This window comes from Sphingobium sp. B7D2B, from assembly GCF_025961895.1.
GTDB lineage: Bacteria > Pseudomonadota > Alphaproteobacteria > Sphingomonadales > Sphingomonadaceae > Sphingobium.
Window position 1 is genome coordinate 1,767,203 of record NZ_JAOQOM010000001.1, and the last position, 448,754, is coordinate 2,215,956.

The following is a 448,754-nucleotide window of genomic DNA, read 5'->3' on the forward strand; positions in this document are numbered from 1 at the left end:
TGGCGCGCTGCATGGCCTGCTAACCCAGCGCCTGGGATGGGATGCCACGCAGCGCATCGAGGCGCTGGTGCCGGCCGAGTTCCGTAGCCCGGCCGGCAGCACCCACGCCATCGACTATGAGGCGCCGGCCGGCCCGACCGTCGAATTGCGGGTGCAGGCGCTCTTTGGACTGTCGGAACATCCGGTCATCGGGCGCGAGCGCATCCCGCTCGTCTTGTCCCTGACATCGCCGGCGGGTCGCCCCATCCAGACGACGCAGGATCTGCCGGCCTTCTGGAAAGGCAGCTGGGCGGACGTCGCGAAGGAGATGCGCGGGCGCTACCCGCGGCATCCATGGCCGGATGATCCCGCCGCGGCCAGCGCTACGCTGCGGACCAAGAAGGCTGATGCCCGTCGGTGATCCTGTTCCGGATGACCTTCCGTTCGTGTCGAGCGAAGTCGAGACACCCGCGTACCGCTCTGCCGTGTCTCGACTTCGCTCGACACGAACGGGTCGCGTCATTCCCCCAATCATCTTGACAGGGCCCCCCGCTTTGCGCGACGGCAAAAGCGCTCGCATGTTGGGCATATGCACGATGGGGAAAGCACCGATGTCCGCCCGGATTTACCAGATACCCAAGAACGCCATGCAGTCCGGTCGGGCGCGCACCGGCACCTGGATGCTGGAGTTCGCCCCGGCAGAGGCAAAGAAGCCCGATCCGCTGATGGGCTGGGCCGGCTCTGGCGACACGCAGGAGCAGGTCAAGCTGAGCTTCCCCGACGAGGACGCCGCCCGTGCTTATGCCGAGCGCTATGGCATCGCCTATCACGTCGTGAGAACGCCACCCAAGACGTTGAAAATTCAGGCTTACGCCGACAATTTCCGCTAAGGTCTCGGGCCGTCCCGACCGAGGGGACGGCTACCGCACTTCGATCGTGAGATGCGCAAGCGTGCAGCATCCGGCCATGCGGGCGCGGATCGTGTCGCTGCTGACATCCGGTTGCGCGATGACGCTCACGATCGCAGCATGGGCCTGCGGACCCACGCGCCAGACGTGAAGATCGGCCACGCGCGCATCGCCTTGCTCCTCGACCACTGCCCGCACTTTGCCGGCCAGCGCCTCGTCGCTGCGGTCGAGCAGCATGGCCGAGGTGTCGCGCATCAGGCTCCAGGCCCAGCGGGCGATGACCAGCGCGCCGACGATGCCCATCAGCGGGTCCATCCATACCCAATCGAGATAGCGCCCGGCGAGGAGGGCGCCGATCGCGAGGACAGAGGTCAGCGCGTCCGCCAGCACGTGGAAATAGGCTGAGCGCAGATTATTGTCATGGCCGTGGCTATGCCCATGCTCATGGCCATCATGGTCATGCGCGCCACGGTCATGGGCGGCGTGATGATGATGCGCGTGACCGTGATCATGTCCAGGGCCATGATCATGCCCATGTGCACCGCCCATCAGCACCAGCGCGCTGGCGATGTTCACCAGCAGGCCGATCACCGCCACGAAGGTCGCCTCGCCGAAAGCGACCCTCGTCGGTTCGAACAGGCGCACCGCTGACTCGCTGGCAATCGCCAGCGCGACGAGGCCGAGCGCCATGGCGGAGGCAAAGCCTGCCAGATCGCCGACCTTGCCGGTCCCGAAGCTGTAGGCGGGGTTCTGCGCATGTTTGCGCGCATAGCCATAAGCGAATGCGGCGATGGACAGCGCGCCTGCGTGGGTCGCCATATGGAAGCCATCCGCCAGCAGCGCCATTGATCCGGTCCAATAGCCAGCGACGATCTCGCCCACCATCGTCACGACGGTTAGCAGGATGACCCAATAGGTCCGCCGGGCATTTTGGTCATGCGAGGCGCCGAGGAAGTCGTGGCTCGGCGTCAGGCCGTCAATATCGAGTGTCCGCATCACCGTTCCCTACTTCGCGTAGCGGCGGATGACCGCCAGCAGTTCGTCCGCCCCTATCTGGCGTTCGGCATCGCTCAGGCCAGGCCGCGCGACATGCGCCTCCAGATGCTCGGCAATGATTTCATCGAGCAGCCCGTTCACCGCGCCACGCACGGCTGCCACCAGATGCAAGATGTCCGTGCAGCTTTTGTCCGATTCGAGCGCGCGCTCGATGGCGGTGACCTGCCCCCCGATCCGCCGGACGCGGGCGAGCAGCTGCGGATTAATCTGCAGAAGGTGTGACATAGGGATACCCCCTATACCTATTTGAGGTTTCGATCAATTGGCGCGAGGATGTCTGGACTTCGGCTGCGGAGAGGAAACGTCGACGGTTATGCGAAGACCTCGATCCATCTTTCTCCGTCATTCCCGCGCACGCGGGAATCCAGACTACCCTTCGCGGTGACGCGAGGTTTAAGCTAGATTCCCGCGTGCGCGGGAATGACGGAAAGGAATGCTGGGACGTCGGGACCGCCAGCGCTCCCGCGCTAGAACTGGTCCGCAATCTCGAGCATTTTTGTCAGCCGCTTAGGCGCCACGGCGCGCCAGCTCTTTTCGAGCCAGCCGCGCACATGCTCCCAGTCCACGCCGGGCCGGTCGAGGCGGATCGCGATCCAGCCGCTCGCGCCATAATAAGCCGGGCGATAATAGATGTCGGGGTCGGCCTCGATCAGCGCGGCCATCTCGTCGGCGCCGGAGGTCTTGACCAGCAGCGCGACCGCGTCCTCGCCATGGTGGCGCACAGAAACATACGCGAAGAACTTGCCCAAGGCCTCGCTTCCCACACGCCAGCCCGCCGCGCCATGCGATTCGCGCGCGTGCGCCTCCGGCAAGGCGAGGGCCAGTTGGCCCACGCGGTCGATGAGCCAGTCCGGGTCCATCTCGCGCCCCACATAGCTGGCGAGCATTCGGGGATAGAGCTGATATTCGGCATAAAGCACGCGCTGGGCGAGCGTGTCGGCCGTATCTTCGGGCAGGATCGCGACCGGGATTTGCCCCAATACCGGGCCGTCATCCAGCGCCGGTGTGACGAGGTGGACGGTACAGCCGCCATGGCTGTCGCCCGCGTCGATGGCCCGCTGATGCGTGTCGAGCCCCTTGAACTTGGGCAGCAGGGAGGGATGGGTGTTGAGCATCCGCCCCGCCCATTGGCCCACGAAGTCGGCGGTGAGGATGCGCATATAGCCGCACAGCGCGACATAATCGGCGCCGGATGCCCGCAGCGCGTCGAGCATGATCGCCTCATGCGCCTCGCGGCCCATGCCCTTGTGGCTGTGGGCAAAGGTCGCCACGCCCTCGGCCGCCGCGACGGTCAGTCCGCGCGCCTCAGGCTTGTTTGAGGCGACGAGCACGATCTCATAGGGGCAGTCCGGCAGGCGCGAGGCATAGAGGAGCGACGTCATCGTCGTCCCCGTGCCGGAGAGCATCACCGCGACTTTGGCCTTGGACACGTCAGTTCCCCCAATCCGTTCGGGCTTATTACCCCAGATGGACCGCGTTCCAGTCTGCCATGGCGCACCACGTCTCTTGCGATCCGCGCACGGTGCAGCCCTTCTCGCCAGCGCGAATCTCGCCGATGCGGTGGACGGTCTCGCCCGCCTCACGCAACGCCGCACTCACCGCGTCCACATCGGCGGGCGCCACGACCACGGCCATGCCGATGCCGCAATTGAACGTGCGCGCCATTTCGCCCGGCTCGATATTGCCCTGCGCCTGAAGGAAAGCCATCAGCCGCGGCTGCGCCCAAAGATCCGCATCGATATGCGCGTGCAGGCCGGCGGGCAGAATCCGCGGGATGTTCTCCAGCAGGCCGCCGCCGGTGATGTGCGCCATCGCATGGACGAGGCCCTGGCGGACCAGCGGCAGCAGCGGCTTCACATAGATCCGGGTCGGCGCCATCAGCGCGTCGATGAGCAGCACTTCCTGATCGAACAGAGCAGGGCGGTCCAGCTTCCAGCCCTTGTCCGCCGCTAGGCGCCGCACCAGCGAATAGCCGTTGGAGTGGACGCCCGAGGAGGCGAGGCCCAGAATTACGTCGCCCTCGGCCACCTTGTCGGCGGTCAGCACTTCGTTGCGCTCGACCGCACCGACGCAGAAACCGGCGAGATCATAATCGCCATCTGCATACATGCCGGGCATTTCCGCCGTCTCGCCGCCGATCAGCGCGCAGCCGGCCTGCTTGCAGCCCTCGGCAATGCCCGCGATCACGCGTTCCGCCACGCCATTATCAAGGCGCCCGGTCGCAAAATAGTCGAGGAAGAAGAGCGGCTCGGCGCCTTGCACGATAAGGTCGTTGGCGCACATGGCCACCAGATCGATACCCACCGTATCGTGCTTGCCGCTGTCGATGGCGAGCTTCAGCTTCGTGCCGACGCCGTCATTCGCCGCGACGAGCAGCGGATCGGTGAAGCCGGCAGCCTTGAGGTCGAAGAAGCCGCCGAATCCGCCCAGATCGGCATTCGCCCCCGGTCGCCGGGTCGCACGGGCGAGCGGAGCAATGGCGCGAACGAGCGCATTTCCGGCGGCAATGTCCACGCCGGCCTGCGCATAGGTGTAGCCCTTGGGCTGGTTGTGCTTGGAGTCCATGCGTGGCCCTTACCAAATCGGGCTTGGTTTTCCAGAACAATGCCGCCAAAAGGGCGCCGTGACGCTCTCTCTGCCATCCTTGCGCCCCATTCACTTCGTGTTCGCGCTGGTTCTGGCGGCCTTTGCGGCTGTGCTGGTCGCGCAGATCGAGGGTGAGCGGGGCATTGCGCCGCTGGCCTCGCAGGGCGATTTCGAGGTGAAGGATATTCGCGTCGATGTCGCCGGGCCCAATGCCGATGCGGCGCGGGCGACCGGGTGGCGGTTGGCCCAGCGCCTCGCCTGGCAATCGCTGTGGAAGCGGACGCATGGCGGCAATGGCCCTGCGCTTGGGGACAGCGTGCTGGATGGGCTGGTGTCCGGCATTGAGGTGCAGCAGGAGCAGATCGGCCCCAATCGCTATATCGCCACGCTCTCGGTGATGTTCGATCGAGCTAGGGCCGGGCAGGCGCTTGGCGTTTCCGGGCAGATTCGCCGCTCGCCGCCCTTGCTGGTGATCCCGGTTCTCTGGGACTCGGGTACGCCGATGACCTTCGAGCGGGTGACGCCCTGGCAGAAGGCGTGGGCGGAATTCCGCATTTCCGACAGCCCGATCGATTATGTGCGCACCGCTGGCGACGGCCCGGATTCGCTGCTGCTCAATCCCGGTCAGACCGGCCGGCGCGGGCGGAACTGGTGGCGTATCCTCCTCGATCTCTATGGGGCGGCGGATGTGATCATGCCGATCGCGCGGATCGAGCGCAGCTTTCCCGGCGGGCCGATCACCGGCCATTTCAGCGCGCGCTATGGACCGGACAACAGTTTTATCGGGGATTTCACCCTGCGCGCTGCCACGCCCGCCGACCTGCCCAAGATGATGAGCGATGCCGTCGCCCGGATCGACCAGCTTTACGCCGGCGCGCTGGCGGACGGCACCTTGCGGCTCGACCCCTCGCTGGTGATCGAGGAGCCGGTCAACGCGGTCGAGATCGAGAATGCGGTTGGGCTGGAGGCGATCCTCGGTGTCCTGCCGGCCGATACGCCCGGTGCCGCCTCGTTCAGCGTTCAGATCGAGACGCCCACCACGGCCTCGGTCGGGGAAGCGCAGGCGATGCTGCGGGGTATTCCGGGGGTCAGCGCGGCCTCGACCTCAAGCCTGGCACTCGGCGGCACGTCTGTCATGCAGGTCGGCTTCAGCGGCACGATCGAGCAATTGCGCGCGCAGCTTGAAGGACGGGGATATTCGGTCGCCGTATCTGGCAACACGCTGCGGATCGCCCGTCGGAGCGCAAGTCCACCAGCCGGCGGAGGCGGGGGCGGGCAATGACCCAGTTGCCGCTGCCCATCGGCTGGTCGCGGCATGGCGGAGCGGAAAGTCTGCTGGTCCACGCTGCCAATGCCGACGCGCTCGCGCTGGTGCGCGACTGGCAGCGCTGGCCCTCGCCCTGCACATTGCTTGTCGGCCCATCCCGGTCCGGTCGTTCGCTCATCGCGGAGGTGTTTCTGCGCGAAAGCGGCGGCGTGCTGGTCGATGATGCCGACCGCGCCGATGAGACCCACCTGTTCCACCTCTGGAACGAGGCGCGCGATTCGGGCCGGCCGCTGCTGATGGTCGCCACCGAGGCGCCGCCGACATGGACGATTGCGCTGCCCGATCTGCGCACGCGCCTCGCCACCGCCGCCGTCGCGCGTATCCTCCCGCCGGACGAAGCCGTTACCGCAGCGCTGATCGCTCATGGGCTCGAGCAGGCAGGTTCGGCCTTCGCCCCGGACCTCCCGGATTTTCTCGCCCGCCGCACCGCGCGCTGTTATGCCGCGATCGATGGCGTGGTCGCGGAGCTGAACGCGCTGTCTCTGGCGCGTGGGCAGAAACTCTCGGTTGCGCTGGCGCGGCAAGCGCTCCGTAACAATGCGCTGCTAGACGGAGCGGATGAGACCGCACCGCATGAGGGAACCCATTGACCGTGTCTGAAGCCGATCCCACTTCTTCGATCACGGGCGCGGGCGCCGCAAACGGGGCGCGCTACTTCAACCGGGAGCTGTCCTGGCTCAATTTCAATCAGCGCGTGCTGGAGGAAGCCTGCAATCCGGCGCATCCGCTGCTGGAGCGGCTGCGCTTTCTCTCCATCTCCGGCAGCAACCTCGATGAGTTTTTCATGGTCCGGGTGGCCGGTCTCAAGGGCCAGCAGCTCCAGGGCGTCGAAATGCGCTCGGTCGATGGGCTGACCCCGGCCCAGCAGTTGGAGGCGATCGGCGACCGGGCCGAGGCGCTGATGTCCGCCCAGCAGGTCGTCTGGCATGATCTTCATGCCGCGTTGCGCAGCGCGCATATCAGCGTGATCGGCCCCGAACCGGTGGATGCCCGCGCGGACAGCTGGATGCGCCAGCATTTCCTCGAGCAGATCTTCCCGATCCTCACGCCCCAGGCGCTCGATCCCGCCCACCCGTTCCCGTTCATTCCCAATAAGGGCCTCAGCCTGTTCTTCGACCTGCTGCGCGAATCGGACAAGGAGGTGGTGCAGGAGCTGGTGATTCTGCCGGCCACGCTGCCGCGCTTCATCCGCGTACCGGGCAAGAACGCGCGCTACATCGCCATCGAGGCGCTGGTGCGGCGCTATTCGGCCTTGCTCTTCCCCGGCTTCATCGTGCGAGACAGCGGCCTGTTCCGCATCCTGCGCGATAGCGACATCGAGATCGAGGAAGAGGCCGAGGATCTCGTCCGTTATTATCGCAGCGCCATCAAGCAGCGCCGGCGCGGCCGGATCATCCGCGTGGAAATCGAGAGCGGGGTGGCCGAGCCGGTCGAAACCAAGCTGCAGACGATGATGCAGGGCCATGAGGCCATGGTCGTGGATATCGATGGCTTCATGGGTATCGCCGATCTGGCCGAGGTGGTCGAGGAAGACCGGCCGGACCTCAAATTCCCGGCTTATGCTCCCCGCTTCCCCGAGCGTATCCGCGAATATGGCGGCGATTGCTTCGCCGCGATTCGCGCCAAGGACATCGTCGTCCACCACCCCTATGAGAGCTTCGATGTCGTCATCGCCTTCCTCAAGCAGGCGGCGGACGATCCCGATGTGGTGGCGATCAAGCAGACCCTCTACCGCGCGGGCAAGCAGAGCGCGATCATCCGCGCGCTGATCGACGCGGCCGAGGCGGGCAAGTCCGTCACGGCGGTGGTCGAGCTGAAGGCGCGGTTCGACGAGGAACAGAACCTGCTCTGGGCCGCGCAACTGGAGCGCGCCGGTGTGCAGGTCGTCTACGGTTTCATCGACTGGAAGACCCACGCCAAGATTTCCATGGTCGTGCGGCGCGAGGGCAACGGCTTTCGCACCTACTGCCATTTCGGTACCGGCAATTACCACCCGATCACCGCGCGGATTTATACGGACCTATCCTTTTTCACCGCCGATCCCCGGGCCGGGCGCGATGCCGCCGCCGTGTTCAATTACATCACCGGCTATGTCGAGCCGCAGCATATGGAGATGATCACGCTCTCGCCGCTGCACATGCGCGACAAGCTCGCGGCGCTGATCGAAGCGGAAATTGAGCATGCCCGCGCTGGCCGCCCCGCGACCATCTGGGCGAAGATGAACAGCCTGGTGGACCCCGCGATCATCGAGCAGCTTTATGCCGCCAGCAATGCGGGCGTGAAGGTGGAACTGATCGTGCGCGGCATCTGCTGCCTGCGGCCCGGCGTACCGGGCATGTCAGAGAATATCTCGGTAAAGTCGGTGATCGGGCGGTTCCTGGAACACAGCCGCATTTGGGCCTTTGGCAATGGCAAGTCCCTGCCCAATAATAGCGCCAGGCTGTTCATCAGCTCGGCGGACTGGATGCCACGCAATTTCGACCGGCGGGTCGAGTATATGCTGCCGATCGAGAACCCGACCGTCCATGATCAGGTGCTCGATCAAGTGCTGGTGGCCAATCTGCTCGATGATGAGCAAAGCTGGGCGCTGGGCAGCGATGGCAGCTACACACGCCTCAAACCGGGGAAGAAGCCGTTCAACCTGCATCATTATTTCATGACCAATCCGTCCCTCTCCGGTCGCGGTGCCTCGCGGCGCTCCGCCCGCGCGGTGCCAAAGCTCTCGCTCTCCGAGCGTGGCTGAGGGGAGGGGTTCGGCCATGACCCTGCTGGATCGCACGACGCGCCGCTCGATGAAGGCGACGCTCAACGGCCCGCATTTCCGCCGCACCGCGATTATCGACATCGGCTCCAACAGCGTCCGCCTCGTCGTCTATGATGGGCCACGGCGCATTCCCTTCGTGCTGTTCAACGAGAAGGTGCTGGCGGGCCTGGGCGCGGAGATCGGCACATCCGGGCGGATCGGCGCGGCGGCGATGGAGCGCGGGCTGGTGGCGCTGGAGCGCTTCGCGCGGCTGTGCGTGGAGATGGAGGTGGACCAGATCACCTGCGTCGCCACCGCTGCCGTGCGCGATGCGTCCAACCGGGATACCTTCATCGAACGCGCGGCAGAGATCGGCCTGGAGGTCCGCGTGCTGAGCGGTCAGGAGGAAGGGCTGGCCTCTGCCCACGGGCTGCTCTCCGGCATGCCGCGTGCGGACGGGATCATGGGCGATCTGGGCGGCGGCAGTCTCGAACTGGTGCGCGTGCGGCCCGAGGGCGTGGAGATGCCCGTTTCCCTGCCGCTCGGCATTTTTCGAATCGGTGACGTCCGCGCGCGGGGACGCAAGGGGCTGGTCCAGCATCTCGATGGGCTGCTCGATGCGCAGGGTCTCGGCGACATCGAGCAGGGCCTGCCCTTCTATCTGATCGGCGGCAGCTGGCGCGCGCTGGCGCGGCTGGACATGCACCTCACCAATTATTCGCTGCCGATCCTGCATCATTACGAAATGACGCCGGATCGCCCGGCCGAACTGCTCAAATGGCTGGAAAGCGCGCAAAAGGCGGACCTCAAGGCGGTCGGCGTCTCCAGCGCGCGTTTTCCCACGCTGCCGGATGCCGCGCATCTGCTGTGCGCGGTGGTGGAACGGCTGCGCTCTGCCCATCTCACCGTCTCAGCCTTCGGGCTGCGGGAAGGGCTGCTCTACGAGAGCTTGCCGCGCGATATGGCGAATCAGGACCCGCTCCTCGTCGCCGCCCGCATCGAGGGTGAGGCGCAGGGGCGCTTTGTCGGCCATGGCGACACGATCAGTGGCTGGATCGCGCCGTTGTTCCACGACGATCCGCCGGAATGGGCGCGCATCCGCTTCGCGGCCTGTCTGCTGGCGGATGTCGGCTGGCGCGCCAATCCCGAGTTTCGCGCGGAGCGCGGCATGGAATTCGCCTTGCAGGGCAATTGGGTCGGCGTGAATGCCGCCGAGCGCGCGGCGCTGGGGCAGGCGCTGCACGCGAATTTCGGTGGCGGCACCAACATTCCCGCGCTGCTCGCAGGCCTTGCTCCCGAGCCGCTGCTGCGCCGCGCGATCCAGTGGGGCCTTGCCATCCGCCTGTGCCAGCGCCTCTCCGGCGGCGCGGAAGGGCCGCTGGTCGGCTCCTCGCTCGACGTGCGCGACGGCACGGTCATCCTGCGCCTCGACCCGGAACATGCGGCACTCGCCGGCGAATCCATCGACCGCCGCCTCCGCCAGCTCGGCCAGGCCATGGGCATGGGCTATCTGCTCGATGCCTGACGTGGGCGGTTTGGGGTGTCTTCCAAACCCTCTCCCCTTGAGGGAGAGGGATGCGCAGACTTGGCAGCTTGCTGCCTAGCCGAAGCTGGGAGAGGGGTGTCGATCCGGAGGATCGAGCGGATCTGAGATCCGCACCCCTCATCCAACTGCGCCTAGCCGCCTCACGGCGACAAGGCTCCGTATCCTTCTCCCTCAAGGGGAGAAGAAGGGCTCGCATGACGTCGCGTCCGGACAGTCCGCCATCAGCACGGCTCTACAATGTCGCGCCCGCGAATTTCCCACTCGGCCCAACCGCCCGTCACCCGCAGTTCACCCGCTCGATCATCATCGCGTCATCGTAACTGATGTTCAGCCGGTCCTCGCGATAGTCCATCGTCATGGCGGAGCGCGGCGGGCCCCAGCGTAGGGTGCGGGCGCCGGATTTGGCGAGGAGGTCGGCGCCCAGAGTCGCGGTTGCGCGCTGGCCGATGGCGCTTTGCAGCCCGTCCGCCGAACAGGCGCCATTGCCGGCAAGCGGCGGTTCGCCGATGCTGGTCGTGGCGGTGGCGCAGGCTGTCAGCGGGGCAAGAGCGAGAAGGGGAGCGATCATGCGCATGGGCCGGGCCTTTCCTCAAAAGGCCAAGCTAGCATGCGCGCTTGCGCCGGTCATCCGGCAGGCGATCAGTCGTTGGGCTCGGCCAGCTTTTCCGTGCGGGTCATCAGCAGCTTGCCGTCGCGCACCGCGAAGGCCATGCGGCCTTCCACCAGATCCAGCGCGTCGCGGCCGAATTGCTCGAACCGCCAGCCTTCCAGAATCGGCAGGTTGGTCCGCACGCCGGCTGCCAGCATCTCCAGATCGTCGGCGCGGGCGAGCAGGCGCGAGGCAACGTTGATCTCGCGCGAGCGGATCTTGAGCAGCAGCTTGAGCAGATCGGCGACCAGCGCGCCCTCCTTGCCAAGGCCAGGCCGACCCGGATCGCGCTCAGGCATTTCGTCGCGGGGCAGGGGGCCGGCATTCTCCACCGCCGCCATCAGCCGCGCGCCGATGTCATTGCCCTTCCAGCTTGCCGAAAGCCCACGCACCTTGCCCAGATCCTCCTGCTTGCGCGGCGGATGGGAGGCGATGTCGGCCAGCGTCTCGTCCTTGACGATGCGCCCGCGCGGCAGGTTCTTGTCCTTGGCCTCGGTCTCGCGCCATGCGGCGAGCGCCTTCAGGCGCCCGAGAACATCGGCCTTGCGGCTGGAAATGCGCACGCGCTTCCACGCCTCGGCCGGATTGACCTCATAATTGCCGGGATCGGCAAGACGCTCCATTTCCTGATTGAGCCACACGCCGCGCCCTGTCTTGCGCAGTTCCTCCAGCATCATCGGGAAGATCGCGGCGAGATGGGTAACGTCGCCGATCGCATAATCGATCTGCCGCTTGTCCAGCGGACGGCGCGCCCAGTCGGTGAACCGCGCGCCCTTGTCCAGATGGATGCCCAGCCAGCTGTCGACCAGATTGCTGTAGCCGATCTGTTCGCCCTGGCTTAGCGCCATGCTGGCGATCTGCGTGTCGAACAGCGGGTGCGGCGTCTTGCCGGTCAGGTTGAAGACGATCTCGATGTCCTGCCCGCCGGCGTGGAAGACCTTGAGCACATCCTCATTGTTCACCAGCAGGTCGAGCAGCGGGCTCATGTCCAGCCCGGGTGCCTTTGGGTCGATCGCCGCGGCTTCCTTCCCATCGGAGATCTGGAAGAGGCACAGCTCCGGCCAATAGGTGTTCTCGCGCATGAACTCGGTATCCACGGCGACAAAGTCGGCCTTGGACAACCGCTCGCACAGCGCGGCGAGGGAAGAGCTGTCAGTGATCAATGGATGGATTTGCATATGGCAGGTGATCTTATTATTGGCCGGTCCTCGGATTGGGGGCCGGCGGCACGCTTGAGCGTGTCACCATATCCCCCACAAGTCGTCTTTGTCATCCAATTGGCGCCCTCGCAATGAGGCGCGTGAAAATAAAAGGCCGTTAGACCATGCACGCCTATCGCACGCACACCTGCGGGGAGCTCCGCGCCGCCAATGCCGGCGAGACTGTTCGGCTGTCCGGCTGGGTCCACCGCAAGCGCGATCATGGCGATCTGGTGTTCATCGACCTGCGCGACCATTATGGCATGGTGCAGATCGTCACTGAGGTCAGCGGCCCGGTGTTCGATGTGATCGAGAGCCTGAAGGCCGAGAGCGTTGTCACCATCACCGGCACGGTCGTGGCGCGCGCCAAGGAAGCCGTGAACCCGAACTTGCCGACCGGCGAGGTCGAGGTGCGGGCGGCAGAGGCCGTCGTGCTCTCCGCCGCGCAGGAGCTGCCGCTCCCGGTGGCGGGTGAGCAGGAATATCCCGAGGATATCCGCCTGCGCTATCGCTTCCTCGATCTGCGCCGCGAGACGTTGCACGCCAACATCGTCAAGCGCACAAAGATCATCTCGGATATGCGCCGCCGCATGGAAGGCGCGGGCTTTACCGAATATTCGACCCCCATCCTCACGGCGTCCTCGCCGGAGGGCGCGCGCGACTTCCTCGTGCCCAGCCGCATTCATGCCGGCAAGTTCTACGCGCTGCCGCAGGCGCCGCAGCAGTATAAGCAGTTGCTGATGGTCGCGGGCTTCGATCGCTATTTCCAGATCGCGCCCTGCTTCCGCGATGAAGACCCGCGCGCCGACCGCCTGCCGGGCGAGTTCTACCAGCTCGATCTGGAGATGAGCTTCGTCACGCAGGAAGATGTGTGGAACACCATGGAGCCGGTGATCGCGCAGGTCTTCGAGACCTTTGCCGATGGCAAGCCGGTGACGCCGGCCGGCAGCTTCCCGCGCATCCCTTATGCCGAAGCCATGCTGAAATATGGCAGCGACAAGCCGGACCTGCGCAACCCGATCATCATCACCGATGTGACCGATCATTTCGTCGGCTCGGGCTTTGGCATCTTCGCGAGCATCGTCGAGAGCGGCGGCGTCATCCGCGCCATTCCGGCGCCCGGTGCCGGTGCTGGCAGCCGCAAGTTCTTCGATGAGATGAACAACTGGTCGCGCTCGGAAGGTTTCTCGGGCCTTGGCTATATCAACATCAAGGATGGCGAGCCGGGCGGCCCCATCGCCAAGAATCATGGCCCGGAGGCCACCGCCAAGCTGATCGAAGCGCTCGGCCTTGGTCCCAATGACGGCGTGTTCTTCGCTGCCGGCAAGGAGGCGCAAGCCGCCAAGCTCGCCGGTCTTGCCCGCATCCGCGTCGGCGAGCAGCTTGACCTGATCGACAAGGACCGCTTCGACCTGTGCTGGATCGTGGACTTTCCGTTCTACGAATATGACGAGGACTCCAAGAGCCTGGACTTCGCGCACAACCCCTTCTCCATGCCGCAGGGCGGGATGGAGGCGCTGGACGGGCCCGATCCGCTTTTGATCAAGGCCTTCCAGTACGACATGGTCTGCAACGGCTTCGAGATCGCGTCCGGCTCGATCCGCAACCAGTCGCCCGAGCTGATGGTCAAGGCCTTCGAGAAGGTTGGCCTGAGCAAGCAGGATGTGGAAGATCGCTTCGGCGGCCTCTACCGGGCTTTCCAATATGGCGCGCCGCCGCACGGTGGCATGGCCGCTGGCGTGGACCGCATCGTGATGCTGCTCTGTGGCGCTGTGAACCTGCGCGAGATCACGCTGTTCCCGATGAACCAGCGCGCCGAGGATCTGCTCATGGGCGCGCCCTCCAACGCGGAGCTCAAGCAGCTGCGCGAACTGCACATCCGCGTCGTCGAGCCGCAAAAGAGCTGAACTCTCGACAATGGCTGGCCGCACGATAGGGTGCGGCCATGACCATCAAGCTCTCCGATTATGAGAAGGGCGCCGATTTCGACGGCGACTTCGACAAGGCGCTGCTCAAGCTCCAGAAGCGGCTGGAGAAGATCCAGGTCGCCCACATCATCCACAAGCGCCGCAGCGTGGTGATGCTGGAAGGATGGGATGCCGCGGGCAAGGGCGGCATCATCAAGCGAATGACGTCGCTGCTCGATCCGCGCTATTTCCGGGTCTGGCCCATCGGCGCGCCGACCCCGGAGGAACTGGGGCGCCACTTCCTCTGGCGCTTCTGGACGAAACTGCCGGAAGACAGGCACATCGCGATCTTCGATCGAAGCTGGTACGGGCGCGTGCTGGTCGAGCGGGTGGAGGGCTTCTGCACAAAAGCCGAGTGGAAGCGCGGCTATGACGAGATCAATGCGTTCGAGGCGCAGCAGATCGATAGCGGCACCGCGATCGTGAAGCTGTTCGTCCACATCACGCAGAAGGAGCAGGACAAACAGCTTGCCCAGCGGCTGGACGATCCCTTCAAGCGCTGGAAGACGGGCACGGAGGATTATCGCAATCGCGACAAGCGGGCCGATTATCTCGATGCCATCAAGGACATGTTCGCCAAGACCGACACCAAGCAGGCGCCCTGGCAGGTGATCGATGGCAATGATCGCAAGGCTGCGCGGATCGCGGCGCTCACCTGCATCGCCGACCGGCTGGAAAAGCATGTCTCGATGGAGATGCCGGACGTCGATCCCGCCGTCGTGAAACTGGCGCATGAGGCATTCGGCTATCAGCCCGAGGACTGAGGCGGCTCAGTCCTGATCCATGAGGCTGCGATACATGACGAGCGCATCGACATAACCATGGACCGGGTGGTGAAACGCGCCGGGGAGCGCCCCAACCACGCTAAACCCCATATGCTGCCATAGGCGCACGGCGCGGATGTTCGTGGAAATCACCAGATTAAACTGCATCGCGCGGAAGCCCTGCGCGGCGGCCGTCTGCAGCGAGTGGCGGCACAGCGCCTGTGCAATGCCTTTCCCACGCTGGTCGGCCCGGACGATATAGCCGGCATTGGCGACATGGGCGGCCGGGCCGGTCGAATTTGCGCGCAAGGTGTAGCTGCCCACGATGCCGGCGTCGGATGTTGCGACGAACACCTGCTTGTCCGGCGCGGTCCAGTAGGCGTGGGCACCCGCCTCATCCAGATCGCGGGCGAGGGGAAAGGTCGCCCCCTCGCGGATGACCGGCTCGAAAACGGTCCAGATGCCCGGCCAGTCGGCGGCCGAGGCGGGGCGGATGTCCATCATGGCGGGGCGCTCAGTCCTGCGCGGCCGGGGCGTAGCGCATCGTGCCGTCGCGCCAGTGGAGAACCAGCTTGTCGTCCTCGCGAGTCACCAGCGTATCGTGGAAAGCGGCAACGCCCATGTCATTGGGGGTCAGAATGATGTGGACGCGAAGATGCTCCTGCGCGGGCAGAGGGATCACCTCGGATTTGGTGCCGAAAAACACTTCGGAGACTTGAATCGAGCGTGGACGGCGCTCGCCCAGATCGCGGGTCCAGCCGTCGCTTTGGGTGTAGTCGGCGATGGTGTTGCCATCGTCGAGGGTGAGCTCAAAATCGACGGCGGGTACGCTCGCTCCATTGGGCCAGGTGACCAGCAGGGTGAACGCCTCGTTTCCGTTGCTGGCTACATCGGCGAGCGCAAAGGCTGCCGGCTTGGGGGTCGGCTCGGTGGTGAGGCGCAGGGTGCCGTCATCCCCGCATTCCCAGCGCCCCGCTGCCGACTCATCGACCGCTCCGGCGGTGAACATGTAGCGAAAGCGGCCGTCCGGGCCGATTACCAGTGCCGATGCTGCATCCGGCCCGGCATCGGCCATGAACAGTCCCGTCGGGCAATCTGCAGCCCATGCCCCCGACGCCGAGCCGGCCAGCAGCGCAATCCCCAGCAAGGCCGTCCGCGCGATCATTGCGGATAGCTGATGGCGAGGATTTCCCATTCCTTGCTGCCGCCCGGCAGGTCGACGCGGCGCAGGTCGCCCACGGCGGCCCCTCGCAGGGCGCGCGCCAGCGGCGTATCCCAGCCGATCCGAGCCGCGCTTGCATCCGCCTCATCATTGCCGACGATGGTGACGCTGCGCTGATTGTCCTCCTCATCGGCGAGCGTGACGGTGGCGCCGAAGAAGATGCGGCTCTTGTCCGGCTGTTGCGCGGGTTCGACGATCTTGGCGAGCTTCATCCGCTGCGCCAGCCATTTCAGGCGGCGGTCGATTTCCCGCATCCGCTTGCGGCCATAGAGATAGTCGCCATTCTCGCTGCGGTCGCCATTGCCTGCGGCCCAGCTGACGATCTCCACGATCTTGGGCCGTTCTTCCCCGAGAAGCTGGTCATATTCGGCGCGCAGCGCGGCAAAACCGCCCGGCGTGATGTAGTTCGGCCGAGGAAGCGCGCTCATTTGCCCCGGCGTTTCGGCCGCTTGCTGGCATACATCAGGGCTGCGGCGAGCGCTGCCGATCCGATGCCGACGCCGGCCCAGAAGGCCTTGGTCCCGCGCCTTTCGTCGGTCTCGGCGGCGTCGGCAGGCCCGGAAATCGGCATCGATGCGGGCGCGGAACTCGTCTCTCTTTCAGTCATGATCTCTATTCTGTTCTGGGTCGAAAGGTCGGATTAGCTGGATGCGGGCGGGCCTCAGCCGGGCAAGGACTTGCCCAGGAACCGGCTGAGCGGCGCCAGGTCGGCGGTGCTCTGCACGGGGCTTAGCATGTCATAGATCACTGCATTCTCCAGCACGCGCTGCACATAGTTGCGCGTTTCGAAAATGGGAATGTCCTCGATCCACTGGACCATGTCCACGCCGGGCAGACGCGGGTCGCCATTGGATTGCAGCCAGCGGTTCACCCGGCCCATGCCGCCATTATAGGCTGCGATGGCGAGCGGGTAGCTGCCGTTGTAGTAGCGCAGCAGCTGCTGGAAATAGGCACTGCCAAGCTGCACGTTATAGTTGGGATCGTAGAGCGAGCTCTGGTTGAAGCTCATGCCGATCTTGCCGGCGACTTCGCGCGCGGTGGAGGGCAGCAGCTGCATCAGTCCATGCGCGTTGGCGTGGGACACGATGGCCCGGTCGAACTGGCTTTCCTGGCGGGTGATGGCGTGGATCATCGTCCAGTTCGATCGGTCGCTCAGCGGCACGTTCATGCGGGGGAAGCTGTAGTCGGGCGCGGCGCTCAGGCCGTTGCGGCCGGCGCTGCGTGCGGCCATGACGCCCAAATCCGGGCGGCCGAGGACTTGCGCCAGTTCGCCGGCAAGCGCCAGCTCCGTGTCCGTCTGCGCATTGTCGGCAATGGCGCGGATGAACAGCGATTGGTCGCGGGTCTGCCCGTTGCGCCCGAGCAGGCTGGCGGCGCGCACTACCGGCCGCGCCATGAAGGCGGCGCGCTCGCTGGCGCTGGGGCGCACGGCACTGGCGAGCGCATCGGGATTGACTCGGCGCTTGAGGCGCTCGAGCGCGAGCTGGCCATAATATTGATCGGGGTAGCTACTGGCCTTCTCGAAATGCGCGGTCGCCTGCGACTGGCGACCAGCAGCCAGTGCGGCGCGCCCTGCCCAATAATGGCCCTTGGAGCTGGTCTGGCCGGATTTGGCGCCATTGGCATAGCGGTCGAACATCGCCTCGGCATCGGCAGGGCGGTTCAGCTTGTTGAGCGCGATCATCCCCGCCAGCCATGTCAGACTGGTATAATCGTCGCGCACGCCGAGCGACTGCGCACTGATGTCCGTCCCGCGCGGGAAGGCATCGTCGACCTTGGAAGCGATAGCGAAGGCGGTGCTGAACTGATTGTCATTGTTCGCGGCGCGGGCCTGCGCCAGCAGCACCTCATACCATTTTTCCGGGTCGGTCGGGCGCTGCATCAGCGCCGTGCGGTTGCCGAGCAGGCTGCGCGCCGCAGCAAGGTCGCCATTGTCGGTCAGCCAGCGTGCCTTGTCGGCCAGATAGCCGGCGTCCAGCATCCCCACGGGATCGGCCGGACCCATGAGGGCCGCAGCATTGGGCGATTTGCGCTGGAAGGCGATCCGCGCGGCGACAACCGCCTGGCGGGTCACCGGCACGGAGGCGAGCAGGCGTTCGGCGATCTCCGGGCGGCGTTGCCACAAAGCTGAATCCGCGCGCCGCAAATGATCTTCCGGTGTGAGGGCGGATGCGAACTGCATCCGCAGCCGGTCCTCCCATTTGGCGTCCATGGCGCCAGACGCCCAAGCGTCCCGCGCCATTTTCTGCGCCTCGCTTTGCTTGCCCATCCGCGCCACTGTCAGTGCATGAATGGCCTTGGCCTGAGCGGAGCGTGCCGGATATTTCGCGAAGAAGGCGAGAATGACCGACGGCTCGTTGACGTCCGCATCCACCCGGCGCTCGGCATAGGAGCGCAGCTTGGATTCCTCGGGCCAGCCGGGATTGGCGAGCAGGAAGTTGGCGTAGACCGAGAAATCGTGGCTGTCGCTGGAGGCAATGCGGCGCCAGTTCTCAATCGCATCGCGGGTGCGCGCTTCGTCATTGGCGCCAGCGGCGAGGCGCTCCTGAACGGCCTGCCAAGTGACGGTCGGCGTGCTCTGCGAGGACGAAGCGGTCGTCGCTGCCGAGGCCATGGCCGCAACAAGAACGACAGCAGATAAGCGAAGGTCTTTTCCCATGGGAAGCATTATGGCAGAGCCTCGATGATCGAACGGTGAACGGGCGCGTGCATTTGCCCCACTATGCCTGTCCGAGCGCGCGCTTTGAAGGAGTTTTTTCATATGTTTTCCGGCTCGATTCCGGCACTGATCACCCCGTTTCGCAATGATCGGCTGGATGAGGACGCATTCCGCAGCTTCGTGGACTGGCAAATCGAGGAGGGATCGAGCGCCCTCGTGCCGTGCGGAACGACCGGTGAAAGCGCCACGATGACCATCGAGGAGCATAATCGCGTGGTGCGCATCTGCGTGGAGCAGGCGGCCGGGCGCGTGCCGGTGATTGCCGGCGCCGGCTCCAACGATACGCGGATCGCGCTGGAGCACATGTTCGCGGCACAGGCCGCCGGTGCCGATGCCGCGCTCGTGGTCGCGCCTTATTATAACAAGCCGAGCCAGGAGGGGCTGTACCAGCATTTCGCCTATCTGGCCTCGCGCTGCGATCTGCCCATCGTGCTCTACAATATTCCGGGCCGCTCCATCGTGGATATCGGCGTGCCGGTGCTGCACCGGCTGGTCGAGGAATTCCCGAGCATCGTGGGCCTTAAGGATGCGACCGGGAATATCGGCCGGGTGACCGCCCAGCGCCTCGCCTGCGGGGCGGACTGGTGCCAGCTTTCCGGCAATGACGAGACGGCGCTGGCGTTCAACGCCATGGGTGGCCGGGGCTGCATTTCGGTGACGGCCAATGTCGCGCCGCGCCTGTGCGCCGATTTCCAGAATGCCTGCCTTGAGGATCGCTGGAAGGATGCGCTGGCGTTGCAGGACCGGCTCTATCCGCTTCACGATGCGCTCTTCACCGATTCTTCACCGGGGCCCATCAAATATGCGCTCTCGCGGGTGCGACCGGAGATGCCGTGCGAGCTGCGGCTGCCGATAACATGGCCATCAGGTGCCTCGCGTGCGACGGTAGACCGCGCTCTTGAGATCGCGGGGCTGGTTTAGGCCGGTCACATCGCCTAAATCTGGCGCTCATTACAGAAAGATTCCGATGGCTCGCCCGCGCCCTGCGACATTCAACAAGGTCAAGACCGTGGCCGAGAACCGGCGCGCCCGTTTCGATTACGCGATTGAGGACGTTTACGAAGCGGGCATCATGCTGCGCGGGACCGAGGTGAAATCGCTGCGCTTTGGCGATGGCTCGATCACCGAGAGCTATGCCGAGGTGAAGGACGACGAGATCTGGCTGATCAACAGCAACATCCCCGAGTTCAGCCACGGCAACCGCTTCAATCATGAGCCCAAGCGCCCCCGCAAGCTGCTGCTGCGCGAGCGGGAGATCGCCAAGCTGCACGGCGCCGTCGCCCGGCAGGGCATGACGCTGGTGCCGTTGAGCGTCTATTTCAACGAGCGCGGCAAGGCCAAGGTCGAGCTGGCGCTGGCCAAGGGCAAGAACGTCCGCGACAAGCGCGAGACCGCCAAGGAGCGCGACTGGAAGCGCGAGCAGGGCCGCATCATGCGGGAGCGGGGCTGATGCCCAAGCGCCGGCTGATCAAGGCCTTCCGCGCGTCCATGCCCAGCCGGGAGAGCCTGGCGGAAAACCGGTTCGTCAAGCCGGTGGCGCATCGCGTGCTGGCCCCCGAGCTGTGGCGCTTCACCCGCAGGTCCGTGCCGCGCGGCGTGGCGTTGGGCTTGCTCGTCGGCATCTTCCTGCTGATCCCCGGGCTGCAGATTGCCGGCGCGGCGCTGCTGGCGCTGCCGTTCCGGGCGAATGTGCCGCTGGCCGCTGCGATGACCTTCCTGTCCAATCCCGCGACGACGCCCTTCATCCTCGCCGCATCCTATTATGTCGGCGCGACCATGTTGGGGCGGTCCGGCGATGTCAGCCAGGTGATGGCGCTCATTCATCACGAGGCGGGGCTGGCGGAATGGACGGCCTGGCTGCTGTCATCGACAGCACCGGTGCTGCTGTTCGGCCTGCTCGTCGTGTCGGTCGTCTCGGCCGCTATCGGCTATTTTGTTTCCTCCTGGCTGTGGAAGAGCCGCATCGGGCGGAAATGGCGCGGGCGTCAGGCGGGGCGCTCGGAAAGCGCTGAGACCGGAGGCGACGGAATTTTGCCGCTGGGAGGGCAGACTTCGTGAGCGATGGGGGAGCGAATGCGCGCAATGGCGATTTGCTCAATCTGACGGCAAATCAACCGCGCTTCCCCATGCTGCTGCTCGTCGCGCTGGTCGCGCTGCTGGCGGGCGCGCCGCTGTTATGGCTGTTCGCCGATCCTGCCGTGGGCGCCGTGTTCGGGGCGTCCGTGCTTGCGGTGTCCGCGCTGCTCTGGGTGACGCAGCGCAGCCTCGCGCCGGTCGTGCCGGCTACGCCTGCAGACCCGGACTGGACGCTGATCCGCGCGGCGGCAAATGCAGCCGGTTGCGCCATCGCCCTGACCGACCGGACGGGCCGCATGGTGTGCGCCAATGATCATTATGGCGACTGGTTCGGTGGCTATCCCGCGCCTGCCGAGATCGACATTTCCCCGAGCGATCTGAACCGCGTGGCACAGGCCGGGCAGGCAGCTTGGCGCGAGGGCGAAATCACCGTGCGCGGCGTATTGCGCGGCAGTCTCCATCTCGATCTGCAGGTGACGCGCACCGGACGGGCGGATGACTATCTGCTCTGGCGTTTCGAGAGCGTCCAGCAGGCCAGCATCGTCGATGATTTCGGTCGCATCATGGCCGGCGAGGCGGGCGAGCGCCTGTCCGATTCCGGCGTGATGTGCGTGATGATCGGTGGGGAGGGGCGCATCCGCGCTGCCAATCCCGCCTTCATCCTGCGCGCTACCGGCCGCGCGGACAGCATCATCCAGGGTCGCGACTTCGCCGGCTATATGCGCGTCGACGCCGAGGGCCGCATCTTCTTCGCGCAGGAAGAAAAGCAGGCGGTGCCCATTCGCATGATCCAGGTGCCGCTGCGCCCGGACGATCCCTCCGGCCAGATCGTGCTGATCATGGTGGATGAGAGCGTCTCGGCGGTGGAGGGCATTTCCAGCCTCGCTTATGTCGAAGCCCTGCTCTCGCTGTTGCCCTTCGGCCTTGGCATGGCCGACCGGGAAGGGCGGCTGCTGTTCTTCAACAAGGCCTTTGGTCGCGCTGCGGGCATCCCGCCGGGCGAGAAGCCGAGCTATCCGGGCGATATCGTGGTGGTGGAGGATCGCGCCGCCGTGGCCGACACTATCCGCCGCTTCGCCAATGGTCCGCAAATGTCAGGGGACATGCAGGTCGGCCTGCTCGGTGCGCCGGACGAGCCGGTGTCCCTGAGCCTTGCAGGGGTGAGGGGGCTGGGCGAGGCCGCGGTGCTGCTGAGCCTCAAGGACAATAGCGAGGAATCGCGCCTCAAGCGTCAGGTCGCCCAGCAGACGAAGATGCAAGCGGTCGGCCAGCTTGCCGGCGGCGTGGCGCACGACTTCAACAATATTCTGACCGCGATCATCGGCCATTGCGATCTGATGTTGATGCGCCACACGCCCGGCGATAGCGACTATGACGACATCCAGCAGGTCAAGGCCAACTCCAACCGCGCGGCCTCGCTGACGCGCCAGCTTCTCGCCTTCTCGCGCCAGCAGACCTTGCGTCCGCAGGTGCTGCAATTGCCCGATGTCGTGTCCGAGGTCTCCAGCCTGCTCAAGCGGCTGCTCGGCGAGAATATCCGGCTGGAGGTCTTCCACGGCCGCAATCTCGGCCATGTCCGCGCCGACCCCGGCCAGCTCGAGCAGGTCATCGTCAACCTGGTGGTGAACGCGCGCGATGCGATGCCGGAAGGCGGCACGGTGACCGTCCGCACCTTCCCGGTCTCCGCCGCCGATGTGCGCGAGATGAAGAACGAGATCATGCCCATCGGCGATTATACCGGCCTCAGCATCTCGGACACCGGCACCGGCATCCCGCCGGAGGTGCTGGGCAAGATTTTCGAGCCCTTCTTCACCACGAAGTCGGTCGGCAAGGGCACCGGGCTCGGGCTCTCGACCGTCTACGGCATCGTCAAGCAGTCCAACGGGTTCATCTTCTCCGATTCGACCGTGGGGCAGGGCACAACGTTCAACATCTATCTGCCGGTGCACGCGGTCGCTTCGGAAGGCATGTCTTCCCCCGTGGCCCCGCGCAAGGCGGCGGTCAGCGAGACATGGGGCACCGGCACCATCCTGCTGGTCGAGGATGAGGACATGGTGCGCAACGTCGCTGAGCGTGCGCTGGCCCGGCAGGGTTACACGGTCGTCACCGCGTCCGATGGCGAGCAGGGTCTGGCGCGGCTTGCCGAAGCCGAGCGGATCGATCTGCTGATTTCCGACGTGGTGATGCCGGGGATGGATGGCCCGACCATGGTCCGCCATGTCCGGGAGAGCCATCCCGCTATCCCGGTGCTGTTCATGTCCGGCTATGCCGAGGAGCAGCTTCGCAAGTCCATCGACATCGAGAATGTGGCTTTCCTGCCCAAGCCCTTCTCGGTCTCCCAACTCGCCGAGGCCGCGCGCGATGTGCTGGCGAGCGCCCGCCAGGGCGATCCGCAGGATGATGCGACCGCCCGCGCATAACACGGCCCAGCCGTGCTTCGGCTAACGATATCGTAACCACGCCACTGCTAGTCCCGCTCGGTGGGCGCCGGGCAGACGCCCGGTATCTTTCAGGGGTGGTGGTATTCATGAGTCGCGTTGAAACGATCCTGCGGGCGCGCAGCACGCGCATTGCGCTGGCGGTAGCCTTGCTGAGTACGGGCGCCATTGGCTTTGCGCCTTATGTGTTCAACGATGTGTCGACGCAGGCGGCGGTGAACGCGCCGATCATCCGCCTGACCGCGGCGGCTGACGGAACAGTGGCGGCGCTGCCCGCCGATGGCCAGTATTTCATGAAGCCGACGCCCGTGCATCTGCTCGATCTCTCGCAGGACACCGGCGAGGTCGCGGAACTCAAGGCCCGGGCCGAAATTGCCCTCGCGCAGATCGATCTCGCCAAGCGCCAGCTCGGGGAGCTGACCGCGCAGGAGGTCCGGCTGGGGCGCCGTGCCACGGTGTTCTCCAACGCCACGACGGCGCGCCTATCCGAGGATCAATCTGCCGCTGGCGCTGCTTTGTCCGGTTGCCAGGCCGAGCGGACGGAGCTTCGCGCGAGCTTGGCCCGCGCCCGCCAGCTCTCCGAGCAGGGCTTCATGTCTGCCTCTGGCGTGGAAAAGGCCAGCGCCTTGCTCGCCGCCAAGGACAGCGAGTGCAGCGGCCTTGGGGCCAAGATCCAGTCCATCGGCATTGCCCGCAACGCCGCGCGCGCCGGGGTGTTTCTGGGCGACAGCTATAATGATGCGCCCTATGCCGTGCAGCAGGCCGATCGCGTGGTGCTCCAGCGCCAGACCATCGAGAAGATGCTCACCGACGCCAATGCCGAATATACCCAAACTCAGCTCCGGTTGAAGGATGCGCAGGCCCGCGCCAATTATGTGGCCCCGGCTGGCACGCTGGTCTGGGCGACCACCGCCAGTTCCGGCACCTCCATTCGAGCCGGTGAGCCGGTTGTCGATCTGGTCGATTGCCGCCGACGCTTCGTGCAGGTGGCCTTGCCCGAGCGCAAGGCGGAGGTGATCCACGCCGGCTCGCCCGCGAACATCCGCATGATTGGCGCGAGCGAGTGGATGAAGGGCCGGGTCATCGCGATCACCGGCGCCGCCGGTCGCCGGCAGGAAGGCCTGCTCGCCGCATCGACCTATTCCCTGCCGGAAGCGCGCGAGATCATCGTCGATGTTGCGCTGCCCGAGCAGGTGCCGGCCAAGGCCGATGCCGCGCGCAAATGCGATGTGGGGCGTCTGGCCGAGGTGCGGTTCAGCCGCAGCCTCTAAGCCCTATGACCGACGTCGCTTTCACGGCGCCCTGGGCCTCGCTGGCGCTGGTGCTGGGCGCCTTCGTCATATTTGGCGGGCTATGGCCGTCGCGCGTTGGCATCGTGGCGACGATTGCCGCGGCTATCGTCAATTATCTGCACTGGCGGATTTTCTATACGATCCCCTGGGGCGGCAGCTTCAGCGAGCTTTGGTGGCCGGTCTCCTGCCTGATCGTGGAGGTGCTGGCGCTGTTCGACGCCGGCATTCTTCTGGCGATTCTCTCGCGCCCGACGGACCGCTCGGCTGAAGCCGATGCGGGGGAAGCCCGCCTGCGGGCTTTATGGGCGGAGAACGCCGATCTTCTGCCCCCCGTGGACGTGTTCATCGCGACCTATAATGAACCGCGCGAGGTGCTAGAGAAGACGATTCTCGGCTGCCTCGCGATGGATTGGCCGGAGGCGCGCGTCTGGGTGCTGGATGACGGGCGGCGTCCCTGGGTGCAGGATATGTGCCTCGCCAAGGGCGCCGGGTACATCACCCGGCCTGACAACAAGGGCGCCAAGGCTGGCAATATCAACCATGGCCTCACCCAGACGAATGCGCCGTTCGTCGCCGTGTTCGATGCCGACTTCGTGCCTCAGCGCGATTTCCTCATCCGTACCATGGGCTTTTTCGAGAATGAGAAGATCGGAATCGTCCAGATTCCGCACAGCTTCTACAATCACGATCCCATGCAGACCAATCTTGGCCTGCAGCAGGCTATGCCGGATGATCAACGCTTCTTCTTCGAGGCGATCATGCCGGGCCGCGATGGCTGGGATGCCTCCTTCTGCTGCGGCTCCAACTCGGTGACGCGCCGGGCGATCTTCGACGAGATCGGCGGCGGCCTGCCCGAGGGCTCGATCACCGAGGATATGCTGCTGACCCTCGCCAGCCTGCGCAAGGGGTACATCACGCGCTATCTCAACGAGCCGCTGGCTTATGGCCTCGCGCCGGAGAGCACCGCTGCCTTCTTCGTCCAGCGCCAGCGCTGGGCGCAGGGCGCGATCCAGATTCTCTATCTCAACCATGGCCCGCTGGGGGGCACGCTGAAGCTCCGCTATCGGCTGCTGTTCCTTCCCTCCGCGTGGGTGACGCAGGGCCTGCAATCGGTCTTCACAATCCTCGCGCCGATTCTGTTCGCGCTGTTCAATCTGGCGCCGATGGTCGGAGTCGATTTGCCGGGCATTATCTTCTTCCTTCTGCCGATGATCGTCGCGCTGCTCGGTGGCATCAGCATGCTGGCCCCGGGCCGCTATTATCCGCTCGCGGCGCAGATCCTGTCCGTTTTCCAGACCTTCCGCATCCTGCCTGCCGCGCTCAAGACGCTGATCGCGCCGAAGGGGCTGACCTTCAAGGTGACGCCCAAGGGCTCCGGCTCCAAGGGCGGCAAGCGCGGGCCGGGCGATTATGTGCTGTTCGCGTCGCTCACCCTCATGGCGGCGAGTCTGGCCAGCCTCGCCATCAACATGCTGCCCGATTATCGCATTGTCACGCAGGATGGCCTGCTGCCGGTCGTGGCCTTCTGGCTGGCGTTCAACATGGTGATGCTGCTGCTGGTGGCGATGATGTGCCTCGAAAAGCCGCGTGTGCGCGGCGAGGAGCGCTTCGACCTGCGCCAGACGGTGACGCTGATCGGCGACAACGGGCAGATGCTCAGCGCCTCAAGGGGGGATATCTCCATCTCGGGCATCGGCCTGCATCTCGATGCGCCGAGCGGCTTCGCGGTGGGTGAAAGGGTGCAGATCGTGCTGCCGGATGTCGGGATATTGCGCGGCGAGGTGCGCTATTCGGCGCGCCGGATCGGCATCCTGTTCGATTTTCATTCCGAGGAAATCCGCGACCGGCTGATCGTCTCGCTATTCACCAACGGTATGACCGTGAATGCGCAGCGTCCCTCAGCGCTGGCCGTGGCCGGCGCAATTGTCCGGCGGCTCTGGTCGGCGGACCTCAGCATCCGCGCACAGGCTGCATCCGCGCCGGAAGCCCCGGAGGCGCCGGTCGAGAAGCTCAGCGCCGCAACGCGCTGCATCGCGCCCGGCAAGCGGCCGGATTTGCGCGGTCCGGTGCCGCTGACGGCGGAGGAGGGGGCCTCGCTTGCCGCCGCCAAGGCTGCGGCCGTGCCGGTCCCGGCGGAAGGTCCGCGACGGGTCGCCTGACCTGCGATCCCTAAATATCGTTCCCCTCTTGTTCCATAAGAACAAATAGGATACATGGCTCTTGTGACTTTCGGTTCACGAGGATTTGACTTCCATGGGGAGCAGGCACATGACGGCGAGCTTGAAGCTTATCGACGGCGAGAAGAACGTGGGAACCATGGAACGGCAGAAAGCACTCGAAGCAGCACTGGCGCAGATCGATCGCGCCTTCGGCAAGGGCTCGGCGATGAAGCTGGGCTCCAAGGAGGCGATGCAGGTCGAGGCGATTTCCACCGGCAGCCTGGGCCTTGATATCGCGCTTGGCGTCGGCGGCCTGCCGCGCGGTCGCGTGATCGAGGTCTATGGTCCGGAAAGCTCGGGCAAGACCACGCTGGCGCTCCATGTGATCGCCGAGGCGCAGAAGACGGGCGGCACGGCGGCCTTTATCGACGCCGAACATGCGCTCGATCCGGTCTATGCCCGCAAGCTGGGCGTGAACATCGATGAATTGATCGTCTCGCAGCCGGATACCGGCGAGCAGGCCCTGGAGATCACCGATACGCTGGTGCGCTCCAACGCCATCGACGTGCTGGTCGTCGATTCGGTCGCGGCGCTGGTGCCCCGCGCCGAGATCGAGGGTGAGATGGGCGATAGCCATGTCGGCCTGCAGGCGCGCCTCATGTCGCAATCGCTGCGCAAGCTGACCGGCTCGATCAGCCGCTCGCGCTGCATGGTGATCTTCATCAACCAGCTGCGCATGAAGATCGGCGTGATGTACGGCAATCCGGAGACGACCACGGGCGGCAATGCCTTGAAGTTCTACGCCTCTGTTCGTCTCGACATTCGCCGGACCGGTCAGATCAAGGATCGTGACGATATCGTCGGCAACGCCACGCGCGTGAAGGTGGTCAAGAACAAGGTCGCGCCGCCGTTCAAGCAGGTCGAGTTCGACATCATGTACGGCGAAGGCATTTCCAAGGTCGGTGAGATTCTGGACCTGGGCGTCAAGGCCGGCGTGGTCGAGAAGTCGGGCGCGTGGTTCTCCTATGATTCCGTGCGGATCGGGCAGGGACGTGAGAACGCCAAGAACTTCCTGCGTGAAAATCCCGAGATGATGGACAAGCTGGAGCGCACCATCCGCGCGCGCACCGAGGCTGTGGCCGAGGGCATGATGACCGGGCCGGACAGTGACGAGGCAAGCGAGGATTGATCTTTTTGGGAACCTGATCGTGCACAAACGCGGTCAGGTCGTCGTCTGCGGTGGCGTCGCATGAGGGACGCGCTGTGCAGTTCGAGCGATCGTGAAGCTGCGCTTGCGACTGGCGATCGGATTTTGGTCGCGATTTTCCGTTCACTCACCGCTTGTCGGCGGCTGCGGCTTCCCCTAATCGCTCGTCCATGACGTCGACCAACGATATCCGCCGCGCGTTCCTCGATTATTTCGGGGCCAATGGTCATGAGATCGTGCCTTCCGCGCCGCTCGTGCCCAATAACGATCCCACGCTCATGTTCGTGAACGCCGGCATGGTGCCGTTCAAGAATGTGTTCACGGGACTTGAGAGCCGCCCCTACAAGACGGCGACCTCGTCTCAGAAATGCGTGCGGGCGGGCGGCAAGCACAACGATCTCGATAATGTCGGCTACACCGCGCGGCACCTCACCTTCTTCGAGATGCTCGGCAATTTCTCGTTCGGCGATTATTTCAAGGAACGCGCCATCGAGTTGGCGTGGACGTTCGTCACGCGCGAACTCGGCCTGCCCAAGGACCGGCTGCTGGTCACGGTCTATCACACCGATGACGAGGCTTTTGGTTACTGGAAGAAGATCGGCCTGCCGGACGAGCGCATCATCCGCATCGCGACCAAAGACAATTTCTGGTCGATGGGCGATGATGGCCCATGCGGCCCCTGTTCCGAGATCTTCTACGATCATGGTCCGGATGTGCCCGGTGGGCCTCCGGGTTCGCCCGATGAGGATGGCGATCGGTTCGTCGAGATCTGGAATCTCGTCTTCATGCAGTTCGAGCAGCTGGGCGGCGAAATCGTCGGCGATCTGCCGCGTCCCTCCATCGACACCGGCATGGGCCTCGAACGCGCGGCCACGGTTATCCAGGGCGTCCACAGCGTCTTCGATACCGACCAGTTCCGGGCGCTGATCGATCTGTCCGCCGCGCTGACCAAGACGTCGGCAAAAGGCGAGCAGGCCGCCAGCCACCGCGTCATCGCCGACCATCTGCGTTCAGCGGGCTTCCTGATTGCCGATGGCGTGCTGCCGGCCAATGAGGGGCGCGGCTATGTGCTGCGGCGGATCATGCGCCGCGCCATGCGTCATGCGCATCTGCTCGGTGCCGCCGAGCCGCTGATGCACCGCCTGGTTGGCGGCCTGAGCGCGGAAATGGGCGCGGCTTTCCCCGAATTGATCCGCGCGCAGCCGCTGATCGAGGAAACGCTGCTGCGCGAGGAAACCCGCTTCCGGCAGACGCTCGACAAGGGTCTCAAGCTGCTGGACGAAGCCGTGGCCGGTCTGCCGACGGGCGCGACGCTGCCCGGCGACACGGCGTTCAAGCTCTATGACACCTACGGCTTCCCTTACGATCTGACCGAAGACGCGCTGCGCGCCCAGGGCCTCACCGTCGACCGCTCCGGGTTCGATGCGGCCATGGCGGCTCAGAAGGCCGCCGCGCGCGCCGCTTGGAAAGGCTCTGGCCAGAAGGCATCGGAAGACGTCTGGTTCGATATTGCCGAGAGCGAGGGATCGACCGAGTTTACCGGTTATCTGAGCGAAGCGGGTGAGGGTCGCGTGGTCGCGCTGGTCAAGGATGGTGCTCGCGTCGAGCAGGCGCAGGCCGGCGAGAGCGTGACCATCGTCACCAATCAGACGCCCTTTTATGGGGAGAGCGGCGGCCAGGCAGGCGATACCGGTCGGATCAGCAAGTCAGATGGGCTGTCGGCAACCGTCTCGGACACCGCCAAGCCCCTGGGCCGTCTTCACGCCCATCAGGCGAGCATTGAGGCCGGGCGAATCGCGATTGGCGATATCGTCCATATGGAGGTCGATGCCGCCCGCCGCGCGCGCGTGCGCGCCAATCACAGCGCCACGCACCTGTTGCACGCCGCGCTCCGCAAGACGCTCGGCCCGCATGTGACCCAGAAGGGCAGCCTCGTCGCGGAAGACCGGCTGCGTTTCGACTTCTCGCATCCCGAGGCGCTCACCCCGGCGCAGATCGCGCGGGTCGAGGCCGATGTGAATGCGCAGATTCGCGGCAATGCCGAGGTCAGCACGCGCCTCATGTCGCCGGACGACGCGATTGCCGCTGGCGCCATGGCGCTGTTCGGCGAGAAATATGGCGACGAAGTGCGCGTGCTCTCCATGGGCACGGGCGACGAGGGCACCTATTCGGTCGAGCTGTGCGGCGGCACCCATGTGCGCGCGCTGGGCGACATCGCGCTGTTCAAGATCGTCGGCGAAAGCGCGGTTGCCAGTGGTGTCCGCCGGATCGAGGCGCTGACCGGGGAAGCCGCCCGCCTGTGGCTCACGCAGCGCGACGAGCAATTGCGCGCCATCGCCACGACCTTGCGGACGACGCCCGAGGACGCGACGACCCGCGTGGCCGCGCTGGCCGAACAGAGCCGCAAGCTGGAGCGCGAGTTGGCGGAGGCCAAGAAGGCGCTCGCGCTGGCTGGCGCATCGGGCGGCGGCGCTTCGGCTGAGGCTGCGCCCGAGATCGTCAATGGCTACAAGGTGCTCGCCCAGCAGTTCGATGGACTCGACCCCAAGGGACTGCGCGGTCTGGTGGATGACGCCAAGGGCCGGCTTGCCAGCGGCATCGCCGTTGTCATCGCAGTGAATGACGGGCGCGCGAGCATCGCGGCCGGCGTGACCGACGATCTGACCGGCACGTTCAGCGCTGTCGATCTGGTTCGTCTCGGCGTGGCTGCGCTGGGCGGGCAGGGTGGCGGCGGTCGCCCGGATATGGCGCAAGGTGGCGGTCCGGACGGTGCGGCTGCACCGGCGGCGATCGAGGCGATCAAGGCGCGCATCGCGCAGGGCTGAAACGGGGCGCTGAACGGGGGAGGGCAGACCTCTCGGTCCGGCCGGCTCCTGTGTGGGAGACGATCCATGACGCCGAAGTCGCTCAGTACCTATCCCATCCACCTCGCGCGGGGCGGTAAGGCCGTGACACAGCCGGCCATGACCTCCGATCCGGCCTCGTATGCCGCCTATGATGCCCGCCATGGCGGAGATGGCGCAGATGGCCGCTTGGTCAGCGCCTATCGTTTCAGCAGCAATTGATCGATGTGGGAGCGGCATCCGCTCGGCGACGAAATCGTCTATTGCATCGCCGGCGCCGTGACGCTGCGGCAGCGCGGCGAGGATGGGACGGAAACCCATGTTGCGCTCTCCGCCGGTGACTATGCGATCAACCCCGCCAATGTCTGGCACACGGCGGATGCGGCCGGAGAGGTGGAACTGCTGTTCATCACCCCGGGGAGCGGAACCGAGCACGAGCCGCGCTAGCGGCGACTTGCGCTCAGGCGAGGCCGTTCGCTTCCCCCAGCCGCCGACTCCGCAGCCGCGGCGCGACGTCGAGTTCCGCCGCCGCCTTGATCTCATTCTGCAAGTCTTCGCGCTTCTGGTGCACGGACGCGATCACGGGCCCCATGGGCAGGCCGAGGTCCACCAGCGCGGTCTCGGCGAGATGCAGTGAGCTTTCCAGCGTCTCCGGCACCGCGTCGCTTGCGCCGGCCCGATAGAGTTGCGCGGCGTGGGTGGTGTCCCGTGCTCGCACGATGATCGGCAGATCGTCCAGCCAGCCACGCACGCGATTGGTGACGCGCATCGCCAGCACCGGGTCGTCCATGGTGATAATGAGCGCCTGCGCGCGCCCGAGTCTCAGTCGATCGAGCGTGTCGGGGCGTGACACATCGCCGAATTGGACGGTGTAGCCCTCCGCCCGGGCCTGCGCGACGATATCGATGTCGTTCTCCACTGCCACATAGGGCACCTCATGCACGCGCAAGAGATCCGCGACAGTGCGGCCAACGCGGCCGAAGCCGAGGATGATGGCGGCGCGCGCATTGTCATCGGTCTCGTTGGTGTCCGGCTCCAGCGCATCCCGTTCGACCCGCCGGGCCATGCGATGCCCGAATTTGGCGAGGATGGGGGTGAGGGTGAGGCCGATGGCGGTGGCCATTTGCCAGAACGCCGCCGTCCCGGGGCTGATGAGATTGGCCGTCACGGCGCTCGCCAGCACGATGAGCGTCGTTTCCGAGGGGCTGCCCATCAGGATGCCGGTTTCCAGCGCCACCCCGCGCCGCGCGCCCGCAAGCCGCAGTAGCAGGCTGGTCACTGCCACCTTGGCGAGAACCACGCCGGTGATCGCGAGCAGCAACCCATCCCATTGCGCGACCAGGGCGACCGGATCGATCGCCATGCCCACGGTGATCAGGAAGACGCCCAGTGCCAGGCCCTTGAACGGCTCGGTCATGCCCTCGACCTGGCCGTGATAGTCGGTTTCGGCGATGAGAATGCCCGCGACCAGCGCGCCGACGATGGGCGAGAGGCCTGCCGCCGTGGTGAGCAGGCTGGAGACCATCACCACGAGCAGGCTTGCCGCCAGAAACACCTCGGGCCGCTTGGCGCGCGCCGCCTGTGCGAAGAGGCGGGGGAGCATGAAGCGCCCGCCGATCAGCAAGGCGAGGACGGCGAGACCGCCGGTCAGCAGGACGGTAGCAAGATTTTCCCAACCATCGTCCGCGACATTGGGGGCCATGGCACCAAGCGCGAAGACGATCGGTACGAGCGCCAGATCCTCGAAGAGCAACATGCCGAACGCGGATTTGCCAACCGCCGAGTGCGTGCCGGCGATCGGCATGACGAGCGCCGTTGACGAGAGGGAGAGGGCAAGACCCAGGCCGATGGCGGCATACAGGCTGCTGCCCAGCAGCAGCATCCCGCCGCCGATCAGCGTGGCGCTGCCGAGCAGTTCCGCCGCACCGATGCCGAAGACGAATTTGCGCATCGACCACAAGCGTTTGAACGACAGTTCCAGGCCGATAGAGAAAAGCAGCATGACGATGCCGAGCTCGGCAAAGGCAGTGATCGCCGATTCCCGCGAGATCGTCACATGGGCGAGCGCCGGATAGGCGCTGACGAACCGGCCGAGACCAAAGGGGCCGACCAGCAGGCCGACGAGGATGAAGCCGATGATCGGGCTGATGCGGAAGCGTGCGAAGGCGGGGATCACGAGGCCCGCCGCGCCGAGAATGACCAGCGCCTCGTTGAACGTCTGGCTGCCGAACGTGCCGTGGATCATCGGGTCAATCCGCTCGGGCGAGTGGGCGGGACGCCAGGGTGCGGGCGTACCGCAGGGAGGGAGGAGGGCGCTTCGAGCGTGGTTGACCCCATCGAAGCGCCCCCTTCAGGTCTTTAGGACCAGTTGCTCATTTCGGCTTCGAGGTTCCGGCGGATCGCTTCGAAGAACTGCTCGGTGGTCATCCAGGCCTGATTCGGGCCGATGAGGATCGCGAGGTCCTTGGTCATCTCGCCATTTTCCACCGTCTGCACGCACACGCGCTCCAGCGTCTCGGCAAAGCGTACGACGTCCGGCGTCTCGTCGAACTTGCCGCGGAACTTGAGGCCACCGGTCCACGCGAAGATCGACGCGATCGGGTTGGTGGAGGTCGCCTTGCCCTGCTGGTGCTGGCGATAGTGACGGGTCACCGTGCCATGCGCGGCTTCGGCCTCGACCGTCTTGCCGTCGGGCGACATCAGGACGGAGGTCATCAGGCCGAGCGAGCCGAAGCCCTGCGCCACGGTGTCCGACTGGACGTCGCCGTCATAATTCTTGCACGCCCACACGAACTTGCCGCTCCACTTGAGTGCGGCCGCGACCATGTCGTCGATCAGGCGGTGCTGATATTCGATGCCAGCAGCCGCGTACTTGTCCTTGAATTCACGGTCGAAAACGTCCTGGAACAGATCCTTGAAGCGACCGTCATAGGCCTTGATGATCGTGTTCTTGGTGGAGAGGTACAGCGGCCACTTGCGGTCGAGCGCATAGTTCATGGATGCGCGGGCGAAATCGATGATCGACTGGTCGAGATTGTACATCGACATGGCTACGCCCGAGCCGGGGAACTGGAAGACTTCGCGGTCAATCACCTTGCCATCGTCGCCTTCGAACACCAGACGCAGCTTGCCGGGGCCGGGCACGAGGAAGTCGGTGGCGCGATACTGATCGCCAAAGGCATGACGGCCGATCACGATCGGGTCGGTCCAGCCCGGCACCAGGCGGGGCACGTTCTTGATGACGATTGGCTCGCGGAACACGACGCCGCCCAGAATGTTGCGGATCGTGCCGTTCGGCGACTTCCACATCTGCTTGAGGTTGAACTCCTCGACGCGCGCCTCATCCGGCGTGATCGTGGCGCACTTCACGCCGACGCCGTACTTCTTGATTGCCTCGGCGGAATCGATGGTGATCTGGTCGTTGGTGCGGTCACGCTCTTCGACGCTCAGATCATAATAGTGAAGGTCGACGTCGACATAAGGCTTGATGAGCCGCTCGCGGATCCATTCCCAGATGATCCGGGTCATCTCATCGCCGTCGATCTCGACGATCGGATTTTTCACCTTGATCTTGCTCATGCGTGCCATGTTCCCTGTTCGATGTCGCTGGGGCCGCCGCGACCGCGCGCGGCAGGGCCTTTCAGCATGCCTCTAGGGAAGGTCGCGGCGATGATCAACTGCCCTGGCCATGCATGAGAGGCTGATGTCGGGCGATTTATGCCGCGTGGCAGGCCTGTTTGGGCCGGCGGGGATTGTGCCGGGCGGCGGCTCACCCTAAACAGAGCCCATGACAACAGAATTTTCGGGCACGCAGCCGGTCGCGCCTTCACGGACAAGCGTCAAGTGGAGTTTCCCATCGGTTCACCCGGAGGGGCGGCGCTTTGGGGCGATTGCCGCTGCGATTACCCTCATTTTTGCCTTGATGGGCTGGTCGATCCTGGCCTGGCTGATGGTCGGCGTGACGCTTTGGGTGTTCGCCTTCTTCCGCGATCCCATCCGCGCCGTGCCGCAGGACGAGCGCGCGATCATCGCGCCGGCGGATGGCCTGGTCACCCTGATCCAGGTCGTTCCGCCCCCGCCGGAGATGCTCGGACCAGACAAGCTTGGAACCGAACCCATGACACGGGTTTCTATCTTCATGAGCGTGTTCGACGTCCACATCAATCGCACCCCGATCAGCGGCACCATCAAGGATGTCGTCTATATCAGCGGCAAGTTCGTCAATGCGGACCTGGACAAGGCCAGCGAGGACAATGAGCGCCAGCACATTCTGGTCGAGCGCAGCGATGGCATGCGGGTGGGCTTCACGCAGATCGCTGGGCTGGTCGCGCGGCGGATCGTTCCTTTCGTCAAGCGCGGCGATATCGTCGCGGCAGGCCAGCGCGTCGGGTTGATCCGCTTCGGCAGCCGCGTGGACGTGTATCTCCCTGCCGGCACGGCGCCGCAGGTCGCGCTGGGCACGCATACGGTGGCCGGCGAAACGATCCTGGCGCATCTGGGCGAGAATCAGTCCGCTACGGCTGTGCTGCAATGAGGCCTCGCTCGCTTGGCGCGCCCATTGGCGGACCCGCGCCTGTTTCGGATTTTATATAATGGCGCGACCGCGTCCCATCGCCCGGATGAGCCGCGGCATCACGCTGCGTCAGGTCGCACCGAACGCCATTACGGCGATGGCGCTCTGCTTTGGTCTCACCGCCATTCGCTATGGCATTTCCGGTGAATGGCAGCTTGCCGTCGCGGCGATCATCTTTGCCGGCGTGCTCGATGGCGTGGACGGACGTGTCGCGCGCCTGCTGCGGGCGGACAGTCGCTTCGGCGCGGAACTCGATTCGCTCTCGGACGCGATTGCCTTTGGCGTCTCGCCGGCGCTCCTTGTCTATCTCTGGTCCTTGCAGTCCATGCCCCGCTTTGGCTGGATCGTCGCGCTGGTGCTGGCGCTCAGCTGCGCGCTGCGCCTCGCGCGCTTCAATGCCAGCCTCGATGTAATCGATCAGCCGCGCAAGGCTGCGGGCTTTCTCACCGGCGTGCCTGCCCCGGCCGGCGCCGGCATTGCTTTGCTGCCCCTCTATGCCTGGTTCATCACCGGACTGGACGTGTTCCGCGACTGGCGGCTTGTCGCCCCGTGGATCATCATTTCGGCGTTCCTGATGATCTCCAGCCTGCCGACGCTGGGCTGGAAGGGGCTCCGCGTGCCGCCGGCCTGGCGCCTGTTCGCCATTCTGCTGGCCGGCATCTTCGCCGCGAGCCTGATGGTTGCGCCGTGGCATGCCCTGCTTCTGCTGTCGCTGGCATACATCGCGCTGCTGCCGGTCGGGCTGGTCAGCTACGCTCGGGTCAAGCGGCGGCTCGTGGCGGCATCGCTATCGCAAGGCTGAGGCCCGTCGCGGCGACGGGCTGTGCCGTCTGCCGCTGCCCGGCCCGCTCGGGCGTCCAACCTTCCAGATCCAGCGTCCGCAGAGCGCGCATCATCGCGCCATGGCGCAGGCGCAGTTCATGGACCATGATCGTCGCTGCCAAAGTCGCCGCAACCGCAAACAGGGCACATCCCAGAATATAGAACATCGTCGTCCCTTTCCTGTGTCCACAGCATCGCCATGGCTTGATGTTCGCTATTTGTTCTTGTTCTCGCCGTCTGTCAAGCATGATGTGCAGGCTTGTGCTCCTGTCGGGCTTGGTCTAAGGGCGCGCGTCTAACCCACATGGGATTCGCCACATACCGGTGCCGCTTCGCGGTCACTGAATCCCAGAGGCTCAACCGGAAGGAGATATATTATGGCGGCACCCGTCGTCACCCTGCACCAATTGATCGAGGCCGGCGCGCACTTCGGCCACCAGACGCACCGCTGGAATCCCCGCATGAAGCCGTACATCTTCGGGGAGCGGAACGGCATCCACATTCTCGATCTCTCGCAGACCGTTCCCCTCTTCGCCCGCGCGCTGGACTTCGTGTCCGCGACGGTCGCCGCTGGCGGCAAGGTGCTGTTCGTCGGCACCAAGCGCCAGGCGCAGGAGCCGATTGCCGAGGCCGCCCGTCGTTCGGGTCAGCACTTCGTCAATCACCGCTGGCTGGGCGGCATGCTCACCAACTGGAAGACCATTTCCGGCTCGATCAAGCGTCTCAAGACGCTTGAGGAGAAGCTGTCGGGTGACACCCACGGCCTCACCAAGAAGGAAGTGCTCCAGATGACGCGCGAGCGCGACAAGCTCGAGCTGTCCCTCGGCGGCATCCGCGACATGGGCGGCATTCCGGACGTGATGTTCGTCATCGACGTCAACAAGGAAGAGCTGGCGATCAAGGAAGCCAACACGCTGGGTATCCCGGTGGTCGCGGTTCTCGACTCGAACGTCGATCCGTCCGGCATCGCCTTCCCGGTTCCGGCCAATGACGACGCCAGCCGCGCCATCCGCCTCTATTGCGAGGCTCTGGCCCAGGCTGCGACCCGCGGCAACCAGAACGCCGCAGCGGCATCCGGCATGGACCTTGGCGCCATGGACGAGCCGCCGGCTGAGGAAGCGCTCGCGCAGGCCTGATCGGCGCCGTCAAACGCACGCAACAATGTGCGGGCAGGGCGCCGGATCGGGAACGATCCTGGCGCCCGCCTGACATCTGGCAACATTGAATTCGAGATTTGAGGAACAAGAGACATGGCAGAGATTACCGCAGCCGCCGTCAAGGAACTGCGCGAGCGCTCGGGCGCTGGCATGATGGACTGCAAGAAGGCGCTTGCCGAAACCAATGGTGACGTGGAAGCCGCAGTCGACTGGCTGCGCGCCAAGGGCCTTGCCGCCGCGCAGAAGAAGTCGAGCCGCACCGCAGCCGAGGGCCTGGTGGTCGTGGCTGTCGATGGCACGCGCGGCGTTGCCGTCGAAGTGAACAGCGAGACGGACTTCGTCGCCAAGAACGATCAGTTCCAGGGCTTTGTCCGCACGGCCGGCGACGTGGCGCTCAAGAACGCCATCGGCGATGCCGAGGCCCTGCTGGCCGCGCCGCATCCGGCCGGCGGCACGATCAACGATGCGCTGGTGACCAATGTCGCCACCATCGGCGAAAACCAGCAGCTGCGTCGCGTGAAGGCTGTGTCGGTCGATCAGGGTCTGGTCATCGATTACATGCACAACGCCGTGGCGCCCTCGCTCGGCAAGATCGGCGTGCTCGTCGCGCTGGAGAGCCTGGCCGGTGCCGACGTGCTCGCCCCGCTCGGCAAGCAGATCGCCATGCACATCGCGGCGGCTTTCCCGGTCGCGCTCAAGGCTGAGGACATTCCGTCCGAAATCCTCGACCGCGAGCGCAAGATCGCGGCGGAGAAGGCTGCCGAGTCGGGCAAGCCGGCCGACATCGTCGCCAAGATGGTCGACGGCGCCGTGGCGAAGTTCGCCAAGGAGCAGGCGCTGCTCTCGCAGATCTTCGTGATGGACAACAAGACGCCGATCGCGGACGTCGTGGCCAAGGCCGCGAAGGATGCCGGCACGACCATCGTCCTCAAGGACTATGTGCGCTTCCAGCTCGGCGAAGGCATCGAGAAGGAAGAGAAGGATTTTGCGGCAGAGGTCGCAGCCGCCGTCGGCGCCTGATCCTTCCCTTCATTTATTACGCACCGGGCGCGCTCGGTGCTTGGCATGGCGGCGCGGGCTTACTAAGGTCCGCGCCGCTCCCGTCTCTGGAATTTGTTAGGCATTCATGACCACCACTGCCCCCAAGCGCATTCTCATCAAGCTCTCGGGCGAGGCCGCGATGGGGGCTCAGAGCTTCGGTATCGACCCGGGCACTGTCGCGCGCGTGGCCGGGGAAGTGAAGGAAGCCAAGGAGTTCGGCTTCGAGATCTGTCTGGTGATCGGCGGCGGCAACATCTTCCGCGGCATGGCCGGCGCAGCGCAGGGCATGGACCGCGCCAATGCCGATTATATGGGCATGCTGGCGACCGTCATGAATGCCCTCGCCATGCAGGATGCGCTGGAGCATCTGGGCGTCGCGACGCGGGTGCAGTCCGCCATTCCCATGGCCAGCGTTTGCGAACCCTATATCCGTCGTCGCGCCCAGCGGCATCTGGAGAAGGGCCGGGTGGTGATCTTCGCCGCCGGCACGGGCAATCCCTATTTCACGACGGACAGCGGCGCGGCGCTACGGGCGGCCGAAATGAGCTGCGACGCGCTCTACAAGGGTACGTCGGTGGATGGCGTCTATGATGCCGATCCTAAGCTCGTCGATTCTGCAAAGCGTTTCGATCGCGTGAGTTACGATCAGGTGCTCACACAAAATCTCAAGGTGATGGATGCCAGCGCCGTGGCGCTGTGCCGCGATAACGCCATTCCCATCATCGTGTTCAACATTCGCGAGCAGGGCAACCTTGCCCGCGTGCTGCGCGGCGAGGGCGTTTCGACCCTGGTCGACAGCGGTCGCTAGGTTCATCGGAGAGGCAAGATGGCAAAATATGACAAGGCTGATCTGGAGCGCCGCATGGCAGGCGCCGTCGACGCGCTCCAGCACGATCTGAACGGGCTGCGTACGGGCAGGGCCAATGTGGGCCTGCTCGATCCCATCACCGTAGAGGTGTACGGCGCCAAGATGCCGCTCAATCAGGTCGCGACCGTTTCCGCGCCGGAGCCGCGCCTGCTCTCCGTACAGGTGTGGGACAAGTCCAATGTCGGCCCGGTCGACAAGGCGATCCGCTCGGCGGGGCTTGGCCTTAATCCGATCGTCGACGGGCAGAACGTCCGCCTGCCGATTCCGGACCTGACCGAAGAGCGCCGCAAGGAACTGGCCAAGCTGGCCGGCCAATATGCCGAGAAGGCGCGCGTCGCCGCCCGCAACGTCCGCCGCGATGGCATGGACAATCTGAAGACCGACGAGAAGAAGGGCGAGATCAGCGAGGACGAGCGCAAGCGCGCTGAAGCCGACGTGCAGAAGCTCACCGATTCGACCATAGCGGATATCGATGCGGCAGCGCAGGCGAAGGAAAAGGAAATCCTTGGCAAATAATCCGTCCTTCGACTGCCGAGGGAGAGGCCAGGGCCATTTATGAGCCTTTTGAGGTCCAGGATGACGCGCAAGGCCGCGCCGACCCCCGTCCAGACCGGCGGGGAAGGGGCGGTGCCGCGCCATGTCGCGATCATCATGGATGGCAATGGCCGCTGGGCGAAGGCGCGTCGCTTGCCACGCGTCGCCGGTCATCGCGCCGGAGCCGAGGCCGTGCGCCGTACCCTGCGGGCTGCATCCAAGCTCGGCATTGAATGCGTGACGCTCTATGCCTTTTCGTCTGAGAACTGGAAGCGGCCTGAGGACGAGATTGCCGACCTGACCGGCCTGATGAAGCAGTTTCTCCGCTCGGAAGTAGACGATCTGCACGAGGCTGGCATCCGGCTGAAGATCATCGGCAATCACCATGCCTTCGAGCCGGAAGCGGCAGCGATGGTCGATGCCGCCGTGGCGCGCACCGCCGCCAACACCGCGTCCACGCTGGTGGTCGCGCTCAATTACGGGTCGCAGGACGAACTGGCCCGCGCCATGCGCACGCTTGCCCACCAGGTGCAGGCCGGCACGCTGACGCCAGAGGCGATCACGCCCGCTGTCATCGCGGCGCAGCTCGACACTGCCGACCTGCCGCCGCTCGATCTGCTGATCCGCACCTCGGGCGAAGTGCGCCTCTCCAACTTCCTGCTCTGGCAGGCGGCCTATGCCGAGCTGTATTTCACCGAGACGCTCTGGCCGGACTTCGATGAAGCCGCGCTGGCAGCCGCGGTGGAGAGCTATGCCTGCCGCGAGCGCCGGTATGGAGGCCGATGATGGCCGAACGCGCGCCTCGCTCCGATCTGGCGGTTCGCACCGGCTCGGCGATCGTGCTGCTGGTCGGCGCAGGGCTCGCGCTATGGGCCGATGGCGCGGTGCTGATCCTGCTAGTGGCGCTGGTGAGCGCGCTCGTTTTCTGGGAATGGCGCGGCCTCGTCCGGCGCTTTCCCGATGGCACGCTCGCCCGGATGCTCTGGCTGCTCTTCGGGCTGATCTATATCGGCGGCGCGGCGCTGGCGCTGCTGTCTTTGGGCGCTGCGACGCGCTGGCTGCTGATCGGCATCGTCATCGCGACGGATGTGGGCGCCTATTTCGCCGGGCGGACGATTGGCGGACCGAAGATCGCCCCGGCGATCAGCCCCTCCAAGACCTGGGCGGGGCTGGGCGGCGGCATGACCGCCTCGGCATTGCTGGTGGCGGTTGTCGCCAGCGTGAGCCTGCAGCCCGGCTTCGTGCTGGTCAGCGCCCTGCTCGGCGCAGCCATCGCTGTGGTGGCCCAGGTGGGCGACTTCTTCGAAAGCTGGATGAAACGGCGTGCGGGCGTGAAGGATAGCGGCAATCTCATTCCGGGCCATGGCGGCATGTTCGATCGGGTGGACGGCCTGCTGCTGGCCGCCATTCTGGCTGCTCTGGCCAGCGCAGGAGGAATGCTGGGATGATCGCGCCGCGCACAGTTTCCGTCTTCGGCGCGACCGGGTCGGTTGGCACCTCCACGCTCGATCTCATCGCGCGCGAGCCGGAGGCGTTCGAGGTTCTGGCCGTGACCGCCGGGGACGATGTCGACAAGCTCGCCGCGATCGCCGTCACGCACCGCGCCCGCCGCGCCGTCATCGCCAATGAGAGCCGTTATGGCGCGCTCAAGGCTGCGCTGGCCGGTAGCGGCATCGAGGCCGCCGCCGGCGGCGAGGCACTGATCGAGGCGGCCCAAATGGGCGCGGACTGGACCATGGCCGCCATTGTCGGCTGCGCGGGACTGGCTCCCACGCTTGCTGCGGTCGCCGGGGGCAAGACCGTGGCGCTGGCCAACAAGGAGGCCTTGGTTTCGGCCGGTGACGTCATGATGGCGGCGGTCGCCCGCAGTGGCGCCGCGCTGCTGCCGGTCGACAGTGAGCACAACGCAATCTTCCAGTGCCTCGCAAGCGGCGGCCTCGACGCCGTGCGCAAGATCACGCTCACCGCCAGCGGCGGCCCGTTCCGCACGCTCAGCCGCGAGGCAATGCGCGCGGTGACGCCGGCGCAGGCCGTCAAGCATCCCAACTGGTCGATGGGCCGCAAGATCAGCATCGACAGCGCGACGATGATGAACAAGGGACTGGAGCTGATCGAGGCCTACCACCTCTTCCCTATCGGCCTTGAGCGCTTCTCGATCCTCGTTCACCCGCAATCGGTCATTCACTCGATGGTCGAATATCGCGATCGGTCGACCATTGCGCAGCTGGGTTGCCCGGATATGCGCATCCCCATCGCCAGCGCTTTGGCCTGGCCGCAGCGCATGGAGACGCCCTGCGAACCGCTCGATCTGGCCACGCTTGGCCGGCTCGACTTCGAGGCGCCCGATGAGGAGCGCTTCCCCGCGCTGCGCCTTGCGCGCGAGGCGATCCAGGCCGGCGGCGGCGCACCGGCCATTCTCAATGCCGCCAACGAGATCGCCGTTGGCGCGTTCCTCGATGGGCGGATCGGCTTTCTTGATATTGGCCGGATCGTCGAAGACGTGCTAGCCCGCAGCGACGCCGGCCGCATCGCTACGCTCGAGGATGTTCAGGCCATCGACAGGTCGGCGCGTGCAATGGCCGAGCAGCTGACGGCGGAGCTCATCAATTGACCGATAACCCCGGTTTCTTCTTCACGATCCTCGCGTTCCTGCTGGTCATCGGCCCGCTCGTGTTCGTTCATGAGCTGGGACATTATCTCGTCGGCCGCTGGTTCGGCGTTCATGCCGAGACCTTTTCCATCGGCTTCGGCAAGGAGGTCTTCGCCTGGCATGACAAGCGCGGCACGCGCTGGCGCGTCGCGGCGCTGCCGCTCGGCGGCTACGTCAAGTTCGCCGGAGACATGAACGCGGCCAGCCAGTCCGACCCGAGCTGGCTGCAACTGCCGCCGGATGAGCGCAACCGCACCTTCCAGTCCAAGTCGGTCGGCAAGCGCGCGCTGATCGTGCTGGCCGGGCCGCTTATCAATCTGCTGTTCGCCGCGATCATTCTGGGCGGCTTTGCTTATGCCTATGGCGAGAATGTCACCCCGGCCGACGTGACGGCGGTGGAAGCCAATTCCGCGGCGGACCGCGCCGGCATCCTGTCCGGGGACAAGATTCGCGGCGTGGATGGCAAGCCGGTGGAGCTGTTTGGCGAGCTGCGCCAGATCATCGTGACCAAGCTGCCCGGCGAGGAGGTCACTCTCACCGTCGAGCGTGGCGGGGCAGCGCGCCAGATTCCGGTGAAGATCGGCGAGGTCGTTCAAGTCGATCGATTCGGCAACGAGTTCCGTTATGGCGCGCTCGGCGTGCGTAGCCTTGAATCGGTTTCGCGCCCTGTCGGGTTGCTCGAGGCGCCCTGGGTCGGCGTGCGCCGCACGGGCGAGCTGATCGGCATGATGGCGAGCGGCCTCGCCGACATCGTCACCGGGCGACGCTCAGTCGATGAACTGGGCGGGCCGCTTAAGATCGCGCAGATTTCCGGCGAGCAGGCGGCATTGGGGCCGGAGGCGCTGATTGCCTTCGTTGCGCTGGTCTCCATTAACTTGGGGTTCATCAATCTCTTGCCAATTCCCATGCTCGACGGGGGTCATTTGTTCTTCTACGGAATAGAAGCTATTCAGCGCAGGCCGGTCAGTCCACGCTTTCAGGAAATGGCGTTTCGGTCGGGCCTCGCGCTTTTGCTGGGACTGATGATCTTCGTGACTTTGAACGATCTGGCGTCGTTTGGCGTCTGGCGAGGGCTGAGCGGCTTGATTGGCTGATCGGGTTGGGGCAGGGGAGGCAGCGCGGATGCGGCTTCCCCGGATGAAGTGCATTCAGGACATGTCGAGGAATCTGAGTTTGAGCGAAGCAGCACGCATTTCATCGACACAGGGCCGCCTCGCGCCGTTGCTCCTGTGTGGCACCATCCTGGCGGGCTTCGGGTCCGTGCCGGCGACGGCACAGGCCACCGGAAGCGCCACAGCGCAGCCGGCCCCCGCGCTGCCCTCCGCGCCTGCGGTTCAGCCGGTGACCGCCGAAGAGCGCACCATCTCCGCCATCACGGTGGAAGGTGCCCAGCGCCTCGAGGGGGACACGGTCCTCTCCTATACCAAGCTGCGGATCGGCAACAAATACACCCGCGAGACGCTCGACGAGGCGCTGCGCGAGCTTTACGCCAGCGAACTGTTCTCGGATGTGCAGATCCGCGACAATCAGGGCGCGCTCACCATCCAGGTGACCGAGAACCCGGTCATCAATCGTATCGTGCTGGAGGGCAATAAGCGCCTCAAGGACGACAAGATCCTTCCCGAAATCCGCATGGCGCCCCGGCAGATCTACACGCGCTCCAAGGTGCGTGCGGACGTCGCCCGGATCATCGAGCTGTATCGTCGCCAGGGCCGGTTCGCGGCGGTCGTGGATCCCAAGCTGGTGCAGCTGGACCAGAACCGCGTCGACATCGTCTACGAGATCACGGAAGGGCCGAAATCCAAGGTCCGCCAGATCAACATCATCGGCAACGACAAATTCTCCGATGGGCAGCTGCGCAGCGAGATGGCGACCAAGCAGTCGCGCTGGTTCCGCGTCTTCTCGTCCGGCACTACCTACGATCCCGACCGTCTGGCCTATGACCAGCAGAAGGTCCGTCAGTTCTACCTGACGCAGGGCTATGCCGATTTTCGCGTCGTGTCGGCCGTTGCCGAGCTGACGTCGAACAAGCAGGACTTCATCATCACCTATGTGGTGGAGGAAGGCGACCGCTACAAGTTCGGCGACGTGACCGTGCAGAGCGATATTCGCGACCTCAGTTCCGAGGGCCTGTCCCGCTCGCTGCGGATGAAGAAGGGCGACTGGTACAACGCCAAGGCCGTGGAAGACACGGTCGAGCAGCTCAACCAGACCGCCGGTCTGTTCGGCTATGCTTTCGCCGACGTGCAGCCCGAGTTCAATCGCAGCCGCGAAGACCTCACCATGGGCATCACCTTCCGCATCGCCAACGCGCCGCGCGTCTATGTCGAGCGGATCGATATCAACGGCAACACGCTGACGCAGGACAAGGTGATCCGCCGGGAGTTCCGTCTGCACGAGGGCGACGCGTTCAACACCTTCCAGGTCCGCCGCTCGCAGGACCGGATCAACTCGCTGGGCTTCTTCCAGGAGCGTCTGGAGATCGACCAGAAGCCGGGTTCCGCGCCCGACCGCATCGTGCTGGAAACCAATGTCGAGGAAAAGGCGACCGGTGAGCTTCAGCTTTCCGCTGGTTTCTCGAGCCTTGAGCGCTTCATCCTCTCGGCATCGGTCACGCAGCGCAACTTCCGCGGCATGGGCCAGGAACTGCGCACTTCGGTCAATTATTCGAGCTACTCAAAGTCCGTGAACGTCGGCTTCACCGAGCCCTACTTCCTGGACAAGAACATCGCGCTGGGCGGCGATATCTTCCGGCAGGATACGAACTCGTTCAACTACCTGTCCGGTAATGACCGCAACACGCTGTACAGCCAGGTCCGCACCGGCTTCCAGCTGCGCGCCGGTCTGCCGATTACCGAATATCTCTCGCTGGCGCTGCGCTATGGCCTCTCGTTCGAGGACGTGACGCTGGACAAGGCCAACTATTACTCCGACCGTGAGCAGGCCGGCAACTTCCAGTGCGACCCTCTGCGCGCAAGCCAGTATCTGTGCGATGCCATCGGCAAGCGCACCACGTCGTCGATCGGCTATTCGCTAATTTATGACATGCGGGACAACCGCATCCGTCCCACGCGCGGGCACAGCATCACGTTCAGTCAGGACTTTGCCGGTCTGGGCGGTAACGTCCGTTACCTGCGCAACCGTCTCTCTGCCGATAAATACTGGCCGCTCGGCGGCGGCTTCATCTTCTCGGTGAAGGGCGAGGCTGGCTACATCCATTCGTTCGAAGATGGCGCGGGGCCGAATTCCGACCCCGTCCGCCTCGTCGATCGCTTCTTCCTGGGTGAGCCTCAGTTGCGCGGCTTCGATATTCGCGGCGTCGGACCGCGGATCGTGCGCAAGCCTTATCTGTACGACGAGAACAATAACGTCATCGGGCTCAGTGAAAACCGCGACCAGTGGTCCGACGACGCTCTGGGCGGCCGCGCTTACTATCTCACGCACTTTGAGATCGAGATTCCGCTTGGTGCCGGCGCGCGCGACATGGGCCTGCGTCCGTCAGTGTTCATCGATGCCGGTGCCGTCTTCGGCGTCCGTCGTCCTAACTTGATCGACCTACCCCAGAACATCGATTTCCCCATCCGGGATGCCAGCGGCTTGAGGCAGTGCATCACGCCTGCGACCGACACGACCGCCAGCTCGCTTTCGTCCATTCCCGATGGCGCTAGCTGTCCTTCCGGTACGACGCCTTACGTAACGTCGATTGGCGGCTTCAAGGAAGTCTTCCTCGGCGACAGCTCCAAACCGCGCGTTTCGGTCGGTTTCGGCGTGAACTGGAATTCGCCCTTCGGTCCGTTCCGGATCGATATCGCCAAGGCCCTGGTGAAGGTCGACGGCGATGATACCAAGCTTGTAACCTTCAACATAGGGACACAATTCTGATGCGTAACTCCATCTTTTCCGCTGTTGCGCTCGCAACGGCATCGGTCGCCGCCCTCAGCGTTTCAGCGCCGGTTTCCGCACAGGTCAAGCAGGCGATTGCCGTCGTCAACATCGACGAGGCGATCGGCCAGTCCAGCGCGGCCACCACGGCCAGCCAGCAGATGCAGGTGACCTACAAGTCGAATATCGATCAGATCAACACACGTCGCACCGCGCTGCAGACCGAGATCCAGCAGAAGCAGACGGCGCTGCAGACCGCGGCGCAGGCCGCTGGCCAGAACCCGCCCCCTGCCACGCAGACCACCCTGCAGAACCAGTATAACGAGTTGCAGCGTCGCGCGCAGGAAGCGCAGGCCGAACTGCAGCGTCTCGAGCAGCCGCTCCAGCTCGCCCGCGCCTATGTGCTCGAGCAGATCGGCGCCAAGCTGCCCGAGGCCATGCGCAACGTGATGACCAAGAACAAGATCGACCTGCTGGTGAAGGCGGAAGCTGCAGAAGCCTTCCAGCCCACGGCGGACGTCACCCGTCTGCTCGTGCAGGAGATCAACGCGCTGGTTCCGTCCGTCAGCATCACGCCGCCGCAGGGCTGGCAGCCCGGTGGTCAGCAGCAGCAGCAGCCTGCCGCTGCCGCGCCGGCTGCGCGCACGCCGACGGCTGGCGAAGGGCGCTAATCACCGATGAGCGAAACGGAAAGCGCAGAGGCTGAACAGAGCGGCGGACTCGATATCCGTGGCGTGCTGGCAGCCTTGCCGCATCGTTACCCGTTGCTGCTGGTCGACCGTGTGGTCTCGATGGTTCCCAAGGCCTCGATCCACGCGGTCAAGGCGGTGTCGATGAACGAGCAGTTCTTCCAGGGGCATTTCCCCGGCCGGCCGATCATGCCGGGCGTGCTCATCGTCGAGGCGATTGCCCAGGCTGCCGGCATCCTCGCCGTCGAGTCTCTCGGGCTCGCCGGCACGGGCAAGCTCGTTTATTTCATGACCATTGAGGGCGCGAAGTTCCGTGCGCCTGTCGAGCCGGGGCATCTGCTGGACCTCCATGTCGAGTTCACGCAGCTGCGCGGTTCGGTCTGCAAATTCTCCGGCAAGGCCAGCATCGACGGCAAATTGTGCGCAGAAACAAACTGCGTCGCGATGATCGCCGATCCGCCGAAGGACTGAGCGGGACACAAACCCCGGGGAGCCTTGCCAAGCCGGCCCTTTCCCGCTAAGGGCCGCGCTTCCCTAACGCCCCGGACCGGTCGGAAACCGGTCATTTCAGGAGCCGACACATGAAAAAAGACACGCATCCCGAATATCATCTCATCACCGTGCAGATGACGGACGGGACCAGCTTCCAGACCCGCTCGACCTGGGGCAAGGAAGGCGACACGATGACGCTGGAAATCGATCCGACGTCGCACCCGGCATGGACCGGCGGTCAGCGCCAGCTCGATCAGGGCGGCCGTGTTGCCCAGTTCAACAAGCGCTTCGGTGGCCTCACGCTCAAGAAGAGCTGAGCGGGCTCAACCCAAGGTTTCAGAGGAAGGCTCCGGTTTCCGGGGCCTTTTTCTTTATCGTCAGCGCCGATGAAGGCGTGACTACGCCCCATTCTGGCGACAGTCAGCGCGCTGTATCCGTCGGGATCGGCTCGGGCTGGAAAGCTTCCCTCGGCGTCCCATCGACAGCGTACAGGCGCTCGGTCGGCAATTTGATGATCACGCCGGATTTGGGCAGCGCATGATCGTAGATCGCGCCCAGGAGCCCCGCCATCCTGCTGCCTTGCACGCGCGCGCCTATGGCATGCAGGCCAATCGCCAGACCTTCGCCCATGCTCCCCGTCCAGCGTGACACGCGCACGAAGACCGGGCCGGCATGATGCTTCCCCGCCCGTGGCAGCACCTGCTCGATCCACTGCCGCGCAATGCCGGTCTCGCGCTGTTCGACGGGCAGGTTGTGAATTTGATAGGCGGTGGGCTGGGTGACGAACCAGCCCATGATCGCCCGAGCGACCGTCGTATTGCCGCCGCTGGCCGTGTCCGTCAGGTCGAGAATGATCGGCTTGCCCGGCGTCAGCGCTGCCATGGCCGTATCGAAGGCCGGGATCGTGTCATCGCGCCCGAGGGAATCGTGGAAACGGATGATCGCCGCGCCGCTGGCGTCCTCGGCAACCGAGAGCGGCGGCATATCCGGATGCTTGAGGGCGTACAGATTGGGCAGTTCGACCGTGCGCGCTGACCTGCCGCCGGCCTTCACGGTCAGCTGTCGCGGCCGGTCGCGACGGCCCGCCGCGAGCACGCGCGCGGCATAGCCGCCATCGCCTTCGCCCGGCGCGACGCCGAGGTCGGTCCAGAGCGCGTCGACCGCTGCCTGTACAGGCGTTCCGGCAATGGCGATCAGCTCGTCGCCGGCTTGCACACCGGCCTGTTCCGCCGGGCTGCCGGCCCGGACCTGCTCGATACGATAGCCAGCGCCGCGCCGCTCGATCCACAGGTCACCGAAGCTTGGGAAAACCGCCCAGCTGTTGGAGAAGGAGGCGCCCGTGATCGCATGATGATCGGCGAGAACCATGAGGGCGCGTTCTGCAAGGCGGATGAGGCCATCCTCATCGCGCACCGCCTCGGCTTCCGCCTGGAGCCGGGAGGGTAGGCGATATTCGCCGCCTGCAAGGCGCTCGGGATAGGCATAGGTTTCCGCGATGATGCCCGGAAGTGCACGGGCATCCTCCTGATAGGGATTGGTCTGGCCCAGCGCGCCACTGGCAGAGAGGGCGAGGGCGCCCAAAGTCAGGGCAAGGCGGCAGAACCTCAGTTTCAGCATCATATGTCCTGCGGCCAGGGGAGTCGATGCCACAGGATATCGCGCCTGACATCCAAGCAAAAGGCCCGCCGGATCGCTCCGGCGGGCCTCTCTATTTTCTTCCGAAAAGGACCTGATGCTTAGTTCATGTCCTCGGTGGTGAAGTCCTCACCCTGCACCTTGCCGAGCGGATCGTCGCCGATGGCAGCTTCCACGGGCTGGCGCAGCTCCGCCTCATGCTCTTCGGCGGCGGTCTGCGGCGCCACGAGGTGAACCTCGTTGGCGGCCCGCATGGCGGCGCGGAGCGCGGCATCGCGGCTGTTCGCGGCGATCCGCATCCGGTTCATCGAGGAGCCGGTGCCGGCCGGGATCAGACGCCCGACGATCACATTCTCCTTGAGGCCGATCAGCGTGTCCTTCTTGCCCTGAACGGCCGCCTCGGTGAGGACCCGGGTCGTTTCCTGGAAGGAGGCAGCCGAGATGAAGCTGCGGGTCTGCAGCGACGCCTTGGTGATGCCGAGGAGCACGGGCTTGCCGAAGGCCGGCTGCTGGCCGGGCGCCAGGCGGGCGTTCACTTCGTCCATTTCCTCGCGATCGACCTGCTCGCCTGCCAGCAGCGTGGTGTCGCCGCCGTCGGTGATCTCAACCTTCTGCAGCATCTGGCGAACGATCACCTCGATGTGCTTGTCGTTGATCTTCACGCCCTGCAGTCGATAGACCTCCTGGATCTCCGCGACCATATATTCCGAAAGCGGCTCGATGCCGAGCACTTCGAGAATGTCGTGGGGATCGGGCGAACCGCCGATCAGGTTGTCGCCACGCTTCACGTAGTCGCCTTCCTGAACGTCGATCACCTTGCTCTTGGGGATCAGATACTCGACCGGCTCGCCGCCATCCTCGGGGAGGATCGCGATCTTGCGCTTGGCCTTATAGTCCTTGAGGAACTGAACGCGGCCCGAGACCCGTGCGATGATCGCATTGTCCTTGGGCTTGCGCGCCTCGAACAGCTCCGCCACGCGCGGCAGACCGCCCGTGATGTCGCGGGTCTTGGCAGCCTCGCGGGAGACACGGGCCAGCACGTCACCGGCCTGCACCTGCGCACCATCCTCGACCGAGAGCGTCGCGCCCGGTGCCAGAAGGTAGCGCGCTGCCTCGCCGGAGGCATCGTCCAGCAGGGTCAGGCGCGGACGCAGATCGTCCTTGGAACGGGACGGGGCACGATATTCGGTCACCACGCGCTGCGTGATGCCGGTGGCCTCGTCCGCCTGTTCGGTCAGCGTCTTGCCGTCGATCAGGTCCTGATACTTCACGATACCCGGCTTCTCGGTGATCACCGGCTGCGTGAACGGATCCCACTCGGCGATGCGGTCGCCCTGCTTCACCTTGGCGCCATGCTTGAACAGGATGGCGGCACCATAAGGCAGGCGATGGACCGCACGCTCGCGGCCTTCATCGTCGATGATCGCCAGTTCGCCATTGCGGGCCAGCGACAGGTTACGGCCATGCTTGTCCGTGATGGTCGGCATGTCGCGCAGTTCGATCGAACCGTCGGAGACGGCCTCGAGGTTGGACTGCTCGTTGAGCTGGGCGGCACCGCCGATGTGGAAGGTCCGCATCGTCAGCTGCGTGCCCGGCTCACCGATCGACTGGGCGGCGATCACGCCGACAGCCTCACCGATGTTCACCGGCGTACCGCGGGCGAGATCACGCCCGTAGCACTTGGCGCACACGCCCATCTTGGATTCGCAGATCAGCGGCGAGCGGATCTTGACGGCCTGAACGCCGATGGCCTCGATCTTGGCGACCATCGCCTCGTCCAGCAGCTCGCCCTCGGGGACGATGACCGAGCCATCCTTGCTGTCCACAATGTCCTCGGCCGTGGTGCGACCGAGCACGCGCTCGCCGAGCGATGCGATCACGCTGCCGCCCTGGATGATGGCCTTCATCTCCAGCGCCTTCTGCGTGCCGCAATCCACCTCGACGATGGTGCAGTCCTGGCTCACGTCGACCAGACGGCGGGTCAGGTAACCCGAGTTCGCCGTCTTGAGCGCCGTGTCGGCCAGACCCTTACGGGCGCCGTGCGTCGAGTTGAAATACTCAAGAACGGTCAGGCCTTCCTTGAAGTTCGAGATGATCGGCGTTTCGATGATCTCGCCCGACGGCTTGGCCATCAGGCCGCGCATACCGGCCAGCTGCTTCATCTGCGCCGGGGAGCCACGGGCACCCGAGTGGCTCATCATGTAGATCGAGTTGATCGGCTTCAGGCGGCCCGTATCCGGGTCCTGCGGCATCGAGCGGATCTCGTCCATCATGGCGTTGGCCACGCGGTCACCGCAGCCCGACCAGGCGTCGATCACCTTGTTGTACTTTTCCTGCTGGGTGATCAGGCCGTCCTGATACTGCTGCTCATAGTCGGCAACCAGCGCCTTGGTCTCATCGACCAGAGCCACCTTGCTGTCCGGAATGATCATGTCGTCCTTGCCGAACGAGATGCCGGCCTGGAACGCGTGGCGGAAGCCCAGCGCCATGATGGCGTCGGCAAACAGCACCGTGTCCTTCTGGCCAGTGTGACGATAGACCTCGTCGATCACGTCGCCCACGTCCTTCTTGGTGAGCAGGCGGTTGACGGCGTCGAACGGCACCTTGTGGCTCTTGGGAAGGCACTCGCCGATCAACATACGGCCCGGCGTGGTTTCCACGCGGCGCATGTAGGTCTCGCCATTCTCATCCGTCTGCGGCACGCGGCTGATGATCTTGCTGTGCAGCGTCACCGCCTTGGCGAAGAGGGCCTGGTGGACCTCCTGCATGTCGGCGAGGATCATGCCTTCGCCCGGCTCGCCGGCCAGTTCCATCGACAGATAATAGATACCCAGCACCATGTCCTGCGAGGGCACGATGATCGGCTTGCCGTTGGCGGGCGAGAGGATGTTGTTGGTGGACATCATCAGCACGCGCGCTTCCAACTGGGCCTCAAGGCTCAGCGGAACGTGGACGGCCATCTGGTCACCGTCGAAGTCGGCGTTGAACGCGGCGCAGACCAGCGGGTGAAGCTGGATGGCCTTGCCCTCGATCAGCACGGGCTCGAACGCCTGAATGCCGAGGCGGTGGAGCGTCGGAGCGCGGTTCAGCAGCACAGGGTGCTCGCGGATCACCTCATCGAGGATGTCCCAGACTTCCTTGCGCTCCTTCTCGACCCACTTCTTCGCCTGCTTGAGGGTCATGGAGAGACCCTTGGCGTCGAGACGGGCGTAGATGAACGGCTTGAATAGCTCGAGCGCCATCTTCTTGGGCAGACCGCACTGGTGCAGCTTGAGCTCCGGACCGGTCACGATGACCGAACGGCCGGAATAGTCGACGCGCTTGCCGAGCAGGTTCTGGCGGAAGCGGCCCTGCTTGCCCTTGAGCATGTCGGAGAGCGACTTGAGCGGACGCTTGTTGGCGCCGGTGATGACGCGGCCGCGACGGCCGTTGTCGAACAGGGCGTCAACGGCTTCCTGCAGCATGCGCTTCTCGTTGCGGACGATGATGTCCGGCGCACGCAGCTCCATCAGGCGCTTCAAGCGATTGTTGCGGTTGATGACGCGACGATAGAGATCGTTGAGGTCCGAGGTCGCGAAGCGGCCGCCGTCCAGCGGCACCAGCGGGCGCAGTTCGGGCGGAATGACCGGCACCACGTCGAGGATCATCCATTCCGGGCGGTTGCCGGAATCGATGAAGCTTTCCACCACCTTGAGGCGCTTGATGATCTTCTTGGGCTTCAGCTCCGACTTAGTCGTCGCCAGCTCCTCCATCAGCGCCTTCTGCTCGCCCTCGAGATCGAGGTCCATGAGCATCTGCTTGACAGCCTCTGCGCCGATGCCGGCGGAGAAGGCGTCTTCGCCATACTCGTCCTGCGCCTCGACCAGCTCGTCCTCGTTGAGAAGCTGATACTTCTCCAGCGGGGTGAGGCCCGGCTCGATGACGATGTAGCTCTCGAAGTAGAGAACGCGCTCAAGCTGCTTGAGCTGCATGTCGAGCAGCAGGCCGATGCGCGAAGGCAGCGACTTGAGGAACCAGATGTGGGCAACCGGCGCGGCCAGCTCGATATGGCCCATGCGCTCGCGGCGGACCTTGGAAACGGTCACTTCCACGCCGCACTTTTCGCAGACGATACCCTTGTACTTCATGCGCTTGTACTTGCCGCACAGGCACTCATAATCCTTGATCGGGCCGAAGATGCGCGCGCAGAACAGGCCGTCACGCTCGGGCTTGAACGTGCGATAGTTGATCGTCTCCGGCTTCTTGATCTCGCCGAAGGACCAGCTGCGGATGCGCTCAGGCGACGCAATGCCGATCTGGATCTGGTCGAAGGTTTCCGGCTTGGCCATCGGATTGGCGAAGGTGGTCAGTTCGTTCATGTCTCAATTCCCTGCAGAGGGCTGAAGTTCGTAAAGGGGCGAAGGGGAGGGGCGCCGCGCGAGCAGCGCCCCTTGTCCCATTATTCCGCCGCCTCGGGCAGTTCGTCGTCGCCATCGCTGTCGGAGACGTCTTCCAGCGCCGCCAGCTCAACATTGAGGCCGAGCGAGCGCATTTCCTTCACGAGCACGTTGAAGCTTTCCGGAATGCCGGCCTCGAAGGTGTCGTCACCCTTGACGATCGCCTCATAGACCTTGGTACGACCGACCACGTCGTCGGACTTGACCGTGAGCATTTCCTGCAGCGTGTAGGCTGCACCATAAGCCTGCAGTGCCCAGACCTCCATCTCACCGAAGCGCTGACCACCGAACTGGGCCTTACCGCCCAGCGGCTGCTGGGTGACGAGGCTGTAGGGGCCGATGGAACGGGCGTGGATCTTGTCGTCCACAAGGTGGTGCAGCTTGAGCATGTAGATGATGCCCACCGTCACCTTGCGGTCGAACGCGTCACCGGTCCGGCCGTCATAGAGCGTGGACTGGCCCGACGTATCGAGCCCTGCCAGCTGCAGCATGGCCGAAACGTCGGCTTCACGCGCACCGTCGAACACCGGTGTCGCGATCGGAACGCCGGTCACGAGGTTGGAAGCAAGCTCGATGACCTGCTCAGCCGAGCGGGACTTGATCTCGTCCGCATAATCCTCGCCATAGACGGTCAGCAGGCGCTCCTTCACCGCTTCCGGCATTTCACCGCCGGTCGCGTTCGGGTTGGCCTCGCGCCAGTCGCGCAGGGCATGCTTGATCTGCTGGCCAAGCCCGCGGGCGGCCCAACCAAGGTGCGTCTCGAAGATCTGCCCGACATTCATGCGCGACGGCACGCCCAGCGGGTTGAGCACGATGTCGACCGGGGTGCCATCCTCCAGGAACGGCATGTCCTCGACCGGCAGGATGCGCGAGATGACGCCCTTGTTGCCGTGACGGCCGGCCATCTTATCGCCCGGTTGCAGCTTGCGCTTCACCGCGACGAAGACCTTGACCATCTTGAGCACGCCCGGGGGCAGCTCGTCGCCGCGCTGCAGCTTCTCGACACGGTCCTCGAACTTCTCGACGATGACCTTCACGGCCTCGTCATACTGCGTCTTGACCGCTTCGAGCTGCGACTGGCGGGCATCGTCCGCAACCGCGAACTTCCACCACTCGTGACGCTCGACCTCAGAGAGTAGCTCCTCGGTGATGTCGACGCCCTTCTTGACACCCTTGGGCGCTGCCGTGGCCGTCTGGCCGACCAGCATCTCGCGCAGGCGGTTGAAGGTGGCGCGATTGAGGATCGCGCGCTCGTCCTCGCGGTCCTTGGCGAGACGGTCGATTTCCTCGCGCTCGATGGCCATCGCGCGCTCGTCCTTGTCGATGCCGTGACGGTTGAACACGCGCACCTCGACGATCGTACCAGCCACGCCCGGCGGCAGGCGAAGCGAGGTGTCGCGCACATCGCTGGCCTTCTCACCGAAGATGGCGCGGAGAAGCTTCTCTTCCGGCGTCATCGGGCTTTCACCCTTGGGCGTGATCTTGCCGACGAGAATATCGCCAGGCTCCACCTCGGCGCCGATGTATACAATGCCCGCCTCGTCGAGGTTGCGCAGGGCTTCCTCGCCGACGTTGGGGATGTCGCGGGTGATGTCTTCCGGCCCGAGCTTGGTGTCGCGGGCCATCACTTCGAACTCCTCGATGTGGATCGAGGTGAAGACGTCGTCCTTCACGATCCGCTCGGAGATCAGGATGGAGTCCTCGTAGTTGTAGCCATTCCAGGGCATGAACGCGACGAGGCTGTTGCGGCCCAGGGCCAGTTCGCCCAGCTCGGTCGAGGGACCGTCGGCGATCACGTCGCCAGCCTTCACATGCTCGCCCACTTTCACCAGCGGACGCTGGTTGATGCAGGTATCCTGGTTGGAGCGCTGGAACTTCATCAGCGTGTAGATGTCGACGCCCGACTTGCCGGCCTCGATCTCTTCGGTGGCGCGGATCACGATGCGGGTGGCGTCCACCTGATCGACGATGCCCGAGCGCTTGGCCGCGATAGCGGCGCCGGAGTCGCGCGCAACCGTCTCTTCCATGCCGGTGCCGACGAACGGCGCCTCGGCCTGAACGAGCGGCACGGCCTGACGCTGCATGTTCGATCCCATGAGCGCGCGGTTGGCGTCATCGTTTTCCAGGAAGGGAATGAGCGATGCGGCAACCGAAACGAGCTGCTTGGGGCTGACGTCCATCAGCGTGATGTGGTCGCGCGGCGCCATCAGGAACTCGCCGGCCTCACGGGCGGAGATGAGATCCTCGGCGAAGGTGCCGTCCGGGTTCACTTCGGCGTTGGCCTGCGCGATCGTGTGCTTGGCCTCTTCCATGGCGGAGAGGTACACGACCTCGTCCGTCACCTTGTTGTCGATGACCTTGCGATAGGGCGTCTCGATGAAGCCGTACTTGTTGACGCGCGAGAAGCTCGCCAGCGAGTTGATCAGACCGATGTTCGGGCCTTCCGGCGTCTCAATCGGGCAGATGCGGCCATAATGGGTCGGGTGAACGTCGCGGACCTCGAAGCCGGCGCGCTCACGGGTGAGACCACCCGGGCCCAATGCCGAAACGCGACGCTTGTGCGTGATTTCGGAGAGCGGGTTGGTCTGGTCCATAAACTGCGAGAGCTGCGAGGAGCCGAAGAACTCGCGCACTGCGGCCACGGCGGGCTTGGCGTTGATGAGGTCGTTCGGCATCACCGTCGAGACATCGACGCTGGACATGCGCTCCTTCACGGCGCGCTCCATGCGGAGCAGGCCGACGCGATACTGGTTTTCGAGCAGCTCGCCGACCGAACGCACGCGGCGGTTGCCGAGATTGTCGATGTCGTCGATCTCGCCCTTGCCGTCCTTGAGGTTCACCAGCTCCTTGACCACCGCGAGGATGTCCTCGCGGCGCAGCGTCGTGATGGTGTCCTCGGCGTCGAGGCCAAGGCGCATGTTCAGCTTCACGCGGCCCACGGCCGAGAGGTCATAGCGCTCGCCGTCAAAGAACAGGCCTTCGAACAGGGCTTCGGCGGTCTCGCGCGTCGGCGGCTCGCCGGGGCGCATGACGCGGTAGATGTCCGAAAGCGCGTGGTCGCGGTCCTCGGCCTTGTCGACCTTGAGCGTGTTGCGGATCCAGGGACCCGTGTTCACATGGTCGATGTCGAGCAGTTCGAGGCGGTCGATACCGGCCGCATCCAGCTTGGCGAGGTTCTCGGGCGAGACCTCGTCGCCGGCTTCGATGTAGATCTCGCCGGTGCTCTCATTGATGAGGTCATAGGCGCTGTAGCGACCATAGACTTCCTCGGTCGGGATCACGAGCGCTTCCAGGCCGTCCTTGGCGGCCTTGAGCGCCGCACGCGGGCTGATCTTCTGCCCGGCCGCGAACACCACTTCGCCGGTCTTGGCGTCGATGATGTCGAAGGTGGGCTTGAGGCCGCGCCAGGCGTCCGCCGTATAGGGGATCTGCCAGCCATTCTCGCCGCGCACATAGGTGACCTTGTTGTAGAACTCGCCGAGGATTTCCTCGCTGTTCAGGCCAAGCGCGAAGAGCAGGGCAGTGACCGGCAGCTTGCGCTTGCGGTCGATACGCACGTTCACGATGTCCTTGGCGTCGAACTCGAAGTCCAGCCACGAGCCACGATACGGGATGACGCGGGCGGCAAAGAGATACTTGCCCGAAGAGTGCGTCTTGCCACGGTCATGGTCGAACAGGACGCCCGGCGAGCGGTGCATCTGGGACACGATGACGCGCTCTGTACCATTGACGATGAAGGTGCCATTGCCGGTCATGAGCGGCATGTCGCCCATGTAGACATCCTGCTCCTTGATATCGAGAACCGAACGGGTCTCGGTGTCCTGATCGACTTCGAAGACGATCAGGCGGAGCGTGACGCGCATCGGCGCGGCGTAGGTGATGCCGCGCTGACGGCATTCCTCGGTGTCGTACTTGGGATCTTCCAGCTCATAGTGGACGAAGTCCAGCTCGGCCGTGCCGGCAAAGTCGCGGATCGGGAAGACGCTGCGCAGCGTCTTCTCAAGGCCGGACACATAGCCGATTGCGGGATTGGACCGCAGGAACTGCTCATAGCTTTCGCGCTGAACCTCGATGAGGTTCGGCATTTCCACGACCTCGTGGATGTTGCCGAATACCTTGCGGATGCGCTTGGTGGCGCTTTCGCCGGGCTTGATGGGGAGAGCCTTGGTTGCCATGCCAGAGATACCTGACCTTCCTGCGTGTTGTGGTCCCGATAATATTTTTCGCATTGCAACGAAAATTCAGCCTTTTGCTGCGGCTGCGCACCTCGATTGGAGGGCTGCGAGCACGCAAAAAAGTGCGGGCCGGGGCTGTCCGATCCGCACTTGAGCGTCATATGAACCTCGCCGTCACCCCATATGTGATGCATGTCGTGCGCAACGCGTCATGCTTGCCCGGGTAGCGGAAGGCGACTGGCGGGCAGATGCCCGACCAATCCGAATGACCAGCGATATAAGGCCATCGCGCGGCATTGCAAGGGGCTTGCGGCCCGCTGCAATGCCTTTGCGGCGCTGATCGGAGACGGACCCAGATCTGCGATCAGGATTCCTTGCGGTAGAACACGCCGCACATCACCCGGCCGCCACTATTGCCCGTGGGGTCGGTGCGCATGTCGTCGGCGTCTGCGTGGATCACCAGCGCCGCGCCATCGTCGTCCAGCAGGGTTGCCATGTTGGTGTGCGCCATGAACGTCATCTTGGCCGCGCCGCGTGCGTCAGCCGTGATCATCGACAAGTCGCCGGCATGGGGGCCTTGCGGGTTCTCAGTGCCATGCTGCTTGCTCTCGGGGTTGAGGTGGCCGCCGGCCGATACGAAATCGGGCAGGGTGCATTTGCCGATGGCGTGAATGTGCATCCCGTGCGCACCCGGCGTCAGCCCGCGTGTCACCTCCACGCTGCCGCGCATATGACCGTCTTCCGGCACCAGCGTCGCGACACCGGTGCGGTTGCCCTGGCCATCATAGAGGATCGCCTCGGCGAAGGGCTCGGGCGTGGGCATCGGCCCCGCCGGGGCCTTGGCGCCGCAGCCCTGCAAGGCCAGACAGAAGCCGGTGGCGGCGAGGAGGAGGGGGGAAGCAGCAAAATGAGCCATCATGTCTCTCTGTGTTGGGGCGATGCAGTCGGTTCAATCTAGCGTGTTGTCCGGCGAGGTCAAAGCAGGTCGAGCACCCGTTCCATGGCAAGCGCGGCCCGGCGGGAGGCGGCGCGGAGGTTGGCGTGGAAATCCCCGGCACTGTCGGGATTGGCATCGTCCGTCACCGCCTTGATGCCGCCCCAGGGGAGACCGCACTGGGCGGCATATTGGGCGAGCGCGCCGGTTTCCATGTCGACGATGTCGGCCTCCAGCGCAGCCACGAGATGGGCGGCATAGGCGCCATCCTCGATGAATGCGTCACCGCTGGCGATGCAAGCATGGGGCAGGGCGCTGCCGGGATCGGGCATGGCCGCATAAGGCGTGACATTGGCCGGCCCCATTGGCCAGGCGCCAGCGGGGTAGTGCACGAAGGCATCCGGGCGACGCGCGCCATAATCATGCTGGACGGCGCGGGTGAGCCAGAAGCAATCACCGGCCAGAGCGCTCAGCTTGCCGGCTGTTCCGAGGATCATCAGCAGGTCTGCGTCATGGAGCGCGTGCAGCCGCGCGGCGGCGGCGGCGATGTTCACCTTGCCGATGCCCGTCGTCGCGATGTGGACCACATGGCGCCCGGTGTCGACGCAGCGCACCAGCGGCCAGTCGCCGTCCAGCCTGTCGCCCACGTCCGGCAGAAAGGCATCGGCCTCCTCGGGCAGGGCGGCGAGCATCAGGATGCGCATGCGGCTCAATGCCCTTCAAAGGTGATGAGGGAGAGGGGCGTGATGCCCACGTCCCTGAGGCGCGCCGCACCGCCCAGCTCGGGCAGGTCGATGACGAACGCCGCCTGATCGACAATGGCACCTTCGCCCCGCAGCAGGGCAGCGCCGGCTAGCGCGGTCCCGCCGGTCGCCAGCAGATCGTCCACCAGCAGCACCCGTTGCCCCGGTCGCACGGCGCCCTGATGCATCTCGATCCGGTCGGTGCCATATTCGAGCGCATAATCAATGCCGACCGTCGCGCCGGGCAGCTTGCCGGACTTGCGCAGCATCAGCTTGCCCTTGCCGAGCTTGTAGGAGAGCCCGGCTGCGACGATGAACCCGCGCGCCTCGATGCCGGCGATGAGGTCGACCTGGGCCGGATCGACCATTGCCGCGATCCGGTCAATCGTCGCCCGGAAGCCTTCGCCATCCAGCAACAGGGTCGAAACGTCGCGAAACTGGATGCCGGGAATCGGATAGTCCGGGACGGTCCGCACCAGCGCTTTGAGGTCGTCATTGTTCGTCGTGGTGAGAGAAGATGTCTCGGCCATGAGGATGGGTCCCTTCGATAATCGGCTGGCGCAGGCCGCACGTGTCGGCGCAAGGATCGGGCGGCACAGGGCGCCTTTTGTCCCTCACGCTTTACATTGGCGCGACGATATGCTGATCGCAGTCTGTCCCGAAATGGGTCGGTGGGGTCATAATGAGATTGCCTGTTGTCTTTCCAGGGATGGCGTCGATCGCCTGCCTTCTCGCCGTGAGTCCGGCGGCAGGGCAAGCGGAAACTGCGTTTGCCCGGGCCAGCTCCAGCCTTCTCGATCTCCAGAAGCTCACCAGCCTGCTGCTCCCGCCTGCCTTCGGGCAGGATAATCAGGTGCGGGCGCCGATGCTGATCGCCAATGAGGTGCGGCCCGAGAGCCGGGACCGACTGGCCCAGCCCTCCGCGCGGCCGGAGTCGCGCGACCGCCTCGCGCGGCCGGTGAGCGAATTGCCGGCCTATCGCCCGGAGAGCCGCGATCCCTTGGCGCGCTCCTATGAGGATGTGCGCAAGGCGCGGCCCGAGTTGCTGGACTCTGGTTCAAAGGCGGTGGCCCTGGCGCAGGATGTCGCGCCGACCAATGAGAGCGTGGCCACGGCGCCTTCCATGAATAGCGCAGATGGGCCACCCGTGCCGATCGCGCTGTCCGCAGTGCCGATGGGCGCAGGGTCCGCCGGGCCGACCTTGCAACGCACGCAGGGCAAGGCCGAGGGCCTCGGTCTAGCGCAATATCTTTCCGCGCCATGGCAGCAGATCGGCTTCATTGCCGGCTTGGTGCTGCTCGCCAGTCTGCTCTTCTGGCGGCTGGGCATGCGCGGGCGGCAGGGGCCGCTGGCCCTGACCGACTATGGACGGGCCGAGCGCTCCGCTGCCCGAGAGGAAGCTGACAGAGCACGCTACCCGACGCTGCGCGAAGCCATCGAGGCGATGAAGGCCGAGGCCGCCACACGCCGTTGATCGGCATCGGGGCGCCATCGATCACGCCTGATCCACGCGACGATCCCTGCTAAGCAAAAAAGAAGCGCGCCCGGATCGCTCCGGACGCGCTTCTTTTTGTCGGGCGGGAACGGCTGGGCCGCTCCCCTCCCATCAAGCTTACTTGATCTCGACGGTCGCGCCGGCTTCCTCGAGCTTCTTCTTCAGCTCTTCGGACTCCGCCTTGTTCACGCCCTCCTTCACAGCCTTCGGCGCGCCTTCGACGAGCGCCTTGGCTTCCGTCAGGCCGAGACCGGTGATGGCGCGGACTTCCTTGATGACGTTGATCTTCTTGCCACCATCGTTGACGAGGATCACGTCGAACTCGGTCTTCTCTTCAGCAGCGGGGGCATCGCCACCGGCGCCACCGGCGGGCGCAGCAACCGCGACTGCGGCAGCAGCGGAAACGCCCCACTTCTCTTCAAGAGCCTTCGACAGCTCAGCAGCTTCGAGAACGGTCAGCGCGGAGAGCTGGTCGACGAGCGAGTTGATATCAGCCATGTAATTCACTCCATTTTCTAGCGGGGCCGGGTCTGGCCCAAGTCAATTGATTGCAACTGTCTGCCGGGAAGGCGGCCTGAAGATCAGGCAGCGTCCTTGGTGGCATAAGCGTTGAAGACGCGCGCGAGCTGCGCGGCCGGTTCCTTGGTGACGACTGCGAGCTTGGTCGCCGGGGCCTGAATGAGGCCGATCAGCGTTGCGCGCATCTGGTCGAGCGACGGCATCGAAGCCAGCGCCTTGATGCCATTGGCGTCCAGGAGCGTAGTGCCCATGGCGCCGCCGACGATCTCCAGCTTGTCGTTCGTCTTGGCGAAATCGATCGCGACCTTTGCAGCCGCAACCGGATCGGAAGACGTCGCCAGGCCCACCGGTCCAACCAGCATCTCTTCGATGCTGGCATAATCGGTGTCCTTGATGGCGATCTTGGCAAGGCGGTTCTTCGTTACCTTGTAGGTCGCGCCCGCATCGCGCATCTTCTGACGGAGCTGGGTCGACTGGGCCACGCTAAGGCCCAGATTGCGGGTCACGACGACCACGCCCATTTCCTTCAGAGATTCGTGAAGCGCGGAAACGACCTCGGTCTTTTCATTGCGATCCATGCCATTCTCCTCTGCGGCAAGGCCCGGAAGGCCCGGCCGCGTTCACACATGTGCCGCGCACGACCCGAGAGGGGCCGCAAGCGGCGAAGCAGTCCGAGGGGAAGGGTTGACTGGTCCAGCACGAGAGTGCGGACAGACCCGGATTGAGCTGCGCATCGAAGCGGAGCGCCGTCCGGCAAGAACTTTTCCCCGTCTCGGCTGGGCATTAAGATGGGCAGATCCCATCACCAGCTGTCTCGGACGGTGCACCGGGACGGACCCGGTGAGCGAAGGCCCGATAGGCGGGGCAGCCGTGAAAAGCAAGTCGTTTCCAAATCCCGCCACGGCGAGGGAGCCGGGGAGGGCGGTAGACGCCTAATTTGTGACCCTTTGGCAACGTCCTTCGGCCATCTGCGCAAAGGTGGTTAAGGCGTGGGAAAAGAAGGTTAAAGCGCTTTAATTCTTTCCGCCGCAGGTTTAGCACGGGCTCATGGAAAGCTTATCGACAGACTCGCTCCGTTGGGCGCGCCGTGAAATTGAACGGCACCGGGCTTTGATCGGTCTGGCCGTGGTGGCCAGCGCCTTGATCGCAGCCGCGCCGCACAATGAGCGCCGGATGTTCACCATCCCCGAGTTCGCCTCGGCGTTCGTCGCCGTGCCCGCGCCGGAAGAGACGTCGCTGCGCTCCGCGATCATGGGCTATCTTCGCGATGGCTGCGCGCCTGAGTTCGTCAATTCCAAGGGTGACCTGACCCAGTTGGTCAATCGCGCCGATTGCGGTCCTGGCCGTTCGCGCAACCAAGGCAGCAGCCCATTCGCGCAGAAGCCGACCGCGACGCCGAACAAGTCGCCGGTTGCGCCGACCGCCTTCTTCGCCGAGCCGGAAGCTGCCGATTTCGTATCGAACCTCAACAGCCCGCTGATCGTGACGCAGCCGACGCTGGAGCCCTCCATGGCCTCCTTCACGCCGCCGACAGGTGGTACGGGCGGTGGCGGCGGGTTCATCCCTGGCATTCCCATTCCCTTGCCCGATTTTGTGCCGCCGGTGTTCGGTTCGGTTCCCGAGCCGTCGACCTGGGCGCTGATGATCGCGGGCTTCGGTCTGGCCGGCACGATGATGCGCCGCCGCAATCCGGTGAAGGTTACCTTCGCCGCCAGCTGATGGCCGGCTTCACACGCATTTCCCGCTGAAAAGGCCAGTCCGGGGGGACTGGCCTTTTCTTTGCCGATTACGCGGCGGGATCGGTCTGGCTGGGAAGCCCGGTTCAGTGGATCGTCAAGGTGTCGCCGTTCAGGGTGACGGTGCCGAGTTGCTGGAGCGCATTCTGGCCCATCAGCGAAACCGGCAGGGCGCCATCGACCACGGCGGCGCTGATCTGTTCGATGCGCTTGCCGGCCATTTCCATCCGCTCGATCTTCGCCCAGCGCATCGCGGACGATCCGTTGACGGTGCGCATCTGTGCGCGACCGGGCAGGCTCTCATAAGTCAGGCCGAGCTTGGCCGCGTCGGCGCGATTGAGCACGACGACCGTCGCGCCGGTATCCACCACGAAGCGGATCGAATGGCCATTGGCCTTCGCCTCGACATAGAAGAGGCCGTCGGCATGGCGCTGCACGGTGTTGGCAGGCAGTTGGATGGCCGAGGCATCCAGAACTGCGGCCTCCGGCACGGCGATGTTTGCGGCGGCTTCCTTCTGGATGTTCTGGTGATCCGTGAACGGGTTGCTCAGGGCGACGGCAATGGATGCCATTGCCGCCATGATGCTACCGAATTCGAGATGGATGCCGATCATGCCGCATCATCACCCCGACTCACCCAAGAAGCGGTTTCGAGATTGAGTTAGCGCGGCATTAAGAAAGGGCGGTCAGGCGGGCGCCTGCGTCGTGTGCGAGGCCTCGATTTCCTCGTCCATCCGCTGCTTCACCCGGCGGCGGCGGCGGCCGAAGATGAAGGCGGCAAGGCCGGAGATCAGGGCCGAAATCCCGAATTCGGCGGCAAGGACGTTGTAGCGCCACGTCAGCTTGTCGAGCCCGCTGAACAGTACGAAGTTATCATCCTCGACGTCATAGCCTGCATGGCGATACAGGTTGACGATCTCGCCCGGCAGGGCCTCGCGCCGCAGAACGCCGTCGAGATAGGGCGTGAAGACGAGGTGCGAGAGGCGGAACCGCCAGACGCGCACCAAATCCTCATCCTTGGGGAAGGTGATGGGATGATAGCCTTCCGGCACATCGTTGCGCCGCACCTCGACGAAGTAGCGCAGCGGCGAGTGGTCGTCCGGCCCGGAGCGAACCGGCGCGAAATAGAGCGAGCGCTTGACCAGCAGCAGATCCTCGTTGAACTGCGCCGTCTCGCGCAGATCGATGCTGCCGGTAATGACGGCGCGGCCTTCCACCGGCGCGATCGCATCGGGCGACCCAACGACGATGCTGCGCGGGGTTCCCTCATCGGATGGCAATTGCAGCCGCAGGATCAGCACAATGACCGCCGCAAGCAGACTGCCAACGCAAACGCCGGCAAAAAAGCCCTGGAGGCGGGCAAGGCGGCCCTTCACGATGCGCAGATCGTCCTGCCGGGCAGGGCCGAAGGATTCGGTGCGGCGCTGGCGGGTACGCAGCAGCCACACGGCAGCGATGAGCGGCGCAGAGAACAATGCGGTCACCGCGACGAAGGTGAGGGTGGGCCAGTAACGATCGAAATGAAGAAACTGCCATTCGGCCAGTCGCGCGATCAACCCGCGATAATCGAGCGCCTGAAAGAGGAAGAACAGGCTGACAAGAGCGATCCAGAAGCCGAGAAGGCGAACCGCCAGATTGAGCTGTTTCGACACCCGGTCATAGGCATCCTGTCCAGCAGTTGGATGTCGCTTCTTCACCCCAATTTCCCTGTTTTTCATCTGAGTTCTATCGTCGCGTGCCTCGCCAAGCAATGCCATCGCAGGGTTAACAGGCGCTTTACGAACAAACGCCTAATCAGACCGCCGACTCAGATCACAACATCGGGCAATAAAAAAGCCCCGCCGCGGTGGATACCGGGCGGGGCGTTTTTAGAATTGGGTGAGATCAGGCCGAGGCGACCTGAGCCACGTCCACCTTTACGCCCGGGCCCATCGAGGACGACAGGGCGATCTTGCGGACATACTTGCCCTTCGAGCCCGAGGGCTTGGCCTTCACAATGGCATCGACGAAGGCGTCGAAGTTCTTGCGCAGGTCGGTTTCGCTGAAGCTGGCCTTGCCGAGACCGGCGTGAATGATGCCGGCCTTCTCGACGCGGAACTCGATCTGGCCGCCCTTGGCAGCCTTCACGGCTTCGGCGACGTTCGGCGTGACGGTGCCGAGCTTCGGGTTCGGCATCAGGCCCTTGGGACCCAGCACCTTACCGAGGCGACCGACCAGGCCCATCATGTCGGGCGTCGCGATCACGCGGTCGAAGTCGAAATTGCCGTTCTGGATGTGCTCGAGCAGATCCTCGGCACCCACGATCTCGGCGCCGGCTGCCTTGGCGGCATCCGCCTTGTCGGCGCGGGCGAAGACGGCAACGCGCACGTCCTTGCCGGTGCCGGCGGGCAGGGTGACGACGCCACGGACCATCTGGTCGGCGTGACGCGGATCGACGCCCAGGTTCATCGCGACTTCGACGGTCTCGTCGAACTTGGCGGTGGCGTTCTTCTTGATGAGCGCGATGGCTTCATCGACGCCGTGCAGCTTGTTCGCATCGACTGCGGCGGCCATTGCCTTGGCCTTCTTGGTCAGCTTTGCCATGTTCTTAGCCCTCCACCACGGTCAGGCCCATCGCGCGGGCGCTGCCTTCGATGATCTTCGTCGCGGCCTCGATGTCGTTGGCATTGAGGTCGACCATCTTCGCTTCGGCGATCTCGGCGAGCTGGGCACGCGTGATCTTGCCGGCGGAGACCTTGCCGGGCTCCTTGGAGCCGGACTTGAGGTTCACGGCCTGCTTGATGAGATAGGTTGCCGGCGGCTTCTTGGTGACGAAGGAGAAGCTGCGGTCAGCGTAGACGGTGATGATCGTGGGCAGGGGCGTACCCTTCTGCTCCTTCTCGGTCGCCGCGTTGAACGCCTTGCAGAATTCCATGATGTTCACGCCGCGCTGACCCAGGGCAGGGCCGATCGGCGGCGAGGGGTTGGCGGCTCCAGCGGGCACCTGGAGCTTGATATAGCCCGTAATTTTCTTGGCCATTACACTCACTCTGTAGAAGGCGGGGCCAATGGCGCCGCCCGGTTCAAGCTTAGCGGTCAAACGGCTGACCCTAAGGGGTCGTCCTCCCGCAATGGGCTTCCATCGGGCCTGCAAGACCGTCCGGAAGCCGGCGCCTATAGCGGTGACTGGTGCAAAAGGAAAGAGCGGTCTTATCGATTCACTTCTGCCCGGCGGTGCGCCGCGCCAGCGCATGAAGCTCCGCCTGGGAGAGCAGCATGGCGAGATCGTCGCGGCTGATGTCGAAACTCTCGTCCATATCCTCCAGCGCCTTGTCGATATCCTCGCTGTGCAGCCCTGATGCCTCTCGCACCTGCGCGCTCTGGATTGCGGGTGCAGCCGGGTGATGCGGATAACTGTGACCGGTCATGCGATGGAAGAACATGGCGAGCGACACCAGCGCGATGGAATTGAGCCCAACGGGCGCGAAGGCGAAGGCATAGCCGGCATCGTGAATGCCCTGGCTGCCAAGCACGGCGGTCAGCGCCGCCGCCCCGCCGGGCGGGTGCAGGCAGCGACAGAGCGACATCACGAGGATCGCGCCGCCGACAGCCACGCCGGCGGCCAGCGCCATTGGAGGAATCCAGCGGGCCGCCGCCACGCCCACCAGTGCCGAGAGGATGTTACCGCCCACCACCGACCAGGGCTGGGCGAGCGGACTGGTCGGCACGGCAAAGACCAGCACTGCCGAAGCGCCAATGGGCGCGACGATGATCGGCAGATCGGCATAAGCGATCGGGAATTGCAGGCAGAGCACGATCGTCAGCCCGATCCCCGCCGTCGCACCGATCACCGCCAGAAGGCGCGGCATCAGCCGGGCGCCGGCGAGGATCGGTCTGAAGAGGCGCTCTGTGGTCATGGGTTTCGTCGCACCGGCTTGGAAGAGAGGCGCGCTATTGGCGCGGCTTCACCCAGATGACCAGCGAGCATTTCCCCTTGCCGATCAAGCCGGGCTTTCAGGTCGTCGCGCCGCCGCTCATTCCGCCGGCGCGGGCTGTGCCATGTTGAGCACGTCTGCTGGTGCTTTGCGGCGCTTCACGATCATGCCGATGCCGAGCGCGCACAGTGCCAGAACGGCAGGGCACAGCGCCAGAATGGCAAAGCTGCGCACGATCGGCAGGCCGCTCGCCAGCACGAACGCGCCGATGATCGGCCCTGCAATGCCGCCGATCTTGGCTACGGATGTTGCCCAGCCGGCGCCGTTCGCCCGGATTGCGGAGGGATAGAAGACGCCGGCAATCGAGAGAATGCCGAAATGCGCGCCGCCGACGAAGCTGGTCGCGGCGACCGAGACGATCAGGAAGAGCGTCGGCTCCATCGGCACCAGGCCGACAAGCAGCAGCAGCGGGAAGGCGACGGCCGGATAAACCGCGACCGCAAGCGGCCCCTTGCCATCGGTAAAGCGCATCAGCAGCAGGCCCAGCACCGCGCCGGCGATGCCGCCGATGGACGAGACATAGGCTGCCGTCTCGCGCGAGAATTTGAGATCCTCATAGACGATCGGGCCCCAATTGGCCTTGAAATAGACGGCCAGCGTGCTGGCGATATAGGCCAGCCAGAGCAGCGGCGTCAGCCATTTTAGGTCGCCCTTGAACAGCTTGGCGGCGGTGAAGTTGCTGGTGTCCTGCTTCTCGTCGCTGAGCACGAAACGGTCCTGCGCGGTCGCGCCGAGCGTGGGATCGACCTTGTTCAGCGTCTTGGCGATCAGGTCCGGCTTGAGGTTCTTGCTGGCGAGGAAGCGCACTGATTCCGGCAACCAGAACAGCAGGGCGAATGCGCAGACGATCGTGCCGAGGCCCCCGAAGACGAACACGCCCTCCCAGCCATAGGTCGGTGCGAGCCACACGGTCACCGGCCCGGCCAGCGAAGAGCCGAGGCTGTAGCCGACCATGATGACCGTCACCACGGTCGAGCGGTACTTGGTCGGCACATATTCGATGTTGAGCGCCCAGGCGAGCGGCAGCATGCCACCAATGGCAAAGCCATCGAGGAAGCGCAGGATGAGAAGGGCTTCATAGCTTTGCGCCAGCGCGGTGGCGGTGGTCAAAATGCCGAATGCGAAGGCGGCGCCGATGATCGTCTGTCGCCGCCCGATCCTGTCGCCAATATATGCGAAGGCAAAACCGCCGACCATCATGCCGAACAGGCCGGCGGAAAACACATTGCCCAGCTGGTGCGTGGAGAGGCTCAGCTCATCGCGCATCCAAGGCGCGGTGAAGCTGATCAGCATCATGTCGAACCCGTCGAACACCGTGATCAACCAGGAGAGAACGATCAGCCGGAAATTGAACGGGCCGAGCTTCCGCTCATTGATGAACGTGGCGATATCGATCGAGCGGGGCGCGCTGGCCATGCTGGCTGTCCTCTCCGGCTGTGCCTCGAATCGTTCGTAAGGCAACTATTCTTTTAATGGTTAGCAATCTATCGGGCGGCGGCAAGCGATACCTGCTGCGCCGCCCGGTTCAGATATCGGTCGAGAGCACGAAGCCCCGCAAGGCGCGGGCGTCGTGAAGGGCATTATGCGGCACCTGGCTGTTGCGCGCGCTGCTGAACCCGGCGGCATTGACCAGCTCGAAGCGGAGGCCGCGCACATCGATCATCTCGCCGGGGCCTGTCATCAGCAGCGTTGCGAAATGCGCGATGTCCTCGGGCCAGTCTGCGACGATCATGGGCTCATTGTCGCCGGCGAGATAGGTGGCGACCAGTTCGGACGCATTGGCCCGCTCCACGGCATAATCCAGCCCGGTCGGCACATGGCGCAGATAAGGGATCACATTATGCTCGACCCAGGGGTGGAGCGGCTCGGGAAGCGGCAGAAGCGAGAGATACAGCTCCTGATCGCCATATTCGGGCACCAGGGCCAGGCTGATCAGGGCGCCGCCAAAACCATTATATTCGGTATCGAGAAAGTAACGCATGAAGCTCCGGGGATTGGATTGGGGGGAGAGTCGCGCGGAGGCATACAGTGCCGGGACCGTTTGCGCGATGCCTCCGGGTCTGCCAGAGGGACGGCTCGGTTGAAAGGAACGATATGAAGCCCCGCGAACATCTCGGCACGGCAAAGGTGCCCGGCGGCGAGGATCTGCGCCTGTTCCGGCGCGGCGACGATTTCATGATCGTGCTGGACCGCAACGAACTGATGAACAGCCGGATGAGCGGATCGGAAAAGGCGCTGGCGCTGATGGCGCTGGAGCGGCTGCCTTCCCGCGCGGGGCGTCACCTGCTGATCGGCGGCTATGGCATGGGCTTCACGCTGCGCGCGGCGCTGGGCGCACTCGACGCCCAGGCGAAGGTCACGGTGGCCGAGCTGGTGCCGGAAATCATCGAATGGGCGCGGGGGCCGATGGCCGAATTGGCGGCCGGCTGCCTGGATGACCCCCGCGTCGATCTCGTCCACAGCGACGTCGCCGAGCTGATCGAGGACGGGCAGGGGCGCTACGATGCCATTTTGCTCGACGTCGATAACGGCCCCGACGGCCTCACCGTGCCGGCCAATGACCGGCTCTATTCCGCGCGCGGCCTCTCCCAGGCGATGCGGGCACTCAAGCCCGGCGGCATTCTCGCGGTCTGGTCCGCCGGATCGGACGAAACCTTCACCCGCCGGCTGAAAAGCGCCGGGTTCATCGTCGACGAGGTGGCGGTGAAGGCGCGGGAGAACGGCAAGGGGCCGCGCCACGTCATCTGGTTCGCCCAGCGGCGGGGTTGAGGCCGCATGAACTAGCCCCTCATTGCCGCACGGCATCGTCCTGCCAATCCTCATTGCCGCGCGCGATGAGGTAGGCGTGGATCGCCTCCGCCTGTGCCTTATCCAGCACGCCCTTGAAGCTGGCCATGCCCAGATCGGCTTTGGTACCCTCCAGCACGATATCGAGGAAGTGCGCGCGGGTATCGGGCGTCATGTAGCGCAGATCCTTGAGGCCCCCGCGCGCATTCTCGCCATGGCAGCGGGCGCAGGTCTCGCCATAAAGCTGGGCGCCCAGCCGCACCTGCGCTTCGGTGGCGCGGAGAAAGGGCGGGCGGGGCAGGGCCGTCGGCGGCGGCAGGGGTGGCAGCGTCACGCCTTTGGCATCCAGGCGGAACACCAGCAGTCGCGCCGGTGACACCCGGAAGCCGCCGGGTATCTTGCTCAGCCCCGCGACGATCGATCCGCCCCAGCCGACATTCACCGCCACATATTGCACGCCGTCGATGGCGTAAGTGACTGGACCGCCGATGGCGACATTGTCGACATTCATGGCCCAGAGCTTCTGCCCGGTGTCGGCGCGATACGCGGCGAAGGTCTTCTCGATGGTGCCCTGAAAGACGAGATTGCCCGCCGTCGCCAGCGTGCCACCCGAGCCGGGGAGCGAATAGGGCACGCGCCACGCTTCCTTCTGCGTCACCGGGTTCCAGGCGAGCAGATAGCCTTTCTCCATGGCATCCGCCTCTGCCTGCAAGGCCTTGCGCTGCGCGGCCCATTCCGGCGTCGCGCCGGCATAATCGAAGCCGGCATTGTTGCGGAACGGCACGAAGGCGAAATCTTCGTCCCGCTGCCGGGCATAGACGATGGATTGTTCCATGGCCGGGAAATAGACGAGCCCGGTCTTCGGGCTGAACGACATGGGATGCCAGCTGTGCGCGGCGAGCAGGCTCGGCGTGATCCGCTGGGGCGTCGTCGTCAGGTGCACGCCCGGATACAGCACCGGCCGCCCGGTCTTCATGTCGATATGGCTGGCCCAGTTGCTCGGCACGAATTTCTCGGCCGAGAGCAATTCCCCGGTCTTGCGGTCGAGCACGTAGAAAAAGCCGTTCTTGGGCGCCTGCATGATGACCGGGCGGGTCTTGCCTTTGATCTTGAGGTCCGCGAGCATCATCGGCTGGGTGCAGGTAAAGTCCCAGTCTTCTTCCGGCACCGCCTGATAATGCCAGCGATAGGCGCCGGTATCGGCATCCACCGCCACGATGGAGCACAGGAACAGATTGTCCCCCTTGCCCGCGCTGCGGAAATGCCAGCTGATCGGCGATCCGTTGCCGGTGCCGATATAGACGAGGTTGAGCGCCGGATCGTAGACGAAGCTGTCCCACGCCGTGCCGCCGCCGCCATATTGCCACCATTTTCCGTGCCAGGTCGGCAGGGCGATCTTCATCGCCGCGTCCGAGGCTTCGCCATCGGGGCCATCGGCGGGGTTGCCGGGTACGGTGTAGAACTTCCACAGCCGCTTACCCGTCTCCGCATCCCAGGCGCTGACGAAACCGCGCACGCCATAGTCCGCGCCGCCATGGCCGATCACCACCTTGCCGTCGAACACGCGCGGCGCGCCGGTGATGGAATAGGGATGCGCGCGGTCGAAGGTCTGCACCGTCCAGACCTCCTTGCCGGTCCGCGCATCCACGGCGATCAGCCGGCCGTCGAGCGCGGCGACGTAGATCTTGCCGTTCCACGCCGCAATGCCACGGGTCGAGGGGCCGCAACAGGCCAGCCGGGCCCACTGCCGCTCGACCTGCGGATCATAGGTCCACAGCTTGCGGCCGGTCCGTCCATCATAGGCGGTCACGATGTTGAAGGCGGAGGCGTTGTAGATCACGCCATCGACCACCAGCGGTGTCGCCTGCACGCCGCGATAGGTGTTCAAATCATCGTACCAGGCCAGTCCCAGCCGCTGGACGGTCTTGTCGTTGATCTGGGTGAGCGGCGAATAACGCTGCTCGTCATAGCTGCGCCCATAGGCCATCCAGCTGCCGGCGCTGGCGGGTGCGTCCGGCGCCCGCATCCGCTCGCTGGTGACATGGGCTGGCTGCATGCCGCCTGACCGGGCGTCCTGTCCCGCGAGGAGCAGCGGCGCCGTCATCAGCGCCATGCCTGCGATCCACGATCTCCTGCTCCCTGCCACGTCTAATCTCTCCTGGTGCGGCACCGTTGCGGTGCTTGCGCAATCAAGGGATTATTCGCCGCACCAACGCAATCGCCCTGCGCGATGGTCAGGTTGGATGAGGTGGAAGAACGGTTGAAGACCGGCGCGGCGCGTTTGTGCCTTTTCGGCGTTTCCTGCCCGTCATTCCCGCGTTCGCGGAAATGCCGGGCGAGTTGTCGCGGCCGACACAAGAAAAGAGCCGCCGATCAGGGACCGGCGGCTCGAAAAATTGGCTGTCGAAGGCCTTATTTGGAAAGCTCGACTTCCTCGAAGTCCAGTTCCACCGGCGTCGCGCGGCCGAAGATCGAAACCGAGACCTTCACGCGGCTCTTCTCGAAGTCCAGTTCCTCGACGGTGCCGATGAAGCTGGCGAACGGGCCGCTCATCACCTTCACGCTGTCGCCGATCTCGTAATCGACATTGACCTTGTGACGCGGCTGGGCGGCGGCTTCCTCGCGCGCGCCGAAGAAGCGGGCGGCTTCCGCCTCGCTGATCGGCTGCGGCTTGCCGGAATTGCCGAGGAAGCCGGTGACCTTGGGCGTGTTCTTGATGAGGTGGTAGATATCATCGTTCATGCTGAGCTTGGCGAGCACATAGCCCGGCATGTTCTTGCGCTCGACCTGAACCTTCTTGCCGCGCTTCACTTCGGTCACGGTCTCGGTCGGCACTTCGACCTGCTCGATGAGCTGGGCCAGACCCATGCGCTCGGCTTCGGACAGGATGGACTCGCGGACCTTGTTCTCGAAGCCCGAATAAGCGTGGATGATGTACCAGCGCGCCATAATTTTATCGTTTCCTCAATTCGTCTTGGTCGGGAGAGCGGCGATCAGCTCTGGCCCGCGGCCAAACCCAGCAGCGTGCGAACGATCCAGCCAAAGAACGTGTCGATGCCAAAGAAGAAAAGTCCGAGCACCGTGGTCAGGATCACCACCATGATCGTGGTCATCACCGTCTCGCGCGAGGTCGGCCAGGTGACCTTGTTCCACTCGGCCTTGACCTGGTTCACGAATTCGATGGGGGAGGTTTTCGCCACGCTCAGCCTGCTCTTTCAGATGAAACCAGAACTCTTTGAAACACAAGAAAGCGGACCGCACCCGGAGCTTTCTCCGGCCGGCCCGCCGCCTGCATTTCGCAACCGTCCTTGCCTCTACGCGCTCGGGCGCCTCGGGGCAAGTTTTGGCAGGGGCGATAGGATTCGAACCTACGACATTCGGTTTTGGAGACCGACGCTCTACCAGCTGAGCTACACCCCTGTGCCGGTGAAGGCGCTGCCCTTAACGCGACCCGAAGGCGGGCGCAAGCGGTCAACGGCGCTTTCCGCAACTTGTCGTCATTCGTCCTTCGCTGCGTCATCGAGGAGGATGCGGGTCACGCCGGGGAGATCGTCGTCCCACATCATGTGGCTGGTGGGGAGTTCGTGGACATCCCAGGCCGGGTCTGCGGTGCAGCGCGCGCGGAACGGCGCGAACGAGCCGAGCGGGCTGGCGGACGCAAAGACGTAGGTCCGCCGGGCGACCGCGTCCTCCTCGCCACCAAGCTTGACCGGTTCGAGCAGGGTGAGGAGCGGGTGGCCCGAGACGCGCCCGGCCCGCCCCGGCGGGATCGGGAAGATCGGCTGGACGAGGCCCGGCGACTGCCGCTGATTCTCGATGTACATCGCTCGTGTCGCGTCATCGACGATGTCCCAGAGCATTTCGCCATCCTTCGGCAGGAAGGCGTCGAGATAGATGAGGCTGCGGATGCGGGTGCCGCGCAGGGCCGAGACGCCGGTGATGACCATGCCGCCATAGCTATGGCCGACGAGGATGATGTCGCGCAGGCCCTCGCAATCGATGAGGCCGACCACATCGGCGATATGATCGCTGAGCATAATGCCGCCATGCGCCAGATGAGCACGCTCCCCAAGGCCGGTCAGCGAGGGGACATACACCTCATGGCCGGCGGACCGCAGTTCGCGGGCGAGGGGGCCATAACCCCAGCTGCCGCCCCAGGCGCCATGAACCAGCACGAAAATTGCCACAGGCTTGCTCCTCTCCAGACTGTGCCGGATCGCTATCGTCTCCCCGCAGGGCCCGCCAGCCCTTTTTGCCCCAAGGGACGGGCGCGACAAAGACCGGTGGAGATGCTAAAGGCCGGGAATGGCGATCGATTTACCGATCCTGTTGCGCGCTTATGCGGTCGGGCTGTTCCCCATGGCCGACGACCGTGCCGCCAATTCTGTCTTCTGGGTAGAGCCAGAGCGGCGGGCAACCCTGCCGCTCGATGGCTTTCACCTCTCCAAATCCCTGCGCAAGACCGTGCGCGCCGACCGGTTCGAGGTCACGGCGGACACCGCGTTTGAGCAGGTCATCGCCCTGTGCGCGCAGAGCGCCAGCGACCGCCCGACGACGTGGATCAATGGGGACATTGAGGAAGCCTTTGTGCGCCTGCACCACGGCAAGCTGGCGCACAGCGTGGAAGTGTGGAGCCACGAGGATGGCGAGCGCCATCTCGTCGGCGGGCTTTACGGTCTGGCGCTGGGGCGGGCCTTCTTTGGCGAGAGCATGTTCAGTCGCCGGCGCGATGCCTCAAAGGTGGCGATGGCCTGGCTGGTCGCCCGGCTGCGGGTCGGCGGGTTCACGCTGCTCGATTGCCAGTTCATGACCCCGCACCTTGCCTCTCTGGGCGCGGTGGAGATTGACGCGCAGGCCTATTCGGGATTGCTCGGCGATGCGCTGTCGGCAGGCGCGGACGGCGCTGCGGGGGCTTCTGCCGCGTTCGATGCACTCGATTCGTTGCCGGATGCCCCGGCCGAACGTGCGCTGCGATCCGCCACGCGCACCGTATCCGGCCCGGTCTCCGGCCAGCTCATCGCGCAGTTGATCACCCAGACGTCGTAGATCGGATGCAGCACCACATTACGGTCGGGCCGTTCCTTGAACAGCCAGCCGGAGAAGGTGCGGTGCCATTTATTGTCGCGGCTTTCCAGCACGTCGAGCTGCACGAATGCGCCGGTTTCCTTGTCCATTTCCCACGGCGCGGTGGTTTCGCAGGCGCGCAGGCGGATGATGGCATTGCCCGAGCGCAACGCCACGCCCGGCTTCATCGTGAATTTCTGGGTGATCCCGTTGCGCTTGTTGAGCAGGCCGATCTCCGCGACGCGCTCTGCCATCGGCGTTCCGGGCAAGCCGGTCTCGACCTTCACGGGGCGCTCGTCCTGCGTGCGTTCTTCCGGCACGACCGCGACATTGCGGGCTGCCTCGGGGTCTCCGCAGGCCGTCAGCGGTCCAATGATGCCGAGCGCGAGCAACCATCGGCCCGGCCGCGCGGACCGGAGAATCGTCACGTATTCGGAGTCCAGGCTTCGTAATCGCCCGTCGCCATCTGGCGGCGACCGCCGGCAGCGATGGCGCCGGAAGGCAGATGGGCCTGTGGCGTGCCGGTCTGGTTGGGCGTGAATTCGGTTTCCCAGATGCGGGGCGGCGGCAAATGGCTCTCAGGCGTACCGTCGATGCTGTGATGCAGCCAGCCATGCCATTCTGCAGGCACGCGGCTGGCATCATTGGCGCCCTTGTAGATCACCCAGCGGCGCGTGAGGCCATTGGGGTCCGTGCCGCCTTCATAATAGACATTGCCCTGATGGTCCTCGCCCACTTTCGTGCCTTTGCGCGAAGTGAACAGCGAGGTGCCGATGGTGGCGCCGTCCCACCAGGTGAAGATCTTGCCGAGCAGTCCCATGGCCAGAGCGCTTAGCCGCACTCACGGGGGATTGGCAACGTGGAATCGAATGAAGTGCGCTCAGTGCTGCGACGAGGGGCAGAAGCGATCCGCTCGCCACACGGGCGCGCGACCGGCACTGGCGCCTGCATCCGTGGCGCAATCGCCCCATTCGATCCGGTCACCCTTGGCGATGCCGAGCGCCTCTGCACGTCCTTGCCGGATTTCCAGCACCGCTGTCACCGGCTCATTGGCCGCGAGCGGGCGCAGGCTGTTCGGCTCACCCTGCAGGATGTCGGCAATCGTACCGTCGGTGCGGATGAACAACAGGTCCAGCGGAACGCGCGTGTCCTTCATCCAGAAGGACGCCATGTTTGGGTAGGCGAACGGAAAGATCATGCCGGCATCATCAGCCAGCGCCTCGCGGCCCATCAGGCCGTGCTGCTGCGCGTCCTTGTCCACCGCCAGTTCCGCGACGAAGCGATGGGTCTGGCCGCTGGACGTGCGAATGCGAACTTCGGTGCTGCCAGCCGGCAGGGCCGCGCTATTGGCAACCACTGAGGTGTTAGCGCTGTCCTCCGGCGCCCCATGGCAGGCGGACAGCACGAGCGCTGTCGCCAGTGCGCCGATGTGCAGACCATGCCCGATCCGCCGCCTCTTCGTCATTCCCAATCCTCTGTTGACAGGGTCTCTGGTCGCTCGGGCAACTCGCCCGGCGCGCTTTCGATCCAGTTGCGGGCGGTCTGCATGCTGTGGCCTGCTCGCAAAAAGGTCGCGATCTGCTTTTCCCGCAGCGGCCGGTCGGCCTGCTCGGCCGCGAACGGCCCGATTCGCTTGCGGCGGGCGAGGCGCTCGGCCGCATCCCATTGCGCGGCAGCGTCGGGGGCGGCCTGCTCGGATGTCGTCTCGTCGATCCCGTCCTGCCGCAGCGTCTGCGCGATGCGGCGTTGTCCGAGGCCCCGCCGCTGCATCGCCCCGGATTTCATCTCGGCATAGGCCCGGTCGTCCACATAGCCGAGATCGACCAGCTTTTGCGTGATCCGCTCGGTCGGGGGCGGGGTGTCACCGGCCCAGCCGCGCTCGCGCAGCTTGCGCGCAAGATAGGCAGCGAGTCGGCCCCGGCTGGTGGCAAAGCGCCCGACATAGTGGATGGCCAGCGCCTCAAGGCTCGCTTCGACAAGCGGTTTTGGCGGCGATTTTTGCGGGCGCGGCGTCATGCGCCATTTTTGTGCCACACTCCCTGTCTTAAAGTAAACGCGCCTAACTCGCGCAAGAACGGGGTAGGGCCAGGCATAGAATGCGGCTTTTCGGTTCAGACAAGCGCAAGCCAGCCAGGCGTAGACGCAAGAGAACAGCCGCCATGCCTTGACTTAAGGGGATGATATCTGGCGGAAAAAGAAGGGTCATTTAAGATGCAGCCAACACCGACGGAAGATCGGCTTGAGCGGCGCTTTGCCGATTTCGATACTTTGGGTGCCGCGCTTGATTATGCGGCGCAGGGTGTTCGTGGAGTTAACTTTCACGATGCCCGCGGCAATCTTGCGCGTCCTTATCCCTTTTCGGAAATGCGCGGCGATGCACTGGCCTGCGCCTATCGGTTGATTGCGCGGGGTGTTCAGCCCCAGCAGCGGATCGCCCTGATTGCCGAGACTGGCCCCGAGTTCGCCCAGTTGTTCTTCGGCATCGTCTATGCCGGTGCCTGGCCTGTGCCGCTGCCCTTGCCGACCAGCTTCGGCGGCAAGGAAAGCTATATCGACCAGCTTTGCGTCCAGCTTGATAGCTGCGACCCGATCATGCTGCTCTTTCCCGCCGAGCTGAGCGAGATGGCCGGCGAGGCCGCGCGCCGCAAGGGCGTGGAACCGCTCAGTTTCGATGACTTTCTCGCGGCACCCGTTGCAGCCTGTGCGCTGCCGCAGGCGGGTCCGGATGACATCTGCTATCTGCAATATTCCAGCGGATCGACGCGGTTTCCGCATGGCGTGGCGGTGACCCACAAGGCACTGCTCAGCAATCTCGCGGCCCATAGCCACGGCATGGAGCTGATCGCGAGTGACCGCTGCATCAGCTGGCTGCCCTGGTATCATGACATGGGCCTCGTCGGTTGCTTCCTGTCGGTCGTCGCCAATCAGGTCTCGACCGATTACCTCAAGACCGAGGATTTCGCGCGCCGTCCGCTGGCGTGGCTGGATATGATCTCGCGCCATCAGGGCACCGCAATCAGCTATTCGCCTACGTTCGGTTACGATATTTGCGCCCGCCGCATGTCGAGCCAGACGCGGGCATCCGAGCGCTTCGACCTGTCGCGCTGGCGCTTGGCCGGTAACGGCGCGGACATGATCCGCCCGGATGTGATGCAGCAGTTCGTGGATGCCTTTGCGGAAGCCGGATTCTCGCCCAAGGCCTTCCTGCCGAGCTATGGCCTTGCTGAAGCAACGCTGGCCGTAACCATCATGCCGCCGGGTGAAGGCATCATGGTGGAGCTGGTCGAGGAAACCGAGCTGTCCGGCGGCCATGCCGTGGAGGATCGCCCGCAGCGTTTCCGCGCGATCGTCAATTGCGGCAAGCCTGTGATGGGCATGACTGTCGAAATCCGCGACGAATTCGGCGGTCCGCTGCCCGAGCGGACCATCGGCAAGGTGTGGACGACCGGTCCCTCGCTCATGGTCGGTTATTTCCGCGATCAGGAATCGACCGATGCCTGCATGGCCGATGGTTGGCTGGACACCGGCGACATGGGCTATCTCTCTGATGGCTATCTGTACATTGTCGGCCGCGCCAAGGACATGATCATCATCAACGGCAAGAATCACTGGCCGCAGGATATCGAGTGGGCGGTGGAGCAGCTACCCGGCTTCAAGCAGGGGGACATTGCCGCCTTCGCCATCACCACCGCTGGGGGCGAGGAAGCACCCGCCGTCCTCGTGCATTGCCGCGTCTCCGACAATGTCGAGCGCGCACGGCTGCGGGAAGAGATTCGCGAGCGCGTCCGTTCGATCACCGGCATGAACTGCGTGGTTGAACTGGTACCGCCGCGCTCGCTGCCGCGCACCAGCTCGGGCAAACTCAGCCGCTCGAAGGCGCGGACCCTGTATCTGACCGGGGAAATCGTGCCCTATGACATCGCAGCCTGATCGGGGGCGGTTGATGCGGTAAAAGACTGCGAGCGCTTGCTTGCGGGTTGATAACCTGCGCGCGATATGACCGCGCCGTGACCAAGCGTTCAACCGTCCCAGACCAGCGCGCAGCGCCCGCCACGGAAGTCGTTTCGCTCGGCTTGTTGTGCGGATTCCGCCCGCTTCCCGGGGCGCAGGGGCGCCTTGTATGCGGGAGCCAGTTGCGCTCCGCAGACCGGATGCTGGGGCTCTTCACTACGATCACGGCCATTTCGGCCATGCTCGTGGGCGCGCGGTTTTACAACCATATCAATATCTGGATGTTCGTTGTCTGGATGTTGGTGCTCGGTATTTCACAAGCGCAGTTGCTGCGGTTGCGCCGGGTCAATGTGGCGTCGGATTATGCCGATGCGACGCGGGCCGCATTGTTGCGACATGGCGCGATCTGCTGGCTGCAGGGCGCCATATGGGTCGCCGCAATGGTGCTCTTCACCGGCGAAGCCAGGCCGGAAGAAGTGGTCACATTCTGGACCATCGCCTGCTGCCTGATGGCGTCGGTGGCCATTTCGTTCCAGTCCACCCCATTGTCCGCCAGTGGCTTCATCCTGTCGATCGGCGCGGGCACCGTCTGGATGATGCTGCGACATGCCGATCCCTTTCTGGCGGGTGTCGTGGCGATCTATGCTCTGCTCGCTTTGGCGACAAGCCTCTGGCAGGCGCACCAGTTCGGCGTGCAGGTCTCGACCAGCAAGGCGCTGGCCGAAAAGCGCGAGGTCGTCAGTCTCCTGCTGCGCGAGCATGATCGCGACGGGGCCGATGTGCTGTGGCAGACCGACACCGCCCGTCGCCTGACCGGGGTTTCCCCGGCCTTTGCGCGGATGCTCGGCAAGACGGTGGAAGAGGTGGACGGCCAGTCCATCCTTCAGGTGCTGGCGGGATCGACCTGGACGAACGGGGACTTCGACCCGGCCCTTCATGTGCTGGCCGAGAAGCTCAAGGACCGCGTCTCCTTTTCCGACCTGTGCCTGTCCGGCACGGTCGACGGTGCGCGGCGCTGGTGGTCATTGTCCGCATCTCCCCGGCTGGATGAGGCCGGCAATTTCCTGGGCTTTCGCGGCGTCGGCTCCGACATCACGGTACAGAAGGAGACGAACGAGCGCATTTCGCAGCTGGCCCGGCTGGATACGCTCACCAATCTTCCCAACCGCCTCAATCTGGGCGAGGAACTGGCTAAATCCGTCGAAGACACGCAGACGTGGCAGACGCGGTGCGCCTTCATGATGATCGATCTCGATCGGTTCAAATCAGTCAACGATACGCTGGGCCATCATGTCGGCGACCAGCTTCTGGCGCAGGTTGCCGAACGGTTGCGCGGCGTCTGCTCGCTCAACGAAGTCTGCGGGCGCCTTGGCGGCGATGAGTTCGCGGTGGTCGTGCGCGAGGTGGCCGATCCCATCTATGTCGACCGGCTGGCGAGCGCGATCATCGAGGTCTTGTCCAGACCCTATGTGCTCGATGGGCAGACGCTGTTCATCGGCGCCAGCATCGGCTCGGCCATGGCACCTCAGGACGGCACGGATGCGGACATGCTGATGCGCAGCGCGGATCTGGCCATGTATCGCGCCAAGGAGGCAGGGCGCGGCAAGCATCTGCGCTTTACGGCATCGATGCACGCCGACGCGGAGGAGCGCCGCAATCTCGAACTGGCTTTGCGCAACGCAATCGAGGCCGGCGAATTTCACTTGGTCTACCAGCCCATCGTCAACGCGCGGTCCCGCCATGTCATCGGCTTCGAGGCGCTCTGCCGGTGGACGCACCCCCAGCTTGGGCCGATTCCGCCCAGCCGCTTCATTCCTATCGCCGAGGATACAAGGCTGATCTCCCGCCTTGGCGCTTGGGTGCTGGAGACGGCGTGCAAGACAGCCTGTCACTGGCCCGACGCGGTGAGCCTCTCGGTCAATGTGTCGGCCCAGCAATTGTGCGATCCCGAGATCGTCCCGCAGATCAGCGCAGCTCTGGCGCAGTCCGGGCTTCCAGCCAGCCGGTTGGAGCTGGAGGTGACCGAGAGCGTGTTCATGCAGGAGGAGACGGGCGCGTCTCAGGCGCTCGATCGGTTGGCGAAAATGGGCATCCGGCTTTCGCTAGACGATTTCGGAACCGGCTACTCGTCGCTCGGCTACCTCTCCCGCGCAAGGTTTGACACCATCAAGGTCGATCAAAGCTTCATTCACGGGGCTGCTCGCGGCCAGCGTGAGAGCCTCGCCATCATCAACGCGGTGGTGGCGATGGCCACCAGCCTGGGTCTGGAGACCACCGCAGAGGGCGTGGAGACCGAGGGGGAATATGACATCATCCGGGCGCTGGGATGCTCGAAGATCCAGGGCTATTATTTCGGCCGGCCCATGTCGCGAGACGAGAGCATCGGCCTGTTTGGTCGCTCAGCGACGCAGGTCGCCTAATCCCTTCGGCTCATCCCTTGGCGAGACGCCGCTCGATGGCTTGCCAGATCATCGCGAACTGCTCGGCCGGCTGGCTCTGAGTTGCAAAGGTGGCTAATGGCGCGCGCCGGAAGCCCATCTGCTCGACAAGGCTGGAATAGCTGACAATCGGCCAGTCTGGATGGGCTTCGAGCGCCTCGGCATGGAGCTTGCGCCGCCGGTCCACCATCGAGAACACCGGCAGGATCGGGGGATGCCATCCGCCGCGCCGAATCAGGATGCTGGCCAGATCATCGAGCGATTTGCGCGCGAGCGGTGAGGGGATCACCGGGGCCACGACAAGATCAGCACCCCGCAGCACCTGCTCGGCCGTCTCGGTGAGGCCGGGCGGGCAATCCAGGATAACACGGTCATAACGCTGCGCGAGGCCCGAGAGGAGCTTCGCCAACCGGCGCTTTTTACCCAGATCGAAGAGCAGCCGCTCCAGACCGTGAAGGGACATGTCTGCGGCCAAGAGATCAAGGCCGGGGATGGCGGTGGGCTGGCAGATGTCTTCCGGTTCCAGCTGCCGCGCGAAGACAGCGCGGGCGGCGTCGCGCGTTTCCGTCTGCGCGGCCAGGAGCCAGGTCGCGGCGCCCTGCGGGTCGAGATCCCACAGCAATGTCCGCCGCGCCGAGAGGCTTGCCGAGGCCCATGCCAGATTGACGGCAAAGGTGGATTTGCCGACGCCTCCCTTGAGGCTGAACACCGCGATTGTCTTCATCTCGGGTTGCGCTGCCATGATCCTGTGATGGATCGATGACAGAAATGTTGCAAATTAAAGTCATGCGATGGGCCCGTCCGCGCCATGCGCCGAGCCCTCGCACGCGATCCCCGCTTGCAAGATCGCCCGCCGCTGCGCAAAGGTCACCGGCGAAACAGGAGCAGAATGTCCATGCAATGGCAGTTGCCGGCCCTTGTCGCGCTTGTCGGCTATCTTCTGGGGTCCATCCCCTTCGGCATCATTCTCACGCGGCTGGCCGGGGCGGGGGACCTGCGCGCGATCGGCTCCGGTAATATCGGCGCGACCAATGTGCTGCGCACCGGACGCAAGGGCCTCGCGGCTGCGACGCTCCTGCTGGATGGCGCGAAAGGTGCCGTTGCGGCGATGGTCGGCGCGTGGCTGATGCCGGTCGGGGATATGGCCCTAAGCGGCGCCACCATTGGCGGCGTCATGGCCTTTGTGGGGCATTGCTATCCGGTCTGGCTGCGGTTTCGCGGCGGCAAGGGCGTGGCGACGATGCTGGGCGTATGTCTTGCACTGTCCTGGATCGCCGGGCTGGTCTTTGCGGCGGTCTGGCTGGCCGCGCTGGCCCTGTTTCGGATCAGTTCGGTGGGCGGCATGAGTGCGGCCATCAGTGCGCCGGTGGGGGCGCTGCTGATCGGCCGGCCCGATCTGGCTGCGCCCATCGCCGGCATGGCGCTCGTGGTGCTGTGGCGGCATCGGCTGAACATCGCGCGCCTGCTGCGTGGGGAGGAACCGCGCGTGGGACGCTCCCGCGCCGCATGACGTCGCTCAACGCAGATCGGCACGATCGCCTGCGGCTCATCCGGACGCCGAATATCGGCCCGGTCGCGTATCGGCAGTTGCTGGCCCGCTTCGGCACGGCGGGGCGCGCCCTGGAGGCGCTGCCCGATCTCGCCGCGCGCGGCGGAAACCGCCGCTTCAAGCCCTGTGACCGCCACAGCGTCGATGCCGAAATCGCGCAGGTCGAGCGGCTATGCGCGCATTATCTGTTCCTGGGCGAGGCGGATTACCCGGCTCTGCTCGGCCAGGCCGAAGGTGCCCCGCCGGTGCTCATCGCCCGGGGCAACGCGGGGCTGGGCGTTGAGCGCTGTGTCGCCATCGTCGGTGCGCGCAATGCCTCCGCCGCAGCCTGCCGATTTGCGCGAGAACTGGCCCATGCCCTGCAAGAGGCCGGCATCGTCGTGGTCTCCGGTCTCGCGCGCGGCATCGACACCGCCGCGCATCAGGGGGCCGGGATCGCGCGGACCGTTGCGGTGATCGGGTCCGGCATCGACGTCAATTTCCCGCCGGAAAATGCCGATCTGCAGGAGCGGGTTGCGCGCGAGGGCTTGCTGCTCACCGAACTGCCGCCCGGCGCTGAGCCGCTTGCCCGCCACTTTCCCGCCCGCAACCGGATCATCGCCTGGATGAGCCTGGGGACGGTGGTGGTCGAGGCTGCGCCGCGCTCGGGCTCGCTGCTGACCGCGCGGCTGGCCGGCGAGGAGGGGCGGGAGGTGATGGCCGTGCCCGGCTTTCCGGCCGATCCGCGCGCCCATGGCTGCAATGCCCTCATTCGCGACGGCGCCACGCTGGTGCAAAGCGCGCAGGATGTCGTGGAGGCGATCGCGTCGCTCGATCCCCGCGCGCTGCGCTCGGGGCAGCGCGACTTCCTGTCGCAGCCGCCATCTGACGATCTGGGGGAGGCGGAACGCCAGCGCGTGACGGGCTTGCTCAGCCTCAGCCCGGTGGCGGTCGATGAACTGATTCGGCAGAGCGGCTTAGCACCGGCGAACGTGCAGACGGCGCTGCTGGAGCTGGAGATTGCCGGTCGTCTGCAGCGCCATGCCGGGGGACGGGTGAGCCTTGCCTGAGGTGGCATCGCCTGACACGCCGCCCGCCTGGCAGGGGCGAGGACTGCCCAGCGCGATGATGCGCCGGCTGCTATCCTTGTTGCTCCTTGCGCTCATCGCGGTGCAGGCATGGCCCGACGGTGCCGCGACATTCCAGCCGCGCAACGGCTCGGCTTTCAGCGCTTCGACCGTTGAAGTCGCGCTGGTCCCACCGGGGCGAAGCGAGTTTACCAAGGCGGAGCTGCATCAGGCGCTACCGCCTCTCCCCGATGCGCCCGACGTCGTGTCGGCAGGGCGCATAGAGGCTGTCCCCCAATTCTTCCCGCGCCTGGACCGCACTGACCCAGCCCCCGGTCAGGCGGCCCGCCGCAATCAAGGCCCACGCCCGCCTCCCTCTGTCTGAAGCTCGGTAATCGCGCCTTCTCGGCGCCCTATCTCACCCGAACTTCGGACAATTATCATGAAACAACTGACGACCCCCGACTCCGGGGCTGTCGCTGCGCAGACGCGCATCGAGGCCCTGATCGCCGCATATCCCGACCTGACCGAGGACGATTTGCGCCGCCTTCTCCACTGGTATCGCAAGGAGGCCTCCTCCTACGATGTCGCGATGCTGTCCGCTCGCGATGACCTGCGGCCGGGCTATGAGCGCTTCTACAAGGATCATATCGAGCGGATTTCGCCCTTCGGCTATACGGCGATATCGATAATTGTTCTGCTCTGCGCCATCGGCGTTTATGCGATCATCAACTATTTGCGCTGATGGGTGTTGAGGCAGGGCGGGTCTGCGTGTTGCAGATCCGCCCGTCTCCTAACGCTAACGCGCGCTGGACTGGAGTTTTCAATGCAGGATTGGGTGTTTGATATCGTGGAGAGCACCGGCCTGTTCGGCGTCTTCCTGCTCATGCTTCTGGAGACCGTGTTCCCCCCTATCCCATCGGAAGTGATCATGCCGGTCGCGGGCGTGCTCGCCGCGCGGGGTGGTATGGGGCTGGGCGGCGTGATCCTGGCCGGCACGGCGGGCGCGATGGCCGGCAATCTGTTCTGGTATGCGCTGGCGCGGATGATCGGCCTGCGTCGCTTCCGCCCCCTCATCGAGCGATATGGCCGCTGGCTGACGCTCGACTGGCCCGAAGTCGAGCGCGCGCAGGGCCTTTTTCACCGTTTCGGTGGGCCGATCGTGATGATCGGCCGGGTCCTCCCGACCATTCGCTCGGTCATTTCCATTCCCGCCGGCGTTCTGCGGATGCGGCTGGTCCGCTTTTTCGTTTGGTCGACGGTCGGCACCGCGGCATGGAGCTCCGGCCTGGCGATCGCCGGCTGGGTGCTCGGGCGGCGGTTCAGCAATATCGAACAGTTCCTCGGGCCGCTGTCGACGGGCATCATCCTGTTGATCGTGCTGATCTATATCTGGCGGCAGGCGACGTGGCACCGCCGGCATGTGGCAGCCGACAAGCCCGATGTCGACGCGTGAGCATTTCGCTTGACGTTGCGGCCGAGCCGTTTCCAGACTCGCGCGTACACGTAAGGATCGTTAGCGGAACTCTATGCAACTCGTCATCGTCGAATCACCGGCCAAGGCCAAGACCATCGAAAAATATCTGGGAGGCGACTTCCGGGTATTGGCCTCCTACGGCCATGTTCGAGATTTGCCGGCCAAGGACGGCTCGGTCGATCCCGACGATGGCTTCTCGATGGCCTGGGAGAATTATGGCGACAAGGCGCGCCAGCTCAAGGCGATCACCGACGAGGCCAAGAAGGCCGACCGTCTGATCCTCGCGACTGACCCTGATCGCGAGGGTGAGGCGATCAGCTGGCACGTGCAGGAAGTGCTGCGCAACAAGAAGGCGCTGCCCAAGCTGGTCGATCGCGTGACGTTCAACGCCATCACCAAGGCCGCGGTGACGGAGGCCATGAAGGCGCCACGCGCGCTCGATGAAGATCTGATCGATGCCTATCGCGCCCGTCGCGCGCTGGATTATCTGGTCGGCTTCACGCTCTCGCCGGTGCTGTGGCGCAAGCTGCCCGGCGCCAAGTCCGCCGGGCGCGTCCAGTCGGTCGCGCTGCGCATCATCGTCGAACGCGAGCGCGAGATCGAGGCGTTCACGCCGCAGGAATATTGGTCCGTCACGGCCGATCTGGAGCAGGCCGGGCAGAGCTTTGAGGCGCGGCTGGTCCGCTGGCGCGGCGAGAAAATCGACCGGCTGACCATCGGCAAGGAGGGCGACGCCAAGGCCGCCAAGGCTGATGTGGAGGCCGGGCGCTTCACGGTCGCCTCGGTCGAGACCAAGCCGGCCACCCGCAATCCGCCGCCGCCCTTCACCACCTCGACGCTGCAGCAGGAGGCCGCGCGCAAGCTCGGTCTTTCAGCCAACGAAACCATGCGCGTCGCTCAACAGCTCTACGAAGATGGCGCGATCACCTATATGCGGACCGACGGCGTGCAGATGGATGGCAGCGCCATTTCCGCCGCGCGCAAGGCCATCGCGGACCGCTATGACGGTGGCTATCTGCCGGACAAGCCGCGCATGTACCAGACCAAGGCCAAGAACGCGCAGGAAGCGCACGAGGCGATCCGCCCAACCGAGTTCACGCGCGAGAGCGTGGGTTCGGGCGTTCATGCCAAGCTCTATGATCTGATCTTCAAGCGCGCGCTGGCGAGCCAGATGGCCTCGGCACGGCTGGAGCGCACGGCGGTCGAGTTCACCGACGGCACCGGCCAGCACGCGCTGCGGGCGACAGGGCAGGTCGTGCTCTTCCCCGGCTTCCTGGCCCTGTATGAGGAAGGTCGCGACGATGTGGCGGATGAGGACAGCAAGCTGCTGCCCGCCATGTCCGCAGGCGACCAGCCGGCCAAGCGCGACGTGCGCGCCGAGCAGCACTTCACTCAGCCGCCGCCGCGCTACAGCGAGGCGAGCCTCGTCAAGCGGCTGGAGGAACTGGGCATCGGGCGCCCGTCCACCTACGCCTCGACGATCCAGACGCTCAAGGATCGCGATTATGTCCGTGTCGAGAAGAACCGGTTCTTCGCTGAAGAGAGCGGGCGGCTGCTGACGGCCTTCCTCGAGCGCTTCTTCGAGCGCTACGTGGCCTATGAGTTCACCGCCGGTCTTGAAGATGAGCTGGACGAGATTTCCGGCGGCCGTGCCCAGTGGCAGGCGGTGCTGGAAGCCTTCTGGCGCGACTTCAAGCCCAAGACGGTCGAGATCATGGATCGCAAGCCGTCCGAGATCACCGCGGAGCTGGACGAATTTCTCGCGCCGATGCTCTTCCCGGAGCGGGCTGACGGCAGCGATCCGCGCGCCTGTCCGCTGTGTGCGGACGGGCGCCTCTCGCTACGCGGTGGGCGCTTCGGCGCATTCATCGCCTGCTCTAACTATCCCGAGTGCAAGTTCACCCGCAAATTCGGCCAGCCCGGGGGCAGCGGCGAGGCAGACACCGGGCCCGAGGAGCTTGGCAAGCATCCCGAGACCGGTGAGCCTATCCTGCGCAAGTCGGGTCGCTTCGGGCCTTATGTCGAAATGGGCAATGGTAAGGAGGCCAAGCGCGCCTCGATCCCCAAGGATCTGCCGGATGGCGAACTGACGCTCGACTGGGCGGTCAAGCTGCTCTCGCTGCCGCGCACGATCGGCGACCATCCCGAGACCGGCAAGCCGATCGTGGCCAGCCTCGGGCGCTATGGCCCCTATCTGGCGCATGAGGGTAAATATGCGCGGCTCGGCTCTACCGTGGAGATTTTCGAGACGGGCATGAATGCCGCCGTCGCCAAGCTGGCGGATGCTGCCAATCGCGGCGGCGCCCGCAAGGCCGCCGAGCCGCTCAAGGTGCTGGGCGCACATCCCCGCACAGAGGCCGAGATCAAGCTGATGGAAGGCCGCTATGGCCCCTATGTCACTGATGGCACCACCAATGCGACCCTGCCCAAAAGCGTTGCGCCGGATGCGCTGACGCTGGAGGAAGCGGCTCAGCTTATCGATGCGCGCGCGGCCGCCGCGCCGGCCAAGAAGAAGGGCAAGAAGGCACCGACCAAGAAGAAGGCCGCGACCGCCAAGGCGCCAGCCAAAAAGGCCGCCGCCAAGAAGCCTGCCGCGAAGAAGGCACCGGCCAAGAAGAAGGCGGCAGAAGAGGCTTAAGGGCCCGCTCCTTGCGGGGCAGTCGCAGATTCAAGCGCGACTGCCCAAGCCAAACTGTGGCGGATCGTAGGAAAAGCTTGCTGCACCACCTCTGGTGCTGGGCTAGCAGCGTGGCCAGATTAATCGGCCAAGATTGATCGACAATGCCACCGGCCCATCCAGTCCAGGACTTTCCATGACCCGTACGCTCACGCATCTCGAACGCCTCGAAGCCGAGAGCATCCACATCATGCGTGAGGTGGCGGCCGAGGCGGAAAAGCCGGTGATGCTCTATTCGGTGGGCAAGGACAGCGCGGTGATGCTGCATCTGGCGCGCAAGGCCTTCTATCCCTCGCCGCCGCCCTTTCCGCTGCTCCATGTCGATACGACCTGGAAGTTCAAGGCGATGTACGAGCTGCGCAACCGCATGGCGGAAGAAAGCGGCATGGAACTGCTCGTCTACCAGAATCCCGAGGCCAAGGAGCGGGGCATCAACCCGTTCGATCATGGCCCGCTCCACACGGACATGTGGAAGACCGAGGGTCTCAAGCAGGCGCTCAATCTCTACGGCTTCGACGTCGCCTTCGGCGGCGCGCGCCGCGATGAGGAGAAGAGCCGCGCCAAGGAGCGCATCTTCTCCTTCCGCACCGCAAGCCATGGCTGGGACCCCAAGAACCAGCGGCCCGAGCTGTGGAACCTCTACAATGCGAAGAAGGCCAAGGGCGAGAGCATCCGTGTCTTCCCGATCAGCAACTGGACTGAGCTGGACATCTGGCAATATATCCAGCTCAATCGCATCCCCATCGTGCCGCTCTACTTCGCGCAGCCGCGCCCGACGGTGGAGCGCGACGGGATGCTGCTGATGGTCGATGACGAGCGCTTCCCGCTGCGCCCCGGCGAGGAGCCGGTGATGCGTTCGATCCGCTTTCGCACGCTGGGCTGCTATCCGCTCACCGGCGCGGTCGAAAGCGAGGCGAGCACGCTGTCGGAGGTCATTCAGGAAATGCTGCTCACCACCACCAGCGAGCGGCAGGGCCGCATCATCGACAAGGATGGCGGTGCCGCGAGCATGGAGAAGAAAAAGCAGGAGGGCTATTTCTGATGGCCGACGCCACCCTCGAGACGCCGGTCTACCAGACCGATGCCCTCATCGCGCAGGATATCGATGCTTATCTGGAGCAGCATCAGCACAAGTCGCTGCTGCGCTTCATCACCTGCGGCAGCGTGGATGACGGCAAGTCGACCCTGATCGGGCGCCTGCTGTATGACAGCAAGATGATCTTCGAGGATCAGCTTGCCGCGCTGGAGGCCGACAGCAAGCGCGTCGGCACGCAGGGGCAAGAGATCGACTTCGCGCTGCTGGTGGATGGTCTCGCCGCCGAGCGCGAGCAGGGCATCACCATCGATGTCGCCTATCGCTTCTTCACGACCGAAAAGCGCAAGTTCATCGTCGCCGACACGCCGGGTCACGAGCAATATACCCGCAACATGGTGACGGGCGCCTCAACGGCGGATCTTGCCGTGATCCTCATCGACGCGCGTAAGGGCGTGCTGACCCAGACGCGGCGGCACAGCTATCTCGCGCAGCTTGTCGGCATCCGCCACATCGTGCTGGCCGTGAACAAGATGGATCTGGTCGGCTACGACCGCGCCGTGTTCGACAAGATCGTCGCGGATTATGCCGCCTTCGCCAAGGAGATCGGCATCGAGCAGTTCGTGCCCATGCCGATCTCTGGCTTCAAGGGCGACAACATCACGACCCTTTCGACCAACACGCCCTGGTATCAGGGGCCGACGCTGGTCGATTATCTGGAGACGGTCGAGGTCGACAACAGCGCCGATCAGGCCCGCCCATTCCGCATGCCGGTGCAGTGGGTCAATCGGCCGAACCTCGATTTCCGCGGCTTCTCGGGGCTGATCGCCAGCGGCGCGATCAAGCCGGGCGACGCCGTTCGCGTGCTGCCCTCGGGCAAGACCAGCACGGTCACGCGCATCGTCACGCTGGATGGCGATCTGGACGAAGCCGTTGCCGGCCAGTCGGTGACGCTCTGCTTTGCCGATGAAGTCGACTGTTCGCGCGGCGACGTGATCGCGTCCGCCGACAATCCGCCGCAGGCTGCTGACCAGTTCGAATCCACCGTCGTGTGGATGTCCGACGACTCCCTGATACCGGGCCGGGCCTATTGGCTCAAAATCGGCACGCAGACTGTCTCCGCGACGGTGCAGCCGCCCAAATATGTCGTCAACGTCAACACCATGGAGCATCTGGCGGCCAAGACACTGGAGCTGAATGCCATCGGTGTCGCCGAGCTGACGACCGACAAGGCCATCGTGTTCGAGCCTTATGCCGAGAACCGCACGCTGGGCGGGTTCATCCTCATCGACAAGATCACCAATTCCACCGTTGCGGCGGGCATGCTGAACTTCTCGCTGCGGCGGGCGCAGAATGTCCACTGGCAGGCGATGGATGTCAGCCGCGAGGCCCATGCGGCGCAGAAGGGCCAGCAGCCTGCGGTGCTGTGGTTCACCGGCCTGTCCGGCTCGGGCAAGTCGACCATCGCCAACATCGTCGAGAAGAAGCTGTTCGCGCTGGGCCGCCACAGCTTCCTGCTCGATGGCGACAATGTCCGCCATGGCCTGAACAAGGATCTGGGCTTTACCGAAGCCGACCGGATCGAGAATATCCGGCGCGTCGGCGAGGTGACCAAGTTGATGGCCGATGCCGGGCTGATCGTGATCACCGCCTTCATCTCGCCCTTCCGTGCCGAGCGGGACATGGTCCGCGCGATGCTGCCGGCCGGCGAGTTCATCGAGGTGTTCGTGGATACCCCGCTGGCCGAGGCGGAGCGCCGGGACGTCAAGGGCCTCTACAAGAAAGCCCGCGCCGGGGAACTCAAGAACTTCACCGGGATCGACAGCCCCTATGAAGCACCCGAGAAGCCGGAAATCCGCATCGATACTCAGGCCCTCACGCCCGAGCAGGCGGCGGACCTCATCGTCGAGCGCATCGTGGGCGTGTGGAGCCCGGATCTGTGACGGACGCAGAGCTAGCCGCGCACTTCGCGGAGGAAGCGGGCCGGCGGCTGCTCGCCTTGCGGGATGAAGCGCGCTTCGAAGGAAAGGCGCTCGGCGATGAGGGCGATGCGCTCGCCAATGCCTATCTGTGCGAGGCCCTCGGACGCGAGAGACCCGACGACGGCCTGCTCTCCGAAGAGAGCCGCGACACAAAGGATCGGCTCGCCAAGTCCCGCGTCTGGATCGTCGATCCGGTCGATGGCACGCGCGAATATGGTGAGGCGCGGGCGGACTGGGCGGTCCATGTCGCGCTTGCCGTGGATGGCGTGGCCACCCTTGGCGCAGTCGCCCTGCCGGACATGGGGCTGGTGATGCGCTCGGACCGGCCCATCGCCGTGCCGCCGGCACCTGCGACGCCCCGCATGGTCGTCAGCCGCACTCGCCCGGCGCCCGAGGCGCTGTCGGTTGCGCAGGCGCTGGGTGCCGAACTGGTCCCGATGGGCTCGGCCGGCGCCAAGGCGATGGCGGTCGTGCGCGGCGCGGCGGATATCTACCTGCACAGCGGCGGCCAATATGAGTGGGACAGTTGCGCACCCGTCGCCGTCGCGCTGGCTCATGGCCTGCATTGCTCGCGCATCGACGGGACGCCGCTGCGCTACAATCAGGCCGATGTCTACATGCCCGATCTGCTGATCTGCCGCCCGGACTATGCCGACCGGGTGCTGGCCCTGGTCGGCGCGAAGGCGGGGTGACGGGCGGGCTTACCGCTTGATGACCAGCGAATCCGGGCGCTTGCGCGGCACCCATTCGCCCTTGCCGGGAAAATTCTTCAGCACTTCCCCATCCCACAGGCGCACCGTACGGCGATGGAACAGCCAGCGCCCATGCGCACCCTTTACGGCATGGTCGTCATACCAGCCGGCAAAGCGCAGCAGATAGGGCGGTTCGCCCTCGCACTCGGTCACGAAGGCGAAGGAGCGCATCTTCACCGATCCGTCCGGCTGTGGCATGAACTGCGTCTGGGTGACATGATGCTGTCGGCCCGGAAAGCCGGGCGCATTGCGATAATGCTCGGCAATGCCGCGAATGCCCTCATGGCCTTCCCATATGTCGGGATCTTCGAAGACTTCTTCCACCATGCGCGCATCGGGTGTGAAGCAGGCGACCAGCCCATCGACATCGCCGGTATCCAGCGCCCAGCTATAGTTGGCGATAAGATCCTGCAGGCCGAGCCTGTCTTCGATCGGCAAAGTCATTGCGCGCCTCTCCTCATATGCTGTGCCATCCCTGCAGCGGGGCAGGGTGACATTTTAGTACAAATTGGAGGATTGAAGGCGGCGGCGGCATTTTGCAATGCGGTCTTGGCAGACAGGCCAGAAATGAACCCGTTTCGCTGTTTGCCATCCTCATCCGGCCGAGCCTCGGCTCTCCCTCGTTCTGAAGGTTTCTATGCCCGCCAACCGACGCACTGCCGCCGCACTGTTCCTGGCGACCTCGTCCTTTGCCCTGATGCCCGCAGCGGGAGCGCAAGAAGCGGATACCCACCTCGATGAGGGCGTGGGGACGGATATCGAGGAGATCGTGGTGAGCGGTCAGCGCGAGCGGGGCGCGGTCATCGGCAATGCCACCCCTGAGTTGCAGCTGCGCCCTGCGGACATCCGGGCCCTGGGCGTCAGCACGATCAGCGACCTGCTGACCGAACTCGGTCCTGAGCTGCAGAGCGCGAGCGGGAAGCCGCCGGTGACGTTGCTCGAAGGGCACCGCATTTCCGGCTTCCGCGAGATCGCCCGCCTGCCGGCCGAAGCCATCGCGCGGATCGATATCCTGCCGGAAGAAGTTGGGCTTCGCTATGGTTACGGCGCCGACCAGAAGGTGATGAACATCGTCCTGCGCCAGCGCTTCCGCGCGGTCACGGCCGAGGTCGACGGCCGGGTGCCGACCGCTGGCAATGGCGCTTCGCTGGAGTTGGAGGGCGGGCTCTTCCTGATCCGCAACAGCCAGCGGGTGAACATCAGTGCCGAGCATGAGAGCATCGATCCGATTCTGGAGAGCGATCGCGGGCTGGACCGTGCAGAGAGCCCGGCGCGCAGTCTCCAGGCCGCGCAGGAGACGCTCACGCTCAATGCCAGCTATAGCCGTCCCCTGGGCGAACGCACCAAGGCGACACTGAGCGGCGAGCTGGTCACCAACCGGCGGGACAGTCTGGTTGGCCTCACTCTGCCGGGCGTGACGATTCCCGCCGGATCGCCTTATGTGCCGGGCACCGACGATCTGCTCTTCTACCCGCAACTGGCGGGCGCCGGCGCTCTGGAGCGCGCCTCCAAGAGCCAGACCGGCACGGTCGGCCTCACCGTCAATGCCGAGCGCAGCACGGGGCAGTGGACGCTGACCGCCAATTATGCGCGCGCCGAGAGCCGCGTCATCACGGGCCGCCCGTTCGATTTGTCAGATTATGCTGACGCGCTGGCGGCAGGCGATCCGGCGGCCGACCCTAGCCTGCCGATCGATGCCGCCTTTCTCAACGCGCCCGCTGCGGACCTCACACGCAGCACCTCGGACACGGCGGACATCACCTTCATCCATAACCGGCCGCTGTTCAGGCTGCCGGCCGGTGAGGTCATGGCCACGATGAAGCTGGGCGGCGCGCTCACGCGGATCGAGAATATGCGCGAGCGCGATCTGGTCCCTTCGGTTCGCGACCTTGGGCGGGACAGCGCGACCGGGTCGCTCACCGTGGATATTCCCCTCGTGCCCGCCTCCTCGGGCATCGGACGCATGTCCGCCAATGCCACGCTCGGGCTCGATCATTATTCGGATGCCGGCACGTTGCGGAACTTCGGGCTGGGTCTCAACTGGTCGCCGCTTGGCTTCCTCTCCCTCTCGGCCGGTTACAGCGATGAAGACTCCGCCGCGACGGTGGCTCAGATCGGCGACGCGCAGACCTTTACGCCCTTCGTACCGATCTTCGATTTCGCGCGCGGCGAATCCGTGCTGGTGACAACAATCACCGGCGGCAATCCCGATCTCGACAAGGCGCGGGTGAAGACGTTCCGGCTCGGGGCGGACATCTCGGTGCTACGCGAGCCGCGCCTGCGGTTCGACATATCCTACAATCACCGCGCGACCGAGGGTGGCGTGTCGGCCTTTCCGGGCGTGACGGCGGACACCATCGGCGCTTTCCCGGGACGTTTCCTGCGCGATGAAAGCGGCCGCCTCACGCAGGTGGACCTGCGCCCGATCAACATCGCCGAGCAGACGCGGGAAGTGCTCCGCTGGGGTTTCAGCTTCAGCAAGCGCCTTGCCACCCCGCAGAGCCAGATCGATGCCATGCGGGCTGCCTTCCAGCGGCGGCAGGCCGAGCGGGCAGCGCGCGGGGAGACGGGCGGTGCGGATCGGCCGGGCAGGGGCGGACAGGCCGGAGCCGAGACGCCACCCGGCGCGGATGGACCCCCTCCGGGCGATTCACCCGGTCCCCGGCCGGGCGGCTTTGGTCCCGGTGGTCCCGGTGGACGGGGCGGTGCAGGCGGTGGCGGACGTGTCGATTTCTCGATCCACCACGAGTGGGCGCTGACCAACACCACGCAGTTGGCGCCGAGCCTGCCCGTGCTCGACCTGCTGGATGGCGATACGCTGGGCGACACCAGCGGGCCGTCGCGGCATCTGATCGAGTTGCGCACCGGCGTTTCGCAGAGCGGCTATGGTCTGCGGCTGACCGGCAGCTGGCGCAGCCCCTCGCGCGTCAATGGCACCGCAGGGCTGCCGGCCAGCCAGCTTCGGTTCGGAGCGCTGGCCAAGGTGGACGTGCGGGCGTTCGTGAACTTCAATCAGATGCCCGGCCTGATCGAGAAAGCCTCGTTCCTGCGCGGCGCGCGGCTCCAGCTGGGGGTCGAGAATGTCTTCGATGCACGCCAGCGCGTCACGGATGGCAATGGCGCGGTGCCCTTCGCCTATCAGCCCGCCTTCATCGATCCGCTGGGCCGCACCGTCCGGCTGAGCTTCCGCAAGCTGTTCTAGGCGCTACAGGTTGCGGGACCAGAACTGCATCGGGTGGCTGGTCTCGTCCGTCTGGTCGATGTCTTTCCAGCGATATTCCGCTATCACGCCCTCCAGCGGCTGATAGCCCCGCTTGCGCCAAAATGGGCCAAGGTCGCGGGCCTCAGCGGGGCGGAGCGGATGATCGGCAGGGCGAATGACGCCGCAAAAGCAGGTCGCCATCGCGCCAGCCTCGCGTGCGGCCGCTTCGCGCGCATCGAAAAAGGCGTGGCCGAGCCCATGCCCACGATAGGCACCGAGCAGCACGGACTCGCCGAAGTAGAAGAGCCGATCCACCTCGATGCCCTGGGCGCGGAATGGCGCCTGCAGCGGTTCGTCCTGCCCGCTCAGGGGCGAGGCGGTGGCGGCGCCGATGATGGCGCTGCCATCCCGTGCGATGACCAACGCCGCATCGGCGCCGTCGAGAAACGCGCTCAGATAGCGCTGCTCGTAATCGACCGAGCCGTCATAGAGATAGGGCCATTCGCGAAAGACGGTGATGCGCAGGCGGGCGAGATCGTCGATGGCGGCATGGCGTGCCTCGCGGTCCCGTAGCGTCTCGACGGTCAGGTTGCTCACGCTGGCGCGTCTTCCCGGCTGACCTGCGCGATCCAGTCGGCAAGATTGTAGTACACCGTGACACGGCGGATCAGCTCGTCCCGCACCTCGAAGAAGGCCGCGGCCGGCAGCACATAGTTTTGGCCATGCGCGGGAGGCAGGCCGTCCTCGCCGACGAGATACTCACCATGGACGACGAACTCCGCCGCGGCGCGACTGCCATCCTCATTCACCATCAGCGCGATGTCGGCGAGGCGCTCGCGATAGGCGCGGTCCATCCGGCCCAGAAAGGCGCGGAAGGCGTCCTTACCGGATTCCCGTTCGCCCTGATTGATATCATGCACCACATCGTCGGCGAGGCAGGCCAGCATGGTCTCGGCATCGCCGGCATTGAAGGCGTCATAATAGCGCGCGAGGAGGGCGCGAGTCTGGCTTGCTGAGGTCATCGCAGGTCTTTCGTGATCCATGGGAGGCGGATCGCAAACCTATTCACGGTTCAACAATCGAGCGCAAGACATGGGCGAACTGGGTGCGCCTTGGCGTCAGTGGCAATAAGTCTGCTTGAGGGTCACGCCATCGATCATCAGGCCTCCCACGATCATCACCGCGCCGCAACAGCTGGCGTAGAGCAGATAGCCCGGAAAGCCGGGGTAAACCTCAAGATAATGGGCGCCGCGTGCGGTCGCGCCCATGGCGACGCCGAAGATCGCGAGATAGGCCTCGAACTTGGTGCGGATGGTGAAGAGGCGGGCGATCTTGCGCATCTCTGGTCCTGTGCATCGCGAGTCCGAAGGGCGAGATGCAAAGGTAAGGATTGCGTTAACCATGCGCAATCGCAGGCGGCGGGCGCGTGCTGCAGTTGTTTCAGGATGGGACGGTGCGGGCGTGCCTGCCGGTCCCGATTTTTAGAGCAGGTGCGCAAATTCCTGCACGACGGCGCGATAGACCGGGCGCTTGAACGGCACGATCAGATCCACCAGCCGGTCGGACGTGACCCACTGCCACGCCATGAACTCCTGATGCTCGGTGGCAATGTCGATATCGCTATCCTCGCCCTTGAAGCGCAGCAGGAACCAGCGTTGAGTCTGGCCGCGATATTTGCCGCCCCACAGCCGGCCCATCAGCTCTTCGGGCAGATCGTAAAGATGCTCTTCGGTCGAGCGGGCGATGATGTCGACGAGATCGGCCGCAATGCCGGTTTCCTCGCCCAGTTCGCGCAGCAGCGCCTGCTCGGCGGTCTCGCCCTTGTCGATGCCGCCCTGCGGCATCTGCCAGGCATCGCCCTCCTTGGAATCGAGTCGCTGGCCCACGAACACCTCGCCCTGACGGTTCGCCAGCATGATGCCGACGCAGGGGCGGTAGGGGAGAGAGGCGGGGTCGATCTTGGTCATGACGAGGTCGCGATTTCATCCGTTAAAAGAAGTTCACGGCCGCGATGGCAAGCCGGAGAGAAAAAGGCAATGCTCTGTCGCGCGCAGCTTTTCTACTTTGCTCGGCTGGGCTCGACGGACTAGGGGCGATGCAACCACTGCATTACTAGAGTCTGAGCATGGCATCTGCCGCACCCACATCGACCATAACTCACAGCAGCGAAGAGGCTGCGCCCGAAGCCGTTGTCGTCCGTTTTGCCGGAGACAGTGGCGATGGCATGCAGCTCACCGGCGGGCAGTTTACCCTGTCCACCGCGCTGGCAGGCAATGACCTTGCGACCTTCCCCGATTTTCCGGCGGAAATCCGGGCGCCGCAGGGCACGCTGTTCGGCGTGTCGGCGTTCCAGATCAACTTCGGCTCGTCCGAGATCACGACGGCCGGCGATGCGCCCGATATCTTGATCGCGATGAACCCGGCCGCGCTCAAGACCAATGTGGTGGATTTGAAGCCGGGCGGCCTCATCATCGCAGACACCGGCGAGTTCAACGAGCGCAATCTTGCCAAGGCGAAATATGAGAGCAATCCCCTGGAGGATGGCTCGCTGGCGCGCTGGCAGGTGCTGGCGTTCGATATCTCCGCGCTGACCCTGGAAAGCGTGAAGCCCTTCGGCCTTGGCAACAAGGAAGCGCTGCGCTCCAAGAACATGTGGACGCTCGGCTTGGCGCTGTGGATGTTCGATCGCAGCCGCCAGCCGATCATCGACTGGCTAAAGGCCAAGTTCGCAAAGGCGCCGGAGATCGCCGATGCCAACATCGCCGCGCTCAATGCCGGCCATGCCTATGGCGAGACCGCCGAGCTGGCCGCGCCGCTCAAGCAGCTCCATGTCGCCCCGGCGCCGGCCCCAGAGGGGCTGTATCGCACGGTGACGGGCGCCGAGGCGATCTCGCTCGGTCTCGTCGCGGGTGCGCAGCTGGCCAGCCTGCCGATGTTCTTCGGCGGTTACCCCATCACCCCGGCCAGCTCGATCCTGCATCATCTCTCGCGCCTCAAGGAATATGGCGTAACGACGTTCCAGGCCGAGGACGAGATCGCCGCCATCGCCAGCGCGATTGGCGCGAGCTATGCCGGGTCGCTGGGCGTCACCAGCTCGTCCGGCCCCGGCATTGCGCTCAAGGGCGAGGCGATGGGCCTTGCGATCATGACCGAGCTGCCGCTGGTGATCGTGAACTCGCAGCGCGGCGGTCCCTCGACCGGCCTGCCGACCAAGACCGAACAGTCCGACCTCTATCAGGCCGTCTATGGCCGCAACGGCGATGCGCCGATGCCGGTCATTGCCGCCCGCTCGCCCGCCGATGCGTTTGATTGCGCCATCGAGGCCTGCCGGATCGCCATCGAATATATGACGCCGGTGATGCTGCTGACCGATGGCTATATCGCCAACGCCGCCGAGCCTTGGAAAGTGCCGGATATGAGCGGCTACACGCCGTTTGCCGTCAAGTTCCTGGATGCCGTGCCGGAAGGCGGGCTCAAGCCTTATGCCCGCAATGAGAAGCTGGCGCGGCCGTGGATCAAGCCGGGCACGCCCGATCTCATGCACCGCATCGGCGGCATCGAGAAGGAAGTGAACACCGGCCACATCAATTATGCGCCGGCCAATCACCAGGCGATGACCGAACTGCGCCGCGACAAGGTGCTGGGCATCGCCAAGGACGTGCGGCAGGAGGTGTCGCTGGGCGAGGAGAGCGGCAAGCTCGTCGTCGTCGGCTGGGGCTCGACCTACGGCCCGATCCATCAGGCGGTCCGGCGCGCCCGGCGCAAGGGGCTGGATGTATCGCACATCCACATCCGCCATATCTGGCCGCTGCCGGAAAATCTGGGTGAGCTGCTCGCCGGCTACGAGAAGATTCTCGTGCCGGAGATGAACACCGGTCAGCTCAAGACCGTGCTGCGCGACCAGTATCTGCTGGATGCCCGCCCGCTCAACAAGATCTCGGGCCAGCCCTTCCGCATCGCGGAAATCGAGGCGGCCATCGAGGGGATGCTCGCATGAACGACATGACCACATTGACCAAGCCGCGCGTCGAGACCAGCCTCAAGGACTGGGAGACCGATCAGGAGGTGCGCTGGTGCCCGGGTTGCGGTGACTACGCCATCCTCAAGGCCGTGCAGCGCACATTGCCGCAGTTGGGCGCGGACCCCAAGAACACCGTGTTCGTTTCGGGCATCGGCTGCTCCTCACGCTTTCCTTATTATGTCGAGAGCTACGGCTTCCACACCATCCACGGCCGCGCGCCGGCGGTGGCGACGGGCGTGAAGCTGGCCAATCCGGAACTGGACGTGTGGATCGTCACCGGCGACGGCGACGGCCTTTCCATCGGCGGCAACCACACGATGCACATCCTGCGTCGCAACCTCGATTGCCAGATCCTGCTGTTCAACAACGAGATCTACGGCCTCACCAAGGGGCAATATTCGCCGACGAGCCGGGAGGGGACCAAGAGCCCGTCCACGCCGTTCGGTTCGGTCGACCATCCGGCCCGGCCCTGCGCCTTCGCGCTCGGCTCGGGCGCCCGCTTCATCGCGCGGGCCTATGACGTGTCCAAGCAGCTGCCGGACGTGCTCAAGGCCGCCTATGAGCACAAGGGCGCGGCGTTCGTGGAAATTTTCCAGAACTGCATCGTCTACAACAAGGATGTGTTCGCCGACTTCACCGAGAAGAAGAATGCCGATGTCGGCCAGCTCTGGGTGGAGCATGGCAAGCCGCTGCTCTTCGATAAGGGCGCTAAGGGCATCGCGCTCGACCGCGAGGCGCTGACGCTCAAGGTCGTGGACGTGGTCGATGGCGACTGGCAGGCAGCCGGCGTGATCGTCCATGACGTCACCAACCGCGCCGTTGCGCACATGCTGGTGGAAATGCCCTTCGGCCTGTTCCCGATGGCGCTGGGCGTGCTCTACGATGCCCCCAAGGCGAGCTTCGAGCAGGCCGTGGTGGAGCAAAATGCCCTGCTGGCCAAGGGCAAGACGCCAGACCTGCAGAAGCTGGTGAGCCAGGGCCAGACCTGGACGGTGACGAAGGACGGCCCGGCGCTCTGAGGGCGCCGGTTCCGTTTCTTATCCGGCCAACGCCAAAGAAGGCGCAAGCCGACCTTGTCTCAGGGTGGATTGGCCCGTAATCCACTCCCGTGATTGCCAATGTCCCGTTCTTTCCGCTGATCGTGGGTACCGTGCTGGCCGTGTGGCTGGTGCTGGCGGTTTGGGCGCTGTTCACCGGCCTCTCGATGCGGCGCAAGGCGGCGCTGGCGCGCACGCACGCCGCGCAACTGGTCGATCTGCTGAATTCCGCGCCCGCGGTACCCTTGCTCATCCGCCCCGATGGCAAGCTGGATGCGCCGGACAGGCTCGCCGCATGGCTCGGCCGTGAGGCCGCGCCCACCGATCTCGATGCGCTGCTGGATGCTGATGGCGGCCTGGAGCCGGATCATGCCCGCGCGCTCGCTGCGGAGATTTCAGCGGCGCAGCAGGGCGGCCGACCCTTCACGCTGCCGGTGCGGGTCAACGGGTCGGACCGGATGCTGCTGGTGCGCGGCGGCCCTGTCGGCACGCGGCTCGGCAAGGCCGGCACGGTCGTACTCTGGGTCTTCGACGCGACCGACAGTTTCGCGCAGATCCAGGAGCTGCGCGGGCAGGTCGGGCAGTATCGCCAGGCCCTCGATGCGCTCTCGGGTGTGATCGAGGCGGCGCCCATGCCGGTCTGGCATCGCGGCGCCGATCATCAGATCAGCCTGGTCAACAGCGCCTATGTGAAGGCGGTGGACGGAAAGTCCGCGCAGGATGTGATTGAGCAAGGCATTGAGCTTGTCGAAGCAGTCGATGGCATTTCTCCGCGCGCATCCGCCGCCAATGCCGCCGCGCGCAAGGCTCCGACCGCTCGGATGCTGCCGGTCACCATCGATGGCAAGCGCCGGTTGATGAAGGTCGTCGATGTCCCGCTCGGCCGCTCCGGCGTTGCAGGTTACGCCATCGACATGCAGGAGCTGGAGGAGGTGCGGGCAGAACTGCGCCACCTCTCGCAGGCGAACCGGGACATGCTGGACAGACTGTCGGCCGGCGTCGTCCAGTTCGGCGCCAATCAACTGCTGCAGTTCTGCAATCAGCCCTTCCTCAGCCTGTTCGGCCTCACCCCCGAGACAGCGGCGTTCGATACCCATTTCGACCGGGTGCTGGATGCCATGCGGGACAGCGGGCAGGTGCCCGACACGCCGGATTTCCGTGCATGGCGGCAGGAGCGCCGCAACTGGTTCCTCTCGCCCTCCGCGCATGAGGAGCAGTGGCGCCTGCGTGATGGCGTGCATCTGCGCGTCTACGCCCAGCCGCTGCCCGATGGCGGCCTGCTGGTCATCTTCGAGGACCGTACTGAGCATGTCCAGCTGGCCTCGGCGCGCGATACCCTGCTGCGGGTGCGCACGGCCACGCTCGACAATCTGTTCGAGGCGATTGCCGTGTTCGCCTCCGACGGTCGTCTGCATCTGTGGAACAGCCGCTTCACCAAGATCTGGTCGGTGCCCGATACGACCATGGCGGCGCATCCGCGCGTTGATGAACTCATGTCGGCGCTGGCGGATCGCCTCGCGCGCCCCGAACAGGCAGGCCTTGTCCACCAACTCATCCGCGCGGCGACGATGGAGCGCCGCCAGCGGGGCGGGCGCATCGCCTTTGCCGACGGGCGCTTCTTCGAGTTCGCGGCCATCCCGCTGCCGGACGGCAACGCGCTGTTCACCATGCTCGACACCACCGATAGCCGCCACATCGAACAGGCCCTGCGGGATCGTAACGAGGCGCTGGAGGATGCCGACCGGGTGAAGACCGCGTTCGTCTCCAACATGAGCTACGAGTTGCGCACGCCGCTCACCTCCATCGTTGGCTTCGCCGAGATGATGGAAGCCGGCTATGCGGGCGAATTGAGCGCCCAGTCGCGCGATTATGTGAATGCCATCATGACGGCGACGACGCGGCTGACGCGGCTGATCGATAATGTGCTGGACCTGACGCAGGGCGCAGCGGGCGGCCTGCCCATCGAGAGGCGCGACATCGATGTGGCCGCGATGGTGCGGCAGGTGGTCGAGGGCCTGAGCGACAAGGCAGACTCGCGCGATGTGACGGTGGACATGTCGTTCGAGGAGGAGCCGGGCACCGTGTCGGGCGACGAGCGCCGGTTGCGGCAGGCTCTCGCCCATGTGGTGGACAATGGCGTGAGTTTCGTGAGCCGGGGCGGGCGCGTGCTTGTGCATGTGCAGCCCGCGCCGGACGTGGTGCGCATCATCGTGTCCGATGACGGCCCGGGCATCGATGCCAAGACACAGGCGCATCTGTTCGATGTTTTCGTGCGGTTCGGGCGCCATGGCGATGGTGCCAATCAGGGGTTGGGATTGCCGTTGGTGCGCCAGTTCGTGGAAGCGCATGGCGGCAGTGTCGACCTCGTCTCCGAGCCGGGGCAGGGGACCAGCGTCACGCTCACTCTGCCGCGTGGAGAATGACGGCGTGTCCGATCAGGCCCTTGTCTTTTCCTCAGCAGACGCGCTTACCGATTTCGGTTCGGCCCTTGGTGCGAAGCTGCGGCCCGGCGATGTGATCACGCTCACCGGCGGGCTGGGCGCCGGCAAAACGACGCTCGCGCGCGGCCTGCTCAGGGGCCTTGGGCATGAAGGCGATGTGCCAAGCCCGACCTTCGCCATCCTGCAGGGCTATGAGCCGCCCGAGACCCGTCTGCCGGTCGGCCATGTCGATCTCTATCGTATCGAGGACACGGGCGATCTCGGCGAACTCGGGCTGGACGAATGGCTCGAAGATGGCGCGCTGGCGATCGAATGGCCCGACCGTCTGGCCGGGCGCTACGATGCCATTGCCCTTGCCCTGCAGATCGACATTTTGGCGGATGGCACGCGCCGCTTGACAGCGAGGGTGCCGCGCGTTTGGGAGAGCCGATGGCCAGTCATATGATCCCGCCGCCAAGCGCGCGCCCGTTTCTCGATCAAGCCGGATGGGCAGGGGCCGAGATCCTGCCGCTTGCCGGTGACGCCTCGTTCCGGCGCTATTTCCGCGTGGTCGAGGGTGACCGCCGCGCCATTTTGATGGATGCCCCGCCGCCGCACGAAGATCCGCGCCCGTTCATCAGCGTGGGCGAGTGGCTGTGCGAAAGCGGATTCGCGGCGCCCGCCATATTGGCGCGGGATCTGACGCAGGGCCTCGTTCTGCTCGAGGATTTCGGCGATGCGCGGGTGCGCGAGCATCTGGATGCCGCGCCGGCCGAGGAAATGGCGATCTACACCCGCGCCGTGGACCTTCTTGTCGATCTTCATGAGCAGCCGGCCCAGAGTGGCCTCGCGCCTTATGACCGCGCCGTCTACCAGCGCGAGGCAGCGCTGTTGACCGAATGGTTCGCTCCGGCGGCAGGGCTTGCGGTCGATGCGTCGGGATACACTACAGCGTGGGACAAGGTGCTCCCCATTGCCGAGCAGGATGTCGCGCCAGTGGTGACGGTGCTGCGCGATTATCATGCCGAGAACATCATGCTGCTGCCGGACCATGCTCGCTCGCACGGGCTCGGTCTGCTGGACTTTCAGGACGCGCTGGCCGGCCACCCGGCCTATGACCTCGTCTCGCTCCTGCAGGATGCACGGCGCGATGTGAGCCCCGCTGTGGAGCAGGCGATGCTGGCGCATTATCAGACGCGCGCGAAAGCTTCGCCGGATTTCGAGGCGGCTTATGCGGTGCTGGGTGCCCAGCGCAATGCCAAGATCATCGGCATTTTTACGCGGCTGTGGAAGCGCGACGGCAAGCCGCGCTATCTCGATTTCCTGCCGCGCATGTGGGGGCTGCTGGAGCGCGATCTTGCCCATCCTGCGCTCGCGCCGGTGGCCGACTGGTTCGCGGAGAATGTGCCCGCCTCGGCGCGGGGCCAGCTGGATGCGGGGCAATCGGCGCAATGAGCACCACGCTTGAGACGGCGATGCTGATGGCCGCCGGCCTCGGCAAGCGGATGCGTCCGCTCACGGCCACAAGGCCCAAGCCACTGATCCGCGTCGCCGGCCAGCCGCTCATGGATCATGCGCTGGACCGTATCGAGGATGCGGGCATTCGCCGCACGGTGGTGAACGTGCATTATCTCGCCGCGCCCATCGAAGCGCATCTGGAGTCGCGCGCCCGGCGGACAGGCGCCAGCTATCCTGTCTCGGACGAGCGCGCCCGGCTGCTGGAGACCGGCGGCGGTCTGGTTAAGGCGCTGCCGCTGCTTGGCGACAAGCCGTTTCTCTGCGCGAACAGCGACAATCTGTGGATCAACGGGCCGTTCGACTCCATCCGTGCGCTGGCGGACCGCTGGGACGATGACGCGATGGACGCGCTGCTGCTGCTCATCCCGCACGCCCGCGCCACCGGTCATCGTGGCCTTGGCGATTTCCACATGGAGGCCAATGGTCGCCTGAGCCGGCGCAAGCCCGGCCGCGTGGCGCCGTTCGTCTTCACCGGCGTGCAAATCCTCTCGCCGCGCCTGGTGCGCGATCCGCCGGGCGAGGTCTTCTCGACCAATATTTTCTGGGACCGTGCGATCGAACAGGGCCGCGCCTTTGGCCTCAGCCATGGCGGCCAATGGTTCGATGTCGGCACCCCGCAGGCGATTCCGCTGGTCGAGGCTGGATTGGCCGATGGCTGAGCGCCGCGCGCCGGCCCTCTTTACCATCCCCGCTCACCGGGCATTTTCGGATGCGCTCGCCGCCGGGTTGCTCGCCCAGCATGGCCGGCGCGATGGCGGGCTGGCGCTGGCACGCGGGATCATATTGCTGCCGAACAATCGCGCGGTGCGGGCGGTGCGCGATGCGTTCGTGCGCGCCTCCGGCAACGGGTTGCTGCTGCCGAGGCTCGTGCCCATCGGCGATATCGATCTCGATGAAGCGCTGGGCAGCGCGCTCAGCCCGATCGGGGCGGAAGCGGATATCCCGCAAGCCATCGCGCCGGCCGAGCGGCTGATGATCCTCACGCGGCTGGTGATCGACCAGCGCGCGCGGCGGGGCGAGCGGCTTGAGACGGGCGAGGGCTGGCGACTGGCGACGGCGCTGGCGGCCGCTTTCGATCAGCTCACCGTCGAGCGCAAGGCGCTGGCCGATCTCAAGGCGTTGCAGCCCGATGACCTCTCGCACCACTGGCAAGCCGCGTTCAGCGATTTCGATGCATTGGCGGCCCAGTGGCAGCAGGAACTGGCCGCGCGCGGGCTGATCGACATGGCCGAGCGGCGCAATCGCCTGCTCGATCATGTTGCGGCCCGCTGGCGCGAGATGCCGCCGGAGCGCTTCGTGGTTGCCGCGGGTATCGTCACCAATGCGCCAGCCGTGGCGGGACTGCTCAAGACGGTCGCCGGCCTGCCGCGTGGTGCGGTGGTGCTGCCCGATCTCGACCAGAATCTCTCGGATGAGCAATGGGATGCGATCGGCCCCGTCGCGCGCCCTGAGCCGGGGCGCGATCTGCCGCCGCCCGCCAATGAGTCGCACCCGCAATTTGCGCTCAAGCTGCTGCTGGAGCGGATGGATGCCCACCGCGCCGAGGTGGCGCTCTGGCGCTGGGGGAGCGAGCATGATGCCCGCGCCGCGCGCGGCAAGGCGATCAGCAACGCGCTGCTCCCGGCTTTGCTGACCGGCGGCTGGCCGGATGTGCCGACGGCGCAGCGCTCGCTCAAGGATGTCCGCGCCATCGAGGCGGCGAACCCGGCGGAGGAGGCGCAGGCCATCGCCATCGCCCTGCGCGAGGCGGTGGAGACGGAAGGGCGCACGGCCGCGCTCGTGACGCCGGATCGTGCGCTCGCGACGCGCGTGTCCGCGCATCTGCGCCGCTGGGGAATCGAGGCGGATGACAGCGCCGGCCGCCCTCTCTCCCAGCTTCCGCCCGGCACGCTGCTGCTGGCGCTCGTGCAGGCCGGGGCGGAACAGTTCGCGCCGGTGCCACTACTCGCCCTGCTCAAGCATCCGCTGGTGATGGCTGGTGACGAGCGGCTGGCATGGCTCGAATCCGTGCGCCGCCTCGATCTGGTGCTGCGCGGCCCCCGGCCCGCGGCTGGATTGGCCGGCGTCACCGCCTTGCTCTCGGAGAAGGGCAGCCGGCAGCAGGTGATGAGGGAATCGCTGCGTCCCTGGTGGGCGCAGGTTGTGGCACTGCTGACGCCTCTGGAGGCCGCCTTTTCTGGAGAGCAGAGCCTGCCCGCCTTGTTCGCCGCCGTCCGCGAGGCGGCCTCGGCCCTGACGGAGGAGCGCGTCTGGGCCGGTCATCAGGGCCATGCCGCCGCGCAATGCCTGGGCGATGCGGAAGCCGCAGCACCGCAAGGGCCGGCGCGCGCGGATGGCGCCGGCTTCGTGGGGATGCTCGCGCAGATCCTCGGCGGGCAGGCCGTGCGCCCCCCGCAGGGCGGTCACCCGCGCCTGCAGATCCTGGGCTTGCTGGAAGCGCGGCTGCAGCAGGCCGATCTGATGATCCTCGCCGGCCTCAATGAAGGCGTCTGGCCCGGCCTGCCATCGCCTGACCCATGGCTCGCCCCGCGCATCCGCCGCGCGCTTGGCCTGCCGGGGCTGGATTATCGCATCGGCCTCTCCGCCCATGATTTCGCCAATGGGCTAGGCGCGCCGCAGGTGATCCTCTCCCGTGCCCGGCGGGATGCCTCTGCGCCAACCGTCGCCTCGCGCTTCTGGCTGCGGCTCAAGGCCATGACCGGCGCGCGCTGGGTGGAGGATGACAGGCTGATCGCGCTGGCACGGGCCATCGACCGGCCCGATGCTCCTGCGCCGGCCTATCGCGCACCGGCGCCTCGCCCACGCGCCGACCTGCGCCCGCGCGAGATCGCCGTCACCGATGTTGATCGCTTGCGGGCCGATCCCTATGCCTTCTACGCCGCGCGCATTCTGCGTCTGGCGCCGCTGGACGTTGTGGATGCCGACCCCGGCCCGGCCTGGCGCGGCACCCGCGCGCATGATGTCCTCCAGCGCTGGATGGAAGAAGGCGGGCACGATCCCGCGCGGCTCTCCGCGCTGGCGCAAGAGATGATCGCGCAGGCGCAAGCCCATCCGCTGCTCAAGACGCTCTGGCAGCCGCGTTTACTGGCCGCGCTGGACTGGGTGGCGAGCGCGGTGCGCGATCAGGCCGGGCAGGGGCGCGAGGTGCTGTTCGGCGAGAAATGGGGCCGCATCGAGCGGGCAGGCGTGACCCTGCGCGGCAAGCCGGACCGGATCGACCGGTTTGCGGACGGCACGCTGGCCATTGTCGATTACAAGAGCGGCGCGACCGCCTCGGTCAAGCAGGTCAAGGCCGGCTTCTCGCTCCAGCTCGGTTTGCTCGGGCTGATCGCGCAAGCAGGCGGGTTTGCGAAGGAAGCGGGTCTTGCCGCCGGATCGGATGTGAGCGCCTTTGAATATTGGAAGCTCGGCAAGGGCACGGATGGCAATTTCGGCTTCAAGCGTCCGTTGACCGACCCCAAGGGCAGCTACAAGCGGATCGTGACGGCAGATTTCCTCGCAATGGTCGCCGGTTTCTTCGATGATGCCGCGACGCGCTGGCTGACCGGGGACGAGCCGTTCGCCGCACGCCCGCACAGCGATGCGCCGGTGTTCACCGACTTTGACCAGCTCATGCGGCTGGATGAGTGGTTCGCGCGGGATCGACGGGCCGAGGGGCTGCCGGAGGTGAACCATGGCTGAGGCGGGCGAACTCAACCGGCTGACGCACGAGCAGGCCAGCGCCTCGGACCCCGCTGCCCATCGCTGGGTGCGCGCCTCCGCCGGCACCGGCAAGACCGCCGTGCTGTCGGCCCGCGTGCTGCGGCTGCTGCTGAGCGGCGTCGCGCCCGAGCGCATCTTGTGCCTCACTTTCACCAAGGCGGGTGCGGCGGAAATGGCCGAGCGCGTCCACAGCCGGCTTGCCCGCTGGGTGCAGGGGCAGTCCGTGGACGTGGCGCGCGATCTGGTGGCGCTGGGCGAAGATCCGGGGCCGGAGGCAATTGCCCGCGCCCGCCTGCTGTTCGCGCGCGTGCTGGATGCGACCGGCGGCGGGCTGCGCATCCAGACCATCCACAGCTTCTGTCAGGCGCTGCTGGCTGCCTTCCCGCTGGAGGCCGGACTGGTCCCCGGGTTCCGCCCGCTCGACGAGCGCGGTCAGGGCGAGCTGGCCCGGCGGGCGTTGATCGCGATGATCGAGGAGGCGGGCCAAGCGCAGGACGATCCGGTGCTGGCGGCGCTGGAGATGCTGGCCCTGCGGCTGGGCGAGGAAGGCACGCAGGCCTATCTCGCGCGCTGCGTGCCCGCGGCGCAACTGCTGGGGATGTTGCCGGGAGATCTGGCGGGCTTCCTCCTTGCCTTCCTCGACCTGCCGGATGGCGATATCGATGCGCATCTGGCGGATCGCTGCGCCGAGGGCGTGTTTCCGGTGGCCGCGTTGCAGGCCGTCGCGCGGGCCAATGGTGCATGGGGTGCCAAATCCGGCCTCGCCTGCGCCGATATGATCGCCGCGTGGCTGAGCGGCTCCGAGGTCCAGCGCGCCGACGGACTGGCGGACCTGCTCGGCGTGTTGCTCACGAAGGAAGGCGAGGTCAAGAACCGCGCCAACAAGACCCTGCTGGAAGCCGAGCCGGATTATGTCGATCTCGCCAGCGCGTGCGGCGCGGCGATCAAGGCCTTGCTCGATCTGCGCAAGCAAGCCGCCTTCGCGCGCACGGCGGCGCAGGGACTGACGGCAGGCCGTGCTTATGCCCGCGCTTATGCCAAGGCCAAGCGGCAGGCCGGGGCGGTCGATTTCGATGATCTGATCGGCCGCGCAAGTGCGCTGCTCACCCAGCCCGGCATGGCGGACTGGATCCGCTACAAGCTCGATCAGCAGGTCGACCACATCCTCGTGGACGAGGCGCAGGACACCAACGACGCGCAGTGGGACATCGTCTGGTCCATCGTCGAAGAGTTCCTTGAGGTCGAGCCCGACGAGCTGGCGCGACTGCGCACCCTGTTCGTGGTGGGGGACACCAAGCAGGCGATCTTCGGCTTTCAGGGCACCAGTCCCGAGGCCTTTTCCAGCGCCCTGCAGCGTTTCCGCGAGGCAACCGAGCGCGTCGGCCACCCGTTCGCTGAATTGCCGCTGGCCCGCAGCTTCCGGTCCATGCCGGCGGTGCTCGATGTCGTCGATGCAGTGCTGGACGCGGTCGGGCATGACCGTCTCGGACTGGAAGCGCCCTCCGCGCCGCATCAGGCCGCCCGCCAGCACCCCGGCGAGGTGTTGCTGCTCCCGCCGACCTCATTGCTGCCAAGCGAGAGCGATGAGGACGGCGAGGCTGACGAGACTGCTGGCGACGGAGAGGAAGACTGGCTGGCCGACCATCAGCGCCGCCATGCCGAGAAGATCGCGCGGCTGGTCAAGGGCATGATCGGCACGCCGCTGGCCACGCAAGGTCGCCCGGCGCGCGCCGGCGATGTGCTGATCCTGCTCCGCAGCCGCAGCGCGCTCTCCCGCCTCATCGTCGCGCGGCTGTATGAGGCGGGGGTGCCGGTCGCTGGGGTGGATCGGTTGCGGCTCCAGGCCCCGCTCGCCGTGCGCGATCTGCTGGCGGCCCTGCGCTTTGCGGTGCAGCCCGAGGACGATCTCAACCTCGCCAATCTGCTGGTCTCGCCGCTCATCAGCTGGACGCAGGATGAATTGCTGGCGCGCGCGGTCCCGCGCGAGAGCTCGCTGTGGAGCCACCTGCGCGCGACGTTGGCGCCGGAGCTTCAGGCCCCGCTGCGCACACTGCTGGGGCAGGCCGATTTCACGACGCCCTATCGCTATCTCGAGGCCATTCTCTCCGGCGCCATGGACGGTCGGCGCAAGCTGATCGCCCGGCTCGGCGAGGAGGCGCGCGATGCCATTGACGAGCTGCTCAATGCCGCTCTGGGCTTCGAGGCCGACGATCATCCCTCGCTGCAGCGGTTCATCGACTGGTTCGACCGTGGCGATGCCGACATCAAGCGCGAACTGGGCGAGGGCGGAGACATGGTACGGGTGATGACCGTGCATGGCGCCAAGGGGCTGGAGGCGCCCATCGTCATTCTCGCCGATGCTGCCTTCGATCCCAGCCAGCGTCCGCGCGCCGATGCCGTGAGCTTGCCAGTCAACGCGACCGCGCGCTTGCCGCTCATCCGCCCCGCCAAGGGTGAGGCTGCGCCTGCGATCGAGCAAGCCATGCAATCCGCCGAGCGGCTCGACATGGAGGAGCATTGGCGCTTGCTTTATGTGGGCCTCACGCGCGTGGAAGAGCGGCTGATCGTGACCGGATCGCTCGGCAGCCGCGCCAGGGGCGAGCCGCCCAGGGAAAGCTGGTATCAGGCTGTCGATCTGGCGATGCGAACGCTCGGGGCTGTCGAGGCGGAGGTGTCCGACTGGGGCAAATCCCTGCGTTGGTCCGGCCCGGCGGGTCTCGCCCCGGCCAAGCCGAAGAAGGCGCGTGAGGCAGATGCCAGCACCGCAGAACCCGCGCTGCCCGCCTGGCTGCGCTCGCCGGCGCCGCAGGAAGCACGGCCGCCGCGTCCGCTGTCTCCCTCCGCGCTGGTCGAGGATGACGTGCCCAATCCGCCGCCGGATGCCGGCATGCGTGCCGCCGCAGAGCGGGGCCGGCTGCTCCACGCGCTGTTCGAGCGTCTGCCGGACCTGCCGGCCGCCGAGTGCTCTGCCGCCGCCATGCGCTGGCTGGAGCGGGCCGGCGTGGCCGATGCCGGGATGCGCACCGACCTGCTTGCGCATGTCCGCGCCGTACTCGACGACCCCGAGCATGCCGCGCTGTTCGGCCCGGATGCGCTGGCAGAAGCGCCCATCGCGGCCGTCGTAGCCGGGCAGGTGATCGCGGGAACGGTGGACCGGTTGCTGGTGACGGATGATCTCGTTCATATCGTTGATTTCAAGACCGGACGGCATGTCCCTGGCAATGCAGCGGATTTGCCCGCAACCCATGTCCGCCAGATGGCGGCCTATGCGGCTGCGCTGGCCGAGATTTTCCCGGGTCTTCCGCAACGGGTCAGCCTGCTCTACACGGCCGCGCCCCGGCTCATCGATCTGCCGCCAGCCCTGCTTGCCGTGCACAAGCCCGGCTTGCTGGCACAGGAGCACAAGTTGGGCAGCACCGACCTTGAGGCCGACGCTTCGGCAACCTAGATAGACGTTCGACAGAAGGAGTTTCGACGATGGCTACCAAGGCAATTTCCGACGCCAGCTTCCATGAGGACGTGATTGCGTCCGACAAGCCCGTTCTGGTCGATTTCTGGGCGGAATGGTGCGGCCCGTGCAAGATGATCGGACCCGCGCTGGAAGAAATCAGCGAGGAATTGGGTGAGAAGGTGACCATCGCCAAGCTCAATATCGACGATCATCCCGACGCGCCGACTCGCTATGGCGTGCGCGGTATCCCCACGATGATCCTGTTCAAGAATGGCGCGCCGGCCGCGACCAAGGTCGGTGCCGCCCCCAAGAGTGCGCTCAAGGGCTGGATCGAAGGCGAGCTTTAAGGCAATCGGCCACCACTGGCATTGAGCCGAAGAAAAGGGCGCCAAATGGCGCCCTTTTTGTTATTAGTTATCGTTACAAAACAGCCCGTTATGTCGGTTATTGATTAACCGTACAGAACCGCCACCGCACGATCCCACAGGGCAGGGGACGCCGCCGCGAGTAGGCCGCGCCCCGGATCTGCCGCCAGCCGATAGGGCGAGCCATCCGGGCGCGCGACACGACCGCCCGCCTCGTTGACGAAGAGCGCGCCGGGGGCATGATCCCATGGCAAGGTGCGCTCGAATGCCGCGAGATCATGCACGCCCAGCACGATGCGGGGATATTGCTCCCCGGCACAGCGCGGAATGTCGGCAATGGCGAACTGGCCTTCGACGCGGTCGATCATCGCCTGCCGGTCTGCGGGGTTCAGGAACAGCACGGACAGTCCGGCAACCGGGATATCCGCGCCGCTCGTCCGGGCCTCGACCCGTTCGCCATCGATCCACGCCCCCTGTCCGAGCGACGCCTCGCACAGCCGCCCGGTGAGCGGATCGAGGATCCAGCCCGCCTGGATCACGCCGGCATCGGCCAGCGCGACCATGATGGCAAAGGGCGGCTTTCCGGAAGCGAAATTCGCTGTGCCATCAATGGGATCGATCACCCAGTTGAGACCCGTTTCGAGCTTGCCAGTAAGGCCGGGGTCGGTCGCGCAGGCTTCCTCGCCGACAAGGCCCGCCTCTGGCAGGATGCGGCTCAGCCCTTCATTGAGGCGCAACTCGGCTTCGCGGTCGGCAATGGTCACCAGCTCGCCGACCGTCTTTTCCTCCACCTCATGATTGGCGAGGTTCTGGTAGCGCGGCAGGACGACATCGCGCGCGACATCACGCAGGAGCGCGCTCACGGCGCTGCTGAGGCTGTTCATGAGGCTTAGCTCCGGTAATCGGCGTTGATCGAGATGTAGCCATGGGTGAGATCGCAGGTCCACACGGTCGCGCGGCCTGTGCCCAGCCCCAGATCGACACCAATGCGGACATCCTGCCCCTTGAGATGCGCCGCCACCGGGGCTTCGTCATAACTGTCCACGGCAAGCCCATCCTGCGCCACCCATTTGTCGGCAAAGCGGATGGCCAGCTTGTCGCGATCCGCCGGCTCGCCGGCCTTGCCGACCGCCATGACTACGCGGCCCCAATTGGCGTCTTCTCCGGCGATTGCCGTCTTCACCAGCGGGGAATTGGCGATGGAGAGTCCGATGCGCCGGGCGCTCTCGTCGCTGACGGCGCCGGTCACCTCGACCTCGATGAACTTTTGCGCCCCTTCGCCATCACGCACCACGAGCTGGGCGAGCTGGGTGCAAATGTCGTTGAGCGCTGCCTGAAACGCGTCGGCGCCGGCATCGTCCATGCTCGTGAGGGGGGCGTTGCCGGCCTTGCCGGTCGCGAAGAGCAGCACGGTGTCGCTGGTGGAGGTGTCGCCATCCACGGTGATGCACGAGAAGCTGCGCCGGTTGGCGGCGCTCAGCATTTGCTGGAGCAAATCGGGCGCGATGGCAGCATCGGTGAAGATATAGCCCAGCATCGTCGCCATATCAGGCGCGATCATGCCCGAGCCCTTGATGATGCCGGAGAGGCGGACGGTCTTGTCGCCGATGACGGCGCTGGTTGTGGCGCCCTTAGCGAAGGTGTCCGTGGTGCCGATGGTCTCGGCGGCCTGCTCCCAAGTGCAGGGCGTAGCGGCCAATGCCGCCTCGACGCCGGCGCGGGCCTTGTCGCGGGGCAGCGGCACGCCGATCACCCCGGTCGAGCTCACAAACACGTCGCTGGCGGTGCAACCCAGATGCGCGGCCACCTGATCGCGAATTTGGTCCACGGCTTCGCGCCCCCGAAAGCCGGTGAAGGCATTGCTGTTCCCGGCATTGACGATCAATGCGCGCGCCTTGCCCTGCGCGGCGCTTTCGCGGCCAAGCTCGACCTCGGTCGAGCAGCAGACATTCCGGGTGAAGACGCCGGCCACAGCGGTGCCTTCCGCCAGTTCCACATAAGTGAGGTCGCAGCGATCCCACTGCTTGTACCGGGCACGGGCGACGCGCGGCGTCACACCGGCAATATCCGGGAGGGCGGGGAAGGGGCGAGCGAGAGGCGATCGATCAGTCATGCCGCGCGATTAGCGCAAGATGCGGCAGGGGCCAATGCTTCTGGTGCGGCGATCGATATGGCCAGGGTGACCGGTTGCGCCTTGGCGGGTTGCTCGGGCATGATGCGGGAACGGAGATGGGGGCATGAACCGCAAATCACAGGATTTTATATTGGCGCTCGTCGGTGTGGCTGGGCTCGGGACCTTGCTGCTATGGGCTGGGAAGGCCGTGCAGGCCGACGTTGATTATGCAGGGCATTTTGAGCGCGCGAGGGCGGCATTCGGTGCCGTTGTGGAAGCTGTGGTCCTCGGCGTACCCGAAACCATCGAGGACGACTATGCGCATGTCGAGGTTCCGCCGCCTTATGATCCGGCAAAAGATGCCCTGAAAGCGCCAGCAACGCGGGCCAGGCTGCAGGGAGCCGTGCCAGCCGTCGACTATCCTCGCCCGGCGTAACGGCTGGGAAGGCGCGACTATCATCCATTTCACCGTGGATGAGACCGGCCAGCCTTTCGATTGCAGACTGGTGGAAAGCAGCGGCCATGATGTGCTGGACAAGGCCTCATGCGTGATGATCACGACGCGTGCGCGGTACACGCCGGCGCGCGATGCGCTGGGTCAGCCAGTGATAAGCGGCTTTAACCAGCGTATTCGCTGGCAGCTCGAGGAATGATGCGGCGCGAAGGTCCGCCATAAAAAAAAGCGCCCGGGTTTCCCCGGGCGCTCATCTCTCCGACTGGTGAGAGAGGGTTGAAACGGATCAGGCGGCGTTCTTGTCGCTTGAGAGGTCGATGACCTCGCCCTTGCCGTTAATGGCGATCTTGCGCGGCTTCATCGCGTCCGGCACCTCGCGGACCAGCTCTACGATGAGCAGGCCGTCGGCGAGGTCGGCGCGCTCGACGCGCACGAAGTCGGCCAGCTCGAACCGGCGCTCGAAGCTGCGGTTCGCGATGCCGAGGTGAAGATAATTGGCGCGCTCGCTCTCCGCGACCTCAGCCTTGCGGCCAGTGATCTGGAGCAGGTTCTGCTGCGCCGTGATGTCGATTTCCTCCGCCTTGAAACCGGCGACGGCGACCGTCACGCGATAGCGATCCTCATCGAGGCGCTCGATGTTATAGGGCGGATAATTGTCCGTCTGCTGCAGGCGCGCGCTGTTCTCGATAAGGTCGAACAGGCGATCGAAGCCGACAGTGGAGCGGCGATAGGGAGTCAAATCAAAGCCACGCATAATCAAATCCTCCATTGGAGCGTGTTTGAACTGCGATGCCAGGCCCGAAGTCGGCGCCCGGTGCATCAGCCGATCCCCATCATGGGCGACCGGACAGGGCAGAGATATGCGCGCGCCATGCCCTTTCAAGAGGGGCAGGTGTGGCGAGTGATCATGATTTTTGCACAGCCAAGCGGTGCCGCGCGCGCTGACATCATCCGGCAACAATCGGGTGCTAGGCGTGCGGGGAAGATCGCCACAAAGACTAAGCGCCCAGATCGTTGCCGATCCGGGCGCCCGTGGACGATTAATCGTCTCCCCCTTTGGCGTCGCTTCCGCTCACCTGTCCGGCCCCCTCAAGCGAGTCAGGCGGGACGCGACATCCCTGAACCACGGCCTGCTATGATTGCCTGTGTTTCGCCGCTGACGCTAGGATGGCGCACGGCGGCTGTCATCAGGCAAGTTGCGACGCTACGAAATTGTTAAGCACCCTGTGCCATATCCGCAACAGGCGCGCCATGTCCCCGGTTGGGCCGCAGGGCCTTGCCACTCCCTCCCCCGCACCATAGAGGTGCGCAGACTGTCCCCCCGCGAGGCTTCTGCCCCTGCCATGATCCTCAATCGTTACGAACGCATGATCGCCCGGCGCTACCTGCTGCCTGGCAAGGGCGAGGGATTCATCTTCCTCGTCGCCTCCATCAGCCTCGTCGCGGTGATGCTGGGCGTGGGCGCGCTGATCGTGGTGATGAGCGTGATGAACGGCTTTCGTGCCGAACTGTTCGACAAGATCGTGGGTTTGAACGGCCATGCGGTGGTGCAGGGCTATGGCGGGCGGCTGGACAATTGGGAGGAGATCGCGCGGCAGTCGCGAGCCACCCCGGGCGTTACCAGTGCAACGCCGCTGATCGAGCAGCCGCTGCTGGCGACGTTTAACGGCCGGGTGGAAGCGGCCCTGATTCGCGGCATGACGGAAGCCGATATTCACGACAATGCGTCGCTCTCCGGCAAGGTGCTGGCAGGCTCGCTCAAGGATGTGCGGGCCGGCAGTGGCAAGGTCGCGATCGGCTCCCGCCTGGCTGAGGCGCTTGGCGTGGGCGTTGGCCAGTCGATCAGCGTCATCAATCCGGCCGGGCGCTCGACGCCCTTCGGCACGGTGCCGCGCCAGCTCCCCTATGAGATCGGCGCTGTCTTCGAGATCGGCATCTACGATTATGACAAGGCGTTCGTGATCATGCCGATGCAGGATGCCCAGACGCTGCTGCTGATGGGCGACAAAGTCGGCATGGTCGAGCTGCAGACGGAAGACCCCGACCGCGTCGGCGAGATCCTGGCGCCGCTGACCAAGCAGGTGGCGACGCAAGGCCAGGTGATCGACTGGCGACAGATGAATGCCAGCCTGTTCGAGGCACTGCAGGTGGACCGCGTGGTCTCCTTCGTCATCCTCTCGCTGATCATTCTGGTCGCGGTGTTCAACATTCTCTCCTCCCTGATCATGCTGGTCCGCGCCAAGACACGCGACATCGCGATCCTGCGCACAATGGGCGCCACGCGCGCCAGCCTGTTGCGGATTTTCGTGACGGTGGGCGTGACCATCGGCACGCTCGGCACCGGCGCAGGCCTTGTCCTCGGCTCGGTGATCCTGTTCTTCCGCCAGGGCATTGTCGATGGCGTGCAGATGCTCACCGGCCAGCAACTCTGGGATCCGTCGATCCGCTTCCTGACCTCGCTGCCGTCCAAGCCCGATCCAGTCGAGATTGGCGCGATCTGCATCATGGCGGTGGGCTTCAGCTTCCTCGCCACGCTTTATCCGGCCTTCAAGGCTGCCAATACCGACCCCGTACAGGTGCTGCGCTATGAGTGAGGTGCTCTCCGTTCACAGCCTGTCGCGCAGCTTCACGCAGGGCGGCGCCAAAATCGACGTGCTGCGCGGCGTGGACCTGAACGTGCAGGCCGGCGAGATCGTGGCGCTGCTCGGCCCGTCCGGCTCCGGCAAGTCGACCATGTTGCAGGCGATCGGCCTGCTGGAGGGCGGCTTTGGCGGCTCGATCCGCCTCTGCGGCGTCGAAGTTGCAAGCGAAGGTAATGATGGCCGCACGACGCTGCGGCGCGAGAAGCTCGGCTTCGTCTACCAGTTCCATCATCTGCTGCCCGATTTCAGCGCGGTCGAGAATGTCATCCTGCCGCAGCTGATCCTGGGGAAGAGCAAGGTTGAGGCGCTGGCGCGGGCGGAAAGCCTGCTCACCAGCCTCGGTCTCGGCCACCGGCTCGAGCACAAGCCGAGCCAGCTTTCCGGCGGCGAGCAGCAGCGCGTCGCGGTGGCGCGCGCGCTTGCCAATCGCCCGGCGCTGGTGCTGGCCGATGAGCCGACCGGCAATCTGGATGAGCGCACGGCCGATGTGGTGCTGGACGAATTCATCCGGCTCGTTCGCGAGCAGGGCTCAGCCGCGCTCATCGCAACGCATAATGAGCGGCTGGCGGCGCGGATGGACCGGATCGTTCGGCTGCATGACGGGTTTCTCGATTAGCGATTTGTGCCGGCGCGCCATGGTGGCCGGCGGCACGCGACAGGAGACGACTCATGGCAACCATCGTGATCGCCGGCGCCAATCGGGGCATCGGCCTGGAACTGGCGCGGCAATATGCGCAGGACGGGCATGATGTGATCCGCGCCATGCGCGGCGAAGACCGGGCCGATCCCATCTTCGGTACCACCATGGCGCTGGATGTGGCGGATGCGCAATCGGTCAGCAAGTTCGCGGCGGCGCTCGATGGCAGGCCGGTCGACCTGCTGCTTGCCAATGCCGGGGTAATCGGCCCCGAGCGTCAGAGCAGCACGGACATGGACTTTGATGGCTTCCTGCACACGCTCGATGTTAACGTGCTCGGCCCGTTGCGGGTGATCCAGGCACTGCTGCCCAATTTGCGCAAGGCGGCTCATCCGCGCGTGGCGGTGACCTCCAGCCGCATGGGGTCGATGGCCGCGCCGCAGTCGGGCCATCTCGCTTATCGCGCCTCCAAGGCGGCGGTGAACAAGGTCGTGCAGTGCCTCGCCGCCGATCTCGCGGGCGATGGGATTGCAGTGGCCTCTCTTCACCCCGGCTGGGTGCGCACTGACATGGGTGGTCCCGGCGCGGACATCGACGTGGAGACCAGCGCGGCGGGTCTGCGGCGGGTGCTCGATGGCCTGAGCATGGAGAATAGCGGCCGCTTCTGGGCCTATGATGGCGAAGTGCTGGACTGGTAAATCGCCGCCGCTTCCAGCCCCGCGCCTGATCCGCTCAGGCGCGGGCTATTTTTGAACGGATCGGCGCTCTATTAGCGCCCTAGGCCATTCAGCTTGGCCATGTCGATGGCGGCAACGGCCGCCTTCAGTTCGTCGATGCTGCCCGCGTCGCCCTCTGCCTCGACCATGAAGCGCTTGTCGACCGTGGTTGCGAACGATCCATTGCCGGCGCCACGGTCCCACCGCTCGATGACCATATTGTCGTCCACCGTCGTGGTGCGCTCGTAGCTGTCGCCATCCTCACGGTTGGATTCAACGCCCATGGCGCTCGCCATGCCGGCAATCGCGCCCATCGCCGCCATATCGGAGACCTTGAGGGTGAAGCGCTTGCCACCTGCCTCATAGCTTGCCTCGGCCTGGCTGGTGGGGCCGGCCTTGATGCTGCTGATCGCCGTGCGCTGATAGGCGCCGATGCTGGCGGGCAGGAGCGCCTGCAATTGCGCCGGAGCGACGGCTTCACGGGTCTGCGCGGCTTCCATGTCGCGCGCTGCCTGCTCGATCTTGCCGGTATCGATGTTGCCGACTCCGGGCAGGGTAATCGTATCGCCATCTTCGGTCGTCACCGTGCCGCCGCCCAGGCTTCCCGAGGGCGAGAAGCCGAAGGTGCGGCCGATAGTCGAAGTAATCGCGGCAATGCCGATATAAATGACCAGAATGCACAGCACCGAGACGATTGTGTAGGTGAGCGCCTTCTCGGGCGGCACCTTCATCAGCGGCGCGGCGCCGACATAGAAGAGATAGAAGGAATAGAGGCCGAGAATTCCAAGGAAGCCGAGCGACGGCACGATGCTGAAGATGCCGGCCAGCCAACTCGCTGTCATCGAATAGGCAACCAGCTTGAAGGCGTTTCGGGAACTGCCGACGCCGCCGAATTTGGGCGCGAGCTTGTTGGCGATGAAGCTGATGAGGAACAGGCTGACCAGCGCCAGAATGAAGCTCGTCACCGCCATGGAGAGGCCGCCCATCAGCGACGGGCGATAGCTGAAGCCGAACGCGCCGAAGCCGAAGAGCTGGCCGCCGACGAAGGCCGCGATCGGGCTGATCGCCGCCAGTGGCAGGGCGTAGTTGGTGAAGATGTCACCGCTCGGCGTCGTCTCCGCCGCAATCACCGGCCATTCCGCCTTGGGCTTGAGAATGATCGCCTTCGCGCGTTCCATGAGCGATGGCGCCGTGCCACCCGTCGGTTCGATGTCCATAATCCCGTCCCCTGTTTCTGCGACTCATTGAACCATCTTGGGTCCGGGGCGCAAGTCCTTGCAAGATCGGGCGTTCAGGGGGATTGCGGGGATGACCCAGTGCCGGCGGTCTCAGTGGTGCAAAGCCTGTGGGTAACTTGCGCGCGGCCCTTTCCAGATGGGCGCCAAGGCCCCATAACAGCGGTCATGCCGCACCAGCCCTATGTTCCGCTCCGTAACCTGTCGGCCTACACCCTGCTTGAGGGCGCGATTGCGCCCAAGCAGCTTGCCGCGCGGGCCAAGGAGCTGGGCTTCCCGGCCGCGGCGCTGACCGATCGGAACGGCCTTTATGCGGCCATGGCCTTCTCCGACGCGGCCGCCAAGGCCGGCGTGCAGCCGATCATCGGCACGACGCTCGCGGTGGCGCGCCCCGGCCGGCCGGACAATGCGCCGGTGCAGATCGATTGGCTGGTCCTGCTGGCGCAGGATGATGTCGGCTATGGCAATCTCTGCGCGCTGGCGAGCCGCGCCCATGTCGAGCGGCCGGAAATGGAAGAGGCGCATGTCTCCTTCGAGGCGCTGGAGCGCCATGCCGATGGGCTCATCTGCCTGACGGCGAGCGGCGAAGGCGCACTCGCCCGGTTGCTGGCGGAAGGCCTGCCGGAGGAAGCCGGTCGCTATTTGGGCCGGCTCTCCGCCCTCTTCGGCGATCGCCTCTATATCGAGCTGTCCCGCACCGACGATGCGATCATGGCGGCGGCGGAAGACGCGCTGATCGACCTCGCTTATGCGCGCAATCTGCCGCTCGTGGCCACCAATCCCGCCTGTTATGCCGATGCCGGCTTCCATCCGGCCCATGACGTGCTGCTCTGCATCGCCAACAGCAGCTATGTGGAGAGCGACGACCGCCCGAAAAGCTCGCCGCAAAGCTGGATGAAGCCGGCCGATGCGATGCAGCAATTGTTCGCTGATCTGCCGGAGGCCATCGCCAACACCCTCGTCGTGGCGCAGCGCTGTGCGGTGATGGCGCCCAAGCGCAAGCCGATCCTGCCCAGCCTCGCCGGCGACCGCGACGGTGAGGAGGCGCAACTGCGCGTCGATGCGACGGCGGGTTTGGTCGGGCGCCTGCGCAAGATCCATCAGCACACGCATGGCGAAGGCGCGGCCGAGCTTGATGAAGCCGCGCTGCGGGCGCGCTATCCGGATTACTTCACCCGGCTCGATTTCGAGCTGGATATCATCATCCAGATGGGCTTCCCCGGCTACTTCCTGATCGTGGCCGACTTTATCAAATGGGCAAAGGCGCAGGATATTCCGGTGGGCCCGGGCCGTGGATCGGGCGCTGGCTCGGTCGTCGCCTGGGCGCTGACGATCACCGATCTCGATCCGCTGGCGCTGGGCCTGCTGTTCGAGCGCTTCCTCAATCCCGAGCGCGTCTCGATGCCGGACTTCGACATCGATTTCTGCGAAACCCGGCGCGGCGAAGTCATCCGTTATGTGCAGGGCAAATATGGCCATGATCAGGTCGCGCAGATCATCACCTTCGGTACGTTGAAGGCGCGCGCGGCGCTCAAGGATACCGGCCGCGTGCTGCAGATGGGCTATAATCAGGTCGACCGGCTGGCCAAGCTGGTCCCCAATCACCCGACCGACCCGTGGACGCTGGAGCGGACGATGAATGGCTCCGCCGAGTTCGTGGCCGAATATAAGGCCGACGGGCAGATCAAGCGGCTGGTCGATCAGGCGATGATGCTGGAGGGCCTGCCGCGCAACAGCTCCACCCACGCCGCCGGCGTGGTGATCGGCGACCGTCCGTTGTCGGAGCTGATCCCGCTCTATCGCGATCCCAAATCCGACATGCCGGTGACCCAGTTCGACATGAAATATGTCGAGAGCGCCGGACTGGTGAAGTTCGACTTTCTGGGCCTCAAGACCCTCTCGGTGCTGCAACGCGCGGTCAAGCTGCTCGCCAAGCGCGGTGTCAGCGTCGATTTGGAAGGGCTGAGCTGGGACGACGCGAAGGTCTACGATCTGCTCAAGCGCGGCGACACGGTCGGCGTATTCCAGCTGGAATCCGAGGGCATGCGCAAGACGCTCGCCGCGGTGAAGCCGACCAATTTCGGCGACATCATCGCGCTGGTCTCGCTCTACCGGCCAGGCCCGATGGACAATATCCCGCTCTTCGGCCGCCGCAAGAATGGCGAGGAGGCGATTGAATATCCGCACGATCTGCTCGAGCCGATCCTGAACGAGACCTACGGCATCTTCGTCTATCAGGAACAGGTGATGCAAGCCGCGCAGATCCTCGCCGGCTACTCGCTCGGCGGCGCCGACCTGCTGCGCCGCGCCATGGGCAAGAAGGTGAAGGCGGAGATGGACGCCCAGCGCGCGACCTTCGTCGAAGGCTGCAAGGCGCATAACCAGATCGACAAGAAGAAGGCCAATGAGCTGTTCGACTTGATCGACAAGTTTGCCGGCTATGGCTTCAACAAGAGCCACGCGGCCGCTTACGCGCTGCTCGCCTATCAGACCGCGTGGCTCAAGGCGCATTATCCGGCCGAATTCTACGCCGCCTCCATGGCGTTCGATATCCACCAGACGGACAAGCTGACCGTCTTCGTGGATGATATGCGCCGCATGGGGCTGACCTGCCTGCCGCCCGACATCAACGTGAGCGAAGCCGATTTCTCGGTGGAGCCGGACCCGGAGGATGCCAGCCGCCATGCCGTCCGTTATGCGCTCGGTGGCCTCAAGGGTGTGGGCGAGAAGGCGATGGAAACGCTGGTCGAGGAGCGGGTCCGAGGCGGCGCGTTTCGCGATCTCGATGATCTGGCCGGGCGGATCGAACCGCGCCTGCTTAATCGCCGGCAGCTTGAGAGTCTGGCGGCGGCCGGCGCCTTCGACAGCCTGGGGCTGGACCGCGCGGTGGTCCATGCCGCTGCCGAGGCGTTCCTGGCGGTTGCCGCCAAAGCCGCCGAGCAGCGCGAGAGCGGGCAGGGCGGCTTGTTCGGTGGGGAGGACGTTTCCCATGCGGATGTGCCGCTGCCGGATGTGAAATGGGCCGCCGTCGAGCGCATGGCGCAGGAGAAGGAGGCGTTCGGCTTCTATTTCTCGGCGCACCCCGTGGACCGCTACCGCATCCTCGCGCGCGGCAAGGGCGTGCGCAGCTATGCGGAACTGTGCGGCCAGTCAGATGGCATTGGCGGGGGCGACCGCACGGGCGCGATGATGGCCGGGCTGATCGAGGATATACGCTGGCGCGAGACCAAGCGCGGCGCCCGCTATGCTTCGGCGACCTTCTCGGATTCGAGCGGGCAGTTCCAGGCCAGTTGCTTCGATGAGGAAAGCTGCAAGCTGCTCGCAACCCTGCACGAGAGCAACGAGTGCGCCCTGCTGACCGTGGAGCTGGATCGCCAGCCCGGTGAGGAGACCCCGCGCGTCACCGTGCGCAACGTCCAGTCCTTCGCGCGCCTCGTGGGCACGGCGCGAATGCGGATGGTCATTTCCGTCGAGGAGCCCGGCGCTATTCCTTCGCTCCGGCAGATGCTGGGCGAACGGCGCGGCGCGCGCTCGACGGTGGAGCTGGACGCGGCGCTGCCCGATGGCGGGCGGGCGCGGGTCATCCTCGGCGAGGATTTCCAGCTCGATGCCGAGCTTGGCGAGCGCGCCGAAACGGTGCGGGGCGTGACCAGGGTGGTGCTGGCCCAGCACGGGCCGCAGCTGGCGCTGGTCGCCTCCCGCTAAACCGTGCCTGACGCGCGATGTGCTGCACTGCACCGCGCCGGAGCCCGAGCCGAGGCGGCTTTCCTCGCCTCGTGAGCACAATTGAACGCAGCGCTATTGTGCGTTTGCGAAATGTTAACCATCGCAGCGGCGGGGGTGCCATCCCGTTCCATCGGGTGGCGCCGGGGGTGACTCTTAGGACTTGGGAGTTACCGATGAAAACTATGTACAAACTGCCGCTTGTCACAGCGGCGCTCATGGCCGGAGCCGCCTTGGCGGCACCATCACAGGCCGCAATCATCAGCTTCGATGGTCTCTCCGGATCTGGTGATCCGTTCACCAGCTACACGCAGGATGGGTTTACCTTCGCGAATGTACTGGGGTCTTCGGTCGTCGATACCGGCTCGGGCAATAGCGCGCCCAGCGTCGGTTTTGGCGGCGGGACGGCGCTCAGCCTGTTCGATCTGACAGCGGGCGGCGCAAGCTTCACGCTCGATAGCTTCGATCTGGCGACCGTGGACAGCAACCTGCTCTACAGCGTGACCGGCTTTGCGGGTCAGGTGCCAGTGTTCAGCCTGCTCTCGACCTTCTCCGGGGATTTCTCCACCATCGCCGGCGCCAGCAATCTGGTCGATCGGGTCGTCTTCGGCTTCGTCGTCGGTGGCGCCTCGGCGAACATCGACAATATTGCCGTGACCGGAAGCAACGCTCCGCCGGTGCCTGAGCCGGCTGTCTGGGCCATGCTGGTCATCGGCTTCGGCGCGGTTGGCTACACGTTGAGGGGTCGCAAGGCGACGATGCGCGTGTCCTTCAACTGATCTGACATAGCCGAAGGGCGGTCTGTTCATCGCAGCATGCTGAACAGATCGCCCTGATCGAACGGCGGCACGAACAGGTCATGCCCCAGCGCAAGGCGACCCTTGCCAAGGCCATGGCGTGCCTGAGCGACGCGGAAGCGGGTGGCGATCAGCTCCGCATAAGCCCCGGACCCGCGCATGCGCGTGCCGAAATTGGGATCATTGTCGCGCCCGCCCCGCATCGACTGAATGAGGCTCATCACCTTGGCGGCCCGGTCCGGATAATGCTCATCGAGCCACTCCCGGAACAGCGGCGCGACCTCGAAGGGCAGTCGCACCGGAATGAACGAGACCGATTGAGCGCCCGCCTCTGCGGCCGCCGCGACAAGTGCTTCGATCTCATGATCGTTGATCGCCGGGATCATCGGCGACAGGCTGGCATGGGCCGGCACCCCCGCTTGTGAGAGCCCGCGGATCGCCGCGAGCCGGCTGGCAGGCGAGGGCGCGCGCGGCTCCAGCTTGCGGTGCAGCCCGGCATCCAGCGTGGTGAGCGAAATCGCCACCGCGACCAGCCCCTGCGCTGCCATCGGCCCCAGCAGATCGAGATCCCGCAGCACCCGGTTGGATTTGGTGGTGATCATCAGCGGATGGCGGCAGTCGGCCAGCACCTCGATGCACGCCCGCGTGATGCGATACCGCCCCTCGATGGGCTGATAGGGGTCGGTGTTCGTCCCCATCGCGATGGTCTTCACCACATAAGCACGCTTGGCGAGTTCCCGCCGCAGCAGTTCGGCCGCATCCGGCTTGGCGAACAACCGGCTCTCAAAGTCCAGCCCCGGCGAGAGATCGAACCGGGCATGGCTCGGCCGCGCGAAGCAATAGATGCACCCATGTTCGCAGCCTCGATAGGCATTCACCGATTGCTCAAAGCCAATGTCGGGGGAATTGTTGCGGGTGATGATCGTGCGCGCCTGCTCCAGCGTCACGGTGGTGCGCAGGGGTGGCGGCTGGTCCTCACCGTCCGCCAGTCGCGCATCCAGCCAGTCGCCATCCACCTCGCGCGCGGGCAGGTGAAAACGCCTCGATACCTCATTAGCCGGGGCGCCGCGCCCCTTGATCGCACTCATGTGTCAATAGAACATATGAAGAACATAACCGCAATAGGCTTTGCGGTGTGGCGATGTCCGCTTCATCGCGATAAGGCCGTGGCGGCAACGAGCAAATGGGGAAAACGATGAAGACGACCGCTTGGATTTCGGCTGCAGCATGTGCGCTTGTGATGATGACAGCGCCCGCTCATGCGGCCGATGAGGAACCGTGCGGCAAGGGGCTCGTCTGCGCGAATGCGCCGGAGACGGTGGTGAAGGCGATTCAGGAGGCCGGCTACAAGGCCAGCCTGAGCAAGAGCGAGTCGAGCGGCAACCCGATGATCACCAGCGCGGCGAGCGGCTACAACTTCAACATCTATTTCTACGAATGCGAGGACGGAAAGAACTGCGCCTCGCTACATTTCTCGACCAGCTTCGTGGATGACGGCAAGAACACGCCAGAGCTCGCCAATTTGTGGAACCGCAAGAACCGGTTCAGCCAGATGGCGGTGGACGAGGATGGCTCGCTCGACCTGACCTATGACGTGACAACCTATGGCGGCCTGACCCAGCGCAATTTCGCCGATGTCGTCGATTGGTGGCAGACGATGCTCGGCGCCCTCAACAGCTTCTTCCGCGAGCAGGGCCATATCGAGTGACGGGCTTGCGCTTGTGGGGCAGGGGCGATAAGTTCTCATTTCGTTCCTGTTTTGCCGCGAGTTGCCGTGACCGTCGAAAGCCTCGTTCTTAGTCTGCTTCTTCTGCTGGTCGGGCTTGCCGCTGGCTGGCTGATGCGCGCCCGTATGGCTGCGCCGGTTGAGGCTGAGCGCAAGGCTCTCGCCGACCGACTCGCCACCCTTGAGGATATGCGCAACGCCGCGCTGCGCGACCTCGCGGTGGCGGCGAGCCAGGCGGAAGAAACGGACCTCTTGCGCGCGAAATTGGATGAGACCGATCGCGCGCGGGACGAGGCCGAACGGATGCTCGCGGCTGTGCAGGCCGATCAGAAGGCGCGGATGGAGGGCTTCGAGGCCCAGATTCGCGCGCTGGGTGAGGCGCGCGAGCAATTGTCTGCGCAGTTCAGTGAAACTGCCGGCAAGTTGCTGAACGAGGCGCAGCGCATGCTCATCGAGCGCGCCGACCAGCGCTTCCATCAGGCTCATGAGAAGAGCGAGGCGAGCCTCAAGGCGCTGCTGCAGCCGGTCGAGACGACGCTGAAGCGCTATGAGGAAGGCCTAGGCAAGGTCGAAAAGGAGCGGGTGGATAGCTACGCCGCGCTGCGCGAGGCCGTCGAGCAGGTGCGGTTGGGCAGTGCAGAGGCGCGGGTGGAGACGGCCCGGCTGGTGAACGCGCTGCGTTCTAGCCCCAAGGCGCGCGGGCGCTGGGGCGAGCAGCAATTGCGCAACGTGCTGGAAATGGCGGGGCTCAGCCAGTTCGCCGATTTCCGCTCGGAAGTTTCCGTGGATACTGCCGATGGCCGGCTGCGCCCGGACGTGATCGTGCGTCTGCCCGGGGGGCGGCAACTCATCATCGACGCCAAATGCTCGCTCAACGCCTATCTGGAAGCGGTCGACGCTGTGGACGAGGTGGTGCGGGCCGGGCATCTCAAGGCCCATGCCGGCGCGATCCGCAACCACGCGCAGCAGCTTGGCGCCAAGGATTACTGGACGCGCTTCGGTGATGCGGCGGACTATGTCGTGATGTTCATCCCCGGCGAGCATTTCCTCGCCGCGGCGCTGGAGCAGGATGACGGCCTGTGGGAATGGGCCTTCGAGAAGCGCGTGCTGCTGGCCACGCCGACCAATCTGGTCGCCATCGCCCGGACCGTTGCGAGTGTCTGGCGGCAGGAGAAAATGGCCGAACAGACCCAGCAGATCGCGGCGCTCGGCAAAGAAATGTACGAGCGGCTGGCGGTGGCCGCCGGACATCTTTCTTCGCTTGGCCGCAGCCTCAATGGCTCGGTCTCCAGCTACAACAAATTCGTCTCCAGCTTCGAGAACCGCGTGCTGGTCACCGGCCGTCGCTTCAAGGATCTGAGCGTCGAAACCGGATCGCGGGAGATCGACGCGATCGAACCGGTCGAGGCGCTTGGGCGGTTACCGGCACCGGGCGAGAGCGCCGCTCAAGAGGCCGATGCCATGGCCGACGAGCGAGTCACAGGGCGCGCGGACTAGCGTCGTTCGACCAGGTGGCCCTCCGAAAGCGACGCCAGCACGATGTCGCGCGCGGCATGCAGATCCTCGACGATGTGGGCGCATAGGCCCTGCATTTCTGATGTGGGCGCCATCAGATCCGGCACCATCACCGTCATCATGCCTGCCGCGGCTGCCGAGCGCACGCCATTGTGTGAATCCTCAAGGGCAAGGCAATCGGCCGGCGAGACGCGTAGCCGCTCTGCGGCGAGGAGATAGGGATCGGGCGCCGGTTTTCCCGCCTGATAATCGCCAAACGCCACGACATGCATGAACCGACCCGCCAATCCATGATGTGCCAGATGATGCCGGACCTGCTCATGGCCGGAGGATGTCGCGATCGCGCGGGGCAACCCCGCCGCATCGAGCACATCGAGCAGCGCTTCCACACCGGGCTTGAGCGGCAAATCCCGCGCCACGAACTGGTCGAAATGGGCTCGCACGCGATGCCGAAAATCATCGGCCGGAAAATCGCCGCCGAAATGGTCGAGCAAGTGCTGTCGCGCGGTCGGCCATGGGCACCCCAATGTGGCATTGAAGAGCGCCTCGGTGATCGCGTGACCGCCCTCATCGCCGGCGGCAAACATCGCCGCGCGATAGAGCGTCTCGGTGTCGAACAGCACGCCGTCCATATCGAACACCACAGCTTTTGGGGGGCGGTCCAGCTTCATGCCCGCCTCATAGGCAGAGAGCAGGCGGGTTGAAAGCGCTTCGGCTCACTGCCCTTCCAAGGCGCGCAAAAGCGCCTATGATCGCGGCCGTCACGGGGCAGAAGGAACAGACATGTCTTTCAACGAAGCGTCGAACGAAGCCACTGCTGCCTCCCACATAGATGCGACCATCGATGCGGCGCTTCCCGAACTGCTGGAGATCTATCGCGACCTGCACGCCAATCCGGAACTGAGCTTCCAAGAAGTGCGCACTGCGGCGACGCTGGCGGCGCGGATGCGAGCGCTTGGCTTTGCCGTTACCGAGCAGGTCGGGCAGACGGGCGTGGTAGCTGTGCTGGAGAACGGTCCCGGCCCGGTGGTGATGATCCGCGCCGACATGGATGCGCTTCCGCTCGAGGAAAAGACCGGTCTGCCCTACGCCTCAAGGGTCCGGGCGACGACGCGCGATGGCATCGAGAGCCCGGTGATGCATGCCTGCGGCCACGATACGCACATGACGGCCTGGACCGGCGCAGCGCAGGCGCTGATGGCGCTGCGGGCGCGATGGTCGGGCACGCTGGTGATGATCCTGCAGCCGGCCGAGGAGATCGGCCTGGGTGCCAAGGCCATGCTGGACGATGGGCTGTTCACGCGCTTCCCCAAGCCAAGCCACGTCCTTGCCTTCCACGACAGCGCCGAGCTTGCGGCCGGCATGATAGGCTACACGCCGGGCTGGATCCTGGCGAATGTGGACAGTGTGGACCTCACCGTGCGGGGCCGAGGCGGCCATGGCGCCTATCCGCACAAGACCATCGACCCGATTGTGATCGCGGCACGCATCGTCACCAGCCTGCAGACGCTGGTCAGCCGCGAGTGCGATCCGCAGGAGGCGGCCGCGGTGACGGTCGGCAGCTTCGTCGCCGGCGCCAAGCACAATGTCATTCCGGACGAGGCAAAGCTGCTGATCACCGTGCGCAGCTATTCCGATGAGACGCGCGCCCGCCTGCTGGGCGGCATCGAGCGGATCGCGCGGGGCGAGGCGATGGCGGCCGGTGTGCCGGAGGACCGGATGCCGATCATGACGGTGGAGCAGGATTATACGCCGGCCACCTACAACACGCCCCAGTTCAGCGATCATGTCGCGGGCGTGCTGCGCGCCCATTTCGGTGCCGATCGGGTGCGGCAGGTGCCCTCGGTGATGGGCGGCGAAGATTTCGGCCAATATCACCGCGCCGATGACAGCATCGAGAGCATGATCTTCTGGGTCGGCGGGGTGGACCCTGACAAGGTGGCCGCTGCGCAGCGCGGCGAGATCAGCCTGCCATCGCTCCACAGCCCGCTCTGGGCGCCTGATCCCCATGCGGTGATCGGGACGGCCGCAAAGGCGCTGATAGTGGCGGCGCTGGATATTTTTGGGAAATCGTAGGCTGACTTTGCGGGGGGGCATAGCTTATGTTTTTCGGTTCGAAATACGTTGGCCCGAAACAGCAAAATGCGGACCTTTAGGTCAGACTTCGAAATGCTGACCAAGAAGCTCATCCTCCCCCTGCTGATCATGTTCACCGCGGCTTGTTCTAACGCGCCGCCAGCCGACCAGTCCACGACCGATGCGCCGTCTCGCGCCGCTCAAACGCAGGTGGAAGTCGCACCTATTGGCCGCGTCAATGACTTCGCCAACATCATTCCGGACAAGCAAGAAGCGGCACTTTCAAAGCGTCTAGCGCGGTTTGAAGAGACCACCCGTCACCAAATGGTTGTGGTGACCGTCAAATCTCTAGGCGGGCGGGATGTTTCAGATTTCACCCGTGACCTTGCCAATGCCTGGGGGATCGGCCGCAAGGATTATAATGACGGCGTGGTTCTTCTTGTCGCGCCTCACGAGCGGCAGCTGCGGATCGAGGTTGGCTATGGGTTGGAACAAGAGTTGCCCAACTCACTTTGCAAAAAGATCATCGCCGAACGGATATTGCCGCGCTTCCGAGCGGGGCAGATGAGCATCGGGATTGACGCCGGTGTGAGCGCCCTGATTGACATTTTGACAACGCCGCGCTGAGCGGCCGGCCTCCCCCTTCGTCCGTCAAGATCACGCGCGCCTCAATAATGCGGTTTGCCGTCGTCGCCGCCAAAACCGGACTGCGGCGAGAAGTTTTCCGCGTGGGCCGGGGGCGGCGGTGCGGGGACATCCTCGGCGACCGGCTCGGGAAGCGAGACGCGGGCGGACTCCACATCAAGCGTCGGGTTGGCATCGAAGAGGGGATCGGTCGATCCGGGCGCCTGTTCTACCACCGGCGGGGGCGGCGCCTCCGCGTCCGGTTCGGATTGAGCCTGCTCCACGGACGGTTCTGGGGCCTGCCCGCCGTTCGCCGCCACCTCTGCCGCCGGGTCCGAAGGGAGGGCATTGCTGATGCCCATCACAAGCATCGGCCCACCGATGATGAAGGCGAGGGCGATCAGCAGATAGATGCGGTTGGGCATGAATGGCTCCGGCTCGTCCGGTCTTCGCGGACGCAGGCACGATAAGCAAACAGGCTTAGCATCCGGTAAAAATCGGCATCGCGCGCCGGCAGTCTGCGGCGTTCAGCATATTTTTGCTATTTCATCGTAAGTCGGCCGGGTGTCGGATCATCTTACACTGACCTGTAAAGCGGGATGGCGGGGCTGCGACGTGGGCGGCGTGATCTTCACGGCCGGGCGGTCGCTTAGCCGGGGGAGATGCGCATGACTGTCTGGCTGATTGCCGGCCATCTGGGTCACGCGCTCGCGGCGATCCTGTTCGCCACGCTCGCAATCTTGATTTCGCGACAACCCCACCGCATCGCCGCGCCGCAGTTCGTCATCGTGGCGCTGGCGCTGACGGCGCTATGGTCGCTGCGTCATGCCTTTGTTGGCTTCAGCCCACTCGGGCAATTGAGCGATGGCGTCACCGAGACCATGCGCAACGCGGCCTGGCTGGCAGCACTGGCCAGCCTCTCGCGGGTCTGGCGACCGGGCGGGCGGACTGGCCCCAAGGTTGTGGTGCTGGCTTTGGCGCTTGTGCTCGCGGTTCAGCTCATTTTCGATCTGCAAATGGGCGAGGGTATTCGGGTCGATCGCCGCATCCTCGTCTATTTCGAGATGACCTGGATGTTGCGCGCTGCCTTCGCTCTGGGCGCGCTGCTGCTGCTCTTCCGCTGGAACACGGGGCGCGGTGACCCGGAATCGGCCCGTCGTGAGGGCTGGCTGGCCGCCGCGCTGGCCTGCATGTGGGCCTATGATTTCAACCATTATCTGCTGGTCTGGTTCGCCGAAGGGAGCATGACCCCGCTCGCGCCGATGCGCGGGTTCGTGATGGCGGTGCTGGCGATCATGCTCGCATTGGGCCTGCGCAGCGACGGCACGCGCGCCTTCGCGCTCTCGCGCACACTGACGACCCGGCTCGTCTCGGCGGGTCTCGCGCTGTTCTATATTTGCGTCATCCTGCTGCTGGTCGGCTTGCTGAGCGGCATGAGCGCTCCCATGGCACGCATCGTCCAGTTCGCGTTGCTTTTCACCCTTGCCGTCGCGGTGCTGGCCTTTCTGCCGTCGGCCTCGATGCGGTCATGGTTGCGGGGCGAAATCTCCAAGCATGTGTTCGCGCATCGATATGACTATCGCAGCCTCTGGCTCCGCTTCTCCGCCACGATGGATGGCGGAAACACGGATGACACCAGCCTCGATTGCCGGATCGCGCGGGCGATTGCCCAGGCGGTCGATGCGCCGGCCGGTGCGCTGTATCTGAGGCAGGACGAGCGTCTGGTCCGCGTCTGTGCCTATGCGTGGCCAGAGGCTAGCCCGGCACCGCTGACCCTGCCCATTGCCGTCGCCGACCGGATGGTCCCGGCCGGAAAGATTCTCGACATCGCACGCGAGGGACATGATCTGGGCGCCCTTCTCCCGGCCTCGATGTTGGAGAGCCGTGTCGCTTGGGCCATCGCGCCGCTCATCTGCCGCGATGAGATCATCGGCGTGATGCTGCTCGCGGCACCGCCACGCTCTCGCGCGCTCGACTGGGAGGATTTCGACGTTCTGCGCGTCGTCTGCGGTGAAGCTGCCGCTCGTGTCGCGGAGGAGCGCCATCGCGAGGCTTTGGCCGAAGCGCAGCGGTTCGAGGAGTTCAACCGCCGCTTCGCCTTCATCCTGCACGATCTCAAGAATCTGGTCAGCCAGATGACGTTGCTGGCCGGCAACGCCCGCCGCCACGCGGACAATCCGGCGTTCCGGGAGGATATGATCCTGACGCTGGAAGAGACCTCGTCGCGGATGAACGACCTCATCCAGCGCCTCGGGCGCGGCGGGCAGGCGCGCCCGTCCGAGCGCGAGGAGCTGCTGCTGGGGCCATGGCTCGGCGATCTCGCCCGCGCCTGGGCCGGCGGCACGCGCAATGTCGTCGTGGAGGGTGCGCTCGACCAGCAGGTGATCGTCGACGCCGATAATCTGCAGCGCGCGCTGACTCATCTGGTGCGCAATGCCATCGAAGCCAGCCCGCACGGAGCCCTGGTGCGGATCGTCGTCGAGCAAGGCGATGCCGGGCTGGATCTTCACGTGATCGATCGGGGCAAGGGGATGAGCGCCGCCTTCATGCGCGACCGTCTGTTCCGCCCCTTCAGCTCCACCAAAGCCAATGGATTTGGCCTTGGCGCACATGAGACACGCGCGCTGGTCGAGGCAATGGGCGGCCGGCTTCTCGTCCAGAGTGTCGAGGGGGAAGGCAGCCAGTTCACGATCCGGCTGCCAGTCGCCAGCCCAAGTGAAAACGCAACAGACATGCCGATGCGGAGTGCGATGTGATGGGGGATAGTCGCCCGAAATTGCTGATCGTCGAAGATGATCCAGGTCTGCAGCGCCAGTTGCGCTGGTCCTATGACGGTTATCACATCCTGATCGCCGGCGATCGGGAGGAGGCGATGGACATCCTGCGCGCAGAAGCGCCGCCGGTGGTCACGCTCGACCTGGGGTTGCCGCCCGACCCGGATGGAATCACCGAGGGCATGGCCGCGCTGGCGCAGATCCTGGCCGAAGCCCCGGCGACCAAGGTGATTGTAGCATCCGGTCAGGGCGACCGCGCCAGTGCCCGGCGTGCAATTGCGCAGGGGGCGTGGGATTTCTACCAGAAGCCGCTCGACATCGACTCGCTAGGGCACATCGTCGCCCGCGCCTTCCACGTCCACACGCTGGAGCAGGAGAACCGGCGGCTTGCCGAGGCGGTCCCCGCCGATGCGCGGGTGCTCGGGCATATGATCACGGCATCGCCGGAAATGCTCAAGGTCGCGCGCATGATCGAACGGGTGGCGAGCGCCAGCGTGTCCGTGATGCTGCTTGGCGCAAGTGGCACTGGCAAGGAGTTGCTCGCGCGCGGCCTGCACGAAAAGAGCGACCGTGCCGCCGGGCCTTTCGTGGCGATCAACTGCGCGGCGATCCCCGAGACGCTGCTGGAGAGCGAGCTGTTCGGGCACGAGAAGGGCGCCTTTACAGGTGCGGTGAAGACCACGTCCGGCAAGATCGAACAGGCACAGGGCGGCACGCTGTTCCTCGATGAAGTGGGGGATATTCCGCTCGCCCTGCAGGTGAAGCTGCTGCGCTTCTTGCAGGAGCGGACCATCGAGCGGATCGGCGGGCGCCAGCAGATCGCCGTGGATTGCCGGATCGTCTGCGCGACCCACCAAAATCTGGAGGAGATGATCGCCCAAAGCCGCTTCCGCGAGGATCTCTATTACCGCCTGGCAGAGATCATCGTGCGCATCCCAGCTCTGGCGGAGCGAACCGGCGATGCCGTGCTGCTGGCGCGCCATTTCGTCGCCCGCTTCGCTCCGGAACTGAATGCACAGGTGCGCGGCTTGGCCAGCGATGCCATTGCCGCCATCGATGCCTGGCATTGGCCGGGCAATGTGCGGGAGCTGGAAAACCGCGTCAAACGCGCGGTCATCCTGGCCGAGGGCAAGATGGTGACCGCAGGCGATCTTGATCTGGATGGAGCAGCTGGCGAGGATGGGCCGGTGGTCAATCTTCGCGCGGTCCGCGAGGCGGCCGATCAGGCGGCGATCCGGCGGGCCATTGCCCGGTCCGAGGGCAATATCTCAGGCGCGGCACGCATGCTGGGGGTGAGCCGGCCGACGCTCTACGATCTCATGAAAAGCTATAATCTCCAGAGTTGAGCGGTCCGTGCCGGAGCGACCTTGTGGCCACTCCGGCACGTCCAAACTCAAGCGGCGATCAGCGGCAGCGCGCGCCGCTGCGCTCGATTTCCCGACCGAGCAAGGCGCCACCAGCCGCACCAAGAACGGTGCCGAGCGTGCGGTCGCCCCGCGTATCGATGGTCCGGCCCAGCAATGCGCCACCGGCTGCGCCGATGATCAGGCCCGTCGTACCGTTCGCGCGCTTGCAATAATAGCGGCCATCGTCGCCGCGCCATGTGCGCGTGTCGCGAGTGATCGGGCGGGGCTCGCGATAATAGCCGCGCTCATCATACATACGGCTAGCGCCATGCCCATGTCGATGCTTGCTCTTATGGGCTTCCGCAGGGGCTGCGCTCATCATCACGCCGACGGCGGCGAGGGTAGCAAGGGCGGTCTTGATCATGTCTTGTCTCCGTTCAACCTGATGCGACAAGTCTGGCGAGGCCAACCGCAACGGCAGATGAACGAGAGATCAGACGCGATAGATCGATGGGTTGGGGCGACGGGCCGTGATCAGCCGGTGGTCACGCGATCTCGTTCGGTCAGCTCTTCCAGCGTGATTCCAATGCGATGCATCTGCTCGGAGACACCTGGCCAGACCGCGCTGAAGAAGCGTTCGCGCTCCATCACCCGCAGGCGACGCGATGCGCCCGGCGCGACGAACATGCCAACACCACGGCGGACCTGCACCAGCCCTTCATCCTGAAAGCTCTGATAGGCTTTGGCGACGGTTAGCGGATTGGCGCCCTGCTGGGCCGCAAAGGCCCGCACGGATGGCAAGACATCGCCATCGGCAAAGCGTCCATCCAGAATGGCGGCGGCGATTTCGTCGCGCAGGCGCAGATAAACGGGCCGGCTCTCATCGATCATGCTGCATCACTGACATAATACAGTGGATCGGTCAAGGCGCCGGCCCGGAAGCGTGCGGTCAGCCGCCCGACCAGATCGACAACACGTCGTCCAGCTCCGGCCGGGGGCGCTCGTCCAGATCCCGCGAGGGCGTGCCGATGAACACGAAGCCGGCGATCCGCTCCTCGCTGGTGCCGAACGCATCGCGCACGGCCTCGTTATAGGACGGCCAGCCGGTCAGCCAACCTCCCGCAAAACCCATGGCATGGGCGGCATGCAGCAGATTCATTGTCGCCGCACCGACGGAGAGCTCCTGTTCCCAAACCGGAATCTTGGAAGGCTTGGGCGAGGACAGGACAACGATCAGCGCCGGCGCCTGATGCGCGAACTGATGCATCGCCTCGATCTCGAGCCGGCCGGCTTCGGGCTTCTCGGCGAGATAGGCACGCTCGAGCAGCGCGGCCAGCGCCGCGCGCTTGTCGTCGGGCACGATCACAAACCGCCAGGGAGCGAGCTTGCCGTGATCGGGGGTCCGCGTCGCGATCCGCACCATCTCGCGTTGCTCATCGAGCGAGGGGCCGGGCGCCGCGAGGTCGCGCGGTTTGCCGGATCGGCGGGATGCGAGATAGGCGGGGAGGGAAGAACGGTCGTTGAACATGCCGTATCGCTAGCCAAATCCGGTCGATCCGCCAAGCGCGTTTGCGAATTGATCGCAATGTTGCATCTACTGTGCCGGTTTCGCTACGGCAACGGCGCTCGGGTAGCCCTTATCACGGATCGGCGGGCTGGTTGGTCGAGGCCGGCGGAAAAAAGCGCTTTTCTCAAATGTCAGACTCTCTAAGTCTCATGGGCATATTGTCGCGGCCGGCGCCTCGCCGTTGCCCGGACCAGGAGACTTTATGGCGACCATTCCAGCCATCGCCCTCATCGCGCTCGTCGTGCTTCTTGCCGGCGGCGCGGTTGGGCTTGTGAGCAAGAAGCAGGAGTTTATCGGCCATCCCAAGGGCCTCTACATCCTGTTCTTTGCCGAGATGTGGGAGCGCTTTTCCTATTATGGCATGCGCGCCCTGCTGATTTTCTACCTCACCAAGCATTGGCTGTTCAGCGATGGACAGGCGAACCTCGTCTACGGGGCCTATACCAGCCTCGTCTACGTCACACCGGTGCTGGGCGGCTATCTCGCCGACCGCTATCTCGGCCAGCGCAAGGCCGTGCTGTTCGGCGCGCTGATCCTCACCGCCGGCCACTGCCTGATGGCATTCGAGGGATCGGGCGGACAGGATGATCCCACGATCAACATCTTCTGGCTGGCGCTGAGTTGCATCGTTGTCGGCTCCGGCTTCCTCAAGGCCAATATCTCCGTGATCGTCGGTCAGCTTTACGGTCTTACCGATCCCCGCCGCGACGGCGCCTACACGATCTTCTATGTCGGCGTGAATGTGGGCGCGGCCATCGGCACCATCATGGCCGGTTGGCTCGGCGAGACCTACGGCTGGAAATACGGCTTCGGCGCAGCGGGCGTTGGCATGTTGCTGGGCGCGGCGGTGTTCGTCATCGGCAAACCGTTCCTGATGGGCAAGGGGGAGCCGCCCAAGCCGCTCACCCTGCGCACGGAATGGTTGCTGTATGCCATCGGCGTCGCCTCCATCGGCGTGATCTGGTTCCTCGTCCAGTATCAGGACATCATCGAGACGCTGCTTATCGTCGCGGGCGTCGCCCTGCTCGGCTATGTGCTCTACGCCGCGATGAAGCTGCAACCCGATGCCCGCGATCGCATCTTCGCGATCGTTTTCCTCGTCGCGCTCAACCCGGTGTTCTGGGGTCTGTTCGAGCAGGCGGGCGGCAGCCTCAATCTGTACACGGATCGCTATGTCGACCGTGGCGGTTTCCAGACCACCTTCTTCCAGTCGCTCAACCCCATCTACATCGTGCTGCTCGGGCCGGTCTTCGCCTGGCTTTGGTTGTGGCTGGGCAAGCGCGGCTGGGAACCATCCGCACCGGCCAAATTCGGTCTGGCGCTGGCGCAGGTCGGCTTCTCCTTCCTCATCTTCGTATGGGGTGCCCAGTCCGCGGGCATGGCGGCGCTGACGCCGGTGCTGTTCGTGTTCCTGGTCTACCTGTTCCAGACCACCGGCGAACTGTGCCTCTCGCCTGTCGGGCTCTCCGCGATGAACCGGCTGGCGCCCAAGCATCTCGCCAGCCTCATCATGGGCGCCTGGTTCTACATGTCTGCGGTCGGCAATTTCGTCGCCGGCAAGATCGGCGAGGCGACCGGCGGTCATGATGGCGAGATGACCAAGGAGGCGACGCTTTCCGTCTACAACACCATCGGCTGGTGGACGATTGGCATTGCCGTCGCGGTGCTGGCGGTCTCCCCGCTGGTCAAGCGCCTGATGCATCTCGACACGCTGAAGGAAGAGGATGAACCGGTCGATGACCGCCCGGAGGAAGGCCTGCGGGACCAGACGGCGCCGGTGCGGTGAGCCTTCAAGGGGGCTGGCGTTGCTGGCCCCCGATCCGCTAAGCACCAGCGATGACCAGACGCTTCTTCGGCACGGATGGCATCCGGGGCCGCACCAACCAGTCCACGATGACGGCCGAAATGGCCATGCGAGTGGGCATGGCCGCCGGCCGTCACTTCATGCGCGGCAGCCATCGCCACCGCGTGGTGATTGGCAAGGATACGCGGCTTTCCGGCTATATGATCGAGAATGCGCTGGTCGCAGGCTTCACCAGCGTCGGCATGGACGTCGTGCAATTCGGCCCGATCCCGACGCCCGCCGTGGCGATGCTGGCGGCATCCATGCGCGCCGATCTCGGCGTGATGATCTCGGCCAGCCACAATCCTTATTATGACAATGGCATCAAGCTGTTCGGGCCGGACGGCTACAAGCTCTCCGACGCCGACGAGCTGAAGATCGAGGCGCTGATCGAGGGCGGCGAGATACCGCTGGCTCCATCCGAGGGCATCGGGCGCGCGCGGCGGGTCGAGGATGGGCGCGGGCGTTACATTCACTTCGTCAAATCGACCTTCCCGCAGCATCTGCGGCTCGATGGGCTCAAGGTCGCGCTCGATTGTGCCAATGGCGCCGCCTATAACACCGCGCCCTACACCTTCTGGGAGCTGGGCGCTGAGCTAGTCCAAATCGGCGTGACGCCCAACGGCACCAACATCAACGATGGCTGCGGCTCGACCGCGCCGCTGCTGCTGCAGGAGACGGTCGTGGCATCCGGCGCCGACATCGGCATTGCGCTCGATGGCGATGCTGACCGCCTGATCGTGGTGGATGAGACCGGCACCATCGTGGATGGCGACCAGATCATGGCGCTGATCGGCACGAGCTGGGCGCGGCAGGGCATGCTCAAGGGCGAGGGGGTCGTCGCCACGATCATGTCCAACCTGGGGCTGGAGCGAAAGCTCGCTAGCGAGGGCATTCCCCTCATCCGCACCAAGGTCGGTGACCGTTATGTGCTGGAGGAGATGAAGGCGCGTGGCTGCAATGTCGGCGGCGAGCAGTCCGGCCACATGATCCTCTCCGATTATGCGACGACGGGCGATGGCACCATTGCCGCGCTCCAGGTGCTCGCCGCGCTCGTGCAGAGCGGCAAGCCGGCGAGCGCGCTGCTGCGCCAGTTCGAGCCGGTCCCGCAATTGCTCAAGAATGTCCGTTTCGCCGGCGGCAAGCCGCTGGAGGCGCAGAGCGTCCAGGCCGTGATCGCGCAGGCCGAAGCGGAGCTGGAAGGGGTGGGGCGTCTCGTCATTCGGCCGTCCGGCACCGAACCGGTGATCCGCGTGATGGCCGAAGGGGACGATGGCGATCAGGTCGTCCGCGTGGTGGACCGCATCTGCGATGCCGTGGCAAGCGCGGCGGCCGCCCATGCTTGAGATGCGCCCGGATTGCGAGCGCTGCGGCACCGATCTTCCAGCCGATGCCGGCGGCGCCTTCATCTGCTCGTTCGAATGTACCTTCTGCGCCGAGTGCGCCGAGGACATGGATGATCGCTGCCCCAATTGCGGGGGCGAGTTGCTGGACCGGCCCAGCCGGACTGGCGACGCGCTCAAGCGAAACCCTGCTTCGACGGAGCGCCGCTTCAAGGGCTGAGCGCCCCCGCGACCCATTTGATCTGGCGCATGGATTGGCGCGCATCACTCCCTAGACTGGCATCGAGCAGTCGGACGGAGAGGTGTGACCATGGATATGATGGACGCAAAGGCACGGCTTCTGGCCATGCGCGATGATCTGAAAGCTCGGCAAAAGCGGCTTGCGGTCGATCTGGACGAACCACTGAATGCCGATTCAACCGAACAGGCAACCGAAGTGCAGGATGATCGCGCACTGGAGCAGCAGTTCGCGCTGGTGGCGCGCGAGATCGGTTCGGTCAATCGTGCGCTCGCGCGGATCGAGGCGGGCGTTTACGGTGCCTGCATGCTTTGCGGCGAGCCCATCGCGCCGGCGCGTCTGGCGGCCCGGCCCGAGGCATCGCTGTGCATCGCCTGCGTCCGCAAGGAACAGTGAGGCGCAGCGCCAGCGGCTCGACTTCCGCGCCGGTAAGGGGCAAAAGCGCCCCATGAGCTATCCTCGAATCCTGATCATCGCCGGCTCGGACTCCGGCGGCGGCGCCGGCATCCAGGCGGACATCAAGACCGTCACCATGCTGGGTGGCCACGCCATGACGGCGATCACCGCGATCACCGCGCAGAATACGCTGGGCGTGCAGGCCGTGCATCCCGTGCCGACGGAGATGGTGCTGGCGCAGATCGACAGCGTGGTCAGCGACATCGGCGTGGACGCCGTGAAGATCGGCATGATCGGCTCCGCGGAGACGGCGCTGGCGGTCGCCGACCGACTTGAGAGCATCGGCGCGCCGGTGGTGCTCGATCCGGTGATGGTCGCGACGAGCGGCGGCGTGCTGGCGGACGCCGCCACCATCGAGAGCTTGCACGAGCTGATGGGCTGGGCGTTCGTCACGACGCCGAATCTCCCCGAACTGGAGGCGCTTGGCGGCGAGGCGGACCTGACTGCGCGGGGCGAGATGCTGCTCATCAAGGGCGGCCACGCGCCCGGCGAGATCATCACCGACCGGCTTGTCGGTTCGGAAGGCGAAATCGCCCGTTGGGAAGGGGCACGCATCCATACCGAGGATACCCATGGCACCGGCTGCACCCTGGCCAGCGCCATCGCGACCGGGCTGGGGCAGGGGCTCGATCTGCCGGAAGCGATCGCTCGGGCGCGCCTGTTCGTGCGACTGGCGTTGCGCACTGCGCCGGGCCTCGGCCGCGGGCATGGGCCGATGGCGCATGGCGCGGTACGGCTCGACATGGGGCCGAGCGGCCGGCTCAACCAGATTTCCGTGCCGGTCAGTGATTATGCCGCCTCCCGCGATTTCTACGAGGATCTGGGCCTGACCCTGATCGTGGACAGCCCGGACCAGCCCTATGCCCGGTTCGAGGCGCCGGGCGGCGCGACGCTGTCTCTCCATGGCCAGCAGCATGGCGTCTATCTGGAATGCGACGATCTCGATGCCCGGGTGACCGCTTTGATCTCGGCCGGGCTCGTCTTCGATAATGAGCCGGTGGATCAGGCATGGGGCTGGCGCGAGGCCTGGCTGGTCGATCCCGCCGGTAACCGCGTCTGTCTCTATTCGGCGGGCGAGAACCGGCGCTTTCCGCCCTGGCGGGTCGAGGGATGATCGCGGGGGTCGACGAGGCCGGGCGCGGGCCGCTGGCCGGGCCGGTGGTCGCGGCAGCGGTCGTTCTCTGCAAGCCGCGCCCGTCCGGACTGGATGACAGCAAGAAGCTGAGCGCCGCCAAGCGCGCGGGTCTGGAAGCGACGATCAAGCGCCGCTGCCACTGGGCCGTCGGCGTGGTGGACGTCGCCGAGATTGATCGGCTCAACATCTTTGGCGCGACGATGCTGGCGATGACGCTCGCGGTCGAGGGACTGTGCGCCCGCCTGGGGTGCGATCCGCGCGAGGTGCTGGTCGACGGCAATCTCACGCCGCATGGCCGGCGCCCCGAGTGGCGCTGGTCGTCACGGGCAATCGTCGGAGGGGATGCACTGGAGCCCTGCATTTCCGCTGCGTCGATCATCGCCAAGGAACATCGCGATGCCTTGATGCGGGAAGCCGCGCGCGATCATCCGCATTATGGCTGGGAGCGGAACAAGGGGTACGGCACCGCCGATCATCTCGCCGCGCTGCGCCAGCATGGCCCAAGCCCGCTTCACCGCCGCAGCTTCGCGCCAGTCGCGCAGCTGGCCTTTCTGTAGGGCGCCCGTTGACGGGAGACGGCCGAAGGCCTAAGGCGCTGGGGTCATCTGGGGAGTAGCCAGCTGCCGGTTTCCGGCAGGCCTGCCCGTCAACATACTCGGTCGAGAGGCCGTGGCGGCAGGGAATCCAAGCATTCCGGCGAGACCAATGACATCGAGCTTCCGTCCAGGCCGGGCGGGAGGCGCGGTGTCATTGTTTGTCTTGTTGCCCGGCTGAGGATTTTTCATGGAAGCCCTGTTCACCTCCACCGCCGTCGTCGCGCTCGCCGAAATCGGCGACAAGACGCAGTTGCTGGCCATCCTGCTCGCCACCCGGTTCAAGAAGCCGGTGCCGATCATCCTCGGCATTCTCGCAGCGACGCTGGCCAACCACTTTCTGGCAGCCCTGCTTGGCGCGAGCGTGGCGTCCATCTTTCAGCAAAATTGGTTCCACTATCTGGTCGCCGCGGGCTTCCTTGCCATGGCGATCTGGACGCTGATCCCCGACAAGATCGATGATCTGGAGGACAAGCCGGCCCGCTTCGGCGCGTTCGTCACCACCACGATCGCCTTCTTCCTCGTGGAGATGGGAGACAAGACACAGATCGCGACGGTCGCGCTTGGCGCGCAGTTCCATCAGGTCGGTCTGGTGACGATGGGGACGACCCTGGGCATGCTGATCGCCAATGTCCCGGCAGTGTTCCTCGGGCACGAACTGCTCCGCCGCGTGCCGCTCAAGGTGGTGCGCATCGTGGCGGCCAGCCTGTTCGCGGTCATCGGCCTGTGGTTGCTGATCCAGGGACCGGGCAGCCTCTGAAAATCGATAGCGCCGGAGGCTCGGTTAAAATATTTTTCGGTCCATCGCGGCCCTGAGTCTTCGGCGCAACACCACAACATGTTGAGTCCTGCCTGAATCGCAGGACTCCATCCCTCGTGTGGGACTCGTTTCGTTCTCATTTCCGGCGCGGATTCTTCGCGTGACTCCAGTCCGTTACCGCTCTTGACGGTGGACTCGTCGTGACTCACACCGGGCGCACAAACGGGGGTGAGACGACATGAGCGTGATGGAAAAACTGACGAAGCGACCGGCGCGCGCAAAGGTCCTGCCGGCCAACACGCCGCCGGTCCTGCCACTCGACACGCTGCTGCAGGGCGACTGCATCGCCATCATGCGCACGCTGCCGACGGCGAGCGTCGATATGATCTTCGCCGATCCGCCGTACAATCTCCAGCTCGGCGGCGATCTGTTCCGGCCCGAGGGCGGGCGCGTTGATGCAGTGGATGACGCCTGGGACCAGTTCGACAGCTATGCCGCCTATGATGCCTTCTGCCGCGAGTGGCTGGCCGAAGCGCGCCGCATCCTCAAGCCCGATGGTACGATCTGGGTGATCGGCAGCTATCACAATATCTTCCGCGTCGGCGCGCTGATGCAGGATCACGGCTTCTGGATCCTCAACGATATCGTCTGGCGCAAGGCCAATCCCATGCCCAACTTCAAGGGCACGCGCTTTACCAATGCGCATGAGACGATGATCTGGGCCAGCCAGGGCGAGAAGGCGAAATACACCTTCAATTATCGCGCCATGAAGACCCTGAACGACGAGCTGCAGATGCGCTCGGACTGGGTGCTGCCGATCTGCGCCGGGCAGGAACGCCTCAAGCGCGGTGGCACCAAGGCCCATCCCACTCAGAAACCGGAGGCGCTGCTGTACCGCGTGCTGCTCTCCTGCACCAACAAGGGCGATGTCGTGCTCGATCCCTTCTTCGGCACCGGCACAACCGGCGCCGTGGCCCGCCGCCTCGGGCGCCGCTGGATCGGCATCGAGCGGGAAGACAGTTATTGCGAGGTCGCGCGGGAGCGTATTGCTGCAGCGCTCCCGCTCGATGAGAGCGCGCTGACCATCATGCAATCCCCCAAGAGCCAGCCGCGCGTGGCATTCGGCACCCTGGTCGAGACCGGCATGATCGCGCCCGGCACTGTGCTCACCGCCAGCAAGGGGCGCTTCAAGGCGCATGTCCGCGCCGATGGCTCGCTGGAGTGCAACGGCCAGACCGGCTCGATCCACAAGATGGGCGCCACGCTGCAGGGCGCGCCAAGCTGCAATGGCTGGACCTTCTGGCAGATCGAGCACGAAGGCGCCGTGAAGCCGCTCGATGCCATGCGCCAGCTTTACCTGCTCGCGACGGAGCCATAAGGCACCGTCGTTGGGGCCCGGACGGCGCGCTCCCACCGCGGGTCCGGGCTCCTGCTTCCGCTTTTGTGCCGGGCAAGCTAAGGCGCGCGGGATGCACAAGGATATCGCCCGATGATGATGGAAACCCCGCCGCCGGACGCCCGCCTCTATCTGCGCCCGATCTGGTTCATCGACACGCCTGTCGGGCTGGAGGCGCATGAATTCCGCAGGCTTGCCGGGGGACTGATCTGGTTTCAGGGCCTCGAGGTCCGTTGGGCGGGAGCGGAAGGCGCTGCCGGCAAGGCCATCGTCCCCGTCTCCGTCTTTGACGATTGGCAAAGCCGCCTGAGCGATGCGCAGGCTGAGCGGGTCGCAGCGCAAATGCAGGGGCTGACGGCGCCTCGCGCACCGTTGACGCTGGGCGAGCGCGTCATTCGCTTCGATACGCCGCAGGTCATGGGCATCCTCAACATGACGCCGGACAGCTTCTCGGATGGCGGCAAGCTCATCGGCGATGCCGAGCGCGCCGCCGATTCCGGCTTTGCCATGCAACTGGCCGGCGCTTCGATCATCGATGTCGGCGGCGAGTCCACCCGGCCCGGCGCCGCCACCGTGTGGGAGGGCGACGAGATCGCCCGGACCGTGCCGGTGATCGAGCGACTGGCCAGGAACGGCATCGCGGTCTCCATCGATACGCGCAAGGCGGCGGTGATGGAGGCCGCGCTCGCGGCCGGCGCCGGCATCGTCAATGATGTGACCGGTCTCACCCACGATCCGCGTGGGCTGGAGGTGGTGGCGAAGGCGGGGTGCCCCGTCATCCTGATGCATAGCCCGTCCGCTGGCGACGATCCGCATGGCGGGGCGGTCAAGTACAAGGCCGGCGCCGTGGCAGGGCCGACGGCGGACATGGCCGTGTTCGATTGGCTGGAGGCGCGGATCGCCGCCTGCCTCGATGCCGGCATGGCGCGGAGCAAGATCATCCTCGATCCCGGTGTCGGCTTCGGCAAGGCGTTGCAGGACGATACGCGCATCATCAACAATCTGGCCATTTATCAGGCGCTGGGCGTGCCGCTGCTGTTCGGGGCCAGCCGCAAGCGCATTGTCGGCGCGCTGACCGATGGTGCGCCGGTCGAGGAGCGGCTCGGCGGCTCGGTCGCCTTGGCGCAGGTCGCGATCGGGCAGGGCGCGCAGATCGTGCGGGTGCACGACGTGCAGGAAAGCGTGCAGGCCGCCCGGGTGTGGCGCGGCTTGCGCGACGCCGCCTTGGTCGCTGCCTGATCGCTGGGGAAGCGTCCCGATGCAGAAACGCCTGTCATGTTGAACATGGCCATGATCGGCGGAGGCGGGCTCCTGTCCATCGGCCAGACCCACCGCATCGCGGCGGAGGCAAGCGGGCAGATCAGGCTGGTTGCGGGCGTGTTTTCCTCCGACCCGGCGCGATCCCGGCAGGCCGGCCTGGCCTATGGCATCGATCCCGCCCTTGCCTATGCCGATGTCCCCGCCTTGCTGGCGGGCGAGCGCAGCCGGGTGGATGGCGCCGACTTCGTGACCATCGTCACGCCCAATCATCTCCATTATCCGGCGGCCGTCGCGGCCCTTAAGGCCGGGCTTGCCGTGATGAGCGACAAGCCCATGACCGCGCGGCTCGATGAAGCCCGCAGGCTCGCCGCGCTTGTGAAGGAGACAGGCCGCCCCTTTGCGGTCAGCTATCCTTATGGTGGCTTTGCCGCTGTGCGCGCCGCCCGCGCGATGATCGCCGCAGGCGAGCTGGGCGCGATCCGCAAGGTCAGCGCAACCTATGCGCAGGGCTGGCTGGCGAGGGCAGCCGACCATGCGCAGGCGGCCTGGCGGGTAGACCCCGTGCGCTCCGGAGCGGGCGGCTGCATTGCGGACATCGGCGTCCACGCCTTCCATCTCGCCGAGTTCGTCTCCGGCCTGCACGTAAGCCGGATCATGGCCGACCTTGGCAGCGTCGTGCCAGGGCGCACGCTGGACGACGACTGCGCCGTGCTCCTGCGGTTCGAGAACGACGCACGCGGGACAATTCTGGCCTCGCAGATCGAGGCGGGGGAGGGCAACCGGCTCCGCCTGCGCTGCGATGGGGAGGCCGCCAGTCTGGTCTGGACGCTCGATGATCCTCACGCCCTCGCGCTGCATCCGATCGACGGTGCCAGCCTTCGGCTCTCATTCGAAGAGGCCGCGCCGGCGATCGCCTGTCCGCCGGGCGTCCACCATGCCGAAGGTTATATGGAGGCCTTCGCCACCCTCTATCGCGATTTCGCGGCGGTTCTTGAGGGCAATGCGGCGCCTTTGCTGCCCGGCGTGCAGGAGGGGTTGCGCGGCATGGCCTTCATCGAGACGGCCGTTGCCGCCTCTCGGGCCCAAGACGGCTGGGTGGATCTGGCGCTCTAGGCCCGCGCTGTCACCTCAGCTGCTGCAGGTCGAGGCCGCAACATTCTCGTTATTGGCGACGCCCGTTCCGCCATTGCCGTCGTAGTCGCGGTCGTCGCGCACGGTCATGGCGGCGGTATCGACGATGACGGTCGTTGGCACGATGCTCGCCGAAATGAGCGGCGTATAGTCATAGGCTACTTCTACGAAGATGACCGCGCCGCCATCAGGCGCCGTCACCTGCTTGCCGGTTTCACCCATCGCCGGCAGATCGGTGTCGCCCTGCACGCCATGGGTCGAGGCCCAGTTCTTGGCGCCGAAGCAGCGCTGCCAGTGGATGCGGAATTTTTTTGGTTCGGGATTGGGATTGGCGACCGGTTCCAGGCTTGAAATGATGATCCGCCCATTGGTGGCGAGATCCAGCGAGCCGGACTGCATGTTGGCGCCGATCAGTAGATCGTTGATCTGCGATTCGCTGATTAGTGGTGGCGCGTTTAGCTGATTGGTGCCGATGCGCGAGGCATTGTCGGCGACATGCAGCGCGATTTGGCTCACCCGCATCCGCGTAATCGCAAAATTGGTAAGCTCGGCGCCGGCCAGGAATAAGCCGAGAATAAGCGGGGCCGTGAGCGCGAACTCGACGGCGGCGACTCCTCTGTGAGCGCGGATCAAACGCGCGAGGAAGCCATGGGGCGCTCCCTTGCGCCGGGGACGAAGGCGAGCCGTCGTACCGTTCATAAGCAATTCCGCACGGTGGGCTCGCCATCACTGCCCTGGTCGCCATAAGGCTGGTTGGAAAGCACAGTCCTGGCCACGACATGTGTGATCCCATGCCCGCCGATCAGTCTGTCGATCGGAAAAAGGCGCGGATAGGACACCGTTACGGTAAACACGACATTGTCACGCGCGCCCGCGGCGTTGATGGCATTGCCACCGTCGGCATCCCAAACGCCGTTGTTATTGTTATCCACAAACGGCTCGCCGCCGTCACAAACGCCATTCTTGTTGGGGCCGCTGGCACTGTCCGTAAAGGGCTCGGCCTGGGCAGCGGAGGCTTGCGAGAAGCTGCGATAAAAGCGCCGCTGGACCGAAACCTCCGCGTCATTGTGCAACTGCTTGATCTGGCTTTCCACGACGGCGTCGATCGCATCGCGCGAGGTCGCGTTGGTGCCCGCGGATGTCTCCAGCGTGCCGTCCCGCGCGGCCTTCTGCACGGCGCCCTGCACCACGCTCTGCATGTAGAGCGTGTGGCCAACATCCAGCGCGCCCAGCAGCATGATGAGGAAGCCCGGCAGAATGAGCGCGAACTCGATGATCGTCACGCCGTCCTGCGCCTGCGAGAACTGACGCAGGACAGGCAGGGCGTGTGCGCCGAAGATATGAGGCGCGCGCCTCATCTCAGTGGGTCAACCTTAAATCGGCGATTTCCGAGGCGATCTGCTTGAAATTGCTGATCAACGTGGGCGTATCGTCCGCCTTGAAGTATTTTTTAGGCGTGGCACAGCTTTCCAGCCGCGTTTCCGTGGTTTTATCGACACCGCCCCCGTAGGAGACGACCCACAGGGTGATATTGCGGTTACGGATGGCGGTGCACAGGGCGACGAGTCGGCTATTAACGATGTTATTGAGCTGCGTGCTGTTCGGAGAATAGGTAGTTTGGCGCCGTTCATACCAAGGAATCCCATAGGCCGTATAATTCGTGTTGTCGGTCATCGTGGCGCCGTCGGTCATGAAGATGATGTGCCGCTGGATGGCGCCGCCGGTGGGCGTCTCCTTGTTTTCGTCGGCGAAGATCCCAGTAGGGGAGATGAAGCGGGCGCCCCATATCAACCCAATGTCGTGATATGTGTTGCCGATCGCGGCCAGCGAGTTGACGTAGGTCTCGAATCCGGACGGCGTATACCAAGTCTGGAGTTTCTTGGCTTCGGTCGTGCAATAATAGCTGTTATTGCGATCGAGATTTTCGAACGTTGGCACGTCCGCCATCGTTCGCGTGGAGGTTCCGGTGTACCGCCCCCATACTGCGTCGCGCAGCATTGGGCCCCAGTGCGAACCCGTCGTTGCATCGGGCACGAGATCGATGTTCATGTCCAACGCATCACTGGGGATCGGGCTCCATTCGTCGGTTGGATTGCCGTCACTGTTCGGGACAGTCTTCCGCTCTTCGATGCACCCGTCCCACACCACATCCATGTCGACTCTCTTCGAGACGGTGATCGTCTCGTTCGAGCCGGAGAGCTTTGCCTGCACATCCGAGTTGCCAACAGGTAGCGACAAACTGTTATTCCACGTCCAGCCGCCAGCCTTCAGGGCCGCCGTGCTAAACTGGAGTTTTTTATAGGTCCAGCTGGCGCGGTCCCGCGCTGTCCATGTGATCGGACGAGTCGAGGTTTGATTGCGCGTTAATGTATAGGTGCGAGTGCTACTCTGCTGCAGGCGGCAACTATTGTTCGTCCACGTATATTTATATCCTCTGACCGTGTGGACGTCGTTCTCCGAGTAGGTGATTGTCTGTTGTGGGTCGGAGTAAACGGGGGGCGATTCGTTCGTTGCCGCCTGCACATTTCCACTGTCAGTGTAAGTCAGAACGCCACCATTATTGTTCAATTGAGGACACGTCGTATAGTTCTTGTTAGATACCGTCTTGTTGTAGCTAGTATTGTTTATTGTCACGGAGCCACTCCCGGAGATGTTTTGCCATCCCGTGTAGCTGCTTGAGTTGTTTAGACCGCTCGGTGGATTCGACCAAGCGCTCCAGTTCGAGAAAGTCTCAGAACCGGCCTCCCAGGTGTAGACTCTATTATTGACGCCAACGCGGGACTGGTAGTCCCACGTATCGGCAATCCAGTCGTTATGAAGCAACTTGCCTACGTTTACGTTTACCGAATAGGGCATAAATCCTATTCTGACTTGGGCAGTACCAGTATAACTAGTGGCGGTCGGGTCGTTTCCGCATACTTCCGCAGTATTCACCCGTAGCAACGCTTCATAGAAGCACTTGACCGCGCTTTTAAGACCGTAAAGCTTTGCGTTGCTCGCCGGAACGTTATTGTTATTACCGTTGGGGCAGGAGCCGGCGCCGGTAGCGCAATTCATCGATCCCGTCACGTCCAGCACGAACATCACGTCGGTATTCGGAATTTCCATCTTGGCGGTGCAGGTGACGTGCATGGTCCGCTCCGTGATTCCGAAGATGCGCATGATGGTCATGGGCACGGAGACGTCCGCGAAGCCGCTGACCTCGCCGTCATCCACCGAAAAATCATTGTTCAGCAGGGTCGCGCCATAAGCACCATCCGTGAAATTGGCGTTGAACAATTCGAGCGCGCGTCCTCGCGTGCTGGTGGGGCCTTCCGTTGTCCAACTTCCCCCGCCCATCGCGCGCCGGCCGGCCAGCACGCCGGCGTCACAAGCCTGTTGCAGTCGCGTCTTTGTGAGGTAGAGACGGCTCATGTCCACGCCGCCGCCAATCAGCCCCGCCAGCGGAATGAGCGCCGCTGCCGAGATCGCGATGACGTTGCCGCGCACGTCGCGGCCAAGCCTGGTCATGAAGCTTGCGCCTGCCCGGTTGCGCATTCCTGTCCTCACTGCCCTTGAAGCCACCCATCCGGCGAACGATTGCACCGCCACCGGCCCGATCCTCGCCTTATTCAGAAGTGGTGGACAAATGCCTAATTCGGTTGGTTGATCGTTGGTGAATGCGCCGCCTACCGCGCTCGATGCCGATCACGAGCCCGCCCCGTTGCAGCGCCTGTTGCTCGCGCACACGCTTGCTGGGGAGCGCTCATGGCATGCGTTGTGCTGGCAATTGGACGCCCGGTTAGCCGAGCTGATCCGTCGGCGGGCCGATCCGACCATCGCCGCCATTCGCCTTGCCTGGTGGGATGCCGTGTTGGTGGAACGGGATGATGCCAAGGGGCGCGGCGAGCCTCTGGTCGATGCCTGGCGCCAGCAAGCGGACGCTGGCGCCAGCGCGGCGGCAGAACGGCTGATCGACGGATGGCGCGTGCTTGCCTCGCCCGATCCGCTCAGCGACGAGGATTTGCGGGACTATGCGCTTGCTCGGGGCGGTGGGCTGTTTGCGCTGCTGGCTGGAGGAGAGAGCGAGGCGGCTAATCGGCTGGGCGCGCTCTGGGCTTCGTGGGATCTGGCCGGTCACGCCAGCGAGGAGGCTCTTGCGCGTCGGAGCCTCGCACTTGCCTCGGATTTTCTGCCTCGGGATGCACGATCAGCCCGCAGCCTGCCGCGCCCCCTGCGTTTGCTCGCCGCTGTCGCCATGCCGGATGTTCGCGCCGCACGGTTGCCATCGCGCGGCTTCACGCCCCGCCAGTACAGCCGCTTGCTGATCGCCGCCCTGCGCGGTTAATCTCCCTGCAGGGGGCCTGCGATGGGGCGATTCTTTGCCGGTGTACTTTCCGCGCTGCTGTTCGTCGCGGCGGGGCTGTTCTGGTGGCAGTCCGCCGTGGATGCGGACATGCAGCCGCGCGTCGCCAATGGCGGCCTGCGCGCCGAAGCGCCGCCTTTACCCGCGCCAGGCGATCCCAACGCACGCGGGGCGCCGCCGCCCGACGTCCCGGAAGCCACCGCGCGGACGCGCGAGCAAAAGCGCTTCGACCGCTATGATCGCAATCGCGACGGTGTGGTGACGCGCCTGGAGATGATGGCAAGCCGAACGAGCGCGTTCCGCAAGCTGGACAAGGACGGCAACAACCTCCTCTCGTTCGAGGAGTGGGCCGTGGCGACATCGACCCGGTTCGCGGGCGCCGATGCAAACCGCGATGGCCGTCTGGTCCCAGTCGAATTCGCGACGACCGCACCCCGGCCCAGCGCGACGCGCGCCGGGCCGGTCTGCAAGTGCGAAGAGGATTGAGCGAGCGGGAGCGGGAAGGGGGCCGTAGCCCCCTTGGCTTTACTTGGCGGCGTCAGTCTGCTCGACCAGATCGAGCAGGCCGTTGACGATGCCGCTTTCCGCGCAACCCGGCTTCAGGCGCGAGGACACCACCTCGAAGGTATATTGGCCAAAAGCCGCATCGTTCGGGATGTAGCCCGATGGGCCAAAGCCGTTGGTCAGTGTCGCCATCATCGTGCGGCGCGAGGGCGCCTGCGCCTTGAAGCTGGTCGCGATGGGGTTGAACACCTCGCCATTCACGCCGCCGATGAAGACATCGCCGATCTTCAGCATGCTGAGGTGAATGGGGATGTCGGCCGCATCGACATAGGTGCCGGCATAGCCTGCGCGGCCCTTGTCGGTGCGCTCGCGACCGGGGCACACCAAGGTCTTGCTGGCGCCGGCGATGCCGTTCACCTTCTCGGGCCGTTCGAGGCGCAGGCGGATGGTCTGCAGCACTTCCTCGCCCAGCATCTGGCCCATGGACTGGGCCATCTGCTTTTGCTGCTCCATGAGCTTGGCGACCTGCGGGTTCTTGCGGTCCATGCCGACACCGCCGGGCGGCATGGCATTGCTGATGTCTTCGCCGCGCTTGGCATAATCGGCGATGCGGATGGCGCGCAGATCGTAGGTCTGCTGGAAGAAGATGGGGTTCTGATCGCCCGCAGCACCCTCGGACCATACGGCCACCACATCATCGCCCATCGCATTTTCGATATAGCGGGAGGCGGCGCCGGGCAGATCGCCGCTCACCAGATCGAGATTGCCGGTCAGCACGGCATGGACGGCGTAGTTATAATATACGGCGACCGGCTTGCCGGCCGCATTCTCGAAGCGCAGCACGGCCACCGTCTTGTCGGACGGGCCATCGACATTGGGGCCTTCCCACCAACGGCGGTTGTCCGGGTCGATGATGTTGCGGTTCACGTTGATGTAGGACTTGCCTTCGCCGAAGGCGACCTTGCCCGGCTGCATCTTGCCGACCGCTTCGCGCACGGCCTGGACGATCTGGTCCTCCAGCTTGGGGTGCGGACCCCAGGGCACGCTGTGGGTGTGGGTCGCGGTGAGCATGACGCGCTCCGGCGCAATGCCGAGGTCGCTGCTCAGTCGAGCGGTGACGCCGCTCCACAGGTCCGTCGGGATCGCGCCCACATCCACCGTCACGAGCGCGGCGCGCTCGCCATTGCTCTCCAGCGCGATCGCGCGCACGTAAATGGGGTCGAGAACGCCGGTATAGGGTTCTTTCAGACTCTTGGCGGCCGGGGTCCAGTCGACCTTGGCGGCGCCGACTTTCAGTTCTGCCTGAGCGGGCGCAGCGAGCGCGGTCCCCATGGCCAGCATGGCGGCGCCGGCGATCAAAAATCTCTTCATTTCAAAGCCTCCTCATCCTCGTGCGGCTGCGGCGAGTCTCGCATCCAGCGGGTCGATGGGTGGGAGGGGTAGCGAAGCGAGGCGGGGAGGGCCAGTAAAAATGCAATCGATTGCCGTGGGAGTGTCGGCTCAACCGGATTGTGGCGGCGCGATGCCCAGGATCAGGTCGGCGGCCTTTTCCGCGATCATGATCACCGGCGCATTGGTATTGCCGCCGACGATGCGCGGCATGACAGAGGCGTCGGCCACGCGCAGGCCCTCAATGCCCCGGACCCGCAAGGCCGGGTCGACCACAGCCTGCTCATCGGCGCCCATGGCGCAGGTCGAGGAGGCATGATGGGCGAGCACGCTGCTGCGGCGATTATAGGCGTCGATCTCCGCATCGCTCTGCACGCGATCGCCGGGCATGATCTCGCCTCCGGCAAGATCGCGCAGCGGCGCGGTGGCAAAGAACTCCCGCAACATGCGCACCGCCCGGCGCATCGTCACCAGATCCCGTTCGTCCTCATACATGTTGATCCGGATCTCGGGCGCGTCCCCCGGGTTGCGCGAGCGCAGGCGCACGCTGCCCCGGCTTTCAGGCCTCAGCAACACGGCGAACGCGCTCATGGCATGGCCGGCGCCCTTGCGGATACCGGGAAACCAGACGCGGGCATCGAGCCGGGTGGGGTAGATATTGGCCTTGATATCCGGCCGCGCCAGGCCGGGCTTGGTCGGCATGAAGCCAAAGGCGGTGACCGGCAATTGCGTCGCCCGGTTCCCCAGGCCGAGGAAAAAGCGTCCCACGTTCAACAGCAGCCGGTCGAAGCGCAAATTGCTCTCGAAGCCGATGGGCTCGGTCAGCGTGTAGCCAATGCCGGTGAGGGGATGCTCCTGAAGATTGCGGCCAACGCCGGGCAAGTCGGCCACGACATCGATGCTGAGCGCGCGTAAGTCGTCCGCCGGGCCGATCCCCGAGAGCATCAGCAATTGCGGCGAGTTGTAGGTGCCCGCGCACAATATGACCTCGCGGCGCGCGCGCAGCAAAGTCGGCCGGCCTTTGTCGATGATCTCGACGCCCACCGCGCGCCCGGCCTGGATGACGATCCGGGTGACCGTGCAGCCGGTCCGAATGGCCAGATTGGGCCGGTGCGCGACGGGGTGCAGGAACTGCCGCGAACTGCTGGCGCGGCGGCCTTTGTCCACCGTTACCTCGGGCGGTGCAAAGCCGTGCCCGCTATTTGGCCCATGCTGATCGTCGAGAATTGGATGGCCAAGGGCGCGCGCGGTCTGCATCACCGCATCATGCAAAGGCCCAGTCGTCTCGACCGGGCTGACCGTCAGCGGCCCGTCGACGCCATGATCCGCGCTGTCGCCGCGCCAGCTCCGTTCGGAGCGGCGGAAATAGGGGAGCACCTCGTCCCAACTCCAGCCGGTGGCGCCGAGTGCCGACCATTCATCATAGTCTGCTGGATGGCCGCGCGCGTAGACCATGCCGTTGATCGAGGAGGTGCCGCCCAACACCTTGCCGCGCGGCAGCCACAGGCGCCGGCCATCCAGCCCCGGTTCCGGCTCGCTCCAATAGGGCCAGGTCAGGGACGGCATGAACTGCAGCTTCATGAAAGCGAAGGGCATGCGGATCAGCGGGTGGCGATCGTGCCCGCCCGCCTCCAGCAGAAGAACCCGGTTTTCCGGCGCGGCCGACAGGCGGTTGGCGAGGACGCATCCCGCCGACCCCGCGCCGATGATGATATAATCTGCGCTTTCCGATTGCGGCACCGGCGCCTCTCTGAAATAGTATATTCTCGTGCTATACAATCCTCACGCCAAGGTGTCACGACTTTGAATGCTCCGCTGTATCAGGATCGTCTCTTCATCGGCGGCGCATGGGTCGAACCGCACGGCCGGGACATCGTCGAGGTTCGGTCTCCGGCGGATGGAACGCTGCTCGGGCGCGCGGCGCTCGGCGATGCGGTCGACGCAGATCGAGCCGTCGCAGCAGCCCGGCAAGCGTTCGCCTCATGGTCGCAGAGCAGCATCGCGGAAAGGCTGGACGTGCTCGCCCGGATGCGCGGCGCCTTCGATGTGCTGGCACCCGCGTTTGAGGATCACCTCATGCGGGAGATCGGCCTGACGCGCATGGTCGCGCAGGGGCAGAGCATGATGTGCCGGGCGCATTTCGATAGCATGACCGAGATTCTCGCGCGCTATCCCTTCGCCCGGACGATGCCCGGCGGCTTCGAGATCGTGCGGGAACCGATTGGCGTGGTGGTGGCAATCACCAGCTGGAATGCGCCGGTCAACCAGATGCTGTGCAAGGCCGTGCCGGCGATCGCTGCGGGATGCACGGTGATTGTCAAGCCGAGCGAACATGCGCCATTGTGCGGCGGCCTGCTCGCGGAGGCGATGGCACAGGCGGACCTGCCGCCCGGCCTGTTCAATCTCGTCAACGGTCGCGGCGCGGATTGCGGGCAGCGCCTCGCCGCGCATCCCGATGTAGACATGATCTCGATCACCGGATCGGTGGCGGGCGGCGCGGCGGTCGCGGCGGCGGCCGCACCGACGATCAAGCGGGTGCATCAGGAATTGGGCGGGAAGGGCGCCAATATCCTGCTGCCGGAAGCTGATTTTGCGGCGGTCGTCCCGCGCAGCGTGGCGGCGTGCATGATGGTGGCAGGGCAAGTCTGCGCCGCGCCGACCCGGCTGATCGTCCCGGCCGACCGGTTCGAGGAGGTTGCCGCGCTTGCCGTGGCCGCCGCGCAGGGCCTTGTCGTGGGGCCGCCTGATGATCCCGCAACAAGCTTCGGCCCGCTGATGAACGCGGCGCAGTTCGATCGCGTTCAGGGCCTGATCCAGCAGGCGATCGATGAAGGCCAGTCCCTATTGACCGGGGGTCTCGGACGACCCGCCCATCTGCCGACCGGCTATTACGCCAGGCCAACCATCTTCGGTCCGGTCGCACCGGATGCCGCCATCGCCACGCAGGAGGTCTTCGGCCCGGTCCTGTGCATCCTCACCTATCGCAATGTTGACGAGGCCATCGAAATCGCCAATGCCACCGACTTCGGCCTCGCCGCCTATGTGCAGTCGGCCGATCCCGCGTCGGCGCGGGCCGTCGCAGCCCGTGTGCGGGCCGGTTATGTGTCGATCAACTTTCCGCCATGGACGGCGGCGGCGCCGTTCGGGGGATACAGAAGGTCCGGCAATGGCCGGCAATATGGTGTCTGGGGACTGGAAGAGTTTCTGGAGACCAAAACAATCATCGCAAGCTAAAAGGGGCAGGAGCAATCATGGGTGTGGTCGTACAGAATATCGAGCGTGCTGATCCTGAGGTGATTGACGGTCTGGCGGCATGCGGTGTTGCGACGGTTCATGAGGCGCAAGGGCGCACGGGCTTGCTGGCGAGCTACATGCGGCCGATCTACGCCGGCGCGCGGATCGCGGGCAGTGCGGTGACGATCAGCGCGCCCCCGGGCGATAATTGGATGGTGCATGTCGCCATCGAGCAGTTGAAGGCCGGCGATGTGCTGCTGCTGGCGCCGACCAGCCCCTGCGAGGATGGCTATTTCGGCGATCTGCTGGCGACCTCGGCGCAGGCGCGCGGCTGTCGCGGTCTTATCATCGATGCCGGCGTGCGTGACGTGCGCGACCTTACTGAGATGAACTTCCCGGTCTGGTCCAAGGCGGTCTACGCGCAGGGCACGGTCAAGAACACGCTGGGCAGCGTCAATATTCCGGTCGTCTGCGCCAATGCGCTGGTCAATCCGGGCGATGTCATCGTGGCTGATGATGATGGCGTGTGCGTCGTCCCCCGCGCCAATGCGGCTAAAGTGCTGGAAGCATCTCCGGCACGGGAGGCGAACGAGGCTGGCAAGCGCACGCGCCTTGCAGCCGGAGAGTTCAGCCTCGACGTGTTCGATCTGCGCCAGCGGATCATGGACGCCGGGTTGCGCTACGTCTGAGCCCAAGATTCGCTCGGATCGGACTGCATCCAATATTGGCCTTGCGCGTTAGGCTATCGGGTTCCCGATCAAGCGTGGAGGCAATTGTGGCCGATCTCAGCAACGTCAAAGAGCATATGTCCATCATCGGCGCGGATGGCGTGCATATCGGCACGGTCGACCATGTCGAGGGCGACCGGATCAAGATGACGCGCGCGGACAGCGGTTCGCATGGCAAGCACCACCATTATCTGTCGGGCGGGCTCGTCGCAGAGGTGGAGGGCGACAAGGTGCGCTTGTCCGCAACCGGAGCAGCGGCCCTGCTGTTCGAAGAGGAGCAGGACGGGAAGCCGATTGCGGACATGAATCCCTGAGATGGCGAGCCGCGCGCAGGTCGCCGAGGCATGTTCTGCAGACCTGGCTGACCGCTTCCAATCTGTCCGCTCGCTTTCTGTCGATCTGGCGGCGCCGCTGAGCGATGCCGACGCGACGGTGCAGTCGATGCCCGATGCGTCGCCCGCCAAGTGGCACCTCGCCCATACGACCTGGTTTTTCGAAACCTTCCTGCTGCGCGACCATGTGCCCGGCTATGTCGCGCATGACGATCGCTGGGCCTATCTCTTCAACAGCTATTATGAAGCGGAGGGGCCGCGACACCCGCGTCCGCACCGCGGCCTGCTCACTCGCCCGACGCTTGCGGAAATCCGCGATTATCGGGCGCGGGTCGACGAGGCGGTCCTGAACGCGATGCCTCGGCTCGCGGCGGTTTGCCCGGACTTGCTCACCCTCGGCCTCCATCATGAGCAGCAGCATCAGGAACTGATGCTGACCGATCTCAAGCATCTGTTTTCGTGCAACCCGCTCGATGTCGCCCTGTGGCCAGCACAACCGCGAGGACATAGCGAGGCGCCGGCCGTGCGTTGGATCGAGCGGCCGAGCGGCCTTGTCGAGATCGGTCATGCAGATGGCGCTGGCACCTTCGCCTTCGACAATGAGCAGCCGCGTCATCCCCATTATCTCGCGCCCCATGCGCTCGCCAATCGACCGGTCAGCAATGGCGAGTGGCGCGCGTTTATGGAGGATGGCGGTTATCGCACGGCATCCCTGTGGCTGTCCGACGGCTGGGACTGGCTCAATCGTGAGAGGATCGGCCATCCGCTGTACTGGCGGGAGTCGGATGGCGCCTGGGAGCAGTTCAGTCTTTCGGGCTGGCAGGCCGTGGATGATGCCGATCCCGTCACGCATATCAGCTTCTACGAGGCCGATGCCTTTGCGAGCTGGTCCGGCGCGCGCCTGCCCACCGAGCAGGAACTGGAAGCGGCGGCGCAGGGTGCCGATCCTCACGCTGGTATCCAGCTTGACCGGCCGGGACCGGTCGCGCCGCGATGCCCGGAAGACGGGCCAGGCCTTCTCTCGCTGTTCGGCAATGTCTGGGAATGGACCGGTTCGGCCTATCGACCCTATCCCGGCTTTCGCACCGCAGAGGGCGCGGTCGGCGAGTATAATGGCAAGTTCATGAGCAGCCAGTTCGTTCTGAAGGGCGGGAGTTGCGCCACGCCGCGCGGCCATATGCGCGCCTCGTACCGGAATTTCTTTCACCCCCATCAGCGCTGGCAGTTCACCGGACTGCGGCTCGCAAAGGACTGCTGACCATGGCGACGATGCCCAAACTCGATCTGCTGGACAGCTGCGCACCGGATGAAGGCACCAGTGCATTTTGCGAGGACGTCCTGTCGGGGCTTTCGCAACGGCAAAAGGCCATCCCGGCGCGCTGGTTTTACGATCTTGTCGGCTCGGAACTGTTCGAGGATATCACGCGGCTGCCCGAATATTACCCGACCCGCACGGAAGTCGGCTTGCTCAAGGCCCATTGCGGCGATGTCGCAGGCCTGATCGGGGAGGGGCGGGTCGTTGTGGAGTTCGGCTCCGGCAGTTCGCTCAAGACCCCGCATTTGTTGCGGCAGGTCAGCCCTACTGCTTATGTGCCCATCGATATTTCCGGGGAATTTCTCCTCCAGTCCAATGCCGATCTCGCGCAATTGCTGCCGGATCTACCAATCTATCCGGTCGAAGCCGACTTCACCAAGACCGTGGCGCTGCCCTCCGCGCTGCGGGGCAGTGCCATGCTCGGCTTCTTTCCGGGCTCCACCATCGGCAATCTCGCGCCCTTCGCCGCGACGGACCTCTTGCGCTCGATGCGCGACACACTCGGCCATGGCTCGTGGTTGCTCATCGGCATCGACCGGGTGAAGCCAATCGATCGCCTGATCGCGGCTTATGACGACGCGCAAGGCGTGACCGCGCGATTCAACCTCAATCTCCTGCACCGGATCAACCGCGAGCTGGGCGCCGACATTCCGGTGGACGATTTCCGCCATGTCGCCCGCTGGAATCCTGCGGCGAGCCGGATCGAAATGCATCTTGAGGCGCAGCGGGACGTCGCGTTTCAGGTCGAGGACCGCCTGTTCTTCATGCGCGATGGTGAAACCATCCATACAGAGAACAGCCACAAATATACTGAACAGTCCGCCCGCGCTCTGCTTTCAGCCGGTGGCTGGACCCCCCGCCAGGTTTGGACCGACACCAGGGAGGACTTCCTCCTGATCCTCGCCGAGGCGGAGACGATTCCCCTCGCTCCCTGACCTCGCTGGGGGGTCTGGTGCTCAGAAAACCCCATCCGAGTGGACTTTTTCAACGCAAAGCACCGGTTTTGTGACGGATATGTCACACCTCGCCAATGAGGCAGTTAACTCGCGCTAAAGGTGTTGAGGGATCAATTCTCCCTTGATAGTCCGTCATCGTTGTTTTTCCAGCATGTCGAACGGTGCGGGCATTGTCTTTGCGCGCGCGTCGTTCGGCAATGCTTGTGCCTAGTGCCTGATCAGGAGAGGAGATTGTCCATGTCCCCATTCATTACCCGTTCGCGCGTTTTGAGGGCCGGTGCCGGTGCCAGCCTGAGCGCTCTCGCGCTCGGCATGGCTTTTGTCGCCACGCCCGCTTTCGCCCAGGACGCCGCGCAGCCGCAGGATGATGAGGCTGGCGAGGCGATCATCGTCACCGGCTCGCGCATCGCCCGCACCGGCTTCGATCAGCCCACGCCCGTCTCCGTCGTCGGCGGTGAGCAGATCGCGCGCCAAGCCGCCGTTAACGTCGCGCAGGTGCTGAACGAGCTGCCGTCCTTCCGTCCGCAGGCGACGCCGAGCACCAACGCGATCTTCGCCAACAACATCGGCGCCTCCACCGCCGACTTGCGCGGCCTCGGCGCCAACCGCACGCTCGTGCTCATCAATGGCCGCCGCGTGGTGGCCTCGACCGTGCAGGGCAGCTCCTTCGCCAATGCCGGCGCGGTTGACCTCAACATCATCCCGACCTCGCTGGTCGAGCGCGTCGACGTGGTGACCGGGGGTGCCTCGGCCGCTTACGGCTCGGACGCCGTCGCGGGCGTCGTCAACGTCATTCTCGACACCAACCTGACCGGCCTCAAGGGCTCGGCGCAGTACGGCATCAACGATGCGGGTGACGGCAAGGAATATCAGTTCGCGCTGGCCGGCGGCATGGGCTTTGCCGGTGGTCGCGGCCACATCATCGCGGGCGTCGAGTATTCCGATAATAAGGGCACCGATGGCTGCTATTCGCGCGACTGGTGCTCGCTGGCTTACAACACAGTCGCCAATCCGCTCGTTAACCCCGCCAATCGGAGTCTGGGCCGCGTTGGCGCGGGGCTGCCCGCCACGCTGATCCTGCCGAATACGCGCACGGCGACGGCGTCCTATAATGGTCTCATCGTCTCTGGGCCGGCTGCGAACGCGGCAGCCTTCAATGCGTCGGGTCTGCGCGGCATGGAATTTCGCCCGGACGGCACGCTCGTGCCGCATGATTATGGCACCTATTACGGCGTGCCGATCTTCCAGAGCGGTGGTGGCGATGCGCGTCAGGCTTTCTACGAAAACTTCCCGATCGCCGCGCCCGTCGAGCGCCTCAATGGCTTCACCCATCTGAAGTTCGAAGTGGCTGACGGCGTCGAGTTGTTCGCCGAGGGCTCCTACAGCCGCGTCAATGGCTCCACCATCGGGGCGCAGCGTCGCGACCTGGGTTCGCTGGTGATCCGCGCCGACAACGCCTTCCTGCCGGATTCGGTCGCAGCCACCATGGCGAGCGTCGGCCTGCCGTCCTTCAACATGGGTCGCGTGTGGAACGACCTCGGGCCGCAGCGTTCGACCGTGAAGCGCGACACCTACCGCGCGGTCGTGGGTATCAATGCCGAAATGTGGGGCGACTGGAAATTCGATGCTTATTACCAGTTCGGCCGCACCGACTACTGGCAGCGCGGCTACAACACCTCGATCACGCCGCGCCTGCAGTTTGCCATCGACGCCGTCGATCAGGGCGAATTCAACGGCGGTCCTGCCAACGGCAACATCGTGTGCCGCGCAACCCTGCAGGGCAACCCGGCGGCTGCTGGCTGCGTTCCGCTGAACCCGTTCGGTGAGAACAACTTCTCGGCCGCCGCCAAGGCGTGGACGCATGGCACGGTGGAGCAGGACACGCGGATCACCCAGAACGTCGTTGCCGCATCGATGAACGGCACGCTGTTCCAGGGCTGGGCCGGTCCGATCAAGGCCGCAACGGGTGTCGAGCTGCGCCAGGATATCGCGCGCGGCAATGCCGATGCGATCTCGCGGGCGCTGCAGTTCTACACGGGCCCGGGCGCGCCGATCGACGGCAAGGTCGATGTCTTCGAGGCCTTCGGCGAACTCGACGTTCCCGTCGCGCCGGGCGTCTATCTGAACGGCGCGCTGCGTTACACGGACTACTCGACCAGCGGCGATGTCATGACCTGGAAGGTCGGTGTCGAGGCTTCGCCGCTTGACTGGCTGCGTGTGCGCGCGACGCGCTCGCGCGACATTCGTGCGCCCAACCTCTTCGAGCTGTTCGGGCCGCTGCAAACCAGCTTCCAGAACGTTCGCCCGAGCGAAGGCGGTCAGGTGCTCACCTCCGTGCTGCTCGGCGGCGATTCCACGCTGGTGCCGGAAGAAGCCGATACCTTCACGGTCGGCGTCGTCCTGCAGCCCGATCTGGGCAGTGCCGGTCGCCTGCGCTTCTCGATCGATTACTTCGACATCAAGCTTGATAAGGCTGTGTCGCAGCTAGGTGCGCAGGTCATCGTCGATGGTTGCGAGCGCGATGGCATCCAGGAATATTGCAGCCTCATTACCCGCGGTCCGGTCGCTCCGGGGCGTCGTTTCGGTGATATCCAGTCGATCGTGAACACGAACGTGAACCTGGGTAGCTTGATCACGCGCGGTTGGGACATCGAGGCCGCTTACACGCTGCCGGTCAACCTGTTCGGGGGCAGTATCTCGCTGCGCGGCATGGCGACGATCATCGACGATCTGATCACCAACTCGGCCAGCGGTACGGTCGATCGTGCCGGCATGAACGGCTCGCCGGTTTCGCAGCCGTCGGGCATGCCGCGCTACATCATCAACGGCTATGTGACGTTCAATGCGGAGCCTGCCACGCTGCAGGTGCAGGTCCGTCACATCTCCAGCGGCACCTACAACAACTCGCTGATCGGGCCTGGCCAATATGGCTATGACCCGAACCTCGATAACAGCGTCAACGACAACTACATCGCACCGTGGACCTATGTGAACCTGAACGGCAGCGTCGCGGTCTGGAACCGTGGCGACCAGAAGATGGAGATCTTCGGCGCGATCAACAATCTGTTCGACAAGGATCCGCCGGTGGACGCGCCGTCCAGCTTCGGTCCGACCAACAACGTGCTGTATGACGTGGTTGGCCGTTCCTACCGCATCGGTGCCCGGTTCAAGTTCTGATCCGTTAATGATGTGCCCGGCGGTCGAACCGATCGCCGGGCATTTTTAATTTCCAGACGAGAGGATAGTCGATGAGCGATACGGCCGGCTTCACGCTGATCATGCAGGATAGCATTGATCCCACGACAGCGCCGGGCAAGCCGCCGCTGCCGCCGATTGCCCATGAGCAGTGGGAAGAGGGCGGCCTCCTCATCGACCGCAATATCCAGGTGACGCTGCGCGACGGCGTTCACATCTATGTCGATCTCTATCGTCCCGCCGATGCCGCCGCTGGCCCGCTGCCTGTGTTGCTGGGCTGGAGCCCTTATGGCAAGCATGGCCTTTCGGATAAGCTTTTCCCGCCCCATTCAGGCGTGGAGGCCGGTTGGATGTCCCGCTTCACCGCCTTCGAGGCGCCCGATCCGGCCTTCTGGTGCGCCCATGGCTATGCCGTGTGCAATGCGGACTCGCGCGGCATGTGGCAGTCCGAGGGCGAGGTGCGTCACAACGGCCTTGGCGAGGGAGAAGATTGCTACGATCTCATCGAATGGCTCGGCGTGCAGGATTGGAGCAATGGCAAGGTCGGCATGACCGGCGTCTCCTATCTCGCGGCGATCCAGTATCTCGTCGGTCAGCTCAAGCCGCCGCATCTGGCCGCCATTAATCCGTGGGAAGGCTTCTCGGACTGGTATCGCGAATTCGCCTATCATGGCGGCATTCGCGAGACGGGCTTCCTGCCGCGCGGCAGCAGCAATCTGCGCTTTGGCCATCAGCGCTACGAGGATACCAACGCCAATGTGCAGGCGCATCCGTTGTACGATGCCTATTGGGCGAGCAAGGAAGTCGACCTGTCGGCCATCGACATTCCGGCGCTGGTCGTGGGCAGTTGGGCGGATCAGGCACTGCATACCCGTGGCACCTTCGAGGCCTTCCGCCAATTCTCCTCGCCGGACAAATGGCTGATTGGCCATGGCCGCAAGAAATGGGCGCATTATTATATGCCCGAGAGCAAAGAGCTGGCCCGCGTCTTCTTCGATCGCTATCTCAAGGGCGTCGAGAGCGGCCTTGCCGACTGGCCCAAGGTGCTGCTCGAAGTCCGCGAAAGCGCGCAGACATGGACCATGCGCGGCGAGCAGGAATGGCCGCTGGCACGCACGGTCTACACGCCGCTCTATCTCGATGCCGCGACCGGCACGATGCAGGGCGAGCCCGTGGGCAATGCAGCCAGCGCCTCCTATGAGCCGCTCGATGAAGCCGGCGAGGCCCGCTTCGATATCCGCTTCGACAAGGATACCGAACTGACCGGCTACATGAAGCTGCGCCTGTGGGTGGAAGCGCAGGGCGCGGACGACATGGACCTGTTCGTCGCGCTGCAGAAGCTCGATGCCGATGGCAATCCGGTCGGCATGACCTTCTACGCCTTCTTCGAAAATGGTCCGGTGGCACTGGGTTGGCTGCGGGCCAGCCATCGCGCCTTGGATGAGGCACGCTCGACGCCGTTCCAGCCGGTTCACAGCCATCTGGTCGAGGAGCCGCTGGAGCCGGGCGTTCCGGTGCCTGTCGATATCGAGATCTGGCCGTCCTCCACGCTGTTCCGGGCGGGCGAGCAATTGCGCGTCGTCGTGAAGGGCATGGATATCTATCGCGAGGGCCTGCCGATGCTGCCCTTCGCGCGCCACGAAGAACTGCGCAACGCCGGCACACATATCATCCACACCGGTGGTCAGTATGACAGCCATCTACTGGTGCCGGTGATCCCCAAGGCTTGAATGCGAACGCCCGCGACGTGGAGTTTTCCACGTTGCGGGCGCGCTGGCGCAGTCTCAATGCTGGTGGAACTGAGAGGGTAGGCGGCCGCGCGTTGTTCAGGCGTTCGCTCCCTGATTGACGGCGCGTAGCGTTTGAATAGCGGGCTGCTTCAGAGGTAGCGTTCCGACCAATTAAATGCCTCCATGCCTTGAAAGACATGATATACCATATCATAATAGTGGCATGGAATTGAATCACGCAGCCGCCGCATCTCCCCTCACGCAAACCCGGAGCAGAAACGACTGGCTGGATGGCTTTGCCGTCTGCGCCTCCGTCGCCTGCATGATCCACTGTCTGGGACTGCCGCTGCTGCTGGCAGCCCTCCCGGCCTTCGCCGATCAGATCGATCCGGGCGAGAGCTTCCACGCCGTCGTCCTCGCGCTCGCGGTACCAACCAGTGCCTTGGCGCTGGTGAGTGGTTGGCGCAGGCATCGCGCGCCCGTGCCCTTGGCGATCGGCGCGGTCGGCCTGGCGCTGATGGCGGTCGGCATCCTGTTCGCCAGCCGGGAAATTCTGGAAACGGCGATCACGGTCTCGGGCAGCCTGCTGCTCGCGGGGGCGCACATCGCCAACTGGAGGCTACGGCGTGCGCGGAACCGGTGATGTCCTTCACGACACCGGCAGTGGCTCCCGCCCGACATGCGCAAGGTCGAACGCGGTGGTTTGATAGGCCTCGTTGATCCAGTTGGCGAACAGCAGATGGGCGTGACTCCGCCAGCTGTTCAGCGGCGGACGCGTTGGGTCATTCTGCGGGAAATAGTCGACAGGCAAACAGGCCCCGCCATCGCGGGCATATTCGCGTGCGAGCGTCTCCGTATCATATTCGAGATGGTTGAACATGTGGAGCATGTGCCGGGCCTCGTCATAAACCAGACCCGCGCCTGTTCCGGCCGCATCGGCAAGGATCTGCAGATGCGGCGCTGTCTCCAGCTCCATCTGCGGCACCTCGGTCCAGCGCGACACCGGCACGTCGAACACGTCGGACATGCCCCGCAGATATGGCGAGGTCGGCAGGCGATTGCGATGCGGGAAGATCCCGAACGCCTTCTGCTCCAAGGTGCGCTTGCGCAGGCCATGGAAGTGATAAAGCGCCGCCTGCGCCGCCCAGCAGATCGTCAGGCTGCGGTGAACATGCGTCTGCGTCCAGTCGAATATGTCGGTCAGTTCCGGCCAGTAGCGTACATCCTCATAATCGAGCCGCTCCACCGGCGCCCCGGTGATGATGAAGCCATCGAACCGCTCATGGCGTACCGCGCTCCACGGTCGATAAAAGGCGGCCATATGATCGGCGGAGGTATTGCGGGTGGCGTGATCCGTAATCCGCACCAGCGTCAGCTCGATCTGGAGCGGCGTGGCGCCGAGCAGCCGGGCAATCTGCGTCTCGGTGCTGATCTTGTCCGGCATCAGGTTCAGCAGGCCGATCCGTAGTGGCCGGATGTCCTGCCGCGTGGCGGTGCCTTCGTCCATCACGAGGACGCCTTCCGCTTCCAGGGTACGGCGGGCGGGGAGGTGGTCTGGTATCTTGATCGGCACGGTGCGTCGGTCCTTGTCCGGGTCGACGCTGAGTGGCTTGATCCGCATAATTGCCGTTCGGCCACATCCTCCTTGCGGAGTGCCACCTTGCCCGGATTGGCAGGTTGGCGTTGGGCGTCGCCCGAACTCTTGATGTACGGATACTGCTAGACGCTCGCGCGGGCTTTGGCAACCGCGCCTGCTATCAGTCTGTGAGATCAATGCCGAAGAAGGCCTCGCCTTCCACCTGCTTGCCATCCACGAACCGCATCGTCTCCAGCGCGCGCCGGGATCGGCCGTTCCGCTGCGCGAGATAATGCACGTCCAGCACCTGTGCCTCGATGTCGCACACCGCCGCGATCAGGGTGAAGTGCATGTCCGTGGTGACCGCAAGCGCATCGGACCAATAAGCGCGCAACGCGGCCTTGCCCTCGATAATGCGCGAACCGGTAACCTCCCTGGCCAAGGGACTGATGAAGCGCGCGTCCTCGGCGAAGTGCGAAAGCACCGCCTCCAGATCGCGCGCGTTACAGTTGGCGATCCACCGGGCCGCAAAGCGCATCATCGCGTCGCGTGTCACGCGTCCAGCTCCCTAGATCAGAAACAGCAAAGCGGTGAGCGCCGTGATGATGGCCATGGTCCGCACGAACATGGTCATGGCCTTGCGACTCTCGAGCAATTCGCGCGCGCCGGCGCCCATGGCCGCCCAGCCCGCGATGGAGGGCAGGCCGACCAGCGAGAAAGCCGCGACGATCACCGCAAGCTGCAGACCCAGCGGACGGTCCGCCACGGTAAAGGTGGCGATGGCAGGCACGGTGATGGCCCATGCCTTGGGATTGATGAACTGGAAGGCCGCCGCCTGCCAGAAGGTCATCGGATGCGCCCCTTCACGCCGGGCCATGCCTTCGGACTGCCAGAGTTTCACCGCAAGCCAGGCCAGATAGGCTGCGCCCCCGATGCGCAGCACCCAGCGCAGGATCGGCCAGGCTTCGAAGATCGCGCCAAGGCCCAACCCGCTCAAGGCCAGCATCGCCGCACAACCGAAGTTGATGCCGAAAATATGGGGCAGCGTCCGCCGGAATCCGAACACCAGCCCGGATGAGGCGAGCATGATGTTATTGGGGCCAGGCGTGGCCGTGCAGACGAAACTGTAGAGCGCCAAAGGCGCGAGCAGGCTGGTATCCATGATGATCTCCCGCTTCCGGAAATGATCGCGATTGATCCATGTGTCAAATGTGATATTGCACCGGTTCAATCGAGCGAGGATGATGGATGAAGGACTGGCGGCCGCAGGTGTCGGGCGACGATGCGCCGATGTACGAGCGTCTTGTCGCCGCGCTGGAGCGCGACGTGCGCGAGGGGCGGCTCGTCCCCGGTGATCGCCTCCCGCCGCAGCGGGACCTTGCCCATCGTCTGGCGCTGAGTGTCGGGACGGTCAGCCGCGCTTATGTCGAGGCGGAACGGCGGGGCTTTATCTCCAGCCATGTCGGGCGCGGTTCCTTCGTCGCGGACCGAGCGCGGCCGCAATCGCCGGCCGAGGCGGGCGGGCCAGTGGACATGGCGCGCAACATTCCGCCGCTCGCGCCCGCCGAGCGCTGGATTGGTGAAGGGTTGAGCCGTGTGCGACAGCGCGCGGATCTGGCGACAGCTGTCAATTATGCGCCGCCCGAGGGGCTTGGATCCATCCGGGAGGCCGGCGCCTCCTGGCTCAGCCGTCGCCATGGCGTTCTGCGCGCCACGCGGGATCGCGTGATCCAGTGCAATGGCGGCCAACACGGCCTTGCGCTTGCCTTCTCGGCGCTGGCGCGGCCCGGCGATACGATCTTGTGCGAGGCGGCTACCTATCCCGGCATCCGGACGCTGGCCGATCATGCCCGTTATCGCCTGGGCGGTGTCGCCATGGATCAACGCGGGCTCGAGCCCGAAGCACTGGCCCGCGCCGCCCGCGAGACCGGTGCGCGCGTGGTGGTGTTGATCCCGACCCTGCAGAACCCTACCACCATCACGCTCGATGCCGCGCGACGCGCAGAGATCATCGAGGTGGCGCGCGCGCAGGATCTGATGATCGTCGAGGACGATGCCTATCGCGTGTTCGCGGATCGCGACGCCCCGGAGAGTTTCGCCGATCTGGCGCCCGAGCGCACGCTGATGGTGGCCGCCGTGTCCAAGGCCGTCGCGCCGGGGCTTCGCCTCGGCTTTCTGCTGCCGCCGGCGGATGGCGGGATTCGCGACCGACTGCTGCTCGGTGTCCGCGCCTTTGGTTATACGCCGCCGTCCTTGGGCGGTCTGGTGTTCAGCCAGTGGGAGCAGGATGGCACGGCCGATCGCATCGCCGACGAGCTGATCGCCGAGACGGAGGTGCGGACGCAGCTCGCCTGCGACATTCTCGGCAAGGCCATGGCCGTGCCCGGCGCGTCGCGCAGCCTGCATGTGTGGATGCCGATGCCGATGCTCGATGCCGAGCGCCTGAGCGCCCGCGCCCTTCGTGCCGGCATTGCGCTCACCCCGCCCGACGCGCCGGCCGTCGATCCCTGTGCGCCCTCGGGCGTGCGGCTGTGCCTCGGCGCGATCCCGTCACGGGATCGTCTCGAGCAGGCGCTTCATGAGGTGGTGGAAATGCTGACGCCCGCCGGCGACAGCGCCGCGCGGGGGCTTGTGTGAGGGGCGATCGTCGTCAGGCTGACGCGTTGGCGCTGATCCTGCGCAGCACGAAATCCGCGCGCTCGTCCGGAGTCGTAAACGGTAGCGGCACGAGATTATATCCAAGGTCGGAATAAACCCGGGCCATGACCTCATGGGTCGCCACGGCTTCTGACCAGTCCTGTTTGCGCTCGGCATCCTGCGCATAAATCTCCGCCCAGGGCGGGGCGATGAAGACGTCGTTATTGTAGCGGTGCGCGCTGGCGGTCCGCTCCAGATCGTGCGGAACCGAAAGGCCGCACAGGGCGCGATAGCCGATGACATCCGGGATGCCCCGGTCGAAGAGGATCGGGCCGGATCGTCCCTTTGCGGCCTCATAGGACGTCACGTCGAACGCCAGCATCTTCCCCGCGAACGCCTCGCGGTCGGCCCAGGGCAGGGCGCTGCCGCCTGCGGCCATCTGTTGCTGGATGATCGCGCGCCCGGCCTCGGCCATGGTCGCGATGCCGTGCCGGGCCAGCGCATCGAGCAGTGTGGTCTTGCCCGATCCGGGGCCGCCGGTGACGATGAAGAAGCGATCCACGCCGGCCGCTCAGCGCCCCGCGGCGTTCGCGAAGGTCAGGACCAGCGTATCCCGCCAGGCCGGCAGACCCCCGGCTTCCGACTGGATCGGTGTGGTTCCGTGGCGCACCTGTCCATCATCGAGGAGCAGCGCCTCGCCGGCGTGCGCGAGCCGGTGTTCGAGCAGGCATGCGCCCGAAACAGTTTCGACGCGGGTCTCTCCGCCGGAATAATTGCTACCGCCGACCAGCAGGATCAACACCCAATCGCGCCCATCCTGATGCATCCCCTCAGGGGTCGGTAGGCCGGGGAGGTCGGGCAGGGCCTCAATGCGAAACTGATGGGCCTCGACCATCCATGCGTGCTCTTCGCAACCGCTGGCCTGCGAAATGCGCGCCGCAGTATCCCGCATCAGATCTTGCAACAACGCGCTCTCGGCCTGTTCGTCCGCCATGGGCGCAAACCAGCGTTCGACGCCGCCATTCAAGGGATTGTGATCGCGATCCTGATAATGGGCGCGATGCGGCAGGCGCGCGCAGGCGTCGCCATCGATCTCAAAGGCAGCGTAGCGGCGGCGGCGATAGGTTCCGCCATCGGCCATCCACATGTCGCGGGGCAGGTCATCCCAACTCTGCGCGAACGAGCGCCATTCGGGCCGGGCAGGGAGCGCCAAGTCGCCGGGCTGCAGCAGCAGGGCTGTGGGACGAGTCACGGTCTCGATGCGTGGCCTCATAGTGTGAGGCCAGCTGTACGGTGAATGCGCATGATTGAACCAATACATTAGTTCGTTTGGTCGGCGGACCTGCTGATACAATGATGCCGGCCTGTGGGCAACCCTGCCGCGTTCGCTCAGCTGGAAAGATTGGCCGCGCGTTCAGTGGAGCCGGTCAGACGGCCTTGTCATCATCTTCCTGCTTGGCCGGCCCATCGTCCTTCTTTGCGATGAAGCTCATTTTGCCATTGGGTTCGAGGATGGCCCAGGCGACCTCGGATATGTTGGCGATACCCGCCAGCCGCATCTCGATTTCAACCTCGGCCCGGGTCACCCGATCACGGCGCATATTGGGGGTAATCAGTTCCCCATCCTTGATCAGCACGCGCGGCACGCCTTCCAGCAGCCGCTCGGCGCGAGGGGAAAGATAGGTGATCCAGCTCAGCGCCAGCGCCCAGAAGGCAATGGTGCCGATAGCGAGCGCGGCGCCGGTCATGCTGAGATCATTGTGGGTGATGCCCTGCTGGACGAGATCGCCCATCACCACCAGCAGCACCAGTTCGAACGGCGTGACCTGGCTGAGCTCGCGTTTGCCCAGCAGCCGGAGCAGCATGTACATGATGAAGAACATCACGCTGGCGCGCAGGATGATATCCATCAGGGCAAGACCTTGATGTGGACGGGGAGGGCAGCGAGTTCGCGCTCCCCGTCGAGGGCGGCGATCTTGCCGCGTGTACCGGCGAACAGCGGCGGGTTGATCTGCCCGTCGATCTTGAAGCGGAAGGTCTCGCCGGGCTTTGCTTCGCCGAACGAGAACTGACGAGAGCCGTCCTTATAACTTTCCTCGCTTGCGGCCGGGATCATCGTATTGATCGTCATCTCCCGCCAGAGGTCATCCGACACGGCAATCACCAGATCACCGATCGGTTTGCGCGGCGTCACCTCGACGATGGTCTCAAAAACCATGCCGTTGCGCAGCGTTTCCGGCGTTTGCACGAGGAGGGTGATGCGGTCGTTCGAGCTTTTGCGCACGACAGGAGCCTGCCCCGCAAACAGGCCGGTCAGACCGGCGCCCAAGAGCACCGTGAGCAGGACCAGCGGCCAGGGATTGGCCCGCCGGCTGTTGCTCTCATGCTCTTGCGTGATGCCATCGGGTGCCGGTGTCGCCATGGGCGGCCTCACGCGGTCCGCTGCGGATCGGCGGCCACCTCGGCGAGCATCTCGCTCAACATGGTGAGCGCAACGCGCAGGCATTCGATCCTGGTCGCGCCGCGCCCGATGTCGCCGAAGTGATGGACGCTGTGGCGCGTATCCGCCCCATGCGCGGCGCAGGCGAAATGGACCAGCCCCGGCTCATCGTCGGAGGCACCGGGGCCGGCAAAGCCGGTGATCGCAATCGCTAGTCGCGCTTTGGATCGGCGCAAGGCCCCTTCAGCCATCGCGCGTGCGACAGGTTCACTCACCGCGCCGCAATCCTCGACAAGCTCATGGCTGAGCCCGAGCAGATCGCATTTGGCATCCTCGCTGTAGACCACGAAGCCCCGGTCAAAGGCGTTGCTGGTGCCCTCGATATCGGTCAGCAGCGATGCGAGCAGGCCGCCGGTGCAACTTTCTGCGGTGGCGATCCCGATCTCCGCCTGACTGGCGGTTTCGAGCACAGCCATGGCCGCCGCAATGATGTCATCAGGCAACGCCGGTGCAAGGGTCTCAGCGTCGGCACCCTGCGAAGCTTTTTGCTGCGGAAACATCATCTTTCGACCTGTCGTCCTCATCGCTGGAGAGAAACTTCCATCCGGTCGACATCGTTCCCGGCGCCGGGGGCTCCGCGAAGAGTCGACAAGCGATCGACGCGTCCCGTGACCGTCCCAGTCCAAGCTTGCGTTGCATCTGAGATCACGCAGTTACTTCGTCTTCAGGTGCCTTTGCGCCTCCTCACCGGCTTCGATCAGACTCTCGCCCGTGGCAACGGCTGCGTCCGCCGTCATGGTGACAGCGATCCCGCCCGGACCCTCGAGGATGACATGATCCTCCTCGGCCGTGGCGACGCCCGGTTCGGCATGAGGCTCGATTGGGGAGTGGACAGTCATGCTGGTCCTCCTTGCTGGATATCTGCGCAGGGGGCGAGATACAGATAATCTGATGAAAAATTGCCCCGGCGGGCCAGACCGGCATAATCGTTGATCTGGACCAGTGAGGCGTGCCTCTCGCACAGTCCGGCTTCTCTTAATTGGCGGAGCACCCGATTGGTGTGAACGGTAGTCAAGCCGCAAATCTCGGCAATGTCGCCCTGCGTCAGGGTCAGCACGAAGCGATGTCCGTCCGATAATCCCACCGCATACAGGCGGGCATTCATCTCGCACAGGAAATGGGCGACTCTCCCCACCGCGTCGAGCCGGCCCACCCGGAACAACCAGGCACGATGAAGGGCAGCATCGATGAGCGTCGAGAACCACAGCTTGCGCGCCAGATCGGGCCGGGGGTCGAGCACTTCCCTCAAGGCTTTGTGCGGCACGATGGCGATGCTCGCGGTCGTGAGCGTGCCGATGGCATGGTCCAGCTCTCGCATGGGATAGGCATGGAGATCGACGAATTCGCCAGGCACATGGATGGCGACGAGTTGCCGCAAGCCTTTGCGATCATCGATATAGCGCGACATGATCCCTTCGACCAGGAAGCTGCTGACATCCACAATCTGACCCGCTTCGACAATCGTCGTGCGGGGCTCAAAGGTGCGAACCTCGAGAATCGTGTCTTCGAGCGCGGCTCGTTCTTCCGGCGTCAGGGCAACGCCGCGGCGGTTTGCAAGGAGGCGATCCATCAACATCGAGTGGCTAACGGATAAGCCGCGCTGGCGATCCAGCACCGATCGGCTTTCACTATGATCAATGTTAATTCCTAGCCTTAACAGGCAACTGTCATCCGGACGGCGTGTTGGTGAAGCACGAGACGAACTCGTTCACATCCCAGCAATGACAAGGAACCGCGATGGCGAAACAGGCAACGCGTGCGGCGAAAGGCCGTGCGCCGATGAAATCCGATCAGCAGCGGTCATCGGCAAACAGCCCTTCTGCAGATGCCGCCTTTGAGGACATGCCTGTTTTTGAAGGACCGATGGGCGAGGGTGGCGAGACGCGGCAGACCGCTGGCGGTGATGTCGCGACGCTGACGACCGCGCAGGGCGTTCCCGTTTCCGATGACCAGAACAGCCTCAAGCAGGGCGCGCGCGGCCCCGCGCTGCTGGAAGACTTCCATTTCCGCGAGAAGATGTTCCACTTCGATCATGAGCGTATCCCGGAGCGCGTGGTTCATGCGCGCGGTTATGGCGCCCATGGCTTTTTCGAGCTGACAGACAGCCTGTCTGACGTCACCCGTGCCGATCTCTTCCAGCGGGTAGGCGAGCGGACCGAGGCCTTCGTGCGCTTCTCGACCGTGGCCGGGTCCAAGGGCTCGTTCGATCTCGCGCGCGACGTGCGGGGCTTTGCGGTGAAGCTCTACACCAAGGAGGGCAATTGGGACCTCGTTGGCAACAATATCCCGGTCTTCTTCATCCAGGACGCGATGAAGTTTCCCGATTTGATCCATGCCGCCAAGCCCGAGCCGGATCGCGCCTTTCCGCAGGCCCAGACGGCGCATGACAATTTCTGGGACTTCATCAGCCTGACGCCGGAATCGATGCACATGGTCATGTGGATCATGTCTGACCGGACGATCCCGCGCTCCTTCCGCTTCATGGAAGGGTTTGGCGTCCATACCTTCCGGCTGGTCGATGCAGACGGAAAGTCGACGTTCGTCAAGTTCCACTGGAAGCCCAAGCTGGGCCTTCAGTCGGTGGCCTGGAACGAGGCGGTCAAGATCAACGGCGCCGACCCCGACTTCCACCGGCGGGACCTCTGGGCCGCCATTGAAGCCGGCGATTTTCCCGAATGGGAACTGGGCCTCCAGCTTTTCGATCAGGAATTCGCCGACAGCTTCGATTTCGATGTGCTCGATGCCACCAAGATCATTCCCGAGGAACTGGTGCCGATCCGCGTCGTGGGTCGTCTGGTGCTCGATCGTCTGGTCGATAACTTCTTCGCCGAGACCGAGCAGGTTGCTTTCTGCACGCAGAATGTCGTGCCGGGCATCGACTTCAGCAACGACCCGCTGTTGCAGGGGCGTAATTTCTCCTATCTGGATACGCAGCTCAAGCGCCTTGGCTCGCCCAATTTCACGCATTTGCCGATCAACGCTCCGCGCTGCCCGTTCGCGCATTTCCAGCAGGATGGGCATATGGCGATGCGCAATCCCGTTGGTCGCGCCAATTACGAGCCCAATAGCTGGGGCGCGGAAATCGGCGGTCCGCGCGAGGATCCGCAGCGCGGCTTCAAGAGCTATGCGGAGCCGGCCGATGGCGACAAGCTGCGCATTCGCCCGGAAAGCTTTGCCGATCATTATAGCCAGGCCACGCAGTTCTATGCGAGCCAGACGTTGATCGAGCAAAAGCATATCGGCGATGCGCTGGTGTTCGAGCTCTCCCGCGTTGAGCGGCCGGACATCCGCTCCCGCATGGTTTCGCATCTGCTGAACATCGATGCGGACCTCGCGGCGACCGTCGCAAACGGGCTGGGGCTGGCCATGCCGCAGGCGGCGACCGCGGCGGTACAGCCGCGGACCGATCTGGCGCCGTCCGATGCGCTGAGCATCATCAAGCGTGGGCCGCAGAGCTTTGCCGGCCGCAAGCTCGGCCTGTTGGTGACCGACGGCGCCGATGCGACGCTTGTCCAGGCGATCATCAATGCGGTCGATGAAGCCGGTGCGATGATCGAGTTCATTGCCCCCAAGATCGGCGGGGTCACATTGTCAGACGGTAAGATCCTTGGCGCCCACTACAAGGTGGATGGCGGGCCTTCGGTCCTGTTCGATGCCGTCGCGGTCGTCGCCTCGGCGGAGGGCGGGCAGTTGCTCGCGCTCGATGCCACGGCGAAGGACTTCGTGACGGACGCTTTTGCCCACTGCAAGTTCATGGGCCTGAGCAAGGAAGCAGAGCCGCTGCTGACCAAGGCCGGTCTGATGCCCGACCTCGATGAAGGCTGCTTCGCCCTCAAGAGCAAATCCGATGCGACGGCATTCGTCGCGGCGCTGGCGCCGCTGCGGTTCTGGGCACGCGAGCCGCTCGTCGATCTCGATGCCGTTGCCTGAGTTCCTTCGAACAGGAGATTAATCATGTCCATTATCGATAAGGTCATCGCCGCTGTCACCCCGCCCGAAAGCGAGGAGGCGCGGGCCGAGGCCCGGGCCAAGGCCGAGGAGCTTGCGACGCGCGGCAGCTGGCTTGCGCATATTCTCGATCATCATCGGCAGATCGAGGCTCTGTTCGCAGCCGTGAAGGCCGCCACCACGGCCGAGACGCGTCGCGATGCGCAGGAGCGGCTGGCGCTGCTCCTGACAGGCCATTCCATCGCGGAGGAAGCGGCGATCTATCCCGCGCTGGCCGCGGACAAGCAGGTCGGCCATGCCGAGCTTGCCTATCAGGAACAGTCCGCCGCCAAGATGGAGATGGGCTTGCTGGAACGGCTGGACCCGATGAGCCAGGATTATCTCGACAAGCTCGAGCATATCCGCGGCGCGGTCGCCCATCACATCTATTCCGAGGAGGGAACCTGGTTCCCCAAGCTGATGGAGGACGTCTCGTCCAGCGAGCAGGCGATGATCACCCGCCGCTATTCTGAGGAGTTCGTCCGATATGTGGGCAACGGTCCCAGCTGAGACGCGTTGACTGATCATACGCTCACTGAGCCAACCCGCGACAGGAGAAGTAGAATGCCCGATGCGCGCGACGACGCACCGCTGACGACCTCCAAAGATCGCCACGCGGTCGATGAGGCTGCGGCGACCCTGGTGGAACCCAAAGGCGACAGTCTGGTCGGCCGCTCCGTGACGATCAATCGCCCCCGTGCGGAGCTTTACGCCTATTGGCGCGACTTCACCCGGCTGCCGACCTTCATGGACAATGTCGTGCGGGTCGACATGATCGATGATGTGACCAGCCATTGGGTGGTGAAGGCGCCCGGCGGCCGGACCGTCGAGTGGGATGCAGTGATCACCGAGGAACAGCCGGACGCGTTCATCGCATGGGCCTCGACCGAGGGTGCCGACGTGCCGAACAGCGGTCGAATCGATTTTCGCGATGCAGGCGCGCGCGGCACCGTGGTTACGGCGACGATCCTCTACGATCCGCCCGCAGGATTCATCGGCAACGTCATCGCCAAGATGTTCCAGCGCGAGCCGGCCATTCAGGCCCGGCGCGACCTGCGGCGCTTCAAGCAACTCATGGAAACCGGCGAGATCGCCACGTCGGCGTGGACACATAAGCAACTGGAAGAGGAGACGGCCTGATGCGCGCGCTCACCTGGCACGGCAAGCATGATGTCCGCGTGGACACCGTGGACGATCCCGAAATCCTCAATCCGCGCGATGCGATCATCAAGGTTACATCCACCGCAATCTGCGGTTCGGACCTGCACCTTTATGATGGCTACATCCCCACGATGAAGTCCGGTGACATTCTCGGCCATGAGTTCATGGGTGAGGTGGTTGAGACCGGACCCGGCTCGACGCTCCAAAAAGGGCAGCGGGTGGTCGTGCCGTTTACCATTGCCTGCGGGAGCTGTTACCATTGCGGCAAGCACCAATATTCGGCCTGCGACAATTCCAACCCGGCCGATAATCAGGATATCGCCCAGACGCTCTACGGCCAGCCGATGAGCGCGCTGTTCGGCTATAGCCACATGACAGGCGGCTATGCCGGCGGGCAGGCGGAATATGTTCGCGTGCCGTTCAGCGACGTTGGCCCGATCGTCATTCCCGACGGGATCGACGACGACAAGGTGCTGTTCCTGTCCGACATTCTGCCGACAGGCTGGCAGGCCGCCGAGTTCGCGCAGATCGAGCCCGGCGATACGGTCGCTGTCTGGGGATGCGGGCCGGTCGGCCTGTTCTGCGTGCAGGCGGCCTTCCTGATGGGCGCCGAGCGGGTGATCGCAATCGATCATTTCCCCCGCCGCCTTGAGCTGGCGGCAAAGTTCGGCGCGGAAACCATCAACTTCGAAGAGAGCAAGACCTACGAGGCGCTGATGGAGATGACCGGCGGCATTGGCCCCGACGCCTGTATCGACGCGGTCGGCCTGGAGGCGCACGGTCTTTTCGCTGACAATGTCTGGGACCAGATCAAGGTCTCCACCTTTACAGGCACCGACCGCACCCATTCGATCCGCCAGGCGATCATTGCCTGCCGCAAGGGTGGCCGCGTGTCCATGCCGGCGGTCTATGGCGGCTTCGTCGACAAGTTTCCGCTCGGCGCCTTCATGGAGAAGGGTCTGACGCTCAAGACCGGCCAGACCCATGTGCAGCATTATCTGCCGGGCCTGCTCAATGCGATCATGGAGGGGAAGATCGATACCACCTTCCTTATCAGCCACCGCATGCCGCTGAGCGAAGCCCCGCAGGGCTACAAGATGTTCCACGATCACCAGAACGAAGTGACCAAGGTGGTGCTGAAACCGGGGCTCGACCGGGTCGCCGCATGACTCATGCAAGGAGACGGATGATGAAACTCTATTATGCGATACCGTTGGCGGCCTGTGTATTGGCTGGGTGCAGCCAGGGCGGCGCACCGGCGAATGATACAGCCATGACCAACAACGACATGGCCATGACGGGCAATGCCACGAACATGTCCGTGGGCGCGCCGCCACCGGGCGAGATGTCCGCCACGCCCACCGACGCGACGGGCTATCTGGCCAAGGCAGGCGCCGGCGACCTGTTCGAGATCGAATCGTCCCGCGCCATCCTCGCGAAAAATCCGGACAACGCGGTTGCCGATTTCGCAAACATGATGGTCGATGCGCATGGCCAATCCACCGCCAAGCTCAAGGCAGCGGCTGAGAAGGCTGGCCTGACCGTCACGCCGCCGGCGCTTGACGCCAACCAGCAAGCCAAGCTGGACGCCATCAAGGCTGCAGAGGGCACTGCCGCCACCACGGCTTATCTGACGGCCCAACGCGAAGCCCATGCAGCGGCGCTTGCGCTCCATCAGGGTTACGCCGCCAACGGCGACACGCCGGCGCTCAAGGCGGCTGCGGGCGAGATCGCTCCGGTCGTCCAGAAGCATATCGACATGCTGGCAAAGATGCCGGGCGCATAAGGAGGCATGGGATGGGCGAGAAATTCGCAATCGTCACGGGCGCGTCTACCGGCATCGGTTTCGAACTCGCCCATCTCATCGCGCAGGATGGCTATGACCTGCTCGTCGTCGCTGACGAGCCGCTGATCGATGCGGCCGCGCAGGACTTCAAGCGCCATGGCCGTGACGTGCGATCGCTGGAGGCCGATCTCTCCACGCTGGACGGCGTGGACCGGCTTCTGGCCGCAGCGGAAGGCCGGAGGATCGACGTGCTTTGCGCCAATGCCGGGGTCGGCACGGGCGGACCCTTTCTGGAGCAGGATGTCGCCATGTGGCGACGGTCTGTCGACACCAATGTCACGGGCTCCGTTTATCTTCTGCAGAAGGTGCTGGCCGACATGGTCGCGCGCAATGACGGCAAGATTCTCGTCACCGGCTCCATCGCGGGCTACATCCCGGGCACCTTCAATGCCGTGTACAACGCGACCAAGGCCTTCATCGACAATTTCACCGAAGCGCTGCGCAACGAGATCAAGGAGGCCGAGGGCGTTACCCTCACCACATTGATGCCCGGCCCCACGGACACCGAGTTCTTCGAGCGTGCCGGTCTGCTGGATACTCAGGTCGGCCAGCAGGACAAGGCCGATCCCGCCAAAGTCGCGCGCGATGGCTGGAAGGCGCTGCTGGATGGCAAGGGGCATATCGTCTCGGGCCTCTCTAACAAGCTGCAGGTCGCCGCCGCGGGCTTCGTCCCGCAGGCCATGCTCGCCGAGCAGCACCGCAAGCTGGCCGAGCCCGGCAGCGGGGAGGACTGAGCCATGGCCGACAAGAAATGGTCTCAGGATGTGACCGAACATTCAGACGCGCTCGATCTGGATGAGGGCGTCTTCAAGCAGGACGATCCGGCGAAGATCGCAGCCTCGCTCAAGCGCTCGGCGGAGCATAGCAAGCGGCGCAAGGGCACCGCGCTCCAGTCCGCGATGAGCATGCTCACCTTTTACATCAACCGCGCCGGCGACAATCTTGGCAAGGAGCAACGCCAGATCCTTGAGAAAGCCAAGGATGAGCTGCGCGAGGCTTTTGGCAAGGAGCCAAAGACTGCTGGAAAGGAGAAAGCCCATGGATAAGGATCGCGAGGCGAAGGCCAATCCTCCCAAGGACAAGGGCGAGAAGGGCAATCCAACCGAGATGCCCCGTGGTCCCATGGGCGATGCCCGGCCGGACGCTGCCGAGAATGACAATCGCACCGGCGGTGGTCAGTCTCAGGAGAAGGTGGAAGACCGCCCGATGGTCGGCTCGGTCAAGCCAGAGGATTATCCCGAGCAGCAATAGCCTGTTGCGGGAGGGCGAATACATCGCCTCACTTGGCATTCTGAAGCATTTGCGCCATCATCGCGGGATGAAGATAGCACCGTGTACCATCTGCATCGTGCTTCCGCGTCATTGACGTGAGAAGCTGAAGGCGGGCGATCCAGCGATCGCCCGAGCACGTTGTCTCGCGCCAGCGGCCCTCACGCCCTCAATGCTGGCGATCAAATCTTCAGGCCAGACCAATCATGCACAATGTTTTTGAAAGCCCCTTCAAGGGCATCACGCTCGATCGTCTTGTCACGCATCCCAACATCCGGGTCGGACGCTACAGCTATTATTCCGGCTATTATCATGGCCATGGTTTCGACGATTGCGCCCGCTACCTGCTGCCCGATGACGGCGCGGACAAGCTCATCATCGGCTCGTTCTGCTCCATCGGGTCGGGCGCTTCCTTCATCATGGCGGGCAATCAGGGCCATCGCAGTGACTGGATCAGCACCTTCCCCTTCTTCTGGATGCCGGACGTGCCGGCATTTGCCGGTGCGCACAATGGCTATCGGCCAGCTGGCGACACGGTCATCGGCCATGATGTGTGGATCGGGTCGGAAGCGGTGATCCTGCCCGGCATCACCATCGGGCATGGCGCGATCATCGGCACGCGCAGCGTCGTGACGAAGGACGTCGCCCCCTATGCCATCGTCGGCGGCAACCCCGCCAAGCTGATCCGGCAGCGCTTCGCAGAGGCGGACGTCGCCCGCCTGCTTGAGCTGTGCTGGTGGGATTGGAGCGATGACGACTTGCAACGCGCCATGCCCATCCTGACCAGCGGCGATATCCCGGCTCTCTACGAACATTGGCGCACCAACAGCGCTGCCGACAGATAAGGGAGAAGCCTCGAGCCGGCGCTGGCGTCAGGGACGGCGGCAGGCTAGATCACAGCTTGCCGGTGCCTTGGCGCCGCGCTGTCCGCTCGGATGATGGGGGAGGAACATGGCGGGGCTTTTTGCGGCATCCGATGGCGTGGCCCGTTGCGGCTGGTGCGCAGCGTCTGAGGATTACATCGCCTATCATGACGATGAATGGGGCTATCCCGTGTCCGACGATCGGCGGCTGTTCGAGAAGCTGAGCCTTGAAGGCTTCCAGTCGGGGCTGAGCTGGCGCACAATCCTGACCAAGCGCGAGAATTTTCGGGCCGCGTTTCACGGCTTCGATTTTCATCGCGTCGCGGCCTTTGATGAGACGGATGTCGAGCGCCTGCTGCAGGATGCCGGCATCGTCCGCCACCGCGGCAAGATCGAAGCGGTCATCAACAACGCGCAGCGCGTGCAGGATCTCGTGCGCGAAAGCGGCTCCTTCGCAGCCTATGTCTGGAGCTTCGAACCCCGAGACGAGGTTCCGCATCTCGCCTCGACGTCCCCCGCATCCATCGCCATGTCGAAGGATCTCAAGACGCGCGGCTGGAAGTTCGTTGGCCCGACCACGGTCCATGCCTTCATGCAGGCCATGGGGCTGTTCAACGACCATGCCGAAGGCTGCGCGATCCGGGAGCGGGTCGCCAAGGCTTACGCCGGGTTCCAACCCCCGCAGGGCTGAGCGGCCGTGCGGGGCCGGGGCAATCAGTCCGGCGCGCGCGTGTTGGCCTCGATCGCCGAGACCTCCGGGCCATATTCGTTGATCGTCGCGCGGCGCATGTCACGCTTGTAGCGATAGCGCTCGAAAGACGTCGCGCTGTGCATTGTGCAGCGATTGTCCCACACGACCATGTCGCCCGGCCGCCATTTATGCGCGTAGACATAGCGCTCCTGCGTGGCGAAGCGGTAGAGCTCGTCCAGGAAGGTGCGGGCCTCGTCTTCCGGCCACCCTTCGATGCCCACGCCGTGCCAGCCCATGTACAACGCCTTGCGGCCATTGGCCGAGGTGCGGACCAGTGGATGAGCCATGCGCGGATAATTTTTCCGCATCTCTTCGTCCTCGAACTTGACGCCGTTCAGCTGCAGCGCGCGGAAAAGGTCGTGGTCCACCTTGAGGTCGGCGATCTTTACCTTCATGTCTTCCGGCAGATCGTCATAAACGGCGCGGGTGTCGATGAACTCCGTATCGGCACCCTCCGGGGGCGTGACATAGGCCAGCAACATGGACCATTTCGTGGGCCAGGAATTGAACGGGCTGTCGGTATGGAACAGCTCAAAATCGGCCGGTTGGGCGCCATCCGGCTTGGGCTGGATGATCTCGCCCTCGGCGGTAAGATTGCTGATGTCGTAAAGCTCCGGCGCGATCCGCTTGCGCCCGGGCGGTGCCAGTTCCAGCGGTCCGAAGGACCGGGCGAAGGCGATATGATCCTCGTCCGACAGGCTGGCGTTGCGGATCACGCAGACAGCATATTGCGCCATCGCCGCCTCGAAGAATTCGACGGTCTCGGGCGAGAGGGGGCGGGAGGTATCCAGATCGGTGATCTCGCCCACGAACCGGGGGTGCAGTTGGTTGATCTTCATCGCTCCGCTCATTCCTCATCCCACTCTTTTCTCAGCCCGGCGCGTGCAGGTGCTGCCTGCGCGCCATGCCATTCTTCCTCGATCTGGCATGAGCGCCTGCCCTCAAAATAGTGTGTTCTTTTGCGGGGGCGGGTTCATGCCTTTCAGGAGGCTGCTTTCATGATGCTTTGGGACCGCAACCAATTCACAGCACTATTTTCGTCCCGCGTGCTTAGCCCAAAGGCAAGTGGACAAGAGAGGATGTCATCGACCGGACCTCGTCTGCGACACGCGAGCAATGCGGCGCAGTACCGGATCGTGCATCCCGAAACAGCCGCAAGGCCGGGAGGGTGAACATGACTGCAGGCCATCGTCTTTCATTCACGTCGCGCGCGCAATTCGCGCTTCTGCTGCTCAGCAGCGCCTCGATGCTGGGGCTGGCCCAGCCGGCCGGCGCGCAAGCCGGCTCGGCGAGTGCGGATGTCGGAGCGCAGGATAGCAATGGCGATAATGAGCGCGCGATCATCGTCACCGGCACCCGCATCGGCGGCGAAGCACCGGTCGGCACGGCGCTCGTTCAGCTGGGCAAGGAGGAGATCAGGGCCACAGGCCTCTCCAGCACCGCCGACATTCTGGGCACGGTGCCCTCCATCCTGCGGCTGGGCGGCGGCGACAATTATGCCGGTGGACAGGCGCAGCAGGCGAACACGATCAACTCCTTCAACTTCAACAAGTCGCCCAATGTCCGCGGCCTTGGCGTCGGCGCGACGCTCAGCCTCGTGAACGGCCACCGCGTGCCGTATGAAGGCGGCAACATGAACTCGTTCGACGGGGATAATTACCCCGCGCAGATGATCCAGCGGATCGACGTGGTGCAGGACGGCGGCTCGGCCCTGTACGGTGCGGACGCGATCGCTGGGACGGTCAACTATACCCTGCGGCGGCCGGAGGACACGCTCGAAATCCACGGCGGCTATCGCAAGAATGACGGTCAGGATGGCTGGTATGTAACCGGTATCGGTGGCGTGCGCTGGGGTGAGGGCAGTGTGGGAGAGGGCGGAATCATCCTCTCCTACCAGCATTCCTATCAGACGGCCTTCGCGGCGTCGGCACGCCCGGATCTCTATAATGACGATCTCTCGCCTTATGGCGGCGCGCCTTCATCGCTTTACGCGGCGCCGGGCAATGTCGTCATCAACGGCCTTTATTACGGCATCCCGGCGGGTCAGGACGGGTCGAAGCTGACTCTCGCAGATCTCAAATCCACGCCCAACTATTTCAATACCTGGAGCGGTATCGAGGTTATTCCGCAGGTTGAGGCAGACCGCTTTGCGATGAACTTCGAGCAGAATGTTGCCGATTGGCTCCGTGTGTTCGCGGACGCGCTGTATGTACGGCGCGACTTCACCATCAACGGTCCCAACTCCTCCACCAGCAACCGCGTCACCAATCTTGGCCAGTTGCCGCGCATTCCCAACAGCAATCCGTTCAGCCCGTGCAACCCCAGCCATTATGCGGGCGGCGTCGTCACCGGTCCCGCCAACCTTCTCGCCGCCTGCGCGACGGGCGCGCTCTCCGTGGCCTACAGCACCGTCTACGACATCGGGTCGCCACGCCGCTTCGGCAAAACCGAAACCTGGACCTATGGCGGCGGTGTCGACATCAAGCTGCCCTATGACTGGTCGGTAACCCTGTCGGCCTTCGCCGGCACGCATGATGCGCCGTCGACCACCACACAGACGGGCGGCGCACCGGCGCCGGTCTTCGCGACGTTCAACTTCTTCTGCGACCCCACCGCCTTCCAGTGCACCGATCAGGCGACGGCAGATTCCATCAATGCGCGCGGCACTTCGCTCATCAACCGCACCAAATATGACATGCAGGTCTATTCGGCGACTGCCGACGGCCCGCTCTTCTCCCTGCCGGCCGGGCAGGTGAAGCTAGCCGTGGGCGTCGAACGCTATGAAGGCTCGCTGCTCAACGAGAATAATTTCGGCGGCAACAACTTCAATCCCCGCAGCGTCTCTTCGGTGTTCGGCGAATTGTTCGTGCCGGTCGTGAGCCCGGATGCGGAAAGCGGCCTCATCTACAAGCTCGAGCTCAATGGCTCGATCCGCTACGATGATTATAGCGACGCCGGCACCACGACCAATCCGCGTCTGGGCTTCAACTTCTGGCCGACGCGCGGCCTCAAGATCTTCGGCAGCTGGGGCACGTCCTTCCGGGCGCCGGGCCTTGCCGATAATGATCCCTTCTCGCAGACAGGCGTCATCCCGCTGGTGACGGCGGGCAACCAGCTCTCGCCGGCGATCTGCGCGGCGTGTCAGGGCGTGCCGATGGGCGCGATCTATCAGTCGATCGGCGGCGCCAATCGCGATCTCGCACCCGAGACCTCCGAGACCTATGCCATCGGCGTCGACTGGACACCACCGTCGCTGCCGGGCCTCACCATGTCCGCCAAATATTGGTGGCTGAGCTATGAGGGCCAGATCACCACGCCGGCGTTTAACGTCGGCAGCGTGCCGGCGATCAACCAGCAGATCTACAACTCGCAGATCATCTACAACCCGGCCTATTTCCCGACACTGGCCGCGAACAACCCGACTGCCTTCTTTGGCGATTTCCCGACGATCAATCAGGCAAACCCGTCCTGCGCCGCAGCCTTCGGGAAGAATGTGACCACGCAGGCGCTCTACGATGCGATGATCAGCTGCTACAACACCGGCGGGGAGCGGGGCGGTCTGTTCGGTCCGCCGACGGCGCCGGGCAATGTGTTCGCGCTGGTGAGCGGTCGCCGGATCAACGCAGGCAAGACGGTCGGCCGGGGCATCGACTTCAACATCGATTATGCCTTCGATAGCGGCATCGGGCGGTTCAATCTCGGTGCGGTGGCCTCCTACACGATGAGCTGGAAGGTGTCCCCGCTGCCCGGCGCGGACCTTGTGCAGGAAGTGAACCAGCTCGGCTTCCCGCTCACCTTCCAGGCGCGCGGCCAGCTTGGTTGGCGGCGCGATATCGGCATGGGCGATCTGTTCGCCAGCACCTTCATCAACTTCCGCAATTCCTATGAGATCGATCAGGCACAACTGCCGGTCGGCGTCGATCCGTCCTATGCCAAGATCGGCTCCTACACGACCTTCGACCTGACCATCGGCTTCGACACCGGCGACCGGGGCGGCTCATGGCTGACGGACAATTTCAGCATCGTCCTCAGCATGCAGAACGTTTTCGACAAGGATCCGCCGCTGGTCGTCAATCAGGCGGGCCTCGCGGGCAGCGCGATCCGCTTCGACCCGACTTATGGCAGCGCGCTGGGCCGTGTGATGCAAATCCAGGTCGGCAAGCGCTTTTGAGGCGGGGCGCGCTAGGCTGGGTGATGACGTGCATGCTGCTCGCGGCATGCACGGCCTCCTCAGGCGACGGGTCACCATCGCTCGCACCGCCCGTGGCTGCCGCGAGGGAGGGAAGCGTCGTGCCGGTCATGGGGCACCCTGCGCCACTGTCTCTGCTGGAGGACAAGGACCCGCGCCTGGCTCGGAACAAGCGCCTCGCGTTCGACATGTGGCGCAGCATCGTCAATGCCGGCCATGTCGAGCGGGCTGACGATCTGCTGACGGAAGACTATATCCAGCACAGCCCGGTGCTGCCGAGCGGACGCGCGGCCTTCAAGCAGATTTTCTCGGCCGTCCCCCGCCGCGATATCCCGGCCTTGGTCTCCCCGCCGCTCGTTACCATGGTCGCAGAAGGCGATCTGGTGGTGATGGCGTTGCGGGAAGAGCTGCGCGAACCGGACGGCGCCGGGCGCTATACCAGCACGCACTTCAACCTGTTCCGAGTGGCAGGGGACCGTCTGGCCGAGCATTGGCACTCGGTCGAGGCTCCGCCCGGCCCAGATCTACCGTCTCCAGACAAGGGCGGGCCGCAACCGGTGACGGGGGCGACCGGGCCGGCCCAGCAAGCGCTGCTCCAATCGGACGATCCGGCGCTGGCAGCCAACAAGCGGCTCGTGTTCGACGCCTGGCGCCATCTGGTCGATGCGGGCGACGTGGCGACCGCCGCGCGCTATCTGGCCAAAGACTTCATCGAGCATGATCCACGCGCGACGGACGGCACACCGGCGATCCTCGCTGCAGCCAAGGGTCGCACTGCGGTACCGCTTGCTCAGGCTATGCAGGCTACACTCGTCGCCATGGTCGCGAAGGGCGATCTCGTGGTCGTGGTGTCCGGCCATGAGCATCCGCACCCAAGCCGGGCAGGGGCCAGTTACACGATAACCCGGTTCAACATGTTCCGGATCGAGATGGGGCGCCTCGCGGAGCATTGGACCGGCGCGATGAAGCCGGGGACCGTGCCCGGTCCCTATACCGATTGAGGACACGCTGCGTGGAGAGACGATTTGACTGACACCACCGCCGCGCAGCCCGATCCGGATCGCGCCGCCAGCCCCGTTTATCGCCCCCATTATTCGGACGAAGCCTGGCCCGCCGCGCGTCAGGCCTATCATGTCGCTTGGGTGCTGGCCGCCGTGCAGATGTGCGCCCAGCTCAATAACGGCGTCATGACGCTGCTGGTGGAGCCCATCAAGCGCGACCTGCAATTGACCGATATGGAGATGAGCTATCTGCTCGGCTTCTCGGTCAGTCTCTTCTACGTGCTGATCGGCATTCCCGCCGCTCGACTGGTGGACCGGCATAATCGCAAGCATCTGCTCGCGGTATCCGTTTTCCTGTGGAGCCTTGCCAGCGCGGCGTGCGGCCTTGCCCAGAATTTCTGGCAGTTCTTCGCGGCACGCTTTGGCATCGGCGCCGGTGAATCGATCAGCGGCCCGCTCTCCTATTCGCTGATGGCCGACTATTTTCCGCCGGAAAAGCTCCCCCGCGCCATCGCGATCTACAATGTCGGCTTTCAGGGTGGCACGGCGCTCTCGCTGCTGCTTGGCGCGGTGATGATCCACCTGCTCTCCGGGATGTCCGCCATTCACCTGCCCCTGCTCGGTGCCGTGCGCGAGTGGCAGGTCGTGTGGGTGGTGACCGGCCTCATGGGCATCCCGATCCTGCTGCTGGTCGCCACGATTGTGGAGCCCAAGCGCCGCGGGTTCAGCGCGGCCGCGGTCATGGGGATGCAACCGCGCAAGGTCGGTCTGCGCGAGACATTGCGCTATCTGCTCGCCCATTGGCGGCTCTACGGCCCGATGTTCCTGGGCCTGTGCTTCACCGCCATGCACATGTTCGGCACGGCGGCATGGAGCGCGGCCTTTTATGCACGGACCTATGGATGGGCGCCGGCCAGCACGGGGCTCTACACCGGGCTGCTCAGCCTCGTCCTCGCCATTCCGGCGCTGTTCGGCGCGGTCTGGCTCAACGATCATTTCCGCAACCGCGGCCATGCCGATGCGAACATGCGGGTGCTGGCCATCGGCTTTACCGCATCGGCCCCGTTCATGATTGCGGCGCCGCTCATGCCCGGTCCCTGGCTGGCGCTCGGCATGGGCGGTATCGGCACGGCCTTGATGCTGATGGCGGCGCCCTCGCTCAATTCGGCCTTGCAGGTGGTGACGCCCAACGAAATCCGCGGGCAGATCACCGCCCTCTATCTGTTCACCATGACGGCGGTCGGCGGCGGGCTCGGACCGACCTACTTCGCCTTCCTCACCCAATATGTGTGGGGGAACGAGGCGCTGTTGCGCTATGCCATCGCCACCTCTGCGGCGATTTCCTTCCCGCTGGCGGCGATCACCTATTGGGCAGGGGTGAAGCCCTATCGCCGGCGCATCCTGGAGATGCGGGCCGATGGCGCGCCGCTCTGAACCGCCCACCGCATCTGCCTATTGTCGCCACTATTTTCGCGCCCGGCGCAGCGGCACTCGCTGGGGAAATCAACGGCATGCCTCTTGCGTGAGGCGACGCCGGCAAGCTGACACATATCGAGGGAGAGAATGATGGCGAACAAGCGTGGAACGATCGTGATCGTGCATGGCGCATGGGTTGGCGGGTGGCGCTGGCGCAAGGTGGCAGATCTGTTGCGTGATCGCGGCCATTATGTGTTCACGCCCACGCTGACCGGGCTTGGTGAGCGCGCCCACCTCAGCAGCCGCGACGTCAATCTGGCGATGCACGCGCAGGATATCGCCAATGTCATCCGCTATGAGGAACTGGAGAATGTGCTGCTGGTCGGCCACTCCTATGGCGGCATGCCGATCTCGCAGGCGACCGAACTGATCCCCGAGGGGGTGATCCAGTCGATCCTCTATATGGACGCTTTCATGCCGGAGAACGGCCAGTCGCTGAACGATCTGGTGCCCGGCGAGCCGCACCTCCCGCCCGAGGAGGGGGATTATCTTGTGCCGCCGCCCCGGCTGCTGCTGCAGGGCTTCAATGCGCATATGGACCCTGCGTCCCGCGCCTCCTACGAGGATAGGCGCACGCCTCAGTCCGTCTACTGTTTCTCGCAAAAGGCGGAGCTGACCGGTGCCCGCGACCGCATCCCGCAAAAGACCTATGTGATCGCCACCGGCTACAAGAACGACACGTTCGCCCCCGTGGCCGAACGGTTGCGCACTCAGCCGGACTGGCGCGTGGAAGAAATGCCCTTCACGCATGATCTCCAGCATGTCGCCGTGACCGAATCCGCCGACATGATCGAATCCGCGCTGCCCTGAGGCCACTCGGCTCGGCTCAGCCTTGCAATGTAGGCACTATTTTCAAGCCGGCCGGTCCGCACACTGGCCCGAAATGAACGAAAGGCGGCCGCAGCGGCATTGCCAGACCGGACGGATAGCCCGCCGACTGCGATGCCCTGGCCGCCATGAGGAGAGAGAATCGTGAACAATCAGGCTGCCGCAGTCGCCTCGCGCCCGACCTCGGTCGAGAGCTTCATTCGCTATTCGGAGCGCGCGGCCGATGGGGGCTGGATCGAGAAGAACGGCTCCTATTCCTTCTCCATGGAAGACCATGACGTGACCGTGCACAACGCCCGGCTCGCGGACATCTCGTTCGATGCGCAGGGCTTCACCCTGGTGAAGCACGCCACAGATGTCGATTTCACCGACAAGGATGATTTCGAGCGCCGCTATTATCCCGAGGTGGCGCGTCTGGTGAAGGATCTGACCGGCGCCAGCGAAGTCTTCGCCTTCATGGGCATTTTGCGCGGTGGCGAGGATGCCAAGGGCGGCGGCCCGGCGCTGAGTGCCCATGTGGATTTCAACGGGCCCGCGCTGCAGCAGTGGATCGCGCGGCTCGTGCCCGATCGGGCTGAGGAGCTGGCGGCGAAGCGCCTCGTCAACATCAACGTCTGGCGTGGCACCAAGCCGGTCGAGAATTATCCGCTGGCGGTCTGCGACAGCCGCAGTGTCGAGAAGCGCGATTTCTTGAGCGTATCGCTGGGCAAGCCAGAAGGCGGCTTCCGCCAGGGCATGCCAGCCGGCCTCAACATGGCCTACAATCCCCGGCATCAATGGTATTATTATCCGGATATGCAGCCCGATGAGGCGCTGATCTTTCGCCTGTACGATACCGGTAATCCCGATTGGCAGATGACCGGCCATACCGCCTTCGAGGATCCGACCAGCCTGCCGGGTTCCCCGCGCCGGGAGAGCTTCGAGGTCAGGACCATCGCGGTGTTCAACGCATGATGGCGCAGCGCTCTCCTGTCCGCTCCGCCATCCTGCGCGTCGGATCAGCCCGAGGCTGCGCCGGCCGGCGCGCCGATGCGGAAATGGCCTTCCTCCAGCCGGGTCAGCTTCGCCTGTCCGCTCTGCTGCCAAGGGTCCTTCGCCAGTCGATCGAGCACTTCTTCGCGGCTGTCCGCCAGAAACACGAACAGCACATCCTCGGACTCGGCCAGCAGGCCCGCCATGGCGATGAAGCCCTCCTTTTCGAGCGCGCCCATATAGCCGGCGTGGTCCGCAAAGCCGGGCTGCTCATGCGCTTCCTTGCTGGGGTCCCAAAGGTCTGTTCGCTCGACCAGAGCAACGAAGGTCTTTTTCATAAGAACGCCTTTCAAGTTTTTCAGACTGAATCAGTATAAGTTCAGTCTAACAATATATTCAAGCGTTACGTTGGAGAATAAATCATGAAGGTCTTCGTATTCGACTGGACCGCTTATCAAGAGAATGTTGATAAGTATCGCGAGGATGGTGTTCTTCCGCGCTTGGGTGCAAGTCATTTTGATCCGCAGGCCGCTGCAAAGACTTACGAGAACCATCTTGAAGCATGGGCAGAGATGGACAAGCAGGGTTTTGATGGCATTGCGATCAATGAACATCATGGCACGCCCTTCGGTCTGGGCAATTCGCCCAATCTGATGGCGGCAGCGCTGTCGCAGGTGACCGAGCGCCTGAAGATCCTGGTCTACGCCAATCTGCTGCCCATCCACGAGCCGCTGCGTCTGGCTGAAGAGATTGCCATGCTCGATTGCATGAGCAACGGACGGCTGATCTGTGGCGTGGGTCGCGGCGCGCCCCGCGAATACAAGATCTTTAACGTGCCCATGGGTGAATCGCGCGGTCGCTTCAATGAGGGCTTCGAGGTGATGCGGCGCGCCTGGACGCAGGACAGCTTCTCCTTTGACGGGGAGTTCTACAAGTTCGAGGACGTCTCCCTGTGGCCGCGTACCTTCCAGCAACCCCACCCGCCGATCTGGGTGCCACTCACCGGGTCGAAGGAGTCCATCGAATGGGCGGCCGAGCATGATGCGACCATCACGCCGGGTATCTTCCGTGGGTCCATGCGCGAGGATACCATCCGCTATTTCGCCGAATGCCAGGCCCGCCATGGACGCGAGGTCCAGTCGGACAAGATCAGCATCATGGTCGACTGCTATGTGGCTGATTCCAAGGAGCAGGCCATCGAGGAATATGGCAGCCACCTGATGTATCTGTTCAACACGCTGCTGCGCTACGATCAGGTCTGGCAGTCGGATGTGCGCAAGACGAAATATTATAGCTCCACGGCGTTCGAACATCTGCGCGAAGGCGCGAAAGGCACGCTGGCCGAGGATGACACGGTGTTCAACGAGTGGACGATGGACACGGTCCGGGGCGCAGCCCAGCACATGCCGATCGGCACCGCCGACGAGATCGTCGCGCGCATCATCGATGAGTGCAACGATGCCGGCGCCAACAATGTGCTGCTGGTCTGCAACCGCGGCGACATGCCCCACCACATGTACATGAATCAGGTGCGCCGTATCGGCAAGGAGGTCTTGCCCCGCCTGCAGGCGCACAATGTCACCTTCGTTCCCCATGCCGAGCGGCAGCAGGCAGCGGAATAGCAGTCGGTCAAAAATACAGTAGAACCGATCGACGAAATGGGGGGTGACGATGGCGACGACGACACAGCATAATCCGGCAGAGCCGCTCGCAGACGAAACGCATCCGCTGCTGCGGCCCGGCTACAAGAAATGGGCCGTGTTCGTGCTGCTGCTCGTCAGCATTTTCAACTTCGCCGATCGCGCGATCCTCGCGGTGCTCGCCCAGCCGATCAAGGAAGACCTCGGGCTCACCGATACCGACCTTGGCATTTTGCAGGGACTGGGCTTTGCGATCATGTATTCCGTCCTGGGGGTACCGCTCGGTATGTTGGCCGAGCGCGTCAACCGGACGCGGCTGATCGCCATCTGCGTCGCCGCCTGGTCTGCGATGACCGCGGTCTGCGGCCTGGCGACGGGCTTTACGACCTTGCTTTTGGGGCGGATCGGCGTGGGCATCGGCGAGGCGGGGGTGCAGCCGCCGACATCATCGCTCCTGTCCGACCATTACCAGGCCAACCGGCGCGCCTCGGTGCTGGCCGTCATCTCGCTCGGTTCGCCGTTCGGCTTTCTGCTTGGCCAGTCGCTGGGCGGTTGGGTGGCAACGCAATGGGACTGGCGCACGGCCTTTTTCGTCATGGCCGCACCGGGAATCATGGTCTCCATGCTGGTCTGGTTCACCCTGCGAGAGCCGCCGCGTGGATTGGCGGATGGCCGCATCACCCGCGCACCCGTGCCCTCGCTGGGGACGGTGCTGCGCTTCCTCTTGGCCAAGAAGACCTACATCCACTTGCTGGCGGGGGTGACCATTGCCGGTTTCACCCTCAACGCCATCGCCAACTTCGTGCTGCCCTTCTATCTGCGCAGCTTCGAGATCAACCTGGCGACGCTCGGGGTGATCTTCGGCATCGTCACCTTCACCTCCAACGGCATTGGCATGCTGCTGGGCGGGTTCGGCTTCGACTGGCTGTCGCGTCGAGATATGCGCTGGGTGCTCTGGGGGCCGGCGCTGTGCATGGCGCTGTGCGTGCCCATCTATTTTGGCGCCTTCATGAGCCGCGAACTGTACGTCTCGCTCGCCTGCATCTTCTTCGGCAATATGGCGCTGATCACCTTCATGGCCCCCACAATGGGCACGATGCAGAACCTTGCCGGGCCGCAGATGCGCGCCATGACCGCCGCGATCACTGCATTGGTTGGCGGCCTGCTGGGTGCCGGCCTTGGACCGACTGTCACCGGCGTGCTCAGTGACTTCTACGCAAGGCGCGCTTATGGCGCGGCTGATTTCGCGACATCTTGTCCGGGGGGCAGGGGGCCAGATGGCATAGGAACGGCTCTCGATGCCGCCTGCCTCACGGCGTCATCGACCGGTTTGCGGTACGCGCTGGTCACTGTGCTGGTGCTGTTTTTCTGGGCCGCGCTGCACTATGTTCTCGCCGCGCGGGATCTGCGCAAGGATGTCTACCGGCCGGAAGACGAGGCAGGGGTGGCATAAGAGCTACCCCCTTACACTCGCTCAGATCGGGCGCGTCGAACTCATGGAGAGCATGACGCGCGAGGCCTCTGCCTTGGCCCAGCCCAATTGCGCATCGCCCCCCATCGGCAGCCGGTCGAGGAGCATGCGCAGCAGCGCGAAATACTCCGCCTGCTTGTGGGCTGGCAGGCGCTCCAGCAAGAAGGGATGGAACCGCGCTTCATAAGCCGCGAGGCAGCGCGAGAAGAGATCGATGATCGGGCTTCTCGCCAGCTTGGAGACATATTGGACCAGCGCCAGCAGATCATAGCGATCGATGGGGTCGCTGCTCTGTGCGCGGTCGAGGAGCTCCCGCAGTCTTGCTCGCTCCGTCGCACTGGCGCGGCTCACGGCCAGCGCGGGTACGAAGCGGTTCAACTGGAACAGGGTCGTGCCAGCGGTCTGGGGATCGACCTGCCGGCTGATGAGGAAGGCAAGGACAAGCCGGATGCTGCCGGTGCCGCGCAGATCCCGCACGATGAGGCCATTGCCCCGGCCCCGGCGGCACTCGACGAGCCCGCTATCCTGCAACTGGCGAATCGCCTGACGCAGCGTGACGCGGCTGACGCTGAAGCGCTCGCACAAGTCCCATTCGGAGCCCAGCCTCTGGCCGGCATTGCCGCTCGGCAGGATTTCGGCCGCCAGCCGGCGGGCGACGAGGAGAGCAAGAGTCCGGTCGGCATCCTGACGGGACGCCTCGATGGTCGGCGGCGAAAGCGGCGCATCGCGCGCGGCCAGCCAGTCGCCAAGGCGCCGGTGAAGCCTGTCGGCCTCTTGCTGTGCGGCCGCCACGTCACGGTTAGCGACGGCCTGGTTGATCGCTTCGGCTTGCTGCTTGGCCTGCCCAAGCCAATCGCGGTCATGCGATTCGACGCCGGCAAACAGCATCGTCAGTTCATTGAGGCATTGCACGAACAGCGGCAGCACGGGGTCTCCACTCATCGCCGCCAGATCGGACCGCACCCGCACATGCCAGGCAAGGCCGCCCTCGCGTTCGTCCGGCGCGTCCAGTCGCATCCCATGGTCTGACCGATCGGCTGTGGCCGCAACCGTCGCCAGCAACGGGTCGACAGCTTCGCGCGCATCCAGCACCTGCTCGCACGTCACGCCAGCCAGCTGGAAGTAATTAGCGAGCTCAAGCCCGATCCGGCCCACGTCGGGCTGCGCGACCATGAAGCCACCACTCGGTCCGGGGCGCAGCCGGCCCAGTCCGCGGCGCTCGAGCAGGGCAACCGCTTCGCGCATGGCTGCGCGCCCCACGGCATAATGCTCGCACAGACCCCGCAGTGACCCCATCACGCCACCGACGGGCAAGGGGCTGGAGGCGATATCGTCCTCGATCCTGCGGGCCAGCCGCTCGGCTAGGCGGGCGGTGCCGGCATCCTCGCTGGTGGATGCGCTATATATCTTTTCCGCTGTGTTCATGCGATCCTCTACGGACCGATTGAAACTGTCTGATCCTTGTTATGCAAGCGAAATTCAGCCAGCGACAACTATATTTTCGCTCGGAATTGTTGCCACTATTTTAGTCTGCCCAAGTCCGCCAAGCTCTGGCACACTCGTATCTGTCATACGCATGATGGAACTCAGGAAGATATCTTGAAAAGGCAGCTGCTCGGCGACCTAAGCGCCAAGGTCGTGATCTCTCCATTTCGTCGCAAGCTGCCCCCGCTGCCGGTGATGATGGTCCAAGGTCGCCTCGCGTGACCATTTCCATGCCTGCCCCGGACCCACACATTCTGGGTCGTCGCGCGGATATCGTGCGGGCGATGCAGGCGATCGTGCCGGGGGAGGGCGTCGTCTCCCATCCCGATGGCCTGCGCCCGTTCGAGACCGATGCGCTCACCGCTTATCGGCAGATGCCGCTGGCCGCGGTGCTGCCTGAGACGGTCGCGCAAGTCTCGCAGATACTGGCCTGGTGCCACGCCCATGATGTGAAAGTCGTCCCGCGTGGGGCAGGGACGTCGCTTTCGGGCGGCGCGCTGCCACTGGCCGATGGCATCCTGCTCGGCCTCTCCCGCATGAACCGCATCATCGAGATCGATTATGCCAACCGGGTCGCCGTCGTGCAGCCCGGCGTCACCAACCTAGCGATCACCAAGGCGGTAGAAGCGCAGGGCTTCTATTATGCGCCGGACCCCTCCAGCCAGATCGCCTGCTCCATCGGCGGCAATGTCGCCGAGAATAGCGGCGGCGTGCATTGCCTCAAATATGGGCTCACGACCAACAATGTGCTCGGCGTCGAGCTGGTGCTGATGACCGGCGAGATCATCCGCCTCGGCGGGCGCCATCTCGATGCGGCTGATCTGGATCTGCTGGGTGTGGTGACCGGATCGGAAGGGCTGCTAGGTGTCGTGACGGAAGTCACCGTGCGCATTCTCCCCAAGCCGCTGCAGGCACGAGCAATGCTGATCGGCTTCCCGAGCATCGAGACGGCGGGGCGCTGCGTGGCGGATGTGATCGGCGCCGGCATTATTCCGGCAGGCATGGAGATGATGGACCGCGCCGCCGTCGGCGCTGCCGAAGCCTTCGTGAAGGTCGGCTATCCGCTCGATGTCGAGGCCTTGCTGATCGTCGAGATCGATGGCGTCGATGCTGAATGCGATCATCTCGCGGCGGAGATCAGCGCCATTGCGACGGCGAATTGCGCCGTGAGCCTTCAGGTCTCGCAGGATGAGACGCAGCGCCTCGCCTTCTGGGCGGGGCGCAAGGCCGCTTTTCCCGCCGTGGGCCGCCTCGCGCCGGACTATTATTGCATGGACGGCACCATTCCCCGCCGCCACCTGCCGCATGTGCTGCGACGCATCTCCGAGCTGGCCGCAGCGCATGGCCTTGCCGTCGCCAATGTCTTTCACGCCGGCGATGGCAATCTCCATCCGTTGATCCTCTACGATGCCAACCAGCCCGGCGAGCTCGACCGCGCGGAAAAGCTCGGCAATGAGATCCTTCGCCTGTGCGTCGAGGTGGGCGGCGTGCTCACAGGCGAACATGGCGTCGGAATCGAGAAGCGTGATCTGATGCCGGAGATGTTCAGCGAGACCGATCTCGCGCATCAACAGCGGGTGAAATGCGCGTTCGATCCGGCCTTGCGCCTCAACCCCGGAAAGGTCTTCCCCACCTTGCATCGCTGCGCCGAGCTGGGCCGCATGCATGTGCACAAGGGGCAGGTGCCTTTCCCCGAGCTGCCGAGATTTTGATGACCACCAATATGGTCACGCCGACCGACATCGCTGAGCTCTGCGCGATCATTCGCGATGCGGGTCGCGACGGCATGCCTGCGGAACTGCGCGGCGGCGGGACAAAGGCGGATATCGGCCAGCCGGACCGGCAGGCGTTGATCGTGGATATGTCCGCTTTTGCAGGGATCATCGATTATGATCCCGCCGAACTTGTGCTCACGGTAGGGGCTGGCACCCGCTTGTCCGAGATCGAGCTACTTCTGACGGAGCAGGGCCAGATGCTGGCATTCGACCCGTTCGATTACGGCCCGGTCTTCGCGCGCTCATCCGGCGCCTCGACCATCGGGGGTATCATCGCGGCCGGCGTCTCAGGCTCGCGCCGCCTCTCGGCCGGGGCGGCGCGCGATCACATGCTGGGCTTCGAGGCCGTCTCGGGGCGGGGCGAGGCCTTTATCGGCGGCGGCAAGGTGATGAAGAACGTCACTGGCTACGACCTGCCCAAGCTGATGACTGGCAGCTGGGGCAGGCTGGCCGCGCTCACCAGCCTCACTGTGAAGGTCATGCCCCGCCCGCAGACATGCGCGACGCTGCTGTTGCGCGGACTGGACGACGAAGCGGCCATCGCCGCAATGGCCCGCGCCATGGGCTCCCCGGCCGAGGTGGCCTGCGCCGCGCATCTGCCCGAAGCGGGGATCACGCTGCTGCGCGTCGAAGGCTTTGCGCCATCGGTGGCAGCGCGCAGCGACATGTTGCGGGCGCTGCTCGGGCAGGCGGATCTGCTTACAGACGGCGCCGACGAGCCTTTGTGGGCGGCGGTGAGGGGCGGCGGCACCCTGCAGGGCGAGGCCATATTGTGGCGGATCAGCACCGCGCCGTCCCGTGGGCCGGAGGTCTTCCGGGCGCTCCAGCATCTGGGCGCGCGACGCTGCTATGACTGGGCCGGGGGCCTGATCTGGCTGAGCTTGCCGGAAGATGCCGATCAGCACTGCGTGCGCCAGGTCGTCGCGCAGACGTGGGGGCACGCGACGCTGATCCGCGCGCCAGCCGCGCTGCGCGCCAGCATGCCGGCCCTCCATGTCGAAGAGCCCGGCGTTGCCACACTCTCGGCGCGGGTGCGGGCGGCGTTTGATCCGCTGGGCATTCTCTCACCAGATCGCTTTGGAGCCGCCGATGCGCACTGATTTCACGGCCGAGCAATTGGCCGATCCTGCGATGGCGACCAGTGAGCGCGCGATCCGCAAATGCGTCCATTGCGGCTTTTGCACCGCGACATGCCCGACCTATGTGCTGCTCGGTGACGAGCGGGATTCGCCTCGCGGGCGCATCTACATGATGCAGGATATGCTCCAGAATGAGCGCGTGCCCTCCAGCGAGACCGTGCGCCATATCGATCGCTGCCTGTCCTGCCTCTCCTGCATGACGACCTGCCCGTCGGGGGTGAACTACATGCACCTCGTCGATCATGCACGCAGCTGGATCGCGACGCATTACAGGCGCCCCTGGCACGAGCGGCTGATGCGGCGGCTGCTGGGCGCGGTCTTGCCGCACCCGCGCCGCCTTGCCCTGGCCCTGCGCCTCGCACCGCTCGGTCGCCCCTTCGCACGGCTGCTGGCGCGCTGGTCAGCCACGCGCCCTCTGGCCGCGATGTTGCGACTGGCGCCGTCCGAACGCCCAACGGCTGCTGGGGTGCCGCCACCCGCCATCGGCAATCTGGGCCGGGTCATTCTTCTGCAAGGCTGTGCAGAGCCGGCCCTGAAGCCCAACATCCGCGCTGCCACGCACCGATTGCTTTCGCGCGCCGGCTATGAGGTCCTGTTCGCCAATGGCGAGGTCTGCTGCGGCGCACTGGTCCGGCACATGGGGCAGGACGCCGAGAGCCTGAACGCCGCGCGTCGGAATGTCGATGCCTGGACCCCGCATATGGACGCCGGCCTGAAAGCCATCATCATCACCGCCTCGGGCTGCGGCACGACGATCAAGGATTATGGCTTCATGCTGCGCGACGACCCGCTTTATGCGGAGAGGGCTGCCCGCCTATCGGCGCTGGCCTGCGATATCAGCGAGTTTCTCGCGAAAATTACGCTTCCGCGGGGACGTCCGCAGGGCATCCGCGTCGCCTATCAATCGGCCTGTTCGCTCCTGCACGGGCAATCGGTCGACCACGAGCCGCGCGCGCTTCTGGAGCGTGCTGGTTATGAGGTCGCGACCCCCGCCGAGCCCCATTTGTGCTGCGGCTCTGCCGGCACCTACAATATCCTGCAGCCGGAAATCTCTGCACAGCTGCGCGATCGCAAGGTCGCCAATCTGCAAGCCTTGCGGCCCGATGTCATCGCCACGGGCAATATCGGCTGCGCGATGCAGATCGGCAGCGCCACGGACATTCCCGTTCTGCACGTCGTTGAACTGCTGGACCGCGCGTTGGAACGGGAGGGCGCCCGCTAGTCCCGCAGGCCCACCCCTTCATTCGCCGGGGTATCTATCGGTGCGGCGCGAGCCCCATTTCTACGCCGGTTTTGTCGTGCAGCGCAAAGCGGTCGACAATGTCGGCGCTGGCGCGGTTGTAGCCCACGACCTCGACCTCGCGCCCATCGCGGCGGAGGCGCGCGACGATCTTGTCGAGCGCGCCGACGGCCGAGATGTCCCAGAAATGCGCGCCGGTCACGTCGATGACGACGCGGGTCGCCGTGCCTTCCGATTGGAACGCGCGGGTGAAGCGATCGACCGACGCGAAGAAAATCTCCCCAGTCACGCGGTAGATGGCCTGCGCGCCGTCCGCAGTTTCGTCACGCTCGACGGCGAACATGCGCTGGACCTTACCGGCGAAGAAGATGCCGGAGAGCAGCACCCCGGCCAGCACGCCAAGCGAGAGATCATGCGTGGCGACGACCACGATGACCGTGGTCAGCATCACCACTGACGAGGTTGCAGGATGGCGGCGCAGGTTGGGGATGGAGTTCCAACTGAACGTGCCGATCGAGACCATGATCATCACCGCGACCAGCGCCGGCATCGGCACCCGGCCTACGAACGGCCCGAGCACGGCCAGAAGGAAGAGGAGGAAGGCACCGGCGACGAAGGTCGAGAGGCGTCCACGGCCGCCCGACGTGACGTTGATCACCGACTGGCCGATCATCGCGCACCCGCCCATGCCGCCACACAGCGCGGCGACGATGTTGGAGCCGCCCTGGCCGGCGCATTCGACCCGTTTGTTGCTGTCCGTATCGGTCATGTCGTCGACAATCTGCGCGGTAAGCAGGGATTCCAGCAGGCCGACCGCCGCCATCGTCAGGGAATAAGGCAGGATGATCCGCAGGGTATCGAGGGTCAAGGGCACGTTGGGCAGCGCCAGGCTGGGCAGTCCCTCGGGCAGCTTGCCCATGTCGCCAACTGTGTTGACGGGCAGGCCCATGCTGATGCTGATTGCGCTGAGCACGAGGATGGCGACGAGCGGCGAGGGGATGGCCTTCGTGATCCGCGGAAAGCCATAGATGATGACCAGGCCGCCGGCGACCATGGCATATGTCTGCCACCCGACATTGGTCAGCTGGGGCAACTGAGCCATGAAGATGAGGATCGCCAGCGCGTTCACGAAGCCCGTGATGACTGAACGGGACACGAACTGCATCACCAGATCGAGGCGCAGCAGTCCGGCGATCATCTGGATAAGGCCCATCAGGATGGTGGCCGCAAAGAGATAGTCGACCCCATGCTCGCGGACGAGCGGCACGACGAGGACGGCGACAGCCGCCGTGGCCGCAGAGATCATGCCCGGGCGGCCGCCGATCAGGGCGATGGTCATGGCAATCGCGACGGACGCATAAAGGCCAACGCGCGGATCGACGCCGGCGATGATCGAGAAGCCGATCGCTTCCGGGATGAGGGCGAGAGCGACGACGACGCCCGCCAAGATGTCGCGACGGGCAGTCGGTCCGTCAGTAAACCACTGGCGGCGGTACGATGTCAGATGAGAGGTCATGCGGATTCCACAACAAGGCACATGGCGCACATTGGGCGCGGGGGAGGTTGCATGTGTGATGTTGTCCGGCGGATCGGCGGCCGGAATAGCCACCCGGGGTTTCACCGGGTCCTTGCGATTGCCCGGCTGCTACACGGCAGAACGCGGAGGGGCAAGGGACTGTTGGGTATCAGCAAAAACCACCGCCGGGCATCGCCTTGGGATCGGCCGCAAAGTCTTGACCGCCAAAATCGGCGCTCACCGCCCGTCGGTCAGCGCCGCCGCCGCGCGGTCCGCGGAAGGATCCACGCTGACACCCCGCGCTTTGCGTTCGGAATAGCGATCGACCAGTTGCGCCGCATGCGGTCGCATGAGCACGGTGATCCGCACCAGTTCCTCCATCACATCGACGATGCGGTCATAATAGCTGGAGGGCTTCATACGGCCGGCCTCATCGAACTCCTTATAGGCCATGGCCACCGACGACTGGTTGGGAATGGTGAACATCCGCATCCAGCGGCCCAGCAGGCGGAGCGTGTTGACCGCGTTGAAGGACTGCGATCCGCCCGACACCTGCATGACCGCGAGCGTCCGGCCCTGTGTCGGGCGCAGGCCTTTCATCTCCAGCGGCAGATGATCGATCTGCGCTTTCATGATGCCTGTGATCTGCCCGTGCCGCTCAGGGCTGCACCAGACCTGTGCTTCCGACCACAGCGACAGCGCGCGCAGCTCATGCACGGCCGGGTGATCGTCGCCGGGCACCTGATCGGGCAGCGGCAGGTCCGAGGGATCGAAGATGCGGGGCTCCGCGCCGAAGAACCGCAGGAGGCGCGCGGCTTCCTCGACCGCGAGGCGCGAGAAGGACCGCTCCCGGAGCGACCCATAAAGCAGCAGGATGCGCGGCGGCGGCTGATCCTCGCCAATCCCGAGGGCGGGCCTGGGTATCGCATAGGCCCGGTCGAGCGCCGGAAGATGATCAGGATCGGGCAGGATGCGCACACGGCTCACGAAACGAGGTTCCTTTCATACCAGGGCCGGCTGCGCTTCACGATGGCGACAACGGAGAGCATGACCGGCACTTGGACCAGCACGATCATCAGCCAGATCAGCGCGGCGACGATGAGGTTCACTTGTGCCACTTCGGCCGACGCGATCGCGGCGAAGACACCGGGCACGGCCCTGCCAAGCAGAATCCCGCTAACGATGGACAGGGCCACCCAGAGCGAGAGATAGCGCTCGAACGTGCCCATCAGCTCACCCGCTGCCCGGCGGCATCGACGACCGGCTCGCCATCCTCCTTGGTGAAGGCGCCGCGCTGCGCATCGGGCAGGATATCGAGGACAAGCTCGGACGGGCGACAAAGCCGCACGCCCAGCGGCGTCACCACCAGCGGGCGATTGATGAGGATCGGGTGCGCCATCATGGCATCGAGCAGCGCGTCATCGCTCAGGCGCTCATCGTCCAGCCCGAGTTCGGCAAACGGCGTGCCCTTTTCGCGCAGCAACGCGCGCGGCGTCAGCCCGGCCCGCGCGATCATCTCGGCAAGCAGCGCTCGCGTCGGCAGGCATTTCAGATATTCGACGACATGCGGCTCGACCCCGGAATTGCGGATGAGCGCCAGCGTGTTGCGCGAGGTTCCGCAACCGGGATTATGATAGATGACGATGGTGGTCATGGTCCCGTCCTTGAGCAGCCGGAGAGTTCGGCAAGCAGCGGCTCGCACAGGTCTGCGCGGCCCTGGCAGCAATCCTTGGCGAGGAAGAGCATCAGATCGCGTAAAGCCGCGACATTGGCGCGCTGGATCTGTTGGCGCCCCCGCTTTTCCGAGATCACCAGTCCGGCCTTCGCCATGACCGCCAGATGGGTCGAGAAGGTGCTCTGCGTCAGCCCGCTCGCCTCGACAAGTTGCCCCGTCGAAAGGCCCTCCGGCTCATGCCGCACGAGCAACTGGAAGGTCGCCAGCCGGGTCGGGTGGGAGAGGGCCGCTAGAATGCCGAGGGCGTTATTGGTGTTCATCTATCGGAAATATCCGATAGGATGGGCGCGCGTCAATATCGAACGGGAAAACCCGATGCTATTTTCGGACAACGAACGGCGGCCGCCGCCGAACGCCTGGAATCTAAAGCGGAAGCAACGTCCGGCTTCGCTCTAGAGATTGAAATTTAGGAGAAAAGTGGTGGACGCACTTGGGCTCGAACCAAGGACCCGCTGATTAAGAGTCAGCTGCTCTACCAACTGAGCTATGCGTCCACTTCGGCGGCTCGTTGATCGTTTGATCAACATCCCGTCGGGAGGTGGGCCGTTAACATGGTGTTTTGAGGATGCCAACAAAAAATCCGAGGTGTGGCGAAAAAAGATGCTGCTTTGCGAGAAAACCGCGTGCGGCTCAGTCGGTGTCGCGGGGGCCGGGGCCGACGGGGGCATCGATGTCGCCATCCTCGCTTGTATTGGCGCCGTCTTCGCTCGCGGTCTGCGCCGGGCTGGGGGGAGTCGGAGCGGCCGGGGAGGCCGCATTGCCGGGCTCCGGCATCAGGGGGGCAGACTCAAGGCCGCGCGCAATGCGGAAGGCGTTGAGCTGGCGCTCCATGCGGATCTGCGGCGTGCCGCCCCAGGTCGCTTCGAAGCGCTGCAGCTTCTCCATCGCCTTGGCGGGATCGTAGAGATAGGTGATGCAATCGCCCGAGATCATCGGCGCGTCCTGCACCCGGTCCATGTGGCCGCCATGTTCGATGATCGTGGCGATGGCGTAGCGCGGATTATCATGTGGCGCGAAGCCCTGGAACAGGGCGTGATCGCGCAGGCGGAAGGGCTGGCTTGCCGCGCGCTGGCCGCGGGTGCTGATCGCCCCGACCTGCGCCGTGCCGGTCTTGGCGGCGAGCATCACGCCGGGAACATCCAGCCGCGCTGCACGGCCGGTGCCGCCGCCGTTGACCACATCCTTCATGGCATTGCGGATGACCGTAAGATGCTCGAGCGACACGCCCAGCGGCTCGCCCTGATGGCGCTTGCCGTCGACGATGAAGTGCGGATCGAGATCGAGCCCGGTGGCGAGGCGCGCGGCCATCACGCACATCTGCGTCGGGTTCACCAGCATATAGCCCTGGCCGATGGTCGCGTTGACCGTGTCATAGGTCTGCCAGGGCTGGTTGTATTTCTTCATCTTCCAGGCCGGGTCCGGCACGGTACCATAGCTCTGGTTGGGGAAGGGCAGGTCGAAGCGCTGGCCGAGACCCAGGCGCCGCGCCATCATGGCGATGGCGTCCATGCCGATCTTCTGGGCGAAGTAATAGAAATAGATGTTGCAGCTCTGCTCGATGGCGCGGTGCATGTTCGTCGTGCCGTGGCCGCGGCGCGCATGGCAGTGGAACAGGCGATTGCCCACCCGCAGCGCCCCGGTGCAGTTCACCGTCGCCTCGGCCGGCAGTCCGGCTTCGAGGAAGGAGAGGGCTATCATCGGCTTGACGGTCGATCCGGGTGGGTACAGCCCGCCCAGTGTCTTGTTGCGCAGCGGCACATGGTCGTCTTGCGAGAGCATCTGCCATTCGTGATGCGAAATGCCCTCGGAGAAGCTGTTGGGGTCGAAGCTCGGCATCGAGGTCGAGCAGAGAATGTCCCCGGTTTGGCAATCCATGATCACTACGGCGCCGCTCTGCGTGCCCAACCGGCGGCCGGCGAATTCCTGCAGGCCGGCATCGATGGTCAGCTTGATCGAGCGGCCGGGCGTATCGGGCCGGGTTTCGAGGTCGCGCACCATCGCCCCGCGCGCCGTCACTTCCACGCGGCGGGCGCCGGGCTTGCCGGTAAGAACCGAATTGAGCGACTTCTCCAGCCCCTGCTTGCCGAGCTTGAAGCCCGGCGTGATCAGCAAGGGGTCGCGCGATGCATTATATTCCTCGGCTGACGGCGTGCCGACATAACCGAGCAAATGGCCGACTGGCGGGCCGGCGGGATAATAACGTGAAAAGCCTTGCGAGGGCACGACGCCGGGAAAATCGGGGAGCCGCACCGAGAGCGCCGCATATTGCTCGTAGCTCAGGTCGTCGGCCACCTGCACGGGCTGATAGCCCGCCGCGCGGTCGAGATGCTCGTTGATGCGGTCCACATCATTGGGCGTCAGGGCCAGCAGCGTGGCCAACTCGCGCACCACCCGCTCCCGGTCGCGCAGGCGATCGGGAATGATGTCGACGCGGAAATTGGTGCGGTTGGAGGCCAGCGCCTGTCCGCGCCGGTCCAAAATCCACCCCCGCCGGGGCGGGGTGATCGTCAGATTGATGCGATTGCTGTCGGAGAGGAGCTGGTACTTCTCATTTTCGGCAATCGCGATCCACCCCATGCGTCCCACCAGTAGGCCGCCCACGGCCAGTTGCGCCCCACCGAGCACGAAGGTGCGGCGGTTGAAGCTGTAGGCCTGGCTGGCGGGGGTGACGACTTTGTTGGGAAACAGGATCTTGCGGAAGGAAATCACGGAAGCCGCCATTTGTCCAACGCGGCACAGATGCGCACGATGAAGGGGAACAAGGCGACACTATAGAGGAACTGCGGGAGGATTTGAATGATTTCCCCGCCATGGCCGGAGAGATGCACGGCAAGCCAGCCACCGGCCAGCGCAAAGCCGATGGCCAGCGAGCCGAGCAGCCAGCCATGCCAGTAATCGCGCCACAGGTTCCGCTGCCCCTCAAAGTCGAAGGCGAGCAGCACGATCGTCCACAGAAATACGGCGCTGCCGACGGGTTGCCCGTTCATCAGATCATCGACCAGCCCCAGCGGCACGCCGATCCACAGCGGCCAGATGTCCGGACGCAGCACCCGCCAGGCGATCAGCATCATCAGGCCGAACGGCGGGAGCAGGGGGGTTTGCGCGATGACCGGCATGAGCGGCGCCAGCATCGAGCCGAGAATGACGGACGCAACCGGCACGCCGCGCAGGTGCAGCCAGGTCCGCTTGCGGCCGATCCGGTTGCTGTAGCGGCTGTTCATGGCGCGGCGGGCGGCTGCGCGGCATTGCCGGCCCGCTCGGCTTCTTCCGGGCGGAAGGGGGCCTGCACGACGACCAGCTCCACGCGCGAGGGGTTGGCGAGGGGAATGGCAATGGCCTTCTCGCCTTCGCGCCGCGCGACGATCGCCACGGGAATATTAGAGCGATACAGGCCGCCAATGCCGGACGTGACCAGCACATCACCGGGCTTGAAGGGATTGCGCTCGGCATTGAGCGCGCGGATCTCGACCGTGCCGTCACCCCGGCCGGAGCTGATGCCCGGAATATTGTCGCTCGTGCGCCGCACCGGCACGATATTGCCTTCATCGATGAGCAGCAGCACGTCGGCGGTGTTCGGCCCGGCACGCAACACGCGGCCAACCAGGCCCTCCGGCGCGCGCACGGGCATGCCCGCGCTCACGCCCTCGCTGCGGCCCATGTCGAGACGCGCCAGGCGGGCCGCGCTGGCCGGCGTCGAGGAAATCAGATGACCGGCAGCGACCACGCCCTGATCGGTTTCGGTCAGCTTGAGCAGATCGCGCAGGCGGATATTCTCCTGGCGGATCGCTTCGGCCTCGATGAGGCGGGTGCGGTTCGCTTCTACCTGCCGGCGCAGGGCGGCGTTCTGCGAGCCGGCATTGATATAGGCGGCAAACTCTTCCTCGATATTGCCGACGCCGACGACGACCGAGCGCAGATTGCTGGAGATGGGGCGCGTGACTTCCGCCGCCGCCGACCGCAGGCCAGCAAAGCCAGCGGGATCGGCAATGGAGACGATCAGCATCAGCAGGCCAGCGACCGCGCCGAGCAGCGCGATCACATAGCTGGCGAACAGTCCATATTGCGCTTTCCGGTTGAAGCCGGGGCGCCTGTTGCCGGGTGGCGCCATGCGAACAACCTCGGGCTTAGGCGGTCTGGAGCACGCCGCGGAAGACCGGGTCCTCCATCGCGCGCCCCGTGCCGATGGCGACGCAGGTCAGCGGGTCTTCCGCAACGGTGACGGGAAGCCCGGTCTCGTCGCGCAGTTCCTCGTCCAGCCCCTTGAGCAGGGCGCCGCCGCCGGTGAGGACGATGCCCTGATCGACGATGTCGGCGGCCAGCTCCGGCGCGGTGTTTTCGAGCGCGATGCGCACGCCTTCCACGATGGTGCCAATGGGCTCGGCCAGCGCATCGGCGATCTGGCCCTGATTGATCGCGATTTCCTTCGGCACGCCGTTCACGAGGTCGCGACCCTTGATGTGGATCGTCGCGCCCACGCCGTCGGCCGGCTTCTGGGCGATGCCATATTCCTTCTTGATCCGCTCGGCCGTTGCCTCGCCGATCAGCAGATTGTGGTGGCGACGGACATAGGAGACGATGGCTTCGTCCATTTTGTCGCCGCCCACGCGCACGCTGGTGGTATAGGCAAGGCCGCGCAGCGAGAGCACGGCGACCTCGGTCGTGCCGCCGCCAATGTCAACGACCATTGAGCCGATGGGCTCGGTGACCGGCATATCGGCGCCGATCGCAGCGGCCATTGGCTCCTCGATCAGGAAGACCTGGCTCGCGCCGGCGTTGCTCGCGGCGTCACGGATCGCGCGGCGCTCGACGCTGGTCGAGCCGGACGGCACGCAGATCACAATCTCGGGGAAGCGGGGGAAGCGGCGGTGGCCATGGACCTTGCTGATGAACCATTTGATCATCTGCTCGGCAATGTCGATGTCGGCGATCACGCCGTCGCGCAGCGGGCGGATGGCCTCGATGGATTCCGGCGTCTTGCCCATCATCAGCTTGGCGTCTTCGCCGACGGCCTTGACGCGCTTCACGCCGTTGATCGTCTCCACCGCAACCACGGATGGTTCATTGAGGACAATGCCGTGACCGCGCACATAGACCACCGTGTTGGCCGTGCCGAGGTCGATCGCCATGTCCCTGGAAGTGAACTTGAACCAATTGGAGAAGAACGCCATTGACTGTCCTGTTCATGCCGGTCGCGCCGGTGAGGACGCGGCTTTCAGATGCTCCGGGGAATGCCCGCCCTGCCGACTCCAGCCACCGGAAAAAGGGGTGGCTTTCGCTCGCGTAGGAGGCTCGCTTGGTCTAGTCGCAATCCAATGTCAATACGCCGCCTCCCCGAGTCCCTTGTTAATCGAATTGCCGCCGGAGAGGTGGTCGAGCGCCCTGCGAGCGCGCTCAAGGAGTTGCTGGAAAACGCGCTGGATGCGCAGGCCCGCTCCGTTGCGATCTCGCTGCAGCAGGGCGGCCTCGGTGGCCTGAGCGTCACCGATGATGGCCATGGCATGAGCCGCGACGATCTGCCCCTCGCGCTGGAGCGCCACGCTACATCCAAGCTGCCGGACGAGGCCATTGAGGCGGTCAGGACGCTCGGTTTTCGGGGTGAGGCGCTGCCCTCGATCGGCAGCGTCTCGCGCCTCAGCATCGCCAGCCGCCAGCGCGATGCGGATGGCTGGCGCCTGGTGTGCGACAATGGCGTGCTGGCCACCGCTGCCCCCTGCGCGATGGCGCCCGGCACGCGGGTGGAGATGGATGGGCTGTTCGAGCGCGTTCCGGCGCGCCGCAAGTTCCTGCGCTCGGCCCGGTCTGAATATGCCGCCTGCCTCGACATCGTTCGGCGCCTCGCCATGGCGCGCAACGATGTCGCCTTCGTGCTGGAGCATGACGGACGCCGGGTGTTCTCGCTGCCGGGCGGGCAGACCCGCGAGGATCGCGTCGCCCAGCTCATCGATCGCGAGCTGGCCGACAATCACGTCATTGTCTCGCTGGAACGGGAGGCGGTGACGATCAGCGGCGTCGCCTCGCTGCCCACCTATCATCGTGGCTCGGCCGATCATCAATATCTCTTCGTCAACGGCCGCCCGGTGCGCGACCGCCTGCTGGTGGGCGCTGTGCGTGGCGCCTATGCCGATTTCATTGCGCGGGACCGGCATCCGGTGCTGGCCTTGTTCCTCAATGTGCCGATGCCGGACGTCGACGTGAACGTACACCCCGCCAAGACCGAAGTGCGCTTCCGCGATCCCGCCTTCATGCGCGGGATGATCGTCAGCGGCCTGCGCCGCGCGCTCGATGATGCCGGCATGCGCGTCGCCAACCGGCCCGAGGCCAGCGCTGCCGATCTGTGGCAGCGCGAAGAAGCGCAGGCAGCCGAGGCTCCCACAACTTGGCGGGCGCCGTCATCCGGCGGTGCTTATGGCGCCGCGCCGCTGTTCGCGGACCGCCAAGCCCGTTTCACCGGTTTCACACCGTCTGGCCGGGCGGAAGCGCCGGTTGCGCAGCCACAGGCCGAGCATCGCGAGTTTCCGTTGGGTGTGGCGCGCGGGCAGGTGGCGCGGACTTACATCGTCGCAGAAGCCGAGGATGGGCTGGTGCTGGTCGATCAGCATGCCGCGCACGAACGCCTCGTGTTGGAGCGGATGCGGCGGGCTTTGGCCGACGGCGCGGTCGCGCGGCAGGCGCTGCTGTTGCCGGAAGTGGTCGAGCTGGATGAGCCGGCCTGCGACCGGATCGAGGCGCGCGCCGCCGAGTTGGCCGAACTCGGGCTGGAGGTCGAGCGCTTCGGCCCGGCGGCGATCCTCGTCCGCGCCGCACCGGCCCTGCTGGGCACCAGCGACGTGCCCGGCCTCGTTCGCGATCTCGCCGATGATCTGGCTGCGCTGGGCGATGCCGCCTCGCTCAAGGCCCGGCTCGATCTTGTTGCGGCGACCATGGCCTGCCACGGCTCGGTGCGGGCAGGGCGGGTGCTCTCCGTGGCGGAAATGAACGCGCTGCTTCGCGAGATGGAGGTCACGCCCCACAGCGGGCAATGCAACCATGGCCGGCCGACCTGGATCAAGCTGGCGCATGGCGACATCGAGAAGCTGTTCGGCCGGCATTAAGCCGGCGCGGCTTGTTCGCGCTGCTTATTCGCTCTTGCCGGCCGGGATGAACTCTCGCCGGAACACCGCCGAACGGATGTTGGTGAAGACGTCGCCCACATATTCATACAGCGCGAAACTGTTGATGTGGATGCGGTCGCCCTTCTTGAGCGGGCCGGAGGTGAAATCGGGTGCATCGACCGTGGCAAGAAACTCCGATTCCAGCTCGGCGACCAGCCGCTTGCCATCGGTGAAGACATTGCGAACCTGAATGATGCGCCGCGTCTGCTGGTTCACCTTCTTGTAGAAGGCGACGATGGCATCGTGCCCGATCAGCTCCGTGCCATTGCCGATGACCAGATGCACATCAGGCGCGTAATTCTTTACCAGTGCGGGCCAGTCCTGCGCGTTGAACGAGGCGATATAGGCCCGGAAGCGATCTTCCTGTGTCATGCGCTGCGCCCCTTCTGCGGACTGAACCGGGCCGAGCGGACCCGCGTGAACCGGCCATCCTTGATGTCGTACATGACGAAGTTGACGCTTGAGCGCGTGTCGCCCGCCTTGAGCGCGCCGGTCGGCATGTCCGGCCAGTCGGTGTGCGCGACCAGCGTCGTGCGGAGCACCGCGAGGATATGCGCGCCGGAGGGATCGCCCACATAGGTCAGCAGATCGACCTTCTCGTGCAGATGCTTGCGCACACCGCGATAGAAATCGATCACCGCCTGTCGGCCGGTTACCTGCGCGGCCTGGCCGAAGAACTGCACGTCATCGGCATAATAAGCGCTGAACACCGCTTCGTCGGCGCGGTTGAACGCGGCCAGATACGCCTCGAACCAGGGCTGCGACGGCACGGTGCCCTCCTGCGTTGCGGCCCTTGCAAGCGCGCTGGTGCTGCCAATGCCGAGCGCTGCTGCGCCGGCGATGAACGTGCGCCGCGATGGTGCGAGCGCTACCGGCACAGCCTTGTCATCCTTCATGATCCTCTCCTTGCCGCCCCCATGGCCGACGCGCACAGGGTGCAGCAAGGATGTTGAGAGATCAATACATCTTGTGCAGCATTTGTCGCATCAGGCCTGCGGGCGGCGACGATGGAGCACGACGGAGACGAGGCTGAGCACTTCCTGATCGTCCTGATTGAGCAGGCGGGTGCGCCATTTGAGGATGCCCGTCTCCGGCCGGCTGCGCGATTCCAGCTTCTCGACCAGTTCGCTCGATCCGCGCAGCACGTCTCCGGGGAAAACCGGCCGGCGCCAGCGCAGTTCGTCCAGACCCATCGCGCCCAGCGCATTGGCCTGCCACCCGCCGCTATTCTGTCGCGCCCGCACCATCGCGCCCATCATCATCGCGCAGGTCTGCCAGCCGCTCGCCGCGAGGCGACCGAAATGGGTCTTTGCGGCCGCTTCTTCATCGAGGTGGAAGGGCTGCGGATCATAGCGCTCGGCAAAGGCGATCACTTCATCGCGATCCACTTCGAACGGGCCGAAATGCTCGGTGAGGCCGAGCTCCAGGTCTTCCCAATAATAGTCCATGTCTGTGCCTTCGGTTCAAGGATCGGATGGCCGTTTGCCTAAGCGGCGAGGGCAAGAAGGGCAAGCTGCGCTCATACGGCTTGAATAGAGGGCGAATATGTAACATGATATGTTGCATGAGTCGCAACAGCAGCAAATTATCCGGCGTCCTCCACGTCCTCCTCCACATGGCGGAGCAGCAGCGCCCGGTTACATCAGAGATGCTGGCCAGGATCATGCAGACCAATCCGGTGGTGATCCGCCGGGTCATGGCTGGCTTGCGGGACGCCGGTTATGTGCGCTCGGAAAAGGGCCATGGCGGGGGCTGGTCCATCGCCTGCGATCCGGCGGTGGTCACACTGCTCGATATTTATCGGGCCATCGGGGCGCCGCCGCTCTTCGCCATCGGCAATCGCAGCGACAATCCCGGCTGCGCGGTCGAGCGGGCGGTCAACGCTGGGCTCGATGCACCGCTGCGGCAGGCCGAGACGCTGCTGCTCGACTCCTACGCCACCGTAACGCTCGCCAGTCTCAGCGCCGGCTTCCACCGTATCTTGCCGTCCGATTACGGCGCCCAACACAGGACCGAACATCCATGACCACGCACGACACCGCACCGGACGAGACAGTGGACCCGGACATGTTCATCAAGGCCTTCGACGATCCGGCGGCCACGGCGCGCTACTGGGACGGCCCGCGCCGCTTCGTGCCGGGGCTGGATGCGCTGCACCGGATGACCGGACTGCTGCTTGCCGAGCGCGCCCCATCGGAGGCTAGGGTGCTCGTGCTCGGCGCGGGCGGCGGCATGGAATTGAAGGCGCTCGCGGAGGCACAACCAAATTGGCGCTTCGTGGGCGTGGACCCGGCCGGCGAAATGCTGAAACTGGCTGAACGGCAGCTCGGTCCGCTGATGGAGCGCGTCGAACTTGTGAAGGGCCTGATCGATGACGCGCCGGACGGGCCATTCGATGCGGCAGTCTGCCTCCTGACCCTTCATTTTCTCGATCCCACCGAGCGGGCGCGCACCGTGCAGCAGATCCACCGCCGCCTGCGCGCAGGCGCGCCCTTCGTCGCGGCCCATAGCAGCTTCCCGCAGGATGCCGAGACCCGCAATGTCTGGCTGGACCGCTATGCCGCTTACCCCAAGGCGATGGGCGCGGAGCCGGCGGACACCGCCAAGGCCCGCGCCGCCGTCGCCGCCAGCCTCCACTGCCTCTCGCCTGACGAAGACGAAGCAATCTTGAGAGCCGGCGGCTTTGCGGACGTGGCGCTGTTCTACGCCGCCTTCACATGGCGGGGCTGGATCGGCCACGCGTGAAGGGCTACTTTTAGCCCCTCCTGTTGAGCTTCGCTCGCCTGCGGCTCAGAGAAGGGGTTGGGGTGGCGCAGCAACCTCGCGGCTCATCACTGACTGTGCGATGCTCGCTCATCGCGACCACCCCCGCCTCCTCCTAGCAGGAGGAGGAGGGGAGGCTGTCAGCGCCCCAAGGAAAGCCGCGCGAACAGCGTGTAGCCCCAGGGATTATCCCCATAGACCGCATCCAGCGCCGCCGGCTTGGCGTAGAGATTGACGCTACCGCCAAGCGCAAGGTGGACCGGGCCGTCACCGATCGGGGTGTTCCACGCATAGCCAGCCTGCATCTTGGTGATGCGGAACGGCACGTCGTGGAGCGGATCGTCATGATCGGGGATCAGCTCATCATTGGCGACATTCTCGACCCGGCCGAACAGGCTGTGTCGCGGCGTCAGATCGTAATTGATCTCGCCGAGCCAGGCGGTCAGCGTATCGCCGGGGTCGCGGTTCTTGGCGGAGAACGCCGCAGTGGCCGAGAGGGCGCCGTCTGCATAATGGACGCTCGCCGTGGTGCGATGCTCGTTCTGGTCGCCATGCAGCGTCTCGGGATTTTTGAGGAAGCCATGGCTGACCTGCGCGGCCCAGTTGGTCGTCGGCGTCCAGCTCAGCCGCACCGACCAGCTATCGAGCTTGGGCGTCTCGATCCCCCAGCGCTCCTCATCCGGCTCACGCCCCCGGAACGCCGAGCCTTCGAGCTGCCATTGCGGTGAGGAGACGCCCGCAGTCACCACGCCATAAGTGATATGGGTGGAATCGAACCAGTGGTGCGTGATCGGCGGCTCGGGATTATAGTGCGCGCTCGCCCGGTGCATGAAGGCCGATGGCCCCAGCGCCGGCTCGCCGACCGGTCCGCCATAGAGGAAGACGCTTGTGCCGGGCGCGATGTCCACGTCCACCCGCGCGGCCAGCTCCATGAACAGATCGTGCGGATGCTGGCGGTCGACCAGCGCCGCGCCGCCCGCCGTCTCGCCCGTGGCAAAGAGATTGGGGTAGCCCCGCGCTGACATGGTAGGCTCAAGGCTGAGCATCGAGCGGAGCGTAAGCCGCGCACCGCCCAGTTCCCGCTCCGCCGCCAGCATCAGAATCGAGGTGGCGTAGACCAGATCGTCGCCGCGCGGCCCCTTGTGATCGGTGTAGTTGAGCTGGATGTTGCCGTGCGCCATCAACATCCAGTCGCCGCTCATCGCATGAAGGCCGCGCATCGGGGCTTGTGCGGCCGGGAGCCGCGCCGTGCCGGAGCCATCGACATAAGGTTGGGCGGTGTCGGAGGGGTGGACGTGGTTCGGCGCCGAGGCGAGCGCTTCGGCATTGTGGCGGGCGTGGTCCATCCCAGAATGATCCATGCCAGAGTGGTTCATGCCGGCATGAACCATCGCGCCATGATCCATGGTCGAATGGTCCATCGTCTCGCCGGCATTTTCGGCGGGCGGTGTCAGCGGGCTGGCGCTCTGGTGTCCGGCATGGTCATGCCCGGCCATCGGCGCCTGCGCGAAGAGGGCAACGGGCGAGGCCGCCGCGAGCAGGCTCGCAGCCACGTTCAATCGAAAACTCATGATATAAAAGTCCTGTCTGAAGCTGTTTGGGAAAAGCGTTCAGAGGACCTGTCGGGGAGGAGGGGTATCGGGCGAGCCCAGCCAGTCGGTCAGGCGGGCAGGGTTGGGGGACCAGTTCGCCTTGCCGGGCAGCAAGGACAGTCGATCGACCGGCCGATAGGCCCGACTGTCGATCGGCGCGACGCAGCCGATGCAATCATGATGCGCCACCGCCGGTTTGGAGCCATCCGGCACAGACGGCGCATGGCCGCTATGGGCAGCGTGATCGCCATGCAGCCCGGCAATCTCGGCGCTCGCATGGTGCGCGACGCCCGTCCCCTCGCTCCCCGGCGCGCATGCGCTGGCCTGCATCGCCGGCAAGGCCAGCAGCAGCGTCAGCAGCGCGCAGAGGAGTCGGCGGGGGAACGACATGATGGCGAGGTTATCGCACCGATCTAGCTGTGAAGGAAGTGCATCACGTCGCCGTCCTGCACCACATAGGCCTTGCCCTCGGCGCGCAGCTTGCCGGCCTCGCGCGCCTTCGCCTCGCCGCCAAGCGAGATGAAATCGTCGAAGGCAACGGTTTCGGCGCGGATGAAGCCCTTCTGGAAATCGCTGTGGATTTCGCCCGCTGCTTCCGGTGCGCTGGCGCCGCGATGGACCGTCCAGGCACGCGCTTCCTTGGGACCGACGGTGAAGAAGGTGATGAGGTGCAGCAGATCGTAGCCGGCACGGATCACGCGCGCGAGGCCGGCTTCCTCGAGGCCCATTGCTTCCAGAAACTCGGCGCGATCCTCGATCGGCATCGTCACCAGATCGGCCTCGATCGCGGCGGAGACCACCACGGCCTGCGCGCCCTCGGCCTTGGCCTTCTCGAACACGCGGGCGCTGAAGGCATTGCCTTCCGCTGCGCTCTCTTCCTCGACATTGCACACATAGAGCACGGGCTTGGAGGTCAGCAGCTGCGCCTGCTGGAAGATGCGCGCTTCCTCCTCGTCATTGATCTCGACGAGCCGCGCGGGCTTGCCCTCGCGCAGCAGATCGAGCGCGCGGCCGAGCACGGCGGCGGCAATCTTGGCTTCCTTGTCGCCGCCGGTCGCCTTTTTGGAGAAGGCCGGAACGCGCTTTTCGAGGCTTTCAAGGTCGGAGAGCATCAGCTCGGTCTCGACCGTCTCGGCATCGGCAATGGGATCGACGCGATTGTCGACATGCTGGATGTCGTCATTCTCGAAGCAGCGCAGCACATGCACGATGGCGTCCACTTCGCGGATGTTGCCGAGGAACTGGTTGCCCAGGCCCTCGCCCTTGGAGGCCCCGCGCACCAGCCCCGCGATATCCACAAAGGCCAGCTGGGTCGGGATGATCTTCTGGCTGCCGGCAATGGCCGCGAGCTTGTCAAGCCGCACATCCGGCACCGACACCTGGCCGACATTCGGCTCGATGGTGCAGAAGGGATAATTGGCAGCCTGCGCGGCCTGCGTCTCGGTCAGCGCATTGAAGAGAGTCGACTTGCCGACATTGGGCAGGCCGACGATCCCGCATTTGAAACCCATGGAAATCTGTCCGTTCGATCTGGAAGCACGTGATGTGGCCCCTTAGCGCCCTGTCGCTGCCATGGCCAGCCGTCTCGACCGAAGCGCCCAACAAGAAACCGCCGCGCCGGGGTGGGCGCGGCGGTCGTGCATTGTCGGATCGTGAACCGGTCAGGCGCCGACGGGCTTGCCGTCCGTCCGGGTGATGACGACGGTCGAGGAGCGGGGCTGCTCCCCCGCGATCGGCCAGTTGCCGGTCGGGTGCTGGATGTTCACGAAGAAGGTCTTGAGATCCGGCGTATAGGCAAGGCCGGTAATCTCGCAGCCCGTCGGGCCGACGAGGAAGCGTTTGCTCTTCTTGCTCGTCTGGTCGATGTAGAACATCGCATTGTGGCCCACGACCTGCTCGATGGTGACGCCGCTCGCGCCCGATGTGCCCGGCACGCTATGGTCGGTCTGCACCCACAGGCGGCCCTGCGGATCGATGCGGATGCCATCCGGGCTGGAGAAGGTGTCGCCATTGATATTGCCGACCAGATTGGTGCCGCCGGCGGCATAACCGGGGTCGCCGGCCAGCAGGAACAGTTCCCAGGTGAAGCCGGTAGCCAGCGGAGAATCGCCACTCTCGCGGAACTTAAGGATATGGCCGTGGCGGTTGGTGACGCGCGGGTTCGCCGCATCCGTCACCTTGCGGCCGCTGTTGTTGGTCAGCGTCACGAAGATCGCCTTGCCATCGGGCGAGACCGTGATCCACTCCGGCCGATCCATCACGGTGCCACCAGCAACGCGCGCGGCCGAGGCGCAGTTGATCAGCACGTCGGCCTGGCTGTTGAAGCTCACCGGTGTCGGCGCAGGGGCCGTCGTGAACTGACTGACATCGCCGGGATCGGACGCATTGGCGACGAGGCCATTCTGACCCTGCACCAGCGCCTTCCATTCGCCGGAACCATCGGCGTTGAACTTGGCGACATACAGCGTGCCATAGTCGAGCAGGTTGCTGTTCGCCGCCCGGTTGGTGGTGCTGTAGGCCTGATCCGGCACGAACTTGTAGATGCAGCCCGGCGTCGAATCGTCGCCCATGTAGAAAGCCACGCGGCGATCGCTGTTGGTGAGGTGCGCGACATTCTCATGGCTGAACCGACCCATGGCAGTCCGCTTGGTCGCCGGAGCCAGCTCCTGCAACGGGTCGATCTCGACCACCCAGCCATAGTCCCGCTCGGGGCGCGTGGGGTCGAGATAATTGTCCGTCGTTTCCTCGCAGGTGAGGTAGGTGCCCCACGGCGTGCGGCCGCTCGAACAATTGTTGAGCATGCCCTTGATCGTGCCGGAGAGCAGCCCGGCGGCCGGCCCACCCGCGCGGTAATTGGAGTTGCCGGTATAGCGCTTGTTATATTGCGAGCCGGCCTTCACCGCCCAGTTGCCATCGCTGCCCTTGGCGACTTCCACCACCCCGATGCCCACAGCCGAGAGGGCGAGCGCCTTCTGGTCGGCGGTGGCGGTAGCGGCATCGTAATTGCCGTTCATCAGAATGTTGAAATCGGGATATTCAAAGTTAATCGCCAGCAGGCCACCCTTGTTGGGATCGACGCCCGACAGCTCGAAATATTCCATGCCATCATGGTTGCCGCCGGCCCATTTCTCGGCCGTGGCAGGCGTCGGGAAGCTGCCGGCATAGCCGCTCACGCCGGCCTCGATCGCGTCGCCCGCCTTCAGCAGGACCTTCACGTCATAGCCCGCCGGCACCGTCACCTTGTCATCCTGGTTGGCGGCGACGGAGGTGAACTCGATGGCGTAGCTGACCGCCGGGGTGGGCGTTGGGGTCGGCGTCGGCGTGGGTGTCGGCGTGGGATTGGGAATGGTCACCATCCCGTCCTTGTCCTCCCCGCAGGCCGAGAGCATCGCCGCGACCGGGAAGATCGACAGGCCGAACAGCCCGTTCTTGATGATCGTGCGGCGCGAGGGATTGGCCTCGACAATGCCTTCCAGACTGTTGGGATTGGCCTCGTCAGACATCGCGGTCCGGTAGGGCGCGCGGGCTTCGTCGGTAAGATGTGACATGATTTCCCCTGATTTGGTTCCGCCACGGCTCGCGGAAGGTGCATTCGCCGCTCAGGCGTGGCCTGATCGCAGAGGCGCATGACATGATGATTGCGAGGCGATGGCACGGGGATGAAGACTGCAAGTCAGTTCTGTGACTTAGGTGAGGTGAGGGATGGGGCTGAAAGGGAGGCACAAAGCTCGGAGCTACAAAACTTCGTCATTCCCGCGCATGCGGGAATGACGAAGGACCGAGCGGCACGGGCAATTCAGGTGGAGGTGACGTCCGGTTTGAGAAAACGTTCAGGGAGGTCTGCACAGCTGATTTGGCGTGGAAAGCGGATGTGAGACGTGCAAGCATCAGCCATGCGTGTCCACATCCTCATCCTATTGCTGCTATCCGCCTGTTCGCAACCCAAAGAGCAAGCGCGAGCGTGCACGCCGCCACTGGCATCGTGGGGGCAACCCCACCCGCACCTTGGGCCGGGCACCCTTGAGATGTCGATCGCTGTGGATCATAACGGAGCAACATATCTTAACGGTAAGCGCTTGAGCCCAAACGCTCTTGCGGAGCAATTGAAAATGATCGGCGCGCTAGAGAACCCCGAACCAGCGGTCGTCCTTGAGACCGAAATGGGAGCCCCCTGCGACACAATTGATCAGGTTCGCTCCCTAATGGATGCGCAGCTCCATTGCAGCAAAGAAGGGCATTGCGATGAAGGTGTCCGGGCGGTCTGGAGCCATCTTCCTTACACTGGACAAGGAGTTCCGTAGGCGCGCCAACGTCTACGGTGTCGTTTGTGGCCGGACTTGCGGCTTTCGCAAAAAATGGGGGTGATAATAGCCCCATGACCGTTTTAGATCGCGTACAGCAGATGAGCGAACAGAGAATTTGGTGTGGTTAGTTGCCATTGATCAAACCAGGGGGCTTTGGTGAGCCGTCCAGTTTCCGTAAGCCGGTCGCTATTTCTATTGCGACCTTTTCTGCGGAAGGTTGCCAGCCGTCTGCTTCGAGCGCGCCCACACAGCCCCAGCAATCGCCCCCACAATTCGCCGACAACGGATCAGCGTCGACGCCGAGTAATCGTTGGCAAGTTTGGCACCGACTTTCCATTGTAGGCTTTCTAGGCAAGTACGCTGTTAATCTGCCGACAAACTTGAATGACTGCAACTCGTCGTGTCCGGACACTCCGCTTTGCGAGTCAAAGTTCGGATGACAGCCATGGTCGCTTTGGAGCACTGACGACGGATTGGCGAACAGTGAGTTTGGCCTAGTAAGGAGACAATCGACTTGACGATAGAGGTCGTCAGCGGAATGTTCGCTTGATGACGGACAAACGACGCTTGACGGCCAGAGCCTTCGGATTGAGTGTTTTGGTCGGTGCTTTTGCGGGGATGTCTTTGCAATCGCTAGTCTTATTGCTGCTCCAGCCCGCCTTGATTTCTTTCTCTGAATTGTGGGCAATCCCAGTTATCCTCTTCGGCTACGGGCTTTTCGCTGTACCTTTCGTGGCATTAGGTTTGCTCATTTTTGGTTTACCGGCCACTTGGCTCTTTTCTTATAAAGCGGGAAGTTGGTGGCTCTGTATAGTCGCTGTCATTTGGGGTGCTGTAGCAGGCAAGCTCACGTTTTACGCTATCGACCAGCTCATCTTCCTCGGATTTTACCGTCTCGGCGAACTCGCGTGGGTAGACCTTGGCGTGTTGTATGGCGTACCTACAGCTCTTGCTTGGTGGGCCTTGCAGAGAGGCGAGCTTGCACACCGTTACGGCGACAAAGTTGTCGTGTCCGGAATATCTGCATCGCTACGACAATGCAGGATAGCCGACACTGCCGAAAGCAGCCAGCTTGTGCCCGCACCCTAGCAGGCGACTCATCTCTTCACCGTGGCAGCGCAGTGGGTTAGGGGTAAGGCGATGCTTGCGATCCGCTCTTCCATGCCGCGGGCCTTGCCGGGGCGCTCTTTCTGGCTCGCTTTGCTTGTCGTGCCGGCCCTCGCCGGGTGCGCCGGCAGCACCAAGTTCCGTCCGGTCAGCGATACGCCGGTGCGCCTTGGCCCGCCTTATGTGGTGCGCGGCGTCACCTACACGCCCACCGATGATCGCACGCTGGACATGTTGGGCGATGCGAGCTGGTACGGCGGCGAGTCCGGCAATCAGACCGCCAATGGCGAGCGCTTTGTAAAGCACGGCATTTCCGCCGCGCACACCACCTTGCCGCTGCCCAGCTATGTCGAGGTGACGGCGCTGGACACGGGCCGGACGATCCTGGTGCGCGTCAACGATCGCGGGCCGTTCGCCCGCAACCGGATCATCGACCTGTCGCAAGGGGCGGCAGAACTGCTCGGGATCAGGCAGCAGGGCACGGTGCAGGTGCGGGTGCGCCGGGTCGATCCGCCCGAGGCCGATCGGGCGCGGCTGCGGGCGGGAAAACCGGCCATGGCCCGGCCGGACGTGCCGCAACAGACGCTGGCGTCTTGGCGTGCCCGTCTCGCTGCCTATCGCGCCGCGCAGGCGCAGAATGGCGGCAGCCGGTAATGGCGCCCGCGCCAGCTATCAGTCCTGCAGGCGGCGCGCGACCTCGTTCATGAAGCGCACATCGTCGCCCGCCGCCAGCCATTCCGCCTCGCGGGACATGGCGCCGAGCAAGTCGGCCAGCGGATCGATCTCGATCTTGGCATAATTGCCGAGCACATGGCCGGTCACGCGGTCCTTGTCGCCGGGATGGCCGATGCCGATGCGCACGCGGCGAAAGTCCTTGCCCAGATGCGCGTCGGTGGAGCGCAGGCCATTATGACCGGCGGTGCCGCCGCCGCGCTTCACCTTCATCTTCATCGGCGCAAGATCGAGCTCGTCGTGGAAGACGGTCACGTCCTCGACACCGAGCTTGTAGAAATCGCAGGCGGCACGAATGGCGCGTCCGCTCTGGTTCATGAATGTCTGGGGTTTGAGCAGCAGCAGCTTGTGTGGGCCGATGCGGCCTTCGGAAACGAGGCCCTGAAACTGCTTCTTCCACGGCGAAAAGCCGTAGTCCGCGGCGATGACGTCCAGCGCCATGAAGCCGACATTGTGGCGGTGGAGCGCATATTGCGATCCGGGATTGCCGAGGCCAACCCAGAGTTGCACAGATGCGCTCCCCCCGCGCGGAGAGGCTTACGCCTCGCCGGCCTCTTCGCCGTCCTTCGTCGTGTCGCCTTCGCTCGACTTGAGCGCGGACGGAGCAACGATGGTGGCAATGGTGAAATCGCGATCGGTGATCGCCGGCTCGGCGCCCTTGGGCAGCTTCACCGCGCTGATGTGGATCGAATCGCCGACGTCGAAGCCGGTGAGGTCAACCGTGATGCTGTCCGGAATCTCGGCGGCATCCACGATCATTTCCAGCTCGTGACGGACGACGTTGAGCACGCCACCGCGCTTGAGACCGGGAGCGGCCTCTTCGTTCTCGAACACCACGGGCACATTCACATGCACCTGGGCGTGTTCGGAAACACGCAGGAAGTCGGCATGGAGCGGACGATCCGTCACCGGATGGAACGCCACGTCCTTGGGGAGCGTGCGGACCTTCTTGCCGCCCACTTCGACCATGACGACCGAATTGAAGAAATGGCCAGTGCCAAGCAGCTTGTTGAGAAGCTTTTCCTCAACGTGAATCGACTGCGGCTCTTCATTATTGCCATAAATGACGGCGGGAACGCGGCCCTCACGGCGGAGAGCGCGGGAGGCTCCCTTGCCTGCCCGATCGCGTGCCTCGGCCGACAGCGTAAGCGTATCGCTCATGTGCGTGTCTCCAGAAGCTTAGTGCTAGAATCTCCGCCACGCCTCCAGGGATGACCATGACGGAAGCCGGGGCGCTTAGCGGCAAATTGCAGGGAAAGCAAGCGAAGCGACCGAACGCGCGTTCACTGCACCCGGTCGATCCGCCATCCGCGCGCGGCAAGGCGGGCCTGCAGGCTGGCATCGCCGACCAGATGCCCGGCGCCGACCGCGACGAAAGCGGTGCCGGGTTGGGCCGTCAAGGCCGCATCGAGATGCCGCGCCCAGCGCTCATTGCGCCCATCAATCAGTCTTGCGCGCAGAGCCGGCGCGCGGGCGAATGGGGCGATGAATTCGCGCTCCAGCCGGGCCACGTCGCCGCTCGCCCAGGCGGTGAACAGGCTGCGGTAGAGGGCAGGGGCCTGCGCCGCATCGGTAAGGGACTGGCTGAGTAGCACTCGTTGCTCGCTCTCCGGCATCCTGTCGAACAGGCCCAGCTGCTGGTCGATGGTCTCCAGCCCCAGAACCGGCCGGGAGGCCTTGTTGAAGCGCTGCTCCAGCACTGCTTCGCCCGCCTCCGCGGCGGTGAGCGAGAGGCCGGAGGCGGCCGCAGCGTTGAGGAGCAGCGCGGCGGCCCAGCTCTCATAGCTGTCCAGCTGATCGAGCGCCGCGCCGTGGTTCGCCTGCAGCGCCCGATAGCGCTCGGCATCCTCAGGCGAGAGGCGCGCGGCGATGGGCGGCAGGCCGGCGCGCCGCCCCAGCCGCTCGAACACCGCCCGGCTCTTGCGCTCGCCTTCGAGGCCCGTGACCTCCAGATACAAGCGGTCGCTCTCGTCCGCCGCCTTGGCGATGGCCGGCGAGAGCCAGGCCTCGCCGCGCGGCACGGCATGGATGGTGCCGAACAGCCAGAGCCGCGCCTCGCCCTTGCTGGCCTGCCACAGTGCCGGGCGCGCCGTGACGGTCGCAGGATCGGGCTGTGTCGGCGCGCCGATCCGCCAGCCCAGCCACAGAAGGGTCGCCAGCGAGGCCAGCGCGAGCAGCAGCAGCGGCGCAAGGCGGCGCTTGTTCAATGCTGGGTGCGGCCCATTCATCGATCAGCCCTTATGCTACCCCGTCCATCACCGCGGCCATTTCACCCGCTTGGCCGACAAGCCGTGCTTTTCGAGCATCGCCTGCACGCTCTTGTCTCCCGCCAGATGCCCCGCGCCCACCGCCATGAAGACCGTGCCGGGCTGCTTCATCCGAGCGGCAATCCAATCGGCCCAGCGGGCATTGCGGTCGGTGAGCAGGATGCGCTCGATTTCTTCGCTGCTCTCAGTCGTCTCGTTCATCAGCGCCGCGAGCCGCTCTTCGTCGCCAGCGCTCCACGCGGCGACCATGCCGTCGATGGTTTCGGCGAGCGTCGGCAGCTCCGCCAGCGTCTCCTTGAGCAGCGTCAGTTGCACGCCCTCGGGCATCTGGTCGAAAAAGCCGATCTGCTCGCTGGAGGTCTCCAGCCCCACTAAAGCCTTGCCCGCGCTGATCGCCGCAGCCTTCACCGCCTTGTCGACGCCGCTTTCCGGCGAATAGCCGAGGGCATCCAGCGGCAGCACGGTCAGGGTCGTGGCCGCGAACCAGGGCTTCACATGGTCGAACAGCAGGGTCGAGACGCCATATTTCTCCAGCGCGGCGAAATAAGCGGTGCGCGTCGCCTCATCGAGCTTGTTGGAGAGCGGCAGGCCCGGCGCCACCGCGCGCTGCATGATTGCCTCCCGCGTGGCGCCCTGATCCTGATCGGTGACCTCCAGCACGACGGTATCCGCCTTGTCGAACGCCTTGCGCACCGGTCCCTCGAACCAGCTGATGCCCGGCTTGAGCAGATGGATGGTGCCGAAGAGGTAGATCGTCGTGTCCCTGTCCCGCACCACCCACAGGGCGGGGCGCGCGTGAACGGTTGGCGCCTCCGCAGCGGCGGCCGGTGTGGCCGGCGCCTTGGGTTGCTGGGCGAGCGCGGGGCCGGTGAGGGCCGGGGGCAGCAGCAGCGCCCAACCGAGGATCAATGTTTTCCAGTTCATGCACGCGCTCCTCAAATCACCGCCTGCATTGGGCAAGTTGACGCGCGGACGCAACCCCGCCCGGCCCGGCGCCACCGCGCGGCTTGACCGCGTTAGTCCCATGGGCCAAAGCGCGCCCGTTCAGACAGGCGGCGCACAGCCGCTCAAGCTTAGACGTGAAACGGTTGAACCATGCAGGATAAGGCCTCCAAACCGCTGAGCTTTCAGCAACTCATCCTGACGCTGCATGACTATTGGGCAGCGCAGGGGTGCGTGATCCTCCAGCCTTTCGACATGCGGGTCGGGGCGGGCACCTTCCACCCTGCGACCACGCTGCGCAGCCTTGGGCCGAACCCGTGGAACTGCGCCTATGTGCAGCCCTCGCGCCGGCCGACGGACGGCCGTTATGGCGAGAACCCCAACCGGCTGCAGCATTATTACCAGTATCAGGTCATCATGAAGCCGAGCCCGCCGGATCTGCAGGATCTGTATCTTGGCTCGCTCAAGGCCATCGGCATCGATCCGCTGCTGCACGACATCCGCTTCGTCGAGGATGATTGGGAGAGCCCGACGCTCGGTGCCTGGGGCCTGGGCTGGGAAGTCTGGTGCGATGGCATGGAGGTGACGCAGTTCACCTATTTCCAGCAGATGGGCGGCTTCGACTGCAAGCCGGTGGCGGGCGAGCTCACCTACGGGCTTGAGCGCCTCGCCATGTATATCCAGGGCGTCGACAGCGTGTACGACCTTGTGTTCAACGAGGCGGTGGGGGATCGGCCCGCCGTTACTTATGGCGACGTGTTCCTCGAAAATGAGCGCCAGCTCTCCAAGTGGAACTTCGAGGTGGCGGATACGGACAAGCTGTTCCGCTGGTTCAAGGATTGCGAGGAAGAGTGCAAGGCGAGCATCGCGGCCGGCGTGCCGCTCGCGGCCTATGAGCAGGCCATCGAGGCGAGCCATGTCTTCAACCTGCTGCAGGCGCGCGGCGTGATCAGCGTGCAGGAGCGCGCCAGCTACATGGGCCGCGTGCGCGATCTCGCCAAGGGAAGCTGTGAGGCCTGGATGACGCATAACGGGTGGGCGGAATGATGAAGCAATCCACAACTCCGTTCGGTTCGAGCCCTTCGACTGCCCGCAGGGCGGGCGCTCAGGATAAACTTCAGCCTTCGGCTGAAGTCGAGAACCGTTTAGAGCTGCGCGCGCGTGTCTCGACTTCGCCCGCCACGAACGGAGAGCATCAATGAGCGCTGACTTCCTTCTCGAGCTGCGCTGCGAGGAAATCCCGGCGCGCATGCAGGCCAAGGCCAGCGAGGATTTCGCCCGGCTGTTCAGCGACGCACTGGCACAGGCTGGTCTCAAGCCCGAGGGCCTGACCGTCCATGTGACGCCGCGCCGTCTTGCTCTGATCGCGCGCGCTCTGCCGCTTTCGACGCAGGCCGTCAGCGAGGAATTCAAAGGCCCGCGCACCTCGGCGCCGCCGCAGGCGCTGGAGGGCTTCCTCCGCAAGACCGGCCTGACGCAGGACCAGCTTGAGGATCGCGATGGTGTGTGGTTCGCCACGGTCGAGAAGCCTGGCCGCGCGACGGCCGATGTGCTGGCCGAGGCGATCCCGCAGGTGGTGCGCGCCTTCCCCTGGCCCAAGTCGATGCGCTGGGGCGATGCCAGCCTCTCCACCGAGAGCCTACGCTGGGTGCGTCCGCTGCAGGGCATCATCGCGCTGCTCGGCAATGATGTGGTGGACTTCGCCATCGAGGGGATTGCGACCGGGCGGACGACGCGCGGCCACCGCTTCCATTCGAGCGGCGAGATCACCATCGAGAGCGCCGCGACCTATGCCGATCAACTGCGCGCGGCCTATGTCATCGTCGATCAGGAGGAGCGCAAGGCGATCATCGACCGGCGCGCCAACGAACTGGCAACGCAGGCCGGTCTGGAGCTGATCCCCGATGCCGGCCTCGTCGCCGAGAATGCCGGGCTGACAGAATGGCCGGTGCCGCTGCTCGGCCGCTTCGATGCCGCGTTTCTGGAGGTGCCGCCCGAGGTCATCCAGCTCACGCTGCGCATCAACCAGAAATATTTCGTGCTGCGGGATCGAGATGGCAAGCTCGCCAATGCCTTCATCTGCACGGCGAACATCGAGGCCAGCGATGGCGGCACGGCGATTGTCGAAGGCAATGGCAAGGTGCTCGCCGCGCGTCTCTCCGATGCCCGCTTCTTCTGGGAGCAGGACAAGAAGACGAAGCTGGAAGACCATGCGCGCAAGCTCTCGCGCATCACCTTCCACGAGAAGCTGGGCACCGTCGCCGACAAGGTCGAGCGCGTCGCGAAGCTCGCCCGCTGGCTGGTGGAAGAAGGCATTGTCCGCGCCGATAACCAACCCGGTGTTCCTGCGAAGGCAGGAACCCAGGGCGATGTCCCCCAAGCTGGCCAGGGGCTCCTGCCTTCGCAGGAACACAGCAAAGCGCTACTGGCCGACCTCGCCGAACAGGCCGCCCGCCTGTGCAAGGCCGATCTCGTCACCGAAATGGTCGGCGAATTCCCCGAGCTACAGGGCCTGATGGGCGGCTATTACGCCCGCGCGGAAGGTCTGCCGGATGCGGTGGCCGATGCCATCCGCGATCATTACAAGCCGGTCGGGCAGGGGGATGAGGTTCCGACTGCGCCGGTGACGGTGGCGGTGTCGCTCGCGGATAAGCTTGACACCTTGGTGGGCTTCTTTGCTGAAGACATGCCTCCTACCGGATCAAAAGATCCATATGCGCTCCGGCGTGCAGCCATCGCTGTCATTCAGCTGATTATCAGCAATAATGTTCATGTAAGGCTTTCCAGCCTGCTGCTCGAAGCCTCCCGGCTTCATTTCAACCGTGGTTGGACCAACTATGCGGAGGAAATTGGTGCGGGCGTCTATTTCGGCTTGGCTGACGTCATCGGGGACGCTCCAGAACTTCAGTTGTATCAGCAAGCTCTAGCAGGCCGCGATCTCTCTGATGAACACAAGGCCCTGTTGAAAAAACACCATTCGGCAATCCGCCAGCTGCTCGACTTCTTCGCCGACCGCCTCAAAGTCCAGCAGCGCGAAGCGGGCGTCCGCCACGATCTCATCGACGCCGTGTTCGCACTCGGCGGCGAGGATGATCTCGTTCGCCTGCTCGCCCGCGTCCATGCGCTGCAATCCTTCGTCAGCACCGAGGACGGCAAGAATCTCCTCGCCGGCTACAAGCGCGCGGCCAATATCCTCAAGAAGGAGCAGCCCGAGGGCGGGAAGCCGCAGAGTCAGCTTGGCGAGGAAGACCCCGGCGAAGCGCTGACCGATCCGGAAATGGCCGACGCCATGCGCGCGCATGAGGCACAGTTCGCGGCTGAGCCCGGTTACGCGCTGGAGCCCGCCGAGGCGGCACTGGTGAGCGCGCTCGACGAGGCCGAGCCGCGCGCGCAGGCCGCGATCGAGGCGGAGGATTTCGAGAGCGCCATGGCCGCGCTGGCCACGCTTCGCGCGCCGATCGATGCGTTCTTCGAGACGGTGACGGTGAACGATGCGGACCCGGTCAAGCGCCAATCACGGTTAAGTCTGTTGACCCGTATTCGCGCTGCGGTGCACAAAGTCGCCGACTTCTCGAAAATCGAAGGTTAGGTTCGCGAGCAATAATCGCGCGTCGGCGGCGAGATCATAACGGCTGCTTGCGCGCGCATTCCAATGCAGGTGGAGTGTCTGAATGACGAAATATGTGTACCGTTTCGGTGGTGGCGTCGATGATGGCGGCAAGGGTGACAAGAACCTGCTTGGCGGCAAGGGCGCCAATCTGGATGGCATGGCCGCAATCGGCCTGCCGGTGCCGCCGGGCTTCACCATCACCACCGAGATGTGCACGCGCTATTATGAGGATGGCGAGACCTATCCCGAGAGCCTGAATGCGGAAGTCGCCGGCGGCATCGCGCATATCGAGGGCGTGACCGGCAAGCGCTTTGGCGACGCGGCCGATCCGCTGCTCGTCTCCGTCCGCTCCGGCGCCCGCGTCTCCATGCCGGGCATGATGGATACGGTGCTCAACCTCGGCCTCAACGATGAGACCGTCGCAGGCCTCGCCACCGTCTCCGGCGATGCGCGCTTCGCGTGGGACAGCTATCGCCGCTTCATCCAGATGTATTCGGATGTCGTGCTCGGCCTCGATCACGGCAAGTTCGAGGAAGCGCTGGAGATCGCCAAGGAAGACAAGGGCGCCTTCCTGGATACCGAGTTGAGCGCCGAGGACTGGCAGGCGCTGGTCGCCGAGTACAAGACTTTGGTGCAGCAGCTCTGGGGCAAGCCGTTCCCGCAGGATGTGCATGAGCAGCTCTGGGGTGCCGTCGGCGCCGTGTTCGGCAGTTGGCAGGCCGACCGCGCCAAGGTCTATCGCCGCCTCAACAATATTCCGGGCGACTGGGGCACGGCGGTCAACGTGCAGGCCATGGTGTTCGGCAATATGGGCGAGACGTCCGCGACCGGCGTCGCCTTCACGCGCGATCCCGCGACCGGTGAGAACGCTTATTATGGCGAGTATCTCATCAATGCGCAGGGTGAGGATGTCGTTGCCGGCATCCGCACGCCGCAATATCTGACCAAGGCCGCGCGCGAGCGGGCCGGGGCCAAGCCGCTCAGCATGGAGGAATCCATGCCGGAGACCTATGCCGAGCTGGCCAAGGTCTTCCAGATCCTCGAGACGCATTATCGCGACATGCAGGATATCGAGTTCACCGTGCAGCAGGGCAAGCTGTGGATGCTGCAGACCCGATCGGGCAAGCGCACCGCCAAGGCCGCGCTCAAGATCGCGGTGGACATGGCCCATGAAGGCCTGATCAGCAATGAGGAAGCCGTGGCGCGCGTCGATGCCGCCGCGCTCGACCAGCTGCTGCACCCGACGCTTGATCCGCAGGCGCCGCGCGATGTGCTGACCAAGGGCCTGCCGGCTTCGCCGGGCGCGGCCTCCGGTCAGGTGGTGTTCGATGCCGAGACCGCCGAGCGGCTCAATGAGCTGGGAGAGGCGGTGATCCTCGTGCGCATCGAGACCAGCCCCGAGGACATTCACGGCATGCACGCCGCCAAGGGCATCCTCACCGCGCGCGGTGGCATGACCAGCCACGCCGCCGTGGTGGCGCGCGGCATGGGGCGGCCTTGTGTGTCCGGCGCAGGCAGCATCTCCATCGACACCGCCGGCAAGCTGATGCGGATCGGCGACCGTCTGCTCAAGGAGCGCGAGATCATCACCATCGACGGCGCGACCGGCGAAGTGATGGCCGGCGAAGTGCCGACCGTGCAGCCCGAGCTGGCCGGCGATTTCGGCACGCTGATGGAATGGGCCGATCAGGTCCGCCGCCTCAAGGTGCGCGCCAATGCCGAGACGCCGCTCGATTGCCGCACCGCGCGCGAGTTCGGCGCGGAGGGCGTGGGCCTGTGCCGCACCGAGCATATGTTCTTCGATGCCGCGCGGATCACCGCCGTGCGCCAGATGATCCTCGCCGAGACCGAGGCAGGCCGTCGCGAGGCGCTGGCCAAGCTGCTCCCCGAGCAGCGCGCCGACTTCACGGAGATCTTCACCGAGATGGCCGGCCTGCCGGTCACAATTCGCCTGCTCGATCCGCCGCTGCACGAGTTCCTGCCGCATGAGGATGTCGATTTCGCCGATGTGGCCGAGGCTGCCGGGGTGAGCGTCGATCTGCTCAAGCGTCGCGCGGCTGAACTGCACGAGTTCAACCCGATGCTCGGCCATCGCGGCTGTCGTCTGGGCGTCACCTATCCCGAGATCTACGAGATGCAGGCCCGCGCCATCTTCGAGGCGGCGCTGGATGTCGCCAAGGCCAGCGGTGACGCGCCGATCCCCGAGGTCATGATTCCCCTCGTCGCCACCAAGCGCGAGCTGGAGCTGATGAAGGACATCGTCGACAAGACCGCCAAGGCCGTGTTCGCCGAGCGCGGTGCCTCGGTCGAGTATCTGGTCGGCACCATGATTGAACTGCCGCGCGCCGCGCTCAAGGCCGGCGAGATTGCCGAGGCCGGCGAGTTCTTCTCCTTCGGCACCAACGATCTGACGCAGACGACCATCGGCATCAGCCGGGATGACGCCGGGCGGTTCCTCACCCAATATGTCGACAAGGGCATCTTCGCGCGCGATCCGTTCGTGAGCCTCGATGTCGAGGGCGTGGGTGAGCTGATTGAGATCGCCGTGGATCGGGGCAGGGCGACGCGCCCGGCCATCAAGCTCGGCATTTGCGGCGAACATGGCGGCGATCCGGCCTCGATCGCCTTCTGCGAGAAGGCCGGGCTGGATTATGTCAGCGCCTCGCCCTACCGCGTGCCGATCGCCCGTCTGGCGGCCGCACAGGCGGCACTCGCCGCGCGCGGTTGAAAGGACAAAAAGAATGCAAAAAAGGGGGTTGCCACGGACGGCGCCCCCGACTATCTGCGCCTCTCCCACGGCGGCCAACCGGCACCGTGAGATTGGCAAGCGCCCGTAGCTCAGCTGGATAGAGCATCAGACTACGAATCTGAGGGTCGGACGTTCGAATCGTTCCGGGCGCGCCATTTCTCCCCATCGCAAGCATGATGACCCGCACGGCCAGCGCCGACGGATGGGGTTAGAAGGCGGTCCAGACCACATAGCCGCCGACGCCGATCACCAGCATCGCAAAGCTGCGTTCGAGCAGCTTCTTGTGCGCAGCAAGCGCCGTCCCCGCGCGCATTCCCAGTACCGATCCCGCGGCACCGCCGGCGATCAGCAGCCCGGTCAGCGGCCAGTCGACATAGCCGGACAGCGCATAGGATGTCGCCGTGGTCAGTCCCAACGCGGTCACCACCACCAGCGAGGTGCCCACGGCCGTGGCGAAGGGCATCGCCGTCGCCGCGATGAGCGCCGGGACGATCAGAAACCCGCCACCAATCCCGAAGAACCCCGCCGCCAGACCCACGCCGGCGCCCATGGGGATCAGCCGCGGCAGCAGCCGCCCGGCAGACTGGCGGGTGAGACGGACGTCGGGATCGTCAGCGCCCTTGCGCCTGCGCAGCATCGCGATACCGACGCCGATCATCAGCAGGCCGAACAGCGCGAGCAGCCGCCGGCCGTCCACCGCCTTGCCGATCTCCGCCCCCAGCGCTGCCGCCACGACGCCCGACGCCGCGAACACCAGCGCGCAGGGCCATTTGACTCGCCCGGCCCGCGCATGCCCCGCAAGCCCTGTCGCCGCATTGGCCGCAACCGCTACGGCTGCCGTCGCAATCGCGGCATGCGTTGATCCAACACCGACGACATAGACGAGCAGCGGCACGGCAAGGATCGATCCGCCGCCGCCCACTAGCCCGAGTACAATGCCGATGAGACCGCCCGAGAGCAGCGCGAGGAGGATCTGCGCGATCGTCATGTGGTCAGGCCGCCTTGCGACGGTTCCAGGGCATGCGCTGGAGCAGCGTCGCCATGCCGCACCAGCCTGTCGCCCCCGCGAACATCAAGCCCGCGCCGACAAAGGCGGAAAGGCCGAAGAACCCCGGCGCGACGAGGAAGCCGAGCAGCACGCCGATGAGCACCAGCCCGCCGGCGGTCAGTTGCACCTGCCGCATGATCTCCAGCGGTTGCCCGCTGTCAATGTGCACATCCAGCCCGGCCTTCCGCCACGCGTCGATGCCGCCTTCCAAAATGAAGCAAGGGGCATCGCTCGCCGCGGCCAGCTGGTCGGCATTGGCCTGTGTCCGCATGCCCGAGCGGCAGTGAAACACGATGGCATTATTGCCCGCGTCGACCGTGTCGATGCGCTCCAACGGCACGTTGACGGCACCGGGAATGCGCTCGCGGGCATGTTCGTCCGCCGCGCGGATATCGATGAGCGTGGCGCCACCCTCAATGAGGCGCTTGGCGTCGGCGGGGGAAAGTGTCTGGATCGTCATGGGGTCAGTCCCCTGTGCAATAGAGTTGATAAAGCGTGGCAAGCAGGGTCTGGATCCGGAGATCGGCAATCCTGTACCAGATGGTCTGGCTCTCGCGGCGGGAGGTCACGAGGCCTTCCTCGCGGAGCCGGGCGAGATGTTGCGAGAGGGCCGATTGAGAGAGGCCGACATCGTCCGCCAGATCGCCCACCGTGCGCTCGCCATGTTCCACGAGCTTGCACAGCAGCATCAGGCGACGCCCGTTGCTCAACTCCTTCAGCACCTGCGCAACCTCTCCGGCGCGCGCCTCGAACGTGTCGAGATCCATGGCAGCTTTTAACATGAGTATCCTCTAAATTAGATATTGCTAATGTAGAGGATACTTCTATATTGTCAAGCATCGAACGGAGGCCCTTATGACCCAACCCATCATTGAGGCATTTTTTGACCAGCCCACCAACACTGTGAGCTATCTGGTGGTCGATCCGCAGACGCACATCGCGGCGGTGATCGATCCGGTGCTGGATTTCGATCCGGCCAGTGGCGAGGTCGACACCGGCTCAGCCGAGCGCATTCTTGCCCGCGCCCAGGCGCAGAACTGGTCGATTGCCATGGTGCTGGAAACCCATGCCCATGCCGATCATCTTTCCGCCGCGCCCTTCTTCAAAGCGAAGACGGGCGCGAAGATCGGCATTGGCGAGCACATCCGGGACGTTCAAAAGATCTTCCGCCCGGTCTTCGCGCTGGACGATTTGCAGACCAACGGCTCGGATTTCGATTGCCTGTTCGCCGATGGCGAGCGGTTCTCGATCGGATCGCTGGAGGTCGAGGTGCTTCATCTTCCGGGTCACACCCCGGCGGACATCGCCTACCGGATCGGCGATGCAGTTTTCGTGGGTGATACGCTGTTCATGCCGGATTATGGCACCGCGCGGGCCGACTTCCCCGGCGGCGATGCGCGCACCCTCTACCGCTCGATCCGCCGCTTGCTGAGCCTGCCTGACGAGACCCGCCTGTTCATGTGCCATGATTACAAGGCGCCGGGGCGGGATGATTATCGCTGGGAGAGCACCGTCGGCCAGCAGCGGAAAAACAGCGTGCATGTGCGCGATGATGTCAGCGAGGAGGACTTTGTGGCGATGCGCACCAAGCGGGACGCCGGATTGTCCGCGCCGCGCCTGTTGCTGCCCTCGATCCAAGTCAACATCCGCGCTGGGCGCTTCCCGAAGGCGGAGGCCAATGGCGTGCGCTATCTGCGCATTCCGGTGACGGTGAAGGGCGAAGCCGCGATAGGTTGATGCCCGGGAGGGGAGGGGCCGTAGCCCCGCTCAGCCCAACGCTTCCAGCGCGGCGAGCAGCGCCTTTTCCTCGATGGTCAGGCGTTTTTGGAACTTGCGATTGCTCGCCTTCACCCGCTTCATCGCTTCGCGCTGCAGGGCTTCCCCCTGCGGCGTGAGCGTCAGGCTCAGGGATCGCCCGTCAATGGGCGCATCGCTGATGAGATCGCGAGCTTTGAGCCGGCCGATGAGTGGCGTCAGGTTGGCGCGCTTGATCGCCAGCGCCCGCCCGACATCGCTCTGCCGGCAACCCGGATTATGGCCGACGAGAATCAGCAAGGAGGCCTCGCCGACACTCAGGTCAATGGCGCGCAGTGCGGCGATGACATCGCCCATCATCGCCATGGAAGCGCGGCGCAGCCGATAGCCGAGCGTCCCGTCGAGCGGGCTCGCGAGCATGGTCGCGACCGGGGGTTCAGCCGGTGAATCCAGCGCCTTGTCGCGTCCCTGCCTCTGGTCCCTTGCCATCATGCCCCCGGATGAAAACCAGTCGCCAGCCCCTTGTGAGCCATGGTCGATAATGCTATGGCGCATAGCATAAATTGCCTTGAAGGGAAATCAAATGGCTGAGGAAAATACGTCCGTCGAGCGGGAAGAGGATACCGTTCGGGTCGAGATCGAGAATAATATCGCATGGGTCTATTATAACCGTCCTGCCAAGCGGAACGCGCAGAGCCCCAAGTTGAACCGCCAGATGCTCAAGGTTCTGACGGATCTCGAATTCCGGGACGATGTCGGCGTTGTGGTTCTGGGTGGCGAAGGCCCCGCCTGGTGCGCCGGCATGGACCTCAAGGAATATTTCCGCGAGACCGAGGCGCAGGGCCTAGCCGGCACGCGCAAGGCACAGCGTGAAGCCTATACCTGGTGGGAGCGTCTGCGCTGGTTCCAGAAGCCGACCATCGCCATGGTGCATGGCTGGTGCTTCGGCGGCGCTTATGGCCCGCTGTTCGCCTGCGATCTCGCTTTTGCCGCTGACGAAGCGCAGTTCGGCCTATCGGAAGTCAACTGGGGCATTCTCCCCGGCGGTGGCGCCACCAAGGTGGCGGTGGACCTGATGCCGATGCGCGTCGCCATGTATCACGCCATGATGGGCGAGAACCTTTCGGGCCAGGAAGCGGCCCGTTACAATCTCGTCAACGAGTCGATGCCGGTCGACCAGCTCAAGGCCCGCGTGAAGCAGGTCGCCGAGACGCTGATCGCCAAGAACTGGGCGACGGTGAAGTACACCAAGGACGCCGTCCGCCGGGTGAAGGAAATGACCTACGACAATGCGGAGGATTATCTGATCCGCCTGCAGGAAGGCCTCAACTGGTTCGACAAGTCGGATGGCCGCCATGTCGCGATGAAGCAGTTCCTCGACGACAAGACCTTCAAGCCGGGCCTGGGTCACTACGACAAGACCAAGACCGACGTCTGAGTTGCCGGAAGGGTGGCCCAAGCAGGGCCGCCCTTTCCTGTGTGTTATCCTTCGCCCCGGCTGCATCCGCCTCCGGGGCGAAAGGTCTGATTGCCACGAGCTGGTTTCGCGAAGGAGAGTTGAGTTATGACGGTTGAGGCCGGAGAGCGCCCGCAGGCGGGAACGCGTGAGATCAATCGGTTGCTGCGTCCGCGGTCCATCGCGATCGTCGGGGCGTCCGAAACGCCGGGTTCGCTCGGTGCCAGCGTTCTGGCCAATCTCGTTCGGAACGACTTTTCCGGTGACATCCATCTCGTCAATCCCAAGCGCGAAACGATCAGCGGTCGCCCTGCGGTGCCCAGCGTCGAGGCGCTGCCCGAGGGCGTGGACTGCGCGATCCTCGCCATTCCCCGCGTCGCCGTGCTGGATACGATGCGTCAGCTTGCTGCGCGCAAGGCCGGCGCCGCCATCATCTTTGCTGCAGGCTTTGCTGAGGGCGGCGAGCAGGGCATGGCCGACCAGCAGGAAATCGGGCGCATTGCGCGCGAGGCCGGCATCGTGGTCGAGGGGCCGAATTGCCTGGGTTCGGTGAACTATCTGGACCGCATTCCGCTCACCTTCATCGATACGGATATCAAGGCCCCGAGCCCCGGTGGCGTCGGCATCGTCTCGCAGAGCGGCGCCATGGCGGCGGTGCTCGCGGTGATGCTGGAGAGCCGCACGCTCGACCTCACTTACTCGGTCTCCACCGGCAATGAGGCCGGCAGCGGCGTCGAGGATTATGTCGAGTTCATGATCGCCGACGAGAAGACGCGCATCATCGCGATGATCGTCGAGCAGTTCCGTGATCCCGCCCGCTTCCTGGCACTGATGGACAAGGCCCGTGCCGCCGGCAAGCTCGTTGCCTTGCTGCACCCCGGCAAGAGCAGTGCGGCGCGCGAGTCCGCCGCCACGCACACCGGCGCCATGGCCGGCGACTACAAGCTGATGCGCGCCAAGGTGGAGCGGGCAGGGGTCGTCGTCGCCGAGACGCTGGAAGAGCTGGGCGACATCACCGAGATCGCGGCGCGTTGCCCGGCGCTGCCGAGCGGCGGCACGGCCGTGCTCGGCGAATCCGGTGCGCTCAAGGCGCTGACGCTCGACCTCGCTGAAGAGCTGGAGTTGGCGTTGCCGACCCTTGATGACAGCAACGCGCCTGCTTTGCGCGCGGCGCTGCCGGAGTTCGTGCCTGTCAGCAATCCGCTCGATCTGACCGCGCAGGGCCTTGTCGATCCCGACATGTATTACCGCACCCTCGCGGCGCTGTTCGAGGATGATCGCGTCGGCACCATCTTCGCCGGCATCATCCAGACCAATCCGGCGACGATCGGCATCAAGCTGCCGCCGTTCCTCAAGGCCGTCCGTGAACTCAAGGCGACCAAGCCGGTGATCTTCGGCGGCGTGGATGAGGGCGCGCATGTGCCGGCCGACTGGATCGAGCAGCTTCGCGCCGAGGGCATTCCTTATTTCCCGACGACCGAGCGGGCCTTGCGCGCCATCAAGCGGCTCTCCGCTGCCGGGGAGCGCGATGCGACCAAGACGGACGCGGCGCCGGCAAGCGTGCCCTCGCTCGCCAGCGAGAAGGGCGTCGTGCCGGAATATAAGGCCAAGGCTCTGCTTGCACCGCTCGGCATTCCCTTCCCCAAGGGTCAGTTTGCCGCGACCGTCGAAGCGGCAATTGCTGCGGCCGACGCCATTGGCGGGCCGGTGGTCATGAAGGCGCAGGCTGCCGCGCTTAGTCACAAGAGCGATGCCGGCGGCGTGGCGCTCAATCTGGTCGGCGCCGAGGCGATCCGCGCGGCGTGGGACAAGATGTTCGCGGACGTGAAGCGCTATGACGCATCCATCATTCTCGATGGCGTGCTGATCGAGGCGATGGGCGCGCGCGGCATGGAGCTGATCGTCGGCGCCAAGAACGATCCGCAATGGGGTCCGGTGATCCTCGCCGGCTTTGGCGGCGTGACGGCGGAAATCCTGCAGGACGTGCGCCTGCTCTCGCCGGACATGACCAAGGCGGCCATCGTGGCTGAACTCGGCAAGCTTAAGCAGGCCGCGTTGCTCAACGGCTATCGCGGTGCCCCCGCGCTGGACGTCGACGCGGTGGCCGATCTCATCGGCGGCATCGGTCGTCTGCTGCGCGGCGAGCCGCGGATTCTGGAGCTCGATCTCAATCCGGTGGTCGTCTATCCCAAGGGGCAGGGCGTGGTCGCACTCGACGCGCTGATGCTCGTGGACTAACACCAGCAGGTCCATTCGTCCCGCAAGGACACCGCCTTATGGTAGACCCTCCCGCGCCCGGCGTGGGAGGGTTGCTTGCATTGGGTGCCTGTGCGTTTCTGACGTGCAGCAAAATTGCAGTCCGAACTTCGAATTGGTCTGGCCTTGCGCCACGTTTTCGGGTAGATGAAGTTTTCGTATATACGAACGATTGGAAGCGATGAACGACTCGCCCTCTCTGGCAGTGCCGGTCTTATTGTTGCCGGGCCTCATCTGCGATGCGCGCATCTGGGCGCCGCAGGTCGCCGCCTTGGGGCAGATCATGCCGATCACAGCCGTGGATGGATATGGCGAGGCAGACAGCTTAACCGCCATGGCCGATCAGGTGATCGACTCAGCCCCCTCACGCTTTGCTGTTGTCGGCCATTCAATGGGTGGCCGTGTCGCGCTCGAAATCTTCCGCAAAGTGCCCGAGCGGCTTGCCGGCATCGGCCTCATCAGCACCGGCGTTCATCTGCCCAAGCCTAACGAGGCGGACGGTCGCTTCGCGCTGCTTAACCGCGGCGTGGAAGAGGGCATGGACGCCCTGATCGATTCCTGGCTGCCGCCGATGGTGTGGGAGCGCAACCGGCTGAAGCCGCAGCTGATGGACATGCTCTGGCAGATGTGCAGCGATGCCGGCATCGACATGTTCGAGCGGCAGATCCGCGCTTTGCTGGCGCGTCCGGAAGTCGAGAGCCTGCTGCCGCAAATCCATTGCCCCGCCTTGGTTGCGACCGGCGCGCACGACGCTTGGGCGCCCCCGGCGCAGCATGAGCGAATTGCTGCAGCAATTGCGGGCGCGACCTATGCTGTCATCCCCGATTCAGGGCATATGCTGCCGGTCGAACAGCCCGATGCGATGTCCGCCCTGTTGCGCACCTGGCTCGACCGGGTCGCGCAGCAAGAAGCTGCGGCCACCGCGAACCCTTGACCAATTATAACTGCGTTTCCAACTTCAGTCCGAAGGAGAGTATCATGGCGAAGAATCTTCAAGACGTGCTGGATGGCGCCGGCAATGCCGTCGACTTCCTGCGCAACCAGCAGACCGGTCCGAACGTCTATCCGGGCGTGCCCGCGGAATATTCGAACTGGCGCAACGAGCAGCGCGCATGGGCCAAGACGGCCGTGCTGTTCAACCAGAGCTACCACATGGTCGAGCTAATGGTCGAAGGCCCCGACGCTTTCGAGTTCCTCAACTATCTCGGCATCAACAGCTTCAAGAACTTCAAGCCCGGCAAGGCCAAGCAGTGGGTCCCGGTGACGCCTGAGGGTTATGTCATTGGCGACGTGATCCTGTTCTACCTCGCCGAGAACCAGTTCAACCTCGTCGGCCGCGCGCCGGCCATCGAATGGGCCGAGTTCCACGCCTCCACCGGCAAGTGGAATGTCACGCTGACCCGCGACGAGCGCACCGCGCTGCGCACGGACGGCAAGCGTCGCCACTATCGCTTCCAGCTGCAGGGCCCCAACGCCATGGCGATCCTGACGGACGCGATGGGCCAGGCCGCGCCGGACCTCAAGTTCTTCAACATGGCGGACGTCCAGATCGCCGGCAAGACTGTTGGCGCCCTGCGTCACGGCATGGCCGGTCAGCCGGGCTATGAGCTTTATGGTCCCTGGGCCGATTACGAAGCGGTGCACAGCGCGCTCGTCGCCGCCGGCAAGAAGCACGACCTCGCCCTCGTCGGCGGTCGCGCTTACTCGTCGAACACGCTGGAGTCGGGCTGGATCCCGTCCCCGTTCCCGGGCTATCTGTTCGGCGAAGGCTCTGCGGACTTCCGCAAGTGGGCCGGCGAGAACAGCTATGGCGCCAAGTGCTCGGCGGGCGGTTCGTTCGTGCCCGAGACGCTTGAGGGCTACGGCCTGACGCCGTGGGATGTCGGCTATGGCATCATCGTCAAGTTCGACCATGACTTCATCGGCAAGGAAGCCCTTGAGAAGATGGCGAACGAGCCGCACCTCGAGAAGGTGACGCTCGCGCTCGACGACGAGGACATGCTGCGCGTGATGAGCAGCTACTTTGCCGAGTCCGGCCGCGCGAAGTATTTCGAGTTCCCGAGCGCGGTTTACTCGATGCACCCCTATGACTCGGTGATGGTCGACGGCAAGCACATCGGCGTTTCCACCTGGGTGGGTTACTCGTCGAACGAGGGCAAGATGCTCACGCTCGCCATGATCGACCCGAAGTACGCCAAGCCCGGCACGGAAGTCTCGCTGCTGTGGGGCGAGCCCAATGGCGGCACCTCCAAGCCGACGGTCGAGCCGCACGAGCAGACCGAGATCAAGGCGATCGTTGCGCCGGTGCCTTACTCGGCTGTTGCCCGCACCGGCTATGCTGACAGCTGGCGCACCAAGAAGGCCTGATCGGTCTCAAGAGCTTAAGGGCGGGGCTGCCGTAAGGCGGCCCCGTTTTTTATGGGCTGGACGACGGCTCAGTGAATAGCGATGAGTTTTGCGCGAGCGCCGGCCGTGGAATGACGCGGCGGGCAGGGCAGGCAGTGCGCGCAAGGGGCAAAGATGGTCGAAGACGAGAAACTCCCGCCATTCGAGCAATCGCTGGCTGCGATCCTGTTGAGCGCCAAGGAAGCGGTAATCGCCCCGATGCGCACCAAGTTGCGCGACTTCGACATCACCGAGCCGCAGTGGCGCGTGCTGCGGGTGATCAACGACCGGGGCACCACGGATGCGACGGACCTGGCGGAAGTCGCGCTGCTCCACGCACCGAGCGTCACGCGCATATTGCGCGAACTGGAAGGGCGCGCGCTGATTGTGCGCACAGCCGATCCTGATGATCGCAGACGGTCCACCATCGCGCTCTCGCCGGCAGGCGCGCAGATCGTGACAGCGATTTCCGCCCATGTCGCGGCGATGATGCGGGTCTATTCCACCCGGTTCGGCGCGACCCGCCTTGAGGGGCTCGCCGCTGAGTTGCGCGCATTGTGCGCAGCAATCGATGAGGATTGAGCACGCGCGTTCCCGCTTGCGCTTGCGACGATATGCTTATCATGTTAAGTGATTTCGTATGATGCGCACGATGGCCCTCCAGGGATCTTGTCGCGCGACCAGCATATCCTTGGGAGATGAGTGAACGATGACCGGCTTTGCGCTTCGCGACCTGATCGACGACCGCCCGGAAGACGGCGTGTTCCGCGTCAACCGCGCCCTGTTCCGCGACCCCGATCTGTTCGATCTGGAGATGAAGCACATCTTCGAAGGCGGATGGGTGTTCATCGGGCTCGCGACGCAAGCCGAGAATCCCCACGATTATTTCACCGGCTTCATCGGGCGAGTACCGATCATTGTCAGTCGTGATGGCGAAGGGGTGCTGCACTGTTTCGTCAATGCGTGTCCACACAAGGGCGTGCGCCTCATCCAGAAGCTGTGTGGCAATGCGCGCCGGCACGTTTGCCCCTATCATAGCTGGACGTTCGACAGCGCCGGCGCGAACAAGAACATCAAGTGGCAGAAGAGCGGTTGTTATGGCGCCGGGTTTGACGATGAAAACCATGATCTGGCACCCGTGGCGAAGTTCGGGGAGTATCGCGGCTTCCTGTTCGCCAGCCTGAATGCCGACGTGCCGAGCCTGGACGAGCATCTTGGCGAGGCCCGCAAATTGCTTGATCTGGTGGTAGACAAGAGCCCGGAAGGGGTCGAGCTGGTGCCCGGCCGCGTCACCTTCACTTATGCCGCGAACTGGAAGATGCAGCTCGAAAACTGCTCGGACCAGTATCACTTCACCTCGACCCACCCGAGCTACATCCGCATTCTCGATCAGCGCGCCAAGGAGCAGGCGGAGGATGTCGTGCAGTCCTCGCTGGGGGCCTCCGACTTCTGGCAGGAGGAGGCCAGCGGCACCAGCGGCGGCACGATGAGCTTCGATCATGGCCATGTGCTCAATTGGGGCATCATGCCCGTCTCCTCGGCCATTCCGGAGTTCGAACGGGCCGAACAGCTCGCCCGCGATCATGGCGAGGCCAAGCGCAACTGGATGTTCAACATGCGCAACCTCACGATCTTCCCCAATCTGCAGATCGCGGAGAATGCGTCGAGCCAGATGCGGGTCATCCGCCCGTTGGCCGCCGGCCTCACCGAGATGCAGACCTGGTGCATCGCGCCGCGCGGCGAGAGTGCGCAGGCGCGGACATTCCGCATCCGGCAGTATGAGGATTTCTTCAATCCGACCGGCATGGCGACACCGGACGACACCGTCTGCTATGAGGAAGCCCAGCTGGGCATGGCCGAGCAGGACCGTCCCTGGCTGCAAGGCCACGCCCGCGGCCTGACCGCCTCGAAAGAGGGCGGGAACATGTATGCCGACATGATCGACCTCAAGCCCGCGCGCAACGTCGTCGCCGATGCGCAGCTGTGCGACGAAAGCCTGTTCGCGAGCTACTATCGCGCCTGGGCGCAGCGCATGGCGGAGGTGATCGCATGAGCCAGCTGAGCCACGCCGACGCCGCGCAACTGCTTTATCGCGAGGCGCTGCTGCTCGACCGTCTCGATCTCGAGACCTGGCTTGAGCTGTTCACCAAGGATTGCGTGTTCTGGATGCCCGCCTGGCGCGACGACGGCACACAGACCGAAGACCCTGAGGCTGAACTCTCGCTGATCTACTATCGCGGTCGCCGCAACCTGACGGACCGGATCCAGCGCATCCGCTCGGGCTTTTCGGTGGCGTCTGCGGTCATGCCGCGCGTGTCGCACATGATCGGCAATGTCATCGCCGAGCCGGCGGGCGAGGGGCTGGCGCGCGTGAATTCGACCTTTATCGTGAATGTGCACGATGTGCGCAGCAATCGCTCGCACGCCTATTTCGGGCGTTACGAGCATGAGCTGCGACACGAGGACGGCGCGTGGAAAATCTCCCGCAAGATCATCCGTCTGCTGAACGACCGGGTGCCGACGATGCTGGACGTCTACGGCATCTGATCGTCCTGCAGACGCCCGCTTACATCGCCCGGTAGAAGCGGATGCGGACGGCGCTCACCTTGCCGCCCGCCATCACCGGCTCCAGCGTGCCGAGAAACGCGCTCTGCCCCAGCCACTCATATTTGCCGAGCGGTGCCTCGAACACCGGGTGGGTGCGACCGGGCCGAGGCTTGCCGTCCTTGTCCGGCCCGCACAACGTGCCCTTGTTGACCACGTTGATGATCACGCCATCATCGGTACGGATCATGTAATCGGCCTTGATGTCCGTGCAGCCATCGCTGCGCCGCAACTGCCAGTCCCATCCGCCGGGAATGATTGTGCCCTTGATGCCCGGCCCTTCAAACGTCCCGCCGGTGATCGGAATGATCAGGCGCTCGCCATAGGGCGTCTTCCCGGCCGGCATGGCCGGCGAGAGCGTGACCACCTCTTCAAAGGCGAACTCCAGGCTGGGCTTGCTGGGGTCAGCGTCGGCGGCATGAGCCGGGAGCGCCAACGCGGATATCAGCGCGACTGCACCGAGGCCGCGGCTCATGGCTTTTCCTCCACGTCAGGTTGGGTGCAGGTGAAGCTGCTGGCCTTCGTGGCATCGCCGCCGGTATAGCGCGCATATCCCGGGAACGGGCAGAGCGGACGACTGGCCGATCCATCGCGCCGGCTCGCAGTCACGCCTTCTGGCGCCTTGCCTTGCTCGACCCAGTCCACCACGGCGCCGAGCAGATCGAACTGGTCGAAGGCATTGCCGCCGCTGCAATGGGCCATGCCCGGGACCATGTAGAAGCGGCTCGCCTTGTCCCACGCCTCGCCATTGGTTTCGGATGCGCGCAGCCAGTAATCCCACGTATCCCAAGCCGAGAACCAGGGATCGCTGACGCCATGGAAGAAGAGGATCTTGCTGCCCTTGTCGAGAAAGGTGTTGAGGTTGGTCCAGTAGGATGTGTCGGTAAGCCGCTGCTGGGCGTTGTTGCGCACCTCGTTGATGCGGGCATCGAGATCGATCGTGAGGTCGCGCAGCGGCGGGCCGAACACGCCCGGCGCGCCGGTGGTGATGTAGCCGGAGACCGGACCAGAGGTATCGACGATGCCGGTATCATAAGGCACCGGTGCATAGAGCGGGTAGCCGGATTTGTCGCGCGGCCCGGCAAAGGCGCGCTCAAGCGCCTCGACTTGGGCTTTACTCAGGCACGTGTCCGCCTTTGCGCCGGTGCATTGCAGCCGGGCAGGCTGGAAGCGGCACTGGCCGACATTCTCGATCATCCCGTCCTTGAGGCCATCGAGACCATCACACTGGTTGAGCAGCCCCTTGAGGATGAGCTGGCGGTCCGCCGGCGAGAACGTTTTGTCGATCAAGGGCGAGCCCTTGTCATCCTTGGGTGCGGCCTGGTTGAACATCACCTGCGCATAGCTCATGCCAAGATTTGAGTTGCCAGTCCGCATGGCCGGCGCGCCGACCACGATTCCATCGAACAACTCGGGATAACGCTGTGCGGCGAGCATGCCCTCCCGGCCGCCGGTCGAGCATCCGGTCATGTAGCTGCGCGTGGCCGATTTGCTGTAGAAGCCCTCTGCGATCGCCTTGCCGGGGAGCGTGACGGTGCGCACCGAACTCTCCGCAAAGTCGAGCGTCGCGCGTTGATCGACCATGAAGGCGTTGTCGAACACCGCGCCTTTGTGGCCGCTGTCATGGCTGAGCACGGCAAAGCCTCGGGCGAGGGCAGGGCGGTTGCCGGCAGCGACAGGGCCGATCGGCTCGCGAATGCTGCCATTCAGTCCGCCGCCGCCCATCAGGAGGAAGCGACCGCTCCAATCCTTCGGCAGCGCAAGGGCGAAGCCGATGCCATAGGTCTTGCCACCAGCGCCCGTGCGCTGGTTGATGACGCCATCCACGCGGCAATGTTCAGGAAGCACTAGCGTGGCGGGTGGCTCGCCCGGTGGCGGCGGCGCCTTGGATGGCCCGGCCGGTACCAGCATGGCGCTGGTGATCTTCACCTCGGCGCCGAAATTCTGGCTGGTGAGGGCCGCACAGCGCTGGGCTGCGTCCTGTGCGGCTGCGGGCGTCGGCGCAAGGGCAGCGCCGGCCAGCAAGGCGGCCAGAGAGGCGATGGATTTGCCGTTCATATATTCTCCCCTGTCTTTGCGTCTTATTGGATCGTCGCCGTCGCGCACGCAAGGCGCTCCGCCTTAGTTAGGTGAGGTCGCTCAAGCCGATCTTTGCGCCTTCCAGCGCGGCCTTGTTAGCGGCCCGGCGCATCCGCTCGACCTCAAGGCGCTCCGGCGGCGCGACTTCATCCGGCAGGGCGGCGAGGCTGGTTTCGTAGATGTCCTTGAAGTCTTCCGCAAATTCGGGGTGGGTGAAGATCAGGCCCCGGTTCTCGACCATGCCGGCAAAAATCTTCTCACCGGCCTCCAGCGGGTCCATGCCATTCTCAAAGGCGGTCGCGAACTGGCGGATTTCCGCCTCGTCCACCGGGGCGAAACCGCTGCCCGAAAATTCGGCCGGGCGCTTCAGCGCGGAGAGCGCCGCGTCCGTGGCGACCAGCGCCGGGCAGACCAGCGAGACGCCAATGCCATAGGGCACCAGATTATAGCGCAGGCACTCCGTCAGGCCGCGCACGGCGAATTTGCTGGCGGTATAGATCCCGGCCTGCGGTCCGGAGAGATAGGCCGCCATGCTCGCGACGTTGACAACATGGCCGGCTTCGCCGCTCGCCTTGATCTTGGGCAGGAAGGACACGATGCCGTTCACCACTCCGCCAAAGTTGACGCCCATGATCCAGTCATAGTCGGCAAAGCTGGCTTCATCGGTGGGGCCGAAGACGGAGACACCGGCATTGTTCACCAGCACATGGCAGGCGCCGAAATGGTCGACGACCTGCTCTGCCGCCTGTTGGAACGCCGCCCGGTCGGTCACGTCGAGCTTGATCCAGAGCGGCACTTCCCGCCCGCGCTCCTCGAACCATTTGGTAGAGCGCGCGCGCTGCTCTTCATTGCGGTAGGAGAGGGCGAGGCGCATGCCAGCGTTGCTGAAAGCCCGCGCGATCCCGAAGCCGATTCCAGTGCCCGCGCCGGTGATGAACGCGACTTTTCCGGACCAATCCGTGCTGCTCATGATGACTCTTTCCTCTCGCCGGCTATTTGTGCTTTGTTAGCAAAACATACAGTCAAAGAGAGAGGAGTCGATAATGTCTGAGGTGGAATCGCGCCTGGCCAAGCTGGAAAAGAAGGTCCAGGAACTCGAAGACATCAACGCGATCCGTCGGCTCCAATGGGCCTATGGCTATTATATCGACTATAACCGCCCCGAGGAGGTTGCCGGTCTCTTTGCCAAGGAGGGTGTGGTTGTGTTCCTCTCCGGCGAATATGTCGGATATGAGGGCGTGATGCGGCTCTATGGAACCTGGTTCCAGAACCTCTTCACCGGCGGACGGCGCGGCCCGGTTCATGGCCTGTTGCTCGATCATTTCCAGTTGCAGGATGTCATCACGATTGGCGAGGACGGCCAGACCGCCAAGGGTCGCTTCCGCGGCATTCTTGCGGGTGGCTGGCATGACGACGCGTTGCACGAAAAACCCGAAGGCGTGCCGCAGCAATTCTGGGAATCCGGCATCTACGAGAATGACTATGTCAAGGAAGACGGCGTCTGGAAGATCAAGCGCCTCGACTATATGATGCAGTGGCAGGGCGACTATGAGAAGGGCTGGGCGCACACCACCGCGCACCTGCAGCCGGCGCAGAAGCCTTACCCCGAAGATCCCAACGGCCCTGACCGCATTTTGCCCGAGAAGGAAGTGCGGCAGACCTGGCCGCACCGCTACGAAGTGCCGATGAGCTTTGCGCACCCGGTGCTCGGCCGCGCTTTCATTGTCGAGAATTTCACGCCGATGATGACCAAGCAGCCGCGGGGTAACTGATCCCGCCCCGCTTCGCCCGGCGGTTCACTCTGCCGGGCAATCCTGCGCGAAATGCACCGCCAGCCAGACGGTCGGCGGTGCGGCCTGCGTCCAGACGATGCGATGACGGACGTGAGCGGGAATGAGCAGCGCATCCCCGGGTGACAGCGGGCACTCGCCACGGTCCTCCAGCCAGAGCCGGGCCGCGCCGGCCATCAGCATTACCCACTCGTCATGGGGTTGATCGTATGGCGCGACCTCGGGCGTGGTCTGACCCTGCGACACGATCCGCTCGATCCGGGCGCCTGCCTTTTCGAGGATCAGGTCGAAGACTTCCTCGACGCTGGCATCGGGAAGCGGTGCGAGGAGGTTGATGACCCCCTGCGCCTTGCCTTCATTCTCCGCCAAGGGCCTGGGCCGCCTGGGTGAGCAGGACGGCCGCGCGCTCCTCAAGCTCTGATGTAGCCCGCGCAACCGGGATGGCGGCGCTGATCGCGCCGACCAGACTCCCGCCCACATGCACGGCATGGCCGATGCCGATGATGCCGGGGGTGAACTCTTCAGCAGTGCGCGCAATACCGGTTTGCGCGATCTGTGCCAGTTCGCGGCGCAGCTCTGCCTCGGCAGTGCGCGTCTGTGGCGTGAACGCGGCGCGACTGGCCGCCGCGAAATAGGCGTCCAACTCCTGCGGATCGAGCGCGGCCAGAATGGCCTTGCCGGCGGCAAAGGCATGGAGCGGGACTAGGCGGCCAACCTCGATGGTATAGCGCAGGGCTTGCGGCGCCACTTCTCCTGCAATCGCCTCCATATTCTCGCCATGGCGGACGAAGAAGGAGACGGTCTCGTTGAGTTGCCGCGAGACCGATCGCAGCACCGGATAGACCCGGTCCTTGAGCGGGATGGCTTCCGGTGCCGGGTTGAGACGGGCGAGCGCCGGCCCGGGCGAATGGAGCCGGCCGCTGCGCAGCAGATAGCCCCGTTCGACCAGCGTCCCGAGCAGATAGGAGAGGCTGCTGACGGGAATCGCCAAGGAGAGCGCAATCTCGGCAGCACTGACCGGCCGGCCACTGCTGACGACATATTCCAGAATGTCGAGCGTCCGCGTGGCCGATTTGACCGACGAGGACTCCGCCTTCGCTTCCATGCCGCGATCCCCCAATAGCCGTCGGTGGGCCTGCCCTATTGTGCCCGCCTCACTGCTTAAGCCCGAGCATCTGCCGGGTCTCACCCGGCGTGGCAAGCTCACCGCCGATCTTCTCGAGAATTTCGACGCCCTGCCGAACCAGATCGGCATTGCTCTGCGCCAGCACGCCCTTGCGCAGGTAGATGGTATCCTCGAACCCGACGCGCATATGCCCGCCCAGCAACACGGACTGCGCCGCCATGGGGAAGCTGTGGCGGGAAATGCCAAAGCCGGTGAAAGGCGCACCGCGCGGAATCTGGTTCTTGGAATACATCATCGCCTCCGGCGTCGCGGGCAGACCATATTTGGTGCCGAGGACGAAGGTGAAGGGTGCATTCTTTGGAATGAGGCCCTTGGCCATCAGATCGTCCGCGAAGACGAAATCGCCGGCCTCGAAGCATTCGATCTCGGTCAGCACGCCGGCATCCTGCAACATGGTGCCCATCTTACCGACGATCATCTCCAGATTCATGGCGATGCCGCCCCACAGGTTCATGGTGCAGATATCGAGCGTGCACATGTCGGGCTTGAGGTCGAGAATGTGCTCGATGCGCCGCTCCGCCGTGAACATCAGGGTCTTTTCGAGGTCCGGCATCGCCGGCTCCTCGGCGCTTTTGGGAAACCACATGCAGCCCGGGCCGGTGGTGACATTAAGGATCACGTCCGTGTTCTTTTCCCGGATGAGGCTCACGACCTTGCGATAGTCGTCCATCTCCTGGCTCGGCGTGCCATCTTCGCCATTGCGGACATGGACATGGATGATCGACGCGCCGGCCTCGGCCGCGTCGAGCGCTTCCTGCGCCACATGCTCGGGGCGGAAGGGAAAGTTGGGATGCTTGGGCATCGGCGATGCGCCGGTGATCGCGCAGGTAATGAAAGTCTTGCTCATTTATTCTCTCCTATCGGACACCGGCGCTCGCCGCTCATGCTGCGCGCAGCATAAGCCTCAGCGCGCCCGCTCCACCATGACTTCCAACAAGCGGGGGCCGCTGCCGGCAAATAGATCCCGGATCGCGCCGTCCAGCGCTGCAGGATCGGAAACGCGCGCGCCGGGCACGCCCATGCTCTCACCGAGCTTCACAAAATCGATGCCCGGCAATTTGCTGCCAACCACCTCGATGTCGAACAGCGCGCCGAATTGATCGAGCGCTGCATAGCCACCGTTGTTGACGATGAGGAAACGCACGTCGAGCTTGAGGTCGCCCGCCGTCCAGAGACCCTGGATCGAATACATGGACGACCCATCGCCTAGCAGGCACAGCACCGTGCGGTTTGGCTGCGCGAGCGCTGCGCCGACGGCCGCAGGCAGCGCAAAGCCCAGCCCGCCGCTGGCGGTGGCCATGAACTCATCCTCGAGCCGGATCGGGAAATGATCGTGCAGCGGTCCGCGCGTGCTCGGCGCTTCCTCGCTGATGATGATGCCCTTGGGACGCAGGGCATCAAGGCGCTGCATCAGATAGGGCTCGAAAATGGCGGCGCCATCGGGGCTTTCAGCGGCATGGCTCGCGGACGGTGCGAGAGGCGTCCGGGGTGCAGCATTGGATGCAGCATTAAGGCGCGCGATCGCGTCGGCGACATTGCCGACGATGGCCGTGCCGACAGGCGTACGAGCGGCCGTGGCTGGATCATCGACAATCTGGATGATCTGCGCGCCCTCCGGCACATAAGGGCCGAAGCCCTCGACATGATAAGTGAAGACCGGCGCGCCCAGCACCAGCACGAGATCATGGCCATCCAGCGCGCCCACAATGGCTTCACGCGAAGCCGGGAGGAAGCCTGCGAACAGGGCATCGTCTTCCGGGAACACGGCGCGGGCAGCCATTGGCGCGACCCAGACCGGTGCCTGATGCGCGGTCGCCAAGGCATGGAGCGCGGCGCGCGCATTTTCGCGACCCACGCCTGCGCCGGCAACGATCACCGGGGATTTCGCGGCGTTCAGTGCATCCGCTGCGGCACCGATCAGGGCAGGGGACGCCATCGACTCCTGAGAGACAGTCGAGACACTGATCGGCTGGCAGGCGCGATCCCAATCGTCGATGGGCACCGAGACGAACACCGGACCGCGCGGCGCCTGCATCGCCATATGATAAGCGCGCAGGATGGCCAACGGCACATCCTCGGCGCGCGCAGGCTCGCAGGTCCATTTGACGAAGGGTTGCGGAAACTCCGTGGCGCGCTCGGCATAGAGGAACGGGTCGTAGGGGAAGATGCTGCGGGCCTGCTGCCCTGCGGTGATCACCAGCGGCGTCTGGTTACGGAACGCGGTGAAGATGTTGCCAAGCGCATGGCCCGTGCCGGCAGAGGAATGCAGGTTAACAAACGCAGCATTGCCGCTCATTTGCGCGAAGCCGTCCGCCATACCGACGACGACGCTTTCCTGCAGGCCCAGGACATATTGGAAATCCTGTGGCATGTCGCGGAACAACGGCAGCTCAGTCGAGCCGGGATTGCCGAATAATGTCGTCATGCCGAGATCGCGCAGCAGGCTCATCACGGCATCGCGCACCGTCGGCCCTTCGACTGCCTTGGGCTTCTCGACTGCCAGACCCCGCGCCGTCATGCCGCCGCTCCCATGATGTTTGTTGCTGCCGTCATTGTCATTCTCTCTATATATGAAATTATCACATACGCGAACGCATAATCGCGCCTGCGGCAGGGCCGTCAGCCCACGCAAAGTAATTAACATGTTCAGCAAAAGATGGAAGCGGCAACGCTAGCTCGTCACCGCATGGCCGATCCAAGCCACACCCGAAGAAGAACGGGCGCGGCTTGTCGAGGATCAGGCCACCGGTCAGGCATCCATCACAAGGACGGGCTTCACCACCGCGCCGCTCTCGCCGGCATGGAAGGCTTCATCGATCTGCGCGAACGGGAAGGTCTTGATGAGCCGGTCATGCGGGAAACGACCCGCAAGATGATGGTCGATCAACTCGGGCAGGAAGCCGAACAGATCGGAATCGCCACCCAGGATTCCCATCAGCCGCTTGCCGCCACCCATGAAGGCTGACTCGTTGAGTGTCAGATTGGCGGCGGGGTCGGATGCACCGACGATGCCGACGATGCCAAGCGGCGCAATCAGTCCGGCGGCGCTCTCGATGATCGCCTTCAGACCCGTCGTATCGAACGCATAGCCCAGACCCTGCGGGCAGAGTTTGCGGATTTCCTCCTCCGCATTGCTGGTTTTGCCGTTGATCGTGTGGGTTGCGCCCAGTTCGCGGGCCAGCGCGAGGCGATTATCGTGGATGTCGACGGCAATGATCGGGTTCGCGCCCGCGATCTTGGCGGCCATGATCGCGCCGAGGCCGACAGCGCCCGTGCCGAAGACGGCGATGGGCATGCCGGCGCGCACCTTCATGCTGCGCAGCACGGCACCGGCGCCGGTCATGAAACCGCAGCCGAGCGGCGCGAGGGTCGAGAGGGGTACATGGGCGGCGCTTTCGGGCACCTTCACGACGTTGCGGGCATGGCCGATGGCGTGAGTGGCGAAGGAAGACTGGCCAAAGAAATTCGCATTCACGCCCTCGCCATCGCGATGCAGCGTGTGGCTGCCGTCCGGCCTCGTGCCGATCCAGTTCTCGGGCACGAAATTGTAGCAATAAGTGGGCTTGTCGACTTCACAGCTCGGGCAGGTGCCGCAGCTGTTGAAGCTCATCAGCACCCGGTCACCGGGCTTCACATGCGTCACCTCGGACCCGACCTTCTCGACCACGCCGGCGCCTTCATGGCCCAGCACCATGGGGAGCGGGGTCGGGAGCTGCCCATCGCGTGCGGCCATATCGGTGTGGCAGATGCCGCAGGCGTGGATGCGCACCAGCACCTCGTCAGCGCGGGGCTCGTCAAGCATCACGGCTTCGATCGCGAACGGCGCTTCACCGCCCTTGCAGATGGCGGCCTGTGCTGATGTGGTCATGCGTGTCACTCCTGTTCTGGTCTTGGCTTGAGGCGGCGCGATATTGCTCAGCCGAGCCGGCCGAGCGACATGCCGCCATCGATCATCATTTGCGCCCCGGTTACATAGCTCGATGCATCGGAGGCAAGGAACAACGCCAGCGGCTTGATCTGATATGTCTCGGCAATCCGCCCCATCAAGGTCGCGTCATCCCACGCCTTGCGGACCACGGGATCCTTGAGCGATCCGTCCGCGATGTTCGTCACGAAAGGCCCGGGCAAGATGGCGTTGACGCGGATCTGATAGGCCCCCAGCTCCAGCGCGAGGTGGCGCACCATGTGGCTGACCCCGGCCTTGGACGGCATATAGGGCATCGGCACAATCGGCTCGCAGATCACGGCGGCGTTGGATGAAGTCGCGATGATCGAGCCGCCTTTGCCGCTCTTCTTCATCAGCCGCGCAGCATCGCGCATCGTATTGTAGGCGCCGGTCAGGTTGATCGCGATGATCCGGTCCCAGAGCGCCGGATCGTAGGTGTCGATCTGGCCCTGCGGGTCGCGGCCGCCTTCTGGCTTCCAGAAGCCGGGGCCGATCCCAAGGCCGGCACTGGCAAAGGCGATGTCCAGTCCGCCATAAGCAGCCTCGTGCGCATCGAACACCTGGGTGGTGCGGGCACGGTCGGAGACATCGAGCTGGTCGGCGCGCACCTCATAGCCTTGCGCGCGCAGGCGTGCTGCTTCCCGCTCGGCGGCGGCACCATCGACATCCGTCAGCGTGACCCGTGCTCCGGCTTCCGCCATCGCCTCGGCATAAGCGAGGCCGATGCCGGAGGCGGCGCCTGTCACGAGCGCACTGCGCCCCGCAATGTCGAACTGCTCGAGTGCCTTGGGCGGCTGTCCCGTGCCGGCGTCGGTCATTCTGTGCGGTCCTCTCCGGTTAGGCGCGTTCAGGCCGGGTCTTCGTCGAACACGTTCAGTTCGATCTGCACGCCCGTGGGATCGTGCAGGAAGACCTGTGTCATCTTGATCACCTCGACCCGATTCTCCCGCCAGGGCACGCCATGCGCCTCGAGCCGCTCGATCAGCGGACCGAGGCCGACGCACTGGAAGGCGACATGATCGAGGCCGCCCGTCGTCCCGGTGATATTGTCATAAACCCCATGTTCGGACAGCGCGCCGGGCGTGCTGATGTGGACGATCGGATCGTCCTTGTGATCGTACATCCACCGCACCATCGTCCGGTCCAGATTGGACGGCGGATCGCGCTCCTCCAACAGCAGAATGTCGCGGTAAAACGCCACCACCGGCGGCAGTTCACGGGTGCGGATGTTGACGTGGTCGAGCCGTTTGATGAGCATGTACGAGTCCTGTTCGTGGGAAGGCAGGCGGTCGGCTTATTGATAGTGTCCAAAGTATCTGCGGCGCAACCGCTTCCGACCTTTTTGTGCGGCGATTGTGCGCACAATAAGATCGGGAGAGGCGACGGTGCGCCCCTCCCGATCCGCTCGCTTGACGAAGCGGTCAGAAACTGCGGCGCACGGAGACCGCCCAGGTCCGCAATGGCGCAGGCACGCCCGTCACGACGCCAAGCGACGCGCTGACATCGCTCTTGGTCAGGAAATAATATTTGTTGAACATGTTCTGCACTTCCAGCGAGACACGCCAGTCCTTGTCCGTCGTGGTGAAGGAGAGGCGCCCATTGGCGAGGAAGTTGCCCTCGACCCGGCTCCATTCGGAGTTGGATGTCTCGGTGAAGACATCGGACTGATAGGAGCCATCGAACCGTACGCTCACCGTGCCGGGCGTGATCTCGTGATCATATTGCAGGCCGAAGCTGTAGGTCCATTCCGGCGTGTAAGGCGTCACCGCATCCAGTGAAATGCCGGACGTGCCGACTTCCTTATACTGGAAGTTGATGTAGCTCAGGCTGCCATCGATGGTGAAGCCCGCGAACGGATGAATGGTCGTTTCCAGCTCGAAGCCCTTGACGTCCGCCTTGCCGACATTGGTTGGCTTGAGGCACGGCACGGACGGGCAGGCCGAGAGCGTGAGGATCATGTCATTATATTTGTTCAGAAACACCGCGCCGTTCAGCCGCACGCGCCGATCGAACAGGTCGGACTTGAACCCCAGCTCATAGGTGGTGAGCGTTTCCGGGTTGAAACTGCCGAGCTGGTTGCAGGGTGCCGGAGCGACATAGCCCGGTGCCGTGCATGAACCCGCCGACGGCCCGAAGAACGGCCGAGGGTTGACGCCGCCACCTTTGAAGCCGGTAGCGACCGAACCATAAACCAGCAGTTCCGGCGAGAAACGGAAGTCGGTGGAGATCCGCCAGTCCCAACGATCGCCCTTGAAGCTGTCGCTGACATTGTAGAGGCCGGAGAGCAGGCAGTTGGGCGTGTTGCCGATGCCGGTCGGTCCTGCGGTCGGTGCGCCCTGGAAGAACTCGCAGATCGGGAGGGACGGCAATTGCGCCGGCGTCCAGTTGCCGAACGGAACCGTACCGTCCGGGTTGCGGCGGAAGTAGGTGTAGGTCTTTTCATCACGCGTGTAGCGCAGACCGCCCGAGATGCTCCATCCTTCCAACGGCCGGATTACGCCATTGGCAAACAGCGCTTTCGAGGTGGACGGCGTGGTGTCGGGACCGTGCAGGAAGTCGATGCCGGCATAGTTCAGGTCGACACGGGCGGAGTAGGTGCCTTTCTGATCGAAGTAGAAGCCGCCGAGGGTGAAGTCGGCGAACGTGCCGACCTTGCCGTTCAGGCGGAGTTCCTGGCTCCAGGCATGATGGTTGAGCTGGTTATCCAGTTGCGCGACGGGCACAGGGGTCGCGTCCTGATCCTGCCCGAAGTTCGACTGATATTGGCGATAGGAGGAAATCCACACGACATTGACGCTGTCGCTCAACGTCCACGTCACATTGCCGTGAATACCCCAGCCCTTGAAGTCCTGGTTCTGCAAGGCCGTGTAGGGCTTGTAGGGGGACTGGGACGTGGGCAGCATTCCATCGACGAAATTGGCGTAGCTGATGAAGCGGCGGTCACCGCCATAGGCCGAGCTGGCCAGGGAATCGCAGCCATAGACCCCATAAGGCACGAAGGCGCAGCCTACTGGCACGGGACTGCCATTCTTGCCCGGCAGCCAGGCACCGCCGTTGGCATTCGTGCCGGGGTTGGGGATGGCCGGGTTGAACGGATTGGGGTTGGTCGAGGTCGGCCCCGGCAGACCGGCCGCGACTAGGACGGTTGGCGCCGGCTCCGACTTATCCGACGTATAGTCCCCCGACAGGTTCACTTCGAGCGCATCCGTCGGCAGCCAGCGCAGAGCGATCCGCCCGGCGACATAGGACTGGCCGCCCTGCGTCCCGACAACGGGGTCGGCGCCCCGATTGTTGCTGGCCGGCACGTTTGAGCCGGGGTGGGTCGCGCCATAATCCAGAAGTTTGAGGTAGCCATCGCGGCTCTTCGCGGCGCCAGATAGGCGGACGAACAGATTGTCCGTCACAGCGAAGTCGGCCATGCCGCGCAGATCGAGACGATTGTAGGAGCCGTAGGTGGCCTCGAGCGTGCCGCCGCCAGAGCCATCGGGCTTGGCACTGAACAACTTGATAGCGCCGCCGATCGAATTCTTGCCCGCAAGCGTCCCCTGCGGGCCGCGAAGGATCTCCACCCGGTCCAGATCCATGAGGTCCAGCAGCGAGCTGGAGAGGGTCGGAATGTAGACATCATCAATATAGACGCCCACGCCGGGGTCGAGGGCATAGTTGAAGTCGGTCTGCCCCACGCCGCGGATGAAGGCGATGAGGCCGGCGCCGCCATTTTGCGGTTGTGGCCGCAAGGTCACGTTGGGCGACTGGTTGGCGATGTCGGCAATGCTGGTCTGTCCGCGCTGCTCCAGGAGGGCGGCGTTGACCGCCGTGATGGCGATCGGCGTATCCTGAAGCCGTGTCTCGCGGAACTGGGCGGTGACGATGATATCGCCGGTAACGTCCGTGTTCTGGGTACTTTGGGGCTGTTCGCCGCTCTGGGCATAAACCGGTGCGGCTAACGCACAAGCCAGGGCATAGGACGCAACGGATCGCGCGCAAAATCTGCGCATGGGCAATCTCCTCTCCATGTTGCCGTTGCTGATTTTCATGTCTCGTAGCGGACATGCAACGGCGTGGCGGCGGCATAACATGAGGGTTTGGCACCAGCAATATGTGCAATAGTGTGAACAGCGGCGGGCCGGGCGGCTGCCCGGGTGATGCTGAGACATAATTGGATATTGTCAACAATGACTGTCTCCGCAAATGGCGGTAAGCCTTGCGTTTTTGGCCCGACCTCTCTCGGGCTTGCCTGATTGCATCGGTCGTGCGAGGGGCGGCGGCATAGCGTTGAATTGAAGAAAGGGTTGAGTACTGTGATCGCAACGACACATGTCGGAAGTCTGCCGCGCGGGCCTGAGCTTGTTCCCTTGCTGCTCGCGAAGGATCATGGCGAGCCCTATGATGCCGCGCAGTTCGAGACGGTTGTGCAGCAGGCCATCGACGATGCCGTTGCCAAGCAGGTCGAGGCCGGAGTCAGCATCGTGTCCGATGGCGAACTCGGTAAGGTCGGTTATTCCACCTATATCATCGAGCGTCTGGAGGGCTTTGGCGGCCACACCGATCGAAAGCCGGCGCTCGACCTCGCGCCCTTGCCGGAGCTGCGCAAGAAGCTCGCCGCGATCATGGGCGATCAGGAATTCACCCGCGCCTCGTGCATCGCACCGGTGAAGCTCAAGAACCTGCAGCCCTGCCATGACGACATTCGCCGTTTCGATCAGGCGCTCAAGGCGCAGGGCAAGGGCGCACGCGGCTTCATGAATGCCGCGTCGCCCGGCCTGATCACGGCCTTCCAGCCCAATGCCTATTATCCCAGCCACGAGGCCTATCTCGCGGATCTGGTGACGGCCATGCGCCCCGAATATCAGGCGATCATCGATGCGGGCTTCGACCTGCAGCTCGATTGCCCCGACCTCGCCATGTCCCGCCACACCGGCTATCAGGACGTGAGCGATGCGGAGTTCGTGAAGATTGCCGAGGCCAATGTCGAGGCGCTGAATGCCGCCACCGAAGGCCTCCCCCGCGACCGGCTGCGGATGCACATCTGCTGGGGCAATTATGAAGGCCCGCATGATTGCGACATCGATCTTGCCAAGGTGCTGCCGACGATCCTGCGGGCCCGCCCCGGCGTGGTGCTATTTGAATCGGCCAATCCGCGCCACGAGCATGAGTGGACCGTGTGGCGGGATGCGAAGTTGCCCGACGATCTCGTGCTGGCCCCGGGCCTCATCGATAGCTGCTCGAACTATGTCGAGCATCCCGAGTTGGTCGCCCAGCGGATCGAGCGCTTTGCGGGCATCGTCGGCGCTGAGCGCGTGATCGGCAGCACGGATTGCGGTTTTGGTACCTTTGCCGGCTACGGCAAGATCGATCCCGCCGTCACGTGGAAGAAGCTGCAGGCCCTGCGCGAAGGCGCCGATATTGCAGCCAAGCGCCTCGCGAGCGTGCCGGCCTGACTTAAAAGCTCCACGCCGGGCCGCGCTGTTCAGATGCGTGGCCCGGCATCCGATCCTGTCAGGGCGCGGCCGCCATCCTGGCGCGTTGCGAGGGGGCGGTTTCGGTGAGGAAAATCGCCACGATCCCGCCGAGGATCGCCAGCACCACCATGATCCATAAGGGCGCGGCAAGGCTGGTCGCGTCCGCCGCTACACCGGCCAGCGAAGGCGCGAAGACCCCGCCAAGAATTTCCGCCGATCCCATGGTGAGACCCAGCGCGGTCGCGGCTTGGCGCGGATCGACGCTTTCGGATGGGACGGTTGCCATAAACAATGGGAAGATCCCGTTCAGGCCCCAACCAAAGAAGAAGATCGGGACCAGCCCCCAGATCGACCCGCTCCAATAGAGCGCGCCCAGCGGCAGGATGATGCCGAGGAGGGGCATGGCGATCATGACGGGTCGCCGCCCGATCCAATCCGACAGGCCCGAGATCGCGAAGCTGCCGATAGTCGCGGAAATGCCCAGGGTTGCGATCAGCCAGCTCATTTCCGTCGGCGTGTAGCTTCTGACGCTGGTGAGGTAGATCGGCAGGAAGGTCAGGCAGATGACGAAATAGCTGACCATCAGCACGCCTAGCAGCACGCAGACCAGCACATTGCGAGTCCGCAACACGCTGAGGACACCTTGCGCTTCGCCATCTTGTGCCTGCGGCCGAGCAGGAGCGGCCGGCTCTTCCAGCGTGAACCAGATCAGCAAGGCACAGATGATGCCGGGAATGGATGCGAGGAAAAAGGCGTTGCGCCACCCGAACTCCAGGCCGAACCACACGAGCAAGACCGGCGCAAGAAACGATCCCAGCAGGTTGGACCCGAAATTCTGGGCGATCCCCTGCGCAAGGCCGCGACGGCGCGGATCGACTTCGCTGGCGACCATGGCGTGGCTGATCGGCATCACCCCGCCCTCCGCCGCACCCATCAGCATCCGTGCGCACAGCATAAAGAGGAAGCTTGTCGCCATGCCGCTGAGAAAGCAACAGAGCGAGAAGCCGAGCGTCGCGCCGACGAGCAGCAGCTTGCGATTGCCGATCGTGTCCGACAGGCGCCCGATGGCGAAGGCGGCAATGGCCCAGGTAAAGGAGAGGCCGCCGGCGAGCAGACCGATCTGCGCATTGGACAACCCGAGCTCGGGCTGGACGAATGGCATCAGCACGTTAAGTGCCTGCCGATCGAAAAAGACGATGCCGAAATTCAGGCTGAGCAGTCCGACCAGCCAAGCCTGATAGCCGCCGCTACGCAGACGCGGCGTGCCCGCTTCCCCCATCACCATAGGCCCCTCCATGAGTCCTCTTGTTATGAGGGCATCATGGCGCAGGCTTTGGCAAATGGATAGCCCTCTATCGAATGGCTGTGCGCCCTCGATAGGTCGGCGGCATCACGCTCAGGGCAGAGCGAACCGGGCCCGAATGTCATCGGGCACGCGCTCGGCGCGCATCCCGCCCGGGCGCTCGCTGTCCCGCACGGTCCAGACCCGCTTTTCCGTGCCGCTTACGCAGACATGGCCGTCCTTGAGCAGGCGATGGCGAATGGTGAAGCTGGAATTGCCGAAATCGGGCGCTTCCACCTCCAGCACAACATCGTCGCCATAGGCGGCGGGGCGCTGGAACTTAGCCGACACATCAACCATCGGAAAGCCGACTACGCCCTGGGTTTTCAGCATGTCCCGCTTGCGAACACCAAGCGCCTTCTCGAACAGCATGATCGTGCTCTCGCCGAACATCTCGAGGAAGCGCGGCGCATAGACGATGCCCGCCGGGTCGCAATGGCCCCATTCGATGCGATAGGGTCGGGAGAGGAACGCCTGGAAGTCATCCGGCTGCGATGCAGGGGCGCCGGTCATGCCGCGAAATCCAGACCGCCGCGCCGTTCTGCAAAGCGCCATCCCTCCGGCGTCTTGCGCAGGCGATCGGTATAGGTTCCGATCAGCGGCCCCTTGGGATCGCGCACAGGCAGCCCGCCAGTGTCGCTCGCGACGCCCTGATACAGCACGATGACCGACAGCGCCGTCGCTTCGGTCTCGCTTACGACGTCCACGACCACGTTGGAAACCACATGGCGCGCCGCACGGGCCGGCCGGCTCTTGAAGGTCGCAAGAATGGCGTCACGTCCCTTGATGGGCTGATCCGGTGCGCTCGGCCGGGCCATCTGGCCATCCTCGGTGTAGAGGGCCGCGACGGCATCCCAATCGGCGGCATCGTTCAGCAGCGTGTAACGATTGATGAGCGTGGTGCAGTCCCACTCGATCGCCCGCCGCGTCGCGTCGTCCAGTGTCACGCTCATGCCGCGTCCGCCTCTTCAGGCAGCAATTCGGTATCGATCTGCTTCTGCACCGGTGCGGGATAACGCGCGCCGGCAACCGCGCCAGGCGCAAAAATTGCGTCCACGGCCGCGATGGATTCCGGTGCGAGGGCGATGGAGGCCGCTTTCACATTCTCCTCAAGATGCGCGATGGAGCGCGTGCCGGGAATGGCGATGATCTCCGGCGCGCGTGCCAGCACCCAGGCCAGACTGAGCTGGGCAGGCGTGATGCCGAGGTCGTCCGCGACCGCATTGAATCGTTGGGCAAGCTTGAGATTGTGGCTGAAATTGGGTTCCTGAAAGCGCGGCATCGGGATACGGATGTCGCCGGCCTTGAAATCGATGCTGCTGATGGCGCCGGCGAGCATGCCGCGCGCGACGGGCGAGAAGGCGACGAAGGCGATGCCGAGTTCCCGGCAGGCGTCCAGCACAGCGACTTCCGGATTGCGCACCCAGGGAGAATATTCGGACTGGATGGCGGCGACCGGATGCACGGCGTGCGCGCGGCGGATGCTCGCCGCCGACATTTCGGACAGGCCGATAGCGCCGATTTTGCCGACTTCCTTCGCGCGTAGCAGAGCGCCCATCGAGTCTTCGATCGGCACGTTCCGATCGAGCCGGTGCATATAATAGAGATCGATAAAATCGGTATCGAGCCGCTTGAGCGAGCGTTCCAGCGATCCGGTGATCGTCTCCGGCCGCCCGTCCAGCACACGCTCGCCATCGATCAGATCGAGCACGCACTTGCTCGACAGTACGAAGTCCTTGCGGCGATGGCCGACAGCGCGGGCAATCAGGCCCTCATTCTTGCCACCGCCATACAGCGCTGCGCTGTCGAGATGCGTCACGCCGATGTCGAGCGCATGATTGAGCAGGCGCGCGCCTTCCTCCTCGCTCGGAGGGGCGTCATAAGCGTGAGAGAGGTTCATGCAGCCCAGACTGATGGCGGAGACGGCCATGTCCGCGATGCGGCGGGTGGGGAGGGGTGTCGATGGCGAAGTCATGGCCCGGCTTGTGTCGCCCCGGGCATCAAAAATCAATCCTCGCGGCGCTTTTGGCGAGGATTGCGTGCTTTATCGCCGAAAGCCGACGGCGGTTTCGATCCAGTCCCAGAAGTCCCGGGACGCATCCTTCACATGCTGGGACGCCTCGCGATAGGCGATGGGATCGTCCCGGACACGGATGACCGGCCAGTCCGCCTGATTGATGGCATTGCGTGAGCGGAAAGCCGCCAGCAGGCGCATGGCTTGCGTCATCAGTGCTGGCGAGGCGAGCAGGATGGGTTCGCGCTGGAGCGCGGCGCTTACCAGCCCGAATTGCTCGACGAACTGCCGACGGAGCTGGAGCAATTCATGCATCCGCGCCGCTTGCGCGATCGTGCCTAACTGCACGATTTCAGTTTCGGTGGCAGAAAACGCGCGCAGCAGGTCCGCGAGATCTGAACTTAGCCCGGTCGCCACTGACATGCATCTCTCCCGCCGCCTATGGTCTGACGGTAGAGCGGCGCCTTAAACGGCAAAGCTTGAGAAATGACTACGGGCATGACGCCGATGATTGAGCGTCGCCGGAAATGAAGCGGTGTGCAGCCGCGAAACAGGCCGCACACCGCCAGTCTTTATCAGCCGGCCTTGTTGAGCTGAACTTCCAGATCGCCGAGCACGCGATAGCAATCGAGCACCTGTGCGACGGAGCTGTTGGGCTCGCGGCCCTCGCGGATCGCGGCGATGAACTCGCGGTCCTGCAGTTCAATGCCGTTGCTGGAGACGGCGACGCCGCTCAGGTCCACAGGCTCTTCCTTGCCGGTCACCAGATCGTCATAGCGCGCGATCCAGGTGCCATTGTCGCAAATGTAGCGGAAGAAGGTGCCGAGCGGCCCATCATTGTTGAACGAGAGGGAGAGGGTGCAGATCGCGCCGCTCTCGCTCTTGAGCTGGATGGACATGTCCATCGCGATGCCCAGCTCCGGGTGCATCGGGCCTTGCACGGCATTGGCCTGCACGATCTTGCCGGCCTGATAGGCGAACAGGTCGACCGTGTGCGCGGCGTGGTGCCACAGCAGATGGTCCGTCCAGGAGCGAGCCTCGCCCTTGGCATTCATGTTCTTGCGGCGGAAGAAATAGGTCTGCACGTCCATCTGCTGGATCGCGAGTTCGCCCGCCGTAATCTTGTTATGGATATACTGGTGGCTCGGGTTGAAGCGGCGGGTGTGGCCGACCATGCAGACGAGTCCGGTTTCCTTCTGCGTGTCGATGACCGCCTGGGCGTCGGCCCAGCTGTCCGACAGGGGGATTTCCACCTGCACATGCTTGCCCGCCTTCATGCAGGCAATGGCCTGCTGGGCGTGCATCTGCGTGGGCGTGCAGAGGATCACCGCGTCCACGTCATCACGTGCAAGCGCTTCGTCCAGTTCGGTGCCGCTGTGCTTCGCGCCATATTTGGCGGCGACTTCGGCGGCCTGCTCGGCACGGCGGCTGATGATCGATACGATCTCCACGCCATCGATGTTCTTGAGGCCGTCGAGATGCTTTTCGCCGAATGCGCCGGCGCCTGCGAGTGCGATTCTCATGAGGGGGAGTCCTTTCTCCAGCTAACCCCTCCCTTTCAAGGGAGGGGCAAGGGGTGGGTGAGAGGTATCTAAACGAACGGCGGGGGCTCAATGCCCCCGAAGTCACTTCAAATGGGGTGATGACCAGCACCACCCCAACCCCTCCTCTGAAGAGGAGGGGCCTTTGCGCGTGTCAGGCTTTCGCCATGCTGTGGCCGCTCATGACCTTGCGCGGTTCCAGCGGCGCTCCGGCCGTTTCTTCCGGCTGCAGGATCATCGCGCCGAGCGCGGTGTTGGAGGCCGGGATGTGGTAGAAGGTGTAGAGGTCACGCACCTTCTCCGGCAGCGCGCCGCGCATGATCAGCCACATGACCAGCTCGATGCCTTCCGATCCGCTCTCGCGCAGATACTGGATGTGCGGCATCTTGCTCAGCTCTGCCGGATCGCTGATCAGCTTGTCGATGAAGTTCAGGTCGAACTCCTTGTTGATCAGGCCGGCGCGCGGCCCCTGAAGCTGGTGGCTCATGCCGCCGGTGCCCCAGACGTGAACATTGAGGTCTTCCGGGAAGCTCTCGACCGCGGCGCGGATGCTGTCGCCCAGGCTGAAGCAGCGCTTGCCCGATGGCGGCGGATAGGTGACCACGTTGACCGGGAAGGGGATGACCTTGCACGGCCACTCTTCCGGCTCCCCGAAGATCATCGAGAGCGGCACGGTGCAGCCATGGTCGACGTCCATCTGGTTCATGATGGTCATGTCGAATTCGTCCAGGATCAGGCTCTGGGCGATGTGCCAGGCGAGGTCCGGATGGCCCTTCACGTCGGGCACGGGACGCGGGCCCCAGCCTTCGTCCGCCGGCTTGAAGCTCTCGGCGCAGCCAATCGCGAAGGTCGGGATGATGTTCATGTCGAACGCCGAGGCGTGGTCGTTATAGACCAGGATCACAACGTCGGGGGTGTTGCCCGGCTGCTTGATCCACTCCCGGATCGGCTCGTAGCCCTTGAAGACCGGACCCCAATAATCGTTGTCGCTGGTCTTGGTCTGCATTGCCGCGCCGAGCGCGGGAATGTGGCTGGACGTAATGCCCGTGGTAACGCGTGCCATGATCAAAATCCTCCCTTGATCGAGCGCACGCCCTCAGGCGAACGACCACCGTCGATCATCATCTGTGCATATTCTTCCTGCGTCATGCCGGTCATCGATCCGGCAGCGAACTGGAAGCTCTTGCCATCGGTCGAGAAGAGCTTGGAGAGGAAGTAAACATTCCCGCCCTCGTCGATCATGGCATTGTAGTCGCGGGCCAGCACGGCCGCCTTGGCGGCGGGCGTCAGGTTCCACTCGTCGAGATAGGCGCTCTGGTCCGCCTTGAACCGCTCGCGATTCTCGGCCTTCATCAGGCTCATCGCGAACTGATTGAGATTGTAGCCCCGGCGCGCGCGCTGGGCGGTGAACACGCGGGTGCCGGGAATGTCGTCAAACTCGGCAAGATAGGCGTGAACGTCGATTCTCTCTTTCTTCTCGGTCATGATATCCTCTCTTAGAGCCCGCGGGCGTTCAGCTTGGCGTCGAGACGCGGGAAGACGCGGCGGGTATTGCCCTCAAAAATCGCGTGACGCTCCTCGTCAGAAATGTCGAGCGCATCGATATAGCGCTTCGTATCGTCGAAATAATGACCTGTGGTCGGGTCGATCCCACGCACGGCACCGACCATCTCGCTACCGAACAGGATGTTCTTGTTGTCGATCACGTCCGCCAGCAGGTTGATGCCGGGCTGGTGATACACGCAGGTGTCGAAGAACACGTTGTTCATCAGCAGCGTATCAAGGCTGGGCTGCTTGAGCATGTCCGCGAGGCCCCGGAACCGGCCCCAGTGATAGGGCACCGCGCCGCCGCCATGCGGGATGATGAAGCGCAGCGTCGGGAAATCGGCGAACAGATTGCCCTGCAGCAGCTGCATGAAGGCGATCGTATCGGCCGCCAGATAATAAGCACCCGTCGCGTGCATCGCGGGATTGCAGCTGCCCGAGACGTGGATCATCGCCGGGACGTCCAGTTCGACCATCTTCTCGTAGAAGGGATACCAGAATTTGTCGGTCAACGGCGGCTGCTTGAAGTGGCCACCGCTCGCATCCGGGTTCAGGTTGCAGCCGATGAAGCCCAGCTCGTTAACGCAGCGATCCAGCTCGGCGATCGAGCTGGTCATGTCCGCCTCTGGCGACTGCGGCAACATGCACACGCCAGCGAAGGTCTCGGGATAGAGGTCAACCACGCGGGCAATCAGGTTGTTGCAAGCCTGCGCCCACGGGACCGCCACCGACTGATCGCCGACATGCGGCGCCATGGCCGAGGCGCGGGGCGAGAAGATCGTCATGTCCGCGCCGCGCTCCTTGATGAGGCGCAACTGGTTCTGCTCGATGGTCTCGCGAATGTCGTCGTCAGAAATCTCGGGATAGGGCGGGCAGGGCGTGCCATTCTTGAACGCCGCCTTCTGCTGCTCGCGCCACTCATCATGCGCCTTGGGCAGCACGGTATAGTGGCCATGGCAGTCGATGATCATCGTCATTCCGTCACCTTCCAGACTTTTCTGTTTCTGTAATTTTGGGCTGCGCAGCGGACACGGGCTTCGCGATCATTTCGGGATGCATGGCATCCAGAAAGGCCAGCTTTGCCTCAAGCCCCTGCGGCATCTCGACCGAACCGAGCAAGGCGCCCATCGCCCGCTGGCGTGTCACTGTCCCGCGTGTCATGGCCGGTTCGATGCCCAGCTCGGTAAGCGTCACGACCACCTCGTCCATCTCGGCAGCGCGGCGCGTGCCGTGGGCGAGCATGCGGTCGAGATTATAATCGATCTTTTCGGGCCAGTCTCCGCCGAGTGAGCCCAGCACATTCTCGGTCACGCCAGCGCGACGGGCCGCCAGGATCATCTCTGCCGTCAGCGCCTCGATGCCCTTGATCATGACAGAACGGACCATCTTCGTCGCGCTGGCGCCGCCGACCTGATCGCCCGCAATCGCAACCTTGCTGAAGCCGATCGCATGCAAAGCCGCTTCGCCCTGCGCAGCGTGCGGGCCGCTGATCAGCAGCGGCACAGTCATCGCGGCGGGCTGCACGGGCGACATGACCGCTACATCGACGTAACGCCCGCCAGCCTGCTCGATCGCCGCAGCATTGCGCTGCTTGGCGCCCGGCGACACGGAATTCATGTCGAAAAACAGCGCACCGGGGGGCAGGTGCCGCGCGGCCGCGGCCGCTGCCGCCTCGGTCTGATCGGCGGTGACGAGGCTCAGGATCATTTCCGCGCCGGCTAGCGCGTCCGCCAGGGACTCGCAGCCCGTGACGCCCGTTTCGGTGTAAGCGGCGCGGATCGGGCCGGCCGTCTGCGGTTCGATTGCCTTGAGGTCGAATGCGCGCGCGTCGCTGCGCCATCCGGCAGCACCGGCGAAGGTCCGGCCCGCTTCCCCAAAGCCGATAAGGGCAATTCTCCCGCTCATGATCGACGCTGTGCCGCCTATCAATCAGAATCGCAAATTTGTTCCCGCTCCGTGCCATAAGCAGAAGCGAATGGTTCCGTCGCGGCCCGGTCCAGCTCGGCAATGAAGGCTGCTTGTGCCGGGGCCGGTCGCCACTGCGCCCGGGTGGTGAGCGCGACCGCGCGAGAGAAGCCCCCGGGCGGGGCGCCAAGCGAGACGAGCCAGCCCGCCTCCTGCTCGACCGAGACCTGATCGGGCGAGAGCAGGGTCAGGAAGTCGGTTTGCATCAGGATTTCGCGGATCATCATCACCGACCCGCATTCGATCGGCACGGGCGGTGGGGCAAGTCCGGCCGTGCGGAACATCTCGTCGAAGCGCGCCCGCAGGGGCGCGCCGGGCGACGGCAAGATCCAGGCATAGCGCGCGAGATCGCTCAACGGGCGATCCCGTGCCGGACCGGCCTCAGGATGACCGGCCCGCGCGATGATAATCACCTCATCCTCGAACAGGGGGCGCTGCATGAGGTCCGGGCCGGGTGGCGGATCGCGCATGGCGCCGACCATCATGTCGATGCTGCCGTCGCGCAGGGATTCCGCCAGTTCGCCATGCGATCCTTCGACGATCACGATCTCTATGGCCGGAAATGCGGTGTTGAACCTTGCCAGCGCGCGCGGCAGCACCCGAGCGCGGGAGAGCGGCATCGCCCCGATGGTGATCCGCGCCGGCACGCCGCCGGATTGGCCCAGGGCTTCGTCGAGGCCTGCTTCCAGCTCTGTCCGGGCGAGGCGGAAATTGCGGGCGGTGCGCCGGCCCGCGTCGGTCAGCGCGATCCCCCGTCCGCGCCGCTCGACGAGCGACCGCCGGAGGATCAGCGACAGATCGCCAATGGCGCGATGCAGGGTCGGCTGCGAGAGGCCGCTATGCGCCGCTGCAGCCGCATAGCTTCCGCTATCCGCGACGGCGAGGAAAGCCCGCAATTGCGCCATGGTCACCCGCCGCGAGCCGATCATTTCGGCGGCTTGCTCAACGCGCTCAGCCAGCGCCATCGCAGGAGGGAGGGGCGTCATGCCGTCCGTGCGCCGCTCGAATAGCTGCACGTCCATGATGCTCTCGACGCGGGCAATGGCTTGCGTCACGGCGGGCTGGGTCAGATGGAGCGTGCTCGCGGCGGCGGACACGCTTCCCTTGTGCGTCACCGCCGCAACGGCGGCGAGGTGGCGCAGATTAAACGAAAAGGGTGAGAGGCCCGATGCCATGAGGGCCAGACTTAGCAGATGCTTATGATCTGCGCAAAGTTCGGGGTGGATTGACCGGACGCCGTTCCCCTATTCTATACGGGAGCAAGGCTGTTGCCAGTTAATGTTGATCGAGAGGAGCAATCATGGGTGTGGTCGTACAGAATATCGAGCGTGCTGATCCTGAGGTGATTGACGGTCTGGCGGCGTGCGGTGTTGCGACGGTTCATGAAGCGCAGGGCCGCACGGGCTTGCTGGCAAGCTATATGCGGCCAATCTATGCCGGCGCGCGGATCGCGGGCAGTGCGGTGACGATCAGCGCGCCTCCGGGCGACAACTGGATGGTGCATGTCGCCATCGAGCAGTTGAAGGCCGGCGATGTGCTGCTGCTGGCGCCGACCAGCCCCTGCGAGGACGGCTATTTCGGTGATCTGCTGGCGACCTCGGCGCAAGCCCGCGGCTGCCGCGGCCTGATCATCGATGCCGGCGTGCGCGATGTGCGCGACCTCACGGAGATGAACTTCCCGGTCTGGTCCAAGGCGGTCTACGCGCAGGGCACGGTCAAGAACACCCTGGGCAGCGTGAACATCCCGGTGGTCTGCGCCAATGCGCTGGTCAATCCGGGCGATGTGATCGTCGCTGATGATGACGGCGTGTGCGTCGTCCTCCGCGCCAACGCCGCCAAGGTGCTGGAAGCGGCCCGTGCGCGGGAAGCCAATGAAGGCGAGAAGCGCGAGAAGCTGGCCTCCGGCGTGCTGGGCCTCGACATGTACAAGATGCGCGAGCGCCTGGAGAAGGAAGGCCTGAAATATGTGTGAGGCACGTCGGCCTCGGAATGCATCTCAGTTCGCTTCGAACGGGAGGCTGTGATGGACGGCATTACCTGCATGTGGATGCGTGGCGGCACCTCCAAGGGCGGCTATTTCCTGGCAGACGATCTGCCCACGGATACCGCCGCCCGCGATGCCTTCCTCCTGCGCGTCATGGGCTCGCCCGATCCGCGCCAGATCGACGGCATGGGTGGCGCCGATCCGCTGACCAGCAAGGTTGGCGTGGTCAGGAAATCGAGCCGCGAAGGGGTCGATGTCGATTATCTCTTCCTGCAAGTGTTCGTCGATCAGGCGATTGTCACCGACGCGCAGAATTGCGGCAATATCCTCGCGGGCATCGGTCCGTTCGCCATTGAGCGCGGTCTCGTGCAGCCAACCGGCGATGAAACCCGCGTCGCCATCTTCATGGAGAATACCGGCCAGGTCGCCGTCGCCACGGTGCAGACGCCCGGCGGCCAGGTTCGCTATGATGGTGACGCCTCGATCAGTGGCGTGCCGGGTACATCGGCGCCCATTCCGCTGTTGTTCCGCGATACCGCTGGCTCATCCTGCGGCGCCCTGCTGCCGACGGGCAATGGCGTCGACGAGATCAATGGCATCAAGGTGACGATGATCGACAATGGGATGCCCTGCGTCGTCATGCTTGCCAGCGACGTCGGCGTGACCGGCTATGAGGATCGTGACACGCTTGACGCCAATAACGAGATGAAGGCGAAGGTCGAGGCCATCCGCCTCAAGGTCGGTGAGATGATGAACCTTGGCGACGTAACCGAAAAGTCCGTCCCCAAGATGATGCTGGTGGCGCCGCCGCGCGAGGGTGGGGCCGTTACCGTGCGTTCGCTCATCCCGCATCGTGTCCATGCCTCCATCGGGGTGTTGGGTGCGGTGAGCGTGGCGACGGCATGCCTTATCGAAGGCTCTCCCGCCGCCTCCGTCGCCAAGGTGCCCGAGGGTGCGACGAAGACGCTGGGGGTCGAGCATCCGACCGGCGTCACCGAATGCGTCGTGACCGTGGACGCTGACGGACAGCCGGTGGAAGCCGGCATGTTGCGCACCGCCCGCAAGCTGATGGACGGGGTGGTGTTCGGCTGAACATCCCCTGCGTCTATGGCAGGCTCCCTGCACCTCAGAACAAGTCCGTTCGCCCTGAACTTGTCAAAGGGCTGTTTCATCTGGAACAATCGAACGGAAAGTGAGAACCGGGCTTCGACAGGCCCAGCCCGAACGGAACCAATGAGATGACCGACCGCATCCTTTCCTGGCATAGCAACCCGAGCAAGCCCGCCTACACGCCGCCGCCGGGCGCCGTGGATGCGCATTGCCACGTGTTCGGGCCGATGGCGCAGTTCCCGTTCAGCGCGAAGGCCAAATATCTGCCGCAGGATGCAGGCCCGGACATGCTCTTTGCCCTGCGCGATCATCTGGGCTTTTCCCGCAATGTGATCGTCCAGGCGAGTTGCCATGGCACCGACAATGCCGCGACCCTGAACGGCATTGCCGTTTCTGACGGGAAGGCGCGCGGTGTCGCCGTGGTCGATCCCGCGATCAGCGAGGCCGAGCTTGAGGCGCTGCACGCCGGCGGCATGCGCGGCATCCGCTTCAACTTCCTCAAGCGCCTGGTCGACGATGCTCCCAAGGACAAGTTCCTCGAGGTCGCGAGCCGACTGCCGGAGGGCTGGCATGTGGTCATCTATTTCGAGGCGGACATTCTCGAAGAACTGCGCCCGTTCATGGATGCGATCCCGGTGCCGCTGGTGATCGACCATATGGGCCGGCCCGATGTACGCCAGGGACCGGACGGTGCTGACATGAAGGCCTTCCGCAACCTGCTCGATAGTCGCGATGACATCTGGTTCAAGGCGACCTGCCCGGACCGGCTCGATCCCGCCGGTGCGCCTTGGAATGATTTTGCCAATGCCGTCGCGCCGCTGGTCGCCGATTATCAGGATCGGGTCATCTGGGGCACCGACTGGCCGCACCCCAACATGCAGGATGCCATCCCGGACGATGGCTTGCTTGTGGACATGATCCCACGCATCGCGCCGACGGAAGCGTTGCAGCGCAAGATGCTGGTGACCAACCCGATGCGTCTATACTGGCCTGAAGAACTTCGCGCTGGGTCATAGCCAGTTCGATAACGAGAGACCAAACAGGCCCGAAACCGCAAGCTGACTGGAGAGAAGAATGCCGTTTCCCGCAACGCCGGACTATATGGGCCTCAACACGCCAGTCCGTCAGGAAGTTTCGCTCAAGGGCCTCACGGCATCCGAGGGCACCATTCCGGCGGATGTGCGCGGCGCTTTCTTCCGGGCAGTGCCCGATCCGCAGTTCGAGCCGTTCTTCCAGCCCGATACCGCGCTCTCCGATGATGGCATGATCAGCCGCATCCTCTTCAATGAGGACGGCACGGTCGATTATGACATCAAATATGTCCAGACCCCGCGCTGGAAGGCCGAGAACGCCGCCGGCAAGCGTCTGTTCGGCCGCTATCGCAACCCCTTCACCAATGACGCGTCGGCCGAGGGCGTGGAGGGGACCGTCTCCAACACCACGCCGGTCTGGCATGCGGGCAAGCTCATCATGACCAAGGAGGATGGGCCGGGTCATCAGGTCGATCCGCACACGCTGGAGACCACCGGCGCCTATGATTTCGGTGGCGCGCTCAAGTCGCAGACGATGACGGCCCATGTCCGCATCGATCCCGAGACCAAGGAGATGTTCGTCTATGGCTATGAGGCGGATGGCCTCTGCTCTAAGACCATCGCTTATTGGTGGACCGACAAGGACGGCAAACTTGTCAAGGAACAGTCGTTCGAGGCGCCGTTCTGCAGCCTTGTCCATGACTTCGTGATCACCGAGAACTACGCGATCTTCCCGCTGCAGCCCACCACCGCCGATCTTGAACGCGTGAAGGCGAAGGGCGCGCACTGGGTTCACCAGCAAGATCTGGAATATCACATCGGGGTGATGCCGCGTTATGGCGATGTGTCCGAGATCCGTTGGTTCAAGGGACCGAAGGGCGCCTCCAGCTTCCACATGATGAACGCCTTTGAGACGCCGGACGGCAAGGTCCATATCGATCATCACATCACCGACACCATCGCCTTCCCGCATATCCGCGCAGACAGCGGCATCGATGTGCAGCCTTGGGAACTGGGCGGCGGTTTTCAGCGCTGGACAGTCGATATGAAGGGTGAGAGCGACGGTGTGGAGGTCACGCCGCTCGGGCCTCCGGGAGACATGCCGCGTATTGCCGATGCCGATCAGGGTCGCCCGTATAAGCGGGGCTGGTATTGCAGCATGAACCCGCAGCCCATGGGGCCGCCGCTGATGGGCGGCGTCGTCGGTGCCATGTTTACCGCGCTCCTGCGGAAGGATTTTGAGACCGGCGCAATCGTCGGCTATAATCTGCCGCCGGCGCATGGGATGAGCGAGACCGTGCATGTGCCGTCGAGCGAGCCCGGTCATGAAGGCTGGCTGGTCGGCGTCGTCGACCATGAGACCGCGCCGGACCAGTTCGAGCATGCGGTGTGGATCTGGAACGCGGGCGACCTGCCGGCGGGGCCGGTCGCCAAGGTGCCCGTGCCCACCCGCATGCGGCCTCAGGTCCATGGCTGGTGGGTGCCGATGGCGGCCTATCAGGCGGCGAAAGCGGCCTGATCCTTTCGCACGCCCGAGGGCGCAGGGGTTAGAGCCTGCCCCCTTGGACGGCGGTGATGTTTCGTCATACCAACTTGGCGATCAAAGCGTGCTGATCATCCGCACAGTCTCGTCAAACCGTCCCTCGCGCTCAGCCGAGCGAAGGAAGCGGACATTCTCGACGAGGATTTCCTCGGGCGTGGGCACTTGCTGAAAGAGTGCCATCACTTCCGCAGCATAATCATCGAGCGGCATATAGTTTTCCCGCGTGGATTGTCCCGGGGTTAGCTCGGTGCGCACAGCTGGCGGGGCCAGCTCGATCACCTCCACCTTGCCGCGCAGCTGTTCCCGCAGGGAGACCGTCCAGCTATGCAGGGCCGCCTTGCTCGCGCTGTAGCTCGGCGTGCCGATCAGTGGCACGAAGGCGAGGCCGGAGGTCGTGTTGACGATCGCGGCGTCTTCCTGCGCCGTCAGATGCTCGATCAAGGCATTGGTGAGACGGATCGGCCCCAGCACATTGGTGATGAAGGTCTGCTCCGCCACAGTCGTGTGGCCACGTCGCGTCAGATCCTCGCGCTGCATGATGCCGGCATTGTTGAATAGGATGTTGATCGCCGGGAAGCGGGCGATCGCTTCGGCCGCGAATGCTTCGATGCTTCCCGGATCGCTCGCATCGACGGTGAGCATGTGCATGCCCGCGCGACCCTCGATGGTTTCAGCCAATGTCGCTGCGGTCCGCCCCGCGACGATCACCGTGTTGCCGAGCTCGTGGAAATGGCGCGCCAATGCGCGGCCAATACCCGAGCCGCCGCCGGTGATGAGAATGGTGTTGCCCGTGGTCTTCATGCCGTCTGCTCCAAATTCTGCTGGTGGACGACTGCTCATTTAAGTCCTAGCTTTCAGAACGAAAGAAGGCACCGGAAAGATTGATACTCACCGGAAAGAGAGTGTGAATGACAACTCAAGCGAAGCGCCCAAGCGTGCCAGCCAGCCCCGATCGCTACGATCAGATCGATCCCCGCGTGGAAGCGCTGGTCAATGACCTTATCGGCCAAGTCGCGGACAAATGGACCATGCTGCTGATCGAGGTGTTGCATGACCATGGCGAGCAGCGCTTCACACGCATCTTCGAGAAGATGCCCGGCATCAGCCAAAAGATGCTGACGCAGACCCTGCGGCAGATGGAGCGCAACGGTCTGGTCCACCGCACGGTGCATCCGGTCGTGCCTCCTCATGTGGATTATCGGCTGACGGAGCTGGGGGCCAGTCTGGGCGAAGCATTTTGTGGCGTGTGGACCTGGGCGGAGGATCATCTGCAAGACATCGACGCCGCTCGCCTGAGATTTGATGAGGCCCGCACTCGTTAAGTGAGCCGGGTAGGGTGACCGCTAACTCGCTGCATTCTGCTTTCACGAACGCAGCGGCAACGATTCGCGCATTCAAGTTGGGACCTTAGCCGGCCTCCGCCTCCATCGCGGCGGCCGTTCGCCTTCTCCGTGCTTCAAGATGCACAACGAGACATGTTTCTGCGCTCTTGAACAAGCGCGCTGATGCATAAGTCCCACGCCGGGACCAAAAGTTCGGCCGTCGCGCCGCCGCCGTCTCCTTTAAGTTGATCCTGTCCGGAATTCCTGCCTATATCAACGAGCCTAAAAAAACGGCTCCTGTATGCTCTGCGAGAGGTCGCAAAGACCCGCGCAATGTGAGGCTGCACTGAGCCGCACAGGTGAGGAGAAGATGTGATGAACAGGAAGTCCAGAATCCGCCCATTGCTATGCGCCGGTTCGGTTATGGTGATGGCCATCGCGGCGACGACGCCCGCTTTCGCCCAGCAAGATGCCGCCCCGCAGGCCGACAGCACCCCCGATATCATTGTTACTGCACAATTTCGGTCCCAGCGCCTGCAGGATACGCCTTTGGCGATCACGGCGGTGGATGCGGCGCTGCTCGAGGCGCGCAATCAGGATGACATCGCTGCGGTCGCCCGGCAGGCGCCCAGCGTGACCCTCACCCCCATGGGTGGCGCGTTCGGCGACTCCATGGGCGCCTCCATCCGCGGCATCGGGCAGTTCGATTTCAACCCGGCTTATGAGCCGGGCGTCGGGCTTTATGTTGATGATGTCTATTATCCGACCCTCACCGGTGCCAATTTCGACCTGCTCGATCTGGAGCGCGTGGAGGTGTTGCGCGGCCCGCAGGGAACGCTCACGGGTCGCAACTCGATTGGGGGCGCGATCAAACTGTTCTCGAAGAAGCCGGAGGCCGATCCGAGCGGTTTTGCCGAAGTGAGCTACGGCTCGCGCAACCGCGTGGAAGTTCGGGCGGGGGCGAATTTCCCGATTACGGATATGCTCTTCGCCCGCGTTTCCGGCGTCCATAAGAGCCAGCGGGGGTATGTCCAGCAGATCGATTATGGCTGCGCCAACCCCGGCAACCCCGAGGGCATCCTGCCGGCCGTGCCGACCAACACCGACTGCGTGGTCGAGGATCTGGGCGGCATCAATTATTCAGGCGTACGCGGCGCGCTGCGTTATGCCGGCGAGAAGCTCGATATCCAGATCATCGGCGACTATCAGTATTCCGATCGCCCGAGCGCTGCGGAAGTGCCGATCGTCGCGCAGGGCGATGCCTCGAACTTCCTGTGCGGACCGTGGTGCACCTATGCAAGCTGGGGGCTGCCGGCGGGCGGTCAGGCCGGCAACTGGAATACGGGCAATCGCAACAAGTTCCGTGGCTGGGGCGTGTCTGGTCATATCGATTGGGACGTGACCGACAATCTCCAGGTCCAGTCGATCACGGCCTACCGCTCCTACAATAACCGCTGGGGCACGGACGATGATTTCACGCCGACGCTGACGCGGGCTGCCGGCGGCTTCAACGATCTCGATTTCTGGTTCGTGAGCCAGGAACTGCGGGTCAACGCCAAGCTTGGCGACATGGCCGATTTGACCGTGGGCGGATACTATTCCGACCAGCGTAGCACCTACTTCACCATTCAGGATATTCGCTACATCATCCCCGGCGTTCCGCTCCAGTTCCTCGGCAACGATCCGATCAATGCGGATAGCAAGGCTGTGTTCGGCACTGCGATCGTCCGTCCGGTTGATGGCATGACGATCACGGGCGGTATCCGCTACACTGAGGAGCATAAGGACTACACGTTCATCCGGCGGAACCTCGACAATACCGCGCCGCTCTTCCCCGATCCGTTCGGCCTCTCGGCTCTCAACAATCTGAAGGCCGTGTATGACGGCAGCCGGGTCGACTGGCGCTTGTCCGTCGATTACCGCTTCTCGCCGGAAGTGTTGCTCTATGGAACCGTGGGCACGGGCTTCAAGGGTGGCGGCGTCACCGCGCGCCCGTTCCTGCCGACGCACGCGACCCAAGGCACGTTCGGGCCGGAGACCGTCACAGCCTACGAGATCGGCCTCAAGACGGACTTGCTGGACCGTCGCCTGCGGGTGAACCTCGCGGGCTTCTATAACGACTATAAGGCGATCCAGCTGCCCCTCTCCGACTGTTCGGCTTATGGTGGCGGGCCCTGCGCGGTCATCGCCAATGCCGGCGACGGCAAGATGTGGGGCTTTGAAGCCGAGGTTTCGGCAACCCCGGTCGACAATCTGATGATCGACGCGTCGCTGAGCCTGATCGGTTCGGAGTACAAGTCGATCTCGCCCGCCGTCGGCAGCACGATCACCGCCGGCAGCCCCATCGTTTCGCCCGAAACACAGTGGAGCGCAGGCATTCAATATGAGATCGACATGGGCGGGTCCGGCTCGATTACACCGAGGCTGGACGTCGCCTATCGCGGCCGGCAGTTGGCCAGCAGAACGCTGAACGCGGTCAATCCGGACTTCGAATATTTTCCGTCCTACGTGCTCGGCAGCACCCGGCTGACCTGGCGCAATCAGGATCGCGACCTCGCCGTGTCGTTCGAAGTGACCAACCTCTTCGACGAATATTACTACACGTCGCGGTTTGACGCCGTCTACGGCTTCGCGGGCACGGCCTATGCCAATGTCGGCGCGCCGCGCGAATGGCGCGTGTCGATCAAGAAGGACTTCTGAGGCCCTAGGGCGAGATAAACTTGAGGAGGGCGGCCGCGTGGTCGCCCTCATTTCCTTTGACCGCCCCATGATCCCACAATAGCAATAGTCGCAAGAGCGAGAGGCCGCACAGGCCCGCAAGGAGAGGTGAGCGCATGAAGCTAGTTTTGCCGCCCGGAATGTCACCGCAACGCTTCGATGCCGCCGTCAAGGCGTTGCAGGCTGCGGTCGGTGCGGGCTGGGTGATGACCAGCGATGAAGATCGCGACGCCTATGCAGATATCTATGCGCCGGGCCCCGAGACGCTCTGGAGCGCATCGGGCGCGGTGGCCCCGAGCACGGTCGAGGAAGTGCAGGCGGTCGTGCGCATCGCCAATGAGCACAAGCTGCCCCTCTGGACGGTCGCGCGCGGCAAGAACCTTGGTTATGGCACGGCGGCGCCGCGGATGCCGGGCTGTATGGTGTTGGATCTCGGGCGGATGAACCGCATTCTCGAGGTCGATCCGGAGCTGGGCTATTGCGTCATCGAGCCGGGCGTCGGCTTCATCGATCTCTATGAGCATATCCAGCGCGAGAAGCTGCCGCTGATGATGTCCGTGCCCGGCAATGGCTGGGGCTCGGTGCTTGGCAACGCACTCGATCACGGCATCGGCTACACGCCTTATGGCGTCCACGCCAGCAACCTGTGCGGCATGGAAGTCGTGCTCGCCAATGGCGATGTGGTGCGCACGGGCCTTGGTGCCATGGAGAACAACAAGGCCGCGCATCTTTTCCCGTTCAGCTATGGCCCGAGCTGGGACCAGATGTTCACCCAGTCCAACCTGGGCGTCGTGACCAAGGCCGGCATGTGGCTGATGCCGGAGCCGGAAACCTCGGTGGAGCTGAACCTTGAAATCCCACAGGCGGAAGACATCGCCTGGGTGATCGACACGCTCACGCCCCTGCGGCTGAACCGGATCATCGATCAGTCGATCTTCATCCCGAGTTGGCTCGGCAAGATGACGATCCTTGGGCAACGCAAGGACTTCTGGGACAAGCCCGGCGCCATTCCTGACTGGCGCGTGCAGGAGCTGCTCAAGGAGCACAAGCTCAGCTACTGGAACATGCAGTTGCGCCTCTATGGCGAGGAATCGGTGACGAAGGCGAAGGCGGCTGTCGTGAAGGCCGCCTTCGCGCCGCACCTCAAGACGCCGATCGGCGAGCGTTGGTGGCGCAAGGGCGATGCGACCAATGTGATGGACCTGACGCTCGGCGTACCATCGGCCGTTCCGCTGCAGATGGGCGATTGGGTTGGCGGGCGCAGTGCCCATATGGGTTTCTCGCCGGTCGTCCCGGCCACCGGCAAGCATGTGCTCGACCAGATGCGCCGCAGCCGCAAGATCATCAACGATCATGATGTGGATTTCTACGCCAGCTTCACCATCGGCGGGCGGTTCTGCAACAATGTGAACATGCTGATGTACGATCGCGACAACGACAAGCAGGTCGAGACGATCAAGACGCTGTTCAACGCGCTGATCGCCGACGCTGCCGCCCATGGCTATGCCGAATATCGCACCCACCTCGGCTGGATGGACGCGATCTCCGATACCTTCGGGTTCAACAACCACGCCATGCGGCGGATGACCGAGCAGGTGAAGAACACGCTCGACCCGAACGGCATTCTCTCTCCCGGCAAGAACGGCATCTGGCCCAGCGCCTATGCCGACCAGCGTGGAAAGGCTCTGGCATGAGGATAGGGCAGGTCACGAGCCTGATGACGCTGATGGCGGTCGGCGTGCTGATGACGACCTATGATCTGGGGACAAGGGACGCGCGGGCTGCCCAGCCCGGCGGCGCTCCGGCAGGTGGCCCGCCGCCACCCTCCGCTTACGGCATGCGGGCGCAGATGGCGCCAGGTGACCGGCAGCATAATGCCAATAGCGGTGAAGCCCTGTTCTCCAATCGGTGCGGCGCCTGCCATTTCGACTGGGGGATGGGCACCAATCTGATCACCAAGCAGCAGGTGATGATGGGCAACCCGCCCGCCATGGGGCTGATCGCCAACCGGGACGATTTGACCGCTGACTATGTCAAAGCGGTCGTGCGCATGGGCAAGGGCGCGATGCCGCGCCAGACGCGCGTGGACATCACCGATTCCGAACTGGAAGCCGTGGCGGCCTATCTGGGGAAGGGTAAATGAGCGGCGTCTCCCGGCGGCAATTGCTGGGCAGCGCGGCGGTTGCAGGGGCTGTCGGCTTATTCGGCGCCCGGGCCGTCGCTGGGCCGGAGAAGGCAGCCCGCATCGTCGTCTATGACAGCCGCAGAGCCGCAAGCCGGTCCTTCGCCGGGCAGTTCTTCGGCGTGCAGCAGATCGATCTTGCCGGAGAGCACAGCCGCAACTGGGCCGGCGTCCGCGCGATCCGTCGCAGCGGCGCGATGTCTGGTCCGGTGGCGGGTCTGACCGGGTGGAACGACTATGTCGCCGCCCGGACCTGGCTTGAGGACCGCGGCCTGCGTCTGCGCTCGGAACGGCGCGACACGGCACACGACCTCATCGTCTGGACGATGGCCTGAAATTGATCGAGAGGAGAGGGCAGCGGCCCGCGTTACGATGAGCAGCAGCAACGACGTCACTTTGTACCATTGGGAGCCCAACGCCAATTCGGGCAAACCCATGCTCACCCTCATCGAGAAAGGTGTGGCGTTCAATAGCCATTATCTCGACCTGCTCTCGTTCGATCAGCACAAGCCGGACTATCTGGCGATCAACCCGATGGGGACGATCCCGGCGATGACCCATGGCGGCCGGCTGCTCAATGAATCGACAGCCATGATGGAATATGTGGAGGAGGCCTTTCCCGGCCCCTCGATGATGCCTGAAGACCCGGTCGATCGCTGGCGTGTGCGCTGGTGGATGAAATATCTCGACCAGTGGCTTTGCCCGTCGTTCAGCATGATCGGCTGGAGCATCTTCATCGGCCCGCAAGTCCGGGCGCGCGACCCGGAAGAACTCAAGGCAGCGATCGACCGCATTCCCTTGCCGGAGCGCCGCACTGCCTGGCGCAAGGCGATCTACGGCTTGTTCAGCGAGGCGGAACTGGCAGAGTCGACGCGGCGGGTGAAGCTGGGCATCACCAAGCTGGAGGAGGCGCTGGGGCAGCGCGAGTATCTCGGCTCGGATCAATACTCGCTGGCGGATATCAATTGCTTCAATTCGGCTTACGGGCTCCCCTCCATGCAGCCCGATGACGTGAACGACGCAAAAACCCCCAACATCATGCGCTGGCTGCGCGCCATTGCGCGGCGCCCTGCGGTGCGGGAGACCTGGGCCTATAGCCGCGTGCCCCGTTTTGCCGAGCGCATCATTCCCTTGATCGAGGAGGCAGCGTGATGGCGATGACCCTGTATCATGGCGAGCCGACCGGCCCCTCGCTCACGGTGCTCGCCGCGCTGTTCGAGAGCGGTCTGAACGCGGAGCTTCGCCCTATCGACCTCGGCATGGCCGAGCGCCATGGCGGGACTGTGCCGCGCGCTTTCGAGGTGGATTACAGCGTCGAAGGGGAAGGTCCCGTGCTCGTCGTCGACGGGCACGCGCTGTGCGATAGCGTGTTCATCGCCTGCTATCTGGATGACGCCGCGCCCGGTTGTGGCCTGCGCCCCACTGATCCCTATGCCCGGTGGGAAATGATGGCCTGGTGTCGCTGGATGATCGAGCGCGTCGCGCCCGGCGCGGCGGCCCTGGCCAACTTGGCGTGGACGACACCGCGCTTGGCTGCGCTCGATGACGCGCGCTTCGATGCGCTGATCGCCCCCATTGCCTCGCAGGATCTGGCCGAGCGTTGGCGCGAGACGCGCAGCGGCCAGCTCTCGGCCGAGCATCGTGCTGCCAGCGAGGCGCGGGTCCGGGAGGCCACGCAGAAGATCGAGGGTCGCCTTGAGGCGCGCGACTGGCTCATGGGCAGCTTCTCCATCGCCGATCTGGAAAGCTACGCCTGGGTGGCGCCGATGCGTGATCTGCTTTCCGATGCCTTCACCGACAAGCCGCGCCTTGCGGCGTGGCTTGCGCGCGTAGAGGCGCGGCCCAGCGTGCAGCGGGCGCTCGCGCAGGCACGCAGCCCGCAGCCGGCTCACGCCTTTGCGCCCGGCCCGGAAATCAATCGCTGGGGCTAGGGCGGAACGTCCACCGCGCTCTCTCGTTGGATGATCGGCGGCGCCTGTCGCGCCGCTGTATCATCGGAGAGGAGCAGCATGAGCACCCAAGCTCGCGACCTGACCAGCTTGCTGACCGTCTGTCTGGAAGACCTGTATGCGGGACGGGTTCTCGCCGCCGAGGCTTTGCCCTCAATCGCTGCTGCCGTCGGCCTGCCGGTTTCCCAGCTTGTCGATGCCTTGGCGCGCAGCTGGGGGGATCAGGCGCGTGCGATCAACGCGCTCGAGCCGATCGACGATCCCGCTGAGAACCTCTGGATGGGCGGCATCGTCAAGGATGCCCACCGCGATACCGAGACGATCCCGCAGGGGGCGTTACGCGACATCGCCATTATTGGCGCCGTGCGAAAAGCCGTGGCGGCCGATGCCGTCTCCCTGGAGACCGCCATCGCCGTTGCGAACAGGCTATCCCATGATCGTGCGCAGGAGGCTCTGACCGCGATGCGCACGCATGCCCACGCTAGCGATGAGCAATTCCGCACGCTGCTGCTCGATGTGACGCGAGCCGCCGGCTGACCGTTCCTTTCATCTGACCAGCTAGCAGAGGCTAAAGACGCCGATGGCGCGGGCCTAGGCGGGAGGCGATTTGCCGGTCTTGCTATCGATGAGCACCGCCTGCTGCCATCGCCCGGGGGCCTTGTCCGTCCGGTGAATGCACCCGGCCCAACAGCAGGGCCGCTTCTTGCCCTCGCGCAGTTCCTCGCAGGTTCGCTGGATCCGTCTTTCGCGGGTCTTCGCCTGTTTAGCGTCCTCCACCCAGCAGATGAATTCGTTCCGGCCGAGCGGAGTCAGCTTCTCCCAGAGAGCGAGCAGGTCGGCATCTGCGGTCAGCGCGTGCCGAAGATCGTCTGCGGCCCGATGGACGGTGCCATGCGGAAATGCGTCTGCCGTCTTGCCTACCAAATTACCCATGGACGCATGGTGCCCGCGATGACCGGACAATTCAATGGGAAGGACGGGAAGCGCTGGCTGCGTGGGGCGGACGCGCATTTGCGCTAGCCCGGCGCGACCTCGCAATGCGTAGTTTGACGTATTCCCTCCGAGCCCCTCGCAGCGCTCAATCATGGCACTTTCCGGCCGGTTTCGGAGTGCCTTATGACCCAGACTTCCCCCTCACGCCGCCAGTTTCTCGCTGCCGTCGGCAATCTGGCCAGCGCGGCCTGGGTGACCTTGAACTGGCCACAGATCGCATCCGCCGCAGAGCATGTCGGGCATGGTCATGGCAGCGCAGGAGCGGGCGAGGGGCATACGAGCTTTACGACGCTGAGCCCTGCGGAAGCGGCCAATGTTGATGCGATCGCCAACCAGATCGTGCCGGGCGGCGCCATGCCGGGCGCGCGCGATGCGCATATCGTCTACTTCATCGACAATGCGATGGGCAGTTTCTTTGCTGAGCAATGGCCGTCCTTCAAGGCCGGTCTGACCGAGTTCAACGCTGGCTATGCCGCAAAATATGGAACGCAGGCGCCATTCTCCGCCGCGCCGGACGCCCAGCAGATCGCCTGGCTCAAGGAGGTCGATAAGACGCCCTTCTTCCTGGCGGTGCGGCGGCTGACGGTCCTCGGCCTCATCGCCATGCCCAAATATGGCGGCAATTTTGAGGGGGTTGGTACCAAGCTGATCGGCGTGATCGACAGCCATTATTGGGAGCCGCCCTTCGGCTATTACGACAAGGATTATCCGGGGTTCGAGCCCTATCCCGGCACCAAGCCCTACATGGCCTGACGGAGGCGCCCCATGGATCGCAAGACATACAAGACCAGCGAAACAGTCGATTTCATTGTCGTCGGCTCGGGCGCTTCGGGCGGCATCATGGCGCGGGAACTGGCGCGCGCCGGCAACAGCGTCGTGGTGATGGAGCAGGGGCCTCGGCTGGAGGCCTACGAGTTCGAGCATGACGAACTGAAGTACCGGCACCTGTCCGGCATCACCAACAGCCCGACGGCCAATCCGCAAACCTTCCGCAGCGACCCGAGCAAGCCGGCGCAGCGCATGGATCGTAATGCGCTGACCTATGCGCGCGTCGTCGGTGGCAGCAGCGCGCATTTCAACGCCAATTTCTGGCGACTGCACGAGATCGATTTTATCGAAGGCAGCCGGTGGGGCTCAATTCCCGGCGCCGATCTGGTCGACTGGCCGATCACCTATGCCGAACTGGAACCCTATTACACGATGGTGGAATGGGAAGTCGGCGTGTCCGGCCTGGCCGGTGCCAGCCCGTTCGACCCGCCGCGCAGCAAGCCTTATCCGATGCCGCCGCTGCCGGTGAAATCTTCCGGCGTGCTGTTCGAGCGCGGCGCCCGCAAGCTCGGCCTGCATCCCTTCCCGGCGCCGCTGGCGATCAATTCGGTAATCTACAAGGATCGTCCGCCTTGCGCGCAATGCGGCCTGTGCGGCGGCTTTGGCTGTGAGGTGATGGCCAAGTCCTCCTCGGTCTGGACGGTGATCCCCGAGGCCGAGGCGACAGGTAATTGCGAGATCCGCTCGGAAAGCTACGTGTTCCGCATCGGCATGAACGATGCCGGGCGCGCGACCGGTGTCCATTATTTCGACAAGGATCGCAAGGAGCAGTTCCAGAATGCCAGAGCCGTCGTGGTCTGCGCCAATGGTGCGGAGACGCCGCGGCTGCTGCTCAACTCCGCGACCAATGCCTTCCCGGATGGGCTGGCCAATTCCAGCGGCAAGGTCGGGCGCTATCTGATGTGCAACAAGGGCGGCGGGGCGATGGCCCGGTTCGAGCAGCCGCTCAACGAATATAAGGGCGCGAACGTCACCCGCATCTTGCACGATTTCTATGACGCCGACGAGAAGCGCGGTTTCTACGGTGGCGGCGGGTTCGACGCGCGCTCGGGCGGGCCACTTACCTGGGGGCAGAGCGTTCCCAAGGGCACGCCGACATGGGGGCCGGAGTTCAAGGAATATCTGGAATCCTACACCTATTGGATGAACTGCTCGGGCCACGGCACGTCGCTGGCGCAGGAGACCAACCGCGTCGACATCGATCCCGAACTCAAGGACGAGTGGGGCATTCCGGCCATCCGGGTGACCTACAAGGATCACCCCGACGATACCAAGCATGCGAACTGGCAGGCCGATCGGGCGGTGGAGATCATGGATGCCGCCGGCGCGACGCAGGTCGTCCGCAGTGAAGTGGGCGAAGGGCGCGGCGGCGTGCATCTGCTCGGCACCTGCCGCATGGGAAACAACCCGGAGACGTCGGTCATCGACAAATATCACCGGACCCATGACGTGCGGAACCTGTTCCTGTGCGATGGATCGAGCATGGTAACGTCCGGGCGCGGTCAGCCCACGCAGACGATCGAGGCCCTCGCCTTCCGCGCGGCCGAACATATCGCCCGGTTCGCGCGGACCAATCAAATCTGATCGCAGCCACAGGGGCCATCTGACACCAATCAGACGGCCCTTGGGCTGGCCTATTAGATGCGTTCGCCCGGCATGAATGGCGGCGATGACGGTTATCGCAACGCTCCCGCAATCACCCCATCGACTCTCATCATGACTTTGTCCTAAACCTGTCGTCGAGATCGATGATTTGGGTCATGCGCGTTCCTTCGCCGCCAAGAAGCGTCGGAGCGCGCTGGGCAGATGATATGCCCGGCACGCTGAGCCGGGTTCACAGAGGAGCTGGATGAATGAACCAGATGAGCAACGTGAAGCTCGAGCAATTCCCCTATTCGGAAGCGGCCAAGAAGGCGCTCGCCCGCAAGCCGCAGCTGTTCATTGACGGGCAGTGGGTGGATTCCACCGGCGGCGAGACGCTGGGCGTGATCGATCCCAGCTCCGGCAAGGAAATCAGCCGGTTTGTCGATGCGAGTGATGCCGACGTCGATCGCGCCGTGGCAGCCGCGCGCCGCGCTTTCGACGATGGCCGCTGGTCCGACCTGCCGCCCATCGTTCGCGAGACGATGATGCGTAAGCTCGCCGATATCCTGGGCGCCCATGCCGATGAACTGGCCGAGCTGGAAGCCATCGACAATGGCAAGCCAAAGGGCATGGCCGGTGCCATCGACGTGCCCGGCGCCATCGGCATGATGCATTATATGGCAGGCTGGGCAACCAAGCTGGGCGGCGAGATGATCGAGCCCATGTCGGCACCGCGGGGTGCCTTCCACAGCTATGTCCGCCGCGAGCCGATTGGCGTCGCCGCGCAGATCGTGCCGTGGAACTTCCCGCTGCTGATGGCGGTGCTGAAGATCAGCCCGGCGCTGGCCGCTGGTTGCACGGTGGTGCTCAAGCCGGCCGAGCAGACCTCGCTCACCGCGCTGCGGCTGGCCGACTTCATCGCCGAGGCAGGCATTCCGGCGGGCGTGGTGAACATCATCACCGGCAATGGTCACACCGCTGGCGATCGGCTCGTGCGGCACCCCGATGTCGACAAGGTGGCCTTCACCGGCTCGACCGAAGTGGGCAAGATCATCAATCGCACCGCGACGGACAGCCTCAAGCGCGTCACGCTGGAGCTGGGCGGCAAGTCGCCGGTGATCGTGCTGCCAGATGTCGATCCCAAGGTCGTCGGCCCCGGCACCGCGCAGGCGATTTTCTTCAATTCCGGACAGGTCTGCGTGGCCGGCTCCCGGCTCTATGCGCACAAGAGCGTGTTCGACAGCGTGCTGGAGAACTTCGTGGAAGCCTCCGCATTCTGGCAGCCGCGCGCCAGTCTCGATCCCGATGCGCATATGGGGCCGCTGGTCAGCGACGAGCAGATGCAACGGGTGATGGGCTATATCGAGGACGGCAAGAAGGCGGGCGCCTCTGTCGCCGTCGGCGGTGATGCGCCGGCGAGCGAGGGCGGCTATTATGTCAACCCGACCGTGCTGGTGGACGTGAAGCCGGACATGCGCGTGGTGCGCGAGGAGATCTTCGGCCCCGTCGTCGTGGCCCAGCGCTTCGATGATCTGGATGAAGTCGCGCGGCAGGCGAACGATACGAGCTTCGGCCTTGCGGCGGGCATCTGGACCAAGGATCTCTCGGCCATGCACAAGCTGGCCGCGAAGCTGAAGGCCGGCACGATCTGGGGCAATTGCCACTCGATGATCGACCCCGCGCTGCCGTTCGGCGGATACAAGGAAAGCGGCCTTGGCCGCGAGCAGGGCCGTCAGGGCGTTGAGGCCTATACCGAGTTGAAGTCGGTCATCATCGCCCTCTAACTCACAAATGAGCGCCCCCTCCTCAGCCTGGGAGGGGGCGAGATCGGTCGAGGGACATGGCGGACCCGGACGACATCCGGAACTTTCTGCGCGTCGATGCGCGGATCACGACGTCCGGGCGACTTCAGTCGGGCGATCCTGCGCGCCTTGCCGAGATTGGCGTGCGCCATGTCATTAATCTCGCGCTGGACAGTCACCCGGAGGCCCTGCCGAATGAAGCCGCGGAGATGGCCGGGGCAGGGCTGCGTTACACGCATATCCCCATCCCGTTCGATGCGCCGACCGAGCAGCATTATCAGGCGTTCGTCGCGGCGCTGGAGGCCGATGACGCGCCGGTGCATATCCACTGCATCATGAACTGGCGCGTTTCGGCCTTCGTCTATCGCTACCGCCGGGATGTGCTGGGCGTCGCCGAGGAACAAGCGCGGGCGCTGATGACGCAGATATGGGATCCTGCCGACGCGGCGAAGGCCGGGAGCAGCCCAGACCTTGGGCCGTGGACCGAGATCATCGCGCCGCGCTAGACGGTGCGCAGGGAGAGGAGAGAGGCCATGACAGACTTTGCGGGGCGGCATGTGATCGTCACGGGCGCATCCAGCGGCATAGGACTGGCGACGGCGCGGATGCTCGCCGCCCGTGGCGCGAGGGTTTCCATGCTCGCGCGACGCAAAGAGGCGCTGGCCGATCAGGCCCGGGCCATTGGCGATCATGCCGCTGCCTTCGCCGCCGATGTCGGTGACAAAGCCGCGCTTGAAGCCGCGCTGGCAGAGGCCGTGGGGCGTTTCGGGCCGGCTTATGGGTTGTTCGCCAATGCCGGTCTGGCGGGCAATTTCGCGCCGGCGCTGGCCTATTCGCCCGAGCTGTTCGACGAGGTGATCCGTGTCAATCTGACCAGCGTCTTCTGGGCGATCCAGGCGCTCGCGCCGGGAATGGTGGAAGCGGGCGAGGGCAGCATCCTCGTCACCGGATCGATGGCCAGCAAGCGCGGCATGGCGATGAACCCGGCTTATGTCGCGTCCAAACATGGCGTACTTGGGCTCTCGCGCGCCATCGCCGTCGAACTGGCGCCGCAGGGTGTGCGGTGCAACTGCATCGTCCCCGGCTTCATCGAAACGCCGGCCTTTGACCTGATCCCGCCCGAGCAAGCCGCGCGCATCAATCAGCGCGTGCCCCAGCGCCGGATGGGCAGCGCCGATGAACTGGCGGAGGTCGCCTGCTTCCTCCTTTCACCGGCTGCCAGTCATGTGACGGCGCAGAACTGGGCAGTCGATGGCGGCGTGCTCGATACGCTCGAAGTTTAAGGAACCCTCAGGATGACGCTCAAATATTACCACGCCGAGCCGCTGGCCAATTCGCTCAAGTCGATGATCCCCTTGAAGGAGAAGGGGTTGGCTTATGAATCGATCTATGTCGATCTCCACAAGTTCGAGCAGCATTCGGACTGGTTCAAGGCGATCAACCCGGAAGGGCAGGTGCCGGTGCTGGTCCATAATGGCGCCGTGATCACCCACACGACCGTCATCAACGAGTATCTGGAAGACGTCTTTCCCGAAGTCCCGCTGATGCCCTACGATCCGCTCGGCAAGACCAAGGTGCGCTATTGGAACAAGTTTGTGGACGAGCATGTCATGAACTATGTCTCCATGCATGGCTGGCACCGGCTCGTCGGCGTGATCGCGCGCAACATCGAGAATGGCGAGTTCGAGAAGCTGCTCGAGCATATTCCGCTCCCCGATCAGCGCAAGAAATGGGCGACCGCGCGCTCTGGCTTTTCCGAGACGGACCTCGCCAACGCGACCGATAAGATCATCTATGCACTGCGCAAGATCGAGGCCCAGCTTGGTGAGACGCCCTGGCTGGCCGGCGAGATGTACACGACGGCGGACATCAATTTCTTCAGCCATTGCGGCGCGATGGTGGAGCGGATGTTCCCGGAGCTGGATGTTACGACCAACTACCCGCGGATCGTCGATTGGCGCGAGCGGGTGAGGGCGCGCCCGGCCGTCGCCGAGGCGCTGGCCAGCGAAGACCGCACCGCGCCGGGCCTGCGGACCTGGTCTGGCGACCGCTAGGCGCTGTAGCCGGCGACACAGTGAATTGAGATGAGTGAAGGAGTTTGACGATGCGTGCATGGCAACTGGCGGCGGGGGCCACCTCGATCGACGATCTTCATCTGGTCGAGCGCGATCAGCCCGCGCCCGGCCCCGGCCAGGTGGCGATCCGGGTTCATGCCTGTTCGCTCAACTATCGCGATCAGGCGGTGGTGCTCGGGCGCTATCTCGGCGGTCCGGTGCCCAACCCCACCATTCCCTTGTCTGACGGGGCGGGCGAAGTCATTGCCGTGGGTGCGGGTGTGACGCAGTTCAAGCCGGGCGACCGGGTGGCCGGCACCTTCTTCCAGAGCTGGGACGATGGCCCGCCCAATCCGGCTGCGGGCCTTGCGCTCGGCGCGGCCGGCGCTGACGGGATGCTCGCCGAAGTGGTCGTTCTGCCGGAGCAGGGCGTGGTCCCCATCGCCAAGTCGCTCAGCTATGCCGAGGCGGCTTGCCTACCCTGCGCCGGTGTGACGGCCTGGAATGCGCTGTTTGAAGGCCCACGGCCGGTCAAACCCGGCGAACGCGTGCTGCTGCTTGGCACCGGCGGGGTGTCGATCCTCGCCCTGCAGCTCGCCAAGGCGGCCGGCTGTGAGGTCATCATCACCTCCTCCAGCGACGCCAAGCTGGAGCGCGCCAAGGCGCTGGGGGCCGATCATCTCATCAACTATCGCGAGATCGAGGACTGGGGTCAGCATGTCTCCACCACGTTGGGCGGCGTCGACAAGGTTGTCGAGGTCGGCGGTGCCGGCACGGTGCAGCAAAGCATGGCCGCACTGCGCCACAATGGCGAAGTTGCACTGATCGGCGTGCTCAATCCCGTTGGCGGGCCTAACCCATCAGGCCTGATGTTCGTCGGCGGCACGCTGCGGGGTATTTTCGTCGGCTCGCGCGGCATGGCGCGACGACTGGCTGCGGCAATTGACGTCAACGGCATCAAGCCGGTCATCGGCGCCCGTTATACGTTCGAGGATGCCAAGGCGGCCTTTGCGCATGGCAGCGGTTCGGAACATTTCAGCAAGGTGGTGATCGACGTTCGCTGAGATCGCGTGGCCCGCTTCATGTTCATACCCGGGGCCTGGCATAGCGGGTCGTGCTTCGACCGCCTGCGCGCGCCCCTGGAGCGGGCCGGGCACGGCATGATCGCGCCGGACCTGCCGGGTGCCGGTGGCGACGCGCGCGCCATGGCGCAGGTCTCGTTGGAGGGCTGGGCGCAGTTTATCGTTGGGGAGGCCCGCCGCCAGGCTGAGCCGGTGATCCTGTGCGCCCATAGCCGCGGCGGCGTCATCGCCAGCCAGGCCGCCGAGCTGGCGCCGGAGGCGTTCGCGGCGCTGGTCTATATCAGCGGCGCGCTCATCCCCGATGGGCAAAGCCTGTATGACGTGATCGGGCGCTCGATGGAGACGGGCCGTTTCGGCGCCGCGCTCAGCCCGGTCCATGGAGGCCTTGGCTTGCGGTTCGATCCAACGGCTGCGGCGGAATTCTTCTATCAGCTGTGCAGTGCTGAAGACCAGCGGCAGTCGGCCGCGCAGCTTATCGATGAGCCGGTCAGGCCATTCGGCACGGCGCTGGGCCTCACTGCAGATCGCTTTGGCCGGGTGCCGCGCGATTACATCGAATGCGCTCGCGACCGGACCTTTCCATTGGACGTGCAACGCGCGATGCAGGCGGTGCTGCCTTGCCGCAGCGTGACCGCGCTCGAGAGCGACCACAGCCCGTTCATTTCCATGCCGGAAACCCTCGCGGGTGCTCTGGCGACCATCGCAGAACAAGAATGAAGAGGAGAGACGGATGACCAGGAAATTTGGCTTCGGCGGGGACATCGGCACCATCTGCCAGATGGCCTATGTGGTCCGCGACATCCATCAGGCGATCGACTGGTGGATCGAGCGGACGGGCGTCGGGCCCTGGTTCGTCCTGCCGAGCTTCGGGGGGCCGGATCATGTCTATCGCGGCGAGACCTGCAAGAGCAGCAGCGCCATTGCGATGAGCTTTGCCGGCTCGACCAATATCGAGCTGATCCAGCCTTTGGACGACCATCCATCGGTCTACAAGGAGACCATCGATCGCGTGGGCTATGGCTTCCATCACTTCGGTGTCGCGCGCGAGGACATCGAGGACGAGGTGGCGCGCCGGGTTGCCCGCGGGGAAACACTGGTCCAGCGGGCGCCCGTTCCGACCGGTGGCTCTGTGGCGTTCTTCGAGGGCGGGCCGGGGGCGCCGGGCTTCGTCGAACTGATTCCTGCGACGGCTGGCATGGATGCAGGCTTCACCGCCTTCTGGGAGCAGACGCAGGACTGGGATGGTCGGGACCCCGTCCGGCCCTTCCTGTGAGCCGGTTTAGGCCCCGCGCGGCCTCAATCATATTGCGCAGCAACATGGCCACGCATGATACCCCGCGCTGTGGAAATGGCATGAACCGGCGATCCGTGGGAACCGGCTCCGATGGGGCCGGAAACTGGTTCGCTGCTGCAGCATGAAGGCGTAGTTTTTTGACGCCGTTGCGAGGTGATAAATCCCTATCAATTCGCTAATTTCTGCGCCAGAGGGTCTGGGCGGCCTTCCAATTTTTCGTTTGTGTAACATACAAAATTTCGTATGTTCCGCCCGTCCATCGATTCGACTTTCTCGTCGAACGCAGACCCTTGTTTCTCGCGATCCAAATGGAGAGGCTCTCTGATGTCCAACCCTACCAATCTTGAGCAAGTGCTCAACGCCGCCGGCAATCCGGTGGAAATGCTGCGCAACAGCCAGATCGGCGCCTATGTGTATCCGGTCGTTGCTCCGGAATTCTCCAACTGGCGCTCCGAGCAGTGGGCCTGGCGCAACGCTGCCGTGCTGTTCGATCAGTCGCACCACATGGTCAACCTGTTCATCAAGGGTAAGGACGCGCTCAAGCTCCTGACCGACACGATGATCAACTCGCCCAAGGGCTGGGAAGTCAACAAGGCCAAGCAGTATGTGCCCGTGACGCCTTATGGCCACGTCATCGGCGACGGCATCATCTTCTGGGAAGAGCCCGAAGTGTTCTGCTATGTCGGCCGCGCGCCGGCTGCCAACTGGCTGCAGTACCATGCCGAGACCGGCGGCTACGACGTCGAGATCGTCTATGACGATCGTTCGCCTTCGCGTCCGATGGGTAAGCCCGTCAACCGCAGCTACTGGCGCTTCCAGATCCAGGGTCCGAACGCCTGGGACGTGATCGAGAAGCTGCACGGCGGCAAGCTCGAGCAGCTCCGCTTCTTCAACATGTCCACCATGAACATCGCTGGCCGCTCGGTGCGCACGCTCCGTCACGGCATGGCCGGTGCGCCGGGCCTCGAAATCTGGGGTCCGTACGAAGAGATGGAAGACATCCGCGGCGCCATCGTCGAGGCTGGCAAGGATCTCGGCCTGGTGCAGGTCGGTTCGCGCGCTTATCCCTCGAACACGCTGGAATCCGGTTGGATTCCGAGCCCGCTGCCGGCCATCTACACCGGCGAGAAGCTGAAGGCCTATCGTGAGTGGCTGCCGGCCAAGAGCTACGAAGCCACCGGCGCGATCGGCGGTTCGTTCGTCTCGAACAACATCGAGGATTACTACACCAATCCTTATGAGATCGGTTACGGTCCGTTCGTGAAGTTCGACCACGACTTCATCGGCCGCGAAGCGCTTGAAGCCCTCGATGCTTCGACGCAGCGCAAGAAGGTCACGCTGGCCTGGAACGGCGACGACATGGCGAAGATCTATGGTTCGCTGTTCGATGCCGACGCCGACTCGCACTACAAGTTCTTCGACCTGCCGCTGGCCAACTATGCCAACACCAATGCCGACGCCGTCCTCGACGCCGCTGGCAACACGGTCGGCATCTCGATGTTCACCGGCTACTCGTACAACGAGAAGCGCGCGCTTTCGCTCGCGACGATCGACCATGAGATCCCGGTTGGCACCGAGCTGACGGTTCTGTGGGGCGAGGAAAATGGTGGCACGCGCAAGTCCACCGTCGAGCCGCACAAGCAGATCGCTGTTCGTGCCGTCGTGAGCCCGGTTCCCTATTCGGTGACCGCGCGCGAGACCTACGAAGGCGGCTGGCGCAGCGCTCGCGTCGACGCCTGATCCTGATCCGTTGCGGGCGGCCATCCTCCGGGGTGGCCGCCCCGACGACCTTCCGAAGACACTATAAGCCCTAATCGAGGCGAGGACTTTTCATGGCTACGGCAACCCTGGACAAGACCGCACTGGCGCGGCTGTTTGAAGACTACTCGCTCGAAATCACGCCCAAGGACGTGGAAGCGCTGCAGAATGCCGCGCACATGATCCCGCAGGGTACGCTCATTTCCTGCACCTTTTTGCCGGGTGCCGAGTTCGAGGATCGCGTCCGCGCGGCTCGGGCCATCCAGGACCTCGGCTTCAAGCCGGTTCCGCACATTTCCGCCCGGCGCCTGCTGGTAAAGGAAGACCTCAACCGCTTCCTCGACATGCTCGCCGCCCAGATCGACCTCAAGCATGTCTTCGTGATCGCCGGCGATCCTTCCGAACCGCTCGGGCCCTATGACGACGCGCTGGCCGTGATCTCCTCGGGCACGCTCAAGGAATATGGCATCCAGCATGTCGGCATTTCCGGCTATCCCGAAGGTCACCCGGACATCACCAACGAAAAGCTCGTCAAGGCGATGCATGACAAGGTCGCCTCGCTCAAGGAGCAGGGGATCGATTATTCGATCATGACCCAGTTCGGTTTCGATGCCGATCCGGTGCTCGACTGGCTCAAGCAGATCCGCGCCGAGGGCATTGATGGCCCCGTGCGCATCGGCCTTGCCGGCCCGGCCTCGATCAAGACGCTGCTGCGCTTTGCGGCGCGCTGCGGTGTGGGCACCTCCGCCAAGGTTGTGAAGAAATACGGCCTCTCGATCACCAGCCTGATCGGCAGTGCCGGTCCCGACCCGGTGATCGCCGACCTCGTCCCCGCGCTGGGCGAAGAGCATGGCAAGGTCCACCTTCATTTCTATCCGTTCGGCGGTCTGGTGAAGACCAATGAGTGGATCGTGAACTTCAAGGGCAAGCAGGGCATCTGACGCTCCGGCGTCCGTTGCCGCTCAATTAATTCCGGACAAAGACGGTCGGCCCGTTCCGGGCCGTATCATGGAAAGGCTAGGAGAATCATGGCTCAAGGCTCCGACATCGAAATCGCACGCGAAGCGAAGATGCAGAACATCGCCGAGGTCGGCGCAAAGGTCGGCATCCCGCAGGACGCGCTGCTTAACTACGGCCCGTACAAGGCCAAGCTGTCCTGGGACTTCATCAACAGCGTCCAGGGCAATCAGGATGGCAAGCTCATCCTTGTTACCGCGATCAACCCGACGCCCGCTGGCGAAGGCAAGACCACGACGACGGTCGGCCTTGCTGACGGCCTGAACGCCATCGGCAAGAAGACGGTTGCGGCGCTGCGTGAGCCGTCGCTCGGCCCGTGCTTCGGCGTCAAGGGCGGCGCTGCCGGCGGCGGTTATGCGCAGGTCGTGCCGATGGAGGACATCAACCTCCACTTCACCGGCGACTTCCACGCCATCACCTCGGCGAACAACCTGCTCGCCGCGCTGATCGACAACCACATCTACTGGGGCAACAAGCTCGGCCTCGACCCGCGTCGTATCGCGTGGCGTCGCGTGCTGGACATGAACGACCGCGCGCTGCGCTCGATCGTTAACTCGCTCGGTGGCGTGTCCAACGGCTACCCCCGCGAGGACGGCTTCGACATCACCGTGGCGTCGGAAGTCATGGCGATCCTCTGCCTCGCTTCGGACCTCAAGGATCTGGAGCGTCGCCTCGGCAACATCCACGCCGGCTACACCCGCGACCGCAAGGCCGTGCTGGCCCGCGAGCTGAACGCATCGGGCGCGATGACCGTCCTGCTCAAGGACGCGCTGCAGCCCAACATCGTGCAGACGCTCGAGAACAACCCCGTGCTGATCCACGGCGGGCCGTTCGCGAACATTGCGCATGGCTGCAACTCGGTGCTCGCCACCAAGACGGCGCTCAAGATCGCCGACTATGTGGTGACCGAAGCCGGATTCGGCGCTGACCTTGGCGCCGAGAAGTTCTTCGACATCAAGTGTCGCAAGGCTGGCCTGAAGCCCTCCGCAGCCGTCATCGTGGCCACCATCCGCGCGCTCAAGATGCATGGCGGCGTCGACAAGGCCGATCTCGGCACGGCAAACCCGGACGCGGTGCGCAAGGGCGGCGTCAACCTCGCCCGTCACATCGAGAACGTCCGTCAGTTCGGCGTGCCCGTGGTCGTGGCGATCAACCAGTTCGTCACCGACACGGCCGAGGAAATGGCTGTCGTTCAGGAAATCGCGGAAGCCGCGGGCGCCGAAGCGGTCGAGTGCAGCCACTGGGCCAATGGCTCCAAGGGCACCGAAGAGCTGGCCCGCAAGGTTGTCGCCCTGGCCGAGGGCGGTTCGTCCAACTTCGCGCCGATCTATGAGGACGGCCTCTCGCTGTTCGACAAGATCGACACGATCGCCAAGCGCATCTACCGCGCCAGCGAAGTGACGGCCGACAGCAGCGTGCGCAACAAGCTCAAGGGCTGGGAAGCCGATGGCTATGGCCATCTGCCGGTTTGCATGGCCAAGACGCAGTACAGCTTCTCGACCGACCCGAGCCTGCGCGGCGCGCCGACCAACCACGTCGTGCCGGTGCGCGACGTGATCCTGTCGGCAGGCGCTGAGTTCATCGTTGCGGTGTGCGGCGATATCATGCGCATGCCCGGCCTGCCCAAGACGCCGTCGGCGGACTTCATCCGTCTGGACGACAAGGGTCAGATCGAAGGTCTGTTCTGATCAATTAAGATTGAAGGAGGCTAGCGGCCTCCTGCTTTGAGAGATTGGCCCGTCGGCGTTGCTGGCGGGCCATTTTCTTTTCCGGTTAACAAGTATTTACCGCGTATTAACCATCGGTTAAACAGTCCTTGTCTGTGGGGGGCAAGCGAACGATGGTGCGCTATAAAGTGATGCTGGTTTTCGGCACGAGGCCCGAAGCCATCAAGATGTTTCCTGTCTATGATGCGCTGAAATCTCTACCGCAGATCGAGACGAAGGTCTGCGTTTCCGCACAGCATCGGGCCTTGCTCGACCAGGTTCTCGACCTCGCCGGGGTTGTGCCGGACTTCGATCTCGACATCATGGCGCCGGACCAGACGCTCGATACGTTGACGGCGCGGCTCATCCTCGCCTTGGGTGCCGTGTTCGACGCCGAACGGCCCGACAGGGTGTTGGTCCACGGCGATACCAAGACTGCAATGATGGCCGCCCTTGCGGCTTATTACCGCCGCATTCCGGTTGGGCATGTCGAGGCGGGCTTGCGCAGCGGCGATATCTACAACCCATGGCCCGAAGAGGTGAATCGCCGCATCATCGCCTGCGCGGCCAATCTGCACTTCGCCCCGACGGCGGGGGCGGCGGCAGCGCTGGAAGCCGAGCATACCCAAGGGCGGATCATCGTGACGGGCAACACGGTGGTGGATGCCTTGCTCGCGACTCAGGTCAGGCTGCGGGAGCAGCCTTTTTTGGCGGGCTCGATCGCACCCGTGCTGCGGCGCTTTGCAGGGCGCCGGATCGTTATCGTCACCAGCCACAGGCGGGAGAATCTGGGGCAGGGGCTTTCGAACATTGCCGCCGCCATCCGCACCCTCGCCCAGCGCGACGATGTGGCCATCATCTGGCCGGTCCACCCCAATCCACAGGTCCGCGCCACGCTGGAGCCCGCGCTTTCCGGCCTGGAGAATGTCGCGCTGATTGAGCCGCTGGATTATCCAGGATTTGTAGGCCTGTTGGATGCAGCTTCCCTGGTGTTGACGGATAGTGGCGGCATCCAGGAAGAAGCGCCCAGCTTCGGCAAACCGGTGCTGGTCATGCGCGAGACGACCGAACGGCCAGAGGGCATCGAGGCAGGCACCGCCCGTCTCATCGGCACCGTCCCTGATCGCATAGTCGCTGAAGTCGCGCGGTTGCTGGACGACCCGCAGGCCTATGCCGCCATGGCCCATGCCCATAGTCCTTTCGGGGATGGCCAAGCCGCCGCACGCATCGCGGCAGTGCTGGCAGAGGAAGCCGCAGCCCGATGGGTAGTGCCCAGTCTCGCAAACTTGCAATCGGTTTCCCACGCCCCGAGCGCGCCATAGAGCGCGGCTTGATATCAAGATCTCGCCTGCGAGTGATCGTCGAAATCGTACGAATGTCCTGAATCTCGCTTATCTCCGATTTCTGCGGGCTTGCCGATGCAGGGCTGATAGAATTGCCGGCATCTACTTTCGACGCAGTTCGACTCGTTCCCCTTCGCTCAGCCATCGGGAAGGAGCGCACCGAACGACCGACCCGCAGAATCCGACATAATCTAAAGCAGTTGCATTTGTCGGAGCAATCGATTGCAAAAATGTTTAGACAAAGTGTATTCATTTTCGTAAGTCGATATTGACGATCGACAGTAGGGCCGATCGCGCTGACATATTGGGGAGGATCATGGCCAAAAATGGCTTCCGGCGCGCATCTGCGCTTGGCTTCGTGTCGTTTGCTGCGCTTGTTGCATCGCAGAGTGTCAGCGCTCAGACGGGCACCGCACAGAACAATCAGTCCGAGGATGATGCCGCGAACACCGCCGACATCGTGGTGACCGGCACCCAGCTGCGCGGCGTTGCGCCGGTAGGTTCATCGGTGATTGCGGTCGGCCAGCAAGAAATCCGCGACACGGGGCTGGCCACGACATCGGATATCCTCAAGACCATTCCGCAGGTCTCTGCCTTGGGGCCGGGCGAAGCCACGCTGGGCACCAACGTCAACAGCGCGACGCTCAACAGCACCCGCGCCAATGGCGTTAACCTGCGCGGCCTCGGCACGCAGGCGACGCTCACCTTGCTCGATGGGCGCCGCGCACCTCCGGGCGGTGTTGCCGGCCAGCTCTTCGATGCCTCGGTGATCCCGGCCATTGCGCTCGAACGGATCGACATCGTGGCGGACGGCGCTTCGGCCACTTACGGCTCGGATGCTGTCGCGGGCGTCGCCAACCTGATCCTGCGCCGCAACTTTGACGGGCTAGAGGCCAGCGCGCGTTACGGCTTCGCTGATGGCTATGACGAATGGCAGGGCAATGCCATTCTCGGTAAGAAGTGGGACACCGGCTCGGTGATGATTGCCGGCGACTATTATTACCACAGCCGCCTGCGCCAGGAAGATCGCGCGGAGCTGTTCCAGTGCGATCAGCGTGCTTTTGGCGGGTTGAACAACTGCGCCTTCACCAGCTCGCCGGGCAATGTGATCGATCCCGCGACCCTCACCCGCTACGGACTTCCGGGTGGCAGCGGTGAGAATCTGACGCCTGCCAACCTCTCGACCACGCCCAACTTCCAGCAAAGCTATGTGAACAATGATCTTCTGCCGCAGCTCAAGCGCTGGAGCGTCATTGGCCGCCTCGATCAGGAACTGACGCCTGCGCTCAAGATGTGGGCCAGCGGCTTTTACTCCAAGCGGACCCTGAACCAGCGCGCGGGGTCTCTGACGCTGGGCGCCGCGACGCCCGTACCGAGCAGCAATCCCTATTTCATCGAGTTCGCGCCGGGGCAGACCTCGCAGATCGTCGAATATGCCTTTAACGAATATGGGCCGATCCAGGGCAACATCTACGAAAGCTCCTACCAGCTGGCGACCGGGTTCGATTATTCGCTGGATGGCAATTGGCAGCTTTCCATCTACGGCTCCCATGGCGCCACGGAAGGCGGCGCCAAGACGGACGGTTTCCTGAACACGGCTTTGCTCTCCGCCGCGCTGGCTGATTCCAACCCCGCGACGGCCCTGAACGTCTACGGGACCGGGCAGAACAGCCGCGATCAGATCGACCGCCTTGTCGCCTTCTTCGACGTGACCGGCCTCTACACGGTCGACCTCGTCAACGTGAAGACGGACGGTGCGCTCTTCAACATCGGCGGCGGCGCGGTGCGCATGGCGGTGGGCGGCGAGTTCCACCATGATTATTACCGCAACACCGCCGCCGAGAATATCAACGGGCCGTCGCTCTCGCAGATCAACCTCTTTGGCGATACCGCCAGCTCTCGCGACGTCTGGTCGGCCTTTGCGGAGGTGAACGTGCCGCTGGTCGGTGCGGCCAATGCCATGCCGGGCATCGATCGGCTCGAGTTGAACATTGCCGGCCGCTATGATCACTATAGCGACGTCGGCGGAACGACCAATCCGAAGTTTGGCATTCGCTACGATCCCGTGCCGGGCGTCTCGGCTCATGCCAGCTACGGCACCTCATTCCGGGCGCCGACGCTGTCCGATACCAACCCCGCCAGTACGGCGACGGTCTTTTCGATCCCCAATTTCGGGCCGTTCGGCAATGTGATCGAATATGTCGGCGGCAATGCCGATCTCAAGCCTGAGAAGGCCACGACCTGGTCGGTTGGCGTCAAGTTCACCCCGCCGAGCAGCGGCTTCACTGCGTCGCTGGATTACTTCAACATCGATTATAAGGACGTGATCGAGACAGCGCCGGTGTTCAGCGTGCAGGTCTTCACCGACCCGGCCTACGCGCCGTTCGTGACCTTCAACCCGACCGTCGCGCAGGTGAACGCGATTTACGATCTGCCCTGGGCGCCGCCGGCGATCATTGCAGCTTCCGATGTCGATGCCATTGTCGATGCCCGCCGCAACAATGTCGGGCGCATCAAGATGGACGGGCTGGATTTCCTCGCCAACTATGCGTTCGATCTGGGCGGTGGATCGGCCAATATCGGCGTCTCGGGCACCTATCTGCTCAGCTATGGGCGAGCGACCGGCCCGACCTCGCCAACGGTGGACCGACTGAACCTGGCCAACTTCCCGCTGCGGTTCCGTGGCCGCGCCAATCTCGGGTGGCGGGGCGACAATTTCGGCGCCACGATGTTCGTGAACTATACCAATGCCTACACCAACACGGTGGGCACCATCGCGCCATCGCAGTCCGTCGACTCCTACACGACGGTCGATCTGACGCTGACCTACGACGTGCCCAAGGCGGATGGCGTGCTGAGCGGCCTGTCCTTCTCGCTGAGTGCGCTCAATCTGTTCGACGCCGCGCCACCCTTCGCGGCGATCGCCAACAATCAGGTCTATGACTCGACTGTGGCGAACCCCCTCGGCCGGTTTGTCTCGCTGACGGTCCGCAAGGCATTCTGACCCGATGTCACCCGCGCCCTCCAGCAGGGCGCGGGTGGCCGGATTGCTCTCGACGGGCAGGGGCGAGCACGCTACCCCGCCGACATGATCGACTGTCCCTCATCGCCGCTGGCCCTGCATCTGGATCGTGACGCGCTGATCGCCAACTGGCGGTGGCTCGCAGGGCAGAGTGGGGCGGCAGCCTGCGGGGCGGCTCTCAAGGCCAATGGCTACGGCGTGGGCGCGACCGAGGCTCTTCAGCATCTGCTGGCCGCCGGGTGCCGTGATTTTTTCGTCGCGACATGGCAGGAAGCGGCGGCTCTGCTGCCATTGCTGGAAGGCGCATCGCTCAGTGTGTTGCACGGGGTGCGCGCCGAAGATTTGGCTTTTGCGCTGACAGCACCGGCAAGACCGGTGCTAAACAGCGCCGCGCAAGTCGCCCGATGGAAAGCTGCAGGCGGCGGCCCGTGCGATGTCATGATCGATACCGGCATGAACAGGCTGGGCCTACGCCCCGATGAACTTGGCGCTGGCGTGCTGGACGGGCTGGAGATCGAGACACTCTGCAGCCACCTTGCCTGCGCCGATGAAACGTCCGATCTGAACGCGGTGCAGCGCGCGCGCTTCGAGGCCGTGCGGCAGCAGGTGCCGGCGCGGCGCTACAGCCTGGCCAACAGCGCAGGCATTTTGCTTGGGAGCGATTACGCTTTCGATCTCACCAGGCCCGGGCTCGCGCTCTATGGCGGCCTGCCGACGCCAACTGCGACCGGCCATATCCGCCCGGTCGTGCGTCCCCATGCGCAGATCCTCCAGCGGCGCCGGGTCGAAGCTGGCGAAACAGTGGGCTATGGCGCGACCTTCACCGCGAAGGCGCCCGTCGAGACGGCGATCGTCAATCTTGGCTATGCAGACGGCTATCTGCGCGCCTTTGCCGGGGGAGGGGCGATGCTCCATGGCGGAGAGCGGCTGCCGCTGCTGGGGCGCGTCTCCATGGACCTGATCGCCGTCGATGTCAGCACGGCACCGGATCTGGAGGAAGGGGCGTGGCTGGAGGTGGCGTATGATCTGCCCAGCGCCTCAGCGCACACCGGTCTGTCGCAATATGAGTTGCTGACCGGGCTCGGCCAGCGGTTCGAGCGGCGCTGGGTTTAGTTATGAACCGCCCGCCAGCGCGCTCAAGGCAACGCTGACGGGCCTGTTCCTCATTCCGCGGTGTCGGATGCTTCGCTGTCGGCCGCCGGCATGTCCGCCTCGACCTCGTCCGTGCTTTCCTCAATCCGCGCGGCACTCACGACATGCTCGTTCTGCGCCACGTCGAACAGGCGCACGCCCGCAGAACCACGGCCGATCACGCGCAGGCTGCTGAGCCCCATGCGGATGAGCTTGGCCTGATCGGTCACCAGCATGAGCTGATGCTCGCGGGTCGCCGGGAAGCTCGCCACGACCGGGCCGTTACGCTCGATATTGTCGATGTTGGTGATGCCCTGGCCACCACGCCCGGTGCGGCGATACTCGAAGGCCGAGGAGAGCTTGCCATAGCCATTGGCGCAGACGGTCAGGATGAACTGCTCGCGGGCGCGCAGGGCCTCGAAACGGTCGGCAGCCATCTTCGGCTCGCCCTCCTTCTCGCCCTTCCATGGAGCGAAGCGCAGATACTCCTCGCGCTCTTCCATGTCCTGAATACCGGCACGCTGGAGCACGGAGAGCGAGATGACCTCGTCGCCTTCCTTCAGCGTCATGCCACGCACACCGGTGGAGTTGCGGCTCTGGAACTCGCGCACATCATCGCCGCGGAAGCGGATCGCCTTGCCCTGGCGGGAGGCCAGCAGCACGTCATCTTCTTCGCTGAGGAGCGCGACGCCGATCAGGCGGTCGTCGGCGTCCTCACCCTCAAACTTCATCGCGATCTTGCCGTTCGAGGGGATATTCGCGAACGCATCCATGCTGTTGCGGCGCACGCTGCCCTTGGCGGTGGCGAACATGACATGGAGCTGCGCCCATTCATTCTCATCTTCCGGCAGTGGCAGCACCGTCTGGATGGTCTCGCCCTCGGCCAGCGGCAGCAGGTTGACCATCGGACGTCCGCGTGTGGCCGGCCCGCCTTCCGGCAAGCGCCAGACCTTGAGGCGATAGACCTTGCCCAGCGTCGAGAAGAACAGCACCGGCGTGTGCGTGGAGGTCACGAACAGCTCGGTAACGACATCCTCTTCCTTGGTCGCCATGCCGGCGCGGCCCTTGCCGCCGCGGTTCTGGGCGCGGAAGGTATCGAGCGGCGTGCGCTTGATGTAACCGGACATGGTCACGGTCACGACCATGTCTTCGCGCTCGATCAGGTCCTCATCCTCGATGCCGTCGGCAGCAGGGGCGAGGGTGGAGCGGCGCGGCGTCGCGAATTCGGCTTCGATCGCGTCGAACTCGGCGCGCATCACCTCGAACAGGCGAACGCGGCTGGCGAGGATCTCGAGATAGCCAGCAATCGCATCGGCCAGCCCCTTGAGCTCGTTGCCGATCTCGTCGCGGCCAAGCGCCGTCAGCCGGTGCAGGCGCAGATCGAGAATGGCGCGAACCTGCGCGTCCGACAGATGATAGACGCTGCCCGAGGGCTCATCATCCGCGGCTTCGACCAGCTTGAGATAGGGCGCGATATCCCCGATCGGCCAGGCGCGCGCCAGCAGCGCCTCGCGGGCCGCCGCCGGGCTGCTCGCCCCGCGGATCATGCGCACGACTTCATCGAGATTGCTGACCGCAATGACGAGGCCAAGCAAGATGTGGGCGCGATCCCGTGCCTTCGCCAGCTCGAACTTGGTCCGGCGCGTGATCACTTCCTCACGGAAGCGCACGAACGCCTCGATGATGTCGCGCAGCGTCAGCAGTTCCGGCCGCCCGCCACGGATGGCGAGCATATTGGCCGGGAAGCTCGACTGCGCGGGCGTGTGCCGCCACAGCTGATTGAGCACCACATCCGCCGTGGCATCGCGCTTCAGCTCGATGACGACGCGGACGCCCTCGCGGTTGGATTCGTCGCGAATGTCCGAGATGCCCTCGATCCGCTTGTCTTTGGCCGCCTCGGCGATCTTTTCGACGAGGCCGGCCTTGCCGACCTGGAACGGGATTTCGGTGAGGACGATCTGCTGACGGTCCCCCCGCAGCGTCTCGATCACATGGCGCGAGCGCATGATGATCGATCCGCGCCCGGTGGTGTAGGCCGAGCGGGCGCCAGACTGGCCGAGGATGAGGGCGCCCGTTGGGAAGTCCGGCCCCGGCACGATTTCCATCAGCTCCTCGGCTGAGATCGCGCCGTTATCCATGTACGCCTTGCAGGCGCGCAGGACTTCGCCGAGATTGTGCGGCGGGATATTGGTGGCCATGCCGACCGCGATGCCGCCGGCGCCATTGACCAGCAGGTTCGGGAAGCGGGCAGGCAGCACCTGCGGCTCGCTCTCGCTGCCATCATAGTTCGGTAGGAAATCGACCGTGTTCTTGTCGAGATCGTCGAGCAGTGCGTTGGCGACCTTGGCGAGGCGCGCCTCGGTGTAGCGCATGGCCGCCGGCGAATCCGGGTCCATCGAGCCGAAATTGCCCTGGCCGTCGATGAGCGGCACACGCATCGACCAATCCTGCGTCATGCGCGCCAATGCGTCGTAGATCGAGCTGTCACCGTGCGGGTGATATTTACCCATCACGTCGCCGACGATGCGGGCCGATTTGCGATAGGGCTTGTTATAGGTGAAGCCCATTTCGTGGGCGCCGAACAGGATGCGGCGATGTACGGGCTTCAGCCCGTCGCGCACATCCGGCAGCGCGCGGGACACGATCACCGACATGGCGTAGTCGAGATAGCTCGACTTCATCTCATCGACGATGTTGATCGGGCTGATATCCGAGGGTTCGGCGAGGATTGTCTCGTCGCTCAAGCGTTTTCTCTTATGATTACGTGGTGGGAACTCGAAGCGGTGTGACTAGCCCGCGACTGCAGAAAAGGCCAGAGAAAAGGGCAAATTTGCACGCGGCCTCGGACCGGTCGAAGCCGAATGGGGGCGGGAGCGCGACGGCTTGCGGATTTCCCGTGCCAACCGGCATCGCGCCCTCATGACAAGCCCCGGAACGGTGGTTATAGCGACATTCAATTCCCGTTCACGCGTGATCCTGCAGTGCAGGGCCATGAAGTCAGCGGGATCCGCGACTTGGGGGCCGAGATCTTAGTTCTGGAGGAATATTTGATGCGTCTGTTCAATACCACTGCTCTTACGATCACCCTGGCCGCGTTTGCGGCGGGCGCCTTTGCAACGGCTCCCGCATCGGCGCAGAGCCGGGATGGCAAGCAGGCCGAACAGAGTTCGGCACCCAAGATTTCGCTGAGCCGCGGCTTCCAGAAGGGAGCGGTCGAAGCCCAGGAGCTGGTCAAGAAGCAGGATTTTGCGGGCGCAAAGGCGAAGCTGGATGAGATCCAGTCCACGGCGACGAAGCCCGACGATCGCTACTTCTTCGGCAGCCTGCTGCTGCAGGTGGGCATCAACCAGAAGGATGAGGCCATCCAGCGCCAGGCTCTGGAAGCGATGATCGACTCCGGCATGACGCCGGCGACCGAAGTAGCGAAGTTCCACTATTTCGTCGGCCAGTTCGCCTTCAACGCCAAGCAGTACGATCAGGCCCGCACCCACTTCCAGTCGGCCATCGACGGCGGTTACGGCGGCCCCACGCCCGACGTGCTGATCGCCAACACCTATTTCAACGAGGCGCAGGACCAGATCGTCAACAACCAGTTCACCGATGCCGGCAAGGCGAAGGTGGAGCAGGGCCTGCCGCACCTCAAGCGCGCGATCGAACTGCAGAAGGCATCGGGCCAGCCTGTCGATGCGAGCTGGTACAACAAGGGCCTGAGCATGGCGGTGTTCGCCAAGTCGCCGACGCTCTCCGACTGGACCAAGCTGGCACTGCCCGTCAGCGGCACGCCGGACAACTGGGCGCTGGTGCTGCGGATGTTGCAGGACGAATATCCCAATGCCACCCGCGACGAGAGCATCGACATCATGCGTCTGATGGCGGCCACCAAGTCGCTCAAGAGCGCCTATAATTATAATGAATATGCAGAGGCGGCCAATCGCCTCGGCCTGCCCGGCGAGGTCAAGGCCGTGATCGATCAGGGCCGCTCCAGCGGCGTTCTGAGCGGCACCACGCTGTCCGACCTCTATCAGGTCGCGACCAGCGGGATCACGCAGGATCGCGCATCGCTGGCAACCTCTGAGAAGAGTGCCGCTTCTGCCGCCACCGGCAAGCCCGCAGCCAACACCGCCAGTGCCTTCATGAGCTATGGCGACAATGCCAAGGCCGTCACCCTCTATCGCCTCGCGCTGCAGAAGGGCGGCGTGGATGCGGATGAGGTGAACACGCGCCTCGGCATCGCGCTGGCACGTTCGGGCGACAAGGCCGGCGCTCTCGAGGCATTCGGCAAGGTCAGCGGCACCGGCGTGCGTAAGCGGACCGCCGACCTCTGGACGGTTTGGCTGAACAGCCCCAACGCCTGAACACCTGCGGTTCGATCGAAAAAAGTTAGAATGCCGGCGGCTTTGTCGCCGGCATTTTTATTGGGCGTTGGACGGACTGCCTCAGCTCTTGGCCACGCGCGCGCTCAGCGGCCGACCGGCACGCCCGGCAGGTTCTTGGAGGTGCGGATCGTCAGCGACGTCTTCACGCTGGCCACATTGGGCGCTTGCGTCAGCTGCGAGGTGAGGAACTGCTGGAAGCTGCGCAGATCCTGCGCCACCACCTTGAGGATGAAATCGATCTCGCCGTTCAGCATGTGGCATTCGCGGACTTCCGGCAGCGCCGCGACATGGGCCTCGAATGCCTGCAAATCCTCTTCCGCCTGACTTTTCAGGCTGACCATGGCGAACACTGTCGTCGTGTAGCCCAAGGCGACCGGATCGAGATGGGCGTGGTAGGAGGCGATGAAGCCGCGATCCTCCAGGCTTTTCACCCGGCGCAGACAGGGCGGGGCGGTCAGGCCGACGCGCCGTGCCAGCTCGACATTGGTCAGGCGACCATCCTCCTGAAGCAGGTCGAGCAATTTGACGTCGGTCTCATCCAGCGAACTACCGGGCATAGAGGACATTTCCTTTCACGGTAGATGTTCTTGCAGACATATAATGTCGCTGCAACGTAATTGTCCCACAATGCAACGTCCCATTTTTTAACGCTAGGCGGGTCGGTTTACCATCAGTACACGCGGTTCCGTTACAGGGGCCAACTGAATGCGTTTCAACGATCTTCTGCGGACGGTGCTGGCCAATGGCGGCGAGGGCACAGGTGCCGCCGTGACGCGCTGGCGCCAGTGCATGGATCTGCTTGCCCAATATGATGTCTCCGGCGCGGAAACCCAGAAGCTTTCGCCGGACGAGGCCCACACCATCCTGACCATCCTGCAGGAAGCCCGGCCGAAGGTGAGCTTGGAAGGCCGCATCGCATCCGTCGTGGAACTTGGGTCCAGACTCCGCTCCCCCACGCTGGTGCAGTGGCTGGCGGGCGATCATCCTTCGGTTGTCGTGGCGATGATGAAATCTGTCCGCCTGACCGGCGAAGACTGGGCCGCGATGATACCCCATCTGGGCCCGCTGGCCCGCAGCGTGCTCCGTCGCCGTCCGGATCTGCCGGAAGCCGCAATGGCCGCGTTACGACGCTTCGGCGAAGTCGATCTGTCGCTGCCCCCAACTGAGGTTCGGCAGGCGGAAGCCGGGACGCCGAGTGCGGACCGGGTCGTTGCGACCGAGGAGCTTGATCGCTCGGGCAGCACAGACGAGGCAAGCCAGATCGGCCGTCTCGTTGCGCAAATCGAGCGGTTCAAGAAGGCGAACCCGTTCAAGGCGGCCGGCGCCGCTGACCCGGTGCCGGATGCAGTCCAGCAAGAGTCTCGGGTCCAGAGCACGCCGGACGCCGATGTCGACAGCTTTCAGTTCGAGACCGATGCTTCGGGCCTCGTTCGCCTGACCGACGGCGCATTTCCCGAAGCGATCATTGGCCTGAGCATTGCGACGCCGGGCGTGGATGTCAGCCATGGAGTGGATGGCGCCACGCTTGGGGCATTTCGGCACCGCGCCGCATTCGAGAATAGCCGCCTGACCTTGCAGGACGGTGCGCTGGCGGGCGAATGGCGCATCTCCGGCGAACCGCATTTTGACCGGCAGAGCGGTCGCTTCCGGGGCTATACCGGCATCGCCCGGCGTGAGCGGCGGTTCGAGGCGCCGGTTCGCCCCATCGACACGCAGCCGAGCGACGAGGGCGCCACGCTCTCTGCCACCAGCACGCGGCAACTGATCCATGAGTTGCGCACGCCGTTAAACGCCGTGCAGGGCTATGGCGAAATGATCGAGGCGCAGATCCTGGGCCCGGTCCCTGAGGTCTATCGCGACATTGCGCGCGCCATTCTGGCGGATGCACGGGCATTGCTGACGACCTTCGACGATCTCGACGCGGCGAGCCGACTGGAGCGGGGAGACCTCTCTGCCCAGCAGGATGATGTCGATCTGACCGCTGCCCTGCACCGAGTGGTGGACGCGGCCGGCTTCGGCCAGGCCGTCAATCTCTCGGTCCAGAGCGGTTCCAGCCTTGTGCATGGCGACCGCAACCAGATCGAACGCATGTTGAATCACCTGATCCGCATCGGCCATGCCGGACTGGCTGCGGGCGAACAGCTTGTCCTATGCGTCTGCCCGGCGCCGGAGCGGGCCTCCGTGAGCCTGACGATGAGTCGCCCGACGGCCTTGCGCGGCATCGAGGCGCGCGCCTTTCTCGAACAGGGTTATGTGGTCGAGCAGCGCCTCTATGGCGACACGCCGCCGCTCGGCCTTGCGTTCACCCTCAAACTGGTGCGAGGAATCGTCCGCCATCTCGGCGGGGAGTTCGCCATCACGGCACAGGCCTTCGGCATCGTGCTGCCGACCGCGCCCGAGGCCTATCGCGAGCAGGGCCATAACGGCTGATCCGACGCCTGTTCGCTCCGCTCCCCACCATGCATCAAGACTTGCCAAGCGGGATCGCCGCAAGCTAACGCGCCGAGAGCCGGCGCTTTGCGCGCTGCGGTGGAGAATGGGGCCTGTAGCTCAATGGTTAGAGCTGGCCGCTCATAACGGCTAGGTTGCGGGTTCGAGTCCTGCCGGGCCCACCATCCATCGAAGAGCGGACGTTGCTGCGCCTTGCGCTCCTCGCCAGAGACGGAGCGACCGCCCGGCTCGGCCGTGGCAATGCCGATCACACTATTCAGAAAATAAGGGAAAAGTGGTCGGGGAGACAGGATTCGAACCTGCGACCCTCTGCTCCCAAAGCAGATGCGCTACCAGGCTGCGCTACTCCCCGATCCAGGGCGGGCCTTAGCTTTCGCTTTGCCCTTGATGCAAGCACAAAGGCCGCGCCGATCCCGGATGTACCCGGTGGAGGCGCAGGGATGATCGCAAGACGATCACCGGTGCCTGTAATTGGCTGGCACGATCTAAACGGCAGAGCCGGCGACCATACCACCAAATGTAAAGGCGGCGCCGATGATCGACGCCGCCCTTGAACAATGCGCAGAAGCGCAGTCGCAGATTACTCTGCTGCGTTCGCCGCGTTGTTCGAGACGTTGGCGAGGTTGTCCATCGCGTTCGCAGCATTGTCAGCAGCGTTGGCAGCGGCGTCCAGCTCGTTCACAACCAGCTCGTTGGAGACGTTGTTGGTCTCAGCAGCCGGCTTCTCGCCGCACGCTGCAAGGCTCATGAGCGCGATCGCGGCGCCGGCCACAGCAAACTTCTTCATATTATTAGGCTCCCATAGCAAAGGTCGTGCACAGCAAAGGGCACGAGCGGCCCAATTAACGCATGCCGCAGGGAAATCAATAGCCTTATCAACCAAAGTGCTTGGCAATAAGGGACGGTTTTTCGTGTGGGACAGCGCTTTGATGGTGATGGCGCGAAGAGCGGCGGAGCGGGACAAGCCGGGATTTGCCAATGGACCCGCCGTAAGCTAACCGGGCGCCAATTCAAAGACACTCCATTCCGCTCAAGAGGACCGTTTCCCGATGGCCGTCCAGTACAGCTTTGTCATGAAGGGTCTCACCAAGACCTTCCCCGGCGCAAATAAGCCGCTTTTCAACAACATCCACCTTCAGTTCCTGCCGGGAACGAAGATCGCGATCATCGGCGTCAACGGCGCCGGTAAATCGACGCTGATGAAGGTGATGGCCGGCATCGACAATGATTATACCGGCGAGGCGTGGGCCGCCGAGGGGATTCGCGTCGGCTATCTGCCGCAGGAGCCGCAGCTCGATCCCGACAAGACGGTGATCGAAAATGTGAAGGACGGCGTGCGGCCTGTCGCCGATCTGGTCGACCGGTTCAACGAGATCAGCGCGATCATGGGCGATCCGCCGGAAGATTGCGATTTCGATGCGCTGATGACGGAGATGGGCGAGCTTCAGGAGAAGATCGACGCGGTCGACGGCTGGACGCTCGACAATCAGCTTGAGATCGCCATGGAGGCGCTGCGCTGCCCGCCGGGCGACTGGAGCGTCGACAATCTCTCGGGCGGTGAGAAGCGCCGTATCGCTCTGTGCCGCCTTCTGCTGGAAAAGCCGGATATCCTGCTGCTCGACGAGCCGACCAACCACCTCGATGCCGAGAGCGTCCAGTGGCTGGAGCAACACCTGATCAACTACACCGGCAACGTGATTCTCGTCACCCACGACCGCTACTTCCTAGACAATGTCGTCGGCTGGGTGCTGGAGCTGGATCGCGGCCGGGGCATCCCCTTCGAGGGCAATTATTCGAGCTGGCTAGACGCCAAGGCCAAGCGCATGGCGCAGGAAGAGCGTGAGGATGCGGGCCGCCAGAAGGCGATCAAGGAGGAGCTGGAGTGGATCCGGCAGTCGCCCAAGGCGCGCCAGACCAAGAGCAAGGCGCGTATCCGGGCGTTCGACGAACTGGTCGAGAAGCAGGAGAATCGCGCGCCGGGCAAGGCCCAGATCGTCATCCAGACACCCGAGCGCCTTGGCGGCAAGGTGATCGAGGCCAAGAACCTCACCAAATCCTATGGCGACAAGCTGCTGTTCGATGATCTCTCCTTCACGCTGCCGCCGGGCGGCATTGTCGGCGTGATCGGCCCGAACGGCGCGGGTAAATCTACGCTGTTCCGGCTCATCACCGGGCAGGAACAGCCCGATTCGGGCAGCATCGAAGTCGGGCCGACCGTGCGCCTGGGCTATGTCGACCAGAGCCGCGATGCGCTCGATCCGAATCATAACGTCTGGGAAGAAATCTCCGGCGGGCATGATCTGATGACCATCGGCAAGCATGAGTTGCAGACGCGCGCCTATGTCGGCGCCTTCAACTTCAAGGGGCCGGACCAGCAGAAGAAAGTTGGTCAGCTCTCGGGCGGTGAGCGCAACCGCGTCCACATGGCCAAGATGCTCAAGGAGGGTGGCAACGTCCTCCTGCTCGACGAACCGACCAACGATCTCGACGTCGAGACGCTGCGCGCGCTGGAAGACGCGCTCGAGAACTTTGCCGGCTGCGCCGTGGTCATCAGCCACGACCGCTTCTTCCTCGACCGCCTGGCGACTCACATCCTCGCTTTCGAGGGCAACAGCCATGTCGAATGGTTCGAAGGCAATTTCGAGGCCTATGAGGAAGACAAGCGCCGCCGCATGGGCGACGCGGCGGATCGCCCGACGCGACTCGCCTACAAGAAGCTGACCAGGTAACGAGGTTGCGGAGCAGGGCGGGGAGCTCGGTGAGTCAGAGACTCATCGCCGCTCCCGCCAGGCCGCTCGGCTGCCCCTTACTGCAGCATTGGAGCCGATCTGGTGTTGCGGCGGATGGCTTTGACGGACAAGGGGTCGTCACCGTGCTGGTAATTTGGACCAACAGCTCCACCAGCGTCCGCCGACTCGGCGCGGATCGACCCAATGTGGCTAGAGCGCTGGATGTCGGCGTGACGCCAGACTACGCGTTGCGCCACTGGCCGGTGGCGATCACCGGCAAACCCTCAACACTGCGATTATACTCATAGGTCCAGACCCGGCGCCCACTATCCAGCAGGTCAACCTCGATGCGGCGATACTCTGACGCGCCGGGCTTATCGGGATCGTACAACTCGTAGACATCCATCTTCTCGAGCAGCAGTGGATCGCGGATGCCGATCAGTTCGCCATGCACCACGCCGGACTCGCCCGTTACCAGGCCGGGATAATCACCCAGATGATAGAGCCGGCCGACCACCCGGTCCGGCCCGAGCCGGCGCACGCCGCCCTCCATGCCGAGCGCAGCGAAGCCCGGGCCGCCTGTCATCAACAGTCCGTAGACGAAGAAGGCGACTTCTGTGTCCATCGCCTATTCGAACGGAGCGAAGTCGCCGCTCTGCTCATCGAGCACGTGCAGGACGCCATCCGATATGGCGAAGAATGCGCCTCGGAGCGCCAGCGCGCCGCTGGCTTCCTTTTCCGCGATCCACGGGAAGGTGCGCAGATTGGCGAGGCTGACCTTGACGGCGGCCAGTTCCATCGCCCGGCCCGCCGCGCCGCCGTGATCGCTGCCATGCGTCGCGACGACCTCGGCCCGCGCATCATCGAGCAGGGATATCCAGTTCGCGATGAACCCGCCCTCGCCGGGCGCCGCATCGTGCATGGCGCGGGTGAGCGCGGCGTTGCAGCCGCCGCACATGCCGTGGCCCATCACCAGGATTTCCCCCACGCCGAGGAACTGCACGGCGAACTCGACGGCAGCGGAGACGCCGTGCCGCCCGGGATTGGTCTCGAACGGAGGGACCAGCGCGGCGACGTTGCGGACGACGAAGATTTCGCCGGGACTGGTGTCGAAAATCTGGGTCGGATCGACGCGGCTATCCGAGCAGGCGATCACCATCACGCGCGGGCTCTGGCCCTCGCTCAGTTCCGCCCAGCGCGTGCGCTGTTCAGACCAGTCCTGACCGCGAAACCGGCGATATCCTTCGAGCATGTCTGAAAACTGTACCATGGCAATTTCTTTGCCGATGATCGTGGGGGCTGGCAAGCGGGCTTTGCGGTCGCTATCTGGGCGGCATGAACGATCTCTCGTCCGATCCCGCAGGCTTCCGCCCGCGCAAGCCCGACTGGATCCGCGTCAAGGCGCCGGTGAGCGCCGGTTACGAAGCCACACGCAAGCTGATGCGCGACAAGGGGCTGGCGACGGTCTGCGAAGAGGCGGCCTGCCCGAATATCGGCGAGTGCTGGACCAAGAAGCACGCCACGGTGATGATCCTCGGCGACACCTGCACGCGGGCCTGCGCCTTCTGCAATGTGAAGACCGGGATGCCCCGGCCCGTCGATCCGCGCGAGCCGCAGAATCTGGCCGATGCCTGCGCCGAAATGGGCCTTGAGCACATCGTCGTGACGTCGGTGGACCGCGATGATCTGGCCGATGGCGGGGCAGGGCAGTTCGTGAAGGTGATCGAGGCGTTGCGCCGCACCACGCCGGAAACGACGATCGAAATTCTGACGCCGGATTTCCGCAACAAGCATGAGGCCGCCGTGGAGGCCATCGTCGCGGCGCGGCCGGATGTGTATAATCACAATCTCGAGACGGTGCCCCGGCTGTATCCCACGATCCGCCCCGGCGCGCGCTACTATGCCTCGCTTCGGCTGCTGGAGACGGTGAAGCGCCTCGATCCCTCGATCTTCACAAAGTCCGGCATCATGCTCGGCCTTGGCGAGCAGCGGCTTGAGGTCCATCAGGTGATGGACGACATGCGTTCGGCGGATATCGATTTCCTGACCATGGGCCAGTATCTGCGCCCGACGCCAAAGCACGCTGCCGTCGCGGAGTTCGTGACCCCGCAGGCGTTCAAGGCTTATGCCGCCATCGCGCGGGCCAAGGGCTTCCTGCAGGTCGCTTCCAGCCCGCTGACCCGCTCAAGCTATCATGCCGGCGACGACTTTGCCCAGATGCGCGCCGCGCGCGAAACCGCGCTCGCCAAAGCCGCGATGAAAAGCAGCCTGTGAACCCCCATGCCCAAGCATAACGAAACCCGCCATCTGCCTTACTCGCCCGAACAGATGTTCGATCTGGTGGCTGACGTCGCGTCCTATCCGGAGTTCCTGCCCTGGGTCAGCGCCATGCGGGTCCGCTCGAACAGCGACACGGAGATGCTGGCGGACATGGTGGTCGGCTTCAAGGGGCTGCGCGAGACCTTCACCTCGCGCGTCGTGAAGGAGCGGCCGCATCATGTGCATGTGGATTATGTCGACGGGCCGTTGCGCCATCTCTCCAACGACTGGCGCTTCCGGCCGGACGGGGAGGGCGGGGTGCTGATCGACTTCGAAGTCGATTTCGCGTTCAAGAGCCGCATGTTCGAGATGCTGGCCGGCCAAGTGTTCGACCGGGCGCTGCGCAAGATGATCGGCGCTTTTGAAGAGCGGGCGGCGGCCCTTTACGGCGCCGATGCCTCGGGCAGCAGCAGTTCGAGCGCACATAGCGCCGCCTGAAGCCGCACTTTCGCGCGGCCTTCATCCTCGAATTTCCGCAAGTCGGCGACGGCATCGGCATCCTGCATGCCTTTTTCCGCGCGGGCGAACACGACCGTCCCGACCGGCTTCAACTCCGTTCCCCCATCGGGACCGGCCACGCCGGTGATCGAGACGGCGACATCGGCGCCCGTCCGGTTGAGGGCGCCATGCGCCATCGCCCAAGCGGTGGCGATGGAGACCGCCCCGAAGGCATCGATCACATCTTCGCTGACGCCGAGCAATTTGACCTTCTGCGCGTTCGAATAGGTGACGAAGCCTGCCTCGAACACGGCGGACGAGCCCGGAATTTCGGTCAATGCAGCCGCGACGAGTCCCCCGGTGCAGCTCTCCGCCACCGCCACAGTGCGGCCAATGGCGCGGTTCTCTGCGATAACGCGGCGGGCCAAGGCAACGAGTTCGGGCGGTAGAACGCCATCGGCTTGGTTCAGGGTCGACTCACTCATAATCGTCCACGCATGATCGCATCGGGGTGAAAAGCCAACGCCAATAATGACGGCCTTGATGAGCGGGAACGGTGGTGGGCCGCATTTGGTTGCCTTGGGGCCGCGTCACGATGCCGCTTCAGCATCGTCGTCCGGCAGGCGCAGGGTGACGACCGCCTGCGCCGCGATGCCCTCGCCGCGGCCGGTCAGCCCCAGTCGCTCGGTCGTGGTGGCCTTCACGCTGATCCGGGCTTCCTGCAACATCATGATCTCCGCCAAGCGGGCGCGCATCGTCCCGCGATGCGGCCCGATCTTGGGCGCCTCGCAGATGATCGTCACGTCGACATGCTCGATCTGCCCGCCACGCGCCAAGACGCGATCGCAGGCGAAGGCGAGGAACCGATCCGAAGCCGCGCCCTTCCATTGCGGATCGCTGGGCGGGAAATGGCTACCGATATCCCCCTCGGCCAGCGCGCCGAGCATTGCATCGACCAGCGCGTGAATCGCCACGTCGGCATCGCTGTGACCGGACAGGCCGTGACTATGTGGGACTTGTACGCCGCACAGCCAAAGGTCTTCGCCTTCCATGAGGCGATGCACATCGAAACCCATGCCCACGCGTGTGCTCATGCCGACCGTCAATATTCGCTCCATCCGTTCATGATCGCCCGGTCCCGTGATCTTCTCAAGCGCGCTGTCGCCTGGCACCAGTGCCACGTCGATGCCCGCGCGCCGCAACATCTGGGCGTCGTCGGTCGGCTCCGGCCCTGACCAATGCTGATGGGCAGCCATGAGCGCGGCAAAATCGAAGCCCTGCGGGGTCTGCACCCGTGCGAGGGTCGATCGGTCGACCACTTGGCCGGCCTCGTCGCCGCCGGAGCGCACCAGTGTGTCGACCACCGGGAGTACCGGAACCACGCATCGGGCGCCATCGACCAGTGCTTTGAGCAGTCGGTCGATAACGGCAACCGGAAGCAGCGGTCGGGCGCTGTCATGAACGAGAACATGGGCTGCACCGGGCTCGCTGCGGGCCAACGCCTCGAGACCGGCGAGAACGGAGAGGCGCCGGCTGCTGCCACCTGCAACGATCGCCAGACTTTCCGCGCGGTGGCCCAGCAGGCTACGCATCGCATCCTCGCTGCCCGGCATCACGACGAGCGCCACAGGGCCCACGCCGGGATGGGCGCGCAACGCATCCAGCGCATGGGCCACAACCGGCTTGCCGGCGAGCGTTCGCACCTGCTTGGGGGTCTCGTGACCGGTGCGCACGCCGGCACCGGCAGCGAGCAAAATTGCGGCTGACAGGCCTGCGCGAGGGGCTTGATCGGGCATGGAGGGGCGCTTAGCGCACGGCTTGCTTGCCCGCCAGCGTCATTCGCGGTAAGGGCTGCCTGTTTTTTAGGCAACATTCCGGTCATGACGCTGCTCAAACCCATCCAGATCGGTCCCGTGCGGATCGAGACACCGGTCGTTCTTGCGCCCATGACGGGCGTGACTGACATGCCGTTCCGCACGCTCGTGCGGCGCTATGGATCGGGCCTCAACGTCACCGAAATGATCGCCTCGCCCGCGATGATCCGCGAGACGCGGCAATCGCTGCAGAAGGCCGCCTGGCACCCGGTCGAGGAACCGGTGTCGCTTCAGCTCGCCGGCTGCCAGCCCGCTGAAATGGCTGAGGCAGCCAAGCTCAATGCCGACCGCGGCGCGGCCATCATCGACATCAACATGGGTTGCCCGGTCAAGAAGGTCGTGAATGGCGATGCCGGCTCGGCGCTGATGCGCGACCTGCCGCTCGCTGCCCGACTGATCGAGGCGACCGTGAAGGCGGTCGATGTACCGGTCACCGTCAAGATGCGGATGGGTTGGTGCCATGACAGCCTGAACGCGCCGGAGCTGGCGCGCATCGCCGAGGATTTGGGTGCCAAGCTGATTACGGTTCACGGGCGGACCCGCAACCAGATGTACAAGGGCAGCGCGGACTGGGCGTTCGTGCGCCGCGTCAAGGATGCGGTGAAGTTGCCCGTCATCGTGAATGGTGACATCTGCTCGCCCGACGACGCGCGCACCGCGCTGGCGCAGAGCGGCGCCGATGGCGTGATGATCGGACGCGGTGCCTATGGCAGGCCGTGGCTGCTCGGGCAGGTTATACAGGGTCTGGTGAGCGGCCGGACCGTCGAGAACCCCGGCATTGCCGAGCAATATGCCGTGATCGTCGAGCATTATCGCGCGATGCTGGACCATTATGGCGAGACGACCGGCGTCAACATGGCCCGCAAGCATCTCGGCTGGTACACCAAGGGCCTGCCCGGCTCGGCCGAGTTCCGCAACATGGTCAATCAGGTGCCGGATGCCGCGACCGTGCTGGATATGCTGGAGCGCTTCTACACGCCGTTCCTGACGCACCCCGAACGGCTCGATCAGGAACCGGAACAGGCCAGGAATGCCGCCTGAGGCCGATTTCAGGGCTGGGGCGGATGCGAATGCACCGACCCGATCCCTGCCTGCCGCCGCCGAAATCGTCTCCGCGCATCCGGTCGCAACATTGATGATCGATCCGGACGGCCGGATCGTCCTGGCCAATGCCCGCGCAGAGAATCTGCTCAACATGGCGCGCTCGGCACTGGTCGGCAGTGCTATCGGGCGGGTGCTGCGCATTGCCGATCCACGCGTCGATGCGGCGATCTGGATGACGGACAAGCCGCTGTCTGCCTATGATATTCAGGTCCATGCCGGGCGGAATGAAGCGCTGGAGATGGATATTCTCATTCATCCGCTGCTGGAGGACGATCGCTGGCGGATCGTCGCCCTGCATGTCCATGGCCAGTCGCAGGCACTCGGCACGCGGCGCACATCCATGGGCGTGCGCTCGGCGACCGGCGCGGCCGCGATGCTCGCCCATGAGATCAAGAACCCGCTTTCGGGCATTCGCGGCGCGGCGCAATTGCTGGAGGGCGATGCCGGGGAGGCAACCCGTCCGCTCACCAAGTTGATCTGCGACGAGGTGGACCGCATCGCCGCCCTGATCGACCGGATGCAGCACTTCACCAGCAACCAGCCGCTCGAATGCCGGCCGGAGAATATCTATCCGCTGCTCGACCGGGCCGTGGAACTGGCGTGCGCTGGGTTCGCCCGCAATTGCACGATCACCCGCACCTATGACCCTTCTCTCCCGTTCGCACAGGTGAATGGCGATGCGCTGGTGCAGATCATGCTCAATCTGGTCAAGAATGCGGTGGAGGCCGTGGACGGCATGGCGGATGGCGCGGTTCAGGTCGCGACGGCCTATCGCCATGGCCTGTCGGTGATGGGCGCGCGCGGCAAGGGCGCCGCACCGCTTCAGATCGAGATCCAGGTGATCGACAACGGCCCCGGCGTGCCGGACAATATTCGCGATGTGCTGTTCAATCCGTTCATTTCCAATAAGCGCAGCGGACAGGGCCTTGGCCTAGCGCTGGTCGACAAGCTGGTGCGCGATATGAACGGCCTGGTGCAGTATGAGCGGGACAAGGTGGCCGGGCGGTCGATCTTCCGGGTTCTCCTGCCCATGGGAGGGAGCCTATGACGCGCCTGACCGGCAAGGTTCTGGTGGTCGATGACGATCCGGCGATCTGCATGGTCGTCAGCGAGGCGCTCAAGCGGCAAGGCCACATCATCCGCACCGCCGGCTCGATAGCCGAGCGCCATGAGGCGCTGGCGAGCTTCACGCCCGATGTGCTGATTACCGACGTGATCCTGCCGGACGGCGATGGTCTCGATGATGTCGGCAATATTCTGGCTTCCGAGCCTGACCTCAAGGTCATCATCCTCTCGGCGCAGAACACGCTCAACACGGCCGTACGCGCCACGGGGCAGGGGGCATTTGAATATCTGCCCAAGCCGTTCGATCTGAATGAGCTTAGCCGCGCGGTAGCCGAAGCCCTCAGTGTTCGGGCCAAGGGCAAGCTGGCGGAACCCGCGGCTGGTGAGGGCACGGACGACGGCCTGCCCCTTATCGGGCGCTCGCCGCAGATGCAGGAGGTCTATCGCACCATCGCGCGGGTGGTGGGCAATGATCTCAACATTCTGGTTTTAGGCGAATCCGGCACCGGCAAAGAACTGGTGGCCGAGGCGATCCACAGCCTGGGGCCGCGCCGCAATGAACCCTTCGTGGCGATCAACATGGCCGCCATTCCCCGCGAGCTGATCGAGGCGGAGCTGTTCGGATACGAAAAGGGCGCGTTTACGGGGGCCTTCGCCCGAACGGCGGGCCGGTTCGAGCAGGCCGAGCGCGGCACGCTGTTTCTCGACGAGATCGGCGACATGCCGATGGATGCGCAGACGCGGCTGCTGCGGGTGCTCCAGTCCGGCGAAATCACGACGGTGGGCGGGACAAGGCCGGTGCGGGTCAACGTGCGTATCATCGCCGCCACCAATCAGGATCTGCCGACGCTGATCAGCGAAGGCCGGTTCCGCGAAGACCTGTTCTACCGGCTCAACGTCGTGCCGATTCGCCTGCCGGCGCTGCGCGAGCGAACGGGTGATGTCGCGATCCTCGCACGGCATTTCCTCGATCAGGCGGTCTTCGAGGGGTTGCCGAGCAAGCTGCTCTCCGAGCAGGCCGCAGCGCTGCTCGAGCGCTATGATTGGCCCGGCAATGTGCGCGAACTCCAGAACCTGATGAAGCGCTTGACCGTGCTCACGCGCGATCAGGAAATTCAGGTCCAGCATGTCCGGCAGGTGCTGCGCGTGCAGGACAGCGTGGGCGACCCGGCCGACAGCAGCGCCGCCGATCTGGCGGAAGCGGCGCGGCGCTGGGCGCGGGATCACCTCGCGGTCGGCGGCAATGCCAGCCCCTGCGAGCTTTACGACCGGCTGCTCGACGTCATCGAACCTGTGCTCTTGAGCGAAGTGCTTGCCGCAATGGATGGCAATCAAATCCGGGCAGCGGCCACACTGGGGCTCAATCGCAACACCTTGCGAAAGAAGCTCAATCACTATGATATCGACCCCACCATGCCGCTGCGCCATCGCTGATTGCGGTGCGATAGACCGGGGCCGGCCAGCGCCGTAACTTCCACCGTCGCGTGTTAAGCGTGTTTGCTCCGCCACGCCGATGTTGTATCGGTGCCACGATGGATCAAAGATCGACCGTGCTGGACAATGTGAGCGATCCGTCGCGGCCGTTGCGCATCTGGCAGCGGCTCAGTCGTCTGGCTGTTCCGCTCACAGCGGGGGTCTTTGTCGCCACGGCGGGGTTCACCTGGTGGTTGGTCACGCGTCCCCAGGATGATGACACATTGCTCAGCGCCGCCGTGGTGGCGCTGCTGCTGGTCCTCAATCTTCTGCCGGCCATTCTGCTGCTCGTTCTGCTCGGCCAGAGGATCGCCCGGCGGCGCGCCAATCGCAGCCTCGTGGGCGGCAATGGGCGTCTGCACGTCCGCCTCGTCGCCCTGTTCTCGGTGATCGCGAGTCTGCCGCTGCTGCTGGTGGTGATCTTTGCCTCGCTGCTCTTCCAATATGGCGTGCAGTTCTGGTTCTCGGCTGATGCGCGCGGCATGCTCCAGAACGCCTCCGATCTTGCGCGCGGCTATTATCAGTCCAACCTCAAGGAGTTGAGCGACGAGACCGTGACGATGGCGGGAGACCTGCGCAATTATCTCTCCCAATCAAGCATTTCCAGCCCGTCCTTCGCGGAGGGTTATATCTATCAGGTGGTCACGCGGAAACTGAACCGCTCAGCGATCATCGAGATCGGCAAGGATGGCGTCGCGCGGACGGCAGCGACGGTCGATCCGGAACGGCAGACGGCCACGGATATGCTGACGCCGGAGATCATCCGCGATTTGCGCAATGGCCAGCCCGTCGTGGTACAGGCCAAGCCCAACCAGATCGAAGCCTTTGTGCTGCTCTATCCCGAGTCCAACACATTCCTCTACGCCACCCGCGATTCGGCCGTCTCCGCCTTCAGCGAGATGGAGCGCGCACAGGCCGTGCTCGCCGATTATGATGAGTTTGCCGCCCGGTCCCGACAGTTGCAGCTGCGCTTCAACATCGCGTTGTTCATCGGCACTTTGATGTTGGTCGGCACGGCGGTTTGGATTGCGCTGGCCGTGGCGGATCGACTCGTTCGACCGGTGGGAGAACTGGTGGATGCCGCCCGGCGTGTGACGGCAGGCGATCTTTCGGCGCGGGTCACCGATTCCCATTCCCGCGACGAGTTGGGCACGCTGGCAAGCGCGTTCAACCGGATGACCCAGCGACTGGAGGCGCAGACCGGCGCGCTCGTCTCGGCCAATAATCAGCTCGCCGATCGTAGGGCGCTGATCGAGGCCGTGCTATCCGGTGTCAGCGCGGGCGTGGTCTCCGTCGACCGCGACGGGACCATCCAGATCCTGAACAGCTCGGCAGCGGGTCTGCTCGTGCGCCCCGGCGAACAGGCGGTGGGCCAACGGCTTGCCGACGTCTCCGAGGAGTTGGCAGCGCTGATGGAGGCCGGCACCGGTGCCGACATCATCCAGATCCGCGCCCGGGGTGAAGTGCGAACGCTGGCCGTCCGCGTCGTGGTCGAGGATGGCAATCAGGTGCTGACCTTCGATGATATTACCGAGCAATTGCTCGATCAGCGCCGCGCCGCCTGGTCGGATGTCGCCCGCCGCATCGCCCATGAAATCAAGAATCCGCTGACCCCGATCCAGCTCGCCGCAGAGCGGCTGCAGCGGCGCTATGGCAAGGAGATCGAGTCCGATCCCAGCACCTTCCGCCGCCTGACCGAGACGATCGTGCGACAGGTCGGCGATCTGCGCCGTATTGTCGATGAGTTCACCTCATTCGCGCGCATGCCCAAGCCGGTCTTCCGGGAGGAAGCGGTGATCGACATCGCCCGCCATGCGATGTTCCTGCATGAGGTCGCGCACCCCGAGATTACCTTCACCTTCGCCAGCGAGGAAGCCGACCCGGCCTTGGTCTGCGATCGCCGGCAGATCGGCCAGGCGCTGACCAATATCGTCAAGAACGCGGTCGAGGCCATCGAGCAGCGGCATCTTGCGGACGCGCCTAAGGGGGAGGGCGATCAACAGCCCGCCAATGCCCAGCATGGCCATGTGAGGATGCTCGTGCTGCGTGAGGAAGGGCAGCTCGCCATTTCCGTGACCGACGACGGCATCGGCCTACCGGAGCAGCGCGAGCGGATCATCGAACCCTATATGACGACGCGCGCCAAGGGCACTGGCCTTGGGCTCGCGATCGTGAAGAAGATCGTCGAGGAGCATTTCGGCTCCATCACCTTCGGCGATGCCGAAAGCGGAGGCACGGTCGTGACTCTCCGCTTCGACGTGGAACGGCTGTCGCGCCTCGCAGAGGGCGACGAGAGGGCCGAGACAATATGAAAGAGACGTTGAATGGCGCTTGATGTTCTGATCGTCGATGACGAAGCCGATATCCGGGAACTGGTCGCGGGTGTCCTCGAGGATGAGGGGTTCGAGACGCGCCTAGCCGCCAATAGTGACGAGACGTTGGAAGCGCTTGCCGCGCGGCGCCCATCGCTGGTGTTGCTGGACGTGTGGCTGCAGGGGTCAAAGCTGGATGGCCTCGAACTGCTCGACATCATCAAGGAGCGAGACCCCAGCATTCCGGTGCTGATGATCTCGGGCCATGGCAATATCGATACGGCCGTCGCGGCGATCCGGCGCGGGGCGGTCGATTTCATCGAGAAGCCGTTTGAATCCGACCAGCTTCTTCACATCGTCAACCGGGCGACGGAAACCGAGCGCCTGCGCCGGGAAAATCAGGTGCTGCGCGCGCGCTTCGGACAGGAAGAGGAACTGACCGGCACCAGCAATGCGATCAACACGGTGCGTGCCACGATCAAGAAGGTCGCCGGCACCGGCAGCCGGGTGCTGATTACCGGACCGGCCGGCGTCGGCAAGGAAGTGGCGGCGCGGATGCTCCACAATTGGTCGACCCGGGCGAGCGGTCCGTTCGTGATCGTCACGGCGGCGCGGATCGAGCCGGAGCGCGCCGAAGAAGCGCTGTTCGGCGTTGAGGGTTCGGACGGGGTGATCCGGCCCGGCCTGCTGGAGCAGGCCCATGGCGGCACATTGTTCCTCGACGAAATCGCGGACATGCCCCTCACCACGCAGGGCAAGATCCTGCGGGTGCTGACCGACCAAAGCTTTACGCGCATCGGCGGCCAGCGGCAGGTTAAGGTCGACATCCGGGTCATCTCATCCACGGCCCGTGATCTCAAGGAAGAGATTGCCGAGCGGCGGTTCCGGGAAGATCTCTATTACCGGCTCAACGTCGTGCCGCTCACCCTGCCACCGCTGGCAGAACGGCGGGACGACATTCCTGGGCTGGTCGAGCATTATCTGGCGCGCTTTGCCGCCGAGCGCGGCATGGCCTCGCCGAACATGGCGCCCAATGCGATGGCCGCCCTGCAATCGGCTGATTGGCCGGGCAATGTCCGCCAGCTCCGCAATGTCGTGGAGCGCACCGTCATTCTGGCGCCGATGAATTCGGGCGGCGTCATCGAGCTGGAGATGCTGCCGGCGGAGGCCACTGGCGGCGGCGACGACAGCGGCATGTCCACCGCGATCATGGGGGCGCCGCTGCGGGAAGCGCGCGAGAATTTCGAGCGGGAGTATCTGCGCATCCAAATCAAGCGCTTTTCCGGCAACATTTCGCGGACCGCTGCGTTTATTGGCATGGAGCGGTCGGCCTTGCACCGCAAGCTGAAGTCGCTTGGCTTGGGAGATGAACGCGATAGTTGAGCACTCAGAACCTTTGTGCAGCGCAACAGACCGGGGCTGGATTTCTCCCTGGGAATCACATAGCGTGCACCAGTCACCCCACTCATGGGGCATATCGACGCTTTGACAGAGCGCGACGCGGACAGCGAGCCGCCAATAATGGAGTAGAAAATGGCCGAAAAACTCAATAACTTACAGGACATATTTCTCAACAGCCTTCGCAAGAGCAAGACCCCGGTGACCATGTTTCTGGTCAAGGGCGTCAAGCTTCAGGGCATCGTCACCTGGTTTGATAATTTCTCGGTCCTGCTTCGGCGGGACGGTCAAACCCAACTGGTCTACAAGCACGCCATTTCCACGGTCATGCCTGCGCATCCGATGGATCTCGCCAAGATTGAATCCGCCTTCTCATCAAATGAGCGCAAGCCGAAGCTTTTGCAGGAAATTTTCCTATCGGCGGTCCATAAGTCCGGCGACCCGGTGACTATGTTTCTGGTCAACGGCGTGATGCTTCAGGGCGAGATCGCGGCTTATGACCTGTTCTGCATGTTGCTCCAGCGCGATGGTCTCGTGCAACTCGTCTACAAGCATGCCATCTCGACCGTTCAGCCCACCCATCCGCTCGATCTCTCGGGCGAAAATGATGAAGATGAGGACTGAACAGATGGGGATGACCCATTAGTTTTCATCTCGATCAGGAAGAAGTGACGCGTGGAACGCGGGCCATCGTGGTCCACGCCGATCTCGGGCGACGCCAGCGGCGGGACGTCTCGGCCCGGCTGAAGGAAGCCAAAGGCCTCGCGCTCGCCATCGGACTGGACGTGTGCGGGACCGCGGCGTTCCGCGTGCGACAATCCCGCCCGGCCACGCTGTTCGGCTCCGGGCAGGTGGAAGAGATCGCCGCGCTCGCCGTGCGTGAGCGGGCCGAGCTTATCGTGGTCGATAATAATCTGACGCCCGTCCAGCAGAGCAATCTAGAGAAGAATTGCGCCGCCAAGGTCATCGACCGCACCGGCCTTATCCTGGAGATTTTCGGCGAGCGCGCCGCCACGGTCGAGGGGCGACTGCAGGTCGAGCTGGCGCATCTCGATTATCAGGCCGGCCGGCTCGTGCGCAGCTGGACCCACCTTGAGCGGCAGCGCGGCGGCTTTGGCTTTCTTGGCGGCCCCGGCGAAACGCAGATCGAGGCCGACCGGCGGATGATCCGCGATCGCATGGCCCGCATCCGGCGCGAGCTTGAGCAGGTCACGCGAACCCGTGGGCTCCATCGTGCCCGGCGCCAGCGCGCCCCCTGGCCGGTGATTGCGCTCGCCGGCTATACCAATGCTGGCAAATCGACCCTGTTCAATCGCCTGACCGGATCGGCTGTGGTCGCGCAGGACATGCTGTTCGCCACGCTCGACCCCACGATGCGGCAAATCAGCCTTCCCGGCATCGACAAGGCTATTCTGTCGGATACGGTGGGCTTCGTATCGGACCTGCCGCACCAGCTCGTCGCAGCGTTCCGCGCCACCCTGGAAGAGGTGCTCTCCGCCGATCTCATCCTCCATGTGCGTGATATCGCGCACCCTGACAGCGACGCGCAGAAAGCCGATGTGCTGGACGTGCTGGCCGATCTGGGGGCCGTCGCCAGTGAGGACGACGATGCGCCCGTAGATAGCGCCGTGCCGGTGCTGGAAGTCTGGAACAAGGTCGATCTTATCGACGATCCCGACCATCAGGCCGCGATCCGCAACCGGGCCGAGCATGAGCCCGATGTCGCCCTTGTTTCCGCGCTGACGGGCGAGGGGATCGAGGCGCTACGCCGGCGCCTTTCCGATATCCTCGGCAAGAGCCATCGGCGCTACGAGTTCGATCTGAGCGGGCGCGAAGGCGCGGCGCTTGCCTGGCTTCATGCCCATGGCGAAGTGCTGTCCGAAACGGCAGAGGCCGATGGGGGCGAAGTCACCATCCACGTCTCTGTGCGGATGGAGCCGGCCGATTATGATCGCTTCGTGCGCCTGCACGGCGACCAGGCCGGACTGATCGCCTGAGGCTCGCTCTCAACGCTCGGCGCGCTTGACCTTCTGCCAGAGCGCTTCCTTCTCATCGAGAGACAAGCCTGGAAATGCCTCGCCCGCATCGGCTTCCATGGCGCGGAACCGCCGCTCGAACTTCCCGCTGGCCCGGCGGAGCGCGGTCTCGGGATCGACATGATGATGCCGCGCGAGATTGACGACCGCGAACAACAGGTCACCGATCTCGTCCTCAAGCTCGGCCTGCCCGGTGGCCTGTTCGACCTCCTCCAGCTCTTCCAGCACCTTGGCGTGCACATCTGCGATGTCATCCCAATCAAACCCGACGCGCGCGGCACGGTTCTGGATTTTCTCCGCACGCGAGAGCGCGGGCAGGGAGAGGGCAACGCCGGACAAGGCTGAGCGGTCCTCCGAGGGCTTGCCGGCGCGCTCTGCAGCCTTGATCTCATCCCAACCGGGCGAGACCGACCCCGGCGCCGCAAACACATGTGGATGGCGCCGCAACATCTTCTCGCAAATCGCGGAGATGACATCGGAAAGATCGAAGACCTGTTGCTCCGAAGCCATCTGGCTGTGAAACACGACCTGAAACAGCAGATCGCCCAGTTCATCCTTGAGCGCCGCCATATCGCCGGACTCGATGGCGTCGGCAACCTCATAGGCCTCCTCGATCGTGTAAGGCGCGATCGTGGCGAAGGTCTGGGCGACATCCCACGGGCAGCCATCATCCGGATTGCGAAGCCGCGCCATGATGTCCTGGAGCGGTGCGATGTCTGCGGGTGTCTTGCTCAATGAAGGTTCCGTCACGATAGGAAAGCTCGCAAGACGGTAGACAGGTCGATGTCCAAACTCCAGCGTCGACCGGACAGAGCCGCCATCGGGCAGGGAGCCACCTTAAAAGTGGACCCGAATTTTCTTTTTTTATGAATGCGCTGAGGAATCCCGGGTAACGGCGCTCATAGAAAACAGAACAAATGGACCTCTCACGGAGATGGCATAGGTGCAGGATAAATCCGTACCTGTTTTGGATGACGAACGCGTGTCGCTGCACCGGCGCGCTTTGCATCGCTATTTCAGCAAACGGGTGCCCATTGGCGAGGTCGAGGATCTCGTGCAGGAAGTCCTGGCCAATCTGCACAGCCGCCAGAAAAGCGCGGAAATCGAGAATGTGCAGGGCTATCTCTTCACCATCGCCTCCCATGTGCTGGCGCGGCGGCATCATAAAAATGCCCAGTTGCGCTATGCCGACGAAGAGGTGCCGGATCAGATCGATCCCTTCTCGCCAGAACGCATCCTGATCGGGCAGCAAAGCCTCACCGCCGCTCTGGAGGTGATCCGCACGCTGCCTCCGCGCACCCAGCAGGTGTTCGTTCTTCATCGCTTCGAGGAGATGACCTACGCCCGGATCGCCGCGCATCTGGGCATCTCGGCAAGCGCGGTCGAAAAGCACATCATGCAGGCTTTGAAAGCATTGCACGACAATGCCAGGGGGACGGAATGAAGTTTCTGCCTCGCCTCGTTCGGGTCGCCGACCGGCCGACCCCCGTGGATGCCCCCGGATGGGTGGCCCGTGTGCGCTCAGGGACATTGCCTCCGCAAGAGGTTCGCCAGTTCGAGCGTTGGCTGGCAGAACGCGACGAGAACCGCCGCGACTATGACGCACTGGTCGCCCAGTTTCTCGAGCTCGACCGCCTCCGCTCTCATCCGGAAATCATGGCCTTGCGCGAAGAGGCGCGCCAGGCGCCTCGGGGCAAACGCCGGCTCGCCATCGCGGCGGCTCTTGGCCTGCTGCTCACTGGTGCCGTGACAGCCGTCGTTGCGCTCGATCTGCTCCCCACCAGCAGAGAGCAGCGAGCCTCCGTCGTCACAGCCTATTACGAAACGCCGGAGGGCAAGACGTCGGCGATCGTCCTGCCCGATGGTAGCAAGGTATTCCTCGATGCGAGCAGCGCGCTCAAGGCGAGCATGGGGGAGACGACCCGGCGCATCGAGCTGCTGAGCGGTCGCGCCAACTTTGCGGTGGCGAAAGATCGCGAGCGGCCCTTCGTCGTGATGGCCGGTGGTGAGCGGATCAAGGCGCTCGGCACCCAGTTCGACGTCAATCTCGTCGAGCGCAGTGTCGAGCTGACGCTCATGGAGGGCCATGTCGTCGTGCAGGGCCTCAAGACAAAGTCGGACACGGCGTCGACCGTCTTTATGCGCCCGGGCTACCGCCTCGTCGCGGGGGACGGCAATTGGACACTCGCCCCGGTCGATCTGCGCAACGTCTCGCGCTGGCGGGAGGGTGTCCTGATTTTCGACGAGGCCCGGCTCGGCGACATCGTGGCCGAGATGAATCGCTATCTCCCGGCCAAGATCCTCATTGGCACGCCCGCCATTGCCGAGCGGCGGATGAGTGCCGTGCTCCGCGCCGGCGACGTCTCCACATTTCTTTCGGCCATTGATGCCATGGGCGTGGCCCGGTGGACGCGGGTTTCCGACGGGGAATACCGGTTGCTGGACATCGCCCGTGAAAGAAATCTGAACGCACGACTGAGGTAAATCGCGCGAACCGCCTCATCAGGTAGAGAAGTCTAAAAACAGGTGAGGGGATTTTCATGTTCATGTCTGGTTTCAACACGCGCGGCGCCTTGATGCTCGGCGCGGCGGCGACCGCGCTGGTCGCTTCGGCGGCGCAGGCCAAGCCGGTCGATTTCGATATTCCATCGCAGCCTCTGCCATCAGCCCTGCGGACGTTCGGGCTGCAAAGCGGCACGTCGATCGTCTTCTCCGCCTCGTCCACGGGCTATGGCCCTTCGGTGCCGATCAAGGGGCAGTATGAGCCCAAGGAAGCGCTGGCCCGGCTGCTAGGAAGCGCGCCGCTGCAGCCGCTGGAGCGCGGCAGCGGCTTCACCGTCGTGCGCATGGAACCTCGGCCTGCCGCCGCCATGGCTGCACCAGCGCCCGCCGCGCCTGCGCCGCAAGCTATGGCTCAGGCAGAGCCGGCGCCGGAGGCCGAAGAGGGCGATGCGATTGTCGTCACCGGCTCGCGTATCGCCCGTTCCGGCTTTACCGCGCCGACGCCTGTCACGCAGCTCGGCAGCGAGCGCCTGGCGAATACCTCGGCGGCCAGCGTCGGTGAGGCGCTTGCCCAGCTTCCGGCCTTTCGCGCCACGACCTCGCCAACCACCTCCGGCGTGACCATCGGCGCCGGTGGTGCCCGCACGGTCGATCTTCGCGGTTTGGGCGCGCAGCGCTCGCTGGTTCTGGTCGACGGGCGCAGGTTCGTGCCCAGCACGATTGCCGGCGCTGTCGACACCAATCTCATTCCCGGCATCCTCATCAATCGCGTCGAGCTCGTGACGGGCGGTGCCTCGGCGGCCTATGGCTCGGATGCCGTCGCCGGCGTCGTGAACTTCATCCTCGACAAGAAGCTGCAGGGCTTCCGGGTCAATGTGCAGGCTGGCATCTCCGAGCGAGGCGAGGATAGCGATCAGCTGATTGCCGCCGCAGCGGGCACCAGCTTTGCCGGTGGACGCGGCCACGTCATCATCGGCGGCGAGTATAACAATAATCGCGGCATGGGCGGCTGCTACAGCTACGATCTGTGCGCGCAGGAATGGCAGGTTCTGACCAACACCGCCTACCGCACCAACGGCCAGGCGGCGCGGATCATCAGCCCGAACGTGCGCACGGCGACGCAGACCTACGCCGGCAAGATCAACGCCCCGACCGCGCTGGCGACGATCCAGTTCGATGATGCAGGCAACCCGGTTCCGTTCGTGCGCGGCCAATATGCCACGCTGTTCATGCAGGGCGGGAGCGGGCAGGGGCAAAACGCCTTCCGGTCCGCCGGCGTCCTGAAAGTGCCTGTGGAGCGATATGCGCTGTACGGGCGCACCGAATATGAAATGGGCGCGGTGACGCCGTTCATCGATGTGTCCTATGGCCGGGTGCGCGTCATCACGCCGGGCGCGCAGACCCGCGACACCAATCTGACCATCAATCGCGACAACCCCTATCTGCCGCGGTCGATCGTCAATCAGATGACCACGCTTGGCGCGCAGACGCTCACCTTCGGGCGCGTCGGGCAGGACCTTGGCGTGGCCGTCGGCGACAATGTCACCAAGACCTTCCGCATCGTCGGCGGTTTCGATGCCGATCTGGGCAATGGTTGGAAGGCGGATGCCTATTATCAATTCGGCCAGACCGACGCGAGCCAGATCGTCGAGAACAACCGCATCACCGCCAACTTCACGCGGGCGCTGGATGCCGTGGACGAAGGCCGGTTCCGCACCGGCGTAGACAATGGCAATATCGTGTGCCGTGCGACCCTCAGCCCCAATGCTGCGGTCCGCGCGGCCGCGACGGGCTGTCAGCCGCTCAACCTGTTCGGCCAGTATCGCTTCTCGGAGGCGGCGCGCGCCTACAGCTTCGGCACTTCCGAGCAGCGCACGCGCTTTCAGCAGCATGTGGTCGCCGCCAACCTGCGGGGCGATCTGTTCGACTTCGGCTCCGGCCCGGTTTCCATCGCGGTGGGCGGCGAGTATCGCAGCGAGCGTGTGAGCGGCACGGCAGACCCGATCTCGCTGACCAACGGCTTTTACATCGCAAACGCCTCGTCCTTCGGGCCGGAAACGATCAACATCGTGGAAGGCTATGCGGAAACCGTCGTTCCGCTGCTCCGCGACATGCCCGGCATAGAACTGCTCGAGTTCAACGGGGCGATCCGCCGCACGAATTACAGCACCAGCGGCTCTGTGACGACCTGGAAGCTCGGTGGCATATACGAGCCGGTCGAGGGCGTGCGCTTTCGTGGCACGCGGTCGCGTGACATCCGGGCGCCCAACGCCGCCGAACTCTACACGCCGCTGGTCGCCTCCCAAGGCTCCATCTTCGACATATCGAACAGCAGTCAGGTGCTTGCCCGCGTGTTCCGTGGCGGCAACCAAGCACTGCGGCCGGAAATTGCGGACACCACCACCGCCGGCGTCGTGCTTCAGCCGCGGATGATCCCGGGCCTGCGCTTCTCCGCGGATTATTACGATATCAAGATCCGCGACGCGATCGATCTCGTCGGCGCGCAGGTGATCACGGATCGCTGTAATGCGGGCGGGGCCAGCTATTGCGCGCTGATCACGCGCGACACCGGCCCGAGCGGCCTGATCACGGACGTGGTGGACCAGTATCTCAACGTCAACCAGATCAAGACTCGCGGCATCGACTTCGAGCTGGATTTCTCGAAGCGCTTCGGGGCCGATAACCGCGTCGCCATCAACCTGCTGGCGACCCGCGTGTTCGATCTGATCCAGGTCGATGCCACCGGGTCTCTGGACCGCGCTGGGCAGACCGGCCGTCAGGTCGGCGGCCCGATCGGCGTGCCGAAATACACGCTGGATGGGACCTTCACCTTCGAGAAGGGACCGTTCGGTGCCACGGTGCAGGGGCACTACATTCCCAAGGGCAGCTACGATGCGAGCCTGATCGGGCCGGACGATCCCAATTACAGCAACACCCTGGCCAACAGCATCAACAATAATGTCGTCGACGACATGCTGACCTTCAATCTCTCGCTGCGCTACACCATCGGTGGGGCAGGGGATTCCACGATGCAGATCTATGCCGCGATCAATAATCTGTTTGATACGGCCCCGCCCATCGCGCCGGGCAACTCGGTGACCAACCCTGTTTTCTTTGACCAGACCGGCCGCAGCTACCGCGCCGGCGTGCGTCTGAAATTTTAAGAGGAGAGAAAGAGATGACCCTGGAACGCAGAGATATTCTGACCGGCGCGGCGGGCCTCGGCCTTGCTGCTATGGCCGGCAGTGCCGGCGCACAGCGACGCGGCGGCGCGAAAGTGCCTGTCATCGACGTTCACACCCACAATTTCACCCCGCGCTGGGTGGAAATGCTGCGCAAGCACCCGGATGCGGACACGAGCCTCCTCCCGACCAAGCCGGACGAAACGATCTCCTATCGTGGCGCGCCGATCGTGCGGTTGGCGCCGGATATGACCGATCTCGACATGCGCATCGCCGCAATGGACAAGGCAGGGGTCGATATCGCGATCATCAGCCTTACGGCGCCGAACGTGTTCTGGAGCACGCGCGAGGTTGCGATCCAGACCGCGCGCGAGGTGAATGACGACTTCGCGGCGGCGGAGAAGAAATATCCCGGCCGCATCAAATGGATGGCCTCGCTGCCCTGGCAATATCCCGACGCCGCCATCGAGGAACTCGCCCGCGTGCGCGGCATGGGCGCCGCTGGCCTCTGCCTGATCACCAACATGGTCGGCATGCTGCCGGACAATGAGCATTTCCATCCGGTCTGGAAGGCGGTGGAGGAATCCGGCCTGCCGGCGTTCATTCACCCGACGGTGCCGATGGTCGACATCAAGAAGTGGGGCGTGGAATCTTTCGGCCTTGCCAACACCATCGGCTTCACCAGCGACACTGCGCTGGTGTATGCGCGCTTCATCCTCACCGGCTTCATGGACAAGTTCGAAGGGTTAAAGCTGATCGCCTGCCACGGCGGCGGCACGCTGCCCTATCTCATCGCGCGGATGGACAAGATGTGGGAGAACACCACCAGCCGCCGGCTCGTCAACAAGCCACCGAGCGCCTATTTCCGCAAGTTCTGGTATGACGCTATCGTCTACGACCAGCCCACGCTCGAATTTCTTGTGAAGCAAGTGGGCGAGGACCGGGTGCTCTACGGCTCGGACTATCCCTTCTCCATTCAGGACATGGTCGGCGTGAAGGCAAGGGTCAGCGCGCTGCCGCCGGTGCAGCGGGACAAGATCCTGGGCACCAACGCGCAGCAGCTTTTCAAGATCTGAGCCACCGCGGCGAAAGCAAAAACAGGGCAGGCCGCACCAGTGGGTTGGTGCGGCCTGTTTTTTTGGGCGCGGGCGGGCTGGCCTGGCGACCCCATATCGGCAACCTTGCTGAGCTTGTTCGTTTTGCCGACATTATATGCGCGCTACGGCGCACGGATGGCGTAGGCAGAGAAAGCCCACAAGCTGGCGATGGAAGGAGTCCGACATGGCGCATGATCATCACGGTGGTGGGCACGCCCATGATCATACCGCCGGAGCCAGCGCCCGGATGCTGATCCTGGCTCTCATCCTCACCTCGATCTATCTCGTCGCGGAGGTGGTGGGCGCATTCGTCTTCAACAGCCTCGCCCTGCTGTCCGACGCAGCGCACATGTTGACGGACGTGGCAGCTCTGGGGATCGCGCTGCTAGCCATCCGCATCGGCCGCAGGCCCGCCGATGACAAGCGGACGTTCGGCTATCGAAGGTTCGAGATTCTGGCGGCCGCCTTCAACGCGGTTCTACTCTTCATGATCGCAATCTATGTCTTCACCGAAGCGATCTCGCGCTTCAACGCGCCGCAGGAGACGCAGTCCCTGGGCATGATGATTGTGGCGGTGATCGGGCTGGTGGTGAACCTCGTCTCGATGCGGCTGCTCTCGGCCGGCAAGGACAAGAGCCTCAACGTGAAAGGGGCTTATCTGGAGGTCTGGGCCGACATGATCGGCTCGATCGGCGTAATCGCGGGTGCCATAGCCATCCGCCTCACCGGGGCGACATGGATTGACCCGGCCGTGGCGATCGCGATCGGCCTGTGGGTGTTGCCGCGGACATGGGTCCTCCTGCGCGATACGACCAACATCCTACTGGAAGGCACGCCCCAAGGGCTCGATCTGGGCGAGGTCCGCCGCGTTATCGCTGATGTGCCCGGTGTCGCCGGTGTCCATGATCTCCATGTCTGGTCGATGTCGAACGATGACATCAGCTGCACCTGTCATGTCACCCTGAGCGGGGAGGGGCGGGCAGATGCCGTCCGCATGGCGGTGACCAAGGCCATAGCATCGCGCTTCGCCATTCACCACGTGACGGTGCAGACCGAAGCGCCCGATCTTACCTGCGCGGAAGAGCATCGGCACGGATGAGAATGCGACGCCCCGACCGACTTAGAACACCTCCTGATCAAAGACTTTCCTGATCGAGCTCAAAACTCTCTTTTGGATATCGTCCGAGCTTTTCTTGCTGCAGACGAACGTAATCCAGAAGGTCGTTTCTTCATGAGATAATTTCACGATGTCACCACTCTCAACGGCAGAGCGGGCGTGATGATCGAGCAGGAACGTCTTCGCGCCCCTTTCGATAGCTTCCGCAATAATCTGGTCTGAAAAAACCTGAGACTGGATTATGTTGTGATTAAATTCACGGGATTGAATTTCCTTGATGCAAATCTCGTTGACGCCATGATTGGAGCTCGGAGTTACATAAGGCAAATCGTCGATGTTTATTTTTCCATCCACGCACATTTTATAAATGTTCGTAGGAACATAGACCGAGGCTAGAGACTTTTTGATATAATGAAAATTCACCTGATCGTTCTGCTGAACATATAATCTCGCGATGCAGAATGCACTGTGATTTGTGGAGAGACGATTCACGATCTCCGTTGTCGATTCAAGAATCGTCAACCGTAATTTGCTCGGATAAACGGCTTCATTGATAATTTTTATTTTAGGCTTCACGAATGTTTCGAAGAAATAAGGTCTCGTTATAAATTCCAGATCCTCTTCGATGCCTGCGTTTAATTTTGGCGATTGGATTTGCTTTTTAAGCTGAAGGGTTTCGTTCGCGAATTTCAGCGTGCGCTGACCGCCGCTCGTGAGCTCCGGCGATTTTCCAGCGGCGCGGTCGAAGAGGGCCGCCCCGCACGCGCGCTCCAGAGCTTTTATCTGCTTGCTGACGGAGGCTTCACTGATGTCGAGCTTATCCGCAGCCCGGCGGAATCCGCCAGCCTCCACCACCGCCAGAAAAATCTCGAGTTGTCTCGTCGTCGCCATACCCACACCGTGCCGATAACCAATTGGTTATCACGGTGATAGCCCTCCGGTACGTTGCTTCTCAAGCGATTTCCACCGAACTGACGATCAACCGTCCCGCAACAGCGGACGGATCAATGTTTATAAGGGGGAGGAATCATGTCCAAGATTCGCACTTTGCTCGCACGTGCCAGCGTTGCGGCCGTCGCATTATCTGCCGTCACGCCTGTTATGGCACAGGGACCAGCCACAATCGACAATAGCGCGCAGGAGGCCGATGGGGGCGTCGGCGATATTGTGGTGACCGCCCAGTTCCGCTCGCAGCGTCTTCAGGACACGCCGATCGCCATTACCGCGATGGATAGCGCGATGATGGAGTCGCGCAGCTATAACACCGTCACTGATCTTACGAACAGCGCGCCCAACGTCGTCTTGAAGCCGACGACCTCGGCCTTCGGCCCTGGCGCGGCGATCTATGTGCGCGGTGTCGGACAGGCGGATACCAACTTCGCTTATGAGCCGGGCGTCGGCCTGTATGTCGACGATGTCTATCATGGCACGGTTTTCGGGTCTCAGCTGGACCTGCTCGATCTCGAGCGCGTGGAGATCCTGCGCGGGCCGCAGGGAACGCTGGCGGGCAAGAACTCCATCGGCGGCGCGGTCAAGCTCTTCACCAAGAAACCCTCGGGCGAAGGCGGCTTCATCGAGGCGACGACGGGGAGCTTCGACCGCCTCGACTTGCGCGGTGCAGGCGATTTCGCGCTCGTGCCGGACCGGCTCTTCGTGCGTGTATCGGGCGCCACGCGCAGCAAGAAGGGTTATCTCGACCGGCTGGATTTCGGCTGCGTCTACCCGACTAACGGCGTGTTCACGGCCTCTGCCGCGGTTGGCAAAGATTGCGTGATCGGACAGGAAGGCGGCACGAAGTACACCGCCGGGCGTGTCGCTATGCGCTGGATCGCCAGTGACGACATCGAGGTCAATGTGGCGGCCAGCCGTTTGGTGGACGATTCAGAGCCGAGCGCAACCAAGCTGCTCGCGATTACGGTGGCGCCGACGCTGACGCCCGGCATCACCAACCGCAACGTTTTCATCACCGGGCCGGAATCGTACACAAACTACGCCAATTACACGACGCCCGCATTCACCGATGCCGGCGGCAGCCACAATACGGTCGTGTGGCAGCCCAATACGCGTCTTCGCACCTGGGAAGTCTCTGGTTCGATCGACTGGAAGCTCGGCCCTGATCTGGCTCTGAAGTCGATCACCTCGTATCAAAGCATATCCGGCCGCTATGGCACGGATTTTGACACGACGCCCTATGGCATCAACACCAACAACATCACCAATACCCACCACCAGTTCACCCAGGAACTGCGCCTCAATGGCACGAGCATTTCGGGGCTGCTGGATTGGACGCTGGGCGGCTATTATTACAAGGCCACCAGCTATATCGAAGGCGGCAGCATCATTGCGCCGGGGGCTGCGACCTCTTCCGTTTTCTATTCGGATGACACCATTCCGGCACGCAGCGTTTCCGGATTTGCCCATGTCACGGCGCATCTCGCGGATCGCCTCAACCTGACCGGCGGTATTCGCTACACTGACGACAAGAAGGACTATAACTTCCGTCGCTTCAACCCGTTCAACACGAGCCAGGTGAGCTATACCGCACAGCGCCTGATCGACGGTGCGGTGGGCAGTTACAGCGGCAAGCGCTGGGATTATCGCGCCAATATCGATTATCGCCTGACCGACGATCTGATGGTGTTCGCGCAATATTCCACGGGCTTCCGCGGTGGTGGCGTCAATCCGCGGCCGTTCGTCATTCAGCAGGTGGTGCCGTTCAATCCCGAATCGCTGGAAGCTTATGAAATCGGCTTCAAGAGCGATCTGCTGAATCGTGCTGTGCGGTTGAATGCGTCTGCCTTCATCAACAATTACAAGGACATCATCTTCTCGAACACGGCGCCAACCGTTGTGAACGGGGTTGTCCTGACACCGCAGAACGCAACCCCCACCAATGCCGGCGACGCCCGGTTCAAGGGGTTCGAGGCGGAACTGACCGTTAATCCGCTCCGTGGTCTGTCGTTCGACGGCAGTGTCAGCTACCTCGATTTCCAGCTCACGAAGCTGGGCGCGGCGGGCGCCACGATTGCCGGCATCACGCTCAATTCGATCGCGCCTTTCGTGACCGAGTGGAAAGTCAGCGCCGGTGCGCAATATGAGATCCTCGTCGGGAACGCGGGCACGCTGACTCCGCGCCTCGATCTCGCCTATCAGTCGTCCTTCTACACCAATTCGGACAATAACCCGGCGTCCCTGGTGCCGGCCTATACGATGCTGAATGGTCGACTGACCTGGCAGTCCGCCGATGAGGATTGGAAGGTCTCGCTCGCCGTGACCAACCTTACCGACAAATTCTACTACCAGAACAAGACACGCCTGCCGATCGGCCTCGTCATCGGGACGCCCGGCGCGCCGCGTGAATGGTCGCTCACCGTCAGGCGGGCGTTCTGATCGGTTCCTGCCGCCCGGACACGCGCCGGGCGGCAGGGAATATGAGGGTTCCCTGATGCAACTGATCGCCGGCACAACATTCACAATGGGGCCTGACGATCACGATCCGGAAGAAGCGCCGGCCCGGAAAGTGAGAGTTCGCTGCGCGCGGGATGCGTGAGCCAGAATAAGAGGACTGCCCCAATGTCACCCCGTTCTGCCAAGCTCCGCTTCTCTCTCCTTGTCGCCTCATTGCCGGTCCTGACCATGCAACCGGTGCCGGCCGTCGCGGCCGATGAGCCGGCGCAAACATGGCAGGCCTATCCCAAGGAGCCGGTCGCTCCCAAGGACGCACCCAATGTGCTGCTAATCATGACCGACGATGTCGGCTTCGGCGCGGCCTCGACCTTTGGCGGACCTGTCCCCACGCCGGCCTTCGATGCCCTGGCGCAGAGCGGACTGCGCTACAATGCCTTCCACACGACCGCGATGTGCTCCCCGACCCGCGCCGCACTCCTGACCGGGCGCAATCATCATGCGGTGGGAAGCGGATCGATTGCCGATGTGTCGCTCGATGCGCCCGGCTACACGTCTGTCATTCCCAAGAGCGCGGCGACTATCGCACAAGTGCTCAAGTTGAACGGGTATGACACCAGCTTTGTCGGCAAAAATCACAATACGCCCGTTTGGGAGAACGCCCCGGTCGGGCCGTTCGACAATTGGCCCAACGGCATGGGATTCGATTATTTCTATGGGTTCAACGCGCCCTATGCTGATCAATTCAATCCAGCGTTGATCGAGAACCGCAACACCGTGCGGGCGCCAGAGGACCCCGATTATATTCTGGATCGGGATCTTGCCGACAAGCTTATCCACTGGATTGACGTGCAGCATAACCTGCGGCCGGAGCATCCCTTCTTCGCCTATTTCGCCTCTGGCTCAACCCATGCGCCGCATCAGGCACCGCCCGAGTGGATCGCGCGCTTCAGGGGCCAGTTCGATCAGGGATGGGATGTGCTGCGCCAGCAGACGTTCGAGCGGCAGAAACGGCAGGGCATCATTCCGGCCAACGCTCAACTCTCTCCGCGCCCGGAGCAAATTCCGGCCTGGGATCAGGTCAGCCCCGAGGTTCAGCGCGCCTACGCAAAGCAGATGGAAGTGGCGGCAGCGCAGCTTGCTTTCTTCGATTTTCAGATCGGGCGCGTGCTCGATACGCTGCGACGGAACGGCCAGCTCGACAATACCATGGTCGTCTACATTCAGGGCGATAACGGCGCGAGCGAGGAAGACCTGCGCGGCAGCGCGGACCTGCTCCGGGTGATCGCCGGCAATCCGACGACCGACCAAGACCTGATTGCCGCGATGGGCGACTATGGTGGCCCCAAATCCTTCGGCGCTTATCCGGCCGGCTGGGCCTGGGCGACCAACGCGCCGTTCCAGTGGGGCAAGCGCGTCGCATCGCATCTGGGCGGCCTGCGCGATGGGATGGTGGTGAGCTGGCCGGCGGGCATCAAGAAGGGCGGGGCGATCCGCCAGCAATTCACCCACGTCATCGACGTCGCGCCGACCATTTTCGAGGCCGCAGGCGTCTCCGCGCCCGACGTCGTGAACGGCGTCCAGCAGCAGCCGATTGATGGGACGAGCTTTCTCTACACGTTCAGCGACGCGGCGGCGCCAGAGCGGCATCGCGAGCAATATTTCGAGATGCTGGGCAACCGGGCCTATTACAAGGATGGCTGGATGGCATCGACCCTGCCGGGCCGGGCCCCGTGGGATGGGGCAGCCAAGACGCAGCCGGCCGATTTCAAATGGGCGCTCTACAACCTTCGGAGCGACTGGTCCCAGACGGAGGATGTCTCCTCCCAACATCCGGCGAAACTGGAAGAGCTCAAAGCGGATTTCGACGCCGCCGCGCGTCGATACGCGGTCTACCCCCTGAATGCCGACCTTCATACGCGGATGGCTCCGCAGTTCCGGCCGTCTTTGCTCGGGCAGAGGACCAGCTTTACTTACTATCCCGGCGATACGCGCTACACCAACTACGCCTTCCCGACGATCGCGGCCGGCTGGACCGTGACTGCCGACGTATCGACTGCGGGCCCAAGCTCCAGCGGGCCGATCTACGTGCAGGGGGACCATTTTGGCGGCATGGCGCTGGTGCTGAACGCAGGGCGCCCCACCTTCATCGTGAATCCCGGCAGTGCCGGGACGCCGGTGGAGATTTCTCCCCGAGAGGCGCTGCCAGCGGGGCGTTACAAGATTGCGGTAGATTTCGAACCCGTCCCCGCAGGCGGCACTACCGTACGGCTCAGTGTCGATGGCGCCGAGGCCGCGTCCACGGCGGTCAGCCAGGCTCTCCGCGGCCGTGGCGATGCCTATATCGGGCGCGCCGGTACGGCGCCGCTCTCCTACACTCCGTCCGTGGCGCCAATCGCAAGCCGCTGCACCTGCGACATCGCATCCGTCACGATCAGCAAGAACGCCCGGTAAACCAGGAAAGACCGATCATGCCCATGAAATCCCGTATCGCCCGCATCGCAGGATCGACGGCGCTCTCGCTCCTGGTTCTGGCCCACGCCGGCACAGCGATGGCGAAAGAGCCCGCAGACCGCACGCAAGCGCCGGAATGGCGCTATTATCCCAAGGCACCGAGCGCCCCCAAGGGCGCGCCGAATGTGCTGCTGATCATGACCGACGATGTAGGCTTCGGGTCCGCGAGCACCTTCGGCGGCCTGATCCCGACGCCCACATTCGACGCCCTTGCCAAGCGGGGGCTGCGGTACAATGAGTTCCACACGACCGCGATGTGCTCGCCCACCCGCGCGGCTCTCCTCACGGGCCGGAATGCCCATGCCGTCGCGTCGGGCTCGATCACCAATGTCGCCATCGATGAGCCGGGCTATACCTCTGTCATGCCTAAAAGCGCGGCGACCATCGCGCGCGTGCTGCGCGACAATGGCTATGACACGGCGTTCTTCGGCAAGAACCACAATACACCGGTCTGGGAGACCGGGCCCATGGGCCCCTTCGATCGCTGGCCGAACGGGATGGGCTTTGACTATTTCTATGGCTTCAATGCCGCCGCCAGCGACCAGTTTCGCCCCGAGCTGATCGAGAACCGCAACGCCATCGAGCCTCCCAAGGATGGCGATTACATTTTCGACAAGGACATGACCAACCATCTGGTGGACTGGTTGCGAGTGAAGTGGAGCCAGAAGCCCGACAATCCTTTCTTCGTCTATCTTTCCCCCGGCACCATGCACTCCCCGCATCAGGCGCCGGCAGAATGGATCGCGCGTTTCAAGGGGCGGTTCGACATGGGCTGGGATGTGATGCGTCAGCAGATCTTCGACCGGCAGAAGCAGTCAGGCACGATCCCGGCCAATGCGGTTCTGACGCCTCGGCCCGATGCGGTGCCGGCCTGGGACAGCCTCAGTCCGGAAGCCAAGCGGACCTATGCCCATCAGATGGAGGTGGCGGCCGCGCAGCTCGCATATTTCGATGACCAGCTTGGCCGGGTGATCCGCGAGATCGAGGCCAACGGCCAGCTCGACAACACCATGATCATCTATCTGCAGGGGGACAATGGCGCCAGCATGGATAGCCGGCGCGGCGCGGTGCAGGAGTTGCAGAGCCTCATCGGGATCGAGCCGACCGAAGCGGAACTGATCGAAACATCGGACCAGAACGGAACCCCGCATAGCTACTCGAACTACAATGCCGGCTGGGCATGGGCGCAGAACGCCCCCTTTCCCTGGGGCAAGCAGATCGCCTCGCATCTCGGCGGCTTGCGCGATGGGCTGGTCATCAGCTGGCCCCAGCGCATCAAGGCGACCGGGCGGGTCCGTAGCCAGTTCCACCATGTGATCGATATCGCGCCGACGATCTATGAGGCAGCGGGCGTCGTGCCGCCGACGGAGGTAGATGGCGTGGTGCAGCAGCCGATCGATGGCGTCAGCATGGTCTACAGCTTTGGCAATGCGACCGCGCCCTCCACCCGCCGCGCGCAATATTTCGAGATGCTGGGCAATCGCTCCTATTACAAGGACGGCTGGCTGGCCTCGACCACGCCGCCCCGCGCGCCCTTCGACCGGTCTACCACCCCGCTGGACCCGTCGACGTTCAAGTGGGAGCTCTACAACCTCACGCAGGATTACTCGCAGTCGCGCGATTTGGCCGCTCAGCATCCCCAGAAGCTGGCCGAATTGCAGAAGGATTTTGAGGAGGCAGCACGGCGCTATCAGGTCAATCCGATCCAGGCTGACCTGATCGGGCGTGTGGGGGCGGGGAAGCGGCCCTCGCTCGTCGATGGTCGCAACCAGTTCACTTATTATCCTGGGCCAACCCGTTATCCGCAGGGGACGTTCCCGGCCCTCGCCATGGACTGGACCATGCGCGCCGCGATCACCACCGCGAGCACGAATGCGAAAGGGCCAATCGTGATCATCGGCGATGAGGCCGGGGGCGGGGGACTGATCATGCAGGATGGTCGCCCCACCTATCTCTACAACCCGAGCGGGCGGGAAGCCGAACGTGTGCGGCTGGAGGGCGAGCCAGTCTCCGTTGGGCGGCATGATGTCAGCATCTCGGTCACGGCCGCGCCCAAGGTCGGCCCCCGCGCCGCGACGATCGCCATGATCGTAGATGGCAAGGTGGTGCAGTCGCAGGACGTCGCAGTTTATTATCCGCTGCGGGGCAGCGGTGTGATTGGCCGGTACAATGTCCGCACCCTGCTGGAGAACATGGCCGAGCCGGTCATGTCCGAACTCGCGATCGACCGCGTCACCTTCGAGAAATCAGCCAAGTGAACTGAGAGGGAGGGGGCGCGCGGCCAGCTGCCGCCTCCCTTATCCTGGCCGAATCTAGGATAACAAGCGCATGAAAACATTCGTCAAAGTCTCGGCAGCCGCTTTCAAGGCCACCACAAGCGCGCTGGGCCTCTCGCTGATGCTGTGGGCACAACCCGGCGTCGCGCGAACCGAAGATGCGCCCAAGGCCCGACCGAACATCGTCCTCGTCATCCTGGACGATGTGGGCGTTGACGCGGTGTCCGACATGTATCCTGGAATGATCGATCGTCTCGTGGCGCAGTACGGACCGTCCGGGCTCAATCATCCCAATTACCGCGCGATCAAGGGGCGTCCGGCCTCCACGCCGGTTCTCGATCGTCTGGCGGGGGAGGGGCGCACTTTCACCAACGCCTGGGCGCAGCCCTTCTGCTCACCGACCCGCGCATCCATGCTCACGGGCCTCTATGCCCACAACACGGGCCTGCGGGATTATGAGGACTGGCTGTCGCAAACGCAGCATTCCTTCGTGGAGGATCTGCAGGCCGCCGGCTACACATCCGCGGTGTTCGGCAAATGGCACATGGCTGGCCTTAACCAATATCCCGGCCTGAAGCCCAAGGAAGCCGGTTTCGCGCTGTTCGAAGGCAATCTAAACGGGGCGATCACCGACTACTGGCATCATGATTATCAAGTGCAGGATTCTGCCAGCCCTGACTCGGAATGGCGAACCGAGCCGGCGCCGGTCCGCTCACTGCCAGGCATCGCGCCGACCAGTTTCGAGCCGGTCGTGCGGGCCGCCGACACGCTCAACTGGATCAAGCGCAACCAGGCTGAAGCGCCCGACAAGCCGTGGTTCGCCTGGCTCGCCTTCAACATGGTCCATATCACGGCAGGACCGCAGCCATCCTTCGTGCCGAACGCAGATACGCTCGATGCCAAGTCTCGCGCCGAGATTGAGGCGTGTGGCGGAAAGTTCGGCACCACCGAGCTCGGCAACTGCTCCCCGCCGGCCCTGAACCGGTCCTGGGTCAATTCGACCGATACGGTCCTCGGGATATTCCTCAAGGAGCTCAAGAAGCTCAGCCCGGAAACCTATGTGATCATTCTGGGCGATAACGGCACGCCCATGTATGGCCGCCCGGCGGTCGATTTCATCGACAATATGTACCTGACGGCCAAGGGCAGGGCCAAGGGCACCGGTTATGAAAGTGGCATGCGCGTTCCGCTGGTGATGCTGGGGCCGGACATCACGCCGGGCTATAGCGATGCGCTGACTCACGTCGTCGATATCTACTCGACCGTCCTCGATCTGGCGCATGTGGCCAAGCCGCAGCAGGTTCCCAATCGCGCCGGGGACATGATTCCGCTGGACTCGGTGTCTCTCGCGCCTGTCCTCTTCGACGGAAAGGACAGCGTCCGTGACGAGGAGAAAGACTTCATCATATCCGAAACCGTAATCCCTCTGAAAGACAGGGAGCGGCAGGTCGCCATCCGCAACAAGCGCTATAAGCTGCTGTATATCAAGTCAGAAACGGGCAATCCCTCCTGCGCTTATTACGACCTCACGAACGACCCGCTGGAAGAGTTTCCGATATCCAAAGCCGAGGTCGGCAGCCTGTTCGACGGGAGCATGAAGGGACTGAACATATCCTGTCAGGGCGGATCCTGATAATTTTGGCAGGCGTGCAGGATGACAGAATTTCGTCCTGCACGTTACCGCACTTGTCCGAAACCGCTTGGAGCGAGCGGACGCCCGACACGCGGGCATGACGGAATGGAACGGATCAGTTCAGATCGTCCCGGCGCGCGTGGGGGCAGAGCGTACCAACTCGTGAAGCGAACCCCACCGCCTTGGCACAAGTTCGATAATATATATTATGTTAAATCTATGCCGTCAGCCAGCAGTGGGTTGATCATTACGACCACCGATACCCGCCCCGTTATATCGCCCTAACCTGTCCTTCGTGATCAGCCAGAAAAATTCCAGATTGCGGGCGTAGCGCATGGCGTAGCGTCGTGGGTCGGATACGACGCGGTGAAACCATTCGAGACCGAGCTTGCGCATCCATACCGGCGCGCGCTTCACGACTTGCGCTTCGTAGTCAATTGTGGCGCCTACGCCCATGAAAAGCTTGACACCTGGCATGCGGTGTTTGTGGCGACTGATCCAGATTTCCTGCTTCGGGGCCCCCAAGCCCACCACCAGGCATGTCGCGCCTGAGCGGTTGATCATGTCGATCGCTGCGTCGCACTCGGCTGGGTCGTCGACGAAATTCATGGACGGACCATGCGCGCCCACGACGATTTGGCGCCCGGCCAAGCGATTGATCCGCTCCTGGGCCGCCTGAGCGACGCCCGGCTTCGCGCCGAGCAGGAACATCGTGACCTCGGGATTGTCGGCATGGTGGCGCCAGTATGCCGGCACGATGTCCGAGCCGCATGCTTTCTTCATCGGGCCTCGACCAGTGAAGACCACGCCAGCCTTCACATATTTGCTGTCGCAAGAGATGACGGTCGCGGCCGAATAGGCTTCGCGGAAGGCGGCATTGCGCTGGAGCTGATACAGGTGATCGACATTGGCGGTGAAGAGAACATCGTCATCCAGATTGGCGACAATTTCTTCGACTGACAGGTCATCGAGCCAGATGTTCAGCAGCCTGACTTTGCGCCACGTTTGGCCATTGGAGCGCTGGATTGTCCGGATATCCGTCATTCTGTTCCGCATTCGGGGATCTGAGGGAGTTTCCTCTTATAGATGGATATTGGGTTTGAAATGGTTAATCGTAGAGCATAACGGTTTTGCGAGGGCCGCCTTCGTTGGGCGCTCATGCGCGGTCCTGACAGCTTCCCGCATTGACGGGCGCGCTTCACGGTCATACTCGGGCAGTGGGCGCCCGTAGCTCAGCAGGATAGAGCATCAGATTCCTAATCTGGGGGCCACAGGTTCGAATCCTGTCGGGCGCACCACCCTCCAGCGCCGATCAGTTGACCTGATCGGGCGGGGCGATCGGAATCAGCAAGGGGGCGACGGGCAGCCCCTCTTCCAGCATCTCGCGGGTTTCCCTGACGTTGGCCGTCCCATGGATCAAGCGGCTCTCCGTTTCGCCATAATGCATCGCGCGGGCCTTGTCCGCAAAACGTTCGCCAACCCATTCAGATTGTCCGATCATTTCTGACTGAGCTTGGGCCAGCGCTGTCATCAACGCACCGATCCGCTCAGCATCCGCCTTGGACATAACTGGAACGGCACCCGCGCCCTCGGGCATGGCGAGATCCGTGCCAGACGATGCTTTCTGGTTGCCTTTGGCCGCCACGGCGGGGGCCATCACCGCTTTCTCGATCCTGTCATCCCCGCAGGTGGGGCACAGGAGAAGCCCCCCTCCCCGCTGGGTTTCATAGTCTGCGGATGACCGGAACCACACTTCGAAGACATGATCGTGGCCGCATTTAAGATCGAAGGAAATCACGAGAAAACAACGTCCTGAATAGACTTTCTATGAGCCAGTACCGGGATTTTCGAGCGGACCTCGGCAATGCGATCAAGGTCAAGATCCGCGAAATACAGTCCCGGCGCCTCCCCCGCATCGAGCAGTATAGTGCCCCAAGGGTCGATGACCAGACTGTGCCCGTAGGTCCGCCGACCATCCTCATGCAGCCCGCATTGGGCGCTCGCAATGACGAAGGCGGCGGATTCTATGGCGCGGGCACGCAGCAGCACATGCCAGTGCGCCTCGCCCGTCGGCACGGTGAAGGCGGCGGGCACCGAGATGATGTCCGCCCCGGCATTGCTCAGCGCACGGAAAAGGTCAGGAAAGCGCAGGTCGTAACAGATCGTGAGGCCGATCCCGCCCCACGGCGTTTGCACCAGAACCGCCTCGTGGCCGCTCTGGTACACGCTGGACTCGCGCCAGCGCTCGCCGCTCGGCAGATCAACGTCGAACAGGTGGATCTTGTCATAGCGCGCGCGGATATCGCCGGCGGCGTCGATGACAAAGCCGCGGTTGAAACGTTTGCCAGTTTCCGGATCGCGCAGAGCCAGCGATCCGAGATGCACCCACAAGCCCGAAGCCTGCGCGGCCTCCCGGACAGCGCGGAGCGTCTCGTCCTCATCCTCGGTCGCCAGCGCGGCTTCTGATCGGGTGCGATCCTGATCGAGCAGGCCGCTCATTTCCGGCGTGAACAGCATGGCTGCGCCGCCGGCCGCTGCATCGTGCACCGCCGTGACCAGTGTCTCGCGATTGCGGGCCGGATCAATGCCGGCATTCATCTGCAAAATGGCGACACGCACGACGATGGCCCGGGTCAGGCGTTCAGCAACGAGTCGAGCTTGCCGCTCCGTTCGAGCGCCATCAGATCATCGCTGCCGCCAATATGCTGGCCGTCGATGAAGATTTGCGGAAAGGTGGCGCGGCCATTGGCGCGCTCGATCATCTCGGCGCGCTTCTCGCCGCCCATGGTCAGATCATATTCCTCGAAGTCGACGCCTTTCTCCCGCAGCAGCGCCGTTGCCCGCGCGCAATATCCGCAAAAGGCTCGCGTGTAGATTTCGACATGCGCCATGCGTGGCTGTTTCCCTTGTGATAAGTCTCAAGACCGGATGTCGTGCGCATGGAAACGAATGTCAATGTTCGCCCATGCCCACCCGCGTCCAGCACAGCACCTCGATCCGCCGCGCGCCCGCAGACCGCAGCACGCGCGCGCAGGCGCTCGCGGTGGCCCCGGTCGTCCAGATATCGTCGATCAGGATCACATGGCGGCCCGCCAAACGCGCCGCCGCTCCGGGGGCGAGCGCGAAGGCGCCTTTCACGATCTTTTGTCGCTCCCGCCGGCTCAGCAAATGGAGCGGCGGCGTGGCCTTCACGCGGTGCAAAAGCTCCGGCTCCAGCACGCCGCCGGTCCGGCGGGCGATATGGCGGGCAATCAGCGCGGACTGATTGAATCCGCGTGACCAGAGTCGCCAGCGATGCAGCGGGACGGGCAGGAAGAGGGGTGGATCGGCTGATCCTGCGGCTTCGTCTTGCGCGACCAGTCGCGTCATATGCTCCGCCATGACCCGCGCGAGGCTGAGCCGCCGCCCGTATTTCAGGCGATGGGCCACGGTTCGTGCAATCTCGCCATAGGTCATGAGGGCGCGCACGCGATCATAGGGCGGCGGCACGGATAGGCAGGCCCCGCACGTCATGTCCCCGCCGAGCGGACTCGGAAGGTCGACCCCGCATGTCGCGCAGATCGGCTCGCCGATAAAATCGATGGACAGCCAACAGTCCGCGCAGAACGTCCCCACCGCGTCGACCACGACGCCGCAGCCGGGGCATCGTGGCGGCAGCGCATAATCGAGCAGAGGCGCGAGTGCAGCCTGCAAAATCGTCCGAACGGCCATAAGCGGCTTGTTCCACGCAGCGGGAGTCGGCACAAGCCCGGCCATGACTGTCCCGGTGATCTTCAACGAGGCTTTGCGGGCCCAGCGCCGCGACCGCGCCGCCGGCAATTTCGCAGCGCATGACTTTCTTTACGCCGCGATGGCCGACGCCATGCTGGAGCGACTGGACGACGTGACGCGCGCCTTCGAGTCCGCACTCGTCATCGGCTGCCCGGACCGCCGCCTGGTCGATGCCCTCGCCGCGCGGGGTTGCTCGGTAACAGCAGCCGATCCCGGCGCGCGGTTCGCGCAGGCCTGCGGTGGCGACATTCTTCGGGAGGATGCCCTCCCCTACCCGCCGGAAAGCTTCGACCTCATCCTGTGCTGCGGCACGCTCGATACGATCAACGATCTGCCGGGCGCCCTGATTGCGCTGCGCCGCGCGTTGCGCCCCGATGGATTGCTGCTGCTGACGATAATCGGCGCGGGATCGCTGGCGCGGCTCAAGGCGGCGCTGCTGGCGGCTGACGGGGAGCGGCCTGCCCAGCGCATCCATCCGCAGATCGACGTCCGCGCGCTCGGCGATCTGCTGTCCCGCGCCGGCTTCACCATGCCGGTGGCGGATAGCGACAATTTGGATGTCCGCTATGGCTCGATCTTCGGTCTGATGGCGGACCTGCGCGGCATGGGCGCGGCGCAGTGCCTCGCCTCGCCGCCGCCGCCGCTGACGCGCGCAGGGCTGTCGCTGGCAGCGGCGCACTTCGCGCAGGCCGCTGACCCGGATGGGCGGACGCGGGAACGCTTCGTAGTCCTGCATGGCAGCGGATGGGCGCCCGATCCCGACCAGCCTCGCCCTGCAAGGCGTGGCAGCGCCACGGTGTCGCTGGCGGAGGCGCTGCGCCCCTCCCGCGCCACCGAGACCTAGTCGCTAGAGCAGCGCGTCCAGCATCGCCACGAGCGGTGCATCGGCGGGGGGCATGTCGAGCGCAAACAACTGGTTGGTGTGGAGCCAGCGGCTGTCCGGCGCTTCTGTCGGCTGAACGACGCCCTGCCATTTGCGGCAGACGTATAGCAGAAGCAGCAGCGGTCGCTCGCCGATCATGCCGGTCGCAAAGCTCGCCGGCGCGAGGCAGGCGGTTTCAGTCTCGATCGTGAGTTCTTCGCGCAGCTCGCGGATCAGCGCTACTTCGGGGGTTTCATCGGGCTCGACCTTGCCGCCGGGAAACTCCCACAAGCCGCCCATGGCCTTGTCATGCGGGCGCTGCTGCACGAACACCCGGCCTTGCCCATCCACCAGCGCCGCGGCGACGACGACCAGTGGCGGTTTGCTTTGGTTCATTCCGGTCATGCTCGGGCAATAATCCTACAAATTGTTAACAGCTTGCGCTTTACACCGCGTTGGACCGACATCTGCTTTCAGGAAAACCCTCGTGCGGGCCTTCATCCACAGCCTTCTCGCATCCCAAAAAGGCGCCACCGCCGTCGAATATGGGTTGATCCTCTCGCTGATCGTGCTGGCGCTCGTCACAGGCGTATCGCACCTGGGTTCATCGACGACCCGTACCTGGAATGAAGTATCGAACGAAGTGACCAGCCATTAACCACCATTTTTTTACAACTGGGCCCTAGGTTAGGAATTTGGAAATCAATCCGCCGTATCGGTAGCCTGCTTGCTGACCCCATTCAGTGGCCGGGTGTGATTGATACCAAGGAATTGAGGAGACATCCTATGAAGACCCTTCGCAATTTGTTCAAGAACGACAAGGGCGCGACCGCCATCGAATATGGCCTGATCGCTGCCCTGATCGCCGTCGCCGCCATCGCGGGCATGAGCGCCATTGGCGGAAGCCTCGGCAACACGTTTAATGGTGTATCTGAGAAGCTTGATAAGCCAGCAGCGACCACCCCTGCAGCTAACACCCCCGCATAATCCTTCGAGGTAGTTTCGACGACTCCCTCAACAGAACGGGCGACAACCGACAGGTTGTCGCCCGTTTTTGTTACGTTCCCGATACAGCTTGCCTGCTCAGTAGGTGACGATCTTGACACGGCTGCCTGCGGACAAGGCGGTGTTGGACGACAATCCATTCAGCACCAGAAACCGCTCGACCTTGTAATCGTCAAACGCCATGCGGCTAGCGAGCGTTTGTACCGTATCGCCCTGACGCACCGTCACCAGTTGCAAGCGACGCGGCTTGATCGCCGCCGCCTCCTTGTCCGTCATGCGCGTCACGGAGTTGATCAGCGTGGAGAGCGATCCCAGTCCCCGCCCCGCAGGCGTGACCGTAATGAAGTGATAGGCCGTCGACGGGCCGAACTGATAGGCAACCACCGTCACGTCGAGCCGTGTCCCCTGGCTGTTGGCCATGCTGGCCGACCCTGAAGCGACCGGCAGGCCGTTGATGGTGGTGCGCTGGACGCGGATATCCGGCGCCTGTCCCTGCCCTGCCAGCTGATTGAAGACCGACTGGACGTAGCCGTCGAGATTGCCATTGAACTGCGCCATCGAGAATTGCGCCTGGCCGGATTGGCCGACAACCGCCACGGCGCTAGCGCCGTTCTGGATCGAGAAACCCTGGGGCGCCGTGAACTTGAGCTTCATCACCGGATGCAGGAACTGATTGCCCTGCACGATCCCATCCTTGGGATCGTCACCATAAATCATGCCGCCCAGTTGACTGAGAAACACGTCGCGGTTGCGCAGCGTGTTCGTCGAGCGTGTCGCCTGCGCATTGGTGAGCGCGCGGCGCACGCGGGAGGCGGGATCGGGGTGTGTGCTGGCCCATTCGGGCACCGCCGTGCCCTGACCGCGCACCTGCCCATCCAGCGTGTTCTGCGCGGCTAGCGAGGCGAGCATGGAGGACAGCGCCTTGGGGTCGTAGCCCGCGCTCGCGAGATAGCGGATGCCAAGATCGTCCGCCTCATATTCCTGCGACCGGGAGAATTTGAGGGTCAGCAATTGCGTGCCCGTGCCGATGCCGCGTTGCAGGAGCTGGCCCAGCCCGGAGTCGCCCGCGACAGCGCCAACCAGCACCTGCCCCAGCACGCCGAGGATCGAGTTGCGGGTGGCTGCGCTCTGGCGGCGCTGGCCGTGCTGGGCTGCCACGTGGCCGACTTCGTGGCCAAGGACGCCCGCCAGCTCGGCTTCGTCATTCATGAGTGCCAGCAACTGGCGAGTTACATAGACATAGCCGCCGGGGATCGCGAACGCGTTGTTCACTGATGAATTGAGCAGGCTGATCGTAAAATCATTCTGCTGGTTCGACAGGCTCGACTGAACCGCGATGCGCTTGCCGACGCTGGTCACATAGGTGGCCTGCGGACCATTATAGACCCCGCCGAATTCCGCCAGAAGCTCCGGGTGTGCCTTCGCGCCCTGCTGGCGCTCGGACTGGCTCATCGAGGTCGCGGTGCGGATACCGCCCTGCTGTGCCTCGCTCGATTGCGTGGTTGCGCAGCCTGCCACGAGGGCGCCGCTCAACCACAGCATCAGATATTTGCGGCCCATGGCCTCCCCTTCTCATTCAGGTCTATTTTGCGACGAACCGAAAATAGACAGACGTTGAGGGAATGCAAATCGCCTTGGGCTGTTCCCGTTGTCAGGCGCCCATGGCCAGAAACTTCTGCGCTCGCTGCGTGCGCAGGGCATTCGAATCTTCGCTGGCGAGGGCACCAAGCTCTTCCAGGATCGCACCCTTGAGGCTCCCGATGGCCGAGTCGGGTGCGCGATGAGCGCCGCCCACCGGCTCCGGAACGATCCGGTCGATCACCCCCAGGCCGGCGAGCTGCTGCGCGGTGACCTGCATCGCCTGCGCCGCGTCGGCCGCCTTGTCGGCAGTCCGCCAGAGGATGGATGCACAGCCCTCAGGCGAGATCACAGAATAGATCGCATGTTCGAACATCAGCACGCGGTTGGCAGACGCCAGCGCCACGGCGCCGCCCGATCCGCCCTCGCCGACCACGGCCGCCACCAGCGGTACGCCGAGCGTGAGGCAGGCCTCGGTGGCACGCGCGATTGCCTCGGCCTGACCGCGTTCTTCGGCCTGCACACCCGGAAAGGCGCCTGAGGTGTCGACCAGCGTTACCACGGGCAGGCCGAAACGATCGGCCAGCTGCATCAGGCGGATCGCCTTGCGATAGCCATCCGGCATGCCCATGCCGAAATTATGCTTCACCCGGCTGGCGGTATCATTGCCCTTCTCATGGCCGATCAGCATCACCTTGCGGCCCTCGATGGTCGCAAAGCCGCCCTGAATGGCCTGATCGTCGGCAAAGGCGCGGTCGCCGGCGAGCGGCATGAAGTCGCTGCACATGCCCTCGACGAAATCGCGGAAGTGCGGCCGCTGCGCATGGCGCGCGACCTGCGTCTTCTGCCAAGGCGTCAACCGCGCGTAGAGATCCCCGAGCATCGCCGTCGAGCGCTGCTGCAGCTTTTCGACCTCCGCATCGATATCGATGGAATCATTGTCCGCCGTCTCGCGCAATTCGTCGATCCGGGCCTGGAGTGCCGCTACCGGCTTCTCAAAGTCGAGATAACTGATCATGCTCGCGCGCTATACGCCGCGTCGCTTGAGGTCAACGAGCGGATGGCGTGCGTTAACGAGGGCGACCAGTCGCGCGGCGTCCACATGGGTATAAATCTGGGTGGTCGCGATGTCGGCGTGGCCCAGCATCGCCTGCAGTGCGCGCAGGTCTGCGCCCCCTTCCAGCAGATGGGTCGCGAAGGCATGACGTAGCACATGCGGGCTGACCCGCGCCGGATCGATACCAGCCTCGGCGGCCAAAGCGCGCACCAGCTGGAAGAGGCGCACGCGGCTCAAATAGGATTTGCCTGATGGGAAGAGCCAGGCACTGTCCTCCGGCACATGCGCCCGCCAAGCGGCCACGGCCGCGCGCGCCCGGTCGGAGATCGGCACGAGCCGCTCGCGCCCGCCCTTACCCCGCAGGATGAGAAAGGGGCGATCGGTCGCCATGGCCTTGGCGGGCAACGAAACCAGTTCGGTCGCACGCAGCCCGGAACCGTAGAGCAACTCGATCAGCGCCGCGAGCCGTAGGTCGAGCGGATTGACCGGCACGCGCGCAATCCGTTCGGCGATGACCGCAAAAATCGCATCGACATCCTGATGAGACAGTATTTTGGGGAGCGGACGCTGCAGGCTGGGCCTTGCCAGACTCGCGGCGGGATTGTCAGCCCGGACCGCCTCTGCCTCTAGAAAAGCGAAGAAACCTCGTAGCGCCGAAAGTTTGCGCGCGACCGTCGATGTCGCGAGATCTCGCCATGATGCAGCCAGCGAGGTGAGCCGGGTAGCGTCCGCATGTGCCAACCCCTGGCAGCGCACCGCGGCGTCTTCGAGATCGGTTCGATAGGCGAGCAATGTGTTGCGCGAGGCGCCGCGCTCGGCCGCCATCATGGTGAGATAGCGGCTGATCAGCGTGGCATCGCGCGAACCGACGACCGACTCGCGCTCGTCCGCACCGGCCATCAGAGCCGGGCCATCGCCTCGGCGCCGATCATCCGTGCATAAGCCTCAAGACCGACAGCGTTCAGGCTCGATATGATGTAATAGAGTTGCTCGGGCGTCATGTTGCGCCAATTGAGGCTCTGCATCCCGACGCCCGCCAGCAGCGCTACCGTGCCCTGTTCCCGGCGTGCCGCCGCCGCAACGATTGCCCGGACCCATGGACGCCGCGAGGACAGGTTGATCCCGGCATCCTGCAAAAGCTGCGCCCGCTCGCCCGCAGGCAAGCGATTGAGCCCACCCAGCACGGCGACAAGGCTATGACCAAGCAACTTGTCTTCTGCCTCATCGGCGTCGACAAATGCGGCGATACGATTTGCGGACAGGTCCACCGCTGCATCGGGCAGGCCGGTCGCCAACAGGGCCCAGCTGCGTTGCTGCGCATCGCCATCCAGCCCCTCGAGCACGCTGCGCCAGCGCGCCGCGCTGCGATCATAGCCGCCCGCAAGCATGGCAGCGATCAGCCAGGGCGTATCCTCGCCTGCTTCGGCGTAGACCGGCAGCGCCGCAGCCGCGCGCGCGACAGCGGGCAAAGCGCCATAGTAAACGCCGCCCGGCCCGGCACTCCAGCCACCTGACGGCTGGGCCTGCCAGAAATCGCGCATCGCGGAAATTCGCGCGCCGGTATCGCCCGAGCCATAGGCCGTCCGCAACCAGTCGACGCGATCATTCGCGGTAGCCTCGGCGGAATCGTCCTCGGCCAAGGCAGCGAAGAAGCCCAATGTTGCCGCGCCCGAGAAGACGCCCAGCTGTGAGGCGACTCCTACGCCGGCAAGACGATCCATCGGCGACAGATTGGCCGCGCGAGCCTGCCAGGCGAGCACCTGCGGCCCGGCTGTCTGGAACAGCGCGGGCGGAATGGCGACATTGGTTGCCGTCGCCAAGCCATAGCGCCATGTCGTAAGCTGGCTCACGCCATCCCACTCGATCTTCACCGAACGGCGGCTGTTCGGCCCGGCGCCGACCACCTTTTCGGCAAGCCGGTAATCGATGCCCCGGGCGATGCCGCGCCGCTGCGCCTGGCTGAGCAATGCGCTCGCCGTGCCCTGATCTGCCGAGAACGACGCGCAGATGGCCTGCGCCATGAACCAGCCCGGCTCGTCGCTCATATCCCGCGCGCGCGGTAGCAGCGGGCAGAAGCCGGCGGGATCGGCGGTAGCGAGTTGCACCTGCATCGCCACGGAATAGAGCCGACGGCTATACTGATCGGCATCGACCTGCTGGATCAGCAGGCGCGCATTATCCGCCTCACCCATGCGCAGCAGCAGCCATGCGCGCTCGGCGGCCCAGTCCGCACCACCGATGTCCGACGGCGTGGAGACCTGAGAAAGCAACGCCCGGCGCATCAAAATGCTCGCCCAGCGAGACATGATCGGCGCGCGCATCGTGCGCATCACGCCTGCAAGGGCCTGCCCATTGCGTTGCCCGAAGGCACTCTCGCCAAGGCCACCCTGAGCCACCTTGAGGGGACCGATCCGGTCGAGAGACCGGCGTGCGGACGGGGGCAGATCGTATTTCTCGGCGATTTCGTCGGCAGCCGTCTCGTTCACCGCCTCGTCGGCTGCCATGGCATTGGCGGCGCGGTCGATCACCGCGCCGGGTGGCAGTAGCGGCGTTGGCGCGGGTGCGGCCGGCCGCGTGGGCTGCGGTGTCGCCGGCTGCGGCCCGCTGGGGGACGGCGTCGGCGCAGCATCGCCAAATCCGGGCGGCAGCAGCGATTCAGGGCCGCTCTGTGCCAGCACGGGGATGCTGAGCGCCAGCGCGCTCATCCCCGCCAGCAAGCCAATCTGTCTGCCTCGCACTGCCCTGCCCTAACCGGCAAGTTGCTCGGCGGAAACCGGCAGCTCGATCTCGGTGACGGGTCGTTCAGCGCCATTCCACCAGGACAGCACGAGGAGCAGCACGATGACGACCAACAGAATGACGCCGATCAGCGACAGCGGATTGCGCGGACGGCGTGAGCGATAGGACTGTTGATAAGGGTCGCGGCGGCTGAGTTTCATGATGGGGGATCGGGCCTTACCGTTGCAGTGACATATGCCTGATGGCGTTCGAACGCCGTTGCCTCAGACGTTGGCGGCTGTATAGCCGCGCAGATCATGGGGCGAAACGATAAATATCGCGAAGAGGCCATCACAGGGTCATCCGCAGGACCATCCATCGTCCTGGTGGGCCTGATGGGCGTGGGAAAGTCCACCATCGGCCGTCGCCTCGCAGCCCGGCTAAACCTGCCCTTTGTCGATGCCGACGACGAGATCGAGCGGGCGGCCGGGATGACCATTCAGGAAATCTTCGACACCTATGGCGAGCCGGCCTTTCGCGATGGCGAACGGCGCGTGATTGCGCGGCTGATCGACGGCGTGCCCAAGGTTGTCGCCACCGGTGGCGGCGCTTTCGTCAATGACGAGACGCGGGCGCTGATCTTGGCGCACGCCACGGCCGTCTGGCTGGATGCCGATATCGACATTCTCGTTGACCGTGTTTCCCGGCGCGATGGCCGCCCCCTGCTGAAGGGCCGTGAGCCGCGCGAAGTGCTCAAGAGCCTCGCTGCGGCGCGCACGCCCTTTTATCAGCAAGCCCCCATCCACATCAAAAGCTCGGACTCGCCGCATGAGGCGACCATCGACAAGATCGTGAAAGCGCTCAACCCATGACCACCGTCCCCGTTTTCCTTGGCGAGCGCAGCTATGATGTCCGCATCGAAGCCGGGCTGATGGAGCGCGCGGGCGAGGCGCTGGCGCCCTTTGCCAGCAGCCGACCCTTTCTAGTCGTGACGGATACGCATGTTGCGACGGCCCAATGGCCGCGCCTTGCGGCCGCGCTGGAGCGGGCTGGACTGTCAGCCGAGCTGGTGACGCTTCCGGCGGGCGAATCCACCAAGAGTTGGCAGCATCTCGAAGCCCTGACCGACCGGATGATCGCCCATGGCATCGAGCGGCGCGACCATGTGATCGCGCTAGGCGGCGGGGTGATCGGCGATCTGGTCGGCTTCGCGGCATCCATCGTCAAGCGGGGCTGCAACTTCGTGCAGATCCCGACCACATTGCTCTCGCAGGTGGATAGCTCGGTCGGCGGCAAAACCGCCATCAATAGCCGGGCAGGCAAGAACCTGCTCGGCGCGTTCCATCAGCCATCACTCGTGCTGATCGACCCCGACACCCTCGACACGCTCGGCCCGCGCGAAGTGCGCGCCGGCTATGCCGAGGTGGTGAAATATGGCCTGATCGACGATGCCGAGTTCTTCGCATGGTGCGAGGCGAACGGCACGGCGCTGATGGCTGGTGACCCCGAGGCCCGCGCCCACGCCATTGCCCGCAGCGTCGCCGCCAAGGCCACCATCGTCGCCGAGGATGAGCGCGAGACCAGCGGTCGCCGGGCGCTGCTCAACCTTGGCCACACCTTCGGCCATGCGCTGGAGGCGGAAACCGGCTTTTCGGATCGACTGCTGCATGGCGAGGGTGTCGCGGCGGGTATGGCACTGGCCTTTGGATACTCCGTGCGGCGGGGCGAATGCCCGCCCGAGGATGCAGAGCGGGTCGTCGCGCATCTGCGCGCCGTCGGCCTGCCGGCCTCGCTGGCGGATGCGGGTGTCTCCGCGTCCGGCGCGCGGCTCGTCGAGCATATGCTGCATGACAAGAAGATGAGCAGCGGCACCCTGCCCTTCCTGCTCGCCCGTGGCATCGGCAAGACCTATCTCGCCAAGGATGTCGATCTGGCGGACGTCGCCGCCTATCTCGACGGCGCCTGAACCAGTCAGTTCTTGCTCAGTCGGCGCGCGCGAGTTGCCAGGCCAGCCAGAGCCATCCCAGGATCATCACCACGCCGCCAATCGGTGTGACCGCGCCGAGCCAGCGCGGCGCACCCAGCGCCATGGCGTAGAGCGTGGCGGCGAACAGGGCGCTGCCGCTCAGCAATGCCCATGAAGGACCATTGCTGACCGGCAGCCGCAGCAACGCCATCACCGCCACGGCATGGACAAGCTGATAGACGCCACCTGTCCGCAACCACTCCGCGGCCTGCGGGCTGCTGGCCGCATGAGCGCCGAATGCCGACGCGCCGATGGACAAGGCGGCGCTCAGCGCGGCCAGCATGCCGATCATGACGATGTATCCCCTTGCGCGCGAGCAAGGGCGGCGACCGTGGCCTCGAATGCCAGTCGCATTGAGGGGTGCCGGGCGGGATAATCGCGACCGGCCGCGAGCAAGGCGAGATCCGGCCAGTCCGGCAGGGCATCCTGCTCCCCGGCCAGATAGCCCCGCCATGCCTCGCTCACCGACTCGATGGTTGCCCGATCAGCGCCGACAGCTTGCGCGGCGAGAATGGCCGAGGCGGCCTGCCCCAGCGCGCAAGCCTTGGCATCCACCCCGAAGGCGGTGATGCGGCCGGCCTCATCCACCCGCAGGCTGACCGAGACACGACTGCCGCAGGTCGGCGAGCGCCGCTCCTCGACGAAATCAGCCTGCTCGAGCGGCGGATAGGCGGAAATGCCGGCAGCGCGGCGCAGCACGTCCATGCTGTAGAGCGCGCTGCTCATGCGCCGGTGCCTTCACTGCGCGGCATTGCTGTCCTCGCCACTCGCGTTGCTACTCTCAGCGCCATCATCCTCAAGAATACCGAGCAGGCCACCGCGGCGGCTGTTCTCCGCCATCCAACCGCTCATCGCCGCGCCGCTCGCGCTCAGGAGCGGATAGGACCGGGACAGCCGCATCCAGTCCGGCCGATTGGTCTGAACGCCGTAGATAGCATCATAACCGATCGTGAACAGCACGAAGGCGATGGTCGCCACCAGCAGGCCCTTGATGGCACCGAAACCAAGGCCCAGCGTCCGGTCGAACAGGCCGAGCAGCGAGGTCTTGGTCTTGTCGCCGATCCAGCGCGCCAGCAGCGTGCCCAGCATGAAGACGACGCCGAACACCGCGACGAATGCCAGCAGCGCCGCCACATATTCCGCCCCCACGATGGTATCGAGCAGAGCGGTAAACGGCGCGTGGAACAGCCGCACCGCGACGATGGCGCCGATCAGCGCCGCAAGCGATAGCGATTCGGTCACGAAACCGCGCAGGAAGCCCCGCACGGCCAGGCCACCGATGAGCAGAAGAACGGCAAAATCCAGCACGGTCATGCCGGCTGGCTAGTCCCGCCCAAGCAGATGGTCAACAAGATCGCCGAGCCGGCGGAATCCGGTCGTCGAAATGCCACTGGCCTGCGCCGCGCTGGATGCCGGCAACAAGGCACGCCCGAAGCCGAGCTTGGCAGCTTCCCGCAGGCGCAGCGCACTATGGGCGACCGGGCGCAACTCGCCGGACAGTGCAATTTCCCCGAGCATCACAGCATCATGCGGCACGGGTTTTTCGGAAAGCGCCGAGATCAGGGCGGCAGCGACAGCAAGGTCGGCGGCAGGGTCCTGCAAGCGGTAACCGCCAGCGACATTGAGATAGACCTCGCAAGTCGCAAAGCTCAAGCCGCAGCGGGCTTCGAGCACGGCCAGCACCATGGCCAGCCGGCCGCTATCCCAACCCACGACGGCCCGGCGCGGGGTCGCGCCACTGGCCAGCCGCACCGTCAGCGCCTGCACTTCCACCAGAACCGGCCGCGTACCTTCAAGCGCGGGGAAGACGGCCGTGCCCGCCACGCGCTCTTCACGGTCCGTGAGGAACAGCGCCGAGGGGTTGCCGACTTCCTGCAGTCCCTCCTCAACCATTGCGAACACGCCGATCTCGTCCGTGCCGCCAAAGCGATTCTTGATCGCGCGCAGGATACGATACTGGTGGCTGCGCTCGCCCTCGAAGCTGAGGACGGTGTCCACCATATGCTCCAGCACGCGCGGACCGGCGATGGTCCCATCTTTGGTGACATGGCCGACGAGAATGAGCGCGGTCCCGCCCCGCTTGGCAAAGCGAATCAGCTCTTGCGCGCTCGCCCGCACCTGACTGACGGTGCCCGGCGCACCTTCGATCAGGTCGCTGTGCATGGTCTGGATCGAATCGATGATCAGCAGATCGGGTTCTTCCCGCTGCCCCAAGGTCGTCAGAATATCCCGCACCGACGTAGCGCTGGCGAGATGCACCGGCGCATCGCCCAGCCCCAGCCGCCGGGCGCGCAGCCTGACCTGATCGGCAGCTTCCTCGCCACTCACATAAACGACGTGACGCCCCGCTTTGGCCATTCGCGCCGCAGCTTGAAGCAGCAGGGTGGACTTGCCGATGCCCGGATCGCCGCCGATCAGACTGGCGGACCCGGCCACCAGCCCGCCGCCGACTGCGCGATCGAACTCTGGCAGGCCGGTGGTCATCCGCTCGGGCAGTGCGATATCCGCGTCCAAGCCAATCAGATTGATCGCCTGTCCGCCGGCCTGCAGATCGTGCTTGGCAGAGAACGCCGTGGGCGGTGCTTCCTCGACGAGGCTGTTCCATTCTCCGCAGTCGTCGCACTGCCCTTGCCAGCGGGACGCCACCGCCCCGCAGGCCTGGCACACATATCGACGTTTTACTTTCGCCATGTGCCCTCTTAGCAGAACGAAGAGGGAACGCTAGAGGCGAGATCAGCTCTTCATGAGGATTTGTTCGATCTCGTCGACCGGGTGGCTGGTGAGCGTCTTGCCGATTTCGCCGGCGAGCCGATCCTTGAGCGTCTTGTGATAATGGCGGCGCATCTCGCCCAAGGTGATCGGTGCCGCGACGATGACAAGCTGATCGAACGAGCCCTCCATGGCGCGCTTGTTGAGCAGCGCGACCGCATCCGCTGCGAACCGATCCTCCGCCTGCTGCTTGAAGTCGGTTTCTTCCATCGCGCTGCGATCCTGGCTGTTGGGTGCCGAAGCGAAGCTGCGCCCGGGCCGATCGGTCGAAAGATCCTGATCCTGCTCAGATTTCTGCTCCACCGCTTCTTCGACCTGAAGGTTGAGAAACTCCTCGTCGCCAGCATTACGGAACAGCAGCATCTTGCTGCCATCGACCACCATCACGAGCGCGTCATGAGCAACTTTCATCATCATCCTCCAAGATTGCGATATAAGTTGAATGGCTGAGCCGGCGCGGAGTTGCCTTTTTCTTGGCCATGGGGTTGCCTTGCGGCCGATAAGGCCAAATCTACGGCGCAATGATCAAGGTCGCTTCCTACAACATCCGCAAAGCCGTCGGTACCGATCGGCGCCGCATGCCAGAGCGCATCATCGATGTGCTGAACGAGCTGGATGCCGATGTGATTGCCCTGCAGGAAGCCGACCGCCGCTTCGGCATCCGTCATGCCGTGCTACCGGATCGCCTGCTGGAGATGCATTCGGATTATCGCGCCATCGAGCTGCCGACGCGAGTCGAGAGCATGGGCTGGCACGGTAACGCGCTCCTTGTCCGGCGCGACCAGAGCCATGCCGATGCCAGCGTGATCCATCTGCCCTGCCTGGAGCCGCGCGGCGCTGTGATGGCCTGTATCGAGATCAAGGGCATTCGCCTGCGGACGGTGGGGATGCACCTCGACCTCTCCGGCCTCTGGCGGCGGCGGCAGGCTGCGGCCGTTCAGCATTATGTCGATATGGTCGATGTCCAGCATCCTGCCGATGCAACGATCCTGATGGGCGACACCAACGAGTGGACCGCCAATCGCGGGTGCCTGCAGGATTTCTCGCGCCACTATGACATCGCGCCATGCGGCCGCAGTTTCCACGCCCGCCGCCAAATTGCCGAACTCGACCGGATCATGTGGCGGGGCGGCCTGACGCTGACCGACAGCGGCGTCCATTCCTCCGTGCTGGCGCGGCGCGCGTCCGATCATCTGCCGGTCTGGGCCACGTTCGACCTCCGCTGATTTGCGGATAATCCGCGCAACGACTCGACAAGCCGGCTGCGGCGCGCCAATCTGCCCTCATGCGGGAGAAGGAACTGAGGCTGGCGCTGGTCTGCTATGGTGGAGTCAGCCTCGCCGTCTACATGCACGGGGTCACTAAGGAGATCTGGCATCTGGCGCAGGCCAGCCGGGATTTCCGCAGCGGTCGGCCGGGCAATCTTGTTTATCAGCGCATTCTGGAGACCTGCCTTGCAGAGACCGGCCTGCGAGTGCGGATTCTGCCGGACATCATTGCCGGGGCCAGTGCGGGCGGGATCAACGGCGTGTATCTGGCGCAGGCCATAGAAAGCGGTCAGTCGCTCAACCCGCTGACCGAACTGTGGCTGCGCTGCGCCGATGTCGACATCTTGCTCGATCCGGACGCGCGCCCGCTCTCGCGCTTCACCAAATTCTGGGCCGCGCCGCTGCTCTGGCTGCTGCTGCGCCGCCGCAATGACACGGTGTCCCGCACCGTGGCTCCGGAAACGCGCTCGGAAGTCCGACGCAAGCTCTCCAACTTCATCCGGGCGCGCTGGTTCGCGCCTCCCTTCGGCGGCAAGGGGTTTACCGAGCTGCTGCTCAACGCCTTCGATGCGATGGAAAAGGCTCGCGAGACAGAGCCGGAGAAGAGCGGAGGATCGCTGCTGCCCCGTGGGCATCCGCTGGACCTGTTCGTCACCGCCACGGATTTCACCGGCCATGAGGAACGGCTGCGCCTCAACAGTCCGCCGGAGATCAGCGAGACGGAGCACCGGCTCACGATAGGCTTCCATGCCCGTGGCGGGCAACCGCGCACCCTCGCCGACCCTGCCGAACTCGCGTTTGCCGCCCGCGCGACGGCCAGCTTTCCGGGCGCCTTTCCGCCGTTCACGGCTCGGGAAATGGACAAGGTGCTGGCCGACCGCAGTCGCGCTTGGCCCGGTCGCGATGCGTTTTTGCGCCGTGTGCTCCCCGGTCACAGCGCCACCGGCGATGCGGAGGATGCCGTGCTGATCGACGGATCGGTGCTGGCCAATGCGCCCTTCGCCCAAGCGATCGATGCGCTCAAGAATCGCCCGGCGCGGCGGACGGTCGACCGGCGCTTCGTGTTCATCGAGCCGACGCCGAGTGCGCCCGGCTTTCGCCTCACCTCCCCTTCCCACCACGCCCAAAATGGTGAGCGCCCTGTCCCCGGCTTCTTCCGCACGATCTTCGGCGCGGTCAGCGATATTCCGCGCGAACAGCCGATCCGGGACAATCTGGAGGCGATTGGCGCACGCTCCGGCCGCATTCACCGGATGCTGGAAATCACCGAGCGCTTGCGGCCTGACATCGAGCGGACCGTGGACCAGACTGTCGGCCTCAGCCTACTGCTCAGCCGGCCCTCGCCGCGCCGTCTGGCGCATCTGCGCGCGAAGCTGCAGCAAAAGGCCTCGCGGGCGGCGGGCTTTGCCTATCCCGCTTATGGCTATCTCAAATATGCCGGCATCATCGATGACCTAGCCGATCTGCTCAGCCAACTGCGCGATGGCTCTCGCGCAGCCACACGCGAAAGCCTGCGGGAGCCGCTGCGTGCGCAGCTCCATGCGGCGGGCGTGGACCAGATGGACCCCGGATCGGGCGATGGCGCAAGCGCGGCGCTCATTCTGTTCTATCGCAATCACGACATTGCGTTCCGCATTCGCCGGCTGCGCTTCCTCGCCCGGCGCCTCGTCCAGCTCCGTGAGCAGACTGTGGAAGGCGCCAGCGAGGAGGATGAGGGGAACGGCGCCGCCCTCTCCGCCATGCAGGATATGCTCTACGAAGCCATCGGCCTTTATGCCGAACGTCAGACGCCGGCATGGTTTGGCGCGGGCACACGCGAAGCCCTGCGGCCGCGTGGCGACGATCTGATGTCGTCCCTCGCGATCATCGCGGAAGCGCGGGGCTTGCGGGATCTGGACCAGCAGATCGACGCGCGCTTTGCGGCCGCCTGTGTGGCGCTCCCGGCCGAAGATCGGCGCACCTTGCTCAAGGCCTATCTTGGCTTCCCTTATTACGACATCGCGACCTTTCCGCTGCTGCAGGGAGAAGGTCTGGACGAGTACGACCCCATCAAGGTGGATCGGATATCTCCCGAAGATGCCGTGGCGATCCGCAAGGGCGGCGCACCGGCGACGCTGCGCGGCATCGAGTTCAACTGTTTCGGCGCGTTCTTCAGCCGGGCCTATCGTGAAAATGATTATCTGTGGGGCCGCCTGCACGGTGCCGACCGGCTGATCGACATCCTGCTCTCCACCATGCCGCCGGAAATCGCCGCCGATGACGCGCGCAAGGCGGCCTGGAAGCGCGCGGCGTTCGAAGCGATTCTAGATGAAGAAGAGCCCCGACTGACCCTGATTCCGGGTCAGATCGCGACGATCCGCGCCGAGATCGCGCAAATCGGCGCCTAGCGCTTAATCAGCGTCACTTGCGATACGTCGATGCTCCGCCCTGCGAAACCGCCTTCGCAATACATGAGGTAGTAGCGCCACATGTCCACGAACCGGGCATCGAACCGGGCGGGCAGACGCCCCGCATCCACCACTGCGTCAAAGCGCGCGCGCCACTGTCGCAGTGTCCACGCATAATCGAGGCCGAAGCGCGTCTGGTCTGCCCATTCCAGCCCTTCGCGCTGGGCAAGGTCACGAAAGCGACGCTCGGCGATCAGGCAACCGCCGGGGAAGATGTAGCGCTGGATGAAGTCGGCCCGTGCGGCATAGGCCGGGAAAATCTCGTCATCGATGCTGATATACTGGATGGCCGCGCGCCCGCCGGGCTTGAGCAGCCGGGCAATGCAGGCGAGGTAAGTCGGCCAATAGCTTTCGCCGACGGCCTCCACCATTTCCACACTGGCAATCGCATCGAACGGGCCAGCACAGTCGCGATAATCCTGCAGCAGGACCTGAGCCCGGTCCTGCGCGCCCAATCCCTCGATCCGGCCCCGGACGATCTGCTGCTGCTCAGTGGAGAGCGTGAGACCGGTGTAGCCGATATCGGCCCGCTCCAACGCACGCTCGGCCAGTCCGCCCCAGCCGCATCCAATTTCAAGCAGTTGCTGACCATTTTTAAGATCGAGCCTCGCCAGAAGCTCGTCGATCTTGCGAATCTGCGCGGCGTCCAGCGTCTCATGCGGATGCGCCGGGCGGGCGCTGGAGTAGGTCAGCGTCTCGTCCAGCCACAGCCGGTAGAAATCATTGCCCAGATCATAATGCTCGGCGATATTCCGCCGCGCGCCGCGCCGGCTGTTATGCCGCCGCGCCAGCTTCCAGCGGCCCATCAGGCGCGGCAGGCCAGTCGAGCGCGCCGACTTCCCCAGCGAACGGGCATTGGCGCCGAACAGGGCGAACAGCGCAACCGGATCGGGGCTCGACCAGTCGCCATCCGCCCAGGCGCGATACCAGCCGGTTGAGCCGGAGGCCGCCAGCCGGATCAAGGCCCGCCAGTTGGCAAGGTGCACGATCGCCGAAAAGCCCTGCTTGCGCCCGCCGAGCAAGCGCACCGATCCATCCGGCAGATGCAGTTCGAGTGATCCCCGCATCAGACCCCGGTCGACCCGCACGAGCATCGGCTCGAACATCCGGGTCGGCAAAGCCCGCCAGAAACGCCCACCCACCTGCGCGCCGGCCCGGCGCATCATGGCGCGCTGGCGGCTGGCTTTGGGATTGTGAATGGTCATGCGCCCATATGAACGCATTCCTCACGCAAAGACAACCGGGCCGCGCTCAGCCCTTCACGCGGGCATAAGCGGCGAGCGCCCGTTCCCGCGCGGCGCGATGTTCGATTAACTTGGCCGGATATTGTGCTGGCCTAACGCCCGCCGCCTCTGGATCGTGGATCGCCCCGTCCTTCATATGCGCCAGCTCAGGCACCCAGCGCCGGATATAGGCAGCCGCGTCGAACTTCTCGGACTGGGTGAGCGGCGCCATGATCCGCACGAACATGTTGAAATCGATCCCGGTGCCCGCGACCCACTGCCAGTTGACGGCATTGTTGCCATAATCGGCATCGACCAGCGTATCCCAGAACCAGCGCTCCCCTTCGCGCCAGTCGATGAGCAGATGCTTGATGAGGAAGCTCGCCGCGATCATCCGCACCCGGTTGTGCATCCATCCGGTCTGCCAGAGCTGGCGCATCCCCGCATCGACGATCGGGTAGCCGGTGCGACCCTCCTGCCAGGCCTTGAGGTCGTCCCGCGCCTCATGGCCCGAGCGCCAGGGAAAGCCATCGAACTGCGCCCGACCGTTGCGGCTGCCATAATCGCTCATCTGCGCGATCACATTCTGGGCATAATCACGCCAGCCCAGTTCACGCAGATAGACCTCGCTGGCGCCACCCTCACGGTCGAGTGCGTGCCACAGTGTTGCCGGCGAAATCTCGCCGAAATGGAGATGCGGCGACAAGCGCGAGGAGCCCTCTATTGAGGGCAGATTGCGGCCTTCGTCATAGTCACCGACTTGGTCCATAAAGGCATCGAGCCGATCGTGGGCGCCTGCTTCGCCAGGTGACCAGTCATGCGCGAACCCGCCCGCCCAATTAGGCGAAGTCGGCAGCAACGCCCAGTCTTCGAGTTGATCGCTCACCGGCCATTTTTGGGGAGCAGGAACGGTATCAGGCGCCGGCACGGGCCGACCCGGCGGCATGACCTCCCGCAGCGCACGCCAGAAGGGCGTGAAGATCTTGTAGGGGCCGCCGCTGCCCGTGGTCAGGGCGCCCGGCGGCATGAGGTAATTGCCATCGTGCAATATCAGCGCGCGGGAGCGCGCAACCGCCTTCTCTGCCTGGCGCCACCAGGGCTCATAATGATGCAAGGCATGGATCCGGGCGGCGCCGGTCTCCGTGGCCAACGCGGCGAGAACCGCCTCGGCCTTGCCGCAGCGTAGGATCAGCCGCGAACCGCGCGCGCGAAGGGCGGCGTCGAGGCTCTCGAGACTATGATGCAGCCACCAGCGCGAGGCGCCGCCCATGGCCCGGTGCCGCGCCGTCTCATCATCGAGAATATAGACCGGGATCACCGGCCCTTCCGCGCACGCCTGTATGAGCGCGGCCTGATCGGCCAAGCGAAGATCCCGCCGGAACCACAAGATGCTCGCTGCCGACATCGCCCTACCGCAATGCTTGCGCAGGCACCTGCACGGAAAAGCTCGCGCTGGCGCCACGCCCCTCAAAGCGCTGGTCGGAGATCAGCAGGTCGCCATTCTCCGCCCGCTGCGCGACCGGCATCCGCGACCAGAACAGGAAAGCCCGCGCATCCTCATCGCGCTGCCGCGCCCGCTCGACGCCGGGATCGTCCATGCCGGTCGGCATCCCTTCCGCTGCGCCTGCATCGGCTTCAAGCCCGGTGGCGAGGTTGTAGGGAAAGCCGCCGAAGCGCCCGTCCCCACGCCAGAGCATTTCGCGTGACCAGGGTGCGAACGGACGCGGATTGGCGACCACCAGGTCCGGCTCGCGGCCTTGGGCGCGCAGCCATGCGGCGGCTTTCGCCTCCGCCGATCCGGTGATCAGCCCGTTGACGAAGATATAGGCGCAGGCGGCCGTCGCGATGATCAGCGCGCGATGCATCATCGGGGCAGGCCCGGTGCGCTCGCCGCGCCGTGCCCAGAGATAGCCGCCGATCAGCAGCGCCCAGAGCCAGATATCGATGATGAACAGCGTATCGCCATGGAACCACTGGTCGCTGAACGGCGAGAGCAATCGGATGCCATAGCTGTTGAGCCAGTCGAACGCGGGGTGGCTGAGCGTCCCGATCTGCGCGACGACCCACAGCCAGACTATGTTCACCGGGGGCCGCGTCTCTGGCCGTGTCCCACGCTTCGCCTGCCAGCGGTCGAACGCGACCATGATTGCGGTGAGGATCAATGGCAACACGATCATCGCGATCGGCCCGTGCGTCAGCCCACGCCGCAGTGCCAGCGCCTGTGTTCCCAACAGCGTGCAGGTCGCATCGATATCCGGGATGTTCGCCGCGATGATAATCGTCGGCATGGCAAGGCCGGAGGTGCGCTTGAGCCCGATCTGGCCCAGCACGGCGCCTACCATGCTGTGTGTGAGATTATCCATGCCCCCTGTCTTCACGACCCCACCGCTGCAGGTCAAGTTGCCCGAGAGGGCGGGAACGGATCAGGGGCGCGGCCGGGATCACGAAAAAAGGCGCGGACTTAGCCCGCGCCTTCTCACGTCTTCTCAGCCTCATGCGGCTTAGTAGCGGTAGTGATCCGGTTTGAACGGACCCTCGGGCGTCACGCCGATGTAAGCGGCCTGCTTGTCGGTCAGCTTGGAGAGCTTCACGCCCAGCTTCTCAAGGTGGAGCGCTGCGACCTTCTCATCGAGATGCTTGGGCAGAACATAGACGTCGTTCTTGTAGGCATCGCTCTTGGTCCACAACTCGATCTGCGCCAGCACCTGATTGGTGAAGCTGGAGGACATGACGAAGCTCGGGTGACCGGTCGCGCAGCCCAAATTCACCAGACGGCCCTTGGCGAGCATGATGATCTTCTTGCCATCGGGGAACTCGACCTCGTCGACCTGCGGCTTGATCTCGGTCCACTTCATGTTGCTGAGCGCCGCGATCTGGATCTCGCTGTCGAAGTGGCCGATGTTGCAGACGATGGCCATGTTCTTCATCGCGCGCATGTGGTCGAGCGTGATGATGTCCTCATTGCCCGTCGCCGTCACGAAGATATCGGCGCGGGTCGCAGCCTCTTCCATGGTCACGACCTCATAGCCTTCCATCGCCGCCTGCAGAGCGCAGATCGGGTCGATCTCAGTCACCAGCACGCGGGCGCCGCCATTGCGGAGCGAGGCCGCCGAGCCCTTGCCGACATCGCCGAAGCCGGCGACGCAGGCGACCTTGCCGGCCAGCATCACGTCCGTGGCGCGGCGGATGGCATCGACCAGCGACTCCTTGCAGCCATAGAGATTGTCGAACTTGGACTTGGTGACGCTATCGTTCACGTTGATCGCCGGGAAGGGCAGCTTGCCCTTCTTGGCCAGCTCATAGAGCCGGTGGACGCCGGTGGTCGTCTCTTCGGACACGCCCTTGATCGCCGCGACGGTCTTGGTGAGGTAGCCCGGACGCTCGGCGAGGAAGCGCTTGAGGGTCGCGACGAAGATCGTCTCTTCCTCGTTGGACGGCGCGAACAGCTCTTCACCGGCCTCGACACGGGCGCCCCACAGCGCGAACATTGTCGCGTCGCCGCCATCGTCCAGGATCATGTTGCAGGTCGTGTCCTGACCCCAATCGAAGATCTTGATGACATAGTCCCAATATTCCTCGAGCGTCTCGCCCTTGATGGCGAACACGGGGATGCCACGCTCGGCGATCGCGGCGGCGGCATGGTCCTGGGTCGAGAAGATGTTGCAGGTGGCCCAGCGCAGTTCGGCGCCCAGCTCGGCCAGCGTCTCGATCAGCACGGCGGTCTGGATCGTCATGTGCAGTGAGCCGGTGATCCGCGCGCCCTTGAGCGGCTTGGATGCGCCGAATTCCTCGCGCAGCGCCATCAGGCCCGGCATTTCGGTCTCGGCGATCTCGATCTCCTTGCGGCCGAAGCCAGCGAGGGAGATGTCCTTTACGATATAGTCCTGGGCCACGGTCGCCACTGATGATTCTCCTGATTGCCTGAGCCGGGGCCGCTACGCACGCCACCGGTAACACCGCGGCGCCTTACCAAGGCTATCGCTCCCTCGCAAATATAAAGATATCTTTATGTGATTGGGGTCGGGCGGGAGGGATGAAGGAAGTCAGCCCTGCCGTGTTAGGCGTGCCCCATATTGCCGGTCAGCATCGCGGGATCGATGCCTTCGAGCGAAAATGCTCCCGCCCAGCGGTTCTCCGGCGCCATCGAAAACAGCCGATAAGGCTGCGCCTTGCTGAGATACCAGCCCGGCGCGGCCAGCTCCGTTTCCAGCTGTCCCGCGCTCCACCCGGCATAGCCCAAGGCGACCAGCCACCGCGCCGGCCCGCCGCCCGAAGCAACGGCGTGCAGCACCTCCATCGACCCGGTGAGCGCAATCTCGTCATCAATGGGGTGGCTGTCCGCCGTCATCCAGTCCCGACTGTGCAGCACAAAGCCGCGGCGCGGTTCGACCGGGCCGCCTTGCAACACTGGCTCATCGCCCACCGACTGCGCGTCGATGCCCAATGACCCAAGCAGACCGTGCAGTCCCATGCCCTCCATCGGCTCGTGCAGCGCGATGCCCAGGGCGCCGCCCTCGTCATGCACGCACAGGAGAATGACTGCGCGCTCGAACCGCGCGTCCGGCATATCCGGCATGGCCAGCAACAATTTGCCGGCGAGGGAGAGTCTCGGTTGCGCGGGCGCGCTCATGCGATGGGCCTCCTGAGCGCGACCATGCCTTGTTGGGGACAATGCGTCCACCCCGCAGGCGCTTGACCCGTCCGGCTGAGCGGCCATCGTACCGCAGAGCCGCCCGGCCCCGCACAGCATCGACCTTGACAGGCGCAGGCCGAACACCGACTTGCTCGCTGCGCGCTGGTTCACCAGCCGAGCCCTTTCCCCCAGAACAGGAGACACCGATGACGATCAAAGTTGGCGACACGCTGCCCGAAACGACCTTCGTCAAGATGACCGAAAACGGCCCCGAACCGGTTGACAGCAAGAATTATTTTGCTGGCCGCAAGGTCGCGCTCTTCTCCGTTCCGGGCGCCTTCACGCCTACCTGCTCGGCCAAGCACCTGCCGGGCTATATCGAGAAGGAAAGCGACCTCAAGGCCAAGGGCGTCGACGAGATCGCCTGCACCGCCGTCAACGATCCGTTCGTCATGGGCGCGTGGGGCAAGGCCTCGTCGGCTGACGGCAAGGTGACAATGCTCGCAGATGGCAATGGCAGCTTCGCCGAAGCCGTCGGCCTCACCATGGACGGCAGCAAGTTCGGTCTCGGCACGCGCGGCCAGCGCTTCTCGATGCTGGTCAATGATGGCGTGGTCGAGCAGCTCCATGTCGAAGCGCCGGGCGAATTCCGCGTTTCCAGCGCCGATTTCATGCTCGAGCAGCTCTAAGACCATTGCGAGCGGGGCGGCGGCACAGGTCGCTGCTGCCCCGCACCCCGCCCCTCTTCCGCCTGTCATACAGGCCAGCTATGAAGGGGCATGAACCAAGCTTCCAGCACCCACATCGTCGAAGCGCTGATCGCGGGCTATGAAACCGCGACCGCCAATCTGCGCGAGGCCATTTTCGCTTATGCCAAGGATGGCACCGTGCCTTCCGCCCGCTCGGTGGCGGACCGGGATTTCTGCTATTCCTCGCTGATCATCGACTATCATCAGACCAATGACGGCGTGCCGAGCCGCCGCTCCTTCGCGCGCCTCTCTCGCCCCGGCCATTATGTGACGACGATCACCCGGCCGCAGATGTTCGCGCGCTATCTGACCGAACAGCTCGATCTGCTGATGGCCGACTATGAGGTGGAAGTCAGCGTCGGCCGGAGCGATCAGGCGATCCCGTTCCCCTATGTGCTGGATTCGCTGCCCGCCGGCACACTTGCTGCGATTCCGCCCAGCGAGCTGGCGCGCCATTTCCCCTCGACGGAGCTGGCGCAGATCGGTGATGAGGTGGCAGACGGGCTGCTGTTGCCCGGCCCATCAGGCGAGCGACCGCTGGCGCTGTTCGATGCGCTGCGCACGGATTTCAGTCTGGCGCGTCTGCGGCATTATACCGGCACGCCGCCCGAGCACGTCCAGCGCTACATCCTGTTCACCAACTATCACCGCTATGTCGATGAGTTCGTGCGCTGGGGCTGCACCGAACTCAAGCGACCGGGCACGCGCTTCACGGCGCTTTCCGGTGCCGGGGGCGCCGAGGTCACCGCCGACACCGCCAATCCGGAAAGCGCGATCGCTGACAGCGCCTGGCGGCGTCACCAGATGCCGGCCTATCATCTGATCGCCCCGGACGGCACGGGGATCACGCTGGTCAACATCGGCGTCGGCCCCGCCAACGCGAAGACCATCTGCGATCATCTCGCCGTGTTGCGACCCGAGGCATGGCTGATGATCGGCCACTGCGGCGGCCTGCGCCCGAGTCAGCGGATCGGCGATTATGTGCTGGCCCATGCCTATCTGCGCGACGACCATGTGCTCGACGAAATGCTACCGCCGGAAATTCCGGTGCCCGCCATTGCCGAGGTGCAGGTGGCCATGGCCGAGGCGTGCGAGCATATTCTGGGCGCCAGCGGCGACATGAAGCGCCGCCTGCGCACCGGCACCATCGTGACGACGGACGACCGCAACTGGGAGCTGCGCTACTCGCGTTCGGCCCTGCGCTTCTCCCTATCCCGCGCGGTCGGGGTGGATATGGAGAGCGCGACCATCGCTGCCCAAGGATATCGCTTCCGGGTGCCCTATGGCACGTTGCTGTGCGTCTCCGACAAGCCGATCCATGGCGAACTCAAGCTGCCGGGCCAGGCCAATCGCTTCTACGAGGAAGCCATAGCGGGCCACCTCGCCATCGGCATCGAGACCTGCGAACGCCTGCGCCAGCAGGGCGACCGCCTGCACAGCCGCAAGCTGCGCGCGTTCAACGAGCCGCCCTTTCGCTGACGGCTCGAACAGGCGTCAGGCCGGGCTCTCCTCCGCCAGCCGGCCGGCGACGCAAAGCCGATCGCGGCCCCCGCGCTTGGCCTCATACAGCGCATCGTCCGCCCGGCGCAGGAAGGTCGTGCGCCCCTCCGCCTCCGCCAGCGTGGCCGCGCCGATGCTGGCGGTGACCGCCAGCGTGTCGCCATTGGGCAAGTCGATGCTGTGGTGGCGCAACTGCCGCAGCAGCCGGTGCCCCAGCCGCGCCGCATCTTCCAGGCTGCTGTCCGGGGTGATGACGACGAACTCTTCGCCACCATAGCGCACCACGATGTCATTCAGGCGCACCTGGCTCTGGATCAACGAACTGACATGCCGCAGCACCTGATCCCCGACCAGATGCCCATAGAAATCATTGACGCCTTTGAAATGGTCGAGATCGATCATCAGCGTGGAAAGGGGGAGGCCCGAGCGGCGGGAGCGGCTGATCTCTTCGTCCAGCCTTGTGTCGAGATAGCGTCGGTTGAACGTGCCGGTGAGCGGATCGCGCACCACGTCGCGCTCCAGTATGGCGATGCGCACGAGATCCTGCGTGGTCAGCGCGGAGAGCCGGGCCACGGCGAGCACGAAGAACCCGCCCGCCAGCAGAATCAGACTGCCAAGCAAATCCGTTGGCTCCGACACCGTGGCAAAGCGGGTGCTGCCGTACACGGCATAGGCCATGATGAAGCCGACGACCAACCAGCGAAGGCGATTCCAGCGGCGGTACAAATCGCCACCTTTGAGGGCCTTGAGGATCGAATGGATCGAGGGAAGGGACGATGCGAGCAAGCCAATGCCGGCCGAGACGATTAACAGGAGAAGCCAGACCATATGCCCACCAGACCATCTAACATGCTGTCAAATAGCATGTTTATCTAAGCATTGCGCGCATTCCCTGCTGCGTTAACCATCATTCGCACCTCCGCTCGCCTCGCCCGCGCCTAGCGCATCAGCGGACTATCAAGGCTTCGGTGTAAGGACGGGGCAGAGCCGGCGCGCCCTGCCCCGCTGGCGGCTCACCAGCCGCAGCTCTTTCCCTTGTTCTGCCGGTCAAGCCAGGTCTTCAGCGGCGAGAAATAGGCGGCCAGCGCCTTGCCGCTCATCTCGCGCGAGCCGGTGAAGGTCTCCAGCGCATCCGGCCACGGGCGGGAGGCGCCCATTTCCAGCATAGCGTTCAGCTTTTCGCCGACGGCCTTGTTGCCGTAGAAGGAACAGCGGTGGAGCGGCCCCTTCCAGCCCGACTGCTTGCAGGCAGCCTCATAGAATTGGAACTGCAGCAGCCGCGCCAGGAAGTAGCGGGTATAGGGCACGCTCGCCGGAATGTGATATTTCGCGCCGGCGTCGAACGCGTCATCCGGACGGTCCGTTGGCGGAACGATGCCCTGATATTGCAGCCGCATGGCATTCCACGCCTCGTTGTAGTCCGCCGGCTGGATGGAGCCGTCGAACACGCCCCAGCGCCAGCGATCGATCAGCAGGCCGAAAGGCAGGAAGGCGATCTTGTCCATTGCCTGCCGCAGCAGCAGGCCGATGTCCTTGTCCGTGCCTGGCACCTTGGACGGATCGAGCAGGCCGATGTCGACCAGATATTGCGGCGTGATCGACAGCGCGATGGTGTCGCCAATGGCCTCGTGGAAGCCGTCATTGGCGCCGTTCAGATAGAGGAAGCTCTTGTCCTTGTAGGCGCGCTGATAATAATTGTGCCCCAGCTCATGGTGGATGGTGACGAAGTCACCGCTGTCCACCTTGGTGCACATCTTGATGCGGATATCGTCCTTGTTGTCGATATCCCAGGCAGAGGCGTGGCAGACCACTTCCCGGTCGAGCGGCTTGATGAACTGGGTGCGCGTCCAGAAGGTTTCCGGCAGCGGGTCGAAGCCGAGGGAGGAGAAGAAGCCCTCGCCGAACTTGAACATCTGCGTTTCCCACTTGCCACGCTTGGCGGGGTCCGCCTCAGTCGGGCTGGTTTCCACATAGCCCTTGGCCTTGAGCAATGCGCCGATGTCATAGCCCAGATCCCCTGCTCCGGCCGGCGCGACCAGCGGGTAGATATTGCCCCACTCCTGCGCCCACATGTTGCCGAGCAGATCGGCGCGGATCGGCCCGGTCTTGGGCTGGACCGCGTCGCCATATTTGGCGTTCAGCTTGTCCCGGACATAGCAGTGCAGCGAATCGTAGAGCGGCTTCACATCCTGCCAGAGCTTCTCGGTCAGCTTGGCGAAGTCGTCCGGCGGCATATCGTAATTGGAGCGCCACATCGCGCCTGCATCCGCAAAGCCCAGCTCCTTGGCGCCTTCATTGGCGATGGTTACCAGCCGCTCGAACTCGCCGCGCATCGGTTTGCCGACATTGTCATGCCAGCTCGTCCACATCTCGCGATATTCGTTCGGCGTGTGGTTGAGATTGCCCATCTCCGCTTCAATATCGCTGCCGTTGATCGGCTTGCCGTCCAACGTGCCGCGGCCCTTGCCATAATCGGACTGCAGCTTGGTCGCGATGGCGTTCAGCTCGGCGGCAGCGCCGGGCGTGGTCGGCGCCGGCAGCACGATGCCTGCCCGCAAGATGTCGAGCTTGCGCTTGGTGTCGTAGGAGAGGCCCGGCACCTTCTCGAACTTGGCGGCCTCCAGCGCATAGCGGACCGACATCTCGGTGCCCTTGGCGCCGACGCGGGCGGCAAGCGCATCGGTATCCTCGGTCAGATAGGTCGCGTTGACCCAATAGACCTGATTGGCCTCCAGCGAATAATCGAAGAATTCCTTCTCGGCCTGCGCCACGAGCGCATCGGCCTGAGCCGCCGTGGGCGTGGCCTGCGCCGGAGCCGAATCGGCCTGGGCCAAAGCCGGCGCGCCACAAACGGCCAATGAGAGCGCTGCCGCTACGGCAAGGCGCGAAACGGGGTTGAGCATGATTGGTGTTCCTGAACCTGTGGCCTGAGCCTGTGGATTGCGGCCAAGCTGGCCTGTCAGGGCTAGGTTCGTCAACCGGCGAGATAATCGGCGATGGCCTGCCCGAATTCGGGCTTGGTGATCGCTGTCATATGGGTGCCGGGGCATGTCCCGCGTTGCGCATTGGGCAGAGCCGCGACCAGCGCATCGGCCGACCCATTATCGTCATCATCCTCGCCGCACAGCACCAACGTCGGCATCGTCACCTTGGCCAGCACCCCGCGATCCATATCGCTCATGCTCATCAGCAGCAGGCGCAGCGCCACCGGGTCGATCTTCATGGTCTTCATGAACTGGATCGCCATATAGTCGCGGTCACCCGGCCGTACCGTCTCGAAATGATCGAGCGCGTTGAGAAAGAACTGCCGGCGGCGCGTCCACTCCAGCAGGCCTTCCAGCCCCATGCCGCCGAGCACCAGTCGCCGTGGTGTCATGCCCCGGTCGATCAACCCCAGGCACAGCCGCGCGCCCATGGAATAGCCGACAAGATCGAACTGGGTGACGCCCAGCGCGCCGATTACCGCTTCCACGTCCAGCAGCATCACGTCCTGCGGATAGGCATCGGCATCCGTCGACGCATCGCTGCTGCCATGCACGCGCTGATCGATCATGATCGCCTCGAAACCGGCATCTGCGATTTTCTGGGCGGTGCCATATCGCTGCCAGTTGATTTGCGCGCTGGAACTTAGGCCGTGCAGCATGATGACCGCCGGCCCATCGCCAAGCCGATGGACGGCGATGCGCGTGCCGTCATGGCCTTGAAGATGGTCGATGCGGATCGTCGATGTCTCTGTCATCGCCCGATTGTGGCGGAGATCGGGTCCGAAAGGCAAGGCCAATGCGCGGGAGATGAGCGCCCTGTCCCGCCAATGGGTGACAGAGTCTGGACTTGCTTTTAATAAGCCCGCTTACTAAATGCGCCGGCATCATGGACGGCAATCATCTCGCCTTTGCAATCGGCGACCTCGGGCGCCTGTATCGTCGCAGGTTTGACGAGCGCACCCGCAGCCTTGGCATTACCGGGCCGCAGATGCGCGCGCTCGCGCAGATCATGCGCTTTCCCGGCATCAACCAAGGCGCACTTGCCGAGCGGCTTGATGTCGAGCCGATCACGACCTGCCGGATGGTGGACCGCCTCGAGCAGGCCGACATGGTCGAGCGCCGTCGCGATCCGCAGGACCGCCGCGCCTGGCAGCTGTTCCTGACCGAGGCGGCCAAGCCGCTCGCCGCCGAATTGCAACAGATCGGCCAGCGGGTTCTCAATGAATCGCTCGCCGGCATTTCAGCGGAGGATCAGGAAACCGTGCTTTCCGTGCTCTGCCGCATCCGTGACAATCTTTCCGGCGATAGCCAGCCTGCCACTGACGAGGCCGCAAAGGAGGCGGCAGTCCATGTCTGAAGCCGATCCTGCCCTGCGTCCGACCGCTCAGGCGCCTGCGCCTGCCGAGACCGTGGCCGCGCCCGATGAATCAGCCGCAGCGGAGCCGCGCGGCAAGCGTTTGCGCAACCGCCTGCTCATGATTTCGGTACCGTTGATCATTCTGGCGGTGGGCGCGTGGTTCTGGGCGACGAGCGGGCGCACCGTGTCGACCGACAATGCCTATGTGAAGCAGGACATCGTGGCGGTCGGCAGTGATGTCGCAGGGCGGATCATCGAGGTGAAGGTTCGCGAGAACCAGATGGTGAAGGCCGGAGACGTGCTGTTCGTCGTCGACCAGCAGCCTTACAAGGTCGCGCTCCAGCAGGCCAACGCCCAAATCGCCAACGCGCAGGTCGCGGTCGGGCGCCTCCGCACCGATTTTCAGGCAACGAATGTCGACATCACCGGTGCGCGTGAGGATGTCTATTACGCCCAGCAGGATCTCGACCGGCAGCAGGCGCTAATGAAGGACGGGTTCACCACCCGCGCCCGTCTCCAGCAATCCCAGCAGGCGCTCGACAATGCCCGCACGCGGCTGCGCACGGCGGAGGCCGATGCCGCCAAGGCCAAGGCGGCGCTCGCCAACGGCGCGCAGGTGCCGGGCGTCAATCCTGAAATCGCCGCGGCACAAGCCCAGCGCGATCAGGCCGCCCTCAATCTGGATCGCACCGTGGTCCATGCCCCGGTCTCCGGCCGGATCAGCCAGGCCAGTCGCCTGCAAGTCGGTCAGATGGCGGTGCAAGGTCTGCCGCTCGTCAGCATCGTCGCCAGCGACCGGATCTGGGTGACCGCCAATTTCAAGGAAACCGATCTCGACCGGATGCGCCCGGGCCAGAGCGCGGACATCAAGATCGATGCCTATCCCGGCTCGCATATCCGTGGCCATGTCGATAGCATTGGCGCGGGCACCGGCTCTGAATTCTCGGTGCTCCCGGCCCAGAATGCCAATGGCAACTGGGTGAAGGTGACGCAGCGCGTGCCGGTGCGCATTGCCATAGACGGCCATCCGCAGCGGCCGATGATCGCTGGCCTGAGCGCGAAGGTGACGGTGGACATTCACGCGACCAAAGCTGGCGCCGCAGTCGCCTCCGCCCGCTGACGCAAACCGGCATCATGGCTCCCGCGTCGGATCTTCCGCAACTGCAGGTGCGCCACAAGGCGCTGCTGACCATGGCGATCATGTCGGCCATGATCATGCAGGTGCTCGATACGACGATCACCAACGTGGCGCTGCCGCACATGCGCGCATCGCTCGGCGCCAGTGACGAGACGATCAGCTGGGTACTCACCAGCTACATCCTCGCCGCCGCCATCGCCATTCCCATCACCGGCTGGCTGGCCGACCGGATCGGGACGCGGCGCCTGCTGCTGATTTCCGTCTTCGTCTTCGTGGTGGCCTCCGTGCTCTGCGGCATTGCGCAGAGCCTGACGGAGATGGTGCTGTTCCGCGCCCTGCAGGGTGTCGGCGGCGCCTTTGTCGGCCCGCTGGCGCAAAGCTTGATGCTCGACATCAATCGCCCGTCCCAGCACGCCAAGGCGATGTCCGTCTATGGCATGGGCGTCATGATCGGCCCGATCATGGGTCCGGTGGTCGGCGGGTGGCTGACCGAGTGGATCGACTGGCGCTGGTGCTTCTTCGTCAACGTCCCTTTCGGCATCGTCTGCCTGGTCGGACTTTACGCTCTACTTCCCGAGAAGCCGCTCCAGCGGCGGAACTTCGACCTGTTCGGCTTCGCGCTGATCGCCTTGGGTCTGGCGAGCCTCCAGCTCATGCTTGATCGCGGGCAACATGCCGACTGGTTCTCCTCGACGGAAATCTGGGTCGAGGCCGCTCTGGCCGTCAGCGGCCTGTGGATGTTCGCAGTCCACACGCTCACCGCCCGCAAGCCGCTCTTCGCCCCTGCCCTCTTCGCAGATCGCAATTTCCTGAGCGCCGCTGCGTTCATGTTCATCATCGGGCTGGTGATGTTCGCCGCCATGGCGCTGCTCCCGCCGCTGCTCCAGGGCCTCTATGGCTATTCGGTGGTCGACACCGGCTGGATCCTGGCGACGCGCGGTGCCGGTCTGCTGGTCGCCATGGCCCTTTCCAGCCGCCTGACCAGCCTCATCGATCCGCGCGTGCTGATTGCCGGCGGCTTCTCGGTGACCGCCAGTTCCTTGTGGATGATGACCGGCTGGTCACTGGAGCAGAACTGGGTGCCGTTCGTGGTCACCGGCGTGGTTCAGGGGGCCGGCATCGGCATCGTATTCGTGCCCCTGCAGATGCTCGCCTTCGGCACATTGCCACCCGGCGCCCGCACCGAGGGCGCCGCCGTGCTCAACCTCACCCGGAACATCGGCTCCTCCATCGGCATCGCGGTGGTGATGGCGCTGCTGGCGCGCAACAGCCAGGTCAGCCATGCCGATCTCACGCAGCATATCTCGTCTGCCCATCTGCCGGTGGACCCGAGCGAGTTGCAGCGCTTCGGCAGCTTCGGCACGACCGTGCTCGCGACAATCGACGGGATCGTGAACCAGCAGGCGACGATGATCGCCTTCCTCGACGATTTCTACGCCATGGCCATCGTCAGCACGCTGATCATCCCGGCCGCCTTCTTCCTGCGCAAGCCCAAGCGCGGCCCCGGATCACCGCCGCCACCGCCGATCAGCGAGTGAGGTGCAACGCCAGTCCCGGCGGACAGTCGCCGCCGGGCTTTGGCAGGTAAGGCTCAGCCCTTCTGCAGGTGCTTGCGGCCGAGCAGTTCGGCGATCTGCACCGCATTCAGCGCTGCGCCCTTGCGCAGATTATCCGAGACGCACCAGAGCGACAGGCCGTTCTCGACGGTCGAATCCTCGCGTACGCGGCTGACGAAGGTCGCATAATCGCCCACGCACTCGACCGGGGTGACGTATCCGCCGTCCTCATGCTTGTCGACGAGCATCACGCCCGGCGCCTCGCGCAGGATCTTCTGCGCTTCCTTCGCGCTGATCTCGTCCTCGAACTCGATGTTCACGGCCTCGCTGTGGCCGACGAACACCGGCACGCGCACGCAGGTCGCGGTGACCTTGATCTTGGGATCGAGGATCTTCTTGGTCTCGACCACCATCTTCCACTCTTCCTTGGTGGAGCCATCGTCGAGAAACACGTCGATGTGGGGAATGACGTTGAAGGCGATCTGCTTGGTGAACTTCTTGGGCTCAGCGGAATCCCCGACGAAGATGTTACGGCTCTGCTCGAACAGCTCGTCCATCCCCTCCTTACCGGCACCGGACACGGACTGGTAGGTCGCCACGACCACGCGCTTGATCTTGGCGGCATCGTGCAGCGGCTTGAGCGCCACGACGAGCTGGGCTGTCGAGCAATTGGGGTTGGCGATGATGTTCTTGCGCTTGTAGCCCTCGATGGCCTCGGGATTCACTTCCGGCACGATCAGCGGCACATCCGGGTCCATGCGGTAGAGCGAGCTGTTGTCGATCACCACGCAGCCGGCCGCAGCAGCCTTGGGGGCATATTCCTTGGTCGGTCCGGAGCCGGCGGCGAACAGGGCCATATCCCAGCCCGTGAAATCGAAATGCTCGATATTCTTGACCTTGAGCATCTTGCCGGTCTCGCCGAACTCGATCTCGTCGCCAGTCGACCGCGCGCTGGCAACGGCCGCGATCTCGTCGATGGGAAACTCCCGCTCGGCAAGAATGTTGAGCATTTCGCGACCGACGTTGCCGGTGGCGCCTACGACGACGACACGATATCCCACAGGGGCTTCTCCAGCGGTTGAATGAGGGGAACTGCGGGCCGGATACCGCAAAAGGGCCGCAGAGGCAAAAGCGCAATCTTGTGGCGGGTACTTGTGCCCCGCCGTTGAAGCGTCAGGGCTTTTCTGGTGGCGGCGCGCCGGTCAGCGCGCGCATATCCTCGTCTTTCCACGGTGCAGGCAGGCTGCTCTGTGGGCAGTAGCGCGCCTTGTTGGCCCAGCCGCTGTCCGATTGGGCGGCGTAATTTTCCGCATCGGTCACGTCATAGGTCCGGGTGCTGGTGCGCACCTCCTGCCGGTTCGCGATGGCATCGCCTTCCCGGCATGTCTCGGTCACGCGATAGGTGGTGGCGCCGGTCTTCTCGATGGTGCCGAAGGTGCAACTGTAGCGCGCCCCGCTATAGCCATTCCGGCCGATCAGCGTGACCGTGGCTTTGGAAGCTGACTCGCAGGCCGTTTCATTGGAGACATAATAACCCAGCCGCAAGGGCAGGCCACCGACGAGCACTTTACCGGGTTCTGTGCTATTCGCCGCGCTATTGCCGGCGCTGTTCATCGCATTGGCTGCCTTGGCTTGCGATCCGACGTCGCCTTCCAGCACGTTGAGGCTGTTCGAGACGTCCTCCGACAGATTTGACCCGGATTGGCCGCAGGCAGAAAGAAGCGCCAGTGCCGCCACCAGGGTCAATCGTCTCATCATGCCTCCTCCATCTCATCAGCTTCGATAGAGAATGGGCGTTGGGGGCCGCAGTGACAACCCCGAGCAGCTGCATTTTTCCGCAAAACATGGACTTCCCTGCCTCACGCGCCTAAACGCGCCGCATGTCTGCCAACCCCGCCCTTCTCTCCTTCGCCAAGATGCACGGCCTTGGAAATGACTTCGTGGTCATCGATGCCCGCGAGCGACCGGTCGTCATGACCGAGCAACTGGCGCGGGCCATTGCCGACCGTCGGACCGGGGTGGGATGCGATCAGCTGATCGTCGTCGGCGCCTCCGAGCGCGCCGATGTCTCCATGCGCATCTTCAACCAGGATGGCAGCGAGGTCGATGCGTGCGGCAATGCCACCCGCTGCGTGCCGCTGTTCGTGGGACGAGACGTGACCATCGAGACCAATGCCGGACTGCTGGAGGCCCATCGCCAGGGCGATCTGGTCAGCGTCGACATGGGCGAGGCGCGGACGGATTGGGAGCAGGTGCCGCTGGCTTATGCCATGGACACGCTCACCATGCCGGTGAGCTGGGACGATCTGCCGGCGCCGTCCGCGGTGAGCATTGGCAACCCGCATGTGGTGTTCTTCGTCGATGCGCTGGATGATATCGACATGGCGCGCCTCGGGCCGTTGATCGAGCATGATCCGCTGTTCCCCGCCCGCGTGAACGTGAATTTCGCGCAGATGCTCGCGCCCGACCATATTCGGTTGGTGGTCTGGGAGCGCGGAGCCGGCTTCACCCAGGCCTGCGGGACCGGCGCCTGCGCGACGGCAGTCAGCGCGCTTCGCCGGCGGATCGCGCAAGGTCCGGTGCGCGTCAGTCTGCCGGGCGGTGATCTTCTCATCGATTGGGCGCCGGGTGGCCATATCAGCATGACCGGCCCGGCTGCCCATGTGTTCGATGGCACGCTCGATCCGGCTGAGTTCGCACCCGCCGCATGACCGGCCCCGAGGTCATCACGCTCGGCTGCCGGCTCAACATCGCCGAGAGTGAGGCCATTCGCCAGCAATTGGGCGGGCGGGACGATCTTGTCGTGGTGAATAGCTGCGCGGTCACCGGCGAGGCCGTTCGCCAGACCCGCCAGGCCATTCGCCGCGCCCACCGCGCCCGGCCGGAAGCTCGCATCGTGGTCACGGGCTGCGCGGCGCAGACCGACCCCGGAATGTTCGCTGCTATGCCGGAGGTGACTGCCGTCATCGGCAATGGCGAGAAAGCAGCCTTTGCAGAGCATCTCCGGACCTCTCCGTTCGTATCGAGCGAAGTCGAGATACGGCCAGGCTCGTCCTCTGGTGTCTCGACTTCGCTCGACACGAACGGAGGAGAGATTCCATCGCCCGAGCGGGTCCGCGTCGCCGATATCATGACCCTCGAACATCAGGCGCCGCACCTGCTGGCCGCCTTTGCCGAGCGGGTTCGCGCCTTCGTCGTGGTGCAGAATGGCTGCGATCATCGCTGCACCTTCTGCATCATCCCCTTCGGCCGTGGGCCGAGCCGGTCGGTGCCGGCCGGCGCCGTCGTGGATCAGGTTCGCGCGCTGGTCGATGAGGGCGTGCAGGAAATCGTGCTTACCGGCGTCGACGTGACGAGCTATGGCCCGGACCTGCCCGGCACGCCCAGTCTCGGGCTGCTGGTCGAGCGCATCCTGCGCCATGTGCCCGATCTGCCCCGCCTGCGCCTCTCTTCGCTCGACGGCATCGAGATCGACGACCGGCTGTTCGACCTCATCTCCGGCGAACCGCGGCTCATGCCGCATGTCCATCTCTCGCTGCAGGCGGGCGATGACATGATCCTCAAGCGGATGAAGCGTCGGCACAGCCGTGCCCAGGCCGTCGATCTGGTCGAGCGCTTGCACGCGCGGCGCCCGGAGATCGCCATCGGCGCGGACATCATCGCCGGCTTCCCGACCGAGGACGATGCGATGTTCGAGAACAGCTTGGCGCTGGTCCGCGATTGCCGCATCGTTCACGGCCATATTTTCCCTTATTCTCCGCGTGACACCACCCCGGCTGCGCGGATGCCCCAGCTCGACCGGGGCGTAATTCGCGAGCGCGCCGCGCGCCTTCGGGCCGCCTGTGAAGCGGAACGGATGGCATGGCTTCGCGCCCTCGTCGGCTCCACCCAGAGCGTGCTGACCGAGACCAGCGGCCTCATGGGCCATGGCGAGAGCTTCGCACCGGTCCGCTTTGCTGCCCCCCAAAAGCCCGGCGAGATTGTCCGCGCCCGCATCACAGGGCTTGAGGGAAACACGCTCATCGCGCATGGAGCCGAGCATGGCTGAACTTTCCTGGCGCGATCGCCTTTTCGGCGGCTTCAAACGCACTTCCGACCGGCTCGGCGAGAGCATTTCCGGCGTCTTTGCCAAGGCGGCTCTTGATGAGCAGACGCTCGATGAACTCGAGGAAGCGCTCTACACCACCGATCTCGGGCCGGCGATGGCCGCGCGCATCCGTGACCGGCTGGCCGAGGGGCGCTTCAACAAGGAACTGACCGAGGAATATCTGCGCGAGATCCTCGCCGAGGAAATCGAGAAGGTGCTGACCCCGGTAGCCAAGCCCATCGAGATCGAGGCTTTCCCGCGCCCGCAGGTCATCCTAGTCATCGGCGTCAACGGCTCGGGCAAGACGACGACCATCGCCAAGCTCGCGCATCTATTCCAGGAGCAGGACTACAGCGTGATGCTGGCGGCCGGCGACACCTTCCGCGCCGCGGCCATCGGCCAGTTGCGCATCTGGGCCGAGCGGTTGGGCGTGCCCATCGTCACCGGGCCGGAAGGCGGCGATGCGGCGGGGGTGGTGTTCGACGCGGTCAAGCAGGCGACCGCGCAGGGCACGGATATCCTCATCGTCGATACCGCCGGCCGATTGCAGAACCGCACGGAGCTGATGGACGAGCTGGCCAAGATCCGCCGCGTGCTGGGACGCCTCAATCCCGCCGCGCCGCACGATGTCGTGCTCGTGCTCGACGCAACCACCGGCCAGAATGCGCTGTCGCAGATCGAGATTTTCCAGAATGTCGCTAACGTCACCGGGCTGGTGATGACCAAGCTGGATGGCACGGCGCGCGGCGGCGTTCTGGTCGCGGCGGCCGAGAAATTCGGCCTGCCCATTCACGCCATCGGCGTAGGCGAGAAGATCGACGATCTGCGCCCCTTCGACCCCGGCGAACTCGCCCACGCCATTGCAGGAGCGGCTTATGCACGCTGACGACAAAGCCCCGCCCCGCGTCGACGCGACCATCGATTCCGCGCCGATAGCACCCGGCCCCAAGGGTGAAAGCTGGCTGCCGATGGCGCTTGATTTCGGCCCGTTGCTCGTCTTCTTCCTCGCCACCAAGGTCATCGGCATGTTTGCCGGCACGGCCGCCTTCATGGCCGCGATTGCGGTGGCCGTCGTGGTCAGTAAATGGCGGCTGGGCAAAGTGTCGCCGATGCTCTGGCTCTCGGCGATCCTGGTCCTCTTCTTCGGCGCCCTGACGCTGTATTTCCATGATCCGGCCTTCATCCAGCTCAAGCCGACGATCATATACGGTTTCTTCGCGCTGATGCTGATCGGTGGCTGGATGGGTGGGCGTCCGTTGCTGCGCTACCTGCTGCAGTCGGCCTATAGCGGGCTGGATGAAACGGGCTGGCTCAAGCTCTCGCGCAACTGGGGCTTCTTCTTCGCGGCGCTCGGCGTGGCGAATGAACTGATGCGGATGTCGCTCGATTTCGATACTTGGCTGCTCGTCAAGGTCTGGGGCGTCACCGCTGCCTCGATGCTGTTCGCCATGGCCAATGTCCCCATGCTCATGAAGCACGGTCTGGAGCTGGGCGACAAGCAGAGCGGCCCAACAGCCTAAGACAAGCGCGCGATAAGAATTGGTGTCGGCCGAAGAATTTTAGCAATATTTTTCAAGGCTTAAGAAACGACCTTGCGCGTCGCGCGTTAATTTGTCACGTCAAAGAGAGGGAAGTCCGGAAAGTGACCGCAACGACGTTGGCAATGTCTCCCAAATTTTTGTTCCTTCAACAGTTCATCCGCCATCCGCGGATGGTGGGATCGGTGATCCCCACATCCGACATCGCCATTCACGCCCTGCTCGATCCGGTCGACTGGCAGGACGTGCGTTGCGTCGTCGAATATGGGCCGGGCACGGGCGTGTTCACCCGGCGCATTCTTGAGCGGCTTGGGCCGGACGCGCGGCTGATCGCCATCGACACCAATCCCATGTTCGTGAGCCATCTGCGCCAGCATATTGCGGACCCAAGGCTCATCTGCGTGGAGGGATCGGCCGCCGACGTGGAAGCCATTCTCGCGCGTGAGGGCTTCGAGGCGGTGGACTACATCATCTCCGGCCTGCCCTTTTCAACCCTGCCCCCCGCCGTCGCCGACGACATCGCGGCCGCGACGGCGCGTGCCATCCGTCCGGGCGGCCAGTTTCTCGTCTATCAATATTCGCGCTTCGTGCTCTCGCGCCTTGAGGCCAATTTCGCGAATGTGGCGCAGGGCATGGTGTGGCGGTGCATCCCCCCTGCCCGCCTATTCTGGGCCCGCAAGGGAAACGAAGCGGGCGCGGCGCTTAGCGACGCCGAAAGTTTAGCCGTCGCGTAACGGTATAGTCGGCCACGCCGACCAGAAGATAATCAATCCACCAGCGAAACCGACTGAATGGACTGGCGAGCGCCGCATAAGTGCGGCCGTCGATGGCCGTGCTGTCCTTCGCCATCGTGTCGACCAGCGCGCGCGCGGCGCGGGCAAATTCGGCATCCTCGATGCGCAGCATCAGCTCCAGATTGAGGAACAGGCTGCGCATATCGAAATTTGCGGACCCGACATAGACGACGTCATCGATGACGATCAGCTTCATGTGCAGCTTCTGCGGCTGATACTCCAGGATTCGCACTCCGGCCCGCAGCAGCCGCCGATACAAGTGCCGGGCAGCACCGACCGTGGTCGTGTTGTCGGATCGCTCCGGCGTGATGAGCCGGGCACTCCCGCGCTGGGCGATGCCGGCTATGCGGCGCATAATGCCGGGGCTCGGGGAGAAATAGGCCGCGACCAGATCGAGCGTGCGGCCATGGTGCAAATCTGTCTTCACGCACTTGGCCCAACTGTTGAGAAAGCGCGTCGGTCCCCCGATCAGCCAGCGCGCCTTTCCTTCGCCGGGCTGCCATGTGCGAACCAACCGCCGCAACTGGCTGAACCGCTGCCGGCTCTCCAGGCTCCACTTCGCCAATCCCTCATACCATCGGGCGAGATCCCCGACGAGCGGTCCTTCCAGCGCGAGGCCGAGGTCGCACCAGCCATCCGCATCCTCGGGACCGGCGAAGTAGCTGTTCTCGCAATTGAACCCGCCGATCATCGCCCGGCGACCGTCGCAGATCACGATCTTCTGATGATTGCGGATCAGGTAGCGCATCGATCGGCGTGCACCAAACCGCGCAAAACGCCCGCCAGCACCGATGAAGGCATCGAAGAACCCATCGGGCGTCCGCGCCGATCCGAACGCGTCGATCATCAGTGTGACAGCGGCGCCGCGCTTGCAGGCCTCGACCAGAGCGTCACGGATCAGCCTGCTGCAGTCGTCGGACGCGAAAATATAAAAATAGAGGTCGAGTGTCTCGCGCGCGTTGCCAATCAGGTCGAGCAGCGTATCGAGCCGATCCTGCCCGCCGGGCATCAACCTGAGCTTGTTACCGGCCACCTCGTGCAGGCGATCATCCTGCACACGCGGTGCCAGCGTAGAGACGTTGCCTGTCATGCCCCCCTCATGCGTCAACCACCCTGCCTTGCCAATCATCACGCGCGCATCCCACCCTTTCAATGCCGGATGGACACTATTGTTTCCATGATCGCAGCGCCGCGAGCCTCCCATCGCCCCTGCGATTTTCTTGACTTTCGCTCCCTCGACTGTTAGCCGACAGCCTTTCCCGCATTCTCCTTAATCTGCTCAGGAGCCAAGCATGGCGCGCGTTACTGTCGAAGATTGCATCGACAAGGTTCCCAACCGGTTCGACCTCGTTCTCCTGGCGGCGCAGCGCGCCCGGACCATCTCCGGTGGCGCCGAACTGACCGTTGATCGGGATCGCGACAAGAACCCGGTCGTGGCTCTGCGCGAGATCGCCGAAGAGACGATCATGCCGGACGACCTCAAGCACGACCTCGTCGGCTCGATGCAGAAGATGCAGATCGACGACGACGACACGCCGGACGAAATCGGCTCGATCGCACGCTCTGCCGAGGCGCTGCGCCTCACGGCTGCGACGCCGCCGCGCTCGCACAGCCTGGGTGCCGATTACGACGGCTAAGCCTCAGAACATCAGATTGAAAGGCGGTTTCGGCACAGTCGAAGCCGCCTTTTTTGAGGCGGCTAGGGCCTGGATTTAGCGTCAATCATGCCTTGCCGCGACCGGATGCGGCGCGCGGGGTGCCGGCCTGTGGCGCAAATCGCTGGTTTGCAGCACGCCGCCTGTAAGAAAGGGGTCGACAATGGTTTCGATCCGCGCGGAGCGGCCAGACCGGATCGCGATGTTGTAGAAACTGTTGGCGACGACATCGGCAATCTGCACCCCTGCCGAGCGCCTGCTGTCGATCATCTGCGCGCTGCCGCATCGCGCAAGTCTTTTGGCAATGTCGTGCCGCACGGATTCAAGCACCAGCGTGTCGTAACGACCCGCATCGATGAAGACCTGGAGACAATCCTCCTCCGCGTCCGGTCGCCATTCGTCCACCAGCTGCGTGAGCAGCGCGACATAGACGTCGAGGTCTTCGGGACGGCGGCCCGCATCCTGTGGGTCGGCGCGGATGATGCAAACCTTGGCCCGGGCATCGAACCGGTCGAGCAGTTCGAAGAAGAAGGCGCGTTCGACAAGGCCGATCCGGCTGCCCTTGAGCTCACCGCGCAGACCCACAACTGCCCGAAACCGCGCCAGCAGCCGATCGGCGGCATCCGCCTCGATCTCGACCCCCGCCATGATCATGGCACCCGCGGGCAGGCTGCCGCTCTCGTCGATATAGATGGGCATCCGTCCTCCTGCACCGCTTCTTGAAATGGCCGCCTGTTGAAATGAATGTCGCCGCAAAGCCCGTGGGCTCGCGGCGACAATCAGTCTTTCGTGTCCACCCTCATGAAGGTCAGACGTTTTGCGGCGTCGGATCGCTGATCGGGCCTTTGCGCTTGCCCGTCTTGGGGATCGACGTGCCGGTCACCGGGACCGGAGAGGGCCGGATCTTCTCACCACTCGGACGCACGAGTTCGCCCTTGTCGATCAGAGTCTTGATCTCGTCGCCCGAAAGCGTCTCGAACTCCAGCAGCGCATTGGCCAGCAGGTGAAGCTGATCGAGATGATCGCTCAGCACCGTCTTGGCCCGATCATAACCGGATTCGACAACCTTGCGGATCTCCGCGTCGATCTTCTGCGCGGTCTCATTGGACATGTGGACGCGCTGGCTTTGTGAGTAGCCGAGGAAGGTCTCGCCCTGCGGCTCCTCATATTGCAGCGGCCCCAGCTCGTCGGACATGCCCCACTGGGTGACCATGTCGCGCGCGAGCCGCGTGGCGTACTGGATATCGCCGGAGGCACCGGACGACACCTTCTCGTGGCCGAAGATCACCTCCTCAGCCACACGCCCGCCCATGGCGACCGCCAGATTGGCGTGCATCTTGTCGCGGTGATAGCTGTAGCTGTCCCGCTCCGGCAGACGCATCACCATGCCCAGCGCGCGACCGCGCGGGATGATGGTCGCCTTGTGGATCGGATCGGACGCCGGCTCGTGAATCGCGACGATGGCGTGACCGGCCTCGTGATAGGCCGTCATCTTCTTCTCGTCCTCGGTCATGACCATGGAGCGCCGCTCGGAGCCCATCATCACCTTGTCCTTGGCCGCCTCGAACTCGGCGCTGGCCACGAGACGCTTGCCACGCCGCGCGGCCATCAGCGCCGCCTCGTTGACGAGATTGGCGAGATCGGCACCGGAGAAGCCGGGCGTACCACGCGCGATCGTGCGCGCATCGACGTCAGGCGCCAGTGGCACCTTAGCCATATGGACTTCGAGGATCTTGATGCGCCCCTCGATATCCGGGCGAGGCACGACGACCTGACGGTCGAAACGACCCGGACGCAGCAGAGCCGGATCTAGCACGTCAGGCCGGTTGGTCGCGGCGATGATGATGATGCCTTCGTTCGATTCAAAGCCATCCATCTCGACCAGCAGCTGGTTCAGCGTCTGCTCGCGCTCGTCATTGCCATTGCCCAGGCCCGCGCCACGATGGCGACCGACCGCGTCGATTTCGTCGATAAAGACGATGCAGGGTGCGTTCTTCTTGGCCTGCTCGAACATGTCGCGCACGCGGCTTGCGCCGACGCCCACAAACATTTCGACGAAGTCAGAGCCGGAAATGGTGAAGAACGGCACGCCCGCCTCGCCCGCGATCGCGCGCGCCAGCAGCGTTTTGCCGGTGCCCGGCGAGCCGACCAGCAGCGCGCCCTTGGGGATCTTGCCGCCCAGTCGCGCAAACTTGCTCGGGTCCTTGAGGAACTCGACGATCTCCTGAAGCTCCTCACGGGCTTCATCGATGCCGGCCACGTCGTCGAACGTCACCCGGCCCTGCTTCTCGGTGAGCAGCTTGGCCTTGGACTTGCCAAAGCCCATCGCGCCGCCGGCGCCGCCACCCTTCTGCATCTGGCGCAGAACGAAAAAGGCGATGCCGAGGATCAGGATGAACGGCAGCGACTGGTAGAGCAGGATCATCCAGAAGTTCGGCTGTTCTTCGGGCTGGCCGCTATATTTGACCTTATGCTCGTCCAGCAGCGCCGTGAGCTGCGGGTCCGGCACGGCGTAGGTGACGAAACGCTGATCGTTCTTGAGCACGCCACTGATCCGGTCCGGACCGATCGCCACTTCCTTCACCGCATCGGCGGAAACCCGATCGCGGAAATCGGAATAGGCAATCGCGGTGCCGTTGTTGCTCATGCCCTTGCTGTCGAACACCGTCACGAACATTAGCAGCGCAAGAAACACGCCCGCCAATATGAGGGCGCTCTTGATCCATGGATTGCCTTGCGGCTCTTTGTTATCGTTCATCAACCACTCGCTTTCGCGGTCCAAAATAGGACTTCCTGCCCGGAACACAATGCCCGGAACGGCTTTGGGCTCAGCACGACCTGCGCGGTGGTGCCCGCCGCATCGTCCATCGCGCCCCTCCGGTGACAAGGCAGTCTGCCAAGGTGACGGTCTTACCATCGAAAAGTTGAACAAGCGCTTGATCCAGCGATGGCCCGCGCGGTTTTTCTGCCTGCGGATTGAGATGGGCAACCATGCGCAAGATCAGGCGGCGAAGGAGCTCCGGCGGCAGGTCCGTTCGGGTGAGGTCGGCGCGATCCCCGGCCAGCACAAGGTGCTCGGCGGCGAGCCGGTCCAGCATCCACGCGATGGCGTCCTCCGCTTCGCCCAGCGCTTCCAGCGCGCGGTTCATGCCACTCGGGTCGATGAGATCGCAGCCAGCCAGCGCCTGCCGAACCCTTACGCGGTCGAACCGCTGGTTCTCGTTGCTCGGATCGTCGATGAACGGGACGTTTTCGCTCTGGCACCACGCGCGCAGATCAGCGCGGCGCTCATTGAGCAGCGGCCGCAGCAATGTCCCGCGCCGGGCCCGGATGGCTGACAGTCCCGCCACCCCTGCCCCGCGATTGAGCCGCAGGACCAGCGTTTCGAGCTGATCGTCCGCCTGATGCGCCGTCATCAGCCAGTCGAGGCCCCGCGCCTGCCGCCAATCCTCCAGCAACGCATAGCGCGCCGCGCGTGCCGCCGCCTGAAGATTGCCCTCAAGGGGCTGCGCGACCGTCAAAATCGCGTGGGCGACGCCCTCGTTCTCGCACCAGCGCGCGACCATGGCTGCTTCCGCTGCGGAATCGGCTCGTAATCGGTGATCAACCGTCGCCGCCTCGACGTGCCCGGGCCAGCAACGCGCTGCCAGCGAGACCAGCGCCATGCTGTCCGCCCCGCCCGAAACCGCGATGCCGATGCGCTCAGACGTTCGCAAGGCGCGCCCCAGCAGATGGTGAACCGCCTGGGGCAGACGCTGCGCGAGCGTGTCAGCCACTACATTTGGCGCGGGTCCGGCCCTTGGTCATCATGTCGCGGACACTGGCCGGCATGCTGGCGCCGAACACCTCGTTCAGCTCGTCATAGGCGAGGCACGCGTCCTTCAGCCGGTTGAGCTGAATGAGCGACTCACCGACCCAGGCGAGGCTCTCGGCCGCGCGGTCGCCAGCAGGGCGCTGCCGGTAGTTTTCGTAGAAGATCTTTGCCGCAGCCGCCGGCTTCTTGTCATCGAGAAACGCGCGGCCGAGCAGATTATGGGCACGGCTGGCGACCGGGTCCTTGCCATATTTGTCGACGGTCTGCTGCAGTTGCACCTGCGCTTCCGGGTAGAATTTCGCGGTCCAGAGGCGGAAGCCATAGGTGTAGCTATCCAGCGCGGCATTGCCGGTGCTGGGGCGCTCGATTGCCGCCACCGCCTCGGTGCGGGCCACGAGGGACGGTTGCGCGGCCGGACGCGGGGTCGCCGCCGGCGCAGCCTGGGCCGCGCGGTCGGGCAGCGGCGCGCTGGGCGGGCCAAAGGGACTAGCCGGATCGATCGCCGGAGCAGCCTGCGCGGCGCTCATCGTCTTGAAATTCTCTTCCAGCTGACGGAGCCGGTGCTCATTCTCCTCAACCTGTCCGGTGAGGCGAGCGAGTTGCGCCTCGACGGCGTTGATTCGCGCCGTCAGATCCGCAATCGGCGTCGTCGCGGGCGCACCGGCTGCGACACCGGGCGTCGGCGCAGGCGGCGTGACTTCGGGCGCCATGATCTGGCCCGCCCCGCCGGGGAACACCTTGCGCTGCACGGCCCGCATTTCCTGCTCGAGCCGATCGACGCGGCCTTCCACCGTGCGCTGGGCGCTTGCCGGGGCACTGAAGAGCAGCGGCAGGCCGGCGCCGGCAAGGAGCAGGGCGCGGACAATCCCGCCGCCGGTCCGTTTGCTGGTCATCTCGTGGGGGGAAAGCTCTGCTGCCATGGTGAAATTCCTGATATGTTCAAATCATGTTGGCCGGTGGCGGAGGCGCAATGAGCGCTGCCCCATCCGTTGGCGAGGCCCTGCCTGCTAGCATCAACCCGCCGGCGGTGCATCACCATTGCTGGTCTGCGATGCCGCCGGATCGGTGTCTGTGGGCTGAACGCGGCGTTCAAGCAAAGCCGCAGCCGTTAGCGGAACGTCCGATATCGTCCGCTCGGCAGTCCCAAGTGGCGGGATGGCCTGCCCGCCAACGGTCACCGCCAGCGCGTCCGGACGTCCGGTGAGGATCATCGGGTCCTGCGCCTCGGCCGGGACGGTGAAGCTCTTGTCCTTCTCCAGCGTCCCTTCGAAGAGACGCTTTCCGTCCGGCTGATAGATGCGCAGCCAAACCTCGTTCACCGCAGTCAGGACCACCGGGCCATTGGGACGCGCCTGCGCCGGGTTCTGCGCGGGCGCCGCCGATTTGTTGCGCGGGTCGGCGATGCGCGGCTCGGTTCGCTGTTCGATCGCAAGCTGGTCGTCGGTCGGCGGCGTGATGTACTGGGTCCGCCAAATCGCGTAACCGCCCGCAAACAACAGCGCGATGACGGCGGCGGCGATTACCAGATAGCGCGGTGGAACGCTGCTGGGATCGACCGGCTCCTCAATCTCATAAGGGTCCTGCTCGACGCCCATTTCCGCGATTTCTTCACGCACCTTGCTGACAAGGGCATGTTCGTCGATGCCGACCGCGCGGGCATAAGCGCGCGAGAAACCTGCGCAATAGGTCGTTCCGGGAAGGGCCTGATAGTCACCGGCTTCCAGCGCGGTGAGATGGCGCAGGGTAATCCGCGTGCGGTTCGCCACATCATCGAGCGACATGCCCGCAGCCTCACGTGCCTGCCGCATCTGCGCCGATGCACTCAGCCCGCTGCGCGCGACGGTCTCATTTTCGTTCGCATCTTCGCGCATTGAGGCCTTTTTCCGTCTATTTTCGGTCTTTTTGCCAGTTCCTTTGTTTCATCAGTCGCTATGCGGTGTCAACGCGCGAATTCGCTGGCGCGGCACCGCACAGGCTCTCAACCGAGATCGACGCCGTTATCGTCGGCCCACTGCGAGAGTGGCTCGCGAAGGTTGGCAACCCCGCCCTTCAGCAAATCGACCGTGACTTGCGACAAGGCCGTGAGATCCACCGAGCGTACCATCGCCTTGACCGGGCCGATCGAGGCCGGCGTGATGGAAAGGCGCCGAATGCCAAGGCCGAGCAGGGCCATGGCTTCCAGCGTCCGCCCGCCCATTTCGCCGCAGACCCCCACCGGCACCCCATGTTCGGAGCAGGTCCGCGTCACGCGGGCGAGGAAGCGAAGGATCGCGACGCTCAGCCAATCGTAACGCTCGGCCAGCTTGGGGTTGGCGCGGTCGGCAGCGAAGAGGAACTGGGTGAGATCGTTGGTGCCGATGGAGAGAAAGTCCAGGTCCGGCAGCACGAAGTCGAGCGCTTCAGCAAGCGCCGGCACTTCCAGCATCGCGCCATATTTGACGCTCTTCGGCAGCTTGCGGCCTCGCTTTGCGAGCCAGTCCTTCTGCTCGCGAAACAGCGTCATCGCTTGCGTCAGTTCCCAAGGTTCGGAGATCATCGGGAACATGACATGCAAGGTCCGTCCGGCTGCGGCCTCCAGCAATGCCCGGGCCTGCGCCTTCATCAGGCCGTCTCGCTCAAGGGCGAGGCGCACCGCGCGCCAGCCCATGGCGGGGTTTTCCTCATCGTCGGAATCGCTCTTGCGCAGATAAGGCAGCGCCTTGTCCCCGCCGATATCGACCGTGCGGAAAATGACCGGGCGGCTGCCCGCCGCGTCGAGTACTTCCTTGTAGAGCCGCTGCTGGCGCTCGCGCTGCGGCAGGGTGGCCGAGACGAGGAACTGGAACTCGGTGCGGAACAGGCCGATCCCATCGGCGCCCGTCACATCCAGCGCGGCGACATCGTCGCGCAGGCCGGCATTGACCATCAGCTCGATGCGCTGACCGTCCTTCGTTTCCGCCGGCAGATCGCGCTGCCCGGCATAGGCCGCGCGCCGCTTCTGCGTGAGCGCCAGGCCGCTCTCGAACGCCTCGTCCATCGGCTCGGAGGGGCGGATGTAAAGGCGGTTCTGATTGACATCGAGCAGCACCAGATCACCCTCGTTGATCAGCGCCCGGGTATTCTTGACCCGGCCCAGCACCGGCACGCCCATGGCCCGCGCCACGATCGTGACGTGCGCGGTCAGCGATCCTTCCTCCAGCACGACGCCCTTCAACCGCCGCCGGTCATATTCCAGCAGTTCCGCGGGCCCGAGATTACGAGCGATCAGGATCGTGTCCTGTCGCAGGCCAAGCTGTGCCGCCGTGCCGAGCTGCCCGGCCACGATCCGCAGCAGGCGATTGGAGAGATCCTCCAGATCGTGCATCCGGTCCTGCAGCAGCGGGTCATCGATCTGCCGCATCCGCATCCGGGTGCGTTGCTGCACCCGCTCGATTGCCGCCTCGGCCGTGAGGCCGGAGTCGATCGCTTCGTTGATCCGCCGCGACCAGCCTTCATCATAGGCGAACATCTTGTAGGTCTCGAGCACCTCCTTGTGCTCGCCGTCCATGCCGAACTCGGCCTGCCCGGCCATCCGCTCGATCTGCTCGCGCATCTTGGCGAACGCCGAGTAGACGCGCTGCCGCTCGACCTCGACATCCTCGGCGACGGTATGCTCGATGGTCACGCGCGGTTGGTGGAAGACCGCGTGGCCGCGCGCCATGCCCATCACGAGTTGCAAGCCCGAGAGGATGCTCGCGCCCGTTTCGAGCGGGCGATCTTCGCCGGGATTTTCATCGACCAGATTGGCGTTATTGATCAGCTCGGCGAGCACCATCGCCACCGTCTGCAGCGCCTCGATCTCGACTTCCTCATAGCCGCGCGGGTCAAGATGCTGGACGCACAATGCACCAATCGCATTTTCACGGCGGACGATCGGCACGCCGGCGAAGCTGTGAAAGCGCTCCTCGCCCGTTTCCGGCCGATAGGCAAAGTCTGGATGGCCGGAGGCTTCCTCGAGGTTGAGCGTTTCGACATTCTGGGCGATCGTGCCAACAAGTCCCTCGCCTGGCGCCAGGCGCGTGACGTGAACGGCCTCCTGCTTGAGGCCGCGCGTCGCGAACAGCTCCAGCATGCCATCGCGCAGCAGGTAGATCGAGCAAACCTCACTGGAAAGCTCCTGACCGACGATCTCGACGACCTTGTTGAGCTTCACCTGGGTTTGCGTGCGCGCCGCCATCACCTCATGGAGGCGAGAGAGAATTCTGCGCGCGGCCGTGGCCGCACTGCTCGATGGGGATTCCGGGCGCCGCGTTTGATCCATGCGTTCCTGCTATCAGAAACTGCCGCCGGGAACCAACCTCGTCTCGATCTTTCCGGGCGAGAAACCCGGCAAAGACGATGATGGAATGGTGAGCAGTAGAGGAAGAAAGCCAGTCGGAAAAGAAGGAGACGCGGCAGACACGCAAGCAGGCGTTGAAACGCGCAACAACGCGCCCCTTATGCACCTGTCGTTGGACCGGCCCTGCAGCACGGCGTCTCTCCCGATGTCTTGTTCTTTTCGACGCACCAGTCGGCGCGTTCGTACCGCTGTAACCGGAACGCCGTGATATCGCTACCCGTTAACCAATGAACGACAGGCTGTCTGCGAGAGCAGCGCCGCGATCAGCCGACCCGGCGGGTCAATGCTGCCCGCGCCTCTGCCATCAGGGTCGTGATGATCTCGGCGACGGGTTCTTCCTTCGTCACCATGCCCACGGACTGGCCGGCCATCAGCGAGCCATTTTCGATGTCGCCATCGATCACCGCCCGGCGCAGGGCACCGGCCCAATAATGCTCGATCTGCAGCTGCGCCTCACCCATATCGACCTTGCCGTCGTCGAGCAGTTGCGCGACTTCGCGCTGCTTGGCGGTGAAGGCGTCGGTTCCGGCGTTGCGCAGGGCGCGCACGGGGATCACGGGAAGCCGCGAATCGATTTGTACGCTGGCAATCGCATCGCGCGCCGAGGCCCGAAAGAACGCCTTCTTGAAATTGGCATGGGCGATGCTCTCGCTGGCGCAGGCAAAGCGGGTGCCGAGTTGCACGCCGGCCGCGCCCATGTCGAGATAAGCAGCGATCGCCTCGCCATGGCCGATGCCGCCGGCAACGAAGACCGGCAGCTCGCTTGCCATCATCGGGAGGATTTCCTGAGCCAGTACGCTGGTCGCCACCGGGCCGATATGGCCGCCCGCTTCCATGCCTTCGATGACCAGCGCATCGACGCCCGACCGGTGCAGCTTCTTGGCCAAGGACAAGGCTGGGGCGAAGCAGATCACCTTGGCGCCGCTCGCCTTGATCGCCTCGATGCTGCCCTTCGGCGGCAGGCCGCCGGCCAGCACGATATGCGTCACCGAATGGCGTGCGCAGACTGCGATCAAATCGAACAGCTGCGGGTGCATGGTGATGAGGTTCACGCCGAAGGGCTTGTCCGTCATCGCCTTGGTCGCCGCGATCTCGATATCGAGCAGCTCGGGCGTCATGGCGCCGCACGCGATCAGGCCGAAGCCGCCGGCATTGCTGACGGCTGACACGAGATGCCGCTCGGACACCCAGCTCATCGCGCCACAGATGATCGCGGTCTCGCTGCCGAGAAATGCGGTGCCGCGGGCCATGAGGGAAGAAAGACGGTCGGTCATCACGATACCCAATCTGACCCTTCCCAACGGGAAGCGACGGCAAAGAGGAGATCAGCGGCCGACCGGATGCCGGCACGCTGCCTCGGAGCCTCTCCCGAACGGAAGCGGCTCCAAATAGATCAAGCGGGCGCCTGCTCCGCATCGAGACCGTAGGCGGTGTGGAGCACGCGAACGGCCAGTTCGGTCTCGTCCTCGTCGATCAGTACCGAGACCTTGATCTCGCTGGTGGAGATCGCCTCGATATTGATGCCGCGCTCGGCCAGCGTCTTGAACATGGTCGCCGCAACACCGGCATGGCTGCGCATGCCAACACCCACGACGCTGATCTTGGCGACCTGATCGTCGGTGATGATGCGACGAAAGCCGATCTCGTTCTGCAGCTTCTCCAGAATGTCGACGCTGCGCGCGAGGTCGGTGCGGGGGACAGTGAAGGTCACGTCCGTCTCGGCATTGTCCTTGCTGTCATTCTGGATGATCATGTCGACATTGATGCTCGCATCGGCCAGCGGGCCGAAGATGCTGGCAACCGCACCGGGCTTGTCCGGCACGCGCGTGACGATGATCTTGGCTTCGTTCTTGTCATGAGCGATGCCGGTGATGAGCTGCCGTTCCATGTCGCTTTCCTCAATTTCTGCTTCGCTGACGATCATCGTGCCGGGTTCGGGATCGTCCCCTGGCGCGTCGAAGGAGGAGAGCACCTGCACGCGCACCTTCTCCTTCATCGCCAGCGCGACGGACCGCGTCTGCAGCACTTTCGAGCCGACACTGGCCAGCTCCAGCATTTCCTCATAGGTAACCTTGTCGAGCTTGCGGGCCCGGCTGACGATGCGCGGATCGGTCGTGTAGACGCCATCGACATCTGTATAGATATCGCACCGATCGGCCTGCACGGCGGCCGCGACCGCCACGGCGGAGGTATCAGACCCGCCACGACCCAGGGTCGAGACCCGGCCGCTCTCCATCTGCCCCTGAAAGCCCGGAATGACCGCGACCTGCCCGGCGGTCATCGCCGCCAGCAGGCCTTCGGTCTCGACCGTGTCGATCCGCGCCTTGCTATGTGCCTCGCTCGTGCGGATCGGCAACTGCCAGCCCAGCCAGCTGCGCGCATCGACGCCCAGCGCCTTGAGCGTCATCGCCAGCAACCCGGACGTCACCTGCTCGCCTGCCGCGACAACCACGTCATATTCGGCGGGGTCGTAAAGTGGGCTGGCTTCCTTGCAAAAGTTGACCAGACGATCGGTCTCGCCGGCCATCGCGGAAACGACGACGGCGACCTCGTTGCCCAAGCCAACCTCATGCTTCACCCGAAGCGCGACGTTGCGGATTCGCTCCATGCCGGCCATCGACGTGCCGCCAAATTTCATCACAATACGCGCCATGGACTTGCCGCGGACCTTTCTTGGACTATCAAGGGGGCATGAAATGCCGACGGATCGGTATTCACCGGCCTTCGAGCCGGCGCCCTATTAGTCAGCAGGATCGGCAATGGCAAGCGAACCGCACAGCAGCACCATCGACCCCAAAGAAGCCGCGCATTTCGGCGCGCACGCGGCCGATTGGTGGGACCCCAATGGCTCCAGCGCCATGCTCCATAAGCTGGGACCGGTGCGCCTTGGCTTCATCCGCGCCGCCATCGACGCGCACTGGGGTGGATCGGCCCAGGATCTGCGCCCGCTGGCCGGCAAGCGCGTTCTCGATGTCGGCTGCGGGGCCGGGCTCGTCGCCGAGCCGCTCGCCCGCATGGGCGGCGCCGTGACGGCAGTGGATGCGGCGCCGGAGAATATCGCCGTCGCCCGTGAACACGCCGCCGCAATGGGCCTGCCCATCGATTATCGCAATTGCGGGGTGGAGACGCTGGCCGATCCGCAATTCGACCTGATCACGGCGCTGGAAGTCATCGAACATGTCACCGATCCGGCGATGTTCCTCTCCGCCATCGCGCGGCTGCTCAAGCCGAATGGGCTGCTGATTATCTCGACGCCAAACCGGACGCCGCTCTCCAAGTTGATGGTGGTGACGCTGGCAGAGGGCTTCGGCCGCATCGCCAAGGGCACGCATGACGCAGCCCGCTTCATCACCCCGGAGGAAATGGAAGCGCTGCTGTCCGACCGTGGCCTGCACGTCATGACGACCAAGGGCCTGATGGCCGATCCGCGATATGGCTTCGTGCTCAGTGACAATCTGTCCGTGAACTACATCCTCTCTGCGGCGTTCTCATCGCACGACATCCCCCCATCTGCGAGCAAGCCAGCCTGATGACTGCTGCCCCGACGACAACTTCATCCCACGCCAATCCCCTCCGCGGTCTCGAACATGCCATGACATGGCTGGGCGAGAACTGGATCGAGGTGGCGATCGCCGTGGCCATCGGCATCGCCATCTATTTTGCGCTGGGGCTGCTCAAGCGGATCGTGCAGCGCCTGCTGCTCAGGGCGGCCCACAGCGCCCCGATCATGGGCGTCGCCGCCAGCACCGTCGGGAAAACCGGGCATCTGTTCATGATGCTCATCGCGGCGCGCCTCGTCGTCAATTATTTCCCGGTGCCGCCGGCATTGTTCAATGCGATCAACTTCCTGTTCATCGTGGTGACGGCCTGGCAGATCGCGGTCTGGGTGCGCCACATGGCGCTCGGCTTCATCCAGATGCGCTCGGACCCGGAGCTGGGCGGCAGCGAAGCCCTGGCCAACGCCAGCGGTCTTATCAAAGTCCTCCTCTCCATCGCGATCTTCGCCGTTGCGGCCATCGTCGTGCTGGACAATCTGGGCGTCAACGTCACCGGTCTTGTGGCCGGTCTCGGCATAGGCGGCATCGCCATTGGTCTTGCCGCCCAAGGCATTTTCTCGGACCTGTTTGCGTCCCTCTCGATCATTTTCGACAAGCCGTTCAAGGTCGGCGATGCGATCAATTTCGGTACGCAGACCGGCGTCGTGGAGCGCATTGGCCTCAAATCAACGCGCCTGCGCGTGGTGACGGGCGAACGCATGATCGTCTCCAATGCGCAATTGCTGAACAAGGAGATCACGAGCTACACCGGCCTCGATCGCCGCCGGGTCAAGTTCGCCATCGGCGTCATCTACCAGACCGCACCCGCTGAAGCGGCGAAGATTCCCGATCTGCTGCGAGAGATCGTCAACGCGCATGGCGGCGACTTCGTGCGCTCGGGCTTCATCGGCTTTGGGGCCAGCTCACTGGATTTCGAGCTGGAGTTCGATGTGCACTCGCATGATTGGGATGAGGTTTACATGATCCGCCACGCGATCGGCCTCGATATTCTCGGCCGCTTCAATGATCTGGGGCTGGAATTTGCCTATCCCACGCAGACCACATTTACCGCCGATCCGGCCGGCAAGATGATCATGCCCTACCCGGTCCTCCACGAACTGCCGGGCGCTCTGGCCCCGCGCAGTATCGGGAGCGCCGATCAGGCCACGTCGGAATAATAGCCGGCCCACACATGGTTCTGTTTGCGCTCGATCCGCATGAGCGCAAGCACGGCGACCATCATCGCGAGCAGCGCCAGCGCGGTGAACACCGGCCAGACCGATTCCGGCGAAACCGTCAGGCTGAGCACGGCGCTCGCCATCAGCAGCGGCACGAACAGAACCGTCGCGAGCGCGGCGCGCTTGCGAGCTTTCTTGCGCTTGGGTGCCGTGCGCCAGAACCAGAGGCACAGGCCGACGCCAATCGCCGCAGGGACGATCTGCAGCCAAGCAAAGGGCATGCGATAGAGGAAATAGGCCGACACGCCGACAGTCGCGAGTACCACCAATAATGCGAGAATTCGTGCTAGGCGCACGTACAGCCTCCTCCAATCGCGACCCGGTAATTGCCGGTCCTCGGCCTTTACGACCGCTTCAAAACCCTATTGTCGTTCAACTTCGTTGAGCATCCGTTATAATCGCCTCGCCCCATAAAGTTCCGGGCGAAAGATATCCGTTGGCGACTTTCATGGCGCCCTCGCGATCATGAGCTAGCAGCAAGGCGCCGTCGAGGTCCACCCAATCGGCGAACTGTGCAAGCAGAAAGGCAGGCGCAATGCCGAGCGAGCTTGCGAGCATGCAGCCGACCATGATGCGCTTCCCCGCTGCCCGCGCCGCATGCGCCATGGCGAGCGCCTCGGTGAGTCCTCCGGCCTTGTCGAGCTTGATATTGATTGCCTGATAGGCCCCGAGCCGCGCCAGATCAGCCAGCGACTGGCAACTCTCGTCCGCGCAGATCGGCACCGGCAGAGCCAGCCCGGCCAGCGCCGCATCAGCCTGTGCCGGCAAGGGCTGCTCGATCAATGCGACGCCCAGATCGGCCAATGCACGGGCTTGCGCCTGCACGTCCAGATCGGCCCAGCTCTCATTGGCATCCACGATCAGGTCGACATCCGGCGCACCTTGGCGCACCGCTTCGATGCGGGCCTGATCGCCGTCGCCGGTGAGCTTGCACTTGAGCAGCGTAAACCCCCGCGCCCGCGCGTCTGCGGCCGCCTGCGCCATCTTCTCCGGCGTATCGAGGCTGATCGTATAGGCCGTCCGGACCGGCTGGGGCGCCTTCAGTCCGGCCAGCGCCCAAACCGGCTTGCCGGTCCGCGCTGCCTCCAGATCCCACAGTGCGCAATCCAGCGCATTGCGTGCGGCGCCCGGTGGCATCAGGGTGCGCAACGTCTCGCGGTCCGGCACGCCGCCCTGCGCCTGCACGAGCGCCTCGATCGCCGCCGCACATCCTTCGGCCGTCTCACCATGATAATAGATCGGCGTGCCCTCGCCCCGCCCGGTGAACGTGCCATCCGTGACCAGGCACATGACCACATCCACAAACGTCTTGGCGCCACGGCTGATGGTGAAAGCGTCGCGCACGGCGAAGCGCTCGACCGCGACTTGCTGCAGGCCAATGTCGATCACTGCAAATCCGACCTCATGAAAAACGGGCGATCAGCCGCGCGGCAGATCATCGTGGCGGGCGATCCATGCCTCGACCACTGGCGCAATGCGGTTCCGCCATTTCGAGCCATTGAAGATGCCGTAGTGACCGACCGTCTCGGCGAGATAATATTGCTTCATCTCGTCCGGCAGGTTCGGGGAAATCTTGAGCGCCGCCCTCGTCTGGCCGATACCTGAAATATCGTCGTTCTCACCTTCGACCGCGAGTAGCGCGACATCGGTGATCGCCGCCGTGTCGATGCGGACGCCGCGATGCATGAACTCGCCCTTGGGCAGGCTGTGCTTCTTGAACACCTCATTGACGGTCTGCAGGTAGAATTCCGCAGTCATGTCGCAGACCGAGCGATATTCCTCGTAGAACTTCTTGGTCGCGTCCGCGCTCTCGTCATCTCCTTGAACGAGGTGGCGGAACATCTGCCAGTGGCTCATCAGGTGGTTGCCAAGGTTCATGGTCATGAAACCGGCCAACTGCATGAAGCCGGGATAGACCTTCCGCCCGGCGCCGGGATAATTGAATGGAACCGAGGTCACGACGTTCTGGCTGAACCAGCTCAGCGGCCGCTCCTGCGCCAGCTGATTGACGGCCGTCGGCCCCTCGCGGGTGTCGATCGGGCCGCCCATCATGGTCAATGTGCGCGGACGGCACGGATGCTTGGAGGCCGACATGAGGCTCGCGGCCGCCAGACAGGGCACCGACGGCTGGCAGACCGCCAGCATATGTGCGCCCGGTCCGATATGCTCGAGCCACCCGACGAGATAATCGACATAATCATCCAGATCGAACGTCCCGTCGGAGAGCGGCACATCGCGGGCATCGCGCCAGTCGGTGATGTAGACGTCATGCCCCGGCAGCATCCGGCCCACCGTGCCGCGCAGGAGCGTCGCGAAATGGCCGGACATCGGCGCGACGATCAGCAGCTTGGGGTGCCGGCCTTCCTGCCCTTCCCGCACGAAATGACGCAGCTGGCCGAAGACCTGGCGCGCCTCGATGACTTCGTGCACCGCTACGGTCTGCCCATCCACCTCGGTGGTCGGCAGATCGAAGGCGGGCTTGCCGCGCGGCGCGGCGGCATGCGCGAACACATCCAGCGCGGAGGCGAGCATCGGACCGCCACCGAAATAAGCAAAGGGATTTGCGGGATTTTGGAGCAGTTCTACGCTCGCGGTCGCCATGGCACTGGCGCTTGCCAGAAAGCTGCGCTGAATTTCATAGGCACTATAGAGCATGTGTTTCCTTACTCGGGGCCATCTGTCTAAACCAGCACATCCAACGCCCTGACGCCAGCGCCGATGCCGAGCTTAGAAGCATTAAATAGTGCCGACGCGTCTCCTTTGCCACACCAGAAGGCACAGCGCAGGTGCAAAAGCCCTCCCCTTGATTGCAAAGTTGGTCTAGGGCGCGACCATGGCTACCTCGGCGTCCACCCCAGACAATGACGATCGGCGCAAAGCGGGCGATCTTGGCAATCTGCGACTGATCTGGCGCGCCGCGCTCCGCTACCCCGGCCGCATAGCCGGCGCCGGCTTCGCCCTGGTTCTCGCCTCTGCAGCAACGCTTGCCATCCCCAGTGGTTTCAAGCTGGTCATTGATCGCGGTTTCGCCTCGGGACTGGACGGGGACATCAGCCGCTGGTTCCAGTATCTGCTGCTCATCGTGGTCATCCTGGCCTTTGCGACCGCCATGCGCTTCTACTTCGTCGCCTGGCTGGGCGAGCGCGTGGTGGCCGATCTGCGGATCGCCGCGCAAGCCAATCTGCTGCGGCAGGAGCCGGCCTTTTTCGAGCATAACCGCCCCTCCGAGATCGCCTCTCGCATGACGGCGGATACCGCCATCATCGAGCAGGTCGTCGGCTCGACGGTCTCGGTGGCGATGCGCAATCTGCTCACCGGTTTTGGCGGCATCGTCTATCTGTTCATGCTCGCGCCGCGCCTTACGGCGATGCTGCTGTTCGGCATTCCCATCGTGCTCGGGCCGATCATTCTGGTCGGTCGCCGCCTTCGCGCGCTCTCGCGCAACAGTCAGGATCGGCTGGCTGCGGTCGGCAGCATCACCAACGAAGTGCTGAGCGCCATGAAGATCGTCCAGGCCTTCGGTCAGGAAGAGCGCGAGGCCGGACGATTCCGGCGCGCGGTCGAGGACAGCTTCCGCACGGCCCGCCAACGCATCACGCTGCGGGCAGCCATGACCGCGACGATCATTCTGGTGATCTTCGGCTCCATCACGCTCATCATGTGGCAGGGCGCACTCGACGTCGCAGCGGGCCGGATGTCCGGCGGCAGCATCGCAGCCTTCGTGATGACGGGCGGCCTAGTCGCGGGTGCCTTCGGGGCGCTCACCGAGGTCTATGGCGATCTGCTGCGCGGGGCCGGCGCCGCCACCCGGCTGAGCGAACTGACCAGCGCCGTCTCCGAAATCCGCCAACCGGCCCGGCCGGTCGCCATCCCGCAGCCCGGTCAGGCGCGGTTGACGTTCGAGAACGTGGCCTTCCGCTATCCGACGCGGCCGGATTTGCCGGCCCTCATGGATTTCTCGCTGGATGTCGCACCGGGCGAGACCGTGGCGATCGTCGGCCCATCCGGCGCGGGCAAATCCACGCTCCTTCAGCTTGCAGAGCGGTTTTACGATCCGTCCCGCGGGAGGGTCCTCCTCAACGGCGTCGACCTGCGGCAGGCAGACCTGCTGAGCCTGCGCAGCATGATCGCGCTGGTACCGCAGGAAACCGTGATCTTCGCCGCCAGTGCGCGCGACAATCTGCGTTACGGACGCTGGGATGCCACCGACGAGCAGTTGATGGAGGCCGCGCGCGCAGCCAATGCCGACGGCTTTCTCAAGGCGCTGCCGCAGGGCTTGGACACCGAACTCGGCGAGAGCGGCGCCCGCCTCTCCGGCGGCCAGCGCCAACGCGTCGCGATCGCCCGCGCGCTTCTCAAGGACGCGCCGCTGCTGCTGCTCGATGAAGCGACCTCCGCGCTGGACGCGGAATCCGAAAGCCTGGTGCAGGATGCCCTCGCCCGGCTGATGAAGGATCGCACGACCATCGTCATCGCCCATCGCCTGGCGACCGTCCGCGCCGCCGACCGCATCGTCGTCCTCGATCAGGGCCGGATCGCGGACATCGGCACCCACGCGGACCTGATTGCCCGCGGTGGCCTCTATGCGCGGCTCGCATCGCTGCAGTTCGACGAACCGGCCTGATCGCCAGGGGATTGGCGGAGGTGGGCGCGGCGGTCAGCTGTTGATGATGCGGCGGTAGCTCTTAGCTGCTTAGCTCGCGAATGTTTGGCCCGGCTGCCGCTTGCCCAAATGAGCGACGCTCACATAAGTCGGCTGCGTCGGTGTTCAGGATCTCACATGGGAGCACCGAGACCGGCAACGCGCCCATGCACTTCCAGATCCTAAGAACGCGTGCAGAATGGCATCGAGGTATCGACCAAGTCTTTAGCAGGTTCGCGAGCCACGCCCCGTCGACCTCGGAAGCGAGGTCCCTTTCGGTGCTGCCTGTCGTGTGCAGTAAACCGGCAATGGGTCTGCAGCGCGGCACGGAACTGACCGAGCGTGTCCCACGATCCCGGCGAGCAAGCCTCAGTGCGCCCTCTTGCCCTTTGCCGGCGAAGCGCATCATGTCGAGCGCGCGCGCTTGATTGGCCCGAGGTCGTCAGTCCATGCTCGCCCCACGCAGAATATGGTCGAAAATCGCCGGATGCATCGGTGTCTCGAACTCGCACCCCGCTTCATGGTCGCACACCCAGGTGACGAACGCCTTGCGTCCTTCAAAGCCGGCAAACATCACCCACACTTCCATACCGACCTGAAGCTTCACGTAGCTCATCAAGCGGAAGCCCGTGAGCGACATGTCCGAAATCCGGCTCTTGAACCAGCTCTCGCCCTTGCGGCGCACACGGACGCCAATCAACACCGACTGTCGCGCTGACGAACGAGCGGACGGCTCATTCATTCTGTCTGGAACTGCGCCCATATCGACCTGCCTGCCTGGAATATCGCACGATACGACAGGGAAGCTTACCATCGTCCTAATCATAGGAGTTCCGCCCGGCCCCGCAGATGAGGGCCCGAAAACGTACATGGGCCTCGACGAACGACCACCTGCCTATCTTGATCGCTCAAAATCAGCAGCGCCGAGTTCAGTGTCAGAGCGACGGCTAATTCCAGAACGGTGTCACCGGCGCCATCGAAGGCCTAAAACCGTTATGCTGATCTGACGTGTGTGCTTCCGCCACTGGCGCTTGCTGGCCTCACCAGACCAACAACAGTGTTCGCACGCGGTGCGCAGGATCAAGGTCTTGAAGGCCGACTACCCCACGCCCACGCGGGGGGCGAAGCCCCTCCGAGGCCCATCACCATGCCCGGCACGTTACCCCCGGAAGTCCAACAAAAAAGGGGGCCGAAGCCCCCTTTTCCAAACACATCCAGATCCGCGACGAAGCGCGTTTCCGCTATGATCAGAACACGCCGCCGTAGCGGTCGTTGCCGACGAAGCCGAGCTTGGTCACGCCAGCGCGCTTGATGATGGCGAGCACCTCATCAACCACCACATAACGAGCCGACTGGTCAGGCTCGAACTGCAGCTCAGGCTCCGGGGCCATACGGCTGGTCTGATCGAGATACTGGCGCAGCGTCACCCGGTCGACCGGGGCGCCATTCCAGTAGATCGTGCCTGCCGGATCGATGGTCAGACGATTCTTGACCGGGTCGATCGTGTTCTGCGGCGCGTCTGCATTCTGCGGAAGGTCGATCTTCACCGCGTGGGTCTGGATCGGGATCGTGATAATGAACATGATGAGGAGCACGAGCATGACGTCGATCAACGGCGTCGTGTTCATTTCCATCATCGGCTCGCCGTCGTCGCGGCCACCACTCATTGCCATGGGACTGGTCTCCTAAACTTGGGCGTCAGAGGCGACGGACGGAAATCGAAGCCGGGTCGGGCTCGGAAATGAAGCCAACCTTCGGATAACCAGCGCGCTGCATCGTGAAGATCGTGCCGCCGATGCACCGGTACGGCGTATCGATGTCTGCACGGATGTGCGCTTCGGGCAGATCGTCGGGGTTCATGTTCTCCACGCCACCGGCCTTCTCGATATCCGCTTCCAGCTTCTTGACAGCGCGGTTGAGAAGATCGCCGGCCGTGACCTTGGTCACGTTCCAGTACACTTCGCACTGCCCATCCACTGCGCGAACCGTAAGGCTCACATTTTCCGGCTTCGTGGTCGTTGGCTCGAAGGCGATCTTCGGCAGCTTCACGTCCACTGTCTGGATCACCACCGGAATTGCGATGAGGAAGATGATGAGAAGCACCAGCATGACGTCCACGAGAGGCGTCGTGTTGATGTCCGACATCGGGGTGTCATCACCACCACCCCCAGAGCTAATTGCCATCGATCAAAATCCTAACTCTTGGCTTTGGAAGCACGCACGTCCTTGCGGAGGCTTGATGTGGCGACCGCTCGAGGATCGCCACACCTGCTTCATTTGATAGCTCAGGCCTTGGCGGCAGCCGGCTTGGCAGCGGGCGCGGCCGGGGCAGCAACCACGGTCGGACGGACCGCACCGTTGGACACCATGTAGCCAAGCAGGTCGTTGTTGAAGCCGCTCAGGTCCTCAGCAATCGACTTGTTACGACGCTGCAGCCAGTTGTAGGCAAGCACCGCCGGAACGGCCACGGCCAGACCCAGCGCGGTCATGATCAGAGCTTCACCGACCGGGCCGGCAACGGCGTCGATCGAGGCCTGACCGGACGCACCGATCTTGATGAGCGCGCGGTAAATACCGATAACCGTACCGAACAGACCGATGAACGGCGCGGTCGCACCGACGGTCGCGAGGAACGCGAGGCCACCGCCGAGCTTGGAGTTGATGGCAGCTTCCGAACGCGCGAGCGAAGCGTGCATCCAGTCATGTGCCTCGACCGGATCGGTCAGCTTGGCATGCTGTTCCTGCGCCATGATGCCGTCGTCGACCAGCTGCTTGTAGGCGCTGTTCTTCTCGAGCTTGGCCGAACCCTCCTTGAGGGTCGCCGAACGCCAGAACGTCGTACGGACCTTCTTGGCCTGGCCGATCACCTTCTGCTGCTCGATGAGCTTCGAGAACAGAATGAAGAACGAGAACACGGACATGCCGCAAAGAATGATGAAAACGGTCCAGGCGATCACGCCGCCCTGCTCGAGGGCTTCCATGAGACCGTAAGGGTTATCGGCCGGCGCAGCGGCTGCGGACAAATAAATCAACATTCGTGTATTCCTCTCAAACCAGTCGGTGAATGGGCCGTCCCTCGCCCCGGTTCGGGACGGCCGAAATCAGGATTAACGTTCAAGCTTCCAGACGACGCGACGCGAGCTGCTGGACCTGATCGGGTTGCCGGCTTGATCGAGCGCGGGAGAATAACGTCCCCGGCGAACGATCAGGCTGCAAGCGGTTTCGTCGAGATCCCGACGGCCGCTCGACGCGGTCACTCGGCAATTCTCCACCCGACCCTGCTCATTGATCTCCCATGCGATCGTCACGGAACCCTCGGCTTCGTCACGACGGGCGCCTGCAGGATAGTCGTCAGACGTAATCCAGCTCGCAGGGTTACCCCTGGCGCCAGCGGCCTTGCTGACCACCGGCGCAGGCGGCGGCGGCGGTGCAGGCGGAGCCGGCGGAGGCGGCGTGGGAGGCGGCGGCGGCGCCAGAACCGGAGCCGTGCTCGGCAGCGAAATCATCGGCGGCGGCGCTGTGGGCGGCGGCGGCGGTGGCGGCGGCATGTCTGGCGGAGGCGGAGGCGGTGGCGGCGGCTCCTCCTCTGGCGGCGGCGGCTCCTCTGCCACGTCGATGACGTTCAGCTGTTCTGCAGCCTGCTTGACATACTTGATGCCAAGCCCCGTCACAAACGCATAACCGAGGATCGCGTGAATGATTGCCACGATGATAAGAGAAACCGTCCTACCGGACGATTGTGACTGGTCAGCATAGGCCATTCAGCAATGACACTCCCTAGCTCGATACAGCGCTGACAATCAGACCACGAATCGACGAAATGCCGTAAAGCACGACGTCTTCCGTGCGATACTGATCGCTCGGGCTCCTAAATTCCGAGGCATGTCCTATCGTGGCAAAACGTGTGAAGCAAACGCTTTGTTGACGGTGGTCACCTCTGCTTAACCCCCTATGTTAGAGGCTGAGGAAGGCCTATCAGGAGAATTGCGTATGACCGACACAATCCGACGCCCAAAGGCCCGGTTCAAACTGGTGGCAATCGGTTGCAGCGCCCTGTTGACAGCCGCTTTCCCCTTTATTTGCACTTCCGCTACGGCACAGGTGGCAGAATCGCCAGAGCCTGCAAGCTTGAGTTACGCGCGGATGGCCGAACTGGTATCGTCATCCCCCACGGTGGCGCGCATTACCGTGCGTTCTATCGTCGCCCTCAAGCGTGAGCGCGCGCCCGATCTGCCGGAAACGCGGAGCCGTTTTTACGTCCAGGCTGAAACGCTCGGCTTGATTCGCAGTGATGGCGTGATGTCCAAGCGAATCTCTTTCCTCGTGGACGGGTCGGCGGAAAATGCTCGACGCCCCAACCTCAAGAACAAGATTTTTCTCGCTTTCGGCAAAGTCGGCCAGCAGGTGAGCGAGTTCCAGTTGAGCGCGAGCACGGCGCTCGTGCCCTGGACCCCCGCCAACGAGGCGCTGGCGCGAAAGGTCATCGAAGATCTTTACGCGCCGGGGGCACCTGGTCCGATCACCGCCATTACCTCCGCCTTCCATGTGCCAGGCGCGATTGTGGGCGAAGGGGAGACCCAGATCTTCCTCGGCACGGCGGACGGCTCGCCGATTTCGCTGTCGGTGATCCGCAGACCGCAGGAGCAACCGCATTTCAGCGTGTCGCTGGGCGAGGTTGTGGATGATTCGGCGAAGCTCCCCGAGCGGGACACCTTGCTGTGGTATCGCCTCGCGTGCAGCTTGCCCGATCAGCTTCCGGCCCTGGCCCTCACCGAACTGGCGCGCAACGATGCGGAAGCCGCCAGTCGCGATTACAACGCATTCCGGGCCGCGCTCGGACCATGTGACCGCACCCAAACGCCGGTCATTTAGGCAGAGGGCTCTTTCCTGAACGGGATTACCCGCTATGAGCGGCGGCGGACCTCCATGCGACCGCCGCTCAAACATTTTTTGCAGGACATGATCATGACCGACGCCTCTTCCCGCCCCCTTCGCCTCGCCATCGTCGGCCTGGGAACCGTGGGCGCCGGTGTCATTCGCCTGCTGGAGACCAACCGGGATCTGATCGCCCGGCGTGCAGGCCGCCCGATCGAGGTGGTCGCCATTTCCGCGCGGGACCGCAGCAAGGATCGCGGGCTCGATCTCTCCGCCTATGAATGGGTCGACGACATGGCGACCCTTGCGCAGCGCGAGGACATCGATACGGTCGTCGAGCTGATCGGCGGCGCGGATGGCCCGGCCCTGACGCTGGCCCGCCAATGCCTGAGCCAGGGCAAGCCTTTCGTCACCGCCAACAAGGCGATGATCGCTCATCATGGTCTCGATTTGGCACATGAAGCCGAGCGGAGCGGCGTTGCGCTGAAATATGAAGCGGCCGTCGCGGGCGGCGTGCCAGTCATCAAGGGCCTGCGCGAGGGCGCCGCTGCCAATCGCATCATGCGGGTCTATGGCATCCTCAACGGCACCTGCAATTACATCCTCTCCACCATGGAGCAGCATGGCAGCCCGTTCGACCAGGTGCTGGAGGACGCGCAGGCCAAAGGCTATGCCGAGGCCGACCCCACCTTCGACATTGACGGTATCGACGCCGCGCACAAGCTCTCGATTCTCGCCAGCCTCGCCTTCGGCACGGAGATCGATTTCGGCTCGGTGGACATCACTGGCATCCGCAATGTCATGGCTGCCGACATCCGCGAGGCGGCATCGCTCGGCTTCAAGATCAGGCTGGTCGGCATGGCAGAGTGCGAGGCGGACGGCAGCGAGAATGTCGGCCTCTTCCAGCGCGTCCACCCCATGCTGGTGCCGCTCGATCACCCGCTTTCCCATGTCGATGGCGCGCTGAACGCGGTTGTGGCGGAGGGCAATTTCGTCGGCCGCCTGTTCTTCCAGGGCGCCGGCGCTGGTGAAGGCCCCACCGCTTCGGCCGTGGTCGCAGACGTTATCGACGTGGCGCGCGATGAATATGGTCCTGCCTTCGCCATGCCGGCCGAATGGCTGCAGCGCCAGGTCAAGGCCGATGCCGGCCAGCGCACCGGCCGTGCGTATTTGCGCTTCCAGGTCCAGGACCGCCCCGGCGTTCTGGCGGAAATCACGGCGGCGATGCGGGATTCGGGCGTGTCGATCGAAAGCGTGATCCAGCGGGCCGCCACCGCGGACGAGGGCGTTCTCGTCGCCATCGTCACGCACCCAGGCGCCCTCTCCGCCATCGACGATCTGCTGCGCAGGCTCGGCGGATCGGACAGTCTACTGGGCGCACCGATGCTGATGCACATCCTCGACTGACAGTCGCGACCCCGCGCTTAGAGGCCGGGATGCGATATGCGCCCGGCCGCACCGGTAAGACGCTGGCTCATTATCGACATTGCAACAATCCTCGCCTATCGCGTCCCATCAATTCAGCAAAGGATGCCGCAGGATGGGGAAGTCGAATACCGTCGAAGCCAGTTCCGTACTCGATCGGGTACTTGTTCTTGAGATGGTGCGCGTCACCGAGGCCGCCGCGATCGCCGCGTCAAAGCTCGTGGGGCGCGGCGACGAGAAGGCCGCTGACGCTGCTGCTGTCGAAGCTATGCGCAAGGCCTTCGATGGCCTGTACATGGATGGCACGGTGGTGATCGGCGAAGGTGAGCGCGACGAAGCCCCCATGCTGTACATCGGCGAGAAGGTCGGCGGCGCGCCGGGCCGTGGCCCCAAGATCGACATCGCGCTCGATCCGCTGGAAGGCACGACCATCACCGCCAAGGCCGGCCCCAATGCGCTTGCGGTTCTCGCTGCGGCCGAGGAAGGCAATCTGCTCAACGCGCCGGACGTCTACATGGAGAAGCTGGCGGTTGGCCCCGGCTATCCGCCGGACATCATCGACATGCGCAAGAGCGCCACGGAGAATGTCGAGGCGGTCGCCAAGGCCAAGGGTGTGAAGCCCTCCGAGATCATCGTGTGCGTGCTGGATCGCCCGCGCCATGAGAAACTGATTGCCGAACTGCGCGGTATCGGCTGCGGCGTGGTGCTGATCGGCGACGGCGACGTGGCCGGCGTGATCGCGACGACGGACCCGGACACCACCATCGACATGTACATGGGCTCTGGCGGCGCGCCTGAAGGCGTGCTCGCCTGTGCGGCCCTGCGCTGCGTCGGTGGCCAGTTCAACGGCAAGCTCCTGTTCCGCAACGAGGACGAGAAGGCCCGCGCCCGTAAGTGGGGCATCACCGACCTCGACCGCATCTACAAGCTGGAAGACCTCGCCAAGGGGGACTGCATCTTCGCTGCAACCGGCGTCACCGATGGTTCGCTGCTCGAGGGCGTCAAGCTCCTGCGCGGCGGCAAAATGACCACGAACAGCGTCGTGATGCGGGCCTCGTCCGGCACGGTCCGCTGGGTCAAGGGCGAGCATCGCGCCCGCGACTGACGTACCGAGTATTCAGAGATTGAACCGCCCGCCTGCGTTCGCGCATGGCGGGCGTTTTGGTATCTGACGCCAGTTCGCTCTACTTCTTGAGACGATATCCGGTCTTGAACATCCAGGCGATCACCGCGAGGCAGATGACCAACATCGCGCTGACGAACGCCACGGAGACGCCCATCGCGACATCGCCCTTCCCGAAGAAGGTCCAACGGAACCCGCTGATCAGATAGACCACCGGATTGAACATGGTGATCGTCCGCCAGGGCTCGGGCAGCATATGGATTGAATAGAACGCGCCGCCCAGAAAGGTCATCGGCATGACGACGATGAGCGGGATGACCTGCAACTGCTCGAAACTCTGCGCCCAGATGCCCAGGATGAACCCGAACAGGCAGAAGCTGATCGCGATCACCATCATGAACAGGATCATGGCGAGTGGGTGCGCGATCGGCAGATCGACGAACAAATGCGCGGTCGCGAGAATCACCAGGCCGATGATCATCGACTTCGTCGCTGCAGCACCCACATAGGCGATGATCGTCTCCAGCGCGGAAATGGGCGCAGAGAGCAACTCGTAGATCGTGCCGCTATATTTGGGCATGTAGATGCCGAAGCTGGCGTTGAAGATGCTCTCCGTGAACATCGACAGCATGATGAGGCCCGGCACGATGAAGGCGCCATAGGGAATTCCGTCGACCTCCGTCATCCGCGAGCCGATGGCGCTGCCGAACACCACGAAATAGAGCGTGGTGGTCAACGCCGGGACGACCAGCCCCGTCATCAGCGTGCGCTGGAAGCGGTGCAGCTCGAACAGATAAATCGCGCGGATCGCATGGATGTTGATGCCGCTCATGCCGCCTGCTCCGACCGGGTCGCGGGCTTGTGGACAAGATCCACGAAAATGTCCTCCAGCGAGCTTTCCTTGGTGTTGAGGTCCTTGTAGCCGATGCCAAGGGCGCTCAGCTGGCCAAGGAGCGCGGAGATGCCGGTGCGCTCGGCCTGGCTATCGAACACATATTCAAGCTCTGCGCCTTCGCTCTCCAGCGTCACACGCCAGTCAGACAGGGCAGCAGGCACCGCCGACATCGGCTCGTTGAGCGTGATCCGCAGCGTCTTCTTGCCCAGCTTCTTCATCAGCCGCGCCTTGTCTTCCACCAGAATCAGCTCGCCGCCGGTGATGACGCCCACGCGATCGGCCATGTCCTCGGCTTCCTCGATATAATGGGTCGTGAGGATGATCGTCGCGCCATTGTCCCGCAGCTGGCGAACCAGTGCCCACATGTCGCGGCGCAGTTCCACGTCGACGCCGGCAGTGGGCTCATCCAGAAACAGCAAGCGCGGCTCATGGGCGAGCGCCTTGGCGATCATCACTCGCCGCTTCATGCCGCCGGAAAGCTCCTGCAGCTTGGAGTGGCGCTTGTCCCACAGCGTCAGGTCGCGCAGCACCTTCTCGATATAGGCATCGTCGCGCGGCTTGCCGAACAGGCCGCGGCTGAACCGCACCGTATCGATCACGCGCTCGAACTGATCGGTCGAGAGTTCCTGCGGCACCAGACCAATGGTGGCGCGCGTCTGGCGATAATCCCGTACGATATCGTGCCCGCCGACATGCACCGTCCCGCCACTGGCGCGCACGATGCCGCAGATGATGGATATGAGCGTCGTCTTGCCAGCGCCATTCGGCCCGAGAAGCGCGAATATCTCGCCCTCCTCCACATCGAGATCGACGCTGCCGAGTGCTTTGTGACCGCTGGCGTACTGCTTGGTGACGCCACGGAGCGAGAGGATAGCCGTCATGATAGCGCAGCTACTCCATCGGTCAGGACTTGCAAAGAGCGGCGTGCGGATAAACGGTTCAGCTCGAAAGACGCCGTTCGCAAAATGACCCACTTCGGACGATTTCTCCGTTCGTCCTGAGTAGCTGCTGTGCCTGTCGAAGCGGCGTATCGAAGGATTCGATGCTTCGATACGGCTCCTCGGCACGCGCCTGCGGCGCACCTCAGACCCTACCCAGCACGCGGCGAAGACTAACCCGCCCCTATCACGACGCTCCTATCCTTTCCCCCATAAGCTCGGCTAAGGTGGCGCCATGCGCTTTGCTCTGGATATCGATCGCTCGCTCACCGGCCGTGCCTGGCGTTGGCGCGGGCCTGAGCCGTGCGGCAGCGGCGGCAATCTCGTGGACGATCTGCTGCGCGCGCGGGGGTGCACGCATGACAGCCTGGAGCGCGAACGGGCGCCGACCATCCGCAGCTTCCTGCCCGATCCGTCCATCTTCCAGGATATGGACCGCGCCGCCGAGCGGCTCGCCGCGGCCGTCATAGACCGGGAATCGGTGACTATCTTTGGCGACTACGACGTGGACGGCGCGACGAGCGCGGCCCTGCTCGTCCGGCTGCTGCGCGAGCTCGGGCTTGATGCCGGCGTTTACATCCCCGACCGACTGATGGAGGGCTATGGCCCATCTGGAGAGGCGCTGGTGGCACTGGCACGCAGCGGTGCCAGCCTTGTCGTCACGGTCGATTGCGGCGCCCAGGCCTTTGCCGCGCTGGAGGCCGCGCGCGCCGTGGGATTGGATGTCATCGTCGTCGATCACCACAAATGCGCCGCCTCGCTCCCCCCTGCCCTCGCGCTGGTCAACCCTAATCGGCTCGATGAGGCCGACGAGGCCGCCGGCCATGGCCATCTCGCCGCGGTTGGCGTCGCCTTCCTGCTCGGTGCCGCGCTGGTCCGCACCTTGCGCGCGCGGGGCTGGTTCGCCGCCCGCCCGGAACCGCGCTTGCTGGACCTGCTCGATCTGGTCGCGCTGGGCACCGTCGCAGATGTGGCGCCCATTCGGGGCCTCAACCGCGCCTTTGTCGCCCAAGGGCTCAAGACGATGGCGCGGCGCGGCAATATCGGCCTCAACGCCCTGCTTTCCGCGAGCCGGCTGGAGCGTGCTCCGCAATGCTCGGACCTGGGCTTTGCCTTGGGACCGCGCATCAATGCCGGCGGGCGTGTGGGCCGCTCGGATCTGGGCGTGCGCCTGCTCACCACCACCGACCTCGATGAAGCCGCCATGCTCGCCGCAGAGCTTGACCACCTCAATCAGGAGCGGCGTGCGATCGAGGCGACCGTGCAGGAGGAAGCCGAGGCCCTTCTCGCAGAGCTGGGCGAGCGCTCCGTCGCCGTGATCGCCGGCGATCTGTGGCATCCGGGCGTAATCGGCATCGTGGCCGGGCGCCTGAAGGAAAAGATCACCCGCCCGGCCATCGTCATCGCCATTGACGAGGACGGCATCGGCAAGGGCTCGGGACGCTCCATTACCGGTGTCGATCTGGGCGCGGCCATTCTGGCCGCCAAGGACCACGGGCTGCTCATGGCAGGCGGCGGGCATGCCATGGCGGCTGGGCTTACCGTTCGCCGCGAGCATGTGACCGCGCTGGCGGAGTTTCTGGAGGAGCGGCTGCGCGAGGATGTCGCCCGCGCCGCCACCGCCCGCGCCCTCCTCATCGACCTGCTGGTCGCGCCGGCCGGACTGACGCCGGCGCTGATCCAGTCGATGGAACAGGCCGGCCCCTTCGGCAATGGCTGGCCCGCGCCCCGCGTTGCGCTGGGTCCGGTGCGCGTCGTGCGCGCGGATATCGTCGGGACAAGCCATGTGCGCGCCATCGTGGCGGGCGAGGATGGCCGTTCGCTCAAGGCCATGGCCTTCCGCCAGGCAGAGACCGAGCTGGGGCAGATGCTGCTCTCCTCCCGCCCCGGCACGCGCTTCTGGCTCGCCGGCCGCGCCAAGATCGATGATTGGGGTCCACGCCCCGCCGCCGAGCTGCATATCGAGGATCTTGCCATCGCCTGAGCAAATGGCCTTGACCGCGCCAGACCATCCCCGTAAAGGCGCCCTCTCACGGCAGCGATACACATCGCTCGCTCAGTGGCCCCTTCGTCTAGCGGTCAGGACGCGGCCCTCTCACGGCTGAAACACGGGTTCGATTCCCGTAGGGGTCACCATCCTTCCCGGCTGGGCAGGCTTGGAAAAGCCCTTCATCTCCCAAAACAGATTCTTGACCTGCGATCATCCCTTCGGTGATCGGATACGCGCATGTATGGCTCGCGACCGCGAAATTTCGCGCGATCCCAGAGGGCAGGCTACAAGGGAAAAGTCACAGCGCCCAAACCCCTTCCCGAGCGCGGGAAGAGCGAAATGATCGCTATTTGGGGTGTCAGAAAAATGGTGCCCAGAAGAGGACTCGAACCTCCACGACCTTGCGATCGCCAGCACCTGAAGCTGGTGCGTCTACCAATTCCGCCATCTGGGCACGGGGTAGGACCGGCGCTTTAGGGGGGCTGTTCGGGGGTGTCAACAGCCTCGAACAGATAAGATGGGATTGATGCAAAATATTGTGTCGGGGTCAGCCAGAGAGGCCGCGGAAGGCCAGAACGACGATCCAGACAGCCGCGAAAATCGCGATCCAGATGAGGATCATCTTCACCAGATGGTGGAGCGGGAGGCGGCGCAGGGCCAGGCTGCTGCCGACGAGGACGAAGGCCAGGACGAACCAGAGGCTGTGCGCAATCATATCGGCCATGGCCAACTCTCCTGCTGAAACGGACGCCCGCGAAGGGAGATCAGATCAGGGCGGTCAGACCATCGTAGCCGGGCTCGACGCCTTCGGGAAGCATGGTGCGCAGACGTGCATAGTCCATGCTGTTATCCATGTGGGTGAGGATGGCACGGCCGGGACGTATCCGCGCGATCGCCTCCAGCGTCAGAGCCAGATGGGCGTGGGTCGGGTGCGGCCGCTCGCGCAGCGCATCGATGACGAGACAATCCACGCCCGCATAGAGCGAGACCATCGCATCAGTCATCTCATGAAAATCCGTGGCATAGGCCAGCGACCGACCCCCGCACGAGAATCGGAAGCCGCTTGAGGAGATGAAGCCATGGGGCTGATCGACATGGGTGACCGCGACGTCACCCACCGTCACCCCCTGGTCGGGCAAATCATGGCCCGCGATGGTCGCGCGATAGCCCTCTCGCCCGTCGAACGCATAATCGAAACGGCTGCGCAACGCCGCCATGGTCGCCTTGTGACCATAGCCGGGCACAGGGGTGCCGCGATGATGCATGATCTGGCGCAGATCATCGATGCCGTGGCAGTGATCGGCATGGTCGTGGGTCCAGAAGACGGCATCCAGATGCACGACATCGGCCGACAGCATCTGCGCGCGGAAATCCGGGGAGGTATCGACCAGCAACCGCGTGGTCGCGCTCTCGACAAGGATCGAGACGCGGGTGCGGCGATTGCGCGGCTCGGCGGGATCGCACTGCCCCCAATCATTGCCGATGCGCGGAACCCCCGAGGAGGTGCCGCTCCCCAACATGACCAGCTTGAGCGTCATGGCGTCACGCGACCGGCGCGGCGCGGGAGAAAAGGGTGAAGAAGTTGCGCGTCGTTGCCTGCGTCAGCGCCTCCAGAGGCTCGCCACGGAGATCGGCCAGGAAGCGCGCGGTATCGGCGACGAACGCTGGCTCGCAGGGCCGTCCGCGGTGCGGCACCGGCGCGAGGAAGGGCGAATCCGTCTCCACGAGCAAGCGGTCGGCCGGGATGCGCGCCGCCGTCTGCTGCAACGCCTTGGCGTTCTTGAAGGTCACAATACCGGAAATGCTAATGAACAGGCCGAGATCCAGCGCGATATCGGCAAAGGCATCGCTGGCGGTGAAACAGTGGATCACCCCGGTGAACGCGCCCTGCCCCATTTCGTCCCGCAGAATAGCGGCGGTGTCCGCCTCGGCATCCCGGGTGTGGATGATGATCGGCAGACCGGTCTCGCGCGCGGCGGCGATATGGGCGCGAAAGCTCGTCTGCTGCTGGGCGCGATCGCTATGGTCGTAATAATAATCTAGCCCGGTCTCGCCGATACCGACGACACGGGGATTGGCCGCAGCGGCCACAAGCTTGGCGGTATCGACATGGGCATGGCTGTCCGCCTCATGCGGATGAATGCCGACGCTCGCCCAGACGTCCGCCTCGCGCTCGGCCAGTCCGATAATCGCGGCCCACTCCCGCTCGCGGGTGGAGATGTTGAGCATCGTGCCCACCCCCGCCGCACGCGCACGGGCGAGGACGGCGGGCTGATCCTCCACCAGCCCCTCATAATTGAGGTGACAATGGCTATCGACGAGCATCAGGCTTCCGCTGCGGGGGTTCAAGGCGGGGGAAGAGCGGCTGCTGCGGGCCGACGACATGGCCGCTCGCGCGCAGCGGCGTGTACCAGTCCGTGCCGATGGCGCTGAAGGTGCGCGCATCCTGGGGCAGCCCCATGCGGTCGAGCAGTTCCTCTGCGCTGCGCGGGATGACCGGCAGTGCCGAGACGGCCAGGGTGGCAATACAGACGTAGAGCGTCGCCAGCACGGCCTCCATACGGGCTGGATCGGTCTTGCGGAGCGCCCAAGGGGCCTGCGCGTCGACATAGGCATTGCAGGCATAGGCCGCGCGCAGCCAGGCCTGGATCGCCTCATGCGGGGCGAAGCGCTCGAATGCACCGGGAACATCCTGCATGGCAATCTGCCGCACCTGCGCCAGCAAGGCCTCGTCATCGGCATTGGGTGCCGGTGTGGGCACACGGCCTTCCATATTCTTGGCAATGAAGCTCAGCACGCGCTGGGCGAGATTACCGAAGGCGTTTCCAAGCTCGGTATTCGATTTATGAACAATGGCTTCCGCGCTATAGCTGCCATCATTGCCGAAGCCGACCTCGGCCAGCAGGAAGTAGCGGAGAGGATCGACGCCGTAGGCCTCGGCCAGCTCGACCGGATCGGCAACATTACCCAGCGACTTGGACATCTTCTCGCCGCGGTTGAGCAGGAAGCCGTGGCCGAACACCGTTTTCGGCAAAGGCAATTTCGCGCTCATCAGGAAGGCCGGCCAGTAGACCGTGTGGAAGCGTACGATATCCTTGCCGATGATGTGGACGATATCGCCCCCTTCCGCCCAGTAGCGCGCCATGCGTTCTGGATCAGAGGGATAGCCGCAACCTGTGAGATAGTTTGTGAGCGCATCCACCCACACATACATGACGTGATCCGGCGAGCCGGGGACCTTCACGCCCCAATCGAAGCTGGTGCGAGAGACGGACAAATCGCGCAGCCCGCCCTCCACGAAACGGAGAATTTCGTTGCGGCGGCTCTCGGGCTGAATGAAGTCCGGCTGATCGAGATACAGCGCGAGCAGGCGGTCCTGATAGGCCGAGAGGCGGAAGAACCAGCTTTCCTCCACGGTCCACTCCACCGGCGTGCCCTGCGGAGAGAGCTTTTCCCCGCCACCGCTGACACTTAGCTCGCTTTCATCATAATAGGCCTCATCGCGGACCGAGTACCAACCTTCATAGCGATCGAGATACAGGTCGCCATTGTCGACCATCGCCTGCCAAATGGCCTGGCTTGCGACATGATGGGCAGGCTCACTAGTGCGAATGAAGCGATCATAGCTGATGTTCAGAAGATCATCCATCTCCCTGAAATAGCCTGACATCTCATCGGCCAGGACGACGGGCTCAACGCCGCGCGCACGGGCGGCCTGCGCCATTTTGAGGCCATGCTCGTCGGTGCCTGTCTGGAAGAACACGTCCCGCCCCATCATCCGGGCCGCGCGGGCGAAGGCGTCCGTCGCGATTGCTTCATAGGCATGGCCGATATGCGGGCGGCCATTGGGGTAACTGATCGCCGTGGTAATGGTGAAGGGTTTGGGCATGATGTCCTGCTGGATAAGGGCCGTCTGAGGCGCGGCTTTCGCTTGCGGCTTCTCTAGCCGGGTACAGGGAGGATGCCTAGACTCCTCTCCGACCTCCCAGCACAGCGCCGCGCGGAAAGCCGTGACCTATAGCAGCGAGCGGATCTGATCCACGCACAACACCGCAAATAACAGCGAAGCCAGCCCCAGCATCAGGTTCGACCACCAGCCCGAGCGCCATTGCGCTGGCACGGCTTTCGAATTCAGCAGCCACATGAGCGTGACGGCGAGGAAGGGCATGAAGAAGGCGCCGAACGCGCCATAAGCGATGATGAGCGCAAAAGGCTGGCCCAGAAACAGCAGGAGCATGGGCGGGAAGGTGAGCCAGAGGACATAGAAGCGGAAGGCCGGCGTCCGGTCCAGCGTCGCCGCGATGGCCGGATCATGCACGGCAGTCTCCCCCGCTCGCTCCGCCCGGATACTGCGGACGAAGTCCGCGAACAGCAGCGACACGCCTTGCCAGACGCCGAGCACCGACGAAAAGGTCGTCGCCGCGAACCCGATGAGGAACAAGGTCGCCACGGTGCGCCCGAAGCGCGCTTCCAGCACCGCCCCCAGATCGAGCAGGCCCCGATCACCGCCGGAAAGCGCGATCTGCGCGGTGTAGAGCAGTTCGGCACCGACGATGAGCATGGCTATCACGAAGACCCCTGTCGCGACATAGGCCACGCGATTGTCGAACCGCATCATCGGGATCCAGGCTGGGGAGCGCCAACCCTTTGCGTTGACCCAATAGCCATAGGCCGCGAGCGTGATCGTGCCGCCGACGCCGCCGATGAGCCCCAAGGTGTAAATGGCCGAGCCCTCCGGCAGCGTGGGCGCGAGGCCGACCAGTGCTGCGTCGAGATCCGGCATGACGAGGATCGCAAGCCCGACAACGACGACGAACATGACGCCGATCAGCAGCTTCATCACGGCCTCGAACGCCGCATAGCGATTGAACAGGACGAACAGCGCGCCGGCGAGGCCCGAGGCCATGCCCCACGCCCAGAACGGCAATAACCCCGGGAACATCGCGGCGAGCGGCAGCGCCGTCGCGCTCATCGCCGTGCCGCCATACACAAAGCCCCAGATCAGGATGTAGATGCCGAAATACCAGCTCGTCCAATGGCCAAGCGAGCGCCAGCCCTGCAGCATCGTCGATCCGGTGGCGAGATGATAGCGCCCGGTCGCCTCGGCCAGCGCGATCTTGATGATGCAGCCGATGACGGCGGCCCAGAGCAACGCATAGCCAAAACGCGCGCCGGCAACGAGCGTGGCGACAAGATCGCCCGCGCCCACGCCGGTCGCGGCCACGACGATGCCGGGGCCGAGCCGTTTCCAGCGCTCCAGTCCGACGGGCGGGGTTTCGTCTATCGGTGTGGAAGGCAAGTCGCGCGCATCTCGGTTTTGCCTGTGCTCGCTCGCCATCCTGTCAGTCCCCCACACTTGCCGTCCGCGAGGGGTATAGCGCGATTTTGGCGGTGTGGTGATTTTCCTGCGGAGCGAGCCGATGATGTACGCTTGGATGCGCTCCTGCGAAGGCAGGAGCCTAGGGCGGCTAGGCTCGTCGGTTTGGCCCTGGGCTCCTGCCTTCGCAGGAGCACCCTATTCAGAAAGGCCAGCGAGCGCCTATCGCACCGCGCGCGCCACGGTCTCGCACAGGGTGTAGACCAGCGCGCCGGGTTCGAGCTGCAGCGGGGTGACAGCGCCGGCGCCGAGGCGCTGGGCTTCTTCATAGGCGGCGATGCCGGGACCGAGGCTGGACGCGGGCGCACCCCGCAGACGGCGGGCAATGTAGCGCGGCACAAGATCGACAAAGGCTTCGAGGCGTGGGCGCGCCGCGACACCCGAGAGCGCGCTCATCAGGCCGGCGCGGGCGCCTTCCCCACCGCGTCCACCCTGCGCGATGGCATCGAGCGCGCGCTCCAGCCCGGGCAGATCCAGATCGCGATTGGCGATCGCCTGCCCCGGCGATCCCTCGGCACTGGCCGCCAGCGCGGCGCGCTCAGGCTCTGGCACCTCCGGCAGCGCGGTCGCCAGCGCCTGTGCCATGCTCGCATCATCCAGCGGTGCGAAGCGCATCACCCGGCAGCGCGAGCGGATGGTGGGCAGCAAGCGACCGGGCCGATGCGCCACGAGCAGGAAGATCGCACCCGTCGGCGGCTCTTCCAGGCTCTTGAGCAGGGCGTTGGCCGCGCCCGCCTCCAGATCATCCGCGCTGTCGATCAGCACGACACGCCGGCTGCCCATGGAGGGCGCGCTGTGCAGCAGCCGCGAGAGGCTGCGCACCTGATCGACGGTGATGTTGCGGGCGAGTGCGCCGCTGTCAGTCTTGCTGTCACGCTCAAGTCGTTCGAGCCGCATGAAATCGGGATGGGCGCCGCCATCGAACAGGCGCATAGCCGAGTCTGTGGGGTCCGGCGCAAGCCGATCCGACGGGACGGGACGCCCCGCCCCGCTCACCAGCAGCCGCCGGGCGAAATCATAGGCGATCCCGGCCTTGCCCAGGCCTCGCGGGCCGGCGAAGATCCAGCCATGATGCAGACGCGTCGTCGCGCTCGCCTCGATCAGCGTCGCGATCTGCTCGTCATGGCCGAGCCAGCGCGTCATCGCAGCCAGTCGGCGAGCGCGGCCAGCAGCCGGTCGCGCACCGTCTCCATCGATCCGCTGGCATCAATGTCCCGGAAACGCGCAGGTTCAGCGGCTGCGAACCGACGGAAGGACTCGGCCACATCGCGATGAAACTCAGCATCGCGCCCGCCGATCCGGTCCGCCGCCCCGGCATCCCGCGCGCCGGCCCGTTCGCTGCTCTCATCGAGCGGCAGGGCAAGCAGCAGGGTCCGATCCGGCAACAGCCCGCCCGAGCCGATGCGGTGGAGGGTCAGAATGTCGTCGTCGCTCAGCACGCCGCCCACGCCCTGATAGGCACGGCTGCTGTCCAGAAAACGGTCGCAGATCACCCATTTGCCGGCCTCCACGGCCGGCAGAATGGTGCGCTCGGCATGATCGGCCCGGGCCGCAGCGAACAGCAGCGCCTCGGCGCGCACGCTCCAGCGATCCGCCGCACCGGAGAGCAGCAACCCGCGAATGGCCTCGGCGCCCTCGCTGCCACCGGGCTCGCGGGTCAGCACTGTCTCGATGCCGCGCGCCTCAAGCGCCTCTGCGAGCAGACGGGCCTGCGTGGACTTGCCGACGCCCTCGCCGCCTTCCAGCGTGATGAAGCGGCCGCGCGTCATGTCGGTACTCAGCTAAAGAAGGAGAGGAAGCCGTTCCACAGGCGAGCGAAGAAGCCGCCTTCGGCGACAGCTTCCTTGGCTACAAGCGGCAAGGTCTGCGTAGTCCCGTCACCGGCATCCACCACGAGCTGCGCGATCTCCTGCCCCTGCGCGATCGGCGCCTTGATCGGGCCGCGATAGACGACACGCGCCTTGATCTCGCCATTCGCCGCCGCAATCGGCACGGTCGCGACGAGATCGCGCGGCGTCACCAGATCGACCGAGCGGGCCCAGCCGCCCTGGACCTGCGCCTGCCCCAGGGTAACGCCCTTCTTGGCCAGCGGTTTGGACCGCCAGGCCTTGAAGCCCCAATCCATGAAGCGCACCGATTCCTCGACGCGGCCATTGAAGCTGGTGAGGCCCGCGACGACCATCACGAGACGGCGGCCATTCTGCTGGGCCGAGCCGGTGAAGCCGTAGCCCGCCTCCTCGGTATGGCCGGTCTTGAGGCCATCCGCGCCATCCACACGCCCGAGAATCGGGTTGCGATTGGCCTGGCTGATCTCCGATCCGCCCATGGTCTGGCCCCAGGTGAAGGATTTGACCGTGTAGAACTGCTTGTAGAGGTCCGGCGTCTCTTCCAGCGTGTTGCGGGCCAGCGTCGCGAGATCGCGCGCGGTGGTGTAGGTGCGGCCTTCGTCGGGCCAACCGGTGGTGTTCGCAAAATGGCTGTTGGTCATGCCCAGCCGCTTGGCTTCGGCATTCATGAGATCGGTGAACGCCTCTTCCGAGCCAGCAATGCCCTCGGCCAGCACCACGCAGGCATCATTGCCCGAGAGCGTGACGATGCCGTGCAGCAGGTTCTCGACAGAGACCTCCTCGTTGACGGAGAGGAACATGGTCGAGCCCTGGCTGTGCCACTTGCGCCAGGTTTCCGGACGGACGGTGAACTTCTGGTCGAGCCGCAGCTTGCCCTGCTTGATGAGATTGAACGCCACATGCGCAGTCATCATCTTGGCCATGGAGGCCGGCGGCATCCGCCGGTCCGCATCCTTGTCGAACAGCACCCGGCCGGACGACAGATCGACCATATAGGCCACGGAGGCCTCGGAGGTGTAGCTTGGCGTGTTCGCCTGCGCGGCGGACAGGAAGAGCGGCAGGACGAGGGCAATCGGCAGAAGTGCGCGCATGGGAAAATCCGGTCGTTGACAGGTCATCGCGCGCCCTGCGGGCATCGCGGCTTCGCTCCGTCCTTAGCCATCCGCCATGGCTCTGCCTAGCCCCGGATCAGGGCCGCACCGCATCAGCCAGTAGGCCGACGGACAGCGCGTAGAAGTTCGAGCAGTTGTAGTCGAGGATCACGCGGTAATTGCCAGTGAGCAGATAGGCTGTCTTGCCCGGGCCATCCGGCTCGATCAGCGTCGCCTGAATGCTGCCATCCGGCCAGGAGCCGCCCTCCGGCACGATCCCGAGCGCCTGCCACTCGCGCATCGAGAGCCAGCGACTGTGACGACCGAACACGCGCGGGCAGCGCGTCGGATTGAGCGTGCTGGTGATCCGCCCGCGGTCGAACCCGGTCGGCAGCCGCACCGCGACGCCCCATGGCTCACCCTTGCGCCAGCCGGCACGCTGGAAATAATTGGCGATGGAGGCCAGCGCATCGGGCTCGCTCGACCAGATGTTGGGCGTCCCGTCACCATCGGCATCCACCGCATCGCGCAGATAGACGCTGGGCAGGAACTGCGGATAGCCAAACGCGCCAGCATAGCTGCCGACCAGCCGCTCACGCGGAACGCCGCGTTGCATCATCGACATCACAGCCAGTAGTTCCGGCTCGAACAGCGCACGCCGGCGCCCTTCATAAGCCAGCGTCGCCAGCGAGCGGAGCAGGTCGAAATCGCCGCTGATCGTGCCGTAATTCGTCTCATGGCCGTAAATCGCGACCATGATCTCCTCCGGTACGCCCGTATCGCGCTCGATCGCCACCAGCAGCGCGCGATTGGCATTATAGACCGCGCGGCCGCGGGCAATCTTCCGCGCATCGATATGGCGCTGGCGATAGGGCTCGAAATCGGGGATCGGGGCATTGTCGGCTGTCGGCAGATTACCGCGATCCAGCGCCGCGACGCGCGGATTGAAGCTCAGCCCGGCAATTGCACGGTCGAATGTCGCATCGCTCACGCCCTGCGCCCGCGCCTTGCCCCGCAGGCTCTCCAGATAGCCCGTAAACCCGGCCGCCGTCTGCCCATCCACCGGATCGTTCGACGATGGCAGCGCCTGCGCATTTGCAGGAACCTGCGCCGCGAGGGAAAGACCAAGAGCGAGACCGCATAGCGGCAGGAGCCGGCGGCGAAGCGAATGCGTTGTCATCGATGCATATTGGCAGAGTTGACGCAGGGCGCGCAAGGCAAGCCTCCGCAATTGGGCGCATCGCCCCTGCGACGAACCGCCCGCGCTACAATCCTCGGTTCGCGCGGGCTTCCTTTGCCGAACAGTTTCGACTAGGGCGCGGGACAACGGACAGGTGGCCGAGTGGTTTAAGGCAGCGGTCTTGAAAACCGCCGTGGGTGGAAGCTCACCGTGGGTTCGAATCCCACCCTGTCCGCCAAATCTTCTCACGCGGGCTTTCTCTTCCGGTCGCTAGTCTTTGGCGGCAATGGATCTTGCGCCACCCCGATTCCCCACATGTCCAAAAGTTCATGCAGGCGCCATGCTCCGGTTCGGTGCGCGGGGCCATAAGGGGCTTGCGATCCACGAAGGGTCGCTTGTTGAAGGAGATACCCTCATGAACCGTCGCCTGATCATTGCCGGCCTGGCATCCCTCGCAGCCATCGCCACGCCGGTTGTCGCGTCGGCCAAGACGGCACCGGCGAAGGAGAGCCATCACAAGGTGGCCAAGCCCGCCAAGCCCGCCAAGAGCACGACGACTGCATCGCTCGCTGCCCCGGCCAAGAGCACGACCGACAAGAAGTGACCCCCGTCACCGGAGCCATGCCGTCCCTCCCCTTGCCCGCATGGCTCCGGTCGACCGCTTCATCGAACAGGCATGATCCTGTCGGCAGCGGAAGCAGACCGAAGGCCGCTCAGCCTCCCACGCCGATGAGAATTTCAACCGCGAACAGACCATGGCGGCGGGTGAAACGGACCTGACCGCCATGCATGCGCGCCACGGCCGCGACCAGCGATAATCCAAGGCCTGCCCCGGCCTGCCCCCGCGCGGCATCCAGCCGACCGAAGCGCCGCAGGGCCTCTGCTTCCCGATCCGGCGCGATGCCCGACCCTTCATCGGCAAGACCGATCAGCACGTCTGCGCCCTCGCGATCCAGATACAGCGTCATCGCACCCGCGCCGTATTTGAGCGCATTGTCGAGGAGGTTGGCCAGCGCCTGACCCAGCAACTCCCGATGGACGCTGGCCTCGACCGGCCGCTCGATTGCGATGGAAAGGCTGCGGCCTTGCTCCTCGACTAGCGGCGCGTACAAGTCTTCCAGATCGGCGAGCATCTCGCCCAGCAGCGTGGGCCGGAAGCGCTCGCGCCCGATGCCCGCTTCTGCGCGGCTGATCTCCAGCGCGGTGGTGAGCATGGCGAGCAACTGGTCCGCCTCGCGGCTGATGCCCTCGATGGTCGCGCGCATCGCGGCCGGATCGTCCGTCTCCAGCGCCCGGTCGATTCGTGCGCGCAGGCGGGTCAATGGCGAGCGCAGATCGTGCGCCATGCTATCGGTGACCGTGCGCAGTTCGCCGATCAGGCTGCCGATCCTGTCCAGCATCCCATTGATCGCCTCCCCCAACCGGTCGAAGCTGTCCCCGGAACCGTGCAGCGGCACGCGCTGCTCGATATCACCCGCGCTGACGCCCTCTGCCGTCGCGGCGATGTGTCCGATCCGCCGATCGATGATCTGCACCACGAACCAGGCGCCGGCGAGCGCGAGCGGCAAAGCGAGCGCCAGCGCGGTCAGCAGGGCCTCGTGGACGGTCTGGCGGATTTGATCGCTGGCCTCGGCGCGGCGGCCGACGAGCAAGCGGCGCCCATCGCCCAGCCGCGCGGCGGTGATGCCGAAGGGGGCAGGCTCTGCATCTCCCAGCCGATAAAGCTCGGCGCGCGTCCAGCCCGCCTCGGCCGTGACATTGGGCGGCCAGTCCGAGAGGTTTCCCGCCACTTTGCGCCCGTTGCGATCCACGAGCAGAATGAGGGCATCGTCATCTTCCGCCGTTCGCTCGGCGATCGCCCGGTTCAGCGCCTGCGCACCTTCGTCCCGGCCGATCATCAGCAGGCTGTCGCGATCCTCAACGGCGATGCTGCGGTCGGCCGCCGCGAGGTCGGCGCGCACGAACTGCGTGACCGAGGCCAGCAATGCCGCGCCGAAGACCAGCTCCAGCAGCAATATCCAGCCCATGAAGCGGACATGCGACGAGCGCAGCCAGCGTAGGCCCGCCCCGGATGCGACAACCGGTCGACTCATTCGCCCAGCCGGTAGCCCGCGCCGCGCACGGTGTGAATCAGGGGGGCATCGCCCTCGACATCGATCTTCCGGCGCAAGCGGCTGACATGCACGTCGATGACGTTGGTGCCGGGGTCGAAATGATAATCCCACACGCCTTCGAGCAACATCGTGCGGGTGACGACCTGCCCTGCGTAGCGCATCAGATATTCGAGCAGCCGGAATTCGCGCGGCTGCAGCTCGATGCGTCGGCCGCCGCGCTGTACCGTGCGCTTGAGCAGGTCCATGTGGAGATCGCTGCAGGCAAGGGTCGTCTCCACGGATGTACCATGGCCGCGCTTGCGCATCAGCAGTTCCAGCCGGGCGAGCAGTTCGGCAAAGGCGAAGGGTTTGACGAGATAATCGTCGGCTCCGGCCGTCAGCCCTGTCACGCGGTCGTCGACGGAGCCGAGCGCAGTAAGCAGGATCACTGGTGTTTCGATTCCGGCAGCACGCAGCGCACCCAGCACGGCCATGCCATCCATGCCCGGCAGCATCCGGTCGAGAATGATCGCGTCATAGCCGCCATCGGTCGCCATGAAGAGGCCGTCGCGCCCATCCGCGCTGTGATCGCCGACATGGCCATGCTCGGCCAGCCCCTTCAGGATGAACTCGGCCGTCGCACGATCATCTTCGACCAGGAGTATTTTTCTGCCCATTCCAACGTCCCTGCCGCCATCAACTGCCGCATCGCCGAGCGCGGGCCTCATATCGCACGGCGCCGTGCGCCAGCGATAGCGGAATGTCGCAATGGGCGGGATCGTCGATCATGTGCCGCGCCACGCCGAGCCTTCGCACTGCATGCCCATCCACAGCGCGCAATTGATCGCCCACCGCAATCGGCCCGCCCCCTGCCTGCCCGTCCCGCAGGCTGGTCACAACGATCCGGCCAGCCTTGTCCTTGCCCAGCGTGAACCCGGCATGCGTAGCGTGGCGAGGCGCGGCCACGGACGGTGGCACGAGATGGGAGGACAGCAAGGGCGGCGCGCCCGCCAGCGGAACGAGAAAGAAGTAGAGGAGGCGGTTCGAGAGGCCCATGACATCCCGCCTAGACCATCGCGAATGGCGGGCGGCTGACCGCCACATGACATGAAGTTCATGAAGCGGCCACCGCGTTGACCGGCTGTCGCTGCCAGAGGATAACCCTCGGACGATCATGGACATGAGAGCAGCATGACGAGGCGCGGAGGACGGATGCGGAAGACGGCAATCACGCTCGCGGCCCTCATGGCTCTGGTACTCATGGCATTCGACTGGCTGGGCTATCTGGGCAGCGACCCGTTCACGGTCTCACGGCCCGCCGGCTACCAGCCGCGCGCCGGTACGCCCGTGGCGATCATCTTTTCCGGCGACATGGGCTTTCGCGTCGGCATGGGCCCCAAGATTGCAGAGCGCCTTGAGGCGGCTGGCACCCCGGTAGTGGGCGTCAACAGCCTGACCTATTATCGCCAGACCCGCACCCCATCCGAGGCTGCTGCGCTCATCATCCAGGCGCTGGCGCAGGCGCGCGCCGTGAACCCGCAGGGGCGCGTGGTGCTGATCGGCCAGTCCTTTGGCGCGGATATGCTCCATGTCGGCCTCGCCAACCTGCCGGAGGCGCAGCGCCGCGATATCGCGCTGGCCGCGCTCTTCGTGCCCGGCGCGACGGTCGAGTATCGTGCATCGCCGAGCGAGGTGCTGAGCTTCTGGGAGACCGAGCATGATGCCCTGCCTACCGCGCGCACGCTCAGCTGGCTCCCCTTGCTCTGCGTCTACGGCAAGGAAGAACCGCACAGCCTCTGTCCGCGCCTGCACCTGCCTAATTTGCGCAGTCAGGGTCTGCCCGGTGGGCATCAGCTGAACTGGGATGTCGAGGCGGTCACGGGACTATTGTTCGACGCGATGACCTCGGTCGGGATCCATCCTCATGGGTAAGCTGCTCGCGACAGGCCTTGCCGCCATGATCGGCGCCTTCACGCCAGCCCATGCCGAGAATGCCATTGCCGGGCATTGGATCAATCCGCGCGGCACGGTGGTCGTCACCACGGGCGATTGCGGTGGCGGCCTGTGCGGCTGGGTGAGCTGGGCGAACGCGACTGCCCTTGCCGATGCCGCCGACGCCGGGGTCTCCAGGCTGATCGGGACCAAACTCCTGCAGGATTATCATGCCAAGTCACCGGGGCATTGGGCGGGCCGCGTTTATGTGCCGGACCTTGGCCGCACCTTCTCGTCCACCATCGAGCAGCTCGACCGGGATCGGGTGAAGATTTCCGGTTGCCTGATCGGCGGCTGGCTGTGCAAAAGCCAGATCTGGGTCCGCCAGGTTCAGGCCGATTAGCGCCCGATGGCCTCCGGGGGGCAGATGAAGACCATGACTCAGCGCCATCGCACAATCCTGACCATTGGCGTTGCCTTGCTGTTGGCCGTGCTCGGCTTCGTGGCGCTCAGCCACTTGCTGCGCGAGGTCCATCTGCGCGACGTGCGGGCGGCATTCCACGCCTTGCCTCCCCTCGCCTTTCTGGCTGCCGCGCTCCTCACCGCGTGCAGCTATGCCGCGCTGACGTTGTATGATGTGATGGCTCTGCGCACCATTGGGCGCCCGCTGCCTTACCGCACCGCCGCGATCGCCTCGTTCACCAGCTACACGCTGAGCCATAATCTCGGCCTCTCGCTGCTGACCGGCGGGTCGGCGCGATATCGGGTGTACAGCGCCGCTGGGCTCGGCGCCGGGGATATTGCCCGCGTGATCCTGATCGCCAGCCTCACCTTCTGGAGCGGTGTGTTCGTGCTCTCCGGTGCCATGCTCGCCTGGCGGCCCGAAGCGCTGGCTTTTGACGGGATGGTCATCCCGCCTGGCGTGCTGCGTGCGATCGGGTTCGCCTTGCTGCTGGCGACAGTTGCGGTCCTCTTCTGGTCCGGAAGACAGGGGCGGACGTTGCACGTCCGTCGCTGGTCGCTCCCGTTGCCGCCGGCGAAGCAGATCATCGCGCTCATTGGGATCAGCGCGCTCGATCTTGCAGCGGCCAGCGCGGCCTTGTTCGTGCTCATTCCTGGCATCGAGATCAGCGCCTGGCCGGCCTTCTTCATCGGCTATACCCTGGCAATCGTCGCCGTGCTCATCACCCATGTCCCGGGCGGGATTGGCGTGTTCGAGGCGATCATGCTGATTGCCTTGCCGAATGTGGACCGGCCGGAGCTGGTCGCCGCCCTGCTGGCCTATCGCCTCATCTACTATGTCGCCCCGCTGATTGTGGCGGCCATTCTGATCGTGGTGCAGGAGGGCGCGCGCTGGCATAAGCCCATCGGACGAACGCTGCGCGGCGCTCAGGTCGTCGCCTCCGGCATGGCGCCACTGATGATCTCCGCGCTGGTGTTTTTCGGCGGCACGGTGCTGCTGATCTCCGGATCGCTGCCGACCATCCCCTGGCGCGCCAACACCGTGTCCGACATTGTGCCGCTGCCGTTCGTGGAGCTTTCCCACATGGGCGGGAGCCTGATCGGCGCGGCTCTACTGGTGCTCTCCGCCGGCCTTTACCGTCGCCTCGACGGGGCCTTCTGGCTCACGCGGCTCCTGCTGCTCGCTGGTGCGGTCTTCTCGATCGTTAAGGGCCTGGATTATGAGGAAGCGGGCGTCATGCTGCTCATCGCGGCCGCGCTGCAATGGTCCAAGCCCGCGTTCTACCGGCGCACACGCCTGCTGGCGGAGGCCTTCTCGCCCGGCTGGCTGGCGACGATTGCGGTGGTGGTGGGCCTGTCGATTTGGATCGGGCTGTTCGCTTACCGCCATGTGGATTATCAGAACGATCTGTGGTGGCGCTTTGCCGAACGCGCCGATGCCGCGCGGTTCCTGCGCGCCAGTCTTGCCGTCGCGGTGTTGCTCGTGGGCGTCGGCCTAGCCCGACTGTTCGAGCCGGCCCGGGCCGAACGCGCCGGAGAAGCTGGGGTAGATGAGCCGTCCCCCGCCGCTCTCGCGCTGGCGGATCGGACCGACGCAAATCTTGCCTTCTCCGGAGACAAGCGCTTCCTCCACTCGCAAAGCGGCCGCGCCTTTTTGATGTATCAGATCAAGGGAGCGAGCTGGATCGTGATGGGCGATCCCGTCGGCGCCGAAGACGAATGGTCCGATTTGCTCTGGGACCTGCGCGAAAAGGCGGACGCGGCCCAGGGGCGCCTGCTGCTCTACCAGATCAGCCCTGTGGCCCTGCCCATGGCCATTGAGCTGGGCCTGCGCATCACCAAATATGGCGAGGAAGCCCATGTCGACCTCGCGACCTTCTCGCTCGATGGCCCCAGCGCCAAATCGCTGCGCCATGCGGAGCGCCGGGCGACGCGCGAGGGCGCAACGTTCGAGGTGATTCCTGCAACCGACGTGCCCGCCCACATGAGCGAACTCGAACGCGTCTCCGATTTCTGGCTCAAGGCCAAGGGCCAGCGCGAGAAAGGCTTTAGTGTCGGTCGTTTCGATCGTGCCTATCTGGCAAGGTTCGATTGCGCCGTCGTGCGCAGTCAGGGGCAGATTGTCGCCTTCGCCAACATCTGGCCGACACAGACCCGCTCGGAACTCTCCATCGACCTCATGCGCCATGACGACGCCGCACCTTATGGCACCATGGACTTTCTGTTCATCCGCTTGATGCAATGGGGGCAGCAGCAGGGCTACCGCTGGTTCAACATCGGCATGGCGCCGCTCTCCGGGCTGGAAGCGCGCCGCCTCGCGCCTTTGTGGTCAAAGCTCGGGGCGTTTCTCTATCAGCATGGCAATGCCTTTTACGGCTTTGAGGGGCTGCGCGCCTATAAGGAGAAATTCTCGCCCGAATGGGAGCCGCGCTACATCGCCGGGCCTCAGGGCATCTCGCTCGCCCGCGCACTGATCGACCTGCAGAGCCTCATCGGCGGCAGCCCCCAGACCTGATCCATTGTCAGCGCTTCAGGGGCGCTTGCGAGCGAGGATGATCTGCGCCAGCAACGCCGCATTGCTATCGAAATGATGACCCCCCGGCACGACATATTGCTGGGCCAGCCCCTGCGGGATCTTGCCGCAGGCGCTCTCGTCTTCTTCCTGCCCGCGCACGCATTGGACCGCCAGGCCGCGCAGCCGGGTAATCGCCGGAATGGTCGGCAGCCCGCCGCTATCGCCCACGTCCAGCCAGCTGCTGAGGTGAAACTGGAAATCCGCCGTGCTGCTCAAGCCCAGGAGGGACACGCGCTCGATCTTGCTGCGGATGGCCGGCGGTAGAGCATCGACCATGAACGGGAGGGCATCCGCGCCGAAGCTGTAACCGATGAGCAGAACTCGCGGACGCGCCCATCGCTCGCTAAACGTGTCGATGAGCGCCGCGAGATCGCGCCCGGTCCCGGCAGGCGTGCGCGCGGTCCAGAAATATTCGAGGCTGTCCACGCCGACCACCGCTATCCCTGCCGCCGCGAGTTGGCTCGCCACGTCGCGGTCGATGCTCGCCCAGCCACCGTCGCCCGAATAGATGATCGCCATCAGATCGCGGTTCATCGGCGTCGGCGCTGCCTGCACCAATGTGAGCGGCATGGTGAGGTGCGGGAGCGCGCCGGCGGGAGTGCGCGGCTGGTCGCGCGGCAGCAGTGCCATCGTCGCATCGCCGATGGCTTGCGGCCATGCCTGCGCGGCTGGGGGCAGCGTTCTCTGGTTGGCGCCCGGCACCGCGCGCACGAAGGATTGCGTCCGGCCGACTTGCGCCGCCGTGCCCATGACGAGCCAGGGCACGCCAATCTGCCTGTTCGGGTGCAACGACCAGCGGCCGGTATGCCCGACTCCCGCAAAGGACGCGCCGCCGGTCGTGCACCATGGGCTGGCGCTGACCACCTGCGGCGTGAAACCGATCGAAATCACCCCACGGTAGGGCGCGTTGGGCCATTGCGACAGCGCGGCATAGGTCAGAGCCGCTCCCGTACCCTGGCCGATCAGCACGGGCTTGAGATAGGCCTCAATTCCCGCACGATGCTGAAGGTCCTTGGAAAGGTCGTTGATCGGCGCATTCAGGTTGAGGCAGCGTTGATGCCAAGCCTGAACGGTCTTGAGCAACGTAGCGGCCGAAATCGTCGCAACGAGCAGCCCGCGCTGGCTCAAGCCCCGCGCGATCGGGGCGGCCGTCGGCGAATCCGAAAGAAAAATTACGGCACCCTGCGGCGTACCGGCCGGCCGGTCGACATGCACGGCGCCAAAGGGCGCCAGCCGATAGGATGCGCCCGGCGCGGCGGAGGGTGTGCGCCCCTGCGCAGTCGCGCTGACCGCACCCAGCAATCCCAACGCCAGAAAGCCGAGCAGTTTCTTGCGCATGTTCTACCTCGCCTTCGATCCGATCGTCGGCGACCGCGCCGCCCGATGTCTCTAGCGGGCCGGAATACTACAGCGCCCGCTGCCCTGCGAGACGCAAGATGGGCTCGTCGCAAAAGCGACCATTCACCCCTCTTGACGTGCCCCCTGCCCCGGCCGACTAGAGCGCGGCGAGGATGGAGCAGAGCATGACCGGCAGAGCAGTTCAGATGGCGGGATGGCAGACCGAGCATGTCATCGGATTTCGCCCGACCATGTCCGCCTTCCTGCTCAAATCCTTCAAGGGCTGGCTGACCCTGGCCGGATCGATCCTCCTGCTCGGGATTCCGTTTATTGCCGTGGGCGTGGTCGCGCTGCGCTATCGCATGACATGGTACGAGCTGAGCGGCGAGCGCCTGTTCATTCGGCAGGGCATCCTCGCCCGGACGGAAGAGGAGATCGAACTCTACCGCATCAAGGATGTGCGCGCGGATTTCTCGATCATCCAGCAATTGTTTGACGTCGGCAATCTGCAGATCATCTCCTCGGACCTGACCGGCGAAGGCGTCGATCGGCGCACCGTGCTGCGCATCAGCAACCTGGAAAATGCGCGCCATATCCGCACGGAGCTGCGCAACCGCGTGGAGCGCGCGCGCAGGATTAAGGGCGTGCGCGAAATCGACATGTAAGCGCACCGGGCGCGTTGCCGGACCGGCTAGATTGGCACGCAAAAAAGCCCGGCCGTTTCCAGCCGGGCTTCCTTGAAATCGAGCGTTCGACTCAGGCGAAGCTGACAGTCGTGCGACGACGACGCATCATCGTGCCGGCAATCGCAAACCCGCCGATCAGCATCATCCACGTGGCCGGCTCAGGCACGGGCGCAGCAACCGGCGAAACGCTGCCGGACAGGGCGAAGCGCGTGCCGCCATTCCACTTCACGACGGTCTCGTTCGAGAGCGCCAGCGACGTGCCATCAGCCGTCAGCGGGCTTTCGAAGACCAGCGCGATCGCCGAGATCGGCGAAACGAAGGTAGCGCCCAGACCGAGGGTGGACGACCAGGCGACGCTCGTCGCATCCGCAAGCGTGTAGGTGTCACCCGGGAAATTGCCGAAGAAGCCGTAATTATTTGCCGTGGTGCTGATCGAGAAATCGAGCAGTGTCGACAGATCGTCGCTGGTGGTGAACGATCCCGTCAGCGCACCGCCGCCGATGAAGTTCACGTCATCCAGCGTGAAGGTGATTGCTGCAGAGGCAGGCGCTGCCGCCAGCAGCATCGCACCGAGCGAAGCCGCCGCCAAAAGTGATTTACGCATGATAGTCTCCCACATGTGTCGCTGCGACTCTGCAGCTGACAGCGAGCGACATAGCAGACCTTTAAAATTGATTAACAACGATATTAACCATTGCTGTTCTAAAATGGGCCACTCTTTATCGCTTCGATGGCCCAGCGCGGTAAGGCTCACGCCGGGCCGATCAGGCATTCCTGAGAAAGGCCTGGCCTCGTTTGACTTGAATTATCCCGCCACTTATGGACGGCGCCAAAGATCAATTGCTTGGCTGCACCTGCTGCGTCGCGGCCCTTAAAGAGCAGAAGGCTCTATGAGGGCATTCCACCTGGGAGAGATCAAGCGTGACGCGCGCGACCGCCGGGCATGGGATCGGGACGAACAGCAAATGGGCCGACATCACAGGCCGCATCAGAAAGGCAGGATCGCGTGAACGCTCTCGCAACGGACAATCGGCCAGTGGGCGGCGCCAAGCTGATCGACGGCAAGACCGTCGCCCTCAAGATGCGCGACGAGCAGCGCGCGCGGGTCGAGGCGCTTCAGGCGCGCGGCGTGACGCCGGGTCTTGCGGTTGTGCTGGTGGGTGAGGATCCCGCCTCCGCCATCTATGTCAGCCGCAAGGTGAAGGCCTGCGAGGCGGTCGGCATCAAGTCGATCAGCCATCGTCACCCGGCCACCATCACCAATGAGGAACTGCTGGTGTTGATCGGCAAGCTGAATGCCGATCCCAATGTCCACGGTATTCTCGTCCAGCTGCCCCTGCCCAAGCATATCGACATGGAGAAGGTGCTGGAGACCATCGCGCCCGAGAAGGACGTCGATGGCTTCCACCTTTACAATGTCGGCGCGCTGGTGGTGGGGCGCCAGGTCTTCCCGCCCTGCACGCCTTATGGCGTGATGAACCTGCTCAAGCATGAGGGCATCCCCATCGAAGGGCGCAATGTCGTCGTGGTCGGCGCATCCAACATCGTCGGCAAGCCGATGGCGCTGATGCTCATGGCCAATGATGCGACGGTCGCGATCTGCCATGCCAAGACGCGGGATCTCGGCCAGTGGACCATCCTCGCCGATATTCTCGTCGTCGCTGCGGGCGTGCCGAACCTGATCGTGCCGCAGATGGTGAAGACCGGTGTGGTGGTGATCGACGTCGGCATCAATCGCCTGCCCGATGGCCGCGTGGTCGGCGATGTGGATTTCGAGGGCGTATCCAAAAAGGCGAGCCACATCACGCCCGTGCCGGGCGGCGTCGGCCCGATGACCATCGCCATGCTGCTGGAGAACACCATCCAGTCAGCCGAGCGGATCGCGGCCAATAAGGAAGGCTGATCAGCCTTTCAGCGCACTGGCGGATTGCCCGCCGGTGCGCTCCGCATTCATCAATTAGCCGACGCGCCGCGCTTCAATGGCCGCATAACGGTCATCGATCGGGGTGATGCCGGTCATTTCGAGCCCCGCCGCGCTCAACAAGGCGCGATACTCGGCCTCCGTTCGCTCCTTGCCGCCAACGCTGAGCATGATCAGGTCGCCCCGGATCACGTCTTCATCGCCCGGGCCGACACGGTCGGGCACGATCCGCTCGATGATCAGGATGCGTCCGTCCCCAATCGCATCCCGGCAGTTGGACAGGATTGTCCGACACCGCGCGTCGTTCCAATCATGCAGAATGAATTTGAGGAGAAGGAGGTCCGCGCCGGGCGGAACAGCATCGAAAAAGCTGCCGCCGAGATAGGCAATGCGATCTCGAACGGGCTGCCCGTCCTGCCACTTGAGCGCAGCATCGCCGAGCGTTGCTAGGTCGAAAATTTCGCCGCGCAAATGGGGATGGGCTTCGAGCAGGCCAACGAGCAGTGCGCCATAGCCGCCGCCGACGTCCCGCACCGTCTTCACACCCGAAAAGTCATAAGCCCGAGCGAGAGCCCGGCCGACACGCAGGCTCCCTTCTGCCATGGCGCGGTTGAAGACATCCGCCCGCGCCGGATCAGCCTGCTGCTGGACGAAATGATCAGGACCGGAGGGCACGGAGGGCTCCCCGCTCTTCACGCTGATACCCAGATTGGCGAAGCTGTTCCACATCCGCTCATTCCAATGTCCGCTCATGCCATAAAGCGAATCCGGCGCGTCCTTGCGCAGGCAGTCCCCGAGCGGCGTAAGCGAGAAGCGATCCGAGCCCTCATGCGTGACAAGGCCAAGCACCGCCAGTGCGCGCAGCAGGCGCATGACCCCGTCCTCACTGCAACCCAATGACTGAGCGATAGCCGCGCTATCGTGGTGTCCGGCAGCGAGTTCCTCGATGAGGCCCAGCCCAACCGCCTCGCCAATCACCTTGGTCTTCCAGGCCGCCGTGATCATGTCGATAAGCCGATGCCGCTCTTCACGGTCGATTGTGCCGTCCATCCTCTTCCTCCGTTATCGGATGCCATGATGGCAGAGCCGCCATCAGCGCTCAACCGCGCCCATCATCGACGATTGACTTGTGCGGACACGCAGCGTCAAGAGAAGCGCCATGGCTGAACCGACCCGCCCGCCTGAAGCGGCTCCCGTCCTGTTCTTCGATTCCGGCGTGGGGGGGCTGTCCATCCTGCGCCCCGCCATGGCCCTGCTGCCGACGATGCCCATCGTGTACGCCGCCGACAATGCCGGCTTTCCCTATGGCATCAAGAGCGAGGCGGAGATCGCGGCGCGCGTCCCGGCGCTGCTGGGCCGGCTGGTGGAGCGCTATCGCCCCCGCATGGCCGTGATCGCCTGCAATACCGCTTCGACCATCGCCCTCGCTTCGGTGCGCGCGGCGCTCGATATTCCCGTTGTCGGCACGGTGCCTGCGATCAAGCCGGCCGCTCTGGCCTCGAAAACTCGAGTCATTGGCGTGCTGGGCACGGATGCCACGGTGCGACAGCCCTATGTCGATCGGCTTGCCCGCGAGCATGGCGCGGACTGTACGGTCTTGCGGCATGGCAGCGCCGCTTTGGTCGCTTATGCCGAGGCGCGGCTGCGCGGTGCACCGGCCGACCCGGAAATTCCGGCTACTGCTCTCGCCGGCCTGCTCGAGCAGCCGGGCGGAGACCGGATGGACATGGTGGTCCTCGCCTGCACGCACTTTCCGTTGGTGGAAGCTGAACTGGCCGAGGCCGCGCCGCACCCCATCACCTTCCTCCACGGCGGCGACGGAATCGCGCGGCGGATCGCCTGGCTGAACGGCGATGCGCCCTGGCCGGCCGACCCGGCGCCGGGCAAAGCCGTCTTCACCGGCCCCTCACCGGACATCGAAGCACTCAGCCCCGCGCTGCAGACCTACGGCATCACCAAAACCGAACTACTTTGAGCCAAATCAAAGCGTAGCGGCGCCACATCATTAGACGCCAATATCGACTTGCAAGCCATTATCAGTGGAATTGCGAGCCATAGACCGCTAGAGGCGCGGTATCGAGACGGGACAAGCTGCCGACCATGAATTATCAGCATGTTTTCACGCAGGCGATCGAGCGCCTGCATGGCGAGGGCCGCTACCGGGTCTTCATCGACATTCTGCGGAACAAGGGCGCCTTCCCCAATGCGCGCTGCTTTGCCGGGCATAACGGTCCGAAGCCGATCACCGTCTGGTGCTCCAACGATTATCTCGCCATGGGCCAGCATCCCAAGGTGATCGCGGCCATGGAAGAGGCGCTGCACGATGTCGGCGCCGGCTCCGGCGGCACCCGCAATATCGGCGGCAACACCCATTATCATATCGATCTGGAAGCCGAGCTGGCTGACCTGCACGGCAAGGAGAGCGCGCTGCTCTTCACATCCGGCTATGTCTCCAACGAGGCGACACTCGCCACGCTGGGCAAGCTGCTGCCCGGCTGCATCATCTTTTCTGATGCGCTCAACCACGCCTCGATGATTGCGGGCATCCGCAATTCGGGCTGCGAGAAGCGCGTGTTCCGTCATAATGACGTGGCCCATCTGCGCGAACTGCTGGCCGAGGCCGATCCGGATGCGCCCAAGCTGATCGCCTTCGAGAGCGTTTATTCGATGGACGGCGACGTGGCGCCCATCCACGACATCTGCGACCTTGCCGATGAGTTCAACGCGCTCACCTACTGCGATGAAGTGCATGCCGTAGGAATGTACGGCCGGCGCGGCGGTGGCATCACCGAGCGGGACGAGGCGGCGCACCGCATCACGATCCTCGAGGGCACGTTGGGCAAAGCCTTTGGCGTGATGGGCGGCTATATCGCTGCCGACAAGGTGATCATCGATGTGATCCGCAGCTATGCGCCGGGTTTTATCTTCACTACCTCCCTCTCGCCCGTGCTCGTTGCCGGCGTGCTCGCGGCCGTGCGTCACCTCAAGCAGAGCCAGGTCGAGCGCGACGCGCAACAGGCTGCAGCGGCGTTCCTCAAGGCCGAGATGGCCAATGCCAATCTGCCGGTCATGCCGTCGGTCACCCATATCGTGCCGCTGATGGTGGGCGATCCGGTGAAGGCCAAGCGGATCAGCGACATTCTGCTCGCCGAATATGGCGTGTATGTGCAGCCCATCAACTTCCCCACCGTGCCGCGTGGTACGGAGCGGCTGCGGTTCACGCCCGGCCCGTCCCACAGCGAAGAGATGATGCGTGAGCTTGTCTCCGCGCTGGTCGAGATTTGGGATCGGCTGGATTTGGAGTTCCGCAAGGCGGCCTGACCCGCGGCACGGGAAATCGGGCGAGCGGTTCCGATTTCCTACCCATTTTTTGCCAGCTGTGTTACACTTCTCGCGTTGAGGCGGGGAGTTTCGCTGTTTATCATCGAGTCGGCTGTGCATTGCGGCTGACGGTGCGCGGAATTCCGCTTTGCCCCTCGATAGGAGGGACATCCGATGAGAAAATTAACCGACGAATGCACGGACATGGCGAGAGCCATGCTGGATGCCGAATTGTACGCAATCGCCCGTCGTGCGGCTGCGCGCGAGTCGAATACGCCGCTGCAACAGGCGGTGAACACCGAAATTGCCCGTCGTAATCTGCCCTTCCGGGGTGAACTGCGTTACGGTTGAGCGCGCCGCGCTAGGTGGCGCTAACGCTGACTTGCGCGCACGAGATCGGCGAGCTTGTCGCTGGCGATGGCCGGTGAACGCAGAAAACCCTGATAACAGGTGCAGCCCGCCCGGGCGAGAAGCGCGAGTTGCTGTTCGGTTTCCACACCCTCGGCAATCACGCCCAGCCCGAGCGAGCGCCCCATATCGATGATCGCGCGGACGATCACGCGATCACGCGCAGTGCCCTCGATATCGCGCGCGATGCTCCGGTCGATCTTGAGATAATCGAGCGGCAGCGCCTTGAGATAGGCAAGGCTGGAATAGCCGGTTCCGAAATCGTCGACCGCGACCTTGAGCCCCGCCTCTCGCAATTGCGTGAGCAGCAGCGAGGCGCCGACGAGATGCTCGACCAGGCCGCTTTCGGTCAGTTCGACGGTCAGACGCTCGCGCGCGAAGCCCGATGCATCGACGGTCTGGAGGAAGTTCTGCAGGAAATCCGGCTCGGAGATATCAGCCGCGGTCACGTTGATCGCTAACCGCAGATCGCGCAGTTCCTCGGGCCATGCCGCCGCCTCCGCCAGTGCCCGCGCATGAATATGATCGGAGAGCGGCAGCATGAAATCGGATCGCTCGGCGATGGCAAACAGCGCGCCGGCGCCGATCTCGCCATAATGAGGGTGCTGCCAGCGCGCGAGTGCTTCGACGCCGACGATGCTATCATCCTCCATCGCATATTGCGGCTGGAACAGGAGCTGGATCTGGCCGGAATCGAGCGCGTGGCGCAGGTCGTTCTGCAAGCGATCATCATCCACGATGCGGCTGGCTTCGTCCGCCACCCGGATGCGGATGCCGCCCTGCGCACTGCCGCGTCGGGCGTCCGCGAGCGCATTGCTTGCGCGGCGCAGGATCGTCTCGGCCGCATCGCCCGATTGACCGGGCGCAAGGCCGCAGCGCGCCGTCAGGCGAATGAGATAGTCGCCCGCGTTGAAAGGCCGACTGATTTCCGCGACGATTTGCTGCGCAAGCAGCGTTGCCCGCTCTACGGATGGCAGCGCGGTTTCAGGCCCGCCCAGCACGGCGATGACAAACTCTGTGCCGGTGATCCGCGCCACCAGCGAGTCGCGCGGCGCCATGGCATCCACGAGCCGCTGGAGGCGGATCGCGACGCGAGAGAGCATCGCATCGCCGACCAACCGCCCATAAGCGCTGTTTACCCGGTCGAAATCGCCAAGCCCGATCAGCAGCACCGCCGGCAGCCGCCCTTGCGCCAAATGATGGTCGAGCCAGCGGATCGCGCCTTGGCGGCTGGCAAGGCCCGTCATCGGGTCCCGATCCCGCCGGTTGGCGCGATGATGCACATCGAGTTCCTCGACCTCACCGCTAAAGCCCTGCGCATCCGGATAGAGATGCTGGACCAGCCGTCGATCCGGCTGCGACGGGACGGCATGGGCAAAGGCGGAGGGCATCAGGTCGTCGACGGCGCGGCGGATCGCGGCCACGGCCCCTGCCCGGTCCGCCCGATCCAGCGCGCGGACCAGATCGGCAATGCCCAGCCGGGCATGGTCGGCATCCGGCACCATGATCCGCAGCAGATCGCCAAGCGCCGGGCTGATCGCAAGGGTCCGCTCCGCGCCATTCCAGCGCCAGAACAGGCCATCACTGCGTGCGACGGCATGGCGGTTGCCCGCCGCGGCAAGACTGCCGATCAGGCGCTCGGCCAGCTTGTCGGCGGTGCGCAGCGCGATGGTGAAGCGGGCCTCGTCGATCTCGCCATCGAGCAGATGGGTGGCACCGGCCCCGATCAGCCCGGGGACGTGCGGCGCGCCGACGTCTTCAACGAGCAGCAGCAAGGCGCCCCCGGAGGCTTCGACGGCGGCCGCCAGGGCTTTCACCATTTCGAGGGCATCATCCGGCGTCACACCCCGCAGATCGATGACCGCGATGCGCGCCAGGCTCCCGAGATAGCGGCTCTCGGCCCGGTCCAACCGCCGCGCCGCGATGGGCTTCCACCCGGCCTGCGCAGCACAGGCGGAAAGCGCGTCACGGTGCGCGGCCGAGAGAATGAACAGCGGCAGCCCGCCCATGTCCCCGGACAGGCCGGATGACTGGTCGCCCTCTTCATGGGACCGGGCTGCGGCAGGCTCTCTCACAATGGTCGCGATCCGTTCAGGCTTGTGGATTAGCGGACGGGATCGAGCGCAACCGACGCGCGATGGTTGCGCCTTCCCCCCGCATCGCCTAGCTAATGCGTATGGCGAACGCAATCGACAGCCTCCCCGACGCAGCTCCGGCCATGCGCGACAGTCACGGTCGCCGCATCGACTATCTGCGGATTTCGGTGACGGATCGCTGCGATCTGCGCTGCCGCTACTGCATGAGCGAGACGATGCAGTTCCTCCCCCGGCGGGAAATCCTGACGCTTGAAGAAATTGCGGTCATCGCCGAGCGCTTCATTGCCCGGGGCGTCCGCAGGATTCGCCTGTCAGGCGGCGAGCCGCTGGTGCGCCGCGACTTCGGCGATCTCGCTCGTGCGCTGGGGCGCCATGTGAAGGCCGGCCGGCTGGACGAACTGACGCTGACGACCAACGGCACGCAACTCGCGACCTATGCCGATATGCTGTTCGATGCCGGCATCCGGCGCATCAACGTCAGCCTCGATGCGCTCGATCCGGACATTTTCGCGCATGTGACGCGCGGCGGCGATATCGCCAAGGTGCTCGGCGGTCTTGAGGCCGCGCGGCAGGCGGGCCTCAAGGTCAAGCTCAACACTGTGGCGCTGCGGGATACCAACGAAGGCCAGATGCTGCCGCTGCTCGATTATTGCGCGCAGCAGGGCTTCGACCTCACCCTGATCGAGACGATGCCGCTCGGCGAAGTGGCAGAGGATCGCTCGGATCGCTTCCTGCCGCTGATCGAGGCAATCGCTCCGATTCGCGAGCGGCACGCTCTCATCCCGCTGGATGACCGCACCGGCGGGCCGGCGCGCTATTTTGCCCTCTCCGGCCTCAAGACCCGGCTCGGCCTCATCACGCCGCTCTCCCAGAATTTCTGCGCCGATTGCAACCGGATGCGCCTCACCTGCCAGGGACGCATCTACATGTGCCTGGGGCATGAAGATCATATCGATCTCAAGGCCGCATTCCGCGAACAGGGTGTCGCGGGGATCGACGCCCTGCTCGACCGGGCGCTGGCTGCCAAGCCGCTGGCACATGACTTCAGCGTCGCGGCTGGCGCGCAGCCCGCCACGCGCCGCCACATGAGCGTGACGGGCGGATAACGCCACCTCATGGCTGATCGCAAACTTGCCCTGCTCGCCTCGCCCACGGACGCTGCGCAGGAAGCCGCGCGGCGGCTGCAGGCGGTCATCCCGTTCGTCAGCCTCAACGAGGCTGATATCATCATTGCGCTGGGCGGCGACGGCTTCATGCTGCAGACGCTCCATGCGCTGCTGGAGAGCCATCGTCGGGTGCCCGTGTTCGGTATGAACCTGGGCACCGTGGGCTTTCTGATGAACGAATGGCGGCAGGACGGGCTGGACCAGCGCCTCGACAAGGCCAAGGCGTTCAAGGTGAACCCCTTGCGGATGCACGCCGTGACAGTGAGCGGCGAAACCTTCGCGATGCCCGCGATCAACGAAATCTCCCTGCTGCGCGAGACACGCCAGACCGCCTGGCTCGAAGTTTCCGTCAATGGGCGAGTCGTGATCCAGGAACTGGTCTGCGACGGCGCGCTGGTGGCCACGCCGGCCGGCTCTACGGCCTATAATCTATCGGCACACGGGCCCATTCTCCCGCTCGACTGCGGCCTCGTCGCGCTCACGCCGATCAGCCCCTTCCGTCCACGCCGCTGGCGGGGCGCGATTCTTCCGGAACGCAGCAAGATTCGGCTGCGTGTGGTCGATCCCGTCAAGCGCCCGGTCTCCGCCGTGGCCGACCAGCGCGAAGTGCGCGATGTCTCGCAGGTCGAGATCGCCGTGGATTTCGCCATGCCGCTTACGCTTTTGTTCGATCCTGAGCACACGCTGGACGATCGGATCGCGGCTGAACAATTTATCTCATGAGTGCTCTTGCGTTTCTTTCAAACCCGCTGCTATAGGCGCGGCCTCGCCGGACGAAAGCCCGGCTGCTCCCCGATAGCTCAGCGGTAGAGCATTCGACTGTTAATCGAATGGCCGTAGGTTCGAATCCTACTCGGGGAGCCACTACACCGCGAAGTTTCGGTGAAATTCAACATATTACCCCCATCGTGGTTATTTGAGGCCCCCTGCGTGGCCCCCGTTTCAGTTTGAAGCGCTGTCTTTCGATTCACGCGACACGATCCAGGCCTCGACCTCCGAACGGCGCCAACCGACGCGATTCCCGCCGAGATCCCTGCGTTGCGGAAAAGTGCCGGCAATCATGCGGCGATAAATCGTCGCGCGACCGAGGCCGGTCATCTCGCGGACGCGTGGGAGGCGCCAGAGCGCCTCGCCGCTGTGGCTGTGAGTCGTCATGATGCTCCTCCCTCGTGCGCCGGCGGTGGAAGCAAGGCCGGCATGTCTCCCGTTTCGTAAGCATGAGCGATTCGCGGCCGCACCAACTCGCCAACGAGTTGGCCGTCGGGCATCACGATGTTCGCCAGGAACTCGCTCTCGAATGTGCTGATGCCGACCTCGACTGCTTCGAGCTTGGCCTTGATGACGAGCAGCAACGCGCGCCATCGCGAGCGGCAGGCCTGCTCCCATTGCTTTTGGGCTGCATCGGCCGTGCGAAGGCGCTCCTTGCCATGGCCATCCCGATAGGTCGTGAAGTCCTTCTCGGCCGCGTCAGGCAGCCGCAGGTGAAAACGCACCTGCCGATCCGCCATCGTGAACCCGATGAAGGCCCGCGTAGCGTCGTACCCGCTCATATACTGAGCGGCCCCATAGCGCTCGACCAATTCCTCGATCTCCGCGCGCGTCTTCGCGATCGGCACTTCGGTGCGCGCTGCATATCTACCGGACATGGCGCGGCGCCTCCTCGGCGAACGGCGCCTGATGTGCGCAGCCGACATCGCCGCGCACCGCGCAACGCGGGCAAGGTTCGCGGCTCCATGCCGCGCGCCGGGGCGGCGCGCGTCGGCATGCAGCCGAACGCGCGCCCGCCATATGGAGGGCAACCATCATCTTCTCCTCGAATCGTCGAGCAGCACCACATCAGCGGCAGCAGCGGGCGGGTAGCGACGACCGCAGTCGCGGTCGCCGCTGCGCGATCTCCGATCACGGGCGTGTCTTCACGGATAAGTCCGGAAGCTCACGCGGGACTCGCAATCGTCGTTCTCGCCGATCTCCTCGCCGCATTCATCGCAGACGGGCGGCGGGATGCGGCTGAGCCACGCGATGCCGGCGGCCGTGACCGCCACGGCGATGACGAACCAGATCATGCCCGGCTGTCCTCTCTGGCAAGACCGGGCCTGGATGCCTGACGCCCTCGCCTCGGCCTGGTGGTCGCAGGCAGCAGCAGTTGCTGCCCCTGCCCTGGGAAAGCACGATCAAGCGCCAGGCACTCTGCGCAGCGGCACAGGTGCGAGCGGGCGCTCATAGCCGCTCCAGCTGGTCGGCGATGGACTGCAGGTCTGCGATCAGGCCGGAGAGCCCGTCGCGGGAAATGCTGAACACGACGCTCTCGTCGGTCGGCTGCGCGGGGTTGCCGCCGTAGACTGCAATGATGGCCCCGCCGATCTCCGACAGCGGCCACCAGGCGATGCCCATGCCGCGTGTGATGAGTGTGTAGGAGCAGAAGCCGCGCCGGAAAGCGTGCGGCACCCAACCGAACCCGCGCTCATCGATGACGAGCGGATCGGCCGCCTGCGGAAACGGTCCTGCGCCCTCGGGTGGCAGAATCTCGGCGATGATGTCCCCCGCGATCATCATTCCATCCCCAGCGCCGCGAGATAGGTCTGGAGGATCGCCTCCATCTCCTGACGATCATGCTTAGGTAGCTTCCGCAGGCTGACGATCTGCCGCATGATCTTGACGTCATAACCGGTCGCCTTGGCCTCGCCGTAAGCATCCTTGATGTCGTCCCCGATGCCCTTCTTTTCTTCCTCGAGACGCTCGATGCGCTCGATAAGCAGGCGCAGCTGGTCGGCGGCAATGTTGTCGCTCATGTTCAAACTCCGAAGATCGAGAGGACGCCCGGCCCGCCGATCGCGAGATCGAGGAGCCAGGCGGCGCCGAGGCCGAGGCCCAGGCCGATGAGGGTGAGGCGCGCCCAGTGGTTGAGGGCGCGCATGGCCTCGGACGTGCGGTGCGGATCGCAATGCTCGCAGTGGCAGGCGATGGGGTGGACGCGCGCGGGGCGCGGGCGCGGCGCTTGCGCGCGCAACGAGAGAGCGCGCCTCATACCGCGGCCTGCCCGGCCGCATCGGCCGGCGCGCACTGATGCGCGGTGGCGAAGCGCGGCTCTTCCGCGCAGCTGGTGCAGAGATCGTCCTCCGCCCACCCGCATGTCATGTCGCCGTTGCGGCAGGCATCGTGCTGGGTGCAGGCGCAGACCCGGCAGATGGCGGGCGGCGGCTTCGCCGGATTGTCCACGCATACGCAAAGCTGGATCAGCACTTCGCCGTCAAAGGGATAGAGCTGCTGCAGCGCGACGGCCGTGCTGATGGTCAGCGGTGAAACATCCTGCTCGATATTGCGCAACCAGGCCACGCGATCGCGCAGGTTCATTGGATAGGGTGTCGTCTCAATGCGGAGCGCGACGTCCTCGACTTCGAGGCCGGCAGCGGCGCGGCGGCGGGCGAGATAGGTGCCGGGGCTCATGGGCGCAGACGAGTGCATGGGCAGGCTCCAGACAGCAGAAAGCCGCTCCCGGAAGCGATGCTGCGGGACGGACGGTGGACAGGATGCAGTGGACGGTGGGCGGCGCTTAGGGCGGTGCGCGCGACTGGACGGCGCCGATGGCATCGGGCGCCTGCTTGGCCCTCTCGACGTGCTCGAGCAGCGGGAGAATGTTCTTCAGCTCATCAAGAGCCTCGATCACTTCCCGCTGCGCGGCACGCCGATCGGCTTCAGTCGCACCGGGGAGAGAGAGACGCACCAATGCGGCCTTCGCCTCCCCTGTCTCCTTCACCACGTTGATGACGCGGCGGAGGATCTCGAATTGGTCGGTGTAGGCTTCCGCGACCGCGGCGCCGAGCATCAGACCATAAACATCGTAGATCGGGCGGCCCTCGCCGCCGTGCTTCTGATACAGCAGATCGAGCTTGATGGCAGCGGGCACATTGACCTCGCCATCCTGATCCTCATCGCCCCATTTGCGGACGGTGCGCTCCTCATAACCCACGGCCTCGCCCATGGCCTTCCAGCCACCGGGCACCTGGCCGGCGATGCGGGCCAGCGCAGCATCGATGCTGAGCGGGCGACGGACCTTCGTCATGCCGGCGCCTGCAGTGCGCAAGCCGGCGCCAGTCCCTTTGTTGTGGGAGCCGGGGCGCAAGGGCGCCCCTTGCCGGACTGGCGCCGGTCGCGCGACGGACGGCCGGGAGCGCGACCGTGCGCAGTCAATCCTCCGCAGGGACGGCTTGAGGCCGCCCCTGCTTTGGCTACAGTCGCTATTCCAACAACCACGACTGTGAGAAGAATCCATGGATTTAAGTAAAACGGCAACGCTGCTCGCGCAGGCCGATCTGGCGCTCCTGCGCCTTTGCGGACTGACGCTGAGCCTGCTCGTTGACAAAGGTGTGGCGACGAATGAGCAGGTTCGCCACCTGATCGAGGACGGGATGAAACCACTGTCGGCAGACCATCCTCATCTGCCGGCATTCGAGGCACTGATCGACGAATTTCGCTGAGTGCGCCCGCACGCAGAGTCTCTCGGACGACGTCGTGCAATAGGCAGGGTTTCGTCATATCACTGACCCACCATTCAGCCCGACGAACGCGCACTTGCGCATCGGCCCTGCACCAAAACAGAACATGGCAAAAGCCAAGGTCGTCTGCCCGATACGGGCGCCGATTGCCTGCCTAAGATCGCCTCCGGAGATCGGGACGGAAACGCCCCGACCTCCTTCGGCCATCGCGGCTTCGCTGGGGGGGATGCCGCGAAAGATCATCCCCGGACGCCTTCGATCCGCTCAGGCACAGCACGCAGTGGCTCACCGGGCGGAGGAACGTCCTCTTTTACTCCGAGGGCCACCGCGATGCGATGGGATTCACCACGAACGCAGCGACGCTTTCCAGACAGGACATTGTGGACCTGGGTGGGGTTGAACCCGCGATCCATGGCCCATTTCGTCACGGAGATGCCCGACGCCGCAAACTGCTTCCGCACTGCATAAATGCGCTGGGTGAAGCTTTCAGAACGCGAGACTCCGGGGCCTGACATGTGCCATGTCACCTTTGTTGAAGTTTGTGAGTGATGAATGCACCAATTATGGTGATCGGTCAAGATAGGAACACCAATACTGGTGATATTTCGCTGAGGCTACGCCAAGCCCGCAGCGACCTTGGCCTTACGCAAAGCGATTTGGCCAAAATTGGCGGCGTGAGCCTCAATACCCAGAACCGTTATGAAGGCGGGACTTCACCGCCTGTCGAGTATCTGTTGCGGATCGGGGCAGCGGGGGCAGACTGGTTCTGGATCATCACTGGCCAGCACATGGAAACCGATCCACTCGATTCGCAGACGGCCCAGCTCGTCCAGCTCTACAAAACGCTACCCGACTTTCTCAAATCGATCGCCCTCGCCCAGGTGCGCGTCATGGCCGATCAAATCCCTCCCGAAAATCTGGACACGCCGCCTCCGCCTGAGAGCGACCAGCAGCAGGCGACCATGCACGATCAGCGGCAGGATTATCGACACCAATAGTGCTGCCCGGGGGGCGGAATGATACAGAAATCGAACGACCCGCGGTCGCGCGAGAAAGCGCCCGTCAATTGGGATCGACGGTACATGATCGGGCTGATCGTGACGGCCGTGGTGACAGTGGCCTTCGGCGCTTGGCTCTGGATGTCAACCGAAGCGCTTCAGCTCAAAATTGAGCATCATGCAACCGAAGCTGCCAACCGCTATGCAGACCCACGCCACATAGGCGAAAAAGGCGAATGCCTCAGCCTGCCCCTTCCTGAGCGCGCTGGCTGCGTAGCGGCAGTACGTGAGGCCTCCTATGAACGCCAACGCAATGAGCGCGACCTCGAGGCTCAACAAATTATGGCGGCCTGGACGCGGGCCATCGGAATTGCAACGGTCATAGGCTCGGCTTTCGGGATGTTCGGCCTCAGTCTGATCTTTGTTACGTTCCGCGAAACCCGCCGCACGGCGCAAGTCGCCCAAGAGAATCTCGACGCTTATTACGAATCAGAGCGTGCTACCCTTCATGCCGTGAGTGGGCAAATTGGTAACAAATCCGGCCATGAAGGGGATGTTGTAGGCATTGAGATTGAAAACAAAGGTCGATCCGCCGGCCGTATAATTGAAATGGGCCGCCAGTATCCTGACAGCACCGAGGGCGACAGCACAGCAAAAAAATGGACTGTGGTTCCTGCCGGACAGAAGGTCCTCATTCCAGCTTTCCCGGTCCCTTCAAAAGACAGTCCGGTATCGACTGTTCTTTGGATTAAGTACCGTTCCGTTGGGCCTCGCATCTACACGAGCTATTTTACCGTGCAGGTGAGTTGGTATGAGCAGGTGGGAAACAGTTTTATGGCAATCGCGCCCCATTGGAGTGTCAAAGTCACTCACAATGACGGTCACCCCGATGATACCTAGCGCCGCGGCGCTTCGCACCTTATCGTTGCTCAGCCTATCCTTGCTGGCGTCATGCGGACCTACAAAAGCTCAGAACTGCGCAGTCCCTTGGCCCTGGTTCTACTCATGGCACGACGAGAGGATAAGGGACAGCGAGGGCTATTCTGTCGAGCCGCTGCCCGCGAATATCATCAAAGTCACCCGCTCCGGGCGCGTTCTCTGGAATGGCATCGATGTCACTGAGCGTGGCTATGAGGCAGTCGCTGATGATTATCTCGACCAGCTGACCGGGTTCGGGCGGCAGACGAAAGTCAGCCTCGACTTCGACGCTGGGGCGCCATGCTCAAAGATCATCAGAGTAAGGCAGATGATGATGCAGCACCTGCGCTGTGACGAGCAGCAGATCTGTCTGCGGGGGCACCGCATTTGACCTGGGTGCCTGCGCCGAGCCGGCTTAGACCATCACTTCGCTAGACACCTATAGATGCGCCAATGATCGCGCGGTCGTTTTCACCCTTGCCACATCCAAAGACTCGGTGAACACTGCGTAAACCTTGTGGGGGGTCATCGTGGGAAATAAGAATCGTATTCGCGCGCAGGTCGTCATTGCGGCCCTGCTCGTTTTGTCGGGATGCTCGGAGCAAAGAGCGCCCGACAGCACCGCCGCCGGGAACAGCGCTGCCCTCGCCGCTGAAGCGAAGACCGAGGCCCCGACCAAAACGCCCGATGGCAGGCTGTATGTCTCGGCCCAGACCATGTTCGACAAATTCAAGAATGGCGTTGTGTATTGCTATCGCCCTGGCGACGGGGACAGTTGCGACAACGTGCAATATGCCGAAACTGTCGTCAGCCCGACCCAAGTGAACACGATCACCGTCTATAAATGGGACAGTGCCGAGAAGCATGTCATGAGGGATCGGCAGATACTCAAAGGCGACGCCATCTGCGTGACCTCGGACGAGTGGTCAGTCGAGCGGGCCAATTACTACATCACGGTCGACAATGTTGCCAAAATTCAATCCACGGACATCAGCGCGAATGCGGCCAACCTTGAGACGTGGCGGAAGGATTTGCGCGAGCGCTGGGCAGGCGTGATGGGACATGAATTCTGTTACCGCTACGCCCTGCGGCTCGATGAAAAAGGCGAAACGCACGGCGGCGAGTTCGAGGAGTTCAAGTTCTCAGGCGGCGTGCTGCAGCCGGCTGAAAGGCCGGTCTATCTCAACACTTATGAGCGCAAAGATTTAGACGCGCTGACGCTGCGGCCGCGAAACTAGGCGGGACCGTCGGCCCAGAGACGTCGGGGGGAGAATGATGACGACAGCTGTGTCTTGCAAGCTTTGTTACGGGAATGGGTACCGGTCGTCTGGGTCGATTTGCGAGGGCTGCGGTGGAGCGGGGTCTGTACACGTCCTCGAGCCCGCCACACCCTGCAAGCTGTGCTATGGCAACGGGTACAGATCGTCGGGATCCGTTTGCGAAGCCTGTGGCGGCTGCGGTTATGCGGGCCGCATTGGCGGATCAATCGCTGCGCCAGCAGCAACTGCGGTACCGGGGCAGATACTCGCTACCGTGGATAATTCCGAGATTCTGACGGAGCTGCGCGCGATCAGAAGCGCCACCGCCAACTCTGCGCAGCAGATCGCGGAGATGAGCTCAATCGCCTATTTCGTCGGCGTATTCATCTCGATGGGCATGAACTTCGCCATCGGAAACGGCTTGGGCGCGCTGCTGATCTGCTGGCTATCGTGGCTCAATGTCGGGTTTGTCGCCGTCGGCTTGGCCACGGGGACGTACATCACGCCGCCCGCCGGCGGATAGCCTGCCGGCCCGCATCGAGCAGAAAGCGACGAGTTGCACGTTTGGGATGTTCCCAATCTGTTCTCTTTGGCGTTATGTGAGCTGACGAGCCAGGGAATCTGATCATGCTGCTGCCTATCGCGCAGCCGGTCCCGCTCGCCGACATGGCGCCGGGCATCCGGTTCAAGCCGATCGGCGTGGCGGGAGCCGGCTTTCCAAGCCCCGCCCAGGATTGGGAGGAGGACGCCATCAATCTGGCGGAGTTGCTGCGGCTCAACCGGGCCGGGAGCTTCGTCTTTCGCATCGATGGCTACAGCATGATCGATGCCGGCATTTCCGACCGCGACGTCGTCGTGGTGGATCGCGATGTGACGCCGCGCAACGGCCATATCGTCATCGCGATCGTAGCCGGCGGCTTTGTATGCCGCCAGCTCGTCTATCGCGGCGGCGTGCCCTATCTGGAAGCGCGGAACAGCCGGCAGAACTATGCCACTCACCTCGCCGATGAATCGACGGAGATATGGGGCGTCGTGCGCGCCGGCGTGCGCGATTATCAGCGGTGAGCTGGGCGATCGTCGATGTGGAGAACATGTACGTCTCCAGCGAGCGGGTGTTCGACCCGCGCCTGCGGCGCGTGCCGGTGATCGTCCTCTCCAACAATGATGGCTGCGCGATCGCGCGCAGCGCCGAGGCCAAGGCCCTGCACATCAAGATGGGCGATCCGGTGTTCAAGATCCGCGACGTGATCAAGCGGCACGGCATCGAGCTGCGATCCTCCAATTACGAGCTCTATGCCGACATGAACCGCCGGTTCAACGCGGTGATCGGCGAGCATAGCGACCTGGTGGAGATCTATTCGATCGACGAGAGCTTCTACCGATTGCCGACGCTGGCGGACGGCCGGGGCGACGTGGCGGCCGCGCACGCGCTGCGCGCCGCGATCCTCCGCACGGTAGGCCTGCCGACGCGGATCGGCCTAGGGCCGACGCGCACGCTCTCCAAGGTGGCCAATGCACTCGCCAAGGCCACCGAGAAGGTTTGGGGCGGCGTTGTGGATCTGCACGATCGCGAGCTGCGCGCGCGGCTGTTTGCGCAATGGCCGGTGACGGAGGTGTGGGGCATCGCGCGGGCCCTGGCGGCGCGGCTGCAGCCGCTGGGCGTGCGCACAGTCGCTGATCTGGTCGCCCTGCCCCCGGCGGTGGCGCGCTCGGTTGGCACGGTCGTGCTCGAGCGCCTGGTGCTGGAGCTGAACGGCATCGCCTGCGACGACTTCAAGCCCGAGCCGGAGGCGCGCAAGGCGACGGCCGTGACGCGCCAGTTCGGCGCGCCGGTCACTGATCTGAGCGAGCTGCGCGAGGCCATGGTGCGGCGCGCGGTGCGCGCGGCGGAGAAGCTGCGGGAGCAGAGCCTGATGGCGACGCGGTTGATCGCCTTTGCGCACGGTTCGCGGTTCCGCGCCAATGCGCCCTCGGCGAGCCGGCAGACGCGCCTTTCGCCGCCGAGTAACGATCCGCGCATCATCGCCGCCCTCGCCGGCAAGATGATGGAGGCGATGCATCAGCCGGGGGCGGTCTATACCAAGTGCGGGGTGTTGCTCGAGGAGCTGGTGCCGGAAGGGACAGGCCAGGGCGATCTGTTTGTCCAGGCCGATCCGCGTGTGCGCGGCCTGCTGGCGGCGATGGACGGGCTCAACGACCGGTTCGGCCGGGGGACAATCCACCTGGCGGCGCAGGGTTTTGGCGGCCGGAGCTTCGACACCAAGCGGGGGCAGAAGAGCCCATCATGGACGACGGATATTCGGCAGATCCCGGTGGCGCGGTAAAGCGCACGTCGGTCATTCGGGCTGGCTGGCAGCGTCTGCCGCTTGTTGAAGCTTCCTGCGTCGGCGGAACGCGAGGAGCGTAATCAGGCCGCCGACTGCAGATCCCAAGATGAACATCTCGATAAATGCTTTGCCGGGGGTCCTTGATTTACTGAACTCCGAAGTGAGCTTCAGATAGCCGAGTTGCTTTTGCTCACTGAGGATCACGCCATTTTTGTCAGCGGCGCTGATAATCAACCAGTGCCCTTTGTAGTCCACCAGCGTCAATTTGGCACGGAGGGGGAAGCGCTCTTGGGGAAGGCAATAGATATCCCGCGATCTCCATCGGGCGGCTTCGCAGCTTATTTGCCGGCTGACATTCGCCATATGGAGCGTCATCCACCGAGTGCCAATTCCTCCAACGTCCACCACACCTTCTCGCACAATGCGCGGCGCAGATCGGGCAACATCGTACATGTCTGCCCGGTCATTGTGAGGGTTGAGGTATGCCATCGAGGCGAAGAGCAAAGGACCCCATAGCCACCATGTTGCGAGCCAGCGCTTGTTCCAAGCAGAGAACTTAGCCACTCCGCTGCGGAAGCCGGACCAATCCAGAGATTTCAGTTTCATCTGCCCCGATCTGCGCGACGCGCCGAACACCCCGGCTCGGGAATACAATCTCGGCCGCCCAGCGCAAGCCGTCGTCACGCCGAACATCGCGCGCAACCTCTTAACTTCCTCGCATTTTCTGCCTGTTCCCTTTATGTCTACAAGCGGAGGGTGAGGTTCCATTATGCACGATGTTCCTCGGCTTTCGCCCCTGATGGCGAGCCGCAAGCTGCAGGCGCTCGCGTTCATCGAGCAGTTCTTTGCCGTGCGCGGCATCGGCCCCAGTCTGTCCGAGCTGGCCGCTGCGCTCAACTCGAACCGATCCCGGGCGCAGGGGCATGTGCGCCAGCTCGCGCGTGAAGGCCGCATCCGGTACTTCCCGGGCGTGCCGCGCGGCATCCGCCCGATCTCGGCCGAAGAGGAAGCGCTGCGCCGTCTCCAGGCGGCCGGCTATATCGTGACAAATGCGGGCCTGCTCCCGCCGGCAGTGCTGGACCATGATCCCGCTCGGCATGGCAAAACGCAAAACCAGGAATCGGGCGGCACTGCGCCTCACGCCCAGCACTGAGCGAAAGACACGCAGCGGGCTGGAAAAAGCGCTCGACGCGCGCGCGGCCGCGATCCGCGCGGACTGGGCGGCGCGGCATCCCGAGCGCGCTGCCGACGAGCGCCGGCTGCGCAAAGCCAATATCGCGGCGCGGGCGCGCTGGGGTCACAAGCGCAACGGCACGCCGGAAACCCACGAACATGCGAACCGGGTGCGCCAGGGCGCGCTTGCGCGGCTGTACATGAGCGGCGCCATTGACGCTGAGCTGCTCGCGGCCGGCACCGAGATCGCTGCCGCCTCGACGCTCATCATGCGCGATGTGGCGGTGCGAACAGCCAGCCTCGAAACCCGGATCGACAACAGCCCGCATGGGGAGGTGTTCCACGAGGCGCTCGGCCGCGTTTGGATGGAGGCCACCTATAGCCAGTGGCGCGCCGATCCGCGCGTGCATGGGCCACTGATGCTCAGCGTGGTGCATGAGGACCTCGGTATCGCGGCCGCCGCCGCCCGGCACCATATGGCTGCTCGGCGTGCCCGGGCGCTGGTGGTGGCGGGCTTGCAGATCTGGATCGACATGTTCCGGCAGACCCGGCGCGAGATCGACGAGGAAGCGCTTGCGCGTGCGCAGGCGGCGATCCTGTGACCGAGCGACGCGGGCATCTCGGCCCGGATCTCGACCTGGGCGAGTCCCAATGGGCCGTGTGCTTCGGCGATGAGGAGGCGCACTGGTATGCAGTTCACGGCCACAACGCCATTGCGTCGTCACGAAGTGCGGCCGGGCAATCATCGAGCTCCTGCTCTATCATCCTAGTAGCCCCCTCAGCCGCCATCGCGCGTCGCGCCCTCGGGGACCGACTGCGGATTTCAAATCGCGCAGCAGCCATTCGGACCGGCCACAACGTGCCGGTGATTACGCGTCGAAAGTGACTAGGTTGCGTGCAAGATGATCAGGCAAGACATCGCGGTTGAGACCAAAGCGCACTCTTTTCCCATCCTTAGTTTGCGCATCACCCAAGGTGATAAATGTCGGCTCCTTCGGAATTCCCAAAATAGCTGATCGCTTCGTCTCCCAAGTGGGCGCGAGTTCGCGTCTCTCCGCCTTTTTTCCCTTCATAAGAGCTTCATCGATTTTCGAGACCGCGAAAGTTGCGTCTTCAGGGGTAATCGACCCACAGATCACTTCTTGCTCGAGCCAAAAGATCAGAGCGTTTGTTGCCAAAGTGGGCTTCTTATAATCGCGGGCAGCTTCCACCGCCTTCTCATAGTGCAAACGCCCATGGATAGGATCCTTGGTCAAAAACGCGAGCAATCCTCGACCGGCATGAATGTAAGGCACAATGTCGCGGTTTGACCTGAATTCTTCTAGCTTTGCGAACATCTGAGTGGCGCCGTCGATGTCCCCGGCCATTGCGAGCGCATGAAATTGCGCATTGATCAGGCTTGGATCGCGAGGGTGAATCTTGAGCGCGTCAATTCCGACACTGGCCGCCGTTGAATAGTCCCCAAGGTGGATACCGGATGTAAACATTACTTCACGTGCGGCATCGATCGAAAAAGGCTGGTCATTCAACCAAGCCATCGATTCTTTCCTTGCCCCGACATAGTTCCGTTCGTCGTAATAGACCCGAGCTTGCGCTTCATGAGCCGCTGTAATCTGAGTGGCCAGCGACTGCGCATGGACAGAAACGCCTGAATGTTCCTCAAGCCACAAAATTTGTGCCAGCGAGTTTTCAGTCGGTCTGTTGGCGCTATTTTGAAGAAGCCGCCTAACACGACGCAGTTTTGAGGCATTTTTGAATTCGAGAGACGCGAGACCAGCCGCTAGCTCGCTGGTCCAAAGCTGTCCTTC

At 64.4% G+C, this 448,754-nt stretch carries 421 protein-coding genes, 10 tRNA genes, 2 pseudogenes, 2 riboswitches and 1 other annotated feature (2 of these 436 running past the window's edge); of the genes and pseudogenes, 228 read left to right on the forward strand and 205 right to left on the reverse strand.

What is annotated here, in order from left to right; genetic code table 11:
* Positions 1 to 400: the 3' end of an ATP-dependent helicase HrpB gene (gene hrpB, locus M2341_RS08050; RefSeq protein ID WP_264584872.1), read on the forward strand. Its footprint begins 2,072 nt before the window's first position; 400 of the gene's 2,472 nt are visible here — the last part of the coding sequence; the start codon falls outside the window, past its left edge; it ends in the stop codon at positions 398 to 400.
* Between the two features lie 190 nt (positions 401 to 590).
* On the forward strand, positions 591 to 869 hold the full coding sequence (locus tag M2341_RS08055) for an ETC complex I subunit (RefSeq protein ID WP_181559425.1): 279 nt from the start codon (positions 591 to 593) through the stop codon (positions 867 to 869).
* Between the two features lie 30 nt (positions 870 to 899).
* Here the strand turns inward: M2341_RS08055 and dmeF are convergent, their stop codons facing one another.
* From dmeF to purM, 4 genes are all read right to left on the reverse strand, one after another.
* Positions 900 to 1,883: a CDF family Co(II)/Ni(II) efflux transporter DmeF gene (gene dmeF, locus M2341_RS08060; RefSeq protein WP_264584873.1), complete on the reverse strand. Its 984-nt coding sequence runs from the start codon at positions 1,881 to 1,883 to the stop codon at positions 900 to 902.
* Between the two features lie 9 nt (positions 1,884 to 1,892).
* On the reverse strand, positions 1,893 to 2,168 hold the full coding sequence (locus M2341_RS08065) for a metal/formaldehyde-sensitive transcriptional repressor (RefSeq protein ID WP_264584874.1): 276 nt from the start codon (positions 2,166 to 2,168) through the stop codon (positions 1,893 to 1,895).
* A 242-nt stretch (positions 2,169 to 2,410) separates the two neighbouring features.
* Positions 2,411 to 3,373 carry a phosphoribosylglycinamide formyltransferase gene (gene purN, locus M2341_RS08070; protein ID WP_264584875.1) on the reverse strand — a complete coding sequence of 321 codons (963 nt, stop codon included), beginning with the start codon at positions 3,371 to 3,373 and terminating at the stop codon, positions 2,411 to 2,413.
* A gap of 28 nt (positions 3,374 to 3,401) precedes the next feature.
* A complete protein-coding gene (gene purM, locus M2341_RS08075; RefSeq protein ID WP_264584876.1) occupies positions 3,402 to 4,508 on the reverse strand; it encodes a phosphoribosylformylglycinamidine cyclo-ligase in 1,107 nt (368 codons plus the stop codon).
* A 58-nt stretch (positions 4,509 to 4,566) separates the two neighbouring features.
* On the opposite strand from purM, the gene M2341_RS08080 reads away from it, so the two are divergent.
* The 4 genes from M2341_RS08080 to M2341_RS08095 are packed head-to-tail and all read left to right on the forward strand — an operon-like array spanning position 4,567 to position 10,124.
* Positions 4,567 to 5,811, forward strand: coding sequence for a heavy-metal-associated domain-containing protein (locus tag M2341_RS08080; protein ID WP_264584877.1), 1,245 nt, complete (start codon positions 4,567 to 4,569; stop codon positions 5,809 to 5,811).
* Positions 5,808 to 6,446, forward strand: coding sequence for a DnaA ATPase domain-containing protein (locus tag M2341_RS08085; RefSeq protein WP_264584878.1), 639 nt, complete (start codon positions 5,808 to 5,810; stop codon positions 6,444 to 6,446). Before M2341_RS08080 ends, M2341_RS08085 begins: the two co-directional genes overlap by 4 nt.
* Positions 6,447 to 6,448: 2 nt before the next feature.
* Positions 6,449 to 8,599, forward strand: coding sequence for an RNA degradosome polyphosphate kinase (locus M2341_RS08090; RefSeq protein ID WP_264575970.1), 2,151 nt, complete (start codon positions 6,449 to 6,451; stop codon positions 8,597 to 8,599).
* Between the two features lie 16 nt (positions 8,600 to 8,615).
* On the forward strand, positions 8,616 to 10,124 hold the full coding sequence (locus M2341_RS08095) for a Ppx/GppA family phosphatase (protein ID WP_264584879.1): 1,509 nt from the start codon (positions 8,616 to 8,618) through the stop codon (positions 10,122 to 10,124).
* A 298-nt stretch (positions 10,125 to 10,422) separates the two neighbouring features.
* Here M2341_RS08095 and M2341_RS08100 read toward each other — a convergent pair whose 3' ends face one another.
* Entirely contained in the window at positions 10,423 to 10,719 is a 297-nt protein-coding gene (locus M2341_RS08100; protein ID WP_264570103.1) for an I78 family peptidase inhibitor, read from the reverse strand.
* 65 nt (positions 10,720 to 10,784) lie between these two features.
* Complete coding sequence (gene rnd / locus M2341_RS08105) at positions 10,785 to 11,972, reverse strand: ribonuclease D (protein ID WP_264584880.1); 1,188 nt, start codon at positions 11,970 to 11,972, stop codon at positions 10,785 to 10,787.
* Between the two features lie 146 nt (positions 11,973 to 12,118).
* On the opposite strand from rnd, the gene aspS reads away from it, so the two are divergent.
* Positions 12,119 to 13,900: an aspartate--tRNA ligase gene (gene aspS, locus M2341_RS08110; protein WP_264584881.1), complete on the forward strand. Its 1,782-nt coding sequence runs from the start codon at positions 12,119 to 12,121 to the stop codon at positions 13,898 to 13,900.
* A 38-nt stretch (positions 13,901 to 13,938) separates the two neighbouring features.
* Positions 13,939 to 14,724 carry a polyphosphate kinase 2 family protein gene (locus M2341_RS08115; RefSeq protein WP_264584882.1) on the forward strand — a complete coding sequence of 262 codons (786 nt, stop codon included), beginning with the start codon at positions 13,939 to 13,941 and terminating at the stop codon, positions 14,722 to 14,724.
* Between the two features lie 6 nt (positions 14,725 to 14,730).
* Here the strand turns inward: M2341_RS08115 and M2341_RS08120 are convergent, their stop codons facing one another.
* Genes M2341_RS08120 through M2341_RS08140 form a run of 5 tightly spaced genes read right to left on the reverse strand, consistent with a single transcriptional unit; the run spans position 14,731 to position 18,605 of the window.
* Complete coding sequence (locus M2341_RS08120) at positions 14,731 to 15,228, reverse strand: N-acetyltransferase (protein ID WP_319801044.1); 498 nt, start codon at positions 15,226 to 15,228, stop codon at positions 14,731 to 14,733.
* Between the two features lie 10 nt (positions 15,229 to 15,238).
* A complete protein-coding gene (locus M2341_RS08125; RefSeq protein ID WP_264584883.1) occupies positions 15,239 to 15,889 on the reverse strand; it encodes a hypothetical protein in 651 nt (216 codons plus the stop codon).
* On the reverse strand, positions 15,886 to 16,374 hold the full coding sequence (greB, locus tag M2341_RS08130; protein ID WP_264584884.1) for a transcription elongation factor GreB: 489 nt from the start codon (positions 16,372 to 16,374) through the stop codon (positions 15,886 to 15,888). Before greB ends, M2341_RS08125 begins: the two co-directional genes overlap by 4 nt.
* On the reverse strand, positions 16,371 to 16,553 hold the full coding sequence (locus M2341_RS08135; RefSeq protein ID WP_264584885.1) for a hypothetical protein: 183 nt from the start codon (positions 16,551 to 16,553) through the stop codon (positions 16,371 to 16,373). The genes greB and M2341_RS08135 overlap by 4 nt, the downstream gene beginning before the upstream one ends.
* Positions 16,554 to 16,607: 54 nt before the next feature.
* A complete protein-coding gene (locus M2341_RS08140) occupies positions 16,608 to 18,605 on the reverse strand; it encodes a lytic transglycosylase domain-containing protein (protein WP_264584886.1) in 1,998 nt (665 codons plus the stop codon).
* Between the two features lie 102 nt (positions 18,606 to 18,707).
* Between M2341_RS08140 and dapA the strand changes: the two genes are divergently transcribed.
* The 10 genes from dapA (at position 18,708) to M2341_RS08190 (ending at position 31,127) form a co-directional block, all read left to right on the forward strand.
* Positions 18,708 to 19,586: a 4-hydroxy-tetrahydrodipicolinate synthase gene (gene dapA / locus M2341_RS08145; protein ID WP_181559441.1), complete on the forward strand. Its 879-nt coding sequence runs from the start codon at positions 18,708 to 18,710 to the stop codon at positions 19,584 to 19,586.
* Positions 19,587 to 19,632: 46 nt separating this feature from the next.
* Positions 19,633 to 20,115, forward strand: coding sequence for an SsrA-binding protein SmpB (smpB, locus tag M2341_RS08150; RefSeq protein WP_264570111.1), 483 nt, complete (start codon positions 19,633 to 19,635; stop codon positions 20,113 to 20,115).
* Positions 20,115 to 20,723 carry a DUF2062 domain-containing protein gene (locus M2341_RS08155; RefSeq protein WP_264584887.1) on the forward strand — a complete coding sequence of 203 codons (609 nt, stop codon included), beginning with the start codon at positions 20,115 to 20,117 and terminating at the stop codon, positions 20,721 to 20,723. Before smpB ends, M2341_RS08155 begins: the two co-directional genes overlap by 1 nt.
* A 68-nt stretch (positions 20,724 to 20,791) precedes the next feature.
* Positions 20,792 to 23,161: a response regulator gene (locus M2341_RS08160; RefSeq protein WP_264586010.1), complete on the forward strand. Its 2,370-nt coding sequence runs from the start codon at positions 20,792 to 20,794 to the stop codon at positions 23,159 to 23,161.
* Positions 23,162 to 23,268: 107 nt separating this feature from the next.
* Positions 23,269 to 24,450, forward strand: a complete 1,182-nt coding sequence (locus M2341_RS08165; protein ID WP_181559444.1) for an HlyD family efflux transporter periplasmic adaptor subunit — start codon at positions 23,269 to 23,271, stop codon at positions 24,448 to 24,450.
* Between the two features lie 5 nt (positions 24,451 to 24,455).
* Entirely contained in the window at positions 24,456 to 26,630 is a 2,175-nt protein-coding gene (locus tag M2341_RS08170) for a glycosyltransferase (RefSeq protein ID WP_264584888.1), read from the forward strand.
* A 109-nt stretch (positions 26,631 to 26,739) separates the two neighbouring features.
* Positions 26,740 to 27,819 carry a recombinase RecA gene (gene recA / locus M2341_RS08175; protein WP_181559446.1) on the forward strand — a complete coding sequence of 360 codons (1,080 nt, stop codon included), beginning with the start codon at positions 26,740 to 26,742 and terminating at the stop codon, positions 27,817 to 27,819.
* A gap of 188 nt (positions 27,820 to 28,007) precedes the next feature.
* Positions 28,008 to 30,662: an alanine--tRNA ligase gene (alaS, locus tag M2341_RS08180; RefSeq protein ID WP_264584889.1), complete on the forward strand. Its 2,655-nt coding sequence runs from the start codon at positions 28,008 to 28,010 to the stop codon at positions 30,660 to 30,662.
* A 66-nt stretch (positions 30,663 to 30,728) separates the two neighbouring features.
* The gene (locus M2341_RS08185) at positions 30,729 to 30,902 is read left to right on the forward strand and encodes a hypothetical protein (protein ID WP_264584890.1); all 174 of its coding nucleotides are present in this window, start codon (positions 30,729 to 30,731) and stop codon (positions 30,900 to 30,902) included.
* A 3-nt stretch (positions 30,903 to 30,905) separates the two neighbouring features.
* A complete protein-coding gene (locus M2341_RS08190; protein WP_264575956.1) occupies positions 30,906 to 31,127 on the forward strand; it encodes a cupin domain-containing protein in 222 nt (73 codons plus the stop codon).
* Between the two features lie 13 nt (positions 31,128 to 31,140).
* Here the strand turns inward: M2341_RS08190 and M2341_RS08195 are convergent, their stop codons facing one another.
* Both M2341_RS08195 and M2341_RS08200 read right to left on the reverse strand, forming a co-directional pair.
* Positions 31,141 to 32,925, reverse strand: coding sequence for a cation:proton antiporter (locus M2341_RS08195; RefSeq protein ID WP_264584891.1), 1,785 nt, complete (start codon positions 32,923 to 32,925; stop codon positions 31,141 to 31,143).
* Positions 32,926 to 33,038: 113 nt separating this feature from the next.
* A complete protein-coding gene (locus tag M2341_RS08200) occupies positions 33,039 to 34,259 on the reverse strand; it encodes an NADP-dependent isocitrate dehydrogenase (RefSeq protein WP_264570116.1) in 1,221 nt (406 codons plus the stop codon).
* A 208-nt stretch (positions 34,260 to 34,467) separates the two neighbouring features.
* On the opposite strand from M2341_RS08200, the gene M2341_RS08205 reads away from it, so the two are divergent.
* A complete protein-coding gene (locus tag M2341_RS08205; protein WP_264584892.1) occupies positions 34,468 to 35,214 on the forward strand; it encodes a phosphatidylserine decarboxylase in 747 nt (248 codons plus the stop codon).
* Between the two features lie 58 nt (positions 35,215 to 35,272).
* The gene (locus tag M2341_RS08210) at positions 35,273 to 36,055 is read left to right on the forward strand and encodes a CDP-alcohol phosphatidyltransferase family protein (protein WP_264584893.1); all 783 of its coding nucleotides are present in this window, start codon (positions 35,273 to 35,275) and stop codon (positions 36,053 to 36,055) included.
* Here the strand turns inward: M2341_RS08210 and M2341_RS08215 are convergent.
* Complete coding sequence (locus tag M2341_RS08215) at positions 36,015 to 36,242, reverse strand: hypothetical protein (RefSeq protein ID WP_264584894.1); 228 nt, start codon at positions 36,240 to 36,242, stop codon at positions 36,015 to 36,017. The two genes, M2341_RS08210 and M2341_RS08215, sit on opposite strands and share 41 nt — an antisense overlap.
* Before the next feature lie 210 nt (positions 36,243 to 36,452).
* On the opposite strand from M2341_RS08215, the gene rpsB reads away from it, so the two are divergent.
* The 12 genes from rpsB to rpmE all read left to right on the forward strand — a co-directional run bounded on the left by rpsB (position 36,453) and on the right by rpmE (position 47,705).
* Entirely contained in the window at positions 36,453 to 37,211 is a 759-nt protein-coding gene (gene rpsB / locus M2341_RS08220; RefSeq protein ID WP_181559454.1) for a 30S ribosomal protein S2, read from the forward strand.
* Positions 37,212 to 37,325: 114 nt separating this feature from the next.
* On the forward strand, positions 37,326 to 38,252 hold the full coding sequence (tsf, locus tag M2341_RS08225) for a translation elongation factor Ts (protein WP_181559455.1): 927 nt from the start codon (positions 37,326 to 37,328) through the stop codon (positions 38,250 to 38,252).
* Positions 38,253 to 38,358: 106 nt separating this feature from the next.
* Positions 38,359 to 39,081, forward strand: a complete 723-nt coding sequence (gene pyrH / locus M2341_RS08230; RefSeq protein WP_264570121.1) for a UMP kinase — start codon at positions 38,359 to 38,361, stop codon at positions 39,079 to 39,081.
* Positions 39,082 to 39,099: 18 nt separating this feature from the next.
* The gene (gene frr / locus M2341_RS08235) at positions 39,100 to 39,657 is read left to right on the forward strand and encodes a ribosome recycling factor (protein WP_264570122.1); all 558 of its coding nucleotides are present in this window, start codon (positions 39,100 to 39,102) and stop codon (positions 39,655 to 39,657) included.
* Positions 39,658 to 39,717: 60 nt separating this feature from the next.
* Complete coding sequence (locus tag M2341_RS08240) at positions 39,718 to 40,461, forward strand: isoprenyl transferase (protein ID WP_264584895.1); 744 nt, start codon at positions 39,718 to 39,720, stop codon at positions 40,459 to 40,461.
* On the forward strand, positions 40,458 to 41,123 hold the full coding sequence (locus tag M2341_RS08245; RefSeq protein WP_264584896.1) for a phosphatidate cytidylyltransferase: 666 nt from the start codon (positions 40,458 to 40,460) through the stop codon (positions 41,121 to 41,123). Before M2341_RS08240 ends, M2341_RS08245 begins: the two co-directional genes overlap by 4 nt.
* Positions 41,120 to 42,286 (forward strand): 1-deoxy-D-xylulose-5-phosphate reductoisomerase, encoded by a 1,167-nt coding sequence (locus M2341_RS08250; protein ID WP_264584897.1) that lies wholly within the window; start codon positions 41,120 to 41,122, stop codon positions 42,284 to 42,286. The genes M2341_RS08245 and M2341_RS08250 overlap by 4 nt, the downstream gene beginning before the upstream one ends.
* A complete protein-coding gene (locus tag M2341_RS08255; protein WP_264570126.1) occupies positions 42,283 to 43,419 on the forward strand; it encodes a M50 family metallopeptidase in 1,137 nt (378 codons plus the stop codon). The genes M2341_RS08250 and M2341_RS08255 overlap by 4 nt, the downstream gene beginning before the upstream one ends.
* 61 nt (positions 43,420 to 43,480) lie before the next feature.
* Positions 43,481 to 46,207, forward strand: coding sequence for an outer membrane protein assembly factor BamA (bamA, locus tag M2341_RS08260; protein WP_413715338.1), 2,727 nt, complete (start codon positions 43,481 to 43,483; stop codon positions 46,205 to 46,207).
* Positions 46,207 to 46,878, forward strand: coding sequence for an OmpH family outer membrane protein (locus M2341_RS08265; RefSeq protein ID WP_264584899.1), 672 nt, complete (start codon positions 46,207 to 46,209; stop codon positions 46,876 to 46,878). The genes bamA and M2341_RS08265 overlap by 1 nt, the downstream gene beginning before the upstream one ends.
* A gap of 6 nt (positions 46,879 to 46,884) precedes the next feature.
* Positions 46,885 to 47,367, forward strand: a complete 483-nt coding sequence (gene fabZ, locus M2341_RS08270; RefSeq protein WP_264584900.1) for a 3-hydroxyacyl-ACP dehydratase FabZ — start codon at positions 46,885 to 46,887, stop codon at positions 47,365 to 47,367.
* Positions 47,368 to 47,477: 110 nt separating this feature from the next.
* Positions 47,478 to 47,705: a 50S ribosomal protein L31 gene (gene rpmE / locus M2341_RS08275; RefSeq protein ID WP_264584901.1), complete on the forward strand. Its 228-nt coding sequence runs from the start codon at positions 47,478 to 47,480 to the stop codon at positions 47,703 to 47,705.
* Positions 47,706 to 47,808: 103 nt separating this feature from the next.
* On the opposite strand, the gene M2341_RS08280 is transcribed toward rpmE, so the two are convergent.
* The 6 genes from M2341_RS08280 to M2341_RS08305 all read right to left on the reverse strand — a co-directional run bounded on the left by M2341_RS08280 (position 47,809) and on the right by M2341_RS08305 (position 59,841).
* Positions 47,809 to 49,005: a S41 family peptidase gene (locus M2341_RS08280; RefSeq protein WP_264584902.1), complete on the reverse strand. Its 1,197-nt coding sequence runs from the start codon at positions 49,003 to 49,005 to the stop codon at positions 47,809 to 47,811.
* Between the two features lie 119 nt (positions 49,006 to 49,124).
* Positions 49,125 to 53,381 (reverse strand): DNA-directed RNA polymerase subunit beta', encoded by a 4,257-nt coding sequence (rpoC, locus tag M2341_RS08285; RefSeq protein ID WP_181559466.1) that lies wholly within the window; start codon positions 53,379 to 53,381, stop codon positions 49,125 to 49,127.
* 80 nt (positions 53,382 to 53,461) lie between these two features.
* A complete protein-coding gene (gene rpoB / locus M2341_RS08290) occupies positions 53,462 to 57,634 on the reverse strand; it encodes a DNA-directed RNA polymerase subunit beta (RefSeq protein WP_264584903.1) in 4,173 nt (1,390 codons plus the stop codon).
* A gap of 364 nt (positions 57,635 to 57,998) precedes the next feature.
* Positions 57,999 to 58,553: a superoxide dismutase family protein gene (locus M2341_RS08295; RefSeq protein WP_264584904.1), complete on the reverse strand. Its 555-nt coding sequence runs from the start codon at positions 58,551 to 58,553 to the stop codon at positions 57,999 to 58,001.
* 56 nt (positions 58,554 to 58,609) lie between these two features.
* Complete coding sequence (locus tag M2341_RS08300) at positions 58,610 to 59,272, reverse strand: purine phosphorylase (RefSeq protein ID WP_264584905.1); 663 nt, start codon at positions 59,270 to 59,272, stop codon at positions 58,610 to 58,612.
* A gap of 5 nt (positions 59,273 to 59,277) precedes the next feature.
* A complete protein-coding gene (locus tag M2341_RS08305) occupies positions 59,278 to 59,841 on the reverse strand; it encodes an adenine phosphoribosyltransferase (protein ID WP_181559470.1) in 564 nt (187 codons plus the stop codon).
* A 152-nt stretch (positions 59,842 to 59,993) separates the two neighbouring features.
* Here M2341_RS08305 and M2341_RS08310 point away from each other — a divergent pair, with 152 nt between their 5' ends.
* The gene (locus M2341_RS08310) at positions 59,994 to 60,785 is read left to right on the forward strand and encodes a hypothetical protein (RefSeq protein ID WP_264584906.1); all 792 of its coding nucleotides are present in this window, start codon (positions 59,994 to 59,996) and stop codon (positions 60,783 to 60,785) included.
* Between the two features lie 138 nt (positions 60,786 to 60,923).
* Here the strand turns inward: M2341_RS08310 and rplL are convergent, their stop codons facing one another.
* Both rplL and rplJ read right to left on the reverse strand, forming a co-directional pair.
* Positions 60,924 to 61,304, reverse strand: a complete 381-nt coding sequence (gene rplL, locus M2341_RS08315) for a 50S ribosomal protein L7/L12 (RefSeq protein WP_181559472.1) — start codon at positions 61,302 to 61,304, stop codon at positions 60,924 to 60,926.
* Between the two features lie 83 nt (positions 61,305 to 61,387).
* Complete coding sequence (gene rplJ, locus M2341_RS08320; protein WP_181559473.1) at positions 61,388 to 61,903, reverse strand: 50S ribosomal protein L10; 516 nt, start codon at positions 61,901 to 61,903, stop codon at positions 61,388 to 61,390.
* A gap of 532 nt (positions 61,904 to 62,435) precedes the next feature.
* On the opposite strand from rplJ, the gene M2341_RS08325 reads away from it, so the two are divergent.
* Complete coding sequence (locus M2341_RS08325) at positions 62,436 to 63,044, forward strand: PEPxxWA-CTERM sorting domain-containing protein (protein ID WP_264570133.1); 609 nt, start codon at positions 62,436 to 62,438, stop codon at positions 63,042 to 63,044.
* A gap of 103 nt (positions 63,045 to 63,147) precedes the next feature.
* On the opposite strand, the gene M2341_RS08330 is transcribed toward M2341_RS08325, so the two are convergent.
* From M2341_RS08330 to M2341_RS08360, 7 genes are all read right to left on the reverse strand, one after another.
* Positions 63,148 to 63,675: a TIGR02281 family clan AA aspartic protease gene (locus M2341_RS08330; RefSeq protein ID WP_264584907.1), complete on the reverse strand. Its 528-nt coding sequence runs from the start codon at positions 63,673 to 63,675 to the stop codon at positions 63,148 to 63,150.
* Between the two features lie 72 nt (positions 63,676 to 63,747).
* Positions 63,748 to 64,758 (reverse strand): hypothetical protein, encoded by a 1,011-nt coding sequence (locus tag M2341_RS08335; RefSeq protein ID WP_264584908.1) that lies wholly within the window; start codon positions 64,756 to 64,758, stop codon positions 63,748 to 63,750.
* A 187-nt stretch (positions 64,759 to 64,945) separates the two neighbouring features.
* A complete protein-coding gene (gene rplA / locus M2341_RS08340) occupies positions 64,946 to 65,644 on the reverse strand; it encodes a 50S ribosomal protein L1 (RefSeq protein WP_264584909.1) in 699 nt (232 codons plus the stop codon).
* A gap of 4 nt (positions 65,645 to 65,648) precedes the next feature.
* Positions 65,649 to 66,080 (reverse strand): 50S ribosomal protein L11, encoded by a 432-nt coding sequence (gene rplK / locus M2341_RS08345; protein WP_181559478.1) that lies wholly within the window; start codon positions 66,078 to 66,080, stop codon positions 65,649 to 65,651.
* 178 nt (positions 66,081 to 66,258) lie between these two features.
* Positions 66,259 to 66,957 carry an HPP family protein gene (locus tag M2341_RS08350; RefSeq protein ID WP_264584910.1) on the reverse strand — a complete coding sequence of 233 codons (699 nt, stop codon included), beginning with the start codon at positions 66,955 to 66,957 and terminating at the stop codon, positions 66,259 to 66,261.
* A 117-nt stretch (positions 66,958 to 67,074) separates the two neighbouring features.
* The gene (locus tag M2341_RS08355; protein WP_181559480.1) at positions 67,075 to 68,451 is read right to left on the reverse strand and encodes an MFS transporter; all 1,377 of its coding nucleotides are present in this window, start codon (positions 68,449 to 68,451) and stop codon (positions 67,075 to 67,077) included.
* Positions 68,452 to 68,560: 109 nt separating this feature from the next.
* Positions 68,561 to 69,016: a hypothetical protein gene (locus M2341_RS08360; RefSeq protein ID WP_181559481.1), complete on the reverse strand. Its 456-nt coding sequence runs from the start codon at positions 69,014 to 69,016 to the stop codon at positions 68,561 to 68,563.
* Between the two features lie 113 nt (positions 69,017 to 69,129).
* On the opposite strand from M2341_RS08360, the gene M2341_RS08365 reads away from it, so the two are divergent.
* Positions 69,130 to 69,804 carry a spermidine synthase gene (locus M2341_RS08365; protein WP_264584911.1) on the forward strand — a complete coding sequence of 225 codons (675 nt, stop codon included), beginning with the start codon at positions 69,130 to 69,132 and terminating at the stop codon, positions 69,802 to 69,804.
* Positions 69,805 to 69,823: 19 nt separating this feature from the next.
* Here M2341_RS08365 and M2341_RS08370 read toward each other — a convergent pair whose 3' ends face one another.
* The 5 genes from M2341_RS08370 to M2341_RS08390 form a co-directional block, all read right to left on the reverse strand.
* Entirely contained in the window at positions 69,824 to 71,935 is a 2,112-nt protein-coding gene (locus M2341_RS08370; protein WP_264584912.1) for a PQQ-dependent dehydrogenase, methanol/ethanol family, read from the reverse strand.
* A 299-nt stretch (positions 71,936 to 72,234) separates the two neighbouring features.
* Positions 72,235 to 72,771: a transcription termination/antitermination protein NusG gene (gene nusG, locus M2341_RS08375; RefSeq protein WP_181559484.1), complete on the reverse strand. Its 537-nt coding sequence runs from the start codon at positions 72,769 to 72,771 to the stop codon at positions 72,235 to 72,237.
* A gap of 44 nt (positions 72,772 to 72,815) precedes the next feature.
* Positions 72,816 to 73,022: a preprotein translocase subunit SecE gene (gene secE, locus M2341_RS08380; RefSeq protein ID WP_181559485.1), complete on the reverse strand. Its 207-nt coding sequence runs from the start codon at positions 73,020 to 73,022 to the stop codon at positions 72,816 to 72,818.
* A 144-nt stretch (positions 73,023 to 73,166) separates the two neighbouring features.
* Positions 73,167 to 73,242 (reverse strand) — tRNA-Trp (locus M2341_RS08385).
* A gap of 77 nt (positions 73,243 to 73,319) precedes the next feature.
* Positions 73,320 to 74,009, reverse strand: a complete 690-nt coding sequence (locus M2341_RS08390) for an alpha/beta fold hydrolase (protein ID WP_264584913.1) — start codon at positions 74,007 to 74,009, stop codon at positions 73,320 to 73,322.
* Positions 74,010 to 74,127: 118 nt separating this feature from the next.
* Here M2341_RS08390 and aat point away from each other — a divergent pair, with 118 nt between their 5' ends.
* Positions 74,128 to 74,868: a leucyl/phenylalanyl-tRNA--protein transferase gene (gene aat / locus M2341_RS08395; RefSeq protein ID WP_264584914.1), complete on the forward strand. Its 741-nt coding sequence runs from the start codon at positions 74,128 to 74,130 to the stop codon at positions 74,866 to 74,868.
* A gap of 35 nt (positions 74,869 to 74,903) precedes the next feature.
* Here the strand turns inward: aat and M2341_RS08400 are convergent.
* From M2341_RS08400 to M2341_RS08415, 4 genes and pseudogenes are all read right to left on the reverse strand, one after another.
* A pseudogene (locus M2341_RS08400) lies at positions 74,904 to 75,140 on the reverse strand (DUF2155 domain-containing protein); the annotation flags it as partial.
* 170 nt (positions 75,141 to 75,310) lie between these two features.
* Positions 75,311 to 75,706: an NADH:ubiquinone oxidoreductase subunit NDUFA12 gene (locus M2341_RS08405; RefSeq protein ID WP_181559488.1), complete on the reverse strand. Its 396-nt coding sequence runs from the start codon at positions 75,704 to 75,706 to the stop codon at positions 75,311 to 75,313.
* 60 nt (positions 75,707 to 75,766) lie between these two features.
* The gene (locus tag M2341_RS08410) at positions 75,767 to 76,351 is read right to left on the reverse strand and encodes a DUF192 domain-containing protein (RefSeq protein ID WP_264584915.1); all 585 of its coding nucleotides are present in this window, start codon (positions 76,349 to 76,351) and stop codon (positions 75,767 to 75,769) included.
* Positions 76,348 to 76,902: a regulatory protein RecX gene (locus tag M2341_RS08415; RefSeq protein ID WP_264584916.1), complete on the reverse strand. Its 555-nt coding sequence runs from the start codon at positions 76,900 to 76,902 to the stop codon at positions 76,348 to 76,350. Before M2341_RS08415 ends, M2341_RS08410 begins: the two co-directional genes overlap by 4 nt.
* A 195-nt stretch (positions 76,903 to 77,097) precedes the next feature.
* Between M2341_RS08415 and M2341_RS08420 the strand changes: the two genes are divergently transcribed.
* Together M2341_RS08420 and M2341_RS08425 are read left to right on the forward strand one after the other, a co-directional pair.
* Positions 77,098 to 78,816 carry a fatty acyl-AMP ligase gene (locus M2341_RS08420; protein ID WP_264584917.1) on the forward strand — a complete coding sequence of 573 codons (1,719 nt, stop codon included), beginning with the start codon at positions 77,098 to 77,100 and terminating at the stop codon, positions 78,814 to 78,816.
* A 77-nt stretch (positions 78,817 to 78,893) separates the two neighbouring features.
* Positions 78,894 to 81,257, forward strand: coding sequence for a putative bifunctional diguanylate cyclase/phosphodiesterase (locus tag M2341_RS08425; RefSeq protein WP_264584918.1), 2,364 nt, complete (start codon positions 78,894 to 78,896; stop codon positions 81,255 to 81,257).
* A 10-nt stretch (positions 81,258 to 81,267) separates the two neighbouring features.
* On the opposite strand, the gene M2341_RS08430 is transcribed toward M2341_RS08425, so the two are convergent.
* Positions 81,268 to 82,017 (reverse strand): ParA family protein, encoded by a 750-nt coding sequence (locus M2341_RS08430; protein ID WP_264584919.1) that lies wholly within the window; start codon positions 82,015 to 82,017, stop codon positions 81,268 to 81,270.
* Between the two features lie 147 nt (positions 82,018 to 82,164).
* On the opposite strand from M2341_RS08430, the gene plsY reads away from it, so the two are divergent.
* The 8 genes from plsY to M2341_RS08470 all read left to right on the forward strand — a co-directional run bounded on the left by plsY (position 82,165) and on the right by M2341_RS08470 (position 91,731).
* Entirely contained in the window at positions 82,165 to 82,785 is a 621-nt protein-coding gene (gene plsY / locus M2341_RS08435) for a glycerol-3-phosphate 1-O-acyltransferase PlsY (RefSeq protein ID WP_264584920.1), read from the forward strand.
* Entirely contained in the window at positions 82,782 to 83,873 is a 1,092-nt protein-coding gene (gene dprA, locus M2341_RS08440) for a DNA-processing protein DprA (RefSeq protein WP_264584921.1), read from the forward strand. The genes plsY and dprA overlap by 4 nt, the downstream gene beginning before the upstream one ends.
* A gap of 439 nt (positions 83,874 to 84,312) precedes the next feature.
* A complete protein-coding gene (locus M2341_RS08445; RefSeq protein WP_264584922.1) occupies positions 84,313 to 84,615 on the forward strand; it encodes a hypothetical protein in 303 nt (100 codons plus the stop codon).
* An 81-nt stretch (positions 84,616 to 84,696) separates the two neighbouring features.
* The gene (locus M2341_RS08450; RefSeq protein ID WP_264584923.1) at positions 84,697 to 85,326 is read left to right on the forward strand and encodes a DedA family protein; all 630 of its coding nucleotides are present in this window, start codon (positions 84,697 to 84,699) and stop codon (positions 85,324 to 85,326) included.
* A 73-nt stretch (positions 85,327 to 85,399) separates the two neighbouring features.
* Complete coding sequence (topA, locus tag M2341_RS08455) at positions 85,400 to 87,985, forward strand: type I DNA topoisomerase (RefSeq protein ID WP_264584924.1); 2,586 nt, start codon at positions 85,400 to 85,402, stop codon at positions 87,983 to 87,985.
* 175 nt (positions 87,986 to 88,160) lie between these two features.
* Positions 88,161 to 89,066, forward strand: a complete 906-nt coding sequence (cysD, locus tag M2341_RS08460; RefSeq protein ID WP_264570150.1) for a sulfate adenylyltransferase subunit CysD — start codon at positions 88,161 to 88,163, stop codon at positions 89,064 to 89,066.
* Positions 89,066 to 91,000 (forward strand): sulfate adenylyltransferase subunit CysN, encoded by a 1,935-nt coding sequence (gene cysN, locus M2341_RS08465; RefSeq protein ID WP_264584925.1) that lies wholly within the window; start codon positions 89,066 to 89,068, stop codon positions 90,998 to 91,000. The genes cysD and cysN overlap by 1 nt, the downstream gene beginning before the upstream one ends.
* Complete coding sequence (locus M2341_RS08470) at positions 90,997 to 91,731, forward strand: 3'(2'),5'-bisphosphate nucleotidase CysQ (RefSeq protein WP_264584926.1); 735 nt, start codon at positions 90,997 to 90,999, stop codon at positions 91,729 to 91,731. Before cysN ends, M2341_RS08470 begins: the two co-directional genes overlap by 4 nt.
* Positions 91,732 to 91,740: 9 nt before the next feature.
* Here the strand turns inward: M2341_RS08470 and M2341_RS08475 are convergent, their stop codons facing one another.
* Entirely contained in the window at positions 91,741 to 92,235 is a 495-nt protein-coding gene (locus M2341_RS08475; RefSeq protein ID WP_264584927.1) for a nuclear transport factor 2 family protein, read from the reverse strand.
* A 193-nt stretch (positions 92,236 to 92,428) separates the two neighbouring features.
* On the opposite strand from M2341_RS08475, the gene M2341_RS08480 reads away from it, so the two are divergent.
* Complete coding sequence (locus tag M2341_RS08480; RefSeq protein WP_264584928.1) at positions 92,429 to 94,993, forward strand: TonB-dependent receptor; 2,565 nt, start codon at positions 92,429 to 92,431, stop codon at positions 94,991 to 94,993.
* Between the two features lie 3 nt (positions 94,994 to 94,996).
* Here the strand turns inward: M2341_RS08480 and M2341_RS08485 are convergent, their stop codons facing one another.
* From M2341_RS08485 to M2341_RS08500, 4 genes are all read right to left on the reverse strand, one after another.
* The gene (locus M2341_RS08485) at positions 94,997 to 95,590 is read right to left on the reverse strand and encodes a GNAT family N-acetyltransferase (protein ID WP_264584929.1); all 594 of its coding nucleotides are present in this window, start codon (positions 95,588 to 95,590) and stop codon (positions 94,997 to 94,999) included.
* Positions 95,587 to 96,015, reverse strand: coding sequence for a ketosteroid isomerase-related protein (locus tag M2341_RS08490; protein WP_264584930.1), 429 nt, complete (start codon positions 96,013 to 96,015; stop codon positions 95,587 to 95,589). Before M2341_RS08490 ends, M2341_RS08485 begins: the two co-directional genes overlap by 4 nt.
* Positions 96,016 to 96,111: 96 nt before the next feature.
* Complete coding sequence (locus M2341_RS08495; RefSeq protein ID WP_264575917.1) at positions 96,112 to 96,333, reverse strand: hypothetical protein; 222 nt, start codon at positions 96,331 to 96,333, stop codon at positions 96,112 to 96,114.
* A 141-nt stretch (positions 96,334 to 96,474) separates the two neighbouring features.
* Positions 96,475 to 96,960, reverse strand: a complete 486-nt coding sequence (locus M2341_RS08500; RefSeq protein ID WP_181559507.1) for an RNA pyrophosphohydrolase — start codon at positions 96,958 to 96,960, stop codon at positions 96,475 to 96,477.
* Positions 96,961 to 97,118: 158 nt separating this feature from the next.
* Between M2341_RS08500 and M2341_RS08505 the strand changes: the two genes are divergently transcribed.
* The 9 genes from M2341_RS08505 (at position 97,119) to trxA (ending at position 111,489) form a co-directional block, all read left to right on the forward strand.
* Positions 97,119 to 98,990 (forward strand): 2-oxoacid:acceptor oxidoreductase subunit alpha, encoded by a 1,872-nt coding sequence (locus tag M2341_RS08505; protein ID WP_264584931.1) that lies wholly within the window; start codon positions 97,119 to 97,121, stop codon positions 98,988 to 98,990.
* The gene (locus M2341_RS08510) at positions 98,987 to 100,033 is read left to right on the forward strand and encodes a 2-oxoacid:ferredoxin oxidoreductase subunit beta (RefSeq protein WP_264570157.1); all 1,047 of its coding nucleotides are present in this window, start codon (positions 98,987 to 98,989) and stop codon (positions 100,031 to 100,033) included. The genes M2341_RS08505 and M2341_RS08510 overlap by 4 nt, the downstream gene beginning before the upstream one ends.
* Before the next feature lie 92 nt (positions 100,034 to 100,125).
* On the forward strand, positions 100,126 to 102,474 hold the full coding sequence (locus M2341_RS08515; RefSeq protein ID WP_413715697.1) for a PAS-domain containing protein: 2,349 nt from the start codon (positions 100,126 to 100,128) through the stop codon (positions 102,472 to 102,474).
* 4 nt (positions 102,475 to 102,478) lie between these two features.
* Complete coding sequence (gene tsaE, locus M2341_RS08520) at positions 102,479 to 102,937, forward strand: tRNA (adenosine(37)-N6)-threonylcarbamoyltransferase complex ATPase subunit type 1 TsaE (RefSeq protein ID WP_264584933.1); 459 nt, start codon at positions 102,479 to 102,481, stop codon at positions 102,935 to 102,937.
* The gene (locus M2341_RS08525) at positions 102,934 to 103,926 is read left to right on the forward strand and encodes an aminoglycoside phosphotransferase family protein (protein WP_264586011.1); all 993 of its coding nucleotides are present in this window, start codon (positions 102,934 to 102,936) and stop codon (positions 103,924 to 103,926) included. The genes tsaE and M2341_RS08525 overlap by 4 nt, the downstream gene beginning before the upstream one ends.
* Positions 103,923 to 104,648 (forward strand): nucleotidyltransferase family protein, encoded by a 726-nt coding sequence (locus M2341_RS08530; RefSeq protein ID WP_181559511.1) that lies wholly within the window; start codon positions 103,923 to 103,925, stop codon positions 104,646 to 104,648. Before M2341_RS08525 ends, M2341_RS08530 begins: the two co-directional genes overlap by 4 nt.
* Positions 104,641 to 107,670, forward strand: coding sequence for a double-strand break repair protein AddB (gene addB, locus M2341_RS08535; protein WP_264584934.1), 3,030 nt, complete (start codon positions 104,641 to 104,643; stop codon positions 107,668 to 107,670). Before M2341_RS08530 ends, addB begins: the two co-directional genes overlap by 8 nt.
* Positions 107,663 to 111,139, forward strand: a complete 3,477-nt coding sequence (gene addA, locus M2341_RS08540; protein WP_264584935.1) for a double-strand break repair helicase AddA — start codon at positions 107,663 to 107,665, stop codon at positions 111,137 to 111,139. The genes addB and addA overlap by 8 nt, the downstream gene beginning before the upstream one ends.
* Positions 111,140 to 111,168: 29 nt before the next feature.
* Complete coding sequence (gene trxA, locus M2341_RS08545) at positions 111,169 to 111,489, forward strand: thioredoxin (protein ID WP_181559514.1); 321 nt, start codon at positions 111,169 to 111,171, stop codon at positions 111,487 to 111,489.
* 104 nt (positions 111,490 to 111,593) lie between these two features.
* Here the strand turns inward: trxA and M2341_RS08550 are convergent, their stop codons facing one another.
* Both M2341_RS08550 and argJ read right to left on the reverse strand, forming a co-directional pair.
* On the reverse strand, positions 111,594 to 112,391 hold the full coding sequence (locus M2341_RS08550; protein WP_264584936.1) for an inositol monophosphatase family protein: 798 nt from the start codon (positions 112,389 to 112,391) through the stop codon (positions 111,594 to 111,596).
* A 5-nt stretch (positions 112,392 to 112,396) separates the two neighbouring features.
* Positions 112,397 to 113,620: a bifunctional glutamate N-acetyltransferase/amino-acid acetyltransferase ArgJ gene (argJ, locus tag M2341_RS08555; protein WP_264584937.1), complete on the reverse strand. Its 1,224-nt coding sequence runs from the start codon at positions 113,618 to 113,620 to the stop codon at positions 112,397 to 112,399.
* Positions 113,621 to 113,744: 124 nt separating this feature from the next.
* On the opposite strand from argJ, the gene M2341_RS08560 reads away from it, so the two are divergent.
* Positions 113,745 to 114,056 carry a hypothetical protein gene (locus tag M2341_RS08560; protein ID WP_264570165.1) on the forward strand — a complete coding sequence of 104 codons (312 nt, stop codon included), beginning with the start codon at positions 113,745 to 113,747 and terminating at the stop codon, positions 114,054 to 114,056.
* A 34-nt stretch (positions 114,057 to 114,090) separates the two neighbouring features.
* Positions 114,091 to 114,273: an energy transducer TonB gene (locus M2341_RS08565; RefSeq protein ID WP_264570166.1), complete on the forward strand. Its 183-nt coding sequence runs from the start codon at positions 114,091 to 114,093 to the stop codon at positions 114,271 to 114,273.
* A gap of 87 nt (positions 114,274 to 114,360) precedes the next feature.
* Here M2341_RS08565 and M2341_RS08570 read toward each other — a convergent pair whose 3' ends face one another.
* Positions 114,361 to 114,828 (reverse strand): Hsp20 family protein, encoded by a 468-nt coding sequence (locus M2341_RS08570; RefSeq protein WP_181559518.1) that lies wholly within the window; start codon positions 114,826 to 114,828, stop codon positions 114,361 to 114,363.
* A gap of 589 nt (positions 114,829 to 115,417) precedes the next feature.
* Here M2341_RS08570 and M2341_RS08575 point away from each other — a divergent pair.
* The 3 genes from M2341_RS08575 to M2341_RS08585 are packed head-to-tail and all read left to right on the forward strand — an operon-like array spanning position 115,418 to position 118,051.
* Positions 115,418 to 116,668, forward strand: a complete 1,251-nt coding sequence (locus M2341_RS08575; protein ID WP_264570167.1) for a lipoprotein-releasing ABC transporter permease subunit — start codon at positions 115,418 to 115,420, stop codon at positions 116,666 to 116,668.
* A complete protein-coding gene (locus tag M2341_RS08580) occupies positions 116,661 to 117,332 on the forward strand; it encodes an ABC transporter ATP-binding protein (RefSeq protein WP_264570168.1) in 672 nt (223 codons plus the stop codon). The genes M2341_RS08575 and M2341_RS08580 overlap by 8 nt, the downstream gene beginning before the upstream one ends.
* Positions 117,333 to 117,385: 53 nt before the next feature.
* The gene (locus M2341_RS08585; RefSeq protein WP_264584938.1) at positions 117,386 to 118,051 is read left to right on the forward strand and encodes an SDR family oxidoreductase; all 666 of its coding nucleotides are present in this window, start codon (positions 117,386 to 117,388) and stop codon (positions 118,049 to 118,051) included.
* A gap of 71 nt (positions 118,052 to 118,122) precedes the next feature.
* Here the strand turns inward: M2341_RS08585 and M2341_RS08590 are convergent, their stop codons facing one another.
* Positions 118,123 to 119,286 (reverse strand): Yip1 family protein, encoded by a 1,164-nt coding sequence (locus tag M2341_RS08590; RefSeq protein WP_264584939.1) that lies wholly within the window; start codon positions 119,284 to 119,286, stop codon positions 118,123 to 118,125.
* Between the two features lie 186 nt (positions 119,287 to 119,472).
* On the opposite strand from M2341_RS08590, the gene dnaE reads away from it, so the two are divergent.
* A complete protein-coding gene (gene dnaE, locus M2341_RS08595) occupies positions 119,473 to 123,009 on the forward strand; it encodes a DNA polymerase III subunit alpha (RefSeq protein ID WP_264584940.1) in 3,537 nt (1,178 codons plus the stop codon).
* 194 nt (positions 123,010 to 123,203) lie between these two features.
* The gene (locus M2341_RS08600; protein WP_264584941.1) at positions 123,204 to 123,806 is read left to right on the forward strand and encodes a PEPxxWA-CTERM sorting domain-containing protein; all 603 of its coding nucleotides are present in this window, start codon (positions 123,204 to 123,206) and stop codon (positions 123,804 to 123,806) included.
* A gap of 26 nt (positions 123,807 to 123,832) precedes the next feature.
* On the opposite strand, the gene M2341_RS08605 is transcribed toward M2341_RS08600, so the two are convergent.
* On the reverse strand, positions 123,833 to 124,912 hold the full coding sequence (locus M2341_RS08605; protein WP_264584942.1) for a PA0069 family radical SAM protein: 1,080 nt from the start codon (positions 124,910 to 124,912) through the stop codon (positions 123,833 to 123,835).
* A gap of 107 nt (positions 124,913 to 125,019) precedes the next feature.
* On the opposite strand from M2341_RS08605, the gene M2341_RS08610 reads away from it, so the two are divergent.
* Entirely contained in the window at positions 125,020 to 125,532 is a 513-nt protein-coding gene (locus M2341_RS08610) for a YbjN domain-containing protein (RefSeq protein WP_264584943.1), read from the forward strand.
* Between the two features lie 66 nt (positions 125,533 to 125,598).
* On the forward strand, positions 125,599 to 127,047 hold the full coding sequence (rmuC, locus tag M2341_RS08615; RefSeq protein WP_264584944.1) for a DNA recombination protein RmuC: 1,449 nt from the start codon (positions 125,599 to 125,601) through the stop codon (positions 127,045 to 127,047).
* Here rmuC and M2341_RS08620 read toward each other — a convergent pair.
* Positions 127,044 to 127,736 (reverse strand): HAD family hydrolase, encoded by a 693-nt coding sequence (locus tag M2341_RS08620; RefSeq protein ID WP_264584945.1) that lies wholly within the window; start codon positions 127,734 to 127,736, stop codon positions 127,044 to 127,046. The genes rmuC and M2341_RS08620 overlap by 4 nt on opposite strands.
* A 112-nt stretch (positions 127,737 to 127,848) precedes the next feature.
* Here M2341_RS08620 and M2341_RS08625 point away from each other — a divergent pair, with 112 nt between their 5' ends.
* On the forward strand, positions 127,849 to 129,141 hold the full coding sequence (locus M2341_RS08625; protein ID WP_264584946.1) for an amidohydrolase: 1,293 nt from the start codon (positions 127,849 to 127,851) through the stop codon (positions 129,139 to 129,141).
* 93 nt (positions 129,142 to 129,234) lie between these two features.
* Positions 129,235 to 129,768 carry a TPM domain-containing protein gene (locus M2341_RS08630; protein WP_264584947.1) on the forward strand — a complete coding sequence of 178 codons (534 nt, stop codon included), beginning with the start codon at positions 129,235 to 129,237 and terminating at the stop codon, positions 129,766 to 129,768.
* Between the two features lie 41 nt (positions 129,769 to 129,809).
* Here the strand turns inward: M2341_RS08630 and M2341_RS08635 are convergent, their stop codons facing one another.
* Positions 129,810 to 130,190, reverse strand: coding sequence for a hypothetical protein (locus M2341_RS08635; protein WP_264584948.1), 381 nt, complete (start codon positions 130,188 to 130,190; stop codon positions 129,810 to 129,812).
* A 243-nt stretch (positions 130,191 to 130,433) separates the two neighbouring features.
* Between M2341_RS08635 and prsK the strand changes: the two genes are divergently transcribed.
* Together prsK and prsR are read left to right on the forward strand one after the other, a co-directional pair.
* Positions 130,434 to 132,521: an XrtA/PEP-CTERM system histidine kinase PrsK gene (gene prsK, locus M2341_RS08640; protein ID WP_264584949.1), complete on the forward strand. Its 2,088-nt coding sequence runs from the start codon at positions 130,434 to 130,436 to the stop codon at positions 132,519 to 132,521.
* Entirely contained in the window at positions 132,521 to 133,885 is a 1,365-nt protein-coding gene (prsR, locus tag M2341_RS08645) for a PEP-CTERM-box response regulator transcription factor (RefSeq protein WP_264584950.1), read from the forward strand. The genes prsK and prsR overlap by 1 nt, the downstream gene beginning before the upstream one ends.
* Positions 133,886 to 133,943: 58 nt before the next feature.
* Here the strand turns inward: prsR and M2341_RS08650 are convergent, their stop codons facing one another.
* From M2341_RS08650 to M2341_RS08660, 3 genes are all read right to left on the reverse strand, one after another.
* Complete coding sequence (locus M2341_RS08650; RefSeq protein WP_264584951.1) at positions 133,944 to 134,309, reverse strand: glycine zipper 2TM domain-containing protein; 366 nt, start codon at positions 134,307 to 134,309, stop codon at positions 133,944 to 133,946.
* Between the two features lie 110 nt (positions 134,310 to 134,419).
* Positions 134,420 to 134,776, reverse strand: a complete 357-nt coding sequence (locus tag M2341_RS08655; protein WP_264584952.1) for a GntR family transcriptional regulator — start codon at positions 134,774 to 134,776, stop codon at positions 134,420 to 134,422.
* 58 nt (positions 134,777 to 134,834) lie between these two features.
* Positions 134,835 to 135,413: a nitroreductase gene (locus tag M2341_RS08660; protein WP_264584953.1), complete on the reverse strand. Its 579-nt coding sequence runs from the start codon at positions 135,411 to 135,413 to the stop codon at positions 134,835 to 134,837.
* A 241-nt stretch (positions 135,414 to 135,654) separates the two neighbouring features.
* On the opposite strand from M2341_RS08660, the gene M2341_RS08665 reads away from it, so the two are divergent.
* The 10 genes from M2341_RS08665 (at position 135,655) to M2341_RS08710 (ending at position 145,589) form a co-directional block, all read left to right on the forward strand.
* Positions 135,655 to 137,238, forward strand: coding sequence for a peptide MFS transporter (locus M2341_RS08665; RefSeq protein WP_181559535.1), 1,584 nt, complete (start codon positions 135,655 to 135,657; stop codon positions 137,236 to 137,238).
* A 50-nt stretch (positions 137,239 to 137,288) separates the two neighbouring features.
* On the forward strand, positions 137,289 to 138,641 hold the full coding sequence (glmM, locus tag M2341_RS08670; protein WP_264584954.1) for a phosphoglucosamine mutase: 1,353 nt from the start codon (positions 137,289 to 137,291) through the stop codon (positions 138,639 to 138,641).
* Positions 138,634 to 138,858 carry a DUF1272 domain-containing protein gene (locus M2341_RS08675; RefSeq protein ID WP_264584955.1) on the forward strand — a complete coding sequence of 75 codons (225 nt, stop codon included), beginning with the start codon at positions 138,634 to 138,636 and terminating at the stop codon, positions 138,856 to 138,858. Before glmM ends, M2341_RS08675 begins: the two co-directional genes overlap by 8 nt.
* A gap of 90 nt (positions 138,859 to 138,948) precedes the next feature.
* On the forward strand, positions 138,949 to 139,272 hold the full coding sequence (locus M2341_RS08680; protein WP_264584956.1) for a TraR/DksA family transcriptional regulator: 324 nt from the start codon (positions 138,949 to 138,951) through the stop codon (positions 139,270 to 139,272).
* Between the two features lie 52 nt (positions 139,273 to 139,324).
* A complete protein-coding gene (gene thiD, locus M2341_RS08685; protein ID WP_264584957.1) occupies positions 139,325 to 140,446 on the forward strand; it encodes a bifunctional hydroxymethylpyrimidine kinase/phosphomethylpyrimidine kinase in 1,122 nt (373 codons plus the stop codon).
* A complete protein-coding gene (locus M2341_RS08690) occupies positions 140,443 to 141,024 on the forward strand; it encodes a ribonuclease HII (protein WP_264584958.1) in 582 nt (193 codons plus the stop codon). Before thiD ends, M2341_RS08690 begins: the two co-directional genes overlap by 4 nt.
* Before the next feature lie 37 nt (positions 141,025 to 141,061).
* Positions 141,062 to 141,247: riboswitch (yybP-ykoY riboswitch) on the forward strand.
* A 3-nt stretch (positions 141,248 to 141,250) separates the two neighbouring features.
* A complete protein-coding gene (locus M2341_RS08695; RefSeq protein ID WP_181559541.1) occupies positions 141,251 to 141,820 on the forward strand; it encodes a TMEM165/GDT1 family protein in 570 nt (189 codons plus the stop codon).
* Positions 141,821 to 142,058: 238 nt separating this feature from the next.
* Entirely contained in the window at positions 142,059 to 143,198 is a 1,140-nt protein-coding gene (locus M2341_RS08700) for a site-specific DNA-methyltransferase (RefSeq protein WP_319801045.1), read from the forward strand.
* A 114-nt stretch (positions 143,199 to 143,312) separates the two neighbouring features.
* Complete coding sequence (gene folP / locus M2341_RS08705; protein WP_264586013.1) at positions 143,313 to 144,455, forward strand: dihydropteroate synthase; 1,143 nt, start codon at positions 143,313 to 143,315, stop codon at positions 144,453 to 144,455.
* A gap of 36 nt (positions 144,456 to 144,491) precedes the next feature.
* On the forward strand, positions 144,492 to 145,589 hold the full coding sequence (locus tag M2341_RS08710; protein WP_319801046.1) for a Gfo/Idh/MocA family oxidoreductase: 1,098 nt from the start codon (positions 144,492 to 144,494) through the stop codon (positions 145,587 to 145,589).
* 15 nt (positions 145,590 to 145,604) lie between these two features.
* Here M2341_RS08710 and M2341_RS08715 read toward each other — a convergent pair whose 3' ends face one another.
* From M2341_RS08715 to M2341_RS08725, 3 genes are read right to left on the reverse strand one after another with little or no spacing between them, the layout of a single operon-like run.
* A complete protein-coding gene (locus M2341_RS08715; RefSeq protein WP_264584959.1) occupies positions 145,605 to 146,306 on the reverse strand; it encodes a TadE/TadG family type IV pilus assembly protein in 702 nt (233 codons plus the stop codon).
* Complete coding sequence (locus M2341_RS08720) at positions 146,303 to 146,965, reverse strand: TadE/TadG family type IV pilus assembly protein (protein ID WP_264575888.1); 663 nt, start codon at positions 146,963 to 146,965, stop codon at positions 146,303 to 146,305. The genes M2341_RS08715 and M2341_RS08720 overlap by 4 nt, the downstream gene beginning before the upstream one ends.
* Before the next feature lies 1 nt (position 146,966).
* Positions 146,967 to 149,117: a pilus assembly protein TadG-related protein gene (locus tag M2341_RS08725; protein ID WP_264584960.1), complete on the reverse strand. Its 2,151-nt coding sequence runs from the start codon at positions 149,115 to 149,117 to the stop codon at positions 146,967 to 146,969.
* Between the two features lie 145 nt (positions 149,118 to 149,262).
* Here M2341_RS08725 and M2341_RS08730 point away from each other — a divergent pair, with 145 nt between their 5' ends.
* Together M2341_RS08730 and M2341_RS08735 are read left to right on the forward strand one after the other, a co-directional pair.
* Entirely contained in the window at positions 149,263 to 149,934 is a 672-nt protein-coding gene (locus tag M2341_RS08730) for a hypothetical protein (RefSeq protein WP_264584961.1), read from the forward strand.
* A gap of 21 nt (positions 149,935 to 149,955) precedes the next feature.
* Entirely contained in the window at positions 149,956 to 150,438 is a 483-nt protein-coding gene (locus tag M2341_RS08735) for an EF-hand domain-containing protein (RefSeq protein WP_264584962.1), read from the forward strand.
* A 39-nt stretch (positions 150,439 to 150,477) separates the two neighbouring features.
* Here the strand turns inward: M2341_RS08735 and M2341_RS08740 are convergent, their stop codons facing one another.
* Complete coding sequence (locus M2341_RS08740; RefSeq protein WP_264584963.1) at positions 150,478 to 151,827, reverse strand: neutral/alkaline non-lysosomal ceramidase N-terminal domain-containing protein; 1,350 nt, start codon at positions 151,825 to 151,827, stop codon at positions 150,478 to 150,480.
* 129 nt (positions 151,828 to 151,956) lie between these two features.
* The gene (locus M2341_RS08745) at positions 151,957 to 153,585 is read right to left on the reverse strand and encodes a GMC family oxidoreductase (protein WP_264584964.1); all 1,629 of its coding nucleotides are present in this window, start codon (positions 153,583 to 153,585) and stop codon (positions 151,957 to 151,959) included.
* Positions 153,586 to 153,648: 63 nt separating this feature from the next.
* Here M2341_RS08745 and M2341_RS08750 point away from each other — a divergent pair, with 63 nt between their 5' ends.
* From M2341_RS08750 to M2341_RS08785, 8 genes are all read left to right on the forward strand, one after another.
* On the forward strand, positions 153,649 to 155,079 hold the full coding sequence (locus M2341_RS08750) for an aldehyde dehydrogenase family protein (RefSeq protein WP_264584965.1): 1,431 nt from the start codon (positions 153,649 to 153,651) through the stop codon (positions 155,077 to 155,079).
* Positions 155,080 to 155,093: 14 nt separating this feature from the next.
* The gene (ligK, locus tag M2341_RS08755) at positions 155,094 to 155,768 is read left to right on the forward strand and encodes a 4-carboxy-4-hydroxy-2-oxoadipate aldolase/oxaloacetate decarboxylase (RefSeq protein WP_319801065.1); all 675 of its coding nucleotides are present in this window, start codon (positions 155,094 to 155,096) and stop codon (positions 155,766 to 155,768) included.
* 86 nt (positions 155,769 to 155,854) lie between these two features.
* A complete protein-coding gene (locus tag M2341_RS08760) occupies positions 155,855 to 156,121 on the forward strand; it encodes a DUF2171 domain-containing protein (RefSeq protein ID WP_181559551.1) in 267 nt (88 codons plus the stop codon).
* Position 156,122: 1 nt separating this feature from the next.
* Positions 156,123 to 157,397 (forward strand): ergothioneine biosynthesis protein EgtB, encoded by a 1,275-nt coding sequence (egtB, locus tag M2341_RS08765; protein WP_264584967.1) that lies wholly within the window; start codon positions 156,123 to 156,125, stop codon positions 157,395 to 157,397.
* A 2-nt stretch (positions 157,398 to 157,399) separates the two neighbouring features.
* A complete protein-coding gene (gene egtD / locus M2341_RS08770; protein WP_264584968.1) occupies positions 157,400 to 158,389 on the forward strand; it encodes an L-histidine N(alpha)-methyltransferase in 990 nt (329 codons plus the stop codon).
* A gap of 258 nt (positions 158,390 to 158,647) precedes the next feature.
* Positions 158,648 to 161,587, forward strand: a complete 2,940-nt coding sequence (locus M2341_RS08775; protein ID WP_264584969.1) for a TonB-dependent receptor domain-containing protein — start codon at positions 158,648 to 158,650, stop codon at positions 161,585 to 161,587.
* Positions 161,588 to 161,658: 71 nt separating this feature from the next.
* On the forward strand, positions 161,659 to 163,335 hold the full coding sequence (locus tag M2341_RS08780; protein WP_264584970.1) for a CocE/NonD family hydrolase: 1,677 nt from the start codon (positions 161,659 to 161,661) through the stop codon (positions 163,333 to 163,335).
* Between the two features lie 223 nt (positions 163,336 to 163,558).
* Positions 163,559 to 163,978, forward strand: coding sequence for a MerC domain-containing protein (locus M2341_RS08785; protein ID WP_264584971.1), 420 nt, complete (start codon positions 163,559 to 163,561; stop codon positions 163,976 to 163,978).
* Between the two features lie 6 nt (positions 163,979 to 163,984).
* Here the strand turns inward: M2341_RS08785 and M2341_RS08790 are convergent, their stop codons facing one another.
* From M2341_RS08790 to M2341_RS08800, 3 genes are all read right to left on the reverse strand, one after another.
* Positions 163,985 to 164,908, reverse strand: coding sequence for a homoserine O-succinyltransferase (locus M2341_RS08790; RefSeq protein WP_264586015.1), 924 nt, complete (start codon positions 164,906 to 164,908; stop codon positions 163,985 to 163,987).
* Positions 164,909 to 164,944: 36 nt separating this feature from the next.
* A riboswitch (SAM-I-IV-variant riboswitch) is annotated at positions 164,945 to 165,049 on the reverse strand.
* Positions 165,050 to 165,092: 43 nt separating this feature from the next.
* Positions 165,093 to 165,467, reverse strand: a complete 375-nt coding sequence (locus M2341_RS08795) for a nuclear transport factor 2 family protein (protein WP_264584972.1) — start codon at positions 165,465 to 165,467, stop codon at positions 165,093 to 165,095.
* A gap of 12 nt (positions 165,468 to 165,479) precedes the next feature.
* Positions 165,480 to 166,073: a LysE family translocator gene (locus M2341_RS08800; protein WP_264584973.1), complete on the reverse strand. Its 594-nt coding sequence runs from the start codon at positions 166,071 to 166,073 to the stop codon at positions 165,480 to 165,482.
* An 86-nt stretch (positions 166,074 to 166,159) separates the two neighbouring features.
* Between M2341_RS08800 and M2341_RS08805 the strand changes: the two genes are divergently transcribed.
* A complete protein-coding gene (locus M2341_RS08805) occupies positions 166,160 to 167,548 on the forward strand; it encodes a PLP-dependent aminotransferase family protein (RefSeq protein WP_264584974.1) in 1,389 nt (462 codons plus the stop codon).
* A gap of 13 nt (positions 167,549 to 167,561) precedes the next feature.
* Here M2341_RS08805 and M2341_RS08810 read toward each other — a convergent pair whose 3' ends face one another.
* The 7 genes from M2341_RS08810 to M2341_RS08840 form a co-directional block, all read right to left on the reverse strand.
* The gene (locus M2341_RS08810; protein WP_264584975.1) at positions 167,562 to 168,110 is read right to left on the reverse strand and encodes an AAA family ATPase; all 549 of its coding nucleotides are present in this window, start codon (positions 168,108 to 168,110) and stop codon (positions 167,562 to 167,564) included.
* Between the two features lie 9 nt (positions 168,111 to 168,119).
* Positions 168,120 to 168,800, reverse strand: a complete 681-nt coding sequence (locus M2341_RS08815; RefSeq protein ID WP_264584976.1) for a 2OG-Fe dioxygenase family protein — start codon at positions 168,798 to 168,800, stop codon at positions 168,120 to 168,122.
* A 175-nt stretch (positions 168,801 to 168,975) separates the two neighbouring features.
* A complete protein-coding gene (locus M2341_RS08820; protein WP_181559562.1) occupies positions 168,976 to 169,458 on the reverse strand; it encodes a DUF421 domain-containing protein in 483 nt (160 codons plus the stop codon).
* Positions 169,458 to 169,970, reverse strand: coding sequence for a hypothetical protein (locus M2341_RS08825; protein WP_264584977.1), 513 nt, complete (start codon positions 169,968 to 169,970; stop codon positions 169,458 to 169,460). Before M2341_RS08825 ends, M2341_RS08820 begins: the two co-directional genes overlap by 1 nt.
* Positions 169,971 to 169,978: 8 nt before the next feature.
* A complete protein-coding gene (locus M2341_RS08830) occupies positions 169,979 to 170,464 on the reverse strand; it encodes a CinA family protein (protein ID WP_264584978.1) in 486 nt (161 codons plus the stop codon).
* A 237-nt stretch (positions 170,465 to 170,701) separates the two neighbouring features.
* The gene (locus M2341_RS08835; protein ID WP_264584979.1) at positions 170,702 to 170,887 is read right to left on the reverse strand and encodes a hypothetical protein; all 186 of its coding nucleotides are present in this window, start codon (positions 170,885 to 170,887) and stop codon (positions 170,702 to 170,704) included.
* The gene (locus tag M2341_RS08840) at positions 170,884 to 171,624 is read right to left on the reverse strand and encodes a Crp/Fnr family transcriptional regulator (RefSeq protein ID WP_264578810.1); all 741 of its coding nucleotides are present in this window, start codon (positions 171,622 to 171,624) and stop codon (positions 170,884 to 170,886) included. Before M2341_RS08840 ends, M2341_RS08835 begins: the two co-directional genes overlap by 4 nt.
* Before the next feature lie 266 nt (positions 171,625 to 171,890).
* Here M2341_RS08840 and M2341_RS08845 point away from each other — a divergent pair, with 266 nt between their 5' ends.
* The 10 genes from M2341_RS08845 to M2341_RS08890 all read left to right on the forward strand — a co-directional run bounded on the left by M2341_RS08845 (position 171,891) and on the right by M2341_RS08890 (position 179,865).
* On the forward strand, positions 171,891 to 173,978 hold the full coding sequence (locus tag M2341_RS08845; protein ID WP_413715352.1) for a catalase: 2,088 nt from the start codon (positions 171,891 to 171,893) through the stop codon (positions 173,976 to 173,978).
* 24 nt (positions 173,979 to 174,002) lie between these two features.
* Positions 174,003 to 174,545 (forward strand): hemerythrin domain-containing protein, encoded by a 543-nt coding sequence (locus tag M2341_RS08850; protein ID WP_264575866.1) that lies wholly within the window; start codon positions 174,003 to 174,005, stop codon positions 174,543 to 174,545.
* A 54-nt stretch (positions 174,546 to 174,599) separates the two neighbouring features.
* A complete protein-coding gene (locus M2341_RS08855; RefSeq protein WP_264584980.1) occupies positions 174,600 to 175,175 on the forward strand; it encodes an SRPBCC family protein in 576 nt (191 codons plus the stop codon).
* On the forward strand, positions 175,175 to 176,365 hold the full coding sequence (locus M2341_RS08860; protein WP_264584981.1) for a zinc-dependent alcohol dehydrogenase: 1,191 nt from the start codon (positions 175,175 to 175,177) through the stop codon (positions 176,363 to 176,365). Before M2341_RS08855 ends, M2341_RS08860 begins: the two co-directional genes overlap by 1 nt.
* 104 nt (positions 176,366 to 176,469) lie before the next feature.
* Positions 176,470 to 176,982 carry a DUF4142 domain-containing protein gene (locus tag M2341_RS08865; RefSeq protein WP_264584982.1) on the forward strand — a complete coding sequence of 171 codons (513 nt, stop codon included), beginning with the start codon at positions 176,470 to 176,472 and terminating at the stop codon, positions 176,980 to 176,982.
* An 11-nt stretch (positions 176,983 to 176,993) separates the two neighbouring features.
* Positions 176,994 to 177,776: an SDR family NAD(P)-dependent oxidoreductase gene (locus tag M2341_RS08870; protein ID WP_264584983.1), complete on the forward strand. Its 783-nt coding sequence runs from the start codon at positions 176,994 to 176,996 to the stop codon at positions 177,774 to 177,776.
* 3 nt (positions 177,777 to 177,779) lie between these two features.
* Complete coding sequence (locus tag M2341_RS08875) at positions 177,780 to 178,088, forward strand: DUF3175 domain-containing protein (RefSeq protein ID WP_264584984.1); 309 nt, start codon at positions 177,780 to 177,782, stop codon at positions 178,086 to 178,088.
* Positions 178,081 to 178,293, forward strand: a complete 213-nt coding sequence (locus tag M2341_RS08880; protein WP_181561598.1) for a hypothetical protein — start codon at positions 178,081 to 178,083, stop codon at positions 178,291 to 178,293. The genes M2341_RS08875 and M2341_RS08880 overlap by 8 nt, the downstream gene beginning before the upstream one ends.
* Before the next feature lie 224 nt (positions 178,294 to 178,517).
* Positions 178,518 to 179,156 carry a type B chloramphenicol O-acetyltransferase gene (gene catB, locus M2341_RS08885; protein ID WP_264584985.1) on the forward strand — a complete coding sequence of 213 codons (639 nt, stop codon included), beginning with the start codon at positions 178,518 to 178,520 and terminating at the stop codon, positions 179,154 to 179,156.
* A 106-nt stretch (positions 179,157 to 179,262) separates the two neighbouring features.
* A complete protein-coding gene (locus M2341_RS08890) occupies positions 179,263 to 179,865 on the forward strand; it encodes a DNA-3-methyladenine glycosylase I (RefSeq protein ID WP_319801047.1) in 603 nt (200 codons plus the stop codon).
* Positions 179,866 to 179,888: 23 nt separating this feature from the next.
* On the opposite strand, the gene M2341_RS08895 is transcribed toward M2341_RS08890, so the two are convergent.
* Complete coding sequence (locus tag M2341_RS08895; protein WP_264584986.1) at positions 179,889 to 180,764, reverse strand: TauD/TfdA dioxygenase family protein; 876 nt, start codon at positions 180,762 to 180,764, stop codon at positions 179,889 to 179,891.
* A gap of 335 nt (positions 180,765 to 181,099) precedes the next feature.
* Between M2341_RS08895 and M2341_RS08900 the strand changes: the two genes are divergently transcribed.
* The 5 genes from M2341_RS08900 to M2341_RS08920 all read left to right on the forward strand — a co-directional run bounded on the left by M2341_RS08900 (position 181,100) and on the right by M2341_RS08920 (position 188,373).
* Positions 181,100 to 184,096 (forward strand): TonB-dependent receptor plug domain-containing protein, encoded by a 2,997-nt coding sequence (locus M2341_RS08900; protein ID WP_264584987.1) that lies wholly within the window; start codon positions 181,100 to 181,102, stop codon positions 184,094 to 184,096.
* 92 nt (positions 184,097 to 184,188) lie between these two features.
* Complete coding sequence (locus M2341_RS08905) at positions 184,189 to 185,115, forward strand: nuclear transport factor 2 family protein (protein ID WP_264584988.1); 927 nt, start codon at positions 184,189 to 184,191, stop codon at positions 185,113 to 185,115.
* A 24-nt stretch (positions 185,116 to 185,139) separates the two neighbouring features.
* A complete protein-coding gene (locus tag M2341_RS08910) occupies positions 185,140 to 186,549 on the forward strand; it encodes an MFS transporter (protein WP_264584989.1) in 1,410 nt (469 codons plus the stop codon).
* Between the two features lie 132 nt (positions 186,550 to 186,681).
* Complete coding sequence (locus M2341_RS08915) at positions 186,682 to 187,401, forward strand: alpha/beta hydrolase (protein ID WP_264584990.1); 720 nt, start codon at positions 186,682 to 186,684, stop codon at positions 187,399 to 187,401.
* A gap of 162 nt (positions 187,402 to 187,563) precedes the next feature.
* Positions 187,564 to 188,373, forward strand: a complete 810-nt coding sequence (locus tag M2341_RS08920) for a CmcJ/NvfI family oxidoreductase (protein WP_264584991.1) — start codon at positions 187,564 to 187,566, stop codon at positions 188,371 to 188,373.
* Positions 188,374 to 188,417: 44 nt separating this feature from the next.
* Here M2341_RS08920 and M2341_RS08925 read toward each other — a convergent pair whose 3' ends face one another.
* Positions 188,418 to 188,729: a hypothetical protein gene (locus M2341_RS08925; RefSeq protein ID WP_181559580.1), complete on the reverse strand. Its 312-nt coding sequence runs from the start codon at positions 188,727 to 188,729 to the stop codon at positions 188,418 to 188,420.
* 84 nt (positions 188,730 to 188,813) lie between these two features.
* On the opposite strand from M2341_RS08925, the gene M2341_RS08930 reads away from it, so the two are divergent.
* Both M2341_RS08930 and M2341_RS08935 read left to right on the forward strand, forming a co-directional pair.
* Complete coding sequence (locus M2341_RS08930) at positions 188,814 to 190,013, forward strand: LLM class flavin-dependent oxidoreductase (protein ID WP_264584992.1); 1,200 nt, start codon at positions 188,814 to 188,816, stop codon at positions 190,011 to 190,013.
* Positions 190,014 to 190,062: 49 nt separating this feature from the next.
* Positions 190,063 to 191,484, forward strand: coding sequence for a spinster family MFS transporter (locus M2341_RS08935; protein ID WP_264584993.1), 1,422 nt, complete (start codon positions 190,063 to 190,065; stop codon positions 191,482 to 191,484).
* 21 nt (positions 191,485 to 191,505) lie between these two features.
* Here the strand turns inward: M2341_RS08935 and M2341_RS08940 are convergent, their stop codons facing one another.
* Entirely contained in the window at positions 191,506 to 192,927 is a 1,422-nt protein-coding gene (locus M2341_RS08940) for a FadR/GntR family transcriptional regulator (RefSeq protein ID WP_264584994.1), read from the reverse strand.
* Between the two features lie 278 nt (positions 192,928 to 193,205).
* Here M2341_RS08940 and M2341_RS08945 point away from each other — a divergent pair, with 278 nt between their 5' ends.
* From M2341_RS08945 to glcF, 3 genes are read left to right on the forward strand one after another with little or no spacing between them, the layout of a single operon-like run.
* Entirely contained in the window at positions 193,206 to 194,699 is a 1,494-nt protein-coding gene (locus M2341_RS08945) for an FAD-linked oxidase C-terminal domain-containing protein (protein WP_264584995.1), read from the forward strand.
* Positions 194,699 to 195,862 (forward strand): FAD-binding protein, encoded by a 1,164-nt coding sequence (locus tag M2341_RS08950; RefSeq protein ID WP_264584996.1) that lies wholly within the window; start codon positions 194,699 to 194,701, stop codon positions 195,860 to 195,862. The genes M2341_RS08945 and M2341_RS08950 overlap by 1 nt, the downstream gene beginning before the upstream one ends.
* The gene (glcF, locus tag M2341_RS08955; protein ID WP_264584997.1) at positions 195,852 to 197,123 is read left to right on the forward strand and encodes a glycolate oxidase subunit GlcF; all 1,272 of its coding nucleotides are present in this window, start codon (positions 195,852 to 195,854) and stop codon (positions 197,121 to 197,123) included. Before M2341_RS08950 ends, glcF begins: the two co-directional genes overlap by 11 nt.
* Before the next feature lie 34 nt (positions 197,124 to 197,157).
* Here glcF and M2341_RS08960 read toward each other — a convergent pair whose 3' ends face one another.
* The 10 genes from M2341_RS08960 to M2341_RS09005 form a co-directional block, all read right to left on the reverse strand.
* On the reverse strand, positions 197,158 to 198,657 hold the full coding sequence (locus M2341_RS08960) for a SulP family inorganic anion transporter (protein ID WP_264584998.1): 1,500 nt from the start codon (positions 198,655 to 198,657) through the stop codon (positions 197,158 to 197,160).
* A 59-nt stretch (positions 198,658 to 198,716) separates the two neighbouring features.
* Positions 198,717 to 198,772 (reverse strand) — a sequence feature (sul1 is cis-regulatory element that is thought to sense ions involved in sulfur or methionine metabolism; They are found in Alphaproteobacteria).
* Between the two features lie 122 nt (positions 198,773 to 198,894).
* A complete protein-coding gene (arsH, locus tag M2341_RS08965; RefSeq protein ID WP_319801048.1) occupies positions 198,895 to 199,644 on the reverse strand; it encodes an arsenical resistance protein ArsH in 750 nt (249 codons plus the stop codon).
* On the reverse strand, positions 199,641 to 199,886 hold the full coding sequence (locus M2341_RS08970; RefSeq protein WP_319801049.1) for a hypothetical protein: 246 nt from the start codon (positions 199,884 to 199,886) through the stop codon (positions 199,641 to 199,643). The genes arsH and M2341_RS08970 overlap by 4 nt, the downstream gene beginning before the upstream one ends.
* The gene (arsC, locus tag M2341_RS08975; RefSeq protein WP_264584999.1) at positions 199,886 to 200,311 is read right to left on the reverse strand and encodes an arsenate reductase (glutaredoxin); all 426 of its coding nucleotides are present in this window, start codon (positions 200,309 to 200,311) and stop codon (positions 199,886 to 199,888) included. Before arsC ends, M2341_RS08970 begins: the two co-directional genes overlap by 1 nt.
* Positions 200,308 to 200,652, reverse strand: coding sequence for an ArsR/SmtB family transcription factor (locus M2341_RS08980; protein ID WP_264585000.1), 345 nt, complete (start codon positions 200,650 to 200,652; stop codon positions 200,308 to 200,310). Before M2341_RS08980 ends, arsC begins: the two co-directional genes overlap by 4 nt.
* 158 nt (positions 200,653 to 200,810) lie before the next feature.
* Positions 200,811 to 200,886, reverse strand: a tRNA-Lys gene (locus M2341_RS08985).
* A 136-nt stretch (positions 200,887 to 201,022) separates the two neighbouring features.
* Positions 201,023 to 203,113, reverse strand: a complete 2,091-nt coding sequence (gene mrdA, locus M2341_RS08990) for a penicillin-binding protein 2 (protein WP_264585001.1) — start codon at positions 203,111 to 203,113, stop codon at positions 201,023 to 201,025.
* Positions 203,098 to 203,613 (reverse strand): rod shape-determining protein MreD, encoded by a 516-nt coding sequence (locus tag M2341_RS08995; protein WP_264585002.1) that lies wholly within the window; start codon positions 203,611 to 203,613, stop codon positions 203,098 to 203,100. Before M2341_RS08995 ends, mrdA begins: the two co-directional genes overlap by 16 nt.
* A complete protein-coding gene (gene mreC, locus M2341_RS09000) occupies positions 203,610 to 204,500 on the reverse strand; it encodes a rod shape-determining protein MreC (RefSeq protein ID WP_264572765.1) in 891 nt (296 codons plus the stop codon). Before mreC ends, M2341_RS08995 begins: the two co-directional genes overlap by 4 nt.
* A 16-nt stretch (positions 204,501 to 204,516) precedes the next feature.
* Positions 204,517 to 205,560, reverse strand: coding sequence for a rod shape-determining protein (locus M2341_RS09005; protein WP_181559593.1), 1,044 nt, complete (start codon positions 205,558 to 205,560; stop codon positions 204,517 to 204,519).
* A gap of 144 nt (positions 205,561 to 205,704) precedes the next feature.
* Here M2341_RS09005 and mutL point away from each other — a divergent pair, with 144 nt between their 5' ends.
* On the forward strand, positions 205,705 to 207,483 hold the full coding sequence (gene mutL, locus M2341_RS09010; RefSeq protein WP_264585003.1) for a DNA mismatch repair endonuclease MutL: 1,779 nt from the start codon (positions 205,705 to 205,707) through the stop codon (positions 207,481 to 207,483).
* 24 nt (positions 207,484 to 207,507) lie between these two features.
* On the opposite strand, the gene M2341_RS09015 is transcribed toward mutL, so the two are convergent.
* The 3 genes from M2341_RS09015 to M2341_RS09025 all read right to left on the reverse strand — a co-directional run bounded on the left by M2341_RS09015 (position 207,508) and on the right by M2341_RS09025 (position 208,991).
* The gene (locus tag M2341_RS09015) at positions 207,508 to 207,915 is read right to left on the reverse strand and encodes a nuclear transport factor 2 family protein (protein ID WP_264570236.1); all 408 of its coding nucleotides are present in this window, start codon (positions 207,913 to 207,915) and stop codon (positions 207,508 to 207,510) included.
* Positions 207,912 to 208,439, reverse strand: coding sequence for a nuclear transport factor 2 family protein (locus M2341_RS09020; protein ID WP_181559596.1), 528 nt, complete (start codon positions 208,437 to 208,439; stop codon positions 207,912 to 207,914). Before M2341_RS09020 ends, M2341_RS09015 begins: the two co-directional genes overlap by 4 nt.
* A 90-nt stretch (positions 208,440 to 208,529) precedes the next feature.
* Positions 208,530 to 208,991 (reverse strand): MaoC family dehydratase, encoded by a 462-nt coding sequence (locus M2341_RS09025; protein ID WP_264575839.1) that lies wholly within the window; start codon positions 208,989 to 208,991, stop codon positions 208,530 to 208,532.
* A gap of 116 nt (positions 208,992 to 209,107) precedes the next feature.
* Here M2341_RS09025 and M2341_RS09030 point away from each other — a divergent pair, with 116 nt between their 5' ends.
* Both M2341_RS09030 and M2341_RS09035 read left to right on the forward strand, forming a co-directional pair.
* Positions 209,108 to 209,569, forward strand: coding sequence for an Rrf2 family transcriptional regulator (locus M2341_RS09030; protein WP_264585004.1), 462 nt, complete (start codon positions 209,108 to 209,110; stop codon positions 209,567 to 209,569).
* Complete coding sequence (locus M2341_RS09035; RefSeq protein ID WP_264585005.1) at positions 209,566 to 210,288, forward strand: class I SAM-dependent methyltransferase; 723 nt, start codon at positions 209,566 to 209,568, stop codon at positions 210,286 to 210,288. Before M2341_RS09030 ends, M2341_RS09035 begins: the two co-directional genes overlap by 4 nt.
* Before the next feature lie 158 nt (positions 210,289 to 210,446).
* Here the strand turns inward: M2341_RS09035 and M2341_RS09040 are convergent, their stop codons facing one another.
* From M2341_RS09040 to M2341_RS09055, 4 genes are all read right to left on the reverse strand, one after another.
* On the reverse strand, positions 210,447 to 211,877 hold the full coding sequence (locus tag M2341_RS09040; protein ID WP_264585006.1) for a hypothetical protein: 1,431 nt from the start codon (positions 211,875 to 211,877) through the stop codon (positions 210,447 to 210,449).
* 39 nt (positions 211,878 to 211,916) lie between these two features.
* Complete coding sequence (locus M2341_RS09045; RefSeq protein ID WP_264585007.1) at positions 211,917 to 212,288, reverse strand: hypothetical protein; 372 nt, start codon at positions 212,286 to 212,288, stop codon at positions 211,917 to 211,919.
* A 23-nt stretch (positions 212,289 to 212,311) separates the two neighbouring features.
* Complete coding sequence (ychF, locus tag M2341_RS09050) at positions 212,312 to 213,409, reverse strand: redox-regulated ATPase YchF (RefSeq protein ID WP_264585008.1); 1,098 nt, start codon at positions 213,407 to 213,409, stop codon at positions 212,312 to 212,314.
* Positions 213,410 to 213,559: 150 nt separating this feature from the next.
* Positions 213,560 to 215,446, reverse strand: a complete 1,887-nt coding sequence (locus M2341_RS09055) for a PhoX family protein (RefSeq protein WP_264585009.1) — start codon at positions 215,444 to 215,446, stop codon at positions 213,560 to 213,562.
* 1,302 nt (positions 215,447 to 216,748) lie between these two features.
* Between M2341_RS09055 and M2341_RS09060 the strand changes: the two genes are divergently transcribed.
* On the forward strand, positions 216,749 to 217,291 hold the full coding sequence (locus M2341_RS09060; RefSeq protein WP_264585010.1) for a hypothetical protein: 543 nt from the start codon (positions 216,749 to 216,751) through the stop codon (positions 217,289 to 217,291).
* Positions 217,292 to 217,342: 51 nt separating this feature from the next.
* On the forward strand, positions 217,343 to 217,963 hold the full coding sequence (locus tag M2341_RS09065) for a septal ring lytic transglycosylase RlpA family protein (RefSeq protein ID WP_413715358.1): 621 nt from the start codon (positions 217,343 to 217,345) through the stop codon (positions 217,961 to 217,963).
* Between the two features lie 18 nt (positions 217,964 to 217,981).
* Here the strand turns inward: M2341_RS09065 and pth are convergent, their stop codons facing one another.
* The 4 genes from pth to M2341_RS09085 all read right to left on the reverse strand — a co-directional run bounded on the left by pth (position 217,982) and on the right by M2341_RS09085 (position 221,232).
* Complete coding sequence (gene pth / locus M2341_RS09070) at positions 217,982 to 218,551, reverse strand: aminoacyl-tRNA hydrolase (protein ID WP_181559603.1); 570 nt, start codon at positions 218,549 to 218,551, stop codon at positions 217,982 to 217,984.
* 27 nt (positions 218,552 to 218,578) lie between these two features.
* Complete coding sequence (locus M2341_RS09075; protein ID WP_264570246.1) at positions 218,579 to 219,202, reverse strand: 50S ribosomal protein L25/general stress protein Ctc; 624 nt, start codon at positions 219,200 to 219,202, stop codon at positions 218,579 to 218,581.
* A gap of 122 nt (positions 219,203 to 219,324) precedes the next feature.
* Positions 219,325 to 220,269 (reverse strand): TraB/GumN family protein, encoded by a 945-nt coding sequence (locus M2341_RS09080; RefSeq protein ID WP_264585011.1) that lies wholly within the window; start codon positions 220,267 to 220,269, stop codon positions 219,325 to 219,327.
* A gap of 27 nt (positions 220,270 to 220,296) precedes the next feature.
* The gene (locus M2341_RS09085; protein ID WP_264585012.1) at positions 220,297 to 221,232 is read right to left on the reverse strand and encodes a TraB/GumN family protein; all 936 of its coding nucleotides are present in this window, start codon (positions 221,230 to 221,232) and stop codon (positions 220,297 to 220,299) included.
* A 171-nt stretch (positions 221,233 to 221,403) separates the two neighbouring features.
* Here M2341_RS09085 and M2341_RS09090 point away from each other — a divergent pair, with 171 nt between their 5' ends.
* From M2341_RS09090 to M2341_RS09105, 4 genes are all read left to right on the forward strand, one after another.
* Complete coding sequence (locus M2341_RS09090; RefSeq protein WP_264578844.1) at positions 221,404 to 222,297, forward strand: glycine--tRNA ligase subunit alpha; 894 nt, start codon at positions 221,404 to 221,406, stop codon at positions 222,295 to 222,297.
* Positions 222,298 to 222,448: 151 nt separating this feature from the next.
* Positions 222,449 to 224,839 (forward strand): glycine--tRNA ligase subunit beta, encoded by a 2,391-nt coding sequence (gene glyS / locus M2341_RS09095; RefSeq protein WP_264585013.1) that lies wholly within the window; start codon positions 222,449 to 222,451, stop codon positions 224,837 to 224,839.
* Positions 224,840 to 224,921: 82 nt separating this feature from the next.
* Positions 224,922 to 227,588, forward strand: a complete 2,667-nt coding sequence (gene ppdK / locus M2341_RS09100; RefSeq protein WP_264585014.1) for a pyruvate, phosphate dikinase — start codon at positions 224,922 to 224,924, stop codon at positions 227,586 to 227,588.
* Positions 227,589 to 227,687: 99 nt separating this feature from the next.
* Positions 227,688 to 227,764, forward strand: a tRNA-Arg gene (locus M2341_RS09105).
* Between the two features lie 53 nt (positions 227,765 to 227,817).
* On the opposite strand, the gene M2341_RS09110 is transcribed toward M2341_RS09105, so the two are convergent.
* From M2341_RS09110 to M2341_RS09120, 3 genes are read right to left on the reverse strand one after another with little or no spacing between them, the layout of a single operon-like run.
* Positions 227,818 to 228,597, reverse strand: a complete 780-nt coding sequence (locus M2341_RS09110) for a sulfite exporter TauE/SafE family protein (protein WP_264585015.1) — start codon at positions 228,595 to 228,597, stop codon at positions 227,818 to 227,820.
* 4 nt (positions 228,598 to 228,601) lie between these two features.
* Positions 228,602 to 229,117, reverse strand: coding sequence for a rhodanese family protein (locus tag M2341_RS09115; protein WP_264585016.1), 516 nt, complete (start codon positions 229,115 to 229,117; stop codon positions 228,602 to 228,604).
* 4 nt (positions 229,118 to 229,121) lie between these two features.
* Positions 229,122 to 229,439 carry an ArsR/SmtB family transcription factor gene (locus tag M2341_RS09120; protein WP_264585017.1) on the reverse strand — a complete coding sequence of 106 codons (318 nt, stop codon included), beginning with the start codon at positions 229,437 to 229,439 and terminating at the stop codon, positions 229,122 to 229,124.
* 73 nt (positions 229,440 to 229,512) lie between these two features.
* Between M2341_RS09120 and M2341_RS09125 the strand changes: the two genes are divergently transcribed.
* Positions 229,513 to 230,394 carry an MBL fold metallo-hydrolase gene (locus M2341_RS09125; RefSeq protein ID WP_264585018.1) on the forward strand — a complete coding sequence of 294 codons (882 nt, stop codon included), beginning with the start codon at positions 229,513 to 229,515 and terminating at the stop codon, positions 230,392 to 230,394.
* A 30-nt stretch (positions 230,395 to 230,424) separates the two neighbouring features.
* Here M2341_RS09125 and M2341_RS09130 read toward each other — a convergent pair whose 3' ends face one another.
* Positions 230,425 to 230,967 (reverse strand): MarR family winged helix-turn-helix transcriptional regulator, encoded by a 543-nt coding sequence (locus M2341_RS09130; RefSeq protein ID WP_264572786.1) that lies wholly within the window; start codon positions 230,965 to 230,967, stop codon positions 230,425 to 230,427.
* Between the two features lie 28 nt (positions 230,968 to 230,995).
* Between M2341_RS09130 and M2341_RS09135 the strand changes: the two genes are divergently transcribed.
* From M2341_RS09135 to M2341_RS09165, 7 genes are all read left to right on the forward strand, one after another.
* Positions 230,996 to 231,850 carry a p-hydroxycinnamoyl CoA hydratase/lyase gene (locus tag M2341_RS09135; RefSeq protein WP_264570257.1) on the forward strand — a complete coding sequence of 285 codons (855 nt, stop codon included), beginning with the start codon at positions 230,996 to 230,998 and terminating at the stop codon, positions 231,848 to 231,850.
* A 126-nt stretch (positions 231,851 to 231,976) separates the two neighbouring features.
* A complete protein-coding gene (locus M2341_RS09140; protein WP_264585019.1) occupies positions 231,977 to 234,106 on the forward strand; it encodes an acetate--CoA ligase family protein in 2,130 nt (709 codons plus the stop codon).
* A 199-nt stretch (positions 234,107 to 234,305) separates the two neighbouring features.
* Positions 234,306 to 235,058 (forward strand): alpha/beta fold hydrolase, encoded by a 753-nt coding sequence (locus tag M2341_RS09145; protein ID WP_264585020.1) that lies wholly within the window; start codon positions 234,306 to 234,308, stop codon positions 235,056 to 235,058.
* A gap of 44 nt (positions 235,059 to 235,102) precedes the next feature.
* Complete coding sequence (gene desA, locus M2341_RS09150; protein WP_264570260.1) at positions 235,103 to 236,491, forward strand: syringate O-demethylase; 1,389 nt, start codon at positions 235,103 to 235,105, stop codon at positions 236,489 to 236,491.
* Between the two features lie 153 nt (positions 236,492 to 236,644).
* Complete coding sequence (locus tag M2341_RS09155) at positions 236,645 to 237,091, forward strand: MarR family winged helix-turn-helix transcriptional regulator (protein ID WP_181559618.1); 447 nt, start codon at positions 236,645 to 236,647, stop codon at positions 237,089 to 237,091.
* A gap of 127 nt (positions 237,092 to 237,218) precedes the next feature.
* On the forward strand, positions 237,219 to 238,562 hold the full coding sequence (locus M2341_RS09160) for an aromatic ring-hydroxylating oxygenase subunit alpha (RefSeq protein ID WP_264575816.1): 1,344 nt from the start codon (positions 237,219 to 237,221) through the stop codon (positions 238,560 to 238,562).
* A complete protein-coding gene (locus tag M2341_RS09165; protein WP_264585021.1) occupies positions 238,559 to 239,056 on the forward strand; it encodes an aromatic-ring-hydroxylating dioxygenase subunit beta in 498 nt (165 codons plus the stop codon). The genes M2341_RS09160 and M2341_RS09165 overlap by 4 nt, the downstream gene beginning before the upstream one ends.
* Positions 239,057 to 239,075: 19 nt before the next feature.
* Here the strand turns inward: M2341_RS09165 and M2341_RS09170 are convergent, their stop codons facing one another.
* The 4 genes and pseudogenes from M2341_RS09170 to M2341_RS09180 form a co-directional block, all read right to left on the reverse strand.
* Entirely contained in the window at positions 239,076 to 239,588 is a 513-nt protein-coding gene (locus M2341_RS09170; protein ID WP_264575814.1) for a DUF3237 domain-containing protein, read from the reverse strand.
* Entirely contained in the window at positions 239,585 to 240,082 is a 498-nt protein-coding gene (locus M2341_RS16490) for a tannase/feruloyl esterase family alpha/beta hydrolase (RefSeq protein ID WP_413715699.1), read from the reverse strand. Before M2341_RS16490 ends, M2341_RS09170 begins: the two co-directional genes overlap by 4 nt.
* A gap of 33 nt (positions 240,083 to 240,115) precedes the next feature.
* A pseudogene (locus tag M2341_RS09175) lies at positions 240,116 to 241,171 on the reverse strand (tannase/feruloyl esterase family alpha/beta hydrolase); the annotation flags it as partial.
* 67 nt (positions 241,172 to 241,238) lie between these two features.
* Positions 241,239 to 242,162 carry an SDR family oxidoreductase gene (locus M2341_RS09180; RefSeq protein ID WP_264585023.1) on the reverse strand — a complete coding sequence of 308 codons (924 nt, stop codon included), beginning with the start codon at positions 242,160 to 242,162 and terminating at the stop codon, positions 241,239 to 241,241.
* Between the two features lie 73 nt (positions 242,163 to 242,235).
* Here M2341_RS09180 and M2341_RS09185 point away from each other — a divergent pair, with 73 nt between their 5' ends.
* Positions 242,236 to 242,964: a nuclear transport factor 2 family protein gene (locus M2341_RS09185; RefSeq protein ID WP_264570266.1), complete on the forward strand. Its 729-nt coding sequence runs from the start codon at positions 242,236 to 242,238 to the stop codon at positions 242,962 to 242,964.
* A gap of 24 nt (positions 242,965 to 242,988) precedes the next feature.
* Here the strand turns inward: M2341_RS09185 and M2341_RS09190 are convergent, their stop codons facing one another.
* The 8 genes from M2341_RS09190 to M2341_RS09225 form a co-directional block, all read right to left on the reverse strand.
* Entirely contained in the window at positions 242,989 to 243,351 is a 363-nt protein-coding gene (locus M2341_RS09190) for a cupin domain-containing protein (RefSeq protein ID WP_264585024.1), read from the reverse strand.
* A complete protein-coding gene (locus M2341_RS09195) occupies positions 243,338 to 244,087 on the reverse strand; it encodes an IclR family transcriptional regulator (RefSeq protein ID WP_264575809.1) in 750 nt (249 codons plus the stop codon). The genes M2341_RS09190 and M2341_RS09195 overlap by 14 nt, the downstream gene beginning before the upstream one ends.
* Positions 244,088 to 244,136: 49 nt before the next feature.
* Positions 244,137 to 245,015 (reverse strand): 3-keto-5-aminohexanoate cleavage protein, encoded by an 879-nt coding sequence (locus M2341_RS09200; protein WP_181559627.1) that lies wholly within the window; start codon positions 245,013 to 245,015, stop codon positions 244,137 to 244,139.
* Positions 245,016 to 245,072: 57 nt separating this feature from the next.
* Positions 245,073 to 246,686 carry a benzoylformate decarboxylase gene (gene mdlC, locus M2341_RS09205; protein WP_264585025.1) on the reverse strand — a complete coding sequence of 538 codons (1,614 nt, stop codon included), beginning with the start codon at positions 246,684 to 246,686 and terminating at the stop codon, positions 245,073 to 245,075.
* 231 nt (positions 246,687 to 246,917) lie between these two features.
* Positions 246,918 to 248,036 carry an NAD(P)-dependent alcohol dehydrogenase gene (locus M2341_RS09210; RefSeq protein ID WP_264585026.1) on the reverse strand — a complete coding sequence of 373 codons (1,119 nt, stop codon included), beginning with the start codon at positions 248,034 to 248,036 and terminating at the stop codon, positions 246,918 to 246,920.
* 47 nt (positions 248,037 to 248,083) lie between these two features.
* Positions 248,084 to 248,932 carry an SDR family NAD(P)-dependent oxidoreductase gene (locus M2341_RS09215; RefSeq protein WP_264585027.1) on the reverse strand — a complete coding sequence of 283 codons (849 nt, stop codon included), beginning with the start codon at positions 248,930 to 248,932 and terminating at the stop codon, positions 248,084 to 248,086.
* Between the two features lie 29 nt (positions 248,933 to 248,961).
* Entirely contained in the window at positions 248,962 to 249,372 is a 411-nt protein-coding gene (locus M2341_RS09220) for a VOC family protein (protein WP_264585028.1), read from the reverse strand.
* 163 nt (positions 249,373 to 249,535) lie between these two features.
* Complete coding sequence (locus M2341_RS09225) at positions 249,536 to 252,112, reverse strand: TonB-dependent receptor (RefSeq protein WP_264585029.1); 2,577 nt, start codon at positions 252,110 to 252,112, stop codon at positions 249,536 to 249,538.
* Positions 252,113 to 252,469: 357 nt separating this feature from the next.
* Here M2341_RS09225 and M2341_RS09230 point away from each other — a divergent pair, with 357 nt between their 5' ends.
* Entirely contained in the window at positions 252,470 to 253,555 is a 1,086-nt protein-coding gene (locus tag M2341_RS09230) for a cobalamin-independent methionine synthase II family protein (protein ID WP_264585030.1), read from the forward strand.
* A gap of 58 nt (positions 253,556 to 253,613) precedes the next feature.
* Here M2341_RS09230 and M2341_RS09235 read toward each other — a convergent pair whose 3' ends face one another.
* From M2341_RS09235 to M2341_RS09285, 11 genes are all read right to left on the reverse strand, one after another.
* A complete protein-coding gene (locus M2341_RS09235; RefSeq protein ID WP_264585031.1) occupies positions 253,614 to 254,873 on the reverse strand; it encodes an MFS transporter in 1,260 nt (419 codons plus the stop codon).
* Between the two features lie 99 nt (positions 254,874 to 254,972).
* A complete protein-coding gene (locus M2341_RS09240; protein WP_264585032.1) occupies positions 254,973 to 255,431 on the reverse strand; it encodes an acyl-CoA thioesterase in 459 nt (152 codons plus the stop codon).
* Positions 255,428 to 255,871 (reverse strand): nuclear transport factor 2 family protein, encoded by a 444-nt coding sequence (locus M2341_RS09245; RefSeq protein ID WP_264585033.1) that lies wholly within the window; start codon positions 255,869 to 255,871, stop codon positions 255,428 to 255,430. The genes M2341_RS09240 and M2341_RS09245 overlap by 4 nt, the downstream gene beginning before the upstream one ends.
* Positions 255,868 to 256,893: an aldo/keto reductase gene (locus M2341_RS09250; RefSeq protein WP_264585034.1), complete on the reverse strand. Its 1,026-nt coding sequence runs from the start codon at positions 256,891 to 256,893 to the stop codon at positions 255,868 to 255,870. Before M2341_RS09250 ends, M2341_RS09245 begins: the two co-directional genes overlap by 4 nt.
* A 69-nt stretch (positions 256,894 to 256,962) precedes the next feature.
* Positions 256,963 to 257,355 carry a hypothetical protein gene (locus M2341_RS09255; RefSeq protein WP_264585035.1) on the reverse strand — a complete coding sequence of 131 codons (393 nt, stop codon included), beginning with the start codon at positions 257,353 to 257,355 and terminating at the stop codon, positions 256,963 to 256,965.
* Positions 257,356 to 257,507: 152 nt separating this feature from the next.
* Complete coding sequence (locus M2341_RS09260) at positions 257,508 to 258,455, reverse strand: Gfo/Idh/MocA family oxidoreductase (RefSeq protein WP_181559638.1); 948 nt, start codon at positions 258,453 to 258,455, stop codon at positions 257,508 to 257,510.
* A gap of 172 nt (positions 258,456 to 258,627) precedes the next feature.
* Positions 258,628 to 259,536, reverse strand: a complete 909-nt coding sequence (locus tag M2341_RS09265; protein WP_181559639.1) for a class III extradiol dioxygenase subunit beta — start codon at positions 259,534 to 259,536, stop codon at positions 258,628 to 258,630.
* A gap of 2 nt (positions 259,537 to 259,538) precedes the next feature.
* Positions 259,539 to 259,958, reverse strand: a complete 420-nt coding sequence (ligA, locus tag M2341_RS09270; RefSeq protein WP_264585036.1) for a protocatechuate 4,5-dioxygenase subunit alpha — start codon at positions 259,956 to 259,958, stop codon at positions 259,539 to 259,541.
* Positions 259,959 to 259,969: 11 nt separating this feature from the next.
* Positions 259,970 to 260,995: an amidohydrolase family protein gene (locus tag M2341_RS09275; RefSeq protein WP_181559641.1), complete on the reverse strand. Its 1,026-nt coding sequence runs from the start codon at positions 260,993 to 260,995 to the stop codon at positions 259,970 to 259,972.
* Positions 260,996 to 260,999: 4 nt separating this feature from the next.
* A complete protein-coding gene (locus M2341_RS09280) occupies positions 261,000 to 261,923 on the reverse strand; it encodes an NAD(P)-dependent oxidoreductase (protein WP_264585037.1) in 924 nt (307 codons plus the stop codon).
* 20 nt (positions 261,924 to 261,943) lie between these two features.
* Entirely contained in the window at positions 261,944 to 263,158 is a 1,215-nt protein-coding gene (locus M2341_RS09285; RefSeq protein WP_264585038.1) for a LysR family transcriptional regulator, read from the reverse strand.
* Positions 263,159 to 263,280: 122 nt separating this feature from the next.
* Between M2341_RS09285 and ligK (M2341_RS09290) the strand changes: the two genes are divergently transcribed.
* The 4 genes from ligK (M2341_RS09290) to M2341_RS09305 all read left to right on the forward strand — a co-directional run bounded on the left by ligK (M2341_RS09290) (position 263,281) and on the right by M2341_RS09305 (position 267,627).
* A complete protein-coding gene (ligK, locus tag M2341_RS09290; protein WP_319801066.1) occupies positions 263,281 to 263,955 on the forward strand; it encodes a 4-carboxy-4-hydroxy-2-oxoadipate aldolase/oxaloacetate decarboxylase in 675 nt (224 codons plus the stop codon).
* 51 nt (positions 263,956 to 264,006) lie between these two features.
* Positions 264,007 to 265,059, forward strand: a complete 1,053-nt coding sequence (locus tag M2341_RS09295; RefSeq protein ID WP_264575794.1) for a 4-oxalomesaconate tautomerase — start codon at positions 264,007 to 264,009, stop codon at positions 265,057 to 265,059.
* A gap of 146 nt (positions 265,060 to 265,205) precedes the next feature.
* Positions 265,206 to 266,093: an amidohydrolase family protein gene (locus tag M2341_RS09300; RefSeq protein ID WP_264570285.1), complete on the forward strand. Its 888-nt coding sequence runs from the start codon at positions 265,206 to 265,208 to the stop codon at positions 266,091 to 266,093.
* A gap of 58 nt (positions 266,094 to 266,151) precedes the next feature.
* Entirely contained in the window at positions 266,152 to 267,627 is a 1,476-nt protein-coding gene (locus tag M2341_RS09305) for a carotenoid oxygenase family protein (RefSeq protein WP_264585040.1), read from the forward strand.
* A gap of 81 nt (positions 267,628 to 267,708) precedes the next feature.
* Here M2341_RS09305 and M2341_RS09310 read toward each other — a convergent pair whose 3' ends face one another.
* On the reverse strand, positions 267,709 to 268,452 hold the full coding sequence (locus M2341_RS09310; RefSeq protein ID WP_264585041.1) for an SDR family oxidoreductase: 744 nt from the start codon (positions 268,450 to 268,452) through the stop codon (positions 267,709 to 267,711).
* A 107-nt stretch (positions 268,453 to 268,559) separates the two neighbouring features.
* Between M2341_RS09310 and M2341_RS09315 the strand changes: the two genes are divergently transcribed.
* From M2341_RS09315 to M2341_RS09350, 8 genes are all read left to right on the forward strand, one after another.
* Entirely contained in the window at positions 268,560 to 268,973 is a 414-nt protein-coding gene (locus tag M2341_RS09315) for a winged helix-turn-helix transcriptional regulator (RefSeq protein ID WP_181559647.1), read from the forward strand.
* 375 nt (positions 268,974 to 269,348) lie between these two features.
* Entirely contained in the window at positions 269,349 to 271,673 is a 2,325-nt protein-coding gene (locus M2341_RS09320; protein WP_264585042.1) for a TonB-dependent receptor, read from the forward strand.
* 134 nt (positions 271,674 to 271,807) lie between these two features.
* On the forward strand, positions 271,808 to 273,385 hold the full coding sequence (locus M2341_RS09325) for an FAD-binding oxidoreductase (RefSeq protein ID WP_264585043.1): 1,578 nt from the start codon (positions 271,808 to 271,810) through the stop codon (positions 273,383 to 273,385).
* Entirely contained in the window at positions 273,382 to 273,834 is a 453-nt protein-coding gene (locus M2341_RS09330; RefSeq protein ID WP_264570291.1) for a c-type cytochrome, read from the forward strand. Before M2341_RS09325 ends, M2341_RS09330 begins: the two co-directional genes overlap by 4 nt.
* Positions 273,831 to 274,208: a twin-arginine translocation signal domain-containing protein gene (locus M2341_RS09335; RefSeq protein WP_264585044.1), complete on the forward strand. Its 378-nt coding sequence runs from the start codon at positions 273,831 to 273,833 to the stop codon at positions 274,206 to 274,208. The genes M2341_RS09330 and M2341_RS09335 overlap by 4 nt, the downstream gene beginning before the upstream one ends.
* Before the next feature lie 37 nt (positions 274,209 to 274,245).
* Positions 274,246 to 275,025, forward strand: a complete 780-nt coding sequence (locus tag M2341_RS09340; protein WP_264578882.1) for a glutathione S-transferase family protein — start codon at positions 274,246 to 274,248, stop codon at positions 275,023 to 275,025.
* On the forward strand, positions 275,025 to 275,804 hold the full coding sequence (locus tag M2341_RS09345; RefSeq protein ID WP_264572824.1) for a glutathione S-transferase family protein: 780 nt from the start codon (positions 275,025 to 275,027) through the stop codon (positions 275,802 to 275,804). Before M2341_RS09340 ends, M2341_RS09345 begins: the two co-directional genes overlap by 1 nt.
* Positions 275,805 to 275,882: 78 nt before the next feature.
* Complete coding sequence (locus M2341_RS09350; protein ID WP_264572825.1) at positions 275,883 to 276,359, forward strand: DUF892 family protein; 477 nt, start codon at positions 275,883 to 275,885, stop codon at positions 276,357 to 276,359.
* A 54-nt stretch (positions 276,360 to 276,413) separates the two neighbouring features.
* Here M2341_RS09350 and M2341_RS09355 read toward each other — a convergent pair whose 3' ends face one another.
* Positions 276,414 to 276,755, reverse strand: a complete 342-nt coding sequence (locus tag M2341_RS09355) for a YdeI/OmpD-associated family protein (RefSeq protein ID WP_264585045.1) — start codon at positions 276,753 to 276,755, stop codon at positions 276,414 to 276,416.
* Positions 276,756 to 276,938: 183 nt separating this feature from the next.
* Here M2341_RS09355 and M2341_RS09360 point away from each other — a divergent pair, with 183 nt between their 5' ends.
* The 15 genes from M2341_RS09360 (at position 276,939) to alr (ending at position 295,418) form a co-directional block, all read left to right on the forward strand.
* Positions 276,939 to 277,568, forward strand: a complete 630-nt coding sequence (locus tag M2341_RS09360) for a gluconate 2-dehydrogenase subunit 3 family protein (RefSeq protein WP_264572827.1) — start codon at positions 276,939 to 276,941, stop codon at positions 277,566 to 277,568.
* A gap of 12 nt (positions 277,569 to 277,580) precedes the next feature.
* A complete protein-coding gene (locus tag M2341_RS09365; RefSeq protein ID WP_264585046.1) occupies positions 277,581 to 279,227 on the forward strand; it encodes a GMC family oxidoreductase in 1,647 nt (548 codons plus the stop codon).
* A gap of 269 nt (positions 279,228 to 279,496) precedes the next feature.
* Positions 279,497 to 281,011 (forward strand): aldehyde dehydrogenase family protein, encoded by a 1,515-nt coding sequence (locus M2341_RS09370; protein WP_181559658.1) that lies wholly within the window; start codon positions 279,497 to 279,499, stop codon positions 281,009 to 281,011.
* 56 nt (positions 281,012 to 281,067) lie between these two features.
* Complete coding sequence (locus tag M2341_RS09375) at positions 281,068 to 281,535, forward strand: protein tyrosine phosphatase family protein (protein WP_264585047.1); 468 nt, start codon at positions 281,068 to 281,070, stop codon at positions 281,533 to 281,535.
* A gap of 27 nt (positions 281,536 to 281,562) precedes the next feature.
* Positions 281,563 to 282,312: an SDR family NAD(P)-dependent oxidoreductase gene (locus M2341_RS09380; protein WP_264585048.1), complete on the forward strand. Its 750-nt coding sequence runs from the start codon at positions 281,563 to 281,565 to the stop codon at positions 282,310 to 282,312.
* Between the two features lie 12 nt (positions 282,313 to 282,324).
* On the forward strand, positions 282,325 to 283,083 hold the full coding sequence (locus M2341_RS09385; RefSeq protein WP_264585049.1) for a glutathione S-transferase family protein: 759 nt from the start codon (positions 282,325 to 282,327) through the stop codon (positions 283,081 to 283,083).
* A gap of 50 nt (positions 283,084 to 283,133) precedes the next feature.
* The gene (locus tag M2341_RS09390) at positions 283,134 to 284,147 is read left to right on the forward strand and encodes a zinc-dependent alcohol dehydrogenase family protein (protein WP_264585050.1); all 1,014 of its coding nucleotides are present in this window, start codon (positions 283,134 to 283,136) and stop codon (positions 284,145 to 284,147) included.
* 18 nt (positions 284,148 to 284,165) lie between these two features.
* Positions 284,166 to 284,882, forward strand: a complete 717-nt coding sequence (locus M2341_RS09395; RefSeq protein WP_264585051.1) for an alpha/beta fold hydrolase — start codon at positions 284,166 to 284,168, stop codon at positions 284,880 to 284,882.
* 13 nt (positions 284,883 to 284,895) lie between these two features.
* The gene (locus M2341_RS09400) at positions 284,896 to 285,438 is read left to right on the forward strand and encodes a VOC family protein (protein ID WP_264585052.1); all 543 of its coding nucleotides are present in this window, start codon (positions 284,896 to 284,898) and stop codon (positions 285,436 to 285,438) included.
* Between the two features lie 345 nt (positions 285,439 to 285,783).
* A complete protein-coding gene (ligM, locus tag M2341_RS09405) occupies positions 285,784 to 287,199 on the forward strand; it encodes a vanillate/3-O-methylgallate O-demethylase (RefSeq protein ID WP_181559665.1) in 1,416 nt (471 codons plus the stop codon).
* 92 nt (positions 287,200 to 287,291) lie between these two features.
* Complete coding sequence (locus M2341_RS09410; protein ID WP_264570305.1) at positions 287,292 to 288,158, forward strand: methylenetetrahydrofolate reductase; 867 nt, start codon at positions 287,292 to 287,294, stop codon at positions 288,156 to 288,158.
* Positions 288,159 to 288,245: 87 nt separating this feature from the next.
* Positions 288,246 to 289,922 (forward strand): formate--tetrahydrofolate ligase, encoded by a 1,677-nt coding sequence (locus tag M2341_RS09415; RefSeq protein WP_181559667.1) that lies wholly within the window; start codon positions 288,246 to 288,248, stop codon positions 289,920 to 289,922.
* A gap of 152 nt (positions 289,923 to 290,074) precedes the next feature.
* Positions 290,075 to 291,262 (forward strand): non-hydrolyzing UDP-N-acetylglucosamine 2-epimerase, encoded by a 1,188-nt coding sequence (wecB, locus tag M2341_RS09420; protein WP_264585053.1) that lies wholly within the window; start codon positions 290,075 to 290,077, stop codon positions 291,260 to 291,262.
* Between the two features lie 337 nt (positions 291,263 to 291,599).
* Positions 291,600 to 294,287: a TonB-dependent receptor plug domain-containing protein gene (locus M2341_RS09425; protein WP_264585054.1), complete on the forward strand. Its 2,688-nt coding sequence runs from the start codon at positions 291,600 to 291,602 to the stop codon at positions 294,285 to 294,287.
* An 84-nt stretch (positions 294,288 to 294,371) separates the two neighbouring features.
* Positions 294,372 to 295,418 carry an alanine racemase gene (gene alr, locus M2341_RS09430; RefSeq protein WP_264585055.1) on the forward strand — a complete coding sequence of 349 codons (1,047 nt, stop codon included), beginning with the start codon at positions 294,372 to 294,374 and terminating at the stop codon, positions 295,416 to 295,418.
* Positions 295,419 to 295,468: 50 nt separating this feature from the next.
* Here alr and gyrA read toward each other — a convergent pair whose 3' ends face one another.
* Entirely contained in the window at positions 295,469 to 298,180 is a 2,712-nt protein-coding gene (gyrA, locus tag M2341_RS09435; protein ID WP_264585056.1) for a DNA gyrase subunit A, read from the reverse strand.
* 306 nt (positions 298,181 to 298,486) lie between these two features.
* Between gyrA and M2341_RS09440 the strand changes: the two genes are divergently transcribed.
* Positions 298,487 to 299,791: a hypothetical protein gene (locus M2341_RS09440; RefSeq protein WP_181559672.1), complete on the forward strand. Its 1,305-nt coding sequence runs from the start codon at positions 298,487 to 298,489 to the stop codon at positions 299,789 to 299,791.
* Between the two features lie 104 nt (positions 299,792 to 299,895).
* Here the strand turns inward: M2341_RS09440 and M2341_RS09445 are convergent, their stop codons facing one another.
* The gene (locus M2341_RS09445; RefSeq protein ID WP_181559673.1) at positions 299,896 to 300,369 is read right to left on the reverse strand and encodes an Lrp/AsnC family transcriptional regulator; all 474 of its coding nucleotides are present in this window, start codon (positions 300,367 to 300,369) and stop codon (positions 299,896 to 299,898) included.
* Between the two features lie 148 nt (positions 300,370 to 300,517).
* Between M2341_RS09445 and M2341_RS09450 the strand changes: the two genes are divergently transcribed.
* Together M2341_RS09450 and M2341_RS09455 are read left to right on the forward strand one after the other, a co-directional pair.
* Positions 300,518 to 302,242, forward strand: a complete 1,725-nt coding sequence (locus tag M2341_RS09450; RefSeq protein ID WP_264585057.1) for a histidine kinase dimerization/phospho-acceptor domain-containing protein — start codon at positions 300,518 to 300,520, stop codon at positions 302,240 to 302,242.
* A 109-nt stretch (positions 302,243 to 302,351) separates the two neighbouring features.
* Positions 302,352 to 302,427 (forward strand) — tRNA-Ile (locus M2341_RS09455).
* Positions 302,428 to 302,538: 111 nt separating this feature from the next.
* Here the strand turns inward: M2341_RS09455 and M2341_RS09460 are convergent.
* Positions 302,539 to 302,615, reverse strand: a tRNA-Pro gene (locus tag M2341_RS09460).
* Positions 302,616 to 302,843: 228 nt separating this feature from the next.
* Positions 302,844 to 303,050, reverse strand: a complete 207-nt coding sequence (locus tag M2341_RS09465) for a hypothetical protein (protein WP_181559675.1) — start codon at positions 303,048 to 303,050, stop codon at positions 302,844 to 302,846.
* Between the two features lie 262 nt (positions 303,051 to 303,312).
* Between M2341_RS09465 and ettA the strand changes: the two genes are divergently transcribed.
* Positions 303,313 to 304,992: an energy-dependent translational throttle protein EttA gene (ettA, locus tag M2341_RS09470; RefSeq protein WP_264572842.1), complete on the forward strand. Its 1,680-nt coding sequence runs from the start codon at positions 303,313 to 303,315 to the stop codon at positions 304,990 to 304,992.
* Between the two features lie 241 nt (positions 304,993 to 305,233).
* Here ettA and M2341_RS09475 read toward each other — a convergent pair whose 3' ends face one another.
* Entirely contained in the window at positions 305,234 to 305,617 is a 384-nt protein-coding gene (locus tag M2341_RS09475; protein WP_264572843.1) for a gamma-glutamylcyclotransferase, read from the reverse strand.
* A gap of 3 nt (positions 305,618 to 305,620) precedes the next feature.
* Positions 305,621 to 306,262 (reverse strand): carbonic anhydrase, encoded by a 642-nt coding sequence (locus tag M2341_RS09480; RefSeq protein ID WP_181559678.1) that lies wholly within the window; start codon positions 306,260 to 306,262, stop codon positions 305,621 to 305,623.
* 65 nt (positions 306,263 to 306,327) lie between these two features.
* Here M2341_RS09480 and lipA point away from each other — a divergent pair, with 65 nt between their 5' ends.
* Together lipA and M2341_RS09490 are read left to right on the forward strand one after the other, a co-directional pair.
* Positions 306,328 to 307,266: a lipoyl synthase gene (gene lipA, locus M2341_RS09485; RefSeq protein ID WP_264572844.1), complete on the forward strand. Its 939-nt coding sequence runs from the start codon at positions 306,328 to 306,330 to the stop codon at positions 307,264 to 307,266.
* A 6-nt stretch (positions 307,267 to 307,272) separates the two neighbouring features.
* Positions 307,273 to 307,749 (forward strand): type II toxin-antitoxin system RatA family toxin, encoded by a 477-nt coding sequence (locus M2341_RS09490; RefSeq protein WP_181559680.1) that lies wholly within the window; start codon positions 307,273 to 307,275, stop codon positions 307,747 to 307,749.
* On the opposite strand, the gene M2341_RS09495 is transcribed toward M2341_RS09490, so the two are convergent.
* The gene (locus M2341_RS09495; RefSeq protein WP_264575765.1) at positions 307,695 to 308,234 is read right to left on the reverse strand and encodes a CinA family protein; all 540 of its coding nucleotides are present in this window, start codon (positions 308,232 to 308,234) and stop codon (positions 307,695 to 307,697) included. The genes M2341_RS09490 and M2341_RS09495 overlap by 55 nt on opposite strands.
* A gap of 105 nt (positions 308,235 to 308,339) precedes the next feature.
* The gene (locus M2341_RS09500) at positions 308,340 to 309,545 is read right to left on the reverse strand and encodes a bifunctional 2-C-methyl-D-erythritol 4-phosphate cytidylyltransferase/2-C-methyl-D-erythritol 2,4-cyclodiphosphate synthase (RefSeq protein ID WP_264585058.1); all 1,206 of its coding nucleotides are present in this window, start codon (positions 309,543 to 309,545) and stop codon (positions 308,340 to 308,342) included.
* A gap of 84 nt (positions 309,546 to 309,629) precedes the next feature.
* Between M2341_RS09500 and dusB the strand changes: the two genes are divergently transcribed.
* From dusB to hflX, 7 genes are all read left to right on the forward strand, one after another.
* Complete coding sequence (dusB, locus tag M2341_RS09505) at positions 309,630 to 310,664, forward strand: tRNA dihydrouridine synthase DusB (RefSeq protein WP_264585059.1); 1,035 nt, start codon at positions 309,630 to 309,632, stop codon at positions 310,662 to 310,664.
* Positions 310,654 to 311,775: a two-component system sensor histidine kinase NtrB gene (locus tag M2341_RS09510; RefSeq protein WP_264585060.1), complete on the forward strand. Its 1,122-nt coding sequence runs from the start codon at positions 310,654 to 310,656 to the stop codon at positions 311,773 to 311,775. Before dusB ends, M2341_RS09510 begins: the two co-directional genes overlap by 11 nt.
* A complete protein-coding gene (gene ntrC / locus M2341_RS09515; protein ID WP_264585061.1) occupies positions 311,772 to 313,226 on the forward strand; it encodes a nitrogen regulation protein NR(I) in 1,455 nt (484 codons plus the stop codon). Before M2341_RS09510 ends, ntrC begins: the two co-directional genes overlap by 4 nt.
* A 98-nt stretch (positions 313,227 to 313,324) precedes the next feature.
* The gene (locus tag M2341_RS09520) at positions 313,325 to 315,577 is read left to right on the forward strand and encodes an ATP-binding protein (protein WP_264585062.1); all 2,253 of its coding nucleotides are present in this window, start codon (positions 313,325 to 313,327) and stop codon (positions 315,575 to 315,577) included.
* A gap of 12 nt (positions 315,578 to 315,589) precedes the next feature.
* Positions 315,590 to 316,960, forward strand: a complete 1,371-nt coding sequence (locus M2341_RS09525; RefSeq protein ID WP_264585063.1) for a sigma-54-dependent transcriptional regulator — start codon at positions 315,590 to 315,592, stop codon at positions 316,958 to 316,960.
* 150 nt (positions 316,961 to 317,110) lie between these two features.
* Positions 317,111 to 317,599: an RNA chaperone Hfq gene (gene hfq / locus M2341_RS09530; protein ID WP_264570320.1), complete on the forward strand. Its 489-nt coding sequence runs from the start codon at positions 317,111 to 317,113 to the stop codon at positions 317,597 to 317,599.
* Between the two features lie 44 nt (positions 317,600 to 317,643).
* Positions 317,644 to 318,972, forward strand: coding sequence for a GTPase HflX (gene hflX / locus M2341_RS09535; protein ID WP_264585064.1), 1,329 nt, complete (start codon positions 317,644 to 317,646; stop codon positions 318,970 to 318,972).
* Between the two features lie 9 nt (positions 318,973 to 318,981).
* Here hflX and mazG read toward each other — a convergent pair whose 3' ends face one another.
* Positions 318,982 to 319,746, reverse strand: a complete 765-nt coding sequence (gene mazG / locus M2341_RS09540) for a nucleoside triphosphate pyrophosphohydrolase (protein WP_264585065.1) — start codon at positions 319,744 to 319,746, stop codon at positions 318,982 to 318,984.
* Between the two features lie 232 nt (positions 319,747 to 319,978).
* Here mazG and M2341_RS09545 point away from each other — a divergent pair, with 232 nt between their 5' ends.
* The 5 genes from M2341_RS09545 (at position 319,979) to M2341_RS09565 (ending at position 326,891) form a co-directional block, all read left to right on the forward strand.
* On the forward strand, positions 319,979 to 320,455 hold the full coding sequence (locus M2341_RS09545) for an RNA polymerase sigma factor (protein ID WP_181561417.1): 477 nt from the start codon (positions 319,979 to 319,981) through the stop codon (positions 320,453 to 320,455).
* Entirely contained in the window at positions 320,452 to 321,495 is a 1,044-nt protein-coding gene (locus M2341_RS09550) for a FecR family protein (RefSeq protein WP_264585066.1), read from the forward strand. Before M2341_RS09545 ends, M2341_RS09550 begins: the two co-directional genes overlap by 4 nt.
* Positions 321,496 to 321,551: 56 nt before the next feature.
* Positions 321,552 to 324,677: a TonB-dependent receptor domain-containing protein gene (locus M2341_RS09555; RefSeq protein ID WP_264585067.1), complete on the forward strand. Its 3,126-nt coding sequence runs from the start codon at positions 321,552 to 321,554 to the stop codon at positions 324,675 to 324,677.
* A 14-nt stretch (positions 324,678 to 324,691) separates the two neighbouring features.
* Positions 324,692 to 325,771 (forward strand): amidohydrolase family protein, encoded by a 1,080-nt coding sequence (locus M2341_RS09560; RefSeq protein ID WP_264575756.1) that lies wholly within the window; start codon positions 324,692 to 324,694, stop codon positions 325,769 to 325,771.
* 205 nt (positions 325,772 to 325,976) lie between these two features.
* On the forward strand, positions 325,977 to 326,891 hold the full coding sequence (locus tag M2341_RS09565; protein WP_319801050.1) for a cation diffusion facilitator family transporter: 915 nt from the start codon (positions 325,977 to 325,979) through the stop codon (positions 326,889 to 326,891).
* 21 nt (positions 326,892 to 326,912) lie between these two features.
* Here M2341_RS09565 and M2341_RS09570 read toward each other — a convergent pair whose 3' ends face one another.
* On the reverse strand, positions 326,913 to 327,800 hold the full coding sequence (locus tag M2341_RS09570) for a LysR family transcriptional regulator (RefSeq protein ID WP_264585068.1): 888 nt from the start codon (positions 327,798 to 327,800) through the stop codon (positions 326,913 to 326,915).
* A gap of 138 nt (positions 327,801 to 327,938) precedes the next feature.
* Between M2341_RS09570 and M2341_RS09575 the strand changes: the two genes are divergently transcribed.
* The 4 genes from M2341_RS09575 (at position 327,939) to M2341_RS09590 (ending at position 336,737) form a co-directional block, all read left to right on the forward strand.
* Positions 327,939 to 330,299 (forward strand): TonB-dependent receptor, encoded by a 2,361-nt coding sequence (locus M2341_RS09575; protein ID WP_264585069.1) that lies wholly within the window; start codon positions 327,939 to 327,941, stop codon positions 330,297 to 330,299.
* A 183-nt stretch (positions 330,300 to 330,482) separates the two neighbouring features.
* Positions 330,483 to 332,768 carry an arylsulfatase gene (locus M2341_RS09580; RefSeq protein ID WP_264585070.1) on the forward strand — a complete coding sequence of 762 codons (2,286 nt, stop codon included), beginning with the start codon at positions 330,483 to 330,485 and terminating at the stop codon, positions 332,766 to 332,768.
* A 17-nt stretch (positions 332,769 to 332,785) separates the two neighbouring features.
* Positions 332,786 to 335,086, forward strand: a complete 2,301-nt coding sequence (locus M2341_RS09585) for an arylsulfatase (RefSeq protein ID WP_264585071.1) — start codon at positions 332,786 to 332,788, stop codon at positions 335,084 to 335,086.
* Positions 335,087 to 335,156: 70 nt separating this feature from the next.
* The gene (locus M2341_RS09590) at positions 335,157 to 336,737 is read left to right on the forward strand and encodes a sulfatase (RefSeq protein ID WP_264585072.1); all 1,581 of its coding nucleotides are present in this window, start codon (positions 335,157 to 335,159) and stop codon (positions 336,735 to 336,737) included.
* Between the two features lie 225 nt (positions 336,738 to 336,962).
* On the opposite strand, the gene M2341_RS09595 is transcribed toward M2341_RS09590, so the two are convergent.
* Positions 336,963 to 337,781 carry a WecB/TagA/CpsF family glycosyltransferase gene (locus M2341_RS09595; protein ID WP_264572863.1) on the reverse strand — a complete coding sequence of 273 codons (819 nt, stop codon included), beginning with the start codon at positions 337,779 to 337,781 and terminating at the stop codon, positions 336,963 to 336,965.
* 177 nt (positions 337,782 to 337,958) lie between these two features.
* On the opposite strand from M2341_RS09595, the gene M2341_RS09600 reads away from it, so the two are divergent.
* Positions 337,959 to 338,035: transfer RNA gene (locus M2341_RS09600), tRNA-Arg, on the forward strand.
* 14 nt (positions 338,036 to 338,049) lie between these two features.
* On the opposite strand, the gene M2341_RS09605 is transcribed toward M2341_RS09600, so the two are convergent.
* The 4 genes from M2341_RS09605 to M2341_RS09620 all read right to left on the reverse strand — a co-directional run bounded on the left by M2341_RS09605 (position 338,050) and on the right by M2341_RS09620 (position 340,448).
* Positions 338,050 to 338,535 carry a DUF1178 family protein gene (locus M2341_RS09605; RefSeq protein WP_264585073.1) on the reverse strand — a complete coding sequence of 162 codons (486 nt, stop codon included), beginning with the start codon at positions 338,533 to 338,535 and terminating at the stop codon, positions 338,050 to 338,052.
* Positions 338,532 to 339,356, reverse strand: coding sequence for a carbon-nitrogen hydrolase family protein (locus M2341_RS09610; protein WP_264585074.1), 825 nt, complete (start codon positions 339,354 to 339,356; stop codon positions 338,532 to 338,534). Before M2341_RS09610 ends, M2341_RS09605 begins: the two co-directional genes overlap by 4 nt.
* Positions 339,357 to 339,370: 14 nt before the next feature.
* Entirely contained in the window at positions 339,371 to 339,628 is a 258-nt protein-coding gene (gene grxC, locus M2341_RS09615) for a glutaredoxin 3 (RefSeq protein WP_264575745.1), read from the reverse strand.
* Positions 339,629 to 339,689: 61 nt separating this feature from the next.
* Positions 339,690 to 340,448, reverse strand: a complete 759-nt coding sequence (locus tag M2341_RS09620; protein WP_264585075.1) for a ComF family protein — start codon at positions 340,446 to 340,448, stop codon at positions 339,690 to 339,692.
* A gap of 43 nt (positions 340,449 to 340,491) precedes the next feature.
* On the opposite strand from M2341_RS09620, the gene M2341_RS09625 reads away from it, so the two are divergent.
* On the forward strand, positions 340,492 to 341,352 hold the full coding sequence (locus M2341_RS09625; RefSeq protein WP_264585076.1) for a class I SAM-dependent methyltransferase: 861 nt from the start codon (positions 340,492 to 340,494) through the stop codon (positions 341,350 to 341,352).
* A gap of 3 nt (positions 341,353 to 341,355) precedes the next feature.
* Here M2341_RS09625 and M2341_RS09630 read toward each other — a convergent pair whose 3' ends face one another.
* Positions 341,356 to 341,766 (reverse strand): (deoxy)nucleoside triphosphate pyrophosphohydrolase, encoded by a 411-nt coding sequence (locus tag M2341_RS09630; RefSeq protein ID WP_264585077.1) that lies wholly within the window; start codon positions 341,764 to 341,766, stop codon positions 341,356 to 341,358.
* A 91-nt stretch (positions 341,767 to 341,857) separates the two neighbouring features.
* Between M2341_RS09630 and M2341_RS09635 the strand changes: the two genes are divergently transcribed.
* Together M2341_RS09635 and M2341_RS09640 are read left to right on the forward strand one after the other, a co-directional pair.
* Positions 341,858 to 342,028: a Flp family type IVb pilin gene (locus tag M2341_RS09635; protein WP_264570342.1), complete on the forward strand. Its 171-nt coding sequence runs from the start codon at positions 341,858 to 341,860 to the stop codon at positions 342,026 to 342,028.
* Between the two features lie 128 nt (positions 342,029 to 342,156).
* Positions 342,157 to 342,357, forward strand: a complete 201-nt coding sequence (locus M2341_RS09640; protein WP_264585078.1) for a Flp family type IVb pilin — start codon at positions 342,157 to 342,159, stop codon at positions 342,355 to 342,357.
* Positions 342,358 to 342,453: 96 nt separating this feature from the next.
* Here the strand turns inward: M2341_RS09640 and M2341_RS09645 are convergent, their stop codons facing one another.
* From M2341_RS09645 to M2341_RS09665, 5 genes are all read right to left on the reverse strand, one after another.
* Positions 342,454 to 343,935 (reverse strand): M48 family metalloprotease, encoded by a 1,482-nt coding sequence (locus M2341_RS09645; protein WP_264585079.1) that lies wholly within the window; start codon positions 343,933 to 343,935, stop codon positions 342,454 to 342,456.
* 91 nt (positions 343,936 to 344,026) lie between these two features.
* Entirely contained in the window at positions 344,027 to 344,971 is a 945-nt protein-coding gene (locus tag M2341_RS09650; protein ID WP_264585080.1) for an acetyl-CoA carboxylase carboxyltransferase subunit alpha, read from the reverse strand.
* A 9-nt stretch (positions 344,972 to 344,980) separates the two neighbouring features.
* The gene (locus M2341_RS09655; RefSeq protein ID WP_264585081.1) at positions 344,981 to 345,910 is read right to left on the reverse strand and encodes a tyrosine recombinase; all 930 of its coding nucleotides are present in this window, start codon (positions 345,908 to 345,910) and stop codon (positions 344,981 to 344,983) included.
* Positions 345,910 to 347,715: a hypothetical protein gene (locus M2341_RS09660; RefSeq protein ID WP_264586021.1), complete on the reverse strand. Its 1,806-nt coding sequence runs from the start codon at positions 347,713 to 347,715 to the stop codon at positions 345,910 to 345,912. The genes M2341_RS09655 and M2341_RS09660 overlap by 1 nt, the downstream gene beginning before the upstream one ends.
* Before the next feature lie 42 nt (positions 347,716 to 347,757).
* Positions 347,758 to 347,949: a hypothetical protein gene (locus tag M2341_RS09665; protein WP_181559713.1), complete on the reverse strand. Its 192-nt coding sequence runs from the start codon at positions 347,947 to 347,949 to the stop codon at positions 347,758 to 347,760.
* A 96-nt stretch (positions 347,950 to 348,045) separates the two neighbouring features.
* On the opposite strand from M2341_RS09665, the gene M2341_RS09670 reads away from it, so the two are divergent.
* Together M2341_RS09670 and aroB are read left to right on the forward strand one after the other, a co-directional pair.
* Complete coding sequence (locus tag M2341_RS09670; protein WP_264585082.1) at positions 348,046 to 348,600, forward strand: shikimate kinase; 555 nt, start codon at positions 348,046 to 348,048, stop codon at positions 348,598 to 348,600.
* Positions 348,597 to 349,694, forward strand: coding sequence for a 3-dehydroquinate synthase (aroB, locus tag M2341_RS09675; protein WP_264585083.1), 1,098 nt, complete (start codon positions 348,597 to 348,599; stop codon positions 349,692 to 349,694). The genes M2341_RS09670 and aroB overlap by 4 nt, the downstream gene beginning before the upstream one ends.
* 16 nt (positions 349,695 to 349,710) lie before the next feature.
* Here aroB and M2341_RS09680 read toward each other — a convergent pair whose 3' ends face one another.
* From M2341_RS09680 to M2341_RS09700, 5 genes are read right to left on the reverse strand one after another with little or no spacing between them, the layout of a single operon-like run.
* A complete protein-coding gene (locus M2341_RS09680) occupies positions 349,711 to 350,046 on the reverse strand; it encodes a DUF423 domain-containing protein (protein WP_264585084.1) in 336 nt (111 codons plus the stop codon).
* Entirely contained in the window at positions 350,043 to 350,480 is a 438-nt protein-coding gene (locus M2341_RS09685) for an iron-sulfur cluster assembly scaffold protein (RefSeq protein ID WP_264585085.1), read from the reverse strand. The genes M2341_RS09680 and M2341_RS09685 overlap by 4 nt, the downstream gene beginning before the upstream one ends.
* A gap of 12 nt (positions 350,481 to 350,492) precedes the next feature.
* Entirely contained in the window at positions 350,493 to 351,068 is a 576-nt protein-coding gene (locus M2341_RS09690) for a CvpA family protein (RefSeq protein ID WP_181559718.1), read from the reverse strand.
* 9 nt (positions 351,069 to 351,077) lie between these two features.
* Complete coding sequence (gene radA, locus M2341_RS09695; protein ID WP_264570350.1) at positions 351,078 to 352,445, reverse strand: DNA repair protein RadA; 1,368 nt, start codon at positions 352,443 to 352,445, stop codon at positions 351,078 to 351,080.
* A gap of 42 nt (positions 352,446 to 352,487) precedes the next feature.
* On the reverse strand, positions 352,488 to 352,934 hold the full coding sequence (locus M2341_RS09700; protein WP_264570351.1) for a host attachment family protein: 447 nt from the start codon (positions 352,932 to 352,934) through the stop codon (positions 352,488 to 352,490).
* A gap of 110 nt (positions 352,935 to 353,044) precedes the next feature.
* Between M2341_RS09700 and M2341_RS09705 the strand changes: the two genes are divergently transcribed.
* The gene (locus tag M2341_RS09705) at positions 353,045 to 353,749 is read left to right on the forward strand and encodes an endonuclease/exonuclease/phosphatase family protein (RefSeq protein ID WP_264585086.1); all 705 of its coding nucleotides are present in this window, start codon (positions 353,045 to 353,047) and stop codon (positions 353,747 to 353,749) included.
* 59 nt (positions 353,750 to 353,808) lie between these two features.
* Positions 353,809 to 356,178 carry a patatin-like protein gene (locus M2341_RS09710; protein ID WP_264585087.1) on the forward strand — a complete coding sequence of 790 codons (2,370 nt, stop codon included), beginning with the start codon at positions 353,809 to 353,811 and terminating at the stop codon, positions 356,176 to 356,178.
* Here the strand turns inward: M2341_RS09710 and M2341_RS09715 are convergent.
* The 5 genes from M2341_RS09715 to M2341_RS09735 form a co-directional block, all read right to left on the reverse strand.
* Positions 356,175 to 357,443, reverse strand: coding sequence for an SAM-dependent methyltransferase (locus M2341_RS09715; protein WP_264585088.1), 1,269 nt, complete (start codon positions 357,441 to 357,443; stop codon positions 356,175 to 356,177). The genes M2341_RS09710 and M2341_RS09715 overlap by 4 nt on opposite strands.
* Before the next feature lie 46 nt (positions 357,444 to 357,489).
* Positions 357,490 to 358,866 (reverse strand): cryptochrome/photolyase family protein, encoded by a 1,377-nt coding sequence (locus M2341_RS09720; RefSeq protein WP_264585089.1) that lies wholly within the window; start codon positions 358,864 to 358,866, stop codon positions 357,490 to 357,492.
* A gap of 4 nt (positions 358,867 to 358,870) precedes the next feature.
* Entirely contained in the window at positions 358,871 to 359,824 is a 954-nt protein-coding gene (locus M2341_RS09725) for a metal-dependent hydrolase (protein ID WP_264585090.1), read from the reverse strand.
* Positions 359,825 to 359,962: 138 nt separating this feature from the next.
* Positions 359,963 to 361,363 carry an adenosylhomocysteinase gene (ahcY, locus tag M2341_RS09730; RefSeq protein ID WP_264585091.1) on the reverse strand — a complete coding sequence of 467 codons (1,401 nt, stop codon included), beginning with the start codon at positions 361,361 to 361,363 and terminating at the stop codon, positions 359,963 to 359,965.
* Positions 361,364 to 361,518: 155 nt separating this feature from the next.
* Positions 361,519 to 362,091, reverse strand: coding sequence for a YqgE/AlgH family protein (locus tag M2341_RS09735; RefSeq protein ID WP_264575728.1), 573 nt, complete (start codon positions 362,089 to 362,091; stop codon positions 361,519 to 361,521).
* A gap of 209 nt (positions 362,092 to 362,300) precedes the next feature.
* On the opposite strand from M2341_RS09735, the gene M2341_RS09740 reads away from it, so the two are divergent.
* Together M2341_RS09740 and M2341_RS09745 are read left to right on the forward strand one after the other, a co-directional pair.
* On the forward strand, positions 362,301 to 362,783 hold the full coding sequence (locus M2341_RS09740) for a peroxiredoxin (RefSeq protein WP_181559727.1): 483 nt from the start codon (positions 362,301 to 362,303) through the stop codon (positions 362,781 to 362,783).
* A 90-nt stretch (positions 362,784 to 362,873) separates the two neighbouring features.
* Entirely contained in the window at positions 362,874 to 364,322 is a 1,449-nt protein-coding gene (locus M2341_RS09745; RefSeq protein WP_264585092.1) for an AMP nucleosidase, read from the forward strand.
* 15 nt (positions 364,323 to 364,337) lie between these two features.
* On the opposite strand, the gene M2341_RS09750 is transcribed toward M2341_RS09745, so the two are convergent.
* The 3 genes from M2341_RS09750 to M2341_RS09760 form a co-directional block, all read right to left on the reverse strand.
* Positions 364,338 to 365,171, reverse strand: coding sequence for a GGDEF domain-containing protein (locus M2341_RS09750; RefSeq protein ID WP_264585093.1), 834 nt, complete (start codon positions 365,169 to 365,171; stop codon positions 364,338 to 364,340).
* Positions 365,172 to 365,356: 185 nt separating this feature from the next.
* The gene (locus tag M2341_RS09755; RefSeq protein ID WP_264585094.1) at positions 365,357 to 367,246 is read right to left on the reverse strand and encodes a M2 family metallopeptidase; all 1,890 of its coding nucleotides are present in this window, start codon (positions 367,244 to 367,246) and stop codon (positions 365,357 to 365,359) included.
* Positions 367,247 to 367,317: 71 nt separating this feature from the next.
* Entirely contained in the window at positions 367,318 to 368,082 is a 765-nt protein-coding gene (locus tag M2341_RS09760; RefSeq protein ID WP_264585095.1) for an alpha/beta fold hydrolase, read from the reverse strand.
* A gap of 131 nt (positions 368,083 to 368,213) precedes the next feature.
* On the opposite strand from M2341_RS09760, the gene M2341_RS09765 reads away from it, so the two are divergent.
* Genes M2341_RS09765 through M2341_RS09775 form a run of 3 tightly spaced genes read left to right on the forward strand, consistent with a single transcriptional unit; the run spans position 368,214 to position 371,360 of the window.
* Positions 368,214 to 368,684, forward strand: coding sequence for a MarR family winged helix-turn-helix transcriptional regulator (locus M2341_RS09765; protein WP_264585096.1), 471 nt, complete (start codon positions 368,214 to 368,216; stop codon positions 368,682 to 368,684).
* Positions 368,677 to 369,804, forward strand: a complete 1,128-nt coding sequence (locus M2341_RS09770; protein WP_264585097.1) for an HlyD family secretion protein — start codon at positions 368,677 to 368,679, stop codon at positions 369,802 to 369,804. The genes M2341_RS09765 and M2341_RS09770 overlap by 8 nt, the downstream gene beginning before the upstream one ends.
* A gap of 14 nt (positions 369,805 to 369,818) precedes the next feature.
* Positions 369,819 to 371,360: a DHA2 family efflux MFS transporter permease subunit gene (locus tag M2341_RS09775; RefSeq protein WP_264585098.1), complete on the forward strand. Its 1,542-nt coding sequence runs from the start codon at positions 369,819 to 369,821 to the stop codon at positions 371,358 to 371,360.
* Positions 371,361 to 371,413: 53 nt separating this feature from the next.
* On the opposite strand, the gene M2341_RS09780 is transcribed toward M2341_RS09775, so the two are convergent.
* On the reverse strand, positions 371,414 to 372,439 hold the full coding sequence (locus M2341_RS09780; protein ID WP_264570363.1) for an aspartate-semialdehyde dehydrogenase: 1,026 nt from the start codon (positions 372,437 to 372,439) through the stop codon (positions 371,414 to 371,416).
* 112 nt (positions 372,440 to 372,551) lie between these two features.
* Positions 372,552 to 373,136, reverse strand: coding sequence for a hypothetical protein (locus M2341_RS09785; protein ID WP_264585099.1), 585 nt, complete (start codon positions 373,134 to 373,136; stop codon positions 372,552 to 372,554).
* 122 nt (positions 373,137 to 373,258) lie between these two features.
* Between M2341_RS09785 and dapF the strand changes: the two genes are divergently transcribed.
* The 5 genes from dapF (at position 373,259) to M2341_RS09810 (ending at position 377,737) form a co-directional block, all read left to right on the forward strand.
* Positions 373,259 to 374,089: a diaminopimelate epimerase gene (gene dapF, locus M2341_RS09790; RefSeq protein ID WP_264585100.1), complete on the forward strand. Its 831-nt coding sequence runs from the start codon at positions 373,259 to 373,261 to the stop codon at positions 374,087 to 374,089.
* Positions 374,086 to 375,426, forward strand: a complete 1,341-nt coding sequence (gene mtaB / locus M2341_RS09795) for a tRNA (N(6)-L-threonylcarbamoyladenosine(37)-C(2))-methylthiotransferase MtaB (RefSeq protein WP_264585101.1) — start codon at positions 374,086 to 374,088, stop codon at positions 375,424 to 375,426. The genes dapF and mtaB overlap by 4 nt, the downstream gene beginning before the upstream one ends.
* Positions 375,419 to 376,351 carry a signal recognition particle-docking protein FtsY gene (gene ftsY, locus M2341_RS09800; protein ID WP_264572890.1) on the forward strand — a complete coding sequence of 311 codons (933 nt, stop codon included), beginning with the start codon at positions 375,419 to 375,421 and terminating at the stop codon, positions 376,349 to 376,351. Before mtaB ends, ftsY begins: the two co-directional genes overlap by 8 nt.
* The gene (locus M2341_RS09805; protein ID WP_413714723.1) at positions 376,341 to 376,985 is read left to right on the forward strand and encodes an inner membrane-spanning protein YciB; all 645 of its coding nucleotides are present in this window, start codon (positions 376,341 to 376,343) and stop codon (positions 376,983 to 376,985) included. The genes ftsY and M2341_RS09805 overlap by 11 nt, the downstream gene beginning before the upstream one ends.
* 143 nt (positions 376,986 to 377,128) lie before the next feature.
* On the forward strand, positions 377,129 to 377,737 hold the full coding sequence (locus M2341_RS09810; RefSeq protein ID WP_264585102.1) for a class I SAM-dependent methyltransferase: 609 nt from the start codon (positions 377,129 to 377,131) through the stop codon (positions 377,735 to 377,737).
* On the opposite strand, the gene M2341_RS09815 is transcribed toward M2341_RS09810, so the two are convergent.
* Positions 377,706 to 378,887 (reverse strand): phospholipase D-like domain-containing protein, encoded by a 1,182-nt coding sequence (locus M2341_RS09815; protein ID WP_264585103.1) that lies wholly within the window; start codon positions 378,885 to 378,887, stop codon positions 377,706 to 377,708. The two genes, M2341_RS09810 and M2341_RS09815, sit on opposite strands and share 32 nt — an antisense overlap.
* 202 nt (positions 378,888 to 379,089) lie before the next feature.
* On the opposite strand from M2341_RS09815, the gene rpoZ reads away from it, so the two are divergent.
* Positions 379,090 to 379,434, forward strand: coding sequence for a DNA-directed RNA polymerase subunit omega (rpoZ, locus tag M2341_RS09820; RefSeq protein WP_181559744.1), 345 nt, complete (start codon positions 379,090 to 379,092; stop codon positions 379,432 to 379,434).
* An 81-nt stretch (positions 379,435 to 379,515) separates the two neighbouring features.
* Here the strand turns inward: rpoZ and M2341_RS09825 are convergent, their stop codons facing one another.
* The 8 genes from M2341_RS09825 to M2341_RS09860 all read right to left on the reverse strand — a co-directional run bounded on the left by M2341_RS09825 (position 379,516) and on the right by M2341_RS09860 (position 390,276).
* Positions 379,516 to 380,151 carry a DUF3800 domain-containing protein gene (locus tag M2341_RS09825; RefSeq protein ID WP_264585104.1) on the reverse strand — a complete coding sequence of 212 codons (636 nt, stop codon included), beginning with the start codon at positions 380,149 to 380,151 and terminating at the stop codon, positions 379,516 to 379,518.
* A 109-nt stretch (positions 380,152 to 380,260) separates the two neighbouring features.
* Positions 380,261 to 382,210 carry an ATP-dependent zinc metalloprotease FtsH gene (ftsH, locus tag M2341_RS09830; protein ID WP_181559746.1) on the reverse strand — a complete coding sequence of 650 codons (1,950 nt, stop codon included), beginning with the start codon at positions 382,208 to 382,210 and terminating at the stop codon, positions 380,261 to 380,263.
* A gap of 70 nt (positions 382,211 to 382,280) precedes the next feature.
* On the reverse strand, positions 382,281 to 383,228 hold the full coding sequence (tilS, locus tag M2341_RS09835) for a tRNA lysidine(34) synthetase TilS (protein WP_264585105.1): 948 nt from the start codon (positions 383,226 to 383,228) through the stop codon (positions 382,281 to 382,283).
* Positions 383,221 to 384,186 carry a hypothetical protein gene (locus tag M2341_RS09840; RefSeq protein ID WP_413715373.1) on the reverse strand — a complete coding sequence of 322 codons (966 nt, stop codon included), beginning with the start codon at positions 384,184 to 384,186 and terminating at the stop codon, positions 383,221 to 383,223. Before M2341_RS09840 ends, tilS begins: the two co-directional genes overlap by 8 nt.
* Before the next feature lie 93 nt (positions 384,187 to 384,279).
* Entirely contained in the window at positions 384,280 to 385,137 is an 858-nt protein-coding gene (locus M2341_RS09845) for a helix-turn-helix domain-containing protein (RefSeq protein ID WP_264575713.1), read from the reverse strand.
* A gap of 107 nt (positions 385,138 to 385,244) precedes the next feature.
* Entirely contained in the window at positions 385,245 to 387,545 is a 2,301-nt protein-coding gene (ptsP, locus tag M2341_RS09850) for a phosphoenolpyruvate--protein phosphotransferase (protein WP_264585106.1), read from the reverse strand.
* Between the two features lie 341 nt (positions 387,546 to 387,886).
* The gene (locus M2341_RS09855; RefSeq protein WP_264585107.1) at positions 387,887 to 388,897 is read right to left on the reverse strand and encodes an NAD(P)H-dependent flavin oxidoreductase; all 1,011 of its coding nucleotides are present in this window, start codon (positions 388,895 to 388,897) and stop codon (positions 387,887 to 387,889) included.
* A 119-nt stretch (positions 388,898 to 389,016) separates the two neighbouring features.
* Positions 389,017 to 390,276: an aspartate kinase gene (locus M2341_RS09860; RefSeq protein WP_181559751.1), complete on the reverse strand. Its 1,260-nt coding sequence runs from the start codon at positions 390,274 to 390,276 to the stop codon at positions 389,017 to 389,019.
* Between the two features lie 106 nt (positions 390,277 to 390,382).
* On the opposite strand from M2341_RS09860, the gene ubiG reads away from it, so the two are divergent.
* A complete protein-coding gene (gene ubiG, locus M2341_RS09865) occupies positions 390,383 to 391,153 on the forward strand; it encodes a bifunctional 2-polyprenyl-6-hydroxyphenol methylase/3-demethylubiquinol 3-O-methyltransferase UbiG (protein WP_264585108.1) in 771 nt (256 codons plus the stop codon).
* Positions 391,153 to 392,337 carry a mechanosensitive ion channel family protein gene (locus M2341_RS09870; protein WP_264585109.1) on the forward strand — a complete coding sequence of 395 codons (1,185 nt, stop codon included), beginning with the start codon at positions 391,153 to 391,155 and terminating at the stop codon, positions 392,335 to 392,337. The genes ubiG and M2341_RS09870 overlap by 1 nt, the downstream gene beginning before the upstream one ends.
* Here the strand turns inward: M2341_RS09870 and M2341_RS09875 are convergent.
* From M2341_RS09875 to M2341_RS09885, 3 genes are all read right to left on the reverse strand, one after another.
* A complete protein-coding gene (locus M2341_RS09875) occupies positions 392,319 to 392,693 on the reverse strand; it encodes a hypothetical protein (protein ID WP_264585110.1) in 375 nt (124 codons plus the stop codon). The two genes, M2341_RS09870 and M2341_RS09875, sit on opposite strands and share 19 nt — an antisense overlap.
* A gap of 76 nt (positions 392,694 to 392,769) precedes the next feature.
* Positions 392,770 to 393,786: an N-acetyl-D-Glu racemase DgcA gene (dgcA, locus tag M2341_RS09880; RefSeq protein ID WP_413715377.1), complete on the reverse strand. Its 1,017-nt coding sequence runs from the start codon at positions 393,784 to 393,786 to the stop codon at positions 392,770 to 392,772.
* Between the two features lie 30 nt (positions 393,787 to 393,816).
* On the reverse strand, positions 393,817 to 395,052 hold the full coding sequence (locus M2341_RS09885; protein WP_264585111.1) for a polyhydroxyalkanoate depolymerase: 1,236 nt from the start codon (positions 395,050 to 395,052) through the stop codon (positions 393,817 to 393,819).
* A 178-nt stretch (positions 395,053 to 395,230) separates the two neighbouring features.
* Between M2341_RS09885 and M2341_RS09890 the strand changes: the two genes are divergently transcribed.
* Positions 395,231 to 397,021 (forward strand): ABC transporter transmembrane domain-containing protein, encoded by a 1,791-nt coding sequence (locus M2341_RS09890; RefSeq protein ID WP_264585112.1) that lies wholly within the window; start codon positions 395,231 to 395,233, stop codon positions 397,019 to 397,021.
* Between the two features lie 460 nt (positions 397,022 to 397,481).
* Here M2341_RS09890 and M2341_RS09895 read toward each other — a convergent pair whose 3' ends face one another.
* From M2341_RS09895 to M2341_RS09915, 5 genes are all read right to left on the reverse strand, one after another.
* Complete coding sequence (locus tag M2341_RS09895) at positions 397,482 to 397,802, reverse strand: PilZ domain-containing protein (RefSeq protein ID WP_264585113.1); 321 nt, start codon at positions 397,800 to 397,802, stop codon at positions 397,482 to 397,484.
* 484 nt (positions 397,803 to 398,286) lie between these two features.
* Positions 398,287 to 398,712, reverse strand: coding sequence for an ExbD/TolR family protein (locus M2341_RS09900; protein WP_181559759.1), 426 nt, complete (start codon positions 398,710 to 398,712; stop codon positions 398,287 to 398,289).
* Between the two features lie 25 nt (positions 398,713 to 398,737).
* Positions 398,738 to 399,223, reverse strand: a complete 486-nt coding sequence (locus M2341_RS09905; RefSeq protein ID WP_181559760.1) for an ExbD/TolR family protein — start codon at positions 399,221 to 399,223, stop codon at positions 398,738 to 398,740.
* Positions 399,224 to 399,324: 101 nt separating this feature from the next.
* Entirely contained in the window at positions 399,325 to 400,074 is a 750-nt protein-coding gene (locus M2341_RS09910; protein WP_181559761.1) for a MotA/TolQ/ExbB proton channel family protein, read from the reverse strand.
* 72 nt (positions 400,075 to 400,146) lie between these two features.
* On the reverse strand, positions 400,147 to 400,800 hold the full coding sequence (locus M2341_RS09915; protein WP_264585114.1) for an energy transducer TonB: 654 nt from the start codon (positions 400,798 to 400,800) through the stop codon (positions 400,147 to 400,149).
* Positions 400,801 to 401,029: 229 nt separating this feature from the next.
* On the opposite strand from M2341_RS09915, the gene M2341_RS09920 reads away from it, so the two are divergent.
* From M2341_RS09920 to glpX, 3 genes are all read left to right on the forward strand, one after another.
* The gene (locus tag M2341_RS09920; protein WP_264585115.1) at positions 401,030 to 401,911 is read left to right on the forward strand and encodes a hypothetical protein; all 882 of its coding nucleotides are present in this window, start codon (positions 401,030 to 401,032) and stop codon (positions 401,909 to 401,911) included.
* A gap of 93 nt (positions 401,912 to 402,004) precedes the next feature.
* Complete coding sequence (locus M2341_RS09925; protein WP_264570382.1) at positions 402,005 to 403,321, forward strand: homoserine dehydrogenase; 1,317 nt, start codon at positions 402,005 to 402,007, stop codon at positions 403,319 to 403,321.
* A gap of 133 nt (positions 403,322 to 403,454) precedes the next feature.
* Positions 403,455 to 404,444 carry a class II fructose-bisphosphatase gene (glpX, locus tag M2341_RS09930; RefSeq protein WP_181559765.1) on the forward strand — a complete coding sequence of 330 codons (990 nt, stop codon included), beginning with the start codon at positions 403,455 to 403,457 and terminating at the stop codon, positions 404,442 to 404,444.
* A 79-nt stretch (positions 404,445 to 404,523) separates the two neighbouring features.
* On the opposite strand, the gene M2341_RS09935 is transcribed toward glpX, so the two are convergent.
* Both M2341_RS09935 and M2341_RS09940 read right to left on the reverse strand, forming a co-directional pair.
* Complete coding sequence (locus M2341_RS09935; RefSeq protein ID WP_181559766.1) at positions 404,524 to 405,294, reverse strand: ABC transporter permease; 771 nt, start codon at positions 405,292 to 405,294, stop codon at positions 404,524 to 404,526.
* The gene (locus tag M2341_RS09940; protein WP_264585116.1) at positions 405,291 to 406,238 is read right to left on the reverse strand and encodes an ABC transporter ATP-binding protein; all 948 of its coding nucleotides are present in this window, start codon (positions 406,236 to 406,238) and stop codon (positions 405,291 to 405,293) included. The genes M2341_RS09935 and M2341_RS09940 overlap by 4 nt, the downstream gene beginning before the upstream one ends.
* Before the next feature lie 292 nt (positions 406,239 to 406,530).
* Between M2341_RS09940 and recJ the strand changes: the two genes are divergently transcribed.
* Together recJ and M2341_RS09950 are read left to right on the forward strand one after the other, a co-directional pair.
* Positions 406,531 to 408,279, forward strand: coding sequence for a single-stranded-DNA-specific exonuclease RecJ (gene recJ, locus M2341_RS09945; protein ID WP_264585117.1), 1,749 nt, complete (start codon positions 406,531 to 406,533; stop codon positions 408,277 to 408,279).
* Between the two features lie 77 nt (positions 408,280 to 408,356).
* Positions 408,357 to 408,431 (forward strand) — tRNA-Glu (locus M2341_RS09950).
* A gap of 221 nt (positions 408,432 to 408,652) precedes the next feature.
* Here the strand turns inward: M2341_RS09950 and M2341_RS09955 are convergent.
* The 10 genes from M2341_RS09955 to M2341_RS10000 form a co-directional block, all read right to left on the reverse strand.
* Positions 408,653 to 408,739 (reverse strand) — tRNA-Leu (locus tag M2341_RS09955).
* Positions 408,740 to 408,832: 93 nt separating this feature from the next.
* A complete protein-coding gene (locus M2341_RS09960) occupies positions 408,833 to 409,009 on the reverse strand; it encodes a hypothetical protein (RefSeq protein WP_264585118.1) in 177 nt (58 codons plus the stop codon).
* A gap of 40 nt (positions 409,010 to 409,049) precedes the next feature.
* Positions 409,050 to 409,823 carry an MBL fold metallo-hydrolase gene (locus tag M2341_RS09965; RefSeq protein WP_264585119.1) on the reverse strand — a complete coding sequence of 258 codons (774 nt, stop codon included), beginning with the start codon at positions 409,821 to 409,823 and terminating at the stop codon, positions 409,050 to 409,052.
* A gap of 4 nt (positions 409,824 to 409,827) precedes the next feature.
* Positions 409,828 to 410,610, reverse strand: a complete 783-nt coding sequence (locus M2341_RS09970; RefSeq protein ID WP_264585120.1) for a TatD family hydrolase — start codon at positions 410,608 to 410,610, stop codon at positions 409,828 to 409,830.
* Positions 410,597 to 412,174: a methionine--tRNA ligase gene (gene metG, locus M2341_RS09975; RefSeq protein ID WP_264585121.1), complete on the reverse strand. Its 1,578-nt coding sequence runs from the start codon at positions 412,172 to 412,174 to the stop codon at positions 410,597 to 410,599. Before metG ends, M2341_RS09970 begins: the two co-directional genes overlap by 14 nt.
* Before the next feature lie 126 nt (positions 412,175 to 412,300).
* Positions 412,301 to 413,584: an Nramp family divalent metal transporter gene (locus M2341_RS09980; RefSeq protein ID WP_264585122.1), complete on the reverse strand. Its 1,284-nt coding sequence runs from the start codon at positions 413,582 to 413,584 to the stop codon at positions 412,301 to 412,303.
* Between the two features lie 240 nt (positions 413,585 to 413,824).
* Complete coding sequence (locus M2341_RS09985; protein WP_264585123.1) at positions 413,825 to 414,805, reverse strand: AAA family ATPase; 981 nt, start codon at positions 414,803 to 414,805, stop codon at positions 413,825 to 413,827.
* Positions 414,802 to 415,431, reverse strand: a complete 630-nt coding sequence (gene tmk / locus M2341_RS09990) for a dTMP kinase (protein WP_264585124.1) — start codon at positions 415,429 to 415,431, stop codon at positions 414,802 to 414,804. The genes M2341_RS09985 and tmk overlap by 4 nt, the downstream gene beginning before the upstream one ends.
* A gap of 8 nt (positions 415,432 to 415,439) precedes the next feature.
* A complete protein-coding gene (locus M2341_RS09995) occupies positions 415,440 to 416,600 on the reverse strand; it encodes a D-alanyl-D-alanine carboxypeptidase family protein (RefSeq protein WP_181559776.1) in 1,161 nt (386 codons plus the stop codon).
* A gap of 97 nt (positions 416,601 to 416,697) precedes the next feature.
* Complete coding sequence (locus M2341_RS10000; RefSeq protein ID WP_264585125.1) at positions 416,698 to 417,780, reverse strand: lytic transglycosylase domain-containing protein; 1,083 nt, start codon at positions 417,778 to 417,780, stop codon at positions 416,698 to 416,700.
* 148 nt (positions 417,781 to 417,928) lie between these two features.
* Here M2341_RS10000 and M2341_RS10005 point away from each other — a divergent pair.
* Positions 417,929 to 418,018, forward strand: a tRNA-Ser gene (locus M2341_RS10005).
* Positions 418,019 to 418,195: 177 nt separating this feature from the next.
* Positions 418,196 to 418,384 (forward strand): hypothetical protein, encoded by a 189-nt coding sequence (locus M2341_RS10010; RefSeq protein WP_264570395.1) that lies wholly within the window; start codon positions 418,196 to 418,198, stop codon positions 418,382 to 418,384.
* 109 nt (positions 418,385 to 418,493) lie between these two features.
* Here M2341_RS10010 and M2341_RS10015 read toward each other — a convergent pair whose 3' ends face one another.
* Genes M2341_RS10015 through M2341_RS10025 form a run of 3 tightly spaced genes read right to left on the reverse strand, consistent with a single transcriptional unit; the run spans position 418,494 to position 420,929 of the window.
* On the reverse strand, positions 418,494 to 419,873 hold the full coding sequence (locus tag M2341_RS10015; RefSeq protein ID WP_264585126.1) for a sensor histidine kinase: 1,380 nt from the start codon (positions 419,871 to 419,873) through the stop codon (positions 418,494 to 418,496).
* Positions 419,870 to 420,550 (reverse strand): winged helix-turn-helix domain-containing protein, encoded by a 681-nt coding sequence (locus tag M2341_RS10020; RefSeq protein ID WP_264585127.1) that lies wholly within the window; start codon positions 420,548 to 420,550, stop codon positions 419,870 to 419,872. Before M2341_RS10020 ends, M2341_RS10015 begins: the two co-directional genes overlap by 4 nt.
* A gap of 19 nt (positions 420,551 to 420,569) precedes the next feature.
* On the reverse strand, positions 420,570 to 420,929 hold the full coding sequence (locus M2341_RS10025) for a PDZ domain-containing protein (protein WP_264585128.1): 360 nt from the start codon (positions 420,927 to 420,929) through the stop codon (positions 420,570 to 420,572).
* A 156-nt stretch (positions 420,930 to 421,085) separates the two neighbouring features.
* Here M2341_RS10025 and M2341_RS10030 point away from each other — a divergent pair, with 156 nt between their 5' ends.
* Genes M2341_RS10030 through mprF form a run of 3 tightly spaced genes read left to right on the forward strand, consistent with a single transcriptional unit; the run spans position 421,086 to position 424,782 of the window.
* A complete protein-coding gene (locus tag M2341_RS10030) occupies positions 421,086 to 421,805 on the forward strand; it encodes a virulence factor (RefSeq protein WP_264585129.1) in 720 nt (239 codons plus the stop codon).
* Positions 421,798 to 422,208, forward strand: a complete 411-nt coding sequence (locus M2341_RS10035) for a DUF2147 domain-containing protein (protein WP_264585130.1) — start codon at positions 421,798 to 421,800, stop codon at positions 422,206 to 422,208. The genes M2341_RS10030 and M2341_RS10035 overlap by 8 nt, the downstream gene beginning before the upstream one ends.
* 24 nt (positions 422,209 to 422,232) lie before the next feature.
* Positions 422,233 to 424,782 carry a bifunctional lysylphosphatidylglycerol flippase/synthetase MprF gene (mprF, locus tag M2341_RS10040; RefSeq protein WP_264585131.1) on the forward strand — a complete coding sequence of 850 codons (2,550 nt, stop codon included), beginning with the start codon at positions 422,233 to 422,235 and terminating at the stop codon, positions 424,780 to 424,782.
* A 15-nt stretch (positions 424,783 to 424,797) separates the two neighbouring features.
* Here mprF and M2341_RS10045 read toward each other — a convergent pair whose 3' ends face one another.
* Entirely contained in the window at positions 424,798 to 426,180 is a 1,383-nt protein-coding gene (locus tag M2341_RS10045) for an AcvB/VirJ family lysyl-phosphatidylglycerol hydrolase (RefSeq protein WP_264585132.1), read from the reverse strand.
* Positions 426,181 to 426,365: 185 nt separating this feature from the next.
* Between M2341_RS10045 and M2341_RS10050 the strand changes: the two genes are divergently transcribed.
* Complete coding sequence (locus M2341_RS10050) at positions 426,366 to 426,845, forward strand: PH domain-containing protein (protein WP_264585133.1); 480 nt, start codon at positions 426,366 to 426,368, stop codon at positions 426,843 to 426,845.
* Positions 426,846 to 426,936: 91 nt separating this feature from the next.
* On the opposite strand, the gene M2341_RS10055 is transcribed toward M2341_RS10050, so the two are convergent.
* On the reverse strand, positions 426,937 to 427,470 hold the full coding sequence (locus M2341_RS10055; protein WP_181559787.1) for a PEPxxWA-CTERM sorting domain-containing protein: 534 nt from the start codon (positions 427,468 to 427,470) through the stop codon (positions 426,937 to 426,939).
* A gap of 402 nt (positions 427,471 to 427,872) precedes the next feature.
* Between M2341_RS10055 and folD the strand changes: the two genes are divergently transcribed.
* Positions 427,873 to 428,769 carry a bifunctional methylenetetrahydrofolate dehydrogenase/methenyltetrahydrofolate cyclohydrolase FolD gene (folD, locus tag M2341_RS10060; protein ID WP_264578979.1) on the forward strand — a complete coding sequence of 299 codons (897 nt, stop codon included), beginning with the start codon at positions 427,873 to 427,875 and terminating at the stop codon, positions 428,767 to 428,769.
* Between the two features lie 54 nt (positions 428,770 to 428,823).
* Here folD and M2341_RS10065 read toward each other — a convergent pair whose 3' ends face one another.
* Positions 428,824 to 429,837: an acetylserotonin O-methyltransferase gene (locus M2341_RS10065; protein WP_264585134.1), complete on the reverse strand. Its 1,014-nt coding sequence runs from the start codon at positions 429,835 to 429,837 to the stop codon at positions 428,824 to 428,826.
* A 109-nt stretch (positions 429,838 to 429,946) separates the two neighbouring features.
* Between M2341_RS10065 and murI the strand changes: the two genes are divergently transcribed.
* The 3 genes from murI (at position 429,947) to M2341_RS10080 (ending at position 432,459) form a co-directional block, all read left to right on the forward strand.
* A complete protein-coding gene (gene murI / locus M2341_RS10070) occupies positions 429,947 to 430,762 on the forward strand; it encodes a glutamate racemase (RefSeq protein WP_264585135.1) in 816 nt (271 codons plus the stop codon).
* Positions 430,763 to 430,887: 125 nt separating this feature from the next.
* Complete coding sequence (gene hemA, locus M2341_RS10075; protein ID WP_264585136.1) at positions 430,888 to 432,108, forward strand: 5-aminolevulinate synthase; 1,221 nt, start codon at positions 430,888 to 430,890, stop codon at positions 432,106 to 432,108.
* 174 nt (positions 432,109 to 432,282) lie between these two features.
* On the forward strand, positions 432,283 to 432,459 hold the full coding sequence (locus M2341_RS10080) for a hypothetical protein (protein ID WP_181559792.1): 177 nt from the start codon (positions 432,283 to 432,285) through the stop codon (positions 432,457 to 432,459).
* Positions 432,460 to 432,479: 20 nt separating this feature from the next.
* Here M2341_RS10080 and M2341_RS10085 read toward each other — a convergent pair whose 3' ends face one another.
* Positions 432,480 to 434,591, reverse strand: coding sequence for a putative bifunctional diguanylate cyclase/phosphodiesterase (locus M2341_RS10085; protein WP_264585137.1), 2,112 nt, complete (start codon positions 434,589 to 434,591; stop codon positions 432,480 to 432,482).
* Positions 434,592 to 434,734: 143 nt separating this feature from the next.
* Between M2341_RS10085 and moaA the strand changes: the two genes are divergently transcribed.
* The 3 genes from moaA (at position 434,735) to M2341_RS10100 (ending at position 436,642) form a co-directional block, all read left to right on the forward strand.
* Entirely contained in the window at positions 434,735 to 435,718 is a 984-nt protein-coding gene (moaA, locus tag M2341_RS10090; protein ID WP_264585138.1) for a GTP 3',8-cyclase MoaA, read from the forward strand.
* A 9-nt stretch (positions 435,719 to 435,727) separates the two neighbouring features.
* Positions 435,728 to 436,501 carry an NAD kinase gene (locus tag M2341_RS10095; protein WP_264570410.1) on the forward strand — a complete coding sequence of 258 codons (774 nt, stop codon included), beginning with the start codon at positions 435,728 to 435,730 and terminating at the stop codon, positions 436,499 to 436,501.
* 66 nt (positions 436,502 to 436,567) lie between these two features.
* Positions 436,568 to 436,642: transfer RNA gene (locus tag M2341_RS10100), tRNA-Asn, on the forward strand.
* Positions 436,643 to 436,720: 78 nt separating this feature from the next.
* Here the strand turns inward: M2341_RS10100 and M2341_RS10105 are convergent.
* From M2341_RS10105 to M2341_RS10140, 8 genes are all read right to left on the reverse strand, one after another.
* Positions 436,721 to 436,933, reverse strand: a complete 213-nt coding sequence (locus tag M2341_RS10105; protein ID WP_264585139.1) for a helix-turn-helix transcriptional regulator — start codon at positions 436,931 to 436,933, stop codon at positions 436,721 to 436,723.
* The gene (locus tag M2341_RS10110; protein ID WP_264585140.1) at positions 436,930 to 437,424 is read right to left on the reverse strand and encodes a hypothetical protein; all 495 of its coding nucleotides are present in this window, start codon (positions 437,422 to 437,424) and stop codon (positions 436,930 to 436,932) included. Before M2341_RS10110 ends, M2341_RS10105 begins: the two co-directional genes overlap by 4 nt.
* Before the next feature lie 267 nt (positions 437,425 to 437,691).
* Positions 437,692 to 437,841: a hypothetical protein gene (locus tag M2341_RS10115; RefSeq protein ID WP_264585141.1), complete on the reverse strand. Its 150-nt coding sequence runs from the start codon at positions 437,839 to 437,841 to the stop codon at positions 437,692 to 437,694.
* Positions 437,842 to 437,995: 154 nt separating this feature from the next.
* Positions 437,996 to 438,331 carry a hypothetical protein gene (locus M2341_RS10120; protein ID WP_264585142.1) on the reverse strand — a complete coding sequence of 112 codons (336 nt, stop codon included), beginning with the start codon at positions 438,329 to 438,331 and terminating at the stop codon, positions 437,996 to 437,998.
* The gene (locus tag M2341_RS10125; RefSeq protein ID WP_264585143.1) at positions 438,328 to 438,567 is read right to left on the reverse strand and encodes a DUF2312 domain-containing protein; all 240 of its coding nucleotides are present in this window, start codon (positions 438,565 to 438,567) and stop codon (positions 438,328 to 438,330) included. The genes M2341_RS10120 and M2341_RS10125 overlap by 4 nt, the downstream gene beginning before the upstream one ends.
* A gap of 2 nt (positions 438,568 to 438,569) precedes the next feature.
* A complete protein-coding gene (locus tag M2341_RS10130; protein ID WP_264585144.1) occupies positions 438,570 to 438,803 on the reverse strand; it encodes a hypothetical protein in 234 nt (77 codons plus the stop codon).
* On the reverse strand, positions 438,800 to 439,240 hold the full coding sequence (locus tag M2341_RS10135) for a helix-turn-helix domain-containing protein (protein ID WP_264585145.1): 441 nt from the start codon (positions 439,238 to 439,240) through the stop codon (positions 438,800 to 438,802). Before M2341_RS10135 ends, M2341_RS10130 begins: the two co-directional genes overlap by 4 nt.
* Positions 439,241 to 439,328: 88 nt before the next feature.
* Positions 439,329 to 439,838 (reverse strand): hypothetical protein, encoded by a 510-nt coding sequence (locus M2341_RS10140; protein ID WP_264572948.1) that lies wholly within the window; start codon positions 439,836 to 439,838, stop codon positions 439,329 to 439,331.
* 208 nt (positions 439,839 to 440,046) lie between these two features.
* Here M2341_RS10140 and M2341_RS10145 point away from each other — a divergent pair, with 208 nt between their 5' ends.
* Entirely contained in the window at positions 440,047 to 440,253 is a 207-nt protein-coding gene (locus M2341_RS10145) for a hypothetical protein (RefSeq protein ID WP_264585146.1), read from the forward strand.
* Positions 440,254 to 440,510: 257 nt separating this feature from the next.
* Here M2341_RS10145 and M2341_RS16495 read toward each other — a convergent pair whose 3' ends face one another.
* Positions 440,511 to 440,786 carry a DNA-binding protein gene (locus tag M2341_RS16495; RefSeq protein WP_413715390.1) on the reverse strand — a complete coding sequence of 92 codons (276 nt, stop codon included), beginning with the start codon at positions 440,784 to 440,786 and terminating at the stop codon, positions 440,511 to 440,513.
* 33 nt (positions 440,787 to 440,819) lie between these two features.
* Here M2341_RS16495 and M2341_RS10150 point away from each other — a divergent pair, with 33 nt between their 5' ends.
* From M2341_RS10150 to M2341_RS10180, 7 genes are all read left to right on the forward strand, one after another.
* Positions 440,820 to 441,269 carry a helix-turn-helix domain-containing protein gene (locus M2341_RS10150; RefSeq protein ID WP_264586025.1) on the forward strand — a complete coding sequence of 150 codons (450 nt, stop codon included), beginning with the start codon at positions 440,820 to 440,822 and terminating at the stop codon, positions 441,267 to 441,269.
* An 84-nt stretch (positions 441,270 to 441,353) separates the two neighbouring features.
* Positions 441,354 to 442,169, forward strand: coding sequence for a hypothetical protein (locus tag M2341_RS10155; protein WP_264585147.1), 816 nt, complete (start codon positions 441,354 to 441,356; stop codon positions 442,167 to 442,169).
* Positions 442,144 to 442,578 carry a hypothetical protein gene (locus M2341_RS10160; RefSeq protein WP_264585148.1) on the forward strand — a complete coding sequence of 145 codons (435 nt, stop codon included), beginning with the start codon at positions 442,144 to 442,146 and terminating at the stop codon, positions 442,576 to 442,578. The genes M2341_RS10155 and M2341_RS10160 overlap by 26 nt, the downstream gene beginning before the upstream one ends.
* A 139-nt stretch (positions 442,579 to 442,717) precedes the next feature.
* Entirely contained in the window at positions 442,718 to 443,425 is a 708-nt protein-coding gene (locus M2341_RS10165; RefSeq protein WP_264585149.1) for a hypothetical protein, read from the forward strand.
* 295 nt (positions 443,426 to 443,720) lie between these two features.
* Positions 443,721 to 443,969: a hypothetical protein gene (locus M2341_RS10170; RefSeq protein ID WP_264585150.1), complete on the forward strand. Its 249-nt coding sequence runs from the start codon at positions 443,721 to 443,723 to the stop codon at positions 443,967 to 443,969.
* 104 nt (positions 443,970 to 444,073) lie between these two features.
* Complete coding sequence (locus tag M2341_RS10175; protein ID WP_264585151.1) at positions 444,074 to 444,511, forward strand: LexA family protein; 438 nt, start codon at positions 444,074 to 444,076, stop codon at positions 444,509 to 444,511.
* Complete coding sequence (locus M2341_RS10180) at positions 444,508 to 445,770, forward strand: Y-family DNA polymerase (protein ID WP_264585152.1); 1,263 nt, start codon at positions 444,508 to 444,510, stop codon at positions 445,768 to 445,770. The genes M2341_RS10175 and M2341_RS10180 overlap by 4 nt, the downstream gene beginning before the upstream one ends.
* 12 nt (positions 445,771 to 445,782) lie before the next feature.
* On the opposite strand, the gene M2341_RS10185 is transcribed toward M2341_RS10180, so the two are convergent.
* Positions 445,783 to 446,379, reverse strand: coding sequence for a hypothetical protein (locus M2341_RS10185; protein ID WP_264585153.1), 597 nt, complete (start codon positions 446,377 to 446,379; stop codon positions 445,783 to 445,785).
* Between the two features lie 163 nt (positions 446,380 to 446,542).
* On the opposite strand from M2341_RS10185, the gene M2341_RS10190 reads away from it, so the two are divergent.
* Entirely contained in the window at positions 446,543 to 446,926 is a 384-nt protein-coding gene (locus M2341_RS10190; RefSeq protein ID WP_264585154.1) for a LexA family protein, read from the forward strand.
* Entirely contained in the window at positions 446,871 to 447,548 is a 678-nt protein-coding gene (locus tag M2341_RS10195; protein ID WP_264585155.1) for a hypothetical protein, read from the forward strand. The genes M2341_RS10190 and M2341_RS10195 overlap by 56 nt, the downstream gene beginning before the upstream one ends.
* Before the next feature lie 267 nt (positions 447,549 to 447,815).
* Here M2341_RS10195 and M2341_RS10200 read toward each other — a convergent pair whose 3' ends face one another.
* On the reverse strand, positions 447,816 to 448,754 hold the 3' portion of the coding sequence (locus tag M2341_RS10200; RefSeq protein ID WP_264585156.1) for a hypothetical protein. 720 nt of this gene lie beyond the right edge of the window; 939 of the gene's 1,659 nt are visible here — the last part of the coding sequence; the start codon falls outside the window, past its right edge; the stop codon is at positions 447,816 to 447,818.

What these genes read in the sequence shown, in the direction of transcription:
- M2341_RS08100 (WP_264570103.1), bottom strand. Translation starts at nt 10,719, where the DNA reads ATGCGCATGATCGCTCCCCTTCTCGCTCTTGCCCCGCTGACAGCCTGC.
- M2341_RS09305 (WP_264585040.1), top strand. Translation starts at nt 266,152, where the DNA reads ATGCCGTTTCCCGCAACGCCGGACTATATGGGCCTCAACACGCCAGTC.
- M2341_RS09940 (WP_264585116.1), bottom strand. Translation starts at nt 406,238, where the DNA reads ATGACGGCTATCCTCTCGCTCCGTGGCGTCACCAAGCAGTACGCCAGC.
- M2341_RS08350 (WP_264584910.1), bottom strand. Translation starts at nt 66,957, where the DNA reads ATGACCACAGAGCGCCTCTTCAGACCGATCCTCGCCGGCGCCCGGCTG.
- M2341_RS10015 (WP_264585126.1), bottom strand. Translation starts at nt 419,873, where the DNA reads ATGAGTCGACCGGTTGTCGCATCCGGGGCGGGCCTACGCTGGCTGCGC.
- M2341_RS09445 (WP_181559673.1), bottom strand. Translation starts at nt 300,369, where the DNA reads ATGCCCGGTAGTTCGCTGGATGAGACCGACGTCAAATTGCTCGACCTG.
- M2341_RS10140 (WP_264572948.1), bottom strand. Translation starts at nt 439,838, where the DNA reads ATGACGAAGGTCCGTCGCCCGCTCAGCATCGATGCTGCGCTGGCCCGC.
- rpoZ (WP_181559744.1), top strand. Translation starts at nt 379,090, where the DNA reads ATGGCGCGCGTTACTGTCGAAGATTGCATCGACAAGGTTCCCAACCGG.
- aspS (WP_264584881.1), top strand. Translation starts at nt 12,119, where the DNA reads ATGCACGCCTATCGCACGCACACCTGCGGGGAGCTCCGCGCCGCCAAT.
- M2341_RS09825 (WP_264585104.1), bottom strand. Translation starts at nt 380,151, where the DNA reads ATGCCCATCTATATCGACGAGAGCGGCAGCCTGCCCGCGGGTGCCATG.
- M2341_RS08525 (WP_264586011.1), top strand. Translation starts at nt 102,934, where the DNA reads ATGATCCCGCCGCCAAGCGCGCGCCCGTTTCTCGATCAAGCCGGATGG.
- M2341_RS09815 (WP_264585103.1), bottom strand. Translation starts at nt 378,887, where the DNA reads ATGACAGGCAACGTCTCTACGCTGGCACCGCGTGTGCAGGATGATCGC.
- M2341_RS09525 (WP_264585063.1), top strand. Translation starts at nt 315,590, where the DNA reads ATGGCGCTTGATGTTCTGATCGTCGATGACGAAGCCGATATCCGGGAA.
- glmM (WP_264584954.1), top strand. Translation starts at nt 137,289, where the DNA reads ATGACCAGACGCTTCTTCGGCACGGATGGCATCCGGGGCCGCACCAAC.
- M2341_RS09520 (WP_264585062.1), top strand. Translation starts at nt 313,325, where the DNA reads ATGGATCAAAGATCGACCGTGCTGGACAATGTGAGCGATCCGTCGCGG.
- M2341_RS09855 (WP_264585107.1), bottom strand. Translation starts at nt 388,897, where the DNA reads ATGACCGACCGTCTTTCTTCCCTCATGGCCCGCGGCACCGCATTTCTC.
- M2341_RS09860 (WP_181559751.1), bottom strand. Translation starts at nt 390,276, where the DNA reads ATGGCGCGTATTGTGATGAAATTTGGCGGCACGTCGATGGCCGGCATG.
- M2341_RS08660 (WP_264584953.1), bottom strand. Translation starts at nt 135,413, where the DNA reads ATGTTCAACGACCGTTCTTCCCTCCCCGCCTATCTCGCATCCCGCCGA.
- M2341_RS09625 (WP_264585076.1), top strand. Translation starts at nt 340,492, where the DNA reads ATGACTGTCCCGGTGATCTTCAACGAGGCTTTGCGGGCCCAGCGCCGC.
- thiD (WP_264584957.1), top strand. Translation starts at nt 139,325, where the DNA reads ATGAGCTATCCTCGAATCCTGATCATCGCCGGCTCGGACTCCGGCGGC.
- M2341_RS09410 (WP_264570305.1), top strand. Translation starts at nt 287,292, where the DNA reads ATGGCTACGGCAACCCTGGACAAGACCGCACTGGCGCGGCTGTTTGAA.
- M2341_RS08715 (WP_264584959.1), bottom strand. Translation starts at nt 146,306, where the DNA reads ATGAACGGTACGACGGCTCGCCTTCGTCCCCGGCGCAAGGGAGCGCCC.
- M2341_RS09465 (WP_181559675.1), bottom strand. Translation starts at nt 303,050, where the DNA reads ATGAAGAAGTTTGCTGTGGCCGGCGCCGCGATCGCGCTCATGAGCCTT.
- M2341_RS08405 (WP_181559488.1), bottom strand. Translation starts at nt 75,706, where the DNA reads ATGGGACTGCTCGGCAAGATCTTCACCTGGTGGGACGGCGCCACCATC.
- M2341_RS09220 (WP_264585028.1), bottom strand. Translation starts at nt 249,372, where the DNA reads ATGCTCATCAAACGGCTCGACCACGTCAACATCCGCACCCGTGAACTG.
- aroB (WP_264585083.1), top strand. Translation starts at nt 348,597, where the DNA reads ATGACCACCGTCCCCGTTTTCCTTGGCGAGCGCAGCTATGATGTCCGC.
- M2341_RS09985 (WP_264585123.1), bottom strand. Translation starts at nt 414,805, where the DNA reads ATGACGCGCTGGCTCGGCCATGACGAGCAGATCGCGACGCTGATCGAG.
- M2341_RS08690 (WP_264584958.1), top strand. Translation starts at nt 140,443, where the DNA reads ATGATCGCGGGGGTCGACGAGGCCGGGCGCGGGCCGCTGGCCGGGCCG.
- M2341_RS09020 (WP_181559596.1), bottom strand. Translation starts at nt 208,439, where the DNA reads ATGAAGGATGACAAGGCTGTGCCGGTAGCGCTCGCACCATCGCGGCGC.
- M2341_RS09355 (WP_264585045.1), bottom strand. Translation starts at nt 276,755, where the DNA reads ATGGGTAATTTGGTAGGCAAGACGGCAGACGCATTTCCGCATGGCACC.
- M2341_RS09200 (WP_181559627.1), bottom strand. Translation starts at nt 245,015, where the DNA reads ATGAGCAAGACTTTCATTACCTGCGCGATCACCGGCGCATCGCCGATG.
- M2341_RS09845 (WP_264575713.1), bottom strand. Translation starts at nt 385,137, where the DNA reads ATGCGCGAAGATGCGAACGAAAATGAGACCGTCGCGCGCAGCGGGCTG.
- M2341_RS08560 (WP_264570165.1), top strand. Translation starts at nt 113,745, where the DNA reads ATGAACCGCAAATCACAGGATTTTATATTGGCGCTCGTCGGTGTGGCT.
- M2341_RS10190 (WP_264585154.1), top strand. Translation starts at nt 446,543, where the DNA reads ATGCACGATGTTCCTCGGCTTTCGCCCCTGATGGCGAGCCGCAAGCTG.
- M2341_RS09085 (WP_264585012.1), bottom strand. Translation starts at nt 221,232, where the DNA reads ATGAACTGGAAAACATTGATCCTCGGTTGGGCGCTGCTGCTGCCCCCG.
- M2341_RS09450 (WP_264585057.1), top strand. Translation starts at nt 300,518, where the DNA reads ATGCGTTTCAACGATCTTCTGCGGACGGTGCTGGCCAATGGCGGCGAG.
- M2341_RS10045 (WP_264585132.1), bottom strand. Translation starts at nt 426,180, where the DNA reads ATGCGCAAGAAACTGCTCGGCTTTCTGGCGTTGGGATTGCTGGGTGCG.
- M2341_RS08310 (WP_264584906.1), top strand. Translation starts at nt 59,994, where the DNA reads ATGAGATTGCCTGTTGTCTTTCCAGGGATGGCGTCGATCGCCTGCCTT.
- M2341_RS09480 (WP_181559678.1), bottom strand. Translation starts at nt 306,262, where the DNA reads ATGGTACAGTTTTCAGACATGCTCGAAGGATATCGCCGGTTTCGCGGT.
- M2341_RS10035 (WP_264585130.1), top strand. Translation starts at nt 421,798, where the DNA reads ATGGGTAAGCTGCTCGCGACAGGCCTTGCCGCCATGATCGGCGCCTTC.
- M2341_RS08200 (WP_264570116.1), bottom strand. Translation starts at nt 34,259, where the DNA reads ATGAGCAAGATCAAGGTGAAAAATCCGATCGTCGAGATCGACGGCGAT.
- M2341_RS09805 (WP_413714723.1), top strand. Translation starts at nt 376,341, where the DNA reads ATGCACGCTGACGACAAAGCCCCGCCCCGCGTCGACGCGACCATCGAT.
- M2341_RS08605 (WP_264584942.1), bottom strand. Translation starts at nt 124,912, where the DNA reads ATGAGTGCGATCAAGGGGCGCGGCGCCCCGGCTAATGAGGTATCGAGG.
- greB (WP_264584884.1), bottom strand. Translation starts at nt 16,374, where the DNA reads ATGAGCGCGCTTCCTCGGCCGAACTACATCACGCCGGGCGGTTTTGCC.
- M2341_RS08880 (WP_181561598.1), top strand. Translation starts at nt 178,081, where the DNA reads ATGGATAAGGATCGCGAGGCGAAGGCCAATCCTCCCAAGGACAAGGGC.
- M2341_RS08800 (WP_264584973.1), bottom strand. Translation starts at nt 166,073, where the DNA reads ATGGATACCAGCCTGCTCGCGCCTTTGGCGCTCTACAGTTTCGTCTGC.
- M2341_RS10145 (WP_264585146.1), top strand. Translation starts at nt 440,047, where the DNA reads ATGGATTTAAGTAAAACGGCAACGCTGCTCGCGCAGGCCGATCTGGCG.
- M2341_RS08735 (WP_264584962.1), top strand. Translation starts at nt 149,956, where the DNA reads ATGGGGCGATTCTTTGCCGGTGTACTTTCCGCGCTGCTGTTCGTCGCG.
- M2341_RS08160 (WP_264586010.1), top strand. Translation starts at nt 20,792, where the DNA reads ATGCTGCTGCTCGTCGCGCTGGTCGCGCTGCTGGCGGGCGCGCCGCTG.
- moaA (WP_264585138.1), top strand. Translation starts at nt 434,735, where the DNA reads ATGCGCGACAGTCACGGTCGCCGCATCGACTATCTGCGGATTTCGGTG.
- M2341_RS09330 (WP_264570291.1), top strand. Translation starts at nt 273,382, where the DNA reads ATGAGGATAGGGCAGGTCACGAGCCTGATGACGCTGATGGCGGTCGGC.
- M2341_RS09995 (WP_181559776.1), bottom strand. Translation starts at nt 416,600, where the DNA reads ATGCGCGCACTTCTGCCGATTGCCCTCGTCCTGCCGCTCTTCCTGTCC.
- M2341_RS08115 (WP_264584882.1), top strand. Translation starts at nt 13,939, where the DNA reads ATGACCATCAAGCTCTCCGATTATGAGAAGGGCGCCGATTTCGACGGC.
- M2341_RS08630 (WP_264584947.1), top strand. Translation starts at nt 129,235, where the DNA reads ATGCTGACCAAGAAGCTCATCCTCCCCCTGCTGATCATGTTCACCGCG.
- M2341_RS09415 (WP_181559667.1), top strand. Translation starts at nt 288,246, where the DNA reads ATGGCTCAAGGCTCCGACATCGAAATCGCACGCGAAGCGAAGATGCAG.
- M2341_RS09025 (WP_264575839.1), bottom strand. Translation starts at nt 208,991, where the DNA reads ATGGACTATTATTGGGAAGACCTGGAGCTCGGCCTCACCGAGCATTTC.
- M2341_RS09065 (WP_413715358.1), top strand. Translation starts at nt 217,343, where the DNA reads ATGCTTGCGATCCGCTCTTCCATGCCGCGGGCCTTGCCGGGGCGCTCT.
- M2341_RS09620 (WP_264585075.1), bottom strand. Translation starts at nt 340,448, where the DNA reads ATGGCCGTTCGGACGATTTTGCAGGCTGCACTCGCGCCTCTGCTCGAT.
- M2341_RS08725 (WP_264584960.1), bottom strand. Translation starts at nt 149,117, where the DNA reads ATGACCAGGCTTGGCCGCGACGTGCGCGGCAACGTCATCGCGATCTCG.
- topA (WP_264584924.1), top strand. Translation starts at nt 85,400, where the DNA reads ATGCAACTCGTCATCGTCGAATCACCGGCCAAGGCCAAGACCATCGAA.
- dapF (WP_264585100.1), top strand. Translation starts at nt 373,259, where the DNA reads ATGTCTGCCAACCCCGCCCTTCTCTCCTTCGCCAAGATGCACGGCCTT.
- M2341_RS08450 (WP_264584923.1), top strand. Translation starts at nt 84,697, where the DNA reads ATGCAGGATTGGGTGTTTGATATCGTGGAGAGCACCGGCCTGTTCGGC.
- M2341_RS08785 (WP_264584971.1), top strand. Translation starts at nt 163,559, where the DNA reads ATGGAATTGAATCACGCAGCCGCCGCATCTCCCCTCACGCAAACCCGG.
- M2341_RS08205 (WP_264584892.1), top strand. Translation starts at nt 34,468, where the DNA reads ATGACAACAGAATTTTCGGGCACGCAGCCGGTCGCGCCTTCACGGACA.
- pyrH (WP_264570121.1), top strand. Translation starts at nt 38,359, where the DNA reads ATGACCACCACTGCCCCCAAGCGCATTCTCATCAAGCTCTCGGGCGAG.
- M2341_RS09775 (WP_264585098.1), top strand. Translation starts at nt 369,819, where the DNA reads ATGGCTCCCGCGTCGGATCTTCCGCAACTGCAGGTGCGCCACAAGGCG.
- M2341_RS08710 (WP_319801046.1), top strand. Translation starts at nt 144,492, where the DNA reads ATGTTGAACATGGCCATGATCGGCGGAGGCGGGCTCCTGTCCATCGGC.
- dprA (WP_264584921.1), top strand. Translation starts at nt 82,782, where the DNA reads ATGACGTCGCTCAACGCAGATCGGCACGATCGCCTGCGGCTCATCCGG.
- M2341_RS10030 (WP_264585129.1), top strand. Translation starts at nt 421,086, where the DNA reads ATGCGGAAGACGGCAATCACGCTCGCGGCCCTCATGGCTCTGGTACTC.
- M2341_RS09400 (WP_264585052.1), top strand. Translation starts at nt 284,896, where the DNA reads ATGACCAGGAAATTTGGCTTCGGCGGGGACATCGGCACCATCTGCCAG.
- M2341_RS09360 (WP_264572827.1), top strand. Translation starts at nt 276,939, where the DNA reads ATGACCCAGACTTCCCCCTCACGCCGCCAGTTTCTCGCTGCCGTCGGC.
- M2341_RS10195 (WP_264585155.1), top strand. Translation starts at nt 446,871, where the DNA reads ATGGCAAAACGCAAAACCAGGAATCGGGCGGCACTGCGCCTCACGCCC.
- M2341_RS10020 (WP_264585127.1), bottom strand. Translation starts at nt 420,550, where the DNA reads ATGGGCAGAAAAATACTCCTGGTCGAAGATGATCGTGCGACGGCCGAG.
- M2341_RS09375 (WP_264585047.1), top strand. Translation starts at nt 281,068, where the DNA reads ATGGCGGACCCGGACGACATCCGGAACTTTCTGCGCGTCGATGCGCGG.
- M2341_RS08215 (WP_264584894.1), bottom strand. Translation starts at nt 36,242, where the DNA reads ATGTTCTATATTCTGGGATGTGCCCTGTTTGCGGTTGCGGCGACTTTG.
- M2341_RS09075 (WP_264570246.1), bottom strand. Translation starts at nt 219,202, where the DNA reads ATGAGCGATACGCTTACGCTGTCGGCCGAGGCACGCGATCGGGCAGGC.
- M2341_RS09140 (WP_264585019.1), top strand. Translation starts at nt 231,977, where the DNA reads ATGACGGTTGAGGCCGGAGAGCGCCCGCAGGCGGGAACGCGTGAGATC.
- M2341_RS09920 (WP_264585115.1), top strand. Translation starts at nt 401,030, where the DNA reads ATGACCGACACAATCCGACGCCCAAAGGCCCGGTTCAAACTGGTGGCA.
- M2341_RS10175 (WP_264585151.1), top strand. Translation starts at nt 444,074, where the DNA reads ATGCTGCTGCCTATCGCGCAGCCGGTCCCGCTCGCCGACATGGCGCCG.
- M2341_RS08665 (WP_181559535.1), top strand. Translation starts at nt 135,655, where the DNA reads ATGGCGACCATTCCAGCCATCGCCCTCATCGCGCTCGTCGTGCTTCTT.
- M2341_RS09170 (WP_264575814.1), bottom strand. Translation starts at nt 239,588, where the DNA reads ATGAGCCGCGGCCTCGGTGCAGTCGCGCTGATATCCGCGTTGGCGCTC.
- M2341_RS09285 (WP_264585038.1), bottom strand. Translation starts at nt 263,158, where the DNA reads ATGGCATCGGGCCTCTCACCCTTTTCGTTTAATCTGCGCCACCTCGCC.
- trxA (WP_181559514.1), top strand. Translation starts at nt 111,169, where the DNA reads ATGGCTACCAAGGCAATTTCCGACGCCAGCTTCCATGAGGACGTGATT.
- M2341_RS09055 (WP_264585009.1), bottom strand. Translation starts at nt 215,446, where the DNA reads ATGTCACATCTTACCGACGAAGCCCGCGCGCCCTACCGGACCGCGATG.
- M2341_RS09715 (WP_264585088.1), bottom strand. Translation starts at nt 357,443, where the DNA reads ATGACCATTCACAATCCCAAAGCCAGCCGCCAGCGCGCCATGATGCGC.
- M2341_RS09905 (WP_181559760.1), bottom strand. Translation starts at nt 399,223, where the DNA reads ATGGCAATTAGCTCTGGGGGTGGTGGTGATGACACCCCGATGTCGGAC.
- M2341_RS09040 (WP_264585006.1), bottom strand. Translation starts at nt 211,877, where the DNA reads ATGAGTTTTCGATTGAACGTGGCTGCGAGCCTGCTCGCGGCGGCCTCG.
- M2341_RS08550 (WP_264584936.1), bottom strand. Translation starts at nt 112,391, where the DNA reads ATGAACAGCCTCAGCAGCGCCGTGAGCGCGCTCCTGCGTGATGTCGCG.
- M2341_RS09570 (WP_264585068.1), bottom strand. Translation starts at nt 327,800, where the DNA reads ATGGCGACGACGAGACAACTCGAGATTTTTCTGGCGGTGGTGGAGGCT.
- M2341_RS09120 (WP_264585017.1), bottom strand. Translation starts at nt 229,439, where the DNA reads ATGTTAAAAGCTGCCATGGATCTCGACACGTTCGAGGCGCGCGCCGGA.
- M2341_RS08125 (WP_264584883.1), bottom strand. Translation starts at nt 15,889, where the DNA reads ATGATCGCGCGGACGGCCTTGCTGGGGATTGCGCTGCTGGCCGGCTCG.
- M2341_RS09745 (WP_264585092.1), top strand. Translation starts at nt 362,874, where the DNA reads ATGAACCAAGCTTCCAGCACCCACATCGTCGAAGCGCTGATCGCGGGC.
- M2341_RS09595 (WP_264572863.1), bottom strand. Translation starts at nt 337,781, where the DNA reads ATGACGGATATCCGGACAATCCAGCGCTCCAATGGCCAAACGTGGCGC.
- rnd (WP_264584880.1), bottom strand. Translation starts at nt 11,972, where the DNA reads ATGCAAATCCATCCATTGATCACTGACAGCTCTTCCCTCGCCGCGCTG.
- M2341_RS10120 (WP_264585142.1), bottom strand. Translation starts at nt 438,331, where the DNA reads ATGATGATCGCGGGGGACATCATCGCCGAGATTCTGCCACCCGAGGGC.
- M2341_RS08065 (WP_264584874.1), bottom strand. Translation starts at nt 2,168, where the DNA reads ATGTCACACCTTCTGCAGATTAATCCGCAGCTGCTCGCCCGCGTCCGG.
- M2341_RS10125 (WP_264585143.1), bottom strand. Translation starts at nt 438,567, where the DNA reads ATGAGCGACAACATTGCCGCCGACCAGCTGCGCCTGCTTATCGAGCGC.
- M2341_RS09045 (WP_264585007.1), bottom strand. Translation starts at nt 212,288, where the DNA reads ATGTCGTTCCCCCGCCGACTCCTCTGCGCGCTGCTGACGCTGCTGCTG.
- M2341_RS09585 (WP_264585071.1), top strand. Translation starts at nt 332,786, where the DNA reads ATGCCCATGAAATCCCGTATCGCCCGCATCGCAGGATCGACGGCGCTC.
- grxC (WP_264575745.1), bottom strand. Translation starts at nt 339,628, where the DNA reads ATGGCGCATGTCGAAATCTACACGCGAGCCTTTTGCGGATATTGCGCG.
- rpmE (WP_264584901.1), top strand. Translation starts at nt 47,478, where the DNA reads ATGAAAAAAGACACGCATCCCGAATATCATCTCATCACCGTGCAGATG.
- M2341_RS08855 (WP_264584980.1), top strand. Translation starts at nt 174,600, where the DNA reads ATGCCCGATGCGCGCGACGACGCACCGCTGACGACCTCCAAAGATCGC.
- M2341_RS09385 (WP_264585049.1), top strand. Translation starts at nt 282,325, where the DNA reads ATGACGCTCAAATATTACCACGCCGAGCCGCTGGCCAATTCGCTCAAG.
- M2341_RS08165 (WP_181559444.1), top strand. Translation starts at nt 23,269, where the DNA reads ATGAGTCGCGTTGAAACGATCCTGCGGGCGCGCAGCACGCGCATTGCG.
- ligA (WP_264585036.1), bottom strand. Translation starts at nt 259,958, where the DNA reads ATGACCGAGAAGAAAGAGAGAATCGACGTTCACGCCTATCTTGCCGAG.
- argJ (WP_264584937.1), bottom strand. Translation starts at nt 113,620, where the DNA reads ATGACTGATCGATCGCCTCTCGCTCGCCCCTTCCCCGCCCTCCCGGAT.
- M2341_RS08650 (WP_264584951.1), bottom strand. Translation starts at nt 134,309, where the DNA reads ATGATCAAGACCGCCCTTGCTACCCTCGCCGCCGTCGGCGTGATGATG.
- M2341_RS09925 (WP_264570382.1), top strand. Translation starts at nt 402,005, where the DNA reads ATGACCGACGCCTCTTCCCGCCCCCTTCGCCTCGCCATCGTCGGCCTG.
- M2341_RS08620 (WP_264584945.1), bottom strand. Translation starts at nt 127,736, where the DNA reads ATGAAGCTGGACCGCCCCCCAAAAGCTGTGGTGTTCGATATGGACGGC.
- M2341_RS08995 (WP_264585002.1), bottom strand. Translation starts at nt 203,613, where the DNA reads ATGAACAGCCGCTACAGCAACCGGATCGGCCGCAAGCGGACCTGGCTG.
- M2341_RS08330 (WP_264584907.1), bottom strand. Translation starts at nt 63,675, where the DNA reads ATGATCGGCATCCATCTCGAATTCGGTAGCATCATGGCGGCAATGGCA.
- M2341_RS08190 (WP_264575956.1), top strand. Translation starts at nt 30,906, where the DNA reads ATGTGGGAGCGGCATCCGCTCGGCGACGAAATCGTCTATTGCATCGCC.
- M2341_RS08135 (WP_264584885.1), bottom strand. Translation starts at nt 16,553, where the DNA reads ATGACTGAAAGAGAGACGAGTTCCGCGCCCGCATCGATGCCGATTTCC.
- M2341_RS09165 (WP_264585021.1), top strand. Translation starts at nt 238,559, where the DNA reads ATGAGCCAGCTGAGCCACGCCGACGCCGCGCAACTGCTTTATCGCGAG.
- bamA (WP_413715338.1), top strand. Translation starts at nt 43,481, where the DNA reads ATGTCGAGGAATCTGAGTTTGAGCGAAGCAGCACGCATTTCATCGACA.
- M2341_RS16495 (WP_413715390.1), bottom strand. Translation starts at nt 440,786, where the DNA reads ATGTCAGGCCCCGGAGTCTCGCGTTCTGAAAGCTTCACCCAGCGCATT.
- M2341_RS08155 (WP_264584887.1), top strand. Translation starts at nt 20,115, where the DNA reads ATGCCCAAGCGCCGGCTGATCAAGGCCTTCCGCGCGTCCATGCCCAGC.
- murI (WP_264585135.1), top strand. Translation starts at nt 429,947, where the DNA reads ATGGCTGAACCGACCCGCCCGCCTGAAGCGGCTCCCGTCCTGTTCTTC.
- M2341_RS09910 (WP_181559761.1), bottom strand. Translation starts at nt 400,074, where the DNA reads ATGTTGATTTATTTGTCCGCAGCCGCTGCGCCGGCCGATAACCCTTAC.
- nusG (WP_181559484.1), bottom strand. Translation starts at nt 72,771, where the DNA reads ATGGCGCGCTGGTACATCATCCACGCTTATTCGGGCTTCGAGAACAAG.
- M2341_RS08355 (WP_181559480.1), bottom strand. Translation starts at nt 68,451, where the DNA reads ATGGCCAGCGCGCCCCGCTCGATCGATATCGCCACGTTCATCAATGAG.
- M2341_RS09550 (WP_264585066.1), top strand. Translation starts at nt 320,452, where the DNA reads ATGAAGTTTCTGCCTCGCCTCGTTCGGGTCGCCGACCGGCCGACCCCC.
- ftsY (WP_264572890.1), top strand. Translation starts at nt 375,419, where the DNA reads ATGGCTGAACTTTCCTGGCGCGATCGCCTTTTCGGCGGCTTCAAACGC.
- M2341_RS09115 (WP_264585016.1), bottom strand. Translation starts at nt 229,117, where the DNA reads ATGACGATCCAGACACTTTCCCCCGCCGACGCCAAGCGCCTCATTGAG.
- M2341_RS09565 (WP_319801050.1), top strand. Translation starts at nt 325,977, where the DNA reads ATGGCGCATGATCATCACGGTGGTGGGCACGCCCATGATCATACCGCC.
- M2341_RS08960 (WP_264584998.1), bottom strand. Translation starts at nt 198,657, where the DNA reads ATGACCTCTCATCTGACATCGTACCGCCGCCAGTGGTTTACTGACGGA.
- M2341_RS08445 (WP_264584922.1), top strand. Translation starts at nt 84,313, where the DNA reads ATGAAACAACTGACGACCCCCGACTCCGGGGCTGTCGCTGCGCAGACG.
- M2341_RS08635 (WP_264584948.1), bottom strand. Translation starts at nt 130,190, where the DNA reads ATGCCCAACCGCATCTATCTGCTGATCGCCCTCGCCTTCATCATCGGT.
- M2341_RS08900 (WP_264584987.1), top strand. Translation starts at nt 181,100, where the DNA reads ATGACTGCAGGCCATCGTCTTTCATTCACGTCGCGCGCGCAATTCGCG.
- M2341_RS09590 (WP_264585072.1), top strand. Translation starts at nt 335,157, where the DNA reads ATGAAAACATTCGTCAAAGTCTCGGCAGCCGCTTTCAAGGCCACCACA.
- M2341_RS09670 (WP_264585082.1), top strand. Translation starts at nt 348,046, where the DNA reads ATGGGGCGAAACGATAAATATCGCGAAGAGGCCATCACAGGGTCATCC.
- M2341_RS09015 (WP_264570236.1), bottom strand. Translation starts at nt 207,915, where the DNA reads ATGACACAGGAAGATCGCTTCCGGGCCTATATCGCCTCGTTCAACGCG.
- mtaB (WP_264585101.1), top strand. Translation starts at nt 374,086, where the DNA reads ATGACCGGCCCCGAGGTCATCACGCTCGGCTGCCGGCTCAACATCGCC.
- M2341_RS08915 (WP_264584990.1), top strand. Translation starts at nt 186,682, where the DNA reads ATGGCGAACAAGCGTGGAACGATCGTGATCGTGCATGGCGCATGGGTT.
- M2341_RS09260 (WP_181559638.1), bottom strand. Translation starts at nt 258,455, where the DNA reads ATGAGAATCGCACTCGCAGGCGCCGGCGCATTCGGCGAAAAGCATCTC.
- M2341_RS08510 (WP_264570157.1), top strand. Translation starts at nt 98,987, where the DNA reads ATGAACGACATGACCACATTGACCAAGCCGCGCGTCGAGACCAGCCTC.
- M2341_RS09300 (WP_264570285.1), top strand. Translation starts at nt 265,206, where the DNA reads ATGACCGACCGCATCCTTTCCTGGCATAGCAACCCGAGCAAGCCCGCC.
- M2341_RS10010 (WP_264570395.1), top strand. Translation starts at nt 418,196, where the DNA reads ATGAACCGTCGCCTGATCATTGCCGGCCTGGCATCCCTCGCAGCCATC.
- M2341_RS09160 (WP_264575816.1), top strand. Translation starts at nt 237,219, where the DNA reads ATGACCGGCTTTGCGCTTCGCGACCTGATCGACGACCGCCCGGAAGAC.
- M2341_RS09885 (WP_264585111.1), bottom strand. Translation starts at nt 395,052, where the DNA reads ATGCTCTATAGTGCCTATGAAATTCAGCGCAGCTTTCTGGCAAGCGCC.
- M2341_RS09770 (WP_264585097.1), top strand. Translation starts at nt 368,677, where the DNA reads ATGTCTGAAGCCGATCCTGCCCTGCGTCCGACCGCTCAGGCGCCTGCG.
- M2341_RS09030 (WP_264585004.1), top strand. Translation starts at nt 209,108, where the DNA reads ATGAGTCGCAACAGCAGCAAATTATCCGGCGTCCTCCACGTCCTCCTC.
- M2341_RS08780 (WP_264584970.1), top strand. Translation starts at nt 161,659, where the DNA reads ATGAGCGATACGGCCGGCTTCACGCTGATCATGCAGGATAGCATTGAT.
- M2341_RS09320 (WP_264585042.1), top strand. Translation starts at nt 269,349, where the DNA reads ATGAACAGGAAGTCCAGAATCCGCCCATTGCTATGCGCCGGTTCGGTT.
- M2341_RS09895 (WP_264585113.1), bottom strand. Translation starts at nt 397,802, where the DNA reads ATGGGCGCAGTTCCAGACAGAATGAATGAGCCGTCCGCTCGTTCGTCA.
- M2341_RS09125 (WP_264585018.1), top strand. Translation starts at nt 229,513, where the DNA reads ATGACCCAACCCATCATTGAGGCATTTTTTGACCAGCCCACCAACACT.
- egtD (WP_264584968.1), top strand. Translation starts at nt 157,400, where the DNA reads ATGGCGACGATGCCCAAACTCGATCTGCTGGACAGCTGCGCACCGGAT.
- M2341_RS08740 (WP_264584963.1), bottom strand. Translation starts at nt 151,827, where the DNA reads ATGAAGAGATTTTTGATCGCCGGCGCCGCCATGCTGGCCATGGGGACC.
- M2341_RS08875 (WP_264584984.1), top strand. Translation starts at nt 177,780, where the DNA reads ATGGCCGACAAGAAATGGTCTCAGGATGTGACCGAACATTCAGACGCG.
- M2341_RS09245 (WP_264585033.1), bottom strand. Translation starts at nt 255,871, where the DNA reads ATGAGCGTGACACTGGACGACGCGACGCGGCGGGCGATCGAGTGGGAC.
- M2341_RS08820 (WP_181559562.1), bottom strand. Translation starts at nt 169,458, where the DNA reads ATGGATATCATCCTGCGCGCCAGCGTGATGTTCTTCATCATGTACATG.
- M2341_RS08585 (WP_264584938.1), top strand. Translation starts at nt 117,386, where the DNA reads ATGGCAACCATCGTGATCGCCGGCGCCAATCGGGGCATCGGCCTGGAA.
- M2341_RS09145 (WP_264585020.1), top strand. Translation starts at nt 234,306, where the DNA reads ATGAACGACTCGCCCTCTCTGGCAGTGCCGGTCTTATTGTTGCCGGGC.
- M2341_RS08950 (WP_264584996.1), top strand. Translation starts at nt 194,699, where the DNA reads ATGACCACCAATATGGTCACGCCGACCGACATCGCTGAGCTCTGCGCG.
- M2341_RS09965 (WP_264585119.1), bottom strand. Translation starts at nt 409,823, where the DNA reads ATGACGCTCAAGCTGGTCATGTTGGGGAGCGGCACCTCCTCGGGGGTT.
- mdlC (WP_264585025.1), bottom strand. Translation starts at nt 246,686, where the DNA reads ATGACGGCGCGGGGTCTGGCAGTCGAGAAGCCCAAGGCAGTCGAAGGG.
- dapA (WP_181559441.1), top strand. Translation starts at nt 18,708, where the DNA reads ATGTTTTCCGGCTCGATTCCGGCACTGATCACCCCGTTTCGCAATGAT.
- M2341_RS09870 (WP_264585109.1), top strand. Translation starts at nt 391,153, where the DNA reads ATGACTGCTGCCCCGACGACAACTTCATCCCACGCCAATCCCCTCCGC.
- M2341_RS09970 (WP_264585120.1), bottom strand. Translation starts at nt 410,610, where the DNA reads ATGCTCGTCGATAGCCATTGTCACCTCAATTATGAGGGGCTGGTGGAG.
- M2341_RS09275 (WP_181559641.1), bottom strand. Translation starts at nt 260,995, where the DNA reads ATGACGATGATCATCGACTGCCATGGCCACTATACCGTGCTGCCCAAG.
- M2341_RS10050 (WP_264585133.1), top strand. Translation starts at nt 426,366, where the DNA reads ATGACCGGCAGAGCAGTTCAGATGGCGGGATGGCAGACCGAGCATGTC.
- addB (WP_264584934.1), top strand. Translation starts at nt 104,641, where the DNA reads ATGGCTGAGCGCCGCGCGCCGGCCCTCTTTACCATCCCCGCTCACCGG.
- M2341_RS08980 (WP_264585000.1), bottom strand. Translation starts at nt 200,652, where the DNA reads ATGAACACCAATAACGCCCTCGGCATTCTAGCGGCCCTCTCCCACCCG.
- ubiG (WP_264585108.1), top strand. Translation starts at nt 390,383, where the DNA reads ATGGCAAGCGAACCGCACAGCAGCACCATCGACCCCAAAGAAGCCGCG.
- M2341_RS08245 (WP_264584896.1), top strand. Translation starts at nt 40,458, where the DNA reads ATGATGGCCGAACGCGCGCCTCGCTCCGATCTGGCGGTTCGCACCGGC.
- M2341_RS10130 (WP_264585144.1), bottom strand. Translation starts at nt 438,803, where the DNA reads ATGAGGCGCGCTCTCTCGTTGCGCGCGCAAGCGCCGCGCCCGCGCCCC.
- mutL (WP_264585003.1), top strand. Translation starts at nt 205,705, where the DNA reads ATGTCAATACGCCGCCTCCCCGAGTCCCTTGTTAATCGAATTGCCGCC.
- M2341_RS09395 (WP_264585051.1), top strand. Translation starts at nt 284,166, where the DNA reads ATGTTCATACCCGGGGCCTGGCATAGCGGGTCGTGCTTCGACCGCCTG.
- smpB (WP_264570111.1), top strand. Translation starts at nt 19,633, where the DNA reads ATGGCTCGCCCGCGCCCTGCGACATTCAACAAGGTCAAGACCGTGGCC.
- M2341_RS08935 (WP_264584993.1), top strand. Translation starts at nt 190,063, where the DNA reads ATGGCGACGACGACACAGCATAATCCGGCAGAGCCGCTCGCAGACGAA.
- ntrC (WP_264585061.1), top strand. Translation starts at nt 311,772, where the DNA reads ATGACGCGCCTGACCGGCAAGGTTCTGGTGGTCGATGACGATCCGGCG.
- M2341_RS08195 (WP_264584891.1), bottom strand. Translation starts at nt 32,925, where the DNA reads ATGATCCACGGCACGTTCGGCAGCCAGACGTTCAACGAGGCGCTGGTC.
- M2341_RS09555 (WP_264585067.1), top strand. Translation starts at nt 321,552, where the DNA reads ATGTTCATGTCTGGTTTCAACACGCGCGGCGCCTTGATGCTCGGCGCG.
- M2341_RS08305 (WP_181559470.1), bottom strand. Translation starts at nt 59,841, where the DNA reads ATGGCCGAGACATCTTCTCTCACCACGACGAACAATGACGACCTCAAA.
- M2341_RS09710 (WP_264585087.1), top strand. Translation starts at nt 353,809, where the DNA reads ATGCGGGAGAAGGAACTGAGGCTGGCGCTGGTCTGCTATGGTGGAGTC.
- M2341_RS09810 (WP_264585102.1), top strand. Translation starts at nt 377,129, where the DNA reads ATGTCTCCCAAATTTTTGTTCCTTCAACAGTTCATCCGCCATCCGCGG.
- M2341_RS09345 (WP_264572824.1), top strand. Translation starts at nt 275,025, where the DNA reads ATGGCGATGACCCTGTATCATGGCGAGCCGACCGGCCCCTCGCTCACG.
- M2341_RS08265 (WP_264584899.1), top strand. Translation starts at nt 46,207, where the DNA reads ATGCGTAACTCCATCTTTTCCGCTGTTGCGCTCGCAACGGCATCGGTC.
- M2341_RS09080 (WP_264585011.1), bottom strand. Translation starts at nt 220,269, where the DNA reads ATGAATGGGCCGCACCCAGCATTGAACAAGCGCCGCCTTGCGCCGCTG.
- M2341_RS10000 (WP_264585125.1), bottom strand. Translation starts at nt 417,780, where the DNA reads ATGACAACGCATTCGCTTCGCCGCCGGCTCCTGCCGCTATGCGGTCTC.
- M2341_RS09365 (WP_264585046.1), top strand. Translation starts at nt 277,581, where the DNA reads ATGGATCGCAAGACATACAAGACCAGCGAAACAGTCGATTTCATTGTC.
- lipA (WP_264572844.1), top strand. Translation starts at nt 306,328, where the DNA reads ATGAACGATCTCTCGTCCGATCCCGCAGGCTTCCGCCCGCGCAAGCCC.
- folP (WP_264586013.1), top strand. Translation starts at nt 143,313, where the DNA reads ATGATGGAAACCCCGCCGCCGGACGCCCGCCTCTATCTGCGCCCGATC.
- M2341_RS09390 (WP_264585050.1), top strand. Translation starts at nt 283,134, where the DNA reads ATGCGTGCATGGCAACTGGCGGCGGGGGCCACCTCGATCGACGATCTT.
- M2341_RS08295 (WP_264584904.1), bottom strand. Translation starts at nt 58,553, where the DNA reads ATGATGGCTCATTTTGCTGCTTCCCCCCTCCTCCTCGCCGCCACCGGC.
- M2341_RS08830 (WP_264584978.1), bottom strand. Translation starts at nt 170,464, where the DNA reads ATGGCTGTGCTCGAAACCGCCAGTCAGGCGGAGATCGGGATCGCCACC.
- cysN (WP_264584925.1), top strand. Translation starts at nt 89,066, where the DNA reads ATGGCCGACGCCACCCTCGAGACGCCGGTCTACCAGACCGATGCCCTC.
- M2341_RS08925 (WP_181559580.1), bottom strand. Translation starts at nt 188,729, where the DNA reads ATGAAAAAGACCTTCGTTGCTCTGGTCGAGCGAACAGACCTTTGGGAC.
- desA (WP_264570260.1), top strand. Translation starts at nt 235,103, where the DNA reads ATGGCGAAGAATCTTCAAGACGTGCTGGATGGCGCCGGCAATGCCGTC.
- M2341_RS09700 (WP_264570351.1), bottom strand. Translation starts at nt 352,934, where the DNA reads ATGAAAGTTGCTCATGACGCGCTCGTGATGGTGGTCGATGGCAGCAAG.
- rplA (WP_264584909.1), bottom strand. Translation starts at nt 65,644, where the DNA reads ATGGCAAAGCTGACCAAGAAGGCCAAGGCAATGGCCGCCGCAGTCGAT.
- M2341_RS09785 (WP_264585099.1), bottom strand. Translation starts at nt 373,136, where the DNA reads ATGATGAGACGATTGACCCTGGTGGCGGCACTGGCGCTTCTTTCTGCC.
- catB (WP_264584985.1), top strand. Translation starts at nt 178,518, where the DNA reads ATGCACAATGTTTTTGAAAGCCCCTTCAAGGGCATCACGCTCGATCGT.
- M2341_RS09900 (WP_181559759.1), bottom strand. Translation starts at nt 398,712, where the DNA reads ATGGCAATGAGTGGTGGCCGCGACGACGGCGAGCCGATGATGGAAATG.
- M2341_RS09135 (WP_264570257.1), top strand. Translation starts at nt 230,996, where the DNA reads ATGGCTGAGGAAAATACGTCCGTCGAGCGGGAAGAGGATACCGTTCGG.
- recA (WP_181559446.1), top strand. Translation starts at nt 26,740, where the DNA reads ATGACGGCGAGCTTGAAGCTTATCGACGGCGAGAAGAACGTGGGAACC.
- M2341_RS10080 (WP_181559792.1), top strand. Translation starts at nt 432,283, where the DNA reads ATGAGAAAATTAACCGACGAATGCACGGACATGGCGAGAGCCATGCTG.
- M2341_RS08845 (WP_413715352.1), top strand. Translation starts at nt 171,891, where the DNA reads ATGCCTGTTTTTGAAGGACCGATGGGCGAGGGTGGCGAGACGCGGCAG.
- M2341_RS09510 (WP_264585060.1), top strand. Translation starts at nt 310,654, where the DNA reads ATGCCGCCTGAGGCCGATTTCAGGGCTGGGGCGGATGCGAATGCACCG.
- M2341_RS08570 (WP_181559518.1), bottom strand. Translation starts at nt 114,828, where the DNA reads ATGCGTGGCTTTGATTTGACTCCCTATCGCCGCTCCACTGTCGGCTTC.
- M2341_RS08840 (WP_264578810.1), bottom strand. Translation starts at nt 171,624, where the DNA reads ATGTTGATGGATCGCCTCCTTGCAAACCGCCGCGGCGTTGCCCTGACG.
- M2341_RS09265 (WP_181559639.1), bottom strand. Translation starts at nt 259,536, where the DNA reads ATGGCACGCGTTACCACGGGCATTACGTCCAGCCACATTCCCGCGCTC.
- M2341_RS08655 (WP_264584952.1), bottom strand. Translation starts at nt 134,776, where the DNA reads ATGATCGATGAGAGCCGGCCCGTTTATCTGCGCCTGCGCGACGAAATC.
- M2341_RS09660 (WP_264586021.1), bottom strand. Translation starts at nt 347,715, where the DNA reads ATGAGCGCGCTGGCGCTCAGCATCCCCGTGCTGGCACAGAGCGGCCCT.
- M2341_RS08895 (WP_264584986.1), bottom strand. Translation starts at nt 180,764, where the DNA reads ATGAAGATCAACCAACTGCACCCCCGGTTCGTGGGCGAGATCACCGAT.
- M2341_RS09750 (WP_264585093.1), bottom strand. Translation starts at nt 365,171, where the DNA reads ATGGTCTGGCTTCTCCTGTTAATCGTCTCGGCCGGCATTGGCTTGCTC.
- M2341_RS08835 (WP_264584979.1), bottom strand. Translation starts at nt 170,887, where the DNA reads ATGACTGTCCACTCCCCAATCGAGCCTCATGCCGAACCGGGCGTCGCC.
- M2341_RS08625 (WP_264584946.1), top strand. Translation starts at nt 127,849, where the DNA reads ATGTCTTTCAACGAAGCGTCGAACGAAGCCACTGCTGCCTCCCACATA.
- M2341_RS08675 (WP_264584955.1), top strand. Translation starts at nt 138,634, where the DNA reads ATGCTTGAGATGCGCCCGGATTGCGAGCGCTGCGGCACCGATCTTCCA.
- rpoB (WP_264584903.1), bottom strand. Translation starts at nt 57,634, where the DNA reads ATGGCAACCAAGGCTCTCCCCATCAAGCCCGGCGAAAGCGCCACCAAG.
- M2341_RS10065 (WP_264585134.1), bottom strand. Translation starts at nt 429,837, where the DNA reads ATGGACGGCACAATCGACCGTGAAGAGCGGCATCGGCTTATCGACATG.
- plsY (WP_264584920.1), top strand. Translation starts at nt 82,165, where the DNA reads ATGTCCATGCAATGGCAGTTGCCGGCCCTTGTCGCGCTTGTCGGCTAT.
- glcF (WP_264584997.1), top strand. Translation starts at nt 195,852, where the DNA reads ATGCGCACTGATTTCACGGCCGAGCAATTGGCCGATCCTGCGATGGCG.
- rplJ (WP_181559473.1), bottom strand. Translation starts at nt 61,903, where the DNA reads ATGGATCGCAATGAAAAGACCGAGGTCGTTTCCGCGCTTCACGAATCT.
- M2341_RS09685 (WP_264585085.1), bottom strand. Translation starts at nt 350,480, where the DNA reads ATGAGCAGCGCGCTCTACAGCATGGACGTGCTGCGCCGCGCTGCCGGC.
- M2341_RS09560 (WP_264575756.1), top strand. Translation starts at nt 324,692, where the DNA reads ATGACCCTGGAACGCAGAGATATTCTGACCGGCGCGGCGGGCCTCGGC.
- M2341_RS09890 (WP_264585112.1), top strand. Translation starts at nt 395,231, where the DNA reads ATGGCTACCTCGGCGTCCACCCCAGACAATGACGATCGGCGCAAAGCG.
- M2341_RS09640 (WP_264585078.1), top strand. Translation starts at nt 342,157, where the DNA reads ATGAAGACCCTTCGCAATTTGTTCAAGAACGACAAGGGCGCGACCGCC.
- wecB (WP_264585053.1), top strand. Translation starts at nt 290,075, where the DNA reads ATGGTGCGCTATAAAGTGATGCTGGTTTTCGGCACGAGGCCCGAAGCC.
- M2341_RS09350 (WP_264572825.1), top strand. Translation starts at nt 275,883, where the DNA reads ATGAGCACCCAAGCTCGCGACCTGACCAGCTTGCTGACCGTCTGTCTG.
- tmk (WP_264585124.1), bottom strand. Translation starts at nt 415,431, where the DNA reads ATGACGCGCGGCCGCTTCATCACGCTGGAAGGCGGCGAGGGCGTCGGC.
- M2341_RS09735 (WP_264575728.1), bottom strand. Translation starts at nt 362,091, where the DNA reads ATGAGCGCGCCCGCGCAACCGAGACTCTCCCTCGCCGGCAAATTGTTG.
- M2341_RS08475 (WP_264584927.1), bottom strand. Translation starts at nt 92,235, where the DNA reads ATGACTTTGCCGATCGAAGACAGGCTCGGCCTGCAGGATCTTATCGCC.
- prsK (WP_264584949.1), top strand. Translation starts at nt 130,434, where the DNA reads ATGACTGTCTGGCTGATTGCCGGCCATCTGGGTCACGCGCTCGCGGCG.
- M2341_RS10105 (WP_264585139.1), bottom strand. Translation starts at nt 436,933, where the DNA reads ATGACGACTCACAGCCACAGCGGCGAGGCGCTCTGGCGCCTCCCACGC.
- M2341_RS09650 (WP_264585080.1), bottom strand. Translation starts at nt 344,971, where the DNA reads ATGATCAGTTATCTCGACTTTGAGAAGCCGGTAGCGGCACTCCAGGCC.
- prsR (WP_264584950.1), top strand. Translation starts at nt 132,521, where the DNA reads ATGGGGGATAGTCGCCCGAAATTGCTGATCGTCGAAGATGATCCAGGT.
- M2341_RS09915 (WP_264585114.1), bottom strand. Translation starts at nt 400,800, where the DNA reads ATGGCCTATGCTGACCAGTCACAATCGTCCGGTAGGACGGTTTCTCTT.
- M2341_RS09630 (WP_264585077.1), bottom strand. Translation starts at nt 341,766, where the DNA reads ATGAACCAAAGCAAACCGCCACTGGTCGTCGTCGCCGCGGCGCTGGTG.
- M2341_RS09500 (WP_264585058.1), bottom strand. Translation starts at nt 309,545, where the DNA reads ATGCCCGATCAAGCCCCTCGCGCAGGCCTGTCAGCCGCAATTTTGCTC.
- M2341_RS08415 (WP_264584916.1), bottom strand. Translation starts at nt 76,902, where the DNA reads ATGACGCCGCGCCCGCAAAAATCGCCGCCAAAACCGCTTGTCGAAGCG.
- M2341_RS09280 (WP_264585037.1), bottom strand. Translation starts at nt 261,923, where the DNA reads ATGAGCGGGAGAATTGCCCTTATCGGCTTTGGGGAAGCGGGCCGGACC.
- M2341_RS09240 (WP_264585032.1), bottom strand. Translation starts at nt 255,431, where the DNA reads ATGACCGGCGCCCCTGCATCGCAGCCGGATGACTTCCAGGCGTTCCTC.
- M2341_RS09705 (WP_264585086.1), top strand. Translation starts at nt 353,045, where the DNA reads ATGATCAAGGTCGCTTCCTACAACATCCGCAAAGCCGTCGGTACCGAT.
- M2341_RS09110 (WP_264585015.1), bottom strand. Translation starts at nt 228,597, where the DNA reads ATGACGATCGCGCAGATCCTCCTCGCGCTGCTCTCGGGCGGTCTCATC.
- ligM (WP_181559665.1), top strand. Translation starts at nt 285,784, where the DNA reads ATGTCCAACCCTACCAATCTTGAGCAAGTGCTCAACGCCGCCGGCAAT.
- M2341_RS08360 (WP_181559481.1), bottom strand. Translation starts at nt 69,016, where the DNA reads ATGCGTTACTTTCTCGATACCGAATATAATGGTTTTGGCGGCGCCCTG.
- M2341_RS08480 (WP_264584928.1), top strand. Translation starts at nt 92,429, where the DNA reads ATGCCCGCCAACCGACGCACTGCCGCCGCACTGTTCCTGGCGACCTCG.
- M2341_RS08600 (WP_264584941.1), top strand. Translation starts at nt 123,204, where the DNA reads ATGAAAACTATGTACAAACTGCCGCTTGTCACAGCGGCGCTCATGGCC.
- M2341_RS08120 (WP_319801044.1), bottom strand. Translation starts at nt 15,228, where the DNA reads ATGATGGACATCCGCCCCGCCTCGGCCGCCGACTGGCCGGGCATCTGG.
- M2341_RS08185 (WP_264584890.1), top strand. Translation starts at nt 30,729, where the DNA reads ATGACGCCGAAGTCGCTCAGTACCTATCCCATCCACCTCGCGCGGGGC.
- M2341_RS09225 (WP_264585029.1), bottom strand. Translation starts at nt 252,112, where the DNA reads ATGCGCAGATTTTGCGCGCGATCCGTTGCGTCCTATGCCCTGGCTTGT.
- M2341_RS08140 (WP_264584886.1), bottom strand. Translation starts at nt 18,605, where the DNA reads ATGGGAAAAGACCTTCGCTTATCTGCTGTCGTTCTTGTTGCGGCCATG.
- M2341_RS08095 (WP_264584879.1), top strand. Translation starts at nt 8,616, where the DNA reads ATGACCCTGCTGGATCGCACGACGCGCCGCTCGATGAAGGCGACGCTC.
- M2341_RS09130 (WP_264572786.1), bottom strand. Translation starts at nt 230,967, where the DNA reads ATGCGCCATAGCATTATCGACCATGGCTCACAAGGGGCTGGCGACTGG.
- purM (WP_264584876.1), bottom strand. Translation starts at nt 4,508, where the DNA reads ATGGACTCCAAGCACAACCAGCCCAAGGGCTACACCTATGCGCAGGCC.
- M2341_RS09440 (WP_181559672.1), top strand. Translation starts at nt 298,487, where the DNA reads ATGCGTCTGTTCAATACCACTGCTCTTACGATCACCCTGGCCGCGTTT.
- M2341_RS09490 (WP_181559680.1), top strand. Translation starts at nt 307,273, where the DNA reads ATGCCCAAGCATAACGAAACCCGCCATCTGCCTTACTCGCCCGAACAG.
- M2341_RS09765 (WP_264585096.1), top strand. Translation starts at nt 368,214, where the DNA reads ATGGACGGCAATCATCTCGCCTTTGCAATCGGCGACCTCGGGCGCCTG.
- addA (WP_264584935.1), top strand. Translation starts at nt 107,663, where the DNA reads ATGGCTGAGGCGGGCGAACTCAACCGGCTGACGCACGAGCAGGCCAGC.
- dusB (WP_264585059.1), top strand. Translation starts at nt 309,630, where the DNA reads ATGACGCTGCTCAAACCCATCCAGATCGGTCCCGTGCGGATCGAGACA.
- M2341_RS09215 (WP_264585027.1), bottom strand. Translation starts at nt 248,932, where the DNA reads ATGACCGACGCCGGCACGGGACAGCCGCCCAAGGCACTCGAGCAGTTC.
- M2341_RS09005 (WP_181559593.1), bottom strand. Translation starts at nt 205,560, where the DNA reads ATGGCGTTCTTCTCCAATTGGTTCAAGTTCACTTCCAGGGACATGGCG.
- glyS (WP_264585013.1), top strand. Translation starts at nt 222,449, where the DNA reads ATGAGCGCTGACTTCCTTCTCGAGCTGCGCTGCGAGGAAATCCCGGCG.
- M2341_RS09575 (WP_264585069.1), top strand. Translation starts at nt 327,939, where the DNA reads ATGTCCAAGATTCGCACTTTGCTCGCACGTGCCAGCGTTGCGGCCGTC.
- M2341_RS09425 (WP_264585054.1), top strand. Translation starts at nt 291,600, where the DNA reads ATGGCCAAAAATGGCTTCCGGCGCGCATCTGCGCTTGGCTTCGTGTCG.
- M2341_RS08370 (WP_264584912.1), bottom strand. Translation starts at nt 71,935, where the DNA reads ATGGCGCTGATGACGGCGCCGCTGCTCCTCGCGGGACAGGACGCCCGG.
- hfq (WP_264570320.1), top strand. Translation starts at nt 317,111, where the DNA reads ATGGCCGAAAAACTCAATAACTTACAGGACATATTTCTCAACAGCCTT.
- radA (WP_264570350.1), bottom strand. Translation starts at nt 352,445, where the DNA reads ATGGCGAAAGTAAAACGTCGATATGTGTGCCAGGCCTGCGGGGCGGTG.
- dnaE (WP_264584940.1), top strand. Translation starts at nt 119,473, where the DNA reads ATGCCGCACCAGCCCTATGTTCCGCTCCGTAACCTGTCGGCCTACACC.
- M2341_RS09680 (WP_264585084.1), bottom strand. Translation starts at nt 350,046, where the DNA reads ATGATCGGCATGCTGGCCGCGCTGAGCGCCGCCTTGTCCATCGGCGCG.
- mrdA (WP_264585001.1), bottom strand. Translation starts at nt 203,113, where the DNA reads ATGGCGGCTTCCGTGATTTCCTTCCGCAAGATCCTGTTTCCCAACAAA.
- M2341_RS09155 (WP_181559618.1), top strand. Translation starts at nt 236,645, where the DNA reads ATGGTCGAAGACGAGAAACTCCCGCCATTCGAGCAATCGCTGGCTGCG.
- M2341_RS09645 (WP_264585079.1), bottom strand. Translation starts at nt 343,935, where the DNA reads ATGGGCCGCAAATATCTGATGCTGTGGTTGAGCGGCGCCCTCGTGGCA.
- M2341_RS10115 (WP_264585141.1), bottom strand. Translation starts at nt 437,841, where the DNA reads ATGATCTGGTTCGTCATCGCCGTGGCGGTCACGGCCGCCGGCATCGCG.
- M2341_RS09295 (WP_264575794.1), top strand. Translation starts at nt 264,007, where the DNA reads ATGGACGGCATTACCTGCATGTGGATGCGTGGCGGCACCTCCAAGGGC.
- M2341_RS09340 (WP_264578882.1), top strand. Translation starts at nt 274,246, where the DNA reads ATGAGCAGCAGCAACGACGTCACTTTGTACCATTGGGAGCCCAACGCC.
- M2341_RS09475 (WP_264572843.1), bottom strand. Translation starts at nt 305,617, where the DNA reads ATGGACACAGAAGTCGCCTTCTTCGTCTACGGACTGTTGATGACAGGC.
- hemA (WP_264585136.1), top strand. Translation starts at nt 430,888, where the DNA reads ATGAATTATCAGCATGTTTTCACGCAGGCGATCGAGCGCCTGCATGGC.
- frr (WP_264570122.1), top strand. Translation starts at nt 39,100, where the DNA reads ATGGCAAAATATGACAAGGCTGATCTGGAGCGCCGCATGGCAGGCGCC.
- M2341_RS10155 (WP_264585147.1), top strand. Translation starts at nt 441,354, where the DNA reads ATGATCGGGCTGATCGTGACGGCCGTGGTGACAGTGGCCTTCGGCGCT.
- M2341_RS10160 (WP_264585148.1), top strand. Translation starts at nt 442,144, where the DNA reads ATGACGGTCACCCCGATGATACCTAGCGCCGCGGCGCTTCGCACCTTA.
- mprF (WP_264585131.1), top strand. Translation starts at nt 422,233, where the DNA reads ATGAAGACCATGACTCAGCGCCATCGCACAATCCTGACCATTGGCGTT.
- tsf (WP_181559455.1), top strand. Translation starts at nt 37,326, where the DNA reads ATGGCAGAGATTACCGCAGCCGCCGTCAAGGAACTGCGCGAGCGCTCG.
- M2341_RS09840 (WP_413715373.1), bottom strand. Translation starts at nt 384,186, where the DNA reads ATGGCAGCAGAGCTTTCCCCCCACGAGATGACCAGCAAACGGACCGGC.
- cysD (WP_264570150.1), top strand. Translation starts at nt 88,161, where the DNA reads ATGACCCGTACGCTCACGCATCTCGAACGCCTCGAAGCCGAGAGCATC.
- M2341_RS09090 (WP_264578844.1), top strand. Translation starts at nt 221,404, where the DNA reads ATGCAGGATAAGGCCTCCAAACCGCTGAGCTTTCAGCAACTCATCCTG.
- ftsH (WP_181559746.1), bottom strand. Translation starts at nt 382,210, where the DNA reads ATGAACGATAACAAAGAGCCGCAAGGCAATCCATGGATCAAGAGCGCC.
- M2341_RS08500 (WP_181559507.1), bottom strand. Translation starts at nt 96,960, where the DNA reads ATGACCAAGATCGACCCCGCCTCTCTCCCCTACCGCCCCTGCGTCGGC.
- M2341_RS09235 (WP_264585031.1), bottom strand. Translation starts at nt 254,873, where the DNA reads ATGGAGGGGCCTATGGTGATGGGGGAAGCGGGCACGCCGCGTCTGCGT.
- rplK (WP_181559478.1), bottom strand. Translation starts at nt 66,080, where the DNA reads ATGGCCAAGAAAATTACGGGCTATATCAAGCTCCAGGTGCCCGCTGGA.
- M2341_RS09195 (WP_264575809.1), bottom strand. Translation starts at nt 244,087, where the DNA reads ATGGAAGCGAAGGCGGAGTCCTCGTCGGTCAAATCGGCCACGCGGACG.
- egtB (WP_264584967.1), top strand. Translation starts at nt 156,123, where the DNA reads ATGGCGAGCCGCGCGCAGGTCGCCGAGGCATGTTCTGCAGACCTGGCT.
- M2341_RS08580 (WP_264570168.1), top strand. Translation starts at nt 116,661, where the DNA reads ATGAGTGAGGTGCTCTCCGTTCACAGCCTGTCGCGCAGCTTCACGCAG.
- M2341_RS08530 (WP_181559511.1), top strand. Translation starts at nt 103,923, where the DNA reads ATGAGCACCACGCTTGAGACGGCGATGCTGATGGCCGCCGGCCTCGGC.
- M2341_RS09180 (WP_264585023.1), bottom strand. Translation starts at nt 242,162, where the DNA reads ATGAGCAGCACGGATTGGTCCGGAAAAGTCGCGTTCATCACCGGCGCG.
- M2341_RS08055 (WP_181559425.1), top strand. Translation starts at nt 591, where the DNA reads ATGTCCGCCCGGATTTACCAGATACCCAAGAACGCCATGCAGTCCGGT.
- fabZ (WP_264584900.1), top strand. Translation starts at nt 46,885, where the DNA reads ATGAGCGAAACGGAAAGCGCAGAGGCTGAACAGAGCGGCGGACTCGAT.
- M2341_RS09725 (WP_264585090.1), bottom strand. Translation starts at nt 359,824, where the DNA reads ATGGATAATCTCACACACAGCATGGTAGGCGCCGTGCTGGGCCAGATC.
- M2341_RS08240 (WP_264584895.1), top strand. Translation starts at nt 39,718, where the DNA reads ATGACGCGCAAGGCCGCGCCGACCCCCGTCCAGACCGGCGGGGAAGGG.
- M2341_RS09335 (WP_264585044.1), top strand. Translation starts at nt 273,831, where the DNA reads ATGAGCGGCGTCTCCCGGCGGCAATTGCTGGGCAGCGCGGCGGTTGCA.
- M2341_RS08365 (WP_264584911.1), top strand. Translation starts at nt 69,130, where the DNA reads ATGAAGCCCCGCGAACATCTCGGCACGGCAAAGGTGCCCGGCGGCGAG.
- M2341_RS08085 (WP_264584878.1), top strand. Translation starts at nt 5,808, where the DNA reads ATGACCCAGTTGCCGCTGCCCATCGGCTGGTCGCGGCATGGCGGAGCG.
- M2341_RS10135 (WP_264585145.1), bottom strand. Translation starts at nt 439,240, where the DNA reads ATGCACTCGTCTGCGCCCATGAGCCCCGGCACCTATCTCGCCCGCCGC.
- M2341_RS09310 (WP_264585041.1), bottom strand. Translation starts at nt 268,452, where the DNA reads ATGAAGACCACGGGCAACACCATTCTCATCACCGGCGGCGGCTCGGGT.
- recJ (WP_264585117.1), top strand. Translation starts at nt 406,531, where the DNA reads ATGCGCTTTGCTCTGGATATCGATCGCTCGCTCACCGGCCGTGCCTGG.
- M2341_RS08250 (WP_264584897.1), top strand. Translation starts at nt 41,120, where the DNA reads ATGATCGCGCCGCGCACAGTTTCCGTCTTCGGCGCGACCGGGTCGGTT.
- M2341_RS09665 (WP_181559713.1), bottom strand. Translation starts at nt 347,949, where the DNA reads ATGAAACTCAGCCGCCGCGACCCTTATCAACAGTCCTATCGCTCACGC.
- M2341_RS09315 (WP_181559647.1), top strand. Translation starts at nt 268,560, where the DNA reads ATGACAACTCAAGCGAAGCGCCCAAGCGTGCCAGCCAGCCCCGATCGC.
- ychF (WP_264585008.1), bottom strand. Translation starts at nt 213,409, where the DNA reads ATGGGTTTCAAATGCGGGATCGTCGGCCTGCCCAATGTCGGCAAGTCG.
- M2341_RS09655 (WP_264585081.1), bottom strand. Translation starts at nt 345,910, where the DNA reads ATGGCCGGTGCGGACGAGCGCGAGTCGGTCGTCGGTTCGCGCGATGCC.
- metG (WP_264585121.1), bottom strand. Translation starts at nt 412,174, where the DNA reads ATGCCCAAACCCTTCACCATTACCACGGCGATCAGTTACCCCAATGGC.
- M2341_RS08720 (WP_264575888.1), bottom strand. Translation starts at nt 146,965, where the DNA reads ATGAGGCGCGCGCCTCATATCTTCGGCGCACACGCCCTGCCTGTCCTG.
- M2341_RS09760 (WP_264585095.1), bottom strand. Translation starts at nt 368,082, where the DNA reads ATGACAGAGACATCGACGATCCGCATCGACCATCTTCAAGGCCATGAC.
- M2341_RS09255 (WP_264585035.1), bottom strand. Translation starts at nt 257,355, where the DNA reads ATGTCAGTGGCGACCGGGCTAAGTTCAGATCTCGCGGACCTGCTGCGC.
- ettA (WP_264572842.1), top strand. Translation starts at nt 303,313, where the DNA reads ATGGCCGTCCAGTACAGCTTTGTCATGAAGGGTCTCACCAAGACCTTC.
- M2341_RS09495 (WP_264575765.1), bottom strand. Translation starts at nt 308,234, where the DNA reads ATGAGTGAGTCGACCCTGAACCAAGCCGATGGCGTTCTACCGCCCGAA.
- M2341_RS10110 (WP_264585140.1), bottom strand. Translation starts at nt 437,424, where the DNA reads ATGTCCGGTAGATATGCAGCGCGCACCGAAGTGCCGATCGCGAAGACG.
- M2341_RS08860 (WP_264584981.1), top strand. Translation starts at nt 175,175, where the DNA reads ATGCGCGCGCTCACCTGGCACGGCAAGCATGATGTCCGCGTGGACACC.
- M2341_RS08940 (WP_264584994.1), bottom strand. Translation starts at nt 192,927, where the DNA reads ATGAACACAGCGGAAAAGATATATAGCGCATCCACCAGCGAGGATGCC.
- M2341_RS09185 (WP_264570266.1), top strand. Translation starts at nt 242,236, where the DNA reads ATGTCTGAGGTGGAATCGCGCCTGGCCAAGCTGGAAAAGAAGGTCCAG.
- M2341_RS08825 (WP_264584977.1), bottom strand. Translation starts at nt 169,970, where the DNA reads ATGGCGACACCGGCACCCGATGGCATCACGCAAGAGCATGAGAGCAAC.
- M2341_RS10055 (WP_181559787.1), bottom strand. Translation starts at nt 427,470, where the DNA reads ATGCGTAAATCACTTTTGGCGGCGGCTTCGCTCGGTGCGATGCTGCTG.
- ptsP (WP_264585106.1), bottom strand. Translation starts at nt 387,545, where the DNA reads ATGGATCAAACGCGGCGCCCGGAATCCCCATCGAGCAGTGCGGCCACG.
- M2341_RS10150 (WP_264586025.1), top strand. Translation starts at nt 440,820, where the DNA reads ATGAATGCACCAATTATGGTGATCGGTCAAGATAGGAACACCAATACT.
- M2341_RS09380 (WP_264585048.1), top strand. Translation starts at nt 281,563, where the DNA reads ATGACAGACTTTGCGGGGCGGCATGTGATCGTCACGGGCGCATCCAGC.
- M2341_RS09580 (WP_264585070.1), top strand. Translation starts at nt 330,483, where the DNA reads ATGTCACCCCGTTCTGCCAAGCTCCGCTTCTCTCTCCTTGTCGCCTCA.
- M2341_RS08970 (WP_319801049.1), bottom strand. Translation starts at nt 199,886, where the DNA reads ATGGGCACGTTCGAGCGCTATCTCTCGCTCTGGGTGGCCCTGTCCATC.
- M2341_RS09035 (WP_264585005.1), top strand. Translation starts at nt 209,566, where the DNA reads ATGACCACGCACGACACCGCACCGGACGAGACAGTGGACCCGGACATG.
- M2341_RS08870 (WP_264584983.1), top strand. Translation starts at nt 176,994, where the DNA reads ATGGGCGAGAAATTCGCAATCGTCACGGGCGCGTCTACCGGCATCGGT.
- rplL (WP_181559472.1), bottom strand. Translation starts at nt 61,304, where the DNA reads ATGGCTGATATCAACTCGCTCGTCGACCAGCTCTCCGCGCTGACCGTT.
- M2341_RS08930 (WP_264584992.1), top strand. Translation starts at nt 188,814, where the DNA reads ATGAAGGTCTTCGTATTCGACTGGACCGCTTATCAAGAGAATGTTGAT.
- M2341_RS08775 (WP_264584969.1), top strand. Translation starts at nt 158,648, where the DNA reads ATGTCCCCATTCATTACCCGTTCGCGCGTTTTGAGGGCCGGTGCCGGT.
- M2341_RS08420 (WP_264584917.1), top strand. Translation starts at nt 77,098, where the DNA reads ATGCAGCCAACACCGACGGAAGATCGGCTTGAGCGGCGCTTTGCCGAT.
- M2341_RS08695 (WP_181559541.1), top strand. Translation starts at nt 141,251, where the DNA reads ATGGAAGCCCTGTTCACCTCCACCGCCGTCGTCGCGCTCGCCGAAATC.
- M2341_RS08280 (WP_264584902.1), bottom strand. Translation starts at nt 49,005, where the DNA reads ATGCTGAAACTGAGGTTCTGCCGCCTTGCCCTGACTTTGGGCGCCCTC.
- M2341_RS08890 (WP_319801047.1), top strand. Translation starts at nt 179,263, where the DNA reads ATGGCGGGGCTTTTTGCGGCATCCGATGGCGTGGCCCGTTGCGGCTGG.
- alaS (WP_264584889.1), top strand. Translation starts at nt 28,008, where the DNA reads ATGACGTCGACCAACGATATCCGCCGCGCGTTCCTCGATTATTTCGGG.
- M2341_RS08575 (WP_264570167.1), top strand. Translation starts at nt 115,418, where the DNA reads ATGATCCTCAATCGTTACGAACGCATGATCGCCCGGCGCTACCTGCTG.
- M2341_RS09210 (WP_264585026.1), bottom strand. Translation starts at nt 248,036, where the DNA reads ATGACCACATCAGCACAGGCCGCCATCTGCAAGGGCGGTGAAGCGCCG.
- M2341_RS08805 (WP_264584974.1), top strand. Translation starts at nt 166,160, where the DNA reads ATGAAGGACTGGCGGCCGCAGGTGTCGGGCGACGATGCGCCGATGTAC.
- M2341_RS10095 (WP_264570410.1), top strand. Translation starts at nt 435,728, where the DNA reads ATGGCTGATCGCAAACTTGCCCTGCTCGCCTCGCCCACGGACGCTGCG.
- M2341_RS09755 (WP_264585094.1), bottom strand. Translation starts at nt 367,246, where the DNA reads ATGCTCAACCCCGTTTCGCGCCTTGCCGTAGCGGCAGCGCTCTCATTG.
- M2341_RS08490 (WP_264584930.1), bottom strand. Translation starts at nt 96,015, where the DNA reads ATGACCTCAGCAAGCCAGACTCGCGCCCTCCTCGCGCGCTATTATGAC.
- M2341_RS09690 (WP_181559718.1), bottom strand. Translation starts at nt 351,068, where the DNA reads ATGACCGTGCTGGATTTTGCCGTTCTTCTGCTCATCGGTGGCCTGGCC.
- M2341_RS09250 (WP_264585034.1), bottom strand. Translation starts at nt 256,893, where the DNA reads ATGACTTCGCCATCGACACCCCTCCCCACCCGCCGCATCGCGGACATG.
- M2341_RS08865 (WP_264584982.1), top strand. Translation starts at nt 176,470, where the DNA reads ATGACCAACAACGACATGGCCATGACGGGCAATGCCACGAACATGTCC.
- M2341_RS08610 (WP_264584943.1), top strand. Translation starts at nt 125,020, where the DNA reads ATGAAGACGACCGCTTGGATTTCGGCTGCAGCATGTGCGCTTGTGATG.
- M2341_RS09325 (WP_264585043.1), top strand. Translation starts at nt 271,808, where the DNA reads ATGAAGCTAGTTTTGCCGCCCGGAATGTCACCGCAACGCTTCGATGCC.
- alr (WP_264585055.1), top strand. Translation starts at nt 294,372, where the DNA reads ATGATCGACTGTCCCTCATCGCCGCTGGCCCTGCATCTGGATCGTGAC.
- M2341_RS09740 (WP_181559727.1), top strand. Translation starts at nt 362,301, where the DNA reads ATGACGATCAAAGTTGGCGACACGCTGCCCGAAACGACCTTCGTCAAG.
- M2341_RS09935 (WP_181559766.1), bottom strand. Translation starts at nt 405,294, where the DNA reads ATGAGCGGCATCAACATCCATGCGATCCGCGCGATTTATCTGTTCGAG.
- M2341_RS08850 (WP_264575866.1), top strand. Translation starts at nt 174,003, where the DNA reads ATGTCCATTATCGATAAGGTCATCGCCGCTGTCACCCCGCCCGAAAGC.
- dmeF (WP_264584873.1), bottom strand. Translation starts at nt 1,883, where the DNA reads ATGCGGACACTCGATATTGACGGCCTGACGCCGAGCCACGACTTCCTC.
- arsC (WP_264584999.1), bottom strand. Translation starts at nt 200,311, where the DNA reads ATGACCACCATCGTCATCTATCATAATCCCGGTTGCGGAACCTCGCGC.
- rpsB (WP_181559454.1), top strand. Translation starts at nt 36,453, where the DNA reads ATGGCGGCACCCGTCGTCACCCTGCACCAATTGATCGAGGCCGGCGCG.
- M2341_RS08300 (WP_264584905.1), bottom strand. Translation starts at nt 59,272, where the DNA reads ATGCGCATCCTGATGCTCGCCGCCCTGCCCGAGGAGGCCGATGCCTTT.
- M2341_RS08680 (WP_264584956.1), top strand. Translation starts at nt 138,949, where the DNA reads ATGGATATGATGGACGCAAAGGCACGGCTTCTGGCCATGCGCGATGAT.
- M2341_RS09370 (WP_181559658.1), top strand. Translation starts at nt 279,497, where the DNA reads ATGAACCAGATGAGCAACGTGAAGCTCGAGCAATTCCCCTATTCGGAA.
- M2341_RS09960 (WP_264585118.1), bottom strand. Translation starts at nt 409,009, where the DNA reads ATGGCCGATATGATTGCGCACAGCCTCTGGTTCGTCCTGGCCTTCGTC.
- ppdK (WP_264585014.1), top strand. Translation starts at nt 224,922, where the DNA reads ATGACGAAATATGTGTACCGTTTCGGTGGTGGCGTCGATGATGGCGGC.
- M2341_RS10025 (WP_264585128.1), bottom strand. Translation starts at nt 420,929, where the DNA reads ATGGGCCTCTCGAACCGCCTCCTCTACTTCTTTCTCGTTCCGCTGGCG.
- glpX (WP_181559765.1), top strand. Translation starts at nt 403,455, where the DNA reads ATGGGGAAGTCGAATACCGTCGAAGCCAGTTCCGTACTCGATCGGGTA.
- M2341_RS08495 (WP_264575917.1), bottom strand. Translation starts at nt 96,333, where the DNA reads ATGCGCAAGATCGCCCGCCTCTTCACCATCCGCACCAAGTTCGAGGCC.
- M2341_RS08700 (WP_319801045.1), top strand. Translation starts at nt 142,059, where the DNA reads ATGAGCGTGATGGAAAAACTGACGAAGCGACCGGCGCGCGCAAAGGTC.
- aat (WP_264584914.1), top strand. Translation starts at nt 74,128, where the DNA reads ATGGCGATCGATTTACCGATCCTGTTGCGCGCTTATGCGGTCGGGCTG.
- rpoC (WP_181559466.1), bottom strand. Translation starts at nt 53,381, where the DNA reads ATGAACGAACTGACCACCTTCGCCAATCCGATGGCCAAGCCGGAAACC.
- M2341_RS08430 (WP_264584919.1), bottom strand. Translation starts at nt 82,017, where the DNA reads ATGGCAGCGCAACCCGAGATGAAGACAATCGCGGTGTTCAGCCTCAAG.
- M2341_RS10185 (WP_264585153.1), bottom strand. Translation starts at nt 446,379, where the DNA reads ATGAAACTGAAATCTCTGGATTGGTCCGGCTTCCGCAGCGGAGTGGCT.
- M2341_RS08410 (WP_264584915.1), bottom strand. Translation starts at nt 76,351, where the DNA reads ATGACGAAGAGGCGGCGGATCGGGCATGGTCTGCACATCGGCGCACTG.
- M2341_RS08210 (WP_264584893.1), top strand. Translation starts at nt 35,273, where the DNA reads ATGGCGCGACCGCGTCCCATCGCCCGGATGAGCCGCGGCATCACGCTG.
- M2341_RS08170 (WP_264584888.1), top strand. Translation starts at nt 24,456, where the DNA reads ATGACCGACGTCGCTTTCACGGCGCCCTGGGCCTCGCTGGCGCTGGTG.
- M2341_RS08505 (WP_264584931.1), top strand. Translation starts at nt 97,119, where the DNA reads ATGGCATCTGCCGCACCCACATCGACCATAACTCACAGCAGCGAAGAG.
- M2341_RS09720 (WP_264585089.1), bottom strand. Translation starts at nt 358,866, where the DNA reads ATGTCGGCAGCGAGCATCTTGTGGTTCCGGCGGGATCTTCGCTTGGCC.
- M2341_RS08590 (WP_264584939.1), bottom strand. Translation starts at nt 119,286, where the DNA reads ATGGACATCGAACCGACGGGTGGCACGGCGCCATCGCTCATGGAACGC.
- mreC (WP_264572765.1), bottom strand. Translation starts at nt 204,500, where the DNA reads ATGGCGCCACCCGGCAACAGGCGCCCCGGCTTCAACCGGAAAGCGCAA.